This is a genomic window from Erythrobacter sp. S249, assembly GCF_057364975.1.
The window spans coordinates 57672-515633 of the sequence record NZ_CP200287.1; the positions used below are offsets into that span (position 1 = coordinate 57672).

Here is a 457962-nt window from a genome sequence, read left to right on the forward strand (position 1 = left end):
GTTCCTGACCGGCGAGACCAATATTCGCCCGCTGGTGCTGCAAGGGGTGAAGATCTGGAACGAATGGCCGCACGCCCACTACGTCAAGGCGACGGGCGAGGACATTGCACTTGATGATTTCGTCGCGCGGATTGCTGATGATGAAGAGTTTGCGAAGCGTTGGGGCGATCTTGGGCCTGTTTACGGGAAGCAATGGGTCGATTGGCCGACCTATCGTTATCGCAAGGATGGGCTCTATGAGAAAGGCGAGGGCATCAATCAAGTCGCGCAATTGATCGAAGGCCTGCGCACATCGCCCGGCAGCCGCCGTCACATTATCGAGGGCTGGAACGTGGCTGAGCTTGATCAGATGGCGCTGCCCCCGTGTCATAAGACCTATCAGTTCCACGTCGATGGCAGCGGGCCGGAGGCGAGGCTCAATTGCGTGCTGTACCAACGCAGCTGTGATGTCGCGCTGGGCCTGCCGTTTAATTTGTGGTCAGCGGCGCTGCTGCAGCGGATGATCGCGCAGCAAGTTGATATGCAGCCGGGTGAGCTCGTGTGGATGGGCGGGGACGTACACCTCTATCTCAATCACGAGGAATTGATCACCGAGCAACTGAGTCGCGAGCCGCAACCCCGGCCAAGCTTCACGATCACGCGCAAGCCTGAAACAATTTTCGATTACAAAATCGAGGATTTCCGGGTCGATGATTACGCGCCATTGCCTCCGATCAAGGCACCTGTTGCGGTGTAACGGCATTCGCTTGACCGCTCTGGCGCCTTGAAATAAAAATTCGCGCGAAAGCAATTATTGCAAGCCCATCGTCCGAGTGGGTGATCCAATTGGGAGAGCGCTGATATGGCCGAAAAGGCCTCAGGCAAGAGCGGCGATAGCCCGCAGACCGGCGACAATCGTCCGGCCTTGGCACTGCACGTGCCCGAACCACGATCGCGCCCCGGCGATCCGGTCAATTTCGCAGATGTAGATGTAGGCGCACCCGGCGATATGCCGCGCCCGGATGAAGGGTGCGCGCCCGGCGATATGAAGGATTTGGCCTATGGTCTGGTCCGCGTGCTGGGTGATGACAACAAGGCTCACGGGCCGTGGGATCCCAAGCTCTCGCCAGACACATTGCGCACCATGCTGGGCCACATGGCAATGGTCCGCGCCTTTGATGAGCGGATGTTCCGAGGGCAGCGTCAGGGTAAAACCTCGTTTTATATGAAGTGCACCGGCGAGGAGGCGACCAGCGTCTCTGCTGGCATGGCGCTTGCCAGCGATGACATGGTGTTCCCAAGCTATCGCCAGCAAGGCATTCTGATCGCGCGCGGCTATCCCCTGATCGAGATGATCAATCAGATCTACTCGAACAAGGGTGACAAGCTGAAGGGCCGCCAGCTGCCGATCATGTATTCCAGCCGCGAGCACAGTTTTTTCAGCATCTCCGGCAACCTCGCGACCCAGACGCCTCAGGCCGTTGGCTGGGCCATGGCGAGTGCGATTAAGGGCGACAGCCGGATCGCCGCGACATGGGTGGGTGAGGGCTCTACCGCAGAGGGGGATTTCCACAGCGCCTGCACCTTTGCGACCGTTTATAATGCACCGGTTATCCTCAATGTTATCAACAACCAGTGGGCGATCAGCAGCTTCTCCGGTTTCGCCGGGTCTGAGCGGACGACATTTGCAGCGCGCGCTCTCGGATATGGCCTCGCTGGGCTGCGCGTAGATGGCAACGATGCACTGGCATGTTTCGCCGCGCAGCAATGGGCCGCGAACCGCGCCCGGGCGAACCAAGGCCCGACCTTGATTGAGTACTTCACCTACCGCGCGGAGGGGCATTCCACCTCGGATGACCCATCGGGCTATCGCAGCGCTCAGGAACGCGAGGAATGGCCGCTGGGTGATCCCGTCATGCGCCTGAAAAACCACATGATCGCAATTGGCGAGTGGGATGAGGAGCGCCAAGAGGCGATGGATCTCAAATGCGCCGAGGAAGTGAAGGCCGCGACCAAGGAAGCGGAAAAGAATGGCATTCTGGGCCACGGCCTCCACCACCCATTCAAGACGATGTTCGAAGACGTGTTTGAAGAGCTGCCATGGCACCTTAAAGAACAGGCTGCTCAGGCGACCCGTGAGCGTGAGATCAAATGGCCCGATCAGCATCCCAAAGATGGAGCCGGCAAATGAGCGCGCATGACGTGAAAAACGCCGCCGCTACCGAGCAGGGGCAGGGCCAGGACGAACGCCGGATCAATATGATCGAGGCGATCAACGAAGCGCTCGACATCATGCTGGAACGTGATCCGGACACCATCGTGATGGGCGAGGACGTCGGTTATTTCGGCGGCGTGTTCCGCGCGACGGCTGGCTTGCAGGAAAAGCACGGCAAGACCCGCGTGTTCGACACGCCAATCTCTGAATGCGGCATCATTGGTGTCGCGGTGGGTATGGGCGCTTACGGTTTGCGCCCGATCCCGGAAATCCAGTTTGCGGACTATATCTATCCCGGCCTTGATCAGCTGATCTCTGAGGCGGCGCGGCTGCGCTATCGCTCGGCCACCGATTACATCGCGCCGATGACGGTCCGCTCTCCGTTCGGCGGCGGGATTTTCGGCGGGCAGACACACAGCCAATCGCCAGAGGCTTTGTTCACCCATGTGGCGGGCCTCAAAACGGTAATCCCGGCGACGCCATATGATGCCAAGGGTCTGCTGATCGCTTCCATCGAAGACAATGACCCGGTGATCTTCTTTGAGCCGAAGCGGATTTACAACGGCCCGTTCACTGGCTTTTACGACAAGCCGGTTGAGCCGTGGAAGCGCCACAAGGATAGCGTAGTGCCAGAAGGGTACTACAAGATCCCGCTCGGCAAAGCGCGCCAGGTAACCGAGGGCGAACAGCTAACCGTGCTGGCTTACGGCACGATGGTGCATGTGGCCGAGGCGGTTTGCGCCGACAAAGGCGTGGAGGCCGATATCCTAGACCTGCGCACGCTGATGCCGCTCGACATTGAAGCCATAGAGGCTTCCGTGAAACGCACCGGGCGCTGCCTGATCGTGCACGAGGCGACCCGTACTAGCGGCTTTGGCGCGGAGCTCTCTGCGCTGGTGACCGAGCGCTGCTTCTATCATCTGGAGGCGCCGGTTGAGCGCGTCACTGGATTTGACACACCCTATCCGCACAGCCTCGAATGGGCTTATTTCCCTGGCCCGGTTCGCATTGGCGAAGCGATCGACAAGATTTTGAAGGACTGACCTCAGATGGCAAAGTTCACATTCAACATGCCCGACGTGGGTGAAGGCGTGGCCGAGGCCGAGATCGTCGAATGGCAGGTCAAGGTCGGTGATCGTATCGAAGAAGATCAGCACATCGTCGATGTGATGACCGACAAGGCCACGATCGACATTGAAAGCCCGGTGACCGGCACCGTGACCGAAGTCGCAGGCGAGGCTGGCGATATCGTCGCGGTTGGCGCGATGTTGCTGGTTGTTGAGGTTGAGGGCGAAGTGGAGGAAGAGCCACAGCAAGAGACTTCACAAGCCGTTCCCGAGCCTGAAGTCGCGGAAGAAGAGCCTTCTCCTCCTCCTGCCGCTCGTGCTGAGCCTGTCGAAGCACTGTCTTCCTCTTCAACCGAACCCAAGCAAAAGAAGGACAGCCCTTCGGAGTCGAAGACGGCGCCTAGCGCCACCAGCTCAGGGCAAGCGGACGCTAAAGTCCTCGCGACTCCAGCGGTGCGCAAGCGCGCGCGCGATCTCGGCATTGATCTGGGCGAGGTGAAGCCTGCCGCCGATGGCCGCATTCGCCACGCCGATCTCGACGCCTTTCTGTCGTACAATGCAGGCGGCGGCTTTGCCCCGGCAGGCACCCCGCGCAGTGACGAGCCGATCAAGGTCATCGGCCTGCGTAAGCGGATCGCGCAAAATATGGCCGCGTCCAAGCGCCACATCCCGCACTTCTCATACGTCGAAGAAGTCGATGTGACGGAGCTGGAGCGGATGCGCGCGGATCTGAACGCCAATCGCGGTAATAAGCCAAAGCTGACGATGCTGCCGCTGCTGATCAGTGCATTCTGCAAGCTGATCCCGGATTATCCGATGATCAATGCGCGCTATGATGACGAGGCGAATGTCGTCACCCGTCATGGCGCGATCCACCTCGGCATGGCCGCGCAAACCGACAGCGGCCTGATGGTGCCGGTGATCAAAGATGCACAGTCGAAAAATATCTGGCAGCTTGCCCGTGAAATCGGCCGCTTGGCGGAGGCTGCGCGCGACGGCTCGGCCACTTCGGCGGAGCTGTCAGGCTCGACCCTGACGGTCACATCGCTCGGCCCGTTGGGCGGGGTGGCGACCACGCCGGTCATCAATCGGCCAGAGGTTGCGATCATTGGCCCTAACCGCATTATCGAGCGGCCAATGTATGTCACCGGCCCGGATGGCACGGAGCGAATCGAGAAGCGCAAGCTGATGAATATCTCGATTTCCTGCGATCACAGGGTGGTTGATGGCTATGATGCAGCGAGCTTTATTCAGGACGTGAAAAAGCTGGTTGAGACGCCAGTTTTGCTGCTGACGGAATAAAGTTTTCAAAATGGCAAAAAATGACCGTCAGAGCCGTTGACAGTCAGATCAGTGGGGCCTAATGGCCCTGCTCCCAAGCGGTGCAAACCCACATTATGCGGGTGTAGCTCAGTTGGTTAGAGCGCCGGCCTGTCACGCCGGAGGTCGCGAGTTCAAGTCTCGTCACTCGCGCCACTTGGGACCTCTTTCGAAAAGCTGATTAGTGAGGATCCGTCGGGCTACCCGGCGCGGTCTAGTCAGCGATGAAGGGTGAGCTGATATCGCCGCCAAGCAATAGATCGTAATTGAGCTCCATCATCCGCATAGTCACGGCGCTTTGCGAAGCGATAAAGGCGCGTTTTCTGCGCTGATAAAGCTTGGTTAGCGCTGCATCGTACAAATCCATCTGTTGTTTGAACGGTGAGCGTGCGATCCGGCGGCGTTCCCTGACGGGAAAGACATCAGCTGATGGAATGATGCCACGGATCATCATCATACGCACAATACCCCCGCCCTCGAGGAAAGCTTGCTCCGGGACTTCGTAGCCAAGAGCCGTGAATTGCGGATTTCCTCGTCGAGAGACCAAGTATACCATCAGGACGCTTTTTTGCCCGTTTCGAACGGTCGGCACCATTGCCAGGCGCGATTGTCGGCCATCATATTCTGTCCACGCGCGCAGGCTGCGAAACACTGGTTTGCCAGTCATCTTGATATCTGTCGCACCGACCATATCCTGAAAGGCTCCTTGGAAGGTCGTGATATTAGATTGGGGAGCGGTCACCCCATAATATCCACGCGGAGCAAGTGGGTCGCTGATATTGGGCGAATAAGTGATGGGCTTGGTAAAAGGCCATTTGAGCATCTCACTTTGGTCGGTCGGCAGGGCATAATTCCCGCGTGGCCGGGCGACCCGTTTAGCGCTTGGCTGCGCGGCGGCGGTGCGCGTCGGCCTGCTGTTTGATGCTGTTCGCGCCGAGCTTCGTGGCCGCGCGGTTTGCTGCCCTGGAACCCAGCCAGGCCGATCAGCGGCGGCGATGGAGGAACGGAAGTTTGAGACACTGCCCACGCGGCGCAGCAGCTTGTCGATATTCGCCGGGTCATCCAGCAGCACGACGAGACGGCGCGATACACCCCGGTTGGATAAGGTCGCGGCAAATGCCTTCCTACCCTGCGGCGTACTCGCATAACCTGTGATCTTCGGCATACGCTGATTGGAGACATCCTCAGAGACGATCTCCTCAACCGCAAAGGGCATGGCAGCCAGCGCTTGCTCTATCACCACCTCTGATGCGCTGTCGGGCATGCCGGCTAGGTTGGAGCCATTCTTCTGGTCGATCTCCCACAGCAGCAGGACCAGCACTTTGCTGTCGCTGCGCTCGCTGGAATAGAATGCGCCGTAATCCGTTGCTTCGCGGGTCCAGCCGGTTTGCGCGGCGGCCGGCGCGGCAAGCCCCAAAGAGATTGCACCAAGAAAAGCCCAAGTGGTCGCACGCCGCATTATCGTTTCCTTCCAAATGTTTGGGAAAGAATGACTGGGCCGCGCTGTTCTATCAAGCCTCGCTGTGCTCAGCGCGGATCACTTGGCACGGGTACAGCCTCGCTTCGTCGCATCCCGCGCTCTTACCCACGCCAAAGCGTTGCTGAGCATCTGCCGATAGATCGGATCGTCATAGCTGGTGTGATTGTGGCCGATGGCGGAATAGAACGCGCGGCCCTCTCCTAGGCAGCTGGTCCAGGCGATCGGGTGGCCTTCTGGCCCGCCGCCCATGCGCAAGTCTTGTACTGGGCCGTACTGGTAGTTTTCCGGGCTGTAGCTGTCTTCGTCGAGACCCAACAACGGGACCGCATCGCCTAGCTCAGCGCTGTCAAAGCTGTACCATTCGTCATTGTGCATCCATTCCGCAGGAATGCCGTCCATAACGGGATGGTCGACCGCGAGATTCACGACGCGCGCCTCCTGAAATTGTGGGCCAGCCGGGTGACCGATGAACTCCGGCCCGATCACCTGATCGTCGTACCAGCTCCAATCGCCATGTGAGTTGTCGCCAGAGCCGTGCAGTGCGATCAGCGCACCCCCTGCTTCCAGCCAATTGCGGAAAGCCTGCTCTTGCTCGGGCGAAAGCGCGTCACCGGTCATATTGTTGAACACGACGACTTCAAACCGCGCCAATTGCTCGGGGTTAAAGACCGTGGCGTTTTCGGTCGTGAACAGACCCATCCCGGTGTAGCCGGCCGTTTCGGCAAAGAACCGGTCTGCGCCCGCGATCCCTTCATTGTGCCGCCAGCCGCGCGTCTTGGAAAACACCAGCACGGCAGGCTGCGGCATATGTTCGGTGATTTCGGGAGGAGCACTGTCATAGGGCGCAGCGACCTCATCAGTCTGAGCGGCGGAGGGTGCGCAGGCAGCGAGCACAAGAACGAGGGGCGTGATAATCCATTTCATGCGCCCACTGTATCAGCGCATCCCCGCGCGGCAAGGCGCGGCGCTGGAGCTATTCCAGCAATACTAGTCTTGAGGCGGGGCCGGCGGGCTCCAGCTGCCGGTTTCCATCCAGATCAGGAAGCGTTTGAGCGGCAGCAACCAGACGACACCGAGAAAAATGTAGACGATTGTCTGGACCCATCCGGGCCAAGTGCTGATCGTGGTCGGCGCGAAATGGGCGATCACGAAGCCGTAGGCGATCAGCGCGATAAACAGGCCGATAATGCCTGCTGGAATTCGCCAGGTTGGTTCTTCGCGCATCGTCTTACAATCCGTAGGCTCGAGTGGGGGTGATGATCGCATCGAGGGCCATGTCATGCGGCTCGACCGGCAGGGCCTCGCACAGCTGGACATCCCATGCCAGCCCAATGGCCAAGCGGCCCGGATGTTCCGATAGCCAGCGATCATAATGCCCGCCGCCTTGGCCCAGACGCTCGCCGTTTTCGGTAAAGCCGATTAGCGGGACGAACACGACGTCGGGAATGATGGGCGCTGCATCCGCGCGCGGTTGGGCCACGCCGAACGGACCGTCCTCGAGCAGGTCATCAATGTAAGGATCTGCATACGTCGCGAAGGTCATCTCGCTGTCCCGCGCGTCAAACCGGGGCAGGGCGATGGAGCGGCCCTGCTCGTGAAAGAACTTGGCATAGCCCGCCGCCGGGGCCTCATCTGCGCTGGCGGCGTAAAGGCCAATGCTGGCGGTCTCGCTGATCCTCGAGAGCAGCGCGCCCGGCGGACGGCTGAATAAGAGCGCTTTGATCGCCTCTGGCTGGGCGAGCACATGCTCGCGGCGCGCCTTGCGGAGCGCTTTGCGCAGTTCGGTTTTGCTCAGCAAAGTCACACTACCTCAATCTGTCCAATCGGCCCGCAGGGCCGCAAGCCCGACTGGGCGCCCGCAGCGATGCGATCATCGATCGCGATGAGCGAGGAAGTCGCGGCGCGGATGCGCTGCGAAAAACAAGTAGCGGGACCACCATGGGCCGGACCAGGAGAAATCCTCTGACGCGAAAACGTCAGGTGGGCGCCGTATGCCCAAATCCCACGGCCGAACCGGTGGACTCAGGCAGGGACAGCTCCCGATGGATTGCTTATAGCCTCAGGGATATTCAGTCGGCTCGCGCCGGGCAGCCCCGCCGACCTCTAATTAGGGTGCGCAGGGGCCATCCTCAAGCGAAATGTCTGTAAGGTGCCTCGTTCGCCCAGCGCTTAAGCTGCGGAGCCTTCCAGCGCCTCGGCAAAGCTCTCTGCCTTGGCCGCCAGTTCTTCCAGCCGTCCAGCGATCACATCTTCGCCAAACATATCGCGCTGATCGGCGGCTTCTTTCGCCTCTTTCAGCTGTTCGGAAAGCGATTTTGCTTCCTCGCGGGCGGATTGAAGCTCTTTGCTCAGGCTTTCCAGCTCGTCGTTGAGGCTCGATTGTGCCGAGCGCAGTTCTTCCAGTTCCGCTGCGTTTTCAGCGTTTGCGGTATCATCAACGCTTGGTGCTGCCGCAGCCGCAGCCGGCGCGCCGCTTTTTCCGCTGGCCTCGTGCACCTCATCCGCCAGCATTAGCGATGCGAACAGAAAGTTCTGTGCATCCTGCGGGGTCCGGGCGCCGCCCATAGCGTTGAATTTGGCATCAATCATGCCGCCCAGCATTTCGATGTGGGCTTCTTCGCCATCGGCGCAGGCGACCTGATAGGAGCGGCCACCGATTTGCAATGTAACGGTACTCATTCTTCCAGCTCCGCAATCACGCCGTCCAGTTCGCGCAGGGTATCGGCCACTTCTTCACGCAGTTTCTCGTGGCTGTTGACCAGCGCCATCACGCGGGCAGAGTTCGCGGCCTCTTCCTCGCTAGGCTTATCGTCGGGGGTGGGGGCTGGTGGATTGGCCGCGCGCGCCGCATCCATACGGCGAAGCGCATTTTCAATCCGTCCAATCGCCTCATCAATTCGTGCTTCACTCATGGGCTGAGCGTTTACCAAGAAAGATTAGGCGCTGCAAAGCCTTGGTGATTGCTGTTGATAAGTGTTGGTAGCGGAGCGTGCAGAAACCGGGCTGGGCGGATTGTACGGGGTTAGCATGGGGCCTGCGCTTGACCTCACTATGCGCCTCGGCAAAGGCTTCTCCAACACCGAATCGCTGCACAATCGCGCCGCTTCGGATGCATATTCAGCTGGCACCAGGAGCCCACCCGAGCATGACGACTGAACCCGCCCGCTTGCAGCAGATGGCGAACGCCATTCGCGCCCTTTCGATGGATGCGGTTCAGGCCGCCAATTCAGGCCACCCGGGAATGCCAATGGGCATGGCGGACGTCGCCAGCGTCCTTTATTCGGGACACGTCAAATTCGACCCTGCGCGCCCCGATTGGTCCGACCGTGACCGGTTCGTATTGAGTGCGGGCCACGGCTCGATGATGATCTACTCGCTGCTGCATCTCACCGGATATGCCGCGCCGACGATGGATGACATCCGCAATTTCCGCCAGCTGGGCAGCCCATGCGCGGGCCACCCGGAAAATTTCCTGCTCGAAGGTGTGGAGTGCACCACCGGGCCATTGGGCCAGGGCCTGGCGATGGCCGTCGGTATGGCGATGGCAGAGCGGCATTTGAACGCGACCTTTGGCGATGACCTAGTCGATCACCGCACCTGGGTGATCGCAGGCGACGGCTGCCTGATGGAAGGGATCAACCACGAGGCGATTGGCCTTGCCGGGCACCTTCACCTTGGCCGCTTGATCGTGCTGTGGGACGATAACAACATCACCATTGATGGATCAGCGGATCTGTCGACCAGCGAAGATATCAAGGCCCGCTACGAAGCGACAGGCTGGCACGTTGTCAGCTGTGATGGCCACGACTTTGCCGATATTGAGCGCGCTATTTCAGAGGCGGAGGCCGATGGCCGCCCATCGCTGGTCGCTTGTAAGACAGTGATCGGTAAGGGTGCCCCGACCAAGCAGGGCACCTCAGCCACGCACGGTGCGCCGCTGGGTCCAGACGAGATTGCCGGTGCGCGCGAAGCGTTGGGTTGGCCGCATGAGCCATTCACCGTGCCTGCTGAGATCCTAGAGGACTGGCGCGCCACCGCCGATATGGGCCGCGAGGCGCATGGCGCCTGGCAAACGCGCCTCAACGCTTCTGAGCAAAAGGAAGAGTTTGAGCGCCGTATGGCAGGCGATCTGCCGGATACTTTCGGTCTCGATGACTATATCCAAGGCTTGATTAAAGAGCCCGTCAGCGTCGCGACCCGCAAGGCGAGCGAAATGGCGCTGGCTGAGATCAATCCGGTTCTGCCCGACACCATCGGCGGCAGCGCCGATCTAACTGGGTCAAACAACACCAAGGCCGGCGGGATCGAAGCGTTTTCGGCCGACGATTATTCTGGCCGCTATGTCTATTACGGCATTCGCGAGTTCGGCATGGCCGCCGCGATGAATGGCATGGCGCTGCATGGCGGGGTCATCCCATACGGCGGCACATTCCTGGTGTTCACCGACTATGCCCGAGGCGCGATCCGCCTGTCTGCTCTGCAGCAGGCCCGCGCGATTTATGTGATGACGCACGACAGCATCGGGCTGGGTGAAGATGGACCGACGCACCAACCGATTGAGCATGTTGCCTCGCTGCGCGCGATGCCCAATGTGCTGGTGATGCGCCCATGCGATGCGGTGGAAACGGCAGAATGTTGGAAAACCGCGCTGGAGCAGTCGGATCGCCCGACCATTCTGGCGCTCACCCGCCAAGGCCTGCCTCAGCAGCGCCTGACAGATGCCGGTGAGAACCTGTCGGCGCGCGGCGGATACCGGACCAAGGCTGCGGGCGCAGACCGCAAGGTTGTGATTTACGCGACTGGCTCTGAAGTCAGCCTGGCCGCTGAATGCGCCGCCGAGCTGGAAGCTCAGGGCATTGGCACGGACGTTGTCTCCATGGTCTGCACCGAACTGTTCGACGAGCAGGACGAGGCCTACCGCGCCGACATTCTGGCGACGGGCGAAGACGTACTGCGCGTTTCAATCGAGGCGGGCACAACCTTTGGCTGGCAGAAATACACTGGCATTGGCGCAGACGCGCTCAACATCGGTATCGACACATTCGGGGGCTCTGCCCCGGCGAAGGATCTGTTTGCGCATTTCGGCCTGACCGCCGAAGCCATCCTTCCGAAAATCCACAACAAATTAAACGGTTAAGTAGGAGTTCTCACTATGGCGACGAAGGTTGCAATCAACGGTTTTGGTCGCATCGGGCGGCTTGTGGCGCGCGCCATTCTGGAGCGCAGCGGTCACGATCTGGATCTCGTCTCGATCAACGATCTGGCGGACACGAAATCCAACGCTCTGCTGTTCCAATATGATAGCACGCATGGCCGCTTCCCCGGCACGGTAGAGGTTGGCGAGGGCGCAATCATCGTAAATGGCAAGAGCATTGCCGTGACCAGCGAGCGCGATCCCGGCAATCTGCCGCACGCCGCCCAAGGCGTGGACATTGTGCTGGAGTGCACCGGCTTCTTCCAAAGCCACGAGGCCGCCGAGCCGCACCTGACGGCAGGCGCAAAGCGCGTGTTGATCTCTGCCCCAGCTAAAAACGTCTCCGCCACCGTCGTTTACGGGGTAAACCACGATGTGCTGACCGCGGATGATGTGATCGTCTCCAACGCCAGCTGCACCACCAATTGCCTCTCGCCAGTGGCGAAGGTGCTGAACGATCTGGTCGGGATTGAGCGCGGTTTCATGACCACGATCCATTCCTACACCAATGATCAGCGCATGCTGGACCAGATGCACGGCGATATGCGCCGGGCTCGCGGCGGCGCGCAGAACATGATCCCGACCACCACTGGCGCGGCGCGCGCGGTGGGTCTGGTGCTGCCAGAGCTGGCGGGTAAGCTCGACGGGTCGTCCGTTCGCGTGCCGACGCCGAACGTCTCATTGGTCGATCTGGTGTTCACACCGGGCCGCGACACCAGCGTAGAGGAACTGAACGCTGCGCTGAAAGCGGCCGCCGATGGTCCAATGAAAGGCGTGCTCGATTACACCGATCAGCCGCTCGTCAGCAGCGATTTCAACCATCACCCAGCCAGCTCGACCGTCGACAGCCTGGAAACCAGCGTGATGGAGGGCAAGCTCGCTCGCGTCGTATCATGGTATGACAACGAGTGGGGCTTCTCCAACCGGATGATCGACACCGCCGGCGTAATGGCGAAATTCCTGTAATCCTCTTGCGCTCATCCTGAGCTTGTCGAAGGGTGAGCGCCCGCCAATCGTACTTCGACAGGCTCAGCACTAGCGGAGTTCCAAATGCCCAACTTCAAAACCCTCGATGATTTGCCCGCAGACCTGACTGGCAAGGTTGCGCTCGTCCGCGTTGACCTCAACCTGCCGATGCAGGGCGGATCGGCCAGCGATTTGACCCGGGTTGAGGCGATCAAGCCAACCGTTCTGGAGCTGAGTGAGAAGGGCGCGAAAGTCCTGATGCTGGCGCATTTCGGACGTCCGGGCGGCGCGCGCCATTCGGCGCTGTCGACCAGCATGGTCGTGGGCGATGTTGAAGGCGTGCTGGGCAAGGAACTGATGTTCATCCCAGAGGTCGCTGGCCCGGTGGTCGAACAATCGATTGGTATCCTGCGGCCGGGCGATATTGGCCTCCTCGACAATGTTCGCTTTTGGCCCGGTGAAGAGGCCAACGATCCGAATTTCGCGCAAAGCATCGCGGCCCACGGCGATTTCTACGTCAATGACGCGTTTAGCGCCGCGCACCGCGCCCATGCGACAACCGAAGGGTTGGCGGCGCATCTGCCCGCCTATGCAGGCCGCGCGATGGAGCGCGAACTGACTGCGCTCGACAGCGCGCTTGGCAATCCGGAAACCCCGGTTGCGGCCGTGGTGGGCGGGGCGAAAGTCTCCACCAAGCTCGACGTTCTGCAAAACCTCGTGGGCAAGGTTCAGCATCTCATCATCGGCGGCGGTATGGCCAACACCTTCCTCGCCGCGCGCGGAGTGGATGTCGGGAAAAGTCTGGCTGAACATGATCTTATCGAGACAGCCTCGAAAATCTTGGACGAGGCGGACCATTCCGGCTGCACGGTGCACCTGCCTTATGACGTCGTGGTGGCCAAAGAGTTTGCCGCCAATCCGGCGAGCCTTCGAACCTGCAATGTCCACGAGGTCGCAGGCGATGAAATGATCCTCGATATCGGCCCGCTCGCGACCGAGGCCTTGGCTGATGTGCTCAAGACCTGCCGCACTCTGGTGTGGAACGGCCCGCTCGGCGCGTTTGAGACCGAACCGTTCGACACCGCGACCATGGCGCTGGCTCGCCATGCCGCTGCTCTGACGCAGGAAGGCTCGCTGATCTCTGTCGCGGGCGGAGGCGACACCGTCGCTGCCTTGGCGCAAGCGGGCGTGACGGGCCAGGTGACCTATATCTCCACCGCTGGCGGGGCCTTCCTCGAATGGATGGAGGGCAAAGTCCTGCCCGGCGTCGCGGCACTGAGCGCTTAGACTATGGCCGATTTTGCCGCCACGATTGAGACGTTGGAGCACCGCTTTATGCGGGCCTGGATGCGGCGCGACAACCGCGATCTGCGCAAACTTGTGCGGCGCGATTTTATGATGATCGTCGGCGCAGACCGCTCACAATTGCTTGACCGGCCCAGCTTTTTGGAGGCTGCCGAAGGCCGCTTTGGCTGCTCCGCCTATCGGTTCCGCGAGGTTATCATCAACAAGCATGGCAAATGCGCCTGGTTTGCCGCCGGTGTTGATCTGGAAATGCGGATCGGCGCACGCGATTGGTCCGGCCAATTCTGGCTGACGGACCTGTGGCGCAAGGGGACGGTTGGCAACAATTGGAAACTCGCCGAGCGCAGCCTTTCCCGCACGGACCCCGAAGAATCGCTGCCTGCCGCGATCCAGAACCTCCAGCTGTGGAATTGATGCGCGCATGAGCGAGACTGAATATGGATACGGCGGCGCGGTCCGATGTGAACAGGGCGAGTTTGAAGGCTGGTACCATTGGAACCACGACGCCTTTGAGACGCAGTCCGGCCCGTTTTACATGCTGCGTCAGGATGATGGCAGCTACGTAAGCGCCTTCCGCGCGCAGGATCGGCATATGAATGGCGCGGGCTTTATGCACGGCGGCTGCTTGCTGACCTTTGCCGATTTCGCGCTGTTCGGGATCGCCACGGATGAGCTGAACGGCGGGAACGCGGTGACGCTCAATCTCGCAGGCGATTTCCTTGGTGCAGTGCCCAATGGCTCGCTGGTCGAGGCGCGCGGCGAGGTGACACGCGGCGGGGGCAAAACAATCTTCGTGCGCGGCATGGTAACCGCTGATGGCAATCCTGCGCTCAGCTTTACCGGGATTATCCGGCGCCTGGGCAAGAAGCCTAACTAAGTTGGTTTTTGCTCGGCCAAACGGTTCCAGATGAACGCTATCACCAACGTCATCATCGGGTGCGCAATCAGCGATGCCCAGGTGTATGGCACCCAATCCATCATGAAAGCTCGGCCCATTAGTGGCGCCAGAACGCCCTGCGCTGTGAACCACAGGATTAAGCCCCAAATTAGTCCTGCCAGTATCCATGAGCCCCGTGCCAAAACAGTTTTGCGCAGCAGCACATAGCCAAGCGGAAATACGATCGCACCCACGCCCAAATGCAGTGAGTAGGCGAGGGCATAGCTCGCTTCCATTCCAGTGAAGGTCTTGATCAATCCGATGACCAGATTGGCGGGCTCCATGGGAAACCCAAACAAAACCGGAGCCAACAACAGACCAAACGATTCGAATGCTATCTCAGCTGTGACGCCGGCGATCAGCAGAATTGCGATGAATGGCAGGCGCTTAGAAGACGTGTTTGTCAATTTTTGGTTCCTGATTATCTGTATTCGGGATTGGGCACGTCGAAACGGTGTCCCTCATTCCACAATTCACGTGAATTGCCATAAGCCGGAATACCTCCAGCATCCTTCAACATGCGTGCGAAATGCATAAGGTTCCATGTCATGAAGGTGGTGTTTCGTCTGGTGAAGTCATTGTCGAACCCAATCCTATTGCCGTCATCATCTTCATCGCCATAGGATGGGCCAGGGCCAGCCTCTCCAATCCAGCCAGCATCAGCTTGCGGAGGGATGGTAAAGCCGACGTGCTGCATCGAATAGAGCACGCCCATGCCGACATGTTTGATTCCGTCTTCATTGCCCGTGACCAGGCACCCGCCGACCTTGCCGTAGAAAATGTATTGCCCCTTATCGTTCTGGTCTCCCGAATGCGCATAGAACTTTTCGATCATTTGCTGGCAGACTGAGCTTTTCTCACCCAGCCAAATGGGTGTTCCGAGTACGACAATGTCTGCCGCTTGAACGCGCGGCCAGACCGAGGGCCAATCGTCCTTCTTGGCACCATGCTCTGTCATGTCAGGATAGACGCCCCAAGCGATATCGTGCTCGGTCGCGCGCAGTCTCTCAACGCTCACACCGTTCTTGCGCATGATCTCTGCAGACATATCGATCAATGCATCGGTATGCGATGGTTCGCCAGGGTACTTGAGCGTGCAATTGATGAAGAGCGCTTTTAAGTCGGTAAAGTCGGTCTGATTTTCATCGCACAGGGTATTTTGCTTAGCGTTGAGCATTGTCATTCCTTATTTTTATATGCACTCAACGCACAAATGCCCGATTAGTTACCCGACAAAATGGTTTCGCGGTTGCAGCAAGTTTTAGGGCTAGCTAAAGCGCGCTCAAACGCGCTCTCGCATAGGTATGCATCAGCACACCTTAGAGCATCCAAGGTGAATGAGGACTTCCGATGAATTTCGATGAAATGACAGCCAAGATCGCTGGCGGCCAGGGCTTTATCGCGGCGTTGGATCAGTCAGGCGGCTCCACGCCAAAGGCTCTGCGCGGCTACGGAATTTCTGATGAAGCATGGTCCGGCGATGACGAGATGTTCGCCCGCATCCATGACATGCGCAGCCGGGTCATTACCTCGCCCAGTTTCGCCAATGGCAAGATCATCGGCGCCATTTTGTTTGAGCGCACGATGGATAGCGAGGTTGAGGGTGCCTCGACCGCTGATGCCTTGAAAGAGCGCGGTATTGTGCCGTTTATCAAGGTCGACCAAGGTCTCGCCGACGAAGCGGACGGCGTGCAAATGATGAAGCCGCTCGATAAGCTCCCTGCGCTGCTCGAAAAATCTGTTGGCCACGGCATGTTCGGCACAAAGATGCGCTCTGTCATTAAGTCTGCGAACGCCGCCGGCATTGCCAAAGTGGTGGAGCAGCAATTCGCGCTCGGCAACCAGATCGCTGACGCAGGTCTTGTGCCTATGCTGGAGCCGGAATTTGACATTACCGCCGCAGACCGTGCGGAAGGCGAGCGAATTCTGCTGGCTGAAATTATGAAGGGGCTGGATAGCCTGCCTACAGGCCACAAGGTAATGTTGAAGCTGTCCATCCCGGTTGAGGGCGGCCTCTATGCCCCAGCCATCGCGCATCCCAATGTGCTGCGCGTGGTTGCACTGTCGGGTGGCTTCTCCACCGACGAAGCGTGCGAGAAGCTCGCGCACAACCCCGGGATGATCGCGAGCTTTAGCCGCGGCTTGCTGCAAGATTTGCGTGCGGCGCAAAGCGATGCGGAGTTCGACGACACGCTCGGCAAAGCCATCGACAAGATCTGCACTGCCAGCGTCGCGGGCTGATCTGCGCAAGACTATTGGCGTGCGGCTTGTAGGTGACTACAGCGCGGCTCATGTCATCTAAAACTCCTGATACTCAGCTCTATTTGATTTCGCCTCTCGAAGTGGGAGGCGATTTTCCTGCGCGGCTCGAGCGCGCTCTGGAGGCGGGCAAAGGCCTGGTCACTGCCTTTCAGTTCCGTGTGAAAGGGCTGGAAAGCCACGAGGCAGCGACGCTCGCAGAGCCGTTGCAGGCGATCTGCGCTGCGCATGACGTGGCGTTTATCGTCAATGACAGCGTGTCACTGGCAAAGCGCCTGAAGGCGGACGGCGTGCATTTGGGTCAAGGCGACGGCGACCCCAAGGAAGCGCGCGAAGAGCTGGGGCGCGAGGCGCAGATCGGCGTCACCTGCCATGCCTCACGCCACCTTGCGATGGAAGCGGGTGAGGCGGGTGCAGATTACGTCGCCTTCGGTGCGTTCTTCCCCTCAACCACTAAAGACAAGGGCGATGCCGAGCGCCCCGAGCCAGAGCTGATTGAATTTTGGGCTGGGCTGTTTGAGATCCCCTGCGTCGCCATCGGCGGCATCATGCCAGACAATTGCACGCCATTGGTAGAGGCGGGCGCAGACTTTCTCGCCGTCTCGGGCGGTGTTTGGAATGGCGATGAAGTGGCCGCGATTGAGGCCTTTGCGAAGGTCTTACGGGATTAGGGTTTCGCGTTGGCTGTTGTTGGGCGGTATTGCCGCCGGATTTGATATCCATTCTAGGCGTATTGTGCGGCACTATCGAAGATCCCAAGCTCATTTCTGATAAGCGAAGCCAGGTTCTGCATTTCTTTGACTTCACGATCTACACCCCGTTCTCGTTTCGAAAACAAGCGTAGCTTTCTGTCACAAAACTGCAGCATGCCATGAAGCGTTCCTGGAGGGGTGGCCTTGATGTCAGCCGGTGAAATTGTGCCTTCGTAATTCATAGTATTCTCGTCCTAACCTTAAAACAGTGTGCTCAGATTTCTGAAGCATTACGCATTTGCGAATTCGATCGTCTTCAGCCCGAACTCTTCATTGAGCAGGAGCTGCGCGAGCATTTCTCGGGTCAGACGTTCTTTGAAATGGAGGCCCGTCTGGCCATCTTTCGACCAGCGGACGGACGCAGAGTTCAATTCAATGCCGCAAAACACAATAGAAAGAAGAGTGCCGGCTTCTAGGTAAGGTAATCCGCGAACACGCATCCCACCGAGCGAAATGTTCTCTACCAAAGCGGTTTGAACTTCGCCGTTGATCCAACACGTGGCATCAGCTTGGCATGGCACGCGTACAGACCGCGCTGGAAAGCTCTCTTTGGGTTTACGAATATCGTCGGCATGTTCGACACCAAATGTCTTGCCGTCGGTCCACATAACTTTCGCCGTGATACAGGCGTTTGCTTCCCAAAAGTAACGGATGCTGTCGCCAACCTTAAGGTCGGCATCGACTTCAATACGAGCACCGCCGACCGAAAAGTTCCGGATAAGTCCCATGGTAACTTTACCAGCAGCGATAACGCAGCATGGACGGTACGTTGCTTTGTGGCGAACGTCCTTACGACGATCAACTGTTATTGCATTTTTGGTCTCATCAAACTTGGCAAGAACTTTGGCTGAAATAGACATTTTCGGTACCCTCACTGGTCGCACATACATCTCGTTCGATGTGCAATGAGGATAGGTGCAAGTGTAATTTCTCGTCAGTGTTCTACGGTGACTGTTACGGTGTTTAGCGTTACACCTACAGAAAACCTGTAGTTATATTTGAGAGTGTAACGCTGTAACAGTCGAGGGATTCTGCGGTATTTTTTAGATTTTTAATAGAAATTTTATCTTACTTGAATAAAAATACTTTATTCGAAACTTGAATTCGTGAATCATGTTTTAAGGATTTCGGTGTGGTGCGGCGCGAAGGTCCAAAGTTCAAATTTGAGCATCAGCTGAGGCTGGAAGCTGATCGGGTGATGGAAGATGTCGTCTTCCAGCGCGCACCGATCCAAACGCGTTTGCTCAAATTCCTGGTTGAGAAAACGCTGACCAGTCCGGCGCCACCCACTCAATATGAAATTGCTGTCTATGGCCTCGGCAAAGATGAGGATTATGACCTCGAAAGTGATAGTTACCCCAAAGTCCAGATTTCTCGGTTGCGGCGGCGAATTGAAAACTACTATGCGCGCAACCAACCACAAGACGGGCTTCGCCTTAAGCTAGAGGCTGGTTCATATCGGTTGACTTTGGAAACCGCCGAACAACACGAACGACAATCGTCAGGCGAGGAGACCTCGTCAAAAAGCAGCCCAACCACGCTTACGAAAGAGAAGAGATCCCCTAAATTAATGGGCGCAGCTGCTCTGGGAATACTTGGACTGTTTACCGCCCCGCTTATGATCATGGGGCTTGCCGTTCCCAGTCCCACTGCAGGCAGCAAGCCAAGCCTTAGTAAGCCATCGACCGCATTGATCATAAAAGGGACCCAGAATACTGCTGGCGAACCTGCTTCGAGCGAGTTTGTGGCCGCAGCCAGACACATATCGGAGGTTCAAATGAAACGATCATTCGTTTCAAAACCGCTGGTGGCTGGTGAAGAGGTTAGCGACGCCGAGTACGCGCTCAACCTGAACTTTGGGCCTGGCCAAGATGAGAAAGCCTCGCTTTTCCTAGCGCTGTCAAATAACGATGGTGATGTTCTTTATTCTAACGAAATCTTTGTTGATCTCGACAAACCAGAGAGCTTTCGGAACGAATTAGAAGCATCAATTGTCTATATGGTGTCGCCAACTGGGGCAATCGCTCAAGCAGAGCTTCCCAAGCGAAGAAACGCAACCGCATCGGACTACGCCTGCTTTCTAACAATTGAGAACCGGCGCTCTGTTGGCGAGGCGACGATCGATCAAGTCGAACAGTGCCTCGATCGCTATCCCGAAAGTGAATATGTTCCGTTCTGGTATTCCCGTCTTGCGTTTATTGAGTACCGGGAAGAAGCCGAAGCTGGCCGTTCGATTAAAAAGTCGGGGCAAGGGTGGGAAAACCTACGTTCAGCAATGGAGGCGGACCGCTATAACCCCATGGCGAATTTCATCGCAGCAAAAGTGGAGGTGGCATACGGTCGCTGCCAAGCCGCAAAGGCTTATGTGGAGCGCGTGCGCGAGCGAGGTAATTCCTATCCAGCTTTAGTGGCCGCGGCCGAGGCCAGCGCCACCACGTGCGCAACTTCGCCCGAGGAAGACGTAGCGAAGGCCGCTCGCATTCGTGCGATGGCAGACTTTAACCGCGATCCTGACCCACTTCTGCATCTCTATCTGATGCTCGCATCACTATCGGTTGACGACCGCGAAGCTGCATTGCGAATTTCCAAGAAATCAATGGTCGACGATCCCGTCGGCTCGATAGAAACGCTAACGGATCTATTGAAGCGCGCGCTTGAGGATCGTGATTTCGCTAGAAGCAATGAGAGCGAAATCATGACTGCGATCCGCCGTGTGGTGTGGAATGAAGGCGCGACCAAAAAGATCACTCAAACACTACTCGAAGAAGCGTAAGGTCGTTCGGTGTTCGTAGCTATGCTGCCCAAATCTCAGCAGGCGGATCGGCATCAATCCACCTACGTGAGCGGCCAGAGGCGTTGGGTGCCATTGTTGGCAACCTATAAGACACCTAGCTAATCCCGGCTGAAACGCTGTGCGCCTGTACGCGTGCAAAGAACCTTTGTTAAGCGGCCATTTGCGTCCAGTTTTTGAAGTTGGTTCGTGCCGATGCGGCGATAGCGTTCGCCCTTTTTGGCGCCTCGGGTAAAGGTCAGCACGCGGCCCTTTAGCAGGTATACGCCGCCGCCTTGCTCGCTGCTGTAGCTAGAGGCCGCGCCGAGGCGAAAGCCGGCATCCTTGATCACATCATAGGCCGCACCAGTGGCATCGCCGGGCAGGGCGCATTGGTAATTGCCCTGCGGCATGGTCGACAGCATACTGCCATCGCCGCTGGCCTGGCCTACGGCCGCGCCGGGATTTTGACTGCGCGCATGGGGGGCCATGGCTGCGATTGCCGCTGCAAAAGCCGTTAATCCTATGACATAGCGCATTTTCATTTGGCCCCGTTATCATGCGGCAAATGGGCGCACCACCGCGTTTACCATGTGTTTGCCATAATCATGCCCAGCTTTACCTCGCCTGAAGCCTCGGCTATGCGCGCAGCCGCAAGGTTGCCCGATCATCGGGCGCGTACCCATTATTTCCGACAAGAAGGCCACAAGCCCCATGAAGATCAGCGGCGTCGATATCCGTCCCGGCAATATCATCGAGTATGAAAAAGGCATCTGGAAAGTTGCCAAGATCCAGCACACCCAGCCTGGCAAGGGCGGGGCCTATATGCAGGTGGAGATGAAGAACCTGCAGGACGGGCGCAAAACCAACGTCCGTTTCCGCAGCGCTGACACGGTTGAGAAGGTTCGCCTGGATACCTCGGACTATCAATTCCTCTATGAAGACGGCGATATGCTCGTCTTTATGGACCAGAAGAATTACGAGCAGATCATGCTGCCGTCCGATCTGCTGGGCGATGCGCGTCCATTCCTGCAAGACGGGATGGAGGTTCAGCTGGAACTGTGGGAAGAAAAGCCGATTTCGGTTCAGCTGCCAAACCAGATTGAGGCCGAGATTGTTGAGGCCGATGCCGTGGTGAAGGGGCAGACCGCCTCGTCCAGCTATAAGCCTGCCGTGCTCGACAATGGCGTGCGCATCATGGTGCCGCCGCATATTGGCGCTGGCACTCGGATCATCGTGGATGTCTACGAACAGACCTATGTCGGGAAAGCGGGCTAACTTCTCATGTCGATGTTTTCAGGTCTAATCCGCGTGATGGAGCGCGCCGCGCGTAAAGCCGGCGGGCGATTGCGCCGTGATTTTGGCGAGGTGGAGCACCTTCAGGTGAGCCGTAAGGGTCCGGCGGACTTTGTCAGCAAGGCCGATATGCGCGCTGAGCGGACGCTGTATGACGAGCTGCTGAAGGCGCGGCCCGGTTGGGGCTTTGTGCTGGAAGAGGCGGGCATTATCGAGGGCGATCCCGATATGCCGCGCTGGATTATTGATCCCTTGGATGGGACCAGCAATTTCCTCCATGGCATTCCGCATTTTGCAATTTCGATTGCGGTGCAGGAACCGCGCCTGGGCGGCCCGGATGCGAAGGGCAATGCCTGGGGCGATGTGACGGCGGCAGTGATTTATCATCCGATTGAAGATCACACCTATTGGGCCGAGAAAACCCGCGGGGCGTGGCTGCAGGATGCGCGCCTGCGCGTCTCGGGTCGTTCGCAGATGAGCGATGCCTTGATCGCGACGGGCATCCCGTTTGCGGGCCACGGCGATTTTGCCGAATGGAGCCGCATTTTCGGCGCCATCGGCCCAGAGGTGGCAGGGATCCGCCGCTTTGGCGCCGCGTCGCTCGACTTGGCCTATGTGGCGCAGGGGCGCTTTGATGGCTTCTGGGAAAGCGGGCTGAATGATTGGGACACGGCGGCAGGATGCTTGCTGATCCGCGAGGCGGGCGGCTTCGTCAGCGATTTTCGCGGCCGCTCCAGTCCGATCCATTCCCAGCAAGTGCTGGCCGCGAACAATGGCCTGCATTCCAAGCTGCATAAGCTGCTGGCGAATTCCCTGAAGTAAGGCTCTTGATGTGAGCGCGGGGCGCGGCTAACAGGCGCGCTTCACGCATGGTGTGCCCCTGTGGTGGAATTGGTAGACGCGCTCGACTCAAAATCGAGTTCCTAACGGAGTGCCCGTTCGAGTCGGGCCAGGGGCACCAAATTTTTGTAGGAAATTTGGTTTTTTGGTTTTGCGCACTGGCATCCGCCAGCGCGATATCCTCGCTCATGCGACCTGAAGGTCGCGTCGCTGAGGGCGCGCAGTCGCGCTTGCGACGCCTGCGGCGTCGAACCATTCCAAGCCATTGGCTTGGTCGCGGAGCACGGTCGCGCTAGCGACCGCAAGGCCGACCGGCCGCCCGCAGGCCCGTTAGGGCCGAGGAAAGCCAAGGCGGACGGATGTCCGCCGCCCGGCGCTTGAGGGCGTAAACAAACATTCTAAGCCAGTTACCTTTCAATCTCCTTCTCTCGCTCCAATTCCCATTCTTTCTTCCACCGCTCGCGAAGGTCGGTGAAGAATTGCAGGTTTGCCGCGCGGTTTTCCTCGCTGTGGCGCTCTTCGTATTGCTCCTGCTCCCATTCGGCGCGCAGTTCGGCCTTGAGCGCCTCGTAAGCTGGATGGCCGGGGCGCAGTCCGCCCGATCCATAGCGTTGCGGTAAGCGGCCCGGCAGGAAGAACATCACCAGCGCCTCGTTATGGCGTGTCTCGGTGCCCAGCACCCTGCCGGAGGAGACGACCATGCGCTCCTCGCCGGTGATAGCGCGGGTGAGGGCGGTCGCCTCCAACCGGGAGACCCCGCGGTCAATCGCCGCATCCCACGCCGCGCGGAAGCTCTCTGCGCCGGGCCGCGCGCGCAATTTGTAGATCGCTTCAAGTGATTTGCCGATGTGCCGCGCAGCGGAGGACACGATGCCGGTCGCCGCAAGATGAGCGATGAATTCGCGCTGGAGATCAGGGGTGATGGAATTGCGGCGCAGCTGCTTGTGCGGGACCGGCGTGAAGCCAAGCAGAGGGTCGTCCGGCGCAGGCGGAGCGGCTTCGAAGGCTACGGCAGAGGTGCCCTGGCGGGGGATGGCGCGTTTGTTGGTGAGTTCTGCTTTTTTCGTCATTGCGAGGAGCCGCAGGTGACGCGGCAATCCAGATAGCTTCGGGTATGGATTGCTTCGCTAAGCTCGCAATGACGAGTAGGAAAATGGAATTTTTGTGTTCCGCAGCACATCCGTGCTCGCGATATCCTCGCTCACACGGCCTGAAGGTCGGGTGGCCTTTGGCCGTCTTCGACTCCGCTGCGGGCGGCCACAAGGGCCTTGCGGCGCTGCGCGCCGTGCTCCGCGACCAAGCCAGTGACAAAGCACCAAGCATAAGAGCGCTAGATCGTTGGCTTGGAATGTCTCGGTCCGCGACCAGCGGACCGCAAGGGCGCACGCCCGCCCGAGCTAATGCGAGGAAAGCCAAGGCGGACGGATGTCCGCCGCCCGGCGCTTGAGGGCGTAAACAAATAACTCAGGCGTCGGGGCGCGAGATTGGTGGGTTGCACCAAGAGGCTGGGCGCAATCTCGATGGGGTGAGCCAAGAGGGACGGAGTTTTTGTGTTCCGCAGCACATCCGTGCTGCGATATCCTCGCTCACGCGATCAAAGATCGCATCGCTGCGGGCGGCCACAAGGGCCTTGCGGCGCTGCGCGCCGTGCTCCGCGACTAAGCCGCCGACAAAGCACCAAGCGACAAAGCGCCAGGCCGCTGGCCGAGAATGATCCGGTCCGCGACCAGCGGACCGCGAAGCGAAGCTGAACGAGCGAAGCGAGGTCAACGCCGACCGGCCGCCCGAGCTTATGCGAGGGAGTCGGAGCAGAAGACGGATATAACGAGTAGCGCCAATCTAAAACAGACAAACTGGATACATTGTACCTAACGCTCGAAGAAAAATGAAATACTTAATCGCATTGCAATCAATACTGGCCGGTTTCTTTGGGTTGGACACTTCTGGCTTGACGCATAGGTTCGTACGCGTTTATTCGGAAGTGACTTCTCCTCTTTTTGAGAGATGCACTTGTATTAGACCTCTTGATTTGAAGGTGCCCTCGTAAGCCGGAGTTGAAACCTCAAATTTTTAGGGTTTTACATACTGCTTTTAGATCAGGAACCTGTCCTTTTGCAACTTTCGCAATTCTGAGTCCAATTTTGCTGTCGATCTTGGAGAGAAATTTAGACGACCGGAGGGTTGCTTTGAACGAGCCGTAGTCATCGCGGTCGTATGAATCTACAGCGGCATCAAAGAACATCTCGGCTGCGAGTTGAACATGTTTCGCCAAAGCGTTTCTAAATTCAATAGCAGACATGCATTGGAGTGATATTTTTTCAGCGTTAAACGCCTTTCTTTTCTCAATAATCTTCTTGGTTACGTAACTGATCCAGTAGGTACTCGTTACACCTAATAGTTGCACATTCTCGTCGTCTATTAGGCTATCGAAAAGTTCAGCGCGTTTCTCATCAGCTATATTACCGATAAGCCATGCCAAATAGACTTCTTGAGGTTTTACCCCCTTGGGGAATAGCTTTTGATACGGTTGATCGAAGAGCGCGCCCTTATTTGCGATTGCTTGAATCAAAAACTCATTCTGTCCCGCGGCGATAAACTGCGCAACCTTGTCTAACTCGACTATATCGAGGTCCTTTTTTCTGCGCGCGCCTTCGAGCTTTGGAGCGTAATTGACATTGATATCTTCGAAAGCTTTTCTGAGGCCCTTTTGGATGTTGTCGGCTGAGCGGACACTCCAGATTCGCACTGCGTTCTGAGAATTGTTATAGCGAACAATGTCCGTCCGGATGTTTTGTTTAGCCGCTATGACCCTTGCTAAGACCTTGGCATCGTCGGACGCTTCAGCTTGGACAAGGCTGGATGTGGTTTGACAACCGTTCACAATGCTAAAGCGCTTTATCCTAAGTGTTTTGTTTGGCTCATCGTCTTGGTCAATGGGCTCTGCTGTATCGGCCACGATTGTGATCCCATTGTTGAGCGCCCAAAAAATTCCCGGTTCTTCAGTTGCAGTCTTTATGATCTGCTCGTTGATCCCTCCTTTTCGCGAACCCAAAAAAAGTCTGACATTTCCTGCGAAGAGTTCTTGACTGTAATTGTCGTGTAAACGACGAAGTTCAGTGGCGCTAATTGAACCGATCCACGCTCTTCCGTACTCTCCCTCATCCGAAATGAAGTCACCAACGAATGACAGTGTATCTTCTGAAATTCCCGCCTCTGAATCGACAATGGATTTGTAACCAGATACGATAGTTTCACGAGCTGAGTAGAAGAAACCGTTCTCAGGAGATGCGCCTTTTTGGGCTTTGACGGCGGTCTCAATTTCGTTCGATATCAGGCCCAATGAAATTAAACCAAAGCTCAGTGAGTAATTTGGATTAAGTTCAAATTGCTCATTGAGTTGCTCCGCTAAATCCGGGCGTCCGGCTTGCTCTAAAAGAGTGGTATCGGTCACAAACCCAATGCTGCTAGTGACAGCGTCCCATTTAGACTTCGGCGTTGGTTTTATGTTCGCTGAAGTTGGATAATGTGCTTGAACAATGTGTATTGTTTCTGAAGAATCATCGCTGAAAACAATGTCTATGCCCTGATCATTTCCGCCATCAACTGATGCTGCTTCTAGTGCTTCATCTTCATCGAGAGAATGAAAGTTCATTGCATACCATGCGGCAAAAGCTTGCTCTTTCGTGATGTGACCTCGCTTCGCTAATTCAGCAATAGAAGCCGTAATGTCTTTGAATATTTGGTCATCTGCCAAGAGGGAATCCAATCTGTACTTATTCTATACAACACCTTCTGCCTGGCCAGGGCTTTAGTCAATGCGGCTATTGTGATTGGTCCACAACCCTTGACCCCCGCGCCGCCCCCCGCTAAAGGCGCGCTCATCCGAGGCGTGCTGCGTGCACACCCCGGCCAAATAGAGCTGAACATTGCCGGTTAAGTCCCGGAGGCCTCGCTCGCTTGAGCTAGGCCTTTTCTATTTGCTCTTCTGACGTTTGTTATCCTGAAACGAGTTCAGGATGACAGTTTTGCGGAAGGGTTGGGGCGGCCGTCAAAGTAACCCGGTGCTTTGTTACCGGGTGGAGTGTTTCAGTTTGCGCAAGGGAGCGCCGCCTTTCGGCGGTGTTTATCTCGCTGGATCCCGGATCAAGTCCGGGATGACGGCGGCGCAAGCACTCACTCCATCCGCTGAACATCGCACCAATTTTAGGTGAAGGTATTCAATGCCTACGATTAACCAGCTGGTCCGCAAGGGCCGCGTTCCGCAGAAGGCCAAGTCCAAGGTCCCTGCGATGGAAGCAAACCCGCAAAAGCGCGGCGTTTGCACACGCGTTTATACAACGACGCCAAAGAAGCCGAACTCCGCTCTGCGTAAGGTTGCCAAGGTGCGCCTGACGAACCAGCGCGAAGTCATCTCCTACATTCCGGGCGAAGGCCACAACCTCCAGGAGCACAGCGTTGTGCTGATCCGTGGCGGCCGTGTGCGCGATCTTCCCGGTGTGCGTTACCACGTCCTGCGCGGCGTGCTCGACACACAAGGGGTCAAGGACCGCAAGCAAAGCCGTTCGAAGTACGGCGCGAAGCGTCCGAAGTAATCACGGCGATGTTGGCATGTGCCGTCATCCCGAACTTGTTTCGGGATAACCGGCTCCGCCAGCGCAAAGCCTAAAGGAATGTAAGCCCTCGTATGACCTGAAGGGTTATCCTGAAACGAGTTCAGGATGACGGATTGGGGAAGGGGGCTTCGAGATAAGGAAGAAGTGCAATGTCACGTCGTCGTAGGCCCGAAAAGCGGGTTATCTTGCCGGATCCCAAGTTTGGTGATCAGGTTCTGTCGAAGTTCATGAACAACCTGATGCTGGACGGTAAGAAGTCCACCGCAGAAGGTATTGTTTATTCAGCGCTTGATACGGTTGAGGCGAAGGCCAAGACTGATCCGCTTCAGGTTTTCCATGATGCGATCAACAACATCAAGCCGCAGGTCGAAGTGCGCAGCCGCCGTGTTGGTGGTGCGACGTACCAGGTTCCTGTCGAAGTGCGTCCAGAGCGCGCTCAGGCATTGGCGCTGCGTTGGATGATCTCGGCTGCTCGCGGTCGTCCGGAAACCACCATGAGCGCGCGCCTTTCTGGCGAGCTGATGGATGCGGCCAACAACCGCGGCAATGCGGTGAAGAAGCGTGAAGATACGCACCGGATGGCTGATGCCAACCGCGCGTTCTCGCACTACCGCTGGTAATATGGGTGGCGGTAGGACTTACCGCTGTCATAAACGTCACTATATGGGGGTGACATTGGTTTACCCCCACAAACCTATCCGAGGAATTTGATATGGCCCGCGAGTATCCGCTGGAGCGCTATCGCAATATCGGCATCATGGCTCACATCGATGCTGGTAAGACGACTACGACCGAACGCATCCTGTATTACACCGGAAAGTCCTACAAAATTGGCGAAGTGCATGATGGCGCTGCGACCATGGACTGGATGGAGCAAGAACAAGAGCGCGGCATCACGATTACGTCCGCTGCGACGACCTGTTTCTGGAACCCAGAAGATCCGACGATGGATCCTATGAGCGACCCGAAAGAGCTGCGTAAGACACCTGAGCACCGGATCAACATCATTGATACGCCGGGCCACGTTGACTTCACGATTGAAGTTGAACGTTCGCTGCGCGTGCTCGATGGCGCGGTTGCCTGCTTCGACGGCGTGGCTGGGGTGGAGCCTCAGTCTGAAACCGTGTGGCGCCAGGCCGACAAGTATAAAGTTCCAAGAATGTGCTTTATCAACAAATTGGACCGCACCGGCGCCGACTTTAAGTACTGCGTGAACTCGATCATCGAGCGTCTCGGTGCGACACCGGCTGTGCTGTATCTGCCAATCGGCATCGAAGCTGATCTGACGGGTCTAGTTGACTTGGTGAACCAGCGTTCGATCACTTGGAAGAACGAAGATCTGGGCGCGGAATACGTATATGGCGAGATTCCAGCGGACATGGCTGATGAAGCGGCTGAATACCGCGAAAAGCTGATCGAGCTTGCTGTTGAGCAAGACGACGACGTGATGGAAGCGTATCTGGAAGGCAACGAGCCTGATGCGGTGACGCTGAAGAAGCTGATCCGTAAGGGGACGCTCAACCAAAGCTTCGTTCCTGTGCTTTGCGGCAGCGCGTTTAAGAACAAGGGTGTTCAGCCTTTGCTCGACGCTGTTGTCGATTACATGCCGAGCCCGCTCGACGTGGAAGCGATTAAGGGTGTTAAGCCTGATTCTGAAGAAGAAGATTCGCGCGCATCCGACGATGCCGTGCCGTTCGCGGCGCTTGCGTTTAAGGTTATGAACGATCCATTCGTTGGCTCGCTGACCTTTACCCGTATCTATTCCGGTGAACTAACAAAGGGCACCGTCTTGAACTCTGTGAAGGGCAAGAAGGAAAAGATCGGCCGTATCCTCGAAATGCACTCCAATGACCGTAAGGACATTGAAGAAGCATTCGCGGGCGATATCGTTGCATTGGCCGGCATGAAGGCGACCACCACTGGTGATACGCTTTGCGATCCAGCCCACCCGATCATTCTTGAGCGGATGGAATTCCCGGATCCGGTTATCGAACTGTCTGTGGAGCCGAAGACCAAGGCTGACCAAGAGAAGATGGGCGTTGCGCTCAATCGCTTGGCTGCTGAAGATCCAAGCTTCCGCGTTACGACCGACCACGAAAGCGGTCAGACGATCATCAAGGGTATGGGCGAGCTTCACCTCGACATTCTCGTTGATCGTATGAAGCGTGAGTTCAAGGTCGAAGCGAATGTTGGTGCGCCGCAGGTGGCTTACCGTGAATCGCTGGGCCGTGAAATCAACGTCGATTACACCCACAAGAAGCAATCGGGTGGTACCGGGCAGTTTGCTCGTGCCAAAGCGACCTTCACTCCGGGTGAGCGCGGTCAGGGCATCGTGTTCGAGGACAGCATTAAGGGCGGTAATATTCCTAAGGAATACATCCCATCGCTTGAGAAGGGCATCCGTGAGCAAGCCGACAGTGGCTATCTCATTGGCTTCCCAATCATCGACTTCACGATCCACCTCACAGATGGTGCGTTCCACGATGTCGACTCGTCCACCGTGGCGTTCGAAATCTGCGGTAAGGGCGCAATGCGCGAAGCAGCAGAGCGTGGCGGTATCAAACTGCTTGAGCCAGTGATGAAGGTTGAGGTTGTTACTCCGGAAGAGTATCTCGGCGACGTCATCGGCGATCTCAATAGCCGCCGGGGTCAGATCCAAGGCACAGATAGCCGGGGCAATGCCCAAGCTGTTGAAGCAATGGTTCCGCTCGCAAACATGTTCGGTTACGTGAACGAGCTTCGCTCATTCAGTCAGGGCCGTGCGCAATACTCCATGCAGTTCAGTCATTACGACGAAGTGCCGGCGAGTGTTGCACAGGAAGTCAAAGAGAAGCTTGCTTAAGCTGATCGCAGGGGCTAGGGGCTGCGCCTGATTCAGCGGGCGCGCCTTTTCCCCGTAGGAATTCAATTTAGATAGAAGGTTTATACGAGACATGGCGAAGGAAAAATTCGAGCGGAACAAGCCGCACTGCAACATCGGCACCATTGGTCACGTTGACCATGGTAAAACCACTCTGACTGCAGCGATCACCAAGGTGATGGCTGAGCAATCAGGCGGCGAAGCCGTTGACTTTGCAAACATCGATAAGGCTCCGGAAGAGCGCGAGCGCGGGATCACGATCTCGACCGCTCACGTTGAATACGAAACCGAAGCACGTCACTACGCACACGTCGACTGCCCAGGCCACGCTGACTATGTTAAGAACATGATCACTGGTGCGGCGCAAATGGACGGCGCGATCCTGGTTGTGAACGCAGCTGACGGCCCAATGCCACAAACTCGCGAGCACATCCTGCTTGCGCGTCAGGTTGGTGTTCCTGCTCTGGTTGTTTACATGAACAAGGTTGACCAGGTCGACGACGAGGAAATCCTCGAGCTCGTTGAAATGGAAGTTCGTGAACTGCTCAGCGAGTATGGCTTTGACGGCGACAACATCGCCATCACCAAGGGCTCAGCTCTTGCTGCTCTGGAAGGCCGCGACGAAGCAATCGGCGCTGAGTCGATCAAGGCTCTGATGGCGTCTGTTGACGAGCACATCCCACAGCCAGACCGTCCGGTGGATCAGGACTTCCTGATGCCAATCGAGGACGTGTTCTCGATCTCTGGTCGCGGTACTGTTGTGACCGGCCGTGTTGAAACCGGTAAGGTCAATGTTGGTGACGAAGTTGAAATCGTCGGCATCAAAGACACCGCCAAGACAACCGTCACCGGCGTTGAAATGTTCCGTAAGCTGCTCGACTCGGGCGAAGCTGGCGACAACATCGGCGCACTGATCCGCGGCGTTGGCCGTGAAGAAGTTGAGCGTGGTCAGGTTCTTTGTAAGCCTGGTTCGGTTAGCCCGCACACCGAATTCGAAGCAAACGTTTACGTTCTTTCGAAGGACGAGGGTGGCCGTCACACGCCATTCTTCGCGAACTACCGTCCACAGTTCTACTTCCGCACCACCGACGTGACCGGCGAAGTGATCCTCCCAGAGGGCACCGAGATGGTAATGCCGGGCGATGACGTGACGATCAACGTCAAGCTGATCGCTCCAATCGCTATGGACCAAGGTCTTCGCTTCGCGATCCGCGAAGGCGGCCGTACCGTTGGTTCGGGCGTGGTTGCTAAGATCACCAAGTAAGCGTTTCGCGCCTCTCACGAGGTGCAGCGATAAAGAGTGGCCCGGTTCTCAATGTGAGAGCCGGGCCCTTTTTATGTGAGGTGAGTTGCGCGTCTGGCGCGTCCAAATGCATGCTTTTGAGGCCCGGTTTTTTGTGACCGTAATTCAGGGGTTGCCACAGGGCGGGTCTCTCCGTATACGCGCCTCCACAGGCCGAGGATTCGTTCACGGCAACGCAATTTTATAAGGCCGCCCGTTCCGGGAAATCCGGAAATCAGCGGGGCGGGCCTTTTTCTTTTTTGAGAGGCGTAAAAACCTCTTTGGCTCTTTCGCATTGGTACAGGTAATGGAAGCTCAGAATATCCGTATTCGCCTTAAGGCGTTCGACCACCGCGTTCTCGACCAGGCAACTGGTGAGATTGCAGAAACAGCACGTCGTACGGGTGCTCTTATTCGTGGCCCCATTCCCATGCCAACGCGCATTGAGAAGTTCACCGTGAACCGCGGCCCGCACATCGACAAAAAGTCGCGCGAGCAGTTCGAGGTGCGCACCTTCAAGCGGTTGCTCGATATCGTGCAGCCTAACGCTCAGACAGTCGATGCTTTGATGAAGCTTGATCTGGCTGCCGGCGTAAATGTTGAGATTAAGCTCGCTTAATCTACTGCCCTGCGTTAGTGGGGCGAGGTCTTCGGTACGGACCATCATAAACTGACCGAGAATTTCGGGGCACTTATGGCCCCGCTAGCATTCTCCCGAAGTGGAAAATGCCAGCAAGACATAGGGATACCGCCGGTATTGTCTTCGGACTACGCCGGGTCTGCGTCCCCCGTCTCGCTCAACCGGCCATGTGGCTGCGCGAGCATTCAGCCCGGACGGGGCGATGCATAAAATCTGGGTTGAATGGATCTGTCTGTTTTGGGCGGGTTCGCAAGCACTTTGGGATGGGCCCTGAGTGCCTCTGTTTAGGAGTTTTGACGATGCGCACTGGCGTGATCGCAAAGAAAGTCGGGATGACCCGCCTGTTCCAGGACGATGGACGTCACGTTCCCGTGACCGTTCTTGCACTGGAAGATTGTCAGGTTGTCTCGCACCGCACCGCAGAGCGTGATGGCTATTTTGCTGTCCAGCTCGGCGCAGGTACTGCGAAACAAAAGAATGTAGCCAAGCCACAGCGTGAGCATTTCGCGAAAGCGGAAGTCGCGCTGAAGAAGCAGGTTGCTGAATTCCGGGTCGAAAGCGAAGAGGGCCTTGTCCCTGTTGGCGCTACTATCAGCGCTGATCACTTCCTGGCTGGCCAAAAGGTCGACATCACTGGTCACACTCAGGGTAAAGGCTTTGCCGGCGCCATGAAGCGTTGGGGCTTCGGCGGTTTGCGCGCCACCCACGGTGTTTCGATCTCTCACCGTTCGCACGGTTCGACGGGTAACCGTCAGGATCCGGGCCGCGTGTTTAAGGGTAAGAAGATGGCTGGTCACATGGGTGACCGTCAGCGTACCCAGCAAAACCTCGAAGTTGTCCGCACGGACGCTGAGCGTGGTTTGCTCTTTATCAAGGGTTCGGTCCCTGGTTCGAAGAATGGCTGGCTGCTGGTTCGCGACGCTGTGAAGCTCGCAATGCCTGACGATCTTCCGTTCCCAGGCGCTGTTATCGAAACCGCTGCACCAGCTGCTGAAGTAGCTGCGCCGGTTGAAGCTGCTGCTGACACCCCTGCTGTTGAGGCTGAAGCGCCTGCAGCTGACGAAAACAAGGAGGGCTGAGACCATGAAAGTCAAAGTCCAGAAAATCGATGGGAAGGCTTCGGGCGACATCACTCTTAATGATGATGTGTTCGGCGTAACTCCGCGAGCCGACATTCTGCACCGGGTTGTGACCTGGCAGCTGGAAAATCGCCGCGGGACTGCTCGTCCAACGCGTGAGCGTTCGGATGTGGCTCGTACCGGTAAGAAGCACGGCCCGCAAAAGGGTTCGGGCGGCGCTCGTCACGGTGCTCGTTCTGCTCCGATCTTCATCGGTGGTGGTAAAGCGCATGGTGCACGCAAGCGTGACTTCAACCAGTCGCTGAACAAGAAAATTCGCGCACTCGGCCTTAAGATGGCTCTTTCCAGCAAGGCGAAGGACGGCCTCGTCGTTCTTGACAGCCTGGCTATGAAAGAAGCCAAGACGAAGGTGCTCAAAGGGCATCTCGAAAAGGCTGGTTGGGCTGGTAAAGTGCTGGTCATCGACGGTGACAGCATTGACGACGGCTTCAAGAAGGCCGCTGGCAACCTGCCAGGTATCAATGTGATGCCGGCAGCTGGCGCGAATGTTTATGACATTTTGAACCACGACACGCTGGTCCTTACCAAGGATGCTGTCGAAAAGTTGGAGGCGCGCTTCAATGGCTAAAAAGCAAGAAGTTGATGCCCGTCACTATGACGTGATCTTGGCCCCGCACATCACCGAGAAGTCTACACTTCTTTCGGAGAACAATGCGGTGGTTTTCAAGGTGGCACTTGATGCGACCAAGCCGCAGATCAAGGAAGCGGTTGAAGCGATCTACGACAAGAAGGTCACTTCGGTTAACACCATCGTGACCAAGGGCAAGACCAAGCGCTGGAAGGGTAAACCTTACAAGCGCATCGACGTGAAAAAAGCGATCGTTACCCTCGTTGAGGGTGAAATGATCGATATCACTAGCGGTATCTGAGGCGGATCATGGCACTCAAGAATTACAAACCGACAAGCCCCGCACGTCGCGGCCTTATCCTTGTCGACAAGACCAGCCTCTGGAAGGGCAAGCCGGTCAAGTCGCTCACGGAAGGCAAGCGTAAGTCCGGTGGCCGGAACAACAAAGGTCATGTCACCTCGCGTGGCATTGGTGGCGGTCACAAGCAAAAGTACCGCTTCATCGATTTCAAGCGTCGGAAGTGGGATGTTCCTGCGACCGTCGAGCGGATCGAATATGACCCGAACCGTACGGCTTTCATCGCGCTTCTAAAGTATGAAGATGGCGAGCAAGCTTACATCCTGTGCCCTCAGCGTCTCGACGTTGGTGCAACGGTTGTGGCTGGTGAGAAGACCGATACGAAGCCTGGGAACGCGATGCTTCTGGGTCAGATGCCGGTTGGTACGATCTGTCACAATGTTGAGATGAAACCGGGCAAGGGCGGTCAAATCGCTCGCTCTGCTGGTGCTTATGTCCAGCTGGTCGGTCGTGACCGCGGCATGGTCATCGCGCGCCTCAACTCTGGTGAGCAGCGTTACCTGCGGGCTGACTGCATGGGTACGGTTGGTGCGGTCTCGAACCCTGACAACCAAAACCAAAACCTGGGCAAGGCCGGTCGCCGGCGTTGGATGGGCATTAAGCCGCTGACGCGTGGTGTCGCTAAGAACCCTGTCGATCACCCCCACGGTGGTGGTGAAGGCCGGACTTCGGGCGGTCGTCACCCGGTTACCCCATGGGGCAAGCCGACCAAGGGTGCTCGCACTCGCAAAAACAAGCAGACGGATAAGATGATTATCCGTTCGCGCCACGCCAAGAAGAAGAGGTAAGACACGATGGCACGTTCCGTCTGGAAAGGTCCTTTCGTCGAGCTCAGCCTTCTGAAGAAGGCGGAGGACGCACAAGAGGCAAACAACAGCAAGCCGATCAAAACCTGGTCGCGTCGCTCTACGATTTTGCCGCAATTCGTCGGTCTGACGTTCAACGTCTACAATGGCCACAAGTTCATCCCGGTCTCGGTTTCGGAGGAAATGGTCGGGCACAAGCTTGGTGAGTTTTCGCCTACGCGGACATTCCCTGGCCACGCTGCCGACAAGAAGGGTAAGCGCTAATGGGCAAGGCAAAATCACCTCGCCGTGTTGCTGATAACGAGGCTTTGGCCGTCGGCACCTCCATTCGTGGTTCCGCGCAAAAGCTGAACCTCGTGGCGCAGCAAATTCGCGGCAAGAAGGTCGAAGAGGCTCTCAACATCCTCACCTTCTCGAAGAAAGCCATGGCCAAGGATGCGACGAAAGTTCTCGCATCGGCGATCGCTAACGCGGAAAACAACCACAATCTCGACGTCGACGCGCTCGTCGTTGCTGAGGCTTCGGTCGGTAAAGCGATTACCATGAAGCGGTTCCACACACGTGGCCGTGGTAAATCGACCCGCATCCTGAAGCCGTTCAGCAAGCTGCGCATCGTAGTTCGCGAAGAGGAAGAGTCGTAAGATGGGTCAGAAGAGTAATCCGATCGGTCTGCGCCTGCAGATCAACCGTACTTGGGACAGCCGTTGGTACGCCGAAGGGCGTGACTACGCGAGCCTGCTCAAGGAAGACATTGAGATCCGCAAGTTCATCATCAAGTCGCTGCCACAAGCTGCGATTTCCAAGGTGGTGATCGAGCGTCCAGCCAAGCTTTGCCGCATTTCGATCTATGCTGCCCGTCCCGGTGTTATCATCGGTAAGAAGGGTGCGGACATCGAGAAGCTGCGCGCCAAACTGGCGACGATGACTTCGAGCGAAGTGAAGCTGAACATCGTTGAAATCCGCAAGCCGGAAATCGACGCGAAGCTCGTTGCTCAAGGCGTTGCTGATCAGCTCATTCGCCGTGTGGCTTTCCGCCGTGCGATGAAGCGCGCCGTTCAGTCCGCTCTGCGTCTCGGCGCAGAAGGCATCAAGATCACATGTGGTGGCCGTTTGGGCGGTGCAGAGATTGCGCGCGTTGAATGGTACCGTGAAGGACGTGTGCCGCTGCACACACTGCGCGCCAACATCGATTATGCCGAAACCGAAGCGCTGACCGCTTACGGTATCATCGGCATCAAGTGCTGGATCTTCAAAGGCGAGATCCTCGCTCATGATCCAACCGCGCAGGATCGCCTGATGATGGAAGCTCAGACTTCCGGCGTCCGGCCGGCTCGCTGAGGTAGGTAGAGACAATGCTGCAACCGAAGAAAACCAAGTATCGCAAGGCCTTTAAGGGCAAGATCAAAGGCGACGCCAAGGGCGGCACGACTTTGAACTTTGGCTCCTATGGTCTGAAGGCTCTCGAGCCTGAGCGGATCACCGCGCGTCAGATCGAAGCGGCTCGCCGTGCGATCACGCGTCACATGCGCCGTCAAGGTCGCCTCTGGATCCGCGTGTTCCCTGATGTGCCAGTGTCCAAGAAGCCTGCCGAAGTTCGTCAGGGTAAGGGCAAGGGCTCCGTTGAATTCTGGGCTGCTCGCGTAAAGCCGGGCCGCATCCTGTTCGAACTCGACGGTGTCCCAGGCAAGATCGCTGCTGAAGCGTTTGAGCGTGCGGCCATGAAGCTGCCAATCAAGACCAAGGTCGTTGCTCGTCTGGGCGACACCTCTCACCTGGGAGGCAAATGATGGCTAAAGGTAGTATCGCTGTCGAAGATCTTCGCACCAAGACCGACGATCAACTCTCCGCTGAGCTCACCGAGCTGAAGCGTGAGCAGTACAATCTGCGGTTCCAGGCTGCGACCAACCAGCTCGAAGCTCCAGCTCGGATCAAGCAAGTGCGCCGCACGATTGCTCAGATCAAGACGCTGCAGAACGAGCGCGCAGCAGCCGCTGCGAAGGCTTAAGGAGTAGACAATGCCAAAACGTATTCTGATCGGCTCTGTCACCTCCGACAAGACCGACAAGACCGTGACCGTGAAAGTCGAACGTAAGGTGAAGCACCCGCTCTACGGGAAGATCATCCGTCGTTCGAAGAAGTATCACGCTCACGACGAAAAAAACGAATTTGCCGTTGGTGATGTTGTGCGGATCGAGGAGACGAAACCGATCTCCAAGACCAAGACCTGGATCGTAAAAGACCGGGTTACCGCAGGCGGAACCCAAGCGGTCGAAGCTGATCTCGATGTCGAGGCAGCCGGTAACTGATTGAATTGATCCTCGCCTTGGCGAGGACACGCGTAGGAACTGCCGGACTGGTTTCGGCAAGCCAATGAGAAGGAAACGGATCAATGATCCAGATGCAATCCAATCTCGACGTCGCGGACAACAGCGGCGCAAAGCGCGTCCAGTGCATTAAAGTGCTGGGCGGGTCTAAGCGCCGGTTTGCCTCCGTGGGCGACGTGATCGTGGTTTCCGTGAAGGAAGCTCAGCCACGCGCTAAGGTGAAGAAGGGCGATGTTCATCGCGCTGTCATCGTGCGCACGAAGAAGGACGTTCGCCGCCCAGACGGCAGCGTGATCCGCTTCGACAGCAACGCCGCTGTACTGGTCAACAAGAGCGAAGAGCCAATCGGCACTCGTATCTTTGGCCCAGTGGTCCGCGAACTTCGCGGCCGCGGCTTCATGAAGATCATCAGCCTTGCGCCGGAGGTGCTCTAATGGCCGCTGCTAAGATCAAGAAGGGCGACAGCGTCGTCGTGCTTTCGGGCAAGGATAAGGGCCGCACCGGCACTGTCCAAAAGGTCATGCCAAAAGATGGCAAGGTCGTTGTCGAAGGCATCAACGTGGCTGCCCGCCACCGCAAACCAAGCCAGCAAAACCCGCAGGGTGGCATCGATCGCTTTGAAGCGCCGATGAACATCTCGAAGGTTGCTTTGGCTGATCCTAAGGATGGCAAGCCAACCCGAGTCCGTTTCGAAGAAAAGGACGGCAAGAAGGTTCGCGTTGCTGTGAAGAGTGGAGAGACCATCGATGGCTGATGCATACACTCCGCGCCTGAAGGCGAAGTATGACGAGCAGATCGTCAAGGCGATGACCGAGAAGTTCGGTTATAAGAACCGTCTTGAAGTTCCTAAGATCGCGAAGATCACACTCAATATGGGTGTGGGCGAGGCGAGCCAGGACAAAAAGAAAGTTCAAATCGCAGCTGAAGAAATGACCCTGATTGCCGGCCAAAAGCCAGTGATCACTAAGGCGAAGAAATCAATCGCTCAGTTTAAGCTGCGCGAAGGCATGCCCATTGGTTGCAAGGTAACCCTGCGCCGTGACCGCATGTATGAATTCCTCGACCGTCTGGTCACTGTTGCAATGCCACGCATCCGCGACTTTCGCGGGCTGAACGCCAAGTCGTTCGACGGCCGCGGCAATTACGCAATGGGCCTCAAGGAGCAAATCGTGTTCCCTGAGATCAGCTACGACAAGATCGATACGGTGCGCGGCATGGATATCATTGTCACCACCACCGCAAAGACTGACGAGGAGGCACGCGAATTGCTGCGCCTGCTCGGCTTCCCTTTCCAAGGTGAAGCCAATCCGTCTGAAGAAAAGGCCGCAGCGTGAGCTGCGTGTCGCAACGACTAGAGAAGAGAGCTTAAGTCCAATGGCGAAACTGAGTTCGATCAATAAGAATGAGCGTCGTAAGAAGCTCGTTAAGAAGTACGCAGACAAGTACGCTAAGCTGAAGGCGATTTCGAAGGACACTTCACTCGACGAGAGTGAACGTCTGGTAGCGCGCCTGAAGATGGCGGAACTCCCGCGCAACGGGAACCCAACGCGGGTTCGCAATCGCTGCGCGACCACCGGCCGCCCACGCGGCTACTACCGCAAGTTCGGCATCAACCGCATTGAATTGCGGAATCTTGGTAACAAGGGTCTGATCCCTGGCCTTACCAAGTCGAGCTGGTGAGGAGCTGATAGATGGCTATGACCGATCCATTGGGTGATATGCTCACCCGCATCCGCAACGGACAGCAGGCGAAGAAGGATTCCGTCCTTTCGCCAGCGTCTAAGCTGCGTGCAAACGTTCTCGAAGTGCTTCAGCGCGAAGGCTACATCCGTGGCTACAGCGAAGACAGTTCGGGCAAGCACCCGGCGCTGCGGATTGAGCTGAAATATTTCGAAGGCGAGCCTGCTATCAAGCACGTAAGCCGCGTCTCTAAGCCTGGCCGCCGCGTCTATTCGGGTTCGAAAGAACTTCCGACTGTTCGCAACGGCCTTGGCATCACCATCGTCTCGACACCGCGCGGTGTGCTTTCGGATAACGAAGCACGCGATAGCAACGTCGGCGGCGAAGTGCTGGCGGAGGTGTTCTGATGAGCCGTATTGGCAAAAAAGCTGTCGCCATCCCCAGTGGGGTGTCCGCCAGCATTGAGAATGGCACGCTGAGCGTGAAGGGCCCAAAGGGCACTCTCACGATGGGCCTGTCTGAGCACATCAGCTACACGGTTGAAGGTGACGAGATCCAGGTTAAGCCTGCGAACGACACCAAATTGGCTCGCTCGTTCTGGGGTATGCACCGTACATTGGTGTCTAACCTGGTTGAGGGCGTCACCGAAGGCTTCACCAAGACGCTTGAAATTTCAGGTGTTGGTTATCGTGCGAAGGCTCAGGGCAAGTCTCTGAAGCTGGAACTCGGTTTCAGCCACGATGTGAACATCGATGTGCCTGAAGGTCTCGAAGTGAAAACGCCTGATCAGACCACGGTTGAGATTTCGGGTATGGACAAGCAGGCTGTTGGCCAGCTTGCTGCTGAAATTCGCCGCTGGCGTAAGCCTGAGCCTTATAAGGGCAAGGGTATCAAGTATCGCGGCGAGTATGTCTTCCGCAAGGAAGGGAAGAAGAAGTAAGATGGCTAAGCTTTCCCTGTTTGAACGCCGCCGCCGCCGGGTGCGTACCGCACTGCGGACGCGTGCTGGCGATCGTCCTCGCTTGTCGGTGCACCGCACTGGTCGTCACATCTATGCTCAGATCATCAATGATGCTGATGGCCGCACTGTGGCTGCTGCATCTACTCTGGGCGGCAAGAAGTCTGGCGCAAATGTCGATGCCGCTGCTCAAGTGGGCAAGGATATCGCCGCTGCCGCCAAGAAGGCTGGCGTGACCACTGTCGTGTTTGATCGCGGCGGGTTCCTGTTTCATGGCCGCGTGAAAGCGCTGGCCGATGCCGCTCGCGAAGGCGGGCTGGAGTTCTGATGATGGCTGACGACAAGAAAACCGAAGCGCCTGCTGAAGAGGCCAAGACCGAAGAAACTGCAGCATCTGCAGTAGAGACGGAAACTCCGGCTGTTGCTGAAACACCATCAGAGGCGGCTGATACTCAGTCGGCTGATACTGGTGAACCAGCAAAGACTGCAGAAGCACCGGCAAAAACCGATGCTCCTCAACAACGTGAAGGCCGCGGTCGTGGCCGTGGCGGCGACAGTCGCGGCGGTGGCCGTGGTCGCGGTGGCCGTGACAATCGTCGCGGTAAGCGTGAAGAGGAAGATGATGGCATCATCGAGAAGTTGGTGCACATCAACCGCGTCTCTAAAACGGTGAAGGGTGGTAAGCGTTTTGGCTTTGCTGCACTCGTCGTTGTTGGTGACGGCGCGGGCCGCGTTGGCTTTGGCCACGGTAAGGCTCGCGAAGTTCCAGAGGCGATCACCAAAGCAACCGCAGCCGCTCGTAAGAAGATGGTTCGCGTTCCGCTTAAAGAAGGCCGCACTTTGCACCATGACGCCAAGGGCCGTTTCGGCGCTGGTAAGGTGACCGTGCGTACAGCGCCTCCGGGTACCGGCATCATTGCTGGTGGTCCGATGCGTGCCGTCTTTGAAAGCCTGGGCGTTGCAGACGTTGTGACCAAATCGGTCGGTTCGTCCAACCCCTATAACATGATCCGCGCTACCTTCGACGCGCTGACCAACCAGACTTCGCCGAAGTCTGTCGCTCAGCGCCGGGGCAAGAAGGTCGCAGACCTTCTGGGCCGTGGTGGTTCAAGCGAGGTGGAAGCAGAAGCTGAAGCCGCGGCGATTGTGGAGTAAGACCAATGGCTGCTAAGAAAACTATCAAGATCAAACAGATCGGTTCGCCGATCCGTCGCCCAGAAAGTCAGCGTAAGATCCTGATCGGCCTGGGCCTCAACAAGATGCACAAAGTTGTCGAGCGTCAGGACACCCCTGAAGTTCGCGGCGCGGTCGCAAAGATCCCGCATCTGGTTGAAGTGGTTGACTAAAATAATTGAGGCCTCGCTCGGTGCGGGGCCTCACTCTTTCAGCGCGAACAAAAGCGAAAGCGAGTGCACACATGAAACTCAATGACATCCGTGACAATGAAGGCGCCCGTAAAGGACGCATGCGCAAGGGCCGTGGTATCGGTTCTGGCAAAGGCAAAACCGCTGCGCGCGGTCAGAAGGGCCAAAAGAGCCGTTCCGGCGTAGCGATCAAGGGCTTTGAAGGCGGCCAAATGCCGCTTCACATGCGCCTGCCAAAGCGCGGCTTCAACAACCCGTTCGGCAAAGATTTTGCAGAGATCAACATTGGCATGGTCCAAAAGTTCATCGACGCGAAGAAGCTCGACGGCAAGAAAATCATCGACGAAGCGGCTCTGCGTGACGCAGGTCTGGTTCGCGGCGGCAAAGACGGCGTTCGTTTGCTCGGCAAGGGCGAATTGAAAGCCAAGGTCAAATTCGTCGTTGCTGGTGCGTCTAAAGGCGCCATCGAAGCGGTTGAAAAGGCCGGCGGCAGCGTCGAAGTCGTTGTCGTGAAGAAGCCTTCGGGCAAGCCGAACCCTGAGAAAGCGGCGGCAAAAAGCAAATAATGCGGGTATTGGTGAGCGAGGGGTTCGACATTCGGCTCCTCGCTCCCTATCTAATCCTTCGTGCATAGACCGGTGAGGGCCGGTTGGTCTGTTTTTCGGGCTTGCTGGACGGCAAGGACACCCAAGGACAGGCTATTAGCCAGACGCTAGGATCGATATTTAAACATGGCATCACGCGCCGATTCAATCGCGAGCAATATGAGCCTCGCCAATTTCTCCAAAGCCACGGAGTTGCGCCAGCGTATCTGGTTCACCATCGGTGCGCTTATTGTCTTTCGCTTTTTGAGCTTTGTTCCGCTGCCCGGGGTCAATCCGTTGATCCTGGAAACGCTGTATGACCAAACACGCGGCGGCATTCTTGACCTGTTCAACACATTTTCCGGCGGCAGCCTGGAGCGGATGAGCCTCATCGCGCTCGGCGTTATGCCGTATATCACCGCCTCGATCGTGGTGCAGATGGCCTCGGCCCTGCACCCAACGCTCGCTGCGCTGAAGAAAGAGGGCGCAACCGGGCGTCAGAAACTCAACCAATACACCCGCTATGGCACGGTGTTCTTGTGCATCATTCAGGGCTGGTTCCTGGCCGCAGGCCTTGAAAGCTTCGGCGCGCAAAGCGGGCTGCAAGCCGTCGTCAATCCGGGCTATATGTTCCGCGTCGGCGCCGTCATCAGCCTTGTCGGCGGCACTATGTTCTTGCTGTGGCTGGGTGAGCAAATCACCTCGCGCGGGATCGGTAATGGTGTCTCGCTGATCATTATGGCGGGCATCGTCGCACAATTCCCAACGTTCGTGTCCAACATGTTTGAGGGCGGCCGTACGGGGTCTATTTCGCTTGGTCTGATCGTTGGCTTCGCCATCATGGTTGTGGTGCTGATCCTGGTGATCTCCTTCGTGGAGCGGGCCCAGCGGCGCTTGCTGATCCAATATCCTAAGCGCGCCACGCAAAATGGCGTGATGCAGGCAGATCGTTCGCACTTGCCACTTAAACTCAACACCGCCGGTGTTATCCCGCCAATCTTCGCAAGCTCGCTGTTGCTGCTGCCGCTGACAATCACTCAGTTCGCTGGCGCCCCAACGGGTGAAGAAGGAGCAGGCGGATTTGCGCAAAGCCTGTTGTTCTACCTCCAGCCAGGCGAGTGGATTTACCTCACACTTTATGCGCTGGGCATCATATTCTTCTGCTTCTTCTACACCGCGGTTGTGTTCAACCCGGAAGAGACCGCGGACAATCTGAAGAAGAACGGTGGCTTTATTCCCGGCATTCGTCCGGGTAAGCGGACGGCAGACTATCTCGAATACGTCCTCACCCGCATCACCGTGGTCGGCGCGCTCTATCTTGCGATTGTCTGTGTGCTGCCGGAATATGTCATTCGCCAGACCGGTCTGCCGCTGTTCCTTGGCGGTACCAGCCTGCTGATTGTGGTGAACGTCACAGTTGATACGATCAGCCAAGTGCAGTCGCATTTGTTGGCGCACCAATATGGTGACCTGATCAAAAAGGCGAAACTTAAGGGCCGTAAGCGCTAATCGGCGCGCGAGCATCTGGGGGATTTTGCGATGAACATCATTCTTCTTGGCCCTCCGGGTGCCGGTAAGGGCACGCAAAGTGCCGGACTAGTAGAGCGGCACGCGATGGTGCAGCTTTCCACCGGCGACATGCTGCGCGCTGCGGTGAAGGCTCAAACGCCTGTTGGTCTAAAGGCCAAGGCCGTGATGGATGCGGGCGAGCTCGTTTCTGACGAGATCGTTGCTGATCTGATCGATGCTGAACTCGCGGCAATGGACGCTGGCACGGGCGCGATCTTCGATGGCTATCCGCGCACCGCTTCTCAGGCGGAAACGCTGGACGGAATTCTCAGCAAACATGGCCGCACTCTTGATCATGTGATTGAGCTGGGCGTCGATATTGATGCTCTGGTTGAACGGATCACGGGCCGGTTTAGCTGCGCGAATTGCGGAGCTCTCTATCACGATACGGCGAACCCACCAGTGTCTGAAGGTGTGTGCGACAGCTGTGGGCACACAGAATTCAAACGCCGTCCTGACGACAATGAGGAAACCGTCCGCACTCGGATGGCGGTCTATCGCGGCGAAACCGCGCCGATCCTGCCGGGCTATGAAGCGCGCGGCATTGTGACGCGGGTGGATGGCATGGCGGGCATCACCGATGTCGCCAATGCGATTGACGCGGTGCTCGCTTAAGCGGGCAATTGGCGGGGCAGGGGGCTAACTCTGCTCTTTCACACATTATCGGCATCGCCTAAACCGCTTCGCATAGAGATGCGAAGAGGATGATTGTGATGCGTGTAGTTTTGGCTGGTTTGGCGGTATTGTTGGCGGCTCAGCCGGTTGCTGCCGAGGTGGTTGCGACCAGCGAGAATAGCTTTGTGACCCGCGATGAGGCGGTGGTTGAGGCCAACCCCAAAGCGGTTTGGCTGGCGCTGATTTCGCCCGCTCGCTGGTGGAATTCCTCGCACACATGGTCTGGCAATTCTGCGAACCTCACTATTACCCCGCAGGCAGGCGGATGCTTTTGCGAGCGCATTCCTGAAGATCCTGACCCAGAGAAGATCACGCTGGAGGGCAGCGTTGAGCACATGCGTGTGATTCAAGCCTATCCCGAACGCGCTTTGCGGATGCAGGGCGCACTCGGCCCGCTACAAAGTGAGCCGGTGACTGGCATTCTGACCGTTGCAATCAGCGAGGTCGAGGAGGGCACCAAGATCGTCTGGGAATACAATGTCGGCGGCTCCATGCGCTATAAGATTGGAGAGATTTCCGCAGCGGTTGACGGGGTGATGACCCAGCAATTGTCCGGCCTCGCGCAAAGTCTTGGCACCGTCTCCGGTCCGGCCACCGCCAGCGAGGATGCTGAAGGCGCGACCGAGGAAGCGAGCGCGGACGAAAGCGCTGAAGAACGTTCAGAAGCCCCAGCAGATGAAGCAGGTGAGGGCGCCAGCGCGATCGGCGATGACTTTCTTGAGGGTGTCGAAAGCGCCAACTAGTACAGGCGCGAAGGCTAGTTTTCCGCAGGTTCACAGGCCCAGTTTTGACCTTGCGCCCGCGGCGCGCTAAATTGCGAAACATCACAAGTGAGCAAAGCGGGCATGCCTCGCGCAATTTTGCCGCTAAACTGTTCCACCGGACGAACTAATTCGTCCGATTGTCGCGCTATGATTTGCTAGCGGTTGACGCGCTGCGCGAATCGTCTTAAGCGCGCCCTTCATTCGAGATTTTCGAACCGAGTCCGGCAGGTAGCCTTATTGATTGGATGCCAACCGGGCTTTTTGCCGTTTAAGCGGTTTTGGCATTTGTCAGATCGGCTGAACGGCGGCGGAAATCTTTAGTGAAGCGTTGAGATAGGGGTGGGTTGCATGTCGCGCTCATGTCCCTGTGGAGCATGGAGAATTAAGTGGCTCGTATTGCTGGGGTGAACATCCCTACAAATAAGCGTGTTATTATCGCGCTTACCTATATTCACGGCATTGGTCGCACGACCGCTGTGAAAATCGCTGACAAGCTTGGCATTGATCACTCTGCACGTGTGCAAGATCTTTCTGATGAAGAAGTTCTGCGTATCCGTGAGACGATTGACGCTGATCACACCGTCGAAGGCGACCTGCGTCGCAACACCGCGATGAACATTAAGCGCCTGATGGACCTTCGGTCTTATCGCGGCCTGCGTCATCGTAATGGATTGCCTGTGCGCGGTCAGCGCACTCACACCAACGCCCGCACCCGCAAGGGTAAGGCCAAGCCGATCGCCGGCAAGAAGAAGTAAGCCTTGCTTGGGTCTTCCCAAGCGAGCTTTTACCTTCTGACGAGTTAAAGGATTTAGCCAAATGGCACGCGAACCAGGTCGGGTTAAAAAACGCGACAAAAAGAATATCAGCAGCGGCGTTGCTCACATCAACGCCAGCTTCAACAACACGATGATCACCATCACCGATGCACAAGGCAATGCGATCAGCTGGTCCAGTGCCGGCATGATGGGCTTCAAAGGCAGCCGTAAATCGACGCCTTATGCAGCCCAGGTTGCCGCCGATGATGCGGGCAAGAAAGCCGCTGAGCATGGTGTTCGCACTTTGGAAGTCGAAGTGAAGGGCCCAGGCTCTGGCCGTGAGAGCGCACTACGCGGTCTTGCAGCTGTCGGCTTCAATATCACATCTATCCGCGATGTGACGCCAATCCCGCACAACGGCGTTCGTCCGTCTAAGCGGCGCCGCGTCTAAACCGTCCCAGTTCGGTGGCCCTGGTGGCCATCGCAACAATCCGGCGGCCAAAGCGCAGTTCGCGAAAGCGCCAAGGCCCGCCGATAATTTGAACCGCTGCATAGCGAATTAGGGGAAATCCATGTCCGTCAATACGAAGAACTGGCAGGAACTTAAGAAACCCAACGCTCTCGAAATCAAGGAAGGCGGCGATAAGTCTCGCAAGACGACATTCGTTGCTGAGCCGCTTGAGCGCGGCTTTGGTCTGACACTCGGTAATGCGTTGCGCCGGGTACTGTTGTCCTCATTGCAGGGCGCAGCGATCACCTCGATCAAGATTGAAAACGTACTGCACGAATTCTCGTCGCTCGCCGGTGTGCGTGAAGACGTGACCGACATCGTGCTGAATGCAAAGCAAATCTCTTTGAAGATGGAAGGCGAAGGCGCGAAGCGTCTGCAGCTTTCCGCGACTGGTCCAGCTGAAGTCACCGCCGGTGACATCGCTGTGTCTGGCGATATCGAAGTGATGAACAAGGACCTGGTCCTGTGTCACTTGGACGAAGGCGCGACGCTCAACATGGAGCTGACCGCTGACGTGGGCAAAGGCTACACGCCTGCTGTTCAGAACCGTCCGGTTGATGCGCCGATTGGCCTGATCCCGATTGACTCGCTGTATTCGCCAGTCCGTCAGGTCAGCTACAAGGTTGAAAACGCCCGTGTTGGTCAAGAGCTTGACTATGACAAGCTCAGCCTCACGGTTGAAACCGATGGCACTGTGACCCCAGAAGATGCCGTGGCCTATGCCGCTCGCATTCTTCAGGATCAGCTGACCCTGTTCGTCCACTTCGAAGATGGCATTCCGCAGCCGCAAAGTGCAATGATCGGCCAAGCCGCTCAGCCGCAAGAAGACGATGCGAACCAGCTCAACCGTTACCTTCTCAAGAAGGTCGACGAGCTGGAACTGTCGGTCCGTTCTGCGAACTGCCTCAAGAACGACAACATCATCTACATCGGCGATCTGGTTCAAAAGACCGAAGCCGAGATGCTGCGCACGCCAAACTTTGGCCGCAAGTCGCTTAATGAGATCAAGGAAGTTCTCTCCAGCATGGGTCTGCGCCTCGGCATGGATATTCCAGGTTGGCCACCGGAGAACATCGAAGAAATGGCCAAGAAGCTCGAGCAAGAGCTGCTGGGTTAATCAGGTTCCGGCGGCGCACCTTAAGCGCCGCCAGTACCGGGCTACCTAATACGGGCCCCTTACAAACGAAGGATATGAATTATGCGTCACGGAATTTCACAGCGTAAGCTGAGCCGTAAGTCGGGCCACCGTAAGGCTCTGTTCCGCAACATGGCAGCGGCTCTGATCAAGCACGAGCAGATCCAAACCACTCTGCCAAAGGCGAAAGAACTTCGTCCATACGTTGAGAAGCTGATCACGCTGGCAAAGCGTGGCGGCCTGTCAAACCGCCGTTTGGCTCAGTCGCGTCTTCTGGACGAGACACAGCTGAAGAAGCTGTTTGACGTTCTGGCCGAGCGCTACAGCGACCGTGACGGTGGCTATACCCGCGTGATCAAGGCTGGCTACCGCGCCAGCGACAGCGCGCAGCTCGCCATCATCGAATTGGTTGAGCGCGATCCAGAAGCCAAGGGCCAAGACAGCGGTCCGGTTATGTCTGACGAATATGACGAAGAAGAAGTCGCGGCGTAAGCTGAGCTTCTCTTGTGAGACAGCAAAGGGCTGGCGGAGCGATCCGCTGGCCCTTTTTGTTATGCGGCGGCGACTGCACGGTTTTTCTTTTGAGACACTGCGGCTAGTGTCATGCCCATGAAGACCACACTCATTGCTGCCGCAGGCGCGGCTCTCGCTCTCACATCCCTCTCTGCCGCTCCGGCAGCTGCCCAATCGGCGCAGGAACGCCTGGATGCGCGCTATGACCGCGCGCTTGCGGCGGGGTACAAGGCGTTGATGTTGTGCAGCGGGATTGCGAACTCTGAACGCGTCGGCTCGGACCGTACGCCGGAGCAAATCCATGAGTGGGAATTGACGGGAATTCAGGCGCCGCTTGATGATGTTATCCGCGATCTACCTTATAAGATTGTGCGAGGCGAACCGATTGAGTTTCAAAGTCCAAAGGCTGGTTTCGTGCGCCATGTCGAGGTGACTTGGGCCGAAGATATGCCGCCTAGGATTGCCGAGTATCGCGGGCGCGCCGGATGTGCCGTTTTGCCAATTGGGACGGATCCGTCCGAACTCACGGACGAAACTGCCAGCATGCGCATGCAGGCACCAAACATGCCTGTATTTGTTGATCGCGACAACGCGGCGCTACAGACAGTCGGCCAATCGGCATTCGGTGGTGACTACGGTGAAGGGGCTCGCACTACAGCTGTCTTGATTAGCCAGAATGACCGGATGCTGTTTGATGGTTTCGCAGATGGCTACGCTCGTCACACGCCCCAACGTACCTGGTCTGTGGCAAAAAGCATCGCTGCGACGTTTGTCGGCATGGCGGTGATGGACGGCGCAGTGGATGTGTCTCAAAGTGCGGGGCTGGGCGAGGGCGATCCTCGGTCCGTTATCACTATTGACCACGCGCTTCGCATGGCGACAGGTCGATATTCAGACACAGCAGGCAATCGCACAGACCCTCTGTATTGGGGCGGGACCACCGTTGACGAGCGAGCCCGCAACTGGCCACTCGTTCACAAACCCGGTACGGTTTACCGCTATGCTAACAACGATACACTGATGGCCATTGAGCCGATCCAACAGTGGATTGACGAAAAAGAGCCAGAAAAGCTCGCTGATCTGCTCGGCATGTTCGACGCGTCGATAGAGCGAGACTGGCAAGGGAACTACGTCCTATCCAGTCAGGTCTGGGCTTCGGGTGAGGATTTGATGGCTCTGGGGCAGTTGTATCTCGACAAGGGCAAGCAGTGGTCCCGGTATCAGCGTTTCCCTGAAAACTGGGTCGAATACGTCTCCACCCCATCAGGTCCTCAGCCGGAGGGCACTGACTGGGGCTATGGTGCGGGTTGGTGGACCTTCAAGCGGCCGGAGGGCAATGCATTTGAGGGCATTCCTGACGACGCCTTCGCCGCGCGCGGCAATCGCGGACAATATGTCGTCGTCGTGCCTTCCCGCAATGTTGTGATCGTGCGCCGGGGCGAGGACATGGTCGGCACGCGCTTTGATATTGCCGCATTTACCCGTGATGTGCTGGCTACGCTCGATTGATCCACCGAGGGTGGAGATCGCGATATTCAGATAAGTCGCCATAAACCTGAACAATCGCTGCAAAGGTCAGTCAGGCTTAGACAATAGCGAATCGTCCATAAGGGTTTTGTAGCCGGGACACCCCCGTTTCGGCGTAACCCGAGGATGAAACCCTATGACGAAATTGACCAATATGTTGGCCAAGGGCACGCTCGGGACTGTCGCGGCAGGCGCGATGGCCCTGGCATCTGCAACTCCAGCCATGGCGCAAGAACGCCATCGTGATCGCGGCATTGACGCAGGCGATGTGATCGCTGGCGCTGTGATTATCGGCGGAATTGCCGCTTTGGCCGGCGCCTTTGATAATGACCGCGACCGCAATTATCGAGATCGCAATCGGAATTACGACAACCGTAATTATAACACCCGTGTAAACTACAACACGCGTAGCAATCCGCGCGGTGCAGTGGATCGGTGTGTCCGAGCAGCTGAAAACCAAGCACGCAGGTTTGGCGGATATCGTTTCGCCGATGTGACGCAGATCCGCGATGTTGATCGCACCCGCAATGGTTACCGCGTTAAAGGCCGGATCATTGTTGACGGATCGCGCGGATACAACCGCAACCGTTCTGACCGCGGCAGTTTCACCTGCTATGTCGGTAGACAGCGCGGCGCCCAGGTCGATTTTAACGGCGTTCGCGGGCTTCGGTAATATCCGGTCCAACAGACCTCTATGACCACCAGCGTGGGCGGTTCAGGCAAGTGTAAGCCTGGGCCGCCTATGCGCATAGGCACAAGAGAGCGATTGGTGGCACGCTCATCCGCAACAGGAGGGACCCCAATGGCCCATATGAAGTATTTTGGCGTATTGACCGGCATTGCAGCGGCAAGCGCTTTGTCCGCTGCGCCAGCAAGCGCCGCTGAACTGTCAAATAGCGCAGCACCAACAAGTCTGGCTGAGGGGACGTTTTCCAGCGCACCAGCATTTGACTTGTTCGCGCCAGAGGCGGAGGCGGCTGACTATTTTGGCTATCGCCGGTATCGCGGCTATCGGCGTCACCGCCGGGTCGACGCTGGTGACGTCGTTGCAGGTGTCCTGATCCTTGGCGGGATTGCCGCAATTGCTAGCGCGGCGTCCAACAACAAGCGCGACCGCGACCGGGACCGCGACTATGACCGGCGCGACCGGGACTATGACAACCGCGATCGCCGCCGGGGCGACAGCCGCTCTGACAGCGGCTCAGGCATCGACAATGCCGTCTCACGCTGTGTGAACCAGATTGAGCGTGACGTGCGGGTGGAAGGCGTGGACAGCGTTGACCGCACAGGCGAGGGCTGGCGCGTGACCGGTTCAATCTACAATGGTGATCGCTTCACCTGTCAGATCGGCAATGATGGCCGGGTCAGCAATGTTGACTTTGGCGGCGGTTTCTCCGGCGCGTCTGCTGACGATGTGGACGACCGCCAGCTGAGCGATGATCGCTACACCGAGGCACGCCGTGCGCGCGGCATGTCTGAGCCTGACCGCCGCTATCAAGCGGCAGCGGTGCGGCCGGCGCCTGAGAACTCGGCGCAACCAGCCTATCCGGGCGGACCATTACCGGGCGAGAGCTTTGACGACCGTGTGGATGGCGACATCGGCGGTTAAGCCTGGGCCAGACGGCTAAGATCTGAAATTTGAGGGAAGGGGCGGGCTATTCCGCCCCTTTTTTCGTGGGGCTTTCGCGGTAAGACGGCAGCGATATCTGCCACACGACCGCCGCCACGCGCAGCGCATAACCCGCCGCAAAGGCGATGGCCCAAACGGCCATATCGGGCAGGCCGAGATGCGGTGCTGCCAGCATTCCTGCTACGGTCAGAGAGGCGCTCAGCGCCGCTGCTGTGACGTATAGCTCTGGCCGCATGATCACCGACGGGCGGCCGGCCACGACATCGCGGATGATCCCGCCGACACAGCCGGTGATGATCCCCATCAGCGCGGCGGGTACTGGAGGAATGCCGTAGGCAGTCGCCTTTGCCGCGCCCAGGACGGCATAGGCCGCGAGACCAGCGCCATCAGCGATATCGAACAATTTGCCCTCCCAGAAACGGGTCGGGGTAAACCAAGCGAACAATGCGGTGGATAGGCAGATGGCCGCCACCCACGGGTCCGTGATCCAAAACACTGGCGCATCGATCAGCAGATCGCGCACCGTGCCTCCGCCCACGCCCGTGACGAGCGCGAAGAACGCCATGGTGACAAAGGTCTGGCGTTCCTTGGCGGCGATGACCGCGCCAGACAGAGCGAAGATCGCGATGCCAACGACATCGAGAATATCGAGAACCGGGGTAAGAATTTCCTCGTTCATGACTGGATCTCCGCGTGCGCGCTGCGGCTGGTCATGCCAAGTCCTTTGCGGGCGATTCTAACCGTGCAGGATTTCGCCTATGGCTTTGGCTGCGTGGATGCAATCGAGATCGGACCAGCGCGGACCCATTACCTGCATTCCGCAGGGCAGGGTCGCGCCGCGATTGGTGCCGGACCCGATAGGTAGGCAGGTTGCGGGCAGGTTGGGGAAGGTCGCAAGCCCCGCCCATGTCAGGCCGGCGCCCGCAGGCATCTCCGCGCCGTTGACGTGCAAGGTGGCATCGAAGATCGACCCATCTCTATGCGGCACGGCCAGCACCGGCGCGGGCGGGGCTAGGACAAAGTCGTAGGTCTCAAACACGCGCTCCCATGCGATCTCGTAGCGGATTTGCGCATCCAGCAGGTCAAACCAATCAGTGGCGGTTGCGCGTTTGCCATTGGGCGCAGGCGCGCCGCGCGCCATCGCGGTGTTCATCATCCTCAGGTAATCCGCCTGTTGCTGAGCGAGATCGGGCAGCAGGTCGCTGCTCCGGTCGATGCTCACACCAGCGGCCTCCAGAGCAGCCAGCGCGGCCTCAGTTGGAGCGCGTACGCTTTCGTCAATCGGACTGTCCGGGAAATCGAGCACCGCTAGCAGGCGGCATTGCTTCAGTGGCTTGCCGCCCTCGCGCAGCGGCATGGAGGCACCGATCCGCATCAGGGCGGCAAGATCATCGGCATTGCGCGCCAATGGCCCGGCAATCGACAGCGCGCCATCGTGCCCATCTTTGCCCTTCATCGCTGGGTGATCATGGCCGTGTTTGGAGACCAGACCCCAACTGCTTTTATGCCCCCAGACCCCGCAGAAATGCGCCGGCACGCGTACAGAGCCGCCAATGTCCGTGCCAAATTCGCAAGGCACCATTCCGCTAGCGACGGCGGCGGCTGACCCGCCGGATGATCCACCGGGTGAGCGGTCATGATCGTGCGGATTGTTGGTACGGCCATAGACTGGGTTGTTCGATTGCCAATCGGTGAGATCGGGCGGAACGTTGCTTTTGCCGATGAAGATGACGCCAGCGGCCTTGAGCTTTGCGACAAGCTTTGCATCGCGTGTCGCAATATTGCCCGCAAACTGTGTGTGACCCCAAGAGGTCGGCAGCCCCTCAATGTCGAAGCTTTCCTTGATCGTCATCGGCACGCCAAACAGCGGCTGATCATCGCGCGGCGTGACCCCGTCGAGCGCGCGGGCAGCTTCACTAGCGCGCTCAAAATCTGGCACGGCCAGCGCATTTACATGGCCATCAAAGTGCTCAATTCGGATGATCGCGGCATCCACCGCCTCCGCCGGGCTCATTTCTCCAGCACGGATGGCCGCAGCCGTTTCAAGCGCGCCGGGTTTGTCGGTCAGTGTTGGATAGGCCAAATGATCATCCCCTCACGCCCAGTTCTAGGGGCGAGAGGGGACAGGATCAATTGCCGTGTTTGTGTGGGCGCGCTCAAACGGCCTGAGCTGCCAAATTGCGCGGGACAATTCACATATGGATGGGCTTGCCCGTCACAGCCATTGCCGCCTCTTTGACGGCCTCTGCGTGGGTCGGGTGCGCGTGGCAGGTGTAGGCGATGTCTTCTGACGTTGCGCCGAACTCCATCGCGACCGCGACTTCTGCGATCATCGTACCGGCTAGGCTGGCAACGATATGCACGCCCAGCACGCGGTCCGTTTCGGCATCGGCGATAACTTTCACAAAGCCATCGGTGTCGCGGTTCGCCTTTGCGCGGCTGTTCGCCATCATCGGGAACTTGCCGACTTTGACCGTGTGGCCTGCTTCTTTCGCAGCTGCCTCAGTCATGCCGACATCGGCGAATTCTGGCATGGTGTAGACCACGCCCGGGATCACGTCGTGATTGATGATGCCGGTCTCGCCAGCGACGTTTTCTGCGCAGGCAATGCCTTCATCCTCGGCCTTGTGGGCGAGCATCGGGCCGGGGACACAGTCGCCGATGGCCCAAACGCCATCCACCTCGGTGCGGAAGTCGTGGCCGACCTCGATCTGGCCGCGCTTGTTGGTTTCAATCCCGATCTTGTCGAGTGCCAGGCCATCGGTGTTGGGCCGGCGTCCGATTGAGACAAGCACGTGGCTGGCCTTGATCGTTTGTTCGTCGCCGCCTGCGGATTTCTCTACGCTCAGGGTCACGTCCTTAGCGGTTGCTTTGGCGCCGGTGACCTTGTGGCTGAGCATCAGCTCCATGCCTTGCTTTTTGAAGATCTTGCCGGCTTCCTTGCGAACATCTGCGTCCATTCCGGGCAGCAGCTGGTCGAGGAATTCGATCACAGTGACCTTCGCACCGAGGCGTCGCCAGACAGACCCAAGCTCCAGCCCGATAACGCCGCCGCCGATCACGACGAGGTGCTCTGGCACTTCTTCAAGTTCGAGCGCGCCGGTGCTGTCGACGATGCGTTTTGCGGCATTATCGACCTCAACGCCGGGCAGGGGCGTGACGGAGGAGCCGGTGGCGATAATGATGTCTTTCGCGGTGACCGTTTCGTCGCCGACTTTCACCGAATGCGCATCTTCAAACGCGGCGTGACCCTTGATCCAAGTGACCTTGTTCTTCTTGAACAGAAATTCGATCCCGCCGGTGAGCTCGCCCACGGCCTTGTCCTTCTCCGCCATCATAACGCCCAGATCGAGCTTTGGCTTGGCGGTGATGCCCCATTTGGCGAAGTGGCCACCATCGGCCTCTTCAAACAGCTCAGAACCGTGAAGCAGCGCTTTTGACGGGATGCACCCGACGTTGAGGCATGTGCCGCCCAGCGTCTCGCGGCTTTCAACGCAGGCCGTTTTCAGGCCCAGCTGCGCCGCGCGAATTGCGGCGACATAGCCGCCCGGTCCCGCGCCAATGACAAGGCAATCGTAGTCGTAATTCTCAGCCATCAATAACTCCGCTCATCCTGAGCTTGTCGAAGGATTTTCCTTCACTTGGTGTCCGTTGCTCAAAAGTGAAGAGCAGGGCTTCGACAGGCTCAGCCCGAACGGATTAGTTTGTGTTGCGTACAAATCGATCAATATCCGGATTGGATCGTTGATCGCTTCCTTGATGATCTTCTTCCTTGGCCTTAGCCATCTGCGGCCACGCCCGTTTCGGCGATGCACGCGTCCATAATCTCTTGTGATTTAGCAGGGAGAGGGGCGAGTTCCATGCCCACCTCTTCGATGACTTTGCCAGCGCCGCAATCGCACACGGTCTTGGCGGTGTCTTCATCCGCGCCGGTCGCAACGGCGGACTTCACGCAGGATTCAACGAAGTTGGTGCGGAATTCCGCTTCCTTGTCTTCCTGCGATCCACCGCAAGCGGCCAGATTGACAGCTGAGGCGGCGATGATTGCAAACTTGATGCGCATAGTTAGTCCTTCCTAGAACCTTGTTCAGTGAGGGCGTTCGATCTAGATGCCGGCCTTGGCTTCGCATTCGTTGGTGATGGATTTGTATTCGTCTTGGTCGATCTCTGCGCGTTCGCCGAAGCCATCCGATGGCAGATCCGTTACCTCAACCATGCCATCCGCAACGCAATTGCAGACGGCTTCTTTCTGCTCAGCAGAAACGCTGCCGCCGACGTAATTCATCGAGCAAGAGCCATACATACCGGTTCTGAAATGCTCTTCGATCTTCGCCTCAAGCTCTGGATCGCCGCCACAAGCGGTCAGGGCGGTCGCACATGCGCCGAAGATGAGTGTGGTGGTGAATTTCTTCATGTGCTTTTCCAATCGTGTGATGGAGAGTGACTTAGAGGTCGATCAGCATCCGGGTTGGGTCTTCAATCGCTTCCTTGATGATTTTCAGCGCAGTCACAGCTTCGCGGCCATCGATCAGACGGTGATCATAGCTGAGCGCGAGATACATCATTGGGCGGATCACAACCTCTCCGTTGATCGCGACCGGGCGGTCCTCGATCCGGTGCAGGCCGAGCACGGCGCTTTGCGGAGCGTTGATGATTGGCGTCGACATCAGCGATCCAAACACACCGCCATTCGAAATCGTGAAGGTGCCGCCGGTCATATCGGCCATGGTCAGCGTGCCTTCCTTGGCGCGCTTGCCGAAATCGGCGATGTCTTTCTCGATCCCGGCAAAGCCCTTTTTGTCGCAGTCGCGAACGACCGGAACGACAAGGCCATTGGGCGCGGATACGGCGACAGAGATGTCGACATAATCGTGATAAACGATTTCATCGCCCTCGATGTACGCATTGACCGATGGCACATCCTTCAGTGCGAGGCAGGCGGCCTTGGCGAAGAAGCCCATGAAGCCGAGGCGGATATCGTGCTTCTTGGCGAACAGGTCTTTGTATTTGCTGCGCGCTTCGATGACCGCGCTCATATCGCAATCGTTGAAGGTGGTGAGCAAGGCAGCGGTGTCCTGCGCACCTTTCAAACGCTTCGCGATGGTCTGGCGCATCCGCGTCATCTTCACGCGTTCGTCATTTCGGCCAGCGCTTGGCGCGGCTGTGCCAGCGGACGTTGCAGCTGCCGGGGCAGGGGAGGCTGCTGGTGCAGGATCGCCCTTTGCCTTCGCGGCGGCCAGCACGTCTTCCTTGGTCAGGCGGCCGTCTTTGCCGGTGCCTTTGATGGTTGAGGGATCAACACCGTGCTCCAGCACCGCGCGGCGCACCGCCGGTGAGAGCGTTTGCGCGGCGGCCTGCAGATCGTCGGAGCCTTCCGCTTTGGCTGCTGGTGCCGGGGCGTCTGCCTTGGCTGCGGGTGCAGGGGCGCTGGCAGAAGCATCAGCATCAATCACCGCGAGAACCGCGCCGACTTCGACTGTGTCGCCGACGGCGGCTTTATGCTCGGTCAGGACGCCTGCGATGGGCGAGGGCACATCAACGGCGACCTTATCTGTCTCTAGGCTGACAATCGGCTCGTCAGCGGCAACCGCGTCGCCGGGCTGCTTGAGCCATTCGCCAATAGTGCCTTCGGTGACGGATTCGCCGAGCGCTGGGACTGTAATATCTTGGGCCATAATGGGTTCCTTAGGCCTTTTTCTTGCTGGATTTACTGGATGAATTCGAAAGGCCGAGCGCATCTGCGATCAACGCTTCTTGCTGCTCGGCGTGCCGTTTGGCAAGGCCGGTGGCAGGCGATGCGGATGCATCACGCCCGGCATAGATTGGCCGCATGCCATCATGGCCGGCCGCGCTCAGCGATCCCTCGATCTGATTATCGACGAATAGCCAGGCGCCATTGTTCTTCGGCTCTTCCTGGCACCAGACGACCTCTTCGAGGTTTGTCATCCGCTTAAGCCGCGCGGCCAGTGGATCGCCAGGGAAAGGGTAGAGCTGCTCAATGCGGACGATCGACACATCTTTGATCTTCGCCTTGTCGCGGGCTTCGATCAGGTCGTAGGCGACCTTGCCGGAACACAGGACCAGACGCTTGACCTTCTTGTCGTCAATCTTGGTCGTATCCGACTTGATCCGCATGAAGTGGTGATCGCCCAGGAATTCCTCGCGCGGGCTCTTTGCCATCGGATGCCTTAGCAGGCTCTTCGGCGTCACAATCACCATCGGCTTGCGGAATGGGCGCAGCATTTGGCGGCGCAGAACGTGGAAATAGTTCGCCGGCGTGGTGATGTTGCAGACCTGGATATTGTCGTTCGCGCAGAGCTGCAGGAAGCGTTCAAGCCGGGCGGAGCTGTGCTCTGGACCCTGGCCCTCATATCCATGCGGCAACAGCATGACGAGACCGTTAGCGCGCAGCCACTTGGCCTCGCCGCTGACGATATACTGGTCGATCATGATCTGCGCGCCATTGGCAAAATCGCCAAATTGCGCCTCCCACAGGACCAGTGATTTTGGGTCAGCCATGGCAAAACCATATTCAAACCCGAGCACGCCATATTCGGATAAGGTGCTGTCATACACCTCGAACTTGCCATGCGGCAGAGTGGTGAGCGGGATGTATTTGCGCTCAGTCTTTTGATCGACCCACACCGCGTGACGCTGGCTAAAGGTGCCGCGCCCGGAATCCTGACCGGATAGGCGCACACCGTATCCGCCCATTACTAAGCTGCCAAAAGCGAGCGCCTCTGCGGTGGCCCAATCAAAGCCTTCGCCGGTGCTGAACATTTCGCCTTTGGCCTTGAGCACGCGGCCCAAGGTCTTGTGAATGTCCAGATCGTCCGGCACTTCTGTCAGGATGCGGCCAAGGCTGTCGAACTGCTTCGGCTCAATTGCGGTTTCAACGTTGCGCCGTGCGGATTCTGGATCAACCGGCTTGTTAAGACCAGCCCAGCGGCCCGCGAACCAATCCGCCTCATTCGGCTTATAGCTTTTGGACGCTTCAAATTCCTCGTCGAGCTCGGCGACAAATTCGTCCTGCAACTGCTTTAAGGTATCCGCCTCGATCACGCCTTGCTCGCTCAACCGCTCAGCATAAATCGCGCTGACTTTCGGGTGAGTGCGGATCGCATCATACATTAGCGGCTGTGTGAACTTCGGCTCATCGCCTTCATTGTGGCCGAACCGGCGATAGCACCACATGTCGATCACAACGTCGCGCTTGAAGGTCTGGCGATATTCCACCGCCAGCTTACACGCGAAGGTCACGGCCTCTGGATCGTCGCCGTTTACGTGCAGGATCGGCGCCATCACGCCCTTCGCCACATCCGATGGATAGGGCGAGCTGCGCGCAAAGCGCGGCGAGGTTGTAAAGCCGATCTGGTTGTTGATGATAAAGTGTAGGCAGCCGCCCGTGTCATAGCCGTTTACGCCTGACAGGCTGAGGCTTTCCCAAACCACGCCTTGCCCAGCGAACGCGGCGTCACCGTGGATGAGGACGGGCAGAACCTGATCCTTCTTGTCCAGATCATCGCGGATCGCCTGCTGCGCGCGGACCTTGCCCAGCACAACTGGATTGACCGTTTCGAGGTGCGATGGGTTGGGGACGAGCGACATGTGCACGTCGATCCCATCAAAGCTGCGGTCAGTGCTGGTGCCGAGGTGATATTTCACATCGCCAGAGCCGCCAACATCTTCTGGATTGGCAGAGCCGCCGGAGAATTCGTGAAAGATGACCTTGTATGGCTTAGCCATAACGTTCGCGAGCACGTTGAGGCGCCCGCGGTGCGCCATCCCGTAAATGATCTCGCGCACACCGGAACTGCCGCCATGCTTGATCACCGCCTCTAGGGCCGGGATCATGCTCTCGCCGCCGTCTAGGCCAAAGCGTTTGGTGCCGACGTATTTCTTGCCGAGAAACGCTTCATATTGCTCGCCGCGAACCACCGCGGCTAGGATGGCGCGCTTGCCCTCCGGCGTGAACTGGATCGTCTCGCCGGGGCTTTCAAATTTGTCCTGCAGGAACCGCCGCTCTTCCGTGTCGGCGATGTGCATGTATTCCAGGCCCACCTTGCCGCAATAGGTCGCGCGCAACGTGTTGTAGAGATCGCGCACGCTGGTCCATTCCAGACCGAGCACGCCGCCGACATAGACCTGAGCGTCTTCCTTGCCCGCAAGGCCGTGGAATTCGAGCGTAAGGTCAGCTGGCACATCGCGGTGTGAGAGGCCCAGCGGATCAAGATCCGCTGCCATATGGCCGCGCACCCGGTAAAGCCGCACTAAAGTCATGGCTGCAATCGAAAGGCTCGCCGCCTCCTCAATCGCCGCTGGATCCAGCGCCTTGCCAGCCTTCTTTGCCGCCTTTTCAACCGCCAGCTTCATGACCGTCGGGTCAAGCGCCTGCGTCAGATCATCAGCATCCTCGCCGCCGCTCAGCGGCCAACGCGCATTGCCCCAGGAAGGGCCGGGCTGCGGGCCTTCCTGATCGATCATCTCGGGGACGAAATTTGGGGTCTCTTTATTCATCGGACTATCCCGTGGGGAGGAGATGGAGGCCCCCGCCGAGGCGGGGGCTCACGTAAAGCTCAGGCCATTTCCTTGAGCATTGCATCCAAAGTGGTGCCCAGCTCAGATGGGGAAGGCGATACACGGATGCCTGCGGCTTCCATCGCGGCGATCTTGTCGTCCGCGCCGCCTTTGCCGCCAGACACAATCGCGCCGGCGTGGCCCATGCGGCGTCCCGGAGGCGCCGTGCGGCCAGCGATAAAGCCAACGGTAGGCTTGCTGCGGCCCTTGGCGGCTTCTGCCTTGAGGAATTCGGCCGCTTCTTCTTCCGCGCTGCCGCCGATCTCGCCGATCATGATGATCGACTTGGTTTCTTCATCGTCCAAGAACAGGTCGAGTACGTCGATAAAGTTGGTGCCATTGACCGGGTCGCCGCCAATGCCGACCGCCGTGGTCTGGCCCAGGCCAACCATCGTGGTCTGGTGCACGGCTTCGTAAGTGAGCGTGCCAGAGCGTGAGACCACGCCAACGCTGCCCTTTTGGAAGATGCTGCCCGGCATAATGCCGATCTTGCATTCACCCGGGGTCAGAACGCCGGGGCAGTTCGGGCCGATCAGGCGCGATTTGGAGCCTTCGAGCGCAGCCTTCACCCGTACCATGTCGAGCACAGGAATGCCTTCAGTGATGGCAATGATCAGCTCAACCTCGGCGTCAATCGCCTCACAAATGGCGTCACCAGCGAAGGGCGGCGGCACATAGATGCACGATGCGGTTGCGCCGGTTTCAGCCTTCGCCTCGCGCACGGTGTTGAAATTGGGCAGGCCGATATGCGTCGTGCCGCCTTTGCCGGGCGTGACGCCCGCAACCATTTGCGTGCCGTAATCCAGCGCCTGCTGGGTGTGGAACGTGCCGGTGTCCCCGGTCATGCCTTGAGTGATGACCTTGGTGTCTTTGTTTACGAGAATGCTCATTCTTGCTCGCTCTCTTGGTTTGGAATTTTTGGGGAGGTTTCCGGAGTAAACCTGCGGTAGCTCAACATGTAAAAGCCGGGATAAAATACATCGTCAGGAAGGTCCGATGCGGCTGAAAAGGAATTGGTGTAGCGTGCTATTGTGCGCACATGCGTGGGCGAAATGTCGTCCCAAACCCACGTGCCATCGCGATGGTCACCTGGTGAGTTGCCGATGCCTGAATCAACCTCTTTGCCGAACACCGCGCCCAGCAATTTGCCAGATGGCATAAAGGGAAGATCAGGCACCATCGTAACACAGAGAAATTCTGTCGCGGCGATATTGCCTTCGCCCTCGACGTAACGGGCAGGCTCGCCTTCTTCCGCCTCGATATTTCGCACAGCCATGAACTGGATAAGCTCCAGCTCTTCCACCGTCTTTGTAAAGACGCTGACATTGCTGTCGATCACTCGGTCTTTGGATGTGAATTCAGCCGCGCGCCGGGTGAGAACATCATCATCTCCATCACGCACCGCCCACCCTGTGCTGAGCAAATCGCCATCTGGCCTAAAGCCATTGACGCTGGGGCAGTCAAGCAGGTGAGTCTCCATCGCATCGACAAAAGCGAGCGTCGTGTCATGCGCCGCAGCAGGTGCAGCAATTGCGGCGAGCAAGACGAGGGGGGCGAACCGCATCATTCCACCGCTCCTACGGTATCTGATTTGAGGGCTACGCCATCGAATTTGAAAATGTCCGCCAATTGGCTGCCTGGCGGAATGAAGAACACTTGGAAGCTGTCATGGGCAGCTTGCGTGCCCGGCTCCCAATCGGTGATTTGAACGCCGTCTTGATCAATCGCTTTGATAGGCTCGCGGTCCAGCCATTCCGCTACTGCCTCCGGCGGGATCGCGCGAGTTTCGCCAAGATCGAACAGGCGGCAGGCGCTAACGCGTGTGCCGTCGATCCTAACTTCGGAGAGGACTACGTAAAGCTCTTCGCCAGCGACAGTCTTTTTAAAGACCTGCATGTCGCTCATTGTGCCGCCAGCTTCGGTGACTGCCGCCCCGCCAGTTTCCTGAGCGAAGACGAGAAACATAACAAGCTGCGTGGGTGCAAATGCAGAGCCTTCTTGCCAATCCGCTGCGGTTAGCGAGGCAGCGGTTGCTGCTTGGTTTTCAACCGAACCGCATCCCTCGCGAAAGGCATTGAGCACTTCGAGCGCCGGGTATGAGGTGTCAGTGGCAGCAACCTCGACTGCGGCAAACCTTGTGATATCTACTCGAAGCACGGATGGCGATTGCTGAGCGCCTTCTGTTACGGCAGGGAACAGCCGTGCCGCGAGACCGGTGCTGATCCCGCCGCTTTTGTCTCTCCAAGCTGAGGCGCTGCTTTTGGGCGCGCCCACATTGTCGGCCGGGCGTCCTTTGAACGCACTCAGCGCGCTTGTCGAAAACTCGCGTGTTTCGCCAATGTCGTGCAAGCGGCAATAGGCATAGCGTTTGCCTGACAAATGTGTGCCTTCAACTGCTTCGATCCGCACTGACTCGCCGCCAAGCTCGCCCTTGAAATAGGCGGTCTTGCGGTTCTCAAGCGGCACGTCGAAGCCGTCATTGCGGTCTACAACCTGCGCCAACAGTGCGTCTTGCGACAGCTCAACCGGGGTAAACCCAGCGCCGGAAAGAGCCTCGGTCGTTTGTTGCCAGGACACCAGATTGCCGCAAGCCGATTGAACGCCGGATACAACCGCCACGATTGGATAGGCATCGTCGGTCGGCGCGGTGTCCACATGGCCGAGATGCGCAACCGCTGGTGCGGCCGCTGCGAGAGCTATCAAGGGGAGAAGGGCGAGCTTCATGGGGTTTCGCTCGCCTCTGCGGAATTGGCCTTCATCCGCGCGCGAATGAGCACGATGGCGGAGATGATCATGCTGACAATGCACCCAGCCCACATTGGGACGAGCGGAATGAGGATGAACGCGTGCGGGCCCAAACCAACGACGGCCAGACCGGCCATCGAGAGAACGAGCACCGCAGCGATCGCAATCAAGGCCGACTTCGCATTCATAGAACGCAGAATGACCAGCCCGAGCACGATCGGCGCAGCGGCAAAGCCGAGCATGAACAAGGTGATCCCCAAGTCGTCGAAGTCCATCACGCCTGCTCTCCTTTATTTACGCCCAATGCCACGCGCGCGGCGCCACACACCGCCGCAGCGGTCGCCAATGGAGCAATCATCGAGAAGAGATCTTGGTGCATGGGTGAATCAGGCCACCTTGATGTCTTTGTTTTTGTTGATGTTCATGCGTGTCGATCCTCAAGAGAAACAGAGTGTGGTCAATGACCTAGTGGTGCACAAGTCCAAAGCTGAAACCGAGGAGAGCGGCTATCAATGGTGATGCCCCCATATACAAGCAAATGATACGTGACTGTCCTTGTGCTCCAGACGCAAGCCCCATGCCGATTACCATGTAACCCAGAAAGACGGTTGCTATTACCCAAAGGCACGCGAAGAAATATAAGAAACCGTTTCCTGAAGATCCCGCGTAAAAATTGAAGCCAAACGGCAATAGGTTCCAAAACCCTATAAAGAACAAGCCTTTCTTTAGGTTGTGGCGCGCGGACTTCATTAGCTCAGCGAGCTGTCCAGGCCCTTACACGCATCAAGCAGTTCTTCGACTGCATCTACGCTCACTTGGAAGCCAGCTTTCGCGGTTTCGTCGAGTTCGATCTCAACGATCTTCTCAACGCCGTTAGCGCCGATAACAATCGGAACGCCGACATACAGGCCGTCCACACCGTATTGCCCTTCGAGATAGGCGGCGCATGGCAGGACGCGCTTCTTATCCTTGAGGTAGGCTTCCGCCATTTGGATCGCGCTGGTCGCCGGGGCGTAATAGGCTGAGCCATTGCCGAGCAAGCCAACGATTTCACCGCCGCCCTTGCGGGTGCGATCGACGATGGCGTCCATCTTCTCTTGCGTGGACCAGCCCATTTTGATGAGGTCTGGCACAGGAATGCCTGCAACGGTCGAATATTCGAGGATCGGAACCATGGTGTCGCCGTGGCCGCCCAGCACGAATGCGGTTACATCTTCCATCGACACATCAAATTCGTCGGCGAGGAAGTGACGGAAGCGCGCGCTGTCGAGTACGCCTGCCATGCCGACGACCTTGTTGTGCGGCAGGCCAGAAAATTCACGCAGCGCCCAAACCATCGCATCAAGCGGGTTGGTGATGCAAATCACGAATGCGTTCGGGCAATTGGCCTTGATGCCTTCGCCAACGGCTTTCATCACCTTGAGGTTGATGCCGAGCAGATCATCGCGGCTCATCCCAGGCTTGCGCGGGACGCCAGCGGTCACGATCACAACATCGCTGCCCGCGATATCGGCGTAATCAGTGGTGCCTTTGAGGTTCGCATCAAAACCCTCAACCGGGCCGGATTGCGACAGGTCGAGCGCCTTACCCGCGGGCATGCCCTCAGCAATGTCGAACAGGACGACGTCGCCCATTTCTTTCATCGCTGCGAGGTGGGCGAGAGTGCCGCCAATCATTCCAGCGCCGACGAGTGCGATCTTGTTGCGTGCCATGTTTTTGCAAAAACCCTTCTTTAGATACCGGCGGGACGAAAGCTAAGGTGTTGCATGTGTGATGCGCAGCGACCGTCCCGAGCAGCTGATACATCTGCGTTTCGCGAAACGGATTAAGCCTGCGGGTAGGGGATTGCAACCGACAAAGGCCTTGATGTCGCAACTATTTTCGCAAATAGTTCGCAGTTGCAATAGCGCACCGATTTCAAGTCGTTTGAAGCTCTTCTATCGGCCATTGCGTGATGCACTGTTAGTTCGAAGAGCGTTGGCATTGAAATCACAGCGCCAGTCGCTGGCCGATCAGCTGTCTCTCAGGGTAGGGGCTTGGCGAACAACCCCAATTCTGCGCAGCGTTCGCACGGCGGGCTAGCCGGTGATGCTCTTGCCCGGGAATGGCGTTTCGCCTTCGCGCTCTTGCTCCAGCAACATTGCGGCAAGATAGTCGGGCACGGCGCGGCTGAAATAGAAGCCTTGGCCCAGATTACATCCGGCAGCGCGCACTGCCTGGACCTGTTCAATGGTCTCGAGGCCCTCCGCCACAATGTCCATTCCCAGGGTTGAACCCATTTCCGCCACTGCCCGGATAATCGCATCACTGCGGCGGCCCACATTGGGGCCAGAGACGAAGCTGCGATCAACCTTAATCTTCTTGAACGGGAAGGTGTTGATATAGCCGAGCGAGGAATAGCCCGTGCCGAAATCATCCAGAGCAAAGCGCACACCAAGCGCAGACAATTCCTGAATGAAATTGCCGGTTGCGTGGTTGTCTTCGATAAACAGGCTCTCGGTCACTTCCAGTTCTAGGCGTGAAGGATCAAGGCCTGCTTCGCGCAGAGCATTACGGATGGCGAGGGCGGCGCCGGGCGCGCGGATCTGTAGGGGCGACAGGTTGACCGCGAGAGAGATGTCTTCTGGCCACTGCGCGGCGGTGCGCGCGGCCTGCGCGGTGATCCAATTGCCCAGGGTGACAATAACCCCGGTTTCTTCGGCCACTGGGATGAACTCGTCGGGGCGAAGCTCGCCCTTTTCCGGGTGGAACCACCGGATCAGCGCCTCAAATGCGCGTATCTTGCCCGTCTCCAGATCAATGATCGGCTGGTAGAAAATCGACAGTTCGTCGCGTTGCAGCGCGGTGCGAAGCTCGTCTTCAATCTCGCGCCGGCGAACAAGGTCGCGGGTCATGGATTGGTCAAAGAATTTTGTCTGAGAGCGGCCGCCAACTTTCGCATGGTACAGCGCCAAGTCAGCGCATTGCATGAGGCTGTCAGCATCTGCTCCATCGTCTGGCAGCAGAGCGACACCAACCGAGGCGCGCACTTCGAGGCGGTCGCCATCTATGCGCACAGGGCGCATGATTTCTGCGTGGATTTCGCTGGCAAGCCGCTCAGAATCCAATCGGTTTTCAACCGGGCAGAAAACAATGAATTCGTCCCCGCCAAAGCGCGATACTGTGGCCAGATCAGGCGACACTTCACGCAAGCGGCTGGCAACTTCGGTCAAAACCCGGTCACCGATAGGGTGGCCAAGCAGGTCGTTCACTTCTTTAAAGCGATCGAGGTCAATCCAGAACAGGGCAAGCCGGGTGTCCTCATTCACCGTCATCATGGTTTCGACCATCGAGTGGTTGAGACCTGCGCGGTTGGCGAGACCTGTTACCACGTCAGTGCGGGCGAGAATTTGCATCTTTTTAGCGAGCTTGGCGCTGGTCTCAGCCGAAGCGATGGAATCCCGCAAGACCTTAAAGACGTTGAACGTGATCGACATCATCGCCGGGATCAGCAAGCAGATGTTGATGAACAGGGCGATGAAGGCGAGGGTGCTCGCATATAGCGACACGGCCATTATCGGCGCGCACACCAGCGTTAATTGGCCCAGGGCGATGGTCGGTCTGCCCGCGTTTCGGGCGCAAATGCCCACCCCGTAACACAAGGCATTGGCCACCATCAGAACTTGGACCTCAGCGCTGGCTTGAAACCAGATCGTTAGGGCTGCGATCAAGCCAATAGTGAACGCGTAGCTGAAGGCACCAATCTCGTAGATCAGCTCGAGGCTGCTCGTGCTGGTGTTCTCCTGGTCAGCGGATAGACCAAGCGCCGCTACAACCCGGGCAATCGCGATGACGCTCAGGATGACGCAACCGACGTAGAGGATTTTGAGATCGGCCACCCATGCTGCCACGGCGGTACAGCCAATGCCATTAATGGCACCGATCGCGAGGCTGCCAGGCTGAGTGTAGAGCGTCTTGACCAGCGTTCGCCGAACGCGCTCAGACAGAGTGTCCGAGCTTTCCTGCACGCGCATGGCTGCACGGATTTTGGAAAGAGGGCTGGCTTTGCCTGACATGTGTATGGGATAACCCCAATTGGTCAAGGCAAGGTTAACACTCTACTTACCAAAAATGCTCATTAAAAATCAGCACTTTAAGCGACGGGATTGAGCTCTGAAGCGCCCTGTGTCTCGCTATCTTGCTGGTCGAGCTCCGCCGCGAGGCGGCGATCCAGTGTGCGGGTAATGCTGAGCCACCAGTCGTAGGCCTGGCGATCACCAGCGAAGAATGCCTGTTGCGCTTGGGCCCGTGCAGCGCGCGCAGCGCCCAGACCGTGCTCGGCAAAATGTCGCAGCGAGGCCTTGAAAACCTCTTCACCCGGAGCTTGATTTCCGTTGTCATTGGCTGGCGCAGCTGTGCGCTCGCTGCGCGCCAAAGCGCGGGCAACGGGCGAACAATTGGGGGTGCGTGCTGCGGCGAAATGAATGGTCATTCGGGCAATTTCCGTCCTGTTTGGCACTTGTGGGCGCGCTGTCTATCCCGGCGCGCTTCAAGCTTGATCACGAGGACTGCTCTAGAAGCGAAGGCGCTAAATCTGCGTGTGAAGGTAAGGTTTCCGGCGTGTTAACTTGCGCATAGGTGAAATGAAATTGCGCAGCTTAGCAGCGCACATTTTCCAGCGCGGGGGCCGTTACTTACCCGGGGTTTTCGGCGCGGCTTCAATGGCGTCTGGCGAAATACCCATACGCTCTGCGGCCAACCGATCCGCCTCTTGCGCGGCCAGCGCAGCGCCCGCGCTGTCTTTCCATTTGCCAGCGTTTGAATAGGGCGCTTTCACCTGGCCTGCGCCGCGCAGGTTCTGATCCGCCAAATCCGCGTCTGGCGTGGATGGCTTGCGGTTCGCAGCAGCGTTAGCCGCACGGCCCGGCGTGAAGGTCGCGCGTGTTTCTCCGCGTGATGCGGGCACGGCGCTCACGGCCGCTGGCTCAATGCGCGGGGCGGCGGTTGGCGCGCTAGCAGCTGCTCCGGAGGCGCTCACGCCCGGCTCATAGCCAGCGTAGCTTTGGGTGAAAGCGCTTTTCTTTCCTGCACTTCCGCGGTTTTTGTAGAAGCGGTGCGCGCCGATTGTTCCAATGTGATCGAGCGAGCTGGCCCAATACGGATTGACCCAAAGTGTGTGATAATGGGTTGCGTGGCCAATCGGGGCATAGACGCTGCCAGAAAGCGCCTCTGATGCGATCCGGCGGGCGCGGGCCATGCCGTTGGCGCTCGGCGTGCGGCGCATGCTGCCATCGCAGGTGAACGAGAATTGGCAGCCGGTCGAACGCTGGGAACCTTCGAACACGACGCCGCAGACGCTGGCGGGCCAGCTGGTGTGGGCCACGCGGTTTAGAACCACCTGCGCGACCGCGCGTTGGCCGGCTTCGCTCTCGCTGGCTGCCTCGTAATAGATGGCTTGTGCAAGGCAGGTTTGAGCCCGCGATTGGCTGGCGCCGCCCGCGAAGCTCGCAAATGGGCTGGCGGCGGGGCCGACATTGATCAGCTCGCCGAGTTCACGGCCATCCGCGCTTGTGTCGAGCGGATCGGTGCTGGGCAGGGCGACCAATGCCTCACTGGGCGGATCGGCGAGATAATAGAACGCAGAACCGGGGAAGCTGCCGCCGGGCGTTTCGAACGGCATCACCGGCACATTTTCATAGGCGATGTAGGGCGCGTTGCTGCCGTCGCTTGGTGCGTCGCCCGCAATCGCACCGAAATCGCCGGGGGCCGCCATGGCCGGCACAGCAATCGCGGCGATCAGCACCATCAGGCGGCGTTTCATCGGCAATTTGGGCGCCGGCAAGGGCGGCTCACCGCCGGAACGGTCCGGCAGGCAAATCGGCTTTTGCCGCTCAGAAGTTTTGGAAAAGGTCCACATGATGCGCACCGCCGGATTTAGGGTGCGCGCCGCGAATTAGCGATATGAGGAAATCCACCGTCCCGAAACCGAACACATTGTTAACCCGGATTAACCCCCGGTTTGGGATGGAGTTTCCCGCGCATCTTGCAGCCATGCGTAGAGCCGCCTATCCCATTGCAAAAGAGGGATAGGGATCAGAATTTTGGGTGGGAATGCGCAGGTCTTTGTGACCGCTGGAAAGGCTTGGTCAGCAGCGGCATTGCTCGCCCTTGCTGCCGCCTGCAGCGCGCCTGAGACCCCCTCGGATAATGGCTCAAGCGGCCCGCCGAATATGCCCGAACTGGCGAGCGCAAACCCTTCTTTTGTAAGCCTAAACCCATGTGTCGATGCGATCCTGATCGAGGTTGCTGACCCGGAGCAAATTCTGGCGCTGTCGCATTACAGCCGCGATCCAAACTCCAGCTCCATCGATCCGGCCCGCGCGAGCGAGTTTGCGGTAACCGGCGGGACGGTGGAGGAAGTCGCTGCGCTTAATCCCGATATGGTGCTGGCGAGTGAGTTTATTGCGCCGCCGAGCCGTAATGCCCTCACGGATCTTGGGTTTCCGATAGAGGCGTTTGGCATCGCCTCAGACCCGAAGCAGAGCTTTGCGCAGATCACGCGGCTCGCTGAACTCGCCGGGCATCCCCAGCGCGGGGAAGAGCTGATCGCAAAAATCAAGCGTGCGCTGGCTGACGCTGCGCCGCCGACCGGTTTTCAAACAGCCTCTGCGGTTCTGTGGCAGCCGGGCCAAATCGTGCCCGGTGAGGCCACTTTGGTCAGCCATCTGATGCGCGAAACTGGCTTTTCCAATCACAGTGCCGCGCAGGGTTTTGGCCAAGCCGATTATGTCTCATTGGAAGGCCTGCTGTCCGATCCGCCGGAGCTGGTTTTGGTCTCAGGCAACAGCGCTGGGCAGACACATCCCTTGCTGAAAGAGCTTGCCAGCACTCAGGTAGAAGCCTTTGATCCAAAGCTGCTTTATTGCGCCGGACCGACGATCATCCGTGCCGCTGAGCGCCTTAGTGAAATCCGCGAAAACCTACCCAGCAAGGCCTATCAGTGAACATCGCGGCGCACCGGGCATCCTTGATCTTTGGCGGGTTGTTGGTGCTGGCCTTGCCGCTATCGCTGCTGGCCGGGCGGGTGTGGATTGATCCGTTCGCAGTCACAGAGACGGGCAGCAACGCCGCGCTGATCCTGATGGAGCTGCGCCTGCCGCGCGGGCTGCTGGCGATTGCGATTGGTGCGGGTTTGGGCGCTGCGGGCGCGGCGATGCAGGGCTATTTGCGCAATCCCCTCGCCGATCCCGGCCTGTTTGGCATTGCGCCGATGGCCGCGCTTGGTGCGGTTGCGAGCTTTTGGTTTGGGGCGGTGCTGCCCGGCGCATTGGCGTCATGGACACTTCCCGTCTTTGCGCTGATCGGAGCGGGCGCGGGCATGGCTTTGCTTGCGCTAATCGCCGGCAGGACGCCATCGGGGCGAGGCGGGGGGCTAGCGCTGTTCACGCTCGCAGGCCTAATGATCGCAAGCCTTGCTGGCGCTGTGACGGCGCTCGCTATCACGCTTGCGCCCAATCCCTTTGCCCTGTCAGAGATTGTGCTGTGGCTTAACGGAGCGCTCACCGACCGGTCGTGGCGTGAGGTGATGATCGCGGCCCCGCTGATTGCGGTCGGCCTGATCGTGCTGTCCGCCGCCGCGCGCTCGCTCGATGCGCTGACTTTGGGTGAGGATGCCGCGTGGAGCATGGGTGTCGACCCGCGAATGCTATTGCGCCTGCTTGTCGTCGGCGTGGCGCTCACCGTCGGGGCAGGAGTCGCCGTCGCCGGGATAATTGGATTTGTCGGGCTGATCGTGCCGCATCTGGTGCGGCCAATGACAGACCGCATGCCCTCCAGCGTGATTTTGCCGAGTGCACTCGCCGGAGCGCTGTTGGTGCTGGTCGCGGATAGCGCAGTGCGCGTCCTACCGCTGATCACCGAGCTGCGCCTGGGCATCGCGCTTTCGCTGATCGGCGCGCCGTTCTTCCTGTGGTTGCTGCTGAAAATGCGCCGGGGGATGCTATGATTTTGCAGGCGCATGATCTCTCCGTCACCCGTGCGGGCGCGCTTGTGCTCGACGATATCGCCGCGACCTTGCTGCCGGGCCAGATTACCGCGATTTGCGGGCCGAATGGGGCGGGCAAGTCGAGCCTGATACTGACGCTCGCCGGATTGCTGCCTGCGGTGGCTGGCGGGGTCTCGCTCGACAAACACGATATAGCCGCGCTGCATCCGAAAGACCGCGCAAAAGCTATCGGCTATCTCCCGCAATCCGCTGAAATCGCTTGGGATGTTGCGGTGGAGAACATCGTTGCACTAGGCCGTATGCCGCGCGGTGACGTGGGCTGCCAGCGCGGAGAGGACGCCATCGAGCGAGCTATCGAAGCGCTCGCGCTAAGCGGTCTGCGCCGCCGCCCGGCCAGCAAATTGTCTGGCGGTGAACAGGCGCGTGTCTTGCTCGCCAGAGTGCTTGCTGGAGAGCCGCAATGGATCCTGGCAGATGAGCCCTTGGCGGCGCTCGATCTGGCGCATCAAACCGCGCTTATCCATCATTTCAGGAGCGCCGCGGCGGCGGGCAAAGGCGTGGTGCTGGTCGTGCATGATCTGGCCCTTGCGATGAACCATGCGGGCCGCGTGCTGGTGCTCGATCAGGGGCGGCTCGTCGCCGATGGCGCGCCGGAAGATGCGCTGACCAGTGAAGCCATCGCCAAAAGCTGGGGCGTTGAAACCAAGTGGATCGGCGAGCCCGGGGCGAGGGCGCTCATCACGGTCTGAACCTCATCTGCAAACCGGTTCAAGCCCCTGTCAGCAAAGGGTCTTTAGCAAACCGATCATCAGAGCATTATGCTGGGGAGTGGTTATGAAGAGTTTTCCAATTGCATGTTGCGTCGCGGCGGTTTTGGCCGCTGCAGCCACTCCTGCCTATGCGTGCCAAGGGCCGCAATTTGAATCGGTTGTCTATCCAGTAATGGCGGAGAAGCCGGATAAAAACGACGGGGCCAAGGGCGATGCCTTCAAAATCCGCTATTCCGGTGAGCGCACGGGGCGGCAAGATCGGTTATGGCCCAATTTCTACGTCGTGGAAGTGACAGAAGGAAAAATGAAGGGGCAAAAGCTCGCAATCCCGGCCCACGTCACCTCGTGCCATTCGGTCAATATCGAAGACGGCGCAGAGGGCTACGTCCTCGGTATCCTGCAAAAGACCGACCGCGATGGCAAAAAACTGCACATCCCGATCCTTAGCACAGGCCTTAGCGGCACCGTGCGCAAGGGATATCAGTTCCCGCCACCCTCCTAAGCACGCTGCTGATTACAGCCAACTTGGCTTGCGTGCCTGGTTTCGGGTAACTCATCGCAGCTGCGAAATGACCGTCTTTGGGGGTGGGAGCGGACAGTCCGTCTGTACGGTCAGAAAGTGCAAGTTGGGCATTTCGTTCATGCTTCATTGATGGAGTTTGGCGGGAAGCACTCTGAGCCTGTAACTGTCAGATGCTCCTAATCTCAGCAGTGCGAGAGATCCCTCAAGGCAGACTGAAACGCAGTCTATAAGTTGACATTCAATGTGAATGGAACAAAATAAGAACATATGTGTGATTCGGAGCGATCCATGTCTAGCTTACGTGGGCGGCTAGCTGACTTTGCGTATGTAAATGAAGCCTCTTGCCAAGAGCGATTTGCCTCAGGTCACGCGTCTCTCGATGCCTATCTTGCTGGAGGTTTTTTGCGTGGCCAGTTGCATGAAATCTTTGCCGCTTCTGCTGAGGATAATGGTAGCGCAGCTGGCTTTGCTGCAATGCTTGCATTGCGCGCAATGCAGCCAGGCAAAACCATTTTGTGGCTGCGCACTCTGGCGGCGCCCCGCAAGGGCGGGCGTTTTAGTCCGGCTGGTTTCGTGGAATTGGGCGGAGACCCATCGGCTTTGTTCATGCTGGTTGCGCCTGATGAAGCGACGCTTCTCAGATCGGCTGTCGATGCACTACGCTGTGACAGCTTTGGGGCGGTGGTAATCGAATGCTGGGGCTCGCCTGCCATTCTCGATCTAACTGCCAGTCGCCGACTGACGCTCACCGCAGATCGCAGCGGTGTGACGCCGTTGATGCTGCGTCTTGGCGCGCGCGAACAGCCCAGTACAGCGAGCACACGGTGGGCGGTGCGATCAGCGCCTTCAAGCCCTCTCGAAGCCAATGCTCCGGGTCATCCAACCTTGGATTTGACCTTGTTACGCAGACGCTCGGGGCTTTCAGGCAAAAGCTGGCGCCTGGAGTGGAGCCGTGACAACAAGCGCTTCCAGAAACCTCACAAACCCAAACTCATGCAACCATCAAAGACGCTTTCTGGCGCTATGGTTTCCGTTTTTGGCGTCGGACAGGCTGCAGCGCGAGAGAGGAGCAAGCTTATCGCCTGAACAGCCTCTTGCGTTTGTTGAAAAGCAAAAAGGGGCGATGCGTCTTGTTGCGCTTAACCGAGCTGCACTGGAATGCGGGCTTGCACCGGGATCAAGCCTGGCTGATGCGCAGGCGGTTGAGCCAGGGTTGATGGTGTATGATCACAATGCTCAGGCTGATGCCGAGCTGCTCGATCAGATTGCTGATGAATGCATGCGCTATACGCCGATGGTTGCGGTGAAGCCACCAGATGGCCTCACGCTCGATATCACAGGCAGCGTGCATCTTTCAGGAGGAGAGATGCCGCTTCAGCAGGATGTGCGAAGCTGGTTTGCCAGTCAGCAGATTGCAACACGCCTAGCATGTGCGTCTTCCGCTGAAGCGGCGAGCGCTTTGGCTCGTTTCCATCGCGGCGAGGTAGCGGATGAGATGCAGGCAATTCGTTCTTTGCCTGTGGCTGCGCTGCAGCTTGATCCCGAAGCCGATTTGGGCTTGCGCCGTGCAGGGCTAAAAACGATCGGCGATGTGATGGATCGCCCGCGCAAAGTCATCGCCGCGCGTTTCGGAGCAGCAAGCGTTTATCGACTGGAACGTTTAATTGGGAAAAGCGCCAAGCCGCTGGATACGCGCGAACCTCAGCGTTCTTTCACCTTTCGCCGCCGCTTTGCAGAGCCCATCACAAGCAAAACCTATTCCATCAGGGTTCTGCGCGAATTGCTTGATGAAGCCAACGCAGAACTCGCCAGAGAGGACCTTGGCGGCCGCGCCTTTGAAGCGCGCTTCAACAGGGTCGATGGTGCAGTCCAAAACCTGCATGTCGAAACCGGCCGATCAACCCGCGACAGCGCCGCAATTGCCAGACTCTTCGATGAACGATTGGATGGTTTGGCCGACCCGCTCGATCCCGGTTTCGGCTTTGACAGCGTCGAGCTTGCTATCGTTCAGACCGAGCTTTTGAAATCGCAGCAAGAAGATATCGAAAAAGAGGTAAAGCGCGACAACACACTGGCCGAAACTCTTGATATTTTGCGCGTCCGACTGGGGCGTAATCGGGTGCTGCGTTTTTGCCCGAACGACACACATATTCCCGAAAACACCCAAATTGCCTTGCCTGCTGTAGATGCAGATCATTCCTTTGCCTGGCGGTCAGCAGAGCCGGGTGAGCCTCCTTCACGCCCGCTGCAATTGTTCGATCCGCCGCAGCGCATTGTGGTCATCGCGGAAATTCCCGACGGGCCGCCAAAGCGGTTTCGCTGGCGCAACAAAGTGCGCGATGCCGCACGTCATGAAGGGCCAGAGCGGATTGCATCGGAATGGTGGAAAGCGAGCGAAGACCCGCTCGGGCGTACGCAATTGACGCGCGATTATTATCGTATCGAGGACACAGAGGGGCGGCGATATTGGGTGTTTCGTCATGGCCTTTATGGCCGCGAAGCCGATGATCCAAACTGGTATTTGCACGGGCTGTTTGCCTGATGCCAAAAGAAACACCTGTGGCTTTTGCAGAGCTTGCCGCTGCGACCAATTATTCATTCCTGCGCGGGGCATCGCACCCTTGCGATATGGTGGCTCAGGCACTCAACCTTGGGATGAGCGGCATTGGCATTGCTGATCGCAACAGCGTTGCCGGTGTGGTGCGGGCGCATGTTGCCCTGCGCGATGCACTGGAGAAATTGCCTGAGGCTCAGCGATCTGCATTCGGCTTTCGTTTGGTGGTGGGGTCACGGCTTTGCTTTGTGGACGACACTCCAGACATCATCGTTTATCCGACAACACGTTATGGCTGGGGACGGCTGACACGCCTGCTTACCACTGGTAATTTGCGGGCAGCAAAAGGCGATTGCCTGCTGCAATTGTCTGATCTGCTCGCCCATTGCGAAGACATGGTTCTGATTGCGATGGCAGAGCCTCGTGATGCCAAGCACAGGGCTGCGCTCGCTGCCTTGCAAAATGCTGCACCAAACAGGTTGTGGCTTGGAGCCACCATGGCTCGATCCGGCAAAGACGAGCGCCGGCTTGCTCAATTGATCGCTCTATCCAGCGATCTGGCCATTCCACTGCTAGCGACCAATGATGCGCTCTACGCAGAGCCAGAAGACCGGCAATTGCACGACGTGCTGACTTGCATCGACGAGGGCACAACGATTTCTGAAGCAGGCAAGCGGCTTGCCCCCAATGCCGAGCGGCATTTGAAAGGCCCCTTGGAAATGGGCCGGCTGTTCAAATCTGCTCCACAGGCCATTGCTGCCAGCCAAGATATTTTGTCGCGTATCACGTTCACGCTTGATGATTTACGGTATGAATATCCGCATGAGCCAGTGCCCGAAAGTTGGGAGCCGCAGGATTGGCTGGAGCATCTCGTTTCGAAAGCCGCGCACGAACGCTGGCCCGAAGGCATCCCGCCTAAAGCCAAAGCGATGATGGAAGAGGAGTTCGCCCTCATCCGTAAGGCAAACTATGCCTATTACTTCCTGACAGTCCACGATCTGGTTAGATTTGCACGCAGCCAGACACCGCCAATCCTATGCCAAGGGCGCGGCTCGGCGGCGAATTCCATAGTCTGCTATCTGCTCAAGGTGACGTCGGTCGATCCGGTTGAGCACAATTTGCTGTTCTCTCGCTTCATGTCCGAAGAGCGCAAAGAACCGCCAGACATTGATGTCGATTTCGAACATGAGCGGCGCGAAGAAGTGATGCAATATGTGTATCGTCGGTATGGCCGCGAACGCGCGGGGATTTGCGCCACTGTGATCCATTACCGCCCGCGCAGCGCTGTACGCGAAGTCGGCAAGGTGCTTGGCCTGTCGGAAGATATGACCAACCGTATGGTCAGCACCGTTTGGGGCAGTCACGCAACCGGGATGGAAGACAATCGGATCGCCGAAAATGGGTTCGATCTCAGCAACCCTCAGATCGCGCGCCTTAAGCTACTAGTCGATCAGATCCTCAAATTTCCGCGCCATCTGTCTCAGCATGTTGGCGGCTATGTGCTGACGCAGGGGCGGCTCGATGAAATAGTGCCGATCCATAATGCGGCGATGGAGGATCGCACATTTATAGAATGGGATAAGGACGACATTGACGCGCTGGGCCTGATGAAAGTTGATGTGCTGGCGCTGGGCATGCTCACCTGTATTCAGAAGAGCTTTGATTTGATGCGTCAACATGGCCTCGGCGATTTTGAGCTGGACACAATCCAGCATGAAGACAGCGAGGTTTATGACATGCTGTGCGCGGGCGACAGTATCGGTGTGTTTCAGGTCGAAAGCCGTGCGCAGATCAATATGCTACCACGTATGAAACCACGAGAATTCTATGACCTCGTGATTCAGGTCGCGATTGTCCGTCCTGGCCCAATTGAAGGGGATATGGTTCATCCCTATCTGCGCCGCCGCTCTGGCGTGGAGGCAGTGAACTATCCTTCGCCCAGACCACCGCACGATCCCGACGAATTGAGAAGCGTATTGGGGCGCACCAAAGGCGTCCCGCTGTTTCAAGAACAAGCGATGAAGCTTGCCATTGTGGCAGCGGACTTCTCTCCCGAAGATGCAAATCGTCTGCGCCGGGCAATGGCCACATTCCGCAATGTCGGCACGATCAACCAGTTCGAAAAGAAGATGGTCGATGGCATGGTAGCGCGGGGATACGAACGGTCCTTTGCTGAGCGCTGCTATAAACAAATTCAGGGCTTTGGCAGCTATGGCTTTCCTGAAAGCCATGCATTGTCCTTTGCACGGTTGGTCTATGTTTCAAGCTGGATTAAATGCCATCATCCGGCGGTGTTCGCCTGTGCATTGCTGAACTCACAACCAATGGGTTTTTACGCGCCTGCGCAACTGGTGCGCGATCTGCGCGAACATGGCGGAGAGGTGCGCGCAGCCGACATCAATTACAGCGAATGGGATAACATTCTCGAACCGTGTGAAAGTGGTCAGCTCGCATTGCGGCTCGGGTTTCGCCAGATGGATGGCTTTCGCAAAGAATGGTCGGAGCAGCTGGTGGCAGCTCGCAGCGAAGCCGCATTCACAGGCATTGAAGACTTGGCTCGCCGCGCCGATTTGCCTCGGCGCGCTTTAAGATTGCTAGCAGATGCAGACGCTTTCCGTTCCATTGGTGAAGATCGGCGCCAAGCGCTCTGGAATGTTCGGCGCATGCCCAAGGGAGAGCTGCCCTTGTTCGCTGCGGCAAAGGCGCGTGAATTGCGTGAAGAAGAGGATGCGCCGCTCCCTTCAATGCCGCTGTCCGACCATGTTGTTGCGGATTATCAAACCACGCGGCTGTCCCTGAAGGGGCATCCGATGGGCTTCCTGCGTGAGCGTTTCCGATCCGAAGGCGTGCTGAGCTGCGCAGAAACCGATGCAGCGAAAAATGGTGCGAAAGTGCGCACGGCAGGCGTTGTCCTAACCCGTCAACGACCGGGTAAAGGCAATGCCATTTTCATCACCATCGAGGATGAAACGGGAATTATCAACGCACTGCTTTGGGCGAGGCATATGGAACGATTGCGCCGTCCTGTAATGGGCTCTCGCCTGATGCTGTTGGAAGGGGAGGTGCAGCGCAGCAAGGAAGGCGTCGTGCATCTTATGGTCAGCAATGTGATCGATCGCACGAATGATCTCAATCATATGTCAGAGACACATAACGCGAAGCTAGACACTTCCTTTGGCGACAAAGTCGCCGATCGCCACCCCACACCGAGCCACCGGCATCCGCGCGATGTCCGCATCCTACCTAAATCACGGGATTTCCATTAATTTAGCAAAGGCTTGAACTGGGTCGTTACCAGGCGGTCCGCTCTTCGTGGGCACGTCCATCTAGCTGACAGTCTGCTGCTGGTGAGTTGCAACGCACTTCAGTTTAGATGCTTCTGGAGGTGGAAGCGGACATACTTGTATGCCCACCTCCATTGTCATGTCTGTCTCAGAACTCGCCCGCGACGCCTGCGCGTACGCTGGTCGAGTTGCCGCCTGCGTAGGTGACGCCAGCGGTGATGGCGAAGTCACCTTCGAACCGGTGCATCAGGCCAGCGGAGAAGCCGATCTCGCCGCGGTAGGTCGCGACGTTACTGGCGTAGCTGGTCTTGCCCACTGCGCTTGGGAAATGCGGGCTAGCCTGCGCTGCGATGGAGGCAATGCCCCGCTGCGCATCACGGTCGATCGTGTTGGTGAGATCGAACAGAGTGTTGACCCGCCCAGACAGCGCATCAAACTGAGCGGTGGAGACCTGGGCCACGGCGTTGAACTCCACCCGGACATTGTTGACCGAGTTCACAGTAGCGACAGCCCCTCGGCCCAGCGTGCCATTGTCATCGACCGTCACCACTCGGGTCGTGCCTTCCAGCGCTGCCGCTGACACTCGCTTGAAAGCCAATCGCAGCCGCTGAGTTGGCGGTCGCAGCGATGTTCACACTGGTACCGATCCCGGTCGAGAAAGCGCCTTCAACCCGGGCAGAGTTGCCAATAGCGGTCGCATTCAAGGCCTGTGCGCACGAACCTGTACCAAACGCAGATGTCCCGTTTGAGGTCGCGACAGAGCGTGCACCCACAGCCGTAGCCAGGCCTCCATTGGTCCGCGCTCGCGCGCCAAACACCGAAGCCTCCTGACCAATCGCAATCGTAGCTGCCCCAACAGCACTCGCATCCTGACTGTTCGCATTCGCATCCACGCCAAGGCCCACAGATTGGACGCCGGTCGCCTGCGCGCCCAGCGCATCGCCATCATCGTCGTCACTGCCAATCGCAATCGAGGAAATGCCCGCAGCGCTCGCTGATCCGCCCAAAGCGACCGCCCGGCTTCCTACCGCGCTCGAACCGTTACCCACGGCAACGCTGCTGCCTCCGGCCGAGACAGAAGAGTGGCCGATTGCGACGTTAAGAAATCCGTTAGCATTGGCACCGCGACCAACAGCAGTGCCGTGGAACCCGGCGACTGCGCGTGACCCAAGGGCCGTTCCCTGCACCGCCCCTGCTGCGGCCTCATAACCAAGCGCCACCGCTTCATCTGCAGTCGCGCCGGAATTGTTGCCTAAGGCCGTTGTAAAGTTGCCTGCAGCGTTCGCGCCGGAACCGACCGCCGACAATTCATCACCCGTTGCAGTGGCTCCTAGAAAAACGGTCGGACCGAATGCAACATTGTTCAGCTGCGAGGTGTTGGCAGCTGCTGAGGCCGCGACTGAATTCAACTGACCCACGGTTGCCGCATCGCTGTCATCAGTTCCGTCAGCAACATTGGTGATCCGGCGCTGAAGAGTGGAGCTGCCAACCGAGACGGTATTGTCAGCGCTCGTGGTCGATCCGCGGCCCAGTGCGACAGAATCGAAATGGCCCGCTGCCGCGGCCTTGCCGATGGCGGTCGCACCAACAGCATTCGCAACGCTTCCGGTGCCGAGCGCTGTGGTATCTTCCTGTGTCGCATCGGCGTCGGCGCCATAAGCGACACTATTGGTGCTGTTCGCCTCGGAATTGCTCCCGACTGCTGTACTAAGAGCGCCGCTGGCCTCAGACAAATGTCCTACTGCGGTTGAGATAGTTCCCGTCGCTTGTGCAAGCCGTCCGATTGCTGTGGATCCGACGAATCCGGTGGATCGGGCGCTATACCAGATTGCGGTCCCGTTCTGGACTGCTTGGGAATTGTCGCCGATCGCGGTTGCTTCTGCGCCAGAAGCGATTGAGGTGTTTCCGATAGAGACTGAACGCAAGCCGAGCGCTTGGGCTTCGGCACCGATGGCGACGCTGTCCCCGCCGGATGTCGTTGCAGGGCCAAAAGTGGTCGCCCCGAATGCGACATTGGCGAGCTCTGCGCTATTCGCAGCGATGTTTGTGACGTAAAGACCAACCTGATCGTCGACAGCGGTGAGCTGACCAATAGTCGCGACATCGGTCGCGTTGATGCCGTTTGCAACGTTTGTGATCCGCCGGGTCTGTCCGGTGCTGCTATTACCGACAGAGACGGTAAAGTCGGCGTCCGTGGCTGATTCCGAGCCAATCGCGACTGCCCCTGAATGCGCCGAGGATGCAGTCAAGCCGATCGCAATTGAGTTGTTTCCCGTTGTTGCTGCAGCTCTGCCGATCGCGATGGAATTGAGAACCGAGGCGTTTGCCTGCCTCCCGATTGAGATGTCTCCAATGCCAGTAGCCTGCGCATCGGTGCCAACGGCAATCGCGGCCTGCCTGGTTGCATCGGCGCTCTGACCGACGGCCACAGCTTCACTGGCACTTGCGATCGCCAAGCGGCTAATTGCCGTTGCAAAGTCACTCGCTTGTGCCGCAGTACCGACGGCTGTCGCGTCAGTCCCATTGCCCCGCGAACTTACCCCAACTGCAACCGCGTTGGTCCCGCTAGCGCTCGCATCATGGCCGAAAGCAACAGTATCAGGGTTGCTAGCGATCGCGAGCGCACCCAAAGCTGAAGCCCTTAGCCCGCTTGCCTCTGATGAATGACCGAGCGCAATAGACTCTTGTCCCACGGCCACCGCGTCATTGCCAAGTGCTGTCGCCCCGTTCGCAATCGCCCTGGCGACCGCCCCAACTGCCGTCGTGTCGGTGCTCGTTGCGCTCGCCCCGACACCGCAGGCCAGCGACGCATCATCGTCATTCGAGTTTGCGCCGCCATCGTTGTCACTTAAATCAACGACACCATCATTGTTGCGATCCAGCAAGCAATCATCGGCCTGCGCTTTTTGTGGTGCAGCCAACATCGATATAGCCATCTTCGTTATGGCCGCGGTGAAAAATAGTGATTTGAGTTTCATGGTTCTGGTCCCCTGATAGAAATCCGTCCTGTCAGGGCTCACCAGATAGCGGCAGAAATGCCGGCGGCTTGGCAAAAAGCAGCCGCTCTTCGCCAAGCCGCCGGTTTGGTGTTCCGCCGCATTTCCTGCCTGATGGTTGCGATCCGGACGAGCTCCGATCTGCGGGGAAATACTTAAGGCGTTGGATAGCGGTCTTTATCAGAGTCTGAAGAAATATGATCACGGCTGGACTTTTTCGCATGACCTCGGCGATAGAAATCGCAGCGAGGTTACGAATGATATTCCGGTTTGAGAATTATATGCTCGATGCGGCGCGGATGGAGTTGACCCGCGATGGCAAGCGTATTGCGGCGCAGCCGCAAGTGCTCGAAACGCTCTCATTCATGCTGGCCAATCGTCATCACGTGGTCAGCAAGCAGGATTTGATCGAAAACATCTGGGAAGGCCGTATTGTAAGCGATGCGGCGGTTGCCAAGCGGCTGGAATTGGTCAGAAAAGCAATTGGCGACAACGGTACGGAACAACGTCTGATCCGCACGATCTATGGCCGCGGCTTCCGGTTTGTCACCTCTGCAATCGAGGTAGACCAAGAAGCTGTACCGGCAATCAGTGTGCCGACCACCACTGGGGAATCCGGCGCAGAGCTTGAAGCGGCTCTACCTTTGAATGACTGGATTGATCAGCGTCCCAAGATCGCGGTTGCACCGCTGCGCATTATCGGTGATGCCGGACAATATTCGACATTAGCCGAAGCGTTGCCCGCCGATGTGACGCATGCAATCGCCAACCTCCCTTGGCTCTTTGTGATCGCCCGGGGCTCTGCCTTTCAATGCCAGAGAGCCTGACCGCATGGCAATCATTCCACGCCGGAATGTCGCTTTTATTTGGCCGCACAGAGCAGGCCTTTTCGCGTATCCATGCCTTTTTCGACCGTTCGATAGAACTCGCGCCTGATTTTGGCCTGCCGTGGCAGAACAAGTCGATTGCGTATTTGTGGCAAGCGCTCAATCAGGTTGATCCCGAGCGCAATGCCAGTCTTATGGTTGAAGCCATCGAGAGGGCGCAATCGCTGGATCCCTACGACCCGGGGTGCCTTGCAACGGCCGGATTTGTGCATGCTGTCAACTCTCAGCCAGAACGAGGTTCGAGCTATTTGGAACGGGCGCTTGAACGTTCACCCAACATGGCACGGGCCTATATCGCACAAGGTGCTATTGAAGCCCACTCGGGTGATCCGCAGCAGGCGTTAGTAAGTGCTGATCGCTTATGTCAACCATTCCAGCCGCTCGGCGGCCCATATGCGCCTGGGCGAACTTGACCAGGCTGGCGATGAGGCGATCCGGATTGAACGTATGGACACGAGAACCTACAAGCCAGTGTGCTTGCTCTCAGCGCGCTGCATATGGCCGGAAGGACGCACGAGGCAGACCGCGTTGAGGAGAAAATCAGAACCATTCGCGGCCGGGTTTCCTCAACGCGGATGCGTCAGCAATATCCCAAGATTGATCCCGTACTTGCCCGTTCAATTTTTCGGACATTGATGGAGCGCAATCTGCAACTTGCATGATTTCTCGTAGCCCGATCAATGCATTTGGGGGCGCTCGTGCGTCTCTTTGTATCAGCGACTTTTGGGTGCAGTGATATGCAACAGGCCGGTCAGAGCTTGAAGGAGCGAGAAACTTTGGCCGACGACAAAGAGCTATGGCTGGCGCGACCCTACGGTTGAAGCAGATAACGCGATTGCGCTTCCATTCTATATTCCAGCTGTGGTTCTGGAAGATGAATGTCCGCTTCGCAGTCGATCCTTAGTCAAGGCTAGACACTCAGCTTACGACCCAGTTTGAGCCGGGACGAAATGACCGTATCTGGGTCGCAAGCCGGACGTCGGCTTGCGGGAACGGGAGGCAAAAAATCGTTCAGGCAGGAAAGACGGCCAGTCAGTCGCGGTTGGACGCTGGAATCAAGTTGGCTGGAATCAGCAGCACGCCGCCTATAGGCACGCCTCAACCTGCGCTTAACCCTGTTTCAAGCTCTTCCCCCTAAAGTCCACGACAAACGGACAATAAGGGGCTGCTCGTGCTGTTTGAGCGCATTTCAAGAATTGGTTTGATTGTTAATTGGAAGACCTTGGGCGTCGCGATCCTTGCGGTGTTTGCCACTTGGTTTTCGCTGAAGTTGAACCTGGTCGCTGATTACCCGCTGACGATCATCTCGACCGCGGTAATCTTCCCAATCGTGTTCTCCATCGGCCATGCATACAAACGGCGCGAGGCGGCGCTGGATGACTATGGCACGATCAAGGCCCATGGGCGCGCGATCTATTTTGCCGCGCGCGACTGGCTGCCAGAGGAAAATGAGGAGCGGATCAAGCAACTCGAGGGTGCGCTGGCGCGTTTGCTGACCGGATGCCGCGATATGTTTAAAGGCGAGCGTTCAGAAATGCCGGCGCGCGAACAAGCGATCTACGCCGCGTTTTCGGAACTGTCGCAATTTGTGAAGCGGATGCGCGCAGAGGGGCTGGCCTCGGGCGAGTGTAGCCGCTGCAATCAATATCTTTCCAAGATGATCGTCGCGTTTGAAAGCGTGAAGCACATCTATCAATATCGCACGCCGCGCACGCTCAGCGCATTCAGTGATTTCTTCATCATCATTCTGCCGATCATTTATGGCCCTTATTTCGCGCATCAGGCGATCGAATATGAGGCGCCCATGCTGACCTATGTGATGCCCGTGCTGTTCGCTGTGATCCTGACGGGGCTGGACAACATCCAAAGCCATTTGGAAGACCCGTTTGACCAAATCGGCCCAGACGACGTGGCGATCAATGCTGAGAAATTCGTTGAGCTGCTGACTTGCGGTGAGGAAGGTGGGCCTTGCGCGGTTGTGGCTGAGCCGCAATCTGCCTGAGGGTAGGCGCTCTTACCTGACGCAAAACAAAACCCCCGGCGGGCGTTTGGCCTACCGGGGGTTTCGTGTTTCTGGGATCTAGCTTGGTGGCTTATTCGCCGCCGGCCAGCCCGCGGCTTTCGATCATATATTTTACATCCGGTTCGCGTCCGGCGAATGTGCGATACATCTCAAAATAGTCCATCGTGCCGCCGCGGCTCAGCACGGTTTTGCGGTAGTGATCGCCGTTTTCACGGGTCAGGCCGCCATTGTCGATGAACCATTGGCGCGAATCTTTGTCGAGCATTTCGGTCCACAAATAGCTGTAATAGCCCGCAGAATAGCCCGCGGGTGAGCTGAAGATGTGGTTGAAATAGTTTGACCGATAGCGCGGCGGGACCAGGTCAATCTCTAGGCCCAGCTCGCCCAGCGACTGACGCTCAAACGCATCGACTTTCTCTGGCGTGTCGATTGCGGCAGCTTCTGCTGGTGAGAGCGCGTGCCACTTCATATCGAGCAGCGCGGCGGCCACCACTTCGCCAAAGTCATAGCCCTGGTTGAACTTCGAGGCGGCTTGGATCTTCTCCACCAGCTCCATCGGGATGGTCTCGCCAGTCTCATAGTGCTTGGCGTAGTTTTGCAGGACCTCTGGGTAGGTCGCCCACATCTCGTGAACCTGGCTGGGGTATTCCACGAAATCGCGCGCGGTCGCCGTGCCGGACAGGCTCTCATAACGCTGATCCGCGAAGAAGCCGTGCAGCGCGTGGCCGAATTCGTGGAAGGTCGTCTCAACCCAGTCAAAGCTGACCAGTTGGACCTCGCCATCGGCCGCCTTTGGAATGTTCAGCACGTTATAGATCACTGGCTTGGTGCCCCACAGATCGCTCTGGTCGACGAAATTGCTCATCCAAGCGCCGCCACGCTTTGATGGGCGTTGGAACGGGTCGAAGTAGAACAGGCCAAGCTCGCTGCCATCGGCATCGAACACGGTGTAGACCCACACATCCGGGTGATAGACGGGCAGGTCGGTGCGGCGCTCAAAGGTCAGGCCATAGAGCTTCTTAGACATGTAGAACACGCCATCTTCCAGCACCTTGTCGAGCTGGAAGTAAGGTTTCACCGCGTCTTCATCAAACGCGTATTGCTCCGCCTTCACTTTGTTGGCGAAGCGGTACCAATCCCATGGTTCAACCTCGAAATTGAGGCCATCTGCGGCGATCCGCTCGTTGAGGACGGCGGCCTCGCGGCGCTGCGTTGCGGCGAGGGCGGGGACCATTTGCTCCATGAAATCGAGCGCGGTCTTCGGCTGCTTCGCCATGCGATCGTACATGGTGTAGCTGGCCCAATCGGGCTGGCCGAACAGAGCCGCCTTTTGCGCGCGCAATTCGGCGATCTTTGCGAGGATCAGACGCGTGTCATTCTTACCGCCTTGGTCGGAACGGTACGCGCTGGCTTTGAACAGACGCTCGCGCACTTCGCGGTTTTCAAGCGCGGGCAACAATGGCTGCTGCGTGGTGTTCTGCAAGGCGATGGCGAACTTGCCGTCCATGCCCTTTTCCTTCGCGAGCGCTGCTGCGCCCTCGATCTCGGCATCGGACAGGCCAGCCAGCTCTGCGCGGGTGTCGACGATCACCGCGCCATCATTGGTCGCATCGCGGACCTTCTGGCTGAAATCGGTGGTGAGCGTGGAGAGCTCAGAGTTGATCGTTTTGACACGTTCGCGCTCTTGCTCGGTCAGAAGCGCGCCAGCCTGGACCATGCCGGAATAGGTCTCTTCCAGCAGCTTTGCGTCTTCAACCGTCATCGCCATCGCGGCGCGATTGTCATAAACCGCCTTCACCCGGGCAAACAGCTCTGGGTTGAGGGTGATCGCATCTCCGTGCGCGGTCAGTTTCGGGCTGATTTCCTGATTGATTGCGTCAAGCCGGTCGGTAGTGTTCTGGCCAGTCAGCGCAAAGAATACGCGCGCCACGCGGCCCAGCATCCGGCCCGACTTTTCCAGTTCAACAATCGTGTTGCTGAACGATGGAGTCGCCGGGTTGTTGATGATCGCCTGAACTTCGGCTTGCTGGATCGCCATGCCTTGCTCAAAAGCAGGGATGTAGTCGTCTTCGCTGATCTTGCTGAAATCAGGGGTCAGGAAGGGCAGCGTGCTGTCAGAAGCGAAATAGCCAGTCCCGGTCGGGATCTCGGGGCTATATTCAGCCTCGGCCTGAGCTTCTGCTATCGGGTTGGTTTGGTTCACCCCAGTCTCTCCGTTGGTGGTCGCGCAGCCAGCGGTCAGCGTGGCGGCGAGGGCAATTGCGGCGGTTTGGGCCTTGAGTTGGGCCTTCATAAGAGCTCCGGTAAATTACGAATTTGTGTGGCCGTGTATTGAGGGTAAATTGTGCTTTGGGCAAGCAAAAGGGCCCACCTGCCTGCGCGCGGGTGAGCCCTTGGGTTCGGTGCCGCGCGCCAAAAGAACAAGGCCGCCACGTTTCCACGCAGCGGCCTCTTCTCTAAACTCATGTTCCGGCAAACTCGCCTTAGGTGCGACCCGAAGGGCTTGTGGGAAGACTAGCAAAGAGGCCACTCACACTAAGCATATTCAGGGGCAGCGGAACTTAAGTTTTCCTGTAGGGCAGACAGATTTTCCTAATGAAAACAAGGGCTGTGAGATGAAATATTGTTGCAAATGCGAAAAGCGCGTGAGACTCGTATAGCCTGCAAATTAATGGAACCAGCCGGTGGGTCCAATGGACACGCTCTGTTGTATGTCAGCTCGCTCGCCTGCAAACAGGCCGCCGCGAACTAGCCGATGTTACGCTTTTCATCGCCAATGGTTTGTACAAACTTGCCGGTTTCATCGACAATTCCCGAAAGTTGCTGTGCGCTGTCCTGAGATGCATTTGCTAGGCGCTGTATCAGGGCAACAACGCTGTTGGTGTCGCGATTAACATTGGCAACCAATTCGCCCATGCTGGCTGCGCCTTCAGCGGTTTCATCGACTGCGTCGGTAATGCTGGAGAATTTCGCAAGCTGACTTTGCAGCGCTTCGAGCAGTAATTGGTTCTCTTCGCCCAATCGCTCTGCAAGCTCACACATCAAATTGCTCGATTGCTGGCTTTTTTGTGTTGAAGAACGGATGGCGTCGATCTGCTTTTGAACCATATCCGTCGCAGATGCGGTTTGCCCGGCTAAGCTCTTTACTTCTTGTGCGACAACGGCAAATCCTGCGCCTGCATCGCCTGCACGCGCCGCCTCGATGCTGGCATTGAGCGCAAGAATGTTGGTTTGATCGGCTACGTCCGAGATGGATTGGACGATCTTTTCAATAGCGACAACTTCCTCGACGGCTTTTGCATTGTCATTCGCGGTAAGGCCCGCTTGATCAACCGCTTTGATCAACACACTGCGGTTTTCATCTAGACCAGATTTCACACTGTTGAGCGCCTGCTCAAGGACGCCAGCAGCATTGGCTGCATCTTGCATCGATTGCGCGGACTGCTTTGAAATCGCCGCCGCTTCGATTGTGGCATGTTGGAGCTCTGAAATCTTAGAACCGGCACCTTGGGCCTCGTCACGCAAATTTTCCGATACAGACAGCGTGCTCTCGATCTTGTTTGACAGAGATGCAACGAATTCACTGCCCATCCGGTTGATCTTATCTGCGCGATAGCGTGCATCCAGTTGAGCCCGGAAACTTGAAATGATTTCGAGTTGGATAAAGGCAAGCCGATTGAAGAAGGAAATGTCGGGCAGTGCATCAGCAACAGAATTTGCGCGCTGTGCGATAACCTCAATCACTCCATTATAATATTTAGAGCGTTTCTGGATCATCATATCCTGGCGGTCGATCAACCAGCCGGCAAGGCCAAGCCAAGCAAGCCTCTCCATCCATTCGAGTTCATCTGTGGCGGTGAAAATACCAATCGAGCGTTCAACCGATGTCTGCACCACTTCTTCATGCGACAATTGACGGCCGTAAAGCGCGCTCATCGTCTCGATATTGCTACCGTCGATCTGCCCGTCCCAATAGGTCTGCGAGAACGCTTCTATGTCTTGCGAATAGCGCGCCCAGAACTGAGCAATCTCGGCACGCAACGCACCATCACCGAACAATGCCTTCGCGCGTTGTTCAAACAATTCTGATCTAATTTCGTACGAATTCGCGAAATCAAATTTTGCGTGGTCCATAATGATCAATCGCTCCCTTACGGCCTCCTACCTAAAGATAGTAAATAAAGCTGAAACAATAGTGAGGCGGGTTTCGGGCCAGCGTCAACGGAACATGTGAAGAACATAACGCGGAGAAGCGGCTTTGTTTCGGTGCCTCTGGACTCAGAGGGATTGAGGCCCCAATTGGTGTGGCATGTCCCTCACAAAGATTTCAGTTCGCGGTGCCAGAGAGCACAACCTCAAAGGCGTTGATATTGATCTGCCGCGTGATGCGCTGATCGTGGTCACTGGCCTGTCTGGCTCGGGTAAGAGCTCGCTTGCGTTCGATACGATCTATGCTGAGGGTCAGCGGCGCTATGTTGAGAGCCTTTCGGCCTATGCGCGGCAATTCCTTGAGATGATGCAGAAACCCGATGTTGAACACATCGACGGGCTGTCGCCAGCAATCAGCATCGAGCAGAAGACGACCAGCCGCAATCCGCGCTCAACCGTCGCGACTGTTACCGAGATCTATGACTATATGCGGCTGCTGTGGGCGAGGGTGGGCTTGCCGTATTCACCAGCCACTGGCAAACCAATCAGTGCGCAAACCGTCAGCCAGATGGTCGACCGGGTGATGGAATTGCCAGAGGGCACGCGCGCTTATCTGCTCGCGCCGGTGGTGCGCGGGCGCAAGGGCGAATACCGCAAGGAACTGGCCGAATGGCAAAAGGCGGGCTTTACTCGCGTGCGGATCGATGGAGAGCTGTACCCAATCGAGGAAGCGCCAGCGATCGATAAGAAATTCAAGCATGACATTGAAGTCGTGGTTGACCGGATCGCGGTGAAACCGGGCATGGAAACGCGGTTGGCCGATAGTTTTGAAACCGCGCTGAAACTGGCCGAAGGGCTGGCCTATATCGATCTGGCGGATGGCGTTGTGCCGGGGCGCGAGGACGAGGAGCAAGGCGGCGGTGCCATGAAAGGCGCGGGCATTCCCGCCAATCGCATCGTCTTTTCAGAGAAGTTCGCCTGCCCAGTCAGCGGCTTCACCATTGAAGAGATTGAGCCGCGCCTGTTTTCGTTCAACGCGCCTCAGGGTGCGTGCGCAACCTGCGACGGTCTGGGCGAGAAGCAATTGTTCGACCCGCAATTGGTGGTGCCAAACGAGGGGCTGACGCTGAAACAGGGCGCGGTTGCGCCGTGGGCGAAGAGCAATCCGCCTTCGCCCTATTATCTGCAAGTGCTGGCGAGCCTGGCCAAGGCTTATGATTTCAATCTGACGACGCCGTGGCGCGATCTGGAGCCTGATCAGCAGCTGATCATTCTGCAGGGCACGGGCGGAATGCCAGTTGAGCTGACCTTTAAGGACGGGCGCAAGGAATACACTGTGCGCAAACCGTTTGAGGGTGTGATCGGCAATCTCAACCGCCGCTTGCTGCAAACCGACAGCGCGTGGATGCGCGAGGAGCTGTCCAAGTTCCAAACCGCGCAGCCGTGCGAGAGCTGCGGCGGCAAGCGCCTCAATGAAAAAGCGCTTGCGGTGAAGGTCGCGGGCACGGACATCGCCGACCCGGTGAAGATGAGCGTGTCGGATGCGAAGGACTGGTTCCTGGCGCTCGACGAGAAGCTGACCGATCAGCAATCGCAGATCGCCAAGGCTATCCTCAAAGAGATCAACGAGCGGCTCGGTTTCCTCGACAATGTCGGCCTGGATTACCTGAACCTCGACCGGACCAGCGGCACGTTGTCGGGCGGCGAAAGCCAGCGCATCCGGCTGGCGAGCCAGATCGGCAGCGGCCTGTCCGGTGTTCTCTACGTGCTGGACGAGCCGAGCATTGGCCTGCACCAGCGCGACAATGATCGGCTGCTGGAAACGCTGAAGCGCCTGCGCGATCTCGGCAATACGGTGATCGTGGTGGAGCATGATGAAGACGCGATCCGCCAGGCGGACCATGTCGTTGACCTGGGTCCGGGCGCGGGCGTGCGCGGCGGCGAAGTGGTGGCGCAGGGCACGCTCAAACAGATCATGAAGTCGAAGAAGTCGCTCACCGCGGACTATCTCACCGGGCGGCGCGAGATTGCTGTCCCGGCAGAGCGGCGGCCGGGCAATGGGCACAACATTACGGTGCGCGGCGCTCAGGCAAACAATTTGAAAGACGTCACAGCGTCGATCCCCTTGGGCACATTCACTTGCATCACCGGGGTCTCCGGCTCGGGCAAATCGACCTTCACCATCGACACGCTCTATGCCTCTGCCGCCCGCGTGCTCAACGGCGCGCGCGTGATTGCGGGCAAGCACGACAAAATCGAGGGCCTCGAATATTGCGACAAGGTGATCGAGATCGATCAGTCGCCGATTGGCCGCACCCCGCGCAGCAACCCTGCGACCTACACCGGCGCGTTCACCAATATCCGCGACTGGTTCGCTGGCCTGCCAGAGGCGAAGGCGCGTGGGTACAAGCCGGGCCGCTTTAGCTTTAACGTGAAAGGCGGTCGCTGCGAGCAATGCACCGGGGACGGCCTGATCAAGATCGAAATGCACTTCCTGCCCGACGTCTATGTCACCTGCGAGGAATGCGGTGGCAAACGCTACAACCGCGAGACGCTGGAGGTGAAGTTCAAGGGCCTCTCCATCGCCGATGTGCTGGATATGACGGTTGAGGATGCGGAGGGCTTCTTCAAGGCCGTGCCGCCGATCCGTGACAAGATGCGGATGCTGAATGAGGTTGGCCTTGGCTATGTGAAGGTCGGTCAGCAGGCGACGACATTGTCGGGCGGCGAGGCGCAGCGGGTGAAGCTGGCGAAGGAGCTGTCCAAGCGCAGCACCGGGCAGACGCTCTATATCCTCGATGAGCCGACCACGGGCCTGCACTTTGAGGATGTGCGCAAGCTGCTGGAGGTGCTGCACCGCCTCGTGGAGCAGGGCAATTCCGTGGTGGTGATCGAGCACAATCTTGACGTGATCAAGACCGCCGACTGGATCGTCGACCTGGGTCCAGAGGGCGGGGTGCGCGGTGGTGAAGTGGTCGCAGCGGGCACGCCGGAGACTGTCGCGAAGGAACCGCGCAGTTTTACCGGCGGATACCTCAAGAACATGCTGAGCAAGGGGCCGGCGAAGCAGAGCGCGAAACCGGCGGCGAAAGCCAAAGGAAAACCCGCGTCAAAGCCCGCCAAGACGCCGACAAAAAAGGCGAAAGCCGCATCGTAAGCGCCGCCGCGCGGGCCAATCCGCGCCGCCCCGTCGCGCCCGCCCGCATGCACGATTGCCAAGCCCCGCGCGGCGTGTAGGGTGCGCGGGGCCGGCACTCGGCGTATCATACCAGACAATTGAGGGGTCTTTCATGTCATTCACTACCAAAGCATTCGCGCTACCCGCATTGATGACGGGCGGCCTGCTGCTGTCTGCCTGCGGCGACTTGGTCGATAAAGACGCGATGTTCGACGAATTTGGATCAGAATGCGAAGCCTCCTTCACCGCTGAAGTCGGCGGGCCAGTGGAATTGGCAAAGCCATTTTGCGATTGCTCTGTTGGTAAGATGAAAGAGCAGGATTTCGGCCTGACCGATCTGGTCGATGAGGAAAAGATGACCGCGCTGGGCGAGGAATGCATGAACGAGGTTCTGGCTGAAACGGGTACGGGCGCAGACGCCCCCGCTGCGGAGTAAGCCCGCACGCGCAATGCTCCGTCTGGGGCTGCGCTTAAAGGTTTAGGATTTTGAGAGACGCGCTCTTCCTACGGGGAGGGCGCGTTTTTTGTTTTGTTGTTGGGGGTATAACAGAGAGTCTATTTTTTTCGGCTCGCGTCTAGTCCTTGTTGAAATATTTGCATTGGCCCATCCTTTAGTTCCCTGAGTGTCTCGATTTCCAACTCAAGGTAATAAGGAATTGTGGTGGTGAATGTTGGTAATGCTGTAATTTTATCCCATCTGAGAGCTAGGCCTTTCGGGTTTTTGCGTTTGGCACCTCTCGCGAAGGCTCTTTTGAATCCGGCGGGCGTTACGCCTTTAAGCGATTGAAAATTCACCCTGTGGTCGTGATCTTGCCCTTCAAAAACAATGGAGTCTTTGAACAACTCGCCTGCCAAGCTTTTGACGTATGGCTGTACGTAAACTACACGTTTGATGCCTGAGGCGATGATTAGTTTTGTGCACATGTGGCAAGGCATTGTGGTGCAGTAGAGAGTAGCGCCAACGGTCGAACGTCGAAACCGTGCTGCATCAGTAAGTGCATTCATTTCTGCATGCACCATTCTACCGTATTCAATGATGTTTGCGATCATTAAGTCTCGCCAAGGTCCCTCAGGAGCCTCCTCGCCTCTTTCTTTTTTGGCAAAAAGTTGGTCGACTAATGAATTGATACTTTCTTTGCTTTTTTGATCTGACAGCCAACCTGCCTGCTTCAATTTTGCAATTCCATCACGTGTGAGGTCTTCTCGAACTTTTTGGTTTGAATCGTACCCTAAAACGTAGTCACGGTTGTCAGAGTGCTCATCGCACCAGTACGTGCCACCACCAGCCGCAGGGACTTCGTTACAGCCCATGGAGACAACATTCCCGTCGTCGCCAATAATCGCGGCACCGACCTGTCTAGATAAATCTAGTGAGCGGTAGGCGGCGGCATTCGCGATGTATGATGAGTATTCATCGCGATTCGGTGATATGAATGGATGACCAAAGTAAATCCGAAACAGACGCTTGCACGAATCTTCCAAGGTTTTCCTATTTGTGCAATCTAAAATGAAATCTGATTTTGGGTAAACTTCTATAATTTGTTGACCAAAATCATGTTCAACTTCGTCTTCATCGGTAGCTATTATTTCTAGAGCTTGTGATTCCAATTTAGCATCGTTAGAAATCCTGTCACTTTCACGAAGTTTTTTTACTAGGTAGTTGACGCGAATATCCTTCGGCGCGAAGCAGCCCAAAAAAAGGATATTTCTTCCATATACACGTTCTAAAGTGCTGTATTCATCATATCGTTTGATTTGACGGAATATATTTATTCGTCTGGTATGCGCGGCATCGTGCCGTTTTTCTTTTCCGATTCCTAGTAATCGTGCAATCCCCAACAGGACCAATATATCACCCCGTCCAGCATCTTCGCAAAGTTGATCGCCGGCAGTGATGTAATCTCTATATCGTTCGACAGCGTTATCATAAGTTTCTTTAACTAAGTTCATCTCTTTCAGAGAATCGGTAAGTTTTACGATATTCGGTTGATAACTAACTTGCTTCGCTTGTTCAGAAACGACCTCAATTACTTCGTCAATATCGATACCGATCGGAGCGATAAGGCTGAAAAAGGTCTCTCTACTATCGTTCGGCATTGATTTCCACTTTCTAGATTGATCAGTGAATATCAGAAGAATCTGAGATTGATATACATGTCAACCTAGCTAGTGTGGATTAAGCGAGTCACATGGAGAGACGGTATGGATGATAATCACAGGTGCAGTTGGCTTGTTGAGATTTTCATTCAATATCAAGAGGCCCTTGATGAGAAGCGGGATGAGGTCGGAGAACGACTTAGATTTAAAGAGGCGCTCGACTCTGATCATGATGATCGCGCTCGGTCTAGATACTCGGCTTCAACCCTCGAGACATAACCCACCTGTGAATTTACGTTCATACGATTTCTAGGAATTACGCAGCTCGCATTTCTTGATTTGCGGCTGTTGGTAGGTACCCAATGTGCGCGATTGACGCTTTGAGTTTGCATCTGTCCTACATGCCAAAGTTCCTATAACTGGTCCTGTTCCCTTGAACTGAAATCAAAGGCGAACGACCATGGCCCAAAGCCCAACATTCCCCTCGCGCGGTCCCTATGATGCGCGCCGCAAACTCCCCCAAAGCCCCTATCCCACGCGCCCCGGAGACCCCGGACCAGCTGAGCACGCGCGCAGCTGGCTCGCGCATGTTGAGGCTGGGCGCATAGGGGGCGGGGTTAGGTAGTTTCTTGGTGCCATGCGGTTGGTTTGCACCAAGAGGTGGGGAGTTTTTTGTTTAGACCCTGCGGGCGCGGCGGATTTTTTGTTTACGCCCTCAAGCGCCGGGCGCAGCGCATCCGCGCTGCTTGGCTTTCCTCGCTCACGCGCCTTTCAGGCGCATCGCTGCGGGCGGGCGGTCGCCCTTGCGGCGCTTCGCGCCGTGCTCCGCGACCAAGCCAGAGACAGGGAGCCAAGGTTCTTGGCTCTACCTAACTACCTCGCGCCAAGGTTCTTGGCGCTACCCAGCGGTCTCGCACCAAGACCCGTGGAACTACCCAAATTACCTCGCGCCAGGAATCTTGGTCCCATGCGGTTTGCTTGGAATGGTTCGCGAGCCGAAGGCGAGTGCAAGGGCGCCCGCCCGCCCGAGCTAATGCGAGGAAAGCCAAGCGGGCCGGATGGCCCGCGCCCGGCGCTTGAGGGCGCTAAAAAAAGGAATCACACACCATGACCCAGCTTCTTCCCCTTCCAACCGTCCCGCCAGCGCTCACACCTGCGCGGCGTGCCGCCTTTCTCGAAAACCTGCGCCTCTACGGCAATGTGCGGCTTGCGTGCCGGGCGGCTTCGCTCAGCCCGCAGACCGCTTACCGGGCGCGTCAGGCGGAGCCGCGCTTTTTGGAGGAGTGGGACGCCGCTCTGGTGATCGCTCGCACCCATGTCGAATCGATCCTGGCCGACCGCGCGATCAGCGGGGTGACCGAAAAGGTGTTTTATCACGGCGAGGAGGTGGCGACCCGCACCCGCTATGACAGCCGCCTGCTGCTGGCGCACCTCGCGCGGCTCGACCGATTGGCAGAGCGCATTGAGCAGAAAGAAGCCGAGGAGGCGCGCATAAGAGCGCAAAGCGAGGCGAGGGGGGACCGGTACCCATCGCGAGCTGCATACGAGTCCGACAGGCACCAAACGCGAGCCGAAGGCGAGTGCAAGGCCGACCGGCCGCCCGAGCTTATGCGAGGAAAGCCAAGCGGGCCGGATGGCCCGCGCCCGGCGCTTGAGGGCGCAAACAAACAAAAACCTCAAAACACCCATTCCCCCTCCAATCCCCCGATCCCCGAACTCGAACAGCGCCTGATGGCGATGGAGGCGGAGCGGCCCATCACTGCGCGCGCCGTGCATCAATTCGACGATCCGGGCGAGGCGGAGGCGGCGCAATTGTGCGCCTTTGAGGCGGGGCTGGAGAAATGGTGGGCCGTGGCGCGCACGCAGGACTTGCCCGCGCATATCGCGGAGGAGGCTATGGCCGAGGACGCCGATCCATCGGGGGTTGAGTGAGGCCCATGATTTTGGCCCCTGGACAGTGTTCCATGTGTTCCAAGCGAGGCGCGCGCGCGATGAGTGGAGGCGTGGTGATCGGGAGCGCGGGCACAGGGCGCGCTAGTGCGGCCACTGGCTTTCGACGAGGTCCTTGGCTTCCTTGAGGCCCAGGCCGGTGCGCTCTCGCACAAGCTTGATCGCTTGGATCTTATGCCCTTGCATGAAGGCGGCGCGGATCTCTGGATCATCGCTGAGGTCGAGGGTGCCGCCCGCCGGGCTGATGCGCGGGGGCGAGAGCGGCTCTGGCGCGCGCGGCGGCGTGGGGGTTTGGTGGCCGAAGGTGGAGGCATTGCGGCGTTGCTGCTCGATCATGTCGCCGCCTGTGCGCCTCAGCATGACGACGGCCAGGATGAAGCCGGTGACTGCGCCAGCGGCGAACAGCAGGATGCTCTCCATTAGCGGGCGACCAGTTCCAGCTTCACGCGGGCATGGCCTCGGCTGATCATGCCGATCCTCTCAGCCGCTGCGCGCGAGAGGTCGATGACGCGGCCTTTCACGAACGGTCCGCGGTCGTTGATGCGCACGGTGACGGCGCGGCCATTGCGCGGGTTGGTGACGCGCACGAGGCTGCCAAAGGGCAGGGTCTTATGGGCGGCGGTCATGGCGCGCATGTTGAAGCGCTCGCCATTGGCGGTGAGGCGGCCGTTGAAGCGTCGCCCGTAGTAGGATGCGATGCCGCTGCCGAGGTTGCGGATGCTGCGCGGCTCTGGCGGCTTGGGCTCAGCGGGCGGCTCAAAGCTGTTGAGGTCAACCGCGCCGGGGGCAACAGTGATGGGGCTGGGCGCGGTGTTGTAGGGGGCGAACTGCGCTTCGAAGGAGGCGGCGGATAGGGGCGCTGCTTGGGGCTGCTGCTGCGTTTGCGGGGTTTGCAGGAGCGCACCGTCTTGCTGAGCGAGGGTGCTGGAAGGGACGGATGCGAACAGGAGCAGGACCGTGGCTACGCCAACGCCGCTTGCGCAAACTCGCTTTGATACCCCTCTCATAGTGTTGAGGGTTTAGGCGAAAACTATGGGGCTGCACAATTGGGCGTAGCTCTGATTGCCCGGTTTGATGCCCGTTCTGGCGTGGTTGGGGTTTGGGGAGTGGGCGAAAACTAAGCGCGCAAAGCAAATGGGGCCGGCATTGCTGCCGACCCCACTCTTACCGCCGCGTGGTCAACTTGCTTGGCGAACCTCGCAAGATGCACTTGGCATCCGGTTTCTTGCCTCCGTACGATGTACGGCGGGCTTTTCACCAGTGCTCGCACCGGCATCCAGCTTCACTTGCAAGCAGTCTCTGCATCCCTGAACCGAAGTTCGTGTTTGCATCCTCTGCTCCTCGGGTGGAGCTGAGACCATCAATCTGTATTGCCTTCGATCTCAAACAGTCGATCCGGGTCCTACCCTTTTCGCCCTCAATCGCCGACCAAATTGCTGGCCATCCGATGGGTCTGCTTCGCGATCTCCTCAAACGATCCAGTCTGGTTTCAGCCGAAGCCATTCCCATCTTGTTTCTCAAAGTTCGCGTGGACAATCACCACCGCGTCGATCGTTACAAAAAATTCCTAAAAACAGCGCCTTGCGGCTCTCTTTTCAATCTCTTTTCTGCCCTTTCGATATTTAGAAGCTGCGCCCAAAAACCGAGTCGCGCAAGTCGCGCAACCCCGACTTATCCACTTTTGCCCAGATCACTTGTGGACGAGGGTGGATAAGTCAGCGGCTCATCGCAAACGTTAAATGAGCGCTCAAAAATGCGCCTCTTTTAGCGATCAGCGGCCGCGTTTCCGGCCTCTTTGAGCGAGCAGTTTGAGACGTAGCGCGTTCAGCTTGATGAAGCCTTCCGCGTCTTGCTGGTCATAGGCGCCCGCATCATCCTCAAATGTGACGACGTCTTCGCTGTAGAGGTTGTAGTCGACATCGGCGCGGCGGCCCACGACCTGCGCATTGCCTTTATAGAGCTTCAGGCGGACGTCGCCGGTCACGCCGATCTGGCTGTGATCGATTGCCGCCTGCAGCATCTCGCGTTCTGGTGCGAACCAGAAGCCGTTGTAGATCAGCTCTGCATAGCGCGGCATTAGCTCGTCTTTGAGGTGGGCAGCGCCGCGGTCCAGCGTCAATTGCTCTATGCCGCGGTGCGCCCGGGCGTAGATCTCGCCGCCCGGTGTTTCGTACATGCCGCGCGATTTCATGCCGACAAAGCGGTTCTCAACCAAATCAAGCCGGCCAATGCCATGCTTGCGGCCGAGATTGTTGAGAGCGGTTAGCAGCGTGGCCGGGCTCATCGCCTCACCATTGAGAGCAACGCCGTCTCCCGCCTCAAACGCGATTGTGATATATTCCGGCTCGTCCGGCGCGTCCTCTGGATTGACCGTGCGGGAATAGACGTAGTCCGGCGTCTCTTCCCACGGATCTTCGAGCACTTTGCCCTCAGAAGATGTGTGCAGCAGGTTCGCATCGGTAGAGAAGGGGCTCTCGCCGCGCTTATCCTTTGGTACGTCAATCTGATGCGCCTCAGCCCAAGCGATCAGCGCCGTGCGGCTAGTGAGATCCCATTCGCGCCACGGGGCGATGACCTGAATGTCGGGGTTCAGTGCGTAGGCGGAAAGCTCAAAACGCACCTGATCGTTGCCTTTGCCGGTCGCGCCGTGGGCGATGGCATCCGCGCCGGTTTCCGAAGCGATCTCAACCAGACGCTTAGAGATAAGCGGGCGGGCAATCGAAGTGCCAAGCAGATAGTCCCCTTCATAGCGGGCATTGGCGCGCATCATCGGGAAGATGAAATCGCGCACGAATTCCTCACGCAGATCTTCGATGAAAATGTGCTTGTCCGGAATGCCCATCGCCCGCGCCTTTGTACGGGCCGGTTCAATCTCTTCGCCTTGGCCGAGATCGGCGGTGAAAGTGACCACCTCCAGCCCGCGCTCAACCTCCAGCCATTTGGCAATCACAGAAGTATCAAGACCGCCTGAATAGGCGAGAACCACACGTTTGATATCGGACATTGTCACACCTTCGTCTCGGCGCAGCGCGCCTTCGTCATTTTGTGCAGTGGCCGCTAACAGGGGAGGGGGTGCGGGGCAATGCTTGTCAGCGGTGATGCAGGCTGCGTGGATAGGTCAAAGCTTGTGAAAGCGCTGATTGATCACAATATCTGTGCTTCAGCAGGGTCGGAGGGATCACGATTATGGACGGCGAAACCGCGCAAAAGGCGAAGAAAGGCCTTTGGGGGCAAGCGCGCGAATTGGCGCAAATGGCCCCGCCAGAACGCAATCGATGGGTCGATTTCCTGCGAGCGATCTCAATTCTTGCCGTTGTTTTTGGCCATTGGTTGATGGCCGGGCTGTATGTTGATGAGGCCGGCGCGCTGCAGCGCGGCGATTTGATTGAAACCTCGCCGTGGACGCATTGGCTAACTTGGGCGTTCCAAGTGATGCCGGTGTTCTTCCTGGTGGGTGGATATTCCAATTCGGTGAGCTGGGAGGGGACTTTGCGCAAAGCGAGCCCCGGGCAAAAGGGCGTATACCGCGATTGGCTGGCGAGCCGTGTTCAGCGCTTGACTGCGCCGACGTTCCCAGTCCTGCTTGTTTGGGCAGTAATCGCGCTGGCATTGACTCAGATCGGTTTTGACCGGGCGCAAATCCGCATGGCGACCGAAGCGGCTCTGATCCCCGTATGGTTCTTGGCGGTCTATCTGCTGGTGACGGCCTGCACGCCGCTGGCTGTGAAAGCGTGGAAGCGCTGGGGGTGGGCCAGCTTTGCGATATACATTCCCATTACCGCACTGGTGGATTGGCTGCGGTTTGAGCACGGTGTACCTTACATCAGCTTCACCAATTTCCTCTGGGTGTTCCTTGCCATTCACCAGTTGGGCTTAGCGTGGCGCGATGCCAAGTTTGACAATCTCCTTTTCGCCTTTGGCTGGTTTGCCGCCGGGCTGGCCGTACTGATTTCGGTCACCGTTTATGGGTTTTACCCGGTGTCGATGGTCTCTGCTCCTGATGGTTTTTCAAACTCATTGCCGCCAACCTTTGCGCTACTGGCGTTGGGAGTCGTGCAGGTCGGGCTTGTCCTTGCATTGGAGCCACTGGGGCGCCGGATGCTGGACAAGATCGGGATCTGGACGGCGACGGTGCTGATGAATGGCATGATTATGACCGTTTTTCTGTGGCACCTCACCGCCTTTGTGCTGGTGATGACTTTCACGTGGATCGCGCTTGGCGGGATTGGGCTGGATAGCGTTCCGGGTACAGGCGAATGGTGGGCAACGCGGCCGTTGTGGCTTGGCATCTATATCGTTGCGCTGTTGCCCTTCATCGCGGTGTTCGCAAAGCATGAGCGCAGCTTTGGCCCGATCAGAGGCGGCCGCACGGTGCCGCGCGCGCGGGTTGTGGCAGGCGTCGTTTTGATTTGCGTAGGGCTGGGCGCGACCGCTGGGATCAGCATTGCCAGCCCAGAAGGGATCACAGGCGTGCGGATATGGGTTGTGGCGCTGCCATTTGTCGGCGCAGCATTGCTAGGCTTTGGCCCGGCGTATCGTCCGCGATCGCGCGATACGGCTTAGCTGGACCATCTTTTGGGTTCACTTCCCGTTCAACGCATGGGGAGCAGACACGGCGCATTAGGTCGCACGGACACGCAGTGAATTGGCCAACATAGGCCGACAGCTGCTATTGGAGCGTAGCGCTGCTTAGGGTGTAATTCCCGCGCAGGCGCTGGCTTGGGGGACGTGCTATGCGACTTTGGCTTTATGGTTTGGCGACAGTGATCGCAGGTATCGCTGCCCTAATGCTGGCGATTACCCCAGCACCCTCTCAGAAAACACAGGCCCGAACGGGCGGCGCGGCTCAGCTAACCGCAATGCTGCAAGGCGGCGGTCTGGATGTGCAGTGCGACAACAACCGGACATTCTGCCGAGCGGACGTTTCGCGCTGCGATAGTAATGAGCGCGAACGGCAAAATTGGCGCACACAATGCCTTGTTCCACATAAAGAGAGATATGAAGAATGCCTTGCCAGACGCGATGGCCGTGCGGCTGGTCGACTGCCTCACGGACGGATTTTAACACCTAAAGAAGAGTGCAAACACCTTGCGAATTACGCGTCGACCCGGTGCCAGGTAGAGCCGCAGATTTGCCCGACCTACCGGCAGTGTGAGCAACAATTTAGCCAATGTGTGCGGGATATGGGCGCAGCTTTGCGAGATCGACAGAACTCTCGCGATGATAGCGCTAATGTTCCTGAGCCGCAGCCTGCGCCGGAGACCCGTCCTGCCTCTCCACCGGCGCAGCCCGACACGCGCTACCGCGTCTACGTGAAGAACGGATGCCGCAAGTATATTGAGATCGCATATTTCTATGAAGAAAGCCCAGGGCAATGGGCCAAGAGCGGCTGGCGCGGGTTCCAACCCGGGCGCGTCGGGGAATTGAAAAGCCCGATCATGACGCGGCGGCTCGGGATATTCTCAACACTCGGCTATCCTGAGCAAACGTATCGGCGCGGCTTCAATGAGAAAAAGAGTGTGATTGATCGCGACTTTCTGGTCCCGATCAATGAGCAATTGCGTGGCGAGGGCGCACGCACCGTGCCGTTCGATATGCTCGAATGGGCCAGCGACATCTCAAAGCCCGTGATTGTCATTGAAAACTGTGATCAATACGAGGCGGGCGTTAGGGTGAAGCAGCGTCAAATTCATCCTACCGCTAAACAGCCGAAGCCCACATTGTTGCAGGTCAACCCCAGCCCTGAACCCGAGCCTGAGCAGCCCAGAGTGATTGCGGTTGAGGAAACTCCGCCTTCTGCGCGTGAGCCTATACAGCCAGCGGCATGTCAGGATATCCACCGAACGACGATGTCACCTGCGGATATCGAGCGCTACGATAGCTTGGCCGCGCGGGGCGTGACCAAGCTTTGCGAGGCGGACTAGCGGCTCTTTTGCGCGGGCGCTTCCATCAGGCGCGCTTCCTCAGCAGCGATGTAATCCCGGGTCAGCGGCAGGGCATAGCGATTGCGCGCATATTGGATCTGATAGTTGCACATGCTGCCGCTCTCAAACACGGTTGCTGCACCCGATAGATAGAAAGTCCACATCCGGAAAAAGCGTTCGTCATACATCGCGATCATTTTCTCGCGATTGGCGATGCAATTGGCGTACCATTGACGCAAAGTCTTGGCGTAGTGGACGCGCAAGGTCTCTACATCGGTCGCAATCAGGCGGAATTTCTCGCTGGCCTCGACAGTCTCTGAGAGGGCCGGGATGTAGCCGCCTGGAAAGATGTATTTGCGCGTGAACGCATCGGTGGAGCCGGGGCCGCCCATGCGCCCAATCGTGTGGAGCAGCATGGTGCCATCATCGGTGAGTATATTGGCGCAGGCCTCAAAGAAGGTCTCAAACTGCGGCTGTCCAACGTGCTCAAACATGCCGACCGAGACGATCCGGTCGAATTTGCGTCCGGCGGCGGCAAAATCCCGGTAGTCGACGAGCTCAATGCTCACGCGATCTGCGACACCTGCGTCTTTCACACGTTCCTTTGCAAGCGCGATCTGCTCTTCAGACAGGGTAATTCCGACGACTTCGACATCGTAATTGCGTGCCAGGAAGATGGCCATGCCGCCCCAGCCACAGCCGATATCGAGTACTTTTTGGCCAGGCTTGATGTTCAGCTTCGCCGCGATATGCGCGAGCTTGGCGGTCTGAGCCTCGCCTAATGTGATGTCGTCTGAGGGCCAATAGCCACAGCTGTATTGCCAGTGTTCCTCGTCCAGCATCAGGCGATAGAAATCATTGCCGATGTCATAGTGATGCGCGACGTTGTTTTTGGAGCTGATCCGGTTGTTGACCTTCTCAGCGGCAAAGCTTGCTTTGTTCAGCACCCGGCGCAGCAATTTAGGCGGGCCAATATCGCCGCCTTTGTCCCAGGCATTGTTTTTGCGCAGCAGGGTAACGAGCCCCATGATGTCGCCTTCTTCGATGATCAGGCGGCCATCCATAAAGGCTTCTGCCGCGCCAAGTCGCGGGTCCATGATGATGTCGCGCGGCACTTTCCCGTCAGTCAGACGCAGGACAATCTCGGGAAAGCCTTCTTCCGGCTCGCCATACGTCTTGTCCGATCCATCAGCGAAAACGACGCCTAAACGTCCTCGTTTTACGCCTTTAGTCAGAAACCGATCGAAAAGTGTTTTGCTCATACAGTGCCTTTTTCGCAGCTATCCACCATTTGGTTACGAATGCCAGCCTTGTTCGTGGTGTCAATGTTGGGTTATCCTCTCAGCTATGAGCGACGCAAAAACGACACCGACCGCCGTTTCGGTTGATGATTTCATCGCCGCGGTAGAACCCGCCAGCAAACGCGAAGACGCCAAAGTCCTCGATGCGCTGTTTCGCAAAGTGACCGAAGATTGCCCGCGCATGTGGGGTCCAACGATCATCGGCTATGGTAGCTATCACTACAAATATGACAGCGGGCGCGAAGGTGACTCCCTGCGCTCTGGCTTCTCACCGCGCAAAGCAAGGCACTCGCTCTATTTGATGGGCCGCTATTGCGATGAAGCCACGGGCAAAAAAGTCGACGGATTGCTGGCGAAAATGGGCAAGCACAAAACCGGCGCGAGTTGCGTCTATGTGAACAAGCTTGCCGACATTGACCTCAGCGTGTTGGAGGAGATCATCGGGGTTTGCTGGGACGCGATGAACCGCAAATATCCGGGTTAAGCGGGGTCAGATCCCGGCGTACCATTGATAGCCCGCCGGGTGATCTTCCCAAAATCCGCCCATGCCTTTGCCGATATTCTCAAAGCTGGAAACGGCCTCGATCGCGGTTAGATATTTGGGATGCTTATAGCCAAGCTGACGCTCGATCCGCATTCTGAGCGGCGCGCCATTTCCCTCTGGCAAAGCCTCACCGTTCAGCTGGTGCGCAATGATCGTTTGCGGGTGATAGGCATCGACCATATCTACGCTCTCATAATAATCCTCGCCGTACAGAGTGTCTGCGCAGTAGAAGACAATAAAGTTCGCCTCCGGCTTGACCTTGGCAGTATCCAGCACGCCTGAGAGCTGCGGCCCGGTCCATTCGCCAATCGCGCTCCAGCCTTCGACGCAATCATGCCGCGTGATCTGAGTGCGCTGGGGCAGGGCGCGGATATCATCCATGCTCAGCGATAATGGCTCTTCAACGAGACCACGCACTTGCAGGCGCCAATTTGCAAATCCATTCGCCAGCTCGGCGCGGTACTCCGGCGTGTCTACCGTCTTTGAGCCGTTACTGCGAAAGGTCGGCGAGCGATCCTCTGGCGCATATTCTGGGGCCAAAGCCTGCCGATTGGCGAGGGTGCGATGCGCCGCCCGGTGCCAGTCTTCCGCAGCCTCAAACAGCGAGTTGGCCGTATCTGTGCCGGCGATTTTCGAGCATGCGCCCGTGCCGAGAGCGGCTGCGCCTGCGAGCAGTGTTCTACGCTTCATCGCTGTTCCCCATTCGGCCACCGGCAATCATCGCCCAGGTTTGCTTGATCGGACCAGACAAAAACACCAGCACAATGTGCAGCGCGACAAAGCCGAAGGTCGCGAAGGCAAAGATGAAGTGCAGGCTGCGGGCGCTTTGCCGCCCACCAAGAATATCAATCAGCCAAGGCGCGGTGGGCTCAAAACCGGGACTGATCGCCAGGCCAGTGAAAACGAGCATGGGCAGGAAGATGCCGTAAACCACGCCATAGGCCAGCTTTTGAAGGAAGTTGTACTTGCCGCTGCCTTCCTCGCTTCCGTGATCAAAGTTGAGCTTCAGGTGCTCTCGCACATCCTTTGCAATCGCAGAGGCTTTCCACTCTTTACGCCGGGTCAGCAGGTCCCGCACAAAATGCCTGTTCGCAAGCATCGCGATCCAGATAAACAACAGTCCAAGTGCGAATGGCCACGCCATCAGAATGTGCCAGTCTCGTGCCTCTGCCAGATTGTAACGACTTGGGATCGTAGCCCAGCTCGGAAAGCGCATGACAGCGAGCCAAGCGTCCGCTGGATCAAAGCCGTAATCGCCCCAGTACAGGTAGCGGTGCGCGTTCGATATCGTCAGGCCGGACATGAAGAGAATGACCAGCGATATGGCATTGATCCAATGCCAAATCCGAGTCGATAGCGCGTGGCGTTTCTTGACGCGTTTAGCCATTGATCAGGCGCCCTCTCGCGCGAGATAAATGACGTCGCGGTCTTGTGATAGCATGTGCTGACCGCTGTCGATGAACAGCGTCGATCCGCTGCGCAAGTGCCCTTGGGCAAGGAAAAGCGCCGCATCGGCAATTTCATCCGCGCCGGTTTTGCGGCCCAGCAAATTCAGCCGGTGTGAGGTTTCCGTCTCATCCTGCGTCTGATCATGGCTGGCCAGAATGGCGCCCGGCGCAATGCCATAGACCCGGTCTTCATCGCCCGCTGCGCCCATCGTCAGCATCGGGATAGTCGCATTCAAAGCGTGCTTTGCCATGGTGTAGCTGAAGAAATCGGGATTGGGATTTTCCAGCTTCATATCGGTGATATTGATCACGCAGCGTCCCCTGCTGGATTGTGCGGCGGCTAAGAAGGCCTGGGCCATGCGTGTGGGCGTAACCGCGTTGACTTGCATTGCCTCCCGGTTCGTCGCCGGGTCGAGCGCGGTTACATCATCGGGATCAAAAACCGCCGCTGAATTGACCAGCGCGCGCCAGTCAGAATGCTTTGTTGCCAGTGCCTCAATCATGGCGACAGCGGCATCGCCATCATTCAGATCACATTGGACCGTGCTGGCAGATGGCAGAGCGGCCGCGAGAGCGTCTGCTTCGTTCGAAGAGGAGCGGTAATGGATGATGACATGCCAGCCCTCCGCAGCGAATCGGCGCACAATCTGCGCGCCAATGCGTGCTGCGCCGCCAGTGACCAAAACTGTTGGTTGGTTCATCATTTCTATTGAGCAGACTTTCGCGTTCTTGCCTAGCGTGCGTATCTCTCACCGATGGATTCGAACTGGAGTATGCCAAGTGTCTGCAACCTGTGATTTGATAGATGTGTTCTGTGATGGGCTGTTTAGTGGAAACCCACTTGCAGTAGTACATGGTGCGGAGGCCATGTCAGCGGATCAGATGCTCGCATTAACGCAGTGGCTTGGGTTTTCTGAAACGACTTTCCTTCTCCCGCCAACTGATCCTGATGCGGATTACCGCGTGCGGATATTCTACCCTGGAGGCGAACTGCCGTTTGCCGGCCATCCCACGTTGGGCACATGCTTTGCTTGGTTGGCGATGGGCGGCAAGCCGAAAGCGAAGGGAGTGGCCGTGCAGGAATGCGGCATCGGGTTGGTCGATGTACGGTTCGATGAAGATCAATTGGCATTCAAAGCCCCTGCGCTCCTTAAGCACGAGCCACTGACAGAGACAGAACGCGCAGCTGCGGTCCAACTTTCCGGGATTGATAAAGATGCATTGGTCGAGGCAGTGCACATAGTAAATGGCCCGCGATGGCAGTTGCTCAGACTGCGGTCGGCTGCTGATGTTTTGGCGGCGAAACCCGCTGGTTCAGCGCCGCTTGGTACTGACATCGGTCTTGCTGGACCACATTCAAGCGATGCTCGCCGCGATTGGGAACTGCGGGCATTTTTCGCGGACACTCATGAACGTTTTGTCGAAGATCCTGTAACCGGTAGCTTCAACGCTGGTGTGGCTATGCACTTGTTTGGTGAGGGCTTGGTCGATGGTTCTTATGTAGCCGGGCAAGGTCAAGTTGTTGGAGCAGATGGTTTGGTCGCGTGCGAGCAGGATGCGTCAGGCGCCATTTGGATTGGCGGTACTTGCCGAATGATAAGCAAGGACGGAGCGATTGAATTGCCAATTTCTGGCGGTTGAGCGCCCATGCAAAGACGCCGCCAACCGGTGAAGGTTGGCGGCGTCAAAGGTGGAGTGGGGCCACCTTATTTCAACAATGACTTAGCGGCACTTAAGATCCCCCTTGTCGATTTCGCGTCCCAAAAGGCCGCCTGCGACACCGCCGAGCAATGTGCCGAGAAGCTTGTCACCGCGCCCAGCAACCTCGTTGCCGATCAGTGCGCCAACGCCTGCTCCGATGACTAGACCGGTGGTGCCATTGTCGCGCTTGCAATAGTAGCGACCATCCCGTCCCCGCCATACGCTGTCACGGCGACTGATGTGACGCGGCTCGCGATAGCGACCATTGCGGTCATAACGATTTTGCCGGCTGTTCTTCCGATAACGGCGATCATCGTAGTAGTCCCGATCATCACCATATTGATGGGCGGAGGTCTGGATGAGGCTATCCATCGGGATCACCATCACATTGGATGCGACCGAGTTGGAAGAGATTTTGGGGTCAATCTCTACCGCTTGTGCAGGAGCGGCGGCGATTGCGAGTGTACCAGCGGCGGCGAATGCGGCGAGATTTTTCATAGCGTGTCCCTCTTTCTGTTCGAGTTACCCGGTGGGGTGAGAGGACATTCGTTCAGAAAAGGACAACACAAGATGAACGGTTTGTTGGAAATTCTGTTCAGGCGACGAGCCGCTTTTATTAAGCGATGAATTGAGTGATCAGCGCAATTTTGCTGCTGCTTTGGCCCGAACCTTAGGAGAAAGCGACTCAAGCTGGCTGAGTTCGCGCAGCTCTTCCTGCGTTCCTTTGCCAGCGATTATCGCTGCGAACACTCGCTCGACGCTCCATTCGGTTGCGCCGAGAGACAGGCGCTCCAGCGTATCGCCCGCCTGCGCGGTGCCGTCTTCGAGCACCCGGAAATACCATCCGCATCGACCAGAGTTGATAATGTGGGCGACCATTTTTTTGACGCTGAACCGATGTTCAATCTTCCAGCATGGCTGCCGTGGTTGGCTGATCTCCAGCAGTGCGCTGCCCAAACGGAATTGATCGCCGATGTGGACCTGCCCCTCGGTCAGGCCGCTAACCGCTAGGTTTGATCCGAATGCGCCGGGCTGTGAGAGTAGAGTGTGTTCGCCGATCCGGTCTCGCCAAAATGCGTGATGATCAGCAGGATAAAGATGCACCGCCATTTCCGGGCCGCCGTGCACGCTGCGGTCGGCTTGCTCGTCAACGTCTAGGCCTTCGATGCCAATCTGCACCGGGCCCGTAACGGGCTGTTTGGCGATGGCGCTTGTTTCTTCGCCGCGGAAGCTTGCCGCTTTACCGGCACAGATTGCGCTGACTTCAAAATTCATGCTTCGGAGGATTCCGCCTCAGCCGCCGCTTCTCGATCCCGCTCTGCACGGCTCTTTTTCTCCGCTACAGTTTTCAGCTGGCCGCAGGCTGCATCAATGTCGCGTCCGCGCGGGGTGCGCACTGGCGCGCTGATGCCGCCTTCAAAAACGATGTTTGAAAAACTGCGGATCCGGTCTGGATCAGAGCATTCGTAATTCGCACCGGGCCATGGATTGAAGGGGATCAGATTGACCTTGGCTGGCAGGTTGAATTGCTTGAGCAGACGCACAAGCTCATGCGCGTCCTCGTCGCTGTCGTTCTTGTCCTTCAGCATGACGTATTCAAAGGTGATGCGTCGCGCATTGGTTGCGCCGGGATAATCGGCACAGGCCTGCAGCAATTCTTCCAGGCCATATTTTCGATTGAGGGGCACGATCTCGTCGCGCACGTCTTTGTTCACTGCGTGCAATGACACCGCGAGGTTGACGCCAATCTCTGCCCCGCAGCGCTCCATCATCGGGATGACACCGCTGGTCGACAGGGTGATCCGGCGTTTTGATAGGGCAAGGCCCGCGCTGTCCATTACGAGCAGCAGTGCGTCGCGGACGTTGTCGAAATTATACAGCGGCTCGCCCATGCCCATCATCACGATATTGGTGAGCAAGCGGCCATCCGCGCGGTATTCTGCCTCGTCCTCATCCTCGGCAAAATCCATCTTGCCCTTGGGCCACTCACCCAGAGCGTCCCGCGCGAGCATCACTTGGCCAACGATCTCACCCGGCGTCAGATTGCGCACCAGACGCATGGTGCCGGTATGGCAGAAGGTGCAATTGAGTGTGCAGCCCACTTGGCTGGAGACGCACAGGGTCCCGCGATCAGCATCGGGAATGAAGACCATCTCGTAATCATGGCCATCATCGGTCTGCAGCAGCCATTTGCGCGTGCCATCGGTGCTGTGCTGAGCCTCAACCACATGTGGGCGGCCAATTACAAAATGCTCGGTCAGCCACGGACGCATGGTCTTGGAAATGTCGGTCATGTCCTCAAATTCGGACACGCCGCGATGATACAGCCAGTGATAAACCTGCTTGGAGCGCAGCTTGGCCTGTTTTGTGTCCAGACCCGCCTCTTCAAACAGCTCGCGAATCCGCGCTGGTGGCAGGCCGATCAGGTCAACACGGCCGTCCTCGCGCGGGGTAATGTCGCGCGTGGTGGGAACCGGATCGATTTGTCCGGCGATGGGCATTAGGTTGGTATCGGCCATAAGTCCGCCGCATATAGGCGCGCAAAAGCGCCTTTGCTAGCTCGGTCTATCTAAGCTTGGCGCAGCCGAGCAGCGCGGCATCGATTGCGGTGGCGGCGCCAGCGAGCTGGTATCTGTCGGTGAAAGCGCGGCCGCCCTTGTCGCGGGTGCGCACACTCATCCGGGTGGCGGAGCGCATTGCGGCAACGATTGCGGCGTCCATGCGGGCATCCTTCGCCCAGGCATCGCCGCCTCCGCCCGTGAGGTCGAAACGTTTGTCACCAATGGTCAGACGGATGGTCGCGCTATCCGCAATTTCGCGAGATAGCCGCAGGTGAACTTGATTGCGGACAGAACTTTTTGGCCATGTCGCAATACTGGCAAAGGGCGAATAATCGCGCCGCGTCGTCGCGCTGGACGGTTTGGCGATGGCATAGCAACGCGGTGTGCCGGGATCGCGGAAAGCGGCCCAGCTGGAATAGACGCCAAGGCTGTCTTTCGCCGCCAGAGTACTAGCCAATGCTGTCCCCAGCACTAGCGCGCCGAGCAATAGGGGACGCGAGACAAATCTCTTACCTTTGCTCGCCATGTCGAACCGCCCCCTTAGCGCCAAGCTATCGCAAGTAGTAGCTGACCGGCTGCGCTCGTCCGGCTTCTTGCGGATACATATGGCTATAGGACACAGCGTTTCCGAGCACTCGCATGATGTAATAGCGGGTTTCGAAATTGGCCGGAATGCGCTCAATCCAGGTGACCCAGTCGATGTCGCCCCGCCGTGGATCGCCATTCAGGCGGAGCCATTGGTTCACCCTGCCAGGCCCAGCGTTATAGGCGCCGATGGCCAGCGGATAGGCACCGCCATAATAGTCCATCATCCGTGCGAAATAGGCATCGCCCAGACGCATATTGTAGCTGGGCGAGCCAATCAGATTGGCCGAGAGATATTGCATCCCGAGCTTGCCCGCTTGCTCGCGCGCTGTTCCCGGCATCAATTGCATCACGCCGCGCGCACCAGCGTGGCTGACCCGGAAGCGGTCAAATTCGCTTTCCTGACGAGAGATCGCGTGGACCATCGTCCAGTTTGCACCCGGAGGCGGTGTGACAGTTGGAAAGCCAAGGCGTTCAAAACCTTTGAGCCCATGCTCGCCCGCGGTCATGCCAGCAACAACGGCCATTTCATCAAGGCCTGTTTCAGCGGCGAGGTCAGCGACCATGCTCATTTCTTCGGGCGTGTCGGCAATGTCAGCCACAGCTTCGAAGAAGCGGCGCTCTGTTTGCCAGGCCATGCGGTTCGCCGCGATAGAGCGGATGGCTTTTACAACCGGGCGGCTGTTGAAGGCTGTGCGCTGAGCCTGGCTGACTTCGATTGGCGCAAGCGGCGCGAATTGCGGCAGTGGGCGGCCCAATGCCTCATGCGCGAGCTGACCATAGTAATACTCAGGGAACTCAGCCGCCATTTCAAAATAGCGTGTCGCCTCAGCGGTTTGACCAGCTTGGCGCGCGGAGCGGCCAGCCCAGTAAAAGCCTTTGGCACGGATCAGAGGCGTACCTGCACCGGCTCCGTAGCGATAAAACAGAGGTGCAGCCGCGGCTCCATTGCCAAGGCTCCAGAGCGCCTTTGTTCCGCCCAGCCACATCAAATCGGTGTAACGATCGCGAAGGGCGAAAGAGCCCTTCGACACATCGGTGCCCGGTGTGAACAAATCATCGGCAGAGGCAGCAATCGCGACCGCTTGACGCGCGCCAGAACCTTTGGCGACGCCCAGCATTTGCGCGACCATATCCTCTGGCTTGTGCGAGGTGCGGGTGAAGTTCGGACGCGTCGTCAGAACATTCGCGGCCTGAGCGACCTGCCGTTTGGAGCGCAATTGCTTCACGTAATTATAGACGAAGCCCGGATCGCTGAGCGCGCCAGAGGGCACATTGCCGGTGTCCCCGCGAATCACGGCCAGCCGGGCCATCGCCATCTCGCGCTCGCTTGGCGCAACATTGACCATATGTCGCACGGCCGCTTCGCTTTCGCTTTGCCAAAGGAGTGCATCCATCCGTGCGCTGTGATCTTTGGCGGTAAGGCGTGAGCCAAACAGGCCCATGATATAAGCTTCTGCCGGGCCGCTCATCTCGCCGCCGCGCCATGCTTCGCGCGCCACGTCAAATGCTTCCGCGCGCTGCGCGCCAGCCAGAGCCAGTGCATAGCGTGCGCGGCCAGGATTGGTCAGAGGCGGATGGGCATCAAAGAAACGGATCAAATCTGCTGACGAAGGCGCTTCGTTCTCGAGCGCATTTTCTGCGCGCACTCGCAAAGTGGCCATGCGCGGGAAGTCAGGATAGGCGAGGGCAAAGCCAGCGTAGTCTGAAAAACTCGACAGGCGAGATTTCTGCAAAACCTCCCAGCGCGAGATCGCTTGACCAATGGCGCGCGGCTGCTGAGCCAGCATTGTGCTGCTCCCTGGCGAGCTTGCATTTTGGGCAAAGCACGGACCCGTCATAGCGGCTGTGCTGGTGAAAAGAATGGCGGCGACGGCAAGGGGATTGCCAAAAGAACTTTTACGCATGCTGGACATAATGCCGATCGGCTCCTTATCAGGCGCTGAACAAGTGCCTTAGCTTTTGGAGAATTGCTTCAAATAATCGCTAAGTGCCTAGATAGAGGAATACAACAATGTTTAGCGGTTCAATCCCCGCTCTGGTGACTCCTTTTCGCGATGGAGCGTTTGACGAGGCTGCATTTCGCAAATTGGTCGATTGGCAAATTGAGCAGGGCAGCGCGGCTCTGGTTCCATGCGGGACGACGGGTGAAGCCTCGACTTTGTCCAATGCAGAGCATCACCGCGTTGTTGAGGTTTGCATTGAGCAAGCCGCTGGCCGGGTCCCGATTATTGCGGGATGTGGTTCCAACGATACGAAGAACGCGGCGCTTCATATGAGCTTTGCCAAAAAGGCCGGAGCCGCTGCGGGGCTGTGCGTCGCTCCTTACTATAACCGTCCAAGCCAAGCCGGGCTGATCGCGCATTTCAGCTTTCTGGCCGAGAACTGTGACCTGCCGATTGTGCTCTATAATGTACCGGGCCGCACGGTGACCGATATTGCGCCAGAAACCACGATTGAGCTCGCCAACAAATTTCCAGAGAAAATCATCGCCATTAAAGATGCGAGCGAAGATCTTTCTCGCGTGGCTGATCACCGCATGGGCATTGGCCGCACATTCTGTCAGCTGTCTGGCAATGACGAATTGGCCCTGCCGTTCAACGCTGCGGGCGGGAAGGGGTGCATTTCTGTCACCGCCAATGTCGCCCCGGCGCTATGCGCAGAATTTCAGCAGGCCTGCGCTGACAATGATCTGGTCCGGGCGCGGGCTTTGAATGATCAGCTTTACCCGCTGCACTACGCCATGTTCTCCGATTCGAGCCCGGGTCCGGTCAAATATGCGCTGAGCCGGGTGCAGGATTGGGCAACGCCAGAGGTTCGATTGCCGCTGTGCGAGGCGAGCGACGCGGCGCGCAAAGCGGTGGATGCGGCGTTGGAGCATGCAGGGTTAACTTGAGCGCTGCGGATGCAAGCCCGATTGCGAATCTCGCATAAGGCACTACATCACGCGCATTATGGCGAGACCGAAACCCGAGACCTTTGATAAGCACAAGACCGTGGCGGAAAACCGCCGCGCGCGCTTCGATTATCATATTGAGGACAAATACGAGGCGGGTCTTGCGCTGCAGGGCACTGAGGTAAAGGCGCTGCGCTCTGGTCAGGCGACCATTGCGGAAAGCTATGCCGAAGTGCGCGATGGCGAGGTTTGGCTGATCAATTCGAACATCCCGGAATACAGCCACGGTAATCGCCTGAATCACGAACCGAAGCGTCGGCGCAAGCTGCTGCTCAATGCGCGTGAGATTGGTAAGATGTTCGGCGCTGTTGAGCGCAAGGGCATGACGTTGGTTCCGCTGTCGATCTATTTCAACAAGCAAGGCCGCGCTAAAGTCGAGCTGGGTCTCGCGAAGGGTAAGCAGGCGCATGATAAACGTGCGAGCGTCAAAGATCGCGACTGGAAGCGGGATAAAGCCCGCCTGATGCGCGAAAAGGGTTAAGTCCAAAGCGTGGGCAAACGCTCTATTCATTTAATAGTCGCAAAGTTTTGTAAGATCACCAGCGACCCACTGTTCAGCGGCCAAATCCTACCCATATGAAGCGCATGTCCTATCCCTTGCACAGTCTTGTAGCTTCACAGCCTTTCGCTGTGGAGAGCCAAGTGCCTTGTGCAAACGGCGGAGAAGGGCTCGAATCATGAGCCAAAAGCGCAGCAAAACCTGGGCAATGGATATGCTGCGCAAATATATGCCGACGCGCGAACAGATGGCCGAGAACAAATATCTAAAGCCGTTTGCGCACCGCTTTCTCTCGCCTGAGCTTTGGCGCTTTACCCGCCGTTCTGTCCCGCGCGGTGTCGCGCTTGGGCTGTTTTGCGGATTTATCATTCCCGTTTTTCAGATATTCCTTGCCGCCTTCCTCGCTTTGCCGGCGCGCGCAAATGTGCCTCTCGCTACGGTGGTCACCTTCGTAACCAATCCCTTCACCTTTCCGTTCTGGGCGGTGCTAGCTAACCGGCTCGGTGACCTCCTGTTGCGGCTTGATCTTGCTGGGACCGGAGAGGCTGCTGAGACTGAGATGGAGAGTGGTCGCTGGGCCTGGTTCTTCGAACTTTTCGAAGATGTGGGCGTTACCGTGCTTGAAACAGTGTTCGGCTTTGTTGTCTTGGCGTTGGTCAGCGCGGCCCTAGGTTATCTCATTTCCGGTGCAGTGTGGCGCGTGATGGTTGCACGCCGCCGTGCAAAACGCTTGGCGCGGATGGAAGCGCGGCTCGACCAGAGGCTCAATGCCAATTAGGCACTAAAGCGGCTGGTTTGATTAGGACCGCGAACGATCCCTATTGCGCAGCGCCTGTATGGTGTTGCATCCATGCCGCCGAACCAAAATGTAAAGTGCGAGAGAAAAGAGCGCTATGAAAGCCGTCTTGCAGGCCAATGATCAAAACCGATTGATGATCGCTGGGCTGGCGGCCGCCTTATGCGTCAGCGCTGGGGTCCTATGGTTGGCAACACGTGAGCCTGCATTGGTGCTGTCCTATGCCTTGGGGCTAGGTGTCTTGCTGGTCGGCGTGTTCACCTTCGATCGGATGCGGGCAGAGCCAGCGGCGCAGATTGAAAGCGCGCCAGACTGGACAGTCACAATCGCTGCCATTGAAGAGGCGGGCGAGGCTGTTGCGATTACAGACCGGGCAAACCGCCTGGTGTGCGCGAATTCTGCATTTATCGACGGCTTCGGAATCGGAGCGGCGCCGCCTTCTTTGCCTTTGGAGCGCGAAGGGCTTGAGGCAATGACCCGTCTCGCCCGCGAAGCTTGGCGCGATGGATCTGGCGCATTGAAAGAGTTGGCGGGCAAGGCTGGCGAAACCCCGTGGAAGGTCACGGTTGAACGGGCAGGGCGCGGCGAAGATCACCTGATCTGGCGTTTCCGGCGCCATGTCATGCCGAGTAGCGACGCTTTGGCCGACCTCAATCTGGCTGGGCCGTTCGGTTTGATGCTGAGCCGCGCAGGCATCGAGAGTGCGGTAACTGGCCCAGACGGCGTCATCAAAACAGTGAGCGCAGGCTTTGCTGAGCGGGCAGTTGGTGATCCCACAGCAACAATGGCGGGTCAGGATTTTGTGACTTATCTCCGCTCCGATGACCGCGACAGGATATTTTTTGCGCGCGAAGGGCGCGGGGGTACGCCGCAGACCTTGATCCACGTCCCGCTCGACGATCCAACCGGTCAGGTCCAATCCGGCCCGGATGAAGGGCCGTCCCTAATGTTGCTCGTCGACAGCGGAGTTGGGATCGGCAGCGGATGGGATGGCTCCTCGCAGGCGGGCGTGGCGCAACTCGACGCTTTGCTCGCGCAACTGCCTCTTGGTCTGGCGATGACCGACCGGGACGGGCGTTTCCTGTTTTGTAACGACGCCTTTTTGCGTTCGGTAGACCGGGAAGGGCGGGGTTTGCCCGCGTTCCCTACTGATCTGGTGGTGCGCGAAGACAAGGGCGCCATGTCCGACGCGGTGCGGCGCCATGGCCGCGGCCCAGCAACCAGTGGTGATATGGCGGTGCGCCTATCGATCCAGCCAGAGGAACCTGTTTCGATTGGTCTGGCCGGAGTGCGCGGATTGGGCGAGGCGGCGGTACTGCTCAGCCTGGCCGATTCGAGCGAGGAAAATCAGCTCAAACGCCAAGTCGCGCAAGCCACAAAGATGCAGGCGGTTGGACAACTGGCGGGCGGCGTCGCGCATGACTTTAACAATGTGCTGACCGCGATAATCGGCACCTGCGACCTCATGTTGCTGCGCCATACGCCGGGCGATAGCGACTATGACGATATTCAGCAGATCCGCGCCAACTCTAACCGCGCGGCTTCGTTGACGCGCCAATTGCTCGCATTCTCCCGGCAGCAGACGCTTCGCCCTGAAATCCTGCAATTGCCTGACGTGGTGAGTGAAGTTGGGCCGCTGATCAAACGGCTGCTGGGCGAGAAAATCCAATATTACGTCCAGCATGACCGTGACTTAGGGCCGGTACGCGCTGACCCTCAGCAGCTTGAGCAGGTGATCATGAACCTCGCGGTGAACGCCCGCGATGCGATCCAGTCAAACGGCAAGGGGAGCGGGCAAATCTCTCTGCTGACGCGCAGCCTGCAAGCCAAGGAAGTGATCAAGCTCGGGTCGGAAATCTTGCCCGCGGCGGATTACACTGTGCTGATCGTACAGGACACCGGCGGCGGTATTCCCGCGCATGTCTTGCCCAAATTGTTTGAGCCATTCTTCACTACCAAGGAACAAGGCAAAGGCACGGGTCTCGGCCTTTCGACCGCTTACGGCATCGTGAAGCAGTCCGGCGGATTTATTTTCGTCGACAATGTCATGGATCAAAACGACCGTCCGAAGGGGGCGCGCTTCACGATCTATTTCCCTGTTTACGCGGGCGAAGCACCCAAGAAGATCGCCGAGGCTCCGCCAGAGCCATCGTCCGATTGGGCTGAGGGCGGCCGGATTCTGCTCGTCGAAGATGAAGATATGGTGCGGGCAGTTGCGGAGCGCGCGCTTGCCCGCGCAGGTTATGAAGTCACTGCCTGTCCCGGCGGGGAAGAGGGGCTGGCCGCAATTACTGACGGCGGCGAGTTCGACCTAATCGTCAGCGATGTCGTGATGCCCGGCATGGACGGGCCAGCCATGGTACGCGCGATTCGTCAAAAGCTGCCGCATATGCCGGTGCTGTTCATGTCCGGCTATGCTGAGGAGCAGCTGCGCAAAGACATCGATATTCCCGACATGCATTTCATCCCCAAACCGTTCAGCGTTCAGGCGATCGGCGACAAGGTGGGCAATGTGATGCAGCGGGTTAGACGGAGCTAAGGCTCTCAGAGACGTCTCCGCTAGCACTCTGAAATTGCTATAAAAAGCGGTTGTTTGAATGGTTCACAACCACCACACTTGCACTAGCCAAGGGTCCATTCATCGCGCATACAGTACGGCCCGTCATGCTTATTGACGGGTTCAATAGGAGGCTGGGTGATGAACGCGATTAAGCTGGGATTGGTGTCAGGTTTGGCACTTGGGATGAGCGCTCTTGGAGCAACAACGGCCACCTCACAATCGCTGCCAGATCCGGATGAAACGGCGCAGGGCGATGTCGCGGTTACCATATACAACAACAATCTCGCGCTGGTGCAGGACGTGCGCCAAATCAACATTGAACGCGGCCGCAGCCGGGTTGAATTTCCCGATGTATCGGCGACTATTCAGCCGCAAACGCTTAGCTTCTTTGCGCCTAACACCTCAATTATCGAACAGAATTTTGACTTCGACCTGCTGACGCCAGCGAAGATGATGGAGAAGGCGATTGGCCAAACGGTCACTTTGCTGCGCACCAACCCCGCGACCGGTCGAGAAACCCGAGAGCGGGCAAAGGTGCTCTCTACAGCAGGCGGCGTTGTGGTCCAGATAGGTGACCGGATCGAAGTCTTGCGTGACGACGGCCTTCCGGTTCGCGTAATCTTTGACCGAGTGCCGCCCAACTTGCGCGCTCGCCCGACATTGTCAGTCAACCTCAACAGCACGCGCAGCGGAACCCGCCCGGTTTCGATCCGCTATTTGACCGGCGGGCTTGGGTGGAACGCAGACTATGTCGCGCTCTATAATGAGCAAACCGGTTCGATCGACATGCAGGGTTGGGTCACGCTCACGAACAACACTGGCACCACGTTCAACCAGGCTAAGACCCTGTTGGTGGCCGGCAATCCGAATAATCGCGGGAACCGAGGCCGAGGCGGAGGCAATCAGAACTTGATTCGACCGGGAACAGAAACCGCTGAACGAGAGCAGTTGGGAGATTTCTATCTCTACCCGATCAGCGGGCGCACAACGATTGCGAATGCGCAAACGAAGCAAGTGAGCTTCCTTGATGTGCAATCGGTCCCTGCGCGCAAGATTTATGAGCGAACAATTGGTTGGCTCTCGAACGACAGCAGGCCGGTGAACGTCTCGAGCGCGATTTCTTTTTCCACTTCGCGTGATCAAGGACTAGGTGACGCTTTGCCATCGGGCACGGTGCGGTTTTATCAGCGCGACAACCAAGGTACGCCGCAATTTATCGGCGAGAACAACATTGGCCACACGCCGATGGGCAGCGAGCTATCGCTGAGAACGGGCGATGCATTTGATATTTTTGTGCAATCCGAAGTGGAAAAGCGCGAAGAGATCACGAGTTCTGAATGGGAGCGTACTGCGCGTTATCGCGTGATTGAGGATGGCGAGACGACCCGCCAGGTCGAGGTTGAACGCCCCAAGAAATATTACCGCACAACTATGCGCTACACGCTTACCAATGCGAAAAGCAGCTCGATCGATGTCGATCTGACCCAAAGTGGGCTTTATCGCGGATATTGGTCGAACGATTACCGCGTGGTTAGCGAGGATATTCAGGGCGAACAGATCAATTTTGATCGGCGCAAATGGATCGTGCCTGTGCCCGCCAATGGCAAGCGCGTGGTGCGCGTCACATACGAAACCCGTTACTAAGGGGGCGGGCGACCATGCGGAGCCCCGCATTCATTGGACCGGCGCTTGGCCTATTGGCCAGCGCAGCTGTCGGCTTGCCTGCTATGGCTCAGGACGGCCTGGCGGTTAGCTCGCCCAAAGCGCAAGCAGCGCCACAGGTCCAAGCACCGCCAGCGCGGCAGGCCGTCGATGCCTCTGCGCCGCAATCGCTTTCGGTCACCGTCTATCGCGATCCGCGCAGGCAGCTTGGCCAAGAGATGAACCGTCGCTGGCCGCAAGGTTTCGCCATGATCAGCGAGACTCGCACGGTCACATTGCCGCCAGGCCAATCGACCATCCGCTTTGAAGGGGTGGCCGAGGGTATGGTCGGCGTCAGTGCAATCGTCTCTGGCCTGCCGGGTGGTACGATAGAGAAGAACCGCAATGCGGATCTGCTCTCACCCGCAGCGCTTGTGAACGGAGCGCTTGGGAACCGAGTGACTTTGACGCGAACCAACCCCGCGACCGGAGCAGAAGAGGCTCAAACCGCGGTCGTGCGCACGCGCGCCGATGGCGGCCTGGTGCTGCAAACCGACCAGGGGTATGAAGCCGTGCGCTGCGCTGGCTTGCCCGAGCGATTGACCTTTGACCGAGTGCCAAAAGGCCTATCGGCTAAACCCATCTTCACCATCGATACCCAAGATGCGAGCGGGGGGACGTATGAAGTTGTCCTGACTTATCTTGCATGGGGCTTCGATTGGCAGGCCAATTATGTTGCGACCTTGCCCGACCCTGAAGACGGCTCAGCCACAGGTTCATCGAAGCGAGGGGAGAACGGCAATTTCAAACTTGGCCTGATGAGCTGGCTCACGATCCTCAATGACAATGGCCAAAGCTTTGACGATGCAGAATTGTTAGTGATCGCGGGTTCGCTCAGCGTGGTCAGTGATTTTCGCAGTCTTGCGACCCCACCTCGGGCTGCTCCGCTGCGTCTAACATGCTATCCGATTGGCAGCACGGCCGCTGGCTCTCCAGTCCAATCGCCTCAGTCGATCGTCGTGACTGGGCGCCGCAATAAGTCGCGGGTGATGCTTTCTGCATCTGCGCCTGTCATGGAGGCAGCGGACGCGGCAGTGGGGTATAGCAAAGCGGAGGTGATGCAGGCCGTGGAAGAGCAGCTTGGCGATCTTAAGCTTTACCGCGTGCCGGAGCGAGTGAATGTCTCGGCCAAGGGGCTAAAACAGATTGCCTTTCTCAATCGGCAAGAGGTTGATGCGCGTTATCTCTACACGGTCAGTTGCGGGTTCTCCGTCACGCTTGAAGGGCAGCCCAATCCCGGCTTTGAACGTGCAGGCATGTTGCTGGTGACCAAGAACGAGACTGAACGAGGACTAGGCGTAGCCCTGCCTCAGGGCGGACTGACGGTGTTTGAGCCAAGCAGCTTCGGTCCACAATTGGTCGCAGACGTTGATATGCGCGACTATGCCGAGGATCAGGACGTCGAGCTGGAAATGGGGGCTAGCAACCAAGTCTTTGCGAAATGTCTGCCTGCCCCTGGCCCGGTGACAAACGGCAATATGAACAGCTGGTTTGGAAATGGTACGGAGATCACAAACGCCAATTCGCACCCCATCACGGTACGGCTCGACATCGGCGACTCGGCCATTTGGGAGGTCCGCCTAAAGGGTGCCAAGACTCGCATCAAAGATGGCCGCATCATCGCGGAAGTGGATGTTCCAGCGAATTCAGAACGCACGTTCCGGTGGTCAATTCGCGACCCCGCATAAATTTTTTCCGAGGGGTTTCTAAGGTAATTTCAGATGTTTACCGGCTTCACCTCGATCGCCAAGTAGGAATTTCTATGTTCCCCACTTGTTCTCATGGAACAAAGTAGGTACAAGCTGTCTCCACAAGGGGTGGTCGATAACAATTTGTCGGCCCTAGGCAAGTCAAGGAGGCCATGCGATGTCTGCAAGTCTGAAATTGGTAGAAAAAGGAAAGACCGTGGACCGTCAAAAAGCGCTCGACGCTGCACTTGCGCAAATAGATCGCGCTTTCGGTAAAGGCTCAGCAATGAAGCTGGGCTCTCGCGAAGCAATGAATGTTGAATCCATTCCAACTGGTTCGTTAGGACTCGATATCGCACTTGGTATTGGCGGCCTTCCAAAGGGCCGCGTTATTGAAGTGTACGGGCCGGAAAGCTCGGGCAAGACGACCTTGGCACTGCATGTCATTGCAGAGGCTCAGAAGGCTGGCGGTACAGCGGCTTTTGTCGATGCGGAACACGCTCTTGATCCGGTCTATGCCAACAAGCTGGGTGTCGACATTGATGAATTGATCGTCTCTCAGCCTGATACAGGTGAGCAGGCACTTGAGATTACTGACACGTTGGTTCGCTCCAATGCGATTGACGTGCTGGTGGTTGACTCGGTCGCGGCGCTCGTCCCCCGCGCAGAAATTGAAGGCGAGATGGGCGATTCCCACGTTGGCCTTCAGGCGCGGCTTATGTCCCAATCGCTGCGCAAGCTGACCGGGTCGATCAACCGTTCGAAATGTATGGTCATCTTCATCAACCAATTGCGGATGAAGATTGGCGTTATGTACGGCAACCCAGAGACGACGACTGGCGGCAACGCGCTTAAGTTCTACGCATCGGTTCGCTTGGATATCCGCCGCACGGGTCAGATTAAGGACCGCGACGAAGTGGTTGGCAACTCAACCCGCGTCAAAGTCGTGAAGAACAAGGTCGCGCCGCCGTTCAAGCAGGTTGAATTCGACATCATGTACGGTGAAGGCATTTCCAAGATCGGTGAGATCCTTGATCTCGGCGTGAAGGCAGGCCTCGTAGAAAAATCAGGCAGCTGGTTCTCCTACGACAGCGTGCGGATTGGTCAGGGACGTGAAAACGCCAAGACCTTCCTCAAAGAGAATACAGAGATGCGCAATCAGTTGGAAGCCGCCATTCGCGGCCGCACCGACGAGGTTGCCGAGGAGATGATGACAGGGCCGGACGCGGACTCTGACGACTGATCCTCAAGCGAGTGCGGTAATCGCATTCGGAAAATCGGAAAGCCGGCATGCGCCATCCCCCTTGGCGATGCCGGCTTTTCTGCGTCTGGTCCCCGTTTTGTCTTTGCGAAACCGGTGGATGCGGGCCCGTCTGAAGCAGCACCACACTTATGAAGAATTGCGAACTCAGTGTGCATTGATCACGCGGTGGCTTGTCGCTGACCGCGTGATTGCCTAACTGCATTCTCGCAATGACTTCGACCAACGATATTCGCCGCTCTTTTCTCGACTTTTTCGGGAATGCTGACCACGCTGAAGTGCCCAGTGCACCGCTGGTCCCTTATAATGATCCGACATTGATGTTTGTGAATGCGGGCATGGTGCCGTTCAAAAACGCATTTACCGGTCTTGAGACGCCGCCGGCACCGCGTGCCGCGTCATCGCAAAAGTGCGTGCGGGCCGGGGGCAAGCACAATGACCTCGATAATGTCGGCTACACTGCGCGGCATCACACCTTCTTTGAGATGCTCGGCAATTTCTCATTTGGCGACTATTTCAAAGAGCAGGCCATCCTGAATGCCTGGACGCTCTTGACGAAAGAATGGGGCCTTGCCGCAGAGAAACTGACCGCGACAGTCTATCACACCGATGACGAAGCGTTTGATCTGTGGCGTAAGATCTCCGGCCTGCCAGAAGAACGGATCATTCGTATCCCGACGAACGACAACTTTTGGTCAATGGGCGACACCGGGCCATGCGGTCCGTGTTCGGAAATCTTCTACGATCACGGCGATCATATCGCTGGCGGGCCTCCGGGTAGCCCGGACGAAGACGGCGACCGCTTTGTCGAGATTTGGAATCTCGTCTTCATGCAGTTCGATCAAAAGGCGAGCGGCGAACGCACTGACCTGCCGAGCCCATCGATTGATACCGGCATGGGACTGGAACGCATCGCTGCCGTTATGCAGGGCGTGCACAACAATTACGACACCGACACGTTCAAAGCGCTGATCGCGGCCTCGCAGCAACTTACCGGCGTAGGCAGCGAAGGCGATGCTGTTGCGAGCCATCGCGTGATCGCGGACCATTTGCGTTCGGTCAGCTTCCTGATGGCGGATGGCGTGTTGCCGTCGAACGAAGGGCGCGGGTATGTCCTTCGCCGGATCATGCGCCGCGCGATGCGGCATGCGCATTTGCTCGGAGCGAGCGAGCCTCTGATGCACCGGCTTGTCCCGGCGCTCGTGACAGAGATGGGGCAAGCATATCCAGAACTCACGCGCGGTCAGGCCTTGATCCAGGAAGTGCTCGAACGTGAGGAAACGCAGTTCCGCAAGACCTTGGACAAAGGCCTAAAGCTGCTCGATGAAGCGACAGGCACCATGAACGAGGGCGGCGAACTCGACGGTGAAACTGCGTTCAAACTCTATGACACTTACGGCTTTCCTTATGACCTCACCGAAGATGCCTTGCGCGCACGCGGGATCGGCGTTGATAGCGCAGGTTTTGAAGCGGCCATGGAGCGCCAAAAAGCAGCGGCTCGCGCGGCTTGGAAAGGCTCTGGCGACGCGGCCTCGGGCGAGGTCTGGTTCGACATCGCTGAGCGCGAAGGCGCGACAGAATTCACCGGTTACAATTCGACCTCGGGCGAAGGAACAGTGGTCGCGATTGTAAAAGACGGCGCAGAGGTTCAATCTGCGAAATCCGGCGAAAGCGCCATCTTGCTGACCAATCAGACTCCGTTCTACGGCGAAAGCGGCGGGCAAACTGGCGACACTGGCAGCATCAGCACGCCGAGCGGATTTGCGGCTAAGGTCTTGGACACGGCGAAACCGCTGGGACGCCTTCACGCTCACCAGATCGAAGTAATCGGCGGCGAAGTTTCCGTCGGCGACAATGTTCATCTCGAAGTGGACGATGTGCGGCGCGCGCAGGTGCGTTCAAATCACTCCGCCACTCACCTAGTCCACGCGGCGCTCCGCAATCGGCTTGGCGGCCATGTGACGCAGAAAGGCTCGCTGGTCGCGGAGGACCGGCTACGCTTCGATTTCTCGCATCCAAAGCCCTTGGAGGCTGAAGATATTGCTGTGATCGAGGCTGAAGTGAACGCTGAGATCAGAGCCAATGAGCCGGTCGGCACGCGGTTGATGAGCCCGGACGACGCGGTTGAAGCAGGCGCTTTGGCGCTGTTTGGCGAGAAGTATGGTGATGAAGTGCGCGTGCTGTCGATGGGACGCGCGGGCTCAGAAGGACGTTCTTTCTCTGTTGAACTGTGCGGCGGAACGCATGTTTCCGCCACCGGTGATATTGGCGTGTTCCGGATCATCTCGGAGAGTGCCGTCTCCTCCGGTGTTCGGCGCATCGAAGCGTTGACTGGAGAGGCTGCGCGCAATTGGTTGGTCGAGCGTGAGGAAGCATTGAAGGCAGCGGCGAGTGCAATTCGCGCGGCGCCTGAGGAAGTACCTGCGCGGGTCGCGGCGCTGCTCGATGAGCGCAAGCGGCTTGAGAAGGAACTCGCCGAGGCGAAGAAGGCGCTGGCACTTGGCGGAGGCGGTTCGGGTAGTGGCGGCCCGGCGACCTCAGATGAGGACGTTGGCGGTGTGACCTTCAATGGTCAGGTGCTGGATGGCCTGAGCCCGAAGGAACTGCGCCCGCTGCTCGATGAAGCGAAGGGCCGACTTGGCTCGGGGATCGCAGCGGCGATTGCTGTCAACGATGGCCGGGCTGCGATTGCAGTCGCAGTGACTGACGATCTGACCGAGCGTTTTGACGCGACGGCTCTTGTGCGCGTGGGCGTAGAAGCGCTGGGTGGTAAGGGCGGCGGTGGGCGTCCTGACATGGCTCAGGGCGGCGGTCCGGATGGGAGCAAAGCGAGTGATGCACTGGCGGCAGTCAAAGCTGCTATCGCCGGGTAAACTCAGGTTAAGGCGCGCTGGTTGAGGTGCGCAATTGCGGCTTGCTGGATAGCTTGCCGTCGCGTTCTAACCGTTCGCGGAACTCGTCGCGTTTCTCGTGGATAGAAGCGATGACCGGGCCCATGGGGATGCCGATATCGACGAGCACTGCTTCAGAAAGCTGCAGTGAGCTTTCCAGATTCTCTGGTACTGCATGGCTGGCCCCGGCGCGGTAAAGCGCCGCCGCGTGATCGGTGTCGCGCGCGCGGGCGACTATCAGCAGGTCAGGGTAACTCTTACGCAGTTTTGTGACCAAGCGCTGTGCCAACACGGGCTCGTCCATTGTCAGTACGATCGCCGGTGCCTTCTCAATCCCGAGCCGGGAAAGTGCATCCCCGCGCGCCGCATCGCCAAAGGCGGAGCGATAGCCATCTCGCGCGGCGCGCTCGATCAGGTCCGGATCCGAATCGAGCGTCACATATGGCTGATTATGCATCACCAGCATGTCCGCGATCAGGCGGCCGACGCGGCCTGCGCCGATGATGATGGTGCGGGCCTCGTCCTCGTCGTCATCCGGGAGCTCCGGGACAGGCTCGACCCGCCGCGCGATGACCCGACCAAGGCGGGCGAGCAGTGGCGTTATGGTGAGGCCGATTGCGGTGACGATCTGCCAGAATTGCGCGGTTTCCGTGTCGACCACGAGAGCGGTAGTCGCAGCAGCCAAGACGATCAGCGTGGTCTCGCTGGGGCTGGCCATCAACACTCCGGTCTCTGCCGCAGTGCTCTTGCGCGCGCCCATCAGGCGCAGCAAGACGCCCGTCACGATGGCTTTGAATACCAGCACGCCGACCACTGCCGCCATGATCTCTGCGAGGTTCTGCCAAATGGTTGCGAGGTTGATGCTCATCCCGATGGTGATCAGGAACACGCCGAGAGCGAGGCCTTTGAAGGGCTCCATAATGCTCTCAACTTCGCCGTGATATTCGGTTTCCGCGATCAGCAGGCCCGCGATCAGCGCGCCAACGATAGGCGAGAGACCGACCGCTGAGGTCGCGAGGCTGGCGCCGATGACGACCAGCAGCGAGGCGGCGAGGAACAGCTCCGGGCTCTTGGTGCGCGCGGCCTGCGAGAAGAGTCGGGGCAATGCGAAGCGGCCAATCACGAGCAGCGCTAGGATCAGAAGACCACCTTGCCACAGAGTGTCGGTAAGGCCGCTCCAACCTTCGGCCTGAGCATGCGGAGCAAGGGCGCCGAGGATGAAGACGATCGGCACGATCATGATGTCTTCGAACAGCAGCATGGATAACGCCGCGCGGCCGACGGGCGACTTTGTGCCAGATATCGGCAGCACGATTGCGGTGGAGGAGAAGGCGAGGGCGAAGCCAAGCGCAAGCGCCCCGGTCCAGTCCATCCCGCTGACATAGCCGAAGAATGCAGCGGACGCAGAACCGATGATCAGCAGCTCTAGCGAGCCGAGGCCGAAGACCAGTTTTCGCAATTGCCACAGGCGGTTAAACGAGAGTTCTAACCCGATTGCGAACAGCAGCAGAATGATGCCGAAGTCGGCAAAGGGCGTTAATCGCTCAGGGTCTGAGATTGTGACGTGTCTGAGGCTGGGGACGGCTTCGACCAGCGTGCCGAGGCCGTATGGGCCAACCAAGACTCCGATCAAGATGAAGCCAATGATCGGCGTGATGCGGAACCTGGCGAAGACCGGAATGACGATTCCGGCGGCGCCCAGGATGACCAAAGCATCCTTCATCATAGGTGATAGGGAGAGTTCGCCCGCCATGTCAGCAGGCCAGAAGCGGCGCTATGGCATCACCAGCCATCTGCGCCGCTCCTATATCAAGCAAGATCGAAATTACGACCAGTTCGCCATTTCCTTCTCTAGGTTCGTGACGATTGCCTCGAAGAACTGTTCGGTTGTCAGCCAGCTCTGGCTTGGGCCGATGAGGAGTGCGAGATCCTTAGTCATCGCGCCGTTTTCGACGGTTTCGATGCAGACCCGCTCAAGCGTTTCAGCGAACTTCACGACTTCTGGTGTGTCGTCGAATTTGCCGCGATACATCAGGCCGCGTGTCCACGCGAAGATCGACGCGATCGGGTTGGTCGAGGTCGCTTTGCCTTGCTCATGCTGACGGAAGTGACGGGTAACAGTACCGTGTGCGGCCTCCGCTTCCACGGTCTTACCATCAGGGGTCATCAGAACGGAGGTCATCAGACCCAGCGAGCCGAAGCCTTGAGCCACGGTGTCGGACTGAACGTCGCCGTCATAGTTCTTACAAGCCCAAACGAACTTGCCGCTCCACTTGAGAGCAGAAGCGACCATGTCGTCGATCAGACGGTGTTCGTAGGTGATGCCGGCTTCGCTGAATTTGGCAGCGAACTCATTGTCATAGACTTCTTCGAAGAGGTCTTTGAAACGGCCATCATACTTCTTCATGATGGTGTTTTTGGTCGAGAGGTAGACCGGCCATTTGCGATCGAGGCCATAGTTCATGCAGGCGCGCGCGAAGTCGCGGATGCTGTCGTCCAGGTTGTACATCGCCATGGCGACGCCGGATGACTGGAACTCATAGACATCAAGATCGATGTTCTGGCCATCTTCGCCTTCAAAGACGAGGCGCAGCTTACCCGGGCCAGGGATCAGCGTGTCGGTTGCGCGGTATTGATCGCCAAAGGCGTGACGACCAACCACGATTGGGTCGGTCCAGCCTGGGACTAGACGCGGGACGTTATCGATCACGATAGGCTCACGGAAGACAACACCGCCCAGAATGTTGCGAATCGTGCCGTTTGGCGAGCGCCACATCTGCTTAAGGCTGAACTCTTCAACGCGGGCCTCATCAGGAGTGATGGTCGCGCATTTCACGCCAACGCCGTGTTCTTTGATCGCGTTCGCCGCATCGACCGTGATTTGGTCGTCGGTTTCGTCGCGCTTCTCAATCGAGAGATCGTAATACTTCAGGTCAACGTCGAGATACGGCAGGATCAGCCGTTCACGGATCCATTGCCATATGATCTTTGTCATTTCATCGCCGTCGAGTTCAACGACCGGGTTCTTGACCTGGATTTTTTGCATGGGAAGTGTCCCGTCCTTCATTGGATTTCGTGTGTTCGGATTGTGTTAGATAATCCCTGACCGCAGGCCTTAGCAGCTTTTGCCCATCCCTCAAGCGTCAGCATTCCCCTAAATGCCATTGTTTTGCGGGTTTTTGTGCCATTCACGGTTACCATCGGTTCATCGCGACTGAGGCACGCTTGGAACGGATGGAACACTGTCTTAGTGCCAAAATCCAATCGATCACACAGAACCTGTTTGATCGGATTTATCGATAAGTGGCAAGGGCACGGCATGGACGTTGCTATATCGCGCACTGAGAGGAGTAGGAAAGCGTTTGCTGCCCGCACTAAGGCCCGATTCCGCAACGATGCAAGTCGCCCGCAAACCCACGCAAACCCAATCTCAAACGCGCAAACAAAAAACCCGCCGGGTAGGGCGGGTCTTCGTGGGTTTCGTGATGGTGGGCGTACCAAGATTTGAACTTGGGACCCCTGCAATGTCAATACAGTGCTCTACCCCTGAGCTATACGCCCGCACCATCAGGATTGCCATGATTGCTCATAGCGGAGCGGCGCATTAACGCGGCTCTTTCAATCGCGCAAGCCATTAGCTTGCGCGCACGCCCAAATTCTAAAGGCTTGCCTCGCGCTGCTCTTCAAACACGCGCTCCACCTCAAGCACGAGATCGCGCAGGTGGAATGGTTTGGAAAGCACCTTGGCGTGGGGCTGTTCGCGGCTTGCACGCAGGGTAACGGCGGCAAAACCCGTAATAAACATTACCTTGGTGCGCGGGCTGATCTCTGCGCAGCGCTGAGCTAGCTCAATCCCGTCCATTTCTGGCATGACAATGTCTGACAAAAGCAGGTCAAAATGCTCTTTTTCGAGCAATGGGACCGCTTCGGTTCCCCGATCCACCGTCGACACCTCATATCCGGCATTGGTCAATGCCCGCTTTAGGTAGGTGCGCATGGCTTCTTCATCCTCGGCGAGGAGGATCTTTGGGGAGGGGTTTGTCGTCATGCGAATCCAATAGCACCGCCAGCTTAAGAAATCCTAGCGGAAGATGCGGTTGCCCTGCTTTGAGACATGGCTCGTCGCATTTACTGTATTTGCGATGTTTTTGACTTGGCCCGCGAAAGCAGGCAGCAAACTCACGGCTATGGTTTTCAGCAAACATAATCAGGACGATTCGCGCCGCGAAAGCGGCGGCAGGGTTGCGGGCGATGCCCATGGCCCCGCGTTCACTTTTGCCGCGCCCAGTTCCATGCCATTGCCGGTTATCGTCGCCGCGCCGCACGGCGGGCGGGTGTATCCATCCAAAGTGCTGGCGGAAATGCGCGATCCAGAGCTTTCGGCCCTGCGGTTGGAGGATCGCTATGTCGATCTGCTGGCGAGCCGTATTGCAAAGCAAACTGGCACCGGATTGATGATGGCGCACGCGCCGCGTGCGATGCTGGACCTTAATCGCAGCCGCGAGGATGTCGATTGGGGTATGATCATCGGCGAGGATAAGCCTATGGTGCGCAATTCTCAGGTTAATCGCCGCGCGCGCAGCGGGCTGGGCCTCGTCCCGCGCCGCTTGCCGGGGTTTGGCGAGATTTGGCGCAGCGCTTTGCCGCACCGCGAGCTTCAACAGCGGATCGACAATATTCACCGGCCTTACCATGCGTTTTTGACTCAAGAGCTGGAGCGGATACGCGATCGCTGGGGCGCGGCTCTGCTGGTCGATTTGCATTCCATGCCGCCCCTGCGCCGTCCGGATTCGCAAACCCGCGCGCCCAAAGTGGTGCTGGGCGACAGATTCGGCGCATCGTGCAATGGCGGCCTGATCGACCGCGCGTTCCGTTTTCTTGAGGGTCAGGGCTATTCCGTGGCGCACAATCGGCCGTATGCGGGCGGCTTTGTGCTCGACCGGCAATCCTCGCCATCGCGCGGTATCCATGCGGTGCAGGTTGAAGTGTGCCGGTCTACCTATCTTGATGACCGGATGGCGGAACCCAGCACTGGGCTAGGCCCGATGGCGAAAATGCTGGCCGGATTGGTGCGAGAACTGGGCGCGGAAACGGCGCGTTTGGGCGATGATGGACGGTTTGCGCAAGCTGCCGAGTAAGCGCAGGCTCTGCCTGTTGAACTTTCGCCGCCAAGCAATTGATCCCACATAAAAAACCACCCCGTGCAAAACTGCACGAGGTGGCCAAGGTTCAGGGAGGATCGCGCCATACGGCGCGGTCTGTCAGCTCGGTCATGAGGGCAACCTTGCTGACACCAAATAAATAGGGCTTGGCAAAGGCTCGTTCAAGCCCCGGCCAAGCCCTGAGTGCTTCGTTAAGGAAGCTGCGTCGTGCGGATCAGTTAACCGCAGCTGGCGCAGGTGTTGGTTCTGGCATTTTGCCTTGCGCGGTTTGACGCTCAAACAGAGTGCGCATCAGGTTCAGCGAGAACAGGTGAGCGTGGATCAGCAGGATCATGCCGTTCTTGTTCAGCGCCTCGAGAGTGTCCGCTGGCAATTCGCGTAGCTTCTTCTCGTCGACCATGCGGAAACCGCGGTAGACAAATGGATTGTCAGGCATGTCGTTGCGGGTGATCGCAATTTCGCCGTCCATCAAAATGTCGAGCTTTTTCAACTCTTCCAGGAAAGCGCGGGTGCGCTGGCCGGACTCTTCGAACTTGCTGCAGAAATCGAGCACGCTCTTGGTGTATTCGGTGGATTCACCCTTGTCGTCGAACAGCTCATTGCCTTCTTTGTTGTTGCCAACGACGCCAGAACTTGGGTCGAAGCAGAGCGAAAGTTCGTCTGAACCTTCCTGCAATTTGGCGAGCATGAAGGGATAGCGGCGCACGTAAGCTGGCACGTAATTGTCAGCCATCATCTTGCCGTCTTCACCGATGAAAGTGTTCACGCCTTCGTTAAGACCCATCAGCGCAATCGGCAGTGGGTTTTCGCCAGCGGTAAACACAATCGGGTATGAACGCTGTGCATCGACGAATTCGTCAACGGTCAGCGGGATTGCGTGAGACTCGGCGAGGAAAGACGCATCGTCGAAAGGCTTTACCTTCCAATCCTTGTGCTCCTTGCTGTTAAGCGGGAGCAGGTCTTTGTAAAACAGTGGAAGCTGCGGCTGAGGCGCGCTGGCCATGAGGTTTCTCCGAAAATTACGGTGCTGAAAAATTTGGGCGACTGGATAGCAAGCTATAAGCCGAACGGGCCGCGCTGTAGGCGTTCATGCGCCCGCGCGCAAGCACGGTTCAATGATTGATGAGCAGCTTTCCCGGGTTGAACAGTGATTTGGGGTCGAGCGCCTGCTTTACGCTGCGCATAATTGAGAGCGCGGCGGGATCGCTGAGCCGTTCCAATTCGTGCACTTTGAGCTGCCCGATGCCGTGTTCGGCGCTGATTGAGCCGCCCCATTCGCACACCATTTCATAGACGAGGCTGGAGATTTTCTTGCCCTCGGTCTCCTCCCATGTGCCCGGCGTTGCGCCGCTGGGGGCGAGGACATGAAAATGGACATTGCCATCGCCCAAATGGCCAAAGGCCGCCGCTGTTGTACCGGCAAAGGCGCTTTCCACGGCGGGAATCGCTTTCAGGATAAACTCGGGCATTTTCTCCACCGGCACAGAGATATCGTGCTGCATCGCGGGGCCAATGGCGCGCTCTGCGGCGGAAATCGAATCGCGCAAGAGCCAGAATTGCTCCGCCTGCGTTTCATTTGCGGCGATGGCGGCATCTTCGAGCAGGTCTTTCTCAAAGGCATCGGCCATGATCGCCTCTACCTGCTCGCGCAGGGCATCGGCATCATCGGCGGTCGAGACGAACTCGATCAGCGCATACCACGCATGGCTCTCGGTGAGCGGAGAGCGCGCATCCGGCAGATGATCGAGCACATTGATCAGGCAGTGGTCGGGGACGACTTCAAACCCCTCCAGCGTATCGCCCATCGCGCGGTCGACATGGCGCAGCAGCGTGCGAGCCGCCGTGATGCTGGGCAGGCCCGCCCAAACCGCGATCCGGCCGCGATGCTCCGGCAGCAGGCGCAGATTGGCGGCGGTGACAATACCCAGCGTACCCTCTGATCCGATCAGCAATTGTTTGAGATCAAACCCGCGATTGTCTTTCTTTAGCGCGGTCAGCCCGTCGAAAATCTCGCCATTGGGCAGCACCGCCTCCAGTCCCAGCACCTGAGCGCGCATCGTTCCGTGCCTGAGTACTTGTGTACCGCCAGCATTGGTGGAGACGAGCCCGCCGACGGTCGCAGAACCTTTGCCGCCCAGCGTCAGGGGAAAGCGCATCTGCTTGGCCTCAGCCGCCTCATGCAGGGTTTGCAGGATGACGCCCGCTTCGCACACGGTCTGACCGGCGTCGGCGTCCATGCTGCGGATGGCGTTCATCCGGCGCAGCGACAGCAGAATGGCCGCGCCGCTTTCATCCGGGGTTGCTCCGCCGCACATGCCGCTGTTCCCGCCTTGCGGAACGATGGGAATGGAATGCTGCGCGCACAGTTTGACCAGCTCAGCCACTTCCTGGGTTGAGGCAGGCGAGGCGAGGGCAAGCGCGCGCCCGGTGTAGCGACCGCGCCAATCGGTTAGCCACGGCTCCAGCGCATCATGGTCTTGCGTGAAGCCTTTTGCCCCAAGCAATTGCGCCGCTGCAGAGAGGAATTCTTGGTGGTCCGTCATTCGATGCGCTATGGCACAAACCGCCGCGAATGCTCCAGAGTTTTGTAATCAAACTGGCAATCAATTAAGCCGCCATTCAATTCTAGCTGCTACACGCGTCTCATCGAGCAAGCCCGTAGGGGGGTGAGCGACACTTTTTAGGAGGCCCAGACCATGCAAGGCATGCTCGCATTTGCGGCCCCCATTGCGTTGTTCACCGCGCTCGCCTCGCAAAGCACTGGGGTGGCCAACGCGGCCCCTGCGCCGTTTTCTCCGGTTCCGGTTGAAACGCAATCGCCTGATGTCGCTCCGTCCAATGGGCTGAGCGATGAGCAGAAGCCGCCGCTTGCGAAATCACAGGCGAAGGCGCGCAGCCAGTCTGACATTCCCGTGTCCGCCAATCCGCTGAACGCATGGCAGCAGACGAACACCGTGCACCAAGTGCGCATTGAGCAGCGGGTGATTATCCGAATTTCGCCTCAACGCCCGACCCGGGGCAATCAATTGCTCGCTGACCTCCCGCGCCAGGGGCTCAACACCCGCTATGAAGAGCGCAAGATGGACAAATGCCTCGCGGTCGAACAGATCGCAGGCGTGCAAACCGGGCGGGGCAACCGCCTGCTGCTGTTCCTGCGCGACCGCCGGATCATCTCGCTCAACCTGGAAAAAGCCTGCCTCGCCCGCGAGTTCTATTCTGGCTTCTACGTCGAGAAGAACGAGGACGGAAAGCTGTGCGTTTCGCGTGACAAGCTGCAATCGCGCGCTGGCTCAAAATGCGAAGTTGAACGCATGCGGCAATTGGTGGCCGTCAAAGACTAGCAGCCCGCGCGGGTGCCGAGCGCAGCCGCGCCCCGTATCCAGCGCCTTGCATCCAAGCGCCCATTTCCTTGACTTTACGGCCAGTTTCGGCGATTGGCGCAGCAATTCTTGCATGAAGGGTTCATGTGAGATTTTGACCGGCAGCGAGCACGCTGCCCGCTATATCCGGAAAACACGCTTATAATGACTTTCGCCGATCTCGGCCTCTCACCTGAATTGCTCAAAGCCGTCGAAGACGCTGGCTACACTGAGCCCACCGCAATCCAAGCAGAGGCGATACCGCCCGTGCTGATGATGAAGGACATCATTGGCATCGCACAAACCGGCACGGGTAAGACCGCCAGTTTCGTGCTGCCCATGATCGATATCATGGCCAGTGGCCGCCGCCGCGCGCTGATGCCGCGCTCGCTTATTCTTGAGCCTACACGCGAACTTGCCGCGCAAGTTGCAGAAAACTTCGAGAAATACGGCAAGAACCACGACCTTAAAATGGCGCTGCTCATTGGCGGCGTCCAAATGGGCGATCAGCTGAAGGCGCTGAACGAAGGCGTCGACGTTCTGATCGCGACCCCGGGCCGCCTGATGGACCTGTTTGAGCGCGGCAAAATCCTGCTCAATGGCTGCGAATTGCTGGTCATTGATGAAGCGGACCGCATGCTCGACATGGGCTTTATCCCGGACATCGAGTTCATCTGTTCCAAACTGCCTGAAACGCGGCAAACCATGCTGTTTTCAGCAACCATGCCGCCGCCCATTGCCAAGCTGGCGAAGACGTTCCTGTCCAATCCCAAGCGGATCGAGACGGCGCGCGCGGCGACCACCAACAAAGATATCACCGCCTTTAAGGTGCATGTTGAACAGCGCGCCAAGCTGTCGACGCTGCAATGGCTGCTGCGCAACGACCTGGTTGAAACCGCAATCGTGTTCTCGAACAAGAAGATGACCGTTCGCGAGCTCAATAAGAAATTGCAGAACGATGGTTTCCGCAGCGGAGAGATCCACGGCGACATCGATCAGAACACGCGCCAGAAAGAGCTGGAGCGGTTTAAATCAGGCGATATCAATATTTTGGTCGCCTCAGATGTGGCCGCACGCGGGCTCGATATCAAAGGTGTCAGCCACGTCTTCAACTACGACACGCCGTGGCACCCGGATGATTATGTCCACCGGATCGGCCGCACGGGCCGCGCCGGGGCAAAGGGCCGCGCGTTCACCTTTGTGACCAAATCCGATGCCGAGGCGATCGACAATGTCGAGAAGCTGACCAAGAACAAGATTGCGGTGTTCGGTAAAGACGACGTGCGCGTTGAGATCGCCGATCCAAAGGCATCGAAATCCTCCGATGGTGATGGCGAAAGGCCAGAGAAATCGGAAAAGCCCGCGCGCCGCTCTCGCTCAAAGAAGCGCGATGAAGATGGCGATACGCAGGACGCTCCGCGCGAAGCAAAGAAGGAGCGCAAACCGCGCCGCGCCCGCGAAGATCGCTCAGAGCGTGAAGAACGCTCGGAACGGGAAGAGCGCCCTGCACGACCAGAGCGTAAAGAACGCCCCGAGCGCGCTGAAAAGCCCGAGAAACGCAGCCGAGGTGGACGCCGCCGCCGCGACGAGGACGATGAGCCAGTACCAGCAGGCGAGTGGAACGGTCCAAAGCCCGGTTTTCTCGACATGGGCTTTAAGGACTAAGGTCTTTTCGGCTTAGGGCACCGCGATGGCGTGGGCAATCATGCGATTGCCTTCAAACACGGCGCGGTCTTCCACATTGATGTCGTCGACAAAGACGAAATCGAACACGCCGTCGGCGTCGCTATCGTTGTGCAGCATCACGATGTACATAGCGCCGCTTTCCGGCGTGGGGTTGAGCGTGATCGCCACGTCCTTGTTGGTGCCGCTTTTGATGTGGGTGTAGCCCGCGACATAATCGCCATTGGGCTTACCATCGATAAACGGGTGCATGACGAGCCAGCCATCGCCGTCAATATGAACCTCTGAAAAGGTCAGCGTGGTCCCATCGCCGCGCCGCACGGCGCTGTTCTGATTGGTGATACGCTGTTCGGTATAAGGGCGCTGATCCTCGGCCAGTTTGACATCGTCAACGATGATCCAATTGGCCTCACCATTGCCAAGTACAACGCCGCCGGGATTGGCTTGCTCCTGAGCAGAGGCCAACGGCGCGGCCAGGAAGGCACTGAAAATCGCTGCGGCTCGCAATACGGATCTTGGTGCAGATCGCAATGTCATCATCTTTTCCCGCATCCCAAAAGCAATGGCGCAAAGTCTTGCATATTCTTCAGCCGAGAGGAAGCAGGGGGTAGTGGGTAGTGGGTAGTCAGGACAGTGTTTTGGTAGGGAGAAAAGGGCGTAAGCCTTCTTTGATCCTTTAGATTTACCATCGAGCCCTCGCGTTGGAATGCTTGGTGCTTCCACGGCCATCGAGCGGCGCGATGCGGGAGATATAACGTGCTTTCAAGGATTTCTGAGTGGTACCAAATGTATCAAGTGCAGAAGCATCGCGCTGGTACTGAAAGAAAAATACGAAAGCACAGTTGGACCGCGAACTACGTTTATGGTGAGGGCGAGGAAGATCACATCGACTTCGCCTATACGATCGCTTTTTCCGATTTCCGGGCGCCGGAACTGATTGTGTTCTCGCTTGATCCCATGCTGGTCAATTTTGTCTTCTGGGAACTCTTCGAGAGGGCGAAAGCTGGCCGGAAGCTCGAAGACGGGTTTGTCTTTCGGCCCCGTGACCCGGAGCTTAAAGGATTTGAATGCACCCTTCGATCCGCAACTAAGCCAGAAACATGGAGCAAGTATGTGTTCGATGCGAAGGGCTATTCCATGCACAAGGGCAGGGGGGACAAGCCGCCGGTTCTGCAAATTGTCTGGCCCAGCGCGGAAAACGGGAAATATCCGTGGTCTCCGGGATGCCCGGCGACGGTGATTGAGAGCCAGCCAGTTCTGTATGATACCGCGCCTGTGAGCAACAGACCGTTGTTCGGACGCCGGACCTAGGCGTTATCGGAGGCTGCGTCTGCCGCGAGTTCCGCGAGGAATGCCGCGCTTTCATCCAATCTCAAGGCCACGCCGGATATAGCCTTGGTGCCTCCGAAAAAGGTCGGAATCTTGATCGGCTGTTTGAAGCGCAGGCTGCAATTGGGCGAGGACAGTATCGCGAGGTTCAGCACCTCCTTGCCTTCTAATTCTGCGCTAGTGAAAGCAGCATGGGTGGAGGCGATGGAGCCGCGCGGCACCTCAAAATCATAGAGCATCCCGCTGCGCACGCGCACGGTGTTCTCCGTCAGCAATACGGGATTGATGCGAAAGCTTTTGAGCAGCGCCATCGTCCAGATCACGCCCCAAACGCTCAGCGCCAGCAGGACCCAAGCGACCGTTGGATTCCACAGCATCAGCAGGAAGTGAACCACGCTGAGCTCGATCAGTTGCAGCACCAGAAAGGTCGCAACCATTGGCGTGAGATAGGTGTGATAGGCAAAGGCGCGCGCTCCGGCAGGCACATCGACAGGCGCGCCCCAGCGCAGCAGGCCAAGGCTCAGCACTTTGCACTCGGTCACCACCTGTCTGACGAGCGGCTTTGGCAAAACGCGCTCAAATCCGGCAATGATCGATCCGGTTTCGCGGTAGGTCGTAATGATCCGGACTGCGCACATAGTCAGATAGAGCGCGAGGGTCGCGCCAGCGGCGATCAGCATTTGCGGCAGGGCGAAATACTCTGCTCGAACGGGCGCGGACGCCCCGACAAGGATCACAATGCTGGCGACCGCGATCACGCCGATCACCTGAAAGAACGCAGGCTTGTGATCCTCTGCCTTCGCCATCAATGCGAGCAGCAGGGCATCCGCGACGACCCATGCGAACAGAATAGCGGCCCAGCCAGAATTGGCCTGTGCCCAAGGTGTAAAGGTGAGAAACCTGGCCAATGCGATGGCGGCCAAGGGGAGCAGCAGCAGAAGGCCGTTCGCTATTGGCCGAGGCAATGCTTGCATGGTCTGCTCCTTGCGCTGTTCGTCTGCTCAATAATCCACTGGCGAACCAGTGCCAATGCGATTGTGCGCATCAAGTGTTGCTATGAGCAGGACGCGGCGTTTCCGCGTTTACTGATCCGTATCGGAAATTTGCTCAAGGTGGTGAGAAAGAAGGCCTAAGCACATGATCGGGCCTGTTCTTGCTTCCTGCGCGGGATCGACAATCAAGCCCAACGAGCCGGCAGGCAATTCGCCTTCAGTGATGCGCTTTTCCTCAGCCTCTATTGGAGCAATTTTCGCTCCGCGGACATCGCACTGCTCTGCTATTTCCAGAAATGGTTCAAGATAGTCTCGCGGACCTACACCCATTACCACTGGCTCATCTCCCGGATCGACTGAAAGTTCGAAATGGTTTGCTGGGAGATCGCATGAAGTCTCTTCCGAGTTGCCGTTAGCATCGTGTTTCAATGAAGTTGCCACAGGTGTTAGTTCGTCCCAGAGTTCTTCGGAAGATACCGGCAAAGGCAACGAAAAGCTTGGGAGTAGCCTTACAACCGTCATTTCCCCCGTACTTCCGGTGCAGGAAATTTCCCACCCATTCTTTGAGGCTATGCTCTTAATGAGCGCAATTTGCGGCGGCATTCCGGTGGCTAGCGTCGAATGCCTTGGCTCCACGCGTTTCATTAGATTTGGGCCGAGTTGAACAAAGGCAATTGCGCTGAGCCCAAAGAGGGCGAGGAGCCAAAATACAATTCTCATCGTTTTTGATTAACCCCCATTCCACAACGTCCGAAGATGGACCGGATCACCCAGCCAATTTCACAAAGCTGTCTAGCACGCGTTTTGTGCCATATTCTTCGAACTCGATCTCCAGCTTATTTCCTTCTTGATCGGTCACGCAGCCAGTCCCGAACTTCTCGTGGTGCACCATCGCGCCGATGGTGATGTCGCTGCGGGGTTTTGCGGCAAAGCTGGCGGCGGAGCGGGTGTTTTCGCGCATACGCTTGGGCTTGGTGTCATAGCCGGTGGAGAGCGCGCGCTGCCATCCGGGGCCGCGGTTTTCCGCCTTGCCGGGCTGTGTTTGCGCGACATGGGCGAAGGGGTCGTCCTGCTCGCTCCAATTGGCCTGCCACAATGACGCGCCGCCGGTCATGGTGGTTTCCTGATCGATGTGTTCGTCCGGCAATTCCTCGATAAAGCGCGAGGGGATGGAGCTGGTCCATTGGCCGTAAATCCGGCGGTTGGCGGCGTGGAAAATGTGGCATTTGCGCCGGGCGCGGGTGATCGCGACGTAAGCGAGCCGGCGCTCTTCCTCCAGGCTGGCGAGGCCGCCTTCATCGAGTGAGCGCTGTGATGGGAACACGCCTTCTTCCCACCCGACGCAGAACACATTGTCGAATTCCAGACCCTTGGCCCCGTGGATTGTCATGATCGTGATCGTGTCTTCATCGTCGCTGCGATCGTTGTCCATCACCAGGCTGACATGTTCCAGGAAATCGCCGAGCGTCTCGTATTCCTCCATCGCGCGAGCGAGTTCGGAGAGGTTCTCCAGCCTGCCAGCGGCCTCTGGACTGCGCTCGTTTTGCAGCATGTCGTTATAGCCGGTTTCATCCAGCACCAGCCGCAACAGATCGGCGGGGGTCAGCTCGTCGACGCTTTCACGCCAGCTGAGGAATTGCCGCATGAGCGCGCCAATGGTGTTTGCCGCGCGTGCGGGCAGCTCGTCACTGTCAGCTAGGTCAAGCGAAGCGGCGGCCAGCGGCATGCCCGTGCGGCGCGCATGGCTGTGCATTTTCTCCAGCGTCTTTGCGCCAAGCCCGCGCTTGGGCTGGTTATAGATCCGCTCAAAGGCAAGGTCATCTTGAGGCTGAGCAATGACCCGCAGATAGGCGAGGGCGTCGCGAATTTCGGCGCGCTCATAGAAGCGGAAGCCGCCGATAATGCGGTAGTTGATGCCGATCTGGATGAAGCGGTCTTCAAACTCGCGGGTCTGATATTGCGCGCGCACCAGAATGGCGACCCGGTCAAGCGGTGCGCCTTCGCCCTCCAGACGTTCGATCTCTTCGCCGACCCGGCGGGCTTCTTCGGGCGCGTCCCAAACGCCAACGACTTTCACTTTGTCGCCCGCGTTCACCTCGGTCCAAAGGGTCTTTTCGTGCCGCTCACTATTGGCGCGGATCAGGCCAGAGGCAGCGCCTAGAATATGCGGGGTGGAGCGATAGTTTTGCTCCAGCCGCACGACATGCGCGCCGGGAAAATCCTTCTCAAAGCGCAGGATGTTGGCGACCTCTGCCCCGCGCCAGGAATAGATCGACTGGTCATCATCGCCGACGACGCAGATATTCTTATGCTCCTGAGCCAGCAGACGCAGCCAGAGGTATTGGACGGCGTTGGTATCCTGATATTCGTCGACCAGGATGTACTTCCAGCGGCGCTGATAATCGGCCAGTACATCGTGGTGTTTGCGGAAGATATTGAGGATATGCAGCAGCAGATCGCCGAAATCGCAGGCATTGAGCGCGATCAGCCGGTCCTGATAGGCGCGGTACATCGCTTGTCCGCGGCCATTGGCAAAGGCCTCGCTATCCCCGGCATCGAGATCGCCGGGGTTCAGCCCGCGGTTCTTCCAGCGGTCGATTAGTCCCGCGAGCTGGCGCGCGGGCCAGCGCTTCTCGTCAATATCCTCATCCCGGATCAGCTGTTTCAGCAAGCGCAGCTGATCATCGGTATCGATGATGGTGTAATTGCTCTGCAGGCCAACCAGCTCCGCATGGCGGCGCAGCATCTTGGCGCAAATTGAGTGGAACGTGCCGAGCCACGGCATGCCCTCAACGCTTTCGCCCAGATGGCGCGCAACCCGTTCGCGCATCTCGCGCGCGGCTTTGTTAGTGAAGGTCACGCATAGGATTTGGCTGGGGTAGGCGCGCCGAGTCGCCACCAAATGCGCCAGCCGCGCGGTCAGCGCCGCCGTTTTGCCCGTGCCAGCCCCGGCCAGCATCAGCACCGGGCCTTCTGTCGTCAGCACAGCTTCACGCTGCGGCGCGTTCAATTGCGCAGCATAGGCTGGGATCGGCGCGCTACCGGGCGGGGGAGCATTGGCGGGTATGGCGTGGGGGTCTGTCATAATATTGCTGTGAACAAGTAGAGAACGTGATCGTCCCCCGCAAGCACGCATATTCGTTCATGCACGTCTCTGCTTTGGGAAAATGCGTAAGTCCGCCGCAGTGTTTGCGAGCCATTGTCAACCCACCGCGCTTTCGCCACGCATGACGCTTAGCCGTGCGCGGGATGCGCCGCGTGCTTCGCCAAAGCCTTCGCAAGGGGCCAAAGCGTCGTCATAAGGATGGGGCTTGCTCAAGAGGGGAACTCATACGGGCAAGCGGGTCGCGTTCGTAACGCTTGGGATCAATCTTTATGGAGAACCCCATGCGTAAGTCTTTTACTTTTCTAGCCAGTGCCGGCCTTATGGCACTAGCAATTCCAATTGGTTCAACCGCGCTGGCTCAGGACGAAGCAGCGCCTGCTACATCCACCGATATGACACCCGATCAAACGGCCGCTTATGACAGCTGGCCGCCTGATCAGCAGGCCGCCTATGACACATGGCCGATGGAAACACGCGGATATTACTGGACTCTCTCGCCTGATCGTCAGGAACTGTTCTGGCGCCTGACCGACGAGGATCGTGTGCTGATCACCTCCATGAGCGGACCGGACCGCGAATCGACATGGCAGGTGATTGAGGCTCGCGCAGCCGGTGCAGCGGAGCCTGCACCAGCCCCTGAAGGTGAACCGGCAGACATGCCGCCACCAGAAGGCGGTGAGTAAGGTGTGATCGGCTAAATACGGCCGATCATATCAATCGAAGCGAGCGGCGGGAGGTGCAGTGTCCTCTGCCTGGGCTGAACTTGCGCGAAACAGCACAAGTTTGCCTTTGCCGACCCGCCGTTCCGCTTCGATTTCCAAACCCTTGAGCGAACCTTTGATCGAGACGTCCTCTTTGGCCGCCACTTCCAATGCGATCCATGTGGCTGGGCCAATCCAATTGAGGCGCTGAAACCGGTCAAGCGCGACCATTCCTGCTCCGGTAAAATAGGGCGGGTCCATTAGTATCAGATCGTAGGGCGCACGCGCCGGGCCCAGGCTCATGACTGAGCCGCCTTGCACATCGGCGCGGTCTCTGGCGCTGAGCGCTGCTATATTGGCGCGAAGCGTGTCGAGCGCCGCGCGATCTTGCTCCACGAAAAGGCAATGCGCCGCCCCGCGAGAGAGCGCCTCTAGGCCCAATGCGCCGGACCCTGCGAACAGGTCTGCGACGCGGAGGTCGTCAAAGCTGCCCAGGCGGCTGTGCAGCATGCTGAACAGTGTCTCACGCGTCCGATCCGCCGTTGGCCGGGTCGCATCGCCTTTTGGGGCGGCAACTTTGCGTCCGCGCCATTCGCCTGCAATGATCCTCATTGGCCTTGATTGTCCTGCTTATTTTGCTTGCGGGCCTGTTTCAGCGTGCTCACAAAACGGTCAAGATCGCCCTTGCGAATGCGCACGGCTTGGCCGCGTCCCAGATCCGCCAGCTCAAACGGGCCATAAGCGGTGCGGATCAGACGGCTGACCTCTAGACCGAGATATTCCAGCACCCGGCGAACTTCGCGGTTCTTGCCCTCAGTGATGGTCATTTCGATCCACTGATTGCGGCCGCCGCCTTTGCCGCCGTGTTCCTTGTTTGCATTGATGGAGCCGTATCGCACGCCGTCGATCTCAATACCCTCGGCCAAGGCTTCGAGCTGTTCCTGCGAGACATCGCCGAAGGCGCGGGCTCGGTAAGTTCGGGGAATGCCACTGGCGGGCAGCTCCATTTGCCGCTTCAGCCCGCCATCATTGGTGAGCAGCAGCAAACCTTCGGTGTTCAGATCGAGTCTGCCAATTGGCATCAATCGCGGCGTACCCTTGGGCAGGGCGTTGACCAGCGCGTCATAGATCGTCGCGCGGCCAGTGAAATCACGTTCCGCCGTCAGCAGCCCGGTCGGCTTGTGAAAGGCATAGAGCTGCGAGGGTTCAATTGGGCCGACGGCTTTGCCATCGACGGCGACACCGCGCAGGTTGGTGAGGAAGGTCGCGGGTGTTTCCACCGGCTTTCCATTCAGCGTGATGCGGCGATCATCGATCATCCGTTCAATCTCACGGCGGCTGGCAATGCCAGCGCGCGCCAGCAGCTTGGCGATGCGGTCGCCCTCTGGGCGGTCTGCGGACCTCGACGTATTGGGGGGCGTTTTGGGAGAGTTTGTCATAACTGGCCCGCGCCTAGGCTCTCCGACGGCGTCGCGCAACAACCTCGCGATGGGGATGCTGCTCTAAAGAGCTTTACGCGCTCTTCGCCATGGCCGCTGCGATGGATTCGTCAAAGCGCGCAATGCCGCCTTCCAGCGTGCCAAGCGTGAGGTGGTCGATCGCGCCGCTTTCCAGACCCTGTTGGCCCAGCTCTGCCGCGCGGAAATCTTCGCTGGCGAACACGCCGCTATCCAGCAGATCCCAGCTGCGCTCCCAATGGCTGCGCGCTTTGTCGGTCTGCGGTTCCTCCGGGATCAGCATGAAGTCCTCAACCAGAGTGTGATTGTGGGCGCTCGGCATCAGCACCATGATGTTCACATAGTCAGGGCTGGGCACGATGATCGTCGCGGGCAGCAGCTGATAGGCGAAGGTGACGACCTGACGCAGCTGCGCCATATCCTCAAAGCTTAGCCCCTCCATCTCCTCCAGCCGCCCCACGGCGGAGCGTTGATGCGGGCCGATATTATCGCCGCTGGTTACGCCATCCTTAAAGAACGGGCCAATCGTGTTCGCATGCAGCCGGGTGACATGATAGCTCTCGAGGAAGGCATCCATGATGAGCTTCCAATTGCCCGCGACCGAATGGGTCTTGCGGCGGAACAGATGGGCCTGATCCATGCCAAAGGCGGCAAAGTCTTCGCCCAATATCTTCGCATGGCTGAAGTCAGCGCCCTGCTGAGGCGCAAACCAGATCAGCCCGCCTGCCTCAAGCGAGGGAAGCTCTGCCAGCCCATGCGCGCTCTTATCAAGACCGGGAAATGTCTCTGCGCGGGGTAGGGCAAGCAGCTCCCCATCCAGTCTGTATGTCCATGCGTGATAGGGGCACACCAGACGGCTGGCGCATTGCACTTCATCGCCTTCGACCAGGCGCGTGCCCCGGTGACGGCATACGTTGAGGAACACATGCACTGTGCCGCTCGCATCGCGGGTGATCAGCAAAGGGCGGCCCGTGCCATCATGCGGCACCGACATGCCCGGCTCCGGCAACAAAGCGGAAGGCGCGAGCACTTGCGGAAGCCGGTCAAACAGCGCGGCTTTCTCCGCCGCGAAATGTGCTGGATCGGTGTAGAGGCTCGCAGGAAGTGTCTTGATCCCGTCTTTTGGCCGCATGCCGCCCGCCTTGATTTGCTCGGCCAGGGCCAATTGTCCCGCCGTCGGGCGCAGGATTTGGGCCGGATCATCCACCAAAGGTGTTGATGGCGTTGTTGGCGCGTTCATCGAAGCGTTCCTATTCCTCTCATCCGCGAGTAGTGTTGCAGAAATCGGCCGGTATCGGAAGGCTGGGATCGAAAGGACGTTCGAATATGTCAGAGGCAGCGGCCAAGGCGAGTAAACCGGGCTGGGCAGAGGTCTTTCGCTCGATGGGGCAGAAAAAGACCGGCTATATGGCGCTGTTCGGCTTTGCCAGCGGCCTGCCCTTTGCTTTGTTCCTGGGCACTTTGTTCGCATGGCTCAGCGATGCTGAGGTTGATCTGGAAACAATGGGCGTCTTCTCGCTGATCGGATTGGCCTATGCGTTCCAATTCCTGTGGTCGCCGCTGATCGACAAGGTCAACATTCCGGGCATGCGCCGCTTGGGTAAACGCAAGCAGTGGATCGTTCCCTCGCAATTGCTGCTGGGCGTAATCCTTGTCTCGCTCGCGCTCAGCAATCCTACCAATGAGAGCATCGGCTGGTTCAGCCTGCTCGCAGGGATTGGCGCCTTGGCCAGCGCGACGCAGGACATCGCTATCAACGCCTGGCGCATTGACGTCGCTGATGAGAAAGCGACGCTCGATATTCTCTCCACCGTCTATCAAATGGGATACCGGCTGGCCGCGCTGGTCGGCGGGGCATTGGGCCTGATTATCGCCGCGCGGATCGGCTGGCCTCAGACCTATTTGCTGATGGGCGCGATCCTGCTCGGGATTGGCTTTATCGGCCTGTTTGCGCCTGATAGCGACAGCAAGAAACTGGCCGAGGGTCGGCCCGCGGTCGTCGATGAGCTGTTCGTCGGCTTACGCAAGCAAGGCGAGCTGGAACCCGGCATTCGCGCCAAGGCGCTGTTGGTGGTTGGCGGCCTATGGGCAGGTGCCATCGGCGTGGTGGTGACCTTCATGTATATGTCCTTGGCATACGCGCCGGAGGACCGTCCAAACCCGACCGAGTTCACCGTCAATTATGGCCCATGGATCATTGTCGCGACCATCATTGTGCCGGCGCTGATCGCAGGCTGGCTGGCGAGCCAAAAGAAGCAGGGTAACTATCTGCTCACCGAAGATGCGCCCGCGCCGCAGGGCAGCGGGTTTGTGATGGATCACCTTTACCGCGCGCTCGTTTTGCCATTGGTTGAATTTGTCGGACGCATCGGCTGGTCGCTGGTGCTGATCCTATCGCTCGTTCTGACTTACCGGATTTGCGACGCGATCTGGGGCAGCTTTGCCTATCCATTCTACCTCGGCGAACTCGAATACACCAAAGACGAGGTAGCCTTCGCCTCTAAGTTCTTCGGCGTCGGCGCGATCATTCTGGGCCTCGCTCTGGGCGGTTTTATGCTAACCATGATGGGCCGGATGCTGACGCTGACGATTGGCGCTTTGCTCGCCGCGCTCACCAACCTGCTCTATGCGGATCTGGCGCTGGGCGGGGCGAATATGCAGGCGGTCAGCGATGCGGTTGGGTTCTCCTGGGCGATCAGCCAAGTGCCCGTCATCGGCAGCCCGTCGCTCGCCAAGCTGACCTTCACAATCTTCTTTGAAAACCTTGCCATCGGCATCGCAGGCGCGGCCTATATCGCGTGGCTATCCTCCATCGTGAACAAGAATTTCAGCGCGGTGCAATATGCCCTGCTGTCCTCGCTCACATTGCTGGTTGGCACCTTGGGTCGCGGAGCCTTGGGCGAGATGATCGAGGATCAGGGCTATTATGATGTATTCATCCTGACGACGCTGATCGGCTTTATCGCGGTCGCCCTGTGCCTGGCTGAATGGTTCCGCCAATCGCGCAGCGGGCCGACCGGATCAGGCGTTGTCACGCCAGAGGCGCAGCCAGCGGAGTAGGCGCTTTTGGCTGAACCTCAGCTTAGCGCGAAGCGCGATTGGTGGAGCGCGGCGAGACCCTATTTTGAAAAAGAATCGCTCGCCGCTTTCTTTGTCGGCGTGTCCTCTGGCTTTCCTTATGCGATGATCGGCGCGACGCTGACGACGCGGCTCGCGCAGGATGGGATCGACAAGGCGACTGTGACAGCATTCACGCTCGCCTTCCTCGTCTACAATTTCAAAGTGTTTTGGGCGTGGGTCGTCGATGGCGTGCGCATTCCGCTGCTCGGCCGTTTGGGGCAGCGGGTCTCGTGGATGTTGCTATCCGGCGTGATGGTGATCGCGGCGGTGGTCAATCTCGCTCTGGTCGACCCATCGGACAATCTGCCAGCGACAATCATCGCCGCCGTGCTGGTTGGCATTGCCGGGGCGACATTCGACATTGTGATCGACGCCTACCGGATTGAGACGCTGAAGCCGTATCAGCTCGGCACAGGCTCGGGCATGAACCAATATGGCTGGCGCGTCGGCTCCGCTGGGGCAGGGGCCATCGCGCTGGTGGTCGCGGTGCGATATGGGTGGGAGGCCGCCTATCTCTCCTGCGCTTTGCTGGCGCTGCCCGCGATGCTCACCGCGCTGATCATGGGCGAGCCCGCGCGGCGGCAAGTCACGATCGCGCGCAAGGGCGTTTCTGACGTGTGGCAGTCGATCGCGGGCCCTTTCAAAGAGTTCTTTCAGCGGCACGGCGCGTGGCTCGTCCTCGCCTTTATCCTCGTCCACAAAATCGGCGATACGCTCGCGAACCTCACTTTCCGGCTGCTGTTTGATGATCTGGGGTTTAGCAATGATGAGATCGCAATTTACGACGTCGGCGTGGGCTTCTGGGCCTATCTGATCGGGATATTTGTGGGCGGGATTATCTATGCGCGACTGGGCCTCAAACGCTCGGTGCTGATCGCGCTCATTCTGATGGCTGTTTCCAATGTCAGCTTCGCAGCCTTGGCGGCGGCGGGGCATTCTAACCTGGGGCTCGCCTCGGCCATCGGGTTTGAGAATTTCGCGAGCGGATATGGCGGCGTTGTGGTGGTCGCCTATTTCTCGGCGCTGTGCGATCTGCGTTTTACGGCCGCGCATTATGCGATGATCAGCGCGGCGGCGAGCATCGTCGGCAGGTTGATCACCGGGACCACGGCGGGCGGCCTGATTGAGGCGACGGGTTATGTGAATTTCTACCTTCTTACCACCGTATTGGCGATACCGGGGATCGTGCTGTTCTGGTGGATGATGCGCACCGGATTGGTCGACGATTCCATGGGCACGGCGGGGAGGGAGCAGGAGCAAGCCGCCGAGTGAATGCGTGAGATACCGTCTGCCCTGAGCCTGTCGAAGGGCTGCCCTTTTTCTTTGACCGACAAAAGGAAGTTCAGTCCTTCGACAAGCTCAGGACAAGCGGGTGCTTTTTAGTCCGGGATCTCGTCATTTAGGCGTAGGACTTCGCCCGCCAGATAGAGCGATCCCGCGATCAGCACAGGGTAACCGTCATCGGGAATATGCAGCAGCGCGTCTTCAATGCCCGACGCGGCGCGCGCATCGGGTCCGAATGCTGCGGACGGGTGGCAGTCTTGGCCAGGCACCGGAACAATGGTGAGGCTGCGCACTGCATCGGCTAGCGGATCGAGCAACGCGCGCGGATCTTTGTTGGCGAGCATGCCCAGGATGAGGTGCAGTGATGTGCCCTCAAACTCCGCAGCGATAGCGTCACCCGCGCTACAATTATGGCCGCCGTCGAGCCACACTTCACGTCCGGCAGCCAATGAACCTTGCGAAAGCCGCTGCATGCGAGCAGGCCAAGTGGCCGCTTTTAGACCTTCTCTGATCGCGGTGGCGGATATTTTGAGCTTTTCCTGATGCCGAAGCATGGCCACCGCCAGAACTGCGTTTCGCGTTTGGTGTTCGCCAGAAAGCCCGAGGGGATGGCGGCCAAGTTTATACTCATCACCTGGCTGCAATTCTTTCAGTGGGGCTGATACTGCATGAGCGCATTTCCGGATCGTTCGGCGGACCTCGTCTGAGTAGTCAGATGACATTGTCACGAGCGGCACGCCCTTTTTCGCAATCCCAGCCTTCTCAAACGCAATCCGGGCCATCGGCTCTTTCGGCACGCCATCCTCCGGCGCGAGCAGGAACCTCTCGTGATCGATTCCCAATGCCGCAATCCCGCAGGCCGCGAGCGCGTCGGGCTCCAGCACATTGGTTGCGTCTAAGCGCCCGCCAAGTCCGACCTCGACCACGCAGGCATGGGCGGGCACGCGACTGAACGCTAGGAAAGCGGCGGCGATGGTGACCTCGAAAAAGCTCGGGCCCAGATCCTCGCATGCGTCCAGCACCTCCGCCAGCAACGCTGCCAAATCCGTATCGGAAATCAGCTCTCCAGCCAGCCTAATCCGCTCGTTATAGCGCACCAGATGCGGGCTGGTGGTCATATGAACGCGGTAACCCTCCGCCTCCAACATCGCGCGCAGAAACGCGCAAGTTGAGCCTTTGCCATTGGTGCCCGCGACATGGAAAACCGGCGGCAAATGGCGATGCGGATTGCCGAGCCGCTCCATCATCGCGGTGATCGTGTCCAGCCCGATGCGGCCCTCCGGCACGCTCAGCTGGCTTAGACGATCGAGCTGAGCTTGAACGCGCGGGTCGTCGGACTTTCCGAAATCCATCGCTTTGCTGGCGACCGGACGCGTGACTACGCCGCGACGGGCGGCTGCAGATAGTCGATCACATTGGCCAAAGTGGCTTTCAGATCGTGGCGTTTCACCACTATGTCGACCATGCCGTGCTTGTGGAGGTACTCCGCGCGTTGGAAGCCTTCGGGCAATTGCTCACGAATGGTGTCCTGGATCACCCGCTGTCCAGCAAATCCGATCAGCGCGCCGGGCTCTGCAATGTGGATATCGCCCAGCATCGCATAGCTGGCGGTGACGCCGCCCGTGGTCGGATCAGTCAGCACGACGATGTAGGGCAATCCCGCCTCTTTCAGGCGGCGCGTCATCACGGTGGCGCGCGGCATTTGCATCAGGCTGAGAATGCCTTCCTGCATGCGCGCTCCGCCAGCGGCGGTCACGACGATATAGGGACATTTGCGCCTCAGCGCGCGCTCGGCCCCGGCGCAAAACGCCATGCCTACGGCCATGCCCATCGATCCGCCCATAAAGCCGAAATCCTGCACCCCGACGACCGCAGGGTGGCTGTCGATTGTACCCGATCCGACGACAAAGGCATCGTGATGCGGGTTATTGGCCCGCGCGATTTTCAGCCGGTCGGTGTATTTCTTGCTGTCCTTAAACTTCAGCGGGTCTTCAGTGACCTGCGGTTGAGGCAGCAGGTCAAACCCTTCGTCCAGCAGCAGGTTCAGCCGCGCATCGGCGCTGATCCGGCCGTGATGCTCACAGCGCGGGCAGACCGAGAGATTGTCCTCATATTCTTGAACAAACAGCATTTCCTGGCAGGATTTGCATTTGATCCACAAATCCTTCTCAGAGCTGCGCTTGTCGCTAAAGCCCAGGGAATTGCGGACGCGGGTGAACCAGTTCATTTCAAAATCCTGTTTGCTTGGGCGATCTAGGCTCTAGCCGTGTGGACTGCGTGCGCCAATGCTGATGTCAGCTCTTGTAGCTTGGCGGGAGCCTCTGCGCCATATTCGCCGATGATTTCCACAAGTGCGGAGCCGACGACGACCCCGTCGGCGACTTTGGCGATATCGGCGGCTTGCTCTGGCGTGCGCACGCCAAACCCGACCGCGACCGGCAGGTCAGTGGCGGCTTTAAACCGCGCAACCGCCGCTTCGATGCTGTCCTGGGCGGCCTGCTGTTTGCCGGTGATCCCAGCGACTGAGACGTAATAGAGGAAGCCATTGGCGCCCTCCAGCACGGCGGGCAGGCGCTTCGCATCGGTGGTAGGCGTGGCCAGCGGGATCCAATCGACAAGATGGGCATCGAGGTCCCATTTGAGCTCTTCGTTTTCTTCCGGCGGCAAATCGACGCAGATGACGCCCCTGACGCCCGCTTTGTAGCAGTTGACGGAGAACCAATTCTCCCCGCGCCGGACCATTGGATTGGCATAGCCCATCAGCACCAGCGGAACATCGGGATGCCGCTTGCCAAAATCGGCGGCGATCCGAAACACATCTGCGGTGGTAGTACCCGCGCCAAGGCTGCGCAGGTTGGCGCTTTGAATCGCGGGGCCATCGGCCATCGGATCGGTGAACGGCATGCCCAGCTCAATCACATCCGCGCCGCCCGTTACCAGCGCATTAAGATTGGCCGCGGTGTCGCCATCGCCAGCGGTGATGAAGGCGACCAGCGCAGGATGACCCTTGTGAAAGGCAGCAGTGAGTGGGGAAGGGGGACGTGTCATTGCTCGGCCCCCTCACCTTTTGGGGAGGGGGTTGGGGGAGGGGCATTTGCCCGCAAGTCAGCAACAAAATCAGACAATTGCACCAAAACTCCGTCCATATTTCCCACTACATCAAAATTCGAAAATCTGATCACATGATACCCATGATCCTCAAGGGACTTGGTTCGCGCCGCATCATAGGCTTCACGTCCGGAATGCGTATCGCCATCGACCTCAATGACCACTTTCGGCTCGTTAGCGGCAAAGTCTGCAATGTGGGAACCAATTACCTTCTGCCTGCGGAATTTTATCCCTTGAAATCGGCCTGCGCGCAGCTCCATCCACAGCCGCTTTTCGGGCTCTGGCATGGCCTTGCGCATTTCCTTGGCGCGCTGCGTGAGAGCGGCGCTGCGCACTACCCCTCTCCCAACCCTCTCCCCTGAAGGTGAGAGGGCTTTGGGGGCTTGGGGGAGGTGTCAGTCGGGCAGGTCATTTCTTGAGGGGCCTAAACCAAATGAAAAGCATAGTGACTAGAGTTATTAGAAGGAGGCTTAGGCCGCTGAAAAAGACGGTTTGAGAGTGATTGTGATCGCAGGGTGGACCGTCGACGTAACCGTCAAAAGGGGCTTCATGACATATATTGTCGGTTTGATAGCCGTATCTCTCGTGTGCCGAAAAACTATACGTATCTTGCCTGTGTTCATTCTCGAGACGAAGGGCATCAACAAGCAAAAACTGGCTCAATAACAGTGTGCAAAAAGCAAGAAGCGCACGCCAATCACGCTTCACATCACTGCTCCAAGCCTTCTCCCACTTCCGTCATTCCCGCGGAGGCGTGAATTTAGGGTCGACGCCTGCGGGTATCGCCGCTTTGGATTCCGGATCAAGTCCGGAATGACGTTTGAGGGAGTGGGGCTTTGGAGGTGGGGCATATTCATGGCTTCCACCATATCCAAATGAGGATACTCAAGGTAATGAGTAAGAAAACCAATGAAATGCCGAGCAGTATCCATGGCTCGGTAGGACCAGTGACCATTGGCGAGCAATTATGCGCCGTTTTCTGGCAAAGCTCGAACTGCCGAACTTGGTCATCAGCGTATTGCTGATAATGCGGCCTCCTGAGGGCTATGGCTAAAATCAAACTCCAAGATGTCAGCGCAGTTGCCGCTGCGAAGAGTGGAAGTCTGTCACGCCTCACATCTCAACCCCAAGCTTCTCCGCCACAGTGAAGATGTCTTTATCGCCGCGGCCGCATAGGTTCATCAGGATGATCTCATCCTCGGCCATTTGCTTCGCGCGGTCGGCGACGGCGGCGATGGCGTGGCTTGGTTCCAGCGCGGGGATGATGCCTTCGGTGCGGCACAGCAGTTGGAAGCCGTCGAGCGCCTCTTTGTCCGTGACAGCAGTGTATTCGACCCGGCCGCTCTCTTTCAGCCACGCGTGTTCTGGCCCAATGCCGGGGTAGTCGAGCCCGGCGCTGATCGAGTGGCCTTCAGTGATCTGGCCGTCTTCATCTTGCAGCAGGTATGTCTTATTGCCGTGCAGAACGCCGGGAGATCCGCCGAGCAGGCTGGCGGCGTGTTCATCCCCGTCGAGCCCATGACCCGCGGCCTCAACTCCGAGCATTTTTACGTCAGCATCGTCGAGGAACGGGTGGAACAGGCCAAGCGCATTGGAGCCGCCGCCAATGCACGCGACCAACAGATCGGGCAGACGGCCCACGCGATCAAGCATTTGCGCGCGCGCCTCTGTGCCGATCACGCTTTGGAAATTGCGCACCATCTCTGGATAGGGATGCGGACCGGCGGCCGTGCCGATAATGTAGAACGTGTCGTGGACATTCGCGACCCAGTCGCGCAGCCCCTCGTTCATGGCATCTTTCAGGGTCGCGCCGCCGCTGGTGACAGGCACCACTTCTGCGCCGAGCAATTTCATGCGGAAAACGTTTGGCGATTGCCGTTTTACATCCTCTGCACCCATATAGATCACGCAAGGCAGGCCAAAGCGCGCGCACACGGTCGCGGTGGCGACGCCGTGCTGGCCCGCGCCGGTTTCTGCGATGATGCGGGTCTTGCCCATGCGGATTGCCAGCAGGATCTGCCCGATGCAATTGTTGATCTTATGCGCGCCGGTGTGATTGAGCTCGTCGCGCTTGAACCAGACCTGCGCTCCGCCAAGAGCCTCGGTCAGACGTTCGGCATGATAGAGCGGGGAAGGGCGCCCGACATAATGCTTCATCAGGTCATCAAACTCAGCCGCAAAGGCCGGGTCTTGCTGAGCGGCGCGATATTCCCGCTCCAGATCGAGGATCAGCGGCATCAATGTCTCGGCGACATAACGTCCGCCAAACTCGCCAAAATGCCCGCGATCATCTGGCTGGTTCTTGAAGGAATTGGGGGTGGTGTTGTTCATAATCTCATCATTGCCGTTCGTGTCGAGCGAAGTCGAGACACATTCGCAGCCCCACGCCTCTCGACTACGCTCGAGGCGAACGGCGGTGCAGTTAAGCGTTCTTCGCCGCTTCGCAGAAGGCCGCGATCTTGTCCACGTCCTTCACACCGGGCGCAGTTTCCACCCCGGATGAGGTGTCGACCAGCTCCGCCCCGGTGGCGCGAATGGCCTCGGCCACGTTATCTGCATTAAGGCCGCCGGCGAGGCCCCATGGCACCTTGTGATCGTGGCCATGCAGCAATTCCCAGCGGAAGGTTTCACCATTGCCGCCGGGCAGTTCCTTGGCCGGGGCATCGAACAGGAAACGGTCGATCTTGCCGATAAACTTGCTGGCGCGTTCTAGTGTGCCTTCGTCTCTGAGGCCCACGGCCTTCCACACCTCGACGTTGGTTTTCTCGCGCACCAATCCGGTCCATTCCGGCGTTTCGCCGCCGTGGAACTGGACGATGTCGGGCTTCACGTCGGCGATGACTTTGCCCATGGTGGTGACATCGGCATTCACGGTCAGCACCACGGCTTTGACCGAGGCCGGGATAAGCGCGCGCAGCCGCGCGGCCTCCGCCAATGTGACGTGGCGCGGGCTTTTCTCAAAGTGCACCAGGCCGATATGTGTTGCCCCAGCAGCGACGGCGGCTTCTATGGTCTCAGGCGTTTTGAGCCCGCAGATTTTGATTAGTGGCGATGTGCTTGTCATAGGCGTGCTTTAGAGCTTGCAATCCGCAGCGCATAGCTAGAATTGATTGCTGCTGCACAGGTTTTGCTGACGGATGTGCGCTTCAATTGGGGAATATCTAATGCGTTTACCTGGGTTTGTGACGGCGTTCGCGGCGCTATTTCTGGCGGCTTGCAATCCGGTTGCGGCAACGGAAGGCGCAGAGGCTGAGATCGCTCAGTTTCAGGAGCGCTTTCAAAGCGGGGATCTGGACGCGATTTGGCGCACGACACATCCGGAATTTCGCAAGCTGGTAAAGAGAGAACAATTGTCGGTGATGCTCAGCGACTTTCGCGAGATTCTGGGTGAGCTGGAAAGCACCAATCGCGAGAGTATCAACGTGAATTCCGCGAATGGCACGACCAGTGTTGAGATCGTTATGCGCAGCCAATTCGCAAATGGCGAAGCGCTGGAAACGTTTGGATACCGCGAGCAGGGCGAACGCTGGATGCTCATCAATTATGTGGTGCAATCACCGCTGATCGACGACTATGACTTTTCAAAACTGGAAGGCGATGGACTGATCTACGAAGCCGCGCCGGAGACAGCGGAGTAGGCGCGAAGCTCTTTTCGTTTAGAAGGCCTTCGGAGCGACGCCGGCTTCAATGGTCCCAGGCCTTTTGAGCCCGCAAATTTTGATTTGAGTAGAGGTCATGTGGAGGCTCTACACTTCCGCGACCAAGGATTGAAATAGCCAATAAGCAGACCAATCAGCCAAGCTGGCATTGCGAAGCCCGCAAAGATGATAAGGCCGAAACCCCAGCCGAAACATTGCTGCGGATTGGCGTGTGGCGAAAGAACGCATCCCTCCGTCATTCCCCACAGAAAATACACAGCGATTGGCATCGCGGCTGACGCAAGCAATACCACCCATCTGGCCTTCGTACGCATGTAAATGGATACAGCTGCACCGATTGGTAACGCGATAAGCAAAATGCCCGACAGGAGCAGCACGCCCGCATCGCTCATATCAAAGCGTGGCTTCGATAGCCCTTGCAGCGGCGACCGGGTCTTCCGCGCGGCTGATTGGGCGTCCGATCACCAGAACGCTCGCTCCATTGTCGCGCGCAGAGCGTGGGGTGACGACGCGTTTTTGATCGCCTGTGCCTGATCCCGCTGGACGCAGACCGGGTACAACGAAGAAGCCGTCTTTCCACTGCTTGCGGACCTGGCCAACCTCTTGGCCGGAGCAGACAACGCCGTCGAGGCCCGCTTCATGCGCCAATTCGGCAAGCCGCATCACATGCGTTTCCGGGCTGCCATACACGCCGGTGCGGGTGAGGTCGTTTGCATCAAGGCTGGTCAGCGTAGTGATGGCTACCACCTTGCATCCCTCGGCGGCTGCGGCCTTGGCATCTTCCATCATCGCGCGTCCACCGCTGGCGTGCACTGTGAGGATCGCAGGCTCGCACAAATGCACCGCCTGCATTGCCCCTGCGACAGTGTTGGGGATGTCGTGAAATTTGAGGTCGAGAAAAATCGGCAGGCCAATATGCGCGATTTCGTGCACGCCGTGGCTGCCATGCGCGCAGAAAAATTCCAGACCCAGCTTCACGCCGCCGATATGCGCTTTTACCTTTTCAAGCAGAGCCTTGGCAGGCTCAATTTGCGGCATGTCGAGCGCGAGATAGATCGGGTTGCTCATATCAGGTGCTGCTTTCTGGTTTCACTGCGGCGTCAGGGGCGAGGGCGCCTGTCTGTGGCGTTTCAACCGGCTCTGGAGCCGCGTCCGGCGCAGCAGCGGTTGAGGTCGCTGCCGGTGCATGACGTTGAGACAAAGCGTTTGATTTCACCGCATTCTCTAGGCTGCGGATGCGGCGATTGAGGGACCATTTGCTGCCTCGGTGATAAAGCCACATGGGCACAATACCGAGCAGGAATGATACGATCACGATCGCCGGAACCCGAGTGTCCCACACCAGGCCGGGCCAGATTTGCACCTCGGTCGCGCGGTCGAAATTGCCAAAGGTGAAGGCGATGATTGCAATCAGAATCGCAATCCAAATGATCGTGCGCAAAATTTGCATGCAGAGTTTCCTAAACGGCTATGCCACTGGCGGTGTTTGAGCAGCGCAGAACCTAAGCCTTTTCAGCCTTAAGTCTAGCGCCAGCTGCTGAGCCGCGCATCAGCCAAAGACGCGGGCAAACACCGTGTCGACGTGTTTGAAGTGATATCCGAGGTCGAATTTGTCTTCGAGTTGCTCGGTCGTGAGCGCAGCAGTGACTTCCTCATCGCCCTTCAGCAGGTCGAGCAATTGCAGCTGTCCATCCGATTCCCACACCTTCATCGCATTGCGCTGTACCAGGCGGTAGGCGTCCTCGCGGCTGACACCGGCCTGGGTCAAGGCGAGCAGCACGCGCTGAGAATGCACAAGGCCGCCCATCCGGTCCATATTGGCCTGCATCCGTTCTGGATAGACCAGCAGCTTGTCGATTACGCCGGTGAGGCGCGCGAGCGAGAAATCGAGCGCGATGGTCGCATCGGGTCCGATGTAACGCTCGACCGAGGAGTGCGAGATATCGCGCTCATGCCACAGCGCCACGTTTTCGAGCGCGGGCATGGCATAGCTGCGGATCATGCGGGCTTGGCCGGTGAGGTTTTCGGTGAGGATCGGGTTGCGCTTATGCGGCATGGCCGAGGAACCCTTTTGCCCCGGTGAGAAGTATTCTTCAGCCTCCAGCACTTCGGTGCGTTGCAGGTGGCGTACTTCTACTGCGAGCCGTTCAATCGAGCCAGCGATGACGGCGAGAGTAGCGAAATACATCGCGTGGCGATCGCGCGGGATCACTTGTGTGCTGACCGGCTCTGGTTTCAGGCCAAGCTTTTCCGCGACGTGTTCTTCAACCGCTGGGTCGATGTTGGCGAAGGTGCCCACCGCGCCGGAAACCGCGCAGGTCGCGATTTCCTCGCGCGCAGCAATCAGCCGGGTGCGGCAACGGTCAAACTCAGCATAGGCCTGAGCCATTTTGAGGCCAAAGGTGACGGGCTCTGCATGGATACCGTGGCTGCGGCCGATGGTGGCGGTGTATTTGTGCTCTTCCGCGCGGCGTTTGATCGCGGCGAGCAGCGCGTCCAGATCGGCGAGCAGAATGTCTGATGCGCGCGCCAATTGGACTGCCAAAGTCGTGTCGAGCACGTCAGAGCTGGTCATGCCCTGATGCATAAAACGCGCCTCGTCGCCCACTTGCTCTGCGACCCAAGTAAGGAAGGCAATCACATCGTGCTTGGTCACGGCTTCAATCGCGTCGATTGCCTCAACGTCGATCTTTGGGTTCGTCGCCCACCAATCCCACAGCGCCTTTGCCGCGCTTTCCGGGACTACGCCCAGCTCGCCCAATTTCTCGGTCGCATGGGCTTCAATCTCGAACCAGATGCGGAATTTCGCCTCAGGCTCCCACAATGCGCTCATTTCCGGGCGGGCATAACGAGGGACCATGGCTTGGGAACTCCAGTGAGAAATTGCGTGGGTAAAGATGTGGCTGCGCGGCTATGCCGCATCGGCGCAGATGGCAAGGGCGAGGGGAGTGCATTGCCCCAGATTCTGCATGAATTAGTATGCGCGAGTGCGGCTCTAAATTGTTTATCAATCGAATTGCTGTTTTCTCATTTGACAGCAGTATTTCGCGTTATACTTTGGCGGGAATACAGGGAAAACGGGGCTACTTAATGACATTCCAAGTTTCGCGAACGGCAGTTTCGCTGATCGCATTGTGCTGTTCGTCGGCGGTTATCGCGGGGGAAGAGCCGCTTTATGAGCCTGCGCCCGCATGGATTGAACCGGTCGTCTTGGCCGAGGTTGAGCGAGATCCCACCAATCGGCAGATCGTCAACGACACTCAGATTCGCATCGAGAATGGGCTGAACTGGGAATACACCGATGTGGTTTACCGCGTCGCCAGCCTATCTGACCTGTCCAATGTCGGTACTCTGACGGCGCAGTGGCTGCCGGACAAAGGCGATTTGATCGTCCACGAAATCTCGATTGTGCGCGGGGACGATGTGATCGACCTGGTCGAGCAAGGCGAGGTGATGGAGGTGCTGCGCCGCGAGCGTATGCTGGAGCGGCGCATCTTGGACGGCTCTCTAACCGCGACATTGTCAGTTCCCGGACTCGAAGTCGGTGACGAGCTGCGCATGCGTTATTCCGTGACCAATTCCGATCAGGCATTGGGCGAAGAGGTCCAGACCCAGCGGTTCTTGTGGCGCGAACCCAATACGGTCGCCGATTTTGCGCGCATCCGCGCGTCATGGCCCGATGATCTGGACGTGCGTTACAAAGCTGGCCCGAACTTCGATCTGCCGCAGGTTGAACAATCAGACGGTCACAATTGGCTGGAGGTGACGCTGCCTCTGGAGGAAGCCGATGAGTTTCCGAATGATGCGCCGCTGCGCTATCGCCGGGGCACGATTCTGCAACTGGGCACCTTTGCCGATTGGGCCGAGGTTTCGAGCACCATGGCGCCTTATTATGATACCGATGGCGCGATGGAGGGCCTCGATGATTTGCTCGCCAAGGTGGAGGCCATTCGCGCCGAGCATACCGGCGATTTAGAGCAAGCCGTCGCTGCCTTGGAATTGGTGCAAGAGGACATCCGCTATCTGCTGAACGGGCTGGATGGCGGAAATTACCTGCCTCAGGACGTCGCGACGACTTGGGAAAACAAATACGGCGATTGCAAAGCGAAGACTGTGATCTTGCTGGCGATCCTGGATCATCTGGGAATTGAGGCGGAGCCAGTGCTCGTATCGAGCCGCGCGGGCAACACCGTGCCGATTTCCTTGCCAATCCCGGGCGCGTTTGACCATGTTCTGGTGCGCGCAGAGATTGGCGGCAATCTGTATTACCTTGATGGCACGTCGCTGGGCGCGAATATGCACACGGTCGGCAATGTCCCGCCGTTCGAATACAGCCTGCCCATTCGCAGCGCTGGCGCACAGATTGAACCGATTGAGCAGGTTCTGCCGCGAGTGCCGGAACTGCGAATGGACATCGCCGTCGACACCTCGGCCGGTCTGGATTTGCCCTCGCTCGTCACATTCGAGATGAAGTTTTGGGGCGCTGCCGCTGCGCAAATGAATGCCGAGGCTGAAAAGCTCGACGACGAACGCCGTAAACAAATGGGCAGCAGATTTGGCGGCGAAATGGCGTTGCTGGACGTGGATATCATTTCAGGCGATGATGACAGTGAAGCGACGCTGGTAATGACTGGGATCTCCGAAAATCTGTTTGATTTCAACGGTGCAAAAGGGGAAATCGACGCGCCAATTGCCGCCAAGCAGATCACATTCGCTCCCAATCGTTCACGCAAGGAATGGCGTGATTTGCCGGTCTCCGTTGGTGCAAGCAGCAGCGCAGCGTACAGCATGACAATGACGCTGCCTGACGATTTCGACGGTTACGAACTGGTGGGCAGCGATCCGATTGACGTTGAGGTCGCTGGACGGCGCTATACGCGCCAAACAAGCCTCGATGACCGGGTGTTCCAGGTTTCCGAAATTGTGACCACCAAGGGCGGCGAAATTCTGCCCGAGGCGTTCCGCGAGGAACGCCGGAAGGCCGCCAGTCTCGCGCGTCAAGAGACGAAGCTGACCACCTCTGACGATGTGCCGCGCCGCTGGCGTTTTGCAAGAGGGGCGGATCGCAGCGTTCTGCAACCGCTAGAGGCTGCCTATGCGGAATTGATCGACAAAGATCCCGATGAAAAAGACCCATATCTGCGCCGCGCTGGCTTCCGATATACGACCTATGATTGGGCTGGTTCGCTGGAGGACATGAACAAAGTGATCGAGCTTGAGGCGACGGCTGAATATTACGGCCAGCGCAGCTCAGTTCATTCGCAATTGCTCGATCTGGAGGCCAACAAAGCGGATTTGGAAGAGGCCTATGCGCTCGATCCCACTCCGTGGCGGGCGATAGATCTTGCCAATGCAATGGCGGATATGGGGGACTATTCCGGCGCGCGCGAGATCATCGAATATGAGGACGGCGACGAAGAAGTTCGCCAAAGTCTGACGGTCGCTCTGGCAGAACTCGACGCACTAGAAGGCCGCGCCAGCGAAGGGCTGGCAACGATCAATGAAATGCTGGCCGATGATCCCAACGATTCCGGCCTGCTCAATGAGGTTTGCTGGTTCAGCGGAACATGGAACGTCGCGGTTTCCGATGGAGTCTCCGTGTGCACCAAAGCGGTCGAGAACAGCGGCGAATCAGCCAATATTCTCGACAGCCGCGCCATGATCTATCTGCGCAATGGCATGTTCGATAAAGCCATGGCGGACATTGATGCAGCGCTCGATTTGGAGCCCGATCAAACGGCCTCGGTTCTGCTGCGCGGCCTGATCCGGCTAGAGCAGGGCGACAAGGGCGGCCAAGCCGACGTGGACGACGCACTCGCGCGGGAGCCATATTTGGCAACGGCATATCGGCGCTGGGGGTTTGACCTTTAGAAGCGCTCAGCGGCGCTGATCCACCACTTAATCTGCATGGCTTTGCATGTCTGAACACTTGTAACTAGGGTCGTGGATCTACGAACTTAGATGCAAGGAGGGCTGGTCATATGGCAGGCGCGGCAGAGATGACCTTGCAGGAGGAGCGCCTGTCGCCGTTTGTGCGGGTGACCTTGCGCAGCTGGGCAAAACTGTATTCGGGCGGGGCGGAGGTTTTCTGGCCGTTTACCGATCTGATCGTGCGGTTTTTCCTTGCGCAGGCTTTCTTTCGATCTGGCCTCGTTAAGGCGGCGGACTGGGACAAAGCGGTCTTTCTGGCAGCGAATGAATATCCGGTTGGTTGGATGGCGCCAGACACTGCCGCAGCGGTTGGCCTGTCGATTGAGCTGATCGGTCCGGTCTTGCTGTTGCTCGGCTTTTTCACCAGACCAGCGGCGCTCGCGATGGCGGCGCTGACGATCATTTCGCAAGCCGTTTACGTTCCCACCACCAGCAATCTGCTGATTTCGGCAATGCTGCTGTGGTATGTATTCCACGGCCCTGCGGCCTTCTCACTCGACCGGCCGTTGTCATCCGGCCTTAAGGACAGCGCATTGCCACTGGCGCGTCCGGTGGTTCGCTTCGGCGAATTCATGAGAGAGCGCGGGGCACCTGTGGCTATGATGGTGATCCGCCTGTGGCTGGCGCTCACTCTGCTGGCGTTCGCCGGTGTGTTTGAGCCCTCCGTGGCGCTCGCAACATGGCTGCCGATTACGATCTTCACCGGCTTTCCAGACTGGCTAGCGATTGCCTTTGCGGTGCTTCTCGCCACAGGCTTTGCTGCGAGCGTGGTGTCTTATGTGCTCGTCATACTGATCGGCTTGTTCATGATCGTCGGGGTGCATCCGAACATCACTTTCTACCCGATCCTATTCCTGGCGATTTACGAATTGCGCGGGGCGGGCAGTCTGTCGCTCGACAATCTGATTTACGCATGGATGGAGAAGAACATTTTGTTCGACCGGGATTATGCCGATATCCCGGACCATTGGCCGCATATTGTGGTGGTAGGCGCAGGCTTTGGCGGACTGGCAGCGGTTGCGCGTTTAAAGCGCCTGCCGGTGCGCATCACCCTGATTGATAAGCGCAATTACCACCTGTTTCAGCCGCTGCTCTATCAGATCGCTACGGCGACATTGAACCCAGCGGATATTGCGACGCCGATCCGCAGCCTATTCAAACCTGATGGCAATGTCCGGGTGGTGAAGGGCGAGGTTTCGGCGATCGATGCGAAAGCCAAGATGCTGACCTATGGCGGCGGAGAGCTGGGCAATCAGCAGCTCGTCTATGACAAGTTGGTGCTCGCGACCGGGGCATCGCACAGCTATTTCGGCAAGGATGAATGGGGCGCATTTGCACCTGGCCTAAAGACTGTCGAAGACGGCGTCGCGGTTCGCGGATCAATCCTAGAGGCGTTTGAACAGGCTGAGGCGAGCAATGATCCACAGCGCGTGAAACGCCTGCTGACCTTCGTTGTGGTCGGGGCTGGTCCAACCGGGGTCGAGTTGGCCGGAGCGATTGCAGAGCTTGCCAAGATCAATGTCGAGCGCGAATTTCGCACCATCGACCCCAGCAGCGCGCGGGTGATACTGGTGCAATCGGGGCCGCGTGTGCTTCCGGCCTTTCCTGAAGAATTGGCCGAGAAAGCAGCGGCGTCATTGGAAAAGCTGGGCGTGGAAATCCGTACCGGCGGGCGCGTGACAGAGATCGCCGCGCGCCATGTGATGATTGGCGAGGATACCAAGATTGAGACCGAGACCGTCCTGTGGGCGGCGGGCGTTACCGCGTCACCGGCGGGCAAATGGCTGGAGGCAGAATGCGACCGCTCTGGCCGAGTGTTGGTCGATGAGTGGCTTCGCGTGAAAGGCCAAGCGGATGTGTTCGCAATCGGAGACACTGCGGGCAGCAGCGCGTGGAATGGCGATCCCGTTCCCGGCCTCGCTCCAGCGGCGAAACAGGCGGGCGCCTATGTAGGCAGGCTGGTCGAGGCGGAGCTGCTGGGCAAGCAAAGCCCCGGGCCGTTTGAGTATAAGCATCAAGGCAGCCTAGCGACAATTGGGCGTAAGTCGGCGGTGGCGGACTTTGGCGCTTTCAAGCTGTCAGGTGCGCTTGCATGGTGGCTGTGGGGCGTGGTGCATGTCGGGTTCCTCACAGGCGCGCGGAACCGGGCAACGGTGATCCTCAATTGGGGATGGAGCTTCTTTGCCAATCACGCCGGTGTGCGCTTGATTACGAAATCCTGACGTCTCGCTTGGTGGTCTAGGCCTAGATCAAGCCTTTTGCACGTAGGCTCACATGTCCCTCGCGGCCGACAATCACATGATCGTGCACGGTCACGCCGAGCAAGCGGCCCGCTTCGGCGATTTGCTGTGTCACTTGAATATCGGCGCGGCTCGGCTCTGGATTGCCGCTGGGGTGATTGTGGACGAGGATCAGCGCGCTCGCCCCGACATCCATCGCCTTGCGAATAACTTCGCGCGGATGGATTGAGGCTTCGTCGATCGAGCCATCACCGACATGGTGATCATCGATCAGGCGGTTCTTTGCGTCGAGATACAGCACCCGGACGCGCTCCACCGTGAGATGCGCCATATCAATCGCGAGGTAGTCGATCAGGTTTTGCCAAGAGCTGAGCACTGGTTTGTCCGCGACTTCGCTGCGCGCCATGCGTCGCGCGGCAATCGCGACGCTTTTAAGCGCCGCTGCGCTGCTGTCGCCGATCCCTTTGATCTGTTTAAGCGCCGCCGGGTCCGCATTCAAAACGGCCGACAGCGAGCCGAATCGTTTGAGCAGCGCCTTGGCGACGGGCTTTGTGTCGCCCTGCCGCATTCCGGCGAACAGTAGGAATTCGAGCACTTCGTAATCGGCCAGCGCCTCTGCGCCGCCTTTTAGCAGCCGCTCGCGCAGCCGCGCTCTGTGCCCAGCGCCCGCGTGCTTACCGGCATCGCTGCCATTCCCGGCGCCGGGCTCTTCGCCAAACATGTCTTCAGCTTGCGGCAAGCTGCCCCCTTATAAAACGAATATGCGCGCTAGTGTATTGCTTGCATTGCCTTTAACGCTCGATACGCGCAAGTGTGAGCTCATCATGGCGTCAGCCCAAACGGAACATCTTGAAGAGACGCCCAAGTGGAGCCTGTGGCCGCGCCGCAGGCGTTGGCGCGCGCTTATATTGGTGCTGTCGCTGCTCGGCATTGCGGGCGTTTGGGTGTGGATGGCGCGCGAGCAATATGCGGGCAATTTCATCGATGGGGAGCTGGCGAAGCTGGAGCTGCCTGCAGACTATGAGATCGTCTCGATTGGTCCGCAGCGTCAGGTTTTGCGTGATCTGGTGATCGGCGATCCAGAGCGGCCTGATCTCACCATTGAGCAGGTCGTGGTTGATCTTGAATACAGCTTTGGTGCGCCGTCGATCGGCACGGTCGAGGTGATCGGTGCGCGATTGTTCGGCTCTTACCGCGATGGTCAGCTGAGCTTTGGCGCGCTGGATCCGGCGATTTTTGGTGAAAGTGATGCTGAGCCTGGGCTGCCGGAAATCAACGTGAAACTGGTCGATGCGCGCGGGTTGATAGAGAGTGATTACGGCAGAATCGGGCTTAAAGCCTCGGGGCAGGGGCTGCTGAGCGACGGATTTGAAGGCGTGTTAGCAGCGACCGCGCCGGGTTTTGCGGTTGCAGAGTGTTCGCTGGAGGCAGCAACGCTTTATGGTGACGTCACGACGTCAGACGGGGAGCTGGCATTTGACGGGCCACTGCGTTTGCGCGCGCTCGATTGCGCAAATGGCGGCCCTCAGCTCGCGAGTGCCGATGTGGCCACGCGCTTCATCCTCGCATCGGACTTCGCCAGTGCGGACGGTGAATTGGACCTCACGGCTGAGCAATTGGCTGTCGCTGGCGCAGAGGCTTCAACCCTGGGCGGTGATGTGCAGCTGAGCTGGAAAGATGCGCAGCTCAATGTGCGTCATGATTTGCGCGCGGACAATGCGGTGACGCCCTATGGCGCAGTCGCAGGGCTGTCGCTGGATGGCACGCTGAGGGCGCAGGACGGGTTTGATGCGCTGGAATGGGCAGGGCGATTGGAGGGCGAGGGCGCAAGCATTGGCGGCGCGCTGACTGAGCAATTGCAGGCCTCCCGCAGCGCGGCCGAGGGCACATTGCTTGAGCCTTTGTTGGCCCGATTCCAGCGAGGTTTCGGCAATGCCACGCGCGATGGTAAAGTGATCGCCGATGCGACATTGCGCGTGTCGCCAGAGGTTACGAGCCTGATTGTGCCAGAGGCACGCCTTAAAAGCGCATCGGGCGAAACTCTGCTTGGGGTGTCGCGGCTTGCATGGACGAGCCCGGTGGATGGTCTTGGACGGCTTAGCGGAAACATTGCGACCAGCGGCGAAGGGATCCCGCGCATTTCCGGGCGGATGGAGCAGGTCGGCGGCGGCAATCTCGCGCTGCGCCTGAGAATGGAAGAATACGCAGCAGGGGACAGCAAGCTCGCGGTGCCAGAGCTGCTCGTAACACAGGCGCCCAGCGGCGCTCTGAGGTTTGCGGGCGATGTGCGAGCATCGGGCGCACTGCCCGGTGGCAGTGTTCAAGGACTCAGCGTGCCACTGGAAGGCACATGGTCGCCGGGCGCGGGGCTGATAGCAGGCCAAAGCTGCGCCAATGTGCGGTTTGATAGGCTCGCGCTTTATGAGCTTGCGCTGGATCGCCAAAGCCTCCGGCTTTGTCCTGGCGCCGGCGGTGCGATGGTGCGTTATGGCGAGACGCTGCAGATCTCAGCGCAATTGCCTAGCCTCGCGCTGCGCGGGCAGATCGCGGGCAGCCCGCTGCTGCTCGACACCGGAGCCGTCCAGTTCGGCTACCCCGGCTTGGCCAATGCGGCCAATGTGGAAGCCGTGATTGGAACGCGCGAGGAGGGGCTAAGCGTGTCGCTTGGCAATCTTGAGGCGAGCTTTGCCGACACAATCGGAGGCGCATTCAGCGAAGGCGAGGCGAAGATTGGCCTGGTCCCGCTCGATCTGGACGAGGTCAGCGGTAATTGGCTCTATGACAATGGCATTCTCAGCATTGATGAGGCGCAGTTTCGCGTCACCGATCGCGAGGCGACCGACCGGTTTGAACCGCTGATCGCGCGTGATGCCGTAATGGTCCTAAACGGCACCGATATTCGCGCGGAGGCATTGCTGCGCCATCCGGGAACAGATCGCCAGGTCGTCGCGGTTGAGGTCACGCACAATCTCAGCACATCCACTGGCAATGCGCGATTGGATGTCGAACGGCTTGTCTTCGATGACACCCTGCAACCCAGCGATTTGACGATCTACACCGACGGTGTTGTCGCCTTGGCAAAGGGCAATGTAAGCGGGCAGGGTCAGATCAATTGGACCGCCGATGAAATTACCAGCGGCGGGGTTTTTACCACAGAGCAATTCGATTTCGCTGCCGCCTTTGGCCCAGTAAAGAATGCCCGAGCGACCATAGAATTCACCGACCTTCTGGCGCTCACCACCGCGCCGGATCAAACGGTCGAGCTAGGCTCGATCAACACCGGTATCGAGGTGCTAGATGGCAAGATCACCTTTGCCCTTGAGGAGGGCCAGTTGGTCAAGCTTAAGGACGCGCGCTGGCCGTTTATGGGCGGAGAGCTGGTGATGCGCGGGGTTAATCTCAATTTCGCGGTGCCTGAGGAGCGGCGCTATATCTTTGAGATCATCGGGCTGGATGCGGGCACATTCATATCAGAGATGGAGTTTGGCAATCTGTCGGCTCAGGGGACATTCGACGGCACGATCCCGATCATTTTCGATGCAGAGGGCAATGGCCGGATCGAAAGCGGCCTGCTCATCTCCCGGCCGCCGGGCGGCAATCTCTCTTATGTCGGAGAGCTTGCCTATGAAGATCTGGGCACAATTTCCAATTACGCCTTCGATGCCTTGCGCAGCCTCAATTACAACCAAATGGCGATTACCATGGACGGCAGCCTGACCGGTGAGATCATCACCAGCGTGCGTTTCGACGGGATCAGTCAGGGCGAGGGCACTTCGCGCAATTTCATCACAAAGCAGATCGCGCGCCTGCCAATCCGGTTCAATATCAACGTGCGCTCACAATTCTGGGAGCTCAGCCGGCTGCTGCGCTCCACTTACGATTCCAACTATCTGCGTGATCCATGTCTGACATCCGATCCAAAATGGCGCGCGAGCCGGTTTTTCAAAGTCGCGTGTCAAAACACGCCCGACGTCAATCCGGAAGACATTCCGTTAAGTGAACTGTCCATTCAGCCTGAAGAAAGCGAGAATACGCCATGATCATGTGGAAATTGACCGATCTATGCGGTGCTGCCACAGGCCTATCCATGATGGATAGACTATATTCATGGCGATGCGCGGGTCGGGCCGGATTGATGGGAGCGGGCGCAATTGCGCTTTGTGGTCCATTGGCAGGGTGCATCAATGTTGCTGCACCTGACAAGCCAATTGTGATCGAGCTCAACATCAATATCCGGCAGGAAGTGGTTTTTGCTTTGGCCGAAGATGCGGCCAACACGCTTGAGGAAAATGCGGATATCTTTTGATCTTCGTATTTGCCGCAAAGCAGGAGGAATAAGAGAATGACAAATATGCGCAAAACTTTGCTCGCCGCCGCTGCTGCGACTGTGGCCATCACTGGCTTTCACGGCGCCGCCCAGGCTCAGCGTGATCCGGACTATGCCGCCGCGCGCGCCAATGGCAGCATTGGTGAGAAGCGCGATGGCTATCTTGGCGTGGCTGGGGCTGAGACCGCTGAGCTTCGCCGATTGGTCAACGATATCAACATCAAACGCCGCGCTGTTTACGCCCAGCGCGCACAGGCGGCCAATGCGACGCTGGATGAATATGCCTTTACCGCCGGTTGTCAGGCGATCCTGCGCACAAGCCCGGGTGAGAAGTATCAGGCACCCGATGGTACGTGGCAAACCCGCACCAATGCGGCGCCAATGCGCGATCCGCGCTGCCCATAATTCGGGCTAAAATCTGCCAATAGCCAAAGCGCGAGCTGTCATCCTCCCAAGGCGGCTTGCGCTTTGCGCAATGGCTATCGCTATATTTGCCTCCCTAACAGGCCGTTTGATTGTGACTGGCGGTTGACTTGGATATGCCCCCCTTCTAAGGGGTGCGCGCCCTTGGCGGACACCTTGTGGCGCGTGTTTTGGCGTCCAACCTTTAGGAAGCTGACATGAGCGATAAGAAGTCCGCACAGGAACCCATCGCCGAGGATGCGCGTATCGATGCACTCGAGGAGCGGCTGAAAGCTGCCAACGAGCGCGAAGAGGAACGCAACCGGCCTCGGGTATCAGGCACTGATGCGAATTATCGCAGCGGTAACCGGGTACTCGCAGACCTCCTTGGTGGGATTCTTGGCGGCGCAGTGATTGGCTGGACGATTGATTATTTCGCCGACACTTCGCCCGCGGGTCTGTTGATAATGATGGCCTTCGGGATCATCGTTGCCTTCAGGAACATTATTCGAGCGGCGAACACTCGTCCCGATGATATCGATGAGGGCTAAGATGCTCCGATTTGAGATCATCAGTTGGGGCGCGTTTCTTACAAGGTTTAAGGACTAAGAGATCGTGGCAGCCGAGGCAGGCAAAGTCGATCCGATGAAGCAATTCCAGCTCGAGCCAATGTTTGGTTCGTCGGGCTGGGAGATTGCCGGGGTCAACATCGCATTCACCAATTCCGCATTCTGGATGGCCATTACAACGGTCCTGATCTGGGTATTTGTATTTGGCGGCATGAAGCGTCAGCTGGTGCCGGGGCGCTGGCAGATGGCGGTTGAGAGCTTTACGGGCTTTATCGACGACATGCTGGAGGCGAACATCGGCAAGGCAGGGCGCAAATACGTGCCTTACGTCTTCAGCCTGTTTATGTTCATCCTGTTTGCCAACTTGCTCGGCCTACTGCCTATTGGTTTGTTGGGTCTGCACCCGTTCACCTTCACCAGCCACTTCACCGTCACCGGTGTGCTTGCCATCATCAGCTTTTCGATCGTTCTGGTCGTTGGTTTTTGGAAGCACGGCATCAAGTTCTTCACGCTGTTCGTGCCCCACGGGACGCCAGCACCGATGATCCTGCCGATTGCGCTGATTGAATTCTTCTCATTCCTCATCCGCCCCTTCAGCCTCGCATTGCGGCTGTTCGTGGCGATGATGGCCGGGCACGTTCTGTTGAAAGTGCTCTCCAGCTTTGTGATTGACGGCGTGAACGCTGGCGTTGGTATCGGCCTGATGGTCAGCCTGCCAAGCTTTGCTCTGATGGTCGCAATCAGTGCTCTAGAAATTCTCGTAGCCGGAATTCAGGCCTACGTGTTCGCTCTTCTGACGTCGCTTTATATTAACGACGCAGAACACCTTCACTGAGTTTATCTCTCTAATTTATATATTTGATCCCAAGGAGTTTTTCACATGGAAGCAGAAGCAGCTAAGCTCGTAGGCGCAGGCCTTGCAGCAATCGGTGCCGGCATGGCCGCAATTGGCGTTGGTAACGTGTTCGGTTCGTTCCTCGAATCCGCACTTCGCAACCCAGGCGCAGCAGACGGCCAACAAGGCCGCCTGTTCATTGGCTTCGCCGCGGCTGAGCTTCTCGGCCTGCTGGCATTTGTTGTCGCGATGATCCTGATCTTCGTTGCCTAATAGCAATTTCGGTATCCCGGCCTGCTGAACCAGCGGGCCGGGCCGCCCAAATTTCTATCGACGACGTTTAAGATCCACTTCACAGGTTTCGGACCGCTCTCATGCCTCAGATAGCCCAATTAGCCGAGTTCTACTCCAGCCAGATTTTCTGGTCGCTGGTGTTTTTCGGCCTGACATTCTTCGTCATCGGACGCGGAATGGTGCCCAAAGTGATGGGAACGGTCGAACTGCGTGACAATCAGATCGCTGACGATCTGGCTGCGGCGCAGGCCGCTCGTGACGCGGCAGACGAGCAGGAGGAAGCATGGCGCAAGCGCGAGAATGAAAATCGCGCCGCTGCCCAGGCAACCATTGCTGAGGCCAAAACCAAGGCTGCGGCCAAAACCGAAGCGACGCTGGCAAAGGCGCAGACCAAGATCGATGCAAAGCTGGAAGCAGCCGAAGCAGCGATTTCTGAGGCCCGCACCAGCGCTATGGCTGAGGTTGAAACCGTCGCTGCTGAAGCAACGCAAGACATTGTCTCCCGCCTTGCCGGAGCGAAAGTCGACAAACGCACCGCGCGTTCTGCGGTGAAGAAAGCGCTCGCCAATGGCTGATCTCATGTCAATCCTGATCGCTTCGGGGAATGCTGCTGAAAGTATGCTGGCGCGAGATGAAGATGGCGCCATCTATCTCAAAGATGAGCCATCAGCGCTGTTCCTTCAGGATTACCAGTGGGTTTCACTGGCGATGCTGGTGCTGATCCTGATCTTCGTTTGGAAGAAAGTTCCAAGCCTGATCACCGGCGGGCTCGATAAGAAGATCGCTGAAATCAAGCAGCAGCTTGACGAAGCCAAGAGCCTGCGCGCCGAAGCAGAGGCTCTGCGCGACGAATATGCCGCTAAGATCGCTGGCGCTGAGAAAGACGCCGAAGCGATGATGGAAGGTGCCACCCGCGAGGCGGACGCTATACTGGCCAAAGCCAAAGAAGATGGCGCAGCTATGGTTGCTCGCCGTCAGCGTATGGCTGAAGACAAGATTGCAGCGGCTGAACGCGATGCGGTGGAGGAAGTTCGCAGCAGTGCGGTGGATGCGGCCGCTGCGGCGTCGCGCAAGATCATAGCTGACAAGCATGACGCCGACGCTGACCGAGCACTGGCCGACGAGGTAATCTCAGCGATCTAAGCGCTAGCCTATCGTGGATTATGAAGAGGCGGCTCAATTGGGCCGCCTTTTTCATGCGCGGGAACCTAGCTGCCCGGCTCAAACACCACTTTGCCAACCAGTTCGCGGTTCGCCATCGCTTCAAACCCTTCGCGCCAGCGGGACAAGGGCAGAGTGCGGTCGATTGCAGGGGTTATCCGGCCCGCAGACGCCAGCTCCGTGATGGCGGCGTTGATGGCGCGGCCTCGCTCAGGAAAGCGGCGCGCATATTCACCCGCGCGCAGGCCGACAATGGAGAAGCCCTTGATCAACGGAATATTGGTTGCGACCTCTGCGATCCGTCCGCTGGTGAACCCCACCACGACCAGCTTTCCGGCAAAGCTGACGCAGCGTGTGCTCTCGTCAAACACATCGCCGCCGACGGGATCGAATACGATATCGCAGAGCTTTCCGCCGGTAATCTCGGATACCTGTTCGCGAAAGCGCCCCTCGGCGGTGATCACGGCGTCGGGCCTATAGAGCGCAGTGATCCGCTCCCGCTTCGAATCCACGCCAGTTGTCGCGATCACTTTCGCGCCGAACGCCTTGGCGAGATCCACCGCCGCTAAGCCAACACCGCCGCTCGCACCGTGCACCAACACCCATTTCTCGCCGCTAGCGCCGTCTAACAGCCCGCACAGCTCGACAAGGCCAGTGTAGGTGGTTGCATAAGCCGCGCCCATGGCTGCGCCCTCGGCGAAGCTTACATTGGCGGGAAGGGGGGAAAGGCCGCGCGCAGGGATGCTTGCGAGTTCGGCAAAGGCACCGGTCTTATTGCCGCCCATGACCCGGTCGCCGGGGGCAAAGGCGCTGTCCGGGTCCGCCTCAATAACTTCGCCAGCCAGTTCCAACCCGCTGACAAAGGGCGGCTCTGGTTTGAACTGATAATCGCCGCGCGTCATCAGCAGGTCGGGAAAATTGAGCGATGCGGCGTGGACTCTCACGAGAACCTCGCCTGCACCCCGCACAGGAGACGGGACGTCTTCGAATTGAACGCCAGATAAGTCGTCCGACAGTTCCTCGACTCTAAGCGCTTTCATAAGCATCTCTCGTCATTGCGAGGAGCCGAAGGCACCGTGGCAATCCATTGCTGTTCGGTCCGCATTCCATGCATTGGTCCATGGATTGCGTCGCTTCGCTCGCAATGACGAACAGTAGCGATCAGAAGTTATCCTTGGCGCTGCGCAGCGCGGCAAAGGTCTCATGGGGCTCGTTGCCGCCCCATTTCGCCATCATTGCGGGATCATCCGCGCGCAGGAATGGGTTCGTCTCAAGCTCGCGTTTCAGGACGGTCGGCACGGTCGGCTCGCCGCGAGAGCGCTTGTCTTTGATCTCAGCGACATAGTCTTGCAGCGCCGCATTGTCCGGGTCTGCGTGCAGCGCAAACTTCGCGTTCGCCTCGGTGTATTCATGCGCGCAATAGAGCGTCGTCTCGGTCGACATGCGGCGAATTCGGTCGAGGCTGGTCCAGAATTGCTTTGGCTCGCCTTCGAACATCCGCCCGCAACCCAGCGCAAACACGGCGTCGCCTACGAACGCCACGCCTTCCTCGACGATGTGGTACGCGATGTGGCCATTGGTGTGGCCGGAAACGTCGATGATCTCGGCGCGATGCTCACCGAGATTGACGCTGTCGCCATGCGCAATAACGCGGTCGATCGGGGAGAGCTTCTTAACTTCTTTGGGCGCAAGCACGCGCGCGCCCGTCGCCTCGACGATTTCTTTGTTCCCGCCAGCGTGATCTGGATGCCAGTGTGTGTTCCAGATGTGGGTGATTTTCCACCCCTTGCTATCTGCCTGGCGCAGATATTCCTTCGCATCCGGCGTGTCGATCGCGGCGGTCTCGCCGGTCACGGAATTGTGCACGAGGAAGCCGTAATTGTCGGACAGGCAAGGGAACTGGTGGATTTGGATCGTCATGTCGGGTCTTTCAGCGGAAGATGAAGCGCGACGATACGCCTCTCAAGCGCACGATGGAAGCACCAATGAAAAGGCCCGCCTACTCAATTGAGCAAGCGGGCCGTTTCTTTTTAGGAGTCCCCGCGAAGGCGGGGATCTCGTTAATCTAGGCACTATGCCGTTGGAGGCTCCCGCCTGCGCGGGAGCTCACCATATCGCTACTTAGTCGTCGCTCTTCTTCAGAGCTTCGCCAAGAATGTCGCCGAGCGAAGCGCCGCTGTCGGATGAACCGAACTGCTGCACTGCTTCCTTCTCTTCAGCGATCTGACGCGCTTTGATCGAGAAGTTCGGCTTCTTCGAACGGTCAAATCCGGTGACCATTGCGTCAACCTTGCTGCCGGTCTGGAAGCGATCAGGACGTTGCTCGTCGCGGTCGCGGCCGAGATCCGAACGCTTGATGAAGCCGGTCGCGCCGTCGTCGCCAACCTGCACTTCGAGCCCGCCATCGCGAACTTCTAGAACAGTGACAGTGACGGTTTGGCCCTTGCGCAGCGAATCTGCACCAGCGGCGCCGTCTGCGGTTGGCGCACCCTTTTCGAGCTGCTTCATGCCGAGGCTGATGCGCTCTTTCTCAACGTCAACGTCAAGAACGATGGCTTTGACTTCTTCACCCTTGCGGTGGAGCGCCAATGCGTCTTCGCCCGAGATGCCCCATGCAATGTCGGACATGTGGACCATGCCGTCGACATCGCCGTCGAGGCCAACGAACAGACCGAATTCGGTTGCGTTCTTGACTTCGCCTTCGACGATTGTGCCAACTGGGTGCTTCTCTGCAAACTCATCCCAAGGGTTGCCTTGAGCTTGCTTGAGGCCGAGCGAGATGCGGCGCTTTTCGCTGTCCACTTCGAGGACCAGAACGTCGACTTCTTGCGAAGTGCTGACGATTTTGCCTGGGTGAACGTTCTTCTTCGTCCAGCTCATTTCAGAGACGTGGACCAGACCTTCAATGCCTGGCTCCAGTTCAACAAATGCACCATATTCGGTGATGTTGGTGACGGTACCAGAAAGCTTCGCGCCCATTGGGTACTTGGCTGCAACGCCGTCCCATGGATCGCTTTCCAGCTGCTTCATGCCGAGGCTGATGCGCTGGGTTTCTGAGTTGATGCGAACGATCTGAACCTTCACGGTGTCACCGATATTGATGACTTCGCTTGGGTGATTGACGCGCTTGTAGCTCATGTCGGTTACGTGCAGCAGGCCGTCGATACCGCCGAGATCGACGAATGCGCCGTAATCGGTGATGTTCTTGACGACGCCATCGATAACCTGACCTTCGGCCAGCTTGTCGATCAGCTCGCTGCGCTGTTCCGCGCGGGTTTCTTCGAGGACAGCGCGGCGTGATACCACGATGTTGCCGCGGCGACGATCCATCTTAAGCAGTTGGAACGGCTGAGGCACTTCCATCAGCGGGGTAACATCGCGCACTGGGCGGATGTCGACCTGGCTGCCGGGAAGGAACGCAACAGCGCCGTCGAGATCGACTGTGAAGCCGCCTTTGACGCGGCCAAAGATGCGGCCTTCGACGCGCTTGCCTTCGCCAAATTCGTTTTCGAGCTTGTCCCAAGCAGCTTCGCGGCGGGCGCGGTCGCGGCTGAGCATGGCTTCGCCATCGGCGTTTTCAACGCGGTCGACATACACTTCAACCTCAGAACCAACGCTGAGGCCGTGGTCGTCATCACCGCGGGAGAATTCTTTAAGTCCGACGCGGCCTTCTGATTTGAGGCCCACATCGATGATAGCCATACCGTTTTCGATGGCTGTTACGGTGCCTTTTACAACGCGGCCTTCAAAGCCACCGTCGTCTGCACCGCCAAGTTGTTCGTTAAGAAGCGCTTCAAAATCGTCGCGCGAAGGGTTGGGCGAAGTCGCCATAGGTCAGGAAATCCTGTTTACATTTGCTACCGGCCACCGGTTTTTCCGGGGTCTTAAACCGTCTCTGAGCACCATTGCTCAGCCTAACGGGGCAAGAGGGCCGTAATCCGCATGAGGCCGAATGCGTTCATGCGGGTTCGAAACAATCGGGTATGATTGGGTGAACGGGGGCGCGCTTAGGCCAAGGGCGGCGCAAATGCAAGGATTTTGCGGTTTAGCTGAGCGCTTCTTCGACGGCCTGTATTACCGCAGCGATGGCTTCCTCTTTGCCCAGCATCGTCGTGTCGATCACCATTGCATCGGGCGCGGCCTTTAGCGGGGCATCCTTGCGGCCAATATCGCGGTTGTCGCGGGCAATGATGTCCTGCTCAATCTCGGCGAGTGGAATGTCGATTTCACGCCCTGTCATCTCAAGCCAGCGGCGGCGTGCGCGCTCGGTCGCGCTGGCGGTGATGTAGAGCTTAATCGGGGCGTCCGGCGCAATGACGGTGCCAATGTCGCGCCCGTCCAGCACCGCGCCGCCCTCCTGCGTCGCGAAGGCGCGTTGGCGAGCGAACAGCGCCTCGCGGACCTGCGGGTGGATTGAGACCCGGCTCGCAAGCCCGCCGCTTTCCTCACTGCGCAATTGCTCATCGGCGAGCAAAGCATCGGGAAATTCGCAAGCGGCCAGAGCGTCTGCTGGATCATCGGGATTGCCCTGATTGATTGCGACTTGCCGGCCAACCGCGCGGTAGAGCAGACCCGTATCGAGATGCGGCAGGTCAAAATGCGCCGCCAGCGCAATGGCGATCGTGCCTTTGCCAGAGGCGGTGGGGCCATCAACGGCGATGATCATGATGCGGCCTTGCTCCTCATCCTTAGCGCCTTCACCAACCCGAACACTGCAATCGCGGCCCAGAAGCCCTCTAGCACCAGGCTTGGCCAGTTGGTGTGCACCAGCAGGCTGATCGTGAGCAGCGCAGCCCCGGTCAGGTTCGTGCCGTGCAAGATAAACGGGTTCGGCTTATCCTTTACCGTAAGATAGGCGTAGGCGGCGATTATGCAGGCTGTGCCGACGAAGCCGATGATCGAATAGATGTCGAGCGGGGTGTTCATCGCTTTTCTCGCAATTCTGCGTCTTCGTCACTCTGAGCTCGTTTCAGCGTCCATCCCCGGCGCGGCCCTTCGAAGATCGCTCTGGCGATGGATGCTGAAATAAGTTCAGCATGACGGGCGAGATAAGTCCTCAATTTGATGCCGCCTCAAGCAAGTCCATAAAGCTCGGAAAGCTGGTGCCGATGGGCGAAGTGTCGTCCACGGTCACACCGCCCGCGCTGGCGAGGCCCGCGACCGCCATGCTCATCGCGATACGGTGATCGAGATGCGTGGTGACCGTTTGGCCCTCAGGCGTGCCGGCCAGAGGCTCGCCGCCGGTGCCATGGACCACTAGGCCATCTTCATTTTCCTCGATGTTTGCTCCGGCCAATGTGAGCGCGGCGGCCATCGCTGAGAGGCGGTCGCTTTCTTTCACGCGCAGTTCTTCAAGGCCGCTGGTGCGCGTCGTGCCCTTGGCCAGCGATGCGGCGACAAACAGGACAGGAAACTCGTCAATCATGCTGGGCGCGATGGCCGGATCGACATCAATGCCGGTGAGATCAGAATGGCGCACGCGCAGATCAGCCACCGGCTCGCCGCCCACTTCGCGCAGGTTTACTTCGTCGATGGAGCCGCCCATTTCGCGCAGCACTTGGACGAGGCCTGCGCGGGTCGGATTGAGCCCGACATTCTCGATCAGCAAATCGCTGCCCGGAACGATCAGGGCTGCGACCATGAAGAACGCAGCGGAAGAAGGGTCTCCCGGAACGGTCACGTGCTGCGGCTTTAGGTCAGCTTCGCCGTGAATGCGGATGACGCGAGTGCCATCGTCTTGCTCTTCGACCTCCAGCTTCGCGCCGAAGCCCTTCAACATGCGCTCAGTGTGGTCGCGTGTGGGCACAGGTTCAATCACTGTCGTTATGCCGGGCGTGTTGAGCCCTGCGAGCAGAACGGCGCTTTTTACCTGAGCGCTGGCCACCGGCAGAGTGTATTCAATCGGCACAGCGGGCAGGGCGCCCCGCATCATCAGCGGCAGAGTGCCGCCTGCGGAGCTTTCGAAACTCGCGCCCATAAGGCTCAGCGGATCGATCACGCGGCCCATTGGCCGGCCCGACAGGCTGGCATCGCCAGTAAACGTAGCTTTGATCCCGTGGCTCGCGATGATTCCCATCAGCAGGCGGGTCGAAGTGCCTGAATTGCCCATGTCGAGCGCTTCACCCGGCTCCAGCAATCCGCCAACGCCGACGCCGCTAATGTGCCAAGTACCATCGTCGTCACGCTTAATCTGCGCGCCCATCGCCCGCATCGCGGCGGCGGTGGCCATCACATCTTCGCCCTCTAGCAGGCCGGTTGCGGTGCTTGTCCCCACAGCAAGCGCGGAAAACATCAAAGCGCGGTGGCTGATCGACTTGTCGCCTGGCACGCGCAGATTTCCGCGCAAAGGGCCAAGGGGGGCAAAGGTGTGAGCAGGCAAGATGCAGCTTTCTGAAAATATTAAGCGATGAAATAAGCGCGGCGTCTTTGACAGTCACCCACGCATCTGGCAAGGCGCGCCGACTTTGGAGCGGGGCTCTTGAACTACACCTCAATCGGCCCCACAAACCACACCATATTTTTGCCCGCGCCAATCGCGGCCCGCGGCGTTAACTCGAGGATTAATTGATGGCGAAGCCAGAATGGGGCACCAAGCGTTCTTGTCCCAAATGCGGAGAGCGCTTTTACGATCTCGGCAATGATGAGCCGGTCACCTGCATCGAATGCGGCGAGACTTGGTCTCCTGAGCCTGTGCTCAAGACCAAGCAACCAATTCCATTTGAAGCCGACGACAAGAAGAAGGACGGCGAAGCTGATACCGATCTGGGCGGCGACGATGATGATGAGCTGAAAGACATCGAGAATATCGATGACGGCGAAGATTCACCGGACAATGATGTTGATCTGGGCGGCGACGATGACCTTGGCGTGTCCAAGGGCAAAGGCGACGACGAAGATCACGAGAATTAATTAAGGCTTGCCTTTCGAGGGGGTAGCCCATAATGGGCTGCCTCCTTGCGAAAGCGGGGCGCTGGTCTTACGTGAGTAAGCCGGACACATCGATGATAGGGGCCTTAGCTCAGCTGGGAGAGCGCAACACTGGCAGTGTTGAGGTCAGCGGTTCGATCCCGCTAGGCTCCACCATCGAACCATATTCAAGTCGGTTTTCCTTTTGGAAACCCGCACGCTGGCCAACGAGGTTTCGTTCGCCGGCGTTTTTTGCGTTTAGTTCTCGCCGTGCGCGGCAAGTGAGGAGTTGAAGACGATGTTTGACAATTTGTCCGACCGCCTTGGCGGGGTCTTCGATCGTCTTAAAGGTCGCGGCGCGCTGAAAGAACAAGACGTGCGCGATGCAATGCGCGAGGTCCGCGTGGCTTTGCTCGAGGCCGACGTGGCTCTGCCCGTGGCGCGGCGCTTCATCGATGCAGTGACGGAAAAGGCCGTTGGCCAGGACGTTCTGAAATCGGTCACACCGGGCCAACAAGTCGTCAAAATCGTCCATGACGAGCTGGTCGACATGCTTGGCGGGCCAGAGACCGAAGGCCTGATCCTGGAGGCGAAGCCGCCGGTTGTGATCATGATGGTCGGTCTGCAGGGTTCTGGTAAGACGACGACCACCGCGAAACTCGCAAAGCTCATCAAGGAAAAGCACGGCAAGAAGGCCATGATGGCCTCGCTCGACGTCAATCGCCCGGCTGCTCAGGAGCAGCTGGCGGTGCTGGGCGAGCAGGTGGAAACCGCGACCTTGCCGATCGTCGCTGGCCAGCAGCCAGTGGACATCGCACGCCGCGCAATGGAGGCCGCGCGCCTTCAGAACTTTGACGTGCTGCTGCTCGACACCGCAGGCCGTCTGCATGTCGACGAAGCGCTGATGGCCGAAATGAAGGCCGTCTCCAGCGTTTCTGAGCCGACCGAAGTGCTGCTGGTGGTTGACAGTTTGACCGGTCAAGATGCTGTAAACGTTGCGCAAAGCTTTAGCGGCGAAGTGCCGCTGACCGGTGTGGTCCTCACCCGGATGGACGGCGATGCACGCGGCGGCGCGGCGCTTTCTATGCGCGCTGTAACCGGCAAGCCGATTAAATTTGCGGGCACGGGCGAGAAGCTCGATGCAATTGAGGCCTTCCGCGCAGGCAGCGTGGCTGACCGCATTCTGGGCATGGGCGATGTCGTTAGCCTGGTCGAAAAAGCCGCAGCGACGATCAAGGAAGAAGACGCAGAGCTGCTCGCCAAGCGCATGTCGCAGGGGCAATTCGACCTCAATGATCTGCGTATGCAATTGCAGCAAATGCAGAACATGGGCGGCCTCGGCATGCTGGCGGGTATGATGCCCGGCATGAAAAAGGCGAAGGCCGCAATGGCCGCCGCCGATATGGACGACAAAGTGCTGCTCCATATGGACGCAATCATCGGCTCTATGACGGCCAAGGAACGCGCCAATCCCGCGCTGATGAATGCCAAGCGTAAGCGGCGCGTTGCTGCGGGCAGCGGCACCGAAGTTCCGCAGGTCAACAAGGTGCTGAAGATGCACCAGGAAATGGGCCGCGCGATGAAACAGATTAAGAAGATGGGCGGTCTGAAAGGCCTCGCTTCCATGTTTGGTGGAGGCGGCGGTGGAATGAGCGGCCTACCTGGCATGGGCGGCGGCGCTGGCGGGCCTGGCGGTTTGCCGGGGCTGGGCGGTCCGGGCGGCGGTTCTGGCGCTCCCGGAGTGGATCCGAACACGCTGCCCCCTGAATTACGTGATATGTTGAATAAGAAGTAATTTTAAACGATTTCAAGAATTTGAGACTGGAAAGGTATCTATAATGGCAATTGCACTGAGGCTCTCGCGCGGTGGCGCAAAGAAGCGTCCTTATTACCGGATCGTAGCGGCAGACAGCCGCGCACCACGCGATGGTAAGTATCTGGAGCAAATCGGCGTTTACAACCCGCTGCTCGCCAAGGATGACGAAGGCCGCGTAAAGCTCAACGAAGACCGCGCGAAATATTGGCTCGGCGTTGGCGCACAGCCATCCGACCGCGTTGCGCGTTTCCTCGATGCTGCCGGCATCCGTGAGCGTGAAGCTCGCAACAACCCGAACAAAGCGAAGCCGGGCGAGAAAGCGACCGAGCGCGCTGAAGAGAAGGCTGAAAAGGCTGCTGCCGCTAAGGAAGCGGAAGAAGAAGCGAAGAACGCCGCTGCAGAAGAAGCAAAGGCTGCTGCAGAAGCACCAGCAGAGGAGCCTGCTGCGGAAGAAGCGCCTGCTGAGGAAGCTGCTCCAGAAGCTCCGGCTGAAGAAGCGCCAGCTGAAGAAGCCGCTGCTGAAGAAGCTCCAGCGGAAGACGCTGGCGAAGAAAAGTCTGAAGGCTAAGTCTCAATGCCTTACCCCGCTCACCCTGAGCCTGTCGAAGGGTTGTTCTTCTTTCGGGAATACCGTTCCAGAAACAAGTGCAGTGCTTCGACAAGCTCGGCACGAGCGGGGCTGGGGTGTTGAGCGATAAGCCCATCGAACTGGCCGCCATCACTGGCGCGCATGGCGTGGCGGGCGAAGTCCGGCTGAAACTGTTTGGCGAGGGCGTGGAAGCGCTCTCGCAGCATAAGAGTTTCACGGCCGGCAAAGACGGGCGTGTCCTGACGCTCAAGAAAATCCGCTCCGACAATAAGGGCGGGGCGGTCGCCCGCTTTGCCGAAGTGGCCGGGCGCAATGAGGCAGAGAAGCTGCGCGGAACCGTGCTGATGGTGCCGCGAGAGGCCCTGCCAGACCTTGCTGAGGGCGAGTTTTACCACGCTGACCTTCTTGGCCTGGAGGCCTTCACCGATGCGGGAGACCGCGTGGGCACCGTCGTGGCGGTCGAGAATTTTGGCGCGACCGACGTGATCGAGATCGTGCGCGAGCCGCCGCCCGAGAAAGGCACCAAGACCTTTATGGTGCCGCTGATCGATGCGGCCGTGATCGAATGGGACACAAGCAGGCTTGTGATCGCCGCTGATTTCGCTGAAGGCTAAGAACGCGCTAGCAGGAGGCAGGGAATGGCATTAGTTGACGTGGAGCTCCTTGGCGGGCTGATGATCGTCTTGCTCGGGGCCGTTTTAGGCGTATCTGGGGCCACCGCATTGATCTCAGTTTGGTTCCCGTCTTGGCGGCGCTCCTTACGAGTTTTTGTCGCTACAATTAGCGTGCCAATTTTAATCGTTGGGCCAATTTTGTTATTCTCCATTATTGATGGCGACCTAGTGAGCGATGACTTGCTGATGGGCACTGTCGTCTCAATATTGTTCTGCGTTCTTGGCTGGCCTGTGGCGCACTTCTTAACTCGGGCATTAGATCGTCAGCGCTCCGAGAAATGGGAAACCTTTGAATGACCAAACTCCCCGTCGCAATTTGCCAAGCTGCCCCGGTCCCTTTCGCGATTGGACAGGGCGTCACAAAGGCCGCCGAACTCGCTGAAAAGGCGATCAAAGATGGCGCAAAGCTGGTTGCCTTTGGTGAGACGTTTCTAGGGGGTTATCCGCTGTGGCTGGACGAATCCCCCGGCGCGGCATTGTGGGACCATCCGGGCACGCGCGCATGCCACGCGATGATGCTCGAAAATGCGATTGTCGCGAATGATGAGCGGCTGCTGCCGCTGCAGGAGCTTTGCGATGCGCATGACGCTTGCATCTCTATCGGCGCGCATGAGCGGGTGCGCTCCAGCCTGTATAACAATCAACTGATGCTGCGCCCGGGTGAGGCTCCGCTGGACCACCGCAAGCTGGTGCCCACGCATGGCGAACGCCTGATCTGGATGCGCGGCGATGGCTCAACCCTGGGCGTGCATCAGGCCGAATGGGGCAAGGTCGGCAATCTGATCTGCTGGGAGCATTGGATGCCGCTGGCCCGCGCAGCGATGCACAATCTCGGCGAAGCGGTGCATGTTGCCGCATGGCCGACCGTGCGCGAGGAATATGCGCTCAATTCGCGGCACTATGCCTTTGAAGGCCGCTGCTTTGTGCTCGCCGCAGGGCTGGTTCAGCACAAGACGGACCTGTTTGAAGGCCTGGAGCTGGCGGAAACCGGTAGTGCAGATGTGGGCGCAGCCCGCGAGCTGATCGAAGCGATTGAGAGCGACGCGCTAAACCGCGGCGGCAGCTTTATCGCCGCCCCGGATGCGCGCGTGCTGGCGCAGGCAGGTGAGGGTGAGGAAACTCTCCACGCCGAGCTTGACCTATCAGAGATCGGCGCGAATTTGACGAGCCTCGATACCGATGGCCATTATTCCCGCCCGGATGTGTTTGAACTGAGCGTGGATACCAAGGCGAAGGATGGGGTGAATTGGGGTGCATAGGTTTTCGGTGCTGGTCGAAGGTTGTGTTGGATTTACTACATCGCGATTGGATGACACGATTGCGGAAATTGAAGCTCGGCTCAATGAGAGCGCGTCGTCCGTACTCGTGAAAAACCTGCAGTCAGTTAGGATGCAGTACACAATCACCGCAGTCGGTATGTTCTCGATTTTTGACGCCGAAGTACAACGCGAGTTTGGGGTTGACGATGGTTTCGCTGCGGTTCGTAAAACGCTGACAGCACAGGGCAAAACCGATCTGCTCACTCAATTTGAGCAATTCGCCTTTGCTGTGAATGTTCTTAAACATGGCAAAGGGCGAAGTTACGAACGGCTCTTGGATATGGAAGATCGACTGCCGTTCAGGATCAAGAGCAAACGCGAAGACTTTTTTGACGAGGGAGACGTCTCAGAAATCGATACGTTGGTTCAAGCTGACAGCGATTTTCTAAAAAAATGCGCGGTCGTCATTCACCGAGTATCCGATGCGTTGGGCATCTAAATGACCTTCGCCGCCACCATCCTAACGCTATATCCAGAAATGTTTCCCGGCCCCCTTGGCGCTAGTCTGGCGGGAAAGGCCATGGCTGAGGGCAAGTGGTCGTGTGACACCGTCCAAATCCGCGATTTCGCGCTTGATAAGCACAAGAATGTCGACAGTCCGCCGGCGGGCGGCGGCGCGGGTATGGTGCTGAAATGCGATGTGCTGGGCGGGGCGGTGGATCATGCGATCCAGCAGCAGCCGGGTGCTCCAATCCTAGCCATGACGCCGCGCGGCAAGCCCATCACGCAGGCGCGCATTCGCGAGATCGCAGCTGGACCCGGCGTCACTCTGCTGTGCGGGCGGTTTGAAGGCTTTGACGAGCGCATTTTTGAAGCGCGGCCCCAGATTGAGCAGGTCAGCCTGGCTGATATCGTGTTGTCGGGCGGAGAAATGGCCGCGCTCACCATACTTGATGCTTGCATTCGGCTGCTTCCCGGCGTAATGGGCGCGCCTTCAAGCGGTGCTGAGGAGAGCTTTGAAGAAGGCCTCCTTGAGTATCCGCACTACACCCGACCTCAAGAATGGGAAGGGCGCACGATCCCTGAAGTGCTGCGATCGGGGGATCATGCGAAGATCGCGGCATGGCGAAAGCAAATGTCGGAAGATCACACTCGGTTACGCAGGCCGGATCTATGGGAGCGTCATGAGGATGCTCGGGTCCAGTCTGCCTCTGGCGCGCGGCGAAAAGAAAAGGACACGGACCAGTGAACCTGATCCAACAAATCGAAGCCGAAGAAATCGGCAAAGTGACCAAAGAGATTCCTGAGTTTCAGGCCGGAGACACCGTGCGTGTCGGCGTGAAAGTCACCGAGGGTAGCCGCGAGCGTATCCAGAACTTTGAAGGCGTTGTCATCGCGCGGTCGAACCGCAGCATCAACAGCAACTTCACCGTGCGCAAAATGAGCTTTGGCGAAGGTGTGGAACGTGTGTTCCCACTCTACGCGCCAATCGTCGACAGCATCACCGTGGTTCGCCGCGGCGTTGTGCGCCGTGCGAAGCTCTACTATCTGCGCGGCCGCACCGGTAAGCGGGCTCGTATTGCTGAGCGCCGCGAGAATGCGCCAAAGGCGTAAGTCTCAGACCGAGAGATTTGAAAGGGCGTTCTGGGAGACCAGGGCGCCCTTTTTCGTTGAAGACATTGATTTTCTGCCCCGTCATTGCGAGGACCATTGGTAACGAAGCAATCCAGCGTCTGCCCCTGGATTGCCGCGCAGCCGGTGGCTGCTCGCAATGACGAGGTGTCTTTTGGAATGCGTCTTTCTTTTCTTGCCGCTGCTGCAATGCTCTCAGCCCCAGCCGTCGCGGATGATCACACAGTGACAAGCGCGCCAGAGCTGACGTTTGAGCGCGTCTTCGCCTCGCCATCGCTGAATGGGCCGGCCCCGCGCCAAGCGAAACTGTCGCCCGATGGCCGCTATCTCACTGTGCTGCGCAACCGCGATGATGAGCGCGAGCGCTATGACCTATGGGGCTATGACCGCGAAACCAGCGAGTGGACTATGCTGGTCGACAGCGAAGCGCTGGGGTCTGGCCGCGAGCTCAGCGAAGATGAAAAGATGCAGCGCGAGCGGGCCCGCGTCGGCAACCTTAAAGGCATTATCAGCTATCAATGGGTCAGCGATGGTTCGGGCGTGCTCGTGCCGCTGGATGGTGATCTGTACCTCGCGAAGCTTGGCGGTGAGGTGACGCGCCTCACGGACACTGAAGAGAGCGAGCTTAACCCCAAGCTGAGCCCCACGGGCGGCTCTGTATCTTTCGTGCGCGAACGCCAGCTGTGGGTTGGCAAGGTAGGCGAGGATGCTGCTCCGATTACGCCGAAAGAAGGCGACACGATCCGCTGGGGCGAGGCGGAGTTTGTGGCTCAGGAAGAAATGAGCCGGATGGACGGCTATTGGTGGGCGCCAGACGACCGCCGCCTGGTCGTGCAGCGCACGGACGAGGAGCGGGTAGGGATCGTTACGCGCGCAGCGATCGGTGCGGCAGGCACGAGAGTGTTTGATCAGCGCTATCCCGCTGCGGGAAGTGACAATGCGATTGTCGAGCTGTTCGTGATGGACCCTGATGGTGGCAACCGTGTGAAGGTCGATCTGACCAGCAACCAGAGTCCTGAACATTACAACATCAAGGATCCAACTGACTTCTATCTCGTACGGGTGAATTGGTCGCCAGACGGTGGTCTGTATGTTCAGCGCCAAAATCGCCAGCAAACCGTTCTTGATATGCTCAAGGTCGACCCATCGACGGGGGCAAGCGAGGTCTTGTTCACTGAAAAGGCCGCGACCGAGGATTACTGGATCAATATCGAGGACAATTACAGGTTTCTCAAAAATGGATCGATGATCTGGTGGTCTGAACGCGATGGTTTCGGCCACCTCTATCGCTTGGATTTTGACGAAGATGGTGTGCAGACCCATCAAATCACGCAAGGTAATTATGTTGTCAGCAATCTGGTCGGTGTTGACCAAGATAGTGAGACTGTTTTCTTCACCGCCAACAAAGTTAACCTGCGCGACCAGAGCGTCTATTCGACGAGCTACCGCGAGCTTTCCGGCTTTCCAACAGCGCTGACCATTGGTGGCTATCAACATAGTGCAGCGATGGATCAGGCTGGCAAATCTCTGTTGATCAGCCGTTCGCGTCACGATCAACCGACACAGAGTTACCTCGCTCAGCAAAATGGCGATAGAATTGCATGGGTTGAAGAAAACGCATTGGATGCCGGCCACCCCTATACCCCATATCTCGCCAGCCATCGCCCGGCGAATTTTGGCACAATCAAGGCCGCCGATGGCACGACAGATCTGCATTACAAGATGGTCACGCCAGAGATGGAGCCGGGCAAAAAATACCCGGTCTTCTATTATCACTACAGCGGACCAGGGCCTCAGGTGGTAACGAGTGGTTGGGACGGCGCATTGCAGCAAGCCGTCGTTGATGCAGGCTATATCTGGTTTGAGCTAGACAATCGCGGCAGCGCCAATCGCGGGGTCGCATTTGAACAGCCGCTTTATCACGCGATGGGCGGTGTTGAGGTAGACGACCAGCGCGAGGGCGCGGAGTTCCTCAAGACCCTCGACTTCGTCGATGGGGACAAGATCGCACTCTATGGCTGGTCCTATGGCGGCTATATGACGCTGAAGCAGATGCAGGCCGATCCGGGGCTTTATGCCGCTGGTATCAGTGGCGCTCCGGTCACCAAGTGGGAGCTTTATGATACCCACTATACAGAGCAATTCATGGGGGATCCGCGCGAAGTGCCAGAGGCCTATGAAACGGCCAGCGCCATTCCCGATGCGACCAAGATCAGCGATCCCTTGCTGCTGATCCACGGCATGGCGGATGACAATGTGGTGTTTGAGAACTCATCAGAGCTGATCAGCGTTCTGCAAGAGAACAACGTGCCGTTCGAAATGATGCTCTATCCGGGCTACACGCACCGGGTTGCTGGCGAGAACATCTCGCCGCATCTGTGGAACACGATCTTCACTTTCCTCGAACGGAACGGCGTGACCCCACCGGAATAGGCACGCGCGATTGGGCTAGCCATTCGAGCGCTGTCGCGGCGACTTCGCCGGGCGCTTCGAATTGGGGGTAGTGCCCCACGTTAGGGATCAGATGCGCGCGCGCACGGGGCACAATTTCGCGCCATTTGTCATAGGCGTGCTTGCCAGAGACAGGATCGAGCGCGCCGTTGATCAGGCCGATCTTATCCTGCGCCTCGACCAGCGCGGCCTCCCAGCGCTCCTTATGCGTGTGTCGGTCCGCGATGTAATGCAGCAGCTTGTGCGTCAGCCGGTTGCCGCCCTCGTGCGCGATGAACTCCCAAAACTCGTTCAGCTCCGCCTCGCTCGGCTGAGTGTCTGGCCCAAACACTTCGGAGAAGCTCTGGCCAAAGCGTTTGCGGTTCATCAACAGGCCGACCAGAAATCCGACTGGTGAAACGCCGAGTTTTTGGATTGGTCTGGCACGGTGCTGGTCGGGGAATATCCCACCATTGAGGAACACCATCATACAGAGCCGCTGCGCTGCAGTGCCGTCTTGCTGGCGGGCGAGCAGTTCTTGCCCAACGGACACACCGTAATCGTGCACGAGAGCGTCAAACTCTCCAATGCCGAGATGCGCGAGCAGAGCCTCTTGTACATCGACCTGAGCATGGATTGTGTAACCATTGCCGCCAAAGCCGCCGCGCGGTTTGTCTGACAGTCCAAAGCCCAGCATGTCACAGGCAATCAAATGGTATTTTTCGCCCAGTTTGTCCCACGTGCGAGCCCAATCAGACGAGCATGTGGGATAGCCGTGCACCAGCAAAAGCGGCCTCGCATCACTATTGCCGCCGGTCCAATAGGCAATCTGGTGCCCTTGAAAGCCGAAATAGCTCGCTTTCTCGCGCCAATGCGCGATACCGCTCTGCATACGTTTCCCCTCCTGATGTGCCCAAGAAACTCTTGCCAAGGCATGTTAGGCACGGCAGCGCACAACGTGAAGTTGAATTTCCATTGGAGTATGTGATTTGGGTTACCGGGTGGCAGTGGTCGGTGCGACTGGCAATGTCGGACGCGAGATGATGCAAGTGTTGGCAGAGCGCGAGTTTCCGATTGAGGAAATAGCCGCTGTGGCCAGCTCGCGTTCGCAAGGCAGCGAAGTGGAATTCGGCGACACGGGCAAGATGCTCAAATGCAAGAATATCGAACACTTCGATTGGAATGGCTGGGATATTGCGCTGTTTTCCGCCGGGTCCGGCCCGGCAAAGGAATATGCGCCAAAGGCCGCGGCAGCGGGCTGTATCGTGATCGACAACTCCTCGCTCTACCGTATGGAGCCGGACGTTCCGCTGATCGTGCCAGAGGTCAATCCGGATGCGATTGATGACTATACGAAGCGCAATATCATCGCGAACCCGAACTGCTCGACGGCTCAGCTGGTTGTCGCTCTCAAGCCCCTGCATGATGCGGCCAAGATTAAGCGCGTTGTCGTATCGACCTATCAATCGGTGTCGGGCGCGGGCAAATCAGGCATGGACGAGCTGTTCAACCAAAGTCGCGCGATCTTTGTTGGTGATCCAGTGGAGCCTGCGACCTTTACCAAGCAGATCGCGTTTAACGTGATCCCGCATATTGATGTCTTCCTGGACGATGGATCGACCAAGGAAGAGTGGAAGATGATGGTCGAGACGAAGAAGATCCTCGACCCGAAGATCAAGCTCAACGCGACGTGTGTTAGGGTGCCGGTGTTTGTCGGCCATTCCGAGGCGATCAATATTGAGTTTGAAAATGAGCTGTCGGCCGAGCAAGCGCAGGAAATCCTGCGCGAGGCACCGGGCATCATGCTGATCGATAAGCGCGAAGATGGCGGCTATGTCACGCCAACGGAAAGCGCTGGCGATGGCGCAACCTACATCAGCCGCGTTCGCGAAGACCCGACCGTTGAAAACGGCATCACCTTGTGGTGTGTATCAGATAACTTGCGCAAAGGCGCGGCATTGAACGCGGTGCAGATCGCCGAATTGCTCGGGCGGAGGCATCTGAAAAAGGGATAAAGTATGCGTGGTTTGGTGATCATATTGTCGGCATTCGCGCTCGCCGCCTGCGACAGCGGAACGGTCCCAAGCCCAAGCGAGCGCTTGAATGAACGCGGTGACCCCGCAGCGCCGGTGATCGCCGACAATGCGGTTGAACTGCGCGCGGAGGGGCTTGCCGCTGGATCGGAGGCGTTCTTTTTCTCCTCGGGCATGGTTGAAGTGCGTTACGCTCTTGGCGATGTTCTTGGCCCCGATGCTGGCATTGTGACGAACATGGAATGCGGAGCTGGGCCGATTGAGACAGCCACCTTTCTTGGCGGACTGACTGTCAATTTCCAACAAGGCATGTTGGTCGGTTGGAACCTTGGCCAAAGTGAAGATCCAGAGGCGGAAAAGATCACGGCTGCTGGGGATGTGCAGCTGGGCACTCCTCGGGAAGAGGTGGCCGCGACCCCTGGTTTCCAACCGCTTGAGGGAAGCACCTTGGGCGAGGAATTCGCGCTTGGCGACAAGATCGGCGGCTTCATAGAGGAAGACAAGGTCTCCATGCTTTATGCCGGGAAGCAGTGTTTCTTTAGGTGACGCATTTTGGGTGGAGATTTTTGTGAGGCCACGCGCTAGTCTGCGCCAATGACCTTAAAAGCAGATCTCTATTTCAGCTTCCGTTCCCCATATTCCTATCTCGCCATTGGCCGCTACCGCGCGCTGGCGGAGGAATTTGATCTCGAGATTGAGCTGCGCACAGTGTGGCCGATCGCGATCCGTGCGCCGGAATTGTTGTTCACCGGAAACCCTGCGGCACCGCGCTATATCCTGATGGATTCGATGCGGGTCGCGCAGCATTTGGGCATCCCTTATCGCTGGCCGCGTCCTGATCCTGTGAACCAAAACCTGATGACGCGCGAGATTGCTGAGGAGCAACCGCTTATCCGCCGCATTTGCCGATTGGGCCAGGCCGCATCGCGCCGGGGAAAAGGGCTGGCATTCGCAGACGAAGTGTCCCGCATTATCTTCTCCGGCGAAGTCGATGGCTGGGACGAAGGCGGCCACCTTGCGGGTGCAGCGTCGCGTGCAGAATTGGACCTCGCCGAACTTGATGCCGAAGTGCTGAGCGACGCAGCGGCGCTGGACGCCGAAATCGCTGACAATCAGAGCGCGCTGGAGGCGGCGGGTCATTGGGGCGTGCCCACTTTGGTGTTTGAGGGCGAGCCCTTCTTTGGCCAGGACCGGATCGAAATGGCGAAATGGCGGATGGAGCAAAAGGGGCTGGCGAAGCGGTGAGCGCAGGCGCAACCAATGCAGCCGAGCATTCAGGTGGCTGCCAATGCGGCGCAGTGCGCTACACAATCAGCGGTGACCTGCCGTCGGCCTATGCGTGCCATTGCGGGGAGTGCAAAAAGCAATCCGCCAGCGCATTTTCCATCTCCATTCCGATTTCGTTCGGGCGTCTCAGCATTGAGGGTTCTCCGAAGATGTTTGAGGTCACCGCATTTAGCGGGGCGATGAAGCATTGCTATTTTTGCGGCAAATGCGGGACGCGTATGTGGCACCGATCTAGCGCGTCACCTGATAGCGCGACGTTGAAAGTTGGAACGCTGGATAACGGCAAAGACCTTGCCCCTCAGTTCCATCTCTGGACCTCGAAGAAGCAAGCAGGAATTTCGCTTGATCCAGAGACGTTGAATTACGAGACGCAACCAGACAATTTGCTGGAACTGCGCGAGAGGATGCAAAATTGAGCGACTTTGTTACCGAGCATTTCGCGAGTTTCGACGGCACGAGCCTGGCCGTGCACCGTATGGGTGAGGGCGCTCCGGTGATCCTGCTTCATGGTCTGTTTTCCAGCGCGGATATGAACTGGATTAAATGGGGTCACGCCGCCCGCCTTGCCGAGGCCGGCTGTGAAGCGATCATGCTCGATTTTCGCGTTCATGGGGAGAGCGAGGCTCCGACCGATCCGGCCAATTATCCGAGCGGCGTTTTGGTCCGCGATGCGGCGGCGTTGGTCGAGCATCTTGAGCTGGAAGATGGCGCTTATGACCTCGTCGGCTTTTCGCTGGGTTCGCGCACGGCCTTGCATGCCACGGCGACGCAGGTGCTTGCCCCGCGCAAATTGGTGGTATGCGGGATGGGCGTTTCCGGCCTCAGCGAATGGCAGAAGCGCGCGGCGTTCTTTAAGCGCGTCATTGATGAGTTCGACACTATCGAGCGCGGCGACCCTGCCTATTTCTCGCGCCAATTCCTGAAGTCGCAAGGTGTGGACCGGGTCGCGGCGCGCTTGCTTCTTGATGCGATGGGCGATCTCGACCTTGCTAAGCTCTCCAATGTGACCATGCCCACGCTAGTCGCCTGCGGCGTCGATGATCAGGACAATGGTTCTGCGACTGAGCTTGCCGAATTGCTGCCCAACGCAACCTATCACGAAGTGCCCGGCGCGCATCTCGACAGCGCGACCAAGCCGGAACTGGGCGAGGCGATTACGCAGTTTTTGAGCGTGCCATGACGGTCTCAAAACGGACTGCATTGGTGTGGTGGGTCGGCGGCCTAGTCGCCTTTGCGATTACACTAACGCTGCATGCGCCGTTGATCACCGACAGCGTGCCGGGCGGTATTTTGGACCACCAAAGCGCGCCAGATGCAGCGACAGTGGACGCGATTCAGGGGGCTTGGGCGCGGGACGGGCTAATGAACACCGCCGCAATCGCAATGATCAGCGACCTGATCTTCATCGGCATTTTCGGGATCGGCTGCGTTCTCGCGGGGCTATACTATCGCCGCTGTTCGTCGCCGATACTGTCCGGCCTGGGCTTGGTCGCACTTGCTTCAGGGGTCATCTTTTTGGCGACCGATTACGGTGAGACCATTTCGCAATTCATCCAGCTGCGCAATTTCGCTGGCGATGATCAGCTCGCCTCGCTTGCATCGACGCTGAGGCCGTTCAAAATTGCGACATGGATCAGCGGTTTTCTGGCGGTCCTGACGGCACTGGTGGTCCAACGCTTTTCAACGACTGACGCTTGATTCCAAGCGCGTCGCAGTTCAAACTTATTTCATAAGAAACCAATTCCCTTTGAGAGGTTACCAGGCTCATGAAGCTCCCATCTATCGCTCCTAAATTCATGATGGCATCGGCCATCGCAATCTCGCTAGCCTCGTCTCCAGCTCTGGCCGACGGGCACGCGGCAGATGAGGCCGCGCCAGCGGCGGGCACAGAGTTTCCTGAAACGCCTGAGGGCGCAGATGCATGGGTCGCCAGCGTTGAGGCGGAGCTCAATACTTTCTCCAAGACCTATGGCCATGTGCTGTGGCTGAACCAGACGAACATCGGGCACGACAGTGATACGCTGGCTTCGCAATACGGCGCGGAATCCACGTTAAAATCGGTCGCCTTTGCCAATGAAGCGGCAAAATATGCGCGTGTTCCGGGCCTAAACCCCGACACCGCGCGCAAGCTCGATATTTTGCGCAATGGCATTGTGATGCCTGCGCCAAGCCGTGAAGGCGCGGCGGCTGAGCTGAGCGAGATCGCAACGCAGCTCGGCTCGGCTTACGGCAAGGGACGCGGTACGCTCAACGGCGAAGAGATCAGCGGCTCTGACATCGAAGCGGAAATGGGCAACCAAGACCGCACGCCTGCTGAACTGTCCGAAATGTGGGTCAGCTGGCACGACAATGTCGGCGCGCCGATGCGTGAGGATTACGCGAAAATGATCGGCATCGCCAATGACGGCGCGAAGGAGCTGGGATTTGCTGATCTGGGCGCAATGTGGCGCTCAAACTACGATATGGACCCAGACCAGTTCGCCGCCGAAACGGAGCGGATGTGGCAAGAGGTGAAGCCGCTGTACATTGCGCTGCACACCTACGTTCGCCGCAAGCTCAATGAAAAGCATGGCGATGCTGTGCAACCAGCAACCGGGCCGATCCGCGCGGATTTGCTTGGCAATATGTGGGCGCAGGAATGGGGCAATATCTATCCGCTGGTCGCGCCAGAGGGCGCTGGTGATATCGGATATGACCTCACCGATCTGATCGCCGAGAAGGGATATGACGAGAAAGAAATGGTTCGCGTGGGCGAGCAGTTTTTCTCCTCACTCGGGTTTGACGCTCTGCCGGAAACCTTCTGGGAGCGCAGCCAATTCACAAAGCCGGCCGACCGCGAAGTGGTGTGCCATGCCAGCGCGTGGAACATCGACAATATCGATGATCTACGGATCAAAATGTGCATCAAGCGCAATGCCGATGACTTTGTCGTGATCCATCACGAGCTCGGCCATAATTACTACCAGCGGGCCTATAACGAGCAGGATTTCCTCTATCTCAACGGCGCGAATGATGGCTTTCACGAGGCGATTGGTGATATGATCGCGCTATCGATTACGCCGGAATATCTCGTTCAAATTGATATGCTTACGCCAGAGGAAGTACCAAGCGCGGACAAGGATATCGGTCTGCTGCTGCGCCAGGCGATGGACAAAGTTGCCTTCTTGCCCTTCGGCCTGCTGGTTGATCGCTATCGCTGGGGTCTGTTTGACGGCTCCACCAGTATGGAGGATGCGAATGCGTCTTGGACGGGTTTGCGCACCGAATATCAGGGCATTGTTCCGCCGGTAGAGCGCAGCGAGGAGAACTTCGATGCGGGCGCAAAATATCACATCCCCGGCAATGTGCCCTACACGCGCTATTTCCTCGCACGCATCCTGCAATTCCAATTCTACAAGGCCGCCTGTGACACCGCCGGATGGGAAGGGCCGCTGCACCGCTGTTCGTTCTATGGCAATGAAGAGGTTGGCGAAAACCTCAATGCGATGCTCGAAATGGGCGCGTCGAAGCCTTGGCCAGACGCACTCGAGGCCTTCACTGGCGAGCGTCAGATGAGCGGCACGGCCATGGTGGAATACTTCGCGCCGCTGCTGGAATGGCTGAATGAGCAAAATGAAGGACAGGAAGCGGGCTGGTGATAGGCTTTCGAGCAGGACTGATCGGTGCGGCTGCGCTGGCGATATCCGCCTGCGCACCAGTCGAAAGCGACGCCGAGCAGTCTGGATGGACCGTTTACGTACCGCTGAGCCAGGCTAACTCTGGCGCGACCGGAGAGCTGCTGTTCGTGGCCAACAAGCGGGGCAACACGCTGTCCAAGATCGATCTGGCGACTGGGAAAGAGGTGCTGCGCAAGGATAGCTGCACCAATCCTCACGAGTTGGCGATGTCGCCTAATGGCAATTTGGTCGCGCTCGCTTGCTATGGCGGCACCACAGTGGATGTCTTTGATATCGAGGATTTGAGCCGGGTAACCAGTGTGGACTTGGGCGAAAATGCCCGTCCGCATGGGATCATGTGGATGGATAGCGGAGTGATCTATGCAACCGCAGAAGGGCGCCAGTCGATCTTTCGCATTACCGATGATGGGACGGGCAATCCCGCGCTCACGGAATATCCCACCGGCAAGCAGGGCAGCCATATGCTCGTCGTTGCGCCGGATGAAAGCGCAGCTTGGACAACCGATCTTGGCTCAAAGACGGTCACTCGCATTGACCTAATTGGCGACGCGCCGCCTTTGTCCGTCACGGTGGGTGAGGAACCGGAGGGCATTTCGCTGGCACCTGATGGCAAATCTCTGTGGGTATCCGCACGCGGTTCCAATCAGGCGTTCGAGCTTGATCCGGTGACGATGGAAGTGAGAAACTCACTTGAAACTGGGCGCTTTCCTTTGCGGCTTTCGATCCGTCCGCAAGGTGACGTGGCGGTCACCTCTGATCTGCGGGATGGCAGTCTGAGCGTGATCGACCTAGAGACCGCTAAAGTGATCCGTACCATTACCGTGTCCGGGCCAGAACAGGCCGAGGAACGCTTTCAGGTCACGATCTTGTGGTCTGATGATGGCGAGCGGGTCTATGTTGCCGAAACGGCTAGCGACACTGTTGCAGAAGTTGACTATGGAAGCGGCAAGGTGCTGCGGCGTTTACCGACTGGAAATGGCGGTGATGGCATGGCAATCCTAGGATCGACGGAATTTTTCTCGCCGTGAACGGCTGAGTTTTGGGGGTAATGATTGTGCGTTTTTTATCTGTTGTAGCGGCTCTTGGTGCGTCCTTGGCCATGCAGCCAGCCACCGTTCAGGCTCAGGGACAACCGCCAGCGCAAGCCGCGCCGCAAAACCCGCAGGTCGTGACGCAGTTTGATGCGGCGACGATCTCGCGCTTGCTGCTCGATGTGCAAACCACTTGGCAGGTCGAAACCGATGCGAATGGCGGAACGGTTTACCGCGCGCAGGCCGGCAGCGGTATCAGCTTTGCGCTTACCCCACGGGCGTGCACGCCGCAGCAGGGGTGCGTTGGACTGATGATGCTGGCGACATTTGTGCGAGAAGACGCTCGCCCGCGCGCTGAAATTGATGATTTCATCAATGAGTACAACAACCTCAGCCCGAGCAGTAAAGCCGTGCGCGCCGGAGATCAGGCGATTGTCCTGCAGGGCTATGTCAATTCTTCCTACGGTATCAGCTACGCCAATGCGCAGGCGCAATTGCTGCTTTTTGGCCAAGAAATCCAGAAGATGCGAGCGAGCTTGACCGAGTTCTCAGCGCAATCGCGGTGAGGGCGGGCTGGTAACGCTCACGCGCGCCTACGCGGCGCGCAGGTTGTTCATGAATTGATCGGTGGATTTTTCGAGAGTTCGAACATTCTCGATCAGCATCGCTGCCGCGTCGTCCAGTTCGCCTGCCAAATGCTTGGTGTTCTCGGCCTTCTCAGCGAGTGACTTGCTGCGCTTGGCCATATCGTCGACCTTGCTTGCGGCGCGCTGTGCGTGGTCTTCGATCGCGCCTGCCGATTGACGCTGAGTCTCAACATCACTGCGGATTGCCGTAGCGGCTAGGCTTAGCTCACCAATCGCGTGGTCGATCTCGCTAAAGTTTTGTTCTGCTTCCAACGTTCCGTCACGGACACCGTTGAGGAGAGAGTTGATTTGGCCAGCGGCTTCGGTCGCTTGTTGGGCAAGTTCCTTCACCTCATTGGCGACAATTGTGAACCCGCGTCCCGCTGCGCCAGCGGTTGCTGCCTCGATCGATGCGTTGAGCGAGAGGAGGGTGGTGCGGTCTGCAATCCGCACAATTGCGCGGGTCGCTTCACCGATGTTGTCGGAACGCTCAGTTAGGCTGCCCATCACGTTGCTGCCGGTGGAGCTGCGCGTGGTGGCATGGGTGGTCAGCTCGTTCTGCTGGCTCACGTTGACCGCGATACTGGCGATGGATTGGGACAATTGGGCGACGCCGCTGGCGACAGCCTTAGCCGCCTCGGAAGCCTGCACAGCAGAATCCGCTACATCGCTGGCTTGGTCGCCCGTTTCGTGCGCCACATCGTCGATGATTTTTGTCGATTTTTCGAGCAGTGATGCGGTCTCAGCAACGGCAGCTGTAACGCCTCGGACCGAACGTTCAAACTCAACCGAAATTCGCTCAAAGTCTGCTTTGCGTCGCTCAGCCTGATCAGATTCTGATTTGAGGCGTTCTTCGCGCTCGCGTTCGGCGACGTGAAGGGCATCTTGAGCTTCTTTGGCAAGGCGGCTGCTGGCCTCGGCCAGGTTGGCGCTTTCATCTCGTGCGCGGCCCAAGGATGCAATCATTTTGGTAAGCTGGCTACAAATGTAGCACATGATACTAGCCTGCAAGGCAACAGCGACCGCGTGGATCATCACGCGCCCGATACCGCCGCCGCCGGAGAAAACCCATGCAGGCGCCGCAAATGCCAGGGTCAGGTGATGCACCGCCACCAGCGCGCTTGCGAAAATAATGGCGCGCACGTCGCACAAGATAGTGAGCGTGGCGAGTGCAACGAAGAAGTACATGTGCATGTCGACTTGCCAGACCCAGCCTTGCACTGCGTAAAGCATCAAAGCTGGCTGCATCGAAACCATGAGAGCGACGACAAGGCGTGCTTGAGCGTCACTACGTTGAGCGCGCATGCAAAGCGTCGGCAAGATGTTGAGAGCTGCGCTGACGAGAGCGGCCACGCTGGCGTTTTCGCCAAACTCGAGGCTGGCGAGGGCGATAGCAGCCGTGATGCACCATCCAGCGATGGTCAGCAATTTAACGCCGGTACGGCGAAGGGTATCAATCTCGTTTAGCATTAGACAGGCTCACTGATGCAGCCCGCGCGAGAGGCTGCTAAGACAAGAATATTATGGTCGAATAACAGGTCCGAGAAACCGGGGCGGTGCCCGGTAACTACGTACGAACCCGGAACGGTGCCGCGGCCGACAATTTGAAGTCCGGGCTGTGAAAGAATTTGGGGCATGGTCTGCGCCGCGCTCTCGCCAAGGGGGTAAAGCGTGACTTGTTCACCAGAACGCGGTGCCAGAAACAGACCACCGACAACAAACCCGACAATCGCGAGTTGCAGGAGAGCAAGCGGCATGCGTTGCTCTGAGCTTTTGCTAATCTGTTTTTCTCGGGCGACCGACATGGTGCCGTCATTGAAGAGTAATGGTTAAGGCCCGGTTTACTGTCGGCCTAAATTTGTGCTGGCAGCGCGCGGAAGTGCGAGCTTCTAGCTATTATCTAAATGGCGGCTCGTTAAACGCGCGCAGCTTGCGGCTGTGCAGGCGGTCGCCTTCATCGCGCAGGCGCTTGCACGCCTCCAGTCCGATCTGAAGGTGAGCGGCGATTGCCTCCTCGTAGAACTGGTTCGCTTGCCCGGGCAGTTTGATCTCACCGTGTAGCGGTTTGTCCGACACACACAGCAAAGTGCCATAGGGGACGCGGAAGCGATAACCCTGCGCGGCGATCGTCGCGCTTTCCATTTCGACCGCAATGGCGCGGCTTTGTGAGAAGCGTTTGGCTGAGGTTGAGTAGAGCAGTTCCCAATTGCGGTCATCCGTGGTCACAACCGTGCCCGTCCGCATGCGCTGTTTTAGGTTTGCGCCCTGCGCGCCGGCCACTTCTTCAGTCGCGCCTGCAAGGGCCTGCTGAACCTCTGCAATCGGGGGAATTGGAATCTCTGGTGGTAGAACACCGTCGAGCACATGGTCATCGCGCAAATAGGCGTGCGCGAGCACAAAATCGCCGATTTTCTGACTGGAGCGCACGCCGCCGCAGTGACCTATCATCATCCATGCGTGCGGGCGCAGGACGGCAAGGTGATCGCAAATGGTCTTCGCATTGGACGGTCCAACGCCGATGTTCACCAATGTAATCCCGCGTCCGTCCTCACGGATCAGGTGGTAAGCGGGCATTTGGTGCCGGCGCCATGCGGTATCGTTGAGCTGTTCCTGCGCGTTGTCGGTGCATTCGTGAATGTTGAGGCCGCCAGCGCCGGTGAGGCCGGTGTATCCACCCTCACAGATCTGTTGAGCGCCCCAGTTTACAAACTCATCTACATAACGATGATAGTTGGTGAACAGGATAAAGTCCTGAAAGTCCTCAACCTTTGTCCCGGTGTAGTGAGCCAAGCGCGCCAGCGAATAATCGGTGCGTAGCCCATCGAAAAGCGACAGCGGCATGGATTCTGCTTCGTCAAACTCGATCCCATCGGCCAGCTCGTCACCGATCAGAGCAAGGTCGGTCGAGGGGAAGTGCTTTGCAATGTCTTGAGGGGCGATGCCAACCATGGCCGCACCCGCGTCACCATCCAGAACATAAGGGAAGGGGATTTCCTGCCGAGAGCGGCCGACCTCGACCTCAATCTCATACTCGCCCGCGATCAGGCTGAGCTGTTCAGCAAGATAGCTGGCGAACAGATCGGGCCGGGTGATGGTCGTCTGATAGGTGCCGGATTGCTCCAGCCGGCCAAAGGCGCGGCTGCGGTCGAGAGGCTCGCCAATGCCGGAGTAATGCACGGTGAGCTCTGGATAGGCATAACTTCCATCTTCACGGCGGCTAGCGGGCGGGATCGTGCCCTTGGTCCCATAAGCCATAACATCCTCACGAAGGGTTGAGACCGCTTCGTTGTAAATGCTGTTAAGCTGCGCGATGGTGTTTTCGATTGATTTCATGTGCTGGTGTTAGTGTCCAAAATAGGAAAATTCAAAGACAGCTCAGATATAGGGGGCATTTCGCTCCAAACTCTGGCTTTTACAAAAAGGGCGCGAAGCCGGTCTGACCTCGCGCCCTTCATTGATTGGCGTAAAAAAAGTGCCACGCTTACTCGCTTGCAGCTTCCTCTTCAGCAGCGGCTTCTTCAGCCGTGTCTTCTGCAGGAGCAGCACCGTCTTCGAGCAGTTCGGCGGGAATTTCGCCTGGCTCAAGGGTAGGGTCGATTCGATTTGCGTCGGCCGCTTCCTCGATTTCCTTCTGCTCGTCTTCAAATAGCTGAGCCAGAACGTCGACGCCTTGGCTTTGCAGCTCGGCTTCGTCGTCGCTGCGTGCAACGTTTGCTTTGACGATGATGTGCACCTCTGGGTGCAGAGCGACAGTCACATCGTGCATGCCGATCGTTTTGATCGGGCTGCCCATGATAACCTGCTTCTTGTTCACATCGTGGCCTTGTTCAGTCAGGCCAGCGACCATGTCGCGGACGTTGACAGAACCGTACAGCTGGCCGGTGTTGGAGGCTGCGCGGATAAGCACAACTTCTGCACCGTCGACCTTGCTGCCGACCTTCTCAGCTTCACCGCGACGTTCTGCGTTCTCTTTTTCGAGACGCTCGCGGTTGGCTTCAAACACCTTCTTATTGGCATCGTTTGCACGCAGGGCCTTCTTCTGCGGAAGCAGGAAGTTGCGGGCATAGCCGTCTTTCACAGTAACGACGTCACCAATGGTGCCGAGTTTCTCGATCCGTTCGAGGAGAATGATATCCATGTCGTCTCTCCTCTTACTTTACGATGTAAGGCAGCAGGCCGATGTGGCGTGCGCGCTTAATGGCTTTGGCGAGTTCACGCTGTTTCTTAGCAGAAACGGCGGTGATGCGCGATGGAACGATCTTACCACGCTCAGACATGAAGCCTTGCAGCAGGCGAACGTCTTTGTAGTCGATCTTGGGCGCGTCGTTACCCGAGAACGGGCAAGATTTGCGGCGGCGGAAAAAAGGACGTGCCATTAGTCGCGATCCTCTCTGTCAGAGCGGCGCTTACGGTCACGCTCGTTCTTACGCATCATTACGCTTGGACCTTCTTCGTGCTCTTCGACACGGATAGTCATGTAGCGAATGATGTCTTCGTTGATACGGGTCTGACGCTCCAGCTCTTCGACCACGGTGCCAGGGGCATCGATGTTGAGCAGCACAAAGTGTGCCTTGCGGTTGCGGTCAATTTTGTAGGCGAGCGATTTGAGGCCCCAAGTTTCAGTCTTGGTAACCTTGCCGTTGTTCGCTTCTACGATTTCTGTGGCGGTTGCCGCCAGCGTGTCTACCTGAGCCTGGCTCAGGTCTTGACGCGCGAGAAAGATATGCTCGTAATGAGCCATCTCGCATCCTTTCATATTGCTACCGATCGTTGGCCATTTCGCAGCGGATCCGCGAGTGCCCCTCCGGCTTTCTTCATACGCCCTAATTCAGGCGATGGGCGCACATACCGCCTTTGCCGCCAAAAGCAAGCGCGAATGCGACTGTTTGCAGAGCGTGGCAGCGCGGTTGACCTGATGTGTGGGGGCTATAATTGATGGGTGTACATGATTTTTATCGTGGGAGGGTCAATCAATGAAGAAGTTCACTGCGCTTGCCGCTTTGCTGACGCTCAGCGCCTGCGGGGCCTTGGCCACCACCGAAAGTACCTACTACATCGCTGCTGATGCGCCGAGCGAGCGCGCCTGCGATGGTCCGCCAAGTCGGGCGGCCATTATGGAAGGGCAGAGCGTTCGCATCTTCGACGATATCGGACTGCTGTGTGAATTTGATGGGAATATGCAATTGAGCGCAACCTATGCCGAGGTTGACCAGGGCGGCGCAACGCATGTCTACATGGTCGTTGATGACCCGATGGCGGCCAATCCAGTGAAGACCTTTGGCCCGATCAACGAATAATTGAAGCGCGCCAATGCCGGGGGATCCGGCAGCGGCGTCATTAGAAACGTACAACAATAGAACAGGGTAGGACAACGACATGCCATCAGGATTGGTTGCACTTTTGGATGACGTGTCGATCATAGCGCGCACTGCGGCGGCTTCGATTGACGATATCGCGGCGGCGGCCGGGCGTGCGGGGACGAAGACCGCTGGCGTGGTTATAGACGATGCTGCGGTTACGCCCAGCTACGTCACCGGGCTCTCGCCGGCGCGCGAGCTGCCGATTATTTGGAAAATCACCAAGGGCAGCCTGTTCAACAAGCTGATCATATTGCTGCCCGGGGCGATATTGCTGTCGGAATTCCTGCCCTCGCTGATCATCTGGATATTGATGCTTGGCGGGGCGTTCCTTTGCTACGAAGGCGCTGAGAAGGTTCTGGAAAAGCTCGGCGGGGCGAAGCACGGCAAGACCGTCGATGATGAGATAACCGATCCCGTCGCCTTTGAAAATCAGCGTGTGGCGGGCGCAATTCGCACCGACCTGATCCTGTCGGCGGAGATTATGGCGATCACCCTCAACGAGCTTGATCTTGATGTGTGGTGGGAGCGAGCAATCGCGCTAGGCATCGTCGCGATAGCGGTGACAGTTGCAGTTTACGGGGCCGTCGCGCTGATTGTGAAGATGGATGATGTTGGGCTGCACCTGACGAGGAAGGACAGCACGATTGCTCAGAAATTTGGCCACTTGCTGGTCAATTCGGTGCCCAAGCTGCTGATCGCGCTGTCATTTATCGGCACGGTTGCGATGCTGTGGGTCGGCGGCGGAATTATCATCCACGGAACGCACGAGGTCGGCTTCCACCTGTTTTATGACATCGCGCATGGAGCAGAGGCAGCCGTGAGCGGCGGATCAGGCGCGATGGGCGGCATCCTGGGCTGGTTCACCTATGCGGGTATTTCGGCGGTGCTGGGCCTCGCGCTGGGCGCGGTAATTGCCTTCGTACTGCACAAAGTGATCGGCTATGAAGGCGCGCATTGACCCGACCTAGCGCTCCTCCGCTCCTCTACACTTGTGCTGGCTCGCGCGGGTTACGCGCGACTTGGGCGGCGGAGGAGGCGGGCGCTGACATTGACCTGCGCATACTGCCGTTCCCGCCGCGCTATCTCGCGCCCGAATATCTGGAGATCAATCCGCTAGGCACAGTTCCCATGCTGGTGGATGGCGGAGTGCGGATGACGGAAAGCTGCGCGATTGCGCATTTTCTTGCGACCCGCAACGGCATGACAAAGCTGGCGATCGGTCCGGGTGAGCCGGACTATGCGGAATATTGCGATTTCACCTATCACGCCGATGCGACGATCACCTTTCCCCAAACAGTCTACATGCGCTTTGCCATCTTCGAAAAGGAGAAGGGTCTGTCCGAGGCGGGGGAGGCCTATGCCAAGTGGTTCCACAAGCGGTTGGTGAAGGTTGAGCAGCGGCTTCAAGATCGGGAGTTCCTGTGTGCAGACCGCTTTACCGTGGCGGATATATGCGTGGGATATGCGTTGATTTTGGCCGAGAAAGTTGGGCTCGATGACGGCGTCCCTGACAGCTTGAAGGCTTATCGAGACCGCCTAGTCGCTCGCCCTGCTTACAGGCGTGCGGTTGAGCGAGAGGAAGAGGGGCGAAAAGCTCTAAAAAGCACTTAGATCAGCGATTTACCCTGCGTCTTTCTTGTCAAGTTCCAGCCCACATTTCGTGCAGGTGCGGTTCGGCCAGGGCACTGCGAAGATTCCGCGAAAGAACAGGTTCTTGCCGCAATTCGGGCAATTGAACAGGCGCATGCGCGCATTGACCAGCACCAACATGATGATCGCCGCGGCAAAGGCCCAGCTGGTATGGCCGATCATTCGGTCGATAGTGATCACGAACAGGAAAGCTGCCAGCATGGCCGCGCCCATCAATCGGGCATGGCGCACCGCGAGCGAGTAGACCGTCATTTAAGCCCTTCAAGCAGGGTCTTGGCAAAGACTGTGAGCGTGTCGTCGCGGGCGCCCATGATCACAATTCTGTCACCCGGCTGAGCGATCTCGGCAATATGCGCGCCGCAATCCTCGCGCGCGGCAATGTGCCGGGCAGAACCGCCAGCATCTTCGATCAGCTTGATGATCCGCTCCGTGCCCTCGCTGCGGTCGACTGTTCCGCCGTAGTAGACCGGGTCACACATCACGGTGATGTCGTCCGCATCAAGTTCGCGCGCGAAGGTCTCTGCCAGTTCATCGCCCATCTGGCGAAGCGGGCCGTATCCGTGGGGCTGGAAAAAGGCGATCACGCGGCCCGGCGTCCCCTTCAAAGTGCGCAAAGTCGCCGCGCATTTCTCTGGGTTGTGGCCGAAGTCATCGATCACAGTGATGCCGCCGGGGCTGGTGCCGATCACATCAAAGCGGCGCGCCAGGCCCTGAAACTGATTGAGTGCGGCCACAGCATCTGCCACCGCAATCCCGGCTGCATTCGCCGCAGCAATCGCCGCCAAAGCATTGGAAAGGTTGTGCAACCCTGGCATTGGCAGGGTTAGTGCGGCGGTTTCATTAGCGCGGTTGTCGATCACCTTGGCCTGAAGCGTGAAGGGCCCTTCGACGATTGAGCCTGCCTCCACGGTGATATCAACATGGGGATGTTCCACCCCGAAGGAGATCATCTGCCCCTTGCCATCGGCAACGCTGGCTTGGCCGAGCATCCGCGCCTCGTCATTGTCGAAATTGACGACGCCGCAGCCTGATGATGCGAGATAATTGCCAAACAGATCGCGCAATTCCTCCAGGCTCTTGTGATCGAGGCTGACGTTGAGAAGCACGCCGATGGTGGGGCGGTAGAGCGCGATGGAGCCGTCGCTTTCGTCGACTTCGCTGACGAAGATTTCTGGCCGGCCAACGCGGGCGCTCGCGAACTGGTTGTCCGCTGCGACAAAGTTTTTCATCACCGCGCCGTTCATGATCGTGGGATCATAATCCTGGGCGGCCAAAATGGTGCCGATCATACCGGTGACAGTGGATTTGCCGGAGGTGCCGCCAATCGCGACCGAATACCCAGCCTGGTTGAACAGCATCGCGAGCACTTCTGCTCGGGTTAGGCGTTCACAGCCGAGTTCTTTCGCCCGCGCCGCATCGGGCACCGTGTCTTCAACCGCGGCGGAGGCCACCAAAACCTGATTGCTGGAGGTTAGGCCGCTGCCATCCTGAGGATGCAGGGTGAAACCATTGCCCTTGAGCCAGGCGAATTTCTCCGGCGTGCGGCCCTGATCGTAAGATCGGTCTGATCCAGCCACTTCGCAGCCCATGCCGCGCAGGATTTGCGCCAGCGGAAGCATGCCAGATCCGCCGATACCGCAAAAAAAGAATGGCCGCTGTGTCAGCGCCGCTTGATCGATCCCTTTGCCCATGCGAACCACCGCTATTAAGATGTGCCGGTCAAAACAAGTGAATTAGAACAAGACTATGACAAATATTGCGATTTGTGCGCCAGCGACGCCGATCACTAGGGAGCAAGCGGATGCCTTGAATGAGCTAGTGGCGGCTGAATTCCCGATGCACAACGTCACGTTCCATGATCAGTGCTTTGAATTGGATGGTCATTTTGCTGGCCCTGACCTGAGGCGGCTAGAGGCGCTGCTCGAATGCGCGAACGATCCCGCCTATGATGCGGTGTGGTTTGCGAAGGGGGGCTATGGCTCCAACCGGATTGCTGAGGCGGCGGTGGCGCAAATGAACACGGCTGCGCGGGCGAAGACCTATGTCGGCTTCTCAGATGCGGGCTACTTGCTCGCCGCGCTCTATCGCCACGGGATCGGACAGAGCGTCCACGGCTCGATGCCGGTCAGCGCGCGTAGCGAAGGCGGGCGCGAGGCGGTGCGCCGCGTGCTGCGCTGGTTTGCGGGCGATAACAGCGGGCTAGAGCCAAGTGTTGATGGCAAGACCCCGGTGGTCGCTTTCAACCTCATCACATTGTCGATGATTGCGGGCACGCCGATGATGCCGGATCTGTCGGGTCATGTCGTGATGGTCGAGGAGGTGAGCGAGCACCTTTATTCAATCGACCGATTGTTCTTCAATCTGGCGGGGTCACTGCCACGGGTTGCGGGATTGCGGCTCGGCTCGGTTACTAACGTGCCGGAAAACTACCGCGAATTCACTCAAAGCCCAGAAGAGATCGCCAAATTTTGGTGCGCGCGCGCAGGCATACCCTATCTGGGCCGCGCGGAGATCGGCCACACCTCTGCCAACAGGGTTGTGCCGTTCGGTCTTGCCAGCCCATCAGGCGGTTTGTAGGCGCGCGGACCCAACAGGAGTTTCATAATGCGAGCATTCGTTTTTCCGGGACAGGGCAGCCAAAAGGTCGGCATGGGCACAGAGCTTGCGGCGGCGAGCGCTGCGGCGCGGGCCGTGTTTGAAGAGGTTGATGAGGCTTTGTCGCTGAAGCTGTCCGCGATCATGGCCGAAGGGCCAGCAGACGACCTGACGCTTACCGAAAATGCGCAGCCCGCGATTATGGCAAACGCCATTGCGACCCTACGCGTGCTGGAGAATGAGTTTGGCGTCTCGCTGACCGAAGCGGGTGATTGCGTCGCAGGCCATTCGCTCGGGGAATACACGGCTTTGTGCGCGGTAGGCGCGTTCTCGCTGGCGGATACGGCGCGGCTATTGAAACTTCGCGGCAGCGCGATGCAAGAGGCCGTTCCCGTGGGCGAAGGCGCGATGGCGGCTCTGCTTGGTGCAGATATCGAGAAAGCCAGCGCATTGGCGGCCGCTGCGGCGGAAGGTGAAGTCTGCGAGATCGCCAACGACAACGACCCCGGCCAAGTGGTCATCTCTGGCCAAAAGGGCGCTGTCGAGCGTGCTGCCGGACTGGTGAAAGATCACGGGATCAAGCGCGGCGTTTTGCTGCCCGTATCCGCGCCGTTCCATTGCTCCATGATGCAACCTGCCGCTGACCGAATGGCAGAGGCCTTGGCCGCGACGCCGCCGGGCGCACTGGCTCTGCCGCTTTATGCCAATGTTACTGCATCGAAAGTGACCGATCCCGCCGAAGAGCAAAAGCTGCTGGTTGAGCAAGTCACCGGGCGCGTACGCTGGCGCGAAAGCGTGGCGCAAATGCACAGCGACGGCGTGAATGAATTTGTTGAACTGGGCGGCAAAGTGCTGGCCCCAATGATCCGAAAGATCGCTGGCGAGGCGGAAACCGCCAGCCTAGTCACCATGGAAGACCTCGAAGGCTTTGCGAAGGAGCACACATAATGTTTTCACTCAGCGGAATGAACGCTCTGGTCACTGGCGCAAGCGGCGGCATTGGCTCATCGATCGCGATGGCGCTCGCCAGCCAGGGCGCGCGCGTCGCATTGTCGGGCTCCAACGGTGACAAATTGCGCGCATTCAGAGAGCAGATGATCAATGAAATCGGCGGCGATCACGTCGAGATCACCTGCAACCTGTCGGACAGCACTCAGGTGGAGGAATTGATCCCAGCGACGCTCGATACGCTTGGCGGGATCGACATTCTGGTGAACAACGCAGGGATCACCCGCGATAACCTCGCCATGCGGATGAAGGACGAGGAATGGGATCAAGTGATCTCTGTCAATCTCGAGGCGGCCATGCGCCTGATGCGGGCCAGCGCCCGACCGATGATGAAGGCTCGATTTGGCCGGATCATCAACATCACCAGCGTGGTCGGCAGCACCGGCAATCCCGGGCAAATGAACTATGCCGCGGCCAAAGCGGGCCTGACCGGCCTGACCAAGAGTTTCGCGCAAGAAGTGGCCTCGCGCGGGATTACCGCCAATTGCGTCGCGCCGGGCTTTATCCGCACCGCTATGACCGCCGCCCTCGACGAAAAACAGCAAGAGACCATCAACGCGAAGATCCCAGCAGGAAAGATGGGCGAGGGCGATGATATCGGCGCAGCCGTCGCTTACCTTAGCAGCCGAGAGGCGGGCTATGTCACGGGTCAAACGCTACATGTGAATGGCGGCATGGCGATGCTCGGCTAATCCGCCCGCTCTTGCTGCGCTCGTTCGCGGCCATTGTCTGGTAAACGGGCCGTTATCCCCAAGGAATCGCCGCAGGAAACACCCCAAGCTTGCCCGTGGGTACAGCCCCGCTAAGGTCTTTTCAGGAATTCCGGCGCGGATGGGCAATTCCTGCCCTTAGAGCGCGTCATGCAAAGTAAGGGTAATAGGCTAAGCAATGAAGGCTACGATCGAACGCGCGACGCTCCTGCGTTGTCTCTCCCATGTTCAGTCGGTTGTTGAACGCCGCAACACCATTCCGATCCTGTCCAACGTCCTGATCGACGCCAGCGATGGCGGCAGTGTGAAGGTGATGGCGACCGACCTCGATTTGCAGGTTGTTGAGACCATGGCGGCCGCTTCGGTCGAAGGGGCAGGGGCGATCACCGTTTCTGCGCACTTGCTGTTCGATATCGCGCGTAAGCTGCCAGAGGGCAGCCAGGTCAGCCTGGAAACGGCCGAAAACCGGATGGAAGTGAAGGCAGGCCGCAGCCGCTTTAAACTGCCAACCCTGCCGCGCGATGACTTCCCTGTGATTGTCGAAGGCGATCTGCCGACCAGTTTTGAGCTGCCAGCGCGCACATTGGCTGAGATGATTGACCGCACTCGGTTTGCCATCTCAACCGAGGAAACCCGTTACTACCTCAACGGTATCTTCCTGCACGTGACCGATGATGATGAGCCTGTGCTGAAAGCTGCTGCGACCGATGGGCACCGCCTCGCGCGGTTCACGCTCGCTCGTCCAGAGGGCGCAGAAGGCATGCCGGACGTTATCGTCCCGCGCAAAGCGGTCGCGGAACTGCGCAAGCTCCTCGAAGAGGCGATGGACGGCAATGTTCAGATTGATCTGTCGGCCAGCAAGGTTCGCTTCACACTTGGCGGGGAGGGCGGCGTTGTCCTGACCTCTAAGCTGATCGACGGCACCTTCCCAGATTACAGCCGGGTCATCCCAACCGGAAATGATAAGCTGCTTAAGCTTGATCCGAAGAGCTTCTTTGACGGCGTGGACCGTGTTGCGACCATCGCGACCGAGAAAACGCGCGCTGTCAAAATGGGCCTTGATACGGACCGGGTGACCTTGTCGGTGACATCACCTGACAATGGTACAGCGGCAGAAGAACTGGCTGGTGAGTACAAGTCTGAAGGTTTTGAAATTGGCTTTAACGCCAATTACTTGAAAGACATTCTTAGCCAAATTGACAGTGACACAGTTGAGTTGCATTTGGCTGATGCGGGAGCGCCAACGCTAATCCGTAAGGATGATAAGTCGCCAGCGCTCTATGTCCTGATGCCGATGCGGGTTTAGTCCCGCCAGGCTGCGCCAGATGACGGCGCAGGTCCGCATATTCGGCACGGTTATTTCGACCTACACGCGGATCGTAGAGATCACGTGTGAGGAGGTTGGACTGTCGCATGAAGTCACCCCGACGCCTGCACAAAGCCCGCAAAACCGCCATCCTTTCGGCAAGATCCCGGTCGTCGAGGTTGATGGGCTGGAGCTGATCGAGAGCGTCGCGATCGCGCAATATCTCGACAATGCGCATAATGGCGGCGCTCTTCAGCCTGCCGATCCGGCGGCACGCGCGGTGATGGATAAATGGATCGCTATTGCCAACAACTACCTGTTTCCACTGTTTGAAAATGGCCTGGTGATGCCTTGGATTATGCATCGCTACGCGGGGCATCCGTTGGATCAGGCAAAGATTGAGCGCGCGCTCCCTCAGATCAGCCGTGCGCTTGGTTTCCTGGAGGCGGAGATCGACAAGGATGGAGCGTGGACCAGCGGCCCATTCGATCTGGCGGACGTGTTTCTGTACCCTGTGCTGCGCGGGTTGGAGATGACCCCGCAGGGCGCAGTCGGCATTGCTCAGTGCGATGGCTTGCAGCAGTGGATGCGCGCTTGCGAAAAACGACCCTCAATCGCTTCAACGCGGTGGGAAAGCGAGCCGTGATCGTCTAGCATCCCCGCGCAAAGAGGAGATCCAAGATGACAGTCCAACAAGTCCATGTTCGCAAAGACGAACTCACCAAAGCCGATCTTGTCGAGGTCGACAATGGGGAGCTTGCCAGCGGCGCAGTGCGGCTCGAAATTGAGAGCTTCTCCGTCACGGCTAACAACATCACCTATGCAGTGGTGGGCGACGGCTTTGGCTATTGGAATTTTTTCCCCGCGCCCGAGGGCAGCGGCATTGTCCCAATGTGGGGGCACGCAAAGGTCGTGGAGAGCAATTCTGACGAATTCGCCGTCGGCGAGCGGGTTTATGGATACCTGCCCATGGCATCGCATCTCGACGTGATCCCCGGCAATGTCTCGCCCGGCAGCTTCATCGACACGACCGATTATCGCCAGCCGATGAGCCCGGTCTACAACCAATATTCACGCCTAGCCGCCGATCCGGAGCATGACGCCAGCAAAGAGGCCGAGCGGATGATCTATGGCCCGCTGTTCAAAACGGGCTTCATCATCGACTATTTCATGCGCAACAATGAATGGTTCGGGGCCGAGCAGGTCATCCTGACGAGCGCATCGTCAAAGACCGCCATGGGCCTCGCCAGCGTCGCGCAGCAGAATTCTCCTCATGTGAAGCGCGTCGGTCTGACCTCGCCGGGCAATGTCGAATTTGTCGAGAGCACAGGGCTTTATGACAAGGTCTGCTCCTATGACGAGGTTGCCATGCTCAGCCTGCTGCCAGCGGTGGTGGTGGACTTTGCCGGCAACGCGGGACTGCTCGCCAAGATCCACGAGCACTTTTCCGACGCGCTCAAATACTCATGCCTGGTCGGCGCGACCCATATTGAGGAACGCGGCGAGGGCGGAATGCGCGCGGACCGCGGGCTGCCCGGGCCAAAGCCGACCTTGTTCTTTGCCCCTGATCACTTCGTGTCGTTCTTTAAAGAGCATGGTCCTGCCGATGGCGGGGCGATGATTGCCAAGACCTGGCACGGCTTCCTTGGCGCGGTGGATGGCTCGGTGAAGATCGAGAAGCATTCCGGCTTGGAGGCAGCGCGCACGACCTATCTCGAAATGGTCTGCGGACATGTCGATCCAGCGAAGGGGATTGTGATTGAGCCTTAGGGGTGGGGGCGCACCTGCTTTAGGGTGACGTTAGATTGGTTCTGTTCGTTTGAAGTAGGGATCAAAGCGGACGTTCAGCATTTTGACCAACTGTGTGCATTCAAGCCACCATGGTCGCTCCATCCCTTTGGATATGAGATGGATCGCTCCCATCCCCATTCTCTTTGGACCTTCCTAATTACCCCGGAGCCGACTTGTTCGTCTTGGTCTAAAATTCTGAATTGCTTGCCACAATCGTGTTTTCTCTCGTCGTGATATGCTCCCTCGATTTGATGATTCAAGCTGAGGAGAAAAAGCTCTTCCCCGAAGTTAGCCGTATCAGCGCACAGATGAGCCCGAATGGGATCAAAATGAGCGATCCAGACGCGGTGAGGATCATCAAATACCACGTGTACGAGCTTGCCCGATAAGTCAGCTTTCTGAACTGCATCTATCAATGCACTTTCGACCTCCGCGTCAGCTTTGAAGTGTCGGCCATGAGGATCATGTTTTGCAGCTATCCGACCCAACCCAATGCAACATGGTGGGCCTTGTATCTTTTCCTCCAGACAAAGGAGGAGCTCGACCCATGTTCCCACTTTGACGGAAGAACGAAAGTCATCCTTCCAATCATTGTTGGAGATCGCGCAGTTGCCTCCCTCTCCGGGTCTTATCCATTCATCTATCGGGCTACAATTAGCCTTACTGTATATTTTGCCACCAATTCGCACGGAGACGTTGGCAGCGATCCAACGAGAATTTGTTTGTTTTTCGAGGCCGCCAAGATGTGAAGGCTTGAACCACACTGCAGCGGTGAAGTCCGAGCTTCGGAAGTAATTTGACTTGTGAAAGCTCATTGTTCGGGCTTACCAGAAAACTGCAAATCCATACTTAGAAGGCCAGCTTATACATCAATCCGGCTTCGCTCGCGCGCACCAACTGAGTTCTTTCCATAATCAAAAGCCAGCAATGCAGTCAGCACCACAATTGCAATGCCTGTTTCGGCCTTCCCGAAGAACTCAGATAGCCAATTCAGGGCATCTATTAGCACGGCAAATTTGTAAGTTGTCCCGTACTCCAATGGCGCAGCCTGCGCTAGAAGCCCCAATGCAATGCCTAGAGTTAAGATAAGGAGTTGGGATTTTTTGATCTCTCGCTTCATTGCACTTTTGCCAAACCTTGAGGATTTGCTGTGTAACTCCTAATCGACCGAGAAGTGATAGCCTGCTTAAGTTAACAAGCACCTATGTCGGCTGTTATTGAAAAAACCTTCTGCAAAGTCCGCAAATGGGCCGTAAGCTGAAAGTCTGCTCCTATAAACAGCGCTCAATTAGCCGACCTCGTCCGCCCTTATTCCGCCGCCTCCGGCAGTTCGACTCTTTGCGGGCCGCGGATCAGGCCGCCCGGCGCTTCGCCGGTCCATTGGCCTTCGCGGAAGGTTACCACGCCGTTCTTGATTGTGCAGGCATAGCCATCGGCCTTTTGCAGCAGGCGTTTGCCCCCAGCAGGTAGGTCAAAGGCGAGCCATGGGCGGCCGAGCTTCAGGCGCTGCATGTCGATGACATTGAGGTCCGCGAGATAGCCTGGCGCGATTACGCCGCGATCTTCCAGGCCATAAAGCACGGCGGTGTCGCGGCATTGCCGTTTGATCGCGTGCTCCAGGCTGATTTTCCCGTCCCGCTTCCGGTCGCGCACCCAATGCTGCAGCATGAAGGTGGGCGAGGCGGCATCGCAGATGGTGCCGCAATGCGCGCCGCCGTCGGACAGGGAATTCACCGTGTCCTCCGCCTGTTGCAGCGGCAGCAAGAAGTCGAGATTGCCCTCAGCGTAGTTGAGGATTGGTAGGTAGATGAAGCCGGTCGCATCGTCTCGGCACAGCATGTCGTATGCGTATTCCTGAGGGTCGACGCCCGCGGCGACTGCTCGCGCATTTACGCTTGCGCTGGCATCGGGTTCATAGTCGAAATCCGGGTCCATTTCATATTGCAACGCCCAGCCTTGGGTGATCACCATCACGACCTGGATGATGTCGGTCGGCGCTTCGGAATAATCATTGGCCTCTGACAGAAGCTGAGCCTTGAAGGCAGGGTCGAGCAGTTTTGCCTTTTGTGTCGGCCAATCGAGGTCCTTGATTGCTTGCCAACTGGGGCGGAAGGCGAAGGGGTTTACCGTTCCCTGCCACGCCATGATGATGCCGTTTCCGCGCAATGCGATCTGAGCAACGATGTTGGCACCATTGTCATTTTGCGCCCGCATTTCGGAGATTTGCTCCTCCAGCGGCAGTTCTTTCGCGATGGATTGCAGCGCGGCAAAGGTGACCGGGATGCCGGCCTCGCGGCTCAGCTGGCCCATCCACTCAAATTCGTTCCAATCCCGCTGCAAGTCGCTCGCCATTTCGAACACCGCATGACCGCCCGCCGCCTGCGCGCGGCCCATAGCGCGGCCAATGGCAACAAGCTCATCAGCGGTAGCGGTGGTGCCAGGCACCAGCTCTCCATCGACGGATTTGTGCAGGACTGTGCGTGAGGTGGAGAAGCCGAGCGCGCCTGCGCGAACGCCTTCCTCAACGATCTTGCCCATCGCCTCGATATCATCTTCGGTGGGAACCGCACCGGGTTGCTCGCGGTCACCCAAGACATAGGCGCGCACAGCGCCGTGCGGGACATGGGTGCCGATATCCATCGTTCGGGGCAGTTTTTCGAGCGCATCGAGATATTCTGGGAAGGTCTCCCAATCCCAAGTGATCCCCTCGTCCAGAGCGGTGCCGGGAATGTCCTCGACGCCTTCCATCAGGCTGATCAGCCAATCGTGGCGGTCTGGCTTGGCGGGCGCAAAGCCGACCCCGCAATTGCCCATCACGACCGTGGTGACGCCGTGCCAGCTGGACGGCGCCATTTCCTGATCCCAGGTGGCCTGGCCGTCATAATGCGTGTGGATGTCGACGAAGCCGGGTGTGACCACTTGCCCGCTGGCGTCGATCTCTTCCGCTGCATCACCGTGCACTTCGCCAACTTGGACGATGATGCCGTCTTTTACAGCGACATCACCTGCAAAGCTCTCCGCCCCGGTGCCATCGACAATCGTGCCGCCCCGAATGATGAGGTCAAACTGCGCCATAATCTCTCTCCACTGTGAGGCGAGAGAATGTCGTATTGAGACCGCGCTGTCTAGCGATCCGCGCCGTAAAGCCTATGCCGCCGTGCGAAGCTCGCCAACGGTTGCGGGCGGATCGAGGAATTCGCGGATTGCGGCCACGCTCTCTTCCTTGTGGCTCAGCAGGAACAAATGCCCGCCGCCTTCCATCACGACCAGCTTTGAATTGGGGATCAGGCTGGCGAGGAATTTGCCATTGGTGAGCGGGACGATGGCATCATCGTCGCCCATCAAGATCAGCGTATCCTTCTTCATAAAGGGCAGGGCAGGCGCACTCGTCCAGCCGAGCATACACAGCAGCTGATACATGTAACCGCGCGGGGAGGGCGGGGTGAGGCGCGACATATGGCCGGATTTTCCCGGACCCGCGCCCAGGCCTTCGCCGTACAGCGTTTCAAAGTTCTTCTGCATGAAGGCAGGGTCGATATAGCGGCGCGGATTGGCCATTTTCGACAGCGCTTTTGGACTGCCGGGCATCATCAACATGCCCGCGCTGGTCGCGATCAGGACGAGCCGCCGTGTGCGGCCAGGATGCTGAATCGCAAAGTGCTGAGCTATGCCGCCGCCCCAGCTGATGCCCATCACATCGACCAGATCGACACCCAGTTGATCGAGCAGTTTGGAAGCGGTCCAAGACATCGTCCACGGCGTGTAAGGGACAAGCGGGTCAGGCGATCCGCCAATTCCCGGCATGTCGAACATGATAAAGGCGCGCTCTGGCAGAGCAGCAGCCAGCGGGGCTACCGCTTCGATATTCGCGCCGATCCCGTTGAAGAACAGCACCGGTGGATGTTCCGAAGCCTTGTCCAGCCGCCATGTCGCAACGCGCAGAGAGCGCCCGCCCACATCCTGCAGGCCGATCACGGCGTCCTTCATTGCGTCGTCTTTTGCGGCCCCGTCCAAATTCACTTCCCTTCAATGTGGCTGAGGCGGTATTCATCGATCCCTCATGAACACCGCCCCAATTTCTATTTGTCGCTGCGCCTAGGCCTCGCGGCAGGCACACTAAGAGGTGTTACACCTCTTCCACTACGTATAGACCGGGGGCCTCGTCCAGCGGCTTGTACTTCGTGCTCCCCAGCTTTTGCGGCGCAGCCTTGGTCTTACCAGAGCGTTTCTGAACCCACTCCATCCAATATGGCCACCAGCTGCCTTTGACCTCTTCGGTCCCTTGCAGCCATTCGTCAGCGGTCGGCGGCAGCTTGCCCTTCTTCTTTTGAATGAAGTACTTAGCCTTTGGATTACCCGGAGGGTTCAGGATCGCCTGCATATGACCGGATTGACTAAGAACATAGGTCGCATCCTTTGATCCAAACAGGCCAGTGGAGCGATATGTCGCTTTCCACGGGGTAATATGGTCGGTTACCCCGCCAAGCACGAATAGGTCGGATTTCACCTTTGACAGGTCAATATTGTGATCGGCCATCTCCACTTCGCCATGTTTGGTGAAGGCGAGCGTTTCAAACAAAGTGAGGAAATCGGCCATCAGACTGCCGGAGAGATTGGTCGCATCTGCATTCCAGAACAACACGTCGAATGCCGGAGGATCCATGCCGAGCAGGTAGTTGTTGATCACATAATTCCAGATAAGGTCATTTGGGCGCAGCCAGGCAAAGCCGCGTGCCAGATCATCTGCCTTTATAATGCCGGCCTTTTCCGCGCGTTTACGGGCGATCGCCATTCCGTTTTCGGACACGAGCGATGCGGCCTCTACGTCCGTTGGCTTAGGATGGAGTACGCACACCATCAGCGTCAGCGTGCCGAGCAGATCGCTCTTTTGCGCGGCCAGTTTTGATGCCAGCACGGATGCGGTTTGCCCGCCCGAACAGCCCGCCGAAACATTGACCTTTTTAGAGCCGGTGATCTGAGCAACCGCCTCCATCGCCTCTTCGCAAGACCGGATGTAATCCGCCATGCCCCATACGCCCTGTTCCTTGGTCGGGTTGCGCCAAGAGATAACGAAGGTTTGGATGCCGTTGTCGAGCTGAAATTTCACCACGGATTTGTCCGGCGACAGATCGTTGATGTACATTTTGTTGATCTGCGGCGGGATGGTCAGCTGCGGAATTTCATGCACTTCATCGGTGGTCGGGGCATAATGCACCAGCTCCATCATTTCTGTTCGGAGCACGACAGAACCCTTTGAAGTCGCAATGTTCTCGCCAAGTTTAAAGGGGCGCTTATCAACCTGACTGACCATGCCCTTGTTGTTGACCAGGTCATTGTAAGCGTTCTGCAAGCCCTTGATCAGCGACAGCCCGCCTGAGTTGATCAACTGCTTTTGCGCGATCGGATTTCCGATCAGCGAATTGGTCGGCGCAAGTCCGTCTAGGATGATGTTAGAGATGAAATTGGCTCGGTTGCGCTCTAGCTCGTCAAGCTCCAATTCTTCAAGCCAGCTGCGCATCCCCTTTTGAACCGCCAGATAATATTGCGCGCCCGCCTTAAAAAACGGATTGAACTGCCAGGCGGGGTCCATGAAACGTTTGTCTTTGGGATCTGGCGCCAGCTCGCTCTTGCCGGTCATGATCTTGACCATGTCTTCGCTCATGCTTTGAGCGTGCTTCATCAGACGTTTCGGATCAGATGCGGTCTCGCGCAGCAGCAGAGCGACCGCGCCAACAAAATCTTCGCGCGCAACGCCGATCAATGGGCCCAAGGCACTGGTTGATTGCGCCGCTTCGTTTTCAAGCTTTACCGTGCTGTCTGGCATCTCATCCCCTCAATTGGCTTCTATAGAGCCTTTAGTATCGTCTTATCACTACATTTACCCGCACTCTAACCCAATGGTTAGCGTGGGCAAGAGCGCGCGTCGGTAACTCCCATTAGCGTGAATGCAGAGCGGCTTAGAAGAATTTCAACCATTCTGGGTTAGCTCCCGTTCCCTAAGCGAATTTACGCAAACTGCGTGCATGTTCAAAAGGGGCAGTCACTCCAGTGGCCGGATTGTTTTCCAAGCTTACGAAATCGGCAGAAGTGTCAGAGCAAGAGGTGCCAGAACCGGCACCTTTGCGGCCGATCAGCGCGAGTGATTTGGAACGCCGTGTCGAACTGCTCGATAGCTTGGAAAGCGCTGGTCTCGGGTGGTTTTGGGCAAGCGATTCCAAGGGGCGGCTAATCTACCTCTCCGACGCAGCGACGCAGCAGCTTGGCCTGGAAGAAGGGCAGAGCGCCATCGGCATGCCGCTGGCAGAACTGTTTTTGCCTGATAACGATCAAGCAGCTGAAAGCTCTGAGCGCCCGCTCAAATTTGTGCTCGCCGCGAAAAACTCAATCAGCCCGATGACCGTCCGGCTTGCAGGAACACAGGGCGAGGTTTGGTGGGAAATTGCGGCCAAGCCGCAGTTCAATGAAAATGATCATTTCACCGGCTATCGCGGCAGCGCCAAAGATATCAGTGCGACGCACCAAAACCGGCGTGACGCAGAAAAGCTCTCAAAATTTGACTCGCTGACAGGCTTGGCGAACCGTTACCGGATGACGAAGCAGCTGACTTCGACACTCACCGCGTTCCGTTCTGCGAAACGCAGTGTAGCGCTCATGATGCTGGACCTCGATAGGTTCAAACAGGTCAATGACACGATGGGCCATCCCGCTGGCGATGAGCTTCTGAAACAGGTGGCTGCGCGGCTTAAGCGCTTGATTGGTGATCGCGGTGAAATAGGCCGTTTGGGCGGGGACGAATTTCAGGTTATCCTGCCCGATATTGATGATCGCGGCGTCCTAGGCGACCTAGGACAGCGTGTGATCCAGATGCTGTCGCAGCCTTACTCAATCAACGGCATGCGCGCAGTTATTGGTTCTTCAATGGGCATCGCAATCGCGCCTTATGATGGCATTGATGCAGACGAACTGGTGAAGGCGGCTGATCTCGCGCTCTACTCAGCAAAAGGGGAAGGGCGCGGGCAGTACCGGTTTTACTCCAGCGATCTGAAAGAAGGCGTGAAGCACCGCCACCGGATCGAAGAGGATCTGCGCGACGCAATCGCCAAAAACGAACTCCAAATGCACTATCAACCGATAGTCACCGCCGAAAAGCACCGGGTCGAGTGCATGGAAGCGCTGATGCGCTGGGAACATAGCGAACGTGGGATGATCTCTCCCGGTGAGTTCATTCCCGTTGCTGAGGATGTCGGGATCATTCGCGAGCTGGGCGAATGGGCGTTGAATGAGGTTTGCAATCAGGTCAAATCCTGGCCTCACTCAGTGCGGGCCGCTGTGAATGTTTCGGCGGTTCAATTTGCTTCCGATGATTTCGTCAAGATTGTCCGTAAGGCGCTCCAAACATCGGGCGTAAACCCGGAACAGATTGAGCTGGAAATCACCGAAAGCGTCTTTGTGGGTGATCTGGAGCGGACTTTCCGCCTGTTTCGCGAGCTGAAAGAGCTCGGCGTGAAATTGGCGCTCGATGATTTTGGAACGGGGTATTCCTCGCTTAGCTATTTGCGCGATGCACCGTTTGACAAAATTAAGATAGATCAGAGCTTTGTTCGGGGTTGCTCAGCCGATGATAACAACAATGCTGCGATTATTGCGGCCATTGTGAGCCTCGCAGAAGCGCTCGATATGGAGACGGTCGCGGAAGGCGTTGAGAATAAAGACGAGCTCGCGATGGTGCAAAAACGCGGTGTCAGTCACCTACAGGGGATCTTGTTTTCCCGCGCTGTGCCAGCACAAAGTGTTTTGAACCGGTTTGAGCGAGGTGAATTTGAATATGAGCCCCAGGGGCCAGAAAAGTACCGACCGGATCGCCGCACAGAATTCCGCCGAATTGGTCTGATCCACGATGATCACCGTTACAAAGTGATGCTGCGGAATCTATCGAAAACCGGTGCGAAGATTGAAGGATTGCTGGACGTACCGCTCGACACGCAGGTCGTGCTCGACTTTGGCGGTGGGCAATTGGCGGTGGCTACTGTTCGCCGTTCTGAGGGCTTTAGCCAGGGTGTGGAGTTCGAGACTCCGCTGATCAATGATGGCGCGGATGGCCTGTGCACACGCCACCGCGTTTCACCGTATCAAATCGAGGCGGTAGGGCGGCCACTCACTTCGTTAGCCAAAGATGCTTATGCTGCCTTGGCTGGCAATGTGAAAGGATCGAGCAAAGCCTTCATCGAGGTCGATATTAGCGGGACCTCAGGCGTCGCGGCCTAACAGCCTATTGAAAACGCTGGATTGTAGCTAGAGCTTCCTAATCATGGCTTACAGAAATTAACCATGAAACAGGGCATCTCCCCGTAGCCAATTTCTCACAAACGCGAAGCCTTGGTTAAAGTGGGTTAAACTGGGCCCGAAAATTGCTGTGCGAGTTAACTGTTTCCTAAACGCCTGCGCCCCAATCCCGGCCTATGAATGCGCCGGTGAAACCACTGTATTTGGAGTCTGAGAAGCAGGGCGCTGAACGTCCGCATTCCGTGCGTGCCGAGCAACCCAATCGCACCAGCGATGACCGGCGTGGGCTAGAGCGCGTGCGCACATCGATTGCGCCAGCGACAGTGCGTGAAGAGGCGGCCGCCAACACTGAACACAGCTATTACTTGCCGCCACGGCCGCGTGCGATGGCCTGCTTCCTACTGATTGCGTACATCATTGCAGCGGCCATCGCAGGCGCGGTTCCGCTTGGACCTTGGGCGATTGTTGGCGCGATTGTATCGATTGGTTGCTTCGCCGTCGGAGGCACTCTTTCCGCATTCGAACGGCGCGAGGAAACGCCTTATTCCATGCGGCTCGCAGTCTTGCTGATGGGAGTCGCCATTCCAATGCTGAGCGCTGGAATGGTGCTAGGCCTGTGGGTGTTAGAAGGGCTTGCGTGGCAATGGGCGGTTGGAACGATTGTCTGCATCCATGCGGCCTGCGCCGCTTTATTCGGGATGCGGATCGTCTCACTGTTTACCGCGAAGTTCGGCGTTTGGGCTGGTTTCGCACTGGTCGATCCAAGCCCGCTGACATTCTCGGCATTGGCTGGCGCGGCCATCGTTCTGATGTTGGTGGCTCGGTTTGAGTGGCTCAGCGCGCATCGCCGGCAGGTTGCAAGAGAAGCGCGGGAACGCCTCGCCTCGCGGGCTGAGGACATCCTGCGCAGTTTTGAAGAAACCGGCCAAGGGTGGTTTTGGGAAACCGACAGGCGCGGCCTGATCAGCTACATCTCACCATCCGCTGCAGATGTGATTGAAAAGCCAGTAGAAGACATTCTGGGCCGTCCGCTGAGCGCGATTGTCGATATGACTTCGGGACCGACACGAGCAGAGCGGACCCTGTCTTTCCACCTGTCTGCGCGTTCCCCGTTTAACGAGGTGGAACTGCGCGCAGCAGGGACAACGCCGGAACGCTGGTGGGCGTTAACCGGTCGGCCAGTCTACGATAGCTTTAAGAATTTCTGCGGTTTTCGCGGCCACGGCTCCGACCTAACCGAGCAGCGCCGCAGCGAGCAACAAGTCTCGCGCTTGGCACATTATGACAGCCTCACGGGCCTCGCCAATCGGATGCAAATGTCCCAGACGCTGGAGCGGATCTTGGGTTCACCAAGGGAGCGTGACCGGGCGTGTGCGCTTCTGATGCTCGATCTCGATCGCTTCAAGCAAGTCAATGATACCTTGGGTCATCCCGCGGGCGACGCCTTGCTGAAACAGGTGGCCCAGCGCCTAGAGCGCGCGGTTGGCAACAAAGGGCGGTGCGGCCGATTGGGCGGCGACGAATTTCAAGTCATCATTCCCGGCTACAATTCGCGCGAAATGCTGGGCGACCTCGCCACAGAGATCATCGCAGCGCTTTCTCAGCCATATACAATCGACGGCCAGAGCGTTGTGATCGGAGCCTCGGTCGGTATCGCGATTTCGCCCGAGCACGGGTTCTCTAACGAAGAGCTGATCCGCAATGTCGACTTGGCGCTTTATGCGGCGAAAGACGCAGGGAGGGGCACGTTCCGCTTCTACGCGGCAGACTTGCATTCCGCCGCCGAAGCGCGTGCGCAATTGGAGAAAGACCTGCGCGAAGCGATTGCGCAGGGGCAATTGCAATTGTTCTATCAACCGGTTGTGTTTGCCGGGAATGAGAAGATCACCGGCTTTGAGGCCCTGCTGCGCTGGCATCATCCAACCAAAGGCTGGCAGTCTCCCGCAAAGTTCATTCCAATCGCAGAGGACGCAGGCCTGATCGATCAGATCGGTGCGTGGGCGCTGCGCACAGCCTGCGCTGACCTAGCGCGTTGGCCGGATAGCATTCGCTGCGCCGTTAATGTCTCTCCGCTGCAATTCTCAAACCCTGAATTGCCGACGATTGTTGCCAATGCGCTGGCGCATAGCGGGATCGAGCCATCACGGCTTGAGCTGGAGATTACCGAAAGCGTCTTCCTGAATGACAGCGCGGGCACAGAAGCAATGTTCGCCAGCCTTAAACGGGTCGGCGTGCGACTGGCGCTGGATGATTTTGGCACAGGCTATTCGTCGCTCGGCTACCTGAAAAAAGCTCCGTTCGATAAGATCAAGATCGACCAGAGCTTCGTTCGCGGCGCTACCGAAAAGGGCAGCCGCAACGGCGCAATTATTACCTCTATCACCAGCCTGGCCGAAGCCCTGCGGATGGACACAACGGCAGAGGGCGTCGAGACATTGGACGAGCTTGAACTCGTAAGACAGCTTGGTTGCAGCCATGTGCAAGGCAACATCTATCACAAGGCTCTGAACGCCAATGACGCGGGGGAGCTGGTCGCTGGCGATCTTGCAATCAAGGCGGAGGGACCGCGCGCTGCCCGTGCCCCTCGCAAGGTTTTGCTCCGCCGGATTCTGGTCAGCTATGATGGGAACCGTATTCCGGCGACACTGCGTTCAATTTCTGAGGGCGGGGCGATGATCGATGGGGTCTGGAACGTGCCAGAGGGCACCTTGATCAAGATCGACTTTTCCAAGGACCGTTCAGTTAAAGCGCAGGTGCGCTGGTCCAGGGAAAGCAAGATCGGCGTAGAATTCGCGTCACAATTACAGCGCGCGTTGGATGGCAGTTTTGATGTGCTGCGCGAGGGTTGATTGAATAGCAAATGCACTGGGGAACATGCGCCTGCCTGTTAGGGCTATAGTAACCATCACGGTTTACACCTTAGTTAGCAGATAGTGTTTGCCGTTCGAGCAAATTGAAGAGGAATACAAAAGTGGCCCTGAAGGGTTTCTTGTCATCGATGGGTGGAACTGGCTCAGCACGCAGCAAGCGCGGCCGTGCGGTTTCTGCGCTTTCCGATGATGAAAAATTGGCGATGCTAGAGGACTTGGAACATTCCGGATTGGGGTGGTTCTGGGCTAGCGATGCGGACGGCAACCTGACCTATCTCAGCGGCGCTTTGGCCGAGTGTATTGATGTTCCGTTAGAAGAACTCATTGGTCAGCCGCTGGCGAGCGTCTTCAATCCGCGCGACGGGGATGGGCGGACAAAATCGCTTCCCCTTGTGCTTGGCGCGCGCAAATCGTTTTCTGGTTTTGTCGTCGAAGCGGCCAGCGGAAAGACCAACGCCGTGCTGCGTTTGGCTGGCAGGCCCGTCGAAGATGATCGGGGGCGGTTTACCGGCTTTCGCGGAACCGGCGCGGATATCACGCAAGAATTTCACCGCGAGGAAGAGACCTCACGGCTCGCCAAATTCGACTCCCTAACTGGCCTCGCGAACCGCCACCGGATGGCGCAGATCATCGATTCCACGCTGACGGCGTTTCAAGCGGCTAAGCGTAATTGCGCGATACTGATGCTCGATCTTGATCGCTTTAAGCACGTCAACGACACGCTCGGCCATGCGGCGGGTGATGAATTGCTGAGGCAGGTTTCCGCGCGGCTTCAACGCTCGATCAATCACGAGTGCGAGATTGGCCGCTTGGGCGGGGACGAATTCCAAGTCATGCTGCCTGATATGGATGACCGCGGCATCCTGGGCGAGGTCGCGATGAAGATCATTGCGATGCTCAAACAGCCCTATTCTCTCGAAGAAGGGCGCTGCGTTATCGGGGCGTCGGTGGGCATCGCCATCGCGCCGCATGACGGCGTCACCCGCGAAGAGGTGGTGCGTGCAGCCGATCTTGCCCTCTATGCAGCCAAGAATGGTGGGCGCGGACAGTACCGATTCTTCTCAGGTGAACTTGAAAACGAAGCCATCTTCCGCCGCCGTCTTGAAGAGGGCCTTGGAGAGGCAGTGCGCGAAGAACAATTGTTCCTCAAGTACGAACCGATCGTTGCAGCCCAAGGGATGAACGTGGAGTCGCTAGAGGCGCATATCTGCTGGAACCATGCGCAGCGCGGCGAGATCGACCAAGAAGAGTTTGCCGGGATTCTTGAGGGCTCCAGTCAGAATGTAGAAGTGGGCCGCTGGGCGATTGAACAGGCTGCTCGCGATGCAGCAAACTGGCCCGAAACTGTGCGTGTTTCGGTCAATGTACCGGTGCAATTGTTCAATTCAGAGGGCTTTGTCGATGGCGTCGCCGATGCTCTCAAAGGGGCGGACATTGCAGCCGCTCGGCTTGAGCTGGAAATACCAGAGGCGGTTTTCTTCGGTGACACGGATGGTGTCGACCGGACCTTGGCCGCTTTGTTTAAACTGGGCGTTCAGCTGACACTTGATGAATTCGGCAGCGGCTATTCCTCACTGGCATACCTGCGCCGCGCGCCTTTCGATACGATCAAGATCGACGAACGCTTGATCGCAGAAGCCTCGGATAAAGATGGCCGAGAGCTGGGCCTAGTGAAGGCGATTGTCGCGCTGGCTGGTGCGCTGGACATGAACACTGTCGCCAACGGCATTGAGTCCATGGAGCTGCACCGGGTGCTGGGTGAATGCGGCGTTTCCTATCTGCAGGGGCCGATTTACTCCGATCCAATCGCGATCGATGCTGTGTTCGAAGCGTTGACCGATGAATCGTGGAATATCGAACCTGACAGCGACCGGACCAAGCGCGCGCGCCGCCGCACGGTCTTCCGCAAGATCCAAGTCATCCACGATGATCACTCCTATGAAGTCACCTTGCGCAACCTGTCTAAGACAGGCGCTTTGATTCAGGGGCTGGCAGAGGTTCCCAAAGGCACGCAATTCGTCGTCGATCTAGGCGGAGGGCAATTGGCCGTGGCGACCGTTATCCGTTCAAATGCTGACTCCCAAGGCCTAGAATTCGAACAACCACTGATCGACGATGGTTCGGGCGGGCTGTGCACGCGCAACCGGGTCTCTCCCTATGCTTTGGCTTCTGCGGGTGCGCCCTTGGCTGCGCTCTCGCAAGGGAGCTATAAAGGCATGGAAGGTGGGATGCTTGGCCAGGGCGGCGCAAGTGTGCCGCAGTTCGGCTATGCCAACACACCGAGGCCAGAAGTGGCCTAAACGGTCGTTTGCGTTTTCCAACACAGGACTTGCGCGATATATAGGCTGACACGAGGCGTAGAGGGCGCTAATTGGCACAGCCAATGACTGACCTTTCAAAAATCCGCAATTTCTCAATTATCGCTCATATCGATCACGGGAAGTCGACTCTGGCCGACCGCCTGATCCAGTTTACGGGCGGGCTGACCGCGCGCGAGATGTCCGAGCAGGTCCTTGATAACATGGACATCGAGAAGGAGCGCGGGATCACCATTAAGGCCCAGACCGTGCGTCTTAACTACAAGGCGAAGGATGGCGAGACCTATCAGCTCAACCTGATGGATACGCCGGGCCATGTCGATTTTGCCTATGAAGTCAGCCGCAGCCTGGCTGCATGCGAAGGCGCCTTGCTGGTCGTTGACGCTGCGCAGGGGGTGGAGGCGCAAACCCTCGCCAATGTTTACCAATCGATCGAGCATGACCACGAGATTGTGCCCGTCATCAACAAGGTCGACCTGCCCGCCGCAGAGCCTGAGCGCGTGCGCGAGGAAATCGAGGAAGTCATCGGTCTCGACGCGTCCGAAGCGGTCATGTCCAGCGCGAAGACCGGCATCGGCATCGAAGACGTGCTCGAGGCCGTCGTCGCCAAAATCCCGCCGCCCACTGGAGAGCGTGACAAGCCGCTGAAGGCGAGCCTCGTCGACAGCTGGTACGACCCCTACCTCGGCGTGGTCATTCTGGTTCGCGTGATCGAGGGCTTCCTCAAAAAGGGCCAGAACATCACCTTTATGCAAGGCGGCACGCAGCACCTTGTCGACCGCGTCGGCTGCTTCACGCCTAAGCGCGAAGATCTGGACGATCTGGGCCCGGGCGAGATCGGTTTCATCACCGCGCAAATCAAAGAGGTGGAGCAGGCCCGCGTGGGTGACACGATCACCACGGTGAAGGGCGGGGCGAGCGAGGCGCTGCCCGGCTATAAAGAAGTGCAGCCGGTGGTGTTCTGCGGCCTGTTCCCGGTTGACGCGGCGGATTTTGAGAAGCTGCGCGAGAGCATCGGCAAGCTGCGCCTCAATGACGCCAGCTTCAGTTTCGAGATGGAAAGCTCGGCTGCATTGGGCTTCGGCTTTCGCGCGGGCTTCCTTGGCCTGCTGCACCTGGAGATCATTCAAGAACGCCTCAGCCGCGAGTATGACCTTGATCTGATCACCACCGCGCCATCGGTCGTTTACCGCCTGCAATTGGGCAAGACGAAGAACGAGGACGCGAAGGAAATCATGCTGCACAATCCCGCCGATTGGCCGGATGTGAACCGCATTGAAATGATCGAAGAGCCGTGGATCAAGGCGGTGATTTACACCCCGGATGATTACCTCGGGGCGATCCTGAAACTGTGCCAGGACCGGCGCGGGGTTCAGACCGATCTGACCTATGTCGGTGGGCGCGCGCAGGTGACCTATGAGTTGCCGCTGAATGAAGTGGTGTTTGATTTCTACGACCGTCTCAAATCCATCTCGCGCGGCTATGCGAGCTTTGATTACGAGCAGATTGGCCTGCGCGAAGGCGACCTCGTGAAGATGAACATTCTGGTCAATAATGAGCCGGTTGATGCCCTGTCTCTGATCGTCCACGCAGGCGTCGCGGAAGAGCGCGGCCGCGGGATGTGTGAGCGCCTGAAAGACCTGATCCCGCGTCACCTGTTCAAGATCCCCGTGCAAGCCGCGATCGGCGGCAAAATCATCGCCCGCGAGACGATTTCGGCGATGCGCAAAGACGTGACCGCGAAATGCTATGGCGGCGATATCTCCCGCAAGAAGAAGCTGCTGGAAAAGCAGAAAAAAGGCAAAGCCAAGATGCGCGAATACGGGAATGTGAGCATTCCACAGGAGGCGTTTATCGCTGCGCTGCGGATGGGGGAAGAGTGAAGCCCCGCGCCATTCGTCATCCCGAACTTGTTTCGGGATAACCTTCTTAGCAAGGCGCCACCCAATGTTATCCTGAAACGAGTTCAGGATGACGTTTATTTTTGATTGGGCTGTTTTTCCGGTCCGCGGAACGGCGTGTGGCGGGGAAGTTACTCACCCAGATCAAGCGGTAGCTTGATTTCGCCCATGATCCGGTCCGTTTCGAGCAGGATTTTGACGATGCTCTGATAATGCTGGAAATCGGTGTATTCGAGCCTGCGACCCTTGCGATCCTTGAGCCATTTCTGCGCGGGTTGGTATCCGCCGATGTAGAAGTTCCACGCGGTTTCCGGCACGTTTTGGAAATACTGGTGCTTGTTAATCCAGACATGCCCGTCCTCGCGCTTCGGATAGCCGGAGGCGACGACGTCGCGGTCCTCGTCGTCCTCGACCTCGCCCTTAAAGGGAAAAGCGGTGTCGCCGATGGCAGCGGGTTCCATCAGATGCAGCCGCCGCAGCGCTTCGCCCTTTTCACTGATATGAGCAAAGACTTCGGGCGAAGCGGGAAAGGGGATGCGTGGAAAATCGATCTTGAGGAATTCGGCGAAAGTTTCGCGGTAATCGGGCGAGTGGAGCACGCCGTAAATGTAGTCGAAGACTTTGACCTCGGACGGGCGCGCATCGCCGGTTGCGGCGCGGAAATCGTCGTCCGGTCCGGCCTGATCTTTGGGGTCTATGCTAGCGGCCTCGCAGATTTTGGCGTAGAGCTTGGGGTCGAAATTGACTGTCCGTTCGGTGGAAGCGAGCGCATCTTTCTGTGCGGCGTCCTCATCAGGGTAGAGGTAGAGGGGATGGACAGTATTTTGTTCCTTAGTTTTGCTGGAAATTCCACACATTTCAACGATCTTGTCGGTCACAAATGAGTGATAAAATTTGTCAGCTGCTAATTGGCGGGGGAACAGAAAAGATAGGTTCGGCCCACGCAAAAAATTGGACATGATCGCCTCGCGGGGCCAGTCGAGAAGGTCCTGAGTGTAATTTGTCCATCGCACGTCGAATGGCCTGTAGAGCATTTCCGCAAGTGATTGCTCGGGACCCAATAACCTCATCTTTTCTCGTGCCTTGCCCAAGTCCCAGCCCCTGCTGTCACCCGGAAGATACTTACCCGGTTTTTTATGATCAAAAAACAGGCTGCGTATCTGTTCATCAGACTTTGTAGGGTCGAGAAACTGAGCTATTTTCCTGACTTGCTCCTTCCGTGAGAAGCCCACTGCCAAATTGTCTCTGCTGGTCTGAACACCCATTGTGCCTATTACAAACAGATCGGGTAAATTCAAACCAGCGTAGTATTGTTCGAGATGCAATCCGCTATTTCGATTCAAGACCAAGAAGGGTTTCGCTGGCTGAACAGAACTAAATTTCTCACCACCTAGATGTTCAACACCTAGTATTTCACTCTTCAATTTTCGGCTTCCCCAAAGATCGCCGTGCCAGACTTCGGCCAGCTCATTACTAACAGCACCCTTCCGCACCGCGATAATCAGGGACACCCCTTGCTGAATATCGAAAACATTCTTGTCGGCAGAACCATCCGGACTGAGTTCCTTCTTCTTTGTGTTACCATGCAAATCCAACACCCAGATCTTGTCGAACGTCTTTAGCAAGTGCCAGCGCATCCCGCGAAAGGTCGGGTTGTCGAGATAGCCGTGATTTGTGATGAAGCCGAGCACGCCGCCTGACGGGTTTTTGGCGATCATCTCTTCTGACATGCGGATGAATTTCACATAGTCATCGTGCAACCAGTGCTTTCGCTCGCCGAAGTGCTCACCGTCAACGTATTTGTAGTCCTCGATAAGGTTTGTGATCCACTCGCCATTATTCTGGGAAATGCCCGAGTACGGCGGGTTCCCAATCACGCACATAATCGGTGTCTGCCGCTTTACATCCGCCGCTCCCTCAGCCTCTTTCACCAGCGGGGTCCAGAACAAGTCTGACTTTACCCGCTCGGCCGGTTCCAGCGCGTTGGTCAGCCACACGGACACGCGCGGCGGCTTGGCGCTGGGCGTATAGCCGCTTTCGGTGAGCTGCATATCCAGCTTCATATGGCACATGGCGTAACTCGCCATCAGCAGCTCGAAGCCGTGCAGACGCGGCAACAGCTCTTTTTCGACATAGTTTGACCAAGCGCCCGGCGCGACGCTCTTTACCCGGTCGCTGATCAGCTGGGTTGCCTTGGCCAGAAACGTGCCCGTGCCCGTCGCCGGATCGAGGATTTGAACGCGGTGCACGTCTTTCTTGATCGTGACTGGTTTGCCTTTCTTGTCGGTCTCGCCCGTATCCCAATCGACCGTAACCTTGCTGGTGTCCGCAAGGCCTTGCGGGAGGCCGAACTCCTCCTTCAGCACATCATCGACCGCGCGGACGATGAAATCGACCACCGGCTCTGGCGTGTACCAAACCCCGCGTGATTTGCGTTTTTTGGGATTATACGCGCCGAGGAAGTCTTCGTAAAAATGGATAAAGGGGTCGTTGCGCGCGTCCCACTTGCCGTAATCCTTGAACAGGTCGTGCACATTGCAAGCCCGCAAAAGCGCGGCGAGATCATCGACGATCCACGCGATCCGGTCATCCAGATCATACCCGGCCACAAATTGAAACATGGACCGCAGAAACGGGTTGGATTTGGGCAGCAGATCCAGCGCTTCCTGCCTGCTGAAATCATCCGGCGTCTGATCGTGGAAGCGCGCCGCAAACATGCCATAGGTAATCGTTTCGGCGTATATATCGGCGAATTCGCCCGGCGTCAGATTGGGCAGCAGATTTGCTTTGAAGCTCTTAAACTGATTCGCTAGCTCGCTCTGCAATTCTGGGTCGGCTTTTAACACCCCGCCCAAAGCCTCTTTGATCAGCTTTGCCTTACCCGCCATCAGCTCGGCCAAACGCTTCGCTGAACGGAGGGACAGCGGGCGCGCGGCGGCAAATTCTGTCAGGTACGTTTCGAGCTTTTCAAACTGGTCAGGATTGCCGGGCAAGCCATGCGCGTAATCGGCGATGGTGATAAAGGCGGTCTGCTGACCATCGCGGATGAATTCGAAATCTAGACCGTTGGTATAGAGCAGGTTGGGCAGGCCTTGGGTGTAGCGTTCCTTCTGTTCCTTCGAATAGCCTTTCGGCTTCACCACATCCTTGTCGATATCCTTATGCTCGCACCAGCCGCGCGCAACGCCGTCACGCTGGAACACGAAATCAGGTGCGCCGACATCGACCCGGCGCGGTTCGTTGATCACGTCCAGGGCGGAATCGATACTCTTAAACAGGGTTTCGAGCGCAGGACGGTAACTGTGTTCGCTGGCGACACCGGTCGAATAAACGGCGCGGATTTGATCGAGGTAGGCTGCGATATCCAAATTGACGTCCCCTTAGCGGTCGCCTTTTCGTCTAAAGACAGGAGCTTGCCAAGCGGGGATTTCCCGGATCGCTGACCCGTCTGCTCATTTTCCTACTCCCACGCAGGGCGCTATGGCGCGGGTATGCGCTCGCATCTCAACCTTGATCGGAAAAAGCGATTAGTCAGCCGCGTTCTGATCGATTGGAATTTTGGCCTAAGACTGTGTTCCAGCCGTTCCAAGCGTGGCTCACGTGCGATGAGCCGAGGCTCGCGCGGATATGCGAGAGATGTGCATGAAGTGTGGTCTGCGGCGTCAACTTCACTTGGCGTTCACGTAAGGCGCGGTTATAGGGTGGGGTATGACTAACGCCCCTGATAGCGCTCGCTCTTTCGCCCGTATCCTCCGCAAGTCTGCCATGTTGGCGGGCCTTGCCGGTGCCACCCTGTTTACCACGGCCTGTGGCGGCGGCTCTGCCAATGAAGACGTGGCCTATGTCGCGCGGGATGTGGAATCGCTTTATGGCGAGGCGAAGCGGCGGATGGATAGCGGCAATACGCTGCTCGCCGCGGCGCTGTTTGACGAGGTCGAGCGACAGCACCCCTATTCGCCATGGGCGCGGCGGGCGCAATTGATGAGCGCGTTCAGCTACTACGTGGCGCGCGATTACAACAAGGCAATCCAGAGCTCGCAGCGGTTCCTGTCGATCCACCCGGGCAACAAGGATGCGCCCTATGCGTATTACCTGATTGCGCTGTCCTATTACGAGCAGATCAGCGATGTGAACCGCGATCAGAAGATCACTGAGCAGGCGAAGACGGCCCTGCGTGAGGTCAACCGGCGCTTTCCGCAGAGTGAGTATGCGGCCGATGCGCGGTTGAAGCTGGACCTGGTGGATGATCACCTGGCCGGCAAAGAGATGGAAATTGGGCGGTACTACTCGCGCTCTGGCCGGTGGCTGGCGGCGAATCTTCGGTTCCGCAATGTCCTGGAGAACTTCGATACGACCAGCCACGCGCCGGAGGCTTTGTACCGCCTGACGGAAAGCAGCCTGGCGCTGGGCGTGCCGAATGAAGCGGTGAAATACGCCGCTGTGCTGGGCGCGAACTATCCCGGTGATGAGTGGTATGAGAAGGCCTATGAGCTGGTTCAGGACCACGCGGCGGGCGTTTCGCCAAGCTGATCGGTCGGCGGGTGCGGGCTAGGGGCAATCCCTTAGGCCGCTGCTAGCTTAGCATTAACCAAATGTCATTCGCTGTGCGATAGTGCGCGCGGGCATGAGACGTTCGTTTTGCTTGAACCTATTCGCGCCGCTGTTTGCCTGTCTGGCGACTGCCGGCTTCGCTGCGCCTGCCGCGGCGCACCCTGATCACGGATTGGTCGGCGGGGCTGAGGTTGGGCCGGGCGAAATCCTCATCGGAGGAATGCTAGATGGCCGCCGCGACGGAGTGAAGTTTGACGGCATTGCGGTGACGATCAATGGCGCACCCACGGAACTGGCTGATGACGGACATTTCACCGCCGCTGTGCCGATCGCGCCCTATTACCGGGTCGATATCAAGGGCGAGCGCGTTTTCACCATGGTGCAAACCTTTGGCAATGCAGAGCTGCGCGATGCGCGCTGCGATTGCCTGTCGATCCCGCCGATTGAGCTGGTCGCGCGTAAAAAGGGACGCATTGAGTTGTTCTTTGGCGGCGATAGCATGGCGGGAAGGCGCTATTTCACCGCCCCGCGCGGTGAGAAGGCTGTGCTCGATAAAGTCACGCTCGACAGCGATCTTGATCAGCTGTTCACCGCCATCACGCCCTATCTCGAAACCAGCGATCTCGCCTCAATCAATCTGGAGTCCGTGGTCGCTGCGGAGCAACCTGGTCCGCCAGCGCCGAAGCAATATCTGTTCTTCTCCCCTCCGGAACTGACGCATGCTCTGGCGCGCGCCGGGATCGATCACGTATCGCTCGGTAACAATCACACCGCCGACTATCGCGATGCTGGGCTGAAGACGACGATTGACGCCTTGGACGCCGCCGGTGTCGCATGGTCTGGTGCTGGCATGGACGTGATCGAGGCAGAGCGCGCTTCTCGCTTCGAGCTCGCTGAACATAAACTGGGCATTTATGGCTTTGTCGGATGGCGCGGCACCTGGACGCCAAACCAGATCGCCACCGAAACCAAAGGCGGCGCGGCCTGGGGTAAGCGCAGCGATGTTGAGCGCGTGACCAAGCGTGAGCGCCGCGCTGGCTATGTCCCGATCATGCATTTCCACGGCAATCTGGAATATGCCGACCGACCGTCAGAATTATCACTTCCACGTTTTCGCGCCGCGATTGAAAAGGGCTCTCCGCTGGTCATCGGCCATCACCCGCACGTGACCCACGGATTGGAGATTTATCGCGGGGGTCTAATCGCGCATTCGCTCGGCAATTTCCTGTTTGATCAGGAGCATCCGCACACACAAGTCACCTATGCGCTGAAGGTCTGGCTGGAGAAGGGTGAGTTCCTGCGCGCAGAGGCAATCCCGCTCAACATGCTCGATTACCGGCCCGTTCCGGCAACCGGCGGCATGCGGCAGGCGGTGCTGACCCGGCTGCATTGGCTATCAGAGGAGATGGGCACGGTGCTAGCGCAAACCGGTGGTCATTCCGCCGTTTGGGCCGAACGTAAGGGCATTGAGCGCCCGCAATGCCGTTTTCCCAAAGAGTTCAATCTGGCGCATTTTGCGCCCGCCTGTATCAGCGACCGGGGCAGCTATGGCCGCAACATGATCCCGCGCGGAGACTTTGAAAACACCCAGTTTGAGCTGGCCGGTGACCGGTTCTGGATGTCGCGCAATGCCGCGATCGATTTCCGCACCCGTCCCAATGGCGAGGGCTATATGGCACTGCTACCTGATGGCGGGCCGAAGCTGCCTTACCTCTATTCACGCTCTTACATTCGCGATGTCTATGCGACCCGCTTTACCTTGCAGAGCAAGATCAAATTGCCGCGCGATGCTGAGGTGGAATTGATCGTAAAAGAACGCCCGCAAGAAGGGGCTACGCCAACATCTTCTATTCGTGGTGTGTCGCTTGGTATGCTGGAAGTAAGCGGCGGCGATTGGCGCAATCTGCAGTTCGATTTTAACCGCCCAGAAGAGGCGAACAGCACGGCGCGCGCATTCCGCGTGATCCTGAAAATCCGTTTCAAGGATCGGCGAGCAACTGGCGACAAGACCATTGAGCTTGATGATTTCGAACTGATCGAATGGCCTGACGAAGACAGCCAGAATGATCCAGCGCAGGCCTGGCGATGGACGCATTATCAGCCTAATATTTCCCGAGCTGAAAGTGTCCCCGCTAGCCCGTCTGCGGGCGAGTAACCCTCAACCAAAAACCTCGGCCAACGCACTCAGCGCAAAACAAGCTGTTCGTTGTCTCAGCTCAGCAGGTGACGCGCGGCATTTGAGCGGTTAGAAAACCCGCTGAAATGCTGACCCGCCTGTCCATCCGCAATATCGTGCTTATCGAGGCGCTTGACCTAGAGTTCACGCGCGGACTAGGCGTGCTCACGGGCGAGACGGGCGCGGGTAAGTCGATCCTGCTCGATGCCCTCGGCCTCGTGCTGGGCGACAGGGCAGAAACCTCATTAGTGCGCGCGGGCGAGGTCAAGGCGAGCGTTACCGCCAGCTTTGAATTTGGTGTGTTTCCCGCCGCCATCGCCGCCATTTTGGATGATGCCGATATTGATCTGGAGCCAGGCGAGCCGCTGATCATTCGCCGTCAGGTTAAGGCTGATGGCGGATCCAAAGCCTTCATCAATGATCAGCCCGCTGGCGTTGCTTTGCTACGCGAACTTTCTGCATCTCTGGTGGAATTACACGGCCAGCATGATGATCGCGGTCTGGTGAACCCGCGCGGGCACCGCGCACTGCTAGATCGCTATGCCGGAACGGATCTCACGGGGCTGGAGCGCGCATGGCAGGCATGGGCCAAGGCAGAGGCGCAATTGGCTGAGGCGCGCGGTTCGGTGGAACAGGCCGCTGCTGATCAAGAATTGCTGCTCGCGCATTTGGCTGAACTGACCGAGATTGAGCCGCAGGCAGGCGAGGAGGTCCGCCTCGCAGAGACCCGCGCCGCCATGCAAAAGGGCGAAAAACTGTCCGGTGAATTGGAAGAATTGCGCCATATCTGGGAGGGCTCAGATTCGCCGCTCGCATCTTTGCGGGTGGCCGCGCGCAAGCTGGACCGGATCGCTGGCGAGCACCCCTTGCTGGCCGAGGCTTTGGCGGCGCTCGACCGCGCAGTGATCGAAGCCGGTGAAGCGGAAGACCGGATGATGGAGGCGGGCAATGCTCTGGTCCATGATCCGCAAGCTCTGGACGACGCAGAGACGCGTCTGTTCGAGCTCAGAGCGATTGCGCGTAAGCATCGCTGTGATGTTGACGACCTGCCAGACCTGATGCGCGATATGCGGGCACAGCTCGATGCGATCGAAGGCGGCGAGGCGCAATTGGACGCGCTGGAAACGGCCGCACGTGAGGCGCGTAAGGCTTATCTAAGCAAAGCGGAAAAGGCGCATGCTGCGCGGCTCAAAGCGGCGAAGAAATTGGACAAGGCGGTGGCAGCAGAGCTGGCCCCGCTAAAACTGGATGCGGCGCGTTTCCTGACGGCGGTCGGCAAATTGCCCGAGGAAAAATGGGGCGCGGCCGGAATGGACAGCGCCGAATTCCTGATCGCAACCAATCCGGGCGCCGATTTTGCCCCGCTCAACAAGATCGCATCGGGCGGCGAATTGTCGCGCTTTATCCTCGCCTTGAAAGTGGCCTTGGCCGAGCAGGGCGGGGCCGCAACCGTGATCTTTGACGAGATTGATCGCGGCGTTGGCGGCGCGGTTGCGAGCGCGATTGGAGAGCGGCTTGCAAGGCTGGCTGATGATGAGGGGCAATTGCTGGCCGTGACGCACTCGCCGCAGGTCGCAGCGCGCGGCGGACAGCATTATATGATTGCGAAAGCTTCAAATGGCACTGTCACGAAGACGTCGGTCTCGAAACTGAGTTCGGAGGAACGAAAGGAAGAGATCGCAAGGATGCTGTCAGGCGCAGAAGTGACCCCAGAGGCCCGCGCGCAAGCGGACCGTTTGTTGGAGAATGCATGATGGAAGACGTGAAACCTAAAATGAGCGGTCTTCAAATCGTGGCATTGGTCGCGGGTGTTGTAGCGATCTTGGGTGCGACAGTGTCTTGGCTCGTGGTGACCATGGTCAACTCGCACTACAATCCCATCGATGCGAATACTTGGCCGACTTATGTGATAACGACCGCGATGTGGCTCGGCATTTCCGGTGTTGTGGGATGGCTGATGCTGCGGCTCGCTCGCGGATATGCGTCGGCTAAAGGCTTGGCTATCGCAGGCTGCTTTGGTGCGGGGCTCTTGATATTGTCGATGTTTGTTCTGGTTGATTGAGTCTTGCGGCGAATCCCGGCATTTTCCAACACGATGGAGTTGCGTGATGCAGCGGCGTGAATTTGCAGGCCTTGCTGCATTGTCCTTGTTGGGCGGGTGCTCAACCAAACTTTTAGGAGCTCAACACTTGGAAGAAATGTATGGCTTGATTGCCCAGATGAAAACCGCCGACGGTAGGCGTGAAGAAGTCATTGCGGCCCTACTCGAAGGGACACGCGGTATGCCAGGAAACATCGCCTACATGATCGCCGAAGACCTCGAAGATCCCAACTCAATTTGGATCACTGAAGTTTGGCAGACAAAGACAGATCATGCGAACAGCCTCCAGCTGCCTTCAGTCCAGGCCGCAATCGGCAAGGCGCGTCCGCACATTGCTGGTTTCGGAACGCGGGTAGAGACAAAGCCTGTCATGGGAGCCTGAATTGGCCAACCTCTCAGAAGCCGATGCAGCCAATGAGCTGATGCGCTTGGCGCGGCTGATCGCAAAGCATGACAAGCTCTATCATGCGCAGGACAATCCCGAGATCACCGATCAGGAATATGACGCGCTGGTCCGGCGCAATGCCGAATTGGAAGCGGCGTTTCCGCATCTGGTCCGCGACGATAGCCCATCTAAAAATGTTGGCCATCAAATTGCTGCATCACCGCTGAGCAAAGTGACGCATGAGGTTCGCATGATGAGCCTCGACAATGGCTTTTCGCGCGAAGAGATTGAAGAATGGACTGCGCGGGTGCGGCGTTTCCTGTCGCTCGATGACGCGCAGGTGATGGGTTTTACCGCCGAGGATAAGATTGACGGTCTGTCATGCAGCCTGCGCTATGAGGGCGGAAAATTGGTGCGCGCGGCAACTCGCGGCGACGGGCAGGTCGGCGAAGATGTGACCGCCAATGTGCAGCATATCGCCGATATTCCGCAGGAACTGAGCGGCGATGATTTGCCAGACGTGTTCGAAGTGCGCGGCGAAGTCTACATGGAAAAACAAGCCTTTGCTGCGCTTAATGCTGCGCAGCAAGAGGCAGGTGGTAAGCTATTTGCGAACCCGCGCAACGCCGCTGCTGGTTCGCTGCGTCAGAAGGACGCGAGCGTCACCGCGAAGCGCGTTTTGCGGTTCTGGGCGCATGGCTGGGGCGCGGCGTCGGCAGTTCCGGGCGCAACGCAAAGCGAGGTGGTGGAAACCTTGCGTCGCTGGGGTTTTCCGATTTCGCCGCTGTTCACGCGGGTTGAAAGCACGGATGCCTTGATCGCGCATTACGAGAAGATTGGCGCGGCGCGTCCGGACCTCGATTATGAGATTGATGGCGTCGTCTACAAGGTCGACCGACTCGATTGGCAGGGCCGGCTTGGCTTTGTTGCGAAGGCCCCGCGCTGGGCTCTCGCGCATAAATTCCCGGCTGAGCAAGCGCAGACCACTTTGGAGGCGATCGACATTCAGGTCGGGCGCACTGGCAAGCTGACCCCTGTTGGGAGGCTGGCTCCGGTTCTGGTCGGCGGGGTGACGGTCACCAATGTGACGCTGCACAACCGCGATGAAATTGCGCGCCTTGGCGTGCGGCCGGGCGACCGAATTGTGGTCCAGCGCGCTGGCGACGTGATCCCGCAAGTGGTCGATAATCTGACCCGCGATGCGGAGCGTGCTCCGTTCGATTTCCCTGAGGCTTGCCCAGAGTGCGGCAGCGAGGCCGCGCGTGAAGAGGGCGAGGTTGATATGCGCTGCACCGGCGGCCTCATCTGCCCCGCACAGCGTACACAGCGGCTCGAACATTTCGTCAGCCGCAAAGCCATGGATATTGACGGCCTTGGCGAGAAGACGATTGCTCAGTTTTTTGAGCTGGGATGGCTCGAAAGCCCGGCTGATATCTTCCGCTTGAGGGACCGCCGCGAGGACATTCTGGCGCTGGAAGGCTGGCAGGAAAAGTCGGTCGATAATCTTATTGCATCCATTGAGGAAAAGCGCGAACCCGATGCAGCAAAACTGCTGTTTGGTCTGGGCATTAGACACGTCGGAGAGGTGACCGCACGCGACCTAATGAAGGCCTTGGGTGACATCAATATGCTACAAAATGCTGCGCAGCAATTTGCAACATATCGCAGCGAAAATCCGCTGGGAGAGGACGAGAAACCGTCCCCCTTCAAGGCCCGAATGGATAACGCAGCGAAAGACATTTTCGGCGTCAGCGATGGGTTTGGCGCGACGGTCGCGCATTCGCTCGCAGACTTCTTTCACGAGCCGCATAATGTGGCTGTGTGGGAGGATATGCTGAGCGAGGTTTCACCGCCCCCGTATGTTGTCGAAACCCTCGACAGCCCAGTAGCGGGGAAGACAGTGGTCTTCACAGGCAAGCTAGAAACAATGAGCCGCGATGAAGCCAAAGCGCAGGCCGAACGGCTTGGCGCCAAGGCCAGCGGTTCGGTGAGCGCAAAGACCGATATTCTGGTCGCGGGACCAGGCGCGGGATCGAAGCTGAAGAAGGCGCAAGAGCTTGGCATCGAAGTGATGGACGAGGCGGGTTGGGCCGATATTGTGGCGGCAGCGAAATGACAGACTTCCTCACCCACGCGCACCCACAAGCCCTACGCATCGCCGAGCACCTTCGAACTCGCGATGAGCGTATCGCCGTTGCGGATGGTGCGACTGGCGGGCTGATGGCGGCGAGCATGCTTAGCGTGCCCGGCGCGCTTGATTTCTTTGTTGGCGGCGGGGTTATCTATTCCTTCCGCGCTCGCGATGTTCTGTTTGATCTGCCGCGCGACGCATACAAAGGCATGCGCGGGGCGAGCGAGGAATATGCTTTGCTTCAGGCGCGCGCCATCCGAGACAATCTGGGCGCTGATTGGGGGATCGCGGAAAGCGGTTCCGTGGGTGGTAGCAAGCACCCCAGCGGCGCACCATCCGGCCGCAGCTGCGCAGCGGTGGTTGGGCCGGATAGCGAGCACACTCTGGTGCTGGAAACTGGCAGCGAAAACCGGATTGAAAACATGCAGGCCTTCACCCGGAATGCGCTCGACCTGTTGGAACAAACGCTCGCGGGCTAAAATTTTTTTCGCGCAGCTGTCGAATTTGACTTGCCAGTTTCGTCTTCTCATCAGAGCCTCGCCGCAGTGGTGCGGGCCGCAAAGGAGAAGAACCCATGCAATATATGCTGATGATCGCCGAGGATGAGAGCTTCTATCAAGGTGATGACGCCGAAAAGCGGATGGAAGAAACCATCGGCAAGCACATGGCCCTGATCGAGGAAATGGAAAAGGCGGGCGCTTATGTTGGCGGTCACCGCTTGCAGGACGCAGACACCGCGACGACGATCAAATACACATCGGGCGAGGGCGTATTGCATGATGGCCCGTTCGCCGAAACGCACGAAGAGCTGGGCGGCTATTACATCATCGAGGCAGCCGATCTGGACCGTGCGATTGAATGGGCGCGCAAGATACCGGTGCCTGGCAATGGCGCGGTCGAAGTTCGCCCTATTTGGCCGGACTGACTTGCCGGATACGCGCAGCAGTATCGGCGCCGAGATAGCAGGCGCGCGGCCACGGGTGATTGCCGCCTTGGTGGCGCAGCTTCGCGATATCGATTTGGCAGAAGATGCCTTTGCCGAGGCTGCGGCGACATTTCTGGAAAAAGGAGTGTCGGCGGACAATGTCCCAGCTTGGCTGTTCATTGCGGCAAAGCGCAAGGCGCTGGACGCGGTGCGCAAGCGGACGGCGCAGGCAAAGCACGCCGCAGACAGCGGTGCAATGGTGAGCGAGATGAGCAATGTGATCCAACTGCCCGAGGCGATACCGGACGAGCGGCTGAGGTTGATCTTTATTTGTTGTCACCCGGCGATTGCATTGGAGGCTCGCACGGCGCTGGCGATGAAGGTCATTTGCGGATTACCCGTGCCCGAAATTGCGCGCGTTTTTGTCAGCAGTGAACCGGCCATGTTTCAACGCATCACGCGTGCAAAAGCGAAGATTCGCAAAGCGGGTATTGCGTTTGAATTGCCGCCGCGAAAGACTTGGGCAGAGCGGCTTGATGCTGTGCTGCTGACCTTGGAACTCGCCTATACAGTTGCATATCAGGATGCCGCAGCGGAGCGGGATGGAGAGCTGGCGGGCGAGGTTTCGCGGCTCGCCAATATGGTAGCTGAATTGCTCCAGCAGGATCCGGAGGCCTTAGGGTTAGCGGCGCTGGTTGCGCTGGCACGATCGCGAGAAGCGGCGAGGGTGGATGCGGCCGGGGCGATGATCCCTTTGTCTCAGCAGGATTGCAGCCTGTGGGACGCAGCGCTGATCGAACAGGCGTGGGCCTTGCTCGATCAAGCGGCTGAGTTTGCGCGGACCGGGCCCTACCAAGTGATGGCCGCCATTCAGTTGTGCCATGCGCGGCGCGGCGTGGATGGAAAGACTGATTGGGCGGCGATTGTGAAACTGTATGATGCTCTGATGATGATGCGACCGGGCGCCGTTGTTTCGCTCAACCGAGCGGTTGCGTTGTCTCAGGTGGAAGGCGCAGCCGCAGGTCTTGCCGCGCTAGAGGGACTTCCGAGAGATAAGCTCCAATCATTGAGGCCCTATCATGCGGCGCGGGCGGATATGATGATCCGATTGGGACGCGACGAAGAGGCGAGGGCGTCTTTGAGCGAAGCCTTGCAGCTCGACCCACCCAGCGCGGAACGGCGATATTTGGAGCAGCGATTGTCGACGCTCGGCTAGAGTTTAGCGCTCACCCAATTCCGTGCGGTGCACGGGTAGCCATTTCATCACCCCGCCAGACATTGGCGTCCAAAGCCCTGTGCGAATGCCCGCCATCGCGAGCCGGTTGCTAGTCCATTGATTGCAGGTCTGGGTTAGATTGTAGCTTGGGATCGCGGTGTAATAGGCATCCTGGCTGAAACTATCGCGCTCGTACTCGCGAAAGGGATCGGCACCCAACGGCGGCAGGTCCGCTTCGATTGCTTCCACCAAGGCTTTATATTGTTCGCCCGACACGCGCATCGCGCGGCGTTCTTTATCGAGCGGCGGATTGATATAGCGGCTGACGCGTATCACGCCGGGCCCGCCAATCGTTGCAATCCTGAGCGCACTGGAAACCGACAGGTCAGAGATTTGTGGAATCTCCATCATCGCTTGCCTGTCGCCAAATCCAATCGCGACATGGGTCGGCTCGCCCGTGCCCAGCCATTCATTCGCGCTCGGAAAGGTTTCGCGCCAATCCTTATGCGCATTGGCAATCGGCAGCACGAATTGGGTGTGCACGCCATTGGTCTCGACCATGATGGTGACCGGGTCGGCTATGGGTTCTTCGGCAAACGCGCCGCGCGGGATCATGGAGCCAAACCATGCGGTAAGCAGGAACAATGCGAGTGCGGCGGCCACAGCGATGAGCGCATATTTTAGCGCTCGGCCAATGCGGGGGAGCACTTTAGTCGTCATTAAGCGTTGCGCCGCCTCAGCCACAGGATCGACCAATCGCCGCGAACAAGCCGCGCGGTTAGGCGAAATCCGGCGCGGCGATAGGCTCGGCGAATACCCGGCTCTTGAGTGGTGAGCAGGCCAGCGAGCAAAACGCTGCCGCCCGGCGGGACTGATGCTGCGAAGGCAGGTGCGAGCTCGGTCAGCGGTCCGGCCAGAATGTTGGCGATCAAGAGATCATAGGGCGCGCGGGCGCGGAGCAGTGGGTTATCCATGCCATCAGCGATCACCATCGCCATTTCGCCGGGGCGCGGGCCAAGCCGCATTTTGTTGAGCGCGGCATTGTCCTCGACCACCTGAACGCAGACGGGGTCGATATCAGATGCGGTTGCGCGCGCGGCAGACCAAAGCTTCAGCGCTGCAAAACCTAGCAGCCCGGTGCCCGTCCCGATGTCGGCGATATTGCGCGCGCTCATGCCGGTGCCCTTCATGGCGGCGAGCATTTCTAAGCAGCCAGCGGTGGTCTCATGCTGACCAGTGCCGAAGGCTTGTGCAGCCGGAATGGCGAAGTTGATCGCGGATGGGTCCGGCGAAAAGTCGGGTGTGTGAATGTGAAATGGCCCGGCGCGGATCGGCTCGACGCCTTGCTGGCTCAGTGTGAGCCAATCTTCATCGGGCAGTTTCTCAACCGTGATCTTGGGCGCTTTGCCAGTGAACAGATCGGCGAGGGCGCTTTTCTGGGCTGCGCCGGGCTTGCTCGGATACCATCCCTCCAGCACCCATTCCTGCGGGCGATCCTCGGCAATTTCGCGGCCAGAGATGACGAGATCAAAATCCCAATCATCGAGCTCGTCATGCGTCAGCAGAGCGGCTTGCACGACCTTCTTCGGCGCGAAGGCCGAGAGTTTCCAACTGGTACTCATTCAGCGGCCTCTTTGGCGAGGCGGGCATCAAGATCGCTGTGTTTTTTGGCGGCATATTGGGCGCAGGGCGCTTCCATAGCCTCCAGACCGCCCTTTTCAAACCAGTCAAACAATCGCCCATGCGAAGGGTGCGCGGCGATCAAGATGTCGCAATCTATCGCGGCCAAACGATCGAGGCCCGCACGGTACTTTGCGACGTAATCGGGGTGATCGGAGAAACGATATCCATCTGCGCTAACAGGGGAGAGGCTGTCAGCGTAGACGATGGTTTTGCAAACTTGGTTTTCGCAGCTTTCCCATTCCCAGCTTGTCGCGCCCGGCGTGTGACCCGGGGTTGCGATAGAGCGGACAGAGGTTTGTCCCGCGCTCATTGCATCACCGTCCTGATGGATGATGTCGACACGAGCAGGGGCAAATGGCTCATGCATTCCGCTTTGCGGATCGCCCGGTTGATCGCGGCCTGTGCGCATAACCTCGGCGCCCGCCTCTAGCGATACCAGCGTTGCCCCGGTTAGCTCCTGCAAATAGGCCATGCCGCCAATATGGTCGAAATGTTCGTGGCTGTAGCCGAGCAGGAGTATGTCGTTCGGGTTGAAGCCCAAGCTCTTGATGTTGCTCTCTACAACGCGGGCACCTGCCTTGGTCCCGCTATCGAGCAGGATGTGGCCGCCGTCATCGGTAACTAGGATCGCAGAGATACCGCATGTGCCGACGTAGTAGCTGTTGCCGTGAATCTTGAACGGTGGGGCAGGCTTGTCCCAGTCATCCCACGGCTCGCAAGCGTCGAGAAATGCCTGTTGGTCGGCGGGGAGCCGAGAAGGCTCTTCTTCATTCGCGAGCGAAGCCGAACACGCCGCAAGCAACAACGGGCCCGCGATCACGCTTAATCTACCGAACATAGCTTGCTCCATTGGCGTCGATCACCGCGCCAGTCATGCTGGGCGGTGCATCAAGCGCGCAAAAGGTGATGATACGCGCAATCTCTTCTGGCTGAGCGACCTTGCCCAAAGGAATGTCTTTGAGCAGTCCATCGCCGCCGCGCGACTCCAGATAGTCTCCAGCCATGGCCGTATCTGTAAAGCCCGGAGCTATCGCGTAGCTGAATATGCCTTCGCTTGCATAGGCGCGGGCGATGGTCTTGTGCATGGCCAGCATACCGCCCTTTGCCGCTGCATAATGCCAATGCGCGGGAGAATCGCCGCGGTGCCCGGCTCGGCTAGCGACATGCACTATGCGTCCTGTGGTACCCGTGTTTTGCCAATGGCGCACCGCAAAACGGGAAAGCTGAGCCGCTGCGGTCAGGTTTATGCGCAAGGTGTCTTCCCACCCGTCGAGCCAGGCAATGTCGGAGCCATCCAACGGATTGGCGTCAAACAGTCCCGCATTGTTGATGAGTACATCCACTTTGCCGCCGGTTTTCTCCAGCATCGCGTCCCAAAGAGCCTGCGCTGCGCCGGGGTCGGTGAAGTCTGCCGCAATCGTCTTATCATCGCCGCTGCGTGTCGCGTGGCCGGTCACTTTGGCCCCGCGCGCTGTTAGTTCATTGCGGGCCGCCGCGCCGATCCCGCGGCTCGAACCGGTAAGGAGAATGTACTTCATGCAACACTCTATCCAAAACTTTGCACCGGGAGTCGAGCGCTCACCGCTTGTCACACGCGATTGTCGCGTTAAGTGGGGGGAACGAATTGTATGGGATCAAAAAAATAATGGCGAATAGACCGCTTTCCCCCCACCTGCAGATATGGCGCTGGGGGCCGCACATGCTGGTTTCAATTCTGCACCGGGCATCCGGCGATGGCTTGGCAGTTGTTGGCTTGGCTGTGCTGGTTTGGTGGCTTGGCGCGCTGGCCAGCGGCCCAGAGGCATATAATGCGTTCCAGACCGTGGCGACCTCACCGTTTGGCTATGTTGTGCTGGTCGGCCTGACCTGGGCGTTCTTCACTCATATGATGAGCGGCCTGCGGCACTTTGTGCTCGATATTGGTGCTGGCTATGAGCTTAATGCCAATAAGATTTGGTCCATTGCATCGCCTATTCTTGCGATCCTCCTCACTGCGGCCTTCTGGGCCTACATGCTGACGAAATAGGGGCGCAGACATGGGTAACGGAACTTCACTCGGAAAAGTACGCGGTCTCGGCTCTTCGCACGCCGGCGCGCATCATTGGCTGCTGCAACGCTTCACAGCGGTCGGCAATGTCGTCCTCACAATCTGGCTGGTGGCCAGCATCATGCTGCTGCCGGACCTTGGCTATGCCACGGTCAGCAGCTGGATCGCTCAGCCTGTGCCCGCCACGGCGATGATCCTGCTGGTGATCTGCACATTCTGGCACGCGCGCTTGGGTCTTCAGGTCCTGATCGAAGATTATGTTCAAAACAGCGGCACCAAATTTGGTCTGATCGCTGCACTCAACCTTGCTGTCATTGGCGGCGGTGCCTTCGCTATCTTTAGCGTCGCCCGGCTCGCCCTCGGAGGAGTCGCCTGATGGCTGACCTGAATTCTTACAAGATTATCGATCACACATACGACGTCGTTGTTGTTGGCGCTGGTGGCTCTGGTCTGCGCGCAACGATGGGCGCGGCGGAAGCTGGCCTGCGCACGGCCAATATCTCAAAGGTTTTCCCAACCCGTTCGCACACTGTCGCGGCGCAGGGCGGGATCGCGGCATCGCTGGGCAACAACACGCCTGATCACTGGTCATGGCATATGTATGACACGGTGAAGGGTGCCGATTGGCTGGGCGATCAAGACGCGATTGAATATCTCGCGCGTGAAGCGCCCGCCGCTGTCTATGAGCTAGAACATGCTGGCGTTCCGTTCTCTCGCAACGAAGACGGCACGATTTATCAGCGCCCGTTTGGCGGTCACATGCAAAACATGGGCGATGGCCCGCCGGTCCAGCGGACCTGCGCCGCGGCCGACCGTACCGGTCACGCTATGTTGCACGCGCTCTATCAGCAGAGCCTGAAATATGACGCGGACTTTTTCATTGAATATTTCGCGCTCGACCTGATCATGACGGGTGATGGCGGCGATCGTAAATGCGTCGGCGTGATCGCTCAGTGTCTTGATGATGGCACCATCCACCGGTTCCGTGCGCAAAATGTTGTGCTGGCAACAGGCGGTTATGGCCGCTGCTATTACACGGCAACCTCTGCGCACACTTGCACCGGCGATGGCGGCGGCATGGTCTTGCGCGCTGGCCTGCCACTGCAGGACATGGAATTCGTTCAATTCCACCCGACCGGCATTTACGGCGCGGGCGTGCTCATCACAGAAGGTGCGCGGGGCGAGGGCGGATACCTCACCAATAGCGAAGGCGAACGCTTCATGGAGCGCTACGCTCCATCGGCCAAAGACCTCGCATCACGCGACGTTGTCAGCCGCTCTATGGCGCTGGAAATGCGCGAAGGGCGCGGCCACGGCGCAGATGGTGATCACATTCACCTGCACCTTGATCACATTGATCCGAAGGTCTTGGCTGAACGCCTGCCTGGCATCACCGAGAGCGGCAAGATCTTCGCTGGCGTGGACCTGACCAAGCAGGCTCTGCCGGTGACCCCGACCGTGCACTATAATATGGGCGGTATTCCCTGCAATTATCACGGCGAAGTTGTGACCATCGGCCCGGATGGCAATCCGGATCACGTGGTTCCCGGCCTGTTCGCTGTAGGTGAGGCGGCCTGTGTGTCTGTCCACGGTGCAAACCGCTTGGGTTCCAACTCGCTGATCGATCTCGTGGTGTTTGGCCGCGCGACCGGCCACCGCCTGCGTGACATTACAAAGGCAGGTGCGAGCCAGCCAGAACTGCCTGCGGATAGCGCCGAGTTGGCGCTCAGCCGGCTTGACCATTTCCGTTATGCGCAGGGCGGCTCACCAACCGCGCAAATCCGCAGCGAAATGCAAAAGGGCATGCAGAAACACGCCGCCGTGTTCCGCGACACCGCACTGCTCGAAGAGGGCGTCAAAATCCTCGCCGAGCAGAACAAGCGGATGGAAGACATTCACGTTTCCGACCAATCGCTCGTCTGGAATAGCGACCTGATCGAGACGCTGGAGCTCGACAATCTAATGTCACAGGCAAATGTGACGATGGCGAGCGCAGCGAACCGCAAGGAAAGCCGCGGCGCGCACAGCCACGAGGACTTCCCGGATCGCAACGACAAAGAGTGGATGAAGCACACCATCACCTGGTTTGATGGCTGGGGCGGCGGCGCCAAAGGCAGCGGCAAAGGCGAAATGAAGATCGACTATCGCCCCGTTCACGAATACACGCTTACCGACGATGCGACCTACATTGAGCCGAAGGCGCGAGTGTATTGATTGGTTTTTGAGACCTCTAACCAAGAAACCCGTCGTCCTGAACCTACCAATGGATGAATGGCGTCTAGCAGTTGCGCCGGAGTGCTTGACGCCAAAGCTCGAAAGCCGCAGCTTGAGCCACTTATGAAACGGGGCACATCTTTCCGAATCGCAGTCGCGGCGATGGCTTTGGTGGTCGCTGGGCCAGCCTATACTCAGAGCAATTCGGTCAACTCCAGCAATCCCAATCAGCCGCCGCCGCACACCAAGCCGTGGCCCAATTTTGCGACTGGCACCAATCCCGCCGCGATCAAGAACAGCTTGGTGAAATCGCCAGAGTTTGAGCGCGAGAGCTCGCCCGCGGTATTGCTGCGCGAGCGGCGTAAGTTAGATGCGGCTTTCAACGCGCTTCAGCCCAACCGCCCCGGAACGATCGATGCCTATGTGCTGACCGTAGCGCTGGATAGCGATCCTGTGTTTGCCCGTGAGGCGCGCGAGGCTGCCAAAGTCCTTTCGCGGCGATATGGCGCGGCGGGGCGTACGATCACGCTGGCCGGGCCCGATGGGACAAGCAATGAGCTGCCCAAAGGCTCGATCAGCGCGTTTCTCTCAACCCTCGCCCAAATTGCTGAAGTTATGGACACCAGCGAAGATGTGCTGGTGCTCTATACGACCAGCCATGGTTTGCAGCACGGCTTGGCCTATCACTACGGCGACACCGGATATGGTGTGTTGTCGCCCGATCATTTTAAGGCGGCGTTGGAAGAGCTCGAGATTGAGCGGCGCATCCTGATTATCAGCGCGTGTTATGCGGGGGTTTTCGTGCCCAAGCTTGCGAGCGATAACACCGCGATCCTAACAGCGGCGGCGGATAATCGCACATCGTTTGGTTGCCGCGCGGACAATGATTGGACGTTCTTTGGCGATGCGCTGATCAACAATGCACTGCGCAAGCCGCAATCCTTGGCTGATGCGTCAAAAGAGGCGAACCGCTCAATCGCGGGCTGGGAGGCGAAGGCGCGTGTGCTTGCTTCTTTGCCGCAGACGCAGATTGGTAAGAGCGTAGGCGAATGGATGCCAGAACTGCGAGCGCGCATGCCTCAAACTGCGGGCACTCCGGTTGGTCGTCCGGCGATAAGTACGTTGGGTCCGGACGAATTTAGGCAGCCGGCTCGTCGCCCTCGCTAGGCGCGCGCCGCGCTTCAACGATAGTGACAGGTTCTGCCAGCATTTGGCCCTTCATCCAGCCTTCGCCTTTCGCCGGATCGATTGGGGCAGCATGGATCGCCTCCACCACGTCCATCCCATCGGTGACATAGCCAAACACCGCGTAGCCATTGCGCCAGACCGGATCATCTGAGCTTGGGTTTGCGTCCAGCCCGGTCTGATCGCCGAGCATGATAGAGAAATCGCCATTGGCCGTGCCAGGTTCACCCATCGCCATCGACAAAGCGCCGCGCGTGTGGCTCAGCCCCGTGACTGTGGTCGGTTCGTGTTCGATGCCTTCCAGCACGCGCTTGGGATCCCATTGGGTGCCGCCCTGGATCAGGCCATTGGGCTGCTTGCCCCAATCGAGCGGCATGGCGCGGTAGAAGACGGTGCCATCAAAGCGGTCCTCATCAACATAGCGCAGGAAGTTTGCGGCTGTGATCGGCGCGCGCTCTGTTTCCAGCGCAATGGTGATGTCGCCCATCTGGGTCTCAAGCACCACGTTAACCGTCTCGAACTGCCGCTCTGGCTCTGGCGCGTTCAGCGCGTCTTCCACTTCCTGAACTTGAGTGCCCACCGTGATGAGCATTGTAGCGGTGGCGAATAGTGATTTCATCCATGTCATTCGTCGGAGGATATCGCAGTCTGATCGAAGGGCAAGGGGCAGAACGCGGTGTTCATCCAGCCTTCATGTTTACAAACGTAATCGCTAAGACTACAGACGTAATCGAGAGCGGGAGGCTCACGTGACACAGTCCGAAAATGCAAAACCAACTGGCAGTTCTAAGCCTGAGCGGATCAGCGATGCTGAGCATGCTGTGATGGAGGCCTTGTGGGAAGGCGGCACCTTAAGCGCCGCCGATGTCTGCGATGCCGTTTGTGAGCCACGCGGATGGAGCCTTGCCACAGTCAAAACTCTGCTCTCTCGCTTGGTTGGCAAGAATGCCATCGCGGCGCAGCCAGACGGCCGCCGCTTTCTCTACAGCCCGCTGATCGCGCGGTCCGACTATGTCGGTGGCGAATCCCGCCGCCTGGTCGACCGCCTTTTTGGTGGCAGCGCGTCCTCTTTGTTTGCGCATCTGGCGGAACAAGAAGCGCTGAGCGAGGAAGACCTCGCCGACATTGAAGCTCTGCTCAAGGAGTTGAAACCATGATGGACTGGCTACTTGATACCCTGCTGTGGACCGCCGGATTGATCGCGCTGGTCCTGCTTATTCGCCGCCCGGTTGCCCGTTGGTTTGGGCCGCAGATCGCTTATGCCCTGTGGGCGATCCCGGCTTTGCGCTTGCTCCTGCCGCCGGTGGAGCTACCCGCATGGCTGAACCCTGAGCCACGTGACGCTGCACCTGCTGAGAACCTTGCGGATAGCAGCGCGTCCGAGGCAGCTTCCGGTGATTTCCTATTTACGATTGTCCAACCCCAAGCTCCTGCTGCGACTCTGGGGCGGTTGGACGCGGCGCCCGGCCTGCTAATGCCGACAACCCCGATGCCGATCCTTGAGATTGGCATTTCGGTATGGCTGGTCGGCGCCGCCCTTTTCCTTTGGCTGCGTTTCGCCGCCTACTTCCGCTTGCGGCGCGAGCTGCTGGAGGATGCGCGCGAAGTGGGCCGCTATGGCCGGGTGCGCTTGCTTGAAACCTCCGGCACCAGCACGCCGCTTGCCTTTGGCGTGGTCGATCCGGTCGTGGCGCTGCCGCATGGCTTTATGGCGCAGGCCGATATCACCGCGCGCAATCTGGCGCTGGCGCATGAGCTCTCGCACCATTCCGCGCGCGATTTACTCGCCAATATGATTGTTCAACCCTTGTTCGCTCTGCACTGGTTTAACCCGCTTGGCCGTTATGGCTGGCTGGCTATGCGGCGCGATCAAGAGGCAGCGTGCGACGCCCGGGTTATGGCTGAAAAAGCTCCCGAAGAGCGCGCAGTCTATGCCAACCTCATTACCACTTTCGCAGCAGGGCCCAAGTTTGCATTGGCCGCGCCTATGGCGTGTCCAGTGCTGGGTGAGAAGTCGATTATCCACCGTCTAAGGAGCCTGAAAATGTCCAATATGTCCTCACGCCGCCGGATCGCTGGCCGCGTAATGGTGGGGGCCGCTGTCCTCGCGCTGCCGCTAACCGCATCGATATCCTATGCGGAAGGCACCGTGCCCGCCGCGCCGCCGGCTCCGCTCGCGCTGGGTGCCCCATTGCCGCCTGCGCCTCCTGCACCGCCAGTCCCACCCGCTGTGCTGCAAGCTGCCGCTATCGAGGCGATTGATCCAGGCGCAAGCCAGGAACGGCTTGATGCCATCGAAGAAGAGATCGAGCGGGAAGAAGAGCGGATTGCGGCGGAAATCGAACGCGCTGAGGAATTGGCTGAACGGGTGGAAGAGCGTAGCGAAAGAGCCAGAGAGCGGGCCGAGGAACGTGCTGAACGTAGCCGCGAACGTGCCGAACGCGGCCGGGAACGCGCAGAGCGCCGTCAAACGCGCAGCATCCAAATTCGCCGCAGTGTGAAGTCGAACAGCCCCCTCAGCGACAAAGAGGTTGAGGAGATCATGGTTGATGTCCGCCTCGGCCTTGCAGAGGCCGACGCTGCGATTGCCGACGCGCATCGGGAGATCAAGCTAGCGCATATCGACATCGACGACGCGACGACCAAGGTAAAGGCGAAGTGCCGCTCAGGCCAGGATGAGCCTGCTGAGGTCGTTGAGCACGGCAATGGTCGATCCACCGTTTACCTATGCCAAGCCAAAGTGATGGCAAAGGCGCTCGAAGGCCTGCGTGAGGCGCGCGAGGCGCTGGCAGATAATGCCGAGATTCAAGGCAATCTGCGCAGCCAGCTGCTCGAGACTTTGGATGAGCAGATCCGGAGTTGGGAACGCACCAACCAGAGTTGATCCAATCAGTTGAATGCGGGGTTAATCCCCCGGACGAAGTCTGATTCAAGAGAACGGCGGGCGCTTATTTTGAGCGTTCGCCGTTTCCTTTCAGTCGGTTCATATGGAATTCAGTTCACCGCTCCCATTGCACGTTTCATCGCGTGATAGGAGGGCGAGATATGGCGAAAGAACGATCCCCAGGACTGAAATTACTCTTCGCGGCCATTATCGGTATGGCGCTGACCATACCATTATTGGCTGTTTATGCACTGGTCTATGACCGGGAAAATCAAGCGGACATTGCGCAGCGATCCATCACAGAGGGCTGGGCAGGGGCACAGGTGCTCGCCGGGCCGGTGCTGGTCGTGCCTTATAATGAGGAACGGGTCACCAGCGAGGTTGTGAACGACCGCACTGTTTCGCGCACCATTATCGCTCGCGAGTTGCTGTATATCTCTCCGGAGAAGCAAGACATCGCCACCGTGATCAACCCAGAGATTAAAGCTCGCGGATCGATCCACAAGTCGGTGATTTATGATGTTGCACTGTCGGGCACGGCAGCTTTCGCCTTGCCAAGCGATCTGGATCGGTTCGGCGTTGAGCCTGAGCAATTGCTGCTGGACGAAGCGGAAATTCGTTTCCCGATCTCTGACCCGCGTGGCATTCAAACCGACGCAGAGTTGGCCATCGGGGGCGAGGCCATTGCCCTGCGCCCAGGCCTTGGCACGGGCAGCAATGGCAGCGGTATGCATGCATTCCTTGATTGGACCGGCAGCGAGCCTTTGGCCGTGGAGTTCAATTACAAGCTGCGGGGCAGCAGTGCGATCAGCATGGTGCCGCAGGGCAAGGAAACCAATTGGTCGGTTGAATCGGAATGGCCGCACCCAAGTTTCACTGGCAGCTTCCTGCCGGGTGATGAAACGGTCGAGATCAGCGATGCTGGCTTTAAGGCCAGCTGGTCAATCTCGAACCTAGCGCTGGGGCAGACCTTGGTGCGCAACACCGAGGCGCAGTTGCCAGAGCTCAATCCGCGTGACCGTTTCTCCGCATATTCAAATGATGGCAGCGACGTGAGCATCGCAACGATCCGCTTGGTTGAACCGGTTGATCTTTACAGCCGCGTCAATCGTTCGGTGAAATACGGCTTCCTGTTCATCGGCTTCACGTTCCTCGCTTTCCTGATGTTTGATATCGTGGGCGGTGCGCGTGTGGCGGCGGCGGAATATCTGCTGAGCGGGGCAGGGCTTGTCCTGTTTTTCGTTATGTTGCTGGCCTTTTCCGAGATGCTCGGCTTCATGATCGCGTATCTGATCGCAAGTGCTGCAACTATCGGTCTGCTGTCGGCTTACAGCGCGGCAATCCTCGGCAGTTGGAAACGGGCGAGGGTTATCGCGGCTCTGCTGGTTGCGCTCTATGCGGGTCTCTATGTCCTGCTGAACCTCGAAGAATGGTCACTGGTGATCGGCTCCGTGCTGCTGTTCGTTGCACTGGCCGGCATGATGTACGCGACCCGTCAGATCGATTGGTCCTCCGCGGTCAAGTCTGACGATCCGGCACCTGCCGTCCCGGCCGAGGCCGCTGCGAGCTAAGTCGCACGCGCCTTAACCGGCAAACATTTCGGGGCCGGAACGGGTAAACCGCTCCGGCCCCGATTGGTATTGGGGGCTATGAAAAGCTTGGATTAGCCAAAGTCGAAATAGACATTGCAGACATCGCTATCTGCGCTGTCGAGACCCCGGCGCAGGGCCTCCATGCGTTGCTGGCTGGTGCCGTGGGTGAAGCCTTCGGGATTGATCCGTTGCCCAGCATTGCGCTGCAAAGTGTCGTCGCCAATTGAGGCGGCTGCGCGCATGCCTTCTTCCAGATCACCGCGCTCGATCAATTGGCGGTTCTTGCCCGCCCAGACACCGGCATAGCAATCGGCCTGTAATTCCATGCGCACCTGCAATTGGTTGCGATTTCCCGGATTCTGCTGCTGGGCGCTGCGAACCTGTGTGGCAAGGCCGGTGAGGTTCTGGATGTGGTGCCCATATTCATGCGCGATCACATAGAGGCGCGCAAAGTCGCCGCCCGTGCCGGACATGCGAGCGAGCTGATCATAGAAACTGGTGTCGATATAGATACCCATATCGGCAGGGCAGTAAAACGGGCCAGACGCGGAACTGGCGCTGCCGCAACCGCTCGTGTCCACGCGGCCTGTCTGGAACAGATCAAGGAAGGGCTGTTCAAAGGGTATACCAGCGCGGGCAAATTCCGGCTCCCATGTCTCATTCAAGGATGTGAGCGCTGAGCAGGCCTCGGTCGCATATTGGCTGCTGGAGCAGATTTCCTGCTCGCTGCGCTGGTCCGTCTGCGTTTGCGATTGCGGGCTTTGCTGCTGTACGCCTTCGACCACGCCCAGCATTTGTCCCGGATCAACGCCAAAGACTATCGCACCAATCGCCACGATCACAATCGTGCCGCAGCCCATGCCGCCGGCCCGTCCGCCCGGCATTCTGCGCCCGCCGCCATTGCTGGAGCGGACTTTGATCTTGGATGTGTCGAACGGATTGAGCCGCATTGTGTTTTTCCTCCCTGGTCCAGTTCGCGCGATCCCGCTGCGCCTAGACTCCATTTCGCACATTGCTGCGCTGCGGTCTGCATAAATGCTGGACAGGGCCGCCTGCAATGGCAAAAGCTTGGGTCGACACAAACTGCAGGAGTTACCGATGTTCCTTAAGGGCAAACGCGCGCTGATCACGGGATCAACCTCCGGGATTGGCTTGGCCGTCGCCCGCGCGCTTCACGCAGAGGGTGCAGAGGTAATCCTCAATGGCTTTGGCGACGAGGCAGAGATTGCCGCGCTGCGCGAGGAATTGGGCGCAGATTACAGCGGCGCAAACCTGCTCGATGCCGATGCGATCGAGGCCATGATGGCCAAGGCGGGCACGGTAGATATTCTGGTCAACAATGCTGGGATGCAGCACGTCGCCCCCGTTGATGAATTCCCGCCAGAGAAATGGGATCAGGTGATTGGCCTCAACCTAACCGCGCCCTTTCACACCACACGGCTTGCCGTGTCGGGCATGAAGGCACGCGGGTGGGGCCGGATTATCAACACCGCGAGCGCGCATTCGCTGACCGCCTCTCCGTTCAAGAGCGCGTATAACGCCAGCAAACATGGCATTGCGGGCTTTACTAAGACCATCGCGTTGGAATTAGCGCAGACCGGAGTGACTGCGAATTGCATTAGCCCCGGCTATGTCTGGACGCCGCTGATCGAGGGGCAGATCCCCGACACGATGAAAGCGCGCGGGCTGACCAGGGATGAGGTGATCAATGATGTCCTCCTCGCAAAGCAACCCACAAAGAAATTCGTACAACCAGAAGAAGTTGGCGCGCTTGCGGTCTTCCTTTGCCGCGAAGAAGCGGGCAATGTGACCGGAGCCAATTGGAGCATAGACGGAGGCTGGACCGCCGAGTGAGCAAAGCAGGGGCGCAAACAGGGGCGAGGCTGGCAGGCCTTGCAAGAGTATGCGTGGTGGCCGCCCTTGGGCTGGCGATCAGCGCCTGTGTCGGCTCGCCCGTGGCCAGCGTTTCCAAGGCGGAGCGGGCGCAAATCGCCGCCAGCATGACGCGCGATATCAATGTCCTCGCCAGCGACACCTATGGCGGGCGCAAGCCTGGAACCGATGGCGAGGTCCTGACAGTCAATTACATCATAGATCGGTTTCAATCCGTGGGACTGGAATCGGGCACGAACGATCCCGGCAATCCGTGGCGCGCTCCGGTTCGCTTGATCAGCACGCAGCCGAGCGAAAGTTCCGTTACGCTGAGTTTTGGAGCGCGGGACGTTGAATTGCCGGCGGAAGTCGCTGCTGCCTACACCACCCGGCAATTAGCCCTGGTTGAGGGTGCGGATGTGGTTTTTGTTGGACGCGAGGCAACACGCGTCCCTGAAGAGCGCGTGGCAGGCAAAGTCGTCTTGATGCTGGACGAGGACGGCGTCAGCGATGCTCGCCGCGAGATCCTGTTCGCCAAAGGCCCCGTCGCAATCATCACCGTGATGCAGGATACCAAATCGATAGCAGACCAGCGTTTTGTGCGTGAGCGGGAACGCTTCATTCTTGCGAGCCGTGAGGGGCAGGAGCTGCGCGCTTTCATCACAAATTCTGTGATGCTTGGTATGCTGGGCGAGGATCGCTGGGACGAGCTGCTCCAGGCTTCAGGCGAAGATGATTTTGTAGCGATTGATCTTACCATGGCGGCCACAATCGAAGCTAAGTCAAAGCGGCGTGAGTTTAATTCGTTCAACGTCATTGGCCGTTTGCCAGGTACGCAAACCGCAGAGGGTGCCGTGCTGCTGCTGGCGCATTGGGACCATCTGGGCACTTGCGGCACGGAGATTGATCAAGACAAAATTTGTAACGGCGCGATTGATAACGCTAGCGGTATTGCTCTGATCATTGAGCTTGCTCGTCGTCTCAAAGAAGCTGGGCCGCACGACCGCGATATCTATGTGATGGCCACGACGGCTGAGGAGGCAGGCCTCCTGGGTATCCGCTCTTTCACAGAGAAGCCCTCCATTCCGCTTGATAGCATTGTCGCCGCCTTCAATTTCGACAGTGTAGCGCTCGCCCCGCAAGGCAGCCCGGTTGGCTTCATTGGGGAAGGGCGCACCGTGCTCGATGAGGTGGTTATGGACGTGCTCAATGATGCGCGCCGCAAGCTTGGCAGCCGGGAAACCGCCGAGAGCTTCATTCAGCGCCAAGACGCTTGGGTGCTGTTGCAAGAGAACGTCCCCGCACTTGTCCTGTCGACGACATTTGGTTCGGAAATTACGCTCGGCCCATATCTTGAGGGCGATTACCACCGCGTCTCAGACGACATTGACAAAATAGAGCTCGGCGGGGCGATCGATGACCTGCTGCTGCACGAAGAACTGGTCAAAAGACTCGCCGATACCGAGGTTTATCCCACGCCTTAAGCAACAAGCTGAGGATTAAGAGCGCTTTTCGCACCTGCACACCCTAGCGGATCGGGTGAAGTGCGGTTACATGGGCCGCCACATCAATCATGCTATGACTTAGAAAGTGGCACTTATGGACATCCCACTTGGCCTTACATTCGACGACGTATTGCTGCGTCCGGCCGAAAGCGATGTGCTGCCCTCGATGGCGAACACGCAAACTCAACTGACGCGCGGCATTGCGCTCAACATTCCTATTTTATCTGCTGCGATGGATACCGTGACCGAGGCGGATATGGCGATTGCCATGGCGCAAATGGGCGGAATCGGTGTGCTGCACCGCAATCTGGAGCTCCCTGATCAATGCGCCGCCGTGCGCGCGGTGAAACGCTATGAAAGCGGGATGGTCGTCAATCCGATCACCATTGGTCCGGACGCAACTCTCGGCGATGCGCAGGCCTTGATGGACCTGCACAAGATCAGCGGCATTCCGGTGACGGATGCTTCGGGCAAGCTCGTTGGCATCGTGACTAACCGCGATGTGCGCTTTGCGGAAAATCCCGCTCAGCCTGTGCGCGAGCTGATGACGACGGAGAATCTAGCAGTTGTCCCGCTTGGCACCGGCCAAGAAGATGCCCGCCGTCTGCTCCACGCTCGCCGGATCGAAAAGCTGCTGGTGGTGGATGATGATTACCGCTGTATTGGCCTGATCACGGTTAAAGACATCGAAAAGGCAGTGAACTACCCAGATGCGACGAAGGATAAATCCGGGCGCTTACGTGTGGCCGCCGCCACCACGGTGGGCGACAAGGGCTTTGAGCGCACAGAGGCTCTGATCGACGCAGAAGTCGACGTGGTGATCATCGACACGGCTCATGGGCACAACAAAGACGTGGCCCGCGCAGTTGAGCGCGCCAAGGCGCTGTCCAGCACGGTTCAAGTTGTCGCTGGCAATGTCGCCACGGCGGAAGCGACCCGCGCGTTGATCGATGCGGGCGCGGATGCTGTGAAGGTCGGCATTGGACCGGGATCGATCTGCACCACGCGCGTTGTCGCCGGCGTTGGCGTTCCTCAGCTTTCCGCCATTATGGACAGCGCGGCGGAAGCTGCCAAATCCGGCGTACCAGTGATCGCCGATGGCGGCCTGCGGACCAGCGGCGATGCGGCCAAAGCGCTCGCAGCGGGCGCGTCCACTGTCATGGTCGGCTCTATGCTGGCGGGCACAGCGGAAAGCCCGGGCGAGGTGTTCCTTTATCAAGGACGCAGCTACAAATCATACCGCGGCATGGGCTCTGTCGGCGCGATGGCGCGCGGTAGTGCAGATCGATATTTCCAGCAAGACGTCTCTGCCATGAAGCTGGTGCCAGAGGGGATCGAAGGCCAAGTGCCGTTCAAGGGCCCTGCGGCGGATGTCGTTCACCAATTGGTCGGCGGTATTAAGGCGGCGATGGGCTACACTGGCTCTGCCACCATTCCCGACCTGCGTGAGCGCGGCAAATTCGTCCGTATTACCAATGCCGGCCTTTCTGAAAGCCATGTTCACGATGTGGCGATCACCCGCGAAGCCCCCAATTATCCAACGCGATAGGAACCTAAAATGAGGCCCGCAGCACGTGTTCAGGCAGCCATTGAACTGCTTGATGCGATCATCGACTGCGCCCGGCGTAAGGCCGCCCCGGCAGACCGTCTAATCTCGGAATATTTCAAGGCGCGGCGCTATGCCGGGTCAAAAGATCGGCGCGCCATTCGCGAGCTGGTCTACCGCGCGATCCGCCTGTGCGGGCCAGTTCCCAAGAATGGGCGAACAGCGATGCTTGCATTGGGGCAAGAAGACCCCGCGATCCTCGAATTGTTTGATAGCTCCGATCATGGACCGGCAAAGATCCGAGACGGCGAGAAATTCGCCAAGGCCGGTGTCGCTCCGGGATGGCTGATCGAATTGCTCTCACAAAGCGGGATTACCGGCGAGGCCGCCGAAGCGCTGCTCGGGCGCGCGCCGCTCGACATTCGTGTGAACTCGTTGAAAGCCGATCGTGAGACGATTGAACTGCCTGAACCCAGCGAGAAACTGGCTTCAGAACAAGGCCTGCGTTTTCCTTTCGGCACTCAGGTGGAGCAATGGCAGGCCTACCGCGAGGGCCAGATCGAGGTGCAAGATCACGGTAGCCAGCTGGTCTGCGAAGCCCTAGCGGCAAAACCCGGCGATACGGTCATTGATCTGTGCGCGGGTGCAGGCGGAAAGACGCTCGCTCTTGCAGCAAAGCTCGGCAATGCAGCCTCACTTGTTGCGTCTGACACCGACAAACGTAGGCTCGGCAATCTGGCTCCGCGAGCGGCCCGCACGGGCGCGGAGGTCGATCACATTGTCTTGCTCGATCCTGGCAAGGAAATGGAAGCCTTGGCGCAGTGGACCGCGAAGGCCGACCATGTGCTGGTCGATGCGCCGTGCTCTGGCAGCGGAACCTGGCGGCGCAATCCGGAAAGTCGTTGGCGTTTGGACGAGGCTGAGCTTTCTCGTCTGAACGAGTTACAGGATCATGTGCTCGATATTGGTGCGCAACTGGTTCGCCCGGGCGGTTCCATGGTGTTTGTAACCTGCTCTCTGCTCGATGCGGAAGGGCCGCACCGGATCAAAGCGTTTCTCGAACGGCACGAGGGGTGGACGGCAAAGACACCCGAATTGGCGCTGGGCACACCGCGCGGTGACGGCTTGCGGCTCGACCCGTTCCAACACGGCACGGACGGATTTTTTGTCGCAAATCTGGAATATGCGTGTTAGCGATTGCCATATGGCTGAGCCCCAAACTTCCCGCTTAGCTTCCTTTAAGGAGACGCTCATGCGCTTTGCGCCCGCTGCCGCTGCACTTTCGCTCGTTTTTACTGTTTCTGCGAGCGTCATTAGCGCGCAGGATTACGAGCCTGATGCACGTGCAGCCGCTCTTGTGGCGCAAGGACAAGCCGCGCTGAAGGCTAACGATCCGCAAGCCGCGATTGATGCCTATGAGGCCGCATTGGCGGTTGATCCGGGCTATGTCGGGGTATTTATCGAGCTGGCAAATGTGGCCCGCTTTGAAGGGCTGCAAGGCAAAGCAATCCGTTATTACCGCGAGGCATTGGTGCGCGATCCTGGCAACTTTGCGGCTATGTCGGGCGAGGGCGAGGCACTGGTAGAGAAGGGGGCGCTGGAGAAAGCGAAGCTCAACTTGGCGCAGCTGCGCAGCTTATGCGGCGCGAATTGCCCAGAAACGCTGGCGCTGCAGACCAGCATCGCAACCGGCACTCAGGCGCGGCTCGCGGCGGAAACGGCCGTTGTTGGAGACGGCGTCGCGCAAAATTGAGCGTCACGGCGCTAAATTAGCGGCGTAAACTCTTCCACCAAGGCTGCGTATACATCGCGTTTGAAGGATACGATCAGTTCCGGCAATTGCGCAGGGTCGATCCATTTAAAGCATTCAAATTCCGCCGGTTCGTGCGCGTTTAGGTTGATATCAGCCTCGCTGCCCAAAAACCGGCCAAGGAACCAATGCTGTTCCTGTCCGCGATATTTGCCCTTCCACACCTTGCCGAGCAATTCAGGTGGCAGATCATAGCGGTGCGTGGTCGCTGAGCGTGCGATCACCTCGACCAGTGCCGCGTCAATGCCCGTTTCCTCCTCCAGCTCACGCAGAGCGGCCTGCTGCTCGTCCTCGCCTTTATCAATCCCGCCCTGCGGCATTTGCCATGCGCCAAGGGTCTTGGGATCGCGGTTGGCATCAATCCGCTGACCCACAAAGACATGGCCATCGGAGTTTACCAACATAAAGCCAGCACAGGGACGATAGGGTAGATTGCTCATGTGGAGGCTCCTGCAAGCATATATTTCATGGCGGCGATGATCCGCTCCAGATCGGCTTGAGCGCTGGGCACGGCACCGCGTAGATTGGTGAAGGAATGCGTGACGCCTTTGACCTCGATCAGCATATGATCTGCGCCTGCCTGTGACAGGGCAGCGCTGTACTCCCGACCGGAATCGCGGATCGGATCGAGGCTGGCAGTGACCAAAACCGTTGGCGGGGCGGCGCTGTGATCACCGAGAATGGGGAAGGCGCGCGGGTCATTGCGGTTTGGCTGGTATTGCGCGTCGAAGAACTCGACGGCGGCCTTGGTAAGTACATAACCGATCGCAAATTCCTCAATGCTGGCCGATCCTATTGCGTCGCTCGCCAGCGGGAAGATCGGCACTTGCAGGACCACCGGAACATCGGCGGGGTTTGCGGCCAATTGCTGGCCCATAACGATTGCGGCGTTGCCTCCAGCGCTATCGCCAATCGTGATCAGGCCTGTCGGTGTGAGTCCAAGTTCTGACGGAGCCGCCGCAACCCAACGCGTTGCCGCCTCGCAATCCTCAATCGCTGCGGGGAAAGGGGCCTCTGGCGCGCGGCGATAATCCACGGCCATGACGGGCAAATCCATCAGATGCGCGATTTCCGTGCAGAGATTGTGGTGGGTGTCGAGATCGCCAATCACATAGCCGCCGCCGTGATAGAACATAATCACTGGGCCAGCCTCGCGGGTCGCTCGCGCATCATACAACCGCAGGTCGATATCGCCCGCCGGACCGGTGCAGGTGAGATCGCGGATCACCGCCAGGTCACGCGCGGGTCTATCTGCCATAGCATGCAGCGCGCCATAGCCAGCGCGCGCTTCCTCAAGTGTCATGTCGGCAATGGCCGGGCCGTTTGCGGCTGCCAATGCGTCCAGGAATGCCTTCATATCGGCACGGATAAACGGTGCGGTTGCACTCATAGTGATGTCTCGTCCCAAACTTTGTCAGGTCTTGCGTTAGTCTGCTCTGCGCGGCTTTTCCACTCGCAAACAAGATGTTCTATCGGTAAAGTCAGAACATAAAGAGGGGATGGGGTCAGTGATAAGATATATAGAAGGCGGAACAGTCCAATACGCGACCGAGGAAAACCGGCTGCTCCTGCGAGAAAACCCTGAAATCAGCTTAATGGCGAGGGTTTTTGGCGGGCTTGGCGGCGTTGCGTTCTTGTCAGTTGCCGTCCTGTTTTGGTCGATGGAGGTGAACAATGCCGATGAATTTACCCCATGGCTCAGGATTATTCTGTGCGCCGGATTGGCCGGTATAGCCGTCATCTTGGCGAAAGGATCTCTATCCCCCCGAAAATCGATTGAAGAAGTTGATTTGGATGCAAACGCGCGTGAGCTGCGGGTGAGTAAGATCACTCCTGATGGGAATGCCAAGCTTCGCCATACGGTGCCGTTTAAGGACATCAAACGGTTCTATGCCGGATCGGAAGGCAGCGCCGAACTGCACGAAACAGGCAGCACCGTTCTCTACATGGAAGGCGAGGGCGGGCCAAAAAATGGCGCCTTGATGGTTGGCAGTGTCATGGAACTGGAACTGCAAGCGCGAAATTTGAACAAATTGCTGAATGCCCCGGTATCAGCGAGCGGGGCGAAAAGTGAGGCGCCGGGATCTTCCGCGCCACGGGGCCAAGGTTTCGGCAGAAAAGGCGCATAATTGGATAATCTTACACACTCTCTAGTCGGCGCATTGCTGGGCCAGGCGGGGCTTAAGAAGAAAACTGGGCTCGCAATGCCCGCGCTCATCATCGGGGCGAACTTGCCCGACGTGGATGCGGCGTGCTTTTTCTGGCTTGACGGGCAGGAGCACCTCGGATTTCGCCGCGGCATTACGCACGGCCCGCCCGCATTGGTGCTGCTGCCGCTGATACTGGCGGGGCTGCTATGGGGATTTGACCGATGGCAGGAAAAACGCGGCAAACGGCCAGAGGGTCGCCGCCCGGTCAGCTTCAAATGGCTTTTCCTGCTGAGTTTTATCGGCTGCCTGACGCACCCAGCGCTAGATTGGCTCAATGTCTATGGCATCCGCTTGCTTGAGCCGTTCTCCTCACAATGGTTCTATGGCGATACCTTATTCATCATCGATGCGTGGCTGTGGGCGCTGATGGGCTTTGCCACTTGGTTTTCATTGCGGCGCGAGAAGAAGGGCGGGGATTGGATCAAGCCAGCACGCGTAGCGATAGCGGTGGCGCTCGCGTATATTGGGCTGAATGGGGCGATAACTTCCACCGTTGAGTCTCGATTGGCGAAGACCCATCGAAGCGCGATAGCTAGTCCAATCCCTCTTACATTTTGGGAGCGGGAGGAGATCGTTGGGACTCCCTATGATTTGCGATCGCGTTTGAAGAGCAACATTACTGGTCAATACTGGATCGATGGTCTCGGGGTCGGCGATGAGAATGTTTGGGTCACCTGCTACGATTTTATACAAGAACCCATTGATAGCGAAGCACGCGCATTCATGTTTTGGTCGCGCACTCCCTTTGCCGAACGCATGGAGGATGGCAGTATAGTCTTGCGAGATGCACGATTCTATGACCCGCTCTCTCGGGATCGTTTCACTGTCGAACTTAATGACGTCGCCTGCGATTTGAAGCTTTCGAAAGGAAGCGGCCCTGAGTAGATATTCATCCTGAACTTGTTTCAGGATAACAGTCAGACCCACGTAAAAAATCCGGACTTTGCGATGGATGCTGAAACAAGTTCAGCATGACGACGTTGGTAGTTCACACCCGTACAGGCTGAGCCCGTCGAAGCCCTGTCCTTCTTGTAAGAAAAACGGACGTGAAGAAACGCAGCCCTTCGACAAGCTCAGGGCGAACGGAGGTAGTTGGTGAGTTCCCCACAAATCGTCTGGCTTAGGCGCGATCTGCGTATGGCCGACAATCCCGCTCTGTATGCAGCGGCGCAGCAAGGCCCCGTCATCGCCGTCTATGTGCTCGATGATGATTGCGCGAAGGGCCATGCCTATGGCGGGGCATCGCGTTGGTGGCTGCATCACTCGCTGGAGAGCCTGTCGAAATCGCTTGGGTCGCGCAATGCGCGGCTGATCCTGCGGCGCGGCGATGCGGTGGAGGAGCTGGCCAAGCTAGCCGAGGAAATCGGCGCTGAGACTGTCCATGCCAATCGCCATTACGAGCCTTGGTGGCGCAAGTCGCAGGGCGCGCTGAGCGAAAAGCTCGACCTCCAGCTGTATGATGGCAATTATCTAATGCCGCCGGGATCGATCACGACCGGCTCTGGCACGCAGTACAAGATCTACACACCGTTTTCCAAAGCGAGCTTGGCGCAATTCCCGCCGCGCGACGCTTTGCCAGAGCCAGAGACCTTGTCTTCGCCAGATGAATGGCCCGCCAGCGATAGGCTCAAAGATTGGCACCTACTGCCGACCAAGCCTGATTGGGCTGGCGGGATGCGGGCGTTTTGGGGCGTTGGCGAGGCGGCTGCGCATGAGCGGCTCGCATGGTGGGAGAACCACGTCGAGGATTACGATGAGGCTCGCAATCTCCCCTCGGTAGAGAAGACATCGCAGCTGTCCCCGCATTTGCACTTTGGCGAGATTTCTCCAGTGCAGATCTGGCATGCACTGAAGCATAAGCGTTCCGACGGGTGGCGGACCTATGAGAAAGAGTTGATCTGGCGCGATTACGCGCAAAACGCGATTGCGCAATTTCCCGCCTATGCCAGCACGAATTACCGCGAGGATTATGACAAGCTGAAATGGCGCGATCCGCATTCTGACAAGGCCGCCGCGCGCGATCTCAAAGCCTGGCAGCAGGGCAAGACCGGCTACCCAATTGTCGATGCCGGGATGCGGCAATTGTATCAGACCGGATGGATGCACAACCGCGTGCGGATGATCACCGCCAGCTTCCTAATCAAGCACTTACTGATCGATTGGCGCGAGGGCGAGAAGTGGTTCTGGGATACACTGGTCGATGCCGATTACGCCTCTAACGCGACCAATTGGCAATGGACCGCAGGGACGGGCGTCGATTCCAACATGTTCGTGCGGATCATGGCGCCGCTCAGCCAGTCCGAGAAGTTCGACAGCGCGGCCTATATTCGCGAATATGTGCCGGAGCTGGCCGATCTGAGCGAGCCGTACATTCACGATCCTGAGGAGCATGGCTGTTTGCCCAAAGCTTATCCTGCAAAAATCATTGGTCACAAGGAAGCGCGCGAGCGGGCGCTGTCGGCGTATAAGGCGATGAAGGGCGAATAGAGAAACGCTTTGTGCCATTCGCACCCTTGTCCTTAGCCGGGTCATCCTACTAAGGTTGCGGTTCGAAACCAGTTTGAAGGCAGGGCACAAATGACGATTACAAAGACACTACTCAGTGGGATTGCTGCGCTTGCGATTGCCGGATGCTCGGCGAGCTATAGCGGCCCGGTGGAGACCACCGCCGCGGCTCTCGAACCAGTGCAGTTAGTCACTCCGCCAGTGCGTGATCCGTCTGAGCTGCAAGTGCTGTTTTGGGACAATGAGACCCGATCTGCGCGCTTCCGGGAAATGGAAAGCTGGTTTGCGGGCCATGAAGTGCCTGCCTCTGCCAATCCCAGCGAGCTTCCCGAGGGAGCGCCTCTACCGACCGAACTCCAAGCTGAAATTCGCGAATTGATGACGCAGTCGGGTGCTTCTGGTGTGATGGTCATCAAGAATGGGACAACACGCTTTGAGGGCTATGGCCTCGACTTGGGTGCAGAAGACCGCTGGACCAGTTTCTCCGTCGCCAAGAGTTTCACCTCGACCTTGCTAGCTGCAGCCATTGCCGATGGCTTTATTGGCAGTTTGGATGATCCCATCACGCAATATGTGCCAGGGCTGGCAGGGTCATCGTATGACGGCGTGACCGTAAAGCAGCTCGCCACCATGACCAGCGGTGTCGACTGGAATGAAAGCTACACCGATCCAAGCAGCGACGTGGCGCAGATGAACCGTTTCGTGCTTGAATATGGCGCAGACGCGATCGTTGCCCAGATGAAGGAATTGGGCCGCGCGGCAGAGCCGGGCACGAAATGGAATTACAGCACGGGCGAGACGAACTTGATCGGCATGGTGGTCGAGAATGCTATCGGACTGCCACTTGCCGAATATGCGCAAACCAAGATCGTCGAGCCCGCTGGCTTTGAAGGCGGATTGTTCTGGATGACGGATCCGCGCGGCGGCAACATTGGTGGGTGCTGTCTCTCGCTACGCCTGCGCGACTATGCGCGGATGGGTCAGTTCGTGCTTGATGGCGGCGAGGATGTGGTGCCGGAAGGCTGGTTTGCCGATGCAGGCGCGCCGCAAGTCGATTTTGGAAACGGCGGCTTTGGATATGGCTACCAATGGTGGACTTATCCCGGTGGCAATTACGGAGCCCAAGGCATCTTTGGACAGTCCATCACCCTTGTTCCATCTGAACAGCTGGTGCTGGCAGTCGTCAGCAACTGGCCAACAGCAACCAGCGGCGAATACCGCACCAAATGGGGCGGTATCGCAGCCAAGATTGCAGCAATCGATTGAGCGCTAGGCGCCGCGATTACCGGCGGTAGACGCCAGTCTCGCTATAGCGTTGCAGGATGTTGTCATGCACGATCGGACTGAGCAACTCGTTAAAAGCGCAGCCGACGACGCAATTGTCCCACCACACAACTTCGCATTGCAGCGATTCAAGCCCGGGTAGGGTTAGCCAGCACATTTGGCCTTCGTGCATGCGATTGATCGATGCGGCAGAGAAGCCAGAGATCGACAGATCGTGGACGACAGATTGAAACGCGCGGCCACCCGACGCCCGCAAAGTTGCCGGGATCGTGAGCTTTGTGCGCGGTGAGCAGCGGTCTTCTTGCGCTGCCAATGTGTAACGGTCGTGTTCGGTCTGCATGGGATGCGTACCCTCATATCCAATCAGCTTGTGGTCTCTTGCCGGTCGGTCTTGATTGGCAAATTCACCGCCTAACGTTAAGGGCGCGTTGCCGAACATGGTTACCAGATATTTACCAGAGGCGCGATGCAGATGATGCGGGCAAGCGGAAGTCCGCACGCAAAAGCATGCTTATCAAATGATTTGAGATGTTTGAGGGCGTTGCCGCCTTAGTCTACGCGTTCGCGGTGACCTGTCTCAAAGTCCTTGGTCAGTAACGCTAAAATCCGATCAGCGACCACTTCGGGTTCTTTCACGGTTTCCGGATTCTCACCGGGATAGGCCCGTGCGCGCATTTCTGTCCGAGTCGCACCGGGATCCAGGATAGCCACGCGGGTGTTGCCGAGTTTCTCGACTTCCGCTCCGTAGCTGAGCAGCAGATTGTCAAACGCCGCCTTGGTCGAGCCGTACGCGCCCCAGAATGGGCGAGGGCCCGCGCCAACGCTGCTGGTGAGGCCGATAATGCGGCCTGCTTCGGATTTCTTCAGCAAGTGGTCAAACGAGGCGAGCAGGGCCTGCGTCGCGACGACATTGGTCACCAGCGCCTTGTTATAGAGCTTCGGATCAATCTGAGTGACTGGTGACAGCTCTGGGAGGTAGGCAGCTGAAATAATGAGATAATCTAGAGCATCCCAGCGGCCGCCAATGGCGCCAGCGAGGCGCGTGACAGCGTCTGCCTCGGTCAAATCCACCGGGGCAATCGTCGATGTGCCGCCGGCGTCGTGGATTGCATCCTCTATCGCTTCGAGCGCCTTCACCTTGCGCGCGACCAAAATTACATGCGCACCCGCCGCGGCCAGAGCCTGCGCTGTTGCCGCGCCAATACCCCTGCTAGCGCCCGTGATAAGCGCGGTTTTACCGCTCAGCGGCTTGTCCTGTGTCATGTGGTTCTACGCCGCTTTGTGGTCGGTGAATGGCAGTTGGGCTGGCTCATGCTCGCCCATATCAAGGTCGGTGAGCGTCGTTGGGTAGTCACCGGTGAAGCATGCGTCGCAGAATTGCGGACAGGCTTTGTCGCGTCCCTTGGCCCCCACCGCGCGGTACAGACCGTCAATCGAGATAAAGGCGAGGCTATCGGCCTTAATGAAATCGCGCATCGCCTCCAGCTCCATGCGGGCTGCGAGCAGTTTGGAGCGCTCCGGAGTGTCGACCCCGTAGAAACAGCTGTGTGCCGTGGGCGGGCTGGCGACGCGGAAATGCACTTCGCTTGCACCGGCTTCGCGCATCATCTCGACTATGCGCAGACTAGTGGTGCCGCGCACAATCGAATCGTCGATCAGCACGATCTTTTTGCCTTCAACCAAACCGCGATTGGCGTTGTGCTTGCGCTTCACGCTTGCATGACGCGCCGTATCGGATGGCTGAATGAAGGTGCGCCCTACGTAGTGGGAGCGAATGATACCGAGCTCAAAAGGTAGGCCTGAGGCCTGCGCATAGCCGATTGCCGCTGGCACGCCGCTGTCTGGTACGGGGATCACGAGATCGACATCGCAGGACGATTCTTTGGCCAATTCAGCGCCGATGGCCTTGCGCGCCTCATAGACGCTGTGCCCGGCGAAAATGCTGTCTGGGCGGCTGAAATAGACATGTTCAAAGATGCACGGGCGCGGTTTGTGATCGCCAAATGGGCGGATCGGTTTAATTTCTCCAGAAAAATCAACCTGGATCATCTCGCCTGGCTCAACCTCTCGGATCAATTCTGCGCCGACGACATCAAACGCCACGCTTTCGCTGGCAAAGACGACGGCGTCGCCCATTTTGCCCATCACCAACGGGCGAATGCCTAGCGGATCGCGGCAAGCAATCATGCCCTCTGGAGTCATTACTATCAGAGCGTAAGCGCCCTCGACCAGTCGCAGTGCATCGATCAACCGGTCCGCCACCGTGGGATAGCGCGAGGTCGCAACCAAGTGGATGATCACCTCGGTGTCCGAGGTGGATTGGAAGATCGAACCGCGTCCAACGAGGTCCTTACGTAGCGCCTGAGCGTTAGAAATATTGCCGTTATGCGCCACGGCGAAGCCGCCGCTTGCCAGCTCCGCATAGAGCGGCTGAACATTGCGCAGGCCGGAGCCACCAGTGGTCGAATAGCGCACGTGCCCCGCCGCCATTCCGCCGGGAAGTTCGTCAATTGCTTCTTGCGTAGAGAAATTCTCCGCCACTTGGCCTTGGCCACGCCGCGAGAAAAAGGTTTCGCCATCGAAGCTGGTGATGCCAACGGCCTCTTGCCCGCGGTGTTGCAGTGCATGAAGACCCAGAGCCGTGGCGGCCGCAGCGTCGGAGGCATTGATCGCTCCGAAGATGCCACACTCCTCGCGCAGGGTGTCACCGTCTTCATCGTGAAAGGGGTGCGTGAAATTCATCGCTGATCCTGCCTAAAGCGCCGCTGCTGGATGGGGGCCTCAATGACGATGTTACAGCTCAATTACAAGCGATAAGGCGGCACCTTCACCGGCCTTTTTCACACAAGCGCGTGCCCGCCATACATTGCGCCGCCGCCGCAGCACGCTTACAGGCTTGGTTAAGCCTCAATTGATCAGAGCTTTAATCACTTTGTTTCTAACGCCTTTTGAATGGATGATCGCCAAACGCTACCTCTTGCCGGGCAAGGGGGAGGCTTTCATTGCGCTCGTCGCCGGGATATCGGTGGGCGTGGTGATGCTGAGCGTCGCCATGCTGGTCGTCGTGATGAGCGTGATGAACGGGTTCCGCGCAGAATTGCTCGACAAGATCACGGGACTGAATGGCCACGCGATTGTGCAGGCTTACAATGATGATCTGGGCGATTGGCAAAGCGTACTGGAGGATGTGCGCGCGACACCTGGCGTGGTTGATGCCTCTCCGCTGATTGAAAAACCGCTGATGGCCTCCTTGAATGGCCGGGTGAACCTGATCTTCGTGCGCGGCAACACAGCTGAAGATATCGAGGGACTGGCGGGAACGGTAGTTCAGGGCGATATCAGAGACTTAATCCCTGGTGAGCGCCGCATCGCCATCGGCTCCCGTTTGGCGCAGAACATTGGCGCGCGGGTTGGCGACAGCCTGACGATAATCAATCCGCAAGGGCGCACGACGCCGTTCGGTACTTCAATCCGGCAAGTGGATTACGAGGTCGTCACGATCTTCGAGGCTGGCATTTACGACTATGATGAGACCTTTGTGATCATGCCAATCGCCAATGCTCAGCAATTGCTGCTGATGGGCGATAAGATCGGGATGATCGAGGTGACGGTAGAGGACCCGGACAAAGTCGGCTCCATCTTAGCTCCGGTGCAGGAAAAGCTGGCCGGACGTGCGGTCGTATCGGATTGGCAGACGATCAATTCGGCCCTGTTTGAGGCTTTGCAGGTCGAACGCGTTGCGATGTTCTTTGCGCTTAGCTTCATGGTGCTGGTGGCCGCTTTTAACATTCTTTCGAGTCTGGTGATGCTGGTCCGCGCGAAAACGCGCGACATTGCAATTATGCGCACGATGGGAGCGACCCGGCGCAGCTTGCTGAAGATATTTGTGACCACCGGCTCTACGGTGGGAGTGATAGGGACCGCCGCTGGATTGGTGCTGGGCTTCATTATCCTCTATTTCCGCGGGCCGATTGTGACATTCATTGCTTGGTCCACCGGGCAGCAGATTTGGGACCCAGAGGTTCGCTTCCTTTCGACCCTGCCATCGCGCACGGACCCATGGGAAGTGGCGGGCATTGTCGCCTTGGCGCTGATCCTAAGCTTCCTCGCGACGCTGTATCCCGCGCTAAAAGCCTCCAGCACAGATCCGGTTCAGGTACTGCGCTATGAGTAATTCCAGCGTTACACCAATTGCCTCGCTTAAGGGACTGAAGCGCAGCTTCACCCAGGGCGAGCAAACCATTGAGGTTCTGCGCGGCGTTGATCTCGACATTATGCCGGGCGAGATCGTCGCACTCCTAGGCCCATCCGGCTCTGGCAAATCGACCATGTTGCAAGCGGTTGGGCTGCTTGAAGGCGGATTTGAGGGCTCAATCGCGATTGCCGGGACCGAGGCGAGCAAATTGCCAGCGGACCAGCGCACCGCTTTGCGGCGTGATCACCTCGGGTTTGTATATCAATTCCACCATTTGCTGCCCGATTTTGACGCGCGCGAGAATGTGGTGATGCCGCAGATGATCTCTGGTCAGGAACGCGGCGCAGCTGAGGCGCGCGCCGATAGCCTGCTAAGCTCACTCGGCCTTGAGCACCGTCTTACCCACCGGCCCAGCCAACTTTCTGGCGGTGAGCAGCAACGCGTTGCCGTTGCGCGGGCGCTAGCGAACCAACCGACCTTGGTGTTGGCGGATGAACCCACCGGAAACTTGGACGAAACCACTTCTGACCGCGTATTGGGTCAATTCCTAGAGCTGGTGCGCGGCGAAGGCAGTGCGGCTCTGGTTGCGACACACAATGAACGTTTGGCTGCCCGGATGGACCGTGTGGTGAGGTTGCATGATGGAGTTCTCGAATGACCACTATCGCTGATTTCAAAGTGACCACCAATCGCGGCGAGGAATTGGACCTTGCCGATAAGAAGGGGCAGGTCTTGCTCGTCGTCAACACCGCCAGCAAATGCGGCTTTACCCCGCAATATGATGGCCTGGAGGCGGTCTTTCAGAAATACAAAGACCAAGGCTTTGAAGTGCTTGGCTTTCCCTGCAATCAGTTCGGCGCTCAGGAACCCGGCAATGCCGAGGAAATCCAAGAGTTTTGCAAACTCAACTTTGGCGTGACCTTCCCGCTGATGGAGAAGGTCGATGTCAATGGCTCTGACGCGTCGCCGCTATTCGACTGGATGAAGAAGGAAGCGCGCGGAGTGATGGGCACGACCGCGATCAAGTGGAATTTCACGAAATTCCTGATCGACCGGGAGGGCAATGTCGTTAAGCGCTATGGCTCCTCGGACAAGCCAGAGTCCATCGCGAAAGACATCGAAAAGCTGCTGTAAAGCGGCCTATTTCCAGTGCCAGCGAAGCGGTTTTGTAGGCTGGCGCACCAGCAGACCCTTGGCCTCCAGATCAAGCTGCACGGTCTTGGCCCACCAACCGCAGGTTTTGCCTTGAGGGAAGAGTGCGTCGCTCAAATGCGGTTTGACGGCCTCTCGAGTTTCGTCCTGCGTCAGGCCCGGAGATGATCGCGGCAGGGCCTGCTCGAAGGCCTCGCGCATGTCGTCGTATTTCGCGGCATTGACGCGCGATGTGCGTCCCGGAATGTTGACGTTTTCAATCTCGATCTTGTCGCTCATTTTCACCTCCTGCGTCCGATATTAGCTTGCCCCCAGCTTTTCCCCAAGCGGGCGGTCTTTGTTACTTGAATGCGCCGCGCAGCATCGTAGCGTAGCGAGCATGGCATTCGCTCCGTTCATCCCGCTTCGCGTTCTCTCGTCCTATTCCATGCTGGAGGGGGCGATTGATCCAAAGGGGATTGCGAAACTGGCCAAGGAGCGCGGCTTTCCCGCCATCGCCATTTGCGACCGCAACGGCCTCTATGGCGCAGTGATGTTCGCCTCCGCCTGCAAGGCCGAGGGTGTGCAACCGATCATCGGGACATTGCTGGGTGTTGCACGGCCGAGCAATGATGAGCGCGAGCGTACAATCGTCGATTACCTGCCGCTGTTTGCTCAGGACGAGGCGGGGTATGACAATCTGTGCCACCTCGTCTCAAAGGCGCACCTTGATCGCCCGTTGGAGCTGGACCCGCATGTCGATATGGCAGAGTTGGAAGGCCGCACCGATGGCTTGATCGCGCTCACGGGAGCAGGCGAGGGCGCACTCACGCGGCTTTTGGCAGAAGAGCAGACCGAGGCGGCGTATTCGTTATGTAATAATTTGCAACGCCTTTTCCCGCAGCGGCTTTATGTGGAGCTCGCGCGCAATGGTGATGATGCGGCGGCGAAGGCTGAGGAGGCTCTTATTGAGCTCGCCTATGCCCGCGATCTGCCGCTGGTCGCGACGAACCCGTCCAACTTTGCCGATCCGCACATGCACAAAGCGCATGATGCGATGCTGTGCATTGCCAATTCGACCTATATTGAAAACGAGGATCGCCCGACCTCCAATGCGCAGGCCTTCGTAAAGTCGGCGCCGATGATGGACGAGCTGTTCGCTGATATTCCAGAAGCGATGGCGAACACGCTGGTGGTGGCTCAGCGCTGCGCTTTTGCGCCGCCGTATCGCGACCCGATTCTGCCCAGCCTCGCCGGCGATCTGGAGGGCGAGGCGAGAATGCTGGCTGAAGAATTGCGTTCAGGATTGGTGGAGCGTCTGAAGCCTTACTACCCCGAAGCCGTCCATGCTGAGCTTGTCGAAGCATTGCATTATTCTTCGGCAAAACTGCTCAGAGAAGAAGGGCAGTCCTTCGACAATCTCAGGACGAACGGAATTTGGGAGCATGTGCTCGAGTACAAAGAGCGCCTCGACTACGAGATCGACATCATCGTCAAAATGGGTTTTCCCGGTTATTTCCTGATCGTTGCCGACTTCATAAAATGGGCCAAAGACAATGGCATCCCGGTGGGGCCAGGGCGGGGTTCGGGCGCGGGGTCAATTGTCGCCTGGGCGCTGACCATCACCGATCTTGATCCGATCCAGCTAGGCCTGCTGTTTGAGCGCTTCCTCAACCCAGAACGCGTATCCATGCCGGACTTTGATATCGATTTCTGCGAAACCCGCCGCGGCGAAGTGATCCGTTATGTTCAGCAGAAATATGGCAATGATCATGTTGCTCAGATCATCACCTTTGGTAAACTGAAGGCTCGCGCCGTACTGCGCGATTGCGGACGTATTTTGCAGATGAGCTATGGTCAGGTGGACCGGCTGTGCAAGATGGTGCCGAACCATCCGACCGACCCGTGGACATTGCCACGCGCGCTCAATGGAGCAGCGGATTTCAAGGCGGAATACACCAATGACAACGAAGTGAAGCGCCTCGTTGATTTGGCGATGCAGCTGGAGGGGCTACCGCGCAATTCCTCCACCCACGCCGCGGGCGTTGTGATTGGCGATCGGCCGCTCGCGCAGCTGGTGCCACTTTACCGCGATCCGCGCTCTGACATGCCGGTGACGCAGTTTGACATGAAGCATGTTGAAAGCTCCGGTCTCGTCAAATTCGACTTCCTTGGGCTCAAGACTTTGTCGGTGCTGCGCAAGGCTGTCGATCTCCTTGAGCTGCGCGGGATCACAATTGATCTCGGCGAGCTGCCGCTTGATGACTCGGCGGTTTATGATCTTATGCAGGATGGTAACACGGTTGGCGTGTTCCAGCTGGAATCTGAAGGCATGCGGCGCACTCTGAAAGCGGTGAAGCCAAGCAATTTTGGCGATATTATTGCGCTGGTGTCGCTCTATCGTCCCGGCCCGATGGACAACATCCCGCTCTTTGGCCAACGCAAGGCTGGCGAGGTTGCGATTGAGTATCCGCATGAGAAGCTGGAAGGTATTCTTTCAGAAACTTACGGCATTTTCGTTTATCAAGAGCAGGTGATGCAGGCCGCACAGATCTTGGCCGGATATTCCCTTGGCGATGCGGATTTGCTGCGCCGGGCGATGGGTAAGAAGGTCCAGGCTGAGATGGATGTCCAGCGCGGCCGCTTTGTCGAAGGCTGTAAAACCGAAAGCGGCATTGAAGCGAAACAAGCCAATGAATTGTTCGATTTGATCGACAAGTTCGCGGGCTACGGTTTCAACAAATCGCACGCAGCGGCCTATGCGCTGCTCGCGTATCAAACTGCATGGCTAAAAGCGCACTACCCAGAGGAATTCTACGCCGCTTCGATGTGTTTCGACCTGCATCAGTCGGAGAAGCTGTCGATTTTCGTCGATGATGCGCGCCGTTATCCCACTTGCGATGAGGGCGGGATCGCGGTTCTGCCGCCGGACATCAACCACTCCGAGGCGCGGTTTACGGTTGAACAGACCGATAATGGTTACGGCGTGCGCTATGCACTGGCGGGGATCCGCAATGTCGGCGAGAAGGCAATGGACGCCATCGTCGCGGAACGTCAGGCGAGCGGCCCGTTTGAAAGTCTGCAAGACCTGTTCGACCGTCTGCCACAGGGCAGTATGAACCGGCGTCAGTTGGAAGGTCTGGTTGGCGCAGGCGCGCTCGATAGTCTTGAGCCTAATCGCGCGGCGATCTTTGCCAATGCCGACATGCTGTTGGCGATAGCCGATGCGGCAGAACGGGAGCGGTCCAGCGGGCAAGCGGCCCTATTTGGCGGAGAGAATGCCCCGCAAGAGGAACTGCGCCTTAAGGTGCCCGACGAATGGTCACGCACGGAGCAAATGGCGAAAGAGCGTGAGAATTTCGGCTTCTACTTTGCGGCTCATCCGGTTCAGCAATACCGCGAAGTGGCCTCGGCCAATGGCGCGCGAACCTATCAGAGTTTAATGGAAGCAGGCGCTCCTTCCGGAGGGCGCGGAACCGCCGTAATCGCTGCAATGATGGAGGGCATGAACAAGGCGCGGACCAAACGCGGCGGTGAATTTGTGCGCGCAGACTTCTCAGACTCCAGCGGGCAATTCTCAGCTGCCTGTTTCGAAGAGGCACTGGTGCCCGAATTTGAGAAATGGGCCGCAGAAGGGGCGTGCCTCTTGCTCTCCGTTGAGCTCGATTCGCCCAATCCGGGTGAGCCGCCACGATTGACGGTGCGCGGCGCAAAACCTCTGGCCAGCGTAAGTGGGCGCACTCCAATGATGATGCGCGCCGATGTGACCCGGCCCGAGGCACTGAGCGAGCTGAAACTGTTGCTTACCACTGGCGAAGAAGCGCCGGGCGAGGTGCTCGTGCGGTTTATGCTGGCTGATGGCAAAGAGACGCATATGCGGCTTGGACGCAGCTTCATTCTCGACGGCGATTTGGCCGAGCGTGTCGCCGACATCGAAGGAATAGAGAACGTTGAGCTGCAGCCGCTGCGGGGACGCGCGAACCTAAAGCTGGTCGCTTAAGGTATCATCTTCTCGCGTATCCGTCTTCGAAGGCCGTTCAAACACAGACGTAAAACGTGCAAAAATTAGCAGGATCGTTGGAAACAACATAGTGTTCCAGATGTCCTTCCAATGCGACTCTGGAATAGTCTCCCACCCAAGTCCTTGGGCGTTCCGTGCATCCCACAGTTCACCCAGCAAAGTGATCACCAACACCAGTACCCAAGGCTTCCAGCTCGACGCTTTCCATCTCAGCAGCAGGCAAGAGCCAAGATAAACCCCAATGGCCACGTAGATATGCAGCGCATCTTTCGCGAGGCTGGTGTTTTCAACGAGCCATAATTTTAACTGTGTGAACGTCTCTATCACTTGCGCGCCCCGGACTGATCGCTAGTCTCTATGAGCAAAGCCATGAACGGCAAACAACGAATTTGGGAGAATGAATTCAATGCTCGGAGCGATGCAAGACTGGACGATGCGGATCACGCATGTGATCGATCACGCGGCCCGCGAAAACGGTGGGCGCGAGATTGTAACGCGCTGGGCCGATGGCAGCGAGACACGCACCGATTGGGCCGGCATCCGCCGCGATGCCTTGAAGATGGCGCAGGCATTGAAAGCGCTTGGCCTGCAAAAAGGTGATAAGGTTGCCAGCCTTGCGATGAACCATTCGCGGCACCTGGTTAGCTGGTACGGGGTCGCCGGAATGGGCGGCGTTCTACACACGGTGAACCCGCGCCTGTTCGACGATCAACTCGAATATATCGTCAATCACGCCGAGGATAAGGTGCTGTGTTACGACGCGGCCTTTCAACCCATCGTCGATAAGATGAGGGACAAATGGACGAGCGTTGAGCATTATATTTGCTACGATTCTGGCGAGCACAGCCCAGCGTTTGAAGACTGGATTGGTGCGCAGGATGGCAATTATAAGTGGGAAACGGGTGAAGAAACCGACCCCTGCATGATATGCTATACGTCGGGTACGACTGGCAATCCAAAGGGCGTGCAGTACGAGCATCGCTCGACTGTGCTCCACGCCGTTGCTGGATTGCAGCCGTCGACATTCAATTTCAGCAGCGCCTCTGTGATGCTACCCGTGGTGCCGATGTTCCACGCGGCCAGCTGGGGCCTCCCCTATGCGGGCGCAATGGCGGGGATCAAATTTGTCTTCTCCGCCGTCAATGATCCGGCGGTTCTGCATGAGCTAATGATCCGCGAAAAGGTAACAGACAGCGCCGGTGTACCGACCGTTTGGCTCGCCCATTTCCAATATTGCGACAAGGAAGGCCTCGACCTGCCTCCGTTGAAGGCTGCAACGATTGGTGGCTCGGCCTGTCCGCGCTTCATGATCGAGCGCCTGATGAAAAACGGCACACGCGTTCAGCACGCTTGGGGCATGACCGAAACTTCTCCGATCGGAACGGTTGGTGGGCCGACCCATGATTGGGACGAGCTAACCTTTGAACAAAAGGTCGATAAGACAGCGATGCAAGGCCGTCCGATTTTTGGCGTTGAGCTGCGCATTGTTGATCTCGATGACAATACCACGGAGCTGCCGCGAGACGGCGTTGCCTCGGGAGCGCTGCAAATTCGCGGGCCCTGGATTATCAAACGCTATCTCAAGGCAGAGACCGACGCCGTCAATGAAGATGGCTGGTTCGATACGGGCGACGTTGGGATCATCCATCCCGACGGTACATTGCAGCTGACCGACCGGACCAAGGATGTGATCAAATCCGGCGGGGAATGGATTAGCTCGGTTGAGCTGGAGAACGCAGCTGTTGGCCATCCCGGCGTTGCCGAGGCCGCCTGCATTGGCATGTACCATCCAAAATGGGATGAGCGGCCAGTGCTGTTCGTGGTCAAGAACGAGGGGGCGGACCTGTCGAGCGACGATGTGCTGGAGCACCTCAAGCCGCTGATTGCGAAGTGGTGGATGCCCGATGCTGTCGAATTTGTGGACGACATTCCGCACACCGCAACCGGCAAGATTTCCAAGAAGGACCTGCGCGACCGCTTCAGCGATTATAAGCTCGAAGGCGCCTAGGGGACCGAGGCCATCGCGCGGCTGATCCTGCTGAACAAGCCCTTTGGTGTGCTGTCGCAATTCAGCGGCGGCAAGGAGGGTGTTCAAGACACGCTGGCGCATCTGGTCGATGTGCCAGCGGTCTATCCTGCTGGGCGCTTGGACAAGGATAGCGAAGGGCTGTTGCTGCTTACCGATGATGGGCGGTTGCAATCGCGCATCGCGGAGCCGCGTTACAAGACAGAAAAGACCTATCTTGCCCAGGTCGAAGGCGAGCCGGACATGCTGGCACTGGATGCGCTAAGGCGCGGTGTGAAGCTCAAAGATGGTATGACAAAGCCCGCCAAAGCCGAGCGGATTGATCCACCTGATCTATGGGAGCGTGATCCGCCTATCCGCTTTCGCAAGAATGTGCCCGACAGCTGGATTTCCCTTAGCATCTCAGAGGGCAAGAACCGCCAAGTCCGGCGCATGACCGCCGCCGTGGGCCTGCCAACCTTGCGCCTCGTGCGCTGGAGTGTTGGCGAATGGTCGGTGGACAGCCTTGCGCCCGGTGAGTGGCGCGAAGTTACAGTTTGAGGAACCAAGTTGATGACACGCTATATCGATCCTAGCCCGAGCAACTTTCAGGCCTTTAAGGACCTCCCGCGTAATGAACCGATCCATATGCTCAACCTGCTGCGCTACCGCGACTTGGCCGAATACCCCGAGGACCATAAACATCGCGGCAATGGTTGGAGCGGCCGGCGCGCTTATGAAGAATATGGCGCGACCAGTGGCCCAATTTTTCGCCGGGTTGGCGGGTCGATTGTCTGGCGCGGGGAATTTCAGACCATGGTTACGGGGCCGGAGCCGGATGACAAGGTTTGGCATGACAGCTTTGTCGCGCAATACCCGAACAGCGGGGCGTTTTTCGAGATGATCAAAGACCCTGACTATCAACTGGCAGTTGTGAACCGCAGCGCTGCCCTGATCGATAGCCGCTTGATGCGCTTCAAGCCGGGTGAGGGTGGGGACGCCTTTGGTTGATCGCCCCGAGGTAGAGACCGCTTATGGGATGCCTCGAAACCGGATCAGAAAAGGCAAAATTAACCCAACGCGCCAAGGCTTTTTTAGCCAATCGGTTTAATCGGATGGGAAAGCCCCCGGCCTAACGTGCATGCCTAGTCTAATTTATGGACTCCGAGGTAAGGCCATGATCAAACTGTCAAAACATCTGTGCGTGTGCGCAGCGCTCTTATCGAGCAGTGCGGCGTTTGCGAGTGATTCTGGCTGGATGATCTCGGAGACAGACGGGCAGGTTTCCATCACTCGCGATACCAAGGCCTTATACGCGGCCAAGGGTACGCGACTGGAAATCGGTGATGTTGTGCGCACCAGCGAAGGCGGCCGTGCGGTCTTGGTTCGCGGGGACGAGTTCTACATCGTCTCTCCCAAGGCGCAGGTCCGCATTAAGAAGGCCGAAGAGCCAGGCGTCGCTGCGCAAGTATTCCAATACATTGGTGAGAAAGTGCTCGGAATGGAGCGCAAAGCCAAGGGAACGCCGGGGACAAAACAGCCGGTTCTCGCTGCTGTCGTGAAGGGCTATGGCGACAAGCCGAAGAAGCCTGACCTCAAAGATTTCGAGGGAACCGCCCACACGCTTAATCCAAGCGAATGAGTTGAGCGGAAACGCTATTCCTCGGTTAGTCGAGGCATCAGTTCCACGAAATTACAGGGGCGATTGCGGTTGTCCAATTGCTCGTGAAGGATCCCGTCCCAGCCATCTTTTACAGCGCCGTTTGAACCGGGCAGAGCAAAGACATAGGTCCCGCGCGCCACGACTGCGCAGGCTCGCGATTGGACTGTGCTGGTGCCTATGGTCTTGAAGCTGAGCCACCGAAACAATTCGCCAAATCCGGGAATATCCCGTGCACCCTTGATCCGGGACAACGCCTCTGGCGTGACATCGCGTCCTGTCAGGCCAGTACCGCCGGTGCTAACAACCGCATCGATAGTTGGGTCATCAATCCAAGCATTGAATTGATCAAGCAGCGTGCCAGCATTGTCTTTCACAATTGTGCGCGCTGCCAGAGAGTGGCCTTTGGCAGTGATCCGCGCGGCGAGAATGTCGCCGGAGGTGTCGGTTTCAGAGGTCCGAGTGTCGGAAACGGTCAGGACGGCAATATTGATCGGGGTGAAGGGTTTCGCCTCATCAATGGCCATCGCATTCTACCTTTCCAAACGTGCAGAGCGCCCCATAGACATTTGCGGAAACTCTGGCCAGCGCCCTTCGGCAAGAGCCCGGCGGCTCGGCGAAGAAACGCCCGCGGCGCGCTCATACATCCAGTAATTGCGCATAACGATTGCGACATAGCCGCGTGTTTCCCAATAGGGGATCGATTCCATATAGAGCAGCGGATCATCGTAATCGCGCACTTCGCTGTTCCAACGGCTGATCGGGGTAAGCCCCGCGTTGTAAGCCGCCATGATCTTGGGCAGCTTGCCCTCGGTCGCATAGCTGTCGCGCAGCATTTCCAGATGGCGCTGACCATAGGCCAGGTTGACCTCTGGATTGTTGAGGTCGGCATAGCTCGCGCCAAGGTTCAGGCGGCGATTGTGATCGCGGGCTGTGCCCGGCATGATCTGCATCAGACCGCGCGCATTGGCCGGGCTAACCGCGCCAGCGCGGAAGTTTGATTCCTGCAAAGCGTGCGCAAAGGCGAGGGCTGGATCGACGGTCCAACCTGTTGCCGGCTGCCAACGCGCCACTGGATAGCGCAGCGACGGATGAGACCGCGTCCCGCGCGGCGCGTTGTGCGCCATGAACAATTGTGTTGATGGCATGCCAAGCTCGCGGGCAAAGCGCGCAAGCAGAGTAAATTCGCTAGGATTGCCGATCCGCGCCTGATGGCGCAGCACTTCATCGGCCAGAACCGGACGGCCGATCTCGTTGAGAGCCGCCGCGATGCGTGCATTGGCACTGCGTTCCAGAACGCTCCAATCATCCTTGGTGAAAGGCGCAGGCTTGGCGCTTTCGGGCACTGTCACGCCCAATTGCTCGCCCGCCAGTAGGCCATAGAGCGTCTCATCATAGCGCGCAGCGGCGCTAAGGTGACGCTGAGCCTGTCCGGGCTCCCGGCAACGCACCAGTGAGCGATGTGCCCAGTAATGCGCCGCAGCGGTCAGCTCAACATTGGATGAACGGTCTGCTGCTCGGGCAAAGCTTTCGCCCGCAAGCGCGCAATACCCCTGACGCCATGCGGCAAGTCCTGCGACCCATTCACCCTCAGCGACCCAAGCGCCGGAGCCTTCAGAGACGGTCTCTGCCAAGGCCTGAGCCGAGGCATCATCATTCTCGATGTAATAGCTCCAGGCGACTTTCTGACGCCATTCCGCCCGAGCAGCCGAGCTGAGCTGCTGGTCGATCTCGATCAGCAGGCTGTGCGCGCCTGCTGGATCATCGTTCTTGATACGGTCGAGGATCGCCGACCTGGTGCTGGACGGCATTGTTCCATCATTCACCGAACGGGGACGGATCCGCTTTGACGCGTAAGGTTGGCGGCTAAACCGCTGAGCCTGAGGTAAATAAGGCAGGTTTTCGACACCGCGCTTTGCGCCCATGCGGCTGAGCTGTGCGGCTTGTGGCAGGTGAACACCATCGTCGAACCAGCGCGCAATGCGCTCAGCCTCAATTTTGGGACTCTTTGCGTGGGTGTAATACTCTGCGCGAGCAATCTGATGCAGCAATCCGCCCTGACGCTGGGCCAGCATGCCTTCTACGCGGTCCCATTGCTGCGCATCAATGGCGCGGAATAGATCTGAGTAAAACGCGTGCTCGTTGCTCGAAAGCACATTGGGCACAGATGCACTGCGCCCGTTTGAGCTCGCATCGTAATGCGCAACCATGCTCCCCGCTTGCGCCATAGCAGCGCTTGGCGTGGCAAGTGCGGCGGCGATTGAAGCGGCCAATATTGCAGGCCTAAGGCTTTTCGCCATCACCGATTTGCCGACCATTCAATCCATCTCCGCCAAAAACGCGCTTTCAGCCTGGGGCTTGCCATCAGGCTTTCCAAGCTTTCGCTAACAAGAAGCTTGGTTAATGGCTCACTAGGGTTGTTTTCTGGTTCAGATGTGTGGTTACTTTTTTGTGAATTGATTGCGTCTTGCGCCGCTGCGTGGCCCAAAAGCGGTGGGATGTTAGAGCCGAGCGCCAAAACCTTTTCCGGCGCGGCCAGTTTGATGTGCAGGGCCAAGACCTCTGCCATTCCCGCATGTGCCATTGCGGCCGTGTCCGCCATGGGCGTGGGACGGGTGAGGGCGGAGCCGAAATAGACCTCATCTGGCGAGAAGCCCATCGCGGTCAGCATATTAGCAAGCAAGTGCCCCTGCGGCCCAGACAGTAATTGTTCTTTGTCGCCGTCCTCTGGCGCGAGCACCAGCACCATCAGCTTCGCGCCCATTTTCCCGCGGGGTGGCACGCGGCCGCGCGGCCCGATTGGATCAAGACCCGGCGCATTCAGCCACCATTCTTGAAACGCTGCGAGGTCGTTTGGCGCGTCTTCGCCCAGCAAATCACCCTTTGGCCCCAGAGTTTTTTGCAGATCGTCCGCGTCGGATTTTGGTGAACTCGCGCTGGATTGCTTCGTTATCCCGGCCTCAGCACCGCTTTCTGGCGCCTCTTCGACCTCTGGTTTGGCGAGCCAATCCGTAACGTCATCGGCAAAGTCGATATCCACGCCCGCCGCGCGCCACCAATCAAGGGTAGCGACAAATTCTCGGGACAAAGGCAGGGTGGGGGCGGTCATACTGTTAATCGCAGGTCTTGACCTTAGCCGTGCCAGTTAGCAAGTGGGTAGGCACGCAAACTCTAGGATTATTCGGGGATCAAATAGGCTCATGAGCGAACGGGAATCAATGCCATGCGATGTCGTTATTGTCGGCGGCGGGCCAGCGGGCCTTTCTGCGGCAATCCGGCTGAAACAGATCAATGAAGAGCTCGAGGTTGTTGTCCTTGAAAAGGGCTCCGAAATCGGCGCGCATATTCTGTCTGGAGCGGTGGTTGATCCCAAGGCTCTGACGGAGCTCTTCCCTGAATGGCGCGATATGGATTGCCCTATGGCGCAAACTCCGGTGACCGATAACTGGCACTGGGTCCTGTCGAAGAACGGCAAGACATCGATCCCGCATCTGATGATGCCACCTTTGATGAGCAATCACGGCTGTTACACTGGCTCGCTCGGCAATATGACCCGCTGGCTGGGTGAGCAGGCCGAAGCGCTCGGTGTGATGGTCTTCCCCGGCTTCCCCGCTAATGAAGTGATGTTTGATGACAAGGGCGCGGTGCGCGGTGTCATCACGCAGGACATGGGCATCGCCGAGGATGGGTCACAGAAGCCCGACTATCAACCGGGCATGGAGATTGAGGCCAAGTACACGCTGTTTGCGGAGGGCGCTCGCGGATCACTGACCAAACAGATGAAGGCGAAATACGACCTTGAGGCCAATTGCGAGCCGCAGGTTTACGGCCTTGGCATCAAGGAATTGTGGGACATTGAACCGGGCAAACATGTGCCGGGCCGCGTCATTCACACGCAAGGCTGGCCGCTCAATGAAAGCGGCACTTGGGGTGGCGGTTTCTTCTACCATCAGGCGAACAATCAGGTCGCTATCGGCTTTGTCACCGCGCTTGATTACAAGAACCCTTGGGTTTCGCCCTATCAAGAATTCCAGCGTTGGAAGACGCACCCAGAGATCAAAGCGATCCTCGAAGGCGGCAGCCGCGTCGCTTACGGCGCGCGCGTGATCAACGAAGGCGGTTGGCAGTCTGTGCCAAAGCTCGCCTTCCCCGGCGGCGCGCTGATCGGCTGTGCAGCCGGTTTTGTAAACGTGCCCCGGATCAAGGGCAGCCACACCGCCATGAAGAGCGGGATGCTGTGCGCCGAGGCCATCGCGGCTGAGATCGCTGGCCACGAAACGCAGCCTGAGCTTCAGGGTTATGAGCCCGCCGTCCGTTCTAGCTGGATCGCGGATGAGCTGAAGAAGGTTCAGAATGCAGAGCCAGCTGTTGCCAAATATGGCGATGATATTGGCACGATCCTGGGCGGGATTGATATGTGGATGCGCACGCTCAAGATTGGCCTGCCGATCAGCATGAAGCACCATGCAGATTACACCATGACCGGGCGGGCGGATCTGTATCCAAAGATCGATTATCCGAAGCCCGACGGCGTGATCAGCTTTGACCGCCTGACCAATGTCGCCTTCAGCTTTACCAATCACGCAGAGGACCAACCGGTTCACCTGCAATTGGGTGATGCGGACCTGCAAAAGGCGAGCGAATTTGACGTCTTCGGCGGTCCTTCGAACCGGTACTGCCCAGCAGGCGTCTATGAGTGGATTGAGGAGGAGGGCAAGGAGCCCAAATTCCAGATCAACTCGCAAAACTGCGTCCACTGCAAGACCTGCGATATCAAAGACCCAAACCAGAACATCAACTGGGTCACACCAGAAGGTGGCGGCGGTCCGAACTATCCGAATATGTGATAGTTTCACGCTTATGCAGTTTCTACCGGCACTTCGGACGTTCACTTGCTTAGCACTATTTTTGGTAGGGATGGCATTTGTGGGATACGCCAATGAACTTGTCAAAGCTGTGTTGACTGACCTTGATCGTGTTGTCCTCTTAGTTGGCTATATCATTGGGATTGCCGCAATTGTTCATTGGCTTGCGCAGCGTGAGTTCTGGGCTGGTCGGTTAATGAATAGCGGCGATTGATGTGAAACAAACCGCCTACGCCAAGATCAATCTCGCGCTGCATGTCCGCGCGCTCCGAATTGTCCAAGCATGTGATGCGCGTTATGGGCATTAAGTGTTTGATTGCGGGGCTCGTTATCGGGAGCTTGTTGGCAATTTCTGGCAGCAATGCCCACGCAGGCGATGAAGACACCTACGCTTGCGTATGGATAGATGGGCGTTTGAGGGCATATAACGGGAATCCAACATTTCGCATTTGGCCACGCAATTCCAAAAGGCTTTTGGGTGTTGTTTCAAAGTCAGGATTGATCAACGATTCGGGGCGTTTGCCGCTGTCTTTGCGTGAACTTGATCCTCAATTTGGCAAGGATTTCTGGGGTGAATTTCTGTTTTGTCCAGTCGAACCAGAAAGGGCGGGGTGGATGCGGATGGGGTCCATAAAGGCAGCTAAGAACATTACCGTTGTCGATAATCGCTAGTCATTGCATTCAATCCCCTTGTGAACTGTAAAGGCCGAATGACCCTCACCGAAACCGCCTACGCCAAGATCAATCTCGCGCTGCATGTCCGCAAGCGCAGAGACGATGGCTATCACGAGCTTGAGACGCTGTTTGCGTTCGTTGATGCGGGTGACGCGCTAACGGCGCGCGCTGCCGAGCAGGACTCGGTCCAAACCCTCGGCGAATTTGCGGGCGGGATCGACAATCCGATGGATAATCTCGTGGCGAAGGCTCTGGGCCTGTTGCCCCGCGCAGAGGGCCTCGCAATCACGCTGGAGAAGAACCTACCCGTCGCTGCTGGCCTTGGTGGAGGTTCGGCCGATGCGGGTGCGCTGTTCCGGATTGTTGAACAAACCCATGGCCTGCCGGATGATTGGATAGAGCGCGCCGCAAAGCTTGGCGCAGATGTGCCCTGCTGCGTGCGCAGCGAAACAGTGGTTGGCCGGGGCACTGGTACACAGCTCGAACCAATCGAGAGCGATCTAACCAGAACGCCCGTCTTGCTCGTCAATCCACGGGTGCCGCTCTCAACCGGCCCTGCGTTCCAAGCGTGGGACGGGGCCGATCGCGGCGCTTTGCCCGCAGGAACAGCTCGCGAAATCGCTCTGGCTGGCCGCAATGACCTGACCCAGCCAGCGATCAGCATCTGCCCCGCAATCGGCGCAGTTTTGCACGCGCTGGAGGCCACAGACGCTTGGCTTACCCGCATGTCTGGCTCTGGTGCGACGTGTTTTGCGCTCTACGATAGCGAGGCCGCGCGCGATGCGGCGCAGGCGACCATCACACAAAGCCACCCGGATTGGTGGCAATTGGCGGGCAGGCTGCGATGATCTCTCCCATGATTGACGAGCATCCTTTCCAGCAAATGGGCGAGCCGACGCGCGGCGGGATCGTTTGCGTTGCCGATCATGCCTCCAATTTTGTGCCAGAGGACGTGCCGCTCGGCATTCCAGACGCGCTGCTGGAAAAGCACATTGCCATCGATATAGGCGTGCACGGCGTGGCCGTTCGCATGGCACGTGAGTACGGCATCGCCGCGCACCTCGCCACCGTCAGCCGCCTTGTAACTGATCTTCACCGAGAAGAAGACCATCCCGGCGTCGTGCCGACGGAAAGCGACGGTCACCTGATCCCCGGCAATATCGGCGCGGATGTGGAGGGGCGGCTTAACCGGTTTCACAGGCCCTATCACGCCGCACTCGGCGCCTGGCTCGACGAGGCCGCACCCAAGCTGATCATTTCGCTGCACAGTTTCACGCCTCGGTTGGAATCGCGCAGCGAAGACCGCCCTTGGGAGATCGCGCTACTCTACAATCAAGATGACCGCGCGGCCCGTCATGCGATCAATCTGTTCGGAGAGCAGGGGTTGAACGTCGGCGACAACGAACCCTATTCCGGGCGCGAGCTCAACGCGACGATGAACCGCCACGCCGAGGCGCATGGCCGCTATTATTGCGCAATCGAGGTCCGTCAAGACTTGATCGCGACCCGCGTTGAGCAATCACGCTGGGCAGCAATGATCGCAGATGTATGCGGAAGGGTTGCACTCGCGCTCGACTAACGGCAGTGGGGCTTCATTAGAGCTTCAATTTGAGAAATATTATGTCTTCGCGCTTCGATAAAACGAAACTTCCCAGTCGTCATGTCTCGGTCGGGCCAGAGCGTGCCCCGCACCGTTCCTATTATTATGCAATGGGGATGAGCGAGGAAGAGATTGCGCGCCCGTTTGTAGCGATTGCGAGCGCCGGCAATGACAGCGCGCCGTGTAACACCACGCTCGATCCGCAAGCGAATATCTGCCGCGAGGGCGTGATTGAAAATGGCGGAACGCCGCGCCGCTTCAACACGATCACCGTTACCGATGGCATTGCGATGGGCCATCAGGGCATGAAAAGCTCGCTGATCAGCCGCGAAATCATTGCAGATTCGGTTGAGGTGTCTGTGCGCGGGCATTGCTACGACGCGCTGGTCGGCTTCGCTGGCTGTGACAAAAGCTTGCCCGGCATGATGATGTCGATGCTGCGCCTGAATGTGCCGAGCATCTTTGTCTATGGCGGCTCAATCTTGCCCGGCACTTTCAATGATAAAGACGTGACTGTGGTTGACGTGTTTGAGGCCGTTGGTCAGCACGCGGCGGGCAATTGCCCTTTGCAAGAGCTGATCGCGCTCGAAAAGGTGGCCTGTCCGGGCCACGGCGCATGTGGCGGTCAATTCACGGCAAACACTATGGCCTGCGTCGGCGAGGCGATCGGATTGTCCCTGCCGAACAGTAATATGACGCCAGCTCCGTATAAATCACGAGAAGAGATTGCGCGGGCTGCCGGCATGCAAGTAATGAACCTGCTCGAGCTCAATTTGCGGCCCCGCGACATCTGCACGCGTGAAGCGTTCGAGAATGCGGCTCGGGTTGTTGCTGCGACCGGTGGCTCAACCAATGCGGCATTGCACCTTCCGGCGATGGCCAGTGAGGCAGGCATCGAGTTCGACCTGTTCGATGTCGCGGAGATATTCAAATCCACGCCGTATATTGCCGATCTAAAGCCCGGCGGGAAATACGTGGCCAAGGACATGCACGAGGCTGGCGGGGTCTATATGGGCATGAAAACCCTGCTCGACGGCGGTTTCCTTGACCCCAATCCGATGACCGTGACGGGTAAGACCCTTGGCGAAAACATCGAGGAAGTGACCTGGAACCCGGATCAGAAGGTGTTTTATGAGGTTGCCAAGCCCATCACGCCCACGGGCGGCGTAGTTGGCCTGAAAGGCTCACTCGCTCCCGATGGCGCTATTGTAAAGGTCGCAGGCATGGAGCGGTTGCAATTCACCGGCTCTGCCCGCGTGTTCGATTGCGAGGAAGACGCTTTTGCCGCCGTGGAAGCACGCGATATTGCCGAGGGCAGTGTAATCATCATTCGCTACGAAGGGCCAAAGGGCGGCCCGGGAATGCGCGAAATGCTCTCCACCACTGCCGCGCTTTACGGGCAAGGCATGGGCGAGAAAGTAGCGCTGATCACCGATGGACGGTTCTCGGGCGCAACGCGGGGCTTCTGCATCGGTCACGTCGGGCCAGAGGCGGCGGATTGCGGGCCCATCGCTTTGGTCGAAGATGGCGACGAGATTGCCATTGATGCCGAGGCAGGCACGATTGATCTCAACGTCAGCGAAGATGTGCTGGCCGAACGGCGCAAAGGCTGGCAGCCGCGCACCAATAATTATCAGGCTGGCGCATTGTGGCGCTATGCTCAGAACGTCGGCCCCGCGAGCAAAGGCGCGCTCACTCATCCCGGCGCTGCGAAGGAAACTCATGTTTTTGCGGATATTTAGGACTGGCCTGACCGCGATGCTCGCGGGCAGCGCGCTCGCTGGTTGCGGTGCAGAGCCTGTCGGAACGTCGCAAGGCAGCGATATCGACTGTGCAATTGGAGCGGGAGCTGAATATTCGACCGTCTGCACTTTGGAGCAGGCGGCGGATGAAAGCGGCGCGTTCTTCCTGATCCACCACCCAGATGGCGGCTTTCGCCGGATCATTTATGACGCGGCCGCCGGTGATCTGTCTGCGATGGACGGAGCAGACGCGCTTCAGGATCGTAGCCTTGATCCCGCAGTCATCCGCGAATTCGCAATCGGCGAAGACCGCTATTTGATCCCAGCGGAAATGCTGGTCAGCGTGTCAGAGTGAATGATCCTGATACAATGGAAATCGTCAGGCTAGCGGCCAAGGGCGACGGAGCGAGCGCTGACGGCCGCCATGCATCTGGCGCTTTACCAGGAGACGTCATCGCTCCCGATGGTACGCTCACGCGCGGTCCCCATCACGTTAATCCGCCTTGCCAGCACTTTGAGCGCTGTGGCGGGTGCCAATTGCAGCATGCGGACGAAGAGATATTATCCGAATTCGTGCGCTCGCGCGTCGCCAATGCGGCTGAGGGGCAGGGGCTGGAGCCGCGCGAAATGTTGCCAGTGCATCTCTCACCGCCGCAAAGTCGCCGCCGGGCAACTCTTCATGCTTTGCGCAAGCATCGCCGCGCGTTGCTTGGCTTTCGGGAGGCCGGATCGCATAAGATCGTCGACCTGAAAGAATGCCCGGTTCTCGTGCCTGAGCTAGCGTCAATGATCGTGCCTTTGCGTGCCTTTATTGCGGAGCATGGCAGCAAGGCTCCGGTCGATATCGCGCTCGCCTGGACAGATCAGGGTGTCGATTGCAGCCTCACCAATATCACTCTCGAAGGGTTGGAGGCGACAGAGGCGGCACTCGATTTCGCTCGGGATCAAGGGCTGGCGCGGCTTTCAATAGATCAAGGATACGGCGCGGAGACGGTGTGGGAACCTGAGCCGATCAGCGTCACTCTTTCAGGCCTACCTGTGCCCGTGCCCGCAGGCGCTTTTCTCCAAGCGACACGCGATGCGGAGGCGCGCATGCTTGGAGACGCTTCGGAATGGCTGGAGGGTTCGGGTGTGGTTGCTGACCTTTTCTCCGGTCTTGGCACCTTTGCTTTCGGCTTGGCGCAGGGTCGCAAGGTTTTGGCCGTAGAGGCGGATCAGGCGGCGCATCTTGCGTGCAAATCTGCTGCGGCGCGGGGGCAGCGGGAGGTTCATGCGATGCACCGTGATCTGTTCCGCAATCCATTGGATGCTAAGGAAATCAGTAAGTTCGCAGCCGTTCTACTTGATCCGCCGAGGGCGGGAGCGCGTGAGCAGATCGGTCAAATCGCGCAAAGCACGATTGAGCGGGTCGTCTATGTCAGCTGCAATCCATCAAGCTGGGCACGCGATGCTGCGCGCTTGGTCGAGGCTGGTTTCACACTGGAAAAATTGCGACCCATTGGACAGTTTCGCTGGTCAACGCATGTTGAGTTGGTCAGCCTGTTTACTCGAGGGTAGATCAGGCACGCAGCCCGGCAAGGATTTGGGCACGGAGCCAGTCGGCGGCATGTGGCTCGACATAGGCGTGTCCGGCCCCCTCACAGGTCGCAATCCGCGGATCATCCGCCACCCAACTGGCGGCAAAGGCCTGGGCAGTGCGGTCACTGCTGGCGAGCAGGATGCGCACTTGGCCCGAAAAGCCAGCTAGGCCCGCCTGCATTTCAGCCGCCAGGCTCGTGGCCTCTGGCGCAGAACGCAGCGACCCGGTCAGTCCGCGCACCAGTTTTTTGAGATCAACCCCGCCGCGCAGCAAGCGCATGACTTCGCTGGGGTTCTTGAGTTTCTCAGCATAGCGCGCGCGGATGGCATCGGGCGGAGGCAAATCACCTGGCTCATCCCCTTCGATCGTCCACGGGTTCGACAGGATCAATCCATCACAGCCCGCGCCACTCGCCAGCATCAGGGCCGAGGCCGCGTCGCAATTCCCAAAGGCGATAATCCGCTCCACCTGGGGAGCAATGGCGCGAAAGGCCTCAATTGCGGTGCGAATGTCCTTTTCTGACTTACGGAACCCGCGATTCTCGCCCTCGCTGTCGCCAACACCGCGCCGGTCGAAGCGGAACACTGGGAAGCCAGCCTTGGCGATCTCTGCTGCTAGCCTCGCTTGCCCGGAAAAGGCCCCTGCGCGGATTTCATTGCCGCCGCTGACGATCAGCAGGCCCGTTGTGCCAGGCGCTGTGTCCAATGTGCCCGCGCATTTGAGCGTTCCGCAGCCATAATCCATGTGCAGCCGGCTCATGGTGCGACCAGCTCTTCGGCAACCAGAATGGCGAGGGCGGTCGCCTGCTCCGGGTCTTCATCCGGCTCTGCGCGTAGCCAAAGCCCGCGTCCGCCAAGCTCGCTTTGCGTGATCTCTGTGAGGCTGCCGAGGAAAACTTCGTCCGCTTGCTCCAATTCGCGCACCAATTGCGCGCCCAAATCCCAGCCTGCTAAGGCCATTCCGCTTTCGCGCGCGCGCTGCATCAAAGTGTCTGAACTCTCATCAGCTCCGGTTTCGCGAGCGGCAATCACTTGCGCGCGGATCATGCTGCGCAGCTGTTTTGCTCCGGTCTGTGGAACATATGCCCAACCTGGCAGGTCCGGCGGCGCAAACAGCACACCAGCCCGAAAGGTCAGAACATGCGTCGCCCTGCAATGGCTCGCAGCTGCACCCATCGCTGACTGCCACGCGCCCACACTTTGCTGCGCCAATGGGGCGGTACTCTCGTTCCAACCAGGCAGGTCTGGCATCGCTGAACCTATTCCAAGGCCATCAAGCAAACGCATGATTTCAATGATTTGTCTACGGAATTTGTTGTGCTCATCAAACAGCGGCGGGATCACCAGAACACATGGGCGCCCCGGATGATCAAACTTCGCCAACATTTCTTCTGAGATTTTGCCGCTGGGCTGCGGGCAGGGCCAGTGGGTGAGCACGCGCCCGATCAGCCTTCGATGATCTTGGCCTCGGCAAAGGCGAGCAGCCCGCCATAGGTTTCGAGCATTTCGCCATCAACGTCATCGTCTTCGATCACGATGTCGAGCCGGTCTTCCATCTCCGTCAGCAACCCAGCGACTGCCATCGAATCAAGCTCTGGTAGGTCGCCGAACAGGCCGGTTTCTGGCGTGAATTCGTTCACGTCGTCAGCGTCTAACCCCAGAACATCGGCGATAATCGCCTTGAGATCACGGTCAATTGCCGCCCGGCTTTTGCCGATGCCGGACATATCCGTCTGCTCTGATGCGGTTGCCGAATTGTCGGTGACCGGATTGCTGCTCATGCACCCCTCGTTTCCCGGAATTTCGCGGGTTTCTACTGATACGGGCGCTCGCCTTAGCTCTGCGCCTCACGCTTCGCAAGTCGCGCGGTGGTTTGCCGAATGAGCCGCTTGGCCAGCGCGGGCCAAGCTTTGGGCTGGCGCGCGTCAAGGCAATCAATCCGGTACCGTTGGCGCGTCTCGTCCATCCAATCGGCCTTATAGGGTTGATCACCCGTGCCAAAGTCGATCAGTTCGACTTGGTCTTGATCGATGACACGCTCAAACAAAGCAGCCGTTAGGGTCGTGCCGGCTGAGAGCTGTTTGTGGCTTTCCAAGTGAGCGAGCTTGTGAATGTAAGCGCGGCCATTCTCGACCGTCCAGCACTGCGCGGCGACCGGCGTTGCGCCTTCGTAGGCGAGGCCCAGTCGTAGGCGCCCCGCAGCCCCTTCCGCTCGTGCGAATTCGCGCAGCATTCTTGGTTCGTCCTCGTCAGGTTTCCAACTGGCGGCATAGATCGCCTCGTAATTGGTCCAAGCCGCTTCATCGAACGTCTCGAGTATCTCGACGCGGACCTTCTTGGCCTTGCGCTTCAGCGTCGTGCGCATCTTGCCCGGCCGCTCAGCCCAGTATTCCTCAAAGCTGCGCCCGCGAACGTTTAGGATGTGGTTGAGGTCGCATGGCTCACCGGCGACCATCCAATCCGCCGCCTTGAATGCCTTTGCAAGCCGCGTTGCCGAGCCATTTTCGTCGGGCACAGGCTCTAGCGTTACGCGGTGGCCGTGCATCTTTAAGCTGCGGGCTATCTCAAGCAGCAGGCGATCTCCAAGATCGCCCAGAGGGGCCAATTCGCGCCAGGTAAAATTGTACCAATTGCGCATTGGGGTGAGGTGATCTGCGCCTGCCTTCAACACCAAGGCCGCGCTGCGATCGCCTTCTTTGGCAACCACAATCAGTGGTTTAAGGCCGGTTTCAACCAACAGATCAAACCATTCCGCACACTCAAAGGGAGAGCTAACCACGCCATCATCCGCTTGATGACATAGGTCATGCAAGACGTTAACGGTGTCATGGTAACTCACGGTAATCACTCGATCGTGCCTCTTCGGATTAGTCATGCCAAGCACCCTAAATGAGACAGCCAAACCGCTCGACCACATCGCCGAACGCGGCGTGGAATGTGGCCGCGCGGATGCGCCAGCTTTGGTGCTTCGTGACCGGATGTTTAACCATGACGAGTTAAGACAGCGTGTCGCTGTTCTCGCAGGCTGGCTTAAGAGCGTTGTGCCAGAGAAAGGCGCGCGGGTCGCAAGTTGGGCGGCGAAGGGTGAGCTGACTTGCCTGCTGCCATTGGCAGCGGCGAGGGCGGGCCTGGTACACGTGCCGATCAACCCGCTGCTGAAACGCGCGCAGGCAGCGCATATCTTGGCTGACAGCGGGGCAAGCCTGCTGATCGCGAATGCTGCGCGGCTAAAATCACTGGAAGACGGTGATTTGCGGGTTTCCTGCAGCGCGATGGAACAAGATGAAGCTTTATCGGCTGCGACCACGCATGACTTGCCGCTTGGTCCTTCCAACGCGGACCCCGAGGAGCTGGCAGCCATCCTTTACACTAGTGGCTCAACCGGGCGGCCCAAGGGCGTGGTGCTGAGCCATGCGAATCTTTGGCTGGGCGCGGTCAGTGTTGCGGATTACCTCAAGATGGCAGACGATGATGTAACACTGTCAGTCCTGCCGCTCAGCTTTGATTATGGTCAAAACCAACTGCTTTCGACGTGGTACGCAGGTGGCTGCATCGTTCCACTCGACTTCCTGTTTCCGCGTGATGTGATGAAGGCCTGCGCCAAGCATCAGATCACGACCTTGGCCGCTGTGCCTCCGCTGTGGGTCCAGCTGACCGAGCTGGAATGGACACCAGAAGCGACTGCTTTCATGCGGCGTATGACCAATAGCGGCGGCGCGCTCACCACGGAGCTGGTCACTGATCTTCGGCGGATATTCCCCGATGCTGATCTCTACCCAATGTACGGCCTGACCGAGGCATTCCGTTCAACTTACCTTGATCCCTCACTTGTCGATTCGCACCCAACTTCAATGGGTAAGGCGATTCCTTTCGCGGAAATTCTTGTCATCAATGATGAGGGCGAAGTGACAGAACCCGGTGAGGAAGGTGAGCTTGTTCACTGCGGTCCGCTCGTCGCCAAAGGCTATTGGCAAGACCCGGAGCGCACCGCGCGGCGGTTCAAGCCTGCACCGCGCCAGTCGCGCTATGGCGGTACGGCGGTTTTCTCTGGCGACCGGGTGCGCCGGGGAGAAGATGGTCTGCTCTATTTCGTTGGCCGCCGTGATGCGATGATCAAGAGCGCTGGCAATCGGATTAGCCCGGCAGAGATCGAAGAAGCGGCGATTGCTTGTGATGAGGTGCAAGAGGCGGTGGCCCTCGGCATGCCAGACGAGCGCCTTGGCCATGCTGTGCATCTCGTGGTGCGCGGCGCTGAAAGCGAGGCGTCGCACAAGGATTTGGTCAAAACGCTCAAGCGGGAGCTTCCTAATTTTATGCAACCTCAAGCGATCCATTGGCGCGATGCGATGCCGCTCAATCCCAATGGGAAGATTGATCGCACGGCACTGCTTAGGGAGCTAAGTCAATGACATCGCTGGATAAGGCCAAAGCGCTGGGACCGATCCCTGCTGGGTTTAAGGCGCTTGACGGCGAACTCGCCATCGGCGGTAAGCGGGCCAGCGAATGGGCGGAGCAAGCGGGCAGGACCCCGCTGTTTGTCTATTCGAAGGATCGCCTTGATACTCGTGTCGCAGAGCTGCGCACTGCGCTGCCGCCGCGCATCGGGATCAATTATGCGGTCAAAGCCAATCCTTATGCCCCGGTGATTGCTCATATGGAGGCTTTGGTTGATGGGTTCGACATCGCCTCCTCCGGCGAGCTGACCATGACCAATGTCGCCGGAATTGATCCGGCGCGCGTCAGTTTTGCAGGGCCCGGCAAGCGAGACGATGAGCTGGAAGCGGCTATTTCTGCGGGCGTAACGCTCAATTGCGAATCCGAAGGCGAGGCACGCCGCTCCCTCGCAATCGGAGAAAAACTGGGCAAAGCCCCGCGCATGGCTCTGCGCGTGAACCCAGATTTCGAGCTTAAAGGCTCCGGGATGAAGATGGGCGGGGGCGCGAAGCAGTTTGGCGTGGACGCGGACAAGGTGCCCATTCTGGCGCGCGAAGTGATCGCCGCGGGCGCTGAATGGCGCGGCCTGCATATCTTCACAGGCAGCCAGGCTTTGAGCGCTGAGGCAATCATAGAAGCGCAGAGCAATGTGCTGAATTTAGCGGCAAAATTGTCTGATGAGATCGGCGAGCTGCTGCCAAAACTCAATATGGGCGGCGGATTTGGGATTCCTTATTTCCCCAATGACGCGGCCTTGGACTTACCGGCGGTTGGTGCTGCATTGCATGAGCATGTGGCAAACCTTCCAGCGCCGCTTGAGAACACAGAACTGTGTCTTGAACTTGGCCGCTATCTCGTTGGCGAAGCAGGTGTTTACTTAACGCGGGTGATCGACCGAAAGATCAGCCACGGCACGACCTATCTGGTTACGGATGGCGGATTGCACCACCAACTCGCCGCGTCCGGTAATTTCGGCACGGTTGTGCGCCGCAATTACCCCGTCGCCATCGCCAATCGCTATGATGCGCCAGTGGACGACGTGGTCAATGTGGTTGGCTGCCTATGCACTCCGCTAGACCGGTTGGCCGACAAAGCGGGCCTGCCACGCGCCGATGTTGGCGATCTGGTTGCGGTCTTTTGTGCCGGGGCATATGGAGCGAGCGCTAGCCCAAGCGCGTTCCTCGGCCATGGCCCTGCGGCGGAAATGCTCGTTTAAACGCTCAAACCCCCGCAATTGCGCGCGTTTAGAGTTTGCCAAGCCGCTGTCCCGAAACGGGATAGGGGGCCAAAACAGGCGTTATTACTAACACAATGTTCACCAATATGAGCGAGAGAGTTCGGGTCATTCGCGGGCCCAGTGCTGCAGGTCGCTCCTGTAGCTGATGCTGACCCCGCCGACCTAGGCAAGGATACGTATCAATGAAGACCTCTTTTTCGCTTTCCCGGATACTGGGATCTGCTGTTGCAATTTCGCTGCTCGCCGGTTGCGGCGGTGCGGGGCAAGAACTGCCTCCGGCTAGCTTTGCAACCACGGAAGAGGGACCAAGCGAAGAATATGTGATTGGCCCGCTTGACCAAATCACCATCCACGTTTGGCGCAATCCAGAGTTGAGCGCAGAGGAAATTCAGGTTCGCCCTGATGGCCGGATCACCATTCCTCTGGTGCGCGACCTTCCTGCCGTGGGCAAAACCGCCACCGAATTGCAGAATGATATCCGAGATCAACTCGCTCAATACATTGAGCAGCCAATCGTCTCGGTGATCGTGAATGAGTTCTCCGGCACGTTCAACCAGCAAATCCGCATTGTTGGCTCAACTGAGCAGCCAGCATCTCTGCCTTACCGGGCTAATATGACTGTTCTCGACGCGATGATCGCTGTGGGCGGCCTCAGCGAATTTGCCGCTGGCAACCGAGCAAAGCTGATCCGTCTGGACCGCGAGAGCGGGGAACAGGTTGAATACCGCCTTCGCCTCAAGGATTTGCTTAAAAAAGGCGACAGCGCCGCGAACGTAACCCTTAGCCCGGGCGATGTGATCATCATTCCTGAGAGCACCTTTTAAGGACCTGCGCCGCGCATGAGCGAGATTTTTGAAGAACTGCGCACAGCGCTTTACTCGGTCTGGCACCGCCGGTGGCTGGCGCTAGCCGTTGCCTGGGGCGTGTGCCTGCTCGGGTGGCTGGTGGTTGCGATGATCCCCAATTCTTATGAGGCAAAGGCGCGCATCTATGTCGATGTCGACGATGTTCTGTCAGAGCAATTGGGCATTGCAGGTGATGGCCGTGAGGAAATTCGCCGCGTTCGGCAAACACTTGCCAGCGCGGTGAACCTTGAAAAAGTCATTAAATCAACGCGTTTGGGTGAGAACATCACAGAACGCGCTGCGCTTGAAACGGAAATCAAGAACCTTGACGAGAAGGTGACGGTTACCAGCGAACAGGACAATCTGTTCGAAATCACGGCGACGGTCGGCAAAGGTGATCTGTCCGACGCTGAAAACGCCGTTCTGGCGCGTGATGTGGTGCAAAAACTGATCGATATCCTGCGCGATGAACACGTCGCGGGTAGCCGGGCCCAGGTTTCCGGCGCCGTCACTCAGATCGATGAACAGCTTGAAGAGCGCAAGCGCGAGCTTGAAGCGGCAGAACAGCGCCGTCTAGCCTTTGAAGCGCAATATCCTGACTTGATCGGGGGTTCAGGTACGCTTGTCACTCGTCTTCAACAGGCGCGGACAGAGGCGCGCGGGATCGAAGCTGACCTCGCTGCTGCTGAAAGTGCGTTGGCCGCGATCAACGGTCAATTAGCGGGTACGCCGCGCACCATCGACACGCCGGGCACTGGCGGCCCTCGGGCCGCTCTATCTGGTGCCCAAGCGCAATTGGCAGAACTGCGTTCGCGCGGGCTAACCGATGAGCACCCCGATGTGGTTGCAACCACACGCCAAGTTCAAATCCTGACCCGCCAAGTTGCGGCAGAAGGGCCGAACGCGGGTGGCGGCGCGCCAAACCCAGCCTACACCTCGCTGATCTCGATCCGCGCAGACAGGCAAGCCAGCGTCGAATCGCTGCAATCCCGCCGTGCTGCCATTCAATCGGACATTGCCGCGCTCATGGGCAGCCAGGCCGCTGAGCCAGAGGTCGCCGCGGAAGCGAACCGGATCAGCCGCGACTATGAGGTGCTGCAGCAGAATTACGAAAAGCTGCTGCAAGACCGCGAAGAACTGCGCACGCGCGGCGAAGTGGAAGACAACACCAGCCAGTTTAAATTCCAGCTGACCGATCCGCCTGTGGTGCCGCAAGGCCCCGCTGCGCCCAATCGTCCGCTGCTGCTGCTTGGCGTGCTGTTTGTCGGTCTCGCCGCTGGGGCAGGGGCCGCTTACGCGCTCAGCCAGCTGCGCTCGACCTTCGCAACGCCAAAGAAGCTGGAGCGCGCGCTCGATCTGCCCGTGATTGGCTCAATCTCGATGACGGTATCCGATGCCGCGAGGGAGCTGCGCGCGAAGCGTTTGAAGCAATTTGCCGGGGCAACCGCTGGGTTGTTCGGTGTGTTCATAATTCTGCTGGGCATTGAGTTCGTCTCAGTCGGCGCGGTCGCATGAGAGGGCTGAGATGACAGAACACAGCAAAATTTCACGCGAAGGGGCGACCAAAGTGAACGGCAAACAGTCTCTGTTTGAGCGTGCGAACGACACCTTTGGCCTGGATGCCTTGGCACCGGCCAAGCCGCCTGTGCGCCTGCCAGAGGGCGAAAAGCGCGTCCGGCGTCCGGTTGCGCAGCAGCCTGGTATTCCAAGCACTACTGCGCCCGCAGCGGCTCCTGCAGCGGCGGCGGTTCAAGCACCTGCGCCAGCAGTTCCAATGGCAGAGCCCGTCAAAGCGGCTCCGCACGCTGTGGCCCTTAGCAATACGCTCCAACCCATCTCGCGCGATCATCTTCGCGATGCAGGCCTGATCGTACCAGAAGACGGCGTGAGTGAATTGCTCGAAGAGTTTCGTATCGTCAAACGCGAGCTTCTCGCCGATGCCCGCGCTGGCGGCTCATCGAAAGCGCAGCAAATTCTCGTTTCTTCGCCGCATCCCGGCGAGGGCAAGACCTATTGCGCGGTCAACCTAGCTATTGCTCTGGCGGCTGAGCGGGATCTCGAAGTATTGTTGGTCGATGCTGATGTGATCAAGCCCAGCGTTCCGGCCCGCCTTGGTTTCGAACCGGGTAAAGGCCTGATGGACGCACTGGCTGACCCGAGCCTTCAGCCAGAAACGCTCGCGGTCACAACAGACATCGACAATCTTTTCGTGCTGCCTGCGGGCGGCCGCAATTCCAATGCCGCCGAATATTTGGCGAGCGCACGGACCGGCGATGTGCTTGCACGTCTGACCCAGGGCGCGCCGAACCGGATTGTCATTTTTGATACACCGCCCGCGCTTGCTGCCTCCGCAGCAGCCGAGCTCGCCGCGCATGTTGGCCAGGTTCTGCTGGTCGCCCGCGCAGATGAAACAAGCCGTGCCGCGCTTGAAGATGCGCAGCAGCTGCTGTCGGCCTGTGTCGACATCAAGCTGTTGCTCAATGCAGCACAATTCAGCCCGTCAGGACGCCAGTTTGGCAGTTATGGCGCGCAAGGGGAAAGATCGTGATTAAAGTTCTCAGAGCAGCTCTGCTGGTGGGGCTGGCGGCCATTGTCGTCGCTGCGCCTGCTCAGGCGCAAGCCCAGGATGATGGCGGCAATTCAGGCACCTCAGACGGCCCGCGTGTTGCTGTGCAGCCTTACATTGAGGTGTCTCAGATCCTTTCGGCTGAGCTGACACCGGGCGATGACGTGCTGACCTACACTCAAGTGGCAGCCGGGGTGGATGTGTCCGCGACGGGCCGCAACAGCGGTGGTTCGCTGTCGCTGCGCTATGAGCGGAACATTGGCTACGGCGCGTCCGACGGCATCGATTCCGATACGTTCAGCGGCGTTGCACGCGGTTATCTCTCGATCATCCCGCGTTCTTTGACGCTGGACGCAGGTGCTTTGGCAAGCCGGACGCGCATTGATGGATCCGGCGGGGTCACCGCCAATCCGTTGGTGCAAGACGATGCCGAGAGCCAAATCTATAGCGGCTATGTCGGGCCAACTCTTGCGACCCGCGTTGGTGCGGTCGATGTGACCGGCTCTGCTCGAGTGGGCTACACCCGTCTTGAGGCGAATGACGCGATTGTCACTCCCTCCGGAGCCGTCGCCGATGTGTTCGACGACAGTGTCACCTACAACGCACAATTGCGCGCCGCCACCCGCCCAGGCGAGCCTCTGCCGGTCGGTATTGGCGTTGGTGGCGGATATTTTCAGGAAGACATTTCCAACCTCGATCAACGGGTCCGCGACACCTATGTTCGCGCCGATGTGACCGTGCCCGTCACCAGCAATCTCTCGGTTGTTGGCGGCGTCGGCTACGAAGATGTTGAGGTTTCAAGCCGCGATGCGCTGCGCGATGTTAACGGCGATCCCGTCATTGGCACAGATGGCCGCTTGGTCACAGACACCAGCGCGCCGCGTCAGCTCGCCTTTGATATTGATGGTTTCATCTGGGACGTTGGCGTGCTCTGGCGTCCAAGCAGCCGTACGTCGCTCGCGGCAACCGTTGGTCGCCGTTACAATTCAACCACGTATTATGGCAACTTCACATTTGTGCCTGATAGCCGCAGCCAGCTGAGCATCTCCGTCTATGACGCGGTCAGCGGCTTTGGCGGATCGCTCACCAATTCCTTGGCAGCATTGCCAACCGAATTCTCGGCCATTCGCAACTCACTGACCGGTGATTTCGGTGGATGTGTCGGCGGGGAAAGCGGCGCAGGCTGTGCTGGCCTGTTCGGCTCAGTCCGTTCAGCCGCGTTCCGCAGCCGTGGCGCTCAAATCGCTTACCAACGCCAGGTTGGCCGCCTCAATGCAGCAATCGCTGCTGGGTATGACAATCGCCGCTTCATCGCCGCGCCAGGGACCATTCTGGCCGCCGCTGATGGTGTGACCGACGAAAGCTATTACGTGCGCAGCTCGCTGAACCGCCCAATCGGCAACAATGCGAACCTCGCGGTCAATGGTTACGTCAATTGGTTTGGCCGCGGTGATGGCATCAATGGCAATGTCACCGGCTATGGCACATCGGCCGCTTACAGCCGCTCACTCACCGGCAAGCTGTCGGCCCGCGCGGCGGTCGCCGTGGATTACCTCGACTCCGATTTGTCGGCTGATGACTTCGCCTTTGCAACGGCGCTTCTCGGTCTGCGTTACGACTTCTGATCTGGACACTCTGACGATGTACGAACAATTTTACGGCTTCAATTCTCGCCCATTTCAGCTGACCCCTGATCCCGAGTTCTATTTCGAGAGCGCGAGCCACAGGAAGGCTTTGTCCTATCTCGGCTATGGCTTGAACCAGGGCGAGGGCTTTATCGTCATCACGGGCGAGGTGGGCGCAGGTAAGTCGACCTTGGTTGCGCATTTGATGCAGCGGATCGACCCAGAGGCGCTAACGGTTGGCCAAGTGGTCACCAGCGCACTCGACGGCGAGGAGCTGATCCATGTGGTTGCGCAAAGCTTTGGCATCGAAGTCACAGGCCGCGACAAAGCAGGCGCTTTGGGCGCGATTGAGAGCTTCCTCCAAGACGAAGCGCGCGCCGGTCGGCGTTGCCTGCTCATCGTCGACGAATGCCAGAACCTGCCCGTCGGCGCTTTGGAAGAGCTGCGCATGCTGTCCAACTTTCAGCTCGGTTCGCACCCGCTGCTGCAAAGCCTGCTGCTGGGTCAGCCAGAGTTTCGCACGACCGTCGCAAGCCATCCTGACCTCGATCAACTGCGCCAACGCGTCATCGCCTCGCACCATTTGGAAGCGCTCGATGAGGAAGAGGTCGAGGCCTATATCACCCACCGGCTTCAGCATGTTGGGTGGCAGGGTAATCCGGCGATCACCGCCGAGGTGCTGGGCGCCATTTACGAGGCAACGGAAGGCATTCCGCGCCGCGTGAACCAGATCATGAACCGCATGCTGCTGCTCAGCGCGATCGAAGAGCAAAGCGAGCTGACCACCGCGATGGTTGACGCTGTCTGCGAGGAAATGCTCGCCGACACCTCAAAAGGTGCGCGCGATATTCCGGCGCAAGTGACGGCCTCTGCAGCGGTTGCTGATGTTGCAATTGACGCGGTGCCTGCGCCAGAAGTCGCCGCCTTGCTGGCAGAGCGCGATCAGCGCACGTCCAAGCTGGAGGCCGCAATTGGCGAGTTGCAAGAGGCAGGTTCCCACGCGCAGCCGATGGAAATGGACCCAGAGGTAAGCGAAGCGATCAACCGCATTGAAAGCCGACTTGAAGAACAAGAGCAATCTTTCCGCCATGTCGTTGGCATGCTGATCGAATGGCTTGAGGAAGATGCATCGCGCGAGGCCGCGTAAATGAACGTCGCGCCGAATTTTTCCAAAGATGTGAAGGCTCAGGTCGTGAATGGCCTGTCCGTTGATGTCGAAGACTGGTTCCAAGTCGGCGCGTTTGAGGATGTGATCGAGCGCGGCGAGTGGGACGGGATCAAAACCCGTGTCGAAGACAATATCTACCGCATTCTCGACCTGTTTGCCGAGGCCGACGTGCACGGAACGTTTTTCACCCTTGGCTGGGTGGCAAAACGTCACCCGCAAATGATCCAGCGGATTGCAGATGCGGGCCATGAGATCGCCAGCCATGGCTATGACCACGCGCGCGTCTTCACCTTTACACGCGAGCAGTTCGCCGAAGACCTCAAACTGTCGCGCGATATCCTGCAGGACTGCTCTGGCACCGAGGTTACCGGCTACCGCGCGCCAAGCTTCTCCATCGACCAGCGCACGCCATGGGCGTTCATGGAACTGGCAGAGCAGGGTTATACCTATTCCTCAAGCGTCGCGCCGATTGCACACGATCATTATGGCTGGCCAGAGGCGCCGCGATTTGCCTTTAAGCCGATCCCTTGGTCCGACATGATCGAGATACCGGTCACCACCGCCATCCTTGGCGGTCGCCGTGTCGCTGCGGGAGGCGGCGGGTTCTTCCGCGTATTGCCTTATGCCTTTTCACGCTGGGCCATCCGGCAAGTGAACCGCCGCGAGGAACGCCCGGCGGTGTTCTATTTCCATCCTTGGGAAATCGACCCCAATCAGCCGCGCGTTGGCAATGCGCCGATGCGGTCAAAGCTGCGCCACTACACCAATCTGGATAAGATGGCGGGCAAGCTGGGCGAGCTGGTGCATGAGTTCCGCTGGGCGCGGATGGATATGATCGCCCTGCGCGAAGCATCACGGGCCGTCGACCTGACCCCATGAACGCGCCAGTGAAACTGCCAATCACCGTCTCGCAAGTGGACTTCTCCGACGCCCAAATGCTGGAGCGGGTTGAGGGGTTTGTGCGCGAGCATAAGGCAAGTCTGTTTCACCGCCCGGCGTGGCTGAAAGCGGTAGAGGCGGGTACAGGTCAGAAGGCATGCGGTTTCATCACTCAGCAAATGGGCGTCATCACCGGATGGCTGCCGCTGACCGATGCGCATTCGCCTCTGTTTGGGCGGGCTTTGGTCTCCAGCGGATTTGGCGTGGGCGGCGGTATCCTAGCTGAGACACAGGAAGCGACTCAGGCGCTTGCTGGCGCAGCGCAAGATCACGCGGTTAGAAACTCGGTCCCCAGCGTGGAGCTGCGCGGGGGCACGGTGCCCAATGGCTGGAAAGCCGCGAGCGACAAGCATGCCGGTTTCATTGCCGAGTTGTCAGAGGACGATGAGGCGCAATTGCTCGCCATTCCGCGCAAGGCGAGGGCAGAGGTGCGCAAGGGTCTGAAAGGCGACTTGGGCGTGCGCATTGGCCGCTCAGACGACGATTTGGCGGCGCATTACGGGGTGTACAGCGAGAGCGTCCGCAATCTCGGCACGCCGGTGTTTCCCAAGGCACTGTTCAAGGCGATGATTGAGGCGTTTCCTGACAGTGCCGATATTCTGACAGTCTATTCGGGTGAGGAGCCTGTCTCCAGCGTTCTGTCCTTCTATCACGAGGGCGCGGTCATGCCATTTTGGGGCGGCGGCACATTTGCTGCACGCTCCCTGCGCGCCAATGAGCTGATGTATTACAAACTGATGTGCCACGCGCGTTCGCTTGGCATGTCGCACTTTGATTTTGGCCGCTCCAAGACTGGCAGCGGCCCCTACAACTTCAAGAAGAACTGGGGCTTTGATCCGCAGCCGCTGACTTATGCCCACTGGCATGCACCGGGCAGCGAGCCGCGCGATGTCGACCCGACCAGCGAGGCCTATTCGCGCAAGGTTGAGCTCTGGAAGAAGCTGCCACTGCCGATTGCCAATGCGATTGGTCCGTGGATCGCGCGCGGGCTGGCCTAGGGATCGGGCGGACTGATGGGCGAGATCCTATTTCTGGCGCACCGCGTTCCGTTTCCGCCCAACCGCGGGGACAAAATTCGCACGCATCACTTGCTGAAGAAGCTGGCGCAGCTTGCCCCAGTGCACGTCGGGTGCTTCGCAGAGAACGCTGAGGACCGTGCAGCTGTGGCTGAGGTCGACGCGATAGCCACATCACAATGCGTGGTGGACCGGCGCAAACCTCTGACGCTTGCCGGGGTCGAAGCCGTGCTGACCGGCAAACCCGTCAGCATCACCGCCTTTCACAGCGCGCGATTGGAAAGCTGGGTTCAGCAGACGCTCGCCAAGCATCCAATCGACACAATCGTGATCTTTTCTGGGCAAATGGGGCAATATGTACCCGAAAGCTTCGGGGGCAGGGTGGTGATTGACCTGTGCGACGTCGATAGCGCCAAGTTCGAAGGCTATGCCGAGGCGGGCGAGCGGGTCTGGCTGAACGCCCGAGAAGGGCGCTTGCTGGCGGCGGAAGAACAGCGTTTTGGCGCACGGGCGGACGCCACCATTCTGATCAGCGAGAACGAAGCTGAACTGTACCGGAGCAGGCTGACCGATCCATCGCGGGTGAACGTCCAAGTGATCGGCAATGGTATTGATGCCTCCGTTTTTGACCCCAGCGCGGTCGAGCCGCATGCCGCACTGCGCGACCGTAAAGGTCCGCATTTCGTCTTCACCGGACAGATGGATTACCGCCCCAATGAGCAAGCGGCTGAGTGGGTGATTGAGCAATTGCTGCCCGTCATTCGAGCCAAACATCCTGAGGCTAAGTTTCATATTGTGGGCCGCAACCCAACCGCGCGTCTGCTCGCCCGCTCTGAGACACCGGGACTCACCATTTGGGGCGAGGTGCCGGACGTAAAACCATTTATCGTTGCGGCGAGCTTTGTGCTCGCACCGCTGCTGATCGCGCGCGGCGTTCAAAACAAAGTGCTCGAAGCGATGGCGATGGCCAAGCCTGTGGTTCTCACCCAAGAAGCCGCGACTGGCATTGCGGCTGTCGACGGCGAGGATTGGCTAGTCGCACCTGCAGACCCAGAGAAGATGGCTGCGCGGATTGACGCGGCTTTAGCCGATCCTGACGCATTGTTCGGTCTCGGAGCCTCGGCGCGGCAATTCGTGCTCGATCACCATGCGTGGGATGCCATGTTGGAACCGCTTGGACACTTGGTTAGGCGAGCAGGCGAGGCTCGCGATGCAGCCTGATAAACTCACGCAGGATTGGCGTCAGCACAGCATCGTTGACCACGTGCCAAGCGCCTGGAAGCAGCCGCTTGTGATGCTTACGTTGGCAGTCACCGCACTTGTTGTTTTGGCGGCGCGCGAATGGGGCGAGATGCTGCACCAATGGTGGAACATCGACACCTACAATCACATCCTGTTGGTCCCGGTCATTGTCGGATGGCTGGTGTGGTTGAAACGCGATGAGCTTGCGGTCGCTATACCGAAAGGCTGGTTACCCGGTCTCGGTCTCGTTGCTGCAGCACTTGGACTATGGACGCTAGGTCGCATCACGGGGATCAACCTCTTCGCCCATGCTGGAGCGGTTGGCGCGGTCATGGCCGCAGCAGTTGCCATCATCGGTCCGCGCATATCCATGCTGCTGGCTCTGCCACTGGCAATGGCTGCGTTTCTGGTGCCCTTTGGTGATGAGATTATCCCGCCGCTGCAAATGATCACCGCCGAGATTGCAATCTGGCTGACCCTTGCCAGCGGCGTCCCCGCAGAAATCGACGGGATTTACATCAACACGCCTGTCGGTCTGTTTATTGTCGCCGAGGCTTGCTCTGGGGTGAAATTCCTCGTGGCCATGGTCACTCTGGCGGTACTTGTCTGCTTTAAACAGTTCAATAGCTGGACCCGCCGCGCGGCCTTCATGCTGGCGGCGATCGTGGTTCCAATCCTGGCCAATGGCATCCGCGCCTGGGGCACGATCTATATTGCCCAGAGACAAGGCGTCGAATTCGCTGAAGGGTTCGATCATATCTTCTATGGCTGGATATTCTTCGCCATCGTTCTGACGATCATGCTCGCGGGGGCATGGCGCTTTTTTGAGCGTGATCCAGAGGACGCCGGTTTCACATCTGAACAGCTGAGGGAAATGCCTTGGATTGCCCGTATAGAGCGCTTCAACACCAGCCATGTAGCCATCCTAATCGGCATCACCATTTTGGCGGTCCTCGCGGGAATGACGGTCGCTCTGACACCGGCTGTCGCCATTACCGCGCCAATCGGCTAGGCGGCTTAGCCTATGTGCGGGATTGCCGGAATTTTTCATGCGGAAACGCCTAAGCCCGTCGATCCTGTAAGGGTGGAACGGATGTGTGATGCGCTGGTCCACCGAGGCCCGGATGGCGCAGGCGTTTGGACTGCTCCGGGCGTAGGGCTCGGTCACCGCCGCCTCTCAATCATTGACCTTGAAGGCTCTCCGCAGCCAATGGCCAGCGTCGACGGCCGCGCCGTTATCAGCTTCAATGGCGAGATCTACAATTACCGCGAATTGCGCCGCGAGCTGGAGCAATCTGGCGCCCGGTTTAAAACCTCAGGCGACACCGAAGTCATTCTTGCCGCGTGGCAGCGCTGGGGCCCGGATTGCCTTTCGCGCCTCAATGGCATGTTCGCCTTTGCGATCTACGATTTGGACAAACGCAGCCTGTTCTTGGCCCGCGACCGGCTCGGCGTGAAACCGCTGTTCCTCGCGCGACTAAGCGACGGCAGCCTTGCCTTTGCCTCTGAACTCAAGGGCCTGCTCGCCCATCCGTTGCTGCGACGCAGGCTGAACCCGCATGCGCTCGATGATTACCTCACATGGGGCTATGTTCCAGACACCCGCTCGATCCTGGCAGGGGTAGAGAAACTGGCCGCGGGGCATTTCATGCTGCTCGAACATGGTCAACCGATTAGCGCGCCAAAACGCTGGTGGGATATCAGTTTCGAAGAACGCGAACGCGGCTCCGAAGCAGACCTGTCTGCGCAATTGGTCCATTTGATGCGTGAGGCGGTGCAATCGCGCATGGTCGCAGACGTGCCGCTGGGCGCGTTCTTATCCGGCGGTGTCGATTCCTCCAGCGTCGTCGCCTTGATGAGCGAGGTCAGCGCAGAGCCTGTGCGAACCTGCTCAATCGGGTTTGATGTCGCAGCGCTGGACGAGACAAGCTACGCGCAAACTGTTGCAGAGAAATTCGGCACCGACCATGAAGCGCGAACGGTTGGGCAAGATGACTTTGGCGCTGTCGATGCGCTGGTCGGCATGTTCGACGAACCCTTTGCCGATGCCTCCGCGCTGCCGACATGGCGAGTTTGCGAGCTGGCGCGTGAGAAGGTGACCGTGGCTCTGTCCGGAGACGGAGCAGACGAAGCCTTCGCGGGATACCGCAGGCAAGTCTTCCACCATCATGAAGAGCGCGTGCGATCAGTTTTGCCCGCTGGTCTGCGGGAACCCGTGTTTGGGGCACTTGGGCGGCTGTGGCCCAAGGCGGATTGGGCACCGAGGCCGTTCCGAGCCAAATCCACTTTGCTCGCGCTCGCTGAAGGAGGTGAGGCGGGTTATGCGCGCGGGCTATCCGTCAACACCCCTGAACAGCGCAGCGCGCTCTTTGATCCAGCCTTCGCCAGCGACCTTCAAGGCTATCGCGGCGAAGATGGTCTGATAGACCTTATGAAAAGCGCTCCGGCGCGCAGCGGGCTCGACCGGGCGCAATATGCGGACCTCAAATTTTGGCTTTCTGGGGATATTTTGACGAAAATCGACCGCACCAGCATGGCCGTTAGTCTGGAGGCGCGGGAGCCCTTACTGGACTACCGGCTGATCGAGTTTGCGGCGCGTCTGCCAGAGAAAATGCGGGTGCGCGGATCGACCGGTAAATACTTGCTCAAGAAATGCATGGAACGTTATTTACCGAGCGACATTCTTTATAGACAAAAGCAAGGCTTCGTAACGCCAATTGCGGCGTGGCTGCGCGGGCCATTAGCTGGATCAGCGCGTGCAATTGCATCGAGCTCGCAGCTATCTCAATCGGGATGGTTTGATCGCAAGCACGTGGCTGAATTGGCTGAGGCGCACATCGCAGGACGCTCAGATAACTCGAGGGTTTTGTGGCAATTGCTGATGCTCGAAAAGTCGGTCATCCGGCTAGGTGTCAGTGCATAACGGCGACTAACAAAAGGGTCCTGTTAACCATGCGGTGCCCCAAACTGAGACGTAAACACTTGTTGCGATCATGAATTAGTATTTGCACTTAAAGAGTGAGCGTGCCTAGATCACTTCATATCGAAGTAAATCGACGATCCAGCTCAACGGGGCGAATACAAGATCGAAGCTTCGCCATGGTGGTATTTGGAGCATTTCGAGCATGGATAGCGGGGCAAGCAAAGCAATCCCTTTCACGGACGACGAAGAGTTGTTCGCGGAAAGCGCATTGCATGCATCAATTCCGGAAGAGTTATTTAAACTCAGTCAAATAGACGTGATGTACGACGATACGTCGAGCACGCTGTGGAGTTATATGAACCCGGCAGATCGGCCTAGCTTTACGCGGGAGATGCTGGACAATTTTGAAGAATGGCAGCGTCAAATTGCGCGGGGCTTCGGCCCTGACAAAGTGCCCTTGCGGTACCTCGTGTTGGGGAGCCGTGCGCCTGATGTCTTCTGCTTCGGCGGAGATCTTGCGCTTTTCCAAAGACTGATCCGAGAGCGTGATCGCGATGGCTTGGTTAACTATGGCCACCGCTGCTGCGCGATCCTTCATCGCAATATAGAAGCGCTCGATATTCCGATGTTGACCATCGGCATGGTGCAGGGCGCTGCGCTCGGTGGCGGGTTCGAAGCACTGCTATCGTTTGATTACATCATCGCGGAAAGAACCGCGACATTTGGCCTGCCAGAGGTCATGTTTGGCCTATTCCCGGGCATGGGAGCACACGCCTTGCTGTCCCGCAAAATCGGCAGCGCAATGGCGGAGCGGCTTATCATGTCGAACGAGACCTATACAGCTGAGCAAATGTACGAGATGGGGATTGTCCATCAACTGGCGGAACCGGGCGACGGCGTGAGCGCGACGCGTGATTTCATCAAGAAGTCTGAGCGACGCCATGCTGGACTGGTGGGTTCTCGCCGGGCGACCAAGGAGGTTTGGAACCTCCAGCTTTCGGAGCTCAACCGGATCACGGAACTGTGGGCTGACACCGCGCTTGAGCTGCGCGAGCAGGACCTGAAAGTGATGAACCGGCTGACCACGGCGCAAGAGCGCCTGGCAGAGCGCATCGCCGCCGCATAGGCCTGTCGTTAGGTCTCTGACCCATGTCCTAGTGCTAGATACTCATCGCTCTGCATTTCTTGCAGGCGGCTTGCTGTGCGTTCAAACTCAAAGCTGCCATCGCCGGACTGATAGAGTTCGTCTGGCGCGCTCGCGGCGGTAGCGAACAGCTTCACCTTATGCTCGTAAAGAGCATCGATCAGCGTCACAAACCGAGCCGCTTCATTGCGCATTTCCGGGCTCATTTGCGGGATACCGACGATAATGACGGTATGGAAATTGCGCGCAATAGCGAGGTAATCTGGCGCACCGCGCGCCTCCGCACACAGCCGTTTGAAACTGAATACGCCAACGCCTTTCAAAGACTTGGGCACGTGGATGGTGCGCTTGCCGCCCACCTCCAGTTCTTGCGAGGGCACGTGCTCAGCGTCCTCTGGTGCAAAGTCCGTCATGCGGAAGAACACCTCTCGCACCGCATCGGTCGCTGCATCGCCAACTGGCGCGTGCCAGGTCTTGAGATCGCCAATCCGGTCGAGCCGGTAGTCGGTCGGGCCGTTGAGGCTGACCACGTCGAGTTCCGCCTCGATCAGGTCGATGAACGGAAGGAAGTGCTCCCGGTTGAGGCCATCCTTGTAGAGGTCTTGGGGAGGGCGGTTTGAGGTCGTTACAATCGCAACACTGTGCGTGTTGATAATCCGCGCGAACAGGCGGCTCATGATCATCGCATCGGCCGAGTTGTTCACCACCATTTCGTCAAAGGCGAGGCAGCGCAAATGCCCTGCAAGCCGCTGTGCCGCAACCGGAATGGGATCACCGCTCTCGGTCTTGCGCGCTTCTCTCAGTTCTGTGTGAACCTCTTGCATGAAGGCATGAAAGTGAACGCGCCGCTTCTCTTTGATCGATAGGCGTTCATGGAACAGATCCATAAGCATCGACTTGCCCCGGCCAACCCCGCCGAACATGTAGACGCCTTGCGGGCGGACCTTCTTCGCGCCGAACAGCTGCGCCAGTAGCCCGCCAGAGGTCTCCGCCTCCAGGTCCTTCTGCAGCCGATCAAGCCGCTCTGCAGCGCGCCTCTGGTCCGGGTCGGGCCTAAGCTCACCATTGGCAATCAGACGTTCGTAACGCGCCAGCATCGGCTTTACTCGGCGCTGCTCATGCGCGCGGCTTCATCTTGCGCACAATGCCGGAATAGCTCGCGACCACATCGTCATCCTGCACCACCTGCCCGCGCAGGAACAGCATGCGACCCGTCTCGCGCACAATCTCTGTCACGGCATCGAGCGGCCGCTTGGGGTCGCCGCCGCCTACGAACTGCGTCGAAAGCTCCAGCGTCACCGAGGGTCCGGCATTCCCGCTGCCCACCACATGCATGGTGGTGAACATGGAGATGTCAATCAGGCTGAGCGTCACTGCTCCGTGGATGATGCCTTGCAGGTTCTCATGCCGCCGCTCCGGGAACATGCGCAGCCGACATTTGTCGCCCTCTGGCCGCGTGATGAGCTTACCCATCACCGCGCCATTGAACAGCGTCTGGTCTTTCAGGTTCCAGTGGTGCCAACCCGGATTGTCAGGATCGGGGGTATGCTCGAATACCTCGTCGTCTAACGTCACCGGATCAGATTTCGCGCTCTGCCATCATCTTCTTGGTCTCTGCGATCGCCTTTGCTGGCGAGAGGCCTTTCGGGCAGACATTGGCGCAGTTCATGATCGTGTGACAGCGGTACAGGCGGAAAGGATCCTCCAACTGATCAAGCCGCTCACCGGTCATCTCATCGCGGCTATCCGCGAGCCAGCGATACGCCTGTAATAGGATCGCAGGGCCCAGGAACTTGTCCGAATTCCACCAATAGCTCGGGCAGCTGGTCGAACAGCAAGCGCATAGAATGCACTCATATAGCCCGTCCAATTGCTCGCGCTGCTCCGGCGTTTGCAGCCGCTCTTTACCCGAAGGCGTCGGCGTAACCGTCTGAAGCCATGGGCGAATGGACGCATATTGCGCATAGAAGTGCGTGAAGTCCGGCACCAGGTCCTTGATCACATCCATATGCGGCAGAGGGGTGATGCGAACCTCACCCTTCAGGTCTTCAATTGCCGTCGTGCACGCCAAGCCATTCTTGCCATTCATGTTCATCGCGCAGGATCCGCAGATCCCCTCGCGACAAGAGCGGCGGAAGGTGAGGGTGGGATCAACCTCGTTCTTGATCTTGAACAGCGCGTCGAGCACCATCGGACCGCAATTGTCCAGATCGATCTCAAACTTGTCATAGCGCGGGTTGTCGCCGCTATCAGGATCATAGCGATAGATCTTGAACGACTTCGCGCGCCCCGCGTTGGCGTCCTCTGGGGCCTTGTGCACTTTGCCCTGCTTACTGATCTTTGAGTTCTTAGGAAGCGTGAAAGTCGCCATTACAAATCTGATCCCATTGCCTTGTGACACCTATCTAGCGCCTTGGCGCGCGAGGGCAAGGCGCGGAGTGTTGCGAGTATGGCCACAATTGTTGAGTAACGTTCACGGCGCCCGGCCACCGCTCGCGCCCTCAACGCTTCATCGCGCGTGAGCCACGCTTGGAACGCCTGGAACACAGTCCTGACGGCGAAAACCAATCGATCAAAACCGCCCGATTGATCGAGAAAAGCGATCAGCCAATTGCGGCATATGAGGAACTTACAGGCCATTGCCGCCTTTTACCTCGCATGAGCGATGTAGGACACAGCAATTCAGATGGCTCCACCCCCTGGCCAGCCACCGCCGCCGTCTTTGGCACCAGCGGAGGGATTGGCCGCGCCCTGTGCGAAGCGCTGGCGCAAGGCGGCACACAGCGAATCTACGCCGGATCGCGCAGCGGAGATGAGCCATCGGGCGAGGGCATCATCCCCTTTGCCTTTGACCTTCAGGACGAGGCCAGCATCGCCCACGCCGCCAGCATGATGCAGGGCGCGCCGCCGCAAATGATCATCATCGCCACCGGCGTGCTGACCTTGCCCGATGGGCGCGGGCCAGAGCGGACCTACAAACGCCTCAACCCCGCCACGATGGCGGAGGTGCTGGCGCTCAACACCATCGGCCCGGCGATGATCGCCAAGCACATGTTGCCGCTGCTCCCGCGTGAGGGTCGAGGTGTGTTCGCGGCTTTATCGGCCCGCGTCGGCTCAACCTCGGACAACGGGCTGGGCGGATGGCACAGCTACCGCGCCTCAAAAGCCGCGCTGAATATGCTGCTGAAGAACTTCGCGTTGGAAATGGCCCGCACGCATAAGGACAGCATCGTCGTTGGCCTGCACCCCGGCACCGTCGACAGCGCTCTGTCGCAGCCGTTCCAAAAGGGCCTGCCCGAGGGCCAATTGTTCACGCCTGCAAAATCCGCCGCGCATCTGCTCGATGTGCTGAGCGGCCTGGATGCGGCCCACAGTGGCCGAGTGTTCGATTGGAAGGGCGAGGAAATTCCAGCTTAGGCCCACTACCGCGCCCCCCATTCGCCGAATCAAGGTGATTCGCGCGGCGTTGTAGTGATTCGCTGTGGCCAGAGAAAATTCGGCCAAAATCGCCACAAAACCAAAAAAAGCCCATTTTTCGCAAAAAAAGTGGCCGAAAACGCAAATTACAACGCTTTTTACAACGCTTTTACAACGCTCATTACAACGGTCGCCTGTCATCACCTGTCGTGAAGACGAGGCGCCCTGCCGGTGAGGCGTGGCTGATTGGTGAACGTACGATCCCGCCAATTGGTCACGCCTCATTGGGCCGCTGTTTGAGGGCAGCGAAGTGCCTCTTCTTGAATGTGAAAACCACGATCAAGACAGGGACATTACCTATGAAAAAGACACCTCTGCTTTCGACCGCTGCCACAGCAACTTTGGCTGCGCTAAGCTTCCAACCCGCACCCGCGCAGGCGGAAACCTGCCTGCTCGACACCAATGGAGATGGCGATGCCGATACCAATGTCGATACCACTGGCGGTGCCACAGACGACAATGGTGATGATGACACGCTCGCTTGCGGAGTGGGCGCCGACGCATCGTCACTCAGGGGAACAGCGATTGGCGCAGACTCGGTTTCCACTGGGGGAAATTCAACGGCAATTGGCACTATCAGCCGAGCTACAAGTGTACAAACCACTGCAGTAGGCGTTTCGGCAAATGCGAGCGGCGACAATTCGAGTGCATTCGGCGTTAACAGCCTCGCCTCTGGGTCTGGGTCTACAGCAATTGGCGTGGCTACGAGTGCTACGCAAACTGGCGCAACCGCCATCGGCGGAGACGGAGGCGATGCAGACATTCTGGGCGCGCAAGCGACTGATATTAATGCAACAGCCATTGGTTCAGATGCCGTGGCGAGCGATTTCGGCACCACGGCGGTCGGAAGCCAAGCGATCGCCAGCGGCGATATTTCGACCGCAGTCGGCTCGAGCGCGACGGCCAGCGGTGATGCTGCAAGCGCTTTTGGTGAAAACGCCCTTGCGACCGGAAATCAATCGGTTGCTCTTGGCTCAGCATCCGAAGCGGGTGGATCCAACTCTATCGCAATTGGCGAGGAGGCCTCCGCAGATTCTTTTTTAAGCACCGCAATTGGCAGCGAGGCTGCTGCGACCGCAGCCTCCGCAGTAGCGCTTGGTAACAATTCTGAGGCCAGCGGGACAGGAGCCATTGCTATCGGCGGCGAAGAGAACGGCGAAAACGGCTCAGGCGCGCAGGCAACCGGCGAAGGCGCTGTTGCTTTGGGCGCGAGTGCTGACGCCCTGTCAAACGATTCGATTGCAATCGGTCGCACTGCCAGCACAACCGCAAGTGGAGCGATTGCTATTGGGCTGGATGCAGCCGCAGAAGGCTCCGCGGCTGTAGCGCTCGGCGAGCGCTCATCTGCTTCCGGGACATTTGCGACAAGTGTCGGTTTGATCAGCAGCGCGATCGGGGACGGAGCATCTGCCTTTGGCGCGGGAGCCGATGCGACCGGCGGAACCTCTGTGGCAGTTGGCTTCAGTTCAGCCGCCAGCGCAACCGGCGCCACCGCCATTGGCGGCAACTTGGGTTCAGAAGGAGACCCTGGTGCACAGGCAACGGCTCAAGGCGCAACGGCAATTGGTGCGACAGCCCAGGCCACAGCCGAGCGCGCCACTGCTTTGGGCACGGGCGCCATTGCCAGTGCCACCGGTGCAATCGCGATTGGAACGGATGATGGTGGTGACGGCGCTGCAAACGCGTTGGAAGCGAATGCCATTGCGATTGGAACCTCTGCTTTCGCTTTTGGTGGCGATGCAGCTGTTGCGATTGGTTTCCGTACCATTGCGAGGGACGAAGGGGCGACCGCAATTGGCCAATTTGCGAATGCTGCCGGTGCGAGCAGCTTTGCCGGCGGCGAAAGCTCTGCAGCGCGAGGGGCTGCTTCAATCGCGATTGGCGGCCGGTCGCCGGAATCCGGCGAAGGCGGAGGTGCTAATGCAAGCGGGACTGACGCGATTGCGCTTGGGGCGAGTTCCGACACAACAAGGGACGGTGGAATCGCCTTTGGTGCGGGAGCCGCTAGTAATGGCTTGGATGCAGTGGCCGTGGGCAGGCGATCCCGCGCACAGCTTGAGGGCGCTACCGCGCTAGGAGTGGATGCGGATGCGACTGGTGTAGGTACCTTTGCCGGTGCCGCCAGAGCGCAGGCGACGGCTGCCGGCGCGGTTGCGCTGGGCGCGGATGCGGTAGCGAATGCGGCAGGCGCTATAGCCGCAGGCAGAACATCGCTCGCCAGCGGAATCGGAGCTATCGCCATTGGCGGTGATGCGAACAACGATAATGCTGGAGCGAGTGCGACCGGTGCTCAGGCCATCGCCCTTGGTGCGGATGCGGTGGCGAGCAGTGCGAGCGCGACGGCTTTGGGTGAGCGGACGATTGCGATTGGTCAGGAGGCGTCAGTGTTTGGGGCGCGGGCGCGGACCAATGGCGCGTTGGCAACGGCTGTTGGCGCACGCTCTGTGGCGACCTCAAACGGGACATCGGCCTTTGGTACGGGGTCTCAAGCCCGCGCGCTCAATGCGACCGCAATTGGCAACTCAGCGCGGGTTGAAGGCGCTTTCTCAACCGGCATCGGTGCAGGCGTCAATATTACTGACACAGCCAACTCAGCGGCTGCGGTGGGCTTTCAAGCAAACGTCAGCGGCAGCGCTGGCACAGCGGTGGGCAGCTCAAGCGAGGTCACCGCGCAGTTTGGTACAGCTGTGGGCCGTGAGGCGAGCGTTACGCATGTGAACTCGACTGCGGTTGGTTTTCAGGCAGCCTCCACGGCAGCCAACCAAGTGGCGCTCGGAGGAGACGGATCATCCGTGCGGATCGGCGATATCGATGCGAGCACGGCGGCTCAGCAGGGGCCAGTAGATGTCGTGACAGTGGACGCCAACGGCACACTGGGCCGTCAAAGCGTGGCGACAGCCGCCTCGGTCGACAATGTGCGGGTGGCTCTCAATGCTGTAGCGCAGGTCTCGACCGCGCAGTTTGATGCGCTCAGCGGGCGGGTGCAGGCCATTGATTTCCAACTCGACCAACTCGACGATGATGTTCGCAGCGGTGTCGCGGCGGCGATGGCTCTGACTGATGCGCCGATGCCCTCGCAGCCGGGCAAGACCAGTTATGTCGGCAAGGGTGCGACGTTCCGCGGGGAGTTCGGCTTTAGTCTGGGCCTCACCCACCGGCTGAACAGCGATCAACCTTTCGCGATCTCCGCCAGCGTCAGCCATGCAGGCGGCAACAACACCGGCGCTAGTGTCGCGTTCTCTGGCGAGTTTTGATTGGATTGCCTTTAGCAGTCGGGAGCGGCTTAGGTCGCTCCCGACCCCTAAAAGGAAAGGGCTTAGTTCGGGCGCTCAGCCTCGTCTCGTGCCCGCATCAAAGAAACCTTGCTTGGATCTCGCTTGAGACGAGCGGGCAAAAGTCATCCTTGGTTCCGAACAAACGATAACGGCGTTTTCCAACAAATTCGTACGCTGAATCGGCCAGCCATTTGGGCAGCAGTCCGAACATCCAGCCAATCAAACGCCACAGCCCGCCAAGGTGTTTCAGCAGATAGATTATAGCGCTCGCCTTGCTCAGGCTCTGGCCATCTTGCGTGCGCAAAACAACCGTATCACCCAAAGCGCTCACCGCATCTGCCCCAATCTCTGACTCCAGCAATCCACTTTGCAAAGCAGCAAATTTCAGCTGGGATTGGGTTTCCTCGGCCAGCAGAAAGCGGACCGTTCCATGGCAAAGAGCGCAGGAGCCATCAAAATGCAGAACTGCCCCGTTCAGCGGTTTGGGTGCCAGCCATGCCGGGTTGAATGTGAACATATGGAACAGCAGCATTGCAATCGTCAGATCTGGAAAATTGAGCAAAAATGCAAAACCGAATTGGACAAACAGCATTCCGCTCCAAATCCAGGGACGCAACTTCTTGATCAATGCCAAAGGCGCAAACAGCAGCTCAATGACGAGAATAAACCAAGTCAGAAGCTTGAGAACAATCGCTGGCACCGCGAGCAATATGTCCCGCAGAATCCAATCACGGGCGAGCGGGTTGTCGAGCACATATTGGACATTCTCGCCAGACACCCAGCTAGGGCTGAGCAATTTGGTGTAGCCGCTGTAGCTGTACGTGAGGGCCAGCACGACCCATCCGGCCAAAAACACACCGCGGTGCAACGCCCATCCACCGCCCGGATCAGGGCGGCCACGCGCTGGCCACGATAGGTACGGCGCGGCCATTAAAAACAAATGGGCCAAAAGCATCCAGCCAACATACGGCATGGCAGGGTTTGTAATGAGCGGATTGCGCCCAAGGAAACTGGCCAAAACCACCCACATCAAAATGGCCGCAAACTTATCCCACTTACCCACCGCGAAGAAAACCGAAGCAAGCGCCGCCGCCACGCACAAAGCGGTAACAAACAGGGGGCTATCGACAAACCGCAATATGTTAGGAAACGCGATAATAAGCGGGCTTAGATCCGCATCGGGCAGCATTCCGGCGGATGAGAATATATCCGGGGCCCAGAATGCCAGATAAGCAAAATGGACAAACAGATAGAGCCCGAGCAGAGCCCGGAAAACACTGTACTGTCCGCCCGTCCAACTATTCGACATCGCAATCCACGCTGTATTCGAGTTTCCATGGATGGTCGGGCGGCAATTTCTGACGCGGGACGAGGCGGAATGTGAATGGTCCGGTCACATCGGTCCGATCAATCCCCAGCTCCTCCAGAGCTGAGGAATTGCCGCAAAATGTGTGGTTTATCGCGGCATTGAGCATCGGCCGGCTGAGCTCGTTCGAATTGAGCACCGGTGCATATGACAGTGCCGCACCATAGGCATTTCGGCGATTATATGGACCGCGTACGCCGGCATAATTCTGAGGTGTCAGAACCAATTCTTGCGCCGCACCCTGACGATTTTTCCACGATAGAATGAACTTTGACGAATAGGTTTCGAACCCTTCGTGCGCAGTGAAAACCTTGGGCGCTGGCGATGCCACCGACGCTGCCCCCACAGCCTTTACCGCCTGCAATTCAAAAGCATCGCCGACCATTTGGACGCAGCCAACAGAGATCAGGAAAATGGGCGGGAAGGCTGTTTTAAGAACGCTCACTTTGCATCGCCCTTGCTCGCTTTATGAACATCCACACCAATCAACATTGGCCCAAGCAGCAGCTCGCGGTCTTCTGAAAATCCGCAGGCGTCATCAAATTTTTTCGGATTGTGAAATGTTCCAAAAATCATGTCCCAAAGGGGCAGATCGGAGAAGTTTTGGCGGTGCCACCCCTGCTTGTGATGGACGCAGTGGCTCTCAGGTCGCTGAAAGATAAAGCCAATCCAATAAGGCGTCTTTACGTTCCAATGATAGAACAATTCCGCAATCCCGGTCAGAAGGATGGCATAGACTGCGGCTTGCGGCCCAAGGCCGCATAGGACGTACAATATGAAGCTGGACAACCCAGCGTTCACGAAGATCTCAAGCGGGTGCTTATAGAAGCTGGTTATGATCTCGAGGCGTTGCGGGCTGTGATGCACCTGGTGAAAGGTACGCCAAAGAAACGGCACCTGATGCCGCGCTCTGTGCCACCAATAGTAAATGAAGGTTATGGCAAGATAGCCGAAAATCGCGCCGCCAGTCTCACCGAAAGCGGCTTCAGCATTCCAGATCGACCAATCTGCGAGCCATTTGTCCCACGTCAGGCCAGCCACAAAGACCATCGCAACCTGTACGGCGTTCAAAACAATGGCACGGCCCCACCAGCCAGATACACGAGGCCAACTCCTGCCTTTGGCCAAGAGCTCCGCAAAAAGCATGAGTACGGCCAAACCAAGGACGGTAACAACGATCCACATTCTGCAAAGATAGTGCGAAAAGTTAAATATTGAAGAAATTCAGCCTCAAAACTTCACAACAGACTTGGTTTCATCGCGACGAGACACCTGCTTCTTGCATCAACCGGTCTTAGATTAAACCCAAGCAAATCAGTCCAAAATTGGTCTTGATCGCGCCAGCATAGCCATGAAGCAAAAGGGAGGGCTAATGCATTCGAGATGGCCTAAAGCACGCCCTCAGCCCTCAATGCCGGCACCTTCGAGCGGCTGACGGGAACTTTTAGCCCGTTACGGATCACCAGTCGTAAATCCCGGCCGGTGCGTTCCTGCCCGCAAACAGCATGTTTTGCGACCCACCAGCTTCTGTGGACATGGAACCCCGCCCCATCAGGCACCAGTTTGAGCGCATCGGAAAGTGACATCAGCACCATCTCGCTGCGCTCTTCAGCGATCACCCGGACGTAGTGATCTTCAACGGATAAGGCGATAATAGCGGGGAAACCCAGCGGTAAATGCCCGTGAAGCTCTGTGGCGTCCAAACGAGATGCAGGGTCATGGTCGCCAATGGATACATTATCAGGCCCACCGTTCTGGGCCGCCGATTGCTGCTCCGCTCGCCAATAGATCGCATAAAATAGCGCAAAAAACAGCAGGCCGATTGCCATCGCACCAGGCCACGCCCGCGTGAAGGCGTTTCCAAATGCGGCATCAACTCCGCCAGCCATGCCAAGGATGCCCCACATGATTAAAGCAGTGCCAATCGGAATTGCGAACGCGTAACCCCACAACGGCGATATCGATAGGAGTCTCGCCATCGAGGCACCGATGATCGCGAGCAGGCGGATCACTATCCATCCCATCAATAGGCTGCCTATCGAAAATGCCATCCGCAGCCCCAGAGTGGAGCTGGGTAGAGGTAACAAGTCTAAGATAGCGATGATACAGCCGAACAAGGCGACGATTCCAGCCTCTGCCAACAGTTTCTCTGTCGGGCTCAAAGTCATCGCGAAACACTGCCCCGTGATGTCACCGCACGAATGCAAATGACCATCTGCGAAGGACGGCGGACCATTCGCGTATTGGGAAGACGAACTGCGAAGATCGGCTTGGCCTGAGACTGGCGACAATCAACACCTGACATGCAATCGAATTACCTCAAGGGATCAGGGGAAAGCAAGGATGTCAGAAGGAAATCAAACGAAGGTTTCGCCCACGAAGGAGCCAACCAATTCACGCAATTTTTCGATGCGCACGACGATCGCCATAACGATAGCGATCACGGTATTGATGACGGTACTGTCGATGTTCACGGGCGGTTTCGCCACTCAGAATTCAGTGCAAACCCAGCAGAGTTTCAGCGCGCCAGTTACAATCCACTTAGCGACTGCACTGCCAGCTTTATTGCTGGGACCAGTGATCTTGATCCGTCGCAAAGGCGATCAGCCGCATCGCTGGCTTGGCCGGGTGTGGGTCACCTTGATGCTGATAACGGCGGTGGCCTCCGCCTTTATTCGCTCACCCGGTCAGGGAATAATGGGTTCCGGTTTCAGCTTCATCCACATTTTCACCATCTGGACCTTGGTGATGGCTCCATTGGGGGTTTGGTTTGCCTGTAGGGGAAGGGTTTCCGCGCATCGGGGAGTCATGACGGGGCTGTATGCGGGTCTGGTAATCGCAGGCAGCTTCACGCTCCTTCCGGGCCGGTTGCTGAGCAATATGGTGTTTGGCTAGACCTAGCCCTTACCCTTGGTCTTGGTCGCGCCGGCCTTTGCTTTGGCGGCGATGAAGTCGATGATTTGCCCGGCCACATCTTTGCCGGTTGCCGTTTCGATGCCCTCCAGGCCGGGGGAGGAGTTCACCTCCATAATCACCGGACCATGATTGCTGCGCAGCATATCGACGCCGCATACGTTGAGGCCCATATGCTTGGCCGCCCGCAAGGCTGTTGAGCGCTCTTCAGGCGTGATTTTGATCACCTGAGCGCTGCCGCCGCGGTGCAGGTTGGAGCGGAAATCATCCGCTGCCCCGGTGCGCTTCATCGCGGCGACAACCTTGCCCCCGACCACCAGCGCGCGAATATCCGTACCGCCGGCCTCGGCGATAAATTCCTGCACCAGAATGTTCACATTGGCCCCGCGAAACGCCTCGATCACCGACTTGGCGCTCGACATGGTTTCAGCCAGAACAACGCCGATGCCTTGCGTGCCTTCGAGCAGCTTGATGACAACGGGCGGGCCATTCACGGCCTTGATGATTTCCTCCGCCTGCTTGGGATCATTGGCATAGGCGGTGAGGGGCAGGCCGAGCCCGTGCTTGGCGAGGATTTGCATGGAGCGCAGCTTGTCCCGGCTGCGCCCGATTGCGACGCTTTCATTCAGAGGCCACACGCCCTGCATCTCAAACTGGCGCAGCACCGATAGGCCATATTGCGTGATCGAGGCGCCGATGCGCGGGATCACCACGTCATAACCGCTCAGGGTCTTACCCTCGTAAGAGATCGTGGGGCGGTGGCTGGCGATATTCATCGTGCAGCGCGTGGTGTTGAGAATATCGAGCGTGTGCCCGCGTTCCTCGGCTGCCTGCACCAGCCTCTTGTGCGAATAAAGGTTCGGATTGCGGGCCAACATGGCAATTTTGAGAGGCTTGCTGCTCGTGCTCATCGCTTGTTTCCCTTTTCTGTATCCATGCCCTTGGTTTGCAGCCAGGAATGGCCGCTATCGACCAGAAACCGCCGCCGCAGCGATGATCGGCCGATAAGCATGGGGAACTTCATGTCTGATCTATCAGTCAGGCTGATTTCAGCGCGGAATTCTATGTCGCCGATTTTGATCGGCGTTTTGATGACATAGCGCTGCTGTGTTTTACCGTTTGAGCTGGTGATGCCCCGGATGTCTACGTGGATCGCCTCGCAAAGGTGCTCGGTGCCGTCCCAGTCCACGGCGAAGCGGACGAATTGCTGGCTCTCGCGGTCGATCTCTTCAATGACGCGGCCATGCAAAGACGACGTGCGTGCGCCGCTGTCGATCTTGGCGGGAATGCCTGACAGGCCAAGCTGCGGCAGATCGACCAGCTCGCGCCAACCGATCACGGGGAGGTGTGGCTTAGTCATTGGAGGATGGCCAAAACAGGGGCGAGGGCATGAGCATGGCGCGAGGTTTTATCCTTAGGGCCGAAGCGGCTATTTCGGAATAATCCCGCTCAGACAATTCCGTTCCGCCTCAGGCCCTCAGCGATCAGTGTTTCGATAAGGTCTTCCTGGCTCCACCCGGCAAGCTCTGCCGCGCGTCCAAAGACCTTTTGCGACCACAGATTGCAATTGAGGTTGAGCTCCAGGAAGGTGATTTCGCCCGTGTCCTCGTTCACACGGAATTCGAACCGGCCATAGTCGAACGGGCGGTATTCCTCCCAGCTGCGCTTGGTCAGTTCAGCGATCTTCGCAGTCAGTTCTAGGTGCTCAAAATGTTCCAGCGCATACTTCTGGCTGCGGTCAACCAGATCGCGCTTCTCTTGATAGGTGCGCAGATGCGACGGGTCCGCCTGGCGGAAGATCATCATAGGCAGGATTTGCGGCTCACCATTGATGGTGACGACCGGAACTTCGACGTCGCTGCCATCAAGAAACGGCTCAACAATCGCATCTTGCCCGCCATTGCTTTCGTCATTGTGGATGCGCTCCACGGCGGCCTTTACGCCAGCCCAATCGCGCGCATCGCCCACGCCCCAACTGGCCGAAGAGGCATTGGGTTTGATCACATAGCGATCCGCCTTGGGGCATTTTGCCTGCTCAATCGGAGCGCCTTTGCGATAAATCGCCCACGGCGCGGTAGGGACACCGGCATCCACGGCAGCGCGCTTCGCCAGATGTTTGTCATCCGATAGGCCGCGCAGGATCGGGCTGGCGCCGAGATAGGGAATGCCCGCGCGCTCACACAGCAGCGGCACCAACATTTCTGAATTGAAAAAACCCGCGCGGTTGAGCAACGGAAAGACGAAATCCACATCTTTCGGCGGATCAAACAGGATATCAAACGTCTGGGTAATGGTCAGTTTCAGCCCAAGCCCCTCAAGCACCTCGCGCATTTCGCGGTGATACATCGCATGATTGCCATCCTCAGGATGGATCTCACCCTCCCACAGCGCGTTTTTCGCAAGGAACAGGATATGCGCGCGCTTTTTGACCTCATCGGGAATGCGCAAAGGGGTGAGCGTGTCTGTCATGTTTTCATGCCTAGCAAGCGGTTTGGAGCCGCGCATTTACGGTGGAGAGACGGGCGGCGCCAGCGGAAAACTTACCCGAGGTATCAACCGGTCCAGCGCCCATACACTTCCCATCGCTTATGACCGTGAATATAGCAACGCTGGGTTGCATTAAATAAACTGCGGGAATGGTCACTCATTACAAAGATAAAATACAACAGACCCGATAATGGGCTCAATCGCACCGCAGCATGTGACGCATTGGTCAGTGCGCTGTCCTCTGGAGGGGACGAGCGGATCACCTTGCGGGCAGAGACCGGCCTGAACAAATACCATTCTGCGCCCTATCCGCGCGATGTGGTGGCCTATTCCTCCTCGACGGTCAGCGATATTTCCGGTCCTGCTTTTGCGCATCTCCTGGCGCTGGAAGCGGCAGAGGATTGCCCAACCTATTCGGACCAACTCGATAGCCTGAGACGCCGGATCAAAGCCGCCTATTCTTTGTCTGAGACTAGCGAGATTGTATTCGCGGCCTCTGGGACTGATCTGGAATATATTGCGCTTGCGAGCGTACATGGCCGGGCGCGCGGCGGTATCCACAATATCCTGCTGGGGGCCGATGAAATCGGCAGCGGCTGCATCCACTCCGCCCATGGCCGCTATTTTGCTGAGGCGACGGCGCTGGGCGTTCCATCAACCCCGCGAGAGGATGTTGCGGGTTGCTGCCCGATTAGCCTGGTCGATGTGCCGGTCCGCTGCACTCAAGGTGTTGCTTGCTCCAGCGCAGAGATCGCCCAGAGCCTCGCGAGTGAAATTGAGCTTGCCAAAGCCTCAGATCGCCATGCTCTGGTGCACATCGTCCATGGGTCCAAGACTGGGCTGGTCCTGCCCGACCTCACCGATCTCGATGATCTACAGGCGCGTTTTGGAGAGCATGCGACATTCGTCGTCGATGCCTGCCAAGCCCGCATCACCAGCCCTGCGATTGCCGCCTATGTTGAGCGCGGCTGCATCGTTCTGCTGACCGGATCGAAGTTTATGGGCGCGCCGCCGTTCAATGGCTTTGCCGTTGTGCCTTCCGCAGTAGCCGCGAGAGCGGCACCGCTGCCGCAAGGATTTGCACAAATCTTCAACCGGGCAGAATTCCCCGACAGCTGGCCTGGCACCGAAGTATTAGGCGAGGGGAAGAACCGCTCGCTGGCCCTTCGTCTTGAAGCCGCTGTGTTCGAGCTCGAGCGGTTTCAGCGGATCGCGTCGGAGCGGGTTGAGACGATGATTGCGGCGTTTGAGGCGGCGCTTGAAGCACAACTTATCGAGCCGCTGGGCGTAAAGCGCGTGCTGCCCAACTTCACCTCCGCCGAGGGTGCTAAGCTCGATTTACCTATTGAAATGCGCACCTTGGTGACGCTTGATGTCAGCATGCTGCCGGGTCTGCGTACCTTTGATGATGCGCAGGCGCTTCACAAAGAGCTGGCCCATGATGGCATGCGCCTTGGCCAACCGGTGAAATGCGTACGGAAGGACGGCGGGTGGGGCGGCACTCTGCGCGTTGGCCTGTCCATGCCGATCATGAGCGCATGGGCTGATATGAGCCCGGCTGAAATTGAGCGTCAACTGGCGCATGATCTGGGGCTGGTCGCAGACAAATTGCGGGAAAAGACGCTCACCTTCGCCTGATCACAAGTGCATGATTGGCTTTTGATAAAACTGCGGTACACTGATCTCCTATTGGTCTTGGGAGGGTGCCGATGGCCGTTCAAGAATGGTATGATGCGCATATAATGCCGCGCTTGGTCGGCTATGCCTGCGCGCAGGGCCAGGTGATGAAACGCCGCTCAAAGGTCGTGCCGCTCGCTCGCGGTGATGTGTTTGAACTGGGCTGCGGCGGCGGGTTAAACCACCAGTTTTATGATCGCGGTGCCGTCACCAGCTTTGCCGGGATTGATCCGCATGGGGCGCTGCTAGACCAAGCAAAAGCCGCTGCCGAGGCCAAAGGCTGGCCAGCTGACATTCGTGAAGGGGTGGGCGAGGCAATCCCCTTTGCCGACCGCTCGTTCGACAATGTGGTTTGCACATTCACCCTATGCACGGTCGAAGACCCAGCTCAGGTGATGTCCGAAATGCGCCGCATCCTGAGACCCGGTGGGCAAGTGTTGTTTTTGGAGCATGGACGCGCGCCAGACCCGGATGTCGCCAAATGGCAGGACCGAATTGAACCTGTCTGGAAAAGGCTTGCCGGCGGGTGCCACCTGACACGGCCTATCGGTTCGGCCTTGCGCGGGGCGGGTTTTGACGTGGAGCCGCATGGGCAGGGCTATCTGCCAAAGGCTCCCAAGTTTGCGATGTGGAACGAGTGGGGAGTGGCGCGCAAGCCGGGGATGTAGTTATCACCCCCGGCCTACAACTGCTGTCATCTTACTGATTTTACTCAGTTAGAGCGCGAATTTACTCGCCAAATGTCCGCTGCCACCAGCCACGCTTTGCCTTGCCGCCAGCAGCTGGTGCTTCTTCAGCAACCTCTGCTTTCGGTTCAGCAGGCGCGCTTTCGCTTGCCGCAGCCTCAGTATCAGCCTTGGCCGCAGGCTTTTTCTTGGCGCGCGGTTTGGCCGGGGCCTTCTTCTTAGCAGGAGCCCTTTTCTTGGCAGGTGCTTTTTCAGCTTCCGCCTCAGGAGCATCCGCCACTGCTGCAGTTTCCTCAGGCTTCTTCTTCGCCCGTGATGCGCGCTTGCGCTTCGGCTTCTCTTCCGCAGGCGTTTCATCTGCAGGAGCTTCTTCAGCTGGTGCCGCTTCGACCTCTGCTTCCGGTTCAACCTTCTTCTTCGCCCGCGAAGCGCGCTTGCGCTTTGGCTTCTCTTCCGCAGGCGCTTCTTCAGCCGCTGCATCGTCAGCAGGTGCCGCTTCCGCTTCGTCTGAGCTTGCCTCTACGCCCTCAGCAGTCTCCTCGGCTGCGTTGTCGCCTTCTTTCCGGCGGCGACCACGGCCACCGCGGCGGCGGCGACGCTTTGGCTTGTCTTCGCCATCATCGTCATTGGAGGCTTCACGCCCGCCATCGCTGTCTTCGCCATCTTCGCTGTCGTCATTGGCTGCATCATCACCGCGATTTTCGTCACGGTTCTTGTTGCGGCCCCGGCCACCACGGCGACGGCGACGGCGCTTCTTCTTTGGCGCGTCGTCATCATCTTCGCCTTCGTCGAAGCTTTCTTCCGGCAGATCATCATCTTCATCTTCATCGACGATGGGCTCAAATTTCGGTGCGTGCGTTGGTCGAGGGCCAGCACTGGCCACGCTCATCTTCGCGCCTTCGTCTTCGCCTTCTGGGACGACTTCGACATTCACGCGGTAACGGTCTTCAATCTCGGCGAGATCGCTGCGTTTCGCGTTAAGCAGGTAAACCGCCGCTTCCGTGCTGGCAGACAGGCGAATGATGGTGCCTTTGCCCTTCGCTGCTTCGTCTTCGATAATGCGAAGCGCCGACAGGCCAGCGGAGGATGCGGTGCGAACCAGGCCCGTGCCATCGCAGTGCGGGCATTCGCGGGTGGTCGCTTCAAGCACGCCGGTGCGCAGACGCTGGCGGCTCATTTCCATCAGACCAAAGCCAGAGATACGGCCCACTTGGATACGGGCGCGGTCGCTCTTCAGAGCTTCCTTCATCTGCTTTTCGACTTTGCGGACATTGGAATTGTATTCCATGTCGATGAAGTCGATCACGACCAAACCAGCCATATCGCGCAGGCGCAATTGACGGGCGATCTCGCGCGCCGCCTCTAGGTTGGTGGCAACCGCGGTCTGCTCAATGCCGTGCTCTTTGGTGGAGCGCCCGGAGTTGATGTCGATCGAGACCAAAGCCTCGGTCGGGTTGATCACCAGATAGCCGCCCGATTTGAGCTGAACGACCGGATCGTACATCGCCCGCAGCTGATCCTCTGCGCCGTAACGCTGGAACAGAGGGACCGGATCAGAATAGGCTTTCACCCGGCGCGCGTGGCTGGGCATGAGCATCTTCATGAAGCTCTTGGCCGACTTATAGCCTTCCTCGCCCTCAACGATCACTTCTTCAATCTCGCGATTGTAGATGTCGCGGATCGCCCGCTTGATCAGGTCGCTGTCCGAATGGACCAGCGACGGCGCGGTCGAGGAGAGCGTCTTTTGACGGATCTCGTCCCACAAACGCGCAAGGTAATCAAAGTCACGCTTGATCTCGGTCTTGGTGCGGCTGATGCCGGCGGTCCGAACGATCAGGCCCATTGTCTTAGGTAGTGAGAGGTCGGATACGACCTGCTTTAGACGCTTACGGTCAGACGAAGAATTGATCTTCCGGCTGATCCCGCCACCGTGCGAGCTGTTCGGCATCAGCACGGTGTAACGGCCAGCAAGGCTGAGATAGGAGGTGAGGGCAGCGCCCTTGTTCCCGCGCTCTTCCTTCACGACCTGGACCAGGATTACCTGGCGGCGCTGGATAACGTCTTGGATCTTGTAGCGGCGGCGCAGCGCCATACGCTTGGCACGCACTTCATCGACTTCTTTCGCGCGACTGCGGCTTTTCTTGTTGTCGCCTTTTCCGCCCTGACGGCGGCGACCACGTCCGCGTCCACGGCGGCCGCGCCGCGGCTTGTCGTCTTCGTCGGAGTTTTCTTCGTCAGATGTCTCGCCATCCTCGGCGTCATCGTCTGAGCTGTCGTCGTGATCATCGTCGTCATCGCCATCGACGGTGCCTTCTTCGATGGTGGCGACTTTGTCTTTTTCAGAGGTGTCGATCTCTTCCATGCCGTCTTCGGCGAGATCTTCTGCCAGAGCTTCAGCGGATTCGTCCTCGGCGTCATATTCCTCGCCGGGGACGTTACCTTCATCCTCTTCCTCAGCGCGCAGGCGCGCTTCTTCTTCGGCGGCCTCCGCTTCTTCAGCGAGCAAACGCTCCCGATCATCCTGAGGGATCTGATAATAGTCCGGGTGAATTTCGCTAAAAGCGAGGAAGCCATGACGATTCCCGCCGAAGTCGACGAATGCCGCCTGCAATGAGGGTTCAACCCTCGTAACCTTCGCTAGATAGATATTGCCTTTGATCTGCTTGTGTTCGGCAGATTCAAAGTCGAACTCCTCAATCCGGTTGCCTTTTAGTACCGCCACCCGGGTCTCTTCCGAGTGGCGCGCATCGATTAGCATGCGCGTTGCCATTATGTTGTCTCCACGCGCCTATGGCGGCTCGGTGGCCGCTCATAAAACGCAATTTGTATGATGAAACGGCTCGCCAAATGTCTTGGAAGACATCGCTAGAGCCGGTCGATTTATCGGATCCCCGAGCACCAATTGCGCGGGGTTTGATGAATGTGTCTGCTGCGGCAAGAGTGCGGGATTGACCAAATTCATGGCCCCCGTTTCGGCTCGCACAAACCGTCGCCAGCGCCGGGCGCTGCGACTGGAATTGCGAGGAGAAGCGTCTCGTCACTGCATCAACCTGTTAAGTGGCCTTGGCAAAAGGGTTCTGCCCAGGCGTCGAGAACAAATTGGCGAGTCGCACCGGGCTATCCCACCGCGCCGGCCAATTTTTCGATGAAATCCTGTTAGCATCGTGGGTTAGATGCCGCAACCATATTGCGTTCTCCTATCACAACACACTACGCCATTATGGATATGTCACTGCGTACGCTGATCCTGATGGTTATCCTGCTGCCGGCCTTGCTGGTGGGCGGGGCGATCGCGGCGGGCGTGACAATACCGGTTCCTCAATTGGGCCGCGACTATGTTCAGCGCATTAGCCTGGGCGGGGAGGGCGGACCGCTGGCTCTGCCCGACATCACCGGCCCCGATGATATGACCCGTCCGTTGATCGTCATCGATGCCGGGCATGGCGGGCGCGATCCCGGCGCGGTTGGCGAGACACCCGACGGCCAAGTCGTTCGCGAAAAGGACGTAACGCTCGCAATAGCATTGGAGCTGCGCGATCAATTGCTGGCCGATGGCGGTATCCGCGTGGCCATGACCCGCAGCGATGACAGCATTGTCCCGCTGGGCGACCGGCCAGAGATCGCTCGGCAATTGAACGCCGACTTGTTCGTCTCGATCCACGCCGATTCCGCTGGCGGCACAACCGATGTCTCTGGCGCGAGCATTTACACTTTATCATCCGAAGCCTCGAGCGAAGCCGCTGCCCGGTTCGCCGCGCGTGAAAACGATGCTGACCGCGTGAACGGCCTAGCCATCGAAGGGCAGAGCGAAGAGGTCAGCGCGATCCTGGTCGAATTGTCGCAGCAGCAGACGCAGGACAGCTCGTCCGATCTCGCCTCACTGATTGTTCGTGAAGGCGAGGGAGAACTCGCCTTTGTCAGCACGCCTCAGCGCTCCGCTGCTCTGGCCGTCCTTAGGGCTCCCGACGTGCCCTCGGTTCTATTTGAAAGCGGTTTTGTCACCAATCAGGCTGACCGTGCGCGCCTCACCACCGAAGAAGGCCGAGCGACCTACGCCCGTGTTTTGGCGCGCGCGATCCGCATTTACTTCGCGCGCAGAGCGCAGAGATAGCCGCTCCGACCAAGACGCCAACTGATGCAATCTGACGACAAGCCGTAGGTTCATCGGATAATCAGACACAAGACGCTAGCGCCTGCAAAATCACTCATGCTAAGACGCGATCAACTATGACTGAGTCCACCCAACAGACATCGCTTGAATATTTCCGCTATCGCCTCGGCAGAGACCTGAGCGCAGCGGGCGGTTGGTTCAAAGCGAAATGGAAATCGAGCCTGCTGTTTAAGCTCGGCGCGTTTGGCCTGATCATGCTGCTGCTTGCATGGGTAGCTGGCTGGGTGTTCCTGGCGCGCGATCTGCCCGATGCCGAGGGTCTGCTCGACTATGAGACCCCGCTGCCCACCGTGGTGCGCGGGATCGATGGCGAGATTGTGCATTCCTACGCCCGCGAACGCCGGGTCCAGCTGCAATATCCAGACTTCCCAGAAAAGCTGGTTGAGGCCTATCTGTCGGCCGAAGACAAAACCTTCTTCTCGCATGGCGGCGTCGATGTAACCGGCACGGCCAATGCTGTATTCGACTACATCAGCAAGCTTGGCTCGGGCGACCGCGCGGTGGGCGGCTCCACCATCACTCAGCAAGTGGCGAAAAACCTGCTGCTGGGCGATGAGTATTCTGTCACGCGTAAGCTGAAAGAAATGATCCTTGCGAGCCGCATTGAAGGGGTGATGACCAAACAGGAAATTCTTGAGCTGTACCTCAACGAAATTCCTCTGGGTCGCCGGAGCTTCGGAGTGCAAGCGGCAAGTCGCGCCTATTTTGACCGCGATGTAGTCGATCTGGAATTGCATCAGATGGCCTTCCTCGCGATCCTGCCAAAGGCACCGGAACGCTATGGCCGCGCGGCCAACGAAGATCGCGCAATGGAGCGACGCGATTTCGTCCTCTCCCAAATGGAAGAAAACGGCTTTATCACCGCTGAGGAAGAAGCCGCTGCCAAAGCCAAGCCGCTCGGCCTTGTGCGCCAGCGCAGCCAGCGTTCGGTCGATGCAGGCTATTTCCTAGAAGAAGTCCGCCGCAAGTTGATCGCTGACTTTGGCGAGAGCGCCGAAGACGGTGAGAACAGCGTCTATGCTGGCGGCCTTTGGGTGCGCACCTCGCTCGATCCAGAGATGCAGGACGCCGCGCGCAAAGCTCTGCGCCAAGGCCTCGTACGCTATCATGGTAGCCGGGGTTGGAGCGGACCGATTGCCACCATCAATTTCGATGACGGGCCGTGGGACAGGCAGCTCGCGAGTTCTAACATCAGCGTCAATTACGAAAACTGGCGCGTCGGTGTCGTTACCAATCGCAGCGGCTCCAGCGCGACAATCGGCTTTTCCGATGGCGAAGAGAAACCGCTGAGCGGTTTGCCAAACGCTTTGAAGGCAGGCGACGTGATCGCCGTGGTGCCGAGCGGCAATGGTTACCGTGTGCAGGCTATTCCCCACGCTCAAGGCGGGCTCGTGGTTCAAAACGCTCAATATGGCCGCGTGCTCGCGATGCAAGGCGGGTTCGATTATCGCCTGTCTGACTTTAATCGCGCCACCCAAGCAGAACGTCAGCCGGGTTCCACGATCAAGCCGTTCGTCTATGCCACCGGGCTGGACCACGGCATGACTCCATCGACGGAAATCGATAACTCGCGCTATTGCTATTATCAGGGGCGCCGTCTGGGTGAGAAGTGCATTCGCGGCGGGCGCGCGGGCGAGTTTCCGCTGCGCTATGGCCTTGAGCAATCGCAGAACATTATGACCGTTCAGATCGGCATGACTGCCGGCATGGACAATGTCGTTCAGCAGATCGAGGATCTGGGCATTGGCAGCTATGATCCCTATCCCGCCTTTGCTTTGGGCGCGGGCGAATCCACCGTGGTGAAGATGACCGCAGCCTATGCCGCGCTCGCCAATCACGGGCGCCTGAATGATCCGACCGTGATCGACTATGTACAGGACCGCGATGGCAAGGTGATTTACCGCGCGGACAATCGGAAATGCGATGGCTGCAACATGCCGAAATGGGATGGCAAGCCGATGCCGCGCTTTGGCTTGAAGGGTGAGCAAGCAATGGACGCGCGCACCGCGTTTCAAACCATGCACATGCTTAAGGGCGTTGTTGACCGCGGCACCGCCACCGTTCTCAACGATCTGGGCCTGCCATTGTTTGGTAAGACCGGCACGACCACCGGGCCAAAGGATGTTTGGTTTATCGGCGGTACGCAGGAGCTGATCGCGGGTGCCTACGTGGGCTTCGATACGCCGCGCAATATGGGCGGCTACGCTCAGGGCGGCACCATCGCGGCTCCGATTATCAAGACCCTGATCCGCGAATCGCGCGACAAATGGTCTGACCTTCCGGCAATCGCGCCAGCGGGCGTGCGCATGGTCCGGGTGGACCGTCGTTCGGGCAAGCGTGTGCTTGATGGCTGGCCAACCAATGACAAGCGCTCTGCCATTATCTGGGAGGCGTTTAAGCCGGACACTGAGCCAGAGCGTTCAACCCGTGCCGACGAAGTCGCGGCCAAGCGTGACGAAATCCTGGAGCTGATCAAATCCGCTCGGGGCAGCGCGGCTCAGGCGGCCGAATCCAGCGATGGCGAGGTCGAGGACTTCGTCGAGGAACAAGGCGGCCTGTATTAGCGGCGCGTCCGCTTTTTCCGCCGCCGCCATTCCCGCTCAAACTTTACAATCACGGCCCGCCCGTTAATCGGGGCCGCGTCAACCACCGCAAAGGATTTGCCATGCGCGCAGAGGCGCAAGCCAATATCGACCGGATCGAAGCTGCGCTTGATCTGGTGCGTCTGTCGCTCGATTGGGAGCGCGCTTTGCGGCGTCTGGACGAGCTAAACGCGCGGGTCCAAGACCCGAGCCTGTGGGACAATCCCAAGGACGCGCAAGCGGTCAGCCGTGAGCAAAAGACGCTGGAAAACGCCGTAGCGACGGTGCGCGATATTTCCTCTGAAATGGCCGATGCGATTGAGTTCATCGAGATGGGCGAGGCCGAGGGCGAAGAGGATATCATCAATGATGGCCTAAAGAGCCTGGAGAAGCTCGCCGACCGCGCGGACGCTGACAAGGTGCAGGCGCTGTTGTCAGGCGAGGCGGACGCCAACGATACCTATATCGAAATCCACGCAGGAGCTGGCGGAACGGAGAGCCAGGATTGGGCCGAAATGCTGTTTCGCATGTACGGCCGCTGGGCCGAACGGCGCGGCTATAAGATCGAGACGGTCGAATATCAGGCAGGCGACGCCGCTGGTATCAAATCGGCCACCCTGCTGGTCAAAGGCGAGAACGCCTATGGCTATGCCAAGACTGAAAGCGGCGTTCACCGCCTCGTGCGGATCAGCCCTTATGACAGCAACGCGCGCCGCCACACCTCCTTCAGCTCGGTCTGGGTCTATCCGGTGATCGATGATGATTTCGAGGTTGAGATCAACGAAGGCGACCTCAAGATCGACACCTACCGCGCATCAGGTGCGGGCGGACAGCACGTCAACACCACCGACAGCGCGGTGCGGATCACCCACCAACCAACCGGCATTGTCGTCGCCAGCCAAAACGACCGCAGCCAGCATAAGAACCGCGCAACCGCGATGAACATGCTGAAAGCGCGCCTATTTGAGCGCGAAATGGCCGAACGTGAAGCGGTCGCTTCTGGCGAATACCAAGAAAAAAGCGACATCGGCTGGGGCCACCAAATCCGCTCTTACGTGCTGCAACCCTATCAGATGGTCAAAGACCTGCGCACTGGCGTTACCTCAAGCTCGCCCGACGATGTGCTGGATGGCGCGCTTGATCCCTACATCTCAGCCGCTCTCGCTCAGCGCGTGACGGGTGAGACGGTCGAAGTGGAAGACGTCGAGTAAGGTCGGGCACCACTGCCCAGATCAGTAATCGGGCAAAAAGCGGTAATCTGCGACAGGAATGATCTGGACCGGTTGAGGCGTCGTTAGAAAAGTAACGACATCCTGAGCCGCACTCATCAGCGCGTCACGCGTTTTGAAGTCACATATCTCTATCCGGCGGTCCATGATCCGTTCGACGTTCTCATTCGGTTTCGTCCCTGCACATTGCGGGGAATAGACTTTCACCGAGCTATTTTCTTCAATATTCGCAATTAGATAGGGGCGCTCCAGCGTCCCATCTTTCTCGAAATTCAGTAGCAGATGCCAACCATCCGGCGTGTTCGGTATCTCAATGAATGCGACATGCTGCGTCTCTTCTCGGACGCGAATCTCCTCGCCATTCTCGTTGAATTTTTCGCCTGCTGTTCGCACCAGTTTGACCCGCCGATCAGGGTCGACGCTGACGACCTCTTGGCCCACTCCCAATGGCCGGTCATGATCCTTTGTGTTGTAAACACGCCCGTTGAGATCGACCTCAGCGTAGTCAGCTGGGGTGAAAAGAGGCTCTTGCGACAGCCAACAACCGGAAAGTCCGAGCACCATCGCAAAAGACACAATTATCCGCTGAAACATCAAAACCCCTATCAAGACTTGCCCAAAGCACCGATCACGGCGACACAGCTTTTGCCATTCTGCATCAGGATATGTAAGCGCGCGGAACGATGAACAGCCGTATAACACAAATCTTGGGCTCTCTGGCTCTTGTCTTGGGCTTGGCTGCGTGCACACCGCAAGCAGAGCAAAGCGACAGGCCGGAAAGCGCACTTGAGTTTCCGCTGCCCGATAGGCCCGTTTCAACGATCACCTCAAACCAGTTCTCTAACGAGGACGCGCGCGATGATCGCGGCGAGGCGCAAAAGGTCATGGACCTTGCCAATATTGGCGAGGGCATGACGGTCGCCGATATCGGCGCGGGCGAAGGGTATTACACCGTCCGCCTGGCCGAACGCGTGGGAGAGGCTGGCCGCGTGCTGGCTCAAGATATTGACCGCGATGCTTTGGAACGGCTGGGTCGGCGGGTCGAGAAAGAACGGCTGGAAAACATCTCGATCAAGCTGGGCGAGGTCGATGATCCACAATTGCCCAACAGCAGCTTTGACCGCATCTTTCTGGTCCACATGTATCACGAGGTCAGCGAGCCTTATGCCTTCCTCTGGCGGCTGTGGCCTGCAGTGGCAGAGGGCGGGCAAGTGATCGTCGTGGATACCGACCGACCCACAGATCGCCACGGCATGCCGCCCAAATTGCTGTTCTGCGAATTTGACGCGGCGGGATACCGCCTAATGGAATTCCTCGAGAAGCCGGATATCAAAGGATATTTCGCGCGCTTTGAGCGGGCAGACACAAGGCCAGAGCCTAGCGAGATAGAGGCCTGTAGCCTGAACAAGAAATAGGCGCCGAAGCGCTTAAACCGTGCGGACTTCCGGGGATAGTCGGCGGTAGCAGGCAAAATGTGACATTGTGTTGCACCGCGCGCGACCGTACACTCGGCAGTGAAAAGCGCGTGGGGAACCTCGCTGGGGAGCTTTCATTGTTTAGGGGACTTGGGCCATCCGCCGCGCGAGCGGCGAAGATCGATCCCGCGAACTTCATGTAGGCGTTAACCGGGCGGCCTTGCGCTCTTTAATTCAACCATGCGGGGTGCTACGCGCTGCCGCGATCACAATGCCAAAAGGTTAGGAGTACCGCCCGGGATGACAGATTTTCCAACCAGCTTTGACCGTGAAGATCTGCTCAAATGCGCGCGGGGCGAATTGTTCGGCCCAGGTAATGCGCAATTGCCAGAACCTCCAATGCTGATGATGGACCGGATCACCGATATCTCCGGCGACGGCGGGGAGCATGGCAAGGGTCATGTGGTGGCCGAATTTGATATCAAACCAGACCTGTGGTTCTTCGACTGCCATTTTCCAGGCAATCCGATCATGCCCGGCTGTCTTGGTCTCGATGGCCTGTGGCAGCTCACCGGCTTCAATCTTGGTTGGCGCGGCTGGCAAGGGCGCGGCTATGCGCTGGGCGTGGGCGAAGTGAAGCTCACCGGAATGGTGCGGCCTGATCGTAAGAAGCTCACCTATTTCGTGGATTTCACAAAGGCGATGCAATCGCGGCGTTTGACGATGGGTGTAGCCGATGGCCGGGTAGAGGCTGATGGTGAGGTCATCTATCAAGTTAAAGATATGAAAGTTGCGCTCTCAGAGGCCTAAGGCCCGGAGACGATAGGGGAAAATCATGCGTCGCGTCGTCATTACTGGACTGGGGATCGTTTCCTCGATTGGCACCAATCAAGCAGAAGTGCTGGCCTCGCTGAAGGCGAGCAAATCTGGCATCAGCTTCAACGAAGACATGGCCGAACACGGCTTTCGCTCTCAAGTCGCAGGTTCGGTGGACCTCGATGTGAAAGAGCACGTCGACAAGCGCACCTTGCGCTTTATGGGGCCGGGCGCCGCCTATGCGCATATCGCCATGGGACAGGCGATTGCCGATGCAGGCCTGGAAGAGAAAGACGTTATCAACCCGATGACCGGCGTGATTGCTGGATCGGGCGGGCCGTCGACCTCTGCCATGCTAACGGCGCATCAGACGGTGCTCAAAAACGGTTCAACAAAGCGGATTGGGCCGTTTGCTGTGCCCAAGACCATGTCCTCTACGGTCAGTGCGAACCTCGCGACGGCCTATCAGATCAAGGGCATGAACTTCTCGATCACCTCGGCTTGTTCCACCTCGCTACACTGCATCGGCATGGCGGCTCAACAGATCGCATTGGGCCAGCAAGACGTCATGTTTGGCGGCGGCGGCGAAGAGCTGGATTGGACATTGTCCTGCCTGTTTGACGCCATGGGCGCGATGTCGAGCAAGTATAACGACACGCCGGAGCGAGCCTCCCGGGCCTTTGACGCAGACCGCGATGGATTTGTGATTGGCGGCGGCGGCGCGATGGTCGTGCTCGAAAGCCTTGAACATGCGCAGGCACGCGGCGCTAAGATTTATGCCGAAGTCACCGGCTTCTGCGCCACTTCGGATGGTGCGGACATGGTTGCGCCATCGGGTGAGGGCGGCGAGCGAGCGATGCGCGGCGCCATCAAGACCCTCGGCGAAGACCGCAAAGTCAGCTATATCAATGCCCACGGCACGTCCACACCGGTCGGCGATGTTGGCGAAATCGAAGCGGTCCGCCGCGTGTTTGGCGAAGGCACCACTCCGCCGGTTAGCTCAACCAAATCGATGACAGGCCACAGCCAAGGGGCCACCGGCGCGCAAGAGGCAATCTATTGTCTGCTCGCGTTGGAGCATGATTTCATCATTCCGTCGATCAACGTGGAAACGCTCGATCCGGCATTGAAACCGGCAGAGATCGCGACACAATTGGTCGAAAACGCCGGGCTTGATACGGTTATGACCAATAGCTTCGGATTTGGCGGCACCAATGGTTCGATGTTGATGTCGAAATTTCACGGGTGAGAATTTAGCGCAGGATAGTCTGCCAATAGGTGAGGTAAGATAGGCATGGGCGTCCTTACGGGAAAACGCGGACTTGTGATGGGCGTCGCGAATGATCGCTCAATCGCCTGGGGCATTGCCAAGGCCTGCGCCGACGCGGGTGCTGAACTGGCCTTCACCTATCAAGGTGAGGGGTTTGGCAAAAGGTTGGAGCCGCTTGCGCAGAGCGTCGGCTCGGACGTCATGCTTGATGTCGATGTGACTGATGACACTTCATTGGATGCGGCCTTTGCCGCTTTGCAAGAACGCTGGGACACGCTCGATTTCGTGGTCCACGCGATCGCCTTTTCCGACAAGTCGGAGCTGACCGGGCGGTTCCTCGATACCTCGCGCGATAACTTCAAAAACTGCATGGATATTTCCGCCTACAGCCTGATCGAGGTGACGCGCCGCGCGCATCCGATGATGGTGGAAAATGGCGGGACGATCCTGACGCTCAGCTATATGGGTTCAACCCGCGTTACACCCAATTACAACGTGATGGGCGTGGCAAAAGCGGCACTAGAATCGGCGGTTCGCTATCTGGCCGACGACCTCGGCCCAGAGGGCATTCGCGTTAACACGATCAGCCCTGGCCCAATGAAGACGCTGGCCATGTCGGCGATTGGCGGCGCGCGCAGAACCTATCGTCACACAGACACCAATGCCCCGATGCGCAGCAATGCGACGCTTGAGGCGGTGGGCGGCACGGCGGTCTATTTGTGCAGCGATGCTGGCGCGTTCACGACGGGCGAGATCATCCACGTCGATGGCGGCTTCCACGTTCTGGGCATGCCTCAACTCGACAATTTGTGATCGGCGATTGATGATCATTCGTTCTACAGACCTGAGCGAACCAGATGTGATCGCGCTGCTCGAGCTGCATCATGGCGAGATGCAAGAATTCTCTCCGCCGGGCACCTGCCATGTTCTCGACCTATCCGGCTTAAAAGCCCCGGGGATTGAGGTTTTCTCCGCTTGGGAAGGCAAGGCGTTGCTATCCATCGGAGCCTTGAAGCAGCATGATGGCTATGGAGAGATCAAATCCATGCGCGCTCATCCCAAAGCGCGGGGGACGGGCGCAGGCAAGGCGATGCTGGAGCATTTGATCAGCCGCGCCCGGGAATTAGGCTTCTCGCAGATCAAACTCGAAACGGGCGATGGTGAGGTTTTTGAAGCAGCGGTCGGGCTGTACAAAAGCTTCGGATTTGTCCCATGCGAGACCTTTGCTGGCTACACTCTAACGGCCTTCAACAAATTCTACGCCCTGTCTTTGAGCGCTGAGTGAGGACACTCAGTGACGGAAGCCAAACCTCCACGCCCCGGCTTTCTGAGCCTCGCCAGCGAGCTCTTGGCTTTGCCTAAGGTCTTTGTCGCTCCGCTGCGTTCACCCGATCCGATGGAGCCATTTGCGAACGGCAAAACCGCTCTGGTCATTCCCGGAATGCTATCGAACAATGCCGCGACCGCGCTGCTGATCGCAAACTTGCGGCAGGCCGGGTTTGACGCGCATGGCTGGGAAAATGGTCTCAACACCAAGGTGACGCCAGCGCGCATCACCGCCGTGGAAGATCACGTTGCAAGACTGTCAGATCAGGCCGCGCAAAAGATCGTCGTGATTGGCTGGAGCCTTGGCGGGCTTTACGCGCGTTTGCTGGCGCATCGCTTGCCGCATCACATTGATCTGGCCGTGACATTGGGATCGCCGTTCTCAGGCGACAGCCGGGCAAACAATGCCTGGCGTCTGTATGAGGCAATGAACGATCACAGCGTCGATAACCCGCCGTTTGACGAAGATTTGTCGGTCAAGCCGCCGGTCCGCACTCTGGCAATTTGGTCGAGCAGGGATGGGGTGATCCATCCTGAATGCACCGCCGGAACGCCAGAGCAATCGGACCTGCGGATTGAGCTGCCTTACAAGCATCTCGAGCTCGCCTCATCGCGCCGCGCGATCCGCGAGCTGGTGGGTATCCTGCGCGAGGAAATGCGTGACGGCGCGCCCTCGGCACTCGCCTTGGCCCAGCTGCCTGTTTTGACGGACGAAGAGATCGCCCGCAGGCTGCCCGTTTGGACGGTGCTGTCGGACACGTTCCTAGATACCGAACTCGACGAGCATCACTATTTTCGCATCGCGGAGATGATTGCGGGCGCCGGCTATTCCAAGGAGGAGTTGGAGACGATCTACCGCTGCGAGGTGGAGCCAGCGTTCTCATTCAATTTACTTGATGTCGCGGGCGAATGGGCTGGGTGGCCTGAGGAATTCGTGCTCGAACGCGTACTCGCAAGCCGCAAAACACCCGAGACGCAGGCGCGGCCGCGCGTCATCATGCACGATCATATCAAATCGGAATGGGTGAAGATCAGCCGCGCTTTGGACGCGCTCTAACCCTTCACCAAGCCCGCTAGTCGATGTCCCAGGCGCGCTCTCCGTGGCTGGTCACATCCAGGCCTTCGATCTCTTCATCCTGTTTGACGCGCATTGGGAAGAATGCGGAAACCATCAGCGCAAGGATCGCCGTGCCAATCGCGCTCCACAAGGCAACCGCGCCAACACCGACGAATTGTGCGAGCAGCTGGCTGCCCATGTCCATGCCGGGGAAGTAGCCTGTTCCGCCAAGCTCTGGGGCGAGGAACACCGCGAGCAGCATAGTGCCCAGCAATCCGCCCACGCCGTGAACCGCGAACACATCGAGCGAATCGTCAATGTGCCATTTCAGCTTAATCAGCTGGATCGCGCCGTAACAAACCAGAGAGCCCGCCACACCGAACAGGATCGCTGCCCCCGGTGAGACAAACACTGCCGCTGGAGTGATCGTGGCAAGGCCCGCGATCGCGCCCGTCGCCCAGCCAATCGTGGTCGGCTTACCGAGCGCGAGCCGTTCAACCAGCAACCAGGTTAGCGCGGCTGCACTGGCGGCAATATGCGTGTTGATGATGGCTGAGGAAGCGTTGTCATTCGCGCCCAGGGCAGAGCCGCCGTTAAACCCGAACCAGCCCACCCAAAGCAGAGCCGCGCCCACCATGGTCAGCGCCGGAGCGTGCGGCATAATCAGCTTCTTTGGAAAGCCGTCTCGCTTGCCCAGCAGCATCGCGACCAGCAGAGCCGAGACACCCGCGGTGGTGTGCACCACAAGGCCGCCCGCAAAGTCGAGCGTGCCAAACTGGCTTGCGAGCCAACCGCCGCCCCACAGCCAGTGCGCAACCGGCGCGTAGACGACGAGGCCCCAAAGCCCGCAAAATGCCAGCACCCATGCAAAGCGCGCGCGTTCAACCCATGCGCCTACCATCAGCGCGGGGGTGATCACCGCGAAAGTCATCTGGAACAGCGCAAATGTGCTTTCCGGCACGAAAGTGCCATCGCGCACCGTGCCCAAATTGTCGAACATCAAGGCGTTGCCAGCACCCATCCAGCCAGTCGTCACCTGACCAAAGGCGACAGTATATCCAGCGATCACCCATAAAACGGAAGCAAGCGCGGCAATCGCGCCGCATTGCAGGACGACCGAGAGCAGGTTTTTAGAGCGCACCAGGCCGCCGTAAAACAGGGCCAGACCCGGCAGGGTCATCAGCAGCACCAAGGCGGAAGAGGCCAAAATCCATGCGGTGTCGCCCGTGTCCGGCACCACAGCAGCTGGCGCCGCGGCTTGCACAGCCTCTTGGGCCGAAAGCGGCGCGGCCAGACCCGCCGCAACGATGAGTGAAAGCGCCTTGCGCAGCATCCTAATGTCCCCCCAATGCCGCATTTTGTTACGGTCATTGCTCAATTTGATCCCTTTGCACGCGCTTTGTTTCAATCCGCGCACAATATCAATGGCATTAATTGCAGTTACCCAGCGATCATTGGGCGATCATTGCGCAATTATTGGGCGATCAGTGCCTCCAGCACTTGATCAGGCGGGCGGTGCCCATCGGCCCAGAAGCGGATATTGGCGATTACCTTCTCGCCAGAGGCCTCGCGCCCTTCCGCCGTCGCGCTGCCAATATGGGGCAGGGTCATAACATTCGGGTGCTGGAGCAGGCGTTTGTCCACGTTCGGCTCATCGGGATAAACGTCCAGGCCCGCACCGGCGAGATGGCCGCTGTAAAGCGCCTCGATCAACGCTTCTTGATCAATCAATTCCCCGCGAGCCGTGTTGATCACACTTGCACCCGGCTTCATCAAAGCAAAGCGCCGGGCATCAAGCATATTGCGCGTCTCATCGGTCAGCGGGCTGTGGAGGGTCACGATATCGGCCTGAGTCAGCAAATCGTCGAGCTGTTCGACGAAGCGCGCTCCAAACATCTTCTCAATCGCCTCTGGCAAACGCTTGCGATTGTTATAGGCGATCTCCAGCCCGAAAGCGCGCGCGCGGTGTGCGACCGCCTGGCCAATCCGGCCCATGCCGACAATTCCAAGCGTCTTTCCGCCGAGCTTGCGCCCCAGCAGCCCGGATGGCGCCCATCCAGTCCATTCGCCGCGCCGGACCAAAGCCGTGCCTTCACGAATGCGCCGCGGCACACCGATAATCCCTGCCATCGCAATATCGGCGGTGTCATCGGTGAAGACACCCGGCGTGTTGGTGACGAAAATCTTGCGCGCCGCCGCAGCCGCCAGATCAATATGCTCAATCCCCGCACCGAAACTAGCGATCAGGCCCAGCTGCCCGCCAGCCTCCGCGATCATATCTGCATCAATCCGGTCGGTCACCGTTGGCACCAGCACATCGCAGGCCTTCATCACCTCGATCAAAGCCTCGCGGCTCATTGGCTCGTCAGTGGTGTTGAGCTGGCAATCGAACAGCTCGCTCATCCGCGCCTCCACAGAAGGCATCAGCTGGCGGGTCACCACCACTTTCATTTCGCGCGCATTGCGGCGCTGGGTCTGCGCAGGTTCATTTGGCATGGGTTAGGGCTAATGGCTTGTGGGCGCACAGGTCAAGCGCGCTTGAAGCCGCGTGCCCAATGAAGCTATGGATGGAGCTGTTATGAAACGATTTGTTGTCTCTGTCTTTGCCGCGCTGGGCCTGCTCGCTCTGGTGCCCCTTGGCGCCCCGCTGAATGCGCAGGACCGCGAGACGCCCTATTGGGCTTCGATTGATTCTGAGCGGGTCAATATGCGGGTCGGGCCGAGCGTCGATTACCCGATTGAATGGGTCTACAAACGCAAAGGCCTGCCGATCAAAGTCATCCGCCTACGCGAAGGCTGGCGCTTGATTGAAGACCCTGATGGCCAGCAAGGCTGGGTCACGCGTAGCCTGCTGAGCGCCGCGCGCACGGCCATGATTATCGGCGAGGGGGCGATTGACCTGCGTGCCTCCGCCAGCGCCACATCTGCGCTCAGATGGCGGGCCATGCCGGGCAATGTCGGCAGGCTGGGAGAATGCGAAGCCGGTTGGTGTGAGCTCGATATTGCCGGGCGCAAGGGTTGGGCACCGGAAGACCGCCTATGGGGTACCGGCGCGCCCTGACCGGCCCGCGCTATTCCAGCGGCGTGATCTCATAGCTTTCGCTGCCGTCTGATAGCGTTGTGGTGAAGCTGCCATCAGCATTGGCCGCATCATTATCCCAGCAACGCTTCTCTCGAACCTCGCCGTCTTCCCCGCGCGGGTTGAAGCAGAATGACGCGCCATCGACATCCCAAGTCCCGCTACCAACCCGGACATTCTGCGGATTGTAGTCTACATAGGTTCCGTCCGCGTCCAGCTTCGTCTTGGCGTAGATCGTGCCATTGCTACCAATGGCATAGAGGCCAGGGACCATCACAAAGCCGGGAGCATCGGCGGTTTCAGCGCGGGCAGGGGCCTCGGCTGCTTCACCGCTGACCTCCGTATCGTCCGCGCCGCCGCTCGCCGTCTCGCCGCAAGCGCTAAGCGTGATCAGCGCTGGCAGAGCGACACAAGCGGCGACTTTGCGAAACTGCATCAAACGATCTCAACCGCAACGGCGGTTGCTTCACCGCCGCCGATGCACAGGCTGGCAACACCCTTTGTCTTGCCTTGCTTTTTGAGCGCATTGAGCAGCGTAACAATGATCCGGGTGCCGCTGGCGCCGATGGGGTGACCCAGGGCCGTGCCGCCACCGTTCACGTTGATGTTCGCGTGATCAATGCCAAGGTCGCGCATCGCGAACATGGCCACGCAGGCAAACGCCTCGTTCACTTCCCACAGTTCAACATCGTCAACCGACCAACCCGCATTGCTGAGCACTTTTTCGATTGCTCCAATCGGCGCGATGGTGAAATCCTTCGGCTCGCGCGCATGGGCGGCCATGGCGACAATCTTTGCGACCGGTGTCGCGCCTTTCTCCGCCGCCACGCTTTCGCGGGTCAGAACAACCGCTGCCGCGCCGTCAGAGATGGAGCTGGAGGTTGCCGCCGTGATCGTGCCGTCTTTGGCAAAGGCTGCGCGCAATTGCGGGATCTTGTCCGGGCGGCCCTTGCCGGGGGCCTCGTCGGTGTCGACGGTGACATCGCCTTTGCGGGTCTTGAACGTTACCGGCACAACTTCATCGCCAAACGCGCCGTTTTCAATCGCGGCATTGGCGCGGCGCAGGCTCTCGATGGAAAATTCGTCCATCTCCTCGCGGGTCATTTGATAATCGTTCGCCGTGTCCTGAGCGAAAGTGCCCATCGCGCGGCCTTCCTCATAGGCATCTTCCAGCCCGTCGAGGAACATGTGGTCATAGGTCGTATCATGGCCCAAACGGGCGCCAGAGCGATGCTTCTTCAGCAGGTAGGGCGCATTGGTCATGCTCTCCATTCCGCCGGCGACCACCATATCGATCGCGCCCGATGCCAGGGCCTCGCTGCCCATGATCACTGTCTGCATGCCAGAGCCGCAGACCTTGTTGACCGTGGTTGCCTGCACAGTTTTCGGCAGGCCAGCCTTGATCGCGGCTTGGCGGGCAGGGGCCTGCCCCAAACCGGCGGGCAAGACGCAGCCCATATAAGCACGGTCAAAATCTTCGCCGTTCACGCCCGAACGCTCCACCGCAGCTTTAACCGCAGTCGCACCAAGATCCGTCGCTGAAACATCGGCTAGCGCGCCCTGCATTCCGCCCATTGGCGTGCGCGCATAAGAGAGAATGACGATCGGATCATTGGCGGAGAATTGAGCCATTTGGGGTTCCTTGGATAGAATTGGTGTTTTGTTTCAATGGAAGATGTCTTGGCCGATGTAATGCTGCGCTGCGGCATTGGCAATGTGCAGTTTCAAGGTGCGACGGGCGCTCGCATTGTGCTTGTCACATCCGTGTTTTTTGGCGACAAGCATGGCAAATCGAAACGTATTATCTGGAGAGAACCCTATGGCCGATGATCGCAAAGCAGACTTGGACGCCATTTTGCGACGCCAGCGTGAGGCCTTTACCGCGTCCCGTCCCGAAAGCATGAACATGCGCAAAGACCGGGTAAAGCGGGCCATGGCGCTGCTGAAAGATCACAGCGAGAATCTGTGCAAGGCGATGAGCGCAGATTTTGGCAATCGCTCCGTCGATCAATCCATGATCACCGATATTGCGGGCACGGTTGGTGCGGGCAAACATGCGCTGAAAAACATGGACAAATGGTCCAAGCCTGAAAAGCGCCCCGTACAATTTCCCTTGGGGCTGCTGGGTGCAAAGGCCGAAATTCGCTATGAACCCAAAGGCGTGATCGGCATTTTGAGCCCGTGGAACTTCCCGGTGAACCTCGCATTCTCGCCGCTGATGCAGGTTCTGGCAGCGGGCAATCGCGCGATGATCAAGCCGAGCGAGTTTACTGAGCGCACATCCTCGTTGATGGCCGAATTGGTTGATGAATATTTCACACCAGACGAAGTTGCAGTGATTACCGGCGGACCAGAAGTGGCCGCTGCGTTTTCCGAACTGCCATTTGATCACTTGGTCTTCACCGGCTCCACCCCAACCGGCCGCCGCGTGATGGAGGCTGCATCCAAGAATCTGGTGCCAGTGACGCTGGAGCTGGGCGGAAAATCGCCTGTTATCATGGGTAAGAGCGCCGACTTTGCCAAAGCGGGTGAGCGCATCGCGCTGGGCAAAATGATGAACGCAGGCCAGATCTGCCTCGCACCGGACTATATGTATGTCCCTCAGGACAAGCAGGATGAAGCAATCCAAGGCGTCTCCGACGGGGTCGCCAATATGTATCCGACGCTGCTCGAAAATGATGATTACGCCTCCATCGTCAGCGACCGCCATTTTGAGAGACTCCAAAGCATGGTCGCCGATGCCCGCGACAAGGGCGCAGAGGTGATCGAGGTCAATCCCGGAAACGAAGATTTCAGCTCTGCAAACCAGCGCAAGATGCCGCTCACCATCCTGAAGAACGTAACCGACGAAATGGAGGCGATGCAGGAAGAGATCTTCGGACCTGTCCTGCCAGTAAAGACTTATAAGACCGTCGACGATGCCGTTGATTATGTGAATGAAAACGACCGTCCGCTGGGTCTCTACTACTTCGGCCAAGACACCGAAGAGCAAGAGCGCGTGCTGACCCGCACAATCTCTGGCGGGGTCACCACCAATGACGTGATCTTCCACGTTTCAATGGAAGACCTGCCGTTTGGCGGGGTCGGACCATCGGGCATGGGCAGCTATCACGCGATCGAAGGCTTCAAGGAATTCAGCCACGCCCGCGCGGTCTATCACCAGCCCAAAATCGACATTGCCAAACTGGGCGGATTTAAGCCGCCTTATGGCAAAGCCAGCCAGAAAGCCGCCGCAACAATGATGAAGTGATGGGGATGAAGTGATGGGGAAAACCACGCGCTGCTGAATGCTACGTTTTTGCGGCGCTGGAGCATTGCACGCTCCAATCCACGCAAAGCCGCCGGATCGGGCGGTTTACCTAGTCACATCAAATGATGCAGGAAATGCCTGATTCGCGGGCTTGCGCGGCGTGCACGAGAGGCCTAAGCGACCCCCTGGGATATTAATCACTGTCTGGACTTTATCGTGGTCGACCTTAGCCAGTATCTGCCGATACTGATTTTCATCGCCATAGCCTTTGGCTTGTCGTGCCTTTTCGTATTTCTTCCAATGGGCGTCTCGCGCCTTACCGGGGCGCACAATCCAGACGCTGAAAAGCTGTCTGAATATGAGTGCGGCTTTCCCGCATTTGAGGACGCGCGCAGCCAGTTTGACGTGCGCTTTTACCTCGTCGCGATCAGCTTCATCATTTTCGATCTTGAGGCCGCATTCCTGTTCCCATGGGCGGTTAGCCTGGGCGAGACGGGCTGGGTCGGATGGATCGGCATGATGACGTTCCTCGGCATTCTGGCGATTGGCCTCACGTATGAATGGAAGAAGGGGGCTCTGGATTGGGAATGAGCACTTCAGCAAACATCACCCCGGGTAGCCCGATCCTGGACGCCGCTGGCAAGCCGATGAGTGGCCTGCCCACCGCGCAAGGCGGCGAAGTGCGCCAGCCTGATGCGGATTACTTCAACGCGCTCCAGACAGAGGTGAACGACAAGGGCTTTCTGGTCACCTCGACCGAAGACCTGTTCCAATGGGCGCGCACCGGCTCGCTGTGGTGGATGACGTTCGGCCTCGCATGCTGCGCGGTTGAGATGATCCACGTGAACATGCCGCGCTATGATATGGAGCGCTTCGGGATCGCCCCGCGCGCCTCACCGCGCCAATCGGACGTGATGATCGTCGCTGGCACCCTGTGCAACAAGATGGCTCCGGCTCTGCGCAAGGTCTATGACCAGATGTCCGACCCGAAATATGTGATTTCGATGGGCAGCTGCGCCAATGGGGGCGGCTATTACCACTATTCATACAGCGTCGTGCGCGGATGCGACCGGATTGTTCCGGTTGATATCTATGTGCCTGGTTGTCCTCCGACGGCAGAGGCGCTCCTCTACGGCGTGATGCAATTGCAGCGTAAAATCCGCCGCACCGGGACGATTGTGCGATGACAGTCCTCCATTCCGCCCCGAAAATCGCTTCGAACGAAGGCGTGCTGGATGCGCTAACCAAGGCACTGGGCAAGCCCGTCATCTCTAGCGAAGAAAAGCATGGAGAGATCATCCTCACCGTCGCGCGTGACAGCATTGTCGATGTGCTGCGCGCCTTACGCGATGACCATGCCTATCAGCAGATGATGGAAATCGCCGGGGTCGACTATCCTGACCGCACAGAACGGTTTGAAGTCGTCTACATGCTGCTCTCGCTGACCAAGAACCACCGCATCATGGTCAAGCTGTCGACGGACGAAGCGACCGCTGTCCCATCGATCACCGACCTGTGGCCGAACGCTGGCTGGTTGGAGCGCGAAGTGTTCGACATGTACGGCGTGAAGTTCGCCGGCAATCCAGACCTGCGCCGTATCCTTACCGATTATGGCTTTGAAGGGCATCCGTTCCGCAAGGACTTCCCGATGACCGGCTATACCGAGCTGCGTTATTCCGAGGACGAAAAGCGCGTTGTCTATGAACCGGTAAAGCTGGCGCAAGACATGCGGACATTCGACTTCCTCTCACCATGGGAAGGCGCGGAATATGTGCTGCCCGGTGATGAGAAGGCGGAAGGTGAAGAGGCCGCGGAGAAGAAATCATGAGCCACGGCATACAAATCGAAGAATCGCCGACCACTGACGGCGATGTCATCACCAATTACACGATCAATTTCGGGCCTCAGCACCCTGCGGCGCACGGCGTGCTGCGCATGATTATGGAGCTGGATGGCGAGGTAATTGAGCGGGTCGACCCGCATGTGGGCCTGCTCCACCGCGGCACAGAAAAGCTGATCGAGCATAAGACGTATCTGCAAGCGCTACCGTATTTCGACCGCTTGGATTATTGCTCTCCGCTTTGCCAAGAGCACTCTTACGTGCTGGCGATTGAGAAGCTGCTCAACATCGAAGTGCCAGAGCGCGCGCAATATCTGCGGGTGATGTTTGCGGAGCTCACACGCATCTGCAACCACATGCTCAATATTGGCGCGCACGTTATGGATGTCGGCGCGATGACGCCGAACCTGTGGGTGTTTGAGCTGCGCGAGGATTGCCTCAACTTCTTCGAACGCGCATCGGGCGCGCGCATGCACTCCGCCTGGTTCCGCCCCGGCGGCGTGCATCAGGACGTGCCTGAGAAATTGCTCGTCGATATGGGCAATTGGATCGACAACCGCCTGCCGGAATTGTTCGGCGACGCGATGAGCCTGGTGCTCGACAACCGCATCTTTAAACAGCGTAACGTCGATATCGCCGTGGTCAGCCGCGATGACGCGATTGCGTGGGGCTTTTCCGGCCCGATGATCCGCGCCGCTGGCATCCCGTGGGACCTGCGCAAATCGCAGCCTTACGATGTCTATGACCGGATGGAGTTCGACATTCCCGTCGGCACCAATTCCGATTGCTATGACCGGTTCATGGTGCGCGTGAAGGAAGTTTACGAAAGCGCCAAGATCATCAAGCAATGCCTCGCGGAAATTCCAGAAGGGCCCATTGCGAGCCAGGACGGCAAGGTTTCACCGCCAAAGCGCGGCGAGATGAAACAGTCGATGGAAAGCCTGATCCATCACTTTAAGCTCTACACAGAGGGCTTTCACGTGCCGGAGGGCGAGGTCTACGTCGCGACCGAAAGCCCGAAGGGTGAGTTCGGCGTCTATCTCGTCAGTGATGGCAGCAACAAGCCATACCGCTGCAAGATCCGCCCAACCGCGTTTAGCCACCTGCAAGCGATGGATATGATGAGCAAAGGCCACATGCTGCCCGACGCAACCGCTATTCTGGGCGCAATCGATGTGGTGTTTGGGGAGTGTGACCGGTGACTTTAGCGCGTAAACTGGAGCTGGCTGTCGGTATCCCCGCCTGGATCATAGGCCTTGCCGCCTATTTTGAATTTGTGCCGCCACTCTTTGGTGTCTTCGCCATTTTTACGTTTCTTGCGGTTTGCGCTTTCCGCTTCATTAGTGATGAACGGGAGTTCCATCGTGGCTGATCGTACCCCCGCACCTGATACGCCGGAACTCCGCGCTCGCTGGGCTCTTTCGGATGCGCGAGCGGAGCACTGCTCGTCGCGGTCGACGTCATATTTTGGGGAGTGTGACCGTTGAAATTTCTTAACATGTTCGTTTCGTTCTTGAGTGGCATCGCGATTGCTATCGGTGCGGCCTACATAGTCATCGGGCTGTGGGGCGTCTCGTCACCCGACTCCTTGGTCGATTTTCTAGGCGGCGGCTGGGTTTCTAATGATTATTTGGTGTGGGGTCTTATCCTGCCTATCGTCGGCTATCTCGGCTTGCTGAGAGCAAAGGCTGAGCGCGGAGAGCTAACGAACAATGGCTGACCGTACATCCGCACCCGATACGCCGGAACTCCGCGCTCGCTGGGCTTTGCTTGCCGCGGCATTTGCTGCTTCCATAAGCACGCCCGCGATCGCCGCAGAGCCGCAAGACATTGTGAAAGCGGCGGTTGATGCCATTGTCGAAGATGATGCGGCGGCGCTTGAACGCATGAAATTCAACGTCTCTGATCTGAGCAAACACCCCATTTCAGCGGACCAACTGATCGCAGAGCTATCGCGGTGTGATTTGTTGGAGCAGTTGAAGCTCTCTGAACCGGGCCGTCGGTACGCACTGCACTACAAGTGCCCCGAAAGACTGGATAAAAAAGGCGAATGCGATAGCGACGTACTGGTCGTCTCGCTTGATCGCGCCACCACACCTCATGTTTTCGCGCAACTTAATTACAAGCGTTTTGACACGCCTGAATGTGCGCTTCCTCAAGTTCCGATGCCAGGATAATAGCGATGGCTGACCGTACACCCGCACCCGATACGCCGGAACTCCGCGCACGCTGGGGCTCGTTCGAATGGACGAAAGAGAACCGCAAAAAGGCGGACTACCATATCGCCAAATACCCTGATGGGCGGCAAAAATCGGCGGTGATGCCGCTGCTCGACCTTGCGCAACGTCAGGTTGGCGAAGAGACCGAGACGCAGGGATGGCTGCCGCTGCCGGTCATAGAATACGTCGCGAAATATATCGACGTACCGGTGATCCGCGTGCTCGAGGTCGCGACGTTCTATTTCATGTACAACATGAAGCCGGTCGGAAAATATCACGTGCAGGTATGCGGCACGACGCCGTGCATGCTGCGCGGTTCCGACGACATTATCTCCGCCTGCAAAAGCCGAGGCATGGAGTTTGGCAAGGTCTCCGAGGATGGTCTCTGGACCCTGACCGAGGTCGAATGCATGGGCAATTGCGCGACCGCGCCGATGGTTCAGATCAATGATGACAATTACGAGGATCTGACGCCAGAACGCCTCGATACCGTGCTGGACGCGCTGGCCAAGGGTGAGCAGCCCAAGACGGGCACGCAAGAGCCGGGCAGGCACACGTCTGAGCCGGCAAATGCGCTGAGCAACCTCACTGATATGGTCGATGCGAACCACGATTACCGGGGTGACTGGTGATGCATTGCGCAATTTCCGTTTACCCTGAGCCTGTCGAAGGGTTGTCCTTCATGTGTGGTTCTTTGCTCGAAGAAAAGGCAGTGCTTCGACAAGCTCAGCACGGACGGACTGGGGAACCCAAACAGTGAACGGCGCGACACTCGCATACACAATTGCCGGCCTCGGCGGTTTTGCCGCGGGCGCGTATCTGTCGGCGACCGGCGAGCGGACGATTGGTATCATTTTGATGGCCGCTGGCCTTGCGTTTCAAATGCTGGCTTTGCGGCAGCTAAAGATGGCGAAAAAGAAGGATTTGACCGATGCTGGCTGATAAGGACCGCATCTTTACCAATGTCTATGGCTTCCAGGATTGGGGCCTGAAGGCGGCGCAGGCGCGCGGCGATTGGGACAACACCAAGGCGCTGATCCAGCGCGGTAATGATGCAATCATCGACGAGATGAAGGAATCGGGCCTGCGCGGACGGGGCGGGGCGGGCTTCCCCACCGGCCTCAAATGGTCGTTCATGCCGAAGGAAAGCAAAGACGGTCGTCCAAGCTTCCTCGTCATCAATGCCGACGAATCTGAGCCGGGCAGCTGCAAAGACCGCGAGATTATCCGCCACGATCCGCACAAGTTAATCGAAGGCGCATTGGTCGCAGGTTTCGCGATGCGGGCCCGCGCGGCCTATATTTACATTCGCGGGGAGTACATCCGCGAGGCTGAGACACTGCAAAAGGCGATCGACGAGGCTTATGACGCTGGGCTGATCGGCAAGAACGCCAGCGGTTCCGGCTATGACTTTGACGTGTTCATGCACCGCGGCGCGGGCGCATATATCTGCGGCGAAGAAACCGCGATGATCGAAAGCCTCGAGGGTAAGAAAGGTCAGCCCCGGCTGAAGCCTCCTTTCCCGGCAGGCGCGGGCCTCTATGGCTGCCCGACCACAGTCAACAATGTTGAGAGTATCGCGGTTGTGCCGACTATCCTGCGGCGCGGGGCATCATGGTTCAACAGCTTTGGGCGTGAGAATAACCACGGCACCAAGCTGTTCCAGATCAGCGGGCATGTAGAGCGCCCATGCGTCGTCGAAGAAGAAATGAGCATCCCGTTTGAGGAGCTGATCGAGAAGCATTGCGGCGGCATCACCGGCGGTTGGAACAATCTGCTCGCGGTGATCCCGGGTGGTTCGTCAGTTCCTTTAGTGCCAGCGGAGCAAATCCGCAGCGCGCCGATGGATTTTGACGGGCTGAAAGAGCTAGGCTCGGGCCTGGGTACAGCGGCGGTTATCGTGATGGACAAATCCACCGATATCGTCCGAGCAATCTCGCGTCTCAGCTATTTCTACAAGCACGAGAGCTGCGGCCAATGTACGCCGTGCCGCGAAGGCACAGGCTGGATGTGGCGCATGATGGAGCGGCTGCGCACAGGTGATGCTGCAATCGAAGAAATCGATATGCTGCAAGAGGTTACCAAGCAGGTGGAAGGCCACACGATCTGCGCGCTGGGCGATGCGGCGGCCTGGCCGATCCAAGGCCTGATCCGTCACTTCCGCCCAGAGCTGGAAAAACGCATCCACGAGCATAACGCACAATTCGCGGAGGCGGCGGAGTGATGCACATTGCCGAACTGAATATTGGAAGGTTTAAATACCCGACCGATGACCCGAGAATGGCCGGATTTATGGATAATCTGGATCTTGTAAACGGTATCGCAGAGCGCAGCCCTGGTTTTGTCTGGCGTCTCAAGGACGAGAGCAACAACGCAACCGATTTCCGTGTGGGCGATGATATGGCGGTCAATTTATCCGTTTGGGAAAACGCAGAATCGCTAGAAAAGTTCGTCTTTAACACTCTGCATGAGAAATTTTATCGCGGTAAAGAGAAGTGGTTCGAGAATGCTTCCGAAGCTCACCTTGTCTTCTGGCATGTGCCTGAGGGGCATGAGCCGACCCTAGAGGAAGCGTGGGACCGCCTTCAGGATTATCAACAGAATGGCGCGACAGATCGAGCGTTTGGTTGGGAACAAGTAATGGACGCCAAGCGCATGAGCGCCGTCCGATGTGCGGTAGGAAGTTAAATGCCTAAGGTAACAGTAGACGGCGAAGAGATCGAAGTCCCTGAAGGCGCGACTGTCCTTCAGGCGGCGGAGCTTGCCGGTAAGGAAATTCCGCGTTTCTGCTATCATGAGCGCCTGAGCATTGCAGGCAATTGCCGCATGTGTCTGGTCGAAGTGAAGCCCGGGCCGCCGAAGCCTCAGGCATCGTGCGCGCTCCCAACCAGCGAAGGTCAGGAAATCCGCACCGACACGCCAATGGTCAAAAAGGCGCGCGAAGGGGTGATGGAGTTTCTGCTCATCAACCACCCGCTCGATTGCCCAATTTGCGACCAAGGCGGCGAGTGCGATTTGCAAGACCAAGCGGTTGCATACGGACGCGGCGGCTCGCGTTACGAGCGTGAGAACAAGCGCGCCGTGACCGAGAAATATATGGGCCCGCTGATCAAGACGATCATGACCCGCTGCATTCACTGCACCCGCTGCGTGCGTTTCTCTGAAGAGATCGCAGGCGTGGATGAAATCGGCGCGCTCTACCGCGGCGAAGACATGCAGATCACGACCTATTTGGAGCAGGCCGCCAGCCACGAGCTGAGCGCGAATGTGATCGACCTGTGTCCGGTCGGCGCTCTGACGTCGCGTCCCTATGCTTTCGAGGCCCGTCCGTGGGAATTGAAACGCACGCTAAGCATTGACGTATCGGACGCGATTGGCGCCAATATCTCGCTGCATTCGAAGGGCCGCGAAGTCATGCGTGCGCTGCCGCGCGTCAATGATGACGTCAACGAAGAATGGCTGTCGGACAAGGGCCGCTATCAGGTTGATGGCCTGATTAAGCGCCGCCTCGACAAGGTGTTTATGCGTAAACGCGGCAAGCTGGCCGAGGCAAGCTGGGACGAGGCGTTTAAGGCCATCGCAAAGCAGCTCAAAGGTGCACCAAGCAGCATCGCCGCCGTCGCGGGCGATATGGTCGATTGCGAAACCATGTTCGCGGCTAAGGCTCTGCTGAAGGCTAGCGGATCGGACCTTACCGAAGCGCGGCAGACCGGCATGACTTACGATGTGTCAAACATCGCTGCGGTCAATTTCAACTCGACCCTGGCCGGGATCGAGACCGCAGATTGCATCCTGATTGTGGGCAGCCATGTCCGCTGGGAAGCGGCTTTGCTCAATGCTCGCCTGCGCAAGGCGGTGAAGGGCGGGGCGAAGGTCTATGTGATCGGCCCGGAATGGGAAACGACCTATCCAGCGACCTTCCTGGGTAGCGATCTGTCTGTGCTGAACCGCATCCCTAAAGCTTTGGGCGATGCGATGAAGGCGGCGGAGCGCCCAGCGGTGATTCTGGGCGGAGCAGCCTTGGCGAAGGGGGCCTTGGGCCCAGCGCTGAAACTGGTCGATAAGTTCAAGCTCGTCACGGACGATTGGAACGGCTTCAACGTGCTGCACATGTCGGCCGCGCGCATGGGTTCTTTGATGCTCGATTTCACTGTGCCGGGCGGCATGGCGGACATCGCGAAGGCGACGCCCAAAGTGGTGCTGTCACTCGGCGCGGATGAGATGAACCACGAGCCGTTTGCGGACAGCCTCAAGGTCTATATCGGCCATCACGGCGACAAAGGCGCGCATATGGCGGACATCATTCTGCCTGCTGCAAGCTATGCGGAAAAGGCCGGAACCTATGTTAACACAGAGGGCCGCGTGCAATTCGCCGAAAAGGCTGTGTTTGCGCCGGGTGACGCGCGCGAGGATTGGACGATCCTGCGCGCTTTGGCTGACGCTCTTAAGGTGAATGTCGGGTTTGACAGCTTTGCGGAGCTGCAAGCCAAGATGATTGCGGAAGTGCCGGCGCTAGGCGAGGAAGGCCTTGCCGATTACGGCGCTCTTCCGAAAGCGGACAGCAAAGCGAAGGCAGACGGCACGATCGAGAGCTATCCGATTGCCGATTTCTACCTCACCAACCCAATCGCGCGGGCCAGCGACGTGATGCAGCAATGCTCAGCGGAACTGCTCCATGATGAAGATGTTCGGGAGGCAGCGGAATGATGGTCGTTCTGACAGTGCTTGCGGCTGTAGCCACTGCGGGCGGATTGGTCTTTGGCCTTGTCCGGTTATCTCTCTGGATGACGGAAAAGAAAGTCGAGTCTGATCCAGAAGCATTGAAGGATAGTGGATACGGCAATCCTGATGGCTACGGGTATGGCAACGAATATGGCTTCGGCGGCGATTCCGGCGGCGGCGATGGGGGCGGAGACTGATGACCGAACTTCCTCAAATCCTCCGCCGTATGCCTTTCATATTTTATGGAATCGCAGCCATCTTGTTTGTCTGGAACCTCGGGAATCAGTGGATGAACATCACCACTATGATGGGGTTTGCTGATCCTACGATGCAGGGAGTTGAGGCGTACCAAAAGTCGCTTGCGCTCTATTCGGCCTTTACTGATAGCGTTTATATGCTTGCAAATGGCACGTTCCTGCATGTTCTCATCGCTATCTATGATAAGATGAAAGGATCGGCGCAGTGACCGAATTCTTCCAATCTCTCGGCATGAACTACGATTTTGCGTGGTTCACAGCTACCATCGTCGGCATTCTTGCGATCTCTCTGATCGTCATGTTTTCCGTGGCGATGGTTATCTATGTCGACCGCAAGGTATTGGGCGCGATCATGCTGCGGCGCGGGCCCAATGTGGTCGGCCCATTTGGCTTGCTGCAAAGTTTCGCGGATGGCCTGAAGGTTTTCCTACAAGAGACGATCATCCCAACGGCGGCGAACAAGGGTATCTTCCTGCTTGCGCCGATCATCACCTTCACCGTGGCGCTCGCCGCATGGGCGGTGATCCCGTTCGACGCGGGCGTGGTGCTGGCCGATATCAATGTCGGCCTGCTGTACGTGCTCGCGATCAGTTCGCTGGGCGTTTACGGCGTCGTGATGAGCGGGTGGGCGAGTAACTCCAAATATCCGTTCTTCTCCGCCATGCGCGCCGCCGCGCAGATGATCTCTTACGAGGTTTCCATCGGCTTTGTGCTGGTATGTGTCGTGCTCTATGCGGGCACGTTCAACATGACCGGCATTGTCGAGGCTCAGCGTGGACACGGACTGGGCATAGTCAACGGGTTCTTTATCAATCCGCTGCTGTTCCCAATGTTTGTGGTGTTCTTCATCTCAGCCTTGGCTGAGACCGCGCGCGCGCCGTTCGACCTGACCGAGGCGGAATCGGAGCTCGTTGCTGGTTATCAGACCGAATACAGCTCGATGAGCTTCGCGCTGTTCTGGCTCGGCGAATATGCCAACATCCTGCTGATGTGTTCGCTGTGCACGCTGCTGTTCATGGGCGGTTGGTTGCCGCCAATTGAGTGGGCGCCGCTGTATTATGTGCCGGGGATCGTGTGGTTCCTGCTGAAGACCTTCATGTTCTTCTTCATGTTCAGCTGGATCTGGGCGACCGTACCGCGTTACCGCTATGACCAGCTGATGCGTCTAGGCTGGAAAGTCTTCCTGCCGATGAGCCTGCTGTTTGTAGCGCTGATCAGCGGATACCTGATGGCGACGGGGCATTTCGGATGAGAACATTTTTCTTCCGGGTTTCGCTTAACTTTGGTTTTGCAATTATCGCCTCGTTGGGGACAACGACGGCGTCCGCTGATGATAGCAGAGTTTATGTACTTGATTGTGCCACGACATACACGTTGGACGACGAAGTAGTCTCGGAGGACGCGGTTTTGCATATTCCTAAACCATTACAAATCTTCCGTTCGGGCGAGATAATTCTGGGATATTCGACCTTTATATGGGCTGATGGAACAGCATCTCGACTACAACCTTTTGAGAAGGTTCTGCCACTGACGCCTGAACTTTTGGAGCAATGGGAAAGCGAGCGGAAGTACTATTACCCGCCGATCTTTCAGTTAGAAGGAGAAGAGCAGCAGTACAAAATTTTCATCGGAGACCAAGATGTCGTCTCCACGCCATGGCGGATAGAGTTAGATATCTTTCAGCTTTTCAGAAGGCCAGATGCGACTCCAAGAACGCCTTGGGTTATGAAATGTCAGGAGCGCGTAAGCAAATGACCACCGCCAAACAACTCATAAAATCCTTCACCCTGTGGGAATTCCTGAAAGCGCATGCGCTGACCTTGAAGTATTTCTTCAAGCCCAAGGTGACGATCAATTATCCGTTCGAAAAGAACCCGCTGAGCCCGCGTTTTCGCGGGGAGCATGCCTTGCGCCGCTATCCCAATGGCGAAGAGCGCTGCATCGCGTGCAAGCTGTGCGAGGCCGTGTGCCCGGCGCAGGCGATCACGATTGAGAGCGAACCGCGTGACGACGGCAGCCGCCGCACCACGCGCTATGACATCGACATGACCAAATGCATCTATTGCGGCTTCTGCCAAGAAGCCTGCCCAGTGGATGCCGTCGTCGAGGGGCCAAACTTCGAATATGCGACCGAAACGCGCGAAGAATTGCTCTATGACAAAGACAAATTGCTGGCCAACGGGGACAAGTGGGAGCGAGCCATCGCTGCAAACCTTGAAGCCGATGCGCCCTATCGCTAGGGGCGCGCGGGACGGACACCGGGGATCATGATTCAAACTCTCGCCTTTTATCTCTTCGCCAGCCTAGTCGTGGCGAGCGCCGTCATGGTCATCATGGCGCGCAACCCGGTGCATTCTGTGCTGTGGCTCATCCTGGCATTCTTCAATGCTGCTGGCCTGATGGTGCTGGTCGGCGCGGAGTTTATCGCTGCGCTGCTGGTGATCGTCTATGTCGGCGCGGTCGCCGTGCTGTTCCTGTTCGTGGTCATGATGCTGGACATCGATATGGCCGCGATGCGCGCGGGCTTTATCCGCAATTTCCCATTTGGTCTGGCAATCGCCGCGATCCTGCTGGCGGAGCTGTTCCTGGGAATTGGCGCCTATCAAGCAGGCGGCCTGACGCTCGGCACACCAGATGGCACCGGCCAGGCGGCGATGGGCGCGAGCAATATCGAGGCCATCGGTGCGCTGCTCTATGGCAAATACATCGTCCTGTTTGAGATCGCGGGCATCATCCTGCTGGTCGCCATGATCGGCGCGATTGTGCTGACCCACCGCGAGGCGAAGCCTGGCGCGCGTGGACGCCAAGATATCGGCAAACAAATCAGCCGCCGCCCAGAAGAGGCGACAGTTATGAAGAACCCGAACACGGGCGAGGGGGTCGAGCTATGAGCGACTTAGGCGGAATTGGCATTGAGCATTTCCTTGTCGTTGGCGCGATCCTATTCGTGCTCGGCGTGCTGGGGATATTCCTTAATCGCAAGAATGTGATCGTGATCCTGATGTCGGTCGAGCTGATCCTGCTCGCGGTGAACATCAATCTGGTCGCGTTCAGCGCGTTTATGAACGATCTCACCGGCCAGGTCTTTGCCATGTTGGTGCTGACTGTGGCCGCTGCAGAGGCCGCGATTGGCCTTGCGATCCTAGTGATTTACTTCCGCAATCGCGGGACCATCGCGGTTGATGATGTCAATCGGATGAAGGGATAATCGGTCCATGCATTCGATACTGATCATCGTATTCCTGCCGCTGCTGGCAGCTATCATCGCCGGGCTGGGCAACCGTATGCTCGGCAATACGATCGCAAAGTCGATCACCACTGGCGCGCTGTTCATTTCAGCCGCGCTTAGCTGGCCGATCTTCCTAAGCTTCCTGAGCGGCTCAGCTGAGGCTGAGGTTGTCCACGTGCTCGATTGGGTGCGCTCGGGCGATATGACGTTCGATTGGGCGCTGCGTGTCGATGCGCTGACCGCAGTAATGCTGGTCGTCATCAACAGCGTGTCTGCGCTCGTGCACCTCTACAGCTGGGGCTATATGGAGGAAGACCCGGATCAGCCGCGTTTCTTCGCTTATCTCTCGCTGTTCACCTTCGCGATGTTGATGCTGGTTACCGCCAACAACCTGGTCCAAATGTTCTTTGGCTGGGAAGGGGTGGGCCTGGCGAGTTACCTGCTGATCGGTTTCTGGTTTAAGAAACCGACCGCTGGTGCCGCCGCGATCAAGGCCTTCGTGGTGAACCGCGTTGGCGACCTTGGCTTCATGCTGGGTATCTTCGGCATCTATCTGGTGTTCCAAACCACATCGATCCCAGAGATTTTGGCCGCCGCGCCCGCGATGAGCGGATCGAGCATCGGCTTCCTCGGCATGCGGCTCTACACGATGGATATCATCGCGATCCTGCTGTTTGTCGGCGCGATGGGTAAGTCAGCGCAGCTGCTGCTGCACACATGGCTGCCGGATGCGATGGAGGGCCCAACGCCCGTTTCCGCGCTGATCCACGCCGCAACCATGGTGACCGCTGGCGTGTTCATGCTGTGCCGCCTCTCGCCATTGTTCGAGACCGCTCCAACAGCGCTGATGATCGTGACCGTGGTGGGCGCCGCGACCTGTTTCTTCGCGGCGACCATCGGCACGACGCAGTGGGACATTAAGCGCGTGATCGCTTATTCGACCTGCTCTCAGCTCGGCTATATGTTCTTCGCCGCTGGCGTTGGCGCTTACAATGTCGCCATGTTCCACCTGTTCACGCATGCGTTCTTTAAGGCGCTGTTGTTCCTGGGCGCGGGCAGTGTGATCCACGCTATGCATCATGAGCAGGACATGCGCTATTATGGCGGGCTGCGGAAACACATTCCGATCACCTTCTGGGCGATGATGGCGGGTACGCTCGCGATCACTGGCCTTGGCGTTTATCACCTTGGCGTCGGCTTTGCTGGATTCTGGTCGAAAGACGCCGTGCTGGAGGTCGCCTTTGCGCGCGGCACAGAGATTTCGGTCACTGCCTTCTGGCTTGGCGTGATCGCGGCTTTGCTCACCAGCTTTTACAGCTGGCGTCTGATGTTCCTCACCTTCTGGGGCAAGCCGCGCTGGATCGAAAGCGAGCACATTCAACACAGCGTCCACAAGACGCCTGCTGAGGCTGGCGAAGACACAACCGGCGGATATCACCCGCATGAAAGCCCGATCACCATGCTGATCCCGCTTGGTCTGTTGACCATTGGCGCGGTGGCCGCTGGTCAGGCGTTTGCGCCAAGCTTCCTAGATGATGCAGCGTTCTGGGCTGGTTCGATCTTCTACAACGAAAACCTGATGAGCGCGATGCACGCCGTTCCATATTGGGTGAAGTACTCAGCTTTGGTCGTAATGATCATCGGCTTTGCCGGGGCCTATGTCGCCTACATCGCGAAGCCAGACATTCCGGCGAAGTTCGTTGCGATGTTCCCTTGGCTGCACCGTTTCGTGTACAACAAGTGGTATTTCGACGAGCTCTATGACGCGATCTTCGTCAAGCCAGCGTTCTGGTTTGGCCGTCAGTTCTGGAAACTGGGCGATATCGGCACGATCGACCGGTTTGGTCCAAACGGGGTTGCCTGGGTGGTGGAGCAAAGCTCTGTCGCGGCGAAGAAGGTCCAGTCGGGCTATCTCTACACTTACGCATTGATCATGTTGTTGGGGCTGGTGGCCGCTGTGACATGGGTCTTGTTCTAAGGGGGGCATGGAATAATGGACGGCTTCCCAATTCTCTCGCTCATGATGCTTGTGCCATTGGCCGCAGGCATCGGCTGCTTCTTCGTCGGCGCAAATGCTGCGCGCTGGCTCGCTCTGATCGGCACTTTGATCACCTTTGTGCTCGGCGTGCTGCTGTGGGCCAATTATGAAATCGGCGGCCCGCAATGGCAATTCACTGAAAGCGCTGAGCTGTTTGCTGGCTTCAAATATGCGCTTGGGATCGATGGCATCGCCTTGATGCTGATCATGCTCAGCGTGTTCCTGATGCCGATCTGCATCATGGCCAGCTGGACCGCGATCCAGAAACGCGTTGGCGAATACATGGCTGCCTTCCTGTTTATGGAAGTGCTGATGATCGGCGTGTTTGCAGCGCAGGATCTATTCCTGTTCTACATCTTCTTCGAAGCCGGCCTGATCCCGATGTATCTTATCATCGGCGTGTGGGGCGGCGATAACCGCATCTATGCCAGCTATAAATTCTTCCTCTACACGCTACTCGGCTCGGTTCTGATGCTGATTGCGATGTTCTGGATGGTCGCAGAGGCTGGCACGTCAGACATCCCGACGCTCATGCAATACGACTTCCCGGTTGGTGCGCAGACGTGGCTGTGGCTCGCTTTCTTCGCCAGCTTTGCGGTGAAGATGCCGATGTGGCCGGTGCACACCTGGCTGCCCGATGCACACGTTCAGGCTCCGACGGCGGGTTCTGTGATCCTTGCTGGCGTCTTGCTGAAACTTGGCGGCTACGGCTTCATCCGCTTCAGCCTGCCGATGTTCCCCGATGCCAGCGCTCAGCTTGCATGGCTCGTGTTCGCACTCTCAATGGTCGCGGTGGTTTACACCTCGCTCGTGGCGCTGGTGCAGCACGATATGAAGAAGCTGATCGCCTACTCATCGGTGGCGCACATGGCGATTGTGACTGTGGGTCTGTTCGCCTTCAACATTCAGGGCCTCGAAGGCGCGATGATCGTGATGCTCAGCCACGGGCTGGTCTCTGGCGCGTTGTTCCTGTGCGTTGGTGTGATCTATGACCGGCTGCACACGCGTGAGATTGACCGTTACGGCGGGCTCTCGATCAACATGCCGTATTACGCGCTGTTCTTCCTGCTGTTCACCATGGCCAGCATTGGCCTGCCAGGAACCAGCGGCTTTGTGGGTGAATTCCTCTCGCTTGCAGGCATTTATCAAATGTCGACCTGGGTCGCGCTGATCTGCACCACGGGCATCATCCTGGGCGCGGGCTACATGCTGTATCTCTACCGCCGCGTCGCCTTTGGCGATCAGAAGAACGCGGACGCTGCAGCCATGCTCGATCTCGACAAGCGCGAATGGGCCATGCTGGCACCAATCGCCGCCGCCGTGCTGTGGATGGGTGTGTATCCAGAGAGCTTCCTTGCGCCCATGCGCGCAGATATCGCGACCTTGGACGCACGGCTCGCCTCAGCTGCACCAGAGGGTGACAGCCAGCTTCAAGCCGGTCCGCCGCGCGAGGCCGCCGCCAATGCGGTGCCAAAACCAGAACATGGAGAGGGTGAGGGCGCCCACTGATGGACTACGCAACTTCCTTCGCGCTGATTGCGCCTGAATTGCTGCTCACGGCCTCTGGCCTGACCCTGCTCTTGGTTGCGGCCTTTCGCGGTGACAAGATGGCGCGGCCAATCGCAATACTTGCGGCCGCGACCCTGTTTGGCGCTGGCTTCATGCTGGTGCCTGGCCTCCATAGCGGGGTTATGGGCCTAGACACCTACGCCTTTGGCACTTTGATGCGGGCCGATGCCTTTGCCCTGTTCGCCAAGGCGATGATCTATCTCGCGGCCATCGGCTGTCTGATGATTGCACCAGCTTATTTCGCAACCGCCAGCAATGGCAATGAAAGCGGAATGCGCGCGGAGTATCCGATCCTTGTGCTGTTCGCCGTGCTCGGCATGAGCATCATGGTCTCGGCCAGCGATTTCATGACCCTGTACCTCGGTCTGGAGCTGAACAGTCTGGCTGCTTACGTGCTCGCATCGGTGCTGCGCAATGATGGCCGCTCGTCTGAGGCGGGCCTGAAGTACTTCGTACTCGGCGCTTTGGCATCGGGCATCCTGCTGTACGGCATGAGCCTGCTCTACGGCTTTTCTGGCAGCACAGAGTTTGGCGCAGTGCGCGCTGGCCTGTCTGGAGAACTCGCCACCGGCGCGCTGTTCGGCCTCGTGTTCGTGCTTGCAGGCCTCGCGTTTAAGATCGCCGCTGTCCCGTTCCACATGTGGACCCCGGACGTGTACGAGGGCGCACCTACACCCGTCACTGCATTCTTCGCCACCGCGCCAAAGGTTGCCGCTGTTGCTCTCACCGCGCGCGTCACTTTGGAAGTGTTTGGCGAGCAGTCCGATGCGTGGCGTCAGATCGTCATGTTTGTCGCTTTGGCGTCAATCATCATCGGGGCACTCGGCGCAATTGGTCAGAACAATCTAAAGCGTCTGCTGGCCTATTCCTCGATCAACAATGTCGGCTTTATCCTGCTGGGCCTTGCGGTGGCGAACACCGCCGGGGCCAGCGCGATGATGGTCTATCTGTTCATCTATGTCGCCATGTCGCTGGGCAGCTTTGTCGCGCTACTCATGCTGCGCGGTGAAGACGGCACTTTGTTTGAAACCTTCGACGACATCAAAGGCCTCGCCACCACTCAGCCTGTCATCGCATGGTGCCTCGCGGCCCTGATGTTCAGTCTGGCTGGCATTCCGCCGCTGCTCGGTTTCTATGGCAAGTTCGTGATCTTCCAGGCCACGGTTGAGGCGGGCCTTGTCGCCTTTGGCGCAATCGCGATTGCCGCCAGCGTGATCGGCGCGTTCTACTACATCAAGTTCGTGAAGGTCATGTTCTTCGACGATGAAGTCGGGCTAGTTAAGGGCAAGAGCGAAATGTCGCATTGGGTGCTCCTGATCATCACGACGCTGATCATCTCGCCGCTTGGCTATCTGCTGACCCCGTCGATCACCGATCTGGCAAACAAGGCTGCTGAAGCTCTGTTTCTGGTCGGATAGCGCGGCCAAGGAAGCTCAGCAGCCACGCCTTGACCAATATTGAAACCATTGCGGAGACTGGATCGACCAATGCCGATCTGCTCGCTCGTATTCAGCGCGACGAGGCATTGCCTGAGGGCCACTGGCTAAGAGCGGAGCGTCAAACCGGCGGGCGAGGGCGGTTGGGCCGCAAATGGGAAAGCCCCAGCGGCAATCTGTTCTGCAGCACTGTGGTGAGCATCGGCGCCGCTGATCCCGCGCCGCACACGCTCAGCTTTGTTACCGCTTTGGCCGTGTTCGATACGCTCAAGCACAGCCTGCTTGCCAAAACGCCCATCGTCCTCAAATGGCCCAATGATGTGCTGGTGGATGGCGCAAAGATCTCCGGCGTTTTGCTCGAACGCAGCGGCGATACGATCGTCGTGGGCATCGGCATCAATGTCTGCCACGCGCCAGAAATGCCGGATCGCAAGACCACCTCCATCGCCTCTGAAAATGGCAAGCACGGCGGCAGCGCCGACCTTGTGCTTTCCATTCTCGCAGAGAGCTTTGCTGCGCGATTGGCGCGCTGGCGCAGCGCTGGGCTTTCGGCAACGCTAGATGATTGGACGGAGCGCGCGCATCCAATCGGTTCACGGCTGTCACTCAAACCCGGCGATGAAAGCCAGGTCACCGGCGAGTTTGCTGGCCTCGATAATGAAGGCGCTTTGCTGCTACGCTTGGAGAATGGGGCGATGCGCACTATTCACGCAGGCGACGTCTCCATGATTGCTCAAGGATAACCGCCCATGTTGCTCGCCGCCGATGTCGGAAACACCAATGTCGTCTTTGCTCTGTTCGACGGGCAGGAAGTGCGCGCGCGCTGGCGTATCGCTACCGATCCGCGCCGCACGGGTGATGAATATGCCGTGTGGCTTCTCCAATTGCTGGAGATTGAAGGCGTTGCGCGCGAAGAGATCACTCAGATCATCTTTGCCAGCGTCGTCCCGCGCGCCGACCATAACCTAACGGTTCTGGCGCAGAAGTACTTCAAGATTAATCCGCTGTTCGCGGGCAAGGATAAGGCCGCTTGGCGCTTTGAGATTGATGTCGATCAGCCCAGCTCGCTTGGCGCAGACCGCGCGCTCAACATCGTTGCCGCGCATGCGAAATATGGCGGTGATCTAATCGTCATCGACTTTGGCACTGCGACCAAGTTTGAAGCGATTGATTTCAATGGCGCTTACAAGGGCGGCTCCATCGCACCGGGGATCAATCTGTCGCTTGATGCATTGGTTGGCAAAACGGCGAAGCTCCCCCGCATTGCGATCCGCGCGCCCGACAGCCGCAGCGTCATTGGCCGCAACACAGAAGACCAGATGCTGATCGGTGTGTTCTGGGGCTATATCGCGATGATGGAGGGCATTGTTGAGCGTATGCGCGCAGAGATCGGCCGCCCTGCAAAAGTGGTCGCAACCGGCGGCCTTGCGATCCTGTTTGACGATGCGACTGACATCTTCGACCACGTCGATGCAGACCTAACAATTCAAGGCTTGGCGATCCTCGCCGAGCAAGCTGAGAGCTAATAAACCTTACGTGAAAAAGAACTTCACTCCTGAAGACGAACTGCTGTTTCTGGCCCTGGGCGGATCCGGCGAAATCGGCATGAACGTCAACCTCTATGGCTGCAAAGGCAAGTGGCTGATGGTTGATCTGGGCATGACCTTTTCCGGGAATGAATACCCCGGACTCGACCTAGTTTTTGCCGATCTTGAGTTTATCGAGGAGCGCACCAAAGACTTGCTCGGCATCGTGCTGACCCATGCGCATGAGGACCACATTGGCGCAGTCCCCTATTTCGCGGGCGAGCTGGGCGTGCCGCTTTACGCAACGCCGTTCACCGCCGATTTGGTAGCGCGCAAGCTGGAGGAGGCTGGGCTGACCGGTCAGGTTGAACTCAACATCATTGAGGAAGATCACGGACAAATCTCGCTCGGCCCTTTTGACATCACCTATGTCCCGCTGGCGCACTCGATTGCAGAGGGCAACGCCCTGCTGATCGACACTCCGCATGGGCGGATTTTTCACACCGGCGATTGGAAACTCGACGAAGAGCCGATCATTGGTGAGCCAACCACCGAGGAAGAACTAAGGGCAATGGGCGACGAGGGCGTGCTCGCTCTGGTCTGCGATTCGACCAATGTCTTCAATCCCAACCCGAGCGGCTCAGAAGGCGGCGTGTATCGCGGCCTGATGGAAGAGGTAGCAAAACACACCGGCAAGCGAGTGATGGTGACAACCTTCGCCTCCAACGTGGCGCGGCTTCAGACACTGGGCGATGTTGCGCGAGAAACCGGGCGGCAATTGTGCGTCGCGGGGCGCTCGCTCGACCGCATTATCGAAGTGTCGCAGGACAATGGCTATCTTCAGGATTTCCCTGAAACGGTCGATTGGAACACCGCCATGGGCCTGCCTCGCGGCGAAGTCCTAATCCTCGCAACAGGCGGGCAGGGGGAGCCTCGCGCCGCTCTGTCACGCGTGGCCGATGATAATCACCCGATCTCGCTCACCAGCGGCGATGTTGTGCTGTTTTCGAGCCGCCAAATACCGGGCAATGAGATCGCGATTGGCAAGGTGCAAAACCAGCTGGCGCGGCGCGGTATCACCATGGTGACCGACCGTCAGAGCGAGATCCACGTCTCTGGCCACCCTGGCAGGCCCGAACTCGAAGCACTCTACAGCTGGATCCGCCCAGAAGTGCTGGTGCCCGTCCACGGCGAAATGCGGCACATGATGGAGCAGGCGCGGGTCGGCAAAGACAATGGAATTCCGCACAATATCGTCCAGGCCAATGGCGACATCGTCCGCTTGGCCCCGGGCGAACCCGGCAAGCTCGCCGAAGTTCGCAATGGCCGCCTCGTGCTCGACGGGGATATCATCGCGCCCGCTGATGGCGATGCGATTGTCATGCGCCGCCGGCTCGCGCGTGAGGGCGTGGTCTTTGTTGTGCTCGCCCCCAATGGCGAATCTGAAATCGAAGCGCTCGGTCTGCCGCTCGATGAGGATATGCCGGACTTTATCGCCGAGGCGAAAGCTGACGTGCTGAAGGCGGTGCGCAAGCTGAAAGGCCGCGATGTCGCCGAGATTTCCGAAGCCGCCCGGCTCGCCACGCGCCGCGCAGCGCAGCGCTGGTCTGGCAAGCGTCCCCAAGTGCGCGTGATCCTGCCCGGATTGGACGGCAAAGGCGCGCGCTGATGCAGTGGACCTCTATTGCCGCGATTTACCTGCTGTTTTGGGTAATGACCGCTTTCATGATGCTTCCGCTCGGGATCCGAACGCATGATGAGGTGGGTGAGGCGCGTGTCCCCGGCCAGGCGGAAAGCGCACCTGCGAATTTCCGGCCGGGCAAACTGCTGCTCCGGGCGACCATCATCTCGACCGTTATGACCGTGCTATTTGTGCTCAATTACGAATATGGCTGGATCGGCCCGGACGATATGAACATCTTCCCAGAGCCACCTGAGCAAACTCAGCGATAGGCCGCAGACCGATCCCCTATGGATCAGTTGCGAAGCCGCTCAATCGCTTGTGCCAGCAAGACATAGAGCTTGCCCATATCAGAGCCCAGCACGGTCACGCCCAGCGCGTTGCCATCGCGGGTGGATAGCAGCGAACGCAGCATCGCCTCAAAGTCATGAATATAGCGGCTCACATTGCCCCGGAACACATCGTCTGACTGATACAGTTCTGCGATCTCGCGCGCTTCGCCATTGTCGATGATCCGCACGGCGCGGCGGGTGAATATCCCGCGGTCACCTTTAAGGTAAGCCTCCCAAGCGGTGTCAGTCACATCGGTTGATAGCGCCGTTGTGATGTCGATCGCATTGGAATTGAGGCTGTCCGTAATGAGAGCCATACGGCGTGAGAAGTCATTGTTCGCCTGCTCCTCGGCCAACTCACGAGCGCGCGTCACGCGCTGCTCAAGATTGCCGGTCAGCTCGTTCACCTTGGACAGCTGATCGCGCAATTGCATAGCAGCCTCGCGGCCAGCGCCAGAGGCCTGTGACGCGGTTTCTTCCAAGCGGGCAATCGCCTCCATGCTCTCGCTGCGAAGCGCATTCTCCAGTGTCGTCACCGCTTCGGCGCCCATATTCTCGGCCATTGCGCCGATCCGATCGCGCGCACCGTCTTCAATGGTGGCAAAGGCAGAATGCGTCGCCACTTCGAGTGAGATAATCGCTTCACGCAGCTGCTCCTGCGTCTCGCTGGACAGCGTATGGGTCTCATCCGAGAGTTTGGCCAATCCGCCGCGAAGCCCTTGGAGTTTCGCGATTGTCTCCTCGGTTTGCTCGCCCAGCTTGATGTGGAGCGCCTCGATAGAGCTGTCGGTTTCGCTAATATGCGCCTGTGCCGTCTCCAGATGACAGGCGAGGGCATCGCCGTGCTGGGTCGTCTCGCCCATGCTCTTGCTCAGCATGAAGGTGCGCTTTTCAACATCAGACAGTTGCTCGGATGTGGCATCAACGGCTTGCGCAAAGTCTTCGCGCGCCTGTTTTGCGCCCGATTGAATGATCTCAAGCAAGCGCACTCCGCCTTCGGTCAGCGAAGCGATCTGTTGTTCGGTCTCAGCCAGTTCCGTGCGGTTGCCCGCCAATTGCTCACCCAAAGTGGCAAGCCCTGCATCGACACTAGCCCGTGCGTTGTCGCCTTGTTCGGTAATGTTGGCGAACAGGCTGCTGAGCTGATCGAGCTTCTCGGCCATATCCTGACCATGGCTCACCAACTTCTCGGTCTCGGCAATCTGCGCCTCGCGCCGCTCTGATAGAGTCTCGTCCAGCTCGGCCAAACGCTGCGCCAGCACCTCGGTTGCTTGGGCTTCGCGTGTATCGAAATCGTCCTGACGCTTCGCCATGTTTTCGGCGAAGGACAGGTCGCGCTCGGCCAGGGTTTGCTCAAACCGGCTTGCCTCGGCATTCAGCCCAGCGATCCGTTCACTCGCGCCGCGCGCGGCCTTAGCATCCAATTCTTCTAGGTTCTCGACAACCTCGGTGATTTCATCGCGCAGCTGATCTTTCGATTTGCGCAGAGCATCCAGCGATTCCGCCTCGGCTTCACGCAGGCTGGCGGCCAGAGCCTCGCCTTCACCGCGCAGCAGCGCAATGCGCGCCTTTAGCGTCGTCAGAGACTTCTCCTCCTGCTCCGCAAAATCGCCGTCGAGCTCAGACAGACCCTCGCGCAGGTGATCCGCGCGCTGACGCATCGCTGCAAGCGCGCCAACCTCACGATTGTCGAGCTCCGTGCGATAGGCGTCCGTCTTTTCGTTGAGGGCCGCAAAGCGCGCGGCGGTCTGCTCTTCGATTTGCGCCATTTGCGCCTCGAACCCAGCCAAAGTCTCATCAACCTTGCCGCTGAGGGCTTTGACCTGCTGCTCGCTGGCCTTGCCAAAGTCGTTAAGACGCTCAAACCCAGCGATCAGCTTCTCCAGCTGATCGCTCGCTGTGCGTCCGGCATTCCCAACTTGGTTAGAAACATCGCGCGCTGAGGTCGCGATAACCGGCAAATCATCGCGCAGACGGCTCATATTCGCGAGCGCGGTGTCGCTTGCCTCGCCAATCCGATCGACTTGCTTGCCGTTCTTCTTGATCAGCGTTTGCAGCTCATCGGCATGCGTAGAAATACGTTCGCTGGCAATTCGGCCCAGCGAATCCAGCTCGCGCGACTGGCTGCCCAAAAATTCACGCGCAAGACTCAGCTCGCGATTGACCACGCCAAGGCGAGTCTCAAGCTCAGCAGATTCCGCCGAAAGCATCGCCGCCGTGTCGGCAAACCGGCGCGCCTCGCGGCTCGAATTGCGCATGGCGACCAGCCACGCAATCCCGATCAGCAGAACCGGTACAGACCAATCGATGATCCATTTGGTCCATTGCTGCGGAGTGCTCGAAACATTGAGAAGTTCGCCGCGCAAGGCCCAGATATAAAATCCGCTCCATGTCGCAATTGCCGCAATCGCAAGGGTCGGCACAACCCAGCCAAAGCGCGGGCGGGGCGGGGCGTAATCCTCTTCCTCCAGCAGATATTCATCACTGTAGTCCTCGGATAGCTCAGCCTCATCCTCAGCCTCAAGGCTCGTCTCCAGCTCCTCGTCTTCGATGGGTTGGTTGGGCGCATCCTGCGCGGCTTCGGACCCTACGGCCCGGATATGTGGTTCGCCAGACATGTATGGTTAAATACCACACAACCACAAAGGATAAACCCCGCATTAACTCTCACACGATAAAGCGAGGCATATGGCGTATGAAAATGGTGCTCTTGATGCAACACTAGCGGCCGCAGCCGGAGATGATCCGGCTTTGCGGCAAGAGCTGCGCGCAGCTCTGATCGAAAGCGCCCATAAGCAGCTGGACCTGCTCAAACGCTCGCGCTGCGATGGCAATTGGCACGTTGCGGCCATGCGTCTAAAAGGTCTCGCCGCCAGCTTTCACGCAGAAGACCTGCTGAACGCAGCCGAAGATGCACTGGCCAGCGCGCCCGGCGAACCCGCCGCAATCCGCGCGATTGAGGACGTGTTGGCGCAGGTTGCCGGACCCAAGCGCTAAAAGAATATCGGTAAAAGCGCCGCGCCGCCGCTTGGCATAGCGCGTCTATTGGCCTTACCCCCGATGTATTCGGAGGGAATTGGCCGTGCGCACCGCCTTATTAGCCGCGCTGAAACGCACAAAGACGGGCGAAATTCGCGCGTTCCTGCCGCTTGCCGGACGCAGCGTGCTGGCATGGCAGTTCGACCTCGCCCGCGCGCTCGGATGCGAGCGAGTGATCTGCCTCTGCGAAGCGGCCGGGCCTGAAATCCTAGACATCCAGCACGAGGCGGAGACCGCTGGGGTGCAATTCCACGCGATAAAGGGCCCCTTGCAGCTCGTTGGGCTTATCACGGCCGATCAGGACCTGGTGATGATGCTAGACGGCCTGGTGATGGAGCCGGAGCTTGCCGCATCGCTCAACCAGCAGGGACGCTTTGTTGCGACCATTCTCGCCAGTAGCGGCTTAGCCCAAGAGCATTCCGCTGACTTTGAGCGCATTGACGCAGAGCGCGCCTGGGCTGGGCTCGCCATTTTGCGTGGGCGATTGGCGGAAAAGCTCGCTGATCTACCCGGCGATGGCGACACAATGTCGCTGCTGCTGCGCTTGGCACTGCAAGCGGGTGAGAAAAGCGTTTCCGTCGATGCGGAAAGCCTGAGTGGTGGCGGATTGCTGCTGACGACTGACGCCGGTGCGCTGGAGAAACGTCAGATCGCTCTCATTGAACGCAGCGCCCAAAGCACGCCTTGGACAGGGCCATCGCAGGCGGCGGCGGCTTTGCTCGCTGCCAAAACTGCACCGGCAGGATTGGAGCGCGGCCCGGCAATTTCCGCCACTATCGGGCTCGCCAGCATGGTCACCATGGTTGGAACATCATGGCTAGACCATGCCGCAGGAGGGTTGTTCGCCGGGGCGTTTGGAGCCTTGGCGCTGGCCTTCTCTGATGCAGCCACCCGGCTCAAATCTGCGCTCTATGGATATGTAGAGGACGCCAAACAATCTCGATTTACGAATGGCTTGCGCGATATTCTTATCGCGTTTGCGCTGACCATTGGCATGTATCACGGGATGGAAAGCGCCAATCCGACGCTCGTTTTGCCGCTGCTCATGGTCGGCCTTCTGCACCTCGCATCCGCCGCTGAAAACGCCCGCTGGCGCGCTTTCTGGGGCGAGCGTACACTGCAGCTAATGGCCCTCGGGACATGTGCCATTTTCGGACAGCTGACAGCGGGGATTGCCGTTCTTGCGCTAGGCGCTTTAGCGCATGCTTTGCTGCGTCTTCAGAAAGCTGAAACGACGCGCGAGTAACATGCGTGCTGAGAGGCGTGCAACGGGGGCAAAGCCACGATGGAAAGATCTGCGCACACCGCGATCGAAACCATCCTGAGGGATGAATTGGCGCGTGGTGACACCGCATTGAGCGGGGTCGCGCCCGTTCTTGCGCACATGCTTTCCGGTTCTGGCGGCTCATTGGTAAGCGAAGCGATTGTCGCGAAATTGCGCGGTATGCTGAGCCATATGGCTAGCCAATTGCTCAGCTCCAAAACACCCGATTTTGGCGCTGACGAGGCCGACCGCCTTTCCGCAGCACTCGCCAGTGACAGCGCGATTTTGAGCCATTGCTATGCCGCCGCGATGGAAGGCCATTTGGCTGAACGGTTGGAGCGTAAAACCGCTCTCGATCAGGTTCTTACACCCTTGATGCAAGAACTGATCGCATCGGAAAGCAGCGATGTTGCCGAGCTGGCGATGGCGGCAATGGCTGCGCAATCGCGCTTTGTGCAATATCAAAAGCGAATGCATTTGCCTCTTACAGAGCTGCCCGCAGAGCTGTTTCAGAGCCTGCTCCACAATTGGGCGCAGGCTCCTGAGAACACCGCAAGCGAGGCCGAAATCGCCGCAACGCGTGCTGGGACGGATCAATTGAAGGCGTCCTATGACGAGGGCGCGACGCGTGTCGGTCTGCTTTCACGCCTCGTTTCGGCCATGCGGGGCGGGGCGAGGGCATCACTTGAGCTCGAACATGCGGGATTTGCCCTGTTTGCCACCGCCTTGGGCACGCTTACCCGGCAGGCCCGCGAACTGGCAGTGCTATCCTGTCATGAACGCCAATCCGCCCGGCTGGCATTGGGTCTGCGCGCGGCGGGAATGATTGAGCGCGAGATTGAGCGCCAATTTGCTCTGTTGCACCCTGACCAACAATTGCCCGGCGGATTTGACGAATTGCTCCCCGATCGTGCGCAAAGCCTGCTAGGGAACGGGGCAATGCGTGTCGATAAGAGCGCGGTAATGAGCGGAACGACTTAAACAGACGATGAGCAGCAGTGATACCTTGCTGGCCGCGCGGGGCCTGACCGATGATCAAGATCGGTTGCTGTCGGCTGATGAGCCGCTAGCGGACCTGCACGCCCGCTGTGGCGGCGCTTTGCCGGGCGTTTTGGCCGTTCCAGAGCTGCTGGAGTTGGTGCGGCAGGGGCGGACATTCGGCTTGCGCCTCGCCCGCGAATTTGCCGCCTTTGACGGCGAAGACATGGTTTCAGGTTTTGTCCGCATTCACCCGCTCGCCGGGGATGCTGGCGGTGGATGCGAGATCCTGATCGAAAACTGGCACCGGCGCGAGGCCCGGCCCGACAGCGAGGCAAAGCTCGCTAAACGGCTTGATGCCATCGACCGCGCCACTGCAGAGATCACCGCGCGGCTTGATCGTAAGCAGAATGTGCAATTGCTGAGTGCCGGGGCAAGTGATGCCGGCGAGCTGGAGGACGCGGTTAGCCGCGATCCCGGCAAGAACTGGACGGACTACATCGCGCTGGAAGGCGTCGCCCATCACCAACCGCTGCACTGGCGACTGCTGGACGGCGCAGCCTGCACGATTCCCGGGTCTCAGCGCCATTGGCGCGCGCGGTTGATCCCGCTTGGCCCAGCAGCGGAGGCGCCGCGCGGGTTTGAGCTGCTGCTGACTTCTGACGAGCCACTCGTCACAGAAGTTGTCGGCGCTGGCGGCGGGAAAACGCGCGAAGACGCGCATATGGAACTGATCGGTAGCGCGCTGACTCCCGCTTTGCGTCAGCCGATTGCGCGCGTCATCGCCAATGCGGAGACCATCAGGTCCAAACTCGCCGGTCCACTGCGCGACGAATATGCCGAATACGCCGGGAATGTTGCCTCCGCGGGCAAGCATCTCAACGCGATGCTGGAGGATCTCGTCGACCTGCAAGTGGTTGAAAGCGATGGGTTTAAAACTGCGCGTGAGAAGGTCGATCTGGTCGATGCGGCGCGGCGCGCTGGGGGCATACTGGGTGTGCGGGCGCAGGCGCGCAACATCACGCTCGATTTGCCGGACGAAGGCTCCAAAGTGATCGCGATTGGCGAGTTTCGCCGCGTACTTCAGGTGCTGATCAATCTGATCGGCAATGCGATCATCTACTCACCCGACAGCAGCACAATCACCGTCAGCGTCGATGATCACGAAGGTGAGGCGGAGCACGCCAGTGTCACCGTGGCTGACCAAGGCCCCGGCGTGGCTTCTGCGCAAACCGCTCGGATTTTCGATAAGTTTGAGCGGCTTGGCCGGGAAAACGATGGTGGCTCAGGGCTTGGCCTCTACATCTCGCGGCGCTTGGCGCTGGCGATGGACGGCGATTTGACGCTGGAGAGCGAAGCGGGTGAGGGCGCACGCTTCACGTTGAGCCTACCCAAAAAGAAGTAGGCAGCGACCGCTTGGGTCACGGCGGTGCCGTTACCTGCGAATACGCTCTGCCGCCCACAGCAGCAGCGCACCAATCAGCAATGTGATGAGACCGTAAAGTGCCCATTCGCGCTTTGCGAGCATGAAGCTGTTCTCGGGCCAATTGAGCACGCCTGCGCCCTGCAAAGCCCACATTCCGCCTGAGAAAACGAGCGCGGCACCAAACACTTGGAGCACCAGTCTTGCGATAGTGCGTCCCATTGATGCCGCGCTCCTTTGTCTCGCTTAGCGCTTGTCCAGTGGTACGTAGTCGCGGGTCGTCGGGCCAGTGTAAAGCTGACGCGGACGGCCGATAACCTGGCCCGGATCGGAGATCATTTCGTTCCACTGAGCAACCCAGCCTACGGTGCGTGCAAGCGCGAACAGAGCAGTGAACATGGTGGTAGGGAAACCGATCGACGACAGGATGATCCCGGAATAGAAATCCACGTTCGGGAACAGCTTCTTTTCCTTGAAATAATCGTCGTTTAGCGCGAGTTCTTCAAGCTGCAGAGCGGTCTCAAACACGGGGTCTGTGACGTTCAATGCTTCGAACACTTCACGCAAAGTTTGCTGCATCACGGTCGCGCGCGGATCGTAGTTTTTGTAAACCCGGTGGCCAAAGCCCATCAGGCGGAACGGATCGTTCTTGTCCTTCGCGCGCTCGATATAGTGCGGGATACGATCAGGTGTGCCGATCTCCTGCAGCATGTTGAGCGCTGCTTCGTTAGCGCCGCCATGTGCCGGGCCCCACAGGCAGGCAATGCCCGCTGCGATACAAGCGAATGGGTTTGCGCCCGAAGAACCGGCCAAACGCACGGTTGAAGTCGAGGCGTTTTGCTCGTGATCGGCGTGAAGGATGAAGATGCGGTCCATCGCTTTTTCGATGGCTGGGTGCACTTCGTATTCCTCGGCCGGAACGCCGAAGGTCATACGCAGGAAGTTGCCCGTGTAACTGAGGTCATTCTTCGGCTGCATGAAAGGCTGACCGACAGCATATTTATAAGCCATCGCTGCAATCGTCGGCATTTTCGCGATCAAGCGGTGTGAGCTGATCTTGCGGTGCTCTGGATCAGAGATGTCCGTGCTGTCGTGATAGAACGCAGACAGAGCGCCAACCACGCCGCACATGATCGCCATAGGGTGCGCATCGCGGCGGAAACCCTGGATAAACTGGCGCAGCTGATCGTGCAGCATCGTGTGCCGCGTGATCGTGTAATTGAAGTCTTCCATTTCGGCGGCATTGGGCAGCTCGCCGTTGAGCAAGAGATAGGAGACTTCCATAAAGCTGGAATGCTCTGCCAGCTGGCCAATGGGATAGCCGCGGTGCAGCAGCACGCCTTCGTTCCCGTCGATATAAGTCAGCGCACTTTCACAGCTCGCCGTAGACTTATAGCCAGGATCAAACGTGAACGCGCCCGTTTGGCCATACAGCTTGCGGATGTCGATAACATCGGGTCCGGTGCTGCCTTCGAGCACGGGGAAATCGTAGGTTTCACCCCCCAGCTCGAGCTTTGCCTGTTTGTCTGCCAAAACCTGTCTCCTCAAATTCAACCTACCGCCTCTAAGCGCGATCTCACTCGCGCCCAGCCTCAGCCGGCTTGCGCGTCCAAGCGCGCCAAAGCTTCTTCCCGTCCCAATAGGACCAGAACATCGAAAATACCGGGCGAATTCATCGTTCCGGTGAGAGCTGCACGCATAGGCTGCGCGAGCTTGCCAAAGCCCAGCTCGTGGGCTTCAGCGAGTGCCTTCGTAGTGGCTTCGAGGGCCTCACTTGTCCAGTGATTTTCCTGCGATAATGCTTGCACAACGAGCGAAAGCCGCGATCGGCCATCCTCGTCGAGCGATTTTGCCGCCTTTTCCGTCATTTCCAGCGGGCGCTGCGCAAACAAAAAGTCAGCTCCTTCAGCCAGTTCCTCAATGTTTTTCGCGCGCACTTTCAGCACTGGCATGGCTTTGGTCAAAAGCTCTAGATTCGCGCCGCTTTCGATCCGGCCCATCGCCAATTTTGCCAGCATCGCGTCATCGGCCTCGCGGATGTAGTGTCCGTTGAGGCTTTCCAGCTTCTTCAGATCAAAACGGGACGGGCCTTTGCCGACACCGTTTAGGTCAAACAGCTCAATCGCTTCTGCCCGGGTAATCTCTTCACGGTCACCATGCGCCCAGCCAAGCCGGAGCAGATAATTGAACAAGGCGTCGGACAATATGCCCATCTCATCGCGGTAGGCCTCTACGCCAAGCGCCCCATGGCGTTTGGACAGCTTCGCCCCGTCCGCCCCATGGATCAGGGGAATGTGGGCATATGTCGGCTCTGGCCAATCGCCTTCGACTTTGTCCATCGCATGATAGATCGGCAGCTGGCGAAAGGCGTTGTTGAGGTGGTCATCACCGCGGATCACATGGGTCACGCCCATGTCGTGATCGTCCACGACAACGGCGAGCATATAGGTCGGCGTGCCATCAGCGCGCAGAATGATGTAATCATCGAGCTCTTCGTTCTTGACCGATACACAGCCTTGCACTTCGTCGGCGATGGTCGCCTCGCCCGATTGCGGGGTTTTGAGCCGAACGACATAAGGCGCGCCCTCTGGCGCTTCGGATGGATCGCGGTCGCGCCAGCGCCCGTCATAGCGCATGGGCAGCTTTTTCTCGCGTTGCTCCGCGCGCATGGCCTCAAGCTCTTCCGGCGTGGCAAAACACTTATAGGCGTGCCCCGCATCCAGCAGCTTATGCGCCACCTCTGCATGGCGATCCGCTCGCTTAGATTGGAATACCGGCGCCTCGTCATAATCGAGCCCGAGCCAATCAAGCCCGTCGATGATCGCATCAATCGCCTCCTGAGTGGAGCGCTTACGGTCGGTATCCTCAATGCGCAGCAGAGCCTTGCCGCCGTGATGACGGGCATAAAGCCAGTTAAACAAGGCTGTGCGCGCGCCGCCAATATGCAAAAAGCCTGTGGGCGAGGGGGCAAAGCGGGTGACAATCGCTTTTGCGCTTTCGCTTGCCATAGCCTGTGAATTCCTTTTCAAGTTGGACATGGGCCAAGAGGGGGCGCCAAATGTGCCGATTGGCGGCGGGGCTGGTGAAAGCCCCAATGCCAGTGATGTTGCAGTGCAGCGCCATTGGCGCAAGGCCCCGGCTTTGTCCAGTATTGGCCCGAGCCTAGCCTCCAAAATTGAAGGATTTTTGGCTCAGTCCGGTTTCGACCGCGCGCCGTGGATCGCTGTGCTGTTTGCGGGCGGCATTTTATCATGGTTCGCGCTTAGCTCCCCGCTGCAATGGGCGGCGGGGATTGGGGTAGGATTACTGCTAGCCATCACGGGCGCGGCAATTTGGCGCGGGGTCGAGGACCGCGTATTGTTGAGACAGACAATGATCACCGTCGGGCTGGTGTTTGCCGCCGGGATTGCCACCATCTGGATGCGCTCAGAACTGGTCGGCGCAGAGCCCATTGAGCGCCCGATTGTTGAGCGTGTGCAAGGCTTTGTTCTCGAACGCGAAGACCAACCCTCACGCGAGCGGATCCGATTGGTTCTGGCCATGCGGGACGCGGAGAATGGTGAAAGCCGCAAGATCCGTGTGAATGTGCCGCAGGATAAGGTCGTGGACGGTTTGAGCGAGGGATCGGTGGTGCGCCTGCGCGCGCGCCTGATGCCGCCGGCCTCGCCGATGTTGCCGGGCTCGTACGATTTCGCCCGCGCGGCGTGGTTTCAGGGCTTAGCCGCCTCTGGAAGCCTGGTTGGCGAGATCGAAGTTATGGAGGGCGGGGGAGATGCGGGGGCCATCCCGAAGGTTCAACGGGTGCTCTCAGCCCATGTGCGCCAGCGAGTTGATGGCTCAGCAGGAACGATTGCGGCGGCATTTGCAAGCGGAGACCGTGGCGGGATTGCAGAGGCGGACGAAGTCGCGATGCGCGATGCGGGCCTAACCCACTTGCTCTCTATCAGCGGGCTTCATGTGAGCGCAGTGATCGCCGCGGCGTATCTGGTGACCTTGAAGTTGCTGGCGCTCTTTCCCGCTGTCGCCTTGCGTGTGCGTTTGCCGATATTGGCCGCAGGGGCAGGGGCGCTGGCCGGCGTTGGCTACACGCTACTGACGGGGGCGGAGGTTCCCACCGTGCGCAGCTGTGTCGCGGCGATGCTGGTCCTGATTGCGCTCGCAATGGGGCGCGATGCATTGTCGCTCAGAATGGTGGCAATGGCGGCGATATTCGTGATGTTGCTGTGGCCGGAATCGGTGGTTGGGCCGAGCTTTCAGATGAGCTTTTCTGCCGTGATTGCGATTGTGGCGCTGTCGAGCTCTGGGCCGGTACGCGCGTTCCTCGCCGCGCGGGAGGAGACATGGCTGCGGCATGTCGGCAGGCGAGTGATTATGCTGTTCATCACCAGTCTGGTGATCGAGATCGCGCTGATGCCCATTGTCCTGTTCCATTTCCACAGGGCAGGGGTCTACGGTGCATTCGCCAATGTCATCGCCATCCCGCTCGTCACATTCATCTCAATGCCGCTCATCGCCTTTGCGCTTTTCCTCGATCTGATCGGCCTTGGTGCGCCTGCCTGGTGGCTAGTGGAACGCTCGCTTGAGCTATTGCTTGCGATTGCACATTGGACATCGAGCCAGCCCGGTTCGGTCAAGCTGATGCCGCAGATGGGCAGGCTCACCATCGCGCTGTTCGTTATTGGCGCGCTGTGGCTTGCGCTTTGGAACGGCCGCACGCGATTGCTGGGGTTTGTGCCTGTTGCAGCGGCTTCGATCATGCTCATGGTGACACCCATTCCTGATGTACTGATCGGGCGCGATGGCCGTCATGTTGGCGTGACAATGGAGGGCACGCTGTTGTCGCTGCGCAATTCGCGTTCTTCCTATGCGCGTGACAATCTGCTCGAACTCGCGAGCGTTTCTGCTGATCCCATTCCGATGGCGGAATGGCCCGGAGCGCGGTGTTCTACCGAGTTCTGCCTGCTCCAGATTGAGCGCGGAGGCCGCGACTGGACCATACTGATGGCGCGAAACCGAGAGCTGATCGAGGAGCGCGCGCTCGCCGCCGCTTGCGCGAGAGCCGATATCGTCGTGGCCGACCGTTATCTGCCGTGGTCTTGCAAACCCAAATGGCTCAAAGCTGATCGCGGGTTCCTGCAAGAGCATGGCGGGCTGGCGCTTGATCTGTCATCGGAGCGGATCACCAGTGTTGCCAGCACTCAGGGCCAGCATGGATGGTGGCGCGGGAAAGCCGACGATTAAGCCAGCCACCCCGCGCGACCTATTCACATCACAATCAGTGGTAGCGCCGCAGAAGGCCTGCGAGCTTGCCCTGAACTTGTACTTCGCCCGGGTGATAGACCTGCGCATCATAGGACGCATTGGCCGGATCAAGCCGCACAGTTCCGCGGTCGCGATGGAGGTATTTGAGCGTCGCTTCCTCGCCGCGCACCAAGGCCACAACGATTTCGCCATCTCGCGCGGCATCCGTGCGCTTAACCAGCGCAAAGTCACCGTCGAAGATGCCAGCCTCAATCATCGAATCGCCAGACACCTCAAGCGCATAATGCTCGCCCGGTCCCAGCAATGCCGCTGGCACGGGAAGGCTGCTTTGCCCCTCCAACGCCTCAATCGGAGCACCCGCTGCGATCCGGCCATGCAATGGCACCTCGATCACGTCATTTGCGGGCTCTGGGCTGGTGTCATTCGCGCTGGGCATTGACGTCGCCCGAGAGACCACATCGTTCGCCACTGCCGCCGCAGCGCGCGGAGCAGGCGTTGCATCCTCGGGCTGCTTGATCACCTCCAGCGCGCGGGCCCGATTGGGCAGGCGCCGGATGAAGCCGCGTTCCTCCAAAGCCGAAATCAGTCGGTGCACACCCGACTTGCTCTTAAGATCGAGCGCTTCCTTCATTTCTTCAAAAGAGGGTGAAATCCCCGTCTCTTCAAGCCGCTCTTGGATAAAGCGGATCAATTCGTGCTGCTTTGCCGTCAGCATTACGATAGTCTCCCTAAAACAGGTCGATCGCCCCAGCGCCGGTTAGGGTGGCGAGGGACCATTTCGCGCACCAATAACGTGAACGAATACGGAACAATTAGGAAACTTCATTCACCGAGTCAAGTCGGCAACTCACGCAATACCGCCATTTTCGAGGGTTAATGCCGTTACGAGCTCTCCCGCGTTCGCCGCATCCGCGCCTTCGCGCCGAAGGATCAGACAGTTCGCACCCGCCAACGCCGCGAGCGCGCTTGAGTCCTGAGAGCCAACGCGGCGCACCGTGCGGCCGTCATGAACAGCGCGCAGGAACTCGCGCCGCTTGCCAATCGCTGGCAGGTCCTCCGCCAGAGGTAGGGTCAATGCGGAGGGTAGGGGAGAGCCCGCGCCGATGATCGCGCGCACCAGCGGCAGTGCAAACAGGAAGCATGTCACGAAGCTGGACACTGGATTGCCCGGCAAGCCTAGGATCACCTGCCGCGTGCCACCCGCGCGCTCCCGCGTCGCCACCATCAGCGGCTTGCCGGGTTTGATCGCGACTTTCCAGAACGCGATTTTCACGCCCCATGCCTCCAGTGCGGGCTGGATCAGGTCATGGTCGCCCACCGATGCGCCGCCGGATGTGATGAGAATGTCGGCATCCTCAGCCTTCGCCAGCGCGCTCGCCAAAGCGCTGTGATCGTCTGGTACAGGGCCGATGCGCGCGACATCGCACCCCAGCGGGCGCAGCATGCTGGCGATCATCGCGCCATTGCTTGCCGGGATCTGGTCAGCGCCGCATTGCTCTGGGTCGGCGGCCAGTTCGTCCCCGCTATCGAGCACCGCCACGCGCGGAGCCGCACGCACGCTGAGCCGACCGTGGCCCGCCGATAGCGCGAGCGCGAGTTGCCCTGGCCCGATGCGGGTGCCAGCGTTGAGGACTGTGTCGCCTTGTGCGAAGTCGAAGCCGCGCATCCGCACGTGCTTTCCCGCCGGCGGCGTATCGCTGGCGGTCACCAGAGCGCCGTCCACATGGGCGTTCTCCTGGATCAGCACGCGGTCCGCGCCCTCTGGCATATGCGCTCCGGTCGATATCCGCACGCATTCGCCATCCGACAAAGCACCTGCAAACGGCGTGCCTGCGCGGCTTTCTCCGACCCGCTCCCATGGGCCATTACCAGCAATCGCATAGCCATCCATCGCCGACAGATCCGCAGGTGGCTGCGTGCGCCGTGCGGTGAGGTCCTGCGCTAGGTAGCGCCCCAGCGCGTCCTCAGCAGGCAGCTCACACGTCGCCATCTCCGGCGCGAGCTCCAGCAGCCGCGCCTGCGCGTCTTCCAAGGTCAGCAGCGCGCTCAAAGGTCGGCCTTCCAATGCCCGCTCTTGCCCCCGCGCTTCTCGATCAGGCGCACCTCGCCGATCACCATGCCCTTATCGACCGCTTTGGCCATGTCGTAGATCGTCAGCAGCGCGGTCGAGACAGCGACCATCGCCTCCATCTCAACACCAGTCTTGCCGGTCAGCGAAGCGCGGGCGGTTGCCCGGATCGCGTCCTCTTCGAAGGTGAAGTCGATCTCCACCGCGTCCAGCGCGAGCGGATGGCACAGCGGGATCAGCTCGCCTGTGCGCTTGGCCGCCATGATCCCGGCAATCCGCGCGGTGCCCAGCACATCACCCTTGGGCGCATTGCCATCGCGCACGGCCGCCAGCGTCTCTGCGGTCATCGCAATCCGGCCAGAGGCGATGGCGACGCGTTCGCTCGCGGCCTTGCCGCCGATGTCGACCATGCGGGCCGCGCCGTCTTCGCCGAGATGGGTAAGTTTGCTCATCGCTTCGCTCCCTTCGCTTCATCGTGCGTAGAGCACGCTTGGAACACCTGGAACACAGTACAGGGGCTTAAAACCAATCGATCACAGGCGCGGCTATTGATCGGATTTATCGATGGTGAGGGAGGGGGTGCTGGTAAACTCATATCCGTCTTCTGCCAGCTTTGCGAAATGTAGGACAGACCCTGCACAAATGGCCGCCTAGCCGTTCAGCAATGTCCGCGTCGCCGCCGCCACATCATCCGCGCGCATCAGGCTTTCCCCGACCAGGAAAGTACGCACGCCTGCCCGCGCAAGCCGGGTGCAATCATCATGGCTGTTGATACCGCTTTCGCCGACGATCAACGCGCCTGCAGTAGCGAGTGGAGCGAGCCGCTCGGTCGAAGCAAGATCAGTGGTGAAGGTTTTGAGGTCACGATTATTCACCCCGACCAACAGCGACTTCAGCAAATGCGCGCGCTCCATCTCTGCCTCATCGTGCACTTCGACCAGCACATCCATGTCATGCTCGCGCGCGGCCGCCTCGATTTCCTGCATCTGCACATCTTCAAGCGCAGCAACAATGATCAGGATCGCATCGGCGCCAATCGAACGAGCCTCGGCGCATTGCCAAGGATCGACCATGAAATCCTTGCGCAGAACCGGCAGGTTGCAGGCAGCGCGCGCCTCAACCAGAAAATCTTCATGCCCTTGAAAATAGGGCATATCCGTGAGCACAGACAGGCAAGTCGCCCCGCCAGCCTCATAATCGCGCGCATGGTCCGCCGGGCGGAAATCCTCTCGGATAATCCCCTTGGAGGGCGAGGCCTTTTTAACCTCGGCGATCAGGCCAAAACCGTTTTGGCTCGCCTGACGCAATGCCGATTTAAACCCGCGCACCGGGCTTTGTTCGCTGGCCCGGCTCTCCAGATCAGCGAATGAGATAGAGGCCTTGCGTGCATCAACCTCGCGGCGCTTGGTGGCGCAGATTTCTTCAAGCTTGTTCATGATGCTGGCCTATTTCGCCAATTCGATCCAGCGGGCAAGCAATTGTTTCGCCTTGCCGCTGTCCAGCGCTTCCGCCGCCATTTCAGCACCAATGCCCCAATCGTCGGTCTTGCCCGCGACGATCAGAGCCGCCGCCGTATTGAACATCACCGTATCGCGATAGGCACTTTTCTCTCCGTCGAGCAGAGCGGCAAGCGCCTTCGCATTGTGCTGCGGGTCGCCGCCACGGATCGCTTCCAGTGGCGCGTGGTCTAGCCCCGCTGCGCTGGCATCGACGCGCCTCATGCTAAAATCGCCCCCCGTCACGTCAGCGACTTCATTGCCGCCGGCGAGGCTCAATTCATCTAGTCCTTCATCGCCGGACACGATCAAGGTGCGCTCTGTGCCGAGCCGCGCGGTCGCATCGCCATAGATCGGGACGTAGCCGGGACGAGCAATGCCGATCAACTGGCGTTTGACGCCGACGGGATTCGATAGCGGCCCCATGAGGTTGAAGATTGTTCTGCGACCCAGTTTCTTGCGGATCGGTTGGATGCGCCCCATCGCCGGGTGATGATTGGGCGCGAACAGAAAGCAGATACCGATTTCACCTAGCGTTTTTTCAGCCGTTTCACCCGCGACCTTCATGTCGAGACCGAGCACTTCCAACGTATCGGCCACGCCCGCTTTGGACGAGATCGCGCGGTTTCCGTGTCGCGCCACGGGCATGCCGCAAGAGGCGACAACCAGGCCCACCGCGGTGGAGACGTTGAGCGTGTGATGCCCATCACCGCCTGTGCCGCAGACGTCGATGGCATTGTCCGGCCCCGCGACCGGAACGAGGCGCGCCCTCAATGCCCGAGCGGCTCCAGCGATTTCTTCCGCTGTCTCGCTGCGCTCGGTCATCGCGAGCAGAAAACGCGCAATTTCTTCGTCGCTTGCTTCGCCGTCGAGGATCCAGCCAAACACCTCTTCAGCCTCGGCTTCGCTCATATGCGGGACGGCTAGCGGTAGAGTTTTCATGCGAGCTCCTTCGTTGGCAATCCGCAAAGCGTCATGAAATTGGCGAGCAGATCATGGCCATGCTCGGTCGCAATGCTTTCTGGGTGAAATTGAACGCCGTGGATCGGCAGGCTTTCATGGCGGAAACCCATCACAGCCGCGCCGTCGAGGCCGGGGGTCTCGCTGTGGGCGTTGGCGATGAGGCCAGTGGGTTCTTGCTCGACGACCAGGCTGTGATAGCGCGTGGCGTTAAACGGCGAGGGCAGACCAGCAAACACGCCGGTGCCGTCGTGGGTGACGGGCGAGGTTTTGCCGTGCATCAAGCCGCCACGCACCACTTTGCCGCCGAAATGCTGGCCAATGCTTTGGTGGCCAAGGCACACGCCGAGCAAGGGCCTCTCCGCATCCGCGCAGGCTGCGACCAGATCAAGGCTGATCCCCGCCTCATCCGGGGTGCGCGGGCCGGGCGAGATTAGAAAGCCGCTGGCATTTGTAGCGATCGCTTCACGCGCACTCATCGCGTCATTGCGCTCCACCCGGACATCCGCGCCCAGCTCCATCAGATAATGGACCAGGTTGAAGGTGAAGCTGTCGTAATTGTCGATGACGAGTATCATGCGTGCCCCCGGATCAGCGATTGGTAACAGCGATGATCGGGCCAAGCCCGGTGCGGCTATCGAGCCGCTCGCTCGCCGGGTCCCACAGCGATGAAACCTGACCATCGAGGTAAAGCGCATCGGGCACGTTCAGCTCATCACGGTAAAACCGGGCGAGCTGACCGAAGCTGAGCGGGGCCTCGGAGCGAACGAAATGCGCCTTGCCAGACTTATCAATGCCAACCCCGTTGCGGATTGCCCGGCTTGGACCGTTTTCCGCAATTTCCGGGTGCAGTTTTCCGCCGATCACCAACATCGGGCCGGATTGGGTTCCGAATTGCGGGCGGTCGCGGACGTTGGAAAAGAAGCTGTCAGAGGTGCGGATGCGCCATGAGCCGCCGGTGCCATAGAACACGCCATTGGGCTTCAGGTGAAAATTGCCAGAGCCATCAGAGCGGTTGAGCTCTTTGATCCGGTCGCCGCCTTGGACGTAATAACCGATGGGCTGACCGTTATCGCCGTACATCCCGCCGTTCACCGCAAAGGCGACGGTGCTGTGATCAATGCTGCGGGCAAAGGCGCTGAGCGAGCCGTAAGCCGCCCCGCCGCTGGGGCCGAGCGCGGTGCGAATGCGGTGCTTGGCCGGGTCGGCGACGCAGTGGGTTAGGCGCACGCCCTCAAAGGTCGCAGATTTGCAGACAGAGGCGAGGGCTGGGGTTTCTTCCGCCTCAGGCACATTTTCTTCGGCCGCTTCCACGACTTCTGGTGCGGGCATATCGGAATGATCGCCTATCGCGGCTCTGGTGACAGGTTCGCCCGCGGGCTGCTCCTGACAAGCGGCGAGCGCAAACATCGCGGCGAGGGCGAGGGGCAAGCGCTTCATTGGCCAAACCCCGGCTCGCCCGCGACCCGCACGGCTTCGCGCGCGGCGGCGATCAATGCGCCCGCCTTCGCGCCGCATTCCGCGAGCTCATAATCCGGATCGCTATCGGCGACGATCCCGGCGCCAGCCTGCACATGCATCATTCCATCCTTCACCACGGCCGTGCGCAAGACAATGCACGAATTGACCGATCCATCGGGCGCGAAATAGCCCACCGCCCCGGCATAGGCGCCGCGCGTTTCCGGCTCCAACTCAGCGATGATTTCGCACGCCCGGATCTTGGGAGCGCCAGACACCGTACCCGCTGGAAAGCCCGCGAACAGCGCATCGAGCGCGTCTTTATCTTCCGCCAGCTCGCCAATCACATTGCTGACAATGTGCATGACATGGCTGTAGCGCTCGATCGTGAAGCTGTCTGTCACTTCCACGCTGCCGCGCGCGGCCACTCGGCCCACATCATTGCGCCCCAGGTCAAGCAGCATGAGATGCTCTGCCAGTTCTTTCGGATCAACCAGCAGGCTGGCCTCATTGGCCTTGTCCTGCGCCGCATCTTTGCCGCGCGGCCTGGTGCCAGCGATGGGGCGAATGGTGACCTCTTTCTTGCCGCTCGCATCATCGCGCACCCGCACGAGGATTTCTGGGCTGGAGCCAACAATCGCAAAGCCCGGCAAGTCGAGGAAATAGAGGAACGGCGAGGGGTTCACCCGGCGCAGCGCGCGGTACAGCTCTAGCGGGGGCAGCTCGAACGGGCAGGTGAAACGCTGAGCCAGCACCACTTGGAAAATATCGCCTGCGGTGATGTAGTCCTTCGCACGGGCGACCATCGCCTTGTAATCCGCCTCGTCCATCACTGGCGACAGCTCAGGCTCGGCGGGTTCGTCCATGCGAACAGGCGCAGGGCGGCGCTGCGAGAGCTTGCTCAGCGTCTCATCAATCCGCTCCCCAGCACGGGTAATGGCGCTATCAACCTCTCCCGCCTGCCAAATTGGCGCGATGCAGAAAAGTTCATCAGTCAGCCCGTCGAACACCAGAATGATGGTCGGACGCACAAACAGCATGTCCGGCAGTTCAAGCGCGCTGTCCGGCGCGCGCGGTAAGGTTTCGACCAGACCAATCGTCTCATAACCGAAGTAACCGACCAGACAGGCAAGCGCAGGCGGCAATTCCTCTGGCACATCAATGCGGCAGGCCTGCGCAAGCGCGCGCAGCTCCGTCATCGCATCGCCGCTGCACGGCTCAAACGCCTCACTGTCACTACGCCACGTGCGATTGATCGCGGCCGTCTTGCCTTCGCCGCGAAACACGAGGTCAGGATCGAGACCGAGCAGGCTGTAGCGCCCACGAATCTCGCCGCCTTCCACCGATTCGAGCAGAAAGTCGCCGCGCCCCGGCTCAATCAGGCGCTGGGCCGCGCCCACCGGCGTATCGCTATCCGCGATAATCCGGCGCCACACCAAAGCAGGCTTTCCCGCCCGCAGCAGTTCGGCCGCGGGCCTCGCATTTTCAGGGGCACCACTCACAGCAATGGCGGCGCGCTTAGGTTTCGCCGGCGAGCTGCTTACGCACCGCCTCGATCGCGTCTTCATTGCGGTCCACGCCCAGCTCTTCACGCATCGCTGCGGTCAATTGCTCGGCATATTCGTTCGAGATTGCCGGACCCAGCTGAGTAAGCGTCGCTTGCAGCAAAGGATCGTCATCCGCGACTTCGTCAGTGCTGATCTCGGCCAGATCGACCACGAACCAGCCCAGGCGATTCGCGCCTTCAAGCCGCTTCGTCGTGCCTTCCGCCATGCTGAACAGCAAGGCGAGCGGCGGGGCGGGGCGCTGCTGCTGTTGCAGCAATTCGGTGCGTCCCAAATCAATCGTTTGGATCGGAGGCAGGCTGGTCTCTTCCGCGTTCACAGCTTGGACCAAGGTGCCTTCGCCTCGCATCCGCTCAAGAATGCGGTCAGCCGCCGCTTGCGCCGCACTGTGCCCTTCGAACAAACGCCAATCGAACTCAACGCGCTGGCGAATGTCAGCGAGCGCCGCGACCGAGCTTTCGGTGACTTCCGGCACTTCAAACACGATGAACACCTGGCCGCGAACAACCTCGGCCAATTGCGGTTCGCCTTCTTCCATTTCGAAAGCGGCACCGAGCGCAGCCTGAAGCTCTGGCGGAGCGGTTGCGCCTTCCGCGCTCTCGAACACGCGGCCATCGGCGGTGAGGGCAGGGGTTGTTTGCAAGGTCAGGCCGAACTCATCAGCCACATTGGACAGCGAGATGCCTTCATCCACCTGCTCTTCGATCCGAGCGCTGAAATCGGACAAAGCGGCGGCGCGTTTTTCCACCGTCAGGCGCTCTGTGATCTCTGGTGTTGCATCGGCCAGGCTACGGGCTGGCGTGCTGATCACGTCATCAACGCGGGCAATATACCACCCCAGCGAGCTGCGCGCAGGCTCAGCCAATTGACCGCGAGGCGCGGCAAACACTGCCGTGGCAACCGCGCTGCTGGTGACAGAGGCTAGTGAGTCTTCGGTCTGCCCTTCGCTGGAAGAGACTGAGAAACCGGCATTTTGCGCAGCGGCCTCTAGCGAGGTTCCAGAGCGGACCGCATCGCGAATCGCATTGGCGGCATCTTGGGTGGGCACGAAGAAAGAGCTGATATTGCGCGTTTCAACCGCGGCATATTGATCGGCATCGCGTTCATAGCGGGCCGCAATCTCTGCAGCGGTCGGCTCAACACGGGTGTTGATATCCGCCTCGCTAAAGGTCGCATAGCGAATGGTCCTGCGCTCTGGCTGAACATAGCGCGTGCGGTTCTCTTCGAAGAATGCGTTGATTTGCGCGTCTGTTGGGTCGCCTTCTGGCGCAAAAGACGTGCTGGGAATAAGCGCGATCGTGCCTTTGCGGCGCTCCCGCAGCAGAGCAGTGTAGCGGCGTGCAATGCTGCTGGGCACTTGCGGCGCGCCGAGCGATGGCACCAGCATTTGCTGGGCCAGCAGGCCGTCGGCCAAATCGCGGCGCAGCACTGCGTCGGTCAGGTTCTGCGAACGCAGCGCATTTTGATAGACCGCCTCGTCAAATTCACCGGTTGCCCCGCGAAACGCCGGGATTTGCAGAATTTCACTGTTCACCAGATTGGTGCCCGCGCGCAGACCGTATTTCTCGGCATATCCCGCAATTGCATAGCGATCGATCAGCTGCTCCAGCACCTCTTCAAGGCCGCCTTGCTCGATAAACATCGGCATCGTCGTAGTCGGGCTTTGCTCGCGCACTTGGCGCAGCGCCGAATTGGCCAATTGGTTGAGTTCCGAACTGTCGATCCGGTCGTCGCCAACCACGGCGATCCGGTCATTGCCAGCAACCCCGCCAAACGTGTTGTTGTTGGCCACATCGCCGCTCGCAAATGCGAATGCGATCAGCACCAGGAAGGCCAAGGTCAGGCCAAGGCCAATTTTCGATTGAAAGAATCTGCGAAAGAACGAAATCATCTGGTCTTTAATTCCCAAGCCATTAGGGGACTAACACCGCGGTTAGCGGAAAACTGGTTCGGCTTTATCCGCCCTGCGACCTCGCGGCAACAGTCCACTATGCGTTTTGACTGGATCACTTTCCTCAGCTAGCGGACGCGGCCCCCTGCTCCTAAGTAAGGGGTGAGATTCGAATAAAGCATAATATTGGCGCAGGATATTAATATGGCCCAGCGGCCTTACATCGTCGGAAATTGGAAAATGAACGGCACTCGCGCCATGCTCTCTGAAGCGCGCGCAGTGGACCGGGCCGCTCAGCGGCATATGAAGGTGGAGGTCGCATTGGCCCCGCCATACACACTGATTCATGCGGTTCACCGCGAGGTGGAGCAGATTTGGGTCGGTGCGCAGGATTGTTCACCCAACCCCGATGGCGCGCACACGGGCGACATCTCAGTGCCCATGATCGCGGATGCGGGCGCGAAGTTTGTAATTCTGGGCCACAGCGAACGCCGCCAAGGTTATGGCGAGACAAACAAGCTCGTGCGCGCAAAAGCGGACGCTGCGCTTGAAAGCGGATTGCGCGTGATCATCTGCTGCGGCGAGACGCTGGAAACCCGCGAGGCGGGCAAGGCAGAGGCTTTTGTCGCCACTCAATTGAAGGCGTCATTGCCGAAATTAGAGGATGCTGGGGAAAAAGTCACCGTCGCTTACGAACCGATCTGGGCGATTGGCACCGGCAAAACCGCAACCGTGGATGATATTGCCGCGATGCATGCAATGATCCGGGCACTACTGATCGAAACCTATGGCGAAGAGCAGGGCGCCGAGGTCCGCGTGTTATACGGCGGCTCAGTAAATCCTGAAAACGCTGGGGAAATCCTCGGCACGCCAGAGGTTGGCGGTGCGCTGGTTGGCGGGGCCAGCCTGACGGCGGAAACGTTTATGAACATCGCTCTGGCCGCCGGAGATACGGTCGAGGGGTAGGGCCCAACACCCCTCAACTGGTAATCAGGCTTGTGCACGCGCCGCTGCGCACCTAAATGGCGGTTTCATTCAGATAGGTTTTGTTTAGCTCATGTCGTCGATTTTTCTGTTTCTCACTGTTGTTCAGGCGATTGTCGCCGCTGCGCTGGTTGGCGTGGTCCTCATGCAGCGTTCAGAGGGCGGCGGCCTGGGCATTGGCGGCGGCGGCAACCCCGGCGGCGCATTGGGTGCACGCGGGGCGGCAGATTTTCTGACCCGCGCGACCAAATGGCTGGCGGTGACATTTGTTGCTCTGTCGATCGCACTCGCAGCCGTGGCTGTGGATGCGACGGGCGGCACAGACATCAGCACGACGATCGACCGCGATGTGCCTGCGGCTGATCCGCTCAGCACCGGCGGCGCAGCTGGCGCAGCACCTGCTCCCGTAGAGCCGACCGGCGAAGAAGACCCGCTCGCCGCTGAATAAGCGCGACAATTTCGTAACACTTTGTGATGGCTGTGGATGGGCGCACTTTTCAGTGCGCAATTCGCTTGCCACGAATCCACTTCGAGGCTTAATCCCCAACTCCCATGGCGCGGTACATTTTCATAACCGGCGGCGTGGTCTCCTCGCTCGGCAAAGGTCTCATGGCAGCAAGTCTTGCTGCCCTCCTACAGGCACGCGGGTATAAGGTCCGCATTCGCAAGTTCGATCCGTATCTCAATGTCGATCCCGGCACGATGAGCCCGTATCAGCATGGCGAAGTCTATGTGACCGATGACGGGGCCGAAACCGACCTCGATCTTGGCCACTATGAACGTTTTACCGGCGTTTCTGCGCGGCAAAGCGACAACATCACCTCTGGCCGGGTCTACCGCGATATCATCACGAAAGAACGCCGGGGCGATTACCTGGGCGCGACCGTGCAGGTGATCCCTCATGTGACCGACGCGATCAAACAGTTCGCGCTCGATGATCAGGACGATCTCGATTTCATCCTGTGCGAGATTGGCGGGACGGTGGGCGATATCGAATCGCTGCCGTTTATGGAGGCGATCCGGCAGCTCCGAAATGATCTGGAACCGCTGCAAACGCTGAGCGTGCACGTGACGCTGGTGCCTTACATCGCGGCCGCCGGTGAGTTGAAGACCAAACCGACGCAGCACTCTGTGCGCGAACTCGCCAGCCTCGGGATCAAGCCTGACGTGCTGCTGTGCCGGGCAGAGCATCCCATTCCGGATAGCGAGCGGCGCAAGATCGCCAATTTCTGCAATGTGCGGATGGAATCGGTGATCCCGGCGCTTGATGCGCCCTCGATCTATTCCGTTCCGCTGCAATATCACGAGCAAGGCTTGGATGCCGAGGTTCTGCGCGGCTTTGGTATCACTGACGCGCCGCCGCCTGATCTATCCCAATGGCACGATGTCACCGACCGCTACTTCAACCCAGAAGGCGAAGTGACAATCGGCGTAATCGGCAAATATGTCGGCTTGCAAGACGCCTATAAGAGCCTCAACGAGGCGCTGGTCCACGGCGGCATGGCCAACCGGGTCAAGGTCAATATCAAGTGGATCGATGCGGAAATCTTTGAGGGCGATGAGGAAGAAATCATCGCCAAGCTAGAGCCGCTACACGGCATTCTGGTGCCCGGCGGATTTGGCGAACGCGGCAGCGAAGGCAAGATTGCGAGCGTCCGCTTTGCCCGCGAGCGCAATGTTCCCTTCTTTGGCATCTGCCTCGGCATGCAAATGGCCTGTGTCGAAGGCGCGCGCGATGCCGGCATTGATGCGGCATCCTCCACCGAATTTGGCGAAACCAGCGAGCCTGTGGTCGGCATTATCACCGAATGGATGACCGAAGAGGGCCTGCAAACCCGCGAAGATGGCGGCGATCTGGGCGGCACCATGCGGCTTGGCGCTTATGATGCGAAGCTCGGCGCGAACAGCCACGTCTCGCGCATTTATGGCGGCGCAGATGAAATATCTGAGCGTCATCGTCACCGTTACGAGGTCAATGGCGCCTATATCAAACCGCTGGAGCAGGGGGGGCTAGTCTTCTCCGGCATGTCACCCGACGGCTTGCTGCCCGAAATCGTGGAGCGGCCTGATCACCCCTGGTTCGTCGGCGTGCAATTCCACCCAGAGCTGAAGTCGCGTCCGTTTGATCCGCACCCCTTGTTTGCGGGCTTCATCTCAGCCGCGCTGGAGCAATCGCGCCTCGTCTAAGCGCGCTTTGAAGCCACACATTTGCGCCGCGAATTGCGGCCTGTCGCTACCAAAACGAGCCATCAGTTCGCGATCTGCAACCTATTTTTGCAGCGTTCTTAAAGCCCTACAAAAATGACCTTGCACCGATTGCAAGTTTACCCTTACCGACGCGGTAAGGAGCCTAGCGGCTTCAACAGGTGGTTGGGGGCAACTCGCCTTATGCAAATAGCGGGTCCGCATTGGCGGACCGTGCACTGCTCGACGCGAGTCTCACCGTCTTCTGCGACCCAGACGGTAAGCCTTGCTAGAGGCGGCAAATGTCGCGGGGGCGGACTGTAACGGTCTGCCCCCACATTTTTTCAGAGAGTTTGTACGTTGGTGAAACGGGCGGCTTAGGCCGCGTTCACGTCATCCTCTGGCGTGTCAGGAACCGCGGTCAAAGTGGCCGCCCCGTTCACTGCAATCTTCTTCGGCTTCATCGCCTCTGGCACTTCGCGCACCAGATCAATCACCAGCAGACCATCGGCCAAGTCAGCGCGCTCTACGCGGACATGATCGGCGAGCTCAAAGCGGCGTTCAAACCCGCGATTGGCGATGCCCACATGCAGCATCTCTGCCGCTTCCTGGGTTTCCTCGCGCTTCTTGCCTTGCACAGTCAGCAGGTTTTGCTGAGCCGTGATCTCGATGTCTTCCGGGCGGAAGCCTGCAATCGCAAGCGTGATGCGGTAATTGTCTTCGCTGCTGCGGGCGATGTTAAACGGGGGGTAATTATCGCTGGAATTGCTGCGAGCCTGGCTTTCGAGCAGGTCGAACAAGTGGTCAAAACCAACGGTGGTCCGGCGATACGGTGTAAAATCTAGACGTGACATAATTTCAAATCCTCGTGTTTGAGCAATCTGTATTTTCAAAGCGGGCCTGCCGAATGCAGCACCCAATTGCGCCAGCATTAATCCCCAAGACTGGCGGATCGTGCTGACACAGCATATCTAGGGTGCCATACAGTGCCTTTCAAGAGGCAGCACGCCGGATAAAAAACGCTCACTTTCAGCCGCTTAAATAAGAAAAGAAGAGTTTTTAATGACCCAGCCTAATATCGATATCTACTCCAAATTCACCTGCCCATTCTGCGTTCGCGCCAAGAATTTGCTGAAGAGCAAGGGCGCAGAATTCAACGAGTTTGATATCACCATGGGCGGCCCAAAAAAGGCAGAGATGCTGGAACGCGCGCCGAATGCACGCACCGTGCCGCAAATCTTCATCGGTGATCTGCACGTGGGCGGCTCTGACGATTTGGCAGCGCTGGAAAGTTCGGGGCAGCTTGACGCCCTGCTCGCGGGATAGGGCTTCTAACGTGCCCAAGATTGCTGTCTTGCAAATGACCTCGGGCATCGACCCGGAGGCGAATTTCTCGACCATTGAAAAAGCGGCACATGATGCGGTCGCTGAGGGCGCTGTCATGCTATTCGCGCCCGAAATGGCAGGTCTGCTTGATCGCAACCGGGCTCGCGCCACCCCATGGATCACCGGGTCCGGTCCAGGGGCGATGGCGGAACGGCTCAGTACGCTTGCGCAGCTCCTACAAATTGACCTCGCTATCGGATCGATCCCTGTGGCGGGCGAGGGCAGCAAATTCGCCAATCGCGCGTTTTACGTCCCCGCCAGCGGCGCGCCTAGCGTAACTTACGACAAGATCCATATGTTCGACGTCGAACTCGCAAATGGTGAGACTTGGCGCGAAAGCTCAGCCTATGAGCCGGGCAAAGATGTCGTCACTGTTCCAGGCACCCCGCTGGGCACGCTCGGCCTCACCATCTGTTATGATATGCGCTTTCCCGCCCTGTTCGAGGCTCTCGGTCAGCGTCAATGCGACGCCATCGCTGTTCCTGCCGCCTTCACCGTGCCCACCGGCAAAGCGCATTGGCATGTGCTGCTGCGCGCCCGCGCGATTGAGGCGCAGGCCTTTGTCATCGCCGCTGCGCAGGTCGGCAAGCACGAGGACGGCCGTGAGACCTATGGGCACAGCCTGGTGATCGACCCCTGGGGCGAAGTTTTGCTCGATATGGGCGGTGAGGGGCCGGACCTCGGCTTTTGCGACATCGACCTGGAGCGGATCAAAGAGGTGCGCGGCCAGCTGCCCAGCCTTGCTAATAAGCGGGAAATCCCCAAATAGGGCGCACCATGATCGTCTTTGACCTCCACTGTGAAAGCGGCCACCGTTTTGAAGGCTGGTTCCGTTCGTCCAGCGACTTTCTCGACCAGAGCGAGGCGGGCTATGTCGCTTGCCCAGAATGCGGAACCACTCATGTCGCCAAAGCGCCCATGGCGCCGGCTGTTCCGGTAAAGGGCAACAGCGCGCGCAGCGATGCGAAAAAGGCCGAAGCGGTGAAGGAAGCTGTTGAGGCCGCATCGCAGGCTGCAGAGGCCAAGAAATCAGACGCTTCTGGCGCGGGCGATACGGCCAAATTGTCATCCGACCTGATCAAGACGCCCGCCACTCCGGCGGTTCCCCCGAGGGCTGGGCAGCTATCCAACACACCGATGACCGCAGAAATGAAATCGGCCATCGCGAAACTCGCGAAGGCGCAGGAAAAGGCGCTCAAGGACAGCACCTGGGTTGGCAATAAGTTCGCCGAGCAAAGCCGCGAGATGCATTACGGCGAGCGTGATGAAGCCCCGATCCACGGGCAGGCGAGCCTTGATGAAGCCAAGGCTCTGGCCGAAGAAGGCGTGCCGATTGCGCCGCTGCCATTCCCGGTTGCACCGCCAGAAAAGCTGAATTGATCGGTTTTGTTTGCGCCCGCCCATCCGGGCGAGCGATTTCCTCGCTCATGCGATCAAAGATCGGGTGGCCTATGACCGTCTCCGAATCCGCTGCGGGCGGCCACAAGGGCCTTGCGGCGCTGCGCGCCGATATTGCGCGAATAGTAAACCCTGTTATTGGGCTTCGCGGGGCCCCGTAGCTCAGCCGGATAGAGCACCAGATTCCTAATCTGGGGGCCGCGTGTTCGAATCACGCCGGGGTCACCACCACCTTTAGATCAGAAAACCGGCCTTTTTCGCGGTGTCGATCACGCCTTGCGCCAGCTCAACCGGGCGATCCTCCTGACAGAAATGCCCGCAGGTGGAGAGCATCGCATGCGGCTGCCCCTTGGCTCCTGCGATCCGCGCGCTCAGCGCCTCGCCAAGCCCGCCGGTTACCGGATCATCCTCGCCAAACAGGGTGAGGAACGGCTTGTCAAAAGCGCTGAGGCCATCCCAGGCGGCGGTGTTCTCCGCGATGCCAGCCATGCCATCTTCGACCGGGACCAGCTGAGGGAAAGCCCGCGCGCCCGCCTTGCTTGGTTCATCGGGGAAGGGCGCATCATAGGCTGCGACTTCTGCTGCGGTCCGCTCCGTCGCTGTTGCGCGCTGGAGCAGATCGCCGATCTGGAAATCGGGTGAGGCCTTGGCAAATTCGCGCCACGCTAAAAACGCGGGCGAGGGAGTGCCGCCGGTGGGGAGGAAGGTGTTGCTGGCCACGACGCAGGCGAAACTGTCCGGCGCCTCGCCAACCATGCGCAGGCCCAGCAAACCGCCCCAATCCTGGCAAAACAGAGCGGCGGTTTGAGGCACGACTGCGGCACGCCATTGGCCAAGCCAATCCATGTGCCGCTGATAGGTGTAGAAGCCGATGTCATCCGGCTTATCGCTTTTACCGAACCCGATCAGATCCGGCGCGAGGCAGCGAAACCCTGCATCCACCAGAACCGGGATCATCTTGCGGTAGAGATAGCTCCAGCTCGGCTCGCCATGAAACAGCAAGACGGGCGGGGCATCCTTTGCCCCTTCGTCGAGGTAATGCATCCGTCCGGAATGCCCATCGCCCAGATCAATGTCGCACCAATTCTCCGCAAACGGATAATCGGGCAGGTCGGCAAAGCGGGCGGGATCGTAGGACAGAACTTGCATCAGCGGGTCTCCTCTATACCCGCTGGGTATCATAGAGCGCCGCGATCAACAGCCACAATTTCAGCTATTGCGCGACGCCCGGTCCCGCTCAACCGAGCGTGCTGCTTATCAAGCCTCTTCGCCGACATCCTTGCCCATCGGCACGCGTTCTTTGAAGGTGTGCGTGATGTATGGGAATGGGATCTCGATACCGGCTTCATCCAACCCGCGCTTGATAGCGCGCACGACCAGATCCTTGCTCTCGCGTCCATCGCGCGGTTTTGAGCCAGACCACCAGCGCACGAGGAAATCGACGCTACTGGAATTGAACTCCTGCGCGAACACATCGACGCCTTTTTCAGAATTGACATCTTCAATCGCCTCCACGGCTTTAGCAATGACGCCTGAGGCCTGATCCAGGTCGGTGTCATAGGAAACCCCGATCACAACGCTGTGACGGCGCAGTTCCGCATCGGTAAGGATCTCAACCGGGTTCTTGAACAGGATCGAGTTGGGCAGAACCGTGAGCTCGCCAGACATCTGCCGGATATGGGTCTCACGCAAGGTGATATGCTCCACCTTGCCGTAAATCCCCTCGCATTTGATGATGTCGCCAATGCGCATTTTCTCGCGCACCATGATCAATACGCCTGCGAGGAAGTTTTCAAAGATATCCTGAAATGCGAAACCAATCGCCACCGCACCGATACCAAGGCCTGCGATCAGGCTGGCCGGCGTCAGGCCGGGCATCATCACAATCGCCGCAATCATCAAGCCGACGATCCACACGCCCAGCTTCACCAGCGTCTCGATTAGGTTGCGCAGGCTAGGGCGCAGATCGGTTGTACCGATAATTTTGTCTGTAATTCTAACCGCGAACTTCGCGACTATCGACGTGATAATGACGATGATCAGCGCAATGGCCATCGCCGGCAGGGCCGCGACAAAACTTTGCGCCATGCTTTCGATCTGATTGGTGAGTGTTGTAAGCATAAGTGGATTGATTTCCCTCTATTTTGGCCATTAACGAGGCAAACAGGCCGATGTTCCGAAATGGTGCGCCCTGCTATGGCCGCCGACGATAACCTCGCCATCGGGACTGGGACAGACCCGGCGCTCCATTTCCGATCAAACACCGCTTGTTTGGACCCGCAAAAGCGGCAATTTAGCCCGCATTGTAAATTAAAGTCACATTTATGACTGTGTCTGTCGTTTTGTGCTTGAACCGCGCACTTAACTATGATTCTGTGAGACTTATGGGACGTCGGGGAAAACTTCAGCAATTGCCAGCAGATCAGGCCAAGCAAGGCCTGGCTCTGCTCGTGCTGCTTGTGCTGACCGCGCTTGCTATTGCGGGTCCAACCGGCCTGCTTGCATGGAATGAAAACGCAAACCTTTTGGACAAGCGTCAGGCGCAAATCGCAATGCTATCGGCAGAGCGGGATGAGCTGCGCAATCGTGTGAGCCTGCTCGATCCCGGCGCGGCCGATCCTGATCTGGTCGGCGAATTGCTGCGCCGTAATATGAATGTTGTGCACCCTGATGAGGTTGTGATCACCGTCGAAGACCAGTGACGGGCTGATCGCACACATTTGCACCTTTCTCACAATGCAGCACGCCAATCTGGTTAGCCTGCGCGCGCCCTTTCACATACGTATGCTGAGACAAATTTGGCCAAGAAATGGTCTGCTTTACGTTGCGTCTTGCCCGAAAACACGATTATAGCGCGCTAGCAATCTTCTCCCCAATGGCGGCGCTGCGCGCGCGGCCAATCAAAGGAAAAACGCATTGGCTAAACAGCCCTCAAGAACCACTGCTTCTGCAAAACAGAGTAAGACCAAAGCGAAGGCCGCCGACACAAGCGCCGTTGCTGCGCCATCGGATGATCCCGATTTCATGCTGAATTCGCTGCAGGCGGAATTCGAAGAGCAGAAGCGCTTCAATGCAACACCAGAGCAAATGCTCAAATTCTATGAGCAAATGTTGTTGATCCGCCGCTTTGAAGAGAAGGCGGGCCAGCTTTACGGCCTCGGCCTGATCGGTGGTTTCTGTCACCTGTATATCGGCCAGGAAGCGGTTGCGATTGGACTGCAAAGCGCACTCGATAACGATCGGGACAGCGTGATCACAGGTTACCGCGATCACGGGCACATGCTGGCTTACGGTATTGATCCCAAGGTCATCATGGCTGAGCTGACCGGCCGCGAAGCGGGCATTTCTAAAGGGAAGGGCGGCTCGATGCACATGTTCAGCACCGAGCACAAATTCTACGGCGGTCACGGCATCGTTGGCGCACAGGTTGCGCTGGGCGGCGGGCTCGCGCTGGCGCACAAGTATAATGAAGACGGCGGACTTTGCCTCGCATACTTTGGCGATGGCGCGGCGAACCAGGGCCAGGTCTATGAGACCTTCAACATGGCGTCCCTATGGAACCTGCCAATCGTCTTCGTGGTTGAGGACAATCAATATGCGATGGGCACGTCAACCGCGCGTTCGTCAGCTGAAACACGCTTTTACCGGCGCGGAACATCCTTCCGCATTCCCGGCATGGAAGTGAACGGCATGGACGTTCTCGAAGTGCGCGCCGCAGCCGAGGTTGCCTTCAAGCATGTGCGCGATGGCAAGGGCCCTGTTCTGATGGAACTCAACACCTATCGTTACCGCGGGCACTCCATGTCTGATCCGGCCAAATACCGGACCCGCGAGGAAGTGCAGGAACAGCGCGACACGCACGACCCGATTGAACGCCTCAAGAAAACCTTGATCGAAGGCGGTAAATCAGAAGACGACCTCAAGACCGTCGATAAAGGCATTCGCAAGGTCGTTGCCGAAGCCGCTGATTTTGCAGAGACTTCGCCCGAGCCGGAGGCAAGCGAGCTCTACACCGATGTTCTGGTGGAGGAGTATTGAGCCATGGGTATTGAACTCAAAATGCCAGCCCTCTCGCCGACAATGGAGCAGGGAACGCTCGCCAAGTGGCTGAAGGCCGAAGGCGACACGATTGAGCCGGGCGATATCATTGCTGAGATCGAAACCGACAAGGCGACGATGGAATTTGAAGCGATTGATGAGGGCGTATTGTCCAAGATCATGATCGCTGAAGGCACCGAAGACGTCGCCGTTGGCACCGTCATCGCGATGATGACGGGCGAGGGCGAGGACGCGGGCGACGCCAGCGCGCCTGAACCAGCCCCTGCCGCCGCTGTTGAACCGGCAGCTGCGCCAGAGCCAGCGCCAAAGCCTGCGGCGGAAAAGCCAGCACCAGCGGCGCCTGCACACGATCCGGAAATTCCCGAAGGCACCAGCTTCACTAGCACTGCTGTGCGTGAAGCCTTGCGCGATGGCATGGCGGAAGAAATGCGCCGCGACGAACGCGTGTTCGTGATGGGCGAGGAAGTCGCCGAATACCAGGGCGCCTATAAGGTCACGCAGGGCCTACTCGACGAATTCGGTCCAAAGCGTGTGATCGACACTCCGATCACCGAATATGGCTTTGCCGGCATCGGTACCGGCGCAGCGATGGGCGGTCTGCGCCCCATCGTCGAATTCATGACGTTCAACTTTGCGATGCAAGCGATTGACCACATCATCAATTCCGCCGCCAAGACCAATTATATGTCTGGCGGCCAGATGCGCTGTCCAATCGTCTTCCGAGGCCCCAATGGCGCGGCGAGCCGCGTTGGCGCGCAGCACAGCCAGAACTACGGCCCATGGTACGCAAGCGTCCCCGGCCTGATCGTGATCGCGCCCTATGACAGCGCCGATGCGAAGGGCCTGATGAAGGCCGCCATCCGCAGCGAAGATCCGGTCGTCTTCTTGGAGAACGAGCTGGTCTACGGGCGCAGCTTCGATGTCCCAGACCTCGATGACCATGTCCTGCCCATCGGCAAGGCACGGATCATGCGCGAGGGCTCTGACGTGACCATCGTCAGCTATTCCATCGGCGTTGGCCTCGCGCTTGAGGCGGCTGAAGAACTGGCAGGCGAGGGCATCGACGCTGAAGTCATCGATCTGCGCACCTTGCGTCCGCTGGACAAGCAAGCGGTTCTCACCAGCCTTGCCAAGACCAACCGTCTGATCGTGGCGGAAGAGGGCTGGCCGACATGCTCCATCGCATCTGAGATTTAGGCGATCTGCATGGAGGAAGGCTTCGACGATCTCGACGCCCCCGTCCTGCGCGTATGCAACGAGGACGTCCCGCTGCCATATGCCGCGAACCTAGAGGAATTGGCGCTGATCAATGCCAGCTCGATCGTCGAAACGGCTAAGAAGGTCTGCTACGCCGACTAACGGCGGATACCACCCAAACACGGAAAAGGGGGCCGAACTGCAAAAACGCGGCTCAGCCCCCTTTTTTATCTCTTGCCATACGACGTTTAGAACGATTCGAAACGGTCACATGTGGCAGGTGTGACACCATCTGATTCATAAAGCTGGGCCAAGTCGCGTACGTCCCGTACGTTGAACGCTGCAGTATAGCGAATTTGTTTGGTCGAAATGATCTCATCGAAGGGCGTCAACCCGGGATAGTCGTAAAAGACTTCCACGAACATCACGGCCGTACCAGGCGATGCGGTAATCTCACTGCCCGGATCGCCCATACCTTCGAAGCTCTCCCCATCCTGACCGTCGCCCTCGACACCATAACTGGAGGCAACATTCTTTTTGCCCATACAACGCTGCCAAGCGATGAATTGCTGAGAATCGTCGACGCCATCGCTGGGTGTTGGATCATATTCCTGAAGGCTAGATAGAACCACACGACCATTGTCGAGGATGTCCAAACCGCCGCCCAATTTCCATGCACCGATAAACACTTCTGTGATGTCAGCCTCGGTTACCCGGCGCGCTTGCAGCACTTCTTCAGAGCCCACTCGCGACGCGTTATCGGCCAGCTGCACAGCGACCTGACTAATGCGCATGTGAGTAACAGTGTAGTTGGCAACTTCGGTGCCAAACATGCCCAATGAAAGGACAATTGGCATGGCGAACGCGAATTCTGTCAGCGCTAGACCCGAGGTATCATCGCGCAACAAAGGCAGTCGCGCTGCCCCGTTCTTGAGTGCCTTGAGTACTTTTTTCGAACCGGCGATCATGCGCAATTCCCTGTTTCGAGTGAGCGATCCTGTTCATCAAACGGTTGGTTTCGGAGTACCGTTGAGGCCGCTAGTGTTACGTTCTCGTCTAGCCCAATCAGCCCAGCCATCGGGAATACCCGTGGGTAGGTGACGGTTGCAGTGTAGAGAACCGCGTCTCGCGCACTACCAATGCCGGCCTGACCGCGATCGGGGTCCCATTGGCCATTGTCGTTCATATCTTCGAACAACTCATTGTTGTTGCAAATTCCATCACCATTATCGTCGGTGAAGAACTCAGGCTGGCCAATGTCCGAGAAGTCAAAGTGTGACAGCTTCTCTAGATCCACTTCAGCAGTGTTGGGCAGCACCTCTGAGACGATATTGATCACTTGCCCGTCAATGGCGCTTTGCTGACTACCCGCACTTTCAAGTGTCAGGTCCCGTCCAGCTTTCTGCATCGCACCATTGAGCAAGGCACTGGTGTATTGCGTATGAGCAAGGTCAAACACACCCATAACCAGCACGACAAGGATGGGGGCGACAAAGCCGAATTCGACCAAGGTCGCCCCGCTCTCATCCTTAGCTAACGTGCGCATACGCAAGCGGCAGTTTTCAAACATATGTCCAATCATGATGTCAGCCTCAGTGCAGCAATTTCTTGTGCGATTTCGCGGAAAGTATCCGACAGGCTCTCACCGTTCTGTGGGAAGTAGGCTCTGTTCGGGCTCGCACAGGTGGTAAGGTCTTGGACAGTTTCATCGTTAGGGTCCGTTGGATCGATATTGTCACCAAAGCCGATGGTCCAAACTGTGATGTTCTCTTGACGCGCTGCCCGACAAACCGCCTGGAAACGGGCCGCATGGCGAGCGGTCAGATCAGTAAAGCCATCATCCGTGACGCGCGGCTGCCACCATTCCAGTCCATAAGTGGTGTACAGTCGATCGATTGGCTGAAGGATACCATCGGTCATGTAAACGATATGGCGTGCAATCGCGTCCCCATTTGGAGCTGAGGCGTTATCAGCAGCAAAAATACCGTTCGGTGAAATGAACCGACCACCCCAAATCATTCCGATGTCATGATAGGTGTTCCCACCTGGGTTCAAGCTGTCCAAATACGTGACCAGGTTGCCTCTGGTGAACCCAGATGGGCTATCTGGACCAATTTCTTCAAGGCGTCGTGCAGGAGCAGGACAGCCATTTCCAGGTTGGTTCTTGTTCGCAGTGGTCGTATGTTCACCTCGAATTCGGTCATTACGACTTACTTCGCTCTCACCATCTTCGTAACGATAGAACACCGCGCCTGGAATGTGCGGTTTCCATGCCTCATCATCATTCGAAGGGATGAGGTTAATATCGAGATCAGGGGTAGCGTCGGTGATTGTATCAAAATTATCGAGGCTTTCTGTATTAGCTTCCTCGATACAACCGCCCCAAGGCACATTAACGAACGCACCTTGATTACCTACTGGAAGGCTGATCTGATTGTTCGTGTAAATGCTTGAGAAATCGACCGCCTGCCAATCTGTTGCTTCTGCTGGTACGTTGGCAGTGTCCAGATTGAGATAGGTGTAGTTTTCGAAGGTCCGAACCTGCTCCTCAATCAGAGTGTAGTCCACCTGCGCGGTTGATTTAAAAATATCATATCCGACCCGGCAATATCCATCGTTACCATAGCGGTAGTTTGGATCGCGGCGCTCAATCTCGACAGTGGCATTGCTACCAGTGGTGGTGCGGAAATTTCCTGAGACATTTTGGCTCGTTACGTTGCCGGACGAAATGTCCAGAGAACCCTCATCGACCGTCTCACTAGGCCCGTTGGTAAACTCAGGCACCGCTTCTTCACAGCGGCTTTCGCTCACATAGCCTGCCGCCGTCGTCAAAAAGCTGTCGAGTGTCTCAGTACCGGGGTCAGTGATATCATTCAACTCGAGGCTAACCCGTTCCCAGTCGATCTCGAAATTAGCATAGCGTGTGGGGTAAGTATGATTCGATGCCATGTACTCAACAGGGATAGAGTCACCAACGTTCACATTCATCGAAAATGGAACGAAACCGTAACGGATCTGAGCGCTGCGCGCACTCGATCCCTCGACTGCATCATAAAAGTCTAGAACAGCCGCGCGAAGCGCTTGAATACGCGTTTGACCAGGGGAGCCGGAGGCACCGCCCATCGAACCGGTGACGTCCAATACGAACATGACATCGGTGTTGGCGATGTTCACCTCGGCCGAACATCCAACGGTAAGGTCAAAGCCTTCGAAACCAAAGATATGCATTAGAGTTGTCGGCAACCGACCACTCGCAGTGCCCTCAACGCGGTCGTCATCCGGCGCTGTGAACGAATGAGTCATGCTCTCGAGGCCGAAGAGACCATCCTCATAGTTTTCTTCGAAAAAGTCTGTCCCAATACCCCCATGGGTGCCTGGATCGAATGTGGGCGAGTCGCCCATTGCTCGGCGAGCAGCGAGAGCGCCAGCATCGCAGGCTGCCTGCAAACGGGTGGAGGCCATGTAGTACCGGCTGGCATCAACCGCACTGCCCACCATTGCCACGAGTGGCACCATAGTAGCTGCTGCGATGACGATGGTATTCGCTGTCGGGTCTTTTGCTAGCGCCCTGAAAAATGATGGGTTGCCCATGACTTTCGATATCCTTGCGAGAAAACACTTGTGTAAGGCTGACATAGCGGCACTAGGTAATCGCAATCTCAACGTGCATGGTAAATTTTGAGTGAATACGCAGATTGTGTTTAACCATGATTTTGTTGCATAAAGTCAGGTCTTAAAAGGGGTGTAAAAGCCGCCGCTTTGCGGCTAGCGCAGGGTCCGTGGACACGATTGAAACCGACATTCTGACAAGCGAGTTTGAGCTAGCGCTGGCACATACGCGTGCCGACATACGCCCGCGGCTACGCGCTTTATTTGCTCTGGATCAAAGGCTTGCACGGATTATCGGCAAAGCAACCGAGCCTATGCTTGCGCAGATGCGCCTGTCGTGGTGGCGAGAAATGTTGGAGCAGAAACCCGCACAGCGCCCCCAGGGTGACGCGGTGCTCGATGCAATCGGCGATAACTGGGCCGGGGAAGAGGCCGCTTTGCGCGATCTTGTTAACGGTTGGGAGCATTTGCTGGCCGATCCGCCGTTGCCCGAAGCCGAAGCTCAGCAATTTGTCGAGGCGCGGGCAGCAGCGATTTGCGGCTTTGCTAGGGTTTCGCCGGGAGAAAAGGCATACGAATGCGTTAACCTTGCGGCCCAAACCTGGGCGATTGCGGACCTCGCGGCCAAGGTGCACTCCGACACGGAGCGCAATCTGCTGCTCGATATGGGGCGGCGAGTGTGCGCTCAAAAACCAGAAAAACTAAGCGGTTTTAAAGGCCTCGCAGTGCTTTCTGCTTTGGGACGGCGGGCCATCGCAAATGGTGGGCGCCCGCTAATGGAAGGCCGCGGCGCCGGTTTCACCGCTTTTCGTGCGGCTTTGCTTGGTAAGTAAAACACGCTAGTATCCTTGTTTCGGTACAATTCATGGGGAGGGGCCCATGCGGCAAGTAGTTCTCGGGGCGTTTCTTGGCTTGATTATGGCCGGTGTTGGCACGTTTTGGTGGCAAGGCCGCGCTCAGGTGGAGGACAATGCGCCGCCGCCGCCTGAGCCGGAAGAAACCGCGCCTGCACCCGATGTCTTGCCTAAGGCCGATCCGGGCGATCTCACCGGCCCGGCACCGCCAGAGGCCAGCGAGCTGACCAAGGAAGAACGGCGATTCTTTCGTTACGACCGCAATCGCGACCGGATCATCACCCGCAATGAGATGCTCTCGACCCGCTCGGATGCGTTTCGCAAACTCGACAAAGATGGCAATAATCTGCTGACTTTTGAGGAATGGGCGGTGACAACTTCAAAACGTTTCGAGGGCGCGGATGCAGATGGCAACGGGCAGTTGACCACAGCCGAATTCGCCAGCACCGCTCCGAAACGCTCGACCCGTCGGCCAACCTGCCGCTGCTAACTAGCTTAGGCCGGAACCGGCTCTCCTGCTTTTAGCCATTCAGCCAGTTCCGTCTTGGCCCGGTTGGTGTAGGCTTCCTTGCGCTGCTTCTTGCCAACCTCATGGAGCGGCGGGAACAGGCCGAAATTCACATTCATCGGCTGGAATGTATCCGCCTCTGCATCGCCGGTAATATGGCTGAGCAGAGCGCCGATTGCAGACGCCGCCGGCGGAGGGGACCAATCGCGCCCGGCCAGCTCTTCCGCCGCCATCATCCCCGCGATCAGGCCAACCGCAGAGCTTTCGACATAGCCCTCACACCCCGTCACCTGACCGGCAAAGCGGATATGCGGCGCGGCTTTGAGGCGCAGCTGACGGTCCAGCACCATTGGCGAATTGAGGAAAGTGTTGCGATGTAAGCCGCCTAGGCGCGCAAATTCGGCATTCTCCAGGCCAGGAATGGTGCGGAACAGCTCGACCTGAGCGCCGTATTTCAGCTTCGTCTGAAAGCCCACCATGTTCCAAAGCGTGCCCAGCTTGTTGTCCTGCCTCAGCTGAACCACGGCATAGGGCCAGCGGCCTTGCGGAAATTCCTCGGTCACATCGCGCGGATTATCAAGCCCCACCGGCTTCATCGGGCCAAAGCGCAAGGTATCGACCCCGCGCGCGGCCATCACCTCGATCGGCATGCAGCCATCGAAATAGGGCGTGTCCTTCTCCCATTCCTGGAATTCGGTTTTATCGCCGTCGATAAGCCCTTGATGAAACGCGAGATATTGCTCTTTCGTCATAGGGCAATTGATGTAATCGCCGCCCTCGTTGGAGGCAGCGGTCGTCTTGTTCCAGCGCGATTGGATCCAGCAGATGTCCATATCGATGCTGTCACGGTGAACAATCGGCGCAATCGCGTCGAAAAATGCTAGCCGCTCTTCGCCCGTTGCCTTCACAATGCTCTGGGCAAGTGACTGCGCGGTGAGCGGTCCAGTGGCAACGATTGTCATGCCGCTGTCGGGCAGGGCATCGACCCGTTCCCGCACGATTTCGATATTGGGATGCTCGCTTAGCGCTTTTTGCACCTCGGCGGAAAAGACATCGCGGTCCACTGCCATCGCGCTGCCAGCCGGCACGCGGGCGATCTCTCCGGCGCGCATCACAATGCTGTCCATTGCACGCATCTCATGGTGCAACAGGCCAACCGCATTCTTAGTATCATCGTCAGAGCGGAAGGAATTGGAGCACACCAGCTCTGCCAACCCGTCCGTCTGGTGCGCAGGCGTCATTTCGCCGCCTTTGTCCTCCGGCGCGCCGCGCATTTCGGACAGGCGCACGCGCACCCCGCGCTGAGCCAATTGCCAGGCCGCCTCGCTGCCCGCGAGACCGCCGCCGATTATGTGAACATCGTGTGATTTCATACCCACGGACCTAGTGCTTGCACGCCCCACACTTCAAGTCCAAGAAGCGCAAATAGGGGTTCACAATGGCAAAAGACGCAGCAAACTCTTCCCATCACGCACTTGCCGCGCATCGTCCATGGCTGCTGGTCAGCCTGGCGGCGGCGATTGCCTATTACTTCCTATGGAACAATCCCATCGGTGGCGTCTGGCTGATTGCGCTGAAGGGGGCAGGGGTTGGTTTTCTGGCGCTCTACGCCATGCGCCGCACCCGCGAGGTAGGGCAAAGCGTGGATGCCGCTCTGATCGCTATGTTCCTGGCTCTATGCGGGGGCGCGGATATGGCGATTGAGCTGAGCTTTAACGTGGGCGGGGCGGTGTTCTTTGCCGCGCATCTAGCCGCGATTGCTCTGTTCCTGCGCAACCGGCGGGAGAAAACGGTACTCAGTCAAAAGCTGTGCGCGGCCGCTTTGCTTGTCGGCGTACCCATCATCTCTTACCTGATCGCGAGAGACCCGCTTGTCGGCCTCTATGGTCTGGGGCTTGGCGCAATGGCAGGTTCCGCTTGGATCAGCCGCTTCTCCCGCTACCGGGTGGGGATCGGTGCCGTGCTGTTTGTCCTATCCGATATGCTGATCTTCAGCCGTATGGGCAGCATCGATTTGGGTTCGATACCCGATGTGGCGATCTGGCCACTCTATTACCTGGGCCAATTCCTGATCGCGACTGGCGTGGTTCAGACCCTGCGCGGGGATCTGCCCAAATCCAACTAAGCTGGGCTAGGACACAGCTCGGGCGGGCGCCGTATTATTGCGAGCACGCCAAAGAGAAAGGGCCAAGCAAGCTTTCGCTCACCTGGCCCTGAGTGCTCGTCAAATCGCTATTATTCCGGCGGGTCTTCGCCGATGTCATCATCGCTCTGCGGCGGGGTGTGCGGAGTGGTCTCATCATCCCCGCCACGGCGATCAGCCATTTCCTCAGTCACTGCTTCTTCCGCAGCATCCTCCGGCTCCTCCGTCTCGTCGATCTTCACCGCGCTGACGATCGTCTCGCCCTTGCCAACATCGAACAGGCGCACACCGGCGGTGTTGCGGCCAAGAACGCGCAATGTATCAAGGCCGATGCGGATAAGCTTCGCCTGATCCGTGACCAACATCAATTGCTCGCCCGAGGACACAGGGAAGCTCGCCACAACTTGTCCATTGCGGGCAATGTTATCGATATTGGTGATACCCATGCCGCCGCGTCCAATCCGGCGGTATTCATAGGCGCTTGAGATCTTGCCATAGCCATTGGCGCAAACAGTCAGGATGAACTGCTGCTTCTCTTCAAGCTCGGCAAAGCGTTCCTCGGTCAGCTCTGGCGAGCCTTCTTTGTCAGCCTTCCATGGCGCGAACTTGAGATATTGCTCGCGTTCTTCAGGTGTGGTCCCTGTCGCACCCAGAACCGAGAGCGATACAACCTCATCATCAGGTTTCAGGTTCATGCCGCGCACACCGGTCGAGGTGCGAGAGGTGAACTCGCGCACATCCATGCCGGCAAAGCGGATTGCCTTACCTTGGCGCGAGGCGAGCAGAACATCGTCAGTCGCATCGAGCAGGGCGACACCGATCAGCTTATCATCGCTATCGGCATCAAACTTCATCGCGAACTTACCATTCGAAGGGATATTGGTGAATGATCCCATCGAGTTGCGGCGCACGCGGCCCTTAGCCGTGGCGAACACAACCGAGAGCGCCTCCCAGCTGTCCTCATCTTCTGGCAGCGGCAGAACCGTGCGGATCGTCTCTCCGTCATCCAGCGATGGCAGCAGATTGACGATCGGCCGCCCGCGCGTCGCCGGACCGCCTTCGGGCAGCTTCCAGACTTTCAAGCGGTAAACCTTGCCCGAGGTGGAGAAGAACAGCACCGGATTGTGCGTCGAGGTGACGAACATTTCCGAGATTGCGTCCGCATCCTTGGTCGACATGCCCGCACGGCCTTTGCCGCCGCGGTTTTGCGCGCGGAAGGTGGAGAGCGGGGTGCGTTTGATATAGCCATCGTGCGTAACGGTGACGACCATCTCATCGCGCTCAATCAGGTCTTCATCGTCGAGACCGTCCCAAGCAGGCGCAATTTCGGAAACGCGCGGAGTCGCATAGGTCGCGCGCACTTCTTCGAGCTCCTCGCGCATCACCGCATAGAGTTTCACCCGGTCAGCGAGGATCGCGAGGTAGCCTTCGATCTTATCGGCCAGCTCTTGCAGTTCGCCGCCGATCTCATCGCGGCCCATCGCCGTGAGGCGGTGCAGGCGCAGTTCGAGAATCGCGCGAACCTGTTTCTCTGAGAGGGTGTATGTGCCGCCCTCCTGATCAGCGGTCGGCTCGATTGCTTCGATCAGACTGATATACTGCGCAATGTCGCCAATCGGCCATTCCTTAGCCAACAAGGTCGCCCGTGCAGCCGCCGGATTGGGCGCCCCGCGGATCATCGCAACGACCTCGTCCAGATTGGACACCGCAACCACCAAGCCGAGCAAGAGGTGCGCGCGTTCACGCGCCTTGTTCAATTCAAACTTGGTGCGGCGCGTGATCACTTCCTCGCGGAAGCTGATGAACGCCTGAATGATATCGCGCAGCATCAACGTCTCTGGACGTCCGCCTCTGATCGCGAGCATATTGGCCGGGAAGCCTGATTGCGCCGGTGTGTAGCGCCAGATTTGGTTGAGCACGACCTCGGCGCTCGCATCGCGTTTCAGATCAACGACGACACGCATGCCCTCGCGTGAGCTTTCATCGCGAATGTCCGAAACACCTTCAATCCGCTTGTCCTTAGCGGCCTCGGCGATTTTCTCGACCAGGCCGGATTTGCCGACCTGATAGGGAATCGAAGTGAGCACGATGCTCTCGCGGTCGCCGCGCTTCGTCTCAATCTCATGGCGGCAACGCATCAGGATCGATCCGCGGCCCGTCGTATAGGCGGATTTCGCTCCGCTTGTGCCGAGGATCAGCGGGGCGGTGGGAAAGTCAGGGCCGGGGACATATTCGATCAATTCCTCGGTCGTGATTGCCGGATTGTCCATGAAGGCAAAACAGGCGTCGATCACCTCGCCAAGGTTATGCGGCGGGATGTTCGTCGCCATGCCAACCGCAATACCGCCGGCACCATTGACCAGCAGATTGGGAAAACGCGCTGGCAGAACCTGCGGTTCGGTCAATTGCCCATCATAGTTGGGCTGAAAGTCGACCGTATCCTTGTCGAGATCGTCGAGCAGGCTGTTCGCGACACGGGCAAGGCGCGCCTCGGTGTACCGCATACTCGCAGGCGGATCGGGATCCATCGAGCCGAAGTTACCCTGGCCATCGACCAGCGGCACTCGCATCGACCAATCCTGGGTCATACGCGCCAGCGCATCATAAATCGCGCTGTCACCGTGTGGGTGATAATTGCCCATCACGTCGCCGACGATCTTGGCGCTCTTACGATAGGGCTTACCAGCGACAAAGCCGCCTTCTTGACTGGCGTAGAGAATCCGCCGGTGCACCGGCTTTAGCCCGTCGCGCACGTCAGGCAAAGCGCGGCTGACGATCACGCTCATCGCGTAATCGAGGTAGCTCGTCTTCATCTCATCGACGATGTCGATGCGCTCAAATTCTTCCATTGGGGTCGGGGGCGTTAGGGTTTCGCTATCGTCGCTCAATGTAGGGCCATTTCTGTGGTTGCCGTATCAGGTATTAATAAGCCTCGTAGCTTACGCCTCAGCACCGCGTTCCGCCACCTTGGAAAGCCAGGAAGCAGGCCCAAACGCCCGGTTTTCCACACCTGACACGGGTGAGGGGCGAGCGGAGGCAGGCCCGTCTCATTTCGGCGCAAGTAAAGAACCATTCAAAGGCCATTCAGGCGCCATACGCTAAGCCATAATTGCAAATCTGCCCGCCTGCGTTAATGGCGTTAGACAGAGATGAATCACCAGCGCGATAACACGCGCCACACCCTAAATTGTTTCAGGAGAGACCACATGCGGATTTTTAACATGAGCAGCGCTCGTAAAAAGACCGGCTCACACTTCGCGCTTGCGATTGCACTGGCAACCGGAACGGCCGTAATCGGCTCGACCGCGTTCGCCGACACCGCGCATGCGCAGGACAAAAAGAAGAAGAAAAAGAAAGAAGAGAAGGCGCAGTATTCTGAAGAGTTTATCGCGGCCTACACACCGCTTAACACCTCGGTGAACGAGGAAGGTGCGGACGTCGCATCGCTCAAGTCGCAGCTCGTTTCTTTGGGTTCTTTGTCTGTCTCACCGGACGAGAAAATCGCTGCGGGCGGTTTGATCTACAACGCTGGTGCGAAGACGAGCGATCGTTCGCTGCAGATCCAAGGCATGGAATTGATGCTGCAAAGCGGCAAGGTTGAAGCTGCCAATCTCGGGCGTTTCAACTTTATCGCCTATCAGCTGAGAAATGCCGAAAGCCAGTTTGCCGAAGCGCGTCCGTATCTGCAGGCCGCAATCGATAACAATTTCACCACGGACACGGTAACCTTGGCTGATCTTCAGATCGCTATGGCAGAAAGCTTCTTCTCCGAAGAACGCTACCGCGAAGGCCTGTCCTATCTCAACAACGCAATCGCCAATACCAAATCGGCTGGCGGTACGGTGAATGAGCAATGGTATCGCCGCGGTCTGACCGTCGCCTACAACAATGAAATCGTTCCAGAAGTCTATGACATCGCAACCGCTTGGATTGCCGATTATCCGTCAGAGACCAGCTGGCGTGATGCAATCAACCTGACCCGCAATCTGAGCGATTATCAAGGTGGTGAGATGCTCGACCTTATGCGGCTGGGCCACAAGGTGAAATCGCTTCAGAACAAGCAGGATTACATCGAATATATCGAAGCGGCGGATGCCCGCCTGCTTCCAAAGGAAGTGTCTGACCTTATTGAAGAAGGTTATGCCAGCGGCGTGGTGAGCCGGGACGACATTTATGTCGCTGATTCGCTTAAAGTGGCAAAGGGCCGGGTCGCATCGGACCGGTCTGACCTGCCCGCGCTGGAGCGTGATGCCCGCGCAGCCGGCGCTGGTCTACGCACAATCAAGGCCGCCGGTGATACCTTCCTGAGCTACGGCGAACATGCCAAGGCCGCTGAGTTCTTCCAAAAGACGCTGAGCATGCCCGGTGTTGATACGGCGGAAACTTTGACCCGCCTCGGCATCGCGCAGGCTGGCATGGGCCAATATGACGCCGCGAAAGAGAGCTTCGCCAAGGTCGAAGGCCCTCGTAAGCCGATCGCGCAATTGTGGGCCGCTTATGCGGGTCAGAAATCCTCGCCTGCGGCTCCTGCGACAGCGACGGCTGTACCAGCGGACACGCTGGAAGTGCCTGCAACAGGCGGCTAATCCCGCTGCAGCTAAAAAACGCAAAAAATGGGGCGCCGGGAGAAATCCTGGCGCCCCTTTTGATTGGGCTACTGATTTAGGGGAGACGCGCTGCTAGCGCAGGCGCTTCACATAGACTTGCTTATCTTGGCGCTTCACCTTGAAGGTATCCAGCGAGGCGAACAGGTCACTAAGGCTCTTGAAACCGTAATTGCGCACGTCGAAGCTGGAACGGTTGCCCGCGATCTGGCCAACCTGTTGGAGACGCGCGAATCCTTCCTCATCGCGTTTCGCCTCGGAATAGGCAGCGGTGATCAGTTCAAGCAGGTCTTGGTCCAGCGGCTCACTCTTCTGTGTATCGGTTGATCTTCTGTCGCCCGACTTGTCGGCCGCATAGGTGTCAATCAGCTGCTTGATATCGATGAAGCGGGTGCACACCGATTTGAACGCTTCGGGAGTTTTCGCCTCGCCAAAGCCATAGACGAGTATCCCATCCTGGCGCAGGCGCGTAACCAGCGGCGTAAAATCGCTGTCTGAGGTCATAATGCCAAAGCCATCAACCTTACCCTGATTGAGCAGATCAATCGCATCGATCGTCATCGCCATATCAGTGGCGTTTTTGCCTTTAGACACATCGAATTGCTGTTGAGGGCGGATGCCGAATTTGTTGGTAATTTTGTCCCAGCGCGCGAGGTTATCCTTGGCAAAGTTGCCGTAAGCGCGGCGAATGTTGACCTGACCCAGCTCGGCCATAACGGTCAGCACAGGGTCGATGCCTTGCGGGGTGGTGTTGTCTGCATCAATCAGCAGAGCGATGTTTTTCAATTCTGTATTAGACATGCAACGCTAAATGGGCGCGCAGGGCAGGGGGTACAAGCGCTTAATCGGCGCAACTGTTCACGCGAGTGCTTCGAAATCGCCTGTTTCCTCGTCCAGCGAGTACAACACGCCATCAGGAATAGCGAAGTGAGCGCCGCGCAATTTCAAATGGCCGGCATCTTCTGCTTCTTTGACGAAAGGATAAGAACGCAGGTTGGCAAGGCTTTGCCGAACAGCCGCCAGTTCCATCGCACGCTCCGCATCTTTCCCTTCGCGCCCCAATGCCCGGCCAATCGCCTCTGCCGGCTCACTAAGGTGCTCAAGCCAACCGGAGAGCAATCCGCCGCTGCCGGGCTCCGTATTGTCGAAAGAGTGCGCAAGCGCGGCCTTGCAACCGCCGCATCTGCCGTGGCCCATCACAACCACCTGCTTCACCTCAAGCATTCTCACAGCGAACTCGATCGCAGCGGGCGCTTCGGGTTGGTCAGCGGCCTTTTCAAACGGGGGCACAAGCGCGGCGACATTGCGCAAGACGAAGATGTCGCCGGGATCGACGTCAAAAATCTGAGCGGGGTCTACGCGACTGTCGCTGCAACCAATGATCATCAGCTTTGGGTGCTGACCCTCAGCGACGGTTTGGTCAAAGCGAGCCTGCTGGCGGGGATAGATGTCTTTGCGAAAACGCTCATAGCCTTTTAAAAGTTCTGCAAATTCAGGCATTAAAAGCGCTCCCCACGAATAACCTCCACATCCCACATCGATAGGATAAAACCATATTTAGTCAGTTCTGGTGCCAGCGCCTCTGCTAAAGCCTGCGCTTTGTCTTCGGCGGCAATAGTAAGCACGAAAACCTTGTCTGTGCCCATCACCCGCTCTTCGCGCCAGCGCCCCTCGCGTCCTTTGCCGGAGCTCACTGGAACCACTGTCCAACCGGTGATTTCCATCCGATCAATCTCGTCGGTAACCCGCTTGAGAAGGGCGGTATCGGTGAGGATCTCAATCCGTTTACGAATGACGGTTTCAATCATGGAATTGCTCCTGCGCTGCCCGGATCACCAGTTAGAGCGCTCGCCAGAATGCTAATCAAGCCGATATTGATCAGGATGTTGAACGGGAAGGTGATCGACAGTGACATGGTGAGGTATATCCCCGGATCCGCCTCTGGCAAAGCAAGCCGCATCGCGGCTGGCACCGCAATATAGCTGGCGCTGGCACACAGCACGCCGAGCGCCGCGGCAGAACCGACATCAAGCCCGCAGGCGGCGGCCGCTGCGGTACCAATCGAGCCGTTGAGCAGCGGCAGGCCAATCGCGATCACCACCAGCCTCCACGTGATCGCGCGAGCATCCATCATCCGCCGCGCCGCGATCAGGCCCATATCGAGCAGGAACAGGCACAGTACGCCTTTAAACCCAGCCTCAAAGAACGGCGCAACCTCACCAAACCCCTTTGCGCCGGAAATCATGCCAATAGCGAAGGCACCAAGCAGCAAGACGACCGACGCGTTGAAAAACACCTCGTGCAGCAAATCACCCGTTTTCTGCCCGTCTTTCGAGCCCATGCCGCGCGCCAATAGCAAGCCGGTAAGGATCGCTGGCGTTTCCATCGCGGCCATCACCGCCACCATATAACCGCCCGGTGGCTTGCCCTGCGCCTCCAATATCTCAACCGCCGTCACAAAGGTGACCACGCTAACCGAGCCATAATGCGCCGCGACCGCGCCAGCATTGATCCGGTCCAGCTTTGCAAAGCCTTTGAGCGCGATATTGGCGATGAACGGCATCAGGAAACTGGCCGCTATCCCCAGGGCCAAGGCGATCAAGACGGTCGAATCAATCCCCGATTTGGAAACGGCAACGCCGCCCTTCAGGCCAATCGCCGCCATCAAATAGAGCGACATGCCCTTCGCAATCGCCTCTGGAATGGCGAGGTCAGAGCGCGCAAAGGCCGCCAGCAGCCCGAGTACAAAGAACAGCACCACGGGCGAGGTAAACGTCTGAAGAGTGGCTGCATCCATGACGCTACGGCCTAGAGGCGACGTGCAATTCTCACAAGCCACGTTGCATTGGCCATACACAGGCATTTCGGGCCATTGCGAAGGCGCAGCGCATTGCCTAAGTGGGCACGTATGAACGACCTAGCGAACACCCCTGGCAAGACCCCAGAACGCCCGCCGCGCCAGCGCAAACCGGATTGGATCCGCGTTCGCGCGCCTGTGAGCGAGGGTTATCAGGAAACGCGCCGCATGATGCGCGAGCTCAACCTCAACACCGTGTGTGAAGAGGCAGCGTGCCCAAACATCGGCGAATGCTGGAGCAAGAAGCACGCAACGGTGATGATTTTGGGCGATGTGTGCACCCGCGCCTGCGCGTTCTGCAACGTCAAAACCGGGATGCCGCGCGCGGTTGACCCGATGGAGCCTGAGCATACCGCGATTGCTGCGGCCAAAATGGGGCTGGAGCACATTGTCATCACCAGCGTCGACCGCGACGATCTGCCCGATGGCGGTGCATCACAATTTGTGAAAGTGATTGAGGCCCTGCGCCGAACCACGCCGGACACCACAATTGAGATCCTTACCCCGGATTTTCGCGGCAAGATGCGCCCGGCGGTGGAGGCAATTTGTGCTGCTGGACCAGATGTTTACAACCACAACCTAGAGACTGTACCGCGCCTGTATCCGACCATTCGACCCGGCGCGCGCTATTACGCTTCGCTGCGTCTGCTCGAAGAGGTCAAATCTCACGATCCGATGATCTTCACCAAGTCTGGCATCATGCTGGGGCTGGGCGAGCAACGCCTCGAGGTGCACCAGGTGATGGACGACATGCGCAGTGCGGATGTGGATTTCATGACCATGGGTCAATATCTGCAACCCACGCCGAAACATGCCGCGGTTGAGGAGTTCGTCACGCCCAAGGCGTTTGGCGCTTATGGCTCAATCGCCCGGGCAAAGGGCTTCTTGCAGGTCGCCTCGACCCCTCTGACCCGCTCCAGCTATCACGCTGGCGAGGATTTCGCCGAGATGAAAGCGGCGCGGGCAGCAAAGTTCGCAAAGCAAGCCAAGCGCCAAGCGGATACGCTCAAAATCTGATGCCGGGAATTCGCGAAACTCGCAGATTGCCATACAGCGCGGAGCAGATGTTCGATCTGGTCGCGGATGTGGGCCGATATCGCGAATTTCTGCCCTGGGTTATCGCGACCCGCGTCCGCTCTGACAGCGAGACCGAAATGGTCGCCGATATGGTGGTGGGCTTTAAGAGCCTGCGGGAAAGCTTCACCTCACGCGTTCACAAGGAGCGCGCAAAACTGATCGATGTGCATTACATGGATGGCCCGCTCAAAGACCTCGACAACACCTGGACTTTTCGCGCGCTGGATGGTGGCGGCTGCGAGATCGATTTTTCGGTCGATTTCACGTTTAAAAACCGTATGTTTGAGGCGATAGCTGGACAGTATTTTGATCGCGCGTTCCGACGCATGGTTGAGGCTTTTGAGCAGCGCGCAGCCGCGCTCTACGGTAGCAGCAGTTCGAGCGCCACCAGCGCCGCTTGATGACGGATCGCGGCGCGATCTTTCACATCAAAGTGCTTTAGCTCGCCCTCTGGCTCGCCATCCGAATTGCGGATTGCCCGCGCGAACACGACCGTACCAACTGGCTTTAGCTGAGTGCCACCGCCGGGGCCGGCAACGCCGCTGATCGCGACTGCGCAGTCTGCGTTGGAATTCTTGAGCGCGCCCTGAGCCATCGCCCAAACGCAGGCGATGGAAACCGCACCAAAGGTTTCGATAATGTCCTGCGCCACATCAAGAGATTCCATCTTGGCTTCGTTCGAATAGGTCACAAACCCGCGATCGAGCACTGCAGAAGAGCCCGGGATCTCGGTCAGCGCCGCCGCAACCAGCCCGCCGGTGCAACTTTCGGCCAGCGACAGCACACGGCCAGCGGCCTTGTTCTCATCAACAACACGCTGAGCCAGCGCGATGATATCATCAGGCAGCAGGCTACCAGTCATTCGTCACCCGTATATGGGCAGACTTCGGGGTCTTTAAGGTCAGCCATATCGGCAATGAAGCTCACCAAACTGCCAATGTTCTCTGGCGGTAATGGCGCAACCAAGGACATGCCGCGCTCCACCTTTGTGCAGTCCGCCGGTTTGATTGATCTAGCGATCTGCTCAACCAAGACTGCATCAATCAGAGGCCGAAAAGCGCTCATACTCTCGGGATCGCTAGAATTGAGCAACCCGGCCAATGGATTCGCTTCGCCGCCTTCGCTCGCCATCGTCTTGTCCATGAACACACCGAACATGCGCGACATGCCCGGCCAACTGCGCTCTTGCAGGCGCGCGAATTTCGCGGTGAATGCCGCGCCTTCGGTGGCCCAAAAGCCATCGGGCGACAGTTCGCTCGCGCAGGTCCGGTCGAGCGCCTGACTAACCAGCGGCATGGCATAAATTGCAGCGTCGCTGAGGTCCGCTTGATCGACGCAGGCAGCCTGAGCCTGCGCGACTTGGGCCTGCATCAATGCCCCGCTGGCCAGCGCAAATGCGGCCACTTTGGTGAATGTGCGTTTCATATATCTGTCCTTCTAAGCGCTGGCATACAGGCTGATGATAGCCTGCGCCGCGATACCTTCGCCGCGACCGGTAAAGCCCAGCCTCTCGGTCGTGGTTGCTTTGATACTAATGGCGTTTGCTGCCAGACCCGTCATCACGCCCACCGCCGTTCGCATGGCGGCGCGGTGCGGGCCGATCTTGGGCGCCTCGCAAATGAGGGTGAGGTCGATATTGCCGAGCGCAAAGCCCGCTTCGCCTGCCAATTTAACAGCATGCTCCAGAAACTGCGCAGAGCGCGCTCCGGCCCATTGCGGGTCGTTGGGCGGGAAATGCGTGCCGATATCCCCATCGCCAATCGCGCCGAGCACCGCATCGGTGATCGCATGCAGAGCAACATCGGCGTCGCTGTGGCCGGATAGACCTTTGTCATGGGGTATTTGCACGCCGCACAGCCATAACTCCTCGCCTTCGACGAGACGATGGACGTCAAAACCCTGACCTACCCTGAATGGCGCTGAATGTGCGGTCATGAAATCCTCTGCGAATGTTATCTTTTTGAGGCGTTCGTCGCCTTGGACAAGGACGATGCTGCCGCCGTTCTCGGTCAGCACCTGCGCATCGTCGCCAGCGGTTTTTGCGCCATCCCATGCGCGGTGAGCGGCGAGAATGTCAGCGTAGCGGAACGCCTGAGGAGTTTGCACCCGGCGCAAAGCCTCACGATCCGCTTTGCCCGCCATCACATCGTCATCGCCAGCCACCGCGAGGCTGTCGACCACGGGAAGCGCCGGAATGGCTCCCGGATGGTCTGTCAGCGCTTGTAGCAAGCGGCGGATCACTTCATTCGGCAGGTCAGGGCGGGCCGCATCATGGATCAGCACGGTTTTCGGAGAGTGAGGGACCAGCGCCTCCAGCCCATTGGCGACCAATTCTTGCCGCGTTGCGCCGCCGCCAGCCAATTCGATCCCGCCAATCCCGGCGAGTGCTTCCTCGGCCAGTTCGCGGGTACCCTCGGCCAAGACCACCGCAATGGGAGCTGCCCCCGCAGCGGCCAAAACCTCCACCGAATGTCGGATCAACGGCTTTCCGCGAAACTTGCGAAACTGTTTCGGCAGTTCGCCGCCCGCGCGCAGACCCTTGCCAGCGGCAACAACAATCGCAGCGAATTGGGGGAGGGCGGGTTCATCACTCATATGGTCCAGCGCGCTTAAGGTCTGGACGGAATTTGCGCAATCCACTATGCGCTGCCCAAATTTTAGGCACAATTACGAATATGACCGCGCTTCCACCTCCTCCGGCCCTTAAGCCCATTCAGATCGGCCCCGTCCAGATCGACGTCCCTGTGGTTCTCGCCCCGATGACGGGCGTGACCGATATGCCGTTCCGCACTCTGGTGCGCCGTTATGGCTCTGGCCTCAATGTGACCGAGATGATCGCGAGCCAAGCGGCCATCCGCGAAACTCGGCAATCTGTGCAAAAGGCCGAATGGGACCCGATTGAGGAGCCCGTGTCGATGCAACTGGTTGGATGCGATCCCGTTAGCATGGGCGAAGCGGCCAAGTTGCAGGAAGACAATGGCGCCGCGATCATCGACATCAATTTCGGCTGCCCGGTGCGCAAAGTCACCAATGGCATGGCGGGCAGCGCGTTGATGCGGGAAGTGCCGCTGGCGACCAAACTGATGGAAGCGACCGTCAAGGCCGTCGACGTGCCGGTGACCGTGAAGATGCGGATGGGCTGGGACCACGACAGCCTCAACGCCCCGGAAATGGCGCGGATTGCCGAGGACCTCGGAGTGAAGATGATCACCGTCCACGGCCGCACTCGCAATCAGATGTACAAGGGCAGCGCTGACTGGTCCTTCATCCGCAAGGTAAAAGACGCGGTCTCAATTCCGGTCATCGTCAACGGCGACATTTGCACCATCAATGATGCTTCGACCGCGCTTGAGCAATCAGGCGCTGACGGACTGATGATTGGCCGCGGAGCATACGGAAAACCGTGGCTGCTGGGCCAAGTCATGCATTGGTGGAAAACCGGTGAAGCGCTCGAAAGCCCCAGCTTTGACGAGCAATATGAGACACTTGCTGAGCATTATGAACGCATGCTCGACCATTATGGCAGCGAGGTCGGCTGCAAGGTCGCGCGCAAGCATATTGGTTGGTACACCAAGGGAATGCACGGCTCAGCGGAGTTCCGCAACAAGGCCAATTTCATCGAGGATCCCAAGCAAGTGCTGGGCGAGATTGAGCGCTTTTACGAGCCATTCCTTCGGCGCAGAGCAGCATGACCATGGCCGAAACACGGCCTTCCAAAGACCCCGTCACCGATCACGCCAACAAACCCGATGCCGCCTCGCAAATCGGCGGGTTGATCTTTGCCGTGGTGCTGGTCGATCCTGATACGCGCATCGCGGAGGCCAATCACGCGGCGGAAAACCTGCTGGGGCAAAGCGCAAAGCGTCTGGTCGGAAGATCTGTGCGCGAAGTCGCCGAAATGCTTGATGCGCGCGTGCGCAACCACATTCGCACTTCGCAGGATGCAGTCGTTGCCCGCGACGTAACCTTGCGCATTAACCGCGAGGAAAAGCGGGTAAACCTGACGATTTCGCCGCTGACGCAGCATCCCGGATGGCGGGTCATCACTCTGTCGGAAAGCGCGCGCGACGACACCGGCCGGGACGAACAGAGCGAAGCGACGCTCGGCGGACCAGCCATTCTGGCGCATGAGATCAAAAACCCGCTCGCCGCCATTCGCGGGGCAGGGCAGCTTGCCGCGCGTAAATTGCCGCATGCCGACAAATCGCTCGCGCGGATGATCACTGACGAGGTGGACCGCATTGCGCGCTTGATCGACCGGATGCAGCAATTGGGCAGCAAGCAATCGGACCCGGTCGCTCCCTGCAATCCACATGAAGCGATCCGATCCGCCATTGCCACCGTGCGCGCCGCGGGCAGCAATGGGGTGGAGATCATCGAGGAATTTGACCCCTCCTTGCCGCCAGTTCTGGCCAATCAGGATGCGCTGGAGCAGGTGCTTATCAATCTGATATCCAATGCCCGCGATGCCGCGCAGGATCATGAAAACCCTCGCATAATCGTTCAGACACGGTTTGTGAGCGGGCTTGCCTTCAACGCAATTCGCATGGGCCGCGCGGTCCGCCTGCCGATTGAGATTACAGTTAGCGACAGCGGGCCGGGCATTGACGAGGCCCTGCGCGATCATGTGTTTGAGCCGTTCGTGTCCTCCAAGAAATCCGGTCAGGGGCTGGGCCTTGCTCTCGTACGGAAGCTGGTGCGTGACATGCAGGGCCGGATCGGCCACGAGCGAGACGCCCGCGCGGGTCTGACCCGTTTCCGCATACACCTGCGCCAAGCCAAGCCTGGCTTGCAAGGAGCGGCGGCATGAGCGGCAAAATCTTACTTGTCGAAGATGATGGCGCGATTGCCACCGTCATTATCGCGGCGCTCGAAGACGAAGGCTTTCAGATCGACCGGTGCAGCACCATCACGGACCGAAACCGGCTTCTGGATGCAAGCGAATACCTCGTGATGTGCACCGACGTGATGCTGGAAGATGGCGATGGGCTTGCCTCCATGAACGAGGTGAAATCGCGCGCGCCGGATATGCCGGTGATCGTCCTTTCAGCGCAAAACACCCTCGATACCGCCGTGCGCGCCAGCGACAGCGAGGCGTTTGAGTATTTCCCCAAGCCATTTGACCTTGATGAGCTCGTCCAGGCTGTGCACCAGGCCGCTGGCCAACGCAGCAAGACCGCCGCCGCTCCAGAGATGGAAGGCGATGGCATGCCTCTGGTCGGGCGCAGCCAGGCCATGCAGGGTGTCTACCGGATGATCACGCGCGTTCTGCGCAATGATCTCACCGTGCTGGTCACTGGCGAAAGCGGGACGGGCAAGGAATTGGTCGCCGAGGCGATCCACGAGCTTGGCTCGCGCCGCACGGGGCCTTTTGTTGCGGTGAATGCTGGCGCGATTCCCGCCGACCTCATCGAAAGCGAACTGTTCGGGCACGAAAAGGGCGCATTTACCGGCGCGATCGCTCAGGCCATTGGTAAGTTTGAGCAGGCCAATGGCGGCACACTGTTCCTCGACGAGATTGGCGACATGCCCGCAGAGGCGCAAACCCGCCTGCTGCGCGCGCTCCAGTCGGGCCAGATCCGCCGCGTTGGCGGTCGGCAGGAAATCGCTATCGATGTGCGCATTATCGCCGCCACGAACCGCGACCTTGCACCGATGATCGCCGCGGGGAACTTCCGCGAAGATCTGTTCTACCGCCTCAACGTGGTTCCGATTGAGCTGCCGCCCTTGCGTGAGCGGCGTGAGGACATTGAGGTGCTGTCGCAGCACTTCCTTGCTCAGGCAGCGGAAGACGGGCTGCCGCGCCGGCAATTAGCACCAGAGGCGGTTGAAATGCTGGAAGAGCGCAACTGGCGCGGCAATGTCCGCGAACTGCGCAATGTTGTCTACCGTCTGGCGCTGATGGCGCGCGATGATTTGATCGACAGCGCGAGCCTCTCCGACATTATCGGTGTAGAGACACAGCCGGGCGGCGACGGCGCACCAAGCGGATTTGCTGGCGCGCTGGACCAATGGCTGGCTGAGAACAACCCGCAAAATGGCGCGCTTTATCACAGCGCTTTGGCCGCTTTTGAAAAACCCTTGATCGAACATGCACTGGCCGAAACAGGCGGCAATCAATTGCGGGCGTCGAAGTTGCTGGGGATCAATCGCAACACTTTGCGCAAGCGGATCGGCGATCTTGAGATAGAGCCTGACCGCTTCACAAGACCGCTTTAACGCAATCGCCACAGTTTAGCCTTGCAATTGAGCAACACTGGCGTTGTAAACTCGCAACGATGGATACGGCGATAGCAACATCAACTCAGCGCTCCCCGCGCTGGTGGCGGCGGCTTATCGTTCGTTCGCGGCGCGCCAACGTGTTCGCCTGGCTCGAAGCGCTGTCGGCAATTACCCTGATCGTTGCTTTGTGGGCCACGTGGTTCGCCTATTCCTCCGCTCCGCAAGAAGACGAATTGCTGCCCAGCCTGCAGGTTTCGCTGCTGCTGATGGCAACATTGGTGCCGGCGATGGCGTTGCTCGTCCTTATCGGGCGGCGTCTCGCGCTGAGGCGCGCCGCGGGCAGCACCGCTCGCCTGCACGTGCGCCTGGTGTTTTTCTTCTCAATCATCGCCGCGATCCCGACGCTGCTCGTCTCGGGCTTTGCCGCCTTCCTGTTCCAATCGGGCGTCGATTTCTGGGTGAGCGACGACTCCAGAGGGTTGATGCGCAATGCCAATGAGCTGGCGCAGAATTATTACGATCAAAACCAGCGCGATGTGGAAGAAGAAACCATCGCTATGGCGAGCGATATGCGCTTCATCTTGGAACGCATTTCTATCGCCGATGATATCTTCGCAGATCGATACGCCTATCAAGCTCAGGCCCGCGAAATTTCTGAGAGCGCGGTGATCCAGCGGCTCGATGACAACACGCTGAGAACTGCGGCCATCATGAACCTGATGGAGGACAACAGCCCGCTCGCTTTCAGTCAGGGCGCGCTGCCTAGGCTAGATGCGGGTGAATTCGTAGTTGTCCAAGGCAGTCCTGAACGAATTGTAGCAATTGCGCCAATCGATCGTGAGAGCGGTATCTATCTCTACAATGCAAGGACACCCGAAGAAGATTCCTTTGTTTATTGGGAAAAGGCACAATCTGTTGCTGCCAGCTATAATGCGCTGACCGCCGATGCGCGCACCCTGCAATTACGGTTTAACCTCGCGCTGGTGGTGGTTAGCCTCCTGCTCGTGGGCCTTGCCATATGGTTCGCTCTGCGTTTTGCCGACCGTCAGGTTGAGCCGCTGACCGATCTGGTCGGGGCCGCACGCAAAGTGGGGCAGGGCAACTTCGCGCTGCGGGTGGAAGGACGCACCGGAGCGGATGAGATCGGCCTGCTCAACCGCGCGTTCAACCGCATGACATCGCAGCTCGAAAAGCAGACCGATGATCTGATGAACGCCAACCGCCAGATCGATGATCGGCGGATGTTCACCGAGGCGGTGCTCGAGTCGGTCAGCGCAGGCGTCATTTCAGTGGACGACGAGAGCCGCGTGATGCTGATGAACAATTCCGCGCAAGCGCTGCTCGCCGATGATACCGACACAGATCTGACCGGCAGCTCCATGTCGGATTTGTCGCCAGAGATTTGCGCGATCCTGCGCGAGGGCAAAGAACGCGGCCTTGTGACCCATGCCAAGGGATCAGAGCTGCTGACACTGGCGGTCAAGATTGCGCCGGGGATGCGCGGCCATGTGATCACCTTTGAGGACATCACGCGCCAACTGCTCGACCAGCGTCAGGCGGCCTGGTCAGACGTCGCGCGCCGCATTGCGCACGAGATTAAGAACCCGCTCACGCCGATCCAGCTCGCAACTGAGCGGCTCAAACGGCGGTATCGCAAACAGATTGAGACCGATGGCGAGCTGTTTGACGAGCTGACCAGCACAATCGTGCGCCAGGTCGGTGACCTGCGCAAAATGGTCGATGAGTTTTCATCGTTTGCGCGCCTGCCAAAGCCGGTGTTCCGCAATGAAGATGCGCTCGATCTCGTACGCCAATCGCTGTTTTTGCAGGATGTCGCCCACCCATGGGTTAACTTCCAGCTCAACTATGATCAGCTGATGAGCGAGGATATCTTGCACAAGACGCTGAGCTGTGACCGGCATCAGGTTGGCCAGGCCATGACCAATATCCTCAAGAATGCGGTGGAAGCGGTGGAAACCCGCAGAGCCGATGCGGGGCCTGATTTCCAAGGTCAGGTCACAGTCGAAATGGCCAGCGATGAAACAACGTTTACGATCTCGGTCGAGGACAATGGGATTGGCCTGCCGCAAGAACGTGAGCGGATCACGGAACCCTATATGACGACCCGCGAGAAAGGCACCGGCCTCGGCCTCGCCATCGTCAATAAAATCGTCGACGAGCACGGCGGCGATATGAGCTTTGCATCCGCGCCAAGCGGCGGCACTCGCGTACAATTGCGCTTTGCTCGCGATCCGCAAGTGACCGAAAGCGAGCCTGCATAATGCCTCTAAAATTCGCCCAAACTCTATTCCCCCCAATGCCCCCAAAAATGCCTCAGGGAGAAGCCAAAAATGGCTATTGAAATCCTGGTTGTCGATGATGAACGTGATATCCGCGAACTGGTCGCCGGAGTGCTCGGCGATGAAGGCTATGAATGCCGAACCGCCGCCGATAGCACCGGCGCGCTCGCCGCGATTGATGAACGCCGCCCGAGCCTGATCTTGCTCGACGTCTGGCTGCACGGCAGCGAGATGGATGGGCTGGAATTGCTCGACGCGATCAAACTGCGCGAGCCGGATATGCCAGTCATCATCTTCTCAGGCCACGGCAATATCGACACGGCTGTATCGGCGGTCAGCCGCGGGGCGATGGACTTTATTGAGAAGCCATTCGAAGCCGAACGCTTGCTGCTGCTCGTCGAACGCGCAACCGAAACAGAGCGTCTGCGCCGTGAAAACTCGCGGCTGCGCGAGGGCACAGTGGAAGGCGCTGAATTTACCGGGAATTCCTCCGCCATCAACACCGTTCGCGCGACCCTCAAACGGGTTGCAAACACTGGCAGCAGGGTCCTGATTTCTGGCCCGGCGGGGGCGGGTAAGGAGGTCGCTGCGCGCCTACTTCATTCCTGGAGTCCACGCGCGGAAAGCGCCTTTGTTACGGTCAACTCGGCCCGCATCACTTCAGAACGCTTTGAACGCGAGCTGTTTGGCGAGGAATCAAACGGCAAGCTGGTTCAACCCGGCCTGCTCGAATTGGCCGATGGTGGGACATTGTTCCTCGATGAGATCGCCGACATGCCGATGTCGACCCAGGCCCGCATTTTGCGCGTCCTCACCGAACAAAGCTTCGTGAGGGTAGGGGGCACACGCCAGATCGGCGTCGATGTCCGCGTGGTGTCCGCCAGTTCGCGCGATCTCGCGCTCGAAATGGAAGAAAAGCGCTTCCGCGAAGACCTGTTTTACCGCCTCAATGTGGTTCCCATCACCATTCCCTCATTGGCCGAGCGGCGCGACGACATACCCGCGCTCGCGGAGCATTTCTTCACGCGCTATTCGACCGATCAGGGGATCGCGCCGCCGCAAATCTCGGAAGAGGCAATGGGCGCGCTCCAGGCCTATGATTGGCCGGGCAATGTTCGCCAATTGCGCAATGTTGTGGAGCGCACCATCATCATGACCCCGCGTGAGAAGCTGACCGTGGTCGAAACTGAGATGCTCCCATCAGAAATCACGGGCGGAAAGCTCTCCGCCTCCGGTCAGGGTTTCTCCGCCATGATGGGTGTGCCACTGCGCGAGGCTCGCGAAAGCTTTGAGCGCGAGTACCTGACCATTCAGATCCGCCGCTTTTCCGGAAATATCTCAAAAACTGCGACATTTATCGGGATGGAACGCTCCGCCTTGCACCGCAAGCTTAAGCTGCTTGGCATGGCCGAACGGCGGGAAACCGCGCGCAAAGAATAGCGCAGACCCCAAGTTTTCGTCCAACTGGCCATTTGCGCCGATTAACACGAAGCTTGCATAAAACTCAGCCATTGCCCCAAGGCAAAGCAATCGCCATGTTACTGGCGAAACGGCATGAGGGATGGGTGGGCTATCCCTCGGCCAGATTGCGGACCGCACAAACCGGCCGCCAAAAACAATAGGAGCATAAAAATGTCCGACGGGCGAACTCTCTCCCCGCGCCCCCGCAGCGAACCGGCTGAGCCAGCAGGCAAAGCAGCGGCAAGCGATGGCAAGCAAGCCAATTTGCAAGATGTGTTCCTTAACATGCTGCGCAAGAACAAGATTCCTGTGACAATGTTTCTCGTCAAAGGCGTCAAACTGCAGGGAATCGTCACGTGGTTTGACAATTTCTCGATCCTGCTGCGCCGCGATGGGCAATCGCAATTGGTCTATAAGCATGCGATCTCTACGATCATGCCGGGCCAGGATATGGACGCCGATCAGTTTCAGATCCGCGCCGGCAATAAACGTCAGCGATTGTTGCAGGATATCTTCCTCAGCCGCGTGAGCGAGGCCGAGGTGCAGGTCACCATGTTCCTCGTCAACGGCGTGATGCTGCAAGGCCGCATCGCGTCCTACGACCTGTTCTGCATGTTGTTGGAGCGCGATGGCGCCGTGCAATTGGCGTATAAACACGCTGTTTCGACCATTCAGCCCGCCGGGCCGGTTGACCTCAGCGACGATGGCGAAGAGTTCGGCAGCTGAGTTTCGATGACGATCTGCAGGATGAGGTAACTCGCGGGGCGCGGGCCCTAGTGCTGTGCCCAGATATCCGCACGCTCAAATACGATCTCGACGCGCCTGAACGGCTCGAAGAGGCGCAGGGCCTCGCGCTCGCGATTGGCGTGGTTATCGCACATTCCGAAATCCTGCCCATTCGCCAGATGCAGCCGAACACATTGTTTGGCTCTGGCCAGGTGGAGAATATCGCCGCTTGGTGCGAACTGCACGAGGCGGAATTGGTGGTGGTAGATGGCGCGCTGACGCCGATCCAGCAACGCAATCTCGAGGATCGGCTCAAGCGCAAGGTGATCGACCGCACCGGCCTAATCCTGGAAATCTTCGGTGAGCGCGCGGCGACGGCGGAAGGCCGACTGCAGGTTGAGCTTGCCCATTTGGACTATCAGCAGAGCCGCCTTGTGCGCAGCTGGACCCACTTGGAGCGGCAACGCGGCGGCTTCGGCTTCCTCGGCGGCCCGGGTGAGACCCAGATTGAGGCCGACAGGCGGATGATCCGCCAGCGCATGGGCCGTTTGCGCCGCGAGCTGGAGCAAGTGCGTAAAACCCGGCAATTGCACCGCGACCGGCGGGGAAGGGCACCGTGGCCCATCATCGCGCTGGTCGGCTATACGAACGCTGGGAAATCCACGCTTTTCAACCGCTTGACCGGCGCAGAGGTAATGGCGGAAGACCTTCTGTTCGCCACGCTCGACCCGACGATGCGCGCGATCAGCATGCCGGGTGTTGAAAAGGCGATCCTGTCAGACACTGTTGGTTTCATCTCTGACCTGCCGACGCAATTGGTTGCGGCATTCCGCGCGACCTTGGAAGAAGTCACCGGCGCGGACATCATCCTGCATGTGCGCGACATGGCCAATCCGGCCCACCAGGCCCAAAAGAAGCAGGTTATGGACGTGCTCGGTGAGCTTGGCGTGGTTGAGCCGACCACGGGCGAGAGCGATATTCCGATCCTTGAGGTTTGGAACAAGATTGATCTGGCAGAGCCTGAGCGCGCCGACGAGCTGCGCACGGCCGCCGAGGCGCATGATGATTGCGCCGTCATTTCAGCGACTAGCGGCGAAGGGATCGACGAACTTCTCACCGTGGTTGCTGATTTGCTGACATCGAAGGCGCGAGTGATCACCGTGACGCTGCCCGCCAGCGACGGCCGGCGGATCGCATGGCTGCACGCGCACGGCGATGTGGTGGATGAAAGCGACGCTGGGGAAGGGGACACAGGCCCTCTAAGAGCGCTCACCGTGCGGCTCAACCCAAAGGAATTGGGGCAATACGAGACGCTTTAGAGCGAATTACTCGGGCTTTTCGTTCCGCTTTACCTGCTGCCACAGCTGCTCTTGCTCATCGAGCGATAGATCGGCAAATGCGCCTTGGCTTAGCGCCTCCATACCGCGAAACCGCCGCTCAAACTTGGCATTGGCCGCTCGCAAGGCATCCTCAGCGCTGATCCCATGCGCGCGGACGTAATTCACCGCCGCAAACAGCAGATCGCCCGCTTCCTCGGCCTTGTGAATATCGGAGGATGCCACCTCAAGCTCTTGCATTTCTTCATTTATCTTAGCGGCAGGTCCAGCAGTATCCGGCCAGTCAAATCCAGTTCGCGCGGCGCGCTTTTGCAGTTTTTGCGCCCGCATCAACGCTGGCAACGCCAAGGCAACGCCGTCCATGGCGCTCGTTTCGCCTTTTTCGCTGCGCTCGGCTTCTTTTAGGTTCTCCCAGCGGGTTTCACCCATGGTTCCGTCTTCATCGCCAAAGATATGCGGATGGCGGGCTTCCATCTTGTCTGAGATCGACCGGGCGACGTCCACAAAGGCGAATTCGCCTTCTTCCTCGGCCATGCGCGCATGAAACACGACCTGCAGCAGCAGATCGCCAAGTTCGCCGCGCAGTTCATCCATATCCGCGCGCTCAATCGCATCGGCAACTTCGTAGGCTTCTTCAATCGTGTACGGGGCGATTGTCTTGAAGTCCTGCGCGACATCCCATTCGCATCCAGTCTCTGGATCGCGCAACCGCGCCATAATGCCGAGCAATCGATCAATTTGGCTGGATGGGGAAGTATCGCTCATGGGACCCGCAGTTCCGTAATGTAAGATTGATAATATATATTATGTTAAATTATTAACACTGTGCCAGTGTCCTATGATGCCCCTCAGCCTCGGATCAGGCTCACCAACAGAAATGCTCCGCCAAAGATCGCAACCCAAGTTAGCGCCTGCTGCGCCGTCTTGCCCCAGTCTTTTTGGTAAGACGCATAGGCGCTGCCAACCAAAACCAGCCAACCAATCGCCAGGACAATCTGCAAAACCGCCATTTCTGTCATGCGACAAGCTCCAAGCCGTCATAGCCGACCAACACGTGATCCGGCGTCTCATCAACCAGCGTCTGGTAATCCATGCTCTTATCCAGATGGCTCAGCACCAATTTCTTCGCGCCGCAGCGTTCGGCCAGCTCCAAAGCCATCGCCAGATTGGCGTGCGTTGGATGCGGATCACGCCGCAAACAATCGCTCACCAGGATATCGACGTCCTCATATAGCTCGACCATCTCTTCCGAAATCGCGCTAAAGTCCGTTGCGTAAGCGATTGATTTGCCGTCCGCTTCGAACCGATAACCGGTTGTTTCGCCAGGACCGTGTTCCATTTGGCACCATTCCACGCCGAAACCCGCCGCCATCCGGATGTTATCGAGAGTTTCCAGCTTCGCGATGGTCGGATAGCCTTCTTGGCCGGCGAACACATAGCCAAAGCGTTGTCGCAAACGCCGCGCGGTGTCCTCACCAGCAAAGCCCGGTATCGGCGCAGCCCGGCCATAGCGCATCACGCGCAGGTCATCGATCCCGTGGCAGTGATCGGCGTGATCATGGGTCCAGAACACCGCATCGACCTTGCCAATCTTGTTCGCCAGCAATTGCGCGCGCAAATCGGTCGACGTGTCGACCAGCACGCGCGATCCATCATTGCTCTCAACAACAATCGAGACGCGGGTGCGGCGGTTTTTCGGCTCATTCGGGTCGCAATCGCCCCAATCATCGCCAATTCGCGGGACCCCTGTCGAGGTGCCCGATCCGAGCATGATGACCTTCACAGCGCTGCCTTGCTGAACAATTGTTTGAAATTCGCGGTGGTTTGCTCCGCCAATTCTGAGAGTTCTTGACCTCTCAGCTCGGCCACAAACCGCGCGGTATCAGCAACAAAGGCTGGCTCGCATGGACGCCCGCGATGCGGCACTGGAGCAAGGAAAGGACTGTCCGTTTCAACCAACAAGCGGTCCGACGGCACATCCTTAACCACGGCCTGTAAGTCTTTGGCGTTCTTGAACGTTACGATGCCGGAGATCGAGATCGACAGGCCCAGATCAAGCACCTTTTGCCCAAACTCAGCCGAGGCCGTGAAGCAATGGATCAACGCCGGAAACGCGCCCTTCTCCATCTCGTCTGCGAGGATTTCCAGCGTGTCCTCTTCGGCATCGCGCGTATGAATAATCACCGGCAACTGAATTTCGCGCGCGACATCGATATGCATGCGGAACAAGCGCTTTTGCGTCTCTCTGTCGGAATGCTCGTAAAAATAATCGAGGCCCGTTTCACCAATCCCGATGACATTGGGGTTGTCAGTCGCGGCGAGCAATTCGGCGCGGGTCAGATCGCTATGCTTGTCCGCCTCATGCGGGTGGATACCGACGCTCGCGAACACGTCCGCCTCGCGATCAGCAGTACCAACCACCTGAACCCATTCGCTTTTCTTGGTCGAAATGTTGAGAAATGCGCCAATCCCGGCGCCGCGCGCACGCTCCAGCACGCCCTGCTGGTCCTCAATCACGCCCTTATATTCAAGGTGGCAATGGCTATCGACGAGCATTATTCGGCCCCCTCGCCTTCTGGCAGTTCGAGCCGCGGGAAGATCGGGGTAGGCTTGCCGACGGTAAAGCCGCTTTCGACAAGGCGCGCATACCACTGGGTATCGCTGAGGTTTGCGTAGGCGCGCTCATCCGCTGGAATGCCCAGCTGCTCGAGCAGCGCAGCGGCTTTTTCGGGGACGACAGGCTGGATCGCTATGCCGAGATCGCGCAGCGCCATGAACAAAGTGAGCAGAATGACCTTCATCCGCTCTGGATCGGTCTTGCGCAAAGCCCAGGGTGCCTGCTCATCAACATATTGATTGCACGCATAAACGGCCTTGATCCATTCCTCCATGCCGACTGAAAACGCCAGATCGTGAAACGCATTTGGCAGGCCGTCCGTGGCCGCTGCCCTCACCTGCGACAGCAGCACTTCATCGACCTCGGTAAGCGCGACATTCTCCAGCACCCCATCCATATTCTTGGCGATCATCGACAAGGTGCGCTGCGCCAGATTGCCGAAGGAATTGGCGAGTTCCGCATTGGCACGGTTTACAATTGCCTCTGGGGAATAGCTGCCATCCTGGCCAAAGGCGACCTCGCGTAGCAGGAAATAGCGAAGTGGCTCCACGCCAAAAGTCTCTGCCAATTCAATCGGATCGACGACATTTCCGGCACTCTTGCTCATCTTCTCGCCGCCGCGAGCCAGCAAAAACCCATGCCCAAACACCCGCTTAGGCGCCGGCAGGTCGGCGCTCATCAGGAACGCTGGCCAATAGATCGTGTGGAAGCGCACGATATCCTTGCCGATCAGGTGCAGATCGGCGGGCCAGTATTTCGCATAATCGCCGGTCTTGTCGGGGTATCCGAGCCCGGTGAGATAATTGGTGAGCGCATCAACCCAGACATACATCACGTGATTGTCTGAACCGGGCACTTTCACGCCCCAATCAAAGCTGGTGCGACTGACCGAGAGGTCGCGCAGACCGCCTTCGACAAAGGCGATCATTTCATTGCGGCGGCTTGCAGGCTCCAGAAAGCCCGGCGTGCGCAGCAGATCAAGCAATTGGTCCTGATATTTCGAAAGGCGGAAAAACCAGCTTTCCTCAACCGTCCATTCAACTGGTGTGCCTTGGGGAGAGAGCTTGTCGCCCCCCTCGCCTTCTTTCAGCTCGCTCTCATCGTAATAGGCCTCATCGCGGACCGAATACCAACCTTCGTAGCGATCAAGGTAAAGGTCGCCCTTCGCCTCCATCGCCTGCCAAATGGCTTGGCTCGCGCGATGATGATCGTCTTCCACGGTGCGGATAAAGCGGTCATATTTCACATTCAGCGCGTCGCACATGTCCTGAAAATAGCCGGACATTTCATCCGCCAGCTCGCGCGCAGTGCGGCCTTGTTCTTCGGCCTTGCGAGCCATTTTGAGGCCATGCTCATCAGTGCCAGTTTGGAACCGCACATCGCGCCCCTGCAGGCGCTGGAACCGGGCGATCACATCGGCAGCAATCGCCTCATAGGCGTGGCCGATATGCGGCCGCCCATTGGGATAGCTGATCGCGGTGGTGACGTAGAACGGATCGGTGTTTTGAGGTTCAGACATTGGCCCGTGCGCTAGCGCCAGAGGCGGAGACAAGCAAGGTTCCGATCTCCATCGCCAGCAAGCCAGCGTCATAGTTGAAGGTCGGCGCCTGTCCCGCAAGCGCAACGAGCTCTCCATGCGCATCGATCAGAGCCATGCGCTGAGCGGGATCGGCGGTGCGTGCGGCCTGCGCGGTAATGGCCTGCGCCAGTTCGAGCACCGCTTGCAATCGTTCGCGGTCTGGGCGGCCACCGATTAGGCGGGCCAACTCGCCTCGCCCGGTAAACTGCGGGTCGCCTTCGCGCAGCAAGCCGCCAATGCTGGCCGCGATTGGGGCAAGGTCTTGGTCCATAAAGCGCAAAGCCGCGCCGTAAGACCCGCCACTCGCAAGCCGCGCTGCCTCCAGTGCCGCCGGATTGGTCTCGCCCGATTGCTCGCTGAGCATGCCCTCCAGCTGGCGAGCGTTCAGCACAGGAAAGCGCATGATGCGGCAGCGCGAGCGGATGGTCGGCAAAAGCCGCGATGGACGGTGTGTGACGAGCAGGAAAAACGTGCCCTGCGGCGGTTCCTCCAGGCTTTTGAGCAAAGCGTTGGAGGCGGAGGTCTCCATATCATCGGCCGGATCGACAATGATCGCACGCCGCGAACCCAGTGTTGGTCGCGTGTTCAGCCGTTTTTGCATCGCGCGGATCTGCGCGACGGAAATATTGCGCTTGGTCTGGTAGGGCTTGCCCTCCTCGCGCTTCTTCTCTTCCTTATCGTCCTTGGGCAAATGCGTGAGCGTGATAATATCGGGATGCTCGCCCGCAGGTTGCGGCACGCCCGGCTCATCCACAAGCTCGCGCGCGGCGGACAAGGCAAAGTCGTGTTTGCCAAGCCCGCTCTTGCCCGCGAGCAGCCAACCATGGTGCATCCGCTCGCTGGTCAAGGCATCGCGCCACTGCTGCCACGGGCCATCGTGATTGGGCCAATTCATGCAGAAGCACCCATTAGAGGCTCAAGAGCCGCGAGGACACGATTTTGAACTTCCTCAGGTGAGCCGCCGCCGTCGATCACTGCAAAGCCGCTTGGCTCGCTCGCTGCGAGAGCGCGAAACGCGTCTGCCACAGCACGGTGATAGTCACGGCTGCGCCCGCCAATCGCGTCGCTGGCATCGCCGTCCCGCTCGGCCAAGCGTTCCAACATGCGCGCCTCGTCAATTTCCACGAGAATGGTGAGGTCTGGGCGCAGGCCGCCGCTGCCGATTCGGTGGAGCGCTTGCACCGCCTCATCGCCGACATGCCCTGCCCCGCCCTGATAGGCGCGGCTTGAATCGACAAAGCGATCGCAGATCACCCATGCGCCGCGCTCTACCCCTGGACGGATGACGCGGGCGACATGATCTGCGCGGGCTGCCGCGAACAAGAGTGCCTCTGCCTCCGCGCCCCAGCCTTCGCCGGGAGGATGGAGCAGCAGATTGCGGATCGCCTCTGCCCCAGACGTACCGCCCGGTTCACGGGTTAGGACCGCCTCAATCCCGCGCGCCTCCAGTGCTTCAGCCAGCATTCGGGCCTGAGTTGACTTGCCCGCCCCCTCACCGCCTTCAAAGGCGATGAAACGGCCATTTCGAACGCCCCCGCTCATGGCAGCCACCCGGTCAGGCCATTGATCAGCCGGTCAAACACGCCAGCCTCGCCTACGTCCTCTTTTGCCAGCAATGGGACATTGGCAGGCTCCATGCCCTCGACCGAGATCTGCAGGCTGGCGACCTGTTCACCCGCGGCAATGGGCGCGCGCAGTGGGCCGTCATAGGTGATCGCCACAGAAACCTCAGGCGATTGCCCCTTCGGCACATTCACAAACACCGGACCGTCCGTGATCAGAGCGAGCCTGCGGCTTGTGCCATTTTGCACCCGTGCAAATCCAACCTGCTTATCGCCGCCAACAACGCGGCGGCTGTCAAAGGCGGAAAAACCCCATTCAAGATAGCTTTTGGCTAGCCGCGCCCGCGCGCTTTGACTGCCAACCCCGCCAATCACCATCACAAGCCGCTGGCCATCGCGTTTCGCCGTGCCCAGAAAGCCGAAGCCGGATTCGTTGGTGTAGCCGGTTTTGATCCCGTCCCCGCCCTCAAACGATCCGACCAAAGGATCGCGATTGCTTTGCGTAATACCATTGTAAGTGAACTGACCGCGCCCGATGAAACGCGCGTATTTCTGCGGATGCTTCGATGTTAGCGCCGTGCCCAGTATCACCAGATCGCGCGCTGTCGTGAAGGTCTTGCCCTCATCGGGCCAGCCATTGGGCGTACCAAAGCGGCTGTTCGTCATTCCAATCGACAGCGCCTTTTCATTCATCAGCGCGGTCCACGCGGCAACCGATCCCGCATGCCCCTCGGCCAAAACGATGGAGCCGTCATTGGCCGAGACAGTTGTGATCCCGGTCAACAATTCATCTACCCGAATGCGCGCATCAGCGGGGAGCCACATGGTCGAACCCTTGCCGTTCCACTCGCGCCAAGTCTCTGGGCGAATGGTAAAAACCTCGGCGGGCTGGAGCACGCCTTCTTCCATCAGCTCAAAAGCGAGAAAGGTCGTCATCGCCTTCGTCATGGAGGCGGGAACAAAGCGGCGGTTTTCCTCGCGCGCATGGAGAACTTGCCCGCTGGTGACATCCACCAGCAGCGCAATTGGCGCTTCGCTGTCGGTCGGAGCCGCAGGCAATAGCCCGCTTTGCCCAGACGCAGCGCTCGGGGCGCAAAGCATGGCCACAAAAGCCGCCGCGATCCGGGCTTTAGCTTGCAAATTTGAGACGCTGACACTCACCAGCGCAGCTATAACCACAGCCTTTCGCCTTGGCGAGACGCCACGCGGTTTAGTTCACGATCTCGTCAGCCAGCAGTCCAACGCTCATCGCGTAATAATTGGAGCAATTGTACTCCAGGATCACGCGGTAATTGCTGGTGAGCAGCCATGCGGGCCGTCCTGGGCCATCGGGCTGGAACAGCGAGGCGAGCGTATCATCCGCCAGCGGTCGCTGTGGCTGAACCCCAAGCTCGCGCCATTCGCGCACTGTCTTCCACTGGCTGTGGCGTTCGTGGACACGCGGGCACACCGGCGCACGCAGTTTCGTCTTATAGGCATCGACGTTGAAACCAGTCGGCACGCGCGCACGCACGCCCCATGGCTGACCCGTGCGCCATCCCGCGTCTTTGAAATAGTTCGCAATCGAGGCAAATGTATCCGCGCGGTTGGAGAAGATGTTCGCCCGGCCATCGCCGTCCCCATCTTCCGCCAGACGCAGATAGACCGAGGGTAAGAACTGCGGATTGCCAAAGGCACCCGCATAGCTGCCAACCAATTGCTGGCGTGAATAGCCTTTGTCTGCGACCTTCATCAGCGCGACCCATTCGCCAGAGAAGAGTTCGCGGCGGCGCCCTTCCCATGCAAGTGTTGCGAGGCTGCGTGAGAGGTCAAAATTGCCGCGAATCCGGCCATAGCTGGTTTCATGCCCAAAAATCGCAACCATGATTTGCGCTGGCACGCCGTATTCCGCCTCGATCCGGCGCAGCGTTGTGCGGTTTTCGCCGAATACTCGGCGTCCACCGGCAATGCGGGTCGGGTTCACATGCTTCGAAATGTAAGGCGCAAGCGCGGGATAGCCGCGCCGTGTCGGGCTGCCCGGTTGTCCGCGATCAAGCCGGATCACGCGGTCATTCGGAGTCAAATCGGTCGTCATGCGCCGAATTGTCGCCTCGCTTACACCTTCGGCCCGGGCGCGCGCTTTCAGCGTCTCCATATAGGCCCCGAAGGACTGGGTCGCAGAGCTGCTCTGCTGAGCGATTGCTGGGGTAGACGCCGAAGAGGTGCCCAGGGCCGCCATGAGAGCGGCGGCGGTGATTGCGAGTTTGTTCAAAGCCATGAGCGGGTTATTCTCACAGCCAACATGAATTGCCAATTATCGAATGCAATCTAATCGACAGACTTCACGAAAAAATGTGTCAGTCGGAATGAAATGCACGGCTCGCGAGATATTCGTAGTCTTCACGGCAGGCATCGGCGACTTTGCGATATTGCCCCTCCAGCTCTGGCAATGGGCCAGGCGCAGGGCCAAAGCCGGTCGAGGCGTTGACCTTGTCATACCAATGCGCGCCCCACACGCCGTCTTCGCGCAGCGGCCCCTTTTGCCATGCGAGCATGGCCGGATCCCAAGCGATCCCCAAGGCGGCGCATAGGCCCTCAAGCACCTTTGGCGGGTCACGCAAAATCGCATCGGAATCAACCACCACTGGCGCTGTCCCGCTGCGATCTGCCTCTATATCGAAATATTCGCGCAGCTGCGCAAACCCGAGCATTTCCGGGCGTCGCAGCTCATTCTTTGCACGGTAACTCGCCACCACGCGCTCTGGTGCGCGGATTAGAAATGCATGCGTATGATCTGGCATATCGCGAATATCTACGCCACCAATCATGTGATGCGGCATATGCTTTTGATACCAAACAGGCGCGCCGCCCAGTACTGGGCCAGATTGCGTGGCCAGCACGCTGCGCCAGTCGCAATCCATATCAGCGATCGTCTCCGCCGCCATCGGGTGAGGTTCGCCGCTATGCTTCAAGAACGCGCCGTAAAAGGGCTCATCGCTAACCGCGCAGTCACCGCGTGCGCCAAAACTGCGCATCATGGCGGTGGAGATATTGCGAGGCCCGCTCCACATCGCGATGCGGATCGGCGCTGTCATTGCGCAACATCCCGGTCGATCCGTTCGCGGTAATGGTCTTGCAGTCGTTCGACCATCGGCCCCCTCCCCTGTGTAAGCACCCGGCCATCGACCTCCGTCGCGGGAACAACGCCTGCAAAGGTGCCGGTGACGAACGCCTCATCCGCGCCGTAGACATCGGTGAGCGAGAAGTTCTTTTCAAACACCGGGATGCCCTGCTCCCGGCATATCCGGATGACGTTGGACCGAGTGATCCCGCCAAGGCAATAATCCCCGCTGGAGGTCCAAACCTCACCGCCACGAACAATGAAGAAATGCGTCGAATTGCAAGTCGCGACAAAGCCATGCGGATCGAGCATCAGCGCCTCATCCGCGCCCGCCTGCGTCGCTTGGATACAAGCGGTGATGCAATTGAGCTTTGAATGCGAATTCAGTTTCTGATCCTGAACCGCCGGGTCGCCGCGCCGCACATGCACGGTAAACAGGCGAATGCCGTCCTCAATCGTGCTGGGCAGCGCCGTCTTATATTCCGGGATAATCACGATAGTGGCTGGCGAAATGACCACGCGCGGGTCTTGATAGGGCGTTGAGCGAATGCCGCGCGTCACCATCAGGCGAATGTGCACGCCCTCTTCTCTCTCCATCGCATTGCCTGTAATGGTGGCATACAGCCGCTCTGTCAGTTCCTCTCGCGACAGGCCGATGTCCATCGCAATCGCCTTTGCGCCCTCAAACAGACGGTCAAGATGCGCCTTAAGAAACGCGACCTTGCCCTTGTGAACGCGCAGCCCCTCCCACACGCCGTCGCCGAGCATAAATCCGCTGTCGAACACGGAAACGCTGGCCTCTGCTCGCGGCACAAGCGCCCCGTTGACGTTGATCAGAATGGTGTCATTGCGCGGGTCAGCCGCGTAATCATGAGTGCCTTTTGCCATATTTGCGTTTTAGGCTGACCTTTATGGGTGACAACAGCGAATTCAGTCGCTAGCGAGCGTCCCCAGCGCGGACAGTTGGCAGAGTGGTCGAATGCACCGGTCTTGAAAACCGGCAAGGGTGCAAGCCCTTCCAGGGTTCGAATCCCTGACTGTCCGCCACTAAAAGGCTCCACATTTGTGGGGCCTTTTTGCGTTTAGAGGCTGGCTCTAAAAATGCAGCGCGCGGCCATAGGCGTCGAGCACGCTCTCATGCATCATTTCTGAGAGTGTCGGGTGCGGGAAGACGGTCTGCATCAGCTCTTGCTCGGTCGTCTCCAATGTCTTGCCCACGGTGTAGCCTTGGATCAGCTCGGTGACTTCCGCGCCGATCATATGCGCGCCTAGCAGCTCGCCGGTGCCGGCATCGAACACAGTTTTGATGAAGCCTTCCGCTTCGCCCAGCGCGATGGCTTTGCCGTTGCCGATGAAAGGGAAGTTGCCGACACGAACCTTGTGCCCTGCGTCCTTTGCCGCCACTTCGGTCATGCCGACGCTGGCGATTTGCGGGTGGCAATAGGTGCAACCTGGGATGTTGTTTCGATCAAGCGGGTGCGGGTGAACATCCTTATTGCCCAGCTCCTGAGCGATCGCCTCGGCGCAGCTCACGCCCTCGTGGCTCGCCTTATGCGCCAGCCATGGGCCAGGGGTGCAATCGCCAATCGCCCAGAGGCCTTTGGTCTTGGTGCGACCAAACGGATCAATCTGAATAAAGCCACGGTCCATTTCGGCCAGCTTCTCCAGCCCGATATTCTCAGTATTGGGCTGGATCCCGATGGCGGTGATCACGTGGCTGAATTCTGTGGTCGAGGCTTTGCCAGCCTTGTCCTTGATCGTCGCGGTGACGCCTTTTGCACCGACTTTCAGTTCATCAACTCCGGCGCCAGTCATCACTTTGATGCCTTGCTTGGTGAGCGATTTTTCGAGGAAAGTAGAAACGTCAGCATCCTCAACCGGCACGATCCGGTCGAGCATTTCGACCACCGTCACATCTGCGCCCATATCGTTGTAGAAGCTCGCAAATTCGATACCGATCGCGCCCGAACCGATCACCAGCAGTTTGCTCGGCATTTCCGGCGGGGTCATTGCGTGGCGATAGGTCCACACGCGCTTACCATCAGCGGGCGCAAACGGCAGGTCGCGAGCGCGCGCGCCGGTGGCGACGATCACATGCTTTGCAGAGAGTTTCTCCTCGCCCTTATCGCCTTTCACAGTGAGACTGGTCGGCCCGGTCAGCTTGCCCTCGCCCATGTGGACGGTGATCTTGTTCTTTTTCATCAGGTGGCCAATGCCCTGATTAAGCTGCTTTGCGACGCCGCGGCTGCGCTTCACCACGGCTTCCAAATCGGCCTCAATCCCTTGCGCCTTCAGGCCGTAATCGCCCGCATTCTGCATATAGTGGAATATCTCCGCCGAGCGCAGCAGCGCCTTAGTCGGGATACAGCCCCAATTGAGGCAGATGCCGCCGAGGTTCTCACGCTCAACAATCGCCGTTTTAAGGCCCAGCTGCGCGCAGCGGATCGCCGCAACATAGCCGCCGGGGCCAGAGCCAAGAACAACCACATCATAAGAATTGGCCATCGAGAATATCCTTCCTTGGGGAGAAACGCGCCTAAACGATCTGAGGCGGCGCAGCGAGCGCGCGCGGCCGATCATTGGCATCCAGAACTACAAATTTAAAAGTGCCTTGAGAAACTTTGGTCGTCGCTTCGCCATTCCGTGTTCGGGCGATGCCTTCCGCTTGAATAGTCAGCGATGTGTTGCCGCGCGCGCTAATCTCGCAATAGATCGACAGTTCATCGCCGACCTCCATCGCGCCCGGAAAGGCAAAATCCGTCGCGGCCACGACCACCGCTTTGCCTTGTCCCTCGCGGCTCGCCAAAGAGCCCGCGCCAAGCGCCATTTGGCTCATCAGCCATCCGCCAAACACGCCGCCATAGGGGTTGGTGTCAGCAGGCATGGCCGTGACGCGGATAAGAGGGGTGCGATCAGTCATTAGGCTTAACCCGCTAGGCCCTCGACATATTTAGCATGGATCCAACCGAAACGGCATGGCCCACGATATGCCGCTATGAAATTCGCAGCCGATCCAACCTGACAGTCAACTTTGCCATCAGCTGGGGATCGATACACAACCCCGATCCAATCGCCGTACCCATCACAAATCCAAAGATTCGTCCGATCAGCAATAGTGTCTTTTGTCCGTGATCCAACTTCTGGAGCGAAGTGCACGCTCACCTTCGCATCGGTATTAGAATGAAGATTGCGCGCTCTGCCATAACTGCAAGGATCAAGATCGGCAGTGGATTCGATAATAATCAATCGTTCTCCGGGCTGCACAACGCCGACCGTATTGGCCTCATTAGCGAAGGCAGGTGAGCTCACCAAAGCCAAGAAAAACCCTATCATCAAGCCATCAGACATTCGCAGCCTCCTGTTCCGGCCTGAGAATCCAGAACCAACCAAGAGTGGCAAAAACCAGCGCTGCGATCAGAGATGGGACGCCAAACATCAAGGCCAAGAACCCATCACCAAGCACGAGGCAAACGAGGATCATCATCACCCCGGCGAGCGCCGCGATTGTGAACAAAGTCAACGGCGATTGCATGAGATGTCGCCGCGCAAGGAAGTAGGTGAGGAGCGACACCGGCAGGCCAACACCATAGCTGCCGAGCAAGGCAATAGTACTTCCCTGACGCACCGGCGACGCAGGATTGAGATCAAGGCTATCTCCGGTGGAAACCAGATATGCGACCGGAAACAGCCACGCGGTAAGAGCGGCTATAAACGCAATTATGATCGCCTTGCCCAAAACGGCAATTGTCACACCACCAGCCCCATTGGATTTTCAATCAGGCTCTGGAACTGAGCGAGCAATTTCGCCCCGTCTACACCGTCAATTGCGCGGTGATCGAAGCTGCCCGTTACAGTCATCACGGTCGCAATGCCCAGCGCGCCGTCAACAACTGCGGGCCGCTGTTCGCCCGCGCCGACGGCCAGGATCATGCCCTGCGGCGGGTTGATTACGGCATCGAAGTGCTTCGTGCCGAACATACCGAGGTTGGAGAGCGAGGCCGTGCCGCCTTGATATTCATGCGGCATCAGCTTGCCATCGCGCGCCTTGCCAGCCAGTTCCTTCATCTCGGTTGAGATTTCAGCGAGCCCCTTGCGCCCGGCATCGCGGATCACTGGCGTGATCAGGCCGGAAGGCGCAGCCACCGCAACAGAGATGTCCTGACGGCTGTATTCATGCATGACATCGCCTTGGAAGCTGACATTGCATTGCGGCTCGCGTTGCAGCGAGCGTGCCAAGGCCTTGATAATCAGATCATTGACGGAGAGTTTCACGCCATCCGCCTCGAGCGACGCGTTGAGTTCCTTGCGCAGTTTCAGCAGCGCATCGAGCTGAACATCGACCGTCAGATAGATGTGCGGAATTTGCTGCTTCGCTTCGGTCAGGCGGCGAGCAATGACCTTACGAACATTGTTGAGCTTCGCCTCGCTGTAAGGCGCGCCGCCATCATCAGGTGACATCGACGGCGTGGGCGCTGCCGCTGTTTGGGCCGCAGGTGCAGCCGCGCTTGCAGCGGGCGCTGCCGTGGCGCTCGAGCCCTCGACATCTGCTTTCACAATCCGGCCATTCGGACCAGAGCCGGTGACTTGCGAGAGATCGACACCCTTTTGCTCAGCAATACGCTTCGCCAAAGGAGAGGCGACAATCCGCCCGTCCGAAGCTGCGGCCGCGGGTTTTGCTGCGGGCGCAGCTGCTGGGGCAGGAGCGGCCGCTGGTGCAGCAGGCGCTTCAGCCGCCGGCTCTGGCTCTGCCGGGGCGCTTGGCGCAGGCGCGGCGCTCGGCGCGCTCACATCGCCAATGTCCTCGCCTTCTTCCGCCAGCATCGCGATAACCGTGCCGACCGCAACGTTCTCGCTGCCTTCTTCGACCAAGATTGCCGCGATGGTGCCTTCATCAACGGCTTCAAATTCCATCGTCGCTTTGTCGGTTTCAATTTCCGCCATGATCTCGCCAGAGTTCACAGTGTCGCCAACCTTCACCAACCATTTGGCGAGCGTCCCCTCCTCCATTGTTGGAGAGAGAGCGGGCATCTTGATTTCTACGGCCATGGAGCGGTCAAATCCTCGTCGCTGGTGTTGTTTTGCCCGTGTGACGAATTCAGCCGCTTCGGGCAAGGCCTTGCATACGAAACCATTTGAAAGGATAGCTACCGTAAGGGGAGCGAAGAATATGCGTACATTCCTGGTTGTGATGGACGAAAGCGAAGAAGCACGGGCCGCATTACGCTATGCCGCACGCCGCGCCGTCGCGGTAAAAGGCGCGGTGCACATCCTTGCGCTCGTCGCTCAGCAAAACGTTAGCGCGTTTGGCGCAGTGCAAGACACCATCGAGCAAGAGGCGCATGACCGCGCAGAAATGCTAGCCAATGGGATCGGCGGAAATCTGCTTGCAGAGAGCGGGATCATGCCAACAATTTCGGTGAAGGTCGGCAACAACCAATCAATCGTCAGCGACTTTTTGAAGAACCACAAGGAAGTTGCCGCATTGGTGCTGGGCGCGGCGAGCGGCAATCCCGGACCGCTGGTCACGCACTTCTCAACGCACGCGGGGGAGCTGCCCTGCCCGCTCTATGTCATCCCGAACGATTACGACGAAACCAGCAGCGATCACGGAGTATGATTGCGGTTTAACGCAAGCTTACCGGGCCTATTTGCGGCGTCCTTGATGGCGGATATTGCCGGGACGGCCGCGTTTGCCGGCGGCGTATTTCCCCTTTTTCGGCGGACCCTTTTTGTAACTCGGCTTGCCCCGGCGCGGCGGCGGGCGATTTCCGCGCGGCTCAATCGCCTGTCCATCGGCGTCCACTGGCACAAATTTCAGCGCACCGGTTAGCGCATTCGCCTCCGCCAGCTGCAGCGTGAGTTTGTCGCCAGGTGAATAGCTGGTGCCGCTGTCTTCGCCCACCAAGGATTGCGCCGCTTCTTCATAGCGGAAATGCTCTGCGCCCAAGGTCGAAACCGGCACGAGGCCATCACCGCCAAGGCCTACGATAGTGGCGAAGAACCCAAAGCCCTGAACGCCCGTAATGCGCGTTTCAAAATTCTCGCCAACTCTGCCAGATAGCCATGCGGCGACGTAGCGATCGATCGTATCGCGTTCCGCCTCCATCGCCCGGCGCTCGGTCTGGCTGATCGCGTCAGTGATCTGTTGCAGATTGTCGCGGTCACGCTCTGACAGCCCGCTTTTCTCTGGCAAAGACACCTTAGTCTTCGGCTGCTCCAGCTTGTACGCATCCACCAATGCGCGGTGCACGAGGAGATCGGCATAGCGGCGAATTGGCGATGTGAAATGCGCATACGCACCGAGCGCCAGGCCAAAGTGCCCCGAATTGGCCGGGCCGTAATAGGCCTGCATCTGAGTGCGCAGGACGGCTTCCATAACCTGCGCCTTTTCATCCTCATCGCTGACATCTTTCAGCATGCGGTTGAACAGGCTCGGCGTGATCACCTGCCCCAGCGCGAGCTTTTGCCCAAACGTCTCCAGATAATCGCGCAGCGCGATCAGCTTCTCTCGGCTTGGCGTCTCATGTACGCGGTAGACCACTGGAGAGTTCTTCGCCTCCAGCGCCTGAGCCGCCGCGACATTGGCCGCGATCATGAAGTCTTCGACGACGCGGTGAGCATCAAGCCGTTCGCGCACGGCGATCTCTGCGATCTGGCCTTGCTCATTCAGTACAACCCGCCGCTCCGGCAGGTCCAGATCGAGCGGATCACGCGCGGTGCGGGCAGCCGCGAGTACTTTCCATGCAGCCCACAAATTGCCGAGGAATTCCGGCGTGTCGTCGCCGTCCACCGCCGCCTGCGCATCTTCGTAAGCGATATTGTGATGAATGCGCACAATCGCCCGGGTGAAGCGGTGGCTGGTGATCTTGCCCTTGGAATTGATCCGCAAGTGACATGCCATCGCCGCGCGATCTTCGCCTTCGCGCAAAGAGCACACGTCGGCGCTCAATATCTCTGGCAGCATCGGCACGACGCGGTCAGGGAAGTAGACCGAATTGCCGCGTTTTCGCGCTTCCTTGTCGAGCGCGCCGCCGGGGCGGACATAATAGGATACGTCAGCAATCGCGACGAGCGCTTTGAACCCGCCATCGCCATCTGGCTCCGCCCAGATCGCATCATCATGATCGCGCGCATCAGCCGGATCGATTGCGACGATAGGCAGATCACGCAGGTCCTCGCGCTTTTCCTCGGACAAGGTCAGCTCGGTCGCAGCCTGAGCCTCAGCCAAAGTCTCTTCGGGGAAGGTCTGCGGGATGCCATGCTTGGCAATCGCAATCAGGCTGAAACTCTTGGGAGCCAGCGGATCGCCGATCACCTCGACAACTTTGACACCGGCGCGTTCAGAGCGGCCCACCCGTTCGCACAGGACCAGCTGCCCCTCTTCCGCTTCGCCCACATCGGCGATGGGAGAGGAATTGCGGATGCGTTTGTCGACCGGCGCCAGCCATGCCTTGCCGCGTCCATCGAGCTCAACCACGCCAAGCAAGCCTTCGCTGCGCGCAGGCAATTTCTTCATCGGATGGGCGATCCACCCCGCCTCGGTTTCTTCGGTGCGGGACAGCACCCGGTCGCCGCGCTTGAGCGCCGGCATGCCTCTCGCGCCGCGCCCACCTTTCTTCTCTTTGACGGTCAAACGCGGCGGCTTATCCGGCGCGTCGGCATCCCAATTCTCTGGGACCGCAATTGCTTCGCCATCTTCGATATCGACGACCTTCAGCACGGTGACTTTCGGCACGCCGCCCATCCGGTGATAGGCGGTCTTCTTGCCATCGATCAGGCCTTCTTCGGCCATATCCTTGAGCAACCGCTTGAGCGCGATCTTCTCCTGACCTTTCAGGCCAAACGCTTTCGCGATCTCACGCTTGCCCGTGGGGCCGTGCGCAGTCTGAATGAACTCCAGCACTTGCTTCGCGCTCGGCAAGCCTGCGGGGCGGTTCATTTGTCTTTTGGCCATGAGAATTCCGTTCGCGCTGAGCCTGTCGACGTACAAACACTTGACTGGGCTCGCCCTTCGACAAGCTCAGGACGAGCGGTCTCTAATCGTTATCGGCAGCTTTCGCTACCGGCACGAATGCTCCGCCGGGGACTGCGCTGGAAACGGGCGAGCAATAGCTGCCCGTGCAGGCGGCCACACCCAGCAGCCAGTCATCACCGCGCAGAGGAACGGCTAGCTCAATTTTGGGAGCATCGGTTGCGGGGATAGCGCTTTGGATATCTTCGCCCTTGGTGCCATTTGGCAAAACGCCGCGCCAATAGGATTCGTCTGTGCGGCGGGCCTTGATTACATAACGATCCGCCCCGGGAACCGCGTCCCATTCCAGCGCCGTGTCCACGCGCACTGCCGCATCGGCGGTGACCGCTGGCGGCATCGGTGCCTTGGCCAGACGGTGCAGCGCGCGGACGTTAAATTGCGAGGAGCGGGTCAGATAATCAAAGTCGATCTCGTCCACTGTATCGCCATATTTGATGCCGTTCTCTGTGCGCAGATCCTGGTGCTGATGCTCATAATCTTCGACAGAGACCGCGATGCGGATGGCCGGATAGCCCTTGTCTAGGAAAGGGATTTGATCCCCGCCCCGCCCCATGCGGTCCGTCCGCCAGATTTGCCGCACTTGCATGCCGTCAGGATTGGCCTGAGCCAGATCCCCAAGCCAGCGCGCGAGATTGCGCCCTGGCATATCGTTCTCACCACCAAAGCGGCGCTGTCTTGCGCGCAGCTGCTCGGTGGAATCGGCGCGTGGCCCTTCGGAGAAAACGCGCACATGTTTCGCGTCGCACACACCGTCTGACCCGCAGGAATTGCCAATCATATCGTTGTTGAGCACGGCCTTCACGGTCATGCCCTGCTCCTCCACCCAATCGGCGAGGATGCGCGCGCCATAAAGGCCCTGCTCCTCACCGGTCAGCAGCGCGTAAATGATGGTCGAGGGATATTGTTGTTTCGATAGGATACGGGACGCCTCTAGGATCATCACGCTGCCCGAGCCATCATCGTTCGCGCCCGGCGCATCGTCGGTGCCATTGAGCGGGTCGGTGACCCGGCTGTCATAGTGGCCTTGCACGATGATCACTTCATTGGGACGTTCGGTCCCGCGCTGGATGGCAACCGCATTGCGCACCAAGGTTGGCTGAGGAATGCGCCGCCCATCGGGCTCGACCACGCGCTCGACCGATTGAACCTCTAGGCAGTCATCGCAGCCCGTCCCGATCCGGCGAAACTCATCCAGCGCCCAATTGACCGCTGCGCCAATTCCGCGCTTCGGATCGGTCTGTGACGACAAGGTGTGCCGCGTCCCGAACGAGACGATTTTGTCCATATCCGCGCGCAGGCGCTCTTCGGAAACCTGAGCCGCAAGACTGTCGTCAGTCGCGGCCGGAACATGGTCATCAGCGGCCAGTGGCGTGGCAATTAGCGAGGCGAGAATAGCGAGTTTTTTAATCATGCCGCAATGTTTGCCGCGACATGCGAATGCGTGCAAGCTCTAGTAAGCGCGCGCCACCAGAATTCGCTCTACGGCAGGTTCACCTGTGAAGATGCACGCGCCGTCTGCCGCATCGCTGCCGCGCGGGACATTGCGAAACGTGAGCTTGTGCTCTTTCAAGCGCTCAACCACCTTTTCCAATGCGTCTCCGCTTGGCTTTGACCACTGAACCTCGACCCAGCCCGGATACTTGCCGCCATTGGCAAAATGGCTGGCCACGTCAGCCCAATCGCTGATCCCGTGGGTGATGTTCGCATCACGCCGCTCGCGCGCCTCGTTAAAGAGGTTCGCCTGGATGTCTTCCAGCATCGCCCCAATTTCGCCCGCGACATCGTCGCGTTTTGGCGCAGCAAAGGAGACTTTGCCATTCTCTGGGTTCCACATTTTGTCGCGGCGCAGCAGGCTGACCACGCCAGCCTCCATATCACGTCCGCCGACTTCGATGATGACCGGCGCGCCCTTGCGCACCCAATCCCAACGCTTGGCGGTTGCTTTGCCAGGCGCGGTGTCGAGCCAGATGCGGGTCTTCTCGCCCAGCGCAGTTTGCGCGGTCAGCTGGCCGTAAAGCTCGCGGCAATATTCGAGCAGCGCCTCGTCCTCTGGCTTGTCGCGCAGCATGGGGAGGATAATCACTTGGTGCGGCGCGATCGCGGGCGGCACACGCAGGCCATCGTCATCGCCGTGCGTCATGATAACGCCGCCGACCATGCGGGTGGAAACGCCCCAACTTGTGGTGTGGCAATATTGCTGAGCGCCCTCGCGATCTTGAAACTGGATGTTCGCCGCCTCGGCAAAATTGGTGCCGAGATAATGCGACGTGCCCGCTTGCAGAGCTTTACCGTCCTGCATCATCGCCTCAATCGACCACGTCTCGACCGCGCCGGGGAAACGCTCATTCTCCGGCTTCTCGCCAGCGATCACAGGCATGGCCAAATCTTCTTCGGCGCAGGCGCGGTACATTTCGAGCGCACGGTGCGTCTCTTCTTGGGCTTGCTCTTGGTTTTCGTGCGCCGTGTGCCCCTCCTGCCAGAGGAACTCGCTGGTGCGCAGGAACATCCGCGTGCGCATTTCCCAGCGCACAACATTGGCCCATTGGTTGGTCAACAGCGGCAGGTTGCGCCAGCTCTGGATCCAGCGCGCCATCGCATCGCCAAAGATCGTTTCTGAGGTTGGCCGAACCACCAGAGGCTCTTCCAATTTCGCCTCAGGATCAGGCACCAATCCGCCTTCGCCATCGGCGATCAAGCGGTGGTGAGTGACGACCGCCATTTCCTTGGCAAAGCCATCAACATGCTCCGCCTCACGCTCAAAATTCTTGAGCGGGATGAAAAGCGGGAAATAGCAATTTTGCACGCCAGCGGCTTTGATCCGGTCATCGAGCAGTCGCTGAATACGCTCCCAAATGCCGTAACCCCATGGCTTGATCACCATGCACCCACGCACGCCGGATTCCTCGGCCAGATCAGCCTCAGCAATCACGGTTTGATACCATTTGGCGAAGTCGTCTTCGCGCTTCACATTCAGAGCGTGGCGGATGTTAGACACAGCGGGTCTCTCTCAAAATCTTAGAGCGGGTATTGGGTTGATCGAGCGGTAGCGCTAGGCCTGCCGCTCGCAATTCGCAAATGGTGGCGGGGCTATTTGCTCAGCTCATCAAGCTTCTTTTGCATCTCGGCCATTTGCTCGCGCAGCGCATCGATCTCGCCATTGGAGCTCGCACCAGCGGCGGCTTTCGGCGCAGCAGATTTGCGCTTGTTCGCGACGCCCGGAATGAGGACATCGGCCGCAGCGCGCATCATCGCCATATTGGTTTCGTGGATCGCCGAGATAGGATTGTTCGACATGCCTTTTTCAAAGGCTTCGCGAATCTTCGTTTGATTGTCGCGAAAATTGGCCATGCTCGCCTCAAGGTAAGACGGCACCATCGCTTGCATGGAATTGCCGTACATGCCGATCAATTGGCGCAGGAAACCCACGGGCAGCATTTGCTCGCCATTGGCCTCTTCATCCATGATGATCTGGGTCAGGATCGAATGCGTGATGTCATCGCCGGACTTCGCATCAAGCACCTGAAATTCAACATTCTCACGCACCATCTCAGCGAGGTCATCGAGCGTGATGTAGCTCGACGAGCTGGTGTTGTAGAGCCGCCGGTTGGCGTATTTCTTGATGATGATCGCATCGCCTGCCTCGCCAGTTTTGCGCGAGCCTGACTTTGCGGCTTTGGACTTGCCTGCCATTATTTGGATCCCATGAATTTTTGCGTTGCAGCGCGCTTAGCATCTGCACAATGTGCAGCGCAACATGAACGTTTTCTAGGATCCGAAACGCTGTCCCAAAATGGTCAGCAATTCATACTGCGACAGGCCGCTTTGCTGCGCAGCATTTTGCAATTCATAAGGCACAGATAGCCAGTCGCCTTCGCGAAGGCTCGGCGACGCGCTTAGGTCAACCACCACCATATCCATGGACACTTTGCCAAGCAGCGGCAGAGGGGTTTCAGCGTGCAGCAAATGCGCGCCGCTGCGTCCGTCCACATTGCCCCAACTGCGCAGGAAGCCATCGGCGTAGCCCAGCGAAACAGTGCCAACCCGTATATCACAGGGCGCGGTGAATTCGCCGTTATAGCCAACCGCATCGCCAGCGTTCAGCGCGCGCGTCTGGATGATTGCGGCCTCTGGAAAGGCGACTTGTTTGATGACGCCCGCAAGTTCCTGCCGCGCGATGCCGCCGTATAGAGAGAGGCCAGGCCGCGTAAGGTCAAAGGCATAGTCGCTGCCCAAGGCGATCCCGGCGCTGTTCGCCAGACTTAGGGAATTCCAATCGACATGCGCCTGAACCTCACGAAAGCTCGTCAATTGCCGCGCATTCATTTCGCTGTCTTCATCGGCGCATGCGAGGTGCGACATCAGCACATCAACGTCGAGCTGTTTGATGGCCTCGTCACCAACCTCAGAAGGCGCGATGCCAAGCCGGTTGATCCCGGTGTCGACCATCAAGTGACAGCGACCGCCTCCTGCCTCATTCCAGCGGCGAGCCTGCTCCAGCGAGTTGATGACAGGCACGGCTCCGCTGGCCTTGGCAAAAGCGGCATCTTGCGGCGTCATCGGACCATGCAGCACCGCAATATCGCTCGCGTGAACATGGTGCGCAGCCGCTTCGACCTCGCTCCAATGCGCCACGAAGAACTCCTCCGCCCCGGCATCGCGGAGCGTCGGCAGACAGCGCTCCACGCCTAAGCCATAGCAATTGGCTTTGATCGCAGCGCCAGCAGAGGCATCGCCTGACATACCGTCAAGCGCGCGCCAATTGCTGGCTAGCGCCGCGTGATCAATACTCAGACGAAGACTTGGTGGCGCGAGATCAAGTGACATCGTCGGAGAAGTCACGCGGCGGCCCGGACGGCAGGCCCCACCAGGCTACGACGAGCCCGAAGGCGACAACGATCCAGGTGTACCAAAGCCCTGAGTAGATGTTGCCCGTGCTCGCGACGATCACCCCAGCGATCAGCGGCAGGAATCCGCCAAGATAGCCGGCCCCAATGTGATAGGGGATCGACATCGAGCTGTAGCGGATACGCGGCGGGAACATCTCTGACAGCAGCGCCGCAACCGAGCCGTAGGTGAGCGCAGACAGGACGCCAAGCGCGAGCAGCGCAGCAATGATGCCCACGATGTTGATCAGTGGCGGAACCTGACGTGAGAAATCAAACCCTGATTTGGCCAGAGCCTCTTGCAAACCAGCGGTCCGCGAAGCTGCACCTTCTTCGGTTTCCTCGAGCCATTCGGGCGCAATGGCGACTGGCTCGCCGCCAACAGTAACGCCCAGATCGCCGCCCGGTTGAAGCGTGTAGGACACGCCGCTGCCAGTCAGGCTGCTCAAGATTTTGCCGCAAGGCGTCTGTTCCCGGTCAAACAATTCGGCGAATGGATCAGTCACGCATTGATCGCCGCTGACAACAACCGGCGTCCGCTCTGCTGCCTCTGCAAGACCCGGATTGGCTAAGCTGCCCATGAACCAAAAGATCGGGAACAGCGTCGCCAGCGTTGCCAGAGCGCCAATGATGATCGGCTTCTTACGCCCGACCGTATCCGACCATTTGCCAACGATGAGATAAAGACCGAGCGAGAGCAGCCCAGCGATTAGCAGGATGACTTCAACTGTCCCCTCATCAAGCCGCATATTGCCCTTGAGGAACGATAGGCTTGAGAAGAATGCTGTGTACCAAATGGTCGTCAGAATGCCGCTGACACCGAACAGAGCGACAAAGATCCGCTTCTTATTCCCTGGATAGGTGAAGCTCTCAATGAACGGATTGCCCGAGGTTTCGCCCAATTCCTTCATCGCCTGGAAGACTGGGCTCTCAGACAGTTTGAGGCGCATCCAAAGCGATATACCTAGCAGGATAATCGACAGCAAGAATGGCAAGCGCCAGCCCCAATCGGCGAAGGCTTCCTCGGGGATGATCCAACGGCACAGCAGGACCACGATGATAGAAAGCACAAAGCCGCCCGCCACGCTGGCCTGGATAAAACTGGTGTAAAACCCGCGTTTTTCAGGCGGGGCATGTTCGGCGACATAAATCGCCGCGCCGCCATATTCGCCGCCTAAGGCGAGGCCCTGAAGCACTCGCAGGAATATGACGATAATGGGGGCAATGATCACATACCCCTCACCATAGTTCTCTTTGAGCGTGTCGACCGTGGGAATCAGCCCGACGCCCGCGGTTGCAATGCCCATCAGGGTGACGGTCACAAGGAAGGTGTATTTGCGCCCCAGCCTATCACCGAGAAAACCGAACAGAATTGCGCCAATCGGACGGAAGGCAAAGCCGAGCGCGAAGGTGGACCACACCAGCAACAATGCCAGCGTCGGGTCATTCACGTCATAAAATGCGTCTTTGAGGATGTAAGCAAGCGTGCCGTAGATAAAGAAATCGTACCATTCAAAGATGGTCCCGGCGCTGCTCGCACCGATCACCAGCTTGATTTCTTTCTCGCTAGGCTCGCGCTGCTTTAGCGCTTCTGCATCCACCATAAGCCCCGTGATCCTCTTCTGACTAGCCAGTTTTCCTCGGCCTTATTCCAGTAGCACTAGCTGCTCGTCTACTGCGAGGAAAGCGCGTTACTCGCAGCCGTCCACACGAGCATTAATGCGCCGTGGCGCGCGGGATGCTCCAAAGCTGGCGCCAAAGCATCAAAGCCAGGCCAATCCGGCAGGCCGCCCTCGCCGCTCAACCATTGCTCAATCTCGCCCGTCTTAGCGATAATATCCGCTGCGCTACGCCCTTGGACATCAGCGGCCATGATCGCAGCAGAGGCCTGTCCGATCGCGCAGGCGGTTACTTGCATGCCAATCCGCACAACCGATCCATCTTCGCGGCAATCGACCGCAAGCTCAATTGAACTGCCGCATGTGCGAGAGCGTGCTCCGCCAGTGAACTGGGACGCATTGCTTAGTGGATAATTGGCTAGCCCTGCGGCGAGACCAAGCAATTGCGGCGAGTAAAGCTTCGTCGCCTTTACGCCTGCCACAATCGGTCCGTCATTCGATCAGGCTGGCTTCTTCAGCGGCATCTGCTTCGTTAGATAGTTTCGCGCGCCGTTCCGCAATGGCGGACACCAATTGGCGGGAAAACGCATCAGCCGCCGGATAAGTGCGCGCGGTCGTGATCCATGTCGGGCGACCTCTGAAGCCCCAGACTGTATCAAAGCCGAGCGCCAGGACGGAGAACGCAAACACCACGATGAGTGCGCCCTTGACCGCGCCAAAGCCAAATCCAAGCACACGGTCAATCGGGCCAAGAATGGAGTTGCGCGAGGCTTCCCCCACATTGCTCGCAATCACTTTCATCGCGGCATATGGGATAAGCAGCAAGAGCGCGAAGGCTAGGATCGGCGTCGCCGGATCGGCATCAATAAAATCGCGAAGCCCATCGGTCAGGGGCGAATGCAAATAATAGATCGCAAAAGCCGACAGCATCCACGCCGCGAGCGAGAGGACCTCTTGCACAAGGCCCCGCATGAAACCACCAATCGCGGCCACTCCCACGATTATCAGCACGATTATATCAAACATAGTCATCGGTATGGTGAATTATTCCGTCGCAACCACTTGGTCAACGAGGTTCGAAAGTTGTCCCAAACCGTGATAATTGAGCTTGGATGAGCCGAGCTTTTTATCGGATGGGCCATAGCCCCTCGCAAACCCCAGCTTCACCGCCTCTCGAAGACGCAGATCCCCATGAGAAACCGGGCGAATTTCCCCAGCAAGCGACACCTCGCCAAACCACACAGCTTTATCTGGCAGCGGCTTGTCGGCGAGCGCAGACATCAAAGCCGCCGCGACTGCCAGATCAGCCGCGGGATCAGCCAATCGGTATCCGCCTGCGATATTCAGATAGACCTCTGCTGAGGAGAAATTGAGGCCGCAGCGCGATTCGAGCACGGCTAGAAGCATCGCCAGCCTGCCGCTGTCCCAGCCAACCACTGCTCGGCGCGGTGTGGCGCCCGATTGCAACCTGACGATCAACGCCTGTATCTCGACCAAGACAGGCCTCGTGCCTTCGAGAGCGGGAAAGACCGCGCTGCCTGCGAGCGGCTGGTCCCGCCCGGACAGGAATAGCATGGAAGGGTTAGTCACCTCTTCCAGCCCTTCATTCGCCATTGCGAACACACCAATCTCATCGACCGCGCCGAACCGGTTTTTTAGCGCGCGCAGGATCCGGTACTGGTGGCTGCGCTCGCCCTCAAAGCTCATCACCACGTCGACCATGTGTTCAAGCACGCGCGGGCCAGCGATATTGCCGTCTTTGGTGACGTGCCCGACCAGAACGAGCGCGGTCCCATTTTCCTTTGCATAGCGGATCAGTTCGAGCGCGCAGCCGCGCACCTGGCTAACTGTTCCGGGAGCACCTTCGATCGTGTCGGAATGCATCGTTTGAATGGAATCGATCACCAGCAGAGCGGGCGGATCACCAGCGCCCAGAGTGGTCAGAATATCGCGTACCGAGGTTTCTGATGCGAGCCGGATCGGCGCATCAGCAATCCCCAAACGCGCAGCGCGAAGGCGCACTTGCCCGGCGGCTTCCTCTCCGCTGACATACACCACATCACCATTTGAGCGCGCGATTGTCGCCGCCGTTTGGATCAGCAAAGTCGATTTGCCGATCCCCGGATCACCGCTCATCAACACAGCTGATCCCGGCACCAGGCCGCCGCCCAGCGCACGATCAAACTCTGCAAGACCAGTCGGCCGCCGCTGAGGCAATTGCGCGGGGCCATCCAGCGGCACGAACTCCAGCGCCCGCCCTCCGCGCGACAGATCATGCTTCTGAGAGAACACCGTCGCCGGTGCATCCTCTGTCATCGTGTTCCATTCAGAACAGTCAGGACATTGCCCCTGCCAGCGGTGCGAAACAGAGCCGCATGAACCGCATACATATCGCCGTTTGGTCTTTGCCATTCCAATTTCGTAGACGGAACATTTGCGGAACGCAATTGCCATTCCCTACTTTCCACGTCATCACGATTCTCATGCGGCAAAAAGAACTTCGTCTCGCTCTGGTCTGCTACGGCGGTGTCAGCCTTGCGGTGTATATGCACGGGGTCACCAAAGAAATTTGGCACCTGGCCCGCGCGAGCCGGGCGTTTCATGCCAATCGCGAGGCGCCATGCAGCGGGGTGGCAAAAGTCTATTGCGAGCTGCTGAACGAAATTGAGCGCGATTACTCGCTTCGCCTGCGCGTTATGCCGGACATTCTCACCGGGGCGAGCGCTGGCGGCATCAACGCGGTGTTCCTCGCCCAAGCCATCCATTCAGGGCACTCGCTCGAGCCGCTGACCGACCTATGGCTCGAAACCGCCGATGTCGAAGAGCTGACCGATCCTAAGGCGCAGCCAATGTGGCGCTATGCCAAGATCTGGGCTCAGCCAATTGCTGAATGGGTGCTCAACCGTCCGGGCAATGCGGTTAGCGAGAGTGTCTCGCCAGAGACACGGTCCGAGGTGCGGCAAAAGGTCTCCCGCCTCGTGCGTGGCCGCTGGTTCAGCCCGCCGTTTTCTGGCGATAAGTTCTCCAGCCTGCTGTTTGAAGCACTAGAAGGGATGCGCGCAGGCGAGCGCGGCGATCCTTTGCTGCCGCCAGGTCATCCTATTGATCTGTTTGTCACCACCACTGACTTTCGCGGCCATGTGGAAATGCTGCGCCTAAACAGTCCGCCGATTGTTGAAGAAACCGAGCATCGCACCCCGATCAGCTTGCGCGCCAGCACTCCGGCGCAAAGCAGCGAAGGTCTGACCAATCCGCTGGAGCTGGTGCTCGCGGCGCGGGCAACGGCCAGTTTTCCAGGAGCCTTCCCACCGTTGCAACTGGCGGAAATCGATCGCTTGGCGGAGCGCAAAGGAGTGGATTGGACATCGCGCGCGAGTTTTCTCAACCGGATCATGCCCGTCCATATGCGCGATGGAACGCAGGATGGCGTATCGCTGATTGACGGGTCTGTTTTGGTCAATGCGCCATTTGGCGGGGCGATTAAGGCGCTGCATGGCCGCCCCGCTCAGCGGGAGGTTGACCGCCGGTTTGTCTACATTGATCCGCGCCCCGACCGCGCGGGCTCAGTGAATGAAAATCACGATTCGCCAATCGGTTTCTTCGGTGCAATCTTCGGTTCTTTGTCGACCATCCCGCGTGAACAACCGATTAGAGACAATCTGGAACGGATCGAACAGCAATCCCGCGATGCCGAGCGGCTGAGCCGGATCGTCCTAGGCCTGAGGCCAGAGATCGACCGCGCAGTTGAGAAACTGTTCGGCATGACGTTCTTCCTCGATAGTCCCAGCCCAAAGCGTTTGCACAATTGGCGGGCCAAGGCGCAGCAGGCGGCGGCCGAGAGAGCGGGCTATGCCTTTCAAGCCTATGCGCAGACCAAGTTCAGCGGAATCATCGACCGCCTCGCAGAGCTTGCTCTGGAAGCAGCGCCGGAGCTGTCGCTAGCAGACAGCATGCCGATTGCCGCCGCGATGCGCCGCGAATTGGAGCGCCGGGGCCTAAGCGATTTATCCGACGGAAGCGGCGGCGCGAGCGAAGGAGCGATCCAATTCTTCAGGGCTCACGACATCGGCTTTCGCATAAGGCGCTTGCGCCTGCTCGCGCGCAGGCTGGCGCGAGATTGGGAAACCGATCCGGAGATACCAGACGATGCGCTCGATATCGCGAGGGAGAAAATTTACGATATTCTCGCGCTCTATTTCTCAGCTGATGATATCTCTGGGCTGAGCGAGGAATTCGCGGGCCATGCGCGGAATGCGCTGAAGGATCCGGGCGCCTTGCTGGATTATCTCGCCGAGCAACGGCTGCTGCCGGAAACCGATCTTGAAGCGGAACGGATATTCGCAGAGGCGCTGGCACAAATGCCGAAGAACCTCAAACGGCGAATGCTGCTGACTTATCTTGGCTTCCCATTCTACGATGTGGCCACCCTACCCCTGCTGCAAAACGAAGGACTGACCGAGTACAATCCGGTCAAGGTCGACCGCATCTCTCCCGATGATGCGCGCTCCATCCGCGAAGGCGGCACGCGCGCGACATTACGCGGCATCGAGTTCTACAATTTCGGGGCGTTCTTCAGCCGATCTTACCGCGAAAACGACTATGTCTGGGGCCGCCTGCACGGGGCGGAGCGGATGATCGATCTGATTGCATCGACGGTCGATGCCGGCATGAAACCCGAAGCCATTCGCTCGGCCAAACGCTCCGCATTCCTCGCCATCATTGACGAGGAATTGGAGGTTGGCCGGTGCCGCGAGCAATTGCTGCGCGGGCTAAGAGACGAGATCCTCGCGCGTTTTGCGTAAGACCAAGCTCTCACTTAACCTTCGATGCTGGTCCAGATTGCGGTCACGAATGCGTCATCGCTGATAAAGCCTTCGCCGCGATCAAAGTCAGCGAGCGGTTTGGCTGCAACTGCCTCTTCCAGCGTCTTGCCAGCTTCATTGAGCGCTTCCACGCGGGACACTGCCTCGCCGATCATCGCGCGATAGGCCACCATTTCGGCCTTGTTCGACATACCGCCATGGCCCGGAATAACCTTTGTCTCGTCATTGATCATCGTAATCACGAGATCGAGCGTGGACATCAGGTTGTAGACACTGCCGCCAGAGCGGGTGTCGACAAAGGGATAACCCGGGATGTTGAAATAGAGGTCGCCCATGTGAACGACATTGGCCTTGTCCCACATCACCACGCTGTCGCCATCGGTGTGGCCGCCACCCAAAAAGGCTAGGTTGATGGTGTCGTCATTGAGATGGAAGCGAAGGCCCTGGCCATAGGTCACAACTGGCAGAGCAACATCTGGCGCTGGATCTCCATCGCGGCCAGATAGCGACGGATCGGCCATGCGCACCCGGACATTGTCATGTGCAAAGATTGTCGCGCCGGTCTTACCGAAATTCTCGTTCCCGCCCGTATGATCACCATGCCAGTGCGTGTTGACGACATATTTCACAGGAGTTGCGCCGAGGCCTGCCACAGCGGCTTCGATCTTTTCTGACAGCGGCGCGAACTGGTCATCAATCATGACCGTCGCATCATCACCGTAGCTGACACCAATATTGCCGCCAGCGCCGAACAGAACCGCTACGCCAGGTGCGATCTCTTCGACTGTGATTTCCACATCATCGAAGTTGCGCTGAGCATAGCTCGGAACAGCCAGAAATGGGGTTGCAGCAGCGAGGGCGAAAACGGCAAAACGGTTCATAATTCTTCTCCAGTCGCCTGGGAAGTAACCATAAGCCGTGTGGTTGTCGAGTTGGCTAAGGGCGGCTCAAGAGGCATCAAATGCGACGGTAAGTTGCTCACCGGCTGGATAACCGAAATCGCTGGCCTCTTTGTCAGGTGACAGTGCCAGACAACTCATCAGCCGCCAAAGGCGTCTTTCAACTTAGAGAAAAAGCTGCGGCTTTCGGGGCATTCGTCTCCGGTTTCGGTCTCGCGAAACTCCTCGAGAATTTCCTTTTGCTTGCGGCTGAGCTTTGTCGGTGTTTCGACCGCAATTTCGACCACCAGATCACCGCGTCCGCGCCCTTGCAGCACTGGCATACCGGCTCCGCGCACGCGCAATTGTTTGCCCGATTGGATGCCGGTTGGGATGTCGACGGAATTGGTCGAGCCATCAAGATCCGGGATATCGACGCTGCCGCCCAGGGCCGCCGTCGTGAAGCTGACAGGAACGCGCGTGGCCAGAGTGGTGCCTTCGCGCTGGAATAGCTCGTGCGGGGTTACGTGCACGAATATATAGAGATCCCCGGGAGGGGCACCGCGAGCGCCCGCCTCACCTTTGCCGGTCAGCCTGATGCGCGTGCCGGTATCAACGCCGGGCGGGATGTCCACTGATAGGGCCTGAGCGCGGTCAACGCGGCCTTCCCCGCGGCATGAACCGCATGGCTCCTCCAAAACGGCGCCCCGCCCGCTGCAGGTTGGGCAAGGCCGTTCAACCACGAACAGCCCTTGCTTTGCCCGCACAGAGCCGTGCCCGTGGCACAAATTGCATTGCCGTTCGCTGGTGCCAGGCGCTGCGCCGGAGCCATCGCAGGTATCGCAGGCTTGCGAGACTTCAATTTCGATCTCGGTAGACTTGCCATGGAACGCCTCTTCGAGGGTAACCTGCATGTCATAGCGCAGATCGGCACCGCGCCGGGTCTGCTGACGGCCACCTGCGGCCCCGCCAAAGGCGCTGCCAAAGATCGTTTCAAAAATATCGCCAATATCGCCGAAGTCCGCCTGGCCGCGTCCGCCGCCAAAGCCGCCTCCACCGCCACCGTTCATTCCCTGCTGGAATGCCTCGTGACCATAGCGATCATAGGCCGCGCGCTTTTGCGGGTCTTTGAGGACTTCATAGGCCTCGTTACAGGCTTTGAATTTCGCTTCAGCTTCCGCATCGCCCGGATTGCGATCGGGGTGAAACTTCATCGCCAGCTTGCGATAGGCGCTCTTAAGGGCGGCCGCATCAGCGTCGCGGCCCACCTCGAGCAATTGGTAATAATCTAATTGGGTAGCAGCCATGGTGACCTTGGTCCCTAAAACCTAGCTGCCGTCAGCGCAGACCTTTGGCGGACCACGCTGACGGCAGGATAGTTTTTCATGAGGACATCAGTCCTTGTTGTCTTCGTCCACTTCGGAGAATTCAGCATCGACAACATCTTCGTCGTCTGACGCATCCGAAGAGGCATCGCCGTCGCCGCCGTCACCAGCAGCAGCGCCTTCAGCCTGCTCTTTCTCGTAGATTTGCTGACCCATTTTCATGGCCGCTTCGGTCAGAGCCTGAGACTTGGCGTTGATCTCATCAACATCATCGCCTTCCAGTGCGGTTTTCGCTTCGCCAAGGGCGGTTTCCACCGCAGACTTGGTATCGGCATCAACCTTATCGCCGTGCTCTTCGAGCTGCTTCTCGGTCGCGTGAACAAGACTGTCGGCTTGGTTGCGAGCTTCCGCAGAGGCCCGGCGCTTCTTGTCTTCTTCAGCGAATTTCTCAGCGTCTTGAACCATTTGATCGATGTCATTGTCGGACAGTCCGCCCGATGCCTGGATCTTGATCGTCTGTTCTTTGCCGGTTCCCTTATCCTTAGCAGACACGTTCACGATGCCGTTCGCGTCGATGTCAAAGGTCACCTCAACCTGAGGAACGCCGCGCGGTGCAGGCGGAATGCCGACCAGATCGAACTGACCCAGCATCTTGTTATCCGCCGCCATTTCGCGCTCACCTTGGAACACTCGAATGGTCACCGCATTCTGATTGTCTTCAGCGGTTGAGTAGGTCTGCGTCTTCTTGGTCGGGATCGTCGTGTTGCGATCGATCATCCGGGTGAAGACACCGCCCAGGGTCTCAATGCCGAGTGACAATGGCGTCACGTCGAGCAGCAGAACGTCTTTGACGTCCCCCTGCAGAACGCCAGCCTGGATGGCCGCGCCCATGGCAACCACTTCGTCAGGATTCACGCCAGTGTGCGGTTTTGCTTCGAAGAAACCTTCAACGACTTCGCGAACCTTCGGCATGCGGGTCATACCGCCAACCAGGATCACTTCGTCGATGTCGTCCTTCGACACGCCCGCATCAGCGAGAGCCTTCTTACATGGATCAAGCGTGCGCTTGATCAGATCGCCGACCAGCTTTTCTAGGTCGGACCGGCTGAGCGTTTCAACCAAGTGCAGCGGCGTGCTTGATCCGCCATCCATGCGCGCTGTGATAAACGGCAGGTTGATTTCGGTCGTGGCCGAGCTTGAAAGCTCGATCTTGGCCTTTTCTGCCGCTTCCTTGAGACGCTGGAGCGCAAGCTTGTCCTTGCGCAGGTCCATGTTCTCTTTCTTTTCGAACTCAGCCGCAAGCCATTCGACAATCGCGCTGTCGAAGTCTTCACCGCCAAGAAACGTATCGCCATTGGTGGACTTCACTTCGAACACGCCGTCGCCAATTTCGAGCACGGAAACGTCAAACGTACCGCCGCCAAGGTCATAAACAGCGATCGTCTTACCGTCGTTCTTGTCCATGCCGTAAGCGAGCGCCGCAGCGGTCGGCTCGTTGATAATCCGCAGCACTTCAAGGCCCGCGATTTGCCCTGCATCTTTCGTCGCCTGACGCTGAGCATCGTTAAAGTACGCAGGAACCGTGATCACGGCTTGGTCGACGGTCTCACCGAGATAGCTCTCAGCGGTTTCTTTCATCTTCTGCAAAATGAAAGCTGAAATCTGGCTCGGCGAATAATCTTCGCCGCCGGCCTTCACCCATGCGTCGCCATTCTTGCCTTTGACGATGTCATACGGGACGAGGCCCATATCTTTCTTCGTCAGCGGATCGTCGAAGCGGCGGCCAATCAGGCGCTTAATCGCGAACAGAGTGTTGTCTGGATTGGTAACCGCCTGACGCTTAGCCGGTTGGCCGATCAGACGCTCGCTGTCCTTGGTAAAGGCAACGATAGAAGGCGTGGTGCGCGCGCCTTCAGAATTTTCAATAACTTTAGGCTTGCCCCCGTCCATTACAGCCACACACGAGTTGGTGGTGCCGAGGTCGATGCCGATTACTTTACCCATTATTTCCCCATCCATTACAGGTTGTTGGACGCTGCCTGTGGTGCTCCCCAGAATTGGCGGAACCGTTTGGCAACTCGTTTGTAGGCGGGATATAGGTGCGGTTTTGCTTGGCACAAGGGATGGACGCGCCTACTTTTCGCACCATCCAACAAGGGGACTACAACGTGAAAATGACACAAACATCGTCTGGCTTTCTGCGCACCGTCGCTTTGGCAGCCTGCCTTAGCGTGGCGGCCTGCGGGGAAGAGGCCCCTGCCCCGGAGCCGGTCGATACGATTGAAGGGATCACGATTACAGATGCACGCCTTGTGCTTCCCCCGGTGTCGGGCAACCCCGCAGCGGTCTATTTCAACCTCAGCTATGATGGCGATCGCGGCATTGCGGTCAGCGGCGCTGAGGTAGCGGGCGCAAAAAACGCAACCGTTCACGACATGATGGAATATGATTTCAAGATGACCATGGCAGAGGCTGGACCCGTTCCGCTCACCAATGGCACCGAGGTTGCGTTTGAACCGGGTGCAAAGCACGTCATGGCATTCGAACTCGACGACAGTGTTCAGGCCGGCAGCACCGCCGAAGTAACGCTCAAGATTTCAGGCGGTAAGCGGCATAAGTTCGAAGCCGAAGTGCGCGCAGCGGGCGAAGAGCGCTGAGCGACACGCCCTCACCTACGGCTCAAAGTCATGCGCTCGTCCCGGCCTGCCCGGTCGGCGGCGAGCGCACTTTGACGCCCGGTGAAATTGGGATTGCGAAGACAGTCTTCGGCACCGCGATTAATTACGAGGCGGTGCGTATCCGGCGCCGCAAGTGGTTTCCGTTTCAGCCGCGCAAAGTCACCATGGCCCCGCGCGGGCACGTGCATTTCCACCCTGATGGCGCGGCCTATTGCGATGACTTTTCGGGTGAAGGGCTGATCCGCCAAGGTCTGCTGATCCACGAGCTTACCCATGTCTGGCAAACCCAAACGCGTGGCGATTGGTACTTGCTGCTGCACCGCCATCCCTTCTGCCGCTATGACTATACGCTCAAACCGGGGCAGCCCTTCGCTGCCTATGGCATTGAGCAACAGGCCGAGATCGTAAAGCACGCGTTCTGGATGCGGCAGGGCGTGCGCGTTACCGGAGTGGCCGACAAATCAGCCTATGATGGCTTGGTAAGATTTCCGGGCGCAGCTTTGTGAGCGTCATGAATTCAGACGTTCCTGACTATCTTCACCAAGGCTCCAGCCAGATCTTCGTCTTCACCGATTGATATTGAATTAGAATAGAGTTCGTCCACGCGATACTCTATTCCGATAGCGCCCAATGCGATTGTCGGGTCAGCTTCAAGTTGAGCGATAACTTCATTGATGTGCCTCCAGAGAAAGCCGCTACCATTTTCCACAATGGTGGAATCATCAACTGGCGCGCCATCACTCACCATGATGAGGCAGCGTCGCGAGTGCTTTGCGTGTGACAATTGCTCGCGCGCCCACAACAATGCTTCCCCATCAACGTTCTCAAACAGGACATCTGGCTGAACAAGTGGGCGCAAATCTATCGCACTCGCTTCGACATCAAATTCTGAATGGATAACTGTGAGAAGGTCGCATAGACGACCCGGATAAGGCGGCCGTCCTTGCCCAATCCATTCCTGACGCGACCGCCCACCTCGCCATCCCAAAGTTGTGAAACCAGCCAGCATAGTCTCTGCGCCGCACCGTTCCAGGTATTCAAGCGCGGCGGCGAGCTCCCCCGCGACTTTGGGTATTCGCATTGCCATTGATCCAGATTGGTCAAGCAAAACGATGACCGAGCATTCTGGAAAGGCTGCCGTCTTACCAAGGGTTTCTTGCGCATCCTTTTTGTGGCGCAACGCCTGTTCCAAACGCGATGCCTCGGACCCTAGATCTAAGTGACTGGAACGCCGCCTATCCAGCGCCTTGACTGCGAGAATCGAATCCACGTCATCCGCTGGACAGACTAAGTCGAATTCAGTTGTGAAAACAGAATATGGAAGGTCTGGGCGATCCTCCGCGACCGGAGAAGTCTTGTTTGAGCTTCGTTTGCCGATGAGCCATAACAAGACAAGAACAGCCAACACTGCCCCTGCAATGGCTGCCTCAGGATGCGTCACCGACTACGGTTCAATCCGGCTTCTTCGCTACACCAACCATTGCCGGGCGCAGCAGGCGATCTTTGATCATCCAACCAGACTGCATTTCCTGCACAATCGTACCGGGCTCATGCTCATCACTTGGAATTTCTATCATTGCCTGGTGCTGGTTCGGATCGAGTGGCAAGCCAACGGCGGCCACGCGCTCAATGCCGTGGCCCTTAAAGACCTTTTCCAGTTCGCGCTGGGTCGCCTCAATACCGGTCACTAGGCCCTTCATCTTCTCGTCTTCGCGCAGGCTCTCTGGGATCGCCTCGATCGCGCGGGAAAGATTGTCCGCAACGCTCAGCACGTCTCGCGCAAATCCGGTCGCGGCATAGGCTCGAGCATCGGCGACGTCTTTTTCCATCCGGCGGCGCACATTCTGCGTCTCCGCCTTAGCATATAGTGTTTCTTGTTTGGATTCTTCCAGGTCGCGGCGCAGCGATTCCAGCGCCTCGCTCAGATCATCCTCTTCGCCGTCTTCACCGTCCGGCGCATCAGCGTCTTCCAGAAATTCCTCCGGCACGCCCTTCAGTTCTGCTTCTGCCGCTTCGTCGTGCGGCTTATCGTTGTCGATCATCGTCGTCTTATGTCCAATTATGCAATGAGTTTGCCCAAAGAACGGGCCGTTAAATCCACCATGGGGACCACGCGCGCGTAATTCAACCGCGTCGGCCCGATCACACCCAGAACTCCTACCACCCTTCCCTCTCGGTCGCGATAGGGCGAGGCGATAACGGAAGAGCCGGAAAGTCCGAACAATCGGTTTTCGCTGCCGATGAAAATGCGCGTTGCCTCGGCCTCACGCGCATTGTCGAGCAAAGCGGCGACCGATTGTTTATTCTCTAGATCATCGAGCAGCGAGCGAACCCGGTCGATATCCTCCATCGCTGTCTCGTCCAGCAGATTGGATGCTCCGCGAACGATCAGCACAGGGCGTTCCTCTGTGTCCTCGCTCCACACAGCCAGCCCGCGCTCAACCAGATCTTTGCTCGCATCATCAAGTTGAGACTGACCGGTTTTGATCTCTTGCCGCATCGCCGCGGCCGCATCGCTTAGCGTCCTGCCGGAAAGCCGCGCAGTGATGTAATTGGTCGCCGCCTCCAGCGCACTCGGAGAAACCGCGCCTCCAAGCTCAAGCACACGGTTTTCGACTCCGCCATCCTCGCCAACCAGAACGGCAAGCGCCCTGCCCTGGCCCAGATCTAGGAGATTGAACTGCGCCAATTGCTGCTCGCGTGTGGGCACCATGACCATACCAGCAGCACCGGAGAGATCGGAAAGCACAGAGCTTGCTTGCTCCAGCGCTTGTTCCACGGGCCCAGGCTCTCCGAGCCGCTGCTCAATCTGCGCGCGCTCTTCCGGTGTAGGTTCAGCGACCTGCATCATACCATCGACAAACAGTCTGAGGCCTATTTCCGTCGGCAAACGCCCTGCGCTGGTGTGCGGCGCGGCGAGCAGGCCCAGGCCCTCCAGATCCGCCAGCACAGAGCGAATGGAGGCTGGCGAGAGGTTCAGGCCGCTATCGCCCGACAGCGTTTTCGAGCCAACGGGCTGGCCATTATCCATGTAGCCTTCCACCACGCGGCGGAAAATCTCGCGCGCCCGGTCCGTCATTTCTGAAATTGGTGGTGAGGCCATGCGTGCTATTTAGCGCGAAACTATCCCGAGCCAAGCCCGCCCGTGCCCTTGCCGCCACTCTTTTGTCCCGCCAAACCGTGCGCCAAGCGAATCGAACATAGGAAAACATCATGCGACCATCTGGCCGCGCGCCTGACGAAATGCGCGCAATCACTATCGAAACCGGCTTCACCAAACACGCAGAGGGCTCTTGCCTGATAAGCTTTGGTGACACCCGCGTGCTGTGCACGGCCAGCGTCGAAGAACGCATCCCGCCATGGCTGCGCGGCAAAGGCGAAGGCTGGATCACCGGTGAGTATTCGATGCTACCCCGCGCAACGCACACTCGCGGCTCTCGCGAAGCGGCTCGCGGTAAACAATCGGGACGCACCCAAGAAATTCAGCGTCTTATCGGACGTTCTTTGCGCGCTGTGGTCGACCTGAAGAAGCTGGGTGAGCGGCAAATCACCTTGGACTGCGACGTGATTCAGGCCGATGGCGGCACGCGCACGGCCTCAATCTCGGGCGCATGGGTTGCCCTGCGCCTCGCGGTTAATGGCTTGATCGCTTCGGGCGATATCAAGGAAGACCCAATCACCGCGCAAGTCGCGGCAATTTCCTGCGGTATCTACAAAGGTACACCCGTGCTCGACCTCGATTACCCTGAGGACAGCGACGCGGATGCAGATGCGAACTTCGTGCTGATCTCCGGCGGCCAAATCGCAGAAGTTCAGGCGACCGCAGAAGGCGCAACCTATGACGAGGAAGGCCTGCTACGCCTGCTCCGGCTCGCTAACATCGGCTGTGATGGCATTTTTGCAGAGCAGCTGAAGGCAACCGGCGCTTAAGCCAATGGGTCCGGTTCGTTATTCAATCTCGGAAGAATCGCATCTCGCATTCTGGAAGCTGCAATTTGCCAGCAGGCTGTTTCGCGGGCTTGCAATTCTCACCGGGCTGGTAGCGATCTTGGGATTAATCGCTTTCCTCTTCGATGGCGTGATCGCAGCACTCAGCGTTACTATCGGCGGTGTGATAGGTGCGACGCTGGTTATCGCGATTTCGCGCTTTGTCTTGCTACCACGGCAGGCGAAGAAAGCTTGGGCGGACTATGCGCTCATCAAAGAGCATTTTGATCTGACGTTGGATGACGAAGGCTTTTCGCTCGTCCAACCGTCCGCGCATGTGAACTGCAAGTGGCCGCAAATGGTCTCCTGGGACGAGAGTGAAGAGCTGTTCGCGATGTATTTGAACAGCCAGCTCGCTTATATTCTACCTAAAGATCAGGTGGATAAGGCGATCATCGACTTCGCACGCGAGCGATTGGTCGCGGCTGGCCTCGTGACAAAAGGAAAGCGCCGGAAATGAGCAAACTTGGCTCTGGATCGCTCGTGATTGCGACGCATAATGCAGGTAAGCTGAAAGAGATTTCGGCCCTGCTTGATCCTTACGGGATGAAGTGCATCTCCGCTGGATCACTCGGTCTGCCAGAGCCGCCAGAGACCGGCAAAACCTTTGCTGACAATTCTCTGATAAAGGCACGCGCCGCGGCTGAAGCCTCAGGGATCGCGGCCCTCGCCGATGATAGCGGCCTGTCCGTGGATGCGCTGGATGGGCGGCCCGGCGTCTACACCGCCGATTGGGCGGAAAGACAGTGGTTCGAGGGTGATCCAGGCCGCGATTGGTACATGGCGATGGGCAAAGTCGAGGGACTGCTCGCCCAGCACGGCGCCGATGTCGACCGAAGCGCGGCATTTCACTGCGTGCTCGCCATTGCGTGGCCGGATGGCCAACATGTCGTCTATGAGGGCAAATGCCCGGGCAGCTTAACCTGGCCCCCATGCGGCGAGATGGGTTTTGGCTATGACCCTGTGTTTGTGCCGAATGGCCGAGATCAGACCTTTGCCGAGATTGCTCCAGCGGAAAAGCACAGCATCAGCCACCGCGCCGATGCCTTTGCCAAGCTGGTCGCGGATCAATTCGGCGGCTGATCAGATGGTTCAGTAGGCGAATTGCCCCGAGACGTTGCCCGGTGGCGAGTACCGACAGACGAGATAATCACGGCCTGACCCCGTCGCTATCCCGCACCCAAGTTCCGTCGAGTTTGCCCAAATGATCTGGGTGTAGTGGCCGACATCGGTCCAATCGCCGGTATTGCTCACGTAAGGAAAACGGTCGTGGATGTAGTATTGCTTTTCGCTGATCCAACCGTTCGCCATCACCTCGTACGTGAATGCTCCTTCGGTGCCTGCCCAAAGGTTTTCACCTTGGTTGGGACGTGAGGCGCTAGTGCTGTGCTCAAACCGGCCCGTGCTGGCGAGTTCTTGAGCGTAAGCGAGTGCTTGGCGGCTCAAATCATCATCTAGGGTCATCGGCGCAACGCCAACTTCCTGACGCGCGTCATTGTGCTCTTCCAGCATCACCCGGAGCATATCGTCCTGACCGGTCGAGGTTGTTGTACTCGTTGCCGGTGGCGGCGGTGGTGGAGGCGGTGGAGAAGCGGGTGGCGGGGACGAGGACGTTCCTCCGGTCGCGGCCGTGCTGGTGCTCGATGAAGAGCCGCTTTCGCCGCCTCCGCAACCAGACGCGACGAGGATGATCGCGACTGGCGCGACCATTTTGCTGCATTTTTTCGAAATTTTTGACATCAATTGACCTCCCCCAAAGCGCTCGCGGCGCTCAACCCACCTTGCGGCCATATGTGTTTCCGGCGGGCCAATATCGGCACACCAGGAATTCATTGCCTCTGCCTTGAGCAATTGCGCAGCCGACTTCGCGTGTCTCGGCCCAGACCATTTGGGTGTAATGACCGACGTCCGCCCAATTCCCAGTGCGTGAGACATGCGGGAAAGTGCCGGGCCTAAAGTGCCGCTTTTCCTC

The 457962-nt window shown here is 58.4% G+C and carries 439 protein-coding genes, 6 tRNA genes and 2 pseudogenes (2 of these 447 running past the window's edge); 259 read left to right on the forward strand and 188 right to left on the reverse strand.

From position 1 onward, the window contains the following. The 5 genes from thyA to AC0V6V_RS00270 all read left to right on the forward strand — a co-directional run. On the forward strand, positions 1–736 hold the 3' portion of the coding sequence (thyA, locus tag AC0V6V_RS00250; protein ID WP_486166017.1) for a thymidylate synthase. 251 nt of this gene lie to the left of the window's left edge; only the last 736 of its 987 coding nucleotides appear in the window; the start codon falls outside the window, past its left edge; it ends in the stop codon at positions 734–736. 105 nt (positions 737–841) lie between these two features. Next, positions 842–2170 carry a thiamine pyrophosphate-dependent enzyme gene (locus tag AC0V6V_RS00255; protein ID WP_486163510.1) on the forward strand — a complete coding sequence of 443 codons (1329 nt, stop codon included), beginning with the start codon at positions 842–844 and terminating at the stop codon, positions 2168–2170. Further along, positions 2167–3237, forward strand: a complete 1071-nt coding sequence (locus AC0V6V_RS00260; RefSeq protein WP_486163511.1) for an alpha-ketoacid dehydrogenase subunit beta — start codon at positions 2167–2169, stop codon at positions 3235–3237. The genes AC0V6V_RS00255 and AC0V6V_RS00260 overlap by 4 nt, the downstream gene beginning before the upstream one ends. A gap of 6 nt (positions 3238–3243) precedes the next feature. Next, positions 3244–4563, forward strand: a complete 1320-nt coding sequence (locus AC0V6V_RS00265) for a dihydrolipoamide acetyltransferase family protein (protein ID WP_486166125.1) — start codon at positions 3244–3246, stop codon at positions 4561–4563. Between the two features lie 97 nt (positions 4564–4660). Continuing rightward, positions 4661–4737, forward strand: a tRNA-Asp gene (locus AC0V6V_RS00270). 58 nt (positions 4738–4795) lie between these two features. Here the strand turns inward: AC0V6V_RS00270 and AC0V6V_RS00275 are convergent. From AC0V6V_RS00275 to AC0V6V_RS00300, 6 genes are all read right to left on the reverse strand, one after another. Further along, a complete protein-coding gene (locus AC0V6V_RS00275) occupies positions 4796–6040 on the reverse strand; it encodes a hypothetical protein (RefSeq protein ID WP_486163513.1) in 1245 nt (414 codons plus the stop codon). A 78-nt stretch (positions 6041–6118) separates the two neighbouring features. Further along, a complete protein-coding gene (locus tag AC0V6V_RS00280) occupies positions 6119–6985 on the reverse strand; it encodes a ThuA domain-containing protein (protein WP_486163514.1) in 867 nt (288 codons plus the stop codon). Positions 6986–7048: 63 nt separating this feature from the next. Next, the gene (locus AC0V6V_RS00285) at positions 7049–7285 is read right to left on the reverse strand and encodes a DUF2842 domain-containing protein (RefSeq protein WP_486163515.1); all 237 of its coding nucleotides are present in this window, start codon (positions 7283–7285) and stop codon (positions 7049–7051) included. Between the two features lie 4 nt (positions 7286–7289). After that, the gene (locus tag AC0V6V_RS00290) at positions 7290–7859 is read right to left on the reverse strand and encodes a 5-formyltetrahydrofolate cyclo-ligase (protein WP_486163516.1); all 570 of its coding nucleotides are present in this window, start codon (positions 7857–7859) and stop codon (positions 7290–7292) included. 371 nt (positions 7860–8230) lie between these two features. Further along, the gene (locus AC0V6V_RS00295; protein WP_486163517.1) at positions 8231–8740 is read right to left on the reverse strand and encodes a cell division protein ZapA; all 510 of its coding nucleotides are present in this window, start codon (positions 8738–8740) and stop codon (positions 8231–8233) included. Further along, positions 8737–8973 (reverse strand): hypothetical protein, encoded by a 237-nt coding sequence (locus tag AC0V6V_RS00300; RefSeq protein ID WP_486163518.1) that lies wholly within the window; start codon positions 8971–8973, stop codon positions 8737–8739. Before AC0V6V_RS00300 ends, AC0V6V_RS00295 begins: the two co-directional genes overlap by 4 nt. A gap of 233 nt (positions 8974–9206) precedes the next feature. On the opposite strand from AC0V6V_RS00300, the gene tkt reads away from it, so the two are divergent. The 5 genes from tkt (at position 9207) to AC0V6V_RS00325 (ending at position 14403) form a co-directional block, all read left to right on the forward strand. Further along, positions 9207–11198, forward strand: a complete 1992-nt coding sequence (tkt, locus tag AC0V6V_RS00305; RefSeq protein ID WP_486163520.1) for a transketolase — start codon at positions 9207–9209, stop codon at positions 11196–11198. A gap of 15 nt (positions 11199–11213) precedes the next feature. Beyond that, positions 11214–12221 carry a type I glyceraldehyde-3-phosphate dehydrogenase gene (gap, locus tag AC0V6V_RS00310; RefSeq protein ID WP_486163521.1) on the forward strand — a complete coding sequence of 336 codons (1008 nt, stop codon included), beginning with the start codon at positions 11214–11216 and terminating at the stop codon, positions 12219–12221. 84 nt (positions 12222–12305) lie between these two features. Continuing rightward, the gene (locus AC0V6V_RS00315) at positions 12306–13508 is read left to right on the forward strand and encodes a phosphoglycerate kinase (protein ID WP_486163522.1); all 1203 of its coding nucleotides are present in this window, start codon (positions 12306–12308) and stop codon (positions 13506–13508) included. A 3-nt stretch (positions 13509–13511) separates the two neighbouring features. Beyond that, on the forward strand, positions 13512–13940 hold the full coding sequence (locus AC0V6V_RS00320; RefSeq protein WP_486163523.1) for a DUF4440 domain-containing protein: 429 nt from the start codon (positions 13512–13514) through the stop codon (positions 13938–13940). A gap of 7 nt (positions 13941–13947) precedes the next feature. Further along, the gene (locus tag AC0V6V_RS00325) at positions 13948–14403 is read left to right on the forward strand and encodes a PaaI family thioesterase (RefSeq protein WP_486163524.1); all 456 of its coding nucleotides are present in this window, start codon (positions 13948–13950) and stop codon (positions 14401–14403) included. Here the strand turns inward: AC0V6V_RS00325 and AC0V6V_RS00330 are convergent. Together AC0V6V_RS00330 and AC0V6V_RS00335 are read right to left on the reverse strand one after the other, a co-directional pair. Beyond that, positions 14400–14870, reverse strand: a complete 471-nt coding sequence (locus AC0V6V_RS00330) for a DUF6789 family protein (RefSeq protein ID WP_486163525.1) — start codon at positions 14868–14870, stop codon at positions 14400–14402. The two genes, AC0V6V_RS00325 and AC0V6V_RS00330, sit on opposite strands and share 4 nt — an antisense overlap. A gap of 14 nt (positions 14871–14884) precedes the next feature. Then, positions 14885–15640, reverse strand: a complete 756-nt coding sequence (locus tag AC0V6V_RS00335) for a flavodoxin family protein (RefSeq protein WP_486163526.1) — start codon at positions 15638–15640, stop codon at positions 14885–14887. 173 nt (positions 15641–15813) lie between these two features. Between AC0V6V_RS00335 and AC0V6V_RS00340 the strand changes: the two genes are divergently transcribed. Then, positions 15814–16704 (forward strand): fructose bisphosphate aldolase, encoded by an 891-nt coding sequence (locus AC0V6V_RS00340; RefSeq protein WP_486163527.1) that lies wholly within the window; start codon positions 15814–15816, stop codon positions 16702–16704. A 50-nt stretch (positions 16705–16754) separates the two neighbouring features. After that, the gene (gene thiE / locus AC0V6V_RS00345; RefSeq protein WP_486163528.1) at positions 16755–17393 is read left to right on the forward strand and encodes a thiamine phosphate synthase; all 639 of its coding nucleotides are present in this window, start codon (positions 16755–16757) and stop codon (positions 17391–17393) included. A 53-nt stretch (positions 17394–17446) separates the two neighbouring features. On the opposite strand, the gene AC0V6V_RS00350 is transcribed toward thiE, so the two are convergent. Together AC0V6V_RS00350 and AC0V6V_RS00355 are read right to left on the reverse strand one after the other, a co-directional pair. After that, the gene (locus AC0V6V_RS00350; RefSeq protein WP_486163529.1) at positions 17447–17656 is read right to left on the reverse strand and encodes a hypothetical protein; all 210 of its coding nucleotides are present in this window, start codon (positions 17654–17656) and stop codon (positions 17447–17449) included. A gap of 48 nt (positions 17657–17704) precedes the next feature. Then, entirely contained in the window at positions 17705–18334 is a 630-nt protein-coding gene (locus AC0V6V_RS00355; protein ID WP_486163530.1) for a PilZ domain-containing protein, read from the reverse strand. 272 nt (positions 18335–18606) lie between these two features. Between AC0V6V_RS00355 and AC0V6V_RS00360 the strand changes: the two genes are divergently transcribed. Further along, positions 18607–20247 (forward strand): hypothetical protein, encoded by a 1641-nt coding sequence (locus AC0V6V_RS00360; RefSeq protein ID WP_486166126.1) that lies wholly within the window; start codon positions 18607–18609, stop codon positions 20245–20247. Between the two features lie 119 nt (positions 20248–20366). On the opposite strand, the gene AC0V6V_RS00365 is transcribed toward AC0V6V_RS00360, so the two are convergent. Next, positions 20367–20783, reverse strand: coding sequence for an elongation factor P (locus AC0V6V_RS00365; RefSeq protein ID WP_486166127.1), 417 nt, complete (start codon positions 20781–20783; stop codon positions 20367–20369). 175 nt (positions 20784–20958) lie between these two features. On the opposite strand from AC0V6V_RS00365, the gene efp reads away from it, so the two are divergent. The 3 genes from efp to AC0V6V_RS00380 all read left to right on the forward strand — a co-directional run bounded on the left by efp (position 20959) and on the right by AC0V6V_RS00380 (position 22501). Next, the gene (gene efp, locus AC0V6V_RS00370; protein ID WP_472644960.1) at positions 20959–21522 is read left to right on the forward strand and encodes an elongation factor P; all 564 of its coding nucleotides are present in this window, start codon (positions 20959–20961) and stop codon (positions 21520–21522) included. Positions 21523–21528: 6 nt separating this feature from the next. Beyond that, positions 21529–22362 carry an inositol monophosphatase family protein gene (locus AC0V6V_RS00375; RefSeq protein WP_486139406.1) on the forward strand — a complete coding sequence of 278 codons (834 nt, stop codon included), beginning with the start codon at positions 21529–21531 and terminating at the stop codon, positions 22360–22362. Positions 22363–22416: 54 nt separating this feature from the next. After that, positions 22417–22501: transfer RNA gene (locus AC0V6V_RS00380), tRNA-Leu, on the forward strand. A 286-nt stretch (positions 22502–22787) separates the two neighbouring features. Here AC0V6V_RS00380 and AC0V6V_RS00385 read toward each other — a convergent pair. Both AC0V6V_RS00385 and AC0V6V_RS00390 read right to left on the reverse strand, forming a co-directional pair. Beyond that, on the reverse strand, positions 22788–23450 hold the full coding sequence (locus AC0V6V_RS00385) for a hypothetical protein (RefSeq protein ID WP_486163533.1): 663 nt from the start codon (positions 23448–23450) through the stop codon (positions 22788–22790). A gap of 992 nt (positions 23451–24442) precedes the next feature. Then, positions 24443–26134 carry an AIPR family protein gene (locus AC0V6V_RS00390; protein ID WP_486163534.1) on the reverse strand — a complete coding sequence of 564 codons (1692 nt, stop codon included), beginning with the start codon at positions 26132–26134 and terminating at the stop codon, positions 24443–24445. 466 nt (positions 26135–26600) lie between these two features. Between AC0V6V_RS00390 and rpsL the strand changes: the two genes are divergently transcribed. From rpsL to AC0V6V_RS00565, 35 genes are all read left to right on the forward strand, one after another. Then, a complete protein-coding gene (gene rpsL, locus AC0V6V_RS00395; RefSeq protein ID WP_115366484.1) occupies positions 26601–26972 on the forward strand; it encodes a 30S ribosomal protein S12 in 372 nt (123 codons plus the stop codon). Positions 26973–27142: 170 nt separating this feature from the next. Then, the gene (gene rpsG, locus AC0V6V_RS00400; protein ID WP_472639005.1) at positions 27143–27613 is read left to right on the forward strand and encodes a 30S ribosomal protein S7; all 471 of its coding nucleotides are present in this window, start codon (positions 27143–27145) and stop codon (positions 27611–27613) included. Between the two features lie 92 nt (positions 27614–27705). After that, positions 27706–29835 carry an elongation factor G gene (gene fusA, locus AC0V6V_RS00405; protein ID WP_486163535.1) on the forward strand — a complete coding sequence of 710 codons (2130 nt, stop codon included), beginning with the start codon at positions 27706–27708 and terminating at the stop codon, positions 29833–29835. A 91-nt stretch (positions 29836–29926) separates the two neighbouring features. Continuing rightward, positions 29927–31117: an elongation factor Tu gene (gene tuf / locus AC0V6V_RS00410; protein ID WP_472644966.1), complete on the forward strand. Its 1191-nt coding sequence runs from the start codon at positions 29927–29929 to the stop codon at positions 31115–31117. Between the two features lie 325 nt (positions 31118–31442). Continuing rightward, positions 31443–31754 carry a 30S ribosomal protein S10 gene (gene rpsJ / locus AC0V6V_RS00415; RefSeq protein ID WP_086436159.1) on the forward strand — a complete coding sequence of 104 codons (312 nt, stop codon included), beginning with the start codon at positions 31443–31445 and terminating at the stop codon, positions 31752–31754. A gap of 320 nt (positions 31755–32074) precedes the next feature. After that, positions 32075–32854, forward strand: a complete 780-nt coding sequence (gene rplC, locus AC0V6V_RS00420; RefSeq protein WP_486163536.1) for a 50S ribosomal protein L3 — start codon at positions 32075–32077, stop codon at positions 32852–32854. Between the two features lie 4 nt (positions 32855–32858). Further along, positions 32859–33482: a 50S ribosomal protein L4 gene (gene rplD / locus AC0V6V_RS00425; RefSeq protein ID WP_486163537.1), complete on the forward strand. Its 624-nt coding sequence runs from the start codon at positions 32859–32861 to the stop codon at positions 33480–33482. After that, positions 33475–33783: a 50S ribosomal protein L23 gene (locus tag AC0V6V_RS00430; RefSeq protein WP_472638998.1), complete on the forward strand. Its 309-nt coding sequence runs from the start codon at positions 33475–33477 to the stop codon at positions 33781–33783. Before rplD ends, AC0V6V_RS00430 begins: the two co-directional genes overlap by 8 nt. Positions 33784–33791: 8 nt before the next feature. Next, positions 33792–34628, forward strand: coding sequence for a 50S ribosomal protein L2 (rplB, locus tag AC0V6V_RS00435; RefSeq protein ID WP_486139398.1), 837 nt, complete (start codon positions 33792–33794; stop codon positions 34626–34628). A 6-nt stretch (positions 34629–34634) separates the two neighbouring features. Then, positions 34635–34910: a 30S ribosomal protein S19 gene (gene rpsS / locus AC0V6V_RS00440; RefSeq protein WP_472644967.1), complete on the forward strand. Its 276-nt coding sequence runs from the start codon at positions 34635–34637 to the stop codon at positions 34908–34910. Then, positions 34910–35287 carry a 50S ribosomal protein L22 gene (rplV, locus tag AC0V6V_RS00445; RefSeq protein ID WP_486163538.1) on the forward strand — a complete coding sequence of 126 codons (378 nt, stop codon included), beginning with the start codon at positions 34910–34912 and terminating at the stop codon, positions 35285–35287. The genes rpsS and rplV overlap by 1 nt, the downstream gene beginning before the upstream one ends. Position 35288: 1 nt before the next feature. Then, entirely contained in the window at positions 35289–35984 is a 696-nt protein-coding gene (gene rpsC / locus AC0V6V_RS00450) for a 30S ribosomal protein S3 (RefSeq protein WP_486139396.1), read from the forward strand. Positions 35985–35998: 14 nt separating this feature from the next. Further along, positions 35999–36433 (forward strand): 50S ribosomal protein L16, encoded by a 435-nt coding sequence (gene rplP / locus AC0V6V_RS00455; RefSeq protein WP_472644970.1) that lies wholly within the window; start codon positions 35999–36001, stop codon positions 36431–36433. Continuing rightward, positions 36430–36651 carry a 50S ribosomal protein L29 gene (gene rpmC, locus AC0V6V_RS00460; RefSeq protein ID WP_472638992.1) on the forward strand — a complete coding sequence of 74 codons (222 nt, stop codon included), beginning with the start codon at positions 36430–36432 and terminating at the stop codon, positions 36649–36651. The genes rplP and rpmC overlap by 4 nt, the downstream gene beginning before the upstream one ends. Before the next feature lie 10 nt (positions 36652–36661). After that, positions 36662–36952 carry a 30S ribosomal protein S17 gene (gene rpsQ, locus AC0V6V_RS00465; protein WP_472638991.1) on the forward strand — a complete coding sequence of 97 codons (291 nt, stop codon included), beginning with the start codon at positions 36662–36664 and terminating at the stop codon, positions 36950–36952. 83 nt (positions 36953–37035) lie between these two features. Then, positions 37036–37404, forward strand: a complete 369-nt coding sequence (gene rplN, locus AC0V6V_RS00470; protein ID WP_010411138.1) for a 50S ribosomal protein L14 — start codon at positions 37036–37038, stop codon at positions 37402–37404. Next, positions 37404–37724: a 50S ribosomal protein L24 gene (gene rplX, locus AC0V6V_RS00475; RefSeq protein WP_472644974.1), complete on the forward strand. Its 321-nt coding sequence runs from the start codon at positions 37404–37406 to the stop codon at positions 37722–37724. Before rplN ends, rplX begins: the two co-directional genes overlap by 1 nt. Continuing rightward, positions 37717–38304: a 50S ribosomal protein L5 gene (gene rplE, locus AC0V6V_RS00480; protein ID WP_486139395.1), complete on the forward strand. Its 588-nt coding sequence runs from the start codon at positions 37717–37719 to the stop codon at positions 38302–38304. The genes rplX and rplE overlap by 8 nt, the downstream gene beginning before the upstream one ends. 40 nt (positions 38305–38344) lie before the next feature. Continuing rightward, the gene (gene rpsN, locus AC0V6V_RS00485; protein WP_472638988.1) at positions 38345–38650 is read left to right on the forward strand and encodes a 30S ribosomal protein S14; all 306 of its coding nucleotides are present in this window, start codon (positions 38345–38347) and stop codon (positions 38648–38650) included. 11 nt (positions 38651–38661) lie between these two features. Further along, on the forward strand, positions 38662–39057 hold the full coding sequence (gene rpsH, locus AC0V6V_RS00490; RefSeq protein ID WP_486163539.1) for a 30S ribosomal protein S8: 396 nt from the start codon (positions 38662–38664) through the stop codon (positions 39055–39057). Next, positions 39057–39590 (forward strand): 50S ribosomal protein L6, encoded by a 534-nt coding sequence (gene rplF / locus AC0V6V_RS00495; protein WP_486163540.1) that lies wholly within the window; start codon positions 39057–39059, stop codon positions 39588–39590. Before rpsH ends, rplF begins: the two co-directional genes overlap by 1 nt. A 1-nt stretch (position 39591) precedes the next feature. Further along, entirely contained in the window at positions 39592–39936 is a 345-nt protein-coding gene (gene rplR / locus AC0V6V_RS00500) for a 50S ribosomal protein L18 (RefSeq protein ID WP_472638986.1), read from the forward strand. Next, a complete protein-coding gene (gene rpsE / locus AC0V6V_RS00505; protein ID WP_486163541.1) occupies positions 39936–40763 on the forward strand; it encodes a 30S ribosomal protein S5 in 828 nt (275 codons plus the stop codon). Before rplR ends, rpsE begins: the two co-directional genes overlap by 1 nt. A 5-nt stretch (positions 40764–40768) precedes the next feature. Further along, the gene (gene rpmD, locus AC0V6V_RS00510; protein WP_472644979.1) at positions 40769–40954 is read left to right on the forward strand and encodes a 50S ribosomal protein L30; all 186 of its coding nucleotides are present in this window, start codon (positions 40769–40771) and stop codon (positions 40952–40954) included. 71 nt (positions 40955–41025) lie between these two features. Then, complete coding sequence (gene rplO, locus AC0V6V_RS00515) at positions 41026–41538, forward strand: 50S ribosomal protein L15 (protein WP_486163542.1); 513 nt, start codon at positions 41026–41028, stop codon at positions 41536–41538. A gap of 165 nt (positions 41539–41703) precedes the next feature. After that, complete coding sequence (secY, locus tag AC0V6V_RS00520) at positions 41704–43065, forward strand: preprotein translocase subunit SecY (RefSeq protein ID WP_486163543.1); 1362 nt, start codon at positions 41704–41706, stop codon at positions 43063–43065. 30 nt (positions 43066–43095) lie between these two features. Continuing rightward, a complete protein-coding gene (locus tag AC0V6V_RS00525) occupies positions 43096–43740 on the forward strand; it encodes an adenylate kinase (protein ID WP_486163544.1) in 645 nt (214 codons plus the stop codon). Positions 43741–43838: 98 nt separating this feature from the next. Then, positions 43839–44543: an SRPBCC family protein gene (locus AC0V6V_RS00530; RefSeq protein WP_486166128.1), complete on the forward strand. Its 705-nt coding sequence runs from the start codon at positions 43839–43841 to the stop codon at positions 44541–44543. 407 nt (positions 44544–44950) lie between these two features. Further along, positions 44951–45319, forward strand: coding sequence for a 30S ribosomal protein S13 (gene rpsM, locus AC0V6V_RS00535; RefSeq protein WP_486163546.1), 369 nt, complete (start codon positions 44951–44953; stop codon positions 45317–45319). Positions 45320–45380: 61 nt separating this feature from the next. Continuing rightward, a complete protein-coding gene (gene rpsK / locus AC0V6V_RS00540) occupies positions 45381–45770 on the forward strand; it encodes a 30S ribosomal protein S11 (RefSeq protein ID WP_472638980.1) in 390 nt (129 codons plus the stop codon). A 121-nt stretch (positions 45771–45891) separates the two neighbouring features. Next, positions 45892–46947, forward strand: a complete 1056-nt coding sequence (locus AC0V6V_RS00545) for a DNA-directed RNA polymerase subunit alpha (RefSeq protein WP_472638979.1) — start codon at positions 45892–45894, stop codon at positions 46945–46947. Between the two features lie 81 nt (positions 46948–47028). Continuing rightward, positions 47029–47457 (forward strand): 50S ribosomal protein L17, encoded by a 429-nt coding sequence (gene rplQ, locus AC0V6V_RS00550; protein ID WP_472644985.1) that lies wholly within the window; start codon positions 47029–47031, stop codon positions 47455–47457. Positions 47458–47574: 117 nt separating this feature from the next. Beyond that, the gene (locus AC0V6V_RS00555; protein WP_486163547.1) at positions 47575–48987 is read left to right on the forward strand and encodes a serine hydrolase domain-containing protein; all 1413 of its coding nucleotides are present in this window, start codon (positions 47575–47577) and stop codon (positions 48985–48987) included. Positions 48988–49141: 154 nt separating this feature from the next. Further along, a complete protein-coding gene (locus AC0V6V_RS00560; RefSeq protein ID WP_486163548.1) occupies positions 49142–49678 on the forward strand; it encodes a hypothetical protein in 537 nt (178 codons plus the stop codon). Between the two features lie 129 nt (positions 49679–49807). Next, positions 49808–50614 carry a hypothetical protein gene (locus AC0V6V_RS00565; protein ID WP_486163549.1) on the forward strand — a complete coding sequence of 269 codons (807 nt, stop codon included), beginning with the start codon at positions 49808–49810 and terminating at the stop codon, positions 50612–50614. A gap of 46 nt (positions 50615–50660) precedes the next feature. Here AC0V6V_RS00565 and AC0V6V_RS00570 read toward each other — a convergent pair whose 3' ends face one another. The 15 genes from AC0V6V_RS00570 to AC0V6V_RS00640 all read right to left on the reverse strand — a co-directional run bounded on the left by AC0V6V_RS00570 (position 50661) and on the right by AC0V6V_RS00640 (position 67853). Next, the gene (locus tag AC0V6V_RS00570; RefSeq protein WP_486163550.1) at positions 50661–51314 is read right to left on the reverse strand and encodes a trimeric intracellular cation channel family protein; all 654 of its coding nucleotides are present in this window, start codon (positions 51312–51314) and stop codon (positions 50661–50663) included. A gap of 57 nt (positions 51315–51371) precedes the next feature. Beyond that, on the reverse strand, positions 51372–52718 hold the full coding sequence (locus AC0V6V_RS00575; RefSeq protein WP_486163551.1) for an amidase family protein: 1347 nt from the start codon (positions 52716–52718) through the stop codon (positions 51372–51374). Positions 52719–52827: 109 nt separating this feature from the next. After that, positions 52828–54231: a dihydrolipoyl dehydrogenase gene (gene lpdA / locus AC0V6V_RS00580; protein ID WP_486166129.1), complete on the reverse strand. Its 1404-nt coding sequence runs from the start codon at positions 54229–54231 to the stop codon at positions 52828–52830. Between the two features lie 182 nt (positions 54232–54413). After that, positions 54414–54698: a hypothetical protein gene (locus tag AC0V6V_RS00585; protein ID WP_486163553.1), complete on the reverse strand. Its 285-nt coding sequence runs from the start codon at positions 54696–54698 to the stop codon at positions 54414–54416. A gap of 42 nt (positions 54699–54740) precedes the next feature. Further along, a complete protein-coding gene (locus AC0V6V_RS00590; protein WP_486163554.1) occupies positions 54741–55049 on the reverse strand; it encodes a hypothetical protein in 309 nt (102 codons plus the stop codon). A 31-nt stretch (positions 55050–55080) separates the two neighbouring features. Continuing rightward, the gene (gene odhB, locus AC0V6V_RS00595) at positions 55081–56310 is read right to left on the reverse strand and encodes a 2-oxoglutarate dehydrogenase complex dihydrolipoyllysine-residue succinyltransferase (RefSeq protein WP_486163555.1); all 1230 of its coding nucleotides are present in this window, start codon (positions 56308–56310) and stop codon (positions 55081–55083) included. A 10-nt stretch (positions 56311–56320) separates the two neighbouring features. Continuing rightward, a complete protein-coding gene (locus AC0V6V_RS00600; protein ID WP_486163556.1) occupies positions 56321–59152 on the reverse strand; it encodes a 2-oxoglutarate dehydrogenase E1 component in 2832 nt (943 codons plus the stop codon). A 59-nt stretch (positions 59153–59211) separates the two neighbouring features. Continuing rightward, positions 59212–60102 carry a succinate--CoA ligase subunit alpha gene (sucD, locus tag AC0V6V_RS00605; RefSeq protein WP_486139372.1) on the reverse strand — a complete coding sequence of 297 codons (891 nt, stop codon included), beginning with the start codon at positions 60100–60102 and terminating at the stop codon, positions 59212–59214. Beyond that, a complete protein-coding gene (locus AC0V6V_RS00610) occupies positions 60099–60779 on the reverse strand; it encodes a hypothetical protein (protein ID WP_486166130.1) in 681 nt (226 codons plus the stop codon). Before AC0V6V_RS00610 ends, sucD begins: the two co-directional genes overlap by 4 nt. After that, positions 60776–61936: a hypothetical protein gene (locus AC0V6V_RS00615; RefSeq protein ID WP_486163558.1), complete on the reverse strand. Its 1161-nt coding sequence runs from the start codon at positions 61934–61936 to the stop codon at positions 60776–60778. Before AC0V6V_RS00615 ends, AC0V6V_RS00610 begins: the two co-directional genes overlap by 4 nt. Then, positions 61933–62232: a hypothetical protein gene (locus AC0V6V_RS00620; protein WP_486163559.1), complete on the reverse strand. Its 300-nt coding sequence runs from the start codon at positions 62230–62232 to the stop codon at positions 61933–61935. Before AC0V6V_RS00620 ends, AC0V6V_RS00615 begins: the two co-directional genes overlap by 4 nt. A 474-nt stretch (positions 62233–62706) precedes the next feature. Further along, on the reverse strand, positions 62707–63669 hold the full coding sequence (gene mdh / locus AC0V6V_RS00625) for a malate dehydrogenase (protein ID WP_472645001.1): 963 nt from the start codon (positions 63667–63669) through the stop codon (positions 62707–62709). Positions 63670–64035: 366 nt separating this feature from the next. Next, the gene (locus AC0V6V_RS00630; RefSeq protein WP_486163560.1) at positions 64036–66012 is read right to left on the reverse strand and encodes a putative bifunctional diguanylate cyclase/phosphodiesterase; all 1977 of its coding nucleotides are present in this window, start codon (positions 66010–66012) and stop codon (positions 64036–64038) included. 77 nt (positions 66013–66089) lie between these two features. After that, positions 66090–66428 (reverse strand): hypothetical protein, encoded by a 339-nt coding sequence (locus AC0V6V_RS00635; protein ID WP_486163561.1) that lies wholly within the window; start codon positions 66426–66428, stop codon positions 66090–66092. 198 nt (positions 66429–66626) lie between these two features. Further along, positions 66627–67853 carry a cell wall hydrolase gene (locus AC0V6V_RS00640; RefSeq protein ID WP_486163562.1) on the reverse strand — a complete coding sequence of 409 codons (1227 nt, stop codon included), beginning with the start codon at positions 67851–67853 and terminating at the stop codon, positions 66627–66629. Between the two features lie 184 nt (positions 67854–68037). Here AC0V6V_RS00640 and AC0V6V_RS00645 point away from each other — a divergent pair, with 184 nt between their 5' ends. From AC0V6V_RS00645 to AC0V6V_RS00675, 7 genes are all read left to right on the forward strand, one after another. Then, a complete protein-coding gene (locus AC0V6V_RS00645; protein WP_486163563.1) occupies positions 68038–68940 on the forward strand; it encodes an ABC transporter substrate-binding protein in 903 nt (300 codons plus the stop codon). Further along, positions 68937–69941, forward strand: coding sequence for a FecCD family ABC transporter permease (locus tag AC0V6V_RS00650; protein WP_486163564.1), 1005 nt, complete (start codon positions 68937–68939; stop codon positions 69939–69941). The genes AC0V6V_RS00645 and AC0V6V_RS00650 overlap by 4 nt, the downstream gene beginning before the upstream one ends. After that, entirely contained in the window at positions 69938–70690 is a 753-nt protein-coding gene (locus AC0V6V_RS00655) for an ABC transporter ATP-binding protein (protein ID WP_486163565.1), read from the forward strand. Before AC0V6V_RS00650 ends, AC0V6V_RS00655 begins: the two co-directional genes overlap by 4 nt. An 85-nt stretch (positions 70691–70775) precedes the next feature. Further along, entirely contained in the window at positions 70776–71213 is a 438-nt protein-coding gene (locus AC0V6V_RS00660) for a hypothetical protein (RefSeq protein ID WP_486163566.1), read from the forward strand. 288 nt (positions 71214–71501) lie between these two features. Then, a complete protein-coding gene (locus AC0V6V_RS00665) occupies positions 71502–72320 on the forward strand; it encodes an ImuA family protein (RefSeq protein WP_486163567.1) in 819 nt (272 codons plus the stop codon). A 37-nt stretch (positions 72321–72357) separates the two neighbouring features. After that, positions 72358–73776 carry a Y-family DNA polymerase gene (locus tag AC0V6V_RS00670; protein WP_486163568.1) on the forward strand — a complete coding sequence of 473 codons (1419 nt, stop codon included), beginning with the start codon at positions 72358–72360 and terminating at the stop codon, positions 73774–73776. After that, on the forward strand, positions 73776–77054 hold the full coding sequence (locus tag AC0V6V_RS00675; protein WP_486163569.1) for an error-prone DNA polymerase: 3279 nt from the start codon (positions 73776–73778) through the stop codon (positions 77052–77054). The genes AC0V6V_RS00670 and AC0V6V_RS00675 overlap by 1 nt, the downstream gene beginning before the upstream one ends. 166 nt (positions 77055–77220) lie before the next feature. Here AC0V6V_RS00675 and AC0V6V_RS00680 read toward each other — a convergent pair whose 3' ends face one another. Then, positions 77221–77655: a YadA C-terminal domain-containing protein gene (locus tag AC0V6V_RS00680; protein WP_486163570.1), complete on the reverse strand. Its 435-nt coding sequence runs from the start codon at positions 77653–77655 to the stop codon at positions 77221–77223. Beyond that, positions 77606–80050, reverse strand: a complete 2445-nt coding sequence (locus AC0V6V_RS00685; RefSeq protein WP_486166131.1) for a hypothetical protein — start codon at positions 80048–80050, stop codon at positions 77606–77608. The genes AC0V6V_RS00680 and AC0V6V_RS00685 overlap by 50 nt, the downstream gene beginning before the upstream one ends. 239 nt (positions 80051–80289) lie before the next feature. Here AC0V6V_RS00685 and AC0V6V_RS00690 point away from each other — a divergent pair, with 239 nt between their 5' ends. The 4 genes from AC0V6V_RS00690 to AC0V6V_RS00705 all read left to right on the forward strand — a co-directional run bounded on the left by AC0V6V_RS00690 (position 80290) and on the right by AC0V6V_RS00705 (position 82957). Further along, a complete protein-coding gene (locus tag AC0V6V_RS00690) occupies positions 80290–80895 on the forward strand; it encodes a winged helix-turn-helix domain-containing protein (protein WP_486163572.1) in 606 nt (201 codons plus the stop codon). After that, positions 80880–81368, forward strand: coding sequence for a tetratricopeptide repeat protein (locus tag AC0V6V_RS00695; RefSeq protein ID WP_486163573.1), 489 nt, complete (start codon positions 80880–80882; stop codon positions 81366–81368). Before AC0V6V_RS00690 ends, AC0V6V_RS00695 begins: the two co-directional genes overlap by 16 nt. 84 nt (positions 81369–81452) lie before the next feature. Then, positions 81453–81617 carry a hypothetical protein gene (locus AC0V6V_RS00700; RefSeq protein WP_486163574.1) on the forward strand — a complete coding sequence of 55 codons (165 nt, stop codon included), beginning with the start codon at positions 81453–81455 and terminating at the stop codon, positions 81615–81617. Between the two features lie 509 nt (positions 81618–82126). Further along, complete coding sequence (locus tag AC0V6V_RS00705; protein ID WP_486166132.1) at positions 82127–82957, forward strand: hypothetical protein; 831 nt, start codon at positions 82127–82129, stop codon at positions 82955–82957. A 91-nt stretch (positions 82958–83048) separates the two neighbouring features. Here the strand turns inward: AC0V6V_RS00705 and AC0V6V_RS00710 are convergent, their stop codons facing one another. Together AC0V6V_RS00710 and AC0V6V_RS00715 are read right to left on the reverse strand one after the other, a co-directional pair. Further along, positions 83049–85271, reverse strand: a complete 2223-nt coding sequence (locus AC0V6V_RS00710; protein WP_486166133.1) for a M3 family metallopeptidase — start codon at positions 85269–85271, stop codon at positions 83049–83051. 455 nt (positions 85272–85726) lie between these two features. Next, on the reverse strand, positions 85727–87112 hold the full coding sequence (locus AC0V6V_RS00715; RefSeq protein WP_486166134.1) for a methyl-accepting chemotaxis protein: 1386 nt from the start codon (positions 87110–87112) through the stop codon (positions 85727–85729). A gap of 175 nt (positions 87113–87287) precedes the next feature. On the opposite strand from AC0V6V_RS00715, the gene uvrA reads away from it, so the two are divergent. Together uvrA and AC0V6V_RS00725 are read left to right on the forward strand one after the other, a co-directional pair. Next, the gene (gene uvrA / locus AC0V6V_RS00720) at positions 87288–90284 is read left to right on the forward strand and encodes an excinuclease ABC subunit UvrA (protein WP_486163578.1); all 2997 of its coding nucleotides are present in this window, start codon (positions 87288–87290) and stop codon (positions 90282–90284) included. A 133-nt stretch (positions 90285–90417) separates the two neighbouring features. Further along, the gene (locus AC0V6V_RS00725) at positions 90418–90741 is read left to right on the forward strand and encodes a hypothetical protein (protein WP_486163579.1); all 324 of its coding nucleotides are present in this window, start codon (positions 90418–90420) and stop codon (positions 90739–90741) included. 119 nt (positions 90742–90860) lie between these two features. On the opposite strand, the gene AC0V6V_RS00730 is transcribed toward AC0V6V_RS00725, so the two are convergent. Beyond that, complete coding sequence (locus tag AC0V6V_RS00730) at positions 90861–92402, reverse strand: deaminase (RefSeq protein WP_486166135.1); 1542 nt, start codon at positions 92400–92402, stop codon at positions 90861–90863. Positions 92403–93509: 1107 nt separating this feature from the next. Here AC0V6V_RS00730 and AC0V6V_RS00735 point away from each other — a divergent pair. After that, positions 93510–94334, forward strand: coding sequence for a hypothetical protein (locus tag AC0V6V_RS00735; protein WP_486163581.1), 825 nt, complete (start codon positions 93510–93512; stop codon positions 94332–94334). Positions 94335–94436: 102 nt separating this feature from the next. On the opposite strand, the gene AC0V6V_RS00740 is transcribed toward AC0V6V_RS00735, so the two are convergent. The 3 genes from AC0V6V_RS00740 to AC0V6V_RS00750 all read right to left on the reverse strand — a co-directional run bounded on the left by AC0V6V_RS00740 (position 94437) and on the right by AC0V6V_RS00750 (position 97356). Beyond that, positions 94437–94772: a ribosomal protein L7/L12 gene (locus AC0V6V_RS00740; protein ID WP_486163582.1), complete on the reverse strand. Its 336-nt coding sequence runs from the start codon at positions 94770–94772 to the stop codon at positions 94437–94439. Beyond that, positions 94772–95359 carry a septal ring lytic transglycosylase RlpA family protein gene (locus tag AC0V6V_RS00745; RefSeq protein ID WP_486163583.1) on the reverse strand — a complete coding sequence of 196 codons (588 nt, stop codon included), beginning with the start codon at positions 95357–95359 and terminating at the stop codon, positions 94772–94774. The genes AC0V6V_RS00740 and AC0V6V_RS00745 overlap by 1 nt, the downstream gene beginning before the upstream one ends. A 764-nt stretch (positions 95360–96123) precedes the next feature. Beyond that, the gene (locus AC0V6V_RS00750; protein WP_486163584.1) at positions 96124–97356 is read right to left on the reverse strand and encodes an argininosuccinate synthase; all 1233 of its coding nucleotides are present in this window, start codon (positions 97354–97356) and stop codon (positions 96124–96126) included. A gap of 182 nt (positions 97357–97538) precedes the next feature. Here AC0V6V_RS00750 and AC0V6V_RS00755 point away from each other — a divergent pair, with 182 nt between their 5' ends. Both AC0V6V_RS00755 and AC0V6V_RS00760 read left to right on the forward strand, forming a co-directional pair. Next, positions 97539–98915 (forward strand): acyltransferase family protein, encoded by a 1377-nt coding sequence (locus AC0V6V_RS00755; protein ID WP_486163585.1) that lies wholly within the window; start codon positions 97539–97541, stop codon positions 98913–98915. A gap of 632 nt (positions 98916–99547) precedes the next feature. Further along, on the forward strand, positions 99548–100276 hold the full coding sequence (locus AC0V6V_RS00760; protein ID WP_486166136.1) for a hypothetical protein: 729 nt from the start codon (positions 99548–99550) through the stop codon (positions 100274–100276). Here AC0V6V_RS00760 and AC0V6V_RS00765 read toward each other — a convergent pair. Next, a complete protein-coding gene (locus AC0V6V_RS00765) occupies positions 100273–101538 on the reverse strand; it encodes a class I SAM-dependent methyltransferase (RefSeq protein WP_486163588.1) in 1266 nt (421 codons plus the stop codon). The two genes, AC0V6V_RS00760 and AC0V6V_RS00765, sit on opposite strands and share 4 nt — an antisense overlap. Before the next feature lie 85 nt (positions 101539–101623). On the opposite strand from AC0V6V_RS00765, the gene AC0V6V_RS00770 reads away from it, so the two are divergent. Beyond that, positions 101624–102061: a DUF1801 domain-containing protein gene (locus tag AC0V6V_RS00770; RefSeq protein ID WP_486163589.1), complete on the forward strand. Its 438-nt coding sequence runs from the start codon at positions 101624–101626 to the stop codon at positions 102059–102061. Positions 102062–102067: 6 nt separating this feature from the next. Here the strand turns inward: AC0V6V_RS00770 and AC0V6V_RS00775 are convergent, their stop codons facing one another. From AC0V6V_RS00775 to AC0V6V_RS00785, 3 genes are read right to left on the reverse strand one after another with little or no spacing between them, the layout of a single operon-like run. Then, positions 102068–102811: a molybdopterin-dependent oxidoreductase gene (locus AC0V6V_RS00775; RefSeq protein ID WP_486163590.1), complete on the reverse strand. Its 744-nt coding sequence runs from the start codon at positions 102809–102811 to the stop codon at positions 102068–102070. Next, positions 102801–103508 carry a cytochrome b/b6 domain-containing protein gene (locus tag AC0V6V_RS00780; RefSeq protein WP_486163591.1) on the reverse strand — a complete coding sequence of 236 codons (708 nt, stop codon included), beginning with the start codon at positions 103506–103508 and terminating at the stop codon, positions 102801–102803. Before AC0V6V_RS00780 ends, AC0V6V_RS00775 begins: the two co-directional genes overlap by 11 nt. 3 nt (positions 103509–103511) lie before the next feature. Continuing rightward, on the reverse strand, positions 103512–104273 hold the full coding sequence (locus tag AC0V6V_RS00785) for an SDR family oxidoreductase (RefSeq protein WP_486163592.1): 762 nt from the start codon (positions 104271–104273) through the stop codon (positions 103512–103514). A gap of 103 nt (positions 104274–104376) precedes the next feature. Here AC0V6V_RS00785 and AC0V6V_RS00790 point away from each other — a divergent pair, with 103 nt between their 5' ends. Further along, positions 104377–105210 carry a PhzF family phenazine biosynthesis protein gene (locus AC0V6V_RS00790; protein ID WP_486166019.1) on the forward strand — a complete coding sequence of 278 codons (834 nt, stop codon included), beginning with the start codon at positions 104377–104379 and terminating at the stop codon, positions 105208–105210. Positions 105211–105291: 81 nt separating this feature from the next. On the opposite strand, the gene AC0V6V_RS00795 is transcribed toward AC0V6V_RS00790, so the two are convergent. From AC0V6V_RS00795 to AC0V6V_RS00815, 5 genes are all read right to left on the reverse strand, one after another. Further along, positions 105292–105768 carry a glycine zipper 2TM domain-containing protein gene (locus AC0V6V_RS00795; protein ID WP_486166137.1) on the reverse strand — a complete coding sequence of 159 codons (477 nt, stop codon included), beginning with the start codon at positions 105766–105768 and terminating at the stop codon, positions 105292–105294. 138 nt (positions 105769–105906) lie between these two features. Then, entirely contained in the window at positions 105907–106545 is a 639-nt protein-coding gene (locus AC0V6V_RS00800; RefSeq protein ID WP_486163594.1) for an MOSC domain-containing protein, read from the reverse strand. Beyond that, a complete protein-coding gene (gene rlmN / locus AC0V6V_RS00805) occupies positions 106542–107789 on the reverse strand; it encodes a dual-specificity RNA methyltransferase RlmN (RefSeq protein WP_486163595.1) in 1248 nt (415 codons plus the stop codon). The genes AC0V6V_RS00800 and rlmN overlap by 4 nt, the downstream gene beginning before the upstream one ends. A 46-nt stretch (positions 107790–107835) precedes the next feature. Continuing rightward, positions 107836–108357 carry a hypothetical protein gene (locus tag AC0V6V_RS00810; RefSeq protein ID WP_486163596.1) on the reverse strand — a complete coding sequence of 174 codons (522 nt, stop codon included), beginning with the start codon at positions 108355–108357 and terminating at the stop codon, positions 107836–107838. Between the two features lie 25 nt (positions 108358–108382). Next, a complete protein-coding gene (locus tag AC0V6V_RS00815; protein ID WP_486163597.1) occupies positions 108383–110206 on the reverse strand; it encodes a lytic transglycosylase domain-containing protein in 1824 nt (607 codons plus the stop codon). 224 nt (positions 110207–110430) lie between these two features. Here AC0V6V_RS00815 and dapA point away from each other — a divergent pair, with 224 nt between their 5' ends. The 8 genes from dapA (at position 110431) to alaS (ending at position 122750) form a co-directional block, all read left to right on the forward strand. Further along, entirely contained in the window at positions 110431–111312 is an 882-nt protein-coding gene (gene dapA / locus AC0V6V_RS00820; protein ID WP_486163598.1) for a 4-hydroxy-tetrahydrodipicolinate synthase, read from the forward strand. Positions 111313–111370: 58 nt separating this feature from the next. Next, the gene (gene smpB, locus AC0V6V_RS00825) at positions 111371–111853 is read left to right on the forward strand and encodes an SsrA-binding protein SmpB (RefSeq protein WP_486163599.1); all 483 of its coding nucleotides are present in this window, start codon (positions 111371–111373) and stop codon (positions 111851–111853) included. 196 nt (positions 111854–112049) lie between these two features. Next, the gene (locus AC0V6V_RS00830) at positions 112050–112649 is read left to right on the forward strand and encodes a DUF2062 domain-containing protein (protein WP_486163600.1); all 600 of its coding nucleotides are present in this window, start codon (positions 112050–112052) and stop codon (positions 112647–112649) included. 115 nt (positions 112650–112764) lie between these two features. Beyond that, complete coding sequence (locus AC0V6V_RS00835; protein WP_486166138.1) at positions 112765–115206, forward strand: response regulator; 2442 nt, start codon at positions 112765–112767, stop codon at positions 115204–115206. A gap of 159 nt (positions 115207–115365) precedes the next feature. Beyond that, positions 115366–116871, forward strand: a complete 1506-nt coding sequence (locus AC0V6V_RS00840; protein ID WP_486163602.1) for a DUF4139 domain-containing protein — start codon at positions 115366–115368, stop codon at positions 116869–116871. Positions 116872–116885: 14 nt separating this feature from the next. Continuing rightward, positions 116886–118616 carry a DUF4139 domain-containing protein gene (locus tag AC0V6V_RS00845; protein WP_486166139.1) on the forward strand — a complete coding sequence of 577 codons (1731 nt, stop codon included), beginning with the start codon at positions 116886–116888 and terminating at the stop codon, positions 118614–118616. A gap of 178 nt (positions 118617–118794) precedes the next feature. Beyond that, a complete protein-coding gene (gene recA / locus AC0V6V_RS00850; RefSeq protein WP_486163604.1) occupies positions 118795–119859 on the forward strand; it encodes a recombinase RecA in 1065 nt (354 codons plus the stop codon). Between the two features lie 230 nt (positions 119860–120089). Further along, positions 120090–122750 (forward strand): alanine--tRNA ligase, encoded by a 2661-nt coding sequence (gene alaS / locus AC0V6V_RS00855; RefSeq protein ID WP_486163605.1) that lies wholly within the window; start codon positions 120090–120092, stop codon positions 122748–122750. A 7-nt stretch (positions 122751–122757) separates the two neighbouring features. Here the strand turns inward: alaS and AC0V6V_RS00860 are convergent, their stop codons facing one another. From AC0V6V_RS00860 to cpdR, 4 genes are all read right to left on the reverse strand, one after another. Continuing rightward, a complete protein-coding gene (locus tag AC0V6V_RS00860) occupies positions 122758–124521 on the reverse strand; it encodes a cation:proton antiporter domain-containing protein (protein WP_486163606.1) in 1764 nt (587 codons plus the stop codon). A 72-nt stretch (positions 124522–124593) separates the two neighbouring features. Further along, positions 124594–125814: an NADP-dependent isocitrate dehydrogenase gene (locus tag AC0V6V_RS00865; protein WP_486139317.1), complete on the reverse strand. Its 1221-nt coding sequence runs from the start codon at positions 125812–125814 to the stop codon at positions 124594–124596. Between the two features lie 440 nt (positions 125815–126254). Further along, positions 126255–126329: transfer RNA gene (locus AC0V6V_RS00870), tRNA-Val, on the reverse strand. 97 nt (positions 126330–126426) lie between these two features. After that, positions 126427–126816 carry a cell cycle two-component system response regulator CpdR gene (gene cpdR, locus AC0V6V_RS00875; RefSeq protein WP_486139316.1) on the reverse strand — a complete coding sequence of 130 codons (390 nt, stop codon included), beginning with the start codon at positions 126814–126816 and terminating at the stop codon, positions 126427–126429. A gap of 139 nt (positions 126817–126955) precedes the next feature. Here cpdR and AC0V6V_RS00880 point away from each other — a divergent pair, with 139 nt between their 5' ends. Beyond that, positions 126956–127906 (forward strand): N-formylglutamate amidohydrolase, encoded by a 951-nt coding sequence (locus AC0V6V_RS00880; RefSeq protein ID WP_486166140.1) that lies wholly within the window; start codon positions 126956–126958, stop codon positions 127904–127906. Between the two features lie 238 nt (positions 127907–128144). Here AC0V6V_RS00880 and AC0V6V_RS00885 read toward each other — a convergent pair whose 3' ends face one another. Continuing rightward, on the reverse strand, positions 128145–128933 hold the full coding sequence (locus tag AC0V6V_RS00885; RefSeq protein ID WP_486163609.1) for a SapC family protein: 789 nt from the start codon (positions 128931–128933) through the stop codon (positions 128145–128147). Positions 128934–129042: 109 nt separating this feature from the next. Beyond that, entirely contained in the window at positions 129043–130473 is a 1431-nt protein-coding gene (locus AC0V6V_RS00890; protein ID WP_486166141.1) for an FAD-binding oxidoreductase, read from the reverse strand. Between the two features lie 153 nt (positions 130474–130626). On the opposite strand from AC0V6V_RS00890, the gene AC0V6V_RS00895 reads away from it, so the two are divergent. Further along, positions 130627–131271 carry a hypothetical protein gene (locus AC0V6V_RS00895; protein ID WP_486163610.1) on the forward strand — a complete coding sequence of 215 codons (645 nt, stop codon included), beginning with the start codon at positions 130627–130629 and terminating at the stop codon, positions 131269–131271. A gap of 183 nt (positions 131272–131454) precedes the next feature. Further along, complete coding sequence (locus AC0V6V_RS00900; RefSeq protein WP_486163611.1) at positions 131455–132954, forward strand: DEAD/DEAH box helicase; 1500 nt, start codon at positions 131455–131457, stop codon at positions 132952–132954. Positions 132955–132966: 12 nt separating this feature from the next. Here the strand turns inward: AC0V6V_RS00900 and AC0V6V_RS00905 are convergent, their stop codons facing one another. After that, the gene (locus AC0V6V_RS00905) at positions 132967–133512 is read right to left on the reverse strand and encodes a DUF7282 domain-containing protein (RefSeq protein ID WP_486163612.1); all 546 of its coding nucleotides are present in this window, start codon (positions 133510–133512) and stop codon (positions 132967–132969) included. 246 nt (positions 133513–133758) lie between these two features. On the opposite strand from AC0V6V_RS00905, the gene AC0V6V_RS00910 reads away from it, so the two are divergent. Then, complete coding sequence (locus tag AC0V6V_RS00910) at positions 133759–134283, forward strand: DUF4262 domain-containing protein (RefSeq protein ID WP_486163613.1); 525 nt, start codon at positions 133759–133761, stop codon at positions 134281–134283. Here AC0V6V_RS00910 and AC0V6V_RS00915 read toward each other — a convergent pair. The 3 genes from AC0V6V_RS00915 to AC0V6V_RS00925 all read right to left on the reverse strand — a co-directional run bounded on the left by AC0V6V_RS00915 (position 134280) and on the right by AC0V6V_RS00925 (position 138378). Beyond that, positions 134280–135275 (reverse strand): hypothetical protein, encoded by a 996-nt coding sequence (locus AC0V6V_RS00915; protein WP_486163614.1) that lies wholly within the window; start codon positions 135273–135275, stop codon positions 134280–134282. The two genes, AC0V6V_RS00910 and AC0V6V_RS00915, sit on opposite strands and share 4 nt — an antisense overlap. Before the next feature lie 108 nt (positions 135276–135383). Beyond that, on the reverse strand, positions 135384–136013 hold the full coding sequence (locus AC0V6V_RS00920) for a hypothetical protein (RefSeq protein ID WP_486166142.1): 630 nt from the start codon (positions 136011–136013) through the stop codon (positions 135384–135386). A 46-nt stretch (positions 136014–136059) separates the two neighbouring features. Then, positions 136060–138378, reverse strand: a complete 2319-nt coding sequence (locus tag AC0V6V_RS00925; protein ID WP_486166143.1) for an ATP-dependent helicase — start codon at positions 138376–138378, stop codon at positions 136060–136062. Between the two features lie 302 nt (positions 138379–138680). On the opposite strand from AC0V6V_RS00925, the gene AC0V6V_RS00930 reads away from it, so the two are divergent. Continuing rightward, entirely contained in the window at positions 138681–139082 is a 402-nt protein-coding gene (locus AC0V6V_RS00930) for a hypothetical protein (protein WP_486166144.1), read from the forward strand. A 30-nt stretch (positions 139083–139112) separates the two neighbouring features. Here AC0V6V_RS00930 and rsmD read toward each other — a convergent pair whose 3' ends face one another. The 3 genes from rsmD to AC0V6V_RS00945 form a co-directional block, all read right to left on the reverse strand. Next, positions 139113–139712, reverse strand: coding sequence for a 16S rRNA (guanine(966)-N(2))-methyltransferase RsmD (rsmD, locus tag AC0V6V_RS00935; protein WP_486163617.1), 600 nt, complete (start codon positions 139710–139712; stop codon positions 139113–139115). Beyond that, on the reverse strand, positions 139709–140539 hold the full coding sequence (locus tag AC0V6V_RS00940; protein WP_486163618.1) for a pseudouridine synthase: 831 nt from the start codon (positions 140537–140539) through the stop codon (positions 139709–139711). The genes rsmD and AC0V6V_RS00940 overlap by 4 nt, the downstream gene beginning before the upstream one ends. A gap of 73 nt (positions 140540–140612) precedes the next feature. After that, positions 140613–141797 carry an aromatic ring-hydroxylating oxygenase subunit alpha gene (locus AC0V6V_RS00945; RefSeq protein WP_486166145.1) on the reverse strand — a complete coding sequence of 395 codons (1185 nt, stop codon included), beginning with the start codon at positions 141795–141797 and terminating at the stop codon, positions 140613–140615. An 86-nt stretch (positions 141798–141883) separates the two neighbouring features. On the opposite strand from AC0V6V_RS00945, the gene AC0V6V_RS00950 reads away from it, so the two are divergent. Both AC0V6V_RS00950 and AC0V6V_RS00955 read left to right on the forward strand, forming a co-directional pair. Then, entirely contained in the window at positions 141884–143617 is a 1734-nt protein-coding gene (locus AC0V6V_RS00950; RefSeq protein ID WP_486163620.1) for an AmpG family muropeptide MFS transporter, read from the forward strand. Between the two features lie 6 nt (positions 143618–143623). After that, positions 143624–144949, forward strand: coding sequence for an AmpG family muropeptide MFS transporter (locus AC0V6V_RS00955; RefSeq protein ID WP_486163621.1), 1326 nt, complete (start codon positions 143624–143626; stop codon positions 144947–144949). A 107-nt stretch (positions 144950–145056) separates the two neighbouring features. On the opposite strand, the gene AC0V6V_RS00960 is transcribed toward AC0V6V_RS00955, so the two are convergent. The 6 genes from AC0V6V_RS00960 to AC0V6V_RS00985 form a co-directional block, all read right to left on the reverse strand. Next, entirely contained in the window at positions 145057–146313 is a 1257-nt protein-coding gene (locus tag AC0V6V_RS00960; RefSeq protein WP_486163622.1) for a bifunctional folylpolyglutamate synthase/dihydrofolate synthase, read from the reverse strand. 26 nt (positions 146314–146339) lie between these two features. Further along, complete coding sequence (gene accD, locus AC0V6V_RS00965) at positions 146340–147188, reverse strand: acetyl-CoA carboxylase, carboxyltransferase subunit beta (protein ID WP_486163623.1); 849 nt, start codon at positions 147186–147188, stop codon at positions 146340–146342. Between the two features lie 26 nt (positions 147189–147214). After that, entirely contained in the window at positions 147215–148009 is a 795-nt protein-coding gene (gene trpA, locus AC0V6V_RS00970; RefSeq protein ID WP_486163624.1) for a tryptophan synthase subunit alpha, read from the reverse strand. After that, positions 148006–148404 carry an endonuclease domain-containing protein gene (locus AC0V6V_RS00975; RefSeq protein ID WP_486163625.1) on the reverse strand — a complete coding sequence of 133 codons (399 nt, stop codon included), beginning with the start codon at positions 148402–148404 and terminating at the stop codon, positions 148006–148008. The genes trpA and AC0V6V_RS00975 overlap by 4 nt, the downstream gene beginning before the upstream one ends. A gap of 778 nt (positions 148405–149182) precedes the next feature. Beyond that, on the reverse strand, positions 149183–150400 hold the full coding sequence (trpB, locus tag AC0V6V_RS00980; RefSeq protein ID WP_486163626.1) for a tryptophan synthase subunit beta: 1218 nt from the start codon (positions 150398–150400) through the stop codon (positions 149183–149185). Between the two features lie 91 nt (positions 150401–150491). Continuing rightward, a complete protein-coding gene (locus AC0V6V_RS00985; protein WP_486163627.1) occupies positions 150492–151133 on the reverse strand; it encodes a phosphoribosylanthranilate isomerase in 642 nt (213 codons plus the stop codon). A 100-nt stretch (positions 151134–151233) separates the two neighbouring features. Here AC0V6V_RS00985 and AC0V6V_RS00990 point away from each other — a divergent pair, with 100 nt between their 5' ends. Beyond that, complete coding sequence (locus AC0V6V_RS00990; RefSeq protein ID WP_486163628.1) at positions 151234–151707, forward strand: hypothetical protein; 474 nt, start codon at positions 151234–151236, stop codon at positions 151705–151707. Positions 151708–151802: 95 nt separating this feature from the next. Here AC0V6V_RS00990 and AC0V6V_RS00995 read toward each other — a convergent pair whose 3' ends face one another. The 4 genes from AC0V6V_RS00995 to purB form a co-directional block, all read right to left on the reverse strand. After that, entirely contained in the window at positions 151803–152120 is a 318-nt protein-coding gene (locus tag AC0V6V_RS00995; protein WP_486163629.1) for a hypothetical protein, read from the reverse strand. A 1-nt stretch (position 152121) separates the two neighbouring features. Then, positions 152122–152796, reverse strand: coding sequence for an orotidine-5'-phosphate decarboxylase (gene pyrF / locus AC0V6V_RS01000; RefSeq protein WP_486163630.1), 675 nt, complete (start codon positions 152794–152796; stop codon positions 152122–152124). Between the two features lies 1 nt (position 152797). After that, positions 152798–153178 (reverse strand): DUF1049 domain-containing protein, encoded by a 381-nt coding sequence (locus AC0V6V_RS01005; protein ID WP_486166146.1) that lies wholly within the window; start codon positions 153176–153178, stop codon positions 152798–152800. Positions 153179–153277: 99 nt separating this feature from the next. Further along, positions 153278–154588, reverse strand: a complete 1311-nt coding sequence (gene purB, locus AC0V6V_RS01010) for an adenylosuccinate lyase (protein WP_486163632.1) — start codon at positions 154586–154588, stop codon at positions 153278–153280. A 230-nt stretch (positions 154589–154818) separates the two neighbouring features. On the opposite strand from purB, the gene AC0V6V_RS01015 reads away from it, so the two are divergent. Both AC0V6V_RS01015 and AC0V6V_RS01020 read left to right on the forward strand, forming a co-directional pair. Continuing rightward, positions 154819–157599 (forward strand): DUF3857 domain-containing protein, encoded by a 2781-nt coding sequence (locus tag AC0V6V_RS01015; protein ID WP_486163633.1) that lies wholly within the window; start codon positions 154819–154821, stop codon positions 157597–157599. Positions 157600–157709: 110 nt separating this feature from the next. Next, a complete protein-coding gene (locus AC0V6V_RS01020) occupies positions 157710–159881 on the forward strand; it encodes an FAD-dependent oxidoreductase (RefSeq protein WP_486166147.1) in 2172 nt (723 codons plus the stop codon). Between the two features lie 22 nt (positions 159882–159903). Here the strand turns inward: AC0V6V_RS01020 and radC are convergent, their stop codons facing one another. Further along, the gene (radC, locus tag AC0V6V_RS01025) at positions 159904–160638 is read right to left on the reverse strand and encodes a RadC family protein (RefSeq protein ID WP_486163635.1); all 735 of its coding nucleotides are present in this window, start codon (positions 160636–160638) and stop codon (positions 159904–159906) included. A gap of 85 nt (positions 160639–160723) precedes the next feature. Between radC and AC0V6V_RS01030 the strand changes: the two genes are divergently transcribed. The 8 genes from AC0V6V_RS01030 to AC0V6V_RS01065 all read left to right on the forward strand — a co-directional run bounded on the left by AC0V6V_RS01030 (position 160724) and on the right by AC0V6V_RS01065 (position 167469). Continuing rightward, positions 160724–163939: an intermembrane phospholipid transport protein YdbH family protein gene (locus AC0V6V_RS01030; protein WP_486163636.1), complete on the forward strand. Its 3216-nt coding sequence runs from the start codon at positions 160724–160726 to the stop codon at positions 163937–163939. Positions 163940–164034: 95 nt separating this feature from the next. Then, positions 164035–164205: a YnbE family lipoprotein gene (locus tag AC0V6V_RS01035; RefSeq protein WP_486163637.1), complete on the forward strand. Its 171-nt coding sequence runs from the start codon at positions 164035–164037 to the stop codon at positions 164203–164205. Between the two features lie 36 nt (positions 164206–164241). Then, positions 164242–164631: a YdbL family probable chaperone protein gene (locus tag AC0V6V_RS01040; protein WP_486163638.1), complete on the forward strand. Its 390-nt coding sequence runs from the start codon at positions 164242–164244 to the stop codon at positions 164629–164631. A gap of 215 nt (positions 164632–164846) precedes the next feature. Beyond that, on the forward strand, positions 164847–165179 hold the full coding sequence (locus tag AC0V6V_RS01045; protein ID WP_472645086.1) for an AtpZ/AtpI family protein: 333 nt from the start codon (positions 164847–164849) through the stop codon (positions 165177–165179). Between the two features lie 94 nt (positions 165180–165273). Beyond that, positions 165274–166032, forward strand: coding sequence for a F0F1 ATP synthase subunit A (locus AC0V6V_RS01050; RefSeq protein ID WP_486139651.1), 759 nt, complete (start codon positions 165274–165276; stop codon positions 166030–166032). A gap of 45 nt (positions 166033–166077) precedes the next feature. Further along, positions 166078–166305: a F0F1 ATP synthase subunit C gene (locus AC0V6V_RS01055; protein ID WP_027442220.1), complete on the forward strand. Its 228-nt coding sequence runs from the start codon at positions 166078–166080 to the stop codon at positions 166303–166305. 101 nt (positions 166306–166406) lie between these two features. After that, positions 166407–166901 carry a F0F1 ATP synthase subunit B family protein gene (locus AC0V6V_RS01060; RefSeq protein ID WP_486139281.1) on the forward strand — a complete coding sequence of 165 codons (495 nt, stop codon included), beginning with the start codon at positions 166407–166409 and terminating at the stop codon, positions 166899–166901. Continuing rightward, entirely contained in the window at positions 166894–167469 is a 576-nt protein-coding gene (locus AC0V6V_RS01065; RefSeq protein ID WP_486163639.1) for a F0F1 ATP synthase subunit B family protein, read from the forward strand. Before AC0V6V_RS01060 ends, AC0V6V_RS01065 begins: the two co-directional genes overlap by 8 nt. Before the next feature lie 65 nt (positions 167470–167534). On the opposite strand, the gene AC0V6V_RS01070 is transcribed toward AC0V6V_RS01065, so the two are convergent. The 6 genes from AC0V6V_RS01070 to aroA form a co-directional block, all read right to left on the reverse strand. Continuing rightward, the gene (locus AC0V6V_RS01070) at positions 167535–168527 is read right to left on the reverse strand and encodes an NADPH:quinone oxidoreductase family protein (protein ID WP_486166148.1); all 993 of its coding nucleotides are present in this window, start codon (positions 168525–168527) and stop codon (positions 167535–167537) included. Positions 168528–168648: 121 nt separating this feature from the next. Further along, positions 168649–169407 carry a hydroxyacylglutathione hydrolase gene (gene gloB / locus AC0V6V_RS01075; protein WP_486163642.1) on the reverse strand — a complete coding sequence of 253 codons (759 nt, stop codon included), beginning with the start codon at positions 169405–169407 and terminating at the stop codon, positions 168649–168651. 201 nt (positions 169408–169608) lie between these two features. Beyond that, positions 169609–171318, reverse strand: a complete 1710-nt coding sequence (gene rpsA, locus AC0V6V_RS01080; protein ID WP_472645093.1) for a 30S ribosomal protein S1 — start codon at positions 171316–171318, stop codon at positions 169609–169611. A 214-nt stretch (positions 171319–171532) separates the two neighbouring features. Next, entirely contained in the window at positions 171533–172153 is a 621-nt protein-coding gene (locus AC0V6V_RS01085) for a (d)CMP kinase (RefSeq protein ID WP_486163643.1), read from the reverse strand. Continuing rightward, the gene (locus AC0V6V_RS01090; protein ID WP_486163644.1) at positions 172150–172413 is read right to left on the reverse strand and encodes a CBU_0592 family membrane protein; all 264 of its coding nucleotides are present in this window, start codon (positions 172411–172413) and stop codon (positions 172150–172152) included. The genes AC0V6V_RS01085 and AC0V6V_RS01090 overlap by 4 nt, the downstream gene beginning before the upstream one ends. Before the next feature lie 130 nt (positions 172414–172543). Next, positions 172544–173866 (reverse strand): 3-phosphoshikimate 1-carboxyvinyltransferase, encoded by a 1323-nt coding sequence (gene aroA, locus AC0V6V_RS01095; protein WP_486163645.1) that lies wholly within the window; start codon positions 173864–173866, stop codon positions 172544–172546. 188 nt (positions 173867–174054) lie between these two features. Between aroA and AC0V6V_RS01100 the strand changes: the two genes are divergently transcribed. The 11 genes from AC0V6V_RS01100 (at position 174055) to AC0V6V_RS01150 (ending at position 182796) form a co-directional block, all read left to right on the forward strand. Continuing rightward, positions 174055–174396, forward strand: coding sequence for a TIGR02300 family protein (locus tag AC0V6V_RS01100; RefSeq protein ID WP_486163646.1), 342 nt, complete (start codon positions 174055–174057; stop codon positions 174394–174396). A 98-nt stretch (positions 174397–174494) separates the two neighbouring features. Beyond that, positions 174495–174570: transfer RNA gene (locus AC0V6V_RS01105), tRNA-Ala, on the forward strand. Between the two features lie 121 nt (positions 174571–174691). Beyond that, a complete protein-coding gene (gene ffh / locus AC0V6V_RS01110) occupies positions 174692–176188 on the forward strand; it encodes a signal recognition particle protein (RefSeq protein WP_486163647.1) in 1497 nt (498 codons plus the stop codon). Between the two features lie 43 nt (positions 176189–176231). After that, positions 176232–176777: a 30S ribosomal protein S16 gene (gene rpsP, locus AC0V6V_RS01115; protein ID WP_486163648.1), complete on the forward strand. Its 546-nt coding sequence runs from the start codon at positions 176232–176234 to the stop codon at positions 176775–176777. A 119-nt stretch (positions 176778–176896) separates the two neighbouring features. Further along, complete coding sequence (gene rimM / locus AC0V6V_RS01120; RefSeq protein ID WP_486163649.1) at positions 176897–177412, forward strand: ribosome maturation factor RimM; 516 nt, start codon at positions 176897–176899, stop codon at positions 177410–177412. A 24-nt stretch (positions 177413–177436) separates the two neighbouring features. Continuing rightward, the gene (locus AC0V6V_RS01125; RefSeq protein ID WP_486163650.1) at positions 177437–177769 is read left to right on the forward strand and encodes a hypothetical protein; all 333 of its coding nucleotides are present in this window, start codon (positions 177437–177439) and stop codon (positions 177767–177769) included. Further along, positions 177766–178731, forward strand: coding sequence for a carbon-nitrogen hydrolase family protein (locus AC0V6V_RS01130; protein ID WP_486166149.1), 966 nt, complete (start codon positions 177766–177768; stop codon positions 178729–178731). Before AC0V6V_RS01125 ends, AC0V6V_RS01130 begins: the two co-directional genes overlap by 4 nt. A 46-nt stretch (positions 178732–178777) precedes the next feature. After that, positions 178778–179230, forward strand: coding sequence for a hypothetical protein (locus AC0V6V_RS01135; protein WP_486163653.1), 453 nt, complete (start codon positions 178778–178780; stop codon positions 179228–179230). Then, positions 179231–179980, forward strand: coding sequence for a tRNA (guanosine(37)-N1)-methyltransferase TrmD (gene trmD, locus AC0V6V_RS01140; protein WP_486163654.1), 750 nt, complete (start codon positions 179231–179233; stop codon positions 179978–179980). Further along, positions 179977–180345, forward strand: a complete 369-nt coding sequence (rplS, locus tag AC0V6V_RS01145; RefSeq protein ID WP_472638870.1) for a 50S ribosomal protein L19 — start codon at positions 179977–179979, stop codon at positions 180343–180345. Before trmD ends, rplS begins: the two co-directional genes overlap by 4 nt. Positions 180346–180522: 177 nt before the next feature. Next, entirely contained in the window at positions 180523–182796 is a 2274-nt protein-coding gene (locus tag AC0V6V_RS01150) for a S9 family peptidase (RefSeq protein ID WP_486166150.1), read from the forward strand. Here the strand turns inward: AC0V6V_RS01150 and AC0V6V_RS01155 are convergent. After that, positions 182756–183685: an alpha/beta fold hydrolase gene (locus tag AC0V6V_RS01155; RefSeq protein ID WP_486163656.1), complete on the reverse strand. Its 930-nt coding sequence runs from the start codon at positions 183683–183685 to the stop codon at positions 182756–182758. The two genes, AC0V6V_RS01150 and AC0V6V_RS01155, sit on opposite strands and share 41 nt — an antisense overlap. Positions 183686–183782: 97 nt before the next feature. On the opposite strand from AC0V6V_RS01155, the gene AC0V6V_RS01160 reads away from it, so the two are divergent. The 9 genes from AC0V6V_RS01160 to AC0V6V_RS01200 all read left to right on the forward strand — a co-directional run bounded on the left by AC0V6V_RS01160 (position 183783) and on the right by AC0V6V_RS01200 (position 191387). Beyond that, on the forward strand, positions 183783–184808 hold the full coding sequence (locus tag AC0V6V_RS01160; protein ID WP_486163657.1) for an aspartate-semialdehyde dehydrogenase: 1026 nt from the start codon (positions 183783–183785) through the stop codon (positions 184806–184808). 3 nt (positions 184809–184811) lie between these two features. Further along, positions 184812–185372 carry an aspartate-semialdehyde dehydrogenase gene (locus AC0V6V_RS01165; RefSeq protein WP_486163658.1) on the forward strand — a complete coding sequence of 187 codons (561 nt, stop codon included), beginning with the start codon at positions 184812–184814 and terminating at the stop codon, positions 185370–185372. Between the two features lie 48 nt (positions 185373–185420). Beyond that, entirely contained in the window at positions 185421–186071 is a 651-nt protein-coding gene (locus AC0V6V_RS01170) for a DsbA family protein (RefSeq protein ID WP_486166151.1), read from the forward strand. Then, positions 186068–186529: a GFA family protein gene (locus AC0V6V_RS01175; RefSeq protein WP_486166152.1), complete on the forward strand. Its 462-nt coding sequence runs from the start codon at positions 186068–186070 to the stop codon at positions 186527–186529. Before AC0V6V_RS01170 ends, AC0V6V_RS01175 begins: the two co-directional genes overlap by 4 nt. Further along, entirely contained in the window at positions 186526–187293 is a 768-nt protein-coding gene (locus tag AC0V6V_RS01180) for an alpha/beta fold hydrolase (protein WP_486163662.1), read from the forward strand. The genes AC0V6V_RS01175 and AC0V6V_RS01180 overlap by 4 nt, the downstream gene beginning before the upstream one ends. After that, a complete protein-coding gene (locus AC0V6V_RS01185) occupies positions 187290–187811 on the forward strand; it encodes a hypothetical protein (RefSeq protein WP_486163663.1) in 522 nt (173 codons plus the stop codon). Before AC0V6V_RS01180 ends, AC0V6V_RS01185 begins: the two co-directional genes overlap by 4 nt. A 68-nt stretch (positions 187812–187879) precedes the next feature. Beyond that, positions 187880–189751, forward strand: a complete 1872-nt coding sequence (locus AC0V6V_RS01190) for a M2 family metallopeptidase (protein WP_486163664.1) — start codon at positions 187880–187882, stop codon at positions 189749–189751. Then, positions 189748–190818 carry a Vgb family protein gene (locus AC0V6V_RS01195; RefSeq protein ID WP_486163665.1) on the forward strand — a complete coding sequence of 357 codons (1071 nt, stop codon included), beginning with the start codon at positions 189748–189750 and terminating at the stop codon, positions 190816–190818. Before AC0V6V_RS01190 ends, AC0V6V_RS01195 begins: the two co-directional genes overlap by 4 nt. 26 nt (positions 190819–190844) lie before the next feature. Next, complete coding sequence (locus AC0V6V_RS01200; protein ID WP_486163666.1) at positions 190845–191387, forward strand: type III secretion system chaperone family protein; 543 nt, start codon at positions 190845–190847, stop codon at positions 191385–191387. A 27-nt stretch (positions 191388–191414) separates the two neighbouring features. On the opposite strand, the gene AC0V6V_RS01205 is transcribed toward AC0V6V_RS01200, so the two are convergent. The 6 genes from AC0V6V_RS01205 to rpsF all read right to left on the reverse strand — a co-directional run bounded on the left by AC0V6V_RS01205 (position 191415) and on the right by rpsF (position 196188). Then, positions 191415–192917: a methyl-accepting chemotaxis protein gene (locus AC0V6V_RS01205; RefSeq protein ID WP_486166153.1), complete on the reverse strand. Its 1503-nt coding sequence runs from the start codon at positions 192915–192917 to the stop codon at positions 191415–191417. Then, on the reverse strand, positions 192917–193252 hold the full coding sequence (locus AC0V6V_RS01210; RefSeq protein WP_486163668.1) for a hypothetical protein: 336 nt from the start codon (positions 193250–193252) through the stop codon (positions 192917–192919). Before AC0V6V_RS01210 ends, AC0V6V_RS01205 begins: the two co-directional genes overlap by 1 nt. Positions 193253–193343: 91 nt before the next feature. Then, on the reverse strand, positions 193344–194780 hold the full coding sequence (locus AC0V6V_RS01215; RefSeq protein WP_486163669.1) for an AMP nucleosidase: 1437 nt from the start codon (positions 194778–194780) through the stop codon (positions 193344–193346). A 148-nt stretch (positions 194781–194928) separates the two neighbouring features. Further along, the gene (rplI, locus tag AC0V6V_RS01220; protein WP_486163670.1) at positions 194929–195585 is read right to left on the reverse strand and encodes a 50S ribosomal protein L9; all 657 of its coding nucleotides are present in this window, start codon (positions 195583–195585) and stop codon (positions 194929–194931) included. Positions 195586–195598: 13 nt separating this feature from the next. Beyond that, entirely contained in the window at positions 195599–195823 is a 225-nt protein-coding gene (gene rpsR / locus AC0V6V_RS01225) for a 30S ribosomal protein S18 (protein WP_034904833.1), read from the reverse strand. Then, positions 195823–196188 carry a 30S ribosomal protein S6 gene (rpsF, locus tag AC0V6V_RS01230; protein WP_486163671.1) on the reverse strand — a complete coding sequence of 122 codons (366 nt, stop codon included), beginning with the start codon at positions 196186–196188 and terminating at the stop codon, positions 195823–195825. Before rpsF ends, rpsR begins: the two co-directional genes overlap by 1 nt. Before the next feature lie 232 nt (positions 196189–196420). On the opposite strand from rpsF, the gene AC0V6V_RS01235 reads away from it, so the two are divergent. From AC0V6V_RS01235 to AC0V6V_RS01245, 3 genes are all read left to right on the forward strand, one after another. Continuing rightward, positions 196421–196744 (forward strand): hypothetical protein, encoded by a 324-nt coding sequence (locus AC0V6V_RS01235; RefSeq protein ID WP_486163672.1) that lies wholly within the window; start codon positions 196421–196423, stop codon positions 196742–196744. A gap of 79 nt (positions 196745–196823) precedes the next feature. Beyond that, a complete protein-coding gene (locus AC0V6V_RS01240; protein WP_486163673.1) occupies positions 196824–197765 on the forward strand; it encodes a DUF808 domain-containing protein in 942 nt (313 codons plus the stop codon). Next, positions 197762–198418, forward strand: a complete 657-nt coding sequence (locus AC0V6V_RS01245) for a glutathione S-transferase family protein (RefSeq protein WP_486163674.1) — start codon at positions 197762–197764, stop codon at positions 198416–198418. The genes AC0V6V_RS01240 and AC0V6V_RS01245 overlap by 4 nt, the downstream gene beginning before the upstream one ends. A 9-nt stretch (positions 198419–198427) precedes the next feature. On the opposite strand, the gene AC0V6V_RS01250 is transcribed toward AC0V6V_RS01245, so the two are convergent. Next, on the reverse strand, positions 198428–198709 hold the full coding sequence (locus AC0V6V_RS01250; protein WP_472645122.1) for a hypothetical protein: 282 nt from the start codon (positions 198707–198709) through the stop codon (positions 198428–198430). After that, positions 198706–200148, reverse strand: coding sequence for a glutamate ligase domain-containing protein (locus AC0V6V_RS01255; protein ID WP_486163675.1), 1443 nt, complete (start codon positions 200146–200148; stop codon positions 198706–198708). The genes AC0V6V_RS01250 and AC0V6V_RS01255 overlap by 4 nt, the downstream gene beginning before the upstream one ends. Positions 200149–200203: 55 nt before the next feature. On the opposite strand from AC0V6V_RS01255, the gene AC0V6V_RS01260 reads away from it, so the two are divergent. The 6 genes from AC0V6V_RS01260 to AC0V6V_RS01285 all read left to right on the forward strand — a co-directional run bounded on the left by AC0V6V_RS01260 (position 200204) and on the right by AC0V6V_RS01285 (position 205846). Then, a complete protein-coding gene (locus AC0V6V_RS01260; protein ID WP_486163676.1) occupies positions 200204–201034 on the forward strand; it encodes an LD-carboxypeptidase in 831 nt (276 codons plus the stop codon). A 27-nt stretch (positions 201035–201061) separates the two neighbouring features. Beyond that, positions 201062–202000: an ACP S-malonyltransferase gene (gene fabD / locus AC0V6V_RS01265; protein WP_486163677.1), complete on the forward strand. Its 939-nt coding sequence runs from the start codon at positions 201062–201064 to the stop codon at positions 201998–202000. Further along, positions 202000–202752 carry a 3-oxoacyl-[acyl-carrier-protein] reductase gene (gene fabG / locus AC0V6V_RS01270; protein WP_486163678.1) on the forward strand — a complete coding sequence of 251 codons (753 nt, stop codon included), beginning with the start codon at positions 202000–202002 and terminating at the stop codon, positions 202750–202752. Before fabD ends, fabG begins: the two co-directional genes overlap by 1 nt. A 196-nt stretch (positions 202753–202948) precedes the next feature. Then, positions 202949–204076, forward strand: a complete 1128-nt coding sequence (gene dnaN / locus AC0V6V_RS01275) for a DNA polymerase III subunit beta (protein ID WP_486139243.1) — start codon at positions 202949–202951, stop codon at positions 204074–204076. Between the two features lie 19 nt (positions 204077–204095). Next, positions 204096–204722, forward strand: coding sequence for a glutathione S-transferase family protein (locus tag AC0V6V_RS01280; RefSeq protein WP_486163679.1), 627 nt, complete (start codon positions 204096–204098; stop codon positions 204720–204722). A 35-nt stretch (positions 204723–204757) separates the two neighbouring features. Then, positions 204758–205846 carry a DUF2855 family protein gene (locus AC0V6V_RS01285; RefSeq protein WP_486163680.1) on the forward strand — a complete coding sequence of 363 codons (1089 nt, stop codon included), beginning with the start codon at positions 204758–204760 and terminating at the stop codon, positions 205844–205846. Positions 205847–205920: 74 nt separating this feature from the next. Here the strand turns inward: AC0V6V_RS01285 and AC0V6V_RS01290 are convergent, their stop codons facing one another. The 5 genes from AC0V6V_RS01290 to AC0V6V_RS01310 form a co-directional block, all read right to left on the reverse strand. Then, a complete protein-coding gene (locus AC0V6V_RS01290; protein ID WP_486163681.1) occupies positions 205921–206682 on the reverse strand; it encodes a hypothetical protein in 762 nt (253 codons plus the stop codon). A gap of 47 nt (positions 206683–206729) precedes the next feature. Further along, the gene (locus tag AC0V6V_RS01295; RefSeq protein ID WP_486163682.1) at positions 206730–206987 is read right to left on the reverse strand and encodes a hypothetical protein; all 258 of its coding nucleotides are present in this window, start codon (positions 206985–206987) and stop codon (positions 206730–206732) included. A gap of 188 nt (positions 206988–207175) precedes the next feature. Continuing rightward, a complete protein-coding gene (locus AC0V6V_RS01300; protein ID WP_486163683.1) occupies positions 207176–208942 on the reverse strand; it encodes an N-acyl-D-amino-acid deacylase family protein in 1767 nt (588 codons plus the stop codon). Positions 208943–209014: 72 nt separating this feature from the next. Further along, a complete protein-coding gene (locus AC0V6V_RS01305; RefSeq protein WP_486163684.1) occupies positions 209015–209881 on the reverse strand; it encodes an alpha/beta fold hydrolase in 867 nt (288 codons plus the stop codon). 112 nt (positions 209882–209993) lie between these two features. Beyond that, entirely contained in the window at positions 209994–211691 is a 1698-nt protein-coding gene (locus AC0V6V_RS01310; protein ID WP_486163685.1) for a PHA/PHB synthase family protein, read from the reverse strand. Between the two features lie 224 nt (positions 211692–211915). Between AC0V6V_RS01310 and AC0V6V_RS01315 the strand changes: the two genes are divergently transcribed. The 4 genes from AC0V6V_RS01315 (at position 211916) to lepA (ending at position 221221) form a co-directional block, all read left to right on the forward strand. After that, positions 211916–214132, forward strand: coding sequence for an EAL domain-containing protein (locus AC0V6V_RS01315; RefSeq protein ID WP_486163686.1), 2217 nt, complete (start codon positions 211916–211918; stop codon positions 214130–214132). A gap of 206 nt (positions 214133–214338) precedes the next feature. Continuing rightward, positions 214339–216999, forward strand: coding sequence for an EAL domain-containing protein (locus tag AC0V6V_RS01320; RefSeq protein WP_486163687.1), 2661 nt, complete (start codon positions 214339–214341; stop codon positions 216997–216999). Between the two features lie 149 nt (positions 217000–217148). Next, positions 217149–219320, forward strand: a complete 2172-nt coding sequence (locus AC0V6V_RS01325) for a putative bifunctional diguanylate cyclase/phosphodiesterase (protein WP_486166154.1) — start codon at positions 217149–217151, stop codon at positions 219318–219320. Between the two features lie 83 nt (positions 219321–219403). Beyond that, positions 219404–221221, forward strand: a complete 1818-nt coding sequence (gene lepA, locus AC0V6V_RS01330; RefSeq protein ID WP_486163689.1) for a translation elongation factor 4 — start codon at positions 219404–219406, stop codon at positions 221219–221221. Positions 221222–221370: 149 nt separating this feature from the next. On the opposite strand, the gene AC0V6V_RS01335 is transcribed toward lepA, so the two are convergent. Continuing rightward, complete coding sequence (locus AC0V6V_RS01335; RefSeq protein ID WP_486163690.1) at positions 221371–224607, reverse strand: type ISP restriction/modification enzyme; 3237 nt, start codon at positions 224605–224607, stop codon at positions 221371–221373. Between the two features lie 397 nt (positions 224608–225004). Between AC0V6V_RS01335 and AC0V6V_RS01340 the strand changes: the two genes are divergently transcribed. From AC0V6V_RS01340 to AC0V6V_RS01380, 9 genes are all read left to right on the forward strand, one after another. After that, entirely contained in the window at positions 225005–225769 is a 765-nt protein-coding gene (locus AC0V6V_RS01340; protein ID WP_486166021.1) for an outer membrane protein assembly factor BamD, read from the forward strand. 94 nt (positions 225770–225863) lie between these two features. Further along, the gene (locus AC0V6V_RS01345; protein ID WP_486163691.1) at positions 225864–227945 is read left to right on the forward strand and encodes a CapA family protein; all 2082 of its coding nucleotides are present in this window, start codon (positions 225864–225866) and stop codon (positions 227943–227945) included. A 107-nt stretch (positions 227946–228052) separates the two neighbouring features. Then, on the forward strand, positions 228053–229720 hold the full coding sequence (recN, locus tag AC0V6V_RS01350) for a DNA repair protein RecN (RefSeq protein WP_486163692.1): 1668 nt from the start codon (positions 228053–228055) through the stop codon (positions 229718–229720). Between the two features lie 20 nt (positions 229721–229740). Then, complete coding sequence (locus tag AC0V6V_RS01355) at positions 229741–230028, forward strand: hypothetical protein (RefSeq protein WP_486163693.1); 288 nt, start codon at positions 229741–229743, stop codon at positions 230026–230028. 46 nt (positions 230029–230074) lie between these two features. After that, positions 230075–230449, forward strand: coding sequence for a putative quinol monooxygenase (locus AC0V6V_RS01360; protein WP_486163694.1), 375 nt, complete (start codon positions 230075–230077; stop codon positions 230447–230449). A 40-nt stretch (positions 230450–230489) separates the two neighbouring features. After that, positions 230490–232568, forward strand: coding sequence for an NAD-dependent DNA ligase LigA (ligA, locus tag AC0V6V_RS01365; protein WP_486166022.1), 2079 nt, complete (start codon positions 230490–230492; stop codon positions 232566–232568). After that, complete coding sequence (locus tag AC0V6V_RS01370; RefSeq protein ID WP_486163695.1) at positions 232565–233062, forward strand: CinA family protein; 498 nt, start codon at positions 232565–232567, stop codon at positions 233060–233062. The genes ligA and AC0V6V_RS01370 overlap by 4 nt, the downstream gene beginning before the upstream one ends. Before the next feature lie 95 nt (positions 233063–233157). After that, complete coding sequence (locus AC0V6V_RS01375) at positions 233158–233508, forward strand: YciI family protein (RefSeq protein WP_486163696.1); 351 nt, start codon at positions 233158–233160, stop codon at positions 233506–233508. Next, entirely contained in the window at positions 233471–234724 is a 1254-nt protein-coding gene (locus AC0V6V_RS01380; RefSeq protein WP_486163697.1) for an RNA polymerase sigma factor, read from the forward strand. The genes AC0V6V_RS01375 and AC0V6V_RS01380 overlap by 38 nt, the downstream gene beginning before the upstream one ends. 3 nt (positions 234725–234727) lie before the next feature. Here AC0V6V_RS01380 and AC0V6V_RS01385 read toward each other — a convergent pair whose 3' ends face one another. The 4 genes from AC0V6V_RS01385 to AC0V6V_RS01400 are packed head-to-tail and all read right to left on the reverse strand — an operon-like array spanning position 234728 to position 237945. Next, complete coding sequence (locus AC0V6V_RS01385) at positions 234728–235444, reverse strand: DUF2459 domain-containing protein (protein ID WP_486163698.1); 717 nt, start codon at positions 235442–235444, stop codon at positions 234728–234730. Beyond that, the gene (locus tag AC0V6V_RS01390; protein WP_486163699.1) at positions 235444–236346 is read right to left on the reverse strand and encodes a 50S ribosomal protein L11 methyltransferase; all 903 of its coding nucleotides are present in this window, start codon (positions 236344–236346) and stop codon (positions 235444–235446) included. The genes AC0V6V_RS01385 and AC0V6V_RS01390 overlap by 1 nt, the downstream gene beginning before the upstream one ends. Next, on the reverse strand, positions 236343–237245 hold the full coding sequence (gene bla, locus AC0V6V_RS01395) for a subclass B3 metallo-beta-lactamase (RefSeq protein WP_486163700.1): 903 nt from the start codon (positions 237243–237245) through the stop codon (positions 236343–236345). Before bla ends, AC0V6V_RS01390 begins: the two co-directional genes overlap by 4 nt. After that, complete coding sequence (locus tag AC0V6V_RS01400) at positions 237235–237945, reverse strand: SDR family NAD(P)-dependent oxidoreductase (protein ID WP_486163701.1); 711 nt, start codon at positions 237943–237945, stop codon at positions 237235–237237. The genes bla and AC0V6V_RS01400 overlap by 11 nt, the downstream gene beginning before the upstream one ends. 107 nt (positions 237946–238052) lie before the next feature. On the opposite strand from AC0V6V_RS01400, the gene sdhC reads away from it, so the two are divergent. From sdhC to AC0V6V_RS01420, 4 genes are all read left to right on the forward strand, one after another. Further along, the gene (sdhC, locus tag AC0V6V_RS01405; protein ID WP_486163702.1) at positions 238053–238433 is read left to right on the forward strand and encodes a succinate dehydrogenase, cytochrome b556 subunit; all 381 of its coding nucleotides are present in this window, start codon (positions 238053–238055) and stop codon (positions 238431–238433) included. A gap of 10 nt (positions 238434–238443) precedes the next feature. After that, positions 238444–238830 (forward strand): succinate dehydrogenase, hydrophobic membrane anchor protein, encoded by a 387-nt coding sequence (sdhD, locus tag AC0V6V_RS01410; RefSeq protein WP_486163703.1) that lies wholly within the window; start codon positions 238444–238446, stop codon positions 238828–238830. Further along, on the forward strand, positions 238830–240668 hold the full coding sequence (sdhA, locus tag AC0V6V_RS01415) for a succinate dehydrogenase flavoprotein subunit (protein WP_486163704.1): 1839 nt from the start codon (positions 238830–238832) through the stop codon (positions 240666–240668). Before sdhD ends, sdhA begins: the two co-directional genes overlap by 1 nt. 123 nt (positions 240669–240791) lie before the next feature. Continuing rightward, positions 240792–241835 carry a C13 family peptidase gene (locus tag AC0V6V_RS01420; RefSeq protein WP_486166155.1) on the forward strand — a complete coding sequence of 348 codons (1044 nt, stop codon included), beginning with the start codon at positions 240792–240794 and terminating at the stop codon, positions 241833–241835. Here the strand turns inward: AC0V6V_RS01420 and AC0V6V_RS01425 are convergent. Then, positions 241807–242472 carry a peptidylprolyl isomerase gene (locus tag AC0V6V_RS01425; protein ID WP_486166156.1) on the reverse strand — a complete coding sequence of 222 codons (666 nt, stop codon included), beginning with the start codon at positions 242470–242472 and terminating at the stop codon, positions 241807–241809. The two genes, AC0V6V_RS01420 and AC0V6V_RS01425, sit on opposite strands and share 29 nt — an antisense overlap. Positions 242473–242602: 130 nt before the next feature. Here AC0V6V_RS01425 and AC0V6V_RS01430 point away from each other — a divergent pair, with 130 nt between their 5' ends. The 3 genes from AC0V6V_RS01430 to creD all read left to right on the forward strand — a co-directional run bounded on the left by AC0V6V_RS01430 (position 242603) and on the right by creD (position 246308). After that, on the forward strand, positions 242603–243010 hold the full coding sequence (locus AC0V6V_RS01430) for a BlaI/MecI/CopY family transcriptional regulator (protein ID WP_486163707.1): 408 nt from the start codon (positions 242603–242605) through the stop codon (positions 243008–243010). Then, entirely contained in the window at positions 243007–244737 is a 1731-nt protein-coding gene (locus AC0V6V_RS01435) for a M56 family metallopeptidase (protein ID WP_486163708.1), read from the forward strand. The genes AC0V6V_RS01430 and AC0V6V_RS01435 overlap by 4 nt, the downstream gene beginning before the upstream one ends. A gap of 161 nt (positions 244738–244898) precedes the next feature. Further along, positions 244899–246308: a cell envelope integrity protein CreD gene (creD, locus tag AC0V6V_RS01440; protein WP_486163709.1), complete on the forward strand. Its 1410-nt coding sequence runs from the start codon at positions 244899–244901 to the stop codon at positions 246306–246308. A 92-nt stretch (positions 246309–246400) separates the two neighbouring features. On the opposite strand, the gene ypfJ is transcribed toward creD, so the two are convergent. Further along, positions 246401–247279: a KPN_02809 family neutral zinc metallopeptidase gene (gene ypfJ / locus AC0V6V_RS01445; protein WP_486163710.1), complete on the reverse strand. Its 879-nt coding sequence runs from the start codon at positions 247277–247279 to the stop codon at positions 246401–246403. A 148-nt stretch (positions 247280–247427) separates the two neighbouring features. On the opposite strand from ypfJ, the gene AC0V6V_RS01450 reads away from it, so the two are divergent. From AC0V6V_RS01450 to AC0V6V_RS01470, 5 genes are all read left to right on the forward strand, one after another. Further along, complete coding sequence (locus tag AC0V6V_RS01450; RefSeq protein ID WP_486163711.1) at positions 247428–248183, forward strand: 3-hydroxybutyrate dehydrogenase; 756 nt, start codon at positions 247428–247430, stop codon at positions 248181–248183. Between the two features lie 56 nt (positions 248184–248239). Then, entirely contained in the window at positions 248240–249685 is a 1446-nt protein-coding gene (locus tag AC0V6V_RS01455; RefSeq protein ID WP_486166157.1) for a M28 family peptidase, read from the forward strand. 115 nt (positions 249686–249800) lie between these two features. Beyond that, positions 249801–251255, forward strand: a complete 1455-nt coding sequence (guaB, locus tag AC0V6V_RS01460; RefSeq protein ID WP_486166158.1) for an IMP dehydrogenase — start codon at positions 249801–249803, stop codon at positions 251253–251255. A gap of 9 nt (positions 251256–251264) precedes the next feature. Then, positions 251265–252446 carry an RsmB/NOP family class I SAM-dependent RNA methyltransferase gene (locus AC0V6V_RS01465; protein ID WP_486163714.1) on the forward strand — a complete coding sequence of 394 codons (1182 nt, stop codon included), beginning with the start codon at positions 251265–251267 and terminating at the stop codon, positions 252444–252446. 58 nt (positions 252447–252504) lie between these two features. Next, positions 252505–253005: a tetratricopeptide repeat protein gene (locus tag AC0V6V_RS01470; protein WP_486163715.1), complete on the forward strand. Its 501-nt coding sequence runs from the start codon at positions 252505–252507 to the stop codon at positions 253003–253005. 11 nt (positions 253006–253016) lie between these two features. On the opposite strand, the gene AC0V6V_RS01475 is transcribed toward AC0V6V_RS01470, so the two are convergent. Together AC0V6V_RS01475 and AC0V6V_RS01480 are read right to left on the reverse strand one after the other, a co-directional pair. Next, positions 253017–253502 carry an RNA pyrophosphohydrolase gene (locus tag AC0V6V_RS01475; RefSeq protein WP_486163716.1) on the reverse strand — a complete coding sequence of 162 codons (486 nt, stop codon included), beginning with the start codon at positions 253500–253502 and terminating at the stop codon, positions 253017–253019. Then, positions 253499–254452: an alpha/beta hydrolase gene (locus tag AC0V6V_RS01480; RefSeq protein ID WP_486163717.1), complete on the reverse strand. Its 954-nt coding sequence runs from the start codon at positions 254450–254452 to the stop codon at positions 253499–253501. The genes AC0V6V_RS01475 and AC0V6V_RS01480 overlap by 4 nt, the downstream gene beginning before the upstream one ends. 277 nt (positions 254453–254729) lie before the next feature. On the opposite strand from AC0V6V_RS01480, the gene AC0V6V_RS01485 reads away from it, so the two are divergent. The 4 genes from AC0V6V_RS01485 to AC0V6V_RS01500 all read left to right on the forward strand — a co-directional run bounded on the left by AC0V6V_RS01485 (position 254730) and on the right by AC0V6V_RS01500 (position 259043). Then, positions 254730–255191, forward strand: a complete 462-nt coding sequence (locus AC0V6V_RS01485) for a hypothetical protein (RefSeq protein WP_486166159.1) — start codon at positions 254730–254732, stop codon at positions 255189–255191. Further along, positions 255192–256157: a metal-dependent hydrolase gene (locus tag AC0V6V_RS01490; RefSeq protein WP_486163719.1), complete on the forward strand. Its 966-nt coding sequence runs from the start codon at positions 255192–255194 to the stop codon at positions 256155–256157. Positions 256158–256367: 210 nt separating this feature from the next. After that, positions 256368–257759, forward strand: coding sequence for a cryptochrome/photolyase family protein (locus AC0V6V_RS01495; RefSeq protein ID WP_486163720.1), 1392 nt, complete (start codon positions 256368–256370; stop codon positions 257757–257759). A 90-nt stretch (positions 257760–257849) separates the two neighbouring features. Next, complete coding sequence (locus tag AC0V6V_RS01500; RefSeq protein WP_486163721.1) at positions 257850–259043, forward strand: serine hydrolase domain-containing protein; 1194 nt, start codon at positions 257850–257852, stop codon at positions 259041–259043. Between the two features lie 16 nt (positions 259044–259059). On the opposite strand, the gene AC0V6V_RS01505 is transcribed toward AC0V6V_RS01500, so the two are convergent. From AC0V6V_RS01505 to purF, 3 genes are all read right to left on the reverse strand, one after another. Then, entirely contained in the window at positions 259060–259401 is a 342-nt protein-coding gene (locus AC0V6V_RS01505; RefSeq protein ID WP_472645173.1) for a PilZ domain-containing protein, read from the reverse strand. A gap of 209 nt (positions 259402–259610) precedes the next feature. Further along, entirely contained in the window at positions 259611–260324 is a 714-nt protein-coding gene (locus AC0V6V_RS01510) for an SDR family NAD(P)-dependent oxidoreductase (protein ID WP_486163722.1), read from the reverse strand. A gap of 6 nt (positions 260325–260330) precedes the next feature. Beyond that, positions 260331–261803, reverse strand: coding sequence for an amidophosphoribosyltransferase (purF, locus tag AC0V6V_RS01515; protein ID WP_486163723.1), 1473 nt, complete (start codon positions 261801–261803; stop codon positions 260331–260333). Positions 261804–262017: 214 nt separating this feature from the next. Here purF and AC0V6V_RS01520 point away from each other — a divergent pair, with 214 nt between their 5' ends. The 3 genes from AC0V6V_RS01520 to AC0V6V_RS01530 are packed head-to-tail and all read left to right on the forward strand — an operon-like array spanning position 262018 to position 264390. After that, positions 262018–263235 (forward strand): lipoprotein-releasing ABC transporter permease subunit, encoded by a 1218-nt coding sequence (locus AC0V6V_RS01520; protein WP_486163724.1) that lies wholly within the window; start codon positions 262018–262020, stop codon positions 263233–263235. Continuing rightward, a complete protein-coding gene (locus AC0V6V_RS01525; RefSeq protein ID WP_486163725.1) occupies positions 263228–263914 on the forward strand; it encodes an ABC transporter ATP-binding protein in 687 nt (228 codons plus the stop codon). Before AC0V6V_RS01520 ends, AC0V6V_RS01525 begins: the two co-directional genes overlap by 8 nt. Further along, on the forward strand, positions 263911–264390 hold the full coding sequence (locus AC0V6V_RS01530) for a glutathione peroxidase (RefSeq protein WP_486163726.1): 480 nt from the start codon (positions 263911–263913) through the stop codon (positions 264388–264390). Before AC0V6V_RS01525 ends, AC0V6V_RS01530 begins: the two co-directional genes overlap by 4 nt. 6 nt (positions 264391–264396) lie before the next feature. Here the strand turns inward: AC0V6V_RS01530 and AC0V6V_RS01535 are convergent, their stop codons facing one another. Then, positions 264397–264687 carry a DUF6958 family protein gene (locus tag AC0V6V_RS01535; protein WP_486163727.1) on the reverse strand — a complete coding sequence of 97 codons (291 nt, stop codon included), beginning with the start codon at positions 264685–264687 and terminating at the stop codon, positions 264397–264399. Between the two features lie 100 nt (positions 264688–264787). On the opposite strand from AC0V6V_RS01535, the gene dnaE reads away from it, so the two are divergent. Next, positions 264788–268387, forward strand: a complete 3600-nt coding sequence (dnaE, locus tag AC0V6V_RS01540; protein WP_486166160.1) for a DNA polymerase III subunit alpha — start codon at positions 264788–264790, stop codon at positions 268385–268387. On the opposite strand, the gene AC0V6V_RS01545 is transcribed toward dnaE, so the two are convergent. Then, on the reverse strand, positions 268370–268735 hold the full coding sequence (locus tag AC0V6V_RS01545; protein WP_486163729.1) for a hypothetical protein: 366 nt from the start codon (positions 268733–268735) through the stop codon (positions 268370–268372). The genes dnaE and AC0V6V_RS01545 overlap by 18 nt on opposite strands. Positions 268736–268814: 79 nt before the next feature. Between AC0V6V_RS01545 and AC0V6V_RS01550 the strand changes: the two genes are divergently transcribed. From AC0V6V_RS01550 to AC0V6V_RS01565, 4 genes are all read left to right on the forward strand, one after another. Continuing rightward, entirely contained in the window at positions 268815–270416 is a 1602-nt protein-coding gene (locus AC0V6V_RS01550; protein ID WP_486166023.1) for a long-chain fatty acid--CoA ligase, read from the forward strand. 12 nt (positions 270417–270428) lie between these two features. After that, complete coding sequence (locus AC0V6V_RS01555; RefSeq protein ID WP_486166024.1) at positions 270429–270974, forward strand: pseudouridine synthase; 546 nt, start codon at positions 270429–270431, stop codon at positions 270972–270974. A gap of 12 nt (positions 270975–270986) precedes the next feature. After that, a complete protein-coding gene (locus AC0V6V_RS01560) occupies positions 270987–271424 on the forward strand; it encodes a DUF1330 domain-containing protein (protein WP_486163730.1) in 438 nt (145 codons plus the stop codon). A gap of 166 nt (positions 271425–271590) precedes the next feature. Then, positions 271591–272055, forward strand: a complete 465-nt coding sequence (locus AC0V6V_RS01565; protein ID WP_486166161.1) for a hypothetical protein — start codon at positions 271591–271593, stop codon at positions 272053–272055. A gap of 14 nt (positions 272056–272069) precedes the next feature. On the opposite strand, the gene moaB is transcribed toward AC0V6V_RS01565, so the two are convergent. From moaB to AC0V6V_RS01580, 3 genes are read right to left on the reverse strand one after another with little or no spacing between them, the layout of a single operon-like run. Continuing rightward, the gene (gene moaB, locus AC0V6V_RS01570; protein WP_486163732.1) at positions 272070–272600 is read right to left on the reverse strand and encodes a molybdenum cofactor biosynthesis protein B; all 531 of its coding nucleotides are present in this window, start codon (positions 272598–272600) and stop codon (positions 272070–272072) included. 6 nt (positions 272601–272606) lie between these two features. Beyond that, complete coding sequence (locus AC0V6V_RS01575) at positions 272607–274391, reverse strand: lytic transglycosylase domain-containing protein (RefSeq protein WP_486163733.1); 1785 nt, start codon at positions 274389–274391, stop codon at positions 272607–272609. Continuing rightward, positions 274373–275182 (reverse strand): uracil-DNA glycosylase family protein, encoded by an 810-nt coding sequence (locus AC0V6V_RS01580; RefSeq protein ID WP_486163734.1) that lies wholly within the window; start codon positions 275180–275182, stop codon positions 274373–274375. Before AC0V6V_RS01580 ends, AC0V6V_RS01575 begins: the two co-directional genes overlap by 19 nt. A gap of 91 nt (positions 275183–275273) precedes the next feature. Here AC0V6V_RS01580 and AC0V6V_RS01585 point away from each other — a divergent pair, with 91 nt between their 5' ends. The 7 genes from AC0V6V_RS01585 (at position 275274) to AC0V6V_RS01615 (ending at position 282512) form a co-directional block, all read left to right on the forward strand. Beyond that, the gene (locus AC0V6V_RS01585) at positions 275274–276920 is read left to right on the forward strand and encodes an electron transfer flavoprotein-ubiquinone oxidoreductase (RefSeq protein ID WP_486163735.1); all 1647 of its coding nucleotides are present in this window, start codon (positions 275274–275276) and stop codon (positions 276918–276920) included. Between the two features lie 360 nt (positions 276921–277280). Continuing rightward, positions 277281–277610, forward strand: a complete 330-nt coding sequence (locus AC0V6V_RS01590) for a hypothetical protein (protein WP_486166162.1) — start codon at positions 277281–277283, stop codon at positions 277608–277610. A gap of 38 nt (positions 277611–277648) precedes the next feature. Further along, positions 277649–278461 carry a 4-(cytidine 5'-diphospho)-2-C-methyl-D-erythritol kinase gene (locus tag AC0V6V_RS01595; protein WP_486163737.1) on the forward strand — a complete coding sequence of 271 codons (813 nt, stop codon included), beginning with the start codon at positions 277649–277651 and terminating at the stop codon, positions 278459–278461. Continuing rightward, positions 278458–279192 carry an N-formylglutamate amidohydrolase gene (locus AC0V6V_RS01600; RefSeq protein ID WP_486166163.1) on the forward strand — a complete coding sequence of 245 codons (735 nt, stop codon included), beginning with the start codon at positions 278458–278460 and terminating at the stop codon, positions 279190–279192. The genes AC0V6V_RS01595 and AC0V6V_RS01600 overlap by 4 nt, the downstream gene beginning before the upstream one ends. Before the next feature lie 41 nt (positions 279193–279233). Further along, positions 279234–280955 carry a dihydroxy-acid dehydratase gene (ilvD, locus tag AC0V6V_RS01605; protein ID WP_486163739.1) on the forward strand — a complete coding sequence of 574 codons (1722 nt, stop codon included), beginning with the start codon at positions 279234–279236 and terminating at the stop codon, positions 280953–280955. Next, positions 280942–281310 (forward strand): hypothetical protein, encoded by a 369-nt coding sequence (locus AC0V6V_RS01610; RefSeq protein ID WP_486166164.1) that lies wholly within the window; start codon positions 280942–280944, stop codon positions 281308–281310. Before ilvD ends, AC0V6V_RS01610 begins: the two co-directional genes overlap by 14 nt. Before the next feature lie 14 nt (positions 281311–281324). Next, positions 281325–282512: a class I SAM-dependent RNA methyltransferase gene (locus tag AC0V6V_RS01615; RefSeq protein WP_486166025.1), complete on the forward strand. Its 1188-nt coding sequence runs from the start codon at positions 281325–281327 to the stop codon at positions 282510–282512. 1 nt (position 282513) lies between these two features. Here the strand turns inward: AC0V6V_RS01615 and AC0V6V_RS01620 are convergent, their stop codons facing one another. Genes AC0V6V_RS01620 through AC0V6V_RS01635 form a run of 4 tightly spaced genes read right to left on the reverse strand, consistent with a single transcriptional unit; the run spans position 282514 to position 285408 of the window. Continuing rightward, positions 282514–283293 carry a hydrolase 1, exosortase A system-associated gene (locus AC0V6V_RS01620; protein ID WP_486163741.1) on the reverse strand — a complete coding sequence of 260 codons (780 nt, stop codon included), beginning with the start codon at positions 283291–283293 and terminating at the stop codon, positions 282514–282516. Further along, positions 283290–283970, reverse strand: coding sequence for a hypothetical protein (locus AC0V6V_RS01625; protein ID WP_486166165.1), 681 nt, complete (start codon positions 283968–283970; stop codon positions 283290–283292). The genes AC0V6V_RS01620 and AC0V6V_RS01625 overlap by 4 nt, the downstream gene beginning before the upstream one ends. Positions 283971–283978: 8 nt before the next feature. After that, a complete protein-coding gene (locus tag AC0V6V_RS01630; RefSeq protein ID WP_486163743.1) occupies positions 283979–284314 on the reverse strand; it encodes an acyl carrier protein in 336 nt (111 codons plus the stop codon). 53 nt (positions 284315–284367) lie between these two features. Further along, entirely contained in the window at positions 284368–285408 is a 1041-nt protein-coding gene (locus AC0V6V_RS01635; RefSeq protein WP_486163744.1) for a GNAT family N-acetyltransferase, read from the reverse strand. Between AC0V6V_RS01635 and AC0V6V_RS01640 the strand changes: the two genes are divergently transcribed. The 13 genes from AC0V6V_RS01640 to AC0V6V_RS01700 all read left to right on the forward strand — a co-directional run bounded on the left by AC0V6V_RS01640 (position 285407) and on the right by AC0V6V_RS01700 (position 301654). After that, positions 285407–286942, forward strand: coding sequence for an acyl-CoA ligase (AMP-forming), exosortase A system-associated (locus AC0V6V_RS01640; protein ID WP_486166166.1), 1536 nt, complete (start codon positions 285407–285409; stop codon positions 286940–286942). The genes AC0V6V_RS01635 and AC0V6V_RS01640 overlap by 2 nt on opposite strands. Continuing rightward, positions 286939–288183 carry a pyridoxal-dependent decarboxylase, exosortase A system-associated gene (locus AC0V6V_RS01645; RefSeq protein WP_486163745.1) on the forward strand — a complete coding sequence of 415 codons (1245 nt, stop codon included), beginning with the start codon at positions 286939–286941 and terminating at the stop codon, positions 288181–288183. Before AC0V6V_RS01640 ends, AC0V6V_RS01645 begins: the two co-directional genes overlap by 4 nt. Before the next feature lie 203 nt (positions 288184–288386). Then, the gene (locus tag AC0V6V_RS01650) at positions 288387–289028 is read left to right on the forward strand and encodes an XrtA/PEP-CTERM system exopolysaccharide export protein (protein ID WP_486163746.1); all 642 of its coding nucleotides are present in this window, start codon (positions 288387–288389) and stop codon (positions 289026–289028) included. Between the two features lie 15 nt (positions 289029–289043). After that, a complete protein-coding gene (locus tag AC0V6V_RS01655; RefSeq protein WP_486163747.1) occupies positions 289044–290564 on the forward strand; it encodes an XrtA system polysaccharide chain length determinant in 1521 nt (506 codons plus the stop codon). Between the two features lie 10 nt (positions 290565–290574). Further along, positions 290575–291597 carry a P-loop NTPase gene (locus tag AC0V6V_RS01660; RefSeq protein WP_486163748.1) on the forward strand — a complete coding sequence of 341 codons (1023 nt, stop codon included), beginning with the start codon at positions 290575–290577 and terminating at the stop codon, positions 291595–291597. Next, positions 291594–293240: a TonB-dependent receptor gene (locus AC0V6V_RS01665; protein WP_486166167.1), complete on the forward strand. Its 1647-nt coding sequence runs from the start codon at positions 291594–291596 to the stop codon at positions 293238–293240. The genes AC0V6V_RS01660 and AC0V6V_RS01665 overlap by 4 nt, the downstream gene beginning before the upstream one ends. 16 nt (positions 293241–293256) lie before the next feature. Further along, entirely contained in the window at positions 293257–294387 is a 1131-nt protein-coding gene (locus tag AC0V6V_RS01670; protein ID WP_486163750.1) for an XrtA/PEP-CTERM system-associated ATPase, read from the forward strand. After that, positions 294388–295287 (forward strand): XrtA system polysaccharide deacetylase, encoded by a 900-nt coding sequence (locus AC0V6V_RS01675; protein ID WP_486163751.1) that lies wholly within the window; start codon positions 294388–294390, stop codon positions 295285–295287. Next, positions 295284–296345 (forward strand): FemAB family XrtA/PEP-CTERM system-associated protein, encoded by a 1062-nt coding sequence (locus tag AC0V6V_RS01680; RefSeq protein WP_486163752.1) that lies wholly within the window; start codon positions 295284–295286, stop codon positions 296343–296345. The genes AC0V6V_RS01675 and AC0V6V_RS01680 overlap by 4 nt, the downstream gene beginning before the upstream one ends. 15 nt (positions 296346–296360) lie before the next feature. Then, positions 296361–297584 carry a TIGR03087 family PEP-CTERM/XrtA system glycosyltransferase gene (locus AC0V6V_RS01685; protein WP_486163753.1) on the forward strand — a complete coding sequence of 408 codons (1224 nt, stop codon included), beginning with the start codon at positions 296361–296363 and terminating at the stop codon, positions 297582–297584. Continuing rightward, positions 297574–298617 (forward strand): exosortase A, encoded by a 1044-nt coding sequence (xrtA, locus tag AC0V6V_RS01690; RefSeq protein WP_486163754.1) that lies wholly within the window; start codon positions 297574–297576, stop codon positions 298615–298617. Before AC0V6V_RS01685 ends, xrtA begins: the two co-directional genes overlap by 11 nt. A 12-nt stretch (positions 298618–298629) precedes the next feature. After that, positions 298630–300528, forward strand: a complete 1899-nt coding sequence (locus tag AC0V6V_RS01695; protein ID WP_486163755.1) for an XrtA/PEP-CTERM system amidotransferase — start codon at positions 298630–298632, stop codon at positions 300526–300528. Positions 300529–300730: 202 nt separating this feature from the next. Then, positions 300731–301654, forward strand: coding sequence for a crotonase/enoyl-CoA hydratase family protein (locus tag AC0V6V_RS01700; RefSeq protein WP_486163756.1), 924 nt, complete (start codon positions 300731–300733; stop codon positions 301652–301654). An 8-nt stretch (positions 301655–301662) separates the two neighbouring features. Here the strand turns inward: AC0V6V_RS01700 and zapE are convergent, their stop codons facing one another. Genes zapE through AC0V6V_RS01715 form a run of 3 tightly spaced genes read right to left on the reverse strand, consistent with a single transcriptional unit; the run spans position 301663 to position 304043 of the window. Further along, positions 301663–302769: a cell division protein ZapE gene (gene zapE, locus AC0V6V_RS01705; protein ID WP_486163757.1), complete on the reverse strand. Its 1107-nt coding sequence runs from the start codon at positions 302767–302769 to the stop codon at positions 301663–301665. Between the two features lie 19 nt (positions 302770–302788). After that, entirely contained in the window at positions 302789–303247 is a 459-nt protein-coding gene (locus AC0V6V_RS01710) for a PaaI family thioesterase (RefSeq protein WP_486163758.1), read from the reverse strand. A 4-nt stretch (positions 303248–303251) separates the two neighbouring features. Next, the gene (locus tag AC0V6V_RS01715; RefSeq protein WP_472645210.1) at positions 303252–304043 is read right to left on the reverse strand and encodes a succinate dehydrogenase iron-sulfur subunit; all 792 of its coding nucleotides are present in this window, start codon (positions 304041–304043) and stop codon (positions 303252–303254) included. A 287-nt stretch (positions 304044–304330) separates the two neighbouring features. Here AC0V6V_RS01715 and AC0V6V_RS01720 point away from each other — a divergent pair, with 287 nt between their 5' ends. Together AC0V6V_RS01720 and AC0V6V_RS01725 are read left to right on the forward strand one after the other, a co-directional pair. Next, positions 304331–305089, forward strand: a complete 759-nt coding sequence (locus AC0V6V_RS01720; protein WP_486166390.1) for an SDR family NAD(P)-dependent oxidoreductase — start codon at positions 304331–304333, stop codon at positions 305087–305089. 359 nt (positions 305090–305448) lie between these two features. After that, positions 305449–308403, forward strand: a complete 2955-nt coding sequence (locus tag AC0V6V_RS01725) for a beta strand repeat-containing protein (RefSeq protein WP_486166168.1) — start codon at positions 305449–305451, stop codon at positions 308401–308403. Between the two features lie 97 nt (positions 308404–308500). Here AC0V6V_RS01725 and AC0V6V_RS01730 read toward each other — a convergent pair whose 3' ends face one another. The 4 genes from AC0V6V_RS01730 to AC0V6V_RS01745 all read right to left on the reverse strand — a co-directional run bounded on the left by AC0V6V_RS01730 (position 308501) and on the right by AC0V6V_RS01745 (position 311958). Beyond that, the gene (locus AC0V6V_RS01730; RefSeq protein WP_486163762.1) at positions 308501–309733 is read right to left on the reverse strand and encodes a DCC1-like thiol-disulfide oxidoreductase family protein; all 1233 of its coding nucleotides are present in this window, start codon (positions 309731–309733) and stop codon (positions 308501–308503) included. Then, complete coding sequence (locus AC0V6V_RS01735; RefSeq protein ID WP_486163763.1) at positions 309723–310235, reverse strand: hypothetical protein; 513 nt, start codon at positions 310233–310235, stop codon at positions 309723–309725. Before AC0V6V_RS01735 ends, AC0V6V_RS01730 begins: the two co-directional genes overlap by 11 nt. Then, positions 310232–310861 (reverse strand): sterol desaturase family protein, encoded by a 630-nt coding sequence (locus tag AC0V6V_RS01740; RefSeq protein ID WP_486163764.1) that lies wholly within the window; start codon positions 310859–310861, stop codon positions 310232–310234. Before AC0V6V_RS01740 ends, AC0V6V_RS01735 begins: the two co-directional genes overlap by 4 nt. Before the next feature lie 317 nt (positions 310862–311178). Further along, positions 311179–311958, reverse strand: a complete 780-nt coding sequence (locus tag AC0V6V_RS01745) for a LytTR family DNA-binding domain-containing protein (RefSeq protein WP_486163765.1) — start codon at positions 311956–311958, stop codon at positions 311179–311181. 241 nt (positions 311959–312199) lie between these two features. Between AC0V6V_RS01745 and AC0V6V_RS01750 the strand changes: the two genes are divergently transcribed. Beyond that, complete coding sequence (locus tag AC0V6V_RS01750) at positions 312200–312685, forward strand: DUF2306 domain-containing protein (protein WP_486163766.1); 486 nt, start codon at positions 312200–312202, stop codon at positions 312683–312685. A gap of 2 nt (positions 312686–312687) precedes the next feature. On the opposite strand, the gene rimK is transcribed toward AC0V6V_RS01750, so the two are convergent. The 3 genes from rimK to AC0V6V_RS01765 form a co-directional block, all read right to left on the reverse strand. Further along, entirely contained in the window at positions 312688–313614 is a 927-nt protein-coding gene (rimK, locus tag AC0V6V_RS01755) for a 30S ribosomal protein S6--L-glutamate ligase (RefSeq protein ID WP_486163767.1), read from the reverse strand. Then, entirely contained in the window at positions 313611–314063 is a 453-nt protein-coding gene (locus AC0V6V_RS01760) for an ATP-dependent zinc protease family protein (RefSeq protein WP_486163768.1), read from the reverse strand. The genes rimK and AC0V6V_RS01760 overlap by 4 nt, the downstream gene beginning before the upstream one ends. 89 nt (positions 314064–314152) lie before the next feature. After that, positions 314153–315172: a D-alanine--D-alanine ligase family protein gene (locus AC0V6V_RS01765; RefSeq protein WP_486163769.1), complete on the reverse strand. Its 1020-nt coding sequence runs from the start codon at positions 315170–315172 to the stop codon at positions 314153–314155. A 240-nt stretch (positions 315173–315412) separates the two neighbouring features. On the opposite strand from AC0V6V_RS01765, the gene AC0V6V_RS01770 reads away from it, so the two are divergent. Both AC0V6V_RS01770 and AC0V6V_RS01775 read left to right on the forward strand, forming a co-directional pair. After that, positions 315413–316828: a hypothetical protein gene (locus tag AC0V6V_RS01770; protein ID WP_486163770.1), complete on the forward strand. Its 1416-nt coding sequence runs from the start codon at positions 315413–315415 to the stop codon at positions 316826–316828. A 71-nt stretch (positions 316829–316899) separates the two neighbouring features. Next, positions 316900–317535 (forward strand): class I SAM-dependent methyltransferase, encoded by a 636-nt coding sequence (locus tag AC0V6V_RS01775; protein ID WP_486163771.1) that lies wholly within the window; start codon positions 316900–316902, stop codon positions 317533–317535. A gap of 61 nt (positions 317536–317596) precedes the next feature. Here AC0V6V_RS01775 and AC0V6V_RS01780 read toward each other — a convergent pair whose 3' ends face one another. Then, the gene (locus AC0V6V_RS01780) at positions 317597–320323 is read right to left on the reverse strand and encodes an Rne/Rng family ribonuclease (RefSeq protein ID WP_486163772.1); all 2727 of its coding nucleotides are present in this window, start codon (positions 320321–320323) and stop codon (positions 317597–317599) included. Positions 320324–320779: 456 nt separating this feature from the next. On the opposite strand from AC0V6V_RS01780, the gene AC0V6V_RS01785 reads away from it, so the two are divergent. From AC0V6V_RS01785 to prfB, 3 genes are all read left to right on the forward strand, one after another. Next, positions 320780–321664 carry an N-acetylmuramoyl-L-alanine amidase family protein gene (locus AC0V6V_RS01785; protein ID WP_486163773.1) on the forward strand — a complete coding sequence of 295 codons (885 nt, stop codon included), beginning with the start codon at positions 320780–320782 and terminating at the stop codon, positions 321662–321664. Positions 321665–321780: 116 nt separating this feature from the next. Then, positions 321781–324288, forward strand: coding sequence for a penicillin-binding protein 1A (locus AC0V6V_RS01790; RefSeq protein ID WP_486166169.1), 2508 nt, complete (start codon positions 321781–321783; stop codon positions 324286–324288). 101 nt (positions 324289–324389) lie between these two features. Next, a complete protein-coding gene (gene prfB, locus AC0V6V_RS01795; protein ID WP_486163774.1) occupies positions 324390–325517 on the forward strand; it encodes a peptide chain release factor 2 in 1128 nt (375 codons plus the stop codon). Positions 325518–325538: 21 nt separating this feature from the next. On the opposite strand, the gene AC0V6V_RS01800 is transcribed toward prfB, so the two are convergent. Continuing rightward, positions 325539–326129: a hypothetical protein gene (locus AC0V6V_RS01800; protein WP_486163775.1), complete on the reverse strand. Its 591-nt coding sequence runs from the start codon at positions 326127–326129 to the stop codon at positions 325539–325541. 89 nt (positions 326130–326218) lie between these two features. Between AC0V6V_RS01800 and AC0V6V_RS01805 the strand changes: the two genes are divergently transcribed. The 6 genes from AC0V6V_RS01805 to AC0V6V_RS01830 all read left to right on the forward strand — a co-directional run bounded on the left by AC0V6V_RS01805 (position 326219) and on the right by AC0V6V_RS01830 (position 331419). Continuing rightward, positions 326219–326950 (forward strand): class I SAM-dependent methyltransferase, encoded by a 732-nt coding sequence (locus AC0V6V_RS01805; protein WP_486163776.1) that lies wholly within the window; start codon positions 326219–326221, stop codon positions 326948–326950. Positions 326951–327250: 300 nt separating this feature from the next. Next, positions 327251–327760, forward strand: coding sequence for a bifunctional 3-hydroxydecanoyl-ACP dehydratase/trans-2-decenoyl-ACP isomerase (gene fabA / locus AC0V6V_RS01810; RefSeq protein WP_472645223.1), 510 nt, complete (start codon positions 327251–327253; stop codon positions 327758–327760). A gap of 25 nt (positions 327761–327785) precedes the next feature. Continuing rightward, positions 327786–329015 carry a beta-ketoacyl-ACP synthase I gene (gene fabB / locus AC0V6V_RS01815; protein ID WP_486163777.1) on the forward strand — a complete coding sequence of 410 codons (1230 nt, stop codon included), beginning with the start codon at positions 327786–327788 and terminating at the stop codon, positions 329013–329015. A 45-nt stretch (positions 329016–329060) separates the two neighbouring features. Next, a complete protein-coding gene (locus AC0V6V_RS01820) occupies positions 329061–329849 on the forward strand; it encodes an enoyl-ACP reductase FabI (RefSeq protein ID WP_486163778.1) in 789 nt (262 codons plus the stop codon). A 10-nt stretch (positions 329850–329859) separates the two neighbouring features. Continuing rightward, positions 329860–330321: a GNAT family N-acetyltransferase gene (locus AC0V6V_RS01825; protein ID WP_486163779.1), complete on the forward strand. Its 462-nt coding sequence runs from the start codon at positions 329860–329862 to the stop codon at positions 330319–330321. A gap of 9 nt (positions 330322–330330) precedes the next feature. Continuing rightward, entirely contained in the window at positions 330331–331419 is a 1089-nt protein-coding gene (locus AC0V6V_RS01830) for an esterase/lipase family protein (RefSeq protein WP_486163780.1), read from the forward strand. Between the two features lie 16 nt (positions 331420–331435). Here the strand turns inward: AC0V6V_RS01830 and AC0V6V_RS01835 are convergent, their stop codons facing one another. Next, positions 331436–332752 carry an ammonium transporter gene (locus AC0V6V_RS01835; RefSeq protein ID WP_486166391.1) on the reverse strand — a complete coding sequence of 439 codons (1317 nt, stop codon included), beginning with the start codon at positions 332750–332752 and terminating at the stop codon, positions 331436–331438. A gap of 140 nt (positions 332753–332892) precedes the next feature. Further along, positions 332893–333915 (reverse strand): 2-hydroxyacid dehydrogenase, encoded by a 1023-nt coding sequence (locus tag AC0V6V_RS01840; RefSeq protein WP_486163782.1) that lies wholly within the window; start codon positions 333913–333915, stop codon positions 332893–332895. Between the two features lie 82 nt (positions 333916–333997). On the opposite strand from AC0V6V_RS01840, the gene AC0V6V_RS01845 reads away from it, so the two are divergent. Next, positions 333998–334480, forward strand: a complete 483-nt coding sequence (locus AC0V6V_RS01845; protein WP_486163783.1) for an SH3 domain-containing protein — start codon at positions 333998–334000, stop codon at positions 334478–334480. Positions 334481–334490: 10 nt separating this feature from the next. On the opposite strand, the gene AC0V6V_RS01850 is transcribed toward AC0V6V_RS01845, so the two are convergent. Beyond that, positions 334491–334934, reverse strand: a complete 444-nt coding sequence (locus AC0V6V_RS01850) for a hypothetical protein (protein ID WP_486163784.1) — start codon at positions 334932–334934, stop codon at positions 334491–334493. Further along, entirely contained in the window at positions 334934–336130 is a 1197-nt protein-coding gene (locus tag AC0V6V_RS01855; protein ID WP_486163785.1) for a thiolase family protein, read from the reverse strand. Before AC0V6V_RS01855 ends, AC0V6V_RS01850 begins: the two co-directional genes overlap by 1 nt. A 36-nt stretch (positions 336131–336166) precedes the next feature. On the opposite strand from AC0V6V_RS01855, the gene AC0V6V_RS01860 reads away from it, so the two are divergent. The 6 genes and pseudogenes from AC0V6V_RS01860 to AC0V6V_RS01885 all read left to right on the forward strand — a co-directional run bounded on the left by AC0V6V_RS01860 (position 336167) and on the right by AC0V6V_RS01885 (position 340790). Then, positions 336167–336328: a hypothetical protein gene (locus AC0V6V_RS01860; protein ID WP_486163786.1), complete on the forward strand. Its 162-nt coding sequence runs from the start codon at positions 336167–336169 to the stop codon at positions 336326–336328. Further along, a complete protein-coding gene (locus AC0V6V_RS01865) occupies positions 336318–337748 on the forward strand; it encodes a coniferyl aldehyde dehydrogenase (protein ID WP_486163787.1) in 1431 nt (476 codons plus the stop codon). Before AC0V6V_RS01860 ends, AC0V6V_RS01865 begins: the two co-directional genes overlap by 11 nt. Before the next feature lie 216 nt (positions 337749–337964). Further along, the gene (locus AC0V6V_RS01870) at positions 337965–338339 is read left to right on the forward strand and encodes an NADH-quinone oxidoreductase subunit A (protein ID WP_472640909.1); all 375 of its coding nucleotides are present in this window, start codon (positions 337965–337967) and stop codon (positions 338337–338339) included. Further along, on the forward strand, positions 338336–338935 hold the full coding sequence (locus tag AC0V6V_RS01875) for a NuoB/complex I 20 kDa subunit family protein (RefSeq protein WP_486139133.1): 600 nt from the start codon (positions 338336–338338) through the stop codon (positions 338933–338935). Before AC0V6V_RS01870 ends, AC0V6V_RS01875 begins: the two co-directional genes overlap by 4 nt. Further along, positions 338932–339546: pseudogene (locus AC0V6V_RS01880) on the forward strand (NADH-quinone oxidoreductase subunit C); the annotation flags it as partial. The gene AC0V6V_RS01875 and the pseudogene AC0V6V_RS01880, both read left to right, overlap by 4 nt. A gap of 26 nt (positions 339547–339572) precedes the next feature. Then, a complete protein-coding gene (locus AC0V6V_RS01885) occupies positions 339573–340790 on the forward strand; it encodes an NADH-quinone oxidoreductase subunit D (RefSeq protein ID WP_472638726.1) in 1218 nt (405 codons plus the stop codon). A gap of 2 nt (positions 340791–340792) precedes the next feature. Here the strand turns inward: AC0V6V_RS01885 and AC0V6V_RS01890 are convergent, their stop codons facing one another. Then, complete coding sequence (locus tag AC0V6V_RS01890) at positions 340793–340951, reverse strand: hypothetical protein (RefSeq protein WP_486163788.1); 159 nt, start codon at positions 340949–340951, stop codon at positions 340793–340795. 120 nt (positions 340952–341071) lie between these two features. On the opposite strand from AC0V6V_RS01890, the gene AC0V6V_RS01895 reads away from it, so the two are divergent. From AC0V6V_RS01895 to AC0V6V_RS01995, 21 genes are all read left to right on the forward strand, one after another. After that, positions 341072–341308, forward strand: a complete 237-nt coding sequence (locus tag AC0V6V_RS01895) for a hypothetical protein (RefSeq protein ID WP_486163789.1) — start codon at positions 341072–341074, stop codon at positions 341306–341308. Continuing rightward, the gene (locus AC0V6V_RS01900) at positions 341301–341765 is read left to right on the forward strand and encodes a hypothetical protein (protein WP_486163790.1); all 465 of its coding nucleotides are present in this window, start codon (positions 341301–341303) and stop codon (positions 341763–341765) included. The genes AC0V6V_RS01895 and AC0V6V_RS01900 overlap by 8 nt, the downstream gene beginning before the upstream one ends. Before the next feature lie 5 nt (positions 341766–341770). Further along, a complete protein-coding gene (locus AC0V6V_RS01905) occupies positions 341771–342439 on the forward strand; it encodes a complex I 24 kDa subunit family protein (protein WP_486163791.1) in 669 nt (222 codons plus the stop codon). Between the two features lie 124 nt (positions 342440–342563). Next, the gene (locus AC0V6V_RS01910; RefSeq protein WP_486163792.1) at positions 342564–342749 is read left to right on the forward strand and encodes a hypothetical protein; all 186 of its coding nucleotides are present in this window, start codon (positions 342564–342566) and stop codon (positions 342747–342749) included. Continuing rightward, positions 342739–344031, forward strand: a complete 1293-nt coding sequence (gene nuoF / locus AC0V6V_RS01915) for an NADH-quinone oxidoreductase subunit NuoF (RefSeq protein ID WP_486163793.1) — start codon at positions 342739–342741, stop codon at positions 344029–344031. Before AC0V6V_RS01910 ends, nuoF begins: the two co-directional genes overlap by 11 nt. After that, positions 344031–344495: a DUF3291 domain-containing protein gene (locus AC0V6V_RS01920; protein WP_486163794.1), complete on the forward strand. Its 465-nt coding sequence runs from the start codon at positions 344031–344033 to the stop codon at positions 344493–344495. The genes nuoF and AC0V6V_RS01920 overlap by 1 nt, the downstream gene beginning before the upstream one ends. Continuing rightward, entirely contained in the window at positions 344496–346514 is a 2019-nt protein-coding gene (gene nuoG / locus AC0V6V_RS01925) for an NADH-quinone oxidoreductase subunit NuoG (RefSeq protein ID WP_486163795.1), read from the forward strand. Beyond that, positions 346511–346726, forward strand: coding sequence for a hypothetical protein (locus AC0V6V_RS01930; protein ID WP_486163796.1), 216 nt, complete (start codon positions 346511–346513; stop codon positions 346724–346726). The genes nuoG and AC0V6V_RS01930 overlap by 4 nt, the downstream gene beginning before the upstream one ends. Further along, positions 346726–346995 (forward strand): hypothetical protein, encoded by a 270-nt coding sequence (locus tag AC0V6V_RS01935; RefSeq protein WP_486163797.1) that lies wholly within the window; start codon positions 346726–346728, stop codon positions 346993–346995. Before AC0V6V_RS01930 ends, AC0V6V_RS01935 begins: the two co-directional genes overlap by 1 nt. Next, positions 346992–348038, forward strand: a complete 1047-nt coding sequence (nuoH, locus tag AC0V6V_RS01940; RefSeq protein WP_486163798.1) for an NADH-quinone oxidoreductase subunit NuoH — start codon at positions 346992–346994, stop codon at positions 348036–348038. Before AC0V6V_RS01935 ends, nuoH begins: the two co-directional genes overlap by 4 nt. Beyond that, positions 348035–348541: a hypothetical protein gene (locus AC0V6V_RS01945; RefSeq protein ID WP_486163799.1), complete on the forward strand. Its 507-nt coding sequence runs from the start codon at positions 348035–348037 to the stop codon at positions 348539–348541. The genes nuoH and AC0V6V_RS01945 overlap by 4 nt, the downstream gene beginning before the upstream one ends. Next, complete coding sequence (gene nuoI, locus AC0V6V_RS01950; protein WP_472645245.1) at positions 348538–349026, forward strand: NADH-quinone oxidoreductase subunit NuoI; 489 nt, start codon at positions 348538–348540, stop codon at positions 349024–349026. Before AC0V6V_RS01945 ends, nuoI begins: the two co-directional genes overlap by 4 nt. 27 nt (positions 349027–349053) lie before the next feature. Beyond that, on the forward strand, positions 349054–349677 hold the full coding sequence (locus AC0V6V_RS01955; RefSeq protein WP_472645246.1) for an NADH-quinone oxidoreductase subunit J: 624 nt from the start codon (positions 349054–349056) through the stop codon (positions 349675–349677). Beyond that, on the forward strand, positions 349674–349994 hold the full coding sequence (gene nuoK, locus AC0V6V_RS01960; RefSeq protein WP_472638715.1) for an NADH-quinone oxidoreductase subunit NuoK: 321 nt from the start codon (positions 349674–349676) through the stop codon (positions 349992–349994). The genes AC0V6V_RS01955 and nuoK overlap by 4 nt, the downstream gene beginning before the upstream one ends. A 7-nt stretch (positions 349995–350001) precedes the next feature. Continuing rightward, on the forward strand, positions 350002–351993 hold the full coding sequence (gene nuoL, locus AC0V6V_RS01965) for an NADH-quinone oxidoreductase subunit L (RefSeq protein ID WP_486163800.1): 1992 nt from the start codon (positions 350002–350004) through the stop codon (positions 351991–351993). A gap of 15 nt (positions 351994–352008) precedes the next feature. After that, positions 352009–353562, forward strand: a complete 1554-nt coding sequence (locus AC0V6V_RS01970) for an NADH-quinone oxidoreductase subunit M (RefSeq protein WP_486163801.1) — start codon at positions 352009–352011, stop codon at positions 353560–353562. After that, positions 353562–355040, forward strand: coding sequence for an NADH-quinone oxidoreductase subunit NuoN (nuoN, locus tag AC0V6V_RS01975; RefSeq protein ID WP_486163802.1), 1479 nt, complete (start codon positions 353562–353564; stop codon positions 355038–355040). Before AC0V6V_RS01970 ends, nuoN begins: the two co-directional genes overlap by 1 nt. 29 nt (positions 355041–355069) lie before the next feature. Then, the gene (locus AC0V6V_RS01980) at positions 355070–355801 is read left to right on the forward strand and encodes a biotin--[acetyl-CoA-carboxylase] ligase (RefSeq protein ID WP_486163803.1); all 732 of its coding nucleotides are present in this window, start codon (positions 355070–355072) and stop codon (positions 355799–355801) included. A gap of 6 nt (positions 355802–355807) precedes the next feature. Then, complete coding sequence (locus tag AC0V6V_RS01985; RefSeq protein WP_486163804.1) at positions 355808–356584, forward strand: type III pantothenate kinase; 777 nt, start codon at positions 355808–355810, stop codon at positions 356582–356584. Positions 356585–356594: 10 nt separating this feature from the next. Further along, positions 356595–358253, forward strand: coding sequence for a ribonuclease J (locus AC0V6V_RS01990; protein WP_486163805.1), 1659 nt, complete (start codon positions 356595–356597; stop codon positions 358251–358253). Next, positions 358253–358537 (forward strand): DUF1467 family protein, encoded by a 285-nt coding sequence (locus AC0V6V_RS01995; protein ID WP_486163806.1) that lies wholly within the window; start codon positions 358253–358255, stop codon positions 358535–358537. The genes AC0V6V_RS01990 and AC0V6V_RS01995 overlap by 1 nt, the downstream gene beginning before the upstream one ends. A 23-nt stretch (positions 358538–358560) precedes the next feature. Here the strand turns inward: AC0V6V_RS01995 and AC0V6V_RS02000 are convergent, their stop codons facing one another. Beyond that, positions 358561–361215, reverse strand: coding sequence for a coiled-coil domain-containing protein (locus AC0V6V_RS02000; RefSeq protein ID WP_486163807.1), 2655 nt, complete (start codon positions 361213–361215; stop codon positions 358561–358563). Between the two features lie 70 nt (positions 361216–361285). Between AC0V6V_RS02000 and AC0V6V_RS02005 the strand changes: the two genes are divergently transcribed. From AC0V6V_RS02005 to AC0V6V_RS02020, 4 genes are all read left to right on the forward strand, one after another. Next, on the forward strand, positions 361286–361594 hold the full coding sequence (locus AC0V6V_RS02005; RefSeq protein ID WP_486139112.1) for an Hpt domain-containing protein: 309 nt from the start codon (positions 361286–361288) through the stop codon (positions 361592–361594). A gap of 85 nt (positions 361595–361679) precedes the next feature. Next, the gene (locus AC0V6V_RS02010; protein ID WP_486166170.1) at positions 361680–362882 is read left to right on the forward strand and encodes a hypothetical protein; all 1203 of its coding nucleotides are present in this window, start codon (positions 361680–361682) and stop codon (positions 362880–362882) included. A gap of 39 nt (positions 362883–362921) precedes the next feature. Beyond that, a complete protein-coding gene (locus tag AC0V6V_RS02015; RefSeq protein ID WP_486163809.1) occupies positions 362922–363881 on the forward strand; it encodes a hypothetical protein in 960 nt (319 codons plus the stop codon). Between the two features lie 7 nt (positions 363882–363888). Next, positions 363889–365283: a sensor histidine kinase gene (locus AC0V6V_RS02020; protein WP_486163810.1), complete on the forward strand. Its 1395-nt coding sequence runs from the start codon at positions 363889–363891 to the stop codon at positions 365281–365283. Positions 365284–365313: 30 nt separating this feature from the next. Here the strand turns inward: AC0V6V_RS02020 and AC0V6V_RS02025 are convergent, their stop codons facing one another. From AC0V6V_RS02025 to gltX, 3 genes are read right to left on the reverse strand one after another with little or no spacing between them, the layout of a single operon-like run. Then, complete coding sequence (locus AC0V6V_RS02025; RefSeq protein ID WP_486163811.1) at positions 365314–365523, reverse strand: hypothetical protein; 210 nt, start codon at positions 365521–365523, stop codon at positions 365314–365316. Positions 365524–365547: 24 nt separating this feature from the next. Continuing rightward, a complete protein-coding gene (locus AC0V6V_RS02030) occupies positions 365548–366834 on the reverse strand; it encodes a citrate synthase (RefSeq protein ID WP_486163812.1) in 1287 nt (428 codons plus the stop codon). Positions 366835–366893: 59 nt separating this feature from the next. Continuing rightward, positions 366894–368309, reverse strand: a complete 1416-nt coding sequence (gene gltX / locus AC0V6V_RS02035) for a glutamate--tRNA ligase (RefSeq protein WP_486163813.1) — start codon at positions 368307–368309, stop codon at positions 366894–366896. A 28-nt stretch (positions 368310–368337) separates the two neighbouring features. Here gltX and AC0V6V_RS02040 point away from each other — a divergent pair, with 28 nt between their 5' ends. After that, positions 368338–370542 (forward strand): ComEC/Rec2 family competence protein, encoded by a 2205-nt coding sequence (locus AC0V6V_RS02040; RefSeq protein WP_486163814.1) that lies wholly within the window; start codon positions 368338–368340, stop codon positions 370540–370542. 34 nt (positions 370543–370576) lie between these two features. On the opposite strand, the gene lexA is transcribed toward AC0V6V_RS02040, so the two are convergent. The 9 genes from lexA to AC0V6V_RS02085 all read right to left on the reverse strand — a co-directional run bounded on the left by lexA (position 370577) and on the right by AC0V6V_RS02085 (position 380001). Further along, on the reverse strand, positions 370577–371278 hold the full coding sequence (gene lexA / locus AC0V6V_RS02045) for a transcriptional repressor LexA (RefSeq protein ID WP_486163815.1): 702 nt from the start codon (positions 371276–371278) through the stop codon (positions 370577–370579). 132 nt (positions 371279–371410) lie between these two features. Then, complete coding sequence (locus AC0V6V_RS02050; RefSeq protein ID WP_486163816.1) at positions 371411–372613, reverse strand: molybdopterin molybdotransferase MoeA; 1203 nt, start codon at positions 372611–372613, stop codon at positions 371411–371413. Beyond that, positions 372610–373083, reverse strand: a complete 474-nt coding sequence (gene moaC, locus AC0V6V_RS02055) for a cyclic pyranopterin monophosphate synthase MoaC (RefSeq protein WP_486163817.1) — start codon at positions 373081–373083, stop codon at positions 372610–372612. The genes AC0V6V_RS02050 and moaC overlap by 4 nt, the downstream gene beginning before the upstream one ends. 198 nt (positions 373084–373281) lie before the next feature. Next, positions 373282–374067 (reverse strand): indole-3-glycerol phosphate synthase TrpC, encoded by a 786-nt coding sequence (gene trpC, locus AC0V6V_RS02060; protein WP_486166171.1) that lies wholly within the window; start codon positions 374065–374067, stop codon positions 373282–373284. Between the two features lie 9 nt (positions 374068–374076). Next, positions 374077–375069, reverse strand: coding sequence for an anthranilate phosphoribosyltransferase (gene trpD / locus AC0V6V_RS02065; protein WP_486163819.1), 993 nt, complete (start codon positions 375067–375069; stop codon positions 374077–374079). Continuing rightward, positions 375066–375665 (reverse strand): anthranilate synthase component II, encoded by a 600-nt coding sequence (locus tag AC0V6V_RS02070; RefSeq protein ID WP_486163820.1) that lies wholly within the window; start codon positions 375663–375665, stop codon positions 375066–375068. Before AC0V6V_RS02070 ends, trpD begins: the two co-directional genes overlap by 4 nt. A gap of 13 nt (positions 375666–375678) precedes the next feature. Continuing rightward, entirely contained in the window at positions 375679–376527 is an 849-nt protein-coding gene (locus AC0V6V_RS02075; protein ID WP_486163821.1) for a phosphodiester glycosidase family protein, read from the reverse strand. After that, positions 376524–378113 (reverse strand): anthranilate synthase component I, encoded by a 1590-nt coding sequence (gene trpE / locus AC0V6V_RS02080; RefSeq protein ID WP_486166172.1) that lies wholly within the window; start codon positions 378111–378113, stop codon positions 376524–376526. The genes AC0V6V_RS02075 and trpE overlap by 4 nt, the downstream gene beginning before the upstream one ends. After that, positions 378064–380001 carry a peptidylprolyl isomerase gene (locus tag AC0V6V_RS02085; RefSeq protein ID WP_486163823.1) on the reverse strand — a complete coding sequence of 646 codons (1938 nt, stop codon included), beginning with the start codon at positions 379999–380001 and terminating at the stop codon, positions 378064–378066. The genes trpE and AC0V6V_RS02085 overlap by 50 nt, the downstream gene beginning before the upstream one ends. Positions 380002–380205: 204 nt before the next feature. Here AC0V6V_RS02085 and tpiA point away from each other — a divergent pair, with 204 nt between their 5' ends. The 3 genes from tpiA to pyrG all read left to right on the forward strand — a co-directional run bounded on the left by tpiA (position 380206) and on the right by pyrG (position 383172). Continuing rightward, positions 380206–380967 (forward strand): triose-phosphate isomerase, encoded by a 762-nt coding sequence (gene tpiA, locus AC0V6V_RS02090; RefSeq protein ID WP_486163824.1) that lies wholly within the window; start codon positions 380206–380208, stop codon positions 380965–380967. Positions 380968–381067: 100 nt separating this feature from the next. After that, positions 381068–381433: a preprotein translocase subunit SecG gene (secG, locus tag AC0V6V_RS02095; protein WP_486166026.1), complete on the forward strand. Its 366-nt coding sequence runs from the start codon at positions 381068–381070 to the stop codon at positions 381431–381433. A gap of 104 nt (positions 381434–381537) precedes the next feature. Continuing rightward, a complete protein-coding gene (gene pyrG, locus AC0V6V_RS02100; RefSeq protein ID WP_486166173.1) occupies positions 381538–383172 on the forward strand; it encodes a CTP synthase in 1635 nt (544 codons plus the stop codon). A 374-nt stretch (positions 383173–383546) separates the two neighbouring features. On the opposite strand, the gene AC0V6V_RS02105 is transcribed toward pyrG, so the two are convergent. Continuing rightward, positions 383547–384023: an Hsp20 family protein gene (locus tag AC0V6V_RS02105; protein ID WP_486163825.1), complete on the reverse strand. Its 477-nt coding sequence runs from the start codon at positions 384021–384023 to the stop codon at positions 383547–383549. Between the two features lie 208 nt (positions 384024–384231). On the opposite strand from AC0V6V_RS02105, the gene grxC reads away from it, so the two are divergent. From grxC to AC0V6V_RS02125, 4 genes are all read left to right on the forward strand, one after another. Further along, positions 384232–384495, forward strand: coding sequence for a glutaredoxin 3 (gene grxC / locus AC0V6V_RS02110; protein ID WP_472645275.1), 264 nt, complete (start codon positions 384232–384234; stop codon positions 384493–384495). Positions 384496–384505: 10 nt separating this feature from the next. Continuing rightward, positions 384506–385324 (forward strand): carbon-nitrogen hydrolase family protein, encoded by an 819-nt coding sequence (locus AC0V6V_RS02115; protein WP_486166174.1) that lies wholly within the window; start codon positions 384506–384508, stop codon positions 385322–385324. A gap of 8 nt (positions 385325–385332) precedes the next feature. After that, the gene (locus AC0V6V_RS02120) at positions 385333–385935 is read left to right on the forward strand and encodes a DUF1178 family protein (RefSeq protein ID WP_486163827.1); all 603 of its coding nucleotides are present in this window, start codon (positions 385333–385335) and stop codon (positions 385933–385935) included. A 169-nt stretch (positions 385936–386104) separates the two neighbouring features. Next, a tRNA-Arg gene (locus AC0V6V_RS02125) sits at positions 386105–386181 on the forward strand. Between the two features lie 6 nt (positions 386182–386187). Here the strand turns inward: AC0V6V_RS02125 and AC0V6V_RS02130 are convergent. Then, entirely contained in the window at positions 386188–387102 is a 915-nt protein-coding gene (locus AC0V6V_RS02130) for a haloalkane dehalogenase (protein WP_486163828.1), read from the reverse strand. A 108-nt stretch (positions 387103–387210) separates the two neighbouring features. After that, complete coding sequence (locus tag AC0V6V_RS02135) at positions 387211–388074, reverse strand: mechanosensitive ion channel family protein (protein WP_486166175.1); 864 nt, start codon at positions 388072–388074, stop codon at positions 387211–387213. Positions 388075–388337: 263 nt separating this feature from the next. Here AC0V6V_RS02135 and AC0V6V_RS02140 point away from each other — a divergent pair, with 263 nt between their 5' ends. From AC0V6V_RS02140 to AC0V6V_RS02150, 3 genes and pseudogenes are all read left to right on the forward strand, one after another. Beyond that, a complete protein-coding gene (locus tag AC0V6V_RS02140) occupies positions 388338–388655 on the forward strand; it encodes an FtsB family cell division protein (RefSeq protein WP_486139086.1) in 318 nt (105 codons plus the stop codon). Between the two features lie 322 nt (positions 388656–388977). After that, positions 388978–389991, forward strand: a complete 1014-nt coding sequence (gene pdhA, locus AC0V6V_RS02145) for a pyruvate dehydrogenase (acetyl-transferring) E1 component subunit alpha (RefSeq protein WP_486166027.1) — start codon at positions 388978–388980, stop codon at positions 389989–389991. Positions 389992–389994: 3 nt separating this feature from the next. Then, positions 389995–391371: pseudogene (locus tag AC0V6V_RS02150) on the forward strand (pyruvate dehydrogenase complex E1 component subunit beta). 86 nt (positions 391372–391457) lie between these two features. Here AC0V6V_RS02150 and AC0V6V_RS02155 read toward each other — a convergent pair. From AC0V6V_RS02155 to AC0V6V_RS02165, 3 genes are read right to left on the reverse strand one after another with little or no spacing between them, the layout of a single operon-like run. Further along, complete coding sequence (locus tag AC0V6V_RS02155; RefSeq protein ID WP_486163831.1) at positions 391458–392177, reverse strand: TadE/TadG family type IV pilus assembly protein; 720 nt, start codon at positions 392175–392177, stop codon at positions 391458–391460. Further along, positions 392174–392791, reverse strand: a complete 618-nt coding sequence (locus AC0V6V_RS02160; RefSeq protein WP_486166176.1) for a TadE/TadG family type IV pilus assembly protein — start codon at positions 392789–392791, stop codon at positions 392174–392176. The genes AC0V6V_RS02155 and AC0V6V_RS02160 overlap by 4 nt, the downstream gene beginning before the upstream one ends. Continuing rightward, entirely contained in the window at positions 392788–394800 is a 2013-nt protein-coding gene (locus tag AC0V6V_RS02165) for a pilus assembly protein TadG-related protein (protein ID WP_486166177.1), read from the reverse strand. Before AC0V6V_RS02165 ends, AC0V6V_RS02160 begins: the two co-directional genes overlap by 4 nt. Before the next feature lie 332 nt (positions 394801–395132). Between AC0V6V_RS02165 and AC0V6V_RS02170 the strand changes: the two genes are divergently transcribed. Both AC0V6V_RS02170 and AC0V6V_RS02175 read left to right on the forward strand, forming a co-directional pair. Beyond that, complete coding sequence (locus AC0V6V_RS02170) at positions 395133–395651, forward strand: hypothetical protein (RefSeq protein WP_486166178.1); 519 nt, start codon at positions 395133–395135, stop codon at positions 395649–395651. Between the two features lie 46 nt (positions 395652–395697). After that, positions 395698–396162 carry an EF-hand domain-containing protein gene (locus tag AC0V6V_RS02175; protein ID WP_486163835.1) on the forward strand — a complete coding sequence of 155 codons (465 nt, stop codon included), beginning with the start codon at positions 395698–395700 and terminating at the stop codon, positions 396160–396162. 5 nt (positions 396163–396167) lie between these two features. Here AC0V6V_RS02175 and trmFO read toward each other — a convergent pair whose 3' ends face one another. Beyond that, positions 396168–397553: a methylenetetrahydrofolate--tRNA-(uracil(54)-C(5))-methyltransferase (FADH(2)-oxidizing) TrmFO gene (gene trmFO, locus AC0V6V_RS02180; RefSeq protein ID WP_486163836.1), complete on the reverse strand. Its 1386-nt coding sequence runs from the start codon at positions 397551–397553 to the stop codon at positions 396168–396170. A 65-nt stretch (positions 397554–397618) separates the two neighbouring features. Between trmFO and AC0V6V_RS02185 the strand changes: the two genes are divergently transcribed. Continuing rightward, a complete protein-coding gene (locus tag AC0V6V_RS02185; RefSeq protein WP_486163837.1) occupies positions 397619–398305 on the forward strand; it encodes a lysoplasmalogenase family protein in 687 nt (228 codons plus the stop codon). Positions 398306–398415: 110 nt separating this feature from the next. Here the strand turns inward: AC0V6V_RS02185 and gyrA are convergent, their stop codons facing one another. After that, the gene (gene gyrA / locus AC0V6V_RS02190) at positions 398416–401172 is read right to left on the reverse strand and encodes a DNA gyrase subunit A (protein WP_486163838.1); all 2757 of its coding nucleotides are present in this window, start codon (positions 401170–401172) and stop codon (positions 398416–398418) included. A 357-nt stretch (positions 401173–401529) separates the two neighbouring features. Between gyrA and AC0V6V_RS02195 the strand changes: the two genes are divergently transcribed. Next, entirely contained in the window at positions 401530–402909 is a 1380-nt protein-coding gene (locus AC0V6V_RS02195; protein ID WP_486163839.1) for a hypothetical protein, read from the forward strand. A gap of 93 nt (positions 402910–403002) precedes the next feature. Here AC0V6V_RS02195 and AC0V6V_RS02200 read toward each other — a convergent pair whose 3' ends face one another. The 4 genes from AC0V6V_RS02200 to AC0V6V_RS02215 are packed head-to-tail and all read right to left on the reverse strand — an operon-like array spanning position 403003 to position 405724. Beyond that, complete coding sequence (locus AC0V6V_RS02200; RefSeq protein ID WP_486163840.1) at positions 403003–403728, reverse strand: NYN domain-containing protein; 726 nt, start codon at positions 403726–403728, stop codon at positions 403003–403005. A 57-nt stretch (positions 403729–403785) separates the two neighbouring features. Beyond that, complete coding sequence (locus AC0V6V_RS02205; RefSeq protein WP_486163841.1) at positions 403786–404427, reverse strand: carbonic anhydrase; 642 nt, start codon at positions 404425–404427, stop codon at positions 403786–403788. Then, positions 404427–404735 (reverse strand): P-II family nitrogen regulator, encoded by a 309-nt coding sequence (locus AC0V6V_RS02210; RefSeq protein WP_486163842.1) that lies wholly within the window; start codon positions 404733–404735, stop codon positions 404427–404429. The genes AC0V6V_RS02205 and AC0V6V_RS02210 overlap by 1 nt, the downstream gene beginning before the upstream one ends. After that, the gene (locus AC0V6V_RS02215) at positions 404732–405724 is read right to left on the reverse strand and encodes a sodium-dependent bicarbonate transport family permease (protein ID WP_486163843.1); all 993 of its coding nucleotides are present in this window, start codon (positions 405722–405724) and stop codon (positions 404732–404734) included. The genes AC0V6V_RS02210 and AC0V6V_RS02215 overlap by 4 nt, the downstream gene beginning before the upstream one ends. A gap of 111 nt (positions 405725–405835) precedes the next feature. Here AC0V6V_RS02215 and lipA point away from each other — a divergent pair, with 111 nt between their 5' ends. Continuing rightward, a complete protein-coding gene (gene lipA, locus AC0V6V_RS02220; protein WP_486163844.1) occupies positions 405836–406801 on the forward strand; it encodes a lipoyl synthase in 966 nt (321 codons plus the stop codon). Next, on the forward strand, positions 406801–407262 hold the full coding sequence (locus tag AC0V6V_RS02225) for a type II toxin-antitoxin system RatA family toxin (protein WP_486163845.1): 462 nt from the start codon (positions 406801–406803) through the stop codon (positions 407260–407262). Before lipA ends, AC0V6V_RS02225 begins: the two co-directional genes overlap by 1 nt. Here the strand turns inward: AC0V6V_RS02225 and AC0V6V_RS02230 are convergent. From AC0V6V_RS02230 to AC0V6V_RS02240, 3 genes are read right to left on the reverse strand one after another with little or no spacing between them, the layout of a single operon-like run. Further along, positions 407223–407723 carry a CinA family protein gene (locus tag AC0V6V_RS02230; protein ID WP_486139069.1) on the reverse strand — a complete coding sequence of 167 codons (501 nt, stop codon included), beginning with the start codon at positions 407721–407723 and terminating at the stop codon, positions 407223–407225. The two genes, AC0V6V_RS02225 and AC0V6V_RS02230, sit on opposite strands and share 40 nt — an antisense overlap. Next, complete coding sequence (locus AC0V6V_RS02235) at positions 407720–408286, reverse strand: hypothetical protein (RefSeq protein WP_486163846.1); 567 nt, start codon at positions 408284–408286, stop codon at positions 407720–407722. The genes AC0V6V_RS02230 and AC0V6V_RS02235 overlap by 4 nt, the downstream gene beginning before the upstream one ends. 12 nt (positions 408287–408298) lie before the next feature. Then, positions 408299–409456 (reverse strand): bifunctional 2-C-methyl-D-erythritol 4-phosphate cytidylyltransferase/2-C-methyl-D-erythritol 2,4-cyclodiphosphate synthase, encoded by a 1158-nt coding sequence (locus AC0V6V_RS02240; RefSeq protein WP_486166179.1) that lies wholly within the window; start codon positions 409454–409456, stop codon positions 408299–408301. Positions 409457–409536: 80 nt separating this feature from the next. Here AC0V6V_RS02240 and dusB point away from each other — a divergent pair, with 80 nt between their 5' ends. From dusB to hflX, 7 genes are all read left to right on the forward strand, one after another. Next, a complete protein-coding gene (gene dusB, locus AC0V6V_RS02245) occupies positions 409537–410553 on the forward strand; it encodes a tRNA dihydrouridine synthase DusB (RefSeq protein ID WP_486163848.1) in 1017 nt (338 codons plus the stop codon). A 2-nt stretch (positions 410554–410555) separates the two neighbouring features. After that, positions 410556–411671 carry a two-component system sensor histidine kinase NtrB gene (locus tag AC0V6V_RS02250; protein WP_486166180.1) on the forward strand — a complete coding sequence of 372 codons (1116 nt, stop codon included), beginning with the start codon at positions 410556–410558 and terminating at the stop codon, positions 411669–411671. Then, a complete protein-coding gene (locus AC0V6V_RS02255; protein ID WP_486163850.1) occupies positions 411668–413080 on the forward strand; it encodes a sigma-54-dependent transcriptional regulator in 1413 nt (470 codons plus the stop codon). Before AC0V6V_RS02250 ends, AC0V6V_RS02255 begins: the two co-directional genes overlap by 4 nt. Before the next feature lie 59 nt (positions 413081–413139). Then, positions 413140–415365 (forward strand): sensor histidine kinase, encoded by a 2226-nt coding sequence (locus AC0V6V_RS02260; RefSeq protein ID WP_486163851.1) that lies wholly within the window; start codon positions 413140–413142, stop codon positions 415363–415365. 69 nt (positions 415366–415434) lie between these two features. Next, positions 415435–416823: a nitrogen assimilation response regulator NtrX gene (gene ntrX / locus AC0V6V_RS02265; protein ID WP_486163852.1), complete on the forward strand. Its 1389-nt coding sequence runs from the start codon at positions 415435–415437 to the stop codon at positions 416821–416823. 192 nt (positions 416824–417015) lie between these two features. Next, positions 417016–417570, forward strand: coding sequence for an RNA chaperone Hfq (hfq, locus tag AC0V6V_RS02270; RefSeq protein WP_486163853.1), 555 nt, complete (start codon positions 417016–417018; stop codon positions 417568–417570). 50 nt (positions 417571–417620) lie between these two features. Next, the gene (hflX, locus tag AC0V6V_RS02275) at positions 417621–418889 is read left to right on the forward strand and encodes a GTPase HflX (protein ID WP_486163854.1); all 1269 of its coding nucleotides are present in this window, start codon (positions 417621–417623) and stop codon (positions 418887–418889) included. A 6-nt stretch (positions 418890–418895) separates the two neighbouring features. Here the strand turns inward: hflX and mazG are convergent, their stop codons facing one another. The 11 genes from mazG to AC0V6V_RS02330 form a co-directional block, all read right to left on the reverse strand. Continuing rightward, the gene (gene mazG, locus AC0V6V_RS02280) at positions 418896–419672 is read right to left on the reverse strand and encodes a nucleoside triphosphate pyrophosphohydrolase (protein WP_486163855.1); all 777 of its coding nucleotides are present in this window, start codon (positions 419670–419672) and stop codon (positions 418896–418898) included. Between the two features lie 83 nt (positions 419673–419755). Then, positions 419756–419926 carry a hypothetical protein gene (locus AC0V6V_RS02285; protein WP_486139060.1) on the reverse strand — a complete coding sequence of 57 codons (171 nt, stop codon included), beginning with the start codon at positions 419924–419926 and terminating at the stop codon, positions 419756–419758. Continuing rightward, positions 419923–420690, reverse strand: a complete 768-nt coding sequence (locus AC0V6V_RS02290) for an MBL fold metallo-hydrolase (RefSeq protein WP_486163856.1) — start codon at positions 420688–420690, stop codon at positions 419923–419925. The genes AC0V6V_RS02285 and AC0V6V_RS02290 overlap by 4 nt, the downstream gene beginning before the upstream one ends. Continuing rightward, positions 420687–421463, reverse strand: coding sequence for a TatD family hydrolase (locus AC0V6V_RS02295; RefSeq protein ID WP_486163857.1), 777 nt, complete (start codon positions 421461–421463; stop codon positions 420687–420689). Before AC0V6V_RS02295 ends, AC0V6V_RS02290 begins: the two co-directional genes overlap by 4 nt. Next, the gene (gene metG, locus AC0V6V_RS02300; protein ID WP_486163858.1) at positions 421463–423043 is read right to left on the reverse strand and encodes a methionine--tRNA ligase; all 1581 of its coding nucleotides are present in this window, start codon (positions 423041–423043) and stop codon (positions 421463–421465) included. The genes AC0V6V_RS02295 and metG overlap by 1 nt, the downstream gene beginning before the upstream one ends. Beyond that, positions 423036–423998 (reverse strand): DNA polymerase III subunit delta', encoded by a 963-nt coding sequence (locus AC0V6V_RS02305; RefSeq protein WP_486163859.1) that lies wholly within the window; start codon positions 423996–423998, stop codon positions 423036–423038. The genes metG and AC0V6V_RS02305 overlap by 8 nt, the downstream gene beginning before the upstream one ends. Next, a complete protein-coding gene (gene tmk, locus AC0V6V_RS02310; protein WP_486163860.1) occupies positions 423995–424645 on the reverse strand; it encodes a dTMP kinase in 651 nt (216 codons plus the stop codon). The genes AC0V6V_RS02305 and tmk overlap by 4 nt, the downstream gene beginning before the upstream one ends. After that, positions 424642–425724 (reverse strand): D-alanyl-D-alanine carboxypeptidase family protein, encoded by a 1083-nt coding sequence (locus AC0V6V_RS02315; RefSeq protein ID WP_486163861.1) that lies wholly within the window; start codon positions 425722–425724, stop codon positions 424642–424644. Before AC0V6V_RS02315 ends, tmk begins: the two co-directional genes overlap by 4 nt. A 151-nt stretch (positions 425725–425875) precedes the next feature. Further along, complete coding sequence (locus AC0V6V_RS02320; RefSeq protein ID WP_486163862.1) at positions 425876–426922, reverse strand: lytic murein transglycosylase; 1047 nt, start codon at positions 426920–426922, stop codon at positions 425876–425878. Positions 426923–427001: 79 nt separating this feature from the next. Beyond that, positions 427002–427739, reverse strand: coding sequence for a sulfotransferase-like domain-containing protein (locus tag AC0V6V_RS02325; protein WP_486163863.1), 738 nt, complete (start codon positions 427737–427739; stop codon positions 427002–427004). Beyond that, the gene (locus AC0V6V_RS02330) at positions 427736–428653 is read right to left on the reverse strand and encodes an aminotransferase class IV (protein ID WP_486163864.1); all 918 of its coding nucleotides are present in this window, start codon (positions 428651–428653) and stop codon (positions 427736–427738) included. Before AC0V6V_RS02330 ends, AC0V6V_RS02325 begins: the two co-directional genes overlap by 4 nt. Positions 428654–428722: 69 nt before the next feature. Here AC0V6V_RS02330 and AC0V6V_RS02335 point away from each other — a divergent pair. After that, positions 428723–428812 (forward strand) — tRNA-Ser (locus AC0V6V_RS02335). A 48-nt stretch (positions 428813–428860) separates the two neighbouring features. On the opposite strand, the gene lpdA (AC0V6V_RS02340) is transcribed toward AC0V6V_RS02335, so the two are convergent. Genes lpdA (AC0V6V_RS02340) through AC0V6V_RS02360 form a run of 5 tightly spaced genes read right to left on the reverse strand, consistent with a single transcriptional unit; the run spans position 428861 to position 432811 of the window. Beyond that, positions 428861–430270 carry a dihydrolipoyl dehydrogenase gene (gene lpdA, locus AC0V6V_RS02340; protein ID WP_486163865.1) on the reverse strand — a complete coding sequence of 470 codons (1410 nt, stop codon included), beginning with the start codon at positions 430268–430270 and terminating at the stop codon, positions 428861–428863. A gap of 31 nt (positions 430271–430301) precedes the next feature. Next, complete coding sequence (locus AC0V6V_RS02345) at positions 430302–430685, reverse strand: acyl-CoA thioesterase (RefSeq protein WP_486163866.1); 384 nt, start codon at positions 430683–430685, stop codon at positions 430302–430304. 5 nt (positions 430686–430690) lie between these two features. Further along, complete coding sequence (locus AC0V6V_RS02350) at positions 430691–431113, reverse strand: hypothetical protein (protein ID WP_486163867.1); 423 nt, start codon at positions 431111–431113, stop codon at positions 430691–430693. Further along, positions 431106–431516, reverse strand: coding sequence for a hypothetical protein (locus AC0V6V_RS02355; protein WP_486163868.1), 411 nt, complete (start codon positions 431514–431516; stop codon positions 431106–431108). The genes AC0V6V_RS02350 and AC0V6V_RS02355 overlap by 8 nt, the downstream gene beginning before the upstream one ends. Next, complete coding sequence (locus tag AC0V6V_RS02360; RefSeq protein ID WP_486163869.1) at positions 431513–432811, reverse strand: pyruvate dehydrogenase complex dihydrolipoamide acetyltransferase; 1299 nt, start codon at positions 432809–432811, stop codon at positions 431513–431515. The genes AC0V6V_RS02355 and AC0V6V_RS02360 overlap by 4 nt, the downstream gene beginning before the upstream one ends. 121 nt (positions 432812–432932) lie before the next feature. Here AC0V6V_RS02360 and AC0V6V_RS02365 point away from each other — a divergent pair, with 121 nt between their 5' ends. Then, on the forward strand, positions 432933–433382 hold the full coding sequence (locus AC0V6V_RS02365; protein WP_486139045.1) for a universal stress protein: 450 nt from the start codon (positions 432933–432935) through the stop codon (positions 433380–433382). Between the two features lie 27 nt (positions 433383–433409). On the opposite strand, the gene rnr is transcribed toward AC0V6V_RS02365, so the two are convergent. The 9 genes from rnr to radA form a co-directional block, all read right to left on the reverse strand. Beyond that, on the reverse strand, positions 433410–435719 hold the full coding sequence (gene rnr / locus AC0V6V_RS02370) for a ribonuclease R (protein WP_486166181.1): 2310 nt from the start codon (positions 435717–435719) through the stop codon (positions 433410–433412). Positions 435720–435801: 82 nt separating this feature from the next. Beyond that, on the reverse strand, positions 435802–437208 hold the full coding sequence (locus tag AC0V6V_RS02375) for a M28 family peptidase (RefSeq protein ID WP_486163871.1): 1407 nt from the start codon (positions 437206–437208) through the stop codon (positions 435802–435804). 39 nt (positions 437209–437247) lie between these two features. Continuing rightward, complete coding sequence (gene proS / locus AC0V6V_RS02380) at positions 437248–438792, reverse strand: proline--tRNA ligase (protein WP_486163872.1); 1545 nt, start codon at positions 438790–438792, stop codon at positions 437248–437250. 92 nt (positions 438793–438884) lie between these two features. Then, positions 438885–439487 carry a polyhydroxyalkanoate synthesis repressor PhaR gene (gene phaR / locus AC0V6V_RS02385; protein WP_472645320.1) on the reverse strand — a complete coding sequence of 201 codons (603 nt, stop codon included), beginning with the start codon at positions 439485–439487 and terminating at the stop codon, positions 438885–438887. A 75-nt stretch (positions 439488–439562) separates the two neighbouring features. Then, positions 439563–440621: an alanine racemase gene (locus tag AC0V6V_RS02390; protein WP_486163873.1), complete on the reverse strand. Its 1059-nt coding sequence runs from the start codon at positions 440619–440621 to the stop codon at positions 439563–439565. Then, a complete protein-coding gene (locus tag AC0V6V_RS02395; RefSeq protein WP_486166182.1) occupies positions 440611–442284 on the reverse strand; it encodes an MFS transporter in 1674 nt (557 codons plus the stop codon). Before AC0V6V_RS02395 ends, AC0V6V_RS02390 begins: the two co-directional genes overlap by 11 nt. A gap of 68 nt (positions 442285–442352) precedes the next feature. After that, positions 442353–442781 carry an iron-sulfur cluster assembly scaffold protein gene (locus AC0V6V_RS02400; protein ID WP_486163875.1) on the reverse strand — a complete coding sequence of 143 codons (429 nt, stop codon included), beginning with the start codon at positions 442779–442781 and terminating at the stop codon, positions 442353–442355. Positions 442782–442791: 10 nt separating this feature from the next. Next, on the reverse strand, positions 442792–443331 hold the full coding sequence (locus tag AC0V6V_RS02405) for a CvpA family protein (RefSeq protein ID WP_486163876.1): 540 nt from the start codon (positions 443329–443331) through the stop codon (positions 442792–442794). A 12-nt stretch (positions 443332–443343) separates the two neighbouring features. After that, positions 443344–444711 carry a DNA repair protein RadA gene (gene radA, locus AC0V6V_RS02410; RefSeq protein WP_486163877.1) on the reverse strand — a complete coding sequence of 456 codons (1368 nt, stop codon included), beginning with the start codon at positions 444709–444711 and terminating at the stop codon, positions 443344–443346. 71 nt (positions 444712–444782) lie between these two features. Between radA and AC0V6V_RS02415 the strand changes: the two genes are divergently transcribed. After that, positions 444783–447101: a patatin-like protein gene (locus AC0V6V_RS02415; RefSeq protein ID WP_486163878.1), complete on the forward strand. Its 2319-nt coding sequence runs from the start codon at positions 444783–444785 to the stop codon at positions 447099–447101. 14 nt (positions 447102–447115) lie between these two features. On the opposite strand, the gene AC0V6V_RS02420 is transcribed toward AC0V6V_RS02415, so the two are convergent. The 3 genes from AC0V6V_RS02420 to dnaK form a co-directional block, all read right to left on the reverse strand. After that, entirely contained in the window at positions 447116–448003 is an 888-nt protein-coding gene (locus AC0V6V_RS02420) for an MBL fold metallo-hydrolase (protein WP_486163879.1), read from the reverse strand. A gap of 158 nt (positions 448004–448161) precedes the next feature. After that, positions 448162–449307, reverse strand: coding sequence for a molecular chaperone DnaJ (gene dnaJ / locus AC0V6V_RS02425; protein ID WP_486163880.1), 1146 nt, complete (start codon positions 449305–449307; stop codon positions 448162–448164). Between the two features lie 87 nt (positions 449308–449394). Then, positions 449395–451329: a molecular chaperone DnaK gene (dnaK, locus tag AC0V6V_RS02430; protein ID WP_486163881.1), complete on the reverse strand. Its 1935-nt coding sequence runs from the start codon at positions 451327–451329 to the stop codon at positions 449395–449397. 170 nt (positions 451330–451499) lie between these two features. On the opposite strand from dnaK, the gene AC0V6V_RS02435 reads away from it, so the two are divergent. Next, positions 451500–451982, forward strand: a complete 483-nt coding sequence (locus AC0V6V_RS02435) for a copper chaperone PCu(A)C (RefSeq protein ID WP_486163882.1) — start codon at positions 451500–451502, stop codon at positions 451980–451982. Positions 451983–452053: 71 nt separating this feature from the next. After that, positions 452054–452509, forward strand: a complete 456-nt coding sequence (locus AC0V6V_RS02440; RefSeq protein ID WP_486163883.1) for a vgr related protein — start codon at positions 452054–452056, stop codon at positions 452507–452509. A gap of 11 nt (positions 452510–452520) precedes the next feature. Here the strand turns inward: AC0V6V_RS02440 and AC0V6V_RS02445 are convergent, their stop codons facing one another. From AC0V6V_RS02445 to hrcA, 3 genes are read right to left on the reverse strand one after another with little or no spacing between them, the layout of a single operon-like run. Next, positions 452521–453444: a cobaltochelatase CobT-related protein gene (locus AC0V6V_RS02445; protein ID WP_486163884.1), complete on the reverse strand. Its 924-nt coding sequence runs from the start codon at positions 453442–453444 to the stop codon at positions 452521–452523. Positions 453445–453454: 10 nt separating this feature from the next. Continuing rightward, complete coding sequence (gene grpE, locus AC0V6V_RS02450; RefSeq protein WP_486163885.1) at positions 453455–454045, reverse strand: nucleotide exchange factor GrpE; 591 nt, start codon at positions 454043–454045, stop codon at positions 453455–453457. Between the two features lie 17 nt (positions 454046–454062). Continuing rightward, entirely contained in the window at positions 454063–455106 is a 1044-nt protein-coding gene (gene hrcA, locus AC0V6V_RS02455; protein ID WP_486163886.1) for a heat-inducible transcriptional repressor HrcA, read from the reverse strand. A 110-nt stretch (positions 455107–455216) separates the two neighbouring features. On the opposite strand from hrcA, the gene rph reads away from it, so the two are divergent. The 3 genes from rph to rdgB are packed head-to-tail and all read left to right on the forward strand — an operon-like array spanning position 455217 to position 457073. Next, positions 455217–455933 (forward strand): ribonuclease PH, encoded by a 717-nt coding sequence (gene rph, locus AC0V6V_RS02460; protein ID WP_486163887.1) that lies wholly within the window; start codon positions 455217–455219, stop codon positions 455931–455933. A 4-nt stretch (positions 455934–455937) separates the two neighbouring features. Beyond that, positions 455938–456450 (forward strand): YcxB family protein, encoded by a 513-nt coding sequence (locus tag AC0V6V_RS02465; protein ID WP_486163888.1) that lies wholly within the window; start codon positions 455938–455940, stop codon positions 456448–456450. Continuing rightward, the gene (rdgB, locus tag AC0V6V_RS02470) at positions 456447–457073 is read left to right on the forward strand and encodes an RdgB/HAM1 family non-canonical purine NTP pyrophosphatase (RefSeq protein ID WP_486163889.1); all 627 of its coding nucleotides are present in this window, start codon (positions 456447–456449) and stop codon (positions 457071–457073) included. Before AC0V6V_RS02465 ends, rdgB begins: the two co-directional genes overlap by 4 nt. Before the next feature lie 9 nt (positions 457074–457082). Here the strand turns inward: rdgB and AC0V6V_RS02475 are convergent, their stop codons facing one another. After that, positions 457083–457730, reverse strand: a complete 648-nt coding sequence (locus AC0V6V_RS02475) for a CAP domain-containing protein (RefSeq protein WP_486163890.1) — start codon at positions 457728–457730, stop codon at positions 457083–457085. A gap of 31 nt (positions 457731–457761) precedes the next feature. Next, positions 457762–457962 carry the end of a CAP family protein gene (locus AC0V6V_RS02480; protein WP_486163891.1) on the reverse strand. 291 nt of this gene lie beyond the right edge of the window, so 201 of the gene's 492 nt are visible here — the last part of the coding sequence; its start codon lies beyond the right edge, outside the window — the gene reads right to left on this strand; its stop codon occupies positions 457762–457764.

Excerpts from the sequence above, each read along its gene's own strand:
- AC0V6V_RS00255 (WP_486163510.1), top strand. The coding sequence starts at position 842 with ATGGCCGAAAAGGCCTCAGGCAAGAGCGGCGATAGCCCGCAGACCGGC.
- AC0V6V_RS00260 (WP_486163511.1), top strand. The coding sequence starts at position 2,167 with ATGAGCGCGCATGACGTGAAAAACGCCGCCGCTACCGAGCAGGGGCAG.
- AC0V6V_RS00265 (WP_486166125.1), top strand. The coding sequence starts at position 3,244 with ATGGCAAAGTTCACATTCAACATGCCCGACGTGGGTGAAGGCGTGGCC.
- AC0V6V_RS00275 (WP_486163513.1), bottom strand. The coding sequence starts at position 6,040 with ATGCGGCGTGCGACCACTTGGGCTTTTCTTGGTGCAATCTCTTTGGGG.
- AC0V6V_RS00280 (WP_486163514.1), bottom strand. The coding sequence starts at position 6,985 with ATGAAATGGATTATCACGCCCCTCGTTCTTGTGCTCGCTGCCTGCGCA.
- AC0V6V_RS00285 (WP_486163515.1), bottom strand. The coding sequence starts at position 7,285 with ATGCGCGAAGAACCAACCTGGCGAATTCCAGCAGGCATTATCGGCCTG.
- AC0V6V_RS00295 (WP_486163517.1), bottom strand. The coding sequence starts at position 8,740 with ATGAGTACCGTTACATTGCAAATCGGTGGCCGCTCCTATCAGGTCGCC.
- AC0V6V_RS00300 (WP_486163518.1), bottom strand. The coding sequence starts at position 8,973 with ATGAGTGAAGCACGAATTGATGAGGCGATTGGACGGATTGAAAATGCG.
- tkt (WP_486163520.1), top strand. The coding sequence starts at position 9,207 with ATGACGACTGAACCCGCCCGCTTGCAGCAGATGGCGAACGCCATTCGC.
- gap (WP_486163521.1), top strand. The coding sequence starts at position 11,214 with ATGGCGACGAAGGTTGCAATCAACGGTTTTGGTCGCATCGGGCGGCTT.
- AC0V6V_RS00315 (WP_486163522.1), top strand. The coding sequence starts at position 12,306 with ATGCCCAACTTCAAAACCCTCGATGATTTGCCCGCAGACCTGACTGGC.
- AC0V6V_RS00320 (WP_486163523.1), top strand. The coding sequence starts at position 13,512 with ATGGCCGATTTTGCCGCCACGATTGAGACGTTGGAGCACCGCTTTATG.
- AC0V6V_RS00325 (WP_486163524.1), top strand. The coding sequence starts at position 13,948 with ATGAGCGAGACTGAATATGGATACGGCGGCGCGGTCCGATGTGAACAG.
- AC0V6V_RS00335 (WP_486163526.1), bottom strand. The coding sequence starts at position 15,640 with ATGCTCAACGCTAAGCAAAATACCCTGTGCGATGAAAATCAGACCGAC.
- AC0V6V_RS00340 (WP_486163527.1), top strand. The coding sequence starts at position 15,814 with ATGAATTTCGATGAAATGACAGCCAAGATCGCTGGCGGCCAGGGCTTT.
- thiE (WP_486163528.1), top strand. The coding sequence starts at position 16,755 with ATGTCATCTAAAACTCCTGATACTCAGCTCTATTTGATTTCGCCTCTC.
- AC0V6V_RS00350 (WP_486163529.1), bottom strand. The coding sequence starts at position 17,656 with ATGAATTACGAAGGCACAATTTCACCGGCTGACATCAAGGCCACCCCT.
- AC0V6V_RS00355 (WP_486163530.1), bottom strand. The coding sequence starts at position 18,334 with ATGTCTATTTCAGCCAAAGTTCTTGCCAAGTTTGATGAGACCAAAAAT.
- AC0V6V_RS00365 (WP_486166127.1), bottom strand. The coding sequence starts at position 20,783 with ATGCGCTATGTCATAGGATTAACGGCTTTTGCAGCGGCAATCGCAGCC.
- efp (WP_472644960.1), top strand. The coding sequence starts at position 20,959 with ATGAAGATCAGCGGCGTCGATATCCGTCCCGGCAATATCATCGAGTAT.
- AC0V6V_RS00375 (WP_486139406.1), top strand. The coding sequence starts at position 21,529 with ATGTCGATGTTTTCAGGTCTAATCCGCGTGATGGAGCGCGCCGCGCGT.
- AC0V6V_RS00385 (WP_486163533.1), bottom strand. The coding sequence starts at position 23,450 with ATGACGAAAAAAGCAGAACTCACCAACAAACGCGCCATCCCCCGCCAG.
- rpsL (WP_115366484.1), top strand. The coding sequence starts at position 26,601 with ATGCCTACGATTAACCAGCTGGTCCGCAAGGGCCGCGTTCCGCAGAAG.
- rpsG (WP_472639005.1), top strand. The coding sequence starts at position 27,143 with ATGTCACGTCGTCGTAGGCCCGAAAAGCGGGTTATCTTGCCGGATCCC.
- fusA (WP_486163535.1), top strand. The coding sequence starts at position 27,706 with ATGGCCCGCGAGTATCCGCTGGAGCGCTATCGCAATATCGGCATCATG.
- tuf (WP_472644966.1), top strand. The coding sequence starts at position 29,927 with ATGGCGAAGGAAAAATTCGAGCGGAACAAGCCGCACTGCAACATCGGC.
- rpsJ (WP_086436159.1), top strand. The coding sequence starts at position 31,443 with ATGGAAGCTCAGAATATCCGTATTCGCCTTAAGGCGTTCGACCACCGC.
- rplC (WP_486163536.1), top strand. The coding sequence starts at position 32,075 with ATGCGCACTGGCGTGATCGCAAAGAAAGTCGGGATGACCCGCCTGTTC.
- rplD (WP_486163537.1), top strand. The coding sequence starts at position 32,859 with ATGAAAGTCAAAGTCCAGAAAATCGATGGGAAGGCTTCGGGCGACATC.
- AC0V6V_RS00430 (WP_472638998.1), top strand. The coding sequence starts at position 33,475 with ATGGCTAAAAAGCAAGAAGTTGATGCCCGTCACTATGACGTGATCTTG.
- rplB (WP_486139398.1), top strand. The coding sequence starts at position 33,792 with ATGGCACTCAAGAATTACAAACCGACAAGCCCCGCACGTCGCGGCCTT.
- rpsS (WP_472644967.1), top strand. The coding sequence starts at position 34,635 with ATGGCACGTTCCGTCTGGAAAGGTCCTTTCGTCGAGCTCAGCCTTCTG.
- rplV (WP_486163538.1), top strand. The coding sequence starts at position 34,910 with ATGGGCAAGGCAAAATCACCTCGCCGTGTTGCTGATAACGAGGCTTTG.
- rpsC (WP_486139396.1), top strand. The coding sequence starts at position 35,289 with ATGGGTCAGAAGAGTAATCCGATCGGTCTGCGCCTGCAGATCAACCGT.
- rplP (WP_472644970.1), top strand. The coding sequence starts at position 35,999 with ATGCTGCAACCGAAGAAAACCAAGTATCGCAAGGCCTTTAAGGGCAAG.
- rpmC (WP_472638992.1), top strand. The coding sequence starts at position 36,430 with ATGATGGCTAAAGGTAGTATCGCTGTCGAAGATCTTCGCACCAAGACC.
- rpsQ (WP_472638991.1), top strand. The coding sequence starts at position 36,662 with ATGCCAAAACGTATTCTGATCGGCTCTGTCACCTCCGACAAGACCGAC.
- rplN (WP_010411138.1), top strand. The coding sequence starts at position 37,036 with ATGATCCAGATGCAATCCAATCTCGACGTCGCGGACAACAGCGGCGCA.
- rplX (WP_472644974.1), top strand. The coding sequence starts at position 37,404 with ATGGCCGCTGCTAAGATCAAGAAGGGCGACAGCGTCGTCGTGCTTTCG.
- rplE (WP_486139395.1), top strand. The coding sequence starts at position 37,717 with ATGGCTGATGCATACACTCCGCGCCTGAAGGCGAAGTATGACGAGCAG.
- rpsN (WP_472638988.1), top strand. The coding sequence starts at position 38,345 with ATGGCGAAACTGAGTTCGATCAATAAGAATGAGCGTCGTAAGAAGCTC.
- rpsH (WP_486163539.1), top strand. The coding sequence starts at position 38,662 with ATGGCTATGACCGATCCATTGGGTGATATGCTCACCCGCATCCGCAAC.
- rplF (WP_486163540.1), top strand. The coding sequence starts at position 39,057 with ATGAGCCGTATTGGCAAAAAAGCTGTCGCCATCCCCAGTGGGGTGTCC.
- rplR (WP_472638986.1), top strand. The coding sequence starts at position 39,592 with ATGGCTAAGCTTTCCCTGTTTGAACGCCGCCGCCGCCGGGTGCGTACC.
- rpsE (WP_486163541.1), top strand. The coding sequence starts at position 39,936 with ATGATGGCTGACGACAAGAAAACCGAAGCGCCTGCTGAAGAGGCCAAG.
- rpmD (WP_472644979.1), top strand. The coding sequence starts at position 40,769 with ATGGCTGCTAAGAAAACTATCAAGATCAAACAGATCGGTTCGCCGATC.
- rplO (WP_486163542.1), top strand. The coding sequence starts at position 41,026 with ATGAAACTCAATGACATCCGTGACAATGAAGGCGCCCGTAAAGGACGC.
- secY (WP_486163543.1), top strand. The coding sequence starts at position 41,704 with ATGGCATCACGCGCCGATTCAATCGCGAGCAATATGAGCCTCGCCAAT.
- AC0V6V_RS00525 (WP_486163544.1), top strand. The coding sequence starts at position 43,096 with ATGAACATCATTCTTCTTGGCCCTCCGGGTGCCGGTAAGGGCACGCAA.
- AC0V6V_RS00530 (WP_486166128.1), top strand. The coding sequence starts at position 43,839 with ATGCGTGTAGTTTTGGCTGGTTTGGCGGTATTGTTGGCGGCTCAGCCG.
- rpsK (WP_472638980.1), top strand. The coding sequence starts at position 45,381 with ATGGCACGCGAACCAGGTCGGGTTAAAAAACGCGACAAAAAGAATATC.
- AC0V6V_RS00545 (WP_472638979.1), top strand. The coding sequence starts at position 45,892 with ATGTCCGTCAATACGAAGAACTGGCAGGAACTTAAGAAACCCAACGCT.
- rplQ (WP_472644985.1), top strand. The coding sequence starts at position 47,029 with ATGCGTCACGGAATTTCACAGCGTAAGCTGAGCCGTAAGTCGGGCCAC.
- AC0V6V_RS00555 (WP_486163547.1), top strand. The coding sequence starts at position 47,575 with ATGAAGACCACACTCATTGCTGCCGCAGGCGCGGCTCTCGCTCTCACA.
- AC0V6V_RS00560 (WP_486163548.1), top strand. The coding sequence starts at position 49,142 with ATGACGAAATTGACCAATATGTTGGCCAAGGGCACGCTCGGGACTGTC.
- AC0V6V_RS00565 (WP_486163549.1), top strand. The coding sequence starts at position 49,808 with ATGGCCCATATGAAGTATTTTGGCGTATTGACCGGCATTGCAGCGGCA.
- AC0V6V_RS00570 (WP_486163550.1), bottom strand. The coding sequence starts at position 51,314 with ATGAACGAGGAAATTCTTACCCCGGTTCTCGATATTCTCGATGTCGTT.
- lpdA (WP_486166129.1), bottom strand. The coding sequence starts at position 54,231 with ATGGCTGAGAATTACGACTACGATTGCCTTGTCATTGGCGCGGGACCG.
- AC0V6V_RS00585 (WP_486163553.1), bottom strand. The coding sequence starts at position 54,698 with ATGCGCATCAAGTTTGCAATCATCGCCGCCTCAGCTGTCAATCTGGCC.
- AC0V6V_RS00590 (WP_486163554.1), bottom strand. The coding sequence starts at position 55,049 with ATGAAGAAATTCACCACCACACTCATCTTCGGCGCATGTGCGACCGCC.
- odhB (WP_486163555.1), bottom strand. The coding sequence starts at position 56,310 with ATGGCCCAAGATATTACAGTCCCAGCGCTCGGCGAATCCGTCACCGAA.
- AC0V6V_RS00600 (WP_486163556.1), bottom strand. The coding sequence starts at position 59,152 with ATGAATAAAGAGACCCCAAATTTCGTCCCCGAGATGATCGATCAGGAA.
- sucD (WP_486139372.1), bottom strand. The coding sequence starts at position 60,102 with ATGAGCATTCTCGTAAACAAAGACACCAAGGTCATCACTCAAGGCATG.
- AC0V6V_RS00610 (WP_486166130.1), bottom strand. The coding sequence starts at position 60,779 with ATGATGCGGTTCGCCCCCCTCGTCTTGCTCGCCGCAATTGCTGCACCT.
- AC0V6V_RS00615 (WP_486163558.1), bottom strand. The coding sequence starts at position 61,936 with ATGAAGCTCGCCCTTCTCCCCTTGATAGCTCTCGCAGCGGCCGCACCA.
- AC0V6V_RS00620 (WP_486163559.1), bottom strand. The coding sequence starts at position 62,232 with ATGGACTTCGACGACTTGGGGATCACCTTGTTCATGCTCGGCTTTGCC.
- mdh (WP_472645001.1), bottom strand. The coding sequence starts at position 63,669 with ATGGCACGCAACAAGATCGCACTCGTCGGCGCTGGAATGATTGGCGGC.
- AC0V6V_RS00630 (WP_486163560.1), bottom strand. The coding sequence starts at position 66,012 with ATGTCAGGCAAAGCCAGCCCTCTTTCCAAAATCCGTGCAGCCATGCGC.
- AC0V6V_RS00635 (WP_486163561.1), bottom strand. The coding sequence starts at position 66,428 with ATGACCATTCATTTCGCCGCAGCACGCACCCCCAATTGTTCGCCCGTT.
- AC0V6V_RS00640 (WP_486163562.1), bottom strand. The coding sequence starts at position 67,853 with ATGTGGACCTTTTCCAAAACTTCTGAGCGGCAAAAGCCGATTTGCCTG.
- AC0V6V_RS00655 (WP_486163565.1), top strand. The coding sequence starts at position 69,938 with ATGATTTTGCAGGCGCATGATCTCTCCGTCACCCGTGCGGGCGCGCTT.
- AC0V6V_RS00660 (WP_486163566.1), top strand. The coding sequence starts at position 70,776 with ATGAAGAGTTTTCCAATTGCATGTTGCGTCGCGGCGGTTTTGGCCGCT.
- AC0V6V_RS00665 (WP_486163567.1), top strand. The coding sequence starts at position 71,502 with ATGTGTGATTCGGAGCGATCCATGTCTAGCTTACGTGGGCGGCTAGCT.
- AC0V6V_RS00670 (WP_486163568.1), top strand. The coding sequence starts at position 72,358 with ATGCGTCTTGTTGCGCTTAACCGAGCTGCACTGGAATGCGGGCTTGCA.
- AC0V6V_RS00675 (WP_486163569.1), top strand. The coding sequence starts at position 73,776 with ATGCCAAAAGAAACACCTGTGGCTTTTGCAGAGCTTGCCGCTGCGACC.
- AC0V6V_RS00685 (WP_486166131.1), bottom strand. The coding sequence starts at position 80,050 with ATGAAACTCAAATCACTATTTTTCACCGCGGCCATAACGAAGATGGCT.
- AC0V6V_RS00690 (WP_486163572.1), top strand. The coding sequence starts at position 80,290 with ATGACCTCGGCGATAGAAATCGCAGCGAGGTTACGAATGATATTCCGG.
- AC0V6V_RS00695 (WP_486163573.1), top strand. The coding sequence starts at position 80,880 with ATGCCAGAGAGCCTGACCGCATGGCAATCATTCCACGCCGGAATGTCG.
- AC0V6V_RS00700 (WP_486163574.1), top strand. The coding sequence starts at position 81,453 with ATGGCCGGAAGGACGCACGAGGCAGACCGCGTTGAGGAGAAAATCAGA.
- AC0V6V_RS00710 (WP_486166133.1), bottom strand. The coding sequence starts at position 85,271 with ATGAAGGCCCAACTCAAGGCCCAAACCGCCGCAATTGCCCTCGCCGCC.
- AC0V6V_RS00715 (WP_486166134.1), bottom strand. The coding sequence starts at position 87,112 with ATGGACCACGCAAAATTTGATTTCGCGAATTCGTACGAAATTAGATCA.
- uvrA (WP_486163578.1), top strand. The coding sequence starts at position 87,288 with ATGTCCCTCACAAAGATTTCAGTTCGCGGTGCCAGAGAGCACAACCTC.
- AC0V6V_RS00725 (WP_486163579.1), top strand. The coding sequence starts at position 90,418 with ATGTCATTCACTACCAAAGCATTCGCGCTACCCGCATTGATGACGGGC.
- AC0V6V_RS00730 (WP_486166135.1), bottom strand. The coding sequence starts at position 92,402 with ATGCCGAACGATAGTAGAGAGACCTTTTTCAGCCTTATCGCTCCGATC.
- AC0V6V_RS00735 (WP_486163581.1), top strand. The coding sequence starts at position 93,510 with ATGACCCAGCTTCTTCCCCTTCCAACCGTCCCGCCAGCGCTCACACCT.
- AC0V6V_RS00740 (WP_486163582.1), bottom strand. The coding sequence starts at position 94,772 with ATGGAGAGCATCCTGCTGTTCGCCGCTGGCGCAGTCACCGGCTTCATC.
- AC0V6V_RS00745 (WP_486163583.1), bottom strand. The coding sequence starts at position 95,359 with ATGAGAGGGGTATCAAAGCGAGTTTGCGCAAGCGGCGTTGGCGTAGCC.
- AC0V6V_RS00750 (WP_486163584.1), bottom strand. The coding sequence starts at position 97,356 with ATGTCCGATATCAAACGTGTGGTTCTCGCCTATTCAGGCGGTCTTGAT.
- AC0V6V_RS00755 (WP_486163585.1), top strand. The coding sequence starts at position 97,539 with ATGGACGGCGAAACCGCGCAAAAGGCGAAGAAAGGCCTTTGGGGGCAA.
- AC0V6V_RS00765 (WP_486163588.1), bottom strand. The coding sequence starts at position 101,538 with ATGAGCAAAACACTTTTCGATCGGTTTCTGACTAAAGGCGTAAAACGA.
- AC0V6V_RS00770 (WP_486163589.1), top strand. The coding sequence starts at position 101,624 with ATGAGCGACGCAAAAACGACACCGACCGCCGTTTCGGTTGATGATTTC.
- AC0V6V_RS00775 (WP_486163590.1), bottom strand. The coding sequence starts at position 102,811 with ATGAAGCGTAGAACACTGCTCGCAGGCGCAGCCGCTCTCGGCACGGGC.
- AC0V6V_RS00780 (WP_486163591.1), bottom strand. The coding sequence starts at position 103,508 with ATGGCTAAACGCGTCAAGAAACGCCACGCGCTATCGACTCGGATTTGG.
- AC0V6V_RS00785 (WP_486163592.1), bottom strand. The coding sequence starts at position 104,273 with ATGATGAACCAACCAACAGTTTTGGTCACTGGCGGCGCAGCACGCATT.
- AC0V6V_RS00795 (WP_486166137.1), bottom strand. The coding sequence starts at position 105,768 with ATGAAAAATCTCGCCGCATTCGCCGCCGCTGGTACACTCGCAATCGCC.
- AC0V6V_RS00800 (WP_486163594.1), bottom strand. The coding sequence starts at position 106,545 with ATGAATTTTGAAGTCAGCGCAATCTGTGCCGGTAAAGCGGCAAGCTTC.
- rlmN (WP_486163595.1), bottom strand. The coding sequence starts at position 107,789 with ATGGCCGATACCAACCTAATGCCCATCGCCGGACAAATCGATCCGGTT.
- AC0V6V_RS00810 (WP_486163596.1), bottom strand. The coding sequence starts at position 108,357 with ATGGCGAGCAAAGGTAAGAGATTTGTCTCGCGTCCCCTATTGCTCGGC.
- AC0V6V_RS00815 (WP_486163597.1), bottom strand. The coding sequence starts at position 110,206 with ATGCTGGCTCAGCAGCCGCGCGCCATTGGTCAAGCGATCTCGCGCTGG.
- dapA (WP_486163598.1), top strand. The coding sequence starts at position 110,431 with ATGTTTAGCGGTTCAATCCCCGCTCTGGTGACTCCTTTTCGCGATGGA.
- smpB (WP_486163599.1), top strand. The coding sequence starts at position 111,371 with ATGGCGAGACCGAAACCCGAGACCTTTGATAAGCACAAGACCGTGGCG.
- AC0V6V_RS00830 (WP_486163600.1), top strand. The coding sequence starts at position 112,050 with ATGAGCCAAAAGCGCAGCAAAACCTGGGCAATGGATATGCTGCGCAAA.
- AC0V6V_RS00835 (WP_486166138.1), top strand. The coding sequence starts at position 112,765 with ATGAAAGCCGTCTTGCAGGCCAATGATCAAAACCGATTGATGATCGCT.
- AC0V6V_RS00840 (WP_486163602.1), top strand. The coding sequence starts at position 115,366 with ATGAACGCGATTAAGCTGGGATTGGTGTCAGGTTTGGCACTTGGGATG.
- AC0V6V_RS00845 (WP_486166139.1), top strand. The coding sequence starts at position 116,886 with ATGCGGAGCCCCGCATTCATTGGACCGGCGCTTGGCCTATTGGCCAGC.
- recA (WP_486163604.1), top strand. The coding sequence starts at position 118,795 with ATGTCTGCAAGTCTGAAATTGGTAGAAAAAGGAAAGACCGTGGACCGT.
- alaS (WP_486163605.1), top strand. The coding sequence starts at position 120,090 with ATGACTTCGACCAACGATATTCGCCGCTCTTTTCTCGACTTTTTCGGG.
- AC0V6V_RS00860 (WP_486163606.1), bottom strand. The coding sequence starts at position 124,521 with ATGGCGGGCGAACTCTCCCTATCACCTATGATGAAGGATGCTTTGGTC.
- AC0V6V_RS00865 (WP_486139317.1), bottom strand. The coding sequence starts at position 125,814 with ATGCAAAAAATCCAGGTCAAGAACCCGGTCGTTGAACTCGACGGCGAT.
- cpdR (WP_486139316.1), bottom strand. The coding sequence starts at position 126,816 with ATGACGACAAACCCCTCCCCAAAGATCCTCCTCGCCGAGGATGAAGAA.
- AC0V6V_RS00880 (WP_486166140.1), top strand. The coding sequence starts at position 126,956 with ATGGTTTTCAGCAAACATAATCAGGACGATTCGCGCCGCGAAAGCGGC.
- AC0V6V_RS00885 (WP_486163609.1), bottom strand. The coding sequence starts at position 128,933 with ATGGCCAGCGCGCCTCAGCCGCAGCTTCCACTGTTTTACAAAGACCTG.
- AC0V6V_RS00890 (WP_486166141.1), bottom strand. The coding sequence starts at position 130,473 with ATGACGGACCACCAAGAATTCCTCTCTGCAGCGGCGCAATTGCTTGGG.
- AC0V6V_RS00895 (WP_486163610.1), top strand. The coding sequence starts at position 130,627 with ATGCAAGGCATGCTCGCATTTGCGGCCCCCATTGCGTTGTTCACCGCG.
- AC0V6V_RS00900 (WP_486163611.1), top strand. The coding sequence starts at position 131,455 with ATGACTTTCGCCGATCTCGGCCTCTCACCTGAATTGCTCAAAGCCGTC.
- AC0V6V_RS00905 (WP_486163612.1), bottom strand. The coding sequence starts at position 133,512 with ATGATGACATTGCGATCTGCACCAAGATCCGTATTGCGAGCCGCAGCG.
- AC0V6V_RS00910 (WP_486163613.1), top strand. The coding sequence starts at position 133,759 with ATGTATCAAGTGCAGAAGCATCGCGCTGGTACTGAAAGAAAAATACGA.
- AC0V6V_RS00915 (WP_486163614.1), bottom strand. The coding sequence starts at position 135,275 with ATGCAAGCATTGCCTCGGCCAATAGCGAACGGCCTTCTGCTGCTGCTC.
- AC0V6V_RS00920 (WP_486166142.1), bottom strand. The coding sequence starts at position 136,013 with ATGAGAATTGTATTTTGGCTCCTCGCCCTCTTTGGGCTCAGCGCAATT.
- AC0V6V_RS00925 (WP_486166143.1), bottom strand. The coding sequence starts at position 138,378 with ATGACAGACCCCCACGCCATACCCGCCAATGCTCCCCCGCCCGGTAGC.
- AC0V6V_RS00930 (WP_486166144.1), top strand. The coding sequence starts at position 138,681 with ATGCGTAAGTCTTTTACTTTTCTAGCCAGTGCCGGCCTTATGGCACTA.
- rsmD (WP_486163617.1), bottom strand. The coding sequence starts at position 139,712 with ATGAGGATCATTGCAGGCGAATGGCGCGGACGCAAAGTTGCCGCCCCA.
- AC0V6V_RS00940 (WP_486163618.1), bottom strand. The coding sequence starts at position 140,539 with ATGACAAACTCTCCCAAAACGCCCCCCAATACGTCGAGGTCCGCAGAC.
- AC0V6V_RS00945 (WP_486166145.1), bottom strand. The coding sequence starts at position 141,797 with ATGAACGCGCCAACAACGCCATCAACACCTTTGGTGGATGATCCGGCC.
- AC0V6V_RS00950 (WP_486163620.1), top strand. The coding sequence starts at position 141,884 with ATGTCAGAGGCAGCGGCCAAGGCGAGTAAACCGGGCTGGGCAGAGGTC.
- AC0V6V_RS00960 (WP_486163622.1), bottom strand. The coding sequence starts at position 146,313 with ATGGATTTCGGAAAGTCCGACGACCCGCGCGTTCAAGCTCAGCTCGAT.
- accD (WP_486163623.1), bottom strand. The coding sequence starts at position 147,188 with ATGAACTGGTTCACCCGCGTCCGCAATTCCCTGGGCTTTAGCGACAAG.
- trpA (WP_486163624.1), bottom strand. The coding sequence starts at position 148,009 with ATGACACGTCCCCCTTCCCCACTCACTGCTGCCTTTCACAAGGGTCAT.
- trpB (WP_486163626.1), bottom strand. The coding sequence starts at position 150,400 with ATGAACAACACCACCCCCAATTCCTTCAAGAACCAGCCAGATGATCGC.
- AC0V6V_RS00985 (WP_486163627.1), bottom strand. The coding sequence starts at position 151,133 with ATGACAAGCACATCGCCACTAATCAAAATCTGCGGGCTCAAAACGCCT.
- AC0V6V_RS00990 (WP_486163628.1), top strand. The coding sequence starts at position 151,234 with ATGCGTTTACCTGGGTTTGTGACGGCGTTCGCGGCGCTATTTCTGGCG.
- AC0V6V_RS00995 (WP_486163629.1), bottom strand. The coding sequence starts at position 152,120 with ATGAGCGATGCGGGCGTGCTGCTCCTGTCGGGCATTTTGCTTATCGCG.
- pyrF (WP_486163630.1), bottom strand. The coding sequence starts at position 152,796 with ATGAGCAACCCGATCTATCTCGCGCTCGACATGCCGCAAATTGAGCCT.
- AC0V6V_RS01005 (WP_486166146.1), bottom strand. The coding sequence starts at position 153,178 with ATGCAAATTTTGCGCACGATCATTTGGATTGCGATTCTGATTGCAATC.
- purB (WP_486163632.1), bottom strand. The coding sequence starts at position 154,588 with ATGGTCCCTCGTTATGCCCGCCCGGAAATGAGCGCATTGTGGGAGCCT.
- AC0V6V_RS01015 (WP_486163633.1), top strand. The coding sequence starts at position 154,819 with ATGACATTCCAAGTTTCGCGAACGGCAGTTTCGCTGATCGCATTGTGC.
- AC0V6V_RS01020 (WP_486166147.1), top strand. The coding sequence starts at position 157,710 with ATGGCAGGCGCGGCAGAGATGACCTTGCAGGAGGAGCGCCTGTCGCCG.
- AC0V6V_RS01030 (WP_486163636.1), top strand. The coding sequence starts at position 160,724 with ATGGCGTCAGCCCAAACGGAACATCTTGAAGAGACGCCCAAGTGGAGC.
- AC0V6V_RS01035 (WP_486163637.1), top strand. The coding sequence starts at position 164,035 with ATGGGAGCGGGCGCAATTGCGCTTTGTGGTCCATTGGCAGGGTGCATC.
- AC0V6V_RS01040 (WP_486163638.1), top strand. The coding sequence starts at position 164,242 with ATGACAAATATGCGCAAAACTTTGCTCGCCGCCGCTGCTGCGACTGTG.
- AC0V6V_RS01045 (WP_472645086.1), top strand. The coding sequence starts at position 164,847 with ATGAGCGATAAGAAGTCCGCACAGGAACCCATCGCCGAGGATGCGCGT.
- AC0V6V_RS01050 (WP_486139651.1), top strand. The coding sequence starts at position 165,274 with ATGAAGCAATTCCAGCTCGAGCCAATGTTTGGTTCGTCGGGCTGGGAG.
- AC0V6V_RS01055 (WP_027442220.1), top strand. The coding sequence starts at position 166,078 with ATGGAAGCAGAAGCAGCTAAGCTCGTAGGCGCAGGCCTTGCAGCAATC.
- AC0V6V_RS01060 (WP_486139281.1), top strand. The coding sequence starts at position 166,407 with ATGCCTCAGATAGCCCAATTAGCCGAGTTCTACTCCAGCCAGATTTTC.
- AC0V6V_RS01065 (WP_486163639.1), top strand. The coding sequence starts at position 166,894 with ATGGCTGATCTCATGTCAATCCTGATCGCTTCGGGGAATGCTGCTGAA.
- AC0V6V_RS01070 (WP_486166148.1), bottom strand. The coding sequence starts at position 168,527 with ATGAAAGCGCTTAGAGTCGAGGAACTGTCGGACGACTTATCTGGCGTT.
- gloB (WP_486163642.1), bottom strand. The coding sequence starts at position 169,407 with ATGACGATCCAAATCCACCAGTTCCCTTGCCTGTCCGACAATTACGGC.
- rpsA (WP_472645093.1), bottom strand. The coding sequence starts at position 171,318 with ATGGCGACTTCGCCCAACCCTTCGCGCGACGATTTTGAAGCGCTTCTT.
- AC0V6V_RS01085 (WP_486163643.1), bottom strand. The coding sequence starts at position 172,153 with ATGATCATCGCCGTTGATGGCCCCACCGCCTCTGGCAAAGGCACGATC.
- AC0V6V_RS01090 (WP_486163644.1), bottom strand. The coding sequence starts at position 172,413 with ATGAACACCCCGCTCGACATCTATTCGATCATCGGCTTCGTCGGCACA.
- AC0V6V_RS01100 (WP_486163646.1), top strand. The coding sequence starts at position 174,055 with ATGGCGAAGCCAGAATGGGGCACCAAGCGTTCTTGTCCCAAATGCGGA.
- ffh (WP_486163647.1), top strand. The coding sequence starts at position 174,692 with ATGTTTGACAATTTGTCCGACCGCCTTGGCGGGGTCTTCGATCGTCTT.
- rpsP (WP_486163648.1), top strand. The coding sequence starts at position 176,232 with ATGGCAATTGCACTGAGGCTCTCGCGCGGTGGCGCAAAGAAGCGTCCT.
- AC0V6V_RS01125 (WP_486163650.1), top strand. The coding sequence starts at position 177,437 with ATGGCATTAGTTGACGTGGAGCTCCTTGGCGGGCTGATGATCGTCTTG.
- AC0V6V_RS01130 (WP_486166149.1), top strand. The coding sequence starts at position 177,766 with ATGACCAAACTCCCCGTCGCAATTTGCCAAGCTGCCCCGGTCCCTTTC.
- trmD (WP_486163654.1), top strand. The coding sequence starts at position 179,231 with ATGACCTTCGCCGCCACCATCCTAACGCTATATCCAGAAATGTTTCCC.
- AC0V6V_RS01150 (WP_486166150.1), top strand. The coding sequence starts at position 180,523 with ATGCGTCTTTCTTTTCTTGCCGCTGCTGCAATGCTCTCAGCCCCAGCC.
- AC0V6V_RS01155 (WP_486163656.1), bottom strand. The coding sequence starts at position 183,685 with ATGCAGAGCGGTATCGCGCATTGGCGCGAGAAAGCGAGCTATTTCGGC.
- AC0V6V_RS01165 (WP_486163658.1), top strand. The coding sequence starts at position 184,812 with ATGCGTGGTTTGGTGATCATATTGTCGGCATTCGCGCTCGCCGCCTGC.
- AC0V6V_RS01170 (WP_486166151.1), top strand. The coding sequence starts at position 185,421 with ATGACCTTAAAAGCAGATCTCTATTTCAGCTTCCGTTCCCCATATTCC.
- AC0V6V_RS01185 (WP_486163663.1), top strand. The coding sequence starts at position 187,290 with ATGACGGTCTCAAAACGGACTGCATTGGTGTGGTGGGTCGGCGGCCTA.
- AC0V6V_RS01190 (WP_486163664.1), top strand. The coding sequence starts at position 187,880 with ATGAAGCTCCCATCTATCGCTCCTAAATTCATGATGGCATCGGCCATC.
- AC0V6V_RS01205 (WP_486166153.1), bottom strand. The coding sequence starts at position 192,917 with ATGCTAAACGAGATTGATACCCTTCGCCGTACCGGCGTTAAATTGCTG.
- AC0V6V_RS01210 (WP_486163668.1), bottom strand. The coding sequence starts at position 193,252 with ATGTCGGTCGCCCGAGAAAAACAGATTAGCAAAAGCTCAGAGCAACGC.
- AC0V6V_RS01215 (WP_486163669.1), bottom strand. The coding sequence starts at position 194,780 with ATGAAATCAATCGAAAACACCATCGCGCAGCTTAACAGCATTTACAAC.
- rplI (WP_486163670.1), bottom strand. The coding sequence starts at position 195,585 with ATGGATATCATTCTCCTCGAACGGATCGAGAAACTCGGCACCATTGGT.
- rpsR (WP_034904833.1), bottom strand. The coding sequence starts at position 195,823 with ATGGCACGTCCTTTTTTCCGCCGCCGCAAATCTTGCCCGTTCTCGGGT.
- rpsF (WP_486163671.1), bottom strand. The coding sequence starts at position 196,188 with ATGGCTCATTACGAGCATATCTTTCTCGCGCGTCAAGACCTGAGCCAG.
- AC0V6V_RS01235 (WP_486163672.1), top strand. The coding sequence starts at position 196,421 with ATGAAGAAGTTCACTGCGCTTGCCGCTTTGCTGACGCTCAGCGCCTGC.
- AC0V6V_RS01240 (WP_486163673.1), top strand. The coding sequence starts at position 196,824 with ATGCCATCAGGATTGGTTGCACTTTTGGATGACGTGTCGATCATAGCG.
- AC0V6V_RS01250 (WP_472645122.1), bottom strand. The coding sequence starts at position 198,709 with ATGACGGTCTACTCGCTCGCGGTGCGCCATGCCCGATTGATGGGCGCG.
- AC0V6V_RS01255 (WP_486163675.1), bottom strand. The coding sequence starts at position 200,148 with ATGGGCAAAGGGATCGATCAAGCGGCGCTGACACAGCGGCCATTCTTT.
- AC0V6V_RS01260 (WP_486163676.1), top strand. The coding sequence starts at position 200,204 with ATGACAAATATTGCGATTTGTGCGCCAGCGACGCCGATCACTAGGGAG.
- fabD (WP_486163677.1), top strand. The coding sequence starts at position 201,062 with ATGCGAGCATTCGTTTTTCCGGGACAGGGCAGCCAAAAGGTCGGCATG.
- fabG (WP_486163678.1), top strand. The coding sequence starts at position 202,000 with ATGTTTTCACTCAGCGGAATGAACGCTCTGGTCACTGGCGCAAGCGGC.
- dnaN (WP_486139243.1), top strand. The coding sequence starts at position 202,949 with ATGAAGGCTACGATCGAACGCGCGACGCTCCTGCGTTGTCTCTCCCAT.
- AC0V6V_RS01280 (WP_486163679.1), top strand. The coding sequence starts at position 204,096 with ATGACGGCGCAGGTCCGCATATTCGGCACGGTTATTTCGACCTACACG.
- AC0V6V_RS01285 (WP_486163680.1), top strand. The coding sequence starts at position 204,758 with ATGACAGTCCAACAAGTCCATGTTCGCAAAGACGAACTCACCAAAGCC.
- AC0V6V_RS01290 (WP_486163681.1), bottom strand. The coding sequence starts at position 206,682 with ATGAGCTTTCACAAGTCAAATTACTTCCGAAGCTCGGACTTCACCGCT.
- AC0V6V_RS01295 (WP_486163682.1), bottom strand. The coding sequence starts at position 206,987 with ATGAAGCGAGAGATCAAAAAATCCCAACTCCTTATCTTAACTCTAGGC.
- AC0V6V_RS01300 (WP_486163683.1), bottom strand. The coding sequence starts at position 208,942 with ATGGCGCAGTTTGACCTCATCATTCGGGGCGGCACGATTGTCGATGGC.
- AC0V6V_RS01310 (WP_486163685.1), bottom strand. The coding sequence starts at position 211,691 with ATGCCAGACAGCACGGTAAAGCTTGAAAACGAAGCGGCGCAATCAACC.
- AC0V6V_RS01325 (WP_486166154.1), top strand. The coding sequence starts at position 217,149 with ATGGGTGGAACTGGCTCAGCACGCAGCAAGCGCGGCCGTGCGGTTTCT.
- lepA (WP_486163689.1), top strand. The coding sequence starts at position 219,404 with ATGACTGACCTTTCAAAAATCCGCAATTTCTCAATTATCGCTCATATC.
- AC0V6V_RS01340 (WP_486166021.1), top strand. The coding sequence starts at position 225,005 with ATGTTGGCGGGCCTTGCCGGTGCCACCCTGTTTACCACGGCCTGTGGC.
- AC0V6V_RS01345 (WP_486163691.1), top strand. The coding sequence starts at position 225,864 with ATGAGACGTTCGTTTTGCTTGAACCTATTCGCGCCGCTGTTTGCCTGT.
- recN (WP_486163692.1), top strand. The coding sequence starts at position 228,053 with ATGCTGACCCGCCTGTCCATCCGCAATATCGTGCTTATCGAGGCGCTT.
- AC0V6V_RS01355 (WP_486163693.1), top strand. The coding sequence starts at position 229,741 with ATGAGCGGTCTTCAAATCGTGGCATTGGTCGCGGGTGTTGTAGCGATC.
- AC0V6V_RS01360 (WP_486163694.1), top strand. The coding sequence starts at position 230,075 with ATGCAGCGGCGTGAATTTGCAGGCCTTGCTGCATTGTCCTTGTTGGGC.
- ligA (WP_486166022.1), top strand. The coding sequence starts at position 230,490 with ATGCGCTTGGCGCGGCTGATCGCAAAGCATGACAAGCTCTATCATGCG.
- AC0V6V_RS01370 (WP_486163695.1), top strand. The coding sequence starts at position 232,565 with ATGACAGACTTCCTCACCCACGCGCACCCACAAGCCCTACGCATCGCC.
- AC0V6V_RS01375 (WP_486163696.1), top strand. The coding sequence starts at position 233,158 with ATGCAATATATGCTGATGATCGCCGAGGATGAGAGCTTCTATCAAGGT.
- AC0V6V_RS01380 (WP_486163697.1), top strand. The coding sequence starts at position 233,471 with ATGGCGCGGTCGAAGTTCGCCCTATTTGGCCGGACTGACTTGCCGGAT.
- AC0V6V_RS01385 (WP_486163698.1), bottom strand. The coding sequence starts at position 235,444 with ATGACGACTAAAGTGCTCCCCCGCATTGGCCGAGCGCTAAAATATGCG.
- AC0V6V_RS01390 (WP_486163699.1), bottom strand. The coding sequence starts at position 236,346 with ATGAGTACCAGTTGGAAACTCTCGGCCTTCGCGCCGAAGAAGGTCGTG.
- bla (WP_486163700.1), bottom strand. The coding sequence starts at position 237,245 with ATGTTCGGTAGATTAAGCGTGATCGCGGGCCCGTTGTTGCTTGCGGCG.
- AC0V6V_RS01400 (WP_486163701.1), bottom strand. The coding sequence starts at position 237,945 with ATGAAGTACATTCTCCTTACCGGTTCGAGCCGCGGGATCGGCGCGGCG.
- sdhC (WP_486163702.1), top strand. The coding sequence starts at position 238,053 with ATGGCGAATAGACCGCTTTCCCCCCACCTGCAGATATGGCGCTGGGGG.
- sdhD (WP_486163703.1), top strand. The coding sequence starts at position 238,444 with ATGGGTAACGGAACTTCACTCGGAAAAGTACGCGGTCTCGGCTCTTCG.
- sdhA (WP_486163704.1), top strand. The coding sequence starts at position 238,830 with ATGGCTGACCTGAATTCTTACAAGATTATCGATCACACATACGACGTC.
- AC0V6V_RS01420 (WP_486166155.1), top strand. The coding sequence starts at position 240,792 with ATGAAACGGGGCACATCTTTCCGAATCGCAGTCGCGGCGATGGCTTTG.
- AC0V6V_RS01425 (WP_486166156.1), bottom strand. The coding sequence starts at position 242,472 with ATGAAATCACTATTCGCCACCGCTACAATGCTCATCACGGTGGGCACT.
- AC0V6V_RS01435 (WP_486163708.1), top strand. The coding sequence starts at position 243,007 with ATGATGGACTGGCTACTTGATACCCTGCTGTGGACCGCCGGATTGATC.
- creD (WP_486163709.1), top strand. The coding sequence starts at position 244,899 with ATGGCGAAAGAACGATCCCCAGGACTGAAATTACTCTTCGCGGCCATT.
- ypfJ (WP_486163710.1), bottom strand. The coding sequence starts at position 247,279 with ATGCGGCTCAATCCGTTCGACACATCCAAGATCAAAGTCCGCTCCAGC.
- AC0V6V_RS01450 (WP_486163711.1), top strand. The coding sequence starts at position 247,428 with ATGTTCCTTAAGGGCAAACGCGCGCTGATCACGGGATCAACCTCCGGG.
- guaB (WP_486166158.1), top strand. The coding sequence starts at position 249,801 with ATGGACATCCCACTTGGCCTTACATTCGACGACGTATTGCTGCGTCCG.
- AC0V6V_RS01465 (WP_486163714.1), top strand. The coding sequence starts at position 251,265 with ATGAGGCCCGCAGCACGTGTTCAGGCAGCCATTGAACTGCTTGATGCG.
- AC0V6V_RS01470 (WP_486163715.1), top strand. The coding sequence starts at position 252,505 with ATGCGCTTTGCGCCCGCTGCCGCTGCACTTTCGCTCGTTTTTACTGTT.
- AC0V6V_RS01475 (WP_486163716.1), bottom strand. The coding sequence starts at position 253,502 with ATGAGCAATCTACCCTATCGTCCCTGTGCTGGCTTTATGTTGGTAAAC.
- AC0V6V_RS01480 (WP_486163717.1), bottom strand. The coding sequence starts at position 254,452 with ATGAGTGCAACCGCACCGTTTATCCGTGCCGATATGAAGGCATTCCTG.
- AC0V6V_RS01500 (WP_486163721.1), top strand. The coding sequence starts at position 257,850 with ATGACGATTACAAAGACACTACTCAGTGGGATTGCTGCGCTTGCGATT.
- AC0V6V_RS01505 (WP_472645173.1), bottom strand. The coding sequence starts at position 259,401 with ATGCAGACCGAACACGACCGTTACACATTGGCAGCGCAAGAAGACCGC.
- AC0V6V_RS01510 (WP_486163722.1), bottom strand. The coding sequence starts at position 260,324 with ATGACACAGGACAAGCCGCTGAGCGGTAAAACCGCGCTTATCACGGGC.
- purF (WP_486163723.1), bottom strand. The coding sequence starts at position 261,803 with ATGAATTTCACGCACCCCTTTCACGATGAAGACGGTGACACCCTGCGC.
- AC0V6V_RS01520 (WP_486163724.1), top strand. The coding sequence starts at position 262,018 with ATGATCGCCAAACGCTACCTCTTGCCGGGCAAGGGGGAGGCTTTCATT.
- AC0V6V_RS01525 (WP_486163725.1), top strand. The coding sequence starts at position 263,228 with ATGAGTAATTCCAGCGTTACACCAATTGCCTCGCTTAAGGGACTGAAG.
- AC0V6V_RS01530 (WP_486163726.1), top strand. The coding sequence starts at position 263,911 with ATGACCACTATCGCTGATTTCAAAGTGACCACCAATCGCGGCGAGGAA.
- AC0V6V_RS01535 (WP_486163727.1), bottom strand. The coding sequence starts at position 264,687 with ATGAGCGACAAGATCGAGATTGAAAACGTCAACATTCCGGGACGCACA.
- dnaE (WP_486166160.1), top strand. The coding sequence starts at position 264,788 with ATGGCATTCGCTCCGTTCATCCCGCTTCGCGTTCTCTCGTCCTATTCC.
- AC0V6V_RS01550 (WP_486166023.1), top strand. The coding sequence starts at position 268,815 with ATGCTCGGAGCGATGCAAGACTGGACGATGCGGATCACGCATGTGATC.
- AC0V6V_RS01560 (WP_486163730.1), top strand. The coding sequence starts at position 270,987 with ATGACACGCTATATCGATCCTAGCCCGAGCAACTTTCAGGCCTTTAAG.
- AC0V6V_RS01565 (WP_486166161.1), top strand. The coding sequence starts at position 271,591 with ATGATCAAACTGTCAAAACATCTGTGCGTGTGCGCAGCGCTCTTATCG.
- moaB (WP_486163732.1), bottom strand. The coding sequence starts at position 272,600 with ATGGCCATTGATGAGGCGAAACCCTTCACCCCGATCAATATTGCCGTC.
- AC0V6V_RS01575 (WP_486163733.1), bottom strand. The coding sequence starts at position 274,391 with ATGGTCGGCAAATCGGTGATGGCGAAAAGCCTTAGGCCTGCAATATTG.
- AC0V6V_RS01580 (WP_486163734.1), bottom strand. The coding sequence starts at position 275,182 with ATGACCGCCCCCACCCTGCCTTTGTCCCGAGAATTTGTCGCTACCCTT.
- AC0V6V_RS01585 (WP_486163735.1), top strand. The coding sequence starts at position 275,274 with ATGAGCGAACGGGAATCAATGCCATGCGATGTCGTTATTGTCGGCGGC.
- AC0V6V_RS01595 (WP_486163737.1), top strand. The coding sequence starts at position 277,649 with ATGACCCTCACCGAAACCGCCTACGCCAAGATCAATCTCGCGCTGCAT.
- AC0V6V_RS01600 (WP_486166163.1), top strand. The coding sequence starts at position 278,458 with ATGATCTCTCCCATGATTGACGAGCATCCTTTCCAGCAAATGGGCGAG.
- ilvD (WP_486163739.1), top strand. The coding sequence starts at position 279,234 with ATGTCTTCGCGCTTCGATAAAACGAAACTTCCCAGTCGTCATGTCTCG.
- AC0V6V_RS01615 (WP_486166025.1), top strand. The coding sequence starts at position 281,325 with ATGGAAATCGTCAGGCTAGCGGCCAAGGGCGACGGAGCGAGCGCTGAC.
- AC0V6V_RS01620 (WP_486163741.1), bottom strand. The coding sequence starts at position 283,293 with ATGAGCCGGCTGCACATGGATTATGGCTGCGGAACGCTCAAATGCGCG.
- AC0V6V_RS01630 (WP_486163743.1), bottom strand. The coding sequence starts at position 284,314 with ATGAGCAGCAATCCGGTCACCGACAATTCGGCAACCGCATCAGAGCAG.
- AC0V6V_RS01640 (WP_486166166.1), top strand. The coding sequence starts at position 285,407 with ATGCCAAGCACCCTAAATGAGACAGCCAAACCGCTCGACCACATCGCC.
- AC0V6V_RS01635 (WP_486163744.1), bottom strand. The coding sequence starts at position 285,408 with ATGACTAATCCGAAGAGGCACGATCGAGTGATTACCGTGAGTTACCAT.
- AC0V6V_RS01645 (WP_486163745.1), top strand. The coding sequence starts at position 286,939 with ATGACATCGCTGGATAAGGCCAAAGCGCTGGGACCGATCCCTGCTGGG.
- AC0V6V_RS01650 (WP_486163746.1), top strand. The coding sequence starts at position 288,387 with ATGAAGACCTCTTTTTCGCTTTCCCGGATACTGGGATCTGCTGTTGCA.
- AC0V6V_RS01655 (WP_486163747.1), top strand. The coding sequence starts at position 289,044 with ATGAGCGAGATTTTTGAAGAACTGCGCACAGCGCTTTACTCGGTCTGG.
- AC0V6V_RS01660 (WP_486163748.1), top strand. The coding sequence starts at position 290,575 with ATGACAGAACACAGCAAAATTTCACGCGAAGGGGCGACCAAAGTGAAC.
- AC0V6V_RS01670 (WP_486163750.1), top strand. The coding sequence starts at position 293,257 with ATGTACGAACAATTTTACGGCTTCAATTCTCGCCCATTTCAGCTGACC.
- AC0V6V_RS01675 (WP_486163751.1), top strand. The coding sequence starts at position 294,388 with ATGAACGTCGCGCCGAATTTTTCCAAAGATGTGAAGGCTCAGGTCGTG.
- AC0V6V_RS01680 (WP_486163752.1), top strand. The coding sequence starts at position 295,284 with ATGAACGCGCCAGTGAAACTGCCAATCACCGTCTCGCAAGTGGACTTC.
- AC0V6V_RS01685 (WP_486163753.1), top strand. The coding sequence starts at position 296,361 with ATGGGCGAGATCCTATTTCTGGCGCACCGCGTTCCGTTTCCGCCCAAC.
- xrtA (WP_486163754.1), top strand. The coding sequence starts at position 297,574 with ATGCAGCCTGATAAACTCACGCAGGATTGGCGTCAGCACAGCATCGTT.
- AC0V6V_RS01695 (WP_486163755.1), top strand. The coding sequence starts at position 298,630 with ATGTGCGGGATTGCCGGAATTTTTCATGCGGAAACGCCTAAGCCCGTC.
- AC0V6V_RS01700 (WP_486163756.1), top strand. The coding sequence starts at position 300,731 with ATGGATAGCGGGGCAAGCAAAGCAATCCCTTTCACGGACGACGAAGAG.
- zapE (WP_486163757.1), bottom strand. The coding sequence starts at position 302,769 with ATGCTGGCGCGTTACGAACGTCTGATTGCCAATGGTGAGCTTAGGCCC.
- AC0V6V_RS01715 (WP_472645210.1), bottom strand. The coding sequence starts at position 304,043 with ATGGCGACTTTCACGCTTCCTAAGAACTCAAAGATCAGTAAGCAGGGC.
- AC0V6V_RS01720 (WP_486166390.1), top strand. The coding sequence starts at position 304,331 with ATGAGCGATGTAGGACACAGCAATTCAGATGGCTCCACCCCCTGGCCA.
- AC0V6V_RS01725 (WP_486166168.1), top strand. The coding sequence starts at position 305,449 with ATGAAAAAGACACCTCTGCTTTCGACCGCTGCCACAGCAACTTTGGCT.
- AC0V6V_RS01730 (WP_486163762.1), bottom strand. The coding sequence starts at position 309,733 with ATGTCGAATAGTTGGACGGGCGGACAGTACAGTGTTTTCCGGGCTCTG.
- AC0V6V_RS01745 (WP_486163765.1), bottom strand. The coding sequence starts at position 311,958 with ATGACTTTGAGCCCGACAGAGAAACTGTTGGCAGAGGCTGGAATCGTC.
- AC0V6V_RS01750 (WP_486163766.1), top strand. The coding sequence starts at position 312,200 with ATGCGCACGACGATCGCCATAACGATAGCGATCACGGTATTGATGACG.
- rimK (WP_486163767.1), bottom strand. The coding sequence starts at position 313,614 with ATGAGCACGAGCAGCAAGCCTCTCAAAATTGCCATGTTGGCCCGCAAT.
- AC0V6V_RS01760 (WP_486163768.1), bottom strand. The coding sequence starts at position 314,063 with ATGACTAAGCCACACCTCCCCGTGATCGGTTGGCGCGAGCTGGTCGAT.
- AC0V6V_RS01765 (WP_486163769.1), bottom strand. The coding sequence starts at position 315,172 with ATGACAGACACGCTCACCCCTTTGCGCATTCCCGATGAGGTCAAAAAG.
- AC0V6V_RS01775 (WP_486163771.1), top strand. The coding sequence starts at position 316,900 with ATGGCCGTTCAAGAATGGTATGATGCGCATATAATGCCGCGCTTGGTC.
- AC0V6V_RS01780 (WP_486163772.1), bottom strand. The coding sequence starts at position 320,323 with ATGGCAACGCGCATGCTAATCGATGCGCGCCACTCGGAAGAGACCCGG.
- AC0V6V_RS01785 (WP_486163773.1), top strand. The coding sequence starts at position 320,780 with ATGTCACTGCGTACGCTGATCCTGATGGTTATCCTGCTGCCGGCCTTG.
- AC0V6V_RS01790 (WP_486166169.1), top strand. The coding sequence starts at position 321,781 with ATGACTGAGTCCACCCAACAGACATCGCTTGAATATTTCCGCTATCGC.
- prfB (WP_486163774.1), top strand. The coding sequence starts at position 324,390 with ATGCGCGCAGAGGCGCAAGCCAATATCGACCGGATCGAAGCTGCGCTT.
- AC0V6V_RS01800 (WP_486163775.1), bottom strand. The coding sequence starts at position 326,129 with ATGTTTCAGCGGATAATTGTGTCTTTTGCGATGGTGCTCGGACTTTCC.
- AC0V6V_RS01805 (WP_486163776.1), top strand. The coding sequence starts at position 326,219 with ATGAACAGCCGTATAACACAAATCTTGGGCTCTCTGGCTCTTGTCTTG.
- fabA (WP_472645223.1), top strand. The coding sequence starts at position 327,251 with ATGACAGATTTTCCAACCAGCTTTGACCGTGAAGATCTGCTCAAATGC.
- fabB (WP_486163777.1), top strand. The coding sequence starts at position 327,786 with ATGCGTCGCGTCGTCATTACTGGACTGGGGATCGTTTCCTCGATTGGC.
- AC0V6V_RS01820 (WP_486163778.1), top strand. The coding sequence starts at position 329,061 with ATGGGCGTCCTTACGGGAAAACGCGGACTTGTGATGGGCGTCGCGAAT.
- AC0V6V_RS01825 (WP_486163779.1), top strand. The coding sequence starts at position 329,860 with ATGATCATTCGTTCTACAGACCTGAGCGAACCAGATGTGATCGCGCTG.
- AC0V6V_RS01835 (WP_486166391.1), bottom strand. The coding sequence starts at position 332,752 with ATGCTGCGCAAGGCGCTTTCACTCATCGTTGCGGCGGGTCTGGCCGCG.
- AC0V6V_RS01840 (WP_486163782.1), bottom strand. The coding sequence starts at position 333,915 with ATGCCAAATGAACCTGCGCAGACCCAGCGCCGCAATGCGCGCGAAATG.
- AC0V6V_RS01845 (WP_486163783.1), top strand. The coding sequence starts at position 333,998 with ATGAAACGATTTGTTGTCTCTGTCTTTGCCGCGCTGGGCCTGCTCGCT.
- AC0V6V_RS01850 (WP_486163784.1), bottom strand. The coding sequence starts at position 334,934 with ATGCAGTTTCGCAAAGTCGCCGCTTGTGTCGCTCTGCCAGCGCTGATC.
- AC0V6V_RS01855 (WP_486163785.1), bottom strand. The coding sequence starts at position 336,130 with ATGGCTCAATTCTCCGCCAATGATCCGATCGTCATTCTCTCTTATGCG.
- AC0V6V_RS01860 (WP_486163786.1), top strand. The coding sequence starts at position 336,167 with ATGGAAGATGTCTTGGCCGATGTAATGCTGCGCTGCGGCATTGGCAAT.
- AC0V6V_RS01865 (WP_486163787.1), top strand. The coding sequence starts at position 336,318 with ATGGCCGATGATCGCAAAGCAGACTTGGACGCCATTTTGCGACGCCAG.
- AC0V6V_RS01875 (WP_486139133.1), top strand. The coding sequence starts at position 338,336 with ATGAGCACTTCAGCAAACATCACCCCGGGTAGCCCGATCCTGGACGCC.
- AC0V6V_RS01885 (WP_472638726.1), top strand. The coding sequence starts at position 339,573 with ATGAGCCACGGCATACAAATCGAAGAATCGCCGACCACTGACGGCGAT.
- AC0V6V_RS01890 (WP_486163788.1), bottom strand. The coding sequence starts at position 340,951 with ATGGAACTCCCGTTCATCACTAATGAAGCGGAAAGCGCAAACCGCAAG.
- AC0V6V_RS01900 (WP_486163790.1), top strand. The coding sequence starts at position 341,301 with ATGGCTGACCGTACATCCGCACCCGATACGCCGGAACTCCGCGCTCGC.
- AC0V6V_RS01905 (WP_486163791.1), top strand. The coding sequence starts at position 341,771 with ATGGCTGACCGTACACCCGCACCCGATACGCCGGAACTCCGCGCACGC.
- nuoF (WP_486163793.1), top strand. The coding sequence starts at position 342,739 with ATGCTGGCTGATAAGGACCGCATCTTTACCAATGTCTATGGCTTCCAG.
- AC0V6V_RS01920 (WP_486163794.1), top strand. The coding sequence starts at position 344,031 with ATGCACATTGCCGAACTGAATATTGGAAGGTTTAAATACCCGACCGAT.
- nuoG (WP_486163795.1), top strand. The coding sequence starts at position 344,496 with ATGCCTAAGGTAACAGTAGACGGCGAAGAGATCGAAGTCCCTGAAGGC.
- AC0V6V_RS01930 (WP_486163796.1), top strand. The coding sequence starts at position 346,511 with ATGATGGTCGTTCTGACAGTGCTTGCGGCTGTAGCCACTGCGGGCGGA.
- AC0V6V_RS01935 (WP_486163797.1), top strand. The coding sequence starts at position 346,726 with ATGACCGAACTTCCTCAAATCCTCCGCCGTATGCCTTTCATATTTTAT.
- AC0V6V_RS01945 (WP_486163799.1), top strand. The coding sequence starts at position 348,035 with ATGAGAACATTTTTCTTCCGGGTTTCGCTTAACTTTGGTTTTGCAATT.
- nuoI (WP_472645245.1), top strand. The coding sequence starts at position 348,538 with ATGACCACCGCCAAACAACTCATAAAATCCTTCACCCTGTGGGAATTC.
- AC0V6V_RS01955 (WP_472645246.1), top strand. The coding sequence starts at position 349,054 with ATGATTCAAACTCTCGCCTTTTATCTCTTCGCCAGCCTAGTCGTGGCG.
- nuoK (WP_472638715.1), top strand. The coding sequence starts at position 349,674 with ATGAGCGACTTAGGCGGAATTGGCATTGAGCATTTCCTTGTCGTTGGC.
- nuoL (WP_486163800.1), top strand. The coding sequence starts at position 350,002 with ATGCATTCGATACTGATCATCGTATTCCTGCCGCTGCTGGCAGCTATC.
- AC0V6V_RS01970 (WP_486163801.1), top strand. The coding sequence starts at position 352,009 with ATGGACGGCTTCCCAATTCTCTCGCTCATGATGCTTGTGCCATTGGCC.
- nuoN (WP_486163802.1), top strand. The coding sequence starts at position 353,562 with ATGGACTACGCAACTTCCTTCGCGCTGATTGCGCCTGAATTGCTGCTC.
- AC0V6V_RS01985 (WP_486163804.1), top strand. The coding sequence starts at position 355,808 with ATGTTGCTCGCCGCCGATGTCGGAAACACCAATGTCGTCTTTGCTCTG.
- AC0V6V_RS01995 (WP_486163806.1), top strand. The coding sequence starts at position 358,253 with ATGCAGTGGACCTCTATTGCCGCGATTTACCTGCTGTTTTGGGTAATG.
- AC0V6V_RS02000 (WP_486163807.1), bottom strand. The coding sequence starts at position 361,215 with ATGTCTGGCGAACCACATATCCGGGCCGTAGGGTCCGAAGCCGCGCAG.
- AC0V6V_RS02005 (WP_486139112.1), top strand. The coding sequence starts at position 361,286 with ATGGCGTATGAAAATGGTGCTCTTGATGCAACACTAGCGGCCGCAGCC.
- AC0V6V_RS02015 (WP_486163809.1), top strand. The coding sequence starts at position 362,922 with ATGGAAAGATCTGCGCACACCGCGATCGAAACCATCCTGAGGGATGAA.
- AC0V6V_RS02020 (WP_486163810.1), top strand. The coding sequence starts at position 363,889 with ATGAGCAGCAGTGATACCTTGCTGGCCGCGCGGGGCCTGACCGATGAT.
- AC0V6V_RS02025 (WP_486163811.1), bottom strand. The coding sequence starts at position 365,523 with ATGGGACGCACTATCGCAAGACTGGTGCTCCAAGTGTTTGGTGCCGCG.
- gltX (WP_486163813.1), bottom strand. The coding sequence starts at position 368,309 with ATGGCAAGCGAAAGCGCAAAAGCGATTGTCACCCGCTTTGCCCCCTCG.
- AC0V6V_RS02040 (WP_486163814.1), top strand. The coding sequence starts at position 368,338 with ATGGGCCAAGAGGGGGCGCCAAATGTGCCGATTGGCGGCGGGGCTGGT.
- lexA (WP_486163815.1), bottom strand. The coding sequence starts at position 371,278 with ATGCTGACGGCAAAGCAGCACGAATTGATCCGCTTTATCCAAGAGCGG.
- moaC (WP_486163817.1), bottom strand. The coding sequence starts at position 373,083 with ATGAGCAAACTTACCCATCTCGGCGAAGACGGCGCGGCCCGCATGGTC.
- trpC (WP_486166171.1), bottom strand. The coding sequence starts at position 374,067 with ATGAACAAGCTTGAAGAAATCTGCGCCACCAAGCGCCGCGAGGTTGAT.
- trpD (WP_486163819.1), bottom strand. The coding sequence starts at position 375,069 with ATGAAAACTCTACCGCTAGCCGTCCCGCATATGAGCGAAGCCGAGGCT.
- AC0V6V_RS02070 (WP_486163820.1), bottom strand. The coding sequence starts at position 375,665 with ATGATACTCGTCATCGACAATTACGACAGCTTCACCTTCAACCTGGTC.
- AC0V6V_RS02075 (WP_486163821.1), bottom strand. The coding sequence starts at position 376,527 with ATGAAGCGCTTGCCCCTCGCCCTCGCCGCGATGTTTGCGCTCGCCGCT.
- trpE (WP_486166172.1), bottom strand. The coding sequence starts at position 378,113 with ATGAAGACGCGATCGAGGCGGTGCGTAAGCAGCTCGCCGGCGAAACCT.
- AC0V6V_RS02085 (WP_486163823.1), bottom strand. The coding sequence starts at position 380,001 with ATGATTTCGTTCTTTCGCAGATTCTTTCAATCGAAAATTGGCCTTGGC.
- tpiA (WP_486163824.1), top strand. The coding sequence starts at position 380,206 with ATGGCCCAGCGGCCTTACATCGTCGGAAATTGGAAAATGAACGGCACT.
- pyrG (WP_486166173.1), top strand. The coding sequence starts at position 381,538 with ATGGCGCGGTACATTTTCATAACCGGCGGCGTGGTCTCCTCGCTCGGC.
- AC0V6V_RS02105 (WP_486163825.1), bottom strand. The coding sequence starts at position 384,023 with ATGTCACGTCTAGATTTTACACCGTATCGCCGGACCACCGTTGGTTTT.
- grxC (WP_472645275.1), top strand. The coding sequence starts at position 384,232 with ATGACCCAGCCTAATATCGATATCTACTCCAAATTCACCTGCCCATTC.
- AC0V6V_RS02120 (WP_486163827.1), top strand. The coding sequence starts at position 385,333 with ATGATCGTCTTTGACCTCCACTGTGAAAGCGGCCACCGTTTTGAAGGC.
- AC0V6V_RS02130 (WP_486163828.1), bottom strand. The coding sequence starts at position 387,102 with ATGCAAGTTCTGTCCTACGATCCCGCCCGCTTTGCCGACCTGCCCGAT.
- AC0V6V_RS02135 (WP_486166175.1), bottom strand. The coding sequence starts at position 388,074 with ATGCTTACAACACTCACCAATCAGATCGAAAGCATGGCGCAAAGTTTT.
- AC0V6V_RS02140 (WP_486139086.1), top strand. The coding sequence starts at position 388,338 with ATGGGACGTCGGGGAAAACTTCAGCAATTGCCAGCAGATCAGGCCAAG.
- pdhA (WP_486166027.1), top strand. The coding sequence starts at position 388,978 with ATGCTGAATTCGCTGCAGGCGGAATTCGAAGAGCAGAAGCGCTTCAAT.
- AC0V6V_RS02155 (WP_486163831.1), bottom strand. The coding sequence starts at position 392,177 with ATGATCGCCGGTTCGAAAAAAGTACTCAAGGCACTCAAGAACGGGGCA.
- AC0V6V_RS02160 (WP_486166176.1), bottom strand. The coding sequence starts at position 392,791 with ATGATTGGACATATGTTTGAAAACTGCCGCTTGCGTATGCGCACGTTA.
- AC0V6V_RS02165 (WP_486166177.1), bottom strand. The coding sequence starts at position 394,800 with ATGGGCAACCCATCATTTTTCAGGGCGCTAGCAAAAGACCCGACAGCG.
- AC0V6V_RS02170 (WP_486166178.1), top strand. The coding sequence starts at position 395,133 with ATGCTTGCGCAGATGCGCCTGTCGTGGTGGCGAGAAATGTTGGAGCAG.
- AC0V6V_RS02175 (WP_486163835.1), top strand. The coding sequence starts at position 395,698 with ATGCGGCAAGTAGTTCTCGGGGCGTTTCTTGGCTTGATTATGGCCGGT.
- trmFO (WP_486163836.1), bottom strand. The coding sequence starts at position 397,553 with ATGAAATCACACGATGTTCACATAATCGGCGGCGGTCTCGCGGGCAGC.
- AC0V6V_RS02185 (WP_486163837.1), top strand. The coding sequence starts at position 397,619 with ATGGCAAAAGACGCAGCAAACTCTTCCCATCACGCACTTGCCGCGCAT.
- gyrA (WP_486163838.1), bottom strand. The coding sequence starts at position 401,172 with ATGGAAGAATTTGAGCGCATCGACATCGTCGATGAGATGAAGACGAGC.
- AC0V6V_RS02195 (WP_486163839.1), top strand. The coding sequence starts at position 401,530 with ATGCGGATTTTTAACATGAGCAGCGCTCGTAAAAAGACCGGCTCACAC.
- AC0V6V_RS02200 (WP_486163840.1), bottom strand. The coding sequence starts at position 403,728 with ATGTCTAATACAGAATTGAAAAACATCGCTCTGCTGATTGATGCAGAC.
- AC0V6V_RS02205 (WP_486163841.1), bottom strand. The coding sequence starts at position 404,427 with ATGCCTGAATTTGCAGAACTTTTAAAAGGCTATGAGCGTTTTCGCAAA.
- AC0V6V_RS02210 (WP_486163842.1), bottom strand. The coding sequence starts at position 404,735 with ATGATTGAAACCGTCATTCGTAAACGGATTGAGATCCTCACCGATACC.
- AC0V6V_RS02215 (WP_486163843.1), bottom strand. The coding sequence starts at position 405,724 with ATGGATGCAGCCACTCTTCAGACGTTTACCTCGCCCGTGGTGCTGTTC.
- lipA (WP_486163844.1), top strand. The coding sequence starts at position 405,836 with ATGAACGACCTAGCGAACACCCCTGGCAAGACCCCAGAACGCCCGCCG.
- AC0V6V_RS02225 (WP_486163845.1), top strand. The coding sequence starts at position 406,801 with ATGCCGGGAATTCGCGAAACTCGCAGATTGCCATACAGCGCGGAGCAG.
- AC0V6V_RS02230 (WP_486139069.1), bottom strand. The coding sequence starts at position 407,723 with ATGACTGGTAGCCTGCTGCCTGATGATATCATCGCGCTGGCTCAGCGT.
- AC0V6V_RS02235 (WP_486163846.1), bottom strand. The coding sequence starts at position 408,286 with ATGAAACGCACATTCACCAAAGTGGCCGCATTTGCGCTGGCCAGCGGG.
- AC0V6V_RS02240 (WP_486166179.1), bottom strand. The coding sequence starts at position 409,456 with ATGAGTGATGAACCCGCCCTCCCCCAATTCGCTGCGATTGTTGTTGCC.
- dusB (WP_486163848.1), top strand. The coding sequence starts at position 409,537 with ATGACCGCGCTTCCACCTCCTCCGGCCCTTAAGCCCATTCAGATCGGC.
- AC0V6V_RS02250 (WP_486166180.1), top strand. The coding sequence starts at position 410,556 with ATGGCCGAAACACGGCCTTCCAAAGACCCCGTCACCGATCACGCCAAC.
- AC0V6V_RS02255 (WP_486163850.1), top strand. The coding sequence starts at position 411,668 with ATGAGCGGCAAAATCTTACTTGTCGAAGATGATGGCGCGATTGCCACC.
- AC0V6V_RS02260 (WP_486163851.1), top strand. The coding sequence starts at position 413,140 with ATGGATACGGCGATAGCAACATCAACTCAGCGCTCCCCGCGCTGGTGG.
- ntrX (WP_486163852.1), top strand. The coding sequence starts at position 415,435 with ATGGCTATTGAAATCCTGGTTGTCGATGATGAACGTGATATCCGCGAA.
- hfq (WP_486163853.1), top strand. The coding sequence starts at position 417,016 with ATGTCCGACGGGCGAACTCTCTCCCCGCGCCCCCGCAGCGAACCGGCT.
- mazG (WP_486163855.1), bottom strand. The coding sequence starts at position 419,672 with ATGAGCGATACTTCCCCATCCAGCCAAATTGATCGATTGCTCGGCATT.
- AC0V6V_RS02285 (WP_486139060.1), bottom strand. The coding sequence starts at position 419,926 with ATGACAGAAATGGCGGTTTTGCAGATTGTCCTGGCGATTGGTTGGCTG.
- AC0V6V_RS02295 (WP_486163857.1), bottom strand. The coding sequence starts at position 421,463 with ATGCTCGTCGATAGCCATTGCCACCTTGAATATAAGGGCGTGATTGAG.
- metG (WP_486163858.1), bottom strand. The coding sequence starts at position 423,043 with ATGTCTGAACCTCAAAACACCGATCCGTTCTACGTCACCACCGCGATC.
- AC0V6V_RS02305 (WP_486163859.1), bottom strand. The coding sequence starts at position 423,998 with ATGAATTGGCCCAATCACGATGGCCCGTGGCAGCAGTGGCGCGATGCC.
- tmk (WP_486163860.1), bottom strand. The coding sequence starts at position 424,645 with ATGAGCGGGGGCGTTCGAAATGGCCGTTTCATCGCCTTTGAAGGCGGT.
- AC0V6V_RS02320 (WP_486163862.1), bottom strand. The coding sequence starts at position 426,922 with ATGGCTTTGAACAAACTCGCAATCACCGCCGCCGCTCTCATGGCGGCC.
- AC0V6V_RS02325 (WP_486163863.1), bottom strand. The coding sequence starts at position 427,739 with ATGACAGCGCCGATCCGCATCGCGATGTGGAGCGGGCCTCGCAATATC.
- AC0V6V_RS02330 (WP_486163864.1), bottom strand. The coding sequence starts at position 428,653 with ATGGCAAAAGGCACTCATGATTACGCGGCTGACCCGCGCAATGACACC.
- lpdA (WP_486163865.1), bottom strand. The coding sequence starts at position 430,270 with ATGGCCAATTCTTATGATGTGGTTGTTCTTGGCTCTGGCCCCGGCGGC.
- AC0V6V_RS02345 (WP_486163866.1), bottom strand. The coding sequence starts at position 430,685 with ATGACTGATCGCACCCCTCTTATCCGCGTCACGGCCATGCCTGCTGAC.
- AC0V6V_RS02350 (WP_486163867.1), bottom strand. The coding sequence starts at position 431,113 with ATGTCTGATGGCTTGATGATAGGGTTTTTCTTGGCTTTGGTGAGCTCA.
- AC0V6V_RS02360 (WP_486163869.1), bottom strand. The coding sequence starts at position 432,811 with ATGGCCGTAGAAATCAAGATGCCCGCTCTCTCTCCAACAATGGAGGAG.
- AC0V6V_RS02365 (WP_486139045.1), top strand. The coding sequence starts at position 432,933 with ATGCGTACATTCCTGGTTGTGATGGACGAAAGCGAAGAAGCACGGGCC.
- rnr (WP_486166181.1), bottom strand. The coding sequence starts at position 435,719 with ATGGCCAAAAGACAAATGAACCGCCCCGCAGGCTTGCCGAGCGCGAAG.
- AC0V6V_RS02375 (WP_486163871.1), bottom strand. The coding sequence starts at position 437,208 with ATGATTAAAAAACTCGCTATTCTCGCCTCGCTAATTGCCACGCCACTG.
- phaR (WP_472645320.1), bottom strand. The coding sequence starts at position 439,487 with ATGGCAGGCAAGTCCAAAGCCGCAAAGTCAGGCTCGCGCAAAACTGGC.
- AC0V6V_RS02390 (WP_486163873.1), bottom strand. The coding sequence starts at position 440,621 with ATGTCACTTGATCTCGCGCCACCAAGTCTTCGTCTGAGTATTGATCAC.
- AC0V6V_RS02395 (WP_486166182.1), bottom strand. The coding sequence starts at position 442,284 with ATGGTGGATGCAGAAGCGCTAAAGCAGCGCGAGCCTAGCGAGAAAGAA.
- AC0V6V_RS02405 (WP_486163876.1), bottom strand. The coding sequence starts at position 443,331 with ATGACTATGTTTGATATAATCGTGCTGATAATCGTGGGAGTGGCCGCG.
- radA (WP_486163877.1), bottom strand. The coding sequence starts at position 444,711 with ATGGCAAAGACCAAACGGCGATATGTATGCGGTTCATGCGGCTCTGTT.
- AC0V6V_RS02415 (WP_486163878.1), top strand. The coding sequence starts at position 444,783 with ATGCGGCAAAAAGAACTTCGTCTCGCTCTGGTCTGCTACGGCGGTGTC.
- AC0V6V_RS02420 (WP_486163879.1), bottom strand. The coding sequence starts at position 448,003 with ATGAACCGTTTTGCCGTTTTCGCCCTCGCTGCTGCAACCCCATTTCTG.
- dnaJ (WP_486163880.1), bottom strand. The coding sequence starts at position 449,307 with ATGGCTGCTACCCAATTAGATTATTACCAATTGCTCGAGGTGGGCCGC.
- dnaK (WP_486163881.1), bottom strand. The coding sequence starts at position 451,329 with ATGGGTAAAGTAATCGGCATCGACCTCGGCACCACCAACTCGTGTGTG.
- AC0V6V_RS02435 (WP_486163882.1), top strand. The coding sequence starts at position 451,500 with ATGACACAAACATCGTCTGGCTTTCTGCGCACCGTCGCTTTGGCAGCC.
- grpE (WP_486163885.1), bottom strand. The coding sequence starts at position 454,045 with ATGATCGACAACGATAAGCCGCACGACGAAGCGGCAGAAGCAGAACTG.
- hrcA (WP_486163886.1), bottom strand. The coding sequence starts at position 455,106 with ATGGCCTCACCACCAATTTCAGAAATGACGGACCGGGCGCGCGAGATT.
- rph (WP_486163887.1), top strand. The coding sequence starts at position 455,217 with ATGCGACCATCTGGCCGCGCGCCTGACGAAATGCGCGCAATCACTATC.
- AC0V6V_RS02465 (WP_486163888.1), top strand. The coding sequence starts at position 455,938 with ATGGGTCCGGTTCGTTATTCAATCTCGGAAGAATCGCATCTCGCATTC.
- rdgB (WP_486163889.1), top strand. The coding sequence starts at position 456,447 with ATGAGCAAACTTGGCTCTGGATCGCTCGTGATTGCGACGCATAATGCA.
- AC0V6V_RS02475 (WP_486163890.1), bottom strand. The coding sequence starts at position 457,730 with ATGTCAAAAATTTCGAAAAAATGCAGCAAAATGGTCGCGCCAGTCGCG.